The following is a 461373-nucleotide window of genomic DNA, read 5'->3' as shown; positions in this document are numbered from 1 at the left end:
ACTTGTACCGGAAGTATTAATTCCATTAGTTCTCGTTTGGATTATTGTGCTTGGCGTTGCATTTAAAGGAGTTAAAAAAGGAATCGAAGTTGTTAACCGTATATTTATTCCTTTATTAGTTGTTATGTTCCTTATTATCGTCGTTCGTGCAGTGACGATGGAAGGTGCTATGCAAGGACTAGATGCATTCTTTAAACCAGATTGGAGTCGTATTTTTGATGGGAAAGTATGGCTTGCTGCTTATGGTCAAATATTCTTTAGTTTATCTTTAGCATTTGGAATTATGATTACGTATTCTAGTTATTTACCGAAAAACTCGGATACAACAAATAATGCCTTTATTACTGGATTTGCCAACTCAGGATTTGAATTATTAGCAGGTATTGGGGTCTTTGCAGCTCTTGGATTTATGGCGAATAATATGGGAGTACCGGTTGATAAAGTAGCAAGTGCTGGCGTTGGGCTTGCGTTCGTAGTATTTCCGCAAATTATTAATGAATTGCCGATGTCACCGTTGTTTGGTGTATTATTTTTCTTATCGTTAACGGTTGCTGGAATCACATCACTTATTTCACTCGCGGAAGTATGTTTTGCTGCTGTGTCTGAAAAATTCAGTTTAAGTCGGGAAAAAACCATTGGAATTATGGGAACCCTTCTCGTGTTAGTTTCTCTTGTATTTGCAACACGTGGTGGGCTTATGTTCTTAGATGTTGTCGACTATTTCGCTAATAATTTCGGATTAATTACAATTGCACTTGCGGAAGTAGTGACGATAGGGCTCATTTTACGTCGTTTACCAGTTTATCAAAATCATGCAAACTTTGTATCTGATATTAAATTAGGAACGTTTTGGAGAGTAAGTTTACTCGTTATTACTCCGCTTATGTTAGGGTATATGCTAATTGATGGTACAATCCAAAACATTAAAAAGAATTATGGAGATTATCCGACTGAGTTTGTTGTAACGTATGGTTGGTCGATAGCAGCAGCCTTCCTTATCGTTGCGCTAATTATTAGTCTAAAGAAATGGAATGCACAAATACATTCGGATTCTGCCAAGCTTGAAAAAGAGTGGAAAGATCGAGGTGTTTCATAATGAGTGGATCAGCAATTATGATGATGGTTATTGGAATAGTAGTCATTTGGGGAGGGCTTGCATTAAGTATTGCAAACTTATTTAAGAAAAAGGCATAAGTAAAAAACATCTGTACCGAAATGGTGCAGATGTTTTTTTATGAAAAAATTGTATTAGAAAAAAATTCAATAACCATACTACAACTACGAGGAAGAGTGAAGGGGTGAATGAAAGTTGGAACAAACGATTTATATTAAAATGCGCAATCGTTTAAAAGTTTCTCCTACTTATGAAGTAAAGCTGGGCGATGTTGCTCAACTTGCCGGAGATTCTTCCGTAGTTGAGTTGTTACAAAATGAGATAGTTTACAAAATAACAGCGCATGATAAGACGCATGTTGTAATTGATGTTATGAAAGTAATTGAGATTATTCAACAGAAAGCATCTCATCTACAAATTAATTTACTCGGTTCTGGACAAACTCTTGTTGAAATTATATACGAAAAAAAGAAGGCACACCCAATTTTTTTCGGGCTTGTATGGCTATTACTTTTCATTGGAGCGGCCCTTGCGATCATTTATTTCCATGAAGATGTAAGTATGCAACAAGTACATCAACGGTTATATTACATGATTACTGGAGAATTTAATGCGCAACCACTTTTATTTCAAATTCCTTATTCTTTAGGTCTTGGTTTAGGGATGGTTTTATTCTTTAATCATGTATTTCAAAAGCGAATTAATGAAGAGCCAAGTCCGCTAGAAGTTGAGATGTTTCAATACCAACAGTCACTTGATCAGTATGTAATCGTTAATGAAAACAAGGATAATATGAAACAACTTACCGATGATTGAGTATGGATTTGTTATTTTAATTGGTTTAGCTGGAGGGATTGCGGTAGGTAGCGGATATGTCGCATTTTTAGCTGTACTTGGTATAATCCCCCGTTTAGCCCAATTAACGAGAAGTGGAAAGCATATTCAATATTTTGAGTGGGCAGTTATTGCAGGTACTTTAACAGGGGCTTGGTGCAGTTTGAAAAACATTACATTTCAAACGTCGCAATATTGGCTCGTTATATTAGGGATATTTTGTGGCACGTTCATTGGAATGCTTGCTGCGGCATTAACAGAGGTGTTAAATGTTCTACCTATTTTAGCGAAACGAGTAGGGGTAGAGGGCAAGATTATTGTTTTACTCGTTGCTATTGTACTTGGGAAAGTAATAGGATCGTTGTTTCACTGGATTTATTTCGTAAAGTAGGAGGCAGTATATAAATGACAAGTCAGAAATTGAAGGATGATTACATAAATAAAGTGAAGGAGTATCATCCAAAGCCAAACTATTTACTAAATTGTATCAAAGCATTTCTTGTAGGTGGACTCATTTGCACAGTTGGAGAAGCATTGATGAAATTTTATATACATTATTTTCACTTTAGTGAACAAGAGGCAGGAAACCCAACTGTTGCAACTCTTGTTTTATTATCCGCGATTTTAACAGGGTGTGGTGTATATGATAAAATTGGTCAATTTGCTGGAGCAGGATCAGCGGTACCGGTAACAGGATTTGCAAATTCTATGGCGAGCGCTGCCTTAGAACATAAGAGCGAAGGGGTTGTTCTAGGGATTGCTACAAATATGTTTAAACTGGCAGGAAGTGTGATTGTATTTGGGGTTGTTGGTGCATATATCATTGGGTTAATAAGGTATACCTTTAAAATTTTTATGTCTTAAAGGAGGGGCTAGTATGAGGTTGACCGGAAAACAAACGTGGGTATTTCAAAATGATATATATGTAAATGCAACGGGCACTGCTGTCGGTCCGAAAGAAGCTGAGGGCCCTCTTGGGAAAAAATTTGATATTTCATATGATGACTTGCATTGTGGAGAAGAAAATTGGGAGCTCGCCGAACGAAGATTAATGTCAGACTCAATTCAACAAGCGGTGCAAAAAGGGAATATAAAAACATCGCAAATTGATTTCTTTTTAGCGGGAGATTTATTAAATCAAACAGTGACAGCAAATTATGTTGCGCGTAAGTGGGGCATTCCTTTTTTAGGAATGTTTAGCGCTTGTGCGACGTCTATGGAGACTTTAGCAGTTGGCTCAGCTTTTATAGACGGTGGATTTGCAAATCGTGTCTTAGCTACAGTAAGCAGTCATAATGCAACGGCTGAAAGACAATTTCGCTATCCAACAGAGTATGGTGGACAAAAACCAGGGACAGCAAATTCAACTGTGACTGGTGCAGGATCTATATTAATTAGCGATGAAAAAAGTGCAATTAAAATTACGTCAGCTACAATCGGAAAAGTGCAAGATTTAGGAATCACAAATCCTTTGGATATGGGGGCAGCGATGGCTCCAGCAGCAGCTCATACAATTCAACAACATTTTGAAGATTTAAGAAGAAGTGCCGATGATTATGATTTGATTGTTACGGGTGATTTATCAGCTGTTGGGACGCCGATTGCGAAACAACTTTTACTTGAGGAAGGTTATGATCTTGGGCATATATACAATGATTGTGGATTGATGATTTATGAAGCAAGTCAAGAAGAAGTGTTTGCAGGTGGTAGTGGTTGCGCTTGTTCAGCAGTTGTTACGTATGGTCATTTATTACACGAGATGCAAAAAGGGAATTTACAACGAATTTTTGTCGTTGCGACTGGTGCATTATTAAGCCCAATGATGATGCAACAGAAGGAAACGATTCCAACAATTGCACATGGTGTCGTATTTGAGAGAGTTAAAGGAGAGTGAATTGTGGATTTTATATATGCATTTCTTGTAGGTGGAGCTATTTGTTTAATTGGGCAACTATTGTTAGATTTCGTAAAGTTAACACCAGCTCATTTAATGGCAACTTTTGTAGTCATCGGAGCAATTTTAGATGGATTTGGATTATACGATAAACTAATAAAGTTTGCAGGTGCTGGAGCGACAGTCCCTATTACAAGTTTTGGACATTCACTATTGCACGGAGCAATGCATGCAGCAGAAAAACATGGATATTTAGGAATTGGTATTGGCATGTTTAGTTTAACGTCTGCGGGTATTTCCGCAGCGATATTGTTTTCATTTTTTATAGCACTTATATGTAAACCGAAAGGATAAATCAAATGAGACGAAGGGTTGTTTTGGTCACAGATGGAGATGAATATGCAAAGCGGACAATTGAGCTTTTAACGAAGGAATTTGGGGGAAGGTGTATTTCAGCATCACAAAGTAATCCAACCAAATTGACAGGGAAAAAAGTTGTTGAGCTTATTATGCAAACGCCATATGACCCTGTATTTGTCATGTTTGATGACAGTGGATTTATTGGAGAAGGATCTGGTGAAAAGGCTTTAAAATATGTGGCTACCCATAAACAAATTGATGTGCTCGGTATTTTAGCAGTAGCGTCTAATACGCATCATTGGGAATGGGCACGTGTAGATGTAAGTGTAGATCGGAACGGGAATTTAACCGAATACGGTGTTGATAAATTTGGACTTCCAGATGGTGAAATTGGCAGGATTAGCGGAGATACAATATATTGTTTAGACGATTTAAATGTTCCTGTCATTGTTGGAGTTGGTGATATTGGTAAAATGTGCGGAAATGATGAATGGGAGAGAGGGTCACCTATTACAAAGAAAGCAATTCAATTAATTTTAGAAAGGAGTGGATTTTATGACGAAGCCTAAAAAAGTGGATATCCCTATATCAACTTTCATAAGTGACAATGAAAATTATTTAAAACAGACAGTTGGACTAGGCGTTACATACGATGTTGGCATTCGTAAATTTCAAATTTTGAATAAAGAAATTGGTGTGTTATTTGTAAACGGACTTTGTGATACAAATTATATTATCCATATTTTAGAAGAAGCCGTGGATACAAATGAGATAAGGGATGTAGAAGAAGATACAGTTAAGCTTTTAGAGAATCGCTTAATCCATCAACAAGTAAGCAAAGTGAAAACGATGGATGAGGTAATGCTCCAAGTATTATCAGGACTCATTGTGATATTTGTAGAAGGTGAAACGGAAGCGTTCGCGATCGATGTTCGTAGTTATCCAGGGCGAACACCGACAGAACCAGATACCGAAAAGGTAGTACGTGGTGCGAGGGATGGATTTGTTGAAAATATCGTTGTAAATACAGCATTAATTCGTAGAAGAATTCGAGATCCACGCCTTCGAAATGAAATGGTTCGAGTAGGAGATAGATCGCAAACGGATATTTGTATTACATACGTACAAGATGTTGCAAATGCGGATTTAGTAAAGATTATAAAACAAGAATTAAATAACATTGATGTAGATGGAATTACGATGGCGGATAAAACAGTGGAAGAATTTGTTGTAAAGCAAAGCTATAACCCATTCCCGCTTATTCGATATACAGAAAGACCAGATGTAGCAGCAAATCACCTACTAGAAGGGCATGTGTTAGTACTCGTCGACACATCACCAAGTGCTATGATTACACCGACAACATATTTTCATCATTTACAGCATGCGGAAGAGTTTAGACAAAATCCAGCTGTCGGTACATTTTTACGCTGGGTGCGCTTTTTAGGTGTTATATTTTCGTTATTTTTATTACCATTTTGGTTAGTGTTTGTATTTGATCCAACTCTTTTGCCAGCAAATCTGGCTTTTATTGGACCGACTAAGATGACGCATTTACCAATTTTATTACAAGTGTTAATGGCAGAGGTCGGACTTGAGTTTTTAAGGATGGCAGCCATTCATACTCCAACGCCGTTATCGTCTGCAGCAGGGTTGATTTCCGCTATATTAATTGGTCAAATTGCAATTGATGTAGGTTTGTTTGTGCCAGAAGTAATTTTGTATGTAGCAGTTTCGATGGTTGGTGCATATGCAACACCGAGTTATGAATTAGGATTAGGGAATAAGGTTGGGAAATTGTTTGTTATTATTTTAACAGGTCTCTTCCATGAGATGGGATTTGTAATTGGTATGACGATATTAATTTTATTTTTAACGTCTATAAAAAGTTTACAAACACCTTATTTATGGCCGTTTTTACCATTTGATTGGGGCGCGTTAACAAAAATTTTACTCCGTCCAACAATGTCTAGTTTAAAAGTACGACCAAGTATTGTAAGACCTCAAAATGTAAAAAGACAAAAATAAACGGGATTATACACCCGTTTATTTTTTTTAGCAAAAATTTATTATTTTTTAACAAAAATCAAACATTTTTTGTGTACACTTAGAGTAGATATTGTGTATGGAAGGGGAAGAGGACATGATTAAATTATTTGTAAGTGATTTAGATGACACGCTCGTTTACGATGTGAATCATATGCAAAAAGAAGATGAACGTGCGCTGTGTTGGTTAGCTGAGAAAGGGACAAATATTTGTTTTGCCTCTGGCCGCTTTACACACAGAATTGATGAAGTTGTAAAAAGGTTTTCATTCCCATATTACACAACTGGCTTAAATGGAGCGACAATGTTACTTCCGGATGGGAATTTATTTCATGAATCGAGTTTTGAAAATACGGTTGCTCAGGAAATATATCGGTATATACATAAAAAAGGACTAGCGGATATTGTTTGTGCAAATGAGCAGCGATATACAAAAAGGAAGAATGAACATCACCATAATTTTGAAGCATATATGGGCGTGCATATCGCTGAAATTGAAGCGTTAGAAGAAGAGTTTGGTAAGACTGTACACCCTGCAAAATTGTTTGTTTTTGGAGAAGAAGAGAAAATTGTGACGTTAGATCAAGAGCTACGAGATACGTTTCAAGGCGAAGCGGAAGTTTTTATATCAGGTAAACGCTATGTTGATATTATGCCAAGAGGCGTGAGTAAGGGGAGTGCTCTAAAGCGACTAATGGATCATTTGCAAATTGAAGCAAATGAAGTTGCTTGTATTGGAGATTCTTTCAATGATATTTCTATGTTTGAAGTAACCCCACATTCATTTACTCTTCATCATGCCCATCCATATGTAAAGGAGAAAGCAAATCACATAGTGCGTTCGGTTGAAGAGGCTGTTATGAAATTACCGTTACTTGTATAAAAAAGAAGCCCGTCATTGGCGGGCTTCTTTTTTACTTGAATAAAGATTTAACAAAATCAATGATACTTGAGAAGAAATCTTTCACTTTATCTAGAAAACTTTGCCCTTCTTCAGATCCTAAAAAGGCAGAAACATGTTCTTTTGCTTTGTTTAATTGACTACCAACTTGATTCCAATCGATATTAAGATTCTTCATTTTATCAAATAACGATACTAAGTTATCTAACTGTTCATCTGTTAATGTAATGCCGAGTTGGTCAGCAATTTTTTTAATTAATGAACGTAAATCTTCTGTTGTTTTTGGCTGTTCTTTTGCAATTTCTTCTTTAATTTTTGCAACAAGTTGAACTGCTTTTTCTTCACCAATTTTATCACCAAGCTGGGCTGTTTGTACCATTTCTTCATTCGCTACTTTTTTAACTTCTTCAGGAATTTGTTTATTGGACGCAGTTTCGTATGCTTTCATTAATCCAGTTAAAGCTGCAGTTCCTGAAACTTTAAAAGGTGCAGTAATTTGAATTTCTGCATCTTTTACACCTGCTGTAATCAAAGCGTTAGTGTACATTGCATCTGTTACCCAGTTAATGTTCTTTGATCGTACAATAAGACCAGATCCTGGTTTTGTGTATGTAATCATAGAAGAAGAAATTGCTCTCGTACCAATTTGTGCTTTTGGAACAATGCCTTCTAGAAATTTATGTTCTTCCGCATTAGATACAGTGATAATTGTAGCATCTTTTGGTGTTTTCATTTCTTTTAACAGATCTTGTTTTTGTTGTTCGGATAAGTTCTCTCCTAATGTAACAATTGATTCTCCCTCGATGATGTCTGCAAATGAAGCTGTTGGCATCATAAATACCGTTACAGCTAATAGCAGAGCTAATAATTTCGTTTTCACGAAAAATCGCTCCCTTTCTCTTTCTAAAATTTTCGGGCAACAAAGTTATTATAGTATATATTTCTTATTTGTCACCTAGCTTTTTCCACATTTCAAAAAAGAAGTATCTAGATTGTCGGATTCTTTTTGTTTCTAGTCATGAATGTGGTAATATAGTGCTGAGATAATTGAAAGGAGACATATACGCATGAAAACTTTAGGATACATATTAATGGAAAACGGTGAAAAAATCGACTTGGAATTTTTCCCAGAAGAAGCACCGAAAACAGTAGAAAACTTTAAAAAATTAGCAGAGCAAGGATTTTATGATGGTGTGACATTCCACCGTGTTATTCCTGGCTTCGTAAGCCAAGGTGGAGACCCAACAGGTACAGGTGCAGGTGGCCCAGGTTACTCTATTCCATGTGAAACTGATGGAAACCCTCATAGACACCTTGTAGGATCACTTTCTATGGCTCACGCTGGCCGTAACACAGGCGGTAGCCAATTCTTTATCGTTCATGAGCCACAGCCGCATTTAGATGGTGTTCATACTGTATTTGGTAAAGCAACAAGCGGTATTGAAACAGTATTAAAAATGCGTCAAGGCGATGTAATGAAAGAAGTTAAAGTTTGGGAAGAATAAGGTAAGGAAAAAGAGAGCTTTTGCTCTCTTTTTTATTTTTAATGAGATTGAGTACTTCTTCTACAGCTCATCATACAAGTAGTATTGTTGCTAAAATATATTGCTTGTGAGAACAAACCTTTAACCAATTACATAGAATACATTACATTATATGTTTCAATAAATATTTTTTGTTATATTAATTTTGCTAGAATTGTGCTGCTTTAGGGTAACTATGAATGAAGTGCTGTTGAATGATATGTTTCTTTCCATTCCATATAAAATTTTCTTTTTTTAACTCTATTTATTAAAGGAATAGTGCTGAAACATAGATTTGACTTTCTTCTTTTCGCTTTGTATGATTATCAAGTTGTTTTAGACTCTTCTCACTCTGTTGAAAATATTGTAAAATGAATGTGATATGAAAAGAGTGATTGAGGGGATTACTAGTTTGTAACTTTTGTAAGAAGGGATAAGGGTTATGTTAATTCGTTTTAAAAAAAGTTATGAAAAAATTGCAATGGGGCTTCTTTCGTTTATGCCAACTGAAAAAGATGTGAAAACATTACAATTGACAATGAAAGAATATGAAGCAAAAGATGATTGGCAATTGTATTTGTGGAAAGAAAATGAAGATTTTGTTGGAATAATGGGGATTGTAAAAAAAGAGAATCAAGTATTAGAAATTCAGCATTTGAGTGTGAACCCGTCTCACCGTCATGTGGGGATTGGAACGAAGATGGTTCAAGAGTTAAAGAGTAAATTTCTTGAGTTTACAATTTGCGGAAATGAGCAAACGGCAAGTTTTTGCGAAAAATGTAAAGGGCTAGAACAAAATATACATTCGTGAAAGCAGAGATAAGTAGTTTATTATCTCTGCTTTCTTTTTTGTAATTGTTCGTTTCGTTCAGTAATGACCTCTGTGCGATCACGCAAAGTGTGCTTGTTTATAATATATTCACCTGGGATAGCATTCAAGTCTTTCCAAGAGAGGTTTTGTTTTTGACATAACTCTATGCACTGCTTCTCTAACGATGAATCTGATAAGGGTAAAAATAAAGGTACAAAACGTTCTTTTTTATGGATAGATTGCAATCTTTCATTGAGCAAGGAAAGAAGTTGTACTTGATTAATTCCTAAACGTTGTAAAGGCACACCGCTTTTTTCTAAAATTGTGATTGCGCTTTTCATCATTTTTGTGGAACCATTCCAATTAGCACGTCTTTGGTGGTATAAAGAAACTGCGATTTGAATGAGACCAACTAAGTAATGATCACGATTACCTCTTGGTTTTGTTTTCCAATACTCTTCTAGTATTTCGTGGCATTCAAAATAGTCATAATCTCCATGGAAATGAATTAAAAATTGTATGTATTCGGTAGGATACATGTTTTCTCGCTCCTATCTAACGGTTATACATATAAGTGTATCATAGAAATATGAACAATAAACGACTAGGAGGTTTCCCCCTAGCCGTTATTGTTCATATTAGCAGAAGCAAGCTGCTCCTACAATAATTAGTAAAATAAACAGTACAACAAGTAATGCGAACCCACCGCTAAAACCACAATCAACGTGACCCATAGTTTTTTGACCTCCTACATTGTTCTTACTACACTGTTATCATATGAAGTGGTGGGCATGATGACATAGGCATCGGTCTATTTTTAATTAAATTTCTTAAAAAGGTTGGATAGAACATGAGTATGCTCTATACTTATGTTGTTATAGAAAAAATGTGGTGGGATGCTTTGTGCAATATAATTTTAAAGTAGAGGCTTTTGAAGGGCCGTTAGATCTATTGTTACATTTAATACATCGTTATGAAATTGATATATATAATATTCCTGTAGCAGATATTACAGAGCAATATTTATCTTATGTGCATACGATGAAAGAACTTCAATTAGATGTTGCAAGTGAGTATTTAGTAATGGCTGCAACGTTATTACAAATTAAAAGTAAGATGTTGTTGCCGAAACATGAAGAAGATGTACTTGATAACGGTGATGATTTTATAGATGATCCTCGTCAAGAATTGATGGAGAGGTTAATTGAATATAAGAAATATAAGCAAGTTGCTACTGAGTTAAAAGAAAGAGAACAAGAAAGAGCACAGCTATATACACGTCCACCAATTGACTTTACATCGTTGCAACAAGAAGAGGAGACAAGCTTACCTCTTGATGTTACGTTATATGATATGCTAGCAGCATTTCAAAAATTAATGCGCCGTAAAAAGGCAAAAAAACCTGTAACAACACGTATTACTCGTCAAGAAATACCAATTGAACAGCGAATGACTGATATTTTAAAGCAGTTAAAAATAAAGGGTGGTCGCCAAAGTTTTTACGATTTGTTTGTTGATGATGAACGTGAAATAATGGTTGTAACATTTTTAGCAGTTCTGGAACTTATGAAAAATCAACAAATCATAATTGAGCAAGAACATAATTTTGATGAAATTTTCGTATCAAGCTCTAATAAATCTGCATAGAGCAAGTATGTGAAAATGGGATAGAAACATTTTATCTCATGCTATGTTTTAATGTATCGTTTGGAACAAGAGAAAAAATATTGAACCGAACGCATTAATTGTGATTCGGTTTTTTGATGTGTATTTTTATGGGAAAATAGAAGGAAGGAGCTCGTGAAATGGATAGGAAAGAACAAAAGTCAATTATTGAAGGCCTTTTATTTGTTTCTGGTGATGAAGGGATTTATCCAGAACAAATAGCGAAAGTTCTTGAAATTGAAATGAATGAAGTAATTAATATTTTAGAAGAAATGCAACAAGAATGTGAAGGTGCAAACCGTGGTTTGCAAATTGTACAGTATGCAAAAGTATATCGTTTTGCTACAAAGAAAGAACATGCTTCATATTATCAAAAATTAATAGATACACCAACAGCTGCTTCACTCTCACAAGCTGCCCTCGAAACTTTAGCGATTGTTGCATATCGCCAACCAATCACAAGGACTGAAATGGAAGAGATTAGAGGAGTTAAAACCGATAAGGCGTTACAAACGTTGGTTTCACATTTACTTATAAAAGAAATGGGAAGAGCAGAAGGACCAGGGCGTCCTATTTTATACGGAACAACAAAAGAATTTTTGGACACATTTGGATTGAAAACATTAGATGATTTACCACCGCTTTCTGAAGAGAATGAACAAATGAATGAAGCGGATTTATTCTTCGGTTCCTTACAAGAGATATCGAAATAAAAGCTTAGCATTTTGCTAAGCTTTTTTTGTATATCAATTATTTACAGTGCCATACTAAATGAAAAAAGGAGACGAGTTATGAGAAGTATGCGGATTATTTTATTATTAGTTTCTGTTTTATTATGTTTTTCTTTAAATAGCGCATCAGCTAAAAGGTATATGATGTCCATTCATACTACGTCTCCTTTACATATGCATCGGCAACATCTTAGTAAAATGAAAGTGAGCTTTTTAAAAGTGGGGCAAGGTGACGCAACACTTATTATAATGCCAAATGGACAAACAATGTTAATTGATGGAGGACCTTATGAAGCAGGAGAGGTTATTATTCAGAAATTAATTGAGAAAGGGATTAATCATCTAGATGTAATTGTCAGTACGCATCCCGATATGGATCATATAGGAGGGTTAATTCCAATTGTAGAGCAAATACCGGTATCGCTTATATTAGATAGCGGAAAAACATATAGTTCTCTTACTTATCATACGTATCGGAATAATATTAAAAAAAGAGGGATACCTTTCGTTTCAGTAAAGGAAGGACAATATATACCGCTGGATCCACATGTTTCTATACAAGTATTAAACAACGGGAAATCAAAAGATGAAAATAATGAATCCTCAATTGTTTTAAAGGTGCGATATGGAAAAGCGGATTTTTTATTAATGGGTGACGCGGATGTACGAACAGAACATGAAATATTAAAACAATTTGATGTCCATGCAGATGTGTTAAAAGTGGGGCATCACGGCTCATATACTTCAACAAGTGAAACGTTTATAAAAAAAGTGGAACCGCAGTTTGCTATTTTGTCGTACGGGAGTAGTAATCCGTATGGACATCCTCACCAAAGTGTAGTGAAACGCTTAAAAAGGCACGGTATAATGGTATATAGAACGAATAAACGTACAGTAGAAATGGAAACAGATGGTGAACATATTATGTTAGAGTCTAGCGGGTTAATGCCATTATTGAAGTGATTTCTATATTAGGGGGCGATACTGTCCCTTTTTGGAAAAATGAATAATATATATTATAATTATAAGAGACGTAAGAAATTTCCTTTTCTGTTGAATAAAAAGGAAATTTTATTAGAATGTATAGACAACTACTCGTGTGTATATTAAGATGGAACTAGGCGAATAAGGTAATAATAACAAGTAGGTAATTCATGGGAAAGGATCGATGAAAATGAAAACGCAAATTGTCATCAATGCCAAAATTTACACAGGTCAAGAAATAGTGGAAAACGGATTTATTCGTTACGCAGAAACCATTAAAGAAATTGGTTTGATGGCTCAATATGTACCACAAGAAAATGAAACTGTTTTTGATGCTACAGGGAAGATTGTAATTCCAGGTATGATCGATGTTCATATTCATGGTGGATACGATATTGATGCGATGGATGCAAATAGCGATGGGTTAGTAACTCTAGGTAAAGAAATGTTAAAAGAAGGGGTTACAACTTACTTCCCAACAACAATGACACAAGCTCCAGAGGCAATTGAAGCAGCGTTAACTGCTGCAAAAGAAGCAAAAGAAAAAGGAGCGCATTTTGAATATATTCACTTAGAAGGACCTTATGTTTCAAAGAAACGTGCAGGTGCACAACCACTTGAACATATCGTTCCTGCAAATATTGAGCAATTTAAACAATGGCAAGAAGCAAGTGGGAATTTAATTAAATTAGTAACATATGCACCAGAAGAAGAGGGAGCATTAGAGTTTGAACAATATCTTGCTGAAACTGGTGTAGTTGGCACAATGGGGCATACAGATGCAATTGATGCGCAACTAAAAAATAGAAAGATTACACATGCGACACATTTATACAATCAAATGCGTGGATTACATCACCGTGAACCAGGAGTTGTTGGTCATGTGTTATTAAATCCAGATGTAATGGTTGAAGTAATTACAGATGGCATTCATATTCACCCTGATATGGTGAAATTAGCATATAAGTTAAAAGGACCAAAAAAAGTAAGTGTTATTACTGACGCAATGCGTGCAAAAGGTCTTGAAGATGGATTATATGAGCTTGGCGGACAGCCAGTACATGTAAAAGATGGTAGTGCTCGATTAGAAGATGGAACGTTAGCTGGTAGTATTTTAAAAATGGATCAAGCTTTCCGAAATGTAATTGAATTTACAGGTTGTTCAATCGAAGATGCAGTACTGATGACATCAGTTAACCAAGCAGAAGAGTTTGGATTAAATAATAAAGGTGCATTAGCGGTAGGAAAAGATGCAGACTTTGTTGTGATGAATGAAGATTTACATGTATATGATACGGTTCGTTTAGGAATTCATATGAAGGAAGGGAAGTAATTAAATGAATATTCTTGTTGTAAAAACTCCAGAAGAACTAGCAGAAGCAGGTTATAAATTAATTGAAGAAGTTGTAAAAACAAAAGAAAATCCAACATTAGGAATGGCTACAGGAAGCTCTCCATTAGGTATTTATGCAGAAATGCGAAAAAATAAACTTGATACAAGCCGTGTAACCACTGTAAACTTAGATGAGTACGTAAATTTACCACATGAAGATAAAAACAGCTATCACTATTTCATGCAAGAACAGTTGTTTGATCATCTTCCATTTAAACAAACTTATGTACCAAACGGGATGGCAAGTGATTTAGAGAAAGAGTGCAAACGTTACGAGGGCATTCTAGCTGCTAACCCAGTTGACCTACAGATTCTTGGAATCGGTGAAAACGGTCACATCGGATTTAATGAGCCAGGAACACCGTTTAATTCTCCAACAAACATTGTTGAATTAACAGAATCTACACGCCAAGCAAACCTTCGCTTCTTCGAGAAAGAAGAAGATGTGCCAACTCATGCGATTACAATGGGAATTGGAAGCATTATGAAAGCGAAACAAATTCTACTAGTTGCTATGGGTTCTAAAAAGGCAGAAGCTGTTAAAGAATTATTGCAAGGTGAATATAGTGAAGAGTGTCCGGCTACAGTTTTACAACGTCATCCGAATGTAACCGTAATCGCTGATCAAGAAGCTCTATCTTTATGCAGTGAGGCGATTGCTGATGAACATCGACAAGTATTCACCATTTCCGATCTATTATCAGATTCAAGAGTGGGTGAAACAGCTAATTGAGGACGGCGAATGGAAGCCGGGAGATAAAATCCCATCTGAGAATGAACTTTGTGATAAGTTCGAAGTGAGTCGAATGACAATCAGACAGGCGATTAATAATTTAGTGGAACAAGGCTATTTATATCGGAAGCGTGGAATTGGAACATTTGTCCAACTTCCGAAAGTGGAACAAAAATTGCAAGGAATGACGGGATTCACAGAAGACATGATTTCTCGTGGGATGAACCCAAGTAGTCAATTACTTAGTTTCCGCCTAGTTCCAGCTACTGCTAAAATAGCAGACCGGTTGAGAATACAGGAGGGGGAATCGGTTTATGAAGTGAGGCGTATTCGCTTAGCTGATGATGAACCGATTGCTTTTGAGACGACATATTTGTCGCCAGCTCTTGTAAAAGATATTAACGAAGAGATATTGCAACAATCTTTATATGAACATTTAGAGAAAAAACTGGGCTTTAAACTTGTTAGCGCTACTCAGTCAATTGAAGCTTCCGTTGCGACGGAAAATGAAGCTGAACATCTGCATATTCCTAAAAAGGCGCCTGTACTTGTAATGCGTCAATGGTCATATTCAGAAGGTGAGGTACCGCTAGAGTACGTGAAATGTATTTATCGTGGAGATCGTTATAAATTTATTACGAATATCGCACGTAACAAATAGTATATTTCAGTTTGTGAAGTACAGTGGAATTGAAAATGGTTAACATGTAAAGAAATAAAAATACGACTCATCCTTATAAGGAATGAGTCGTATTTTTATTATGAGCAATTACGTGGTTAACAGCATCTTTGACGTGATTTACTACATAGTGAGCGTGATTTTTTACTGCATCATCTGCTTGTGACATAGCAAAACTGTGAGGAGTTAAAGAAAACATAGGAATATCATTGTAAGAATCCCCTATACAAGCAATTTCCTCAGGTTTTATTTGAAACTCATTTAATAAAACAGAAATGGCAGAGCCTTTACTAACATTCGGTGGCATTACATCTAAACATTGTTCTGCTGAGATGAAAGTACTAACTTTCCCGTGGAATTTTTCATCAATTTTTTTCTGAAGGAGTTGTAAGCTCTCCTTTGTTCCACCGACAGAAATTTTATTTGGGAAAATCGTATCATCAATCTTCTGTAGTAAGTTTGGTTCTTCAACAGAAGTCATAGTTACTTGTTGTTCAAGTTCTTGAATAAAAGGTGTTTTCTCTTCAATGTAATAATTATGCTCATCACTTACATAACGGAAATAAGGATCTTCATTCGTCATAGCTAACAAATCGGGAAGTATGCTGGAATCAAAAGTTGCAGATAATAGTTGTTTATTTTCATGTGTATATACAAAAACACCATTTACACTAATGCGATGAAAATTTGTATTTACAGCTTTCATTAAGTCTGCAATTTCATTATCAAGTCTTCCGGAAGCGAAGCAAAGAATAACATTTTGTTCGGCAAGGCTGCGTAGTGCCGCAACATCTTGTTCATCAATAAGACCTCCGTGTTGCATCATTGTACCATCGATATCACTTACAAACATTTTAATCATGCTGTTATCTCCTTTCTATGTACAGTTGCTCTTACATTATACGCATCATATATAAACATGTCTAAAAAATGAATTTTTATTAAATGGCAGATGTTTTACATTGACGACAAAGAAGAATATTCTGTAACATAAAAGTAGGCTATTTAAGTACGAGGGTGGTGTTATATGAGTAATTATCTAGAAATTAAAAAAGTTTTAAATAATAATGTCATCATTGCTAGCCATCCGGAACACGAGGAAGTAGTAGTGATTGGCAAAGGAATTGGATTTGGGAAAAAAGCGAAAGATGTATTGGAGCAAGAACAAATCGAAAAAATGTTTGTCTTAAAAAATGAACGTGATCGTGAACAATACAAATTATTAGTGCCGCATATTAGTGAAAAATTAATTGAATTGATGAACGATATTATGCTGTACATTCAAGAAAAAGCGAAATCTCCACTAAATGAACATATTCATATTGCGTTAACGGATCATATTTCATTTGCGATTAAAAGGTTAAAACAAGGACTTACAATTGATAACCCTTTTTTAGTTGAAACAAAAATGCTCTATCCAGAGGAATATGAAATTGCGGAAGGTGTTGTACAACTTTTAAATTCTCGTTTGCAAATTACATTGCCAGAAGGAGAAATTGGTTTTATTGCACTTCACATTTACAGTTCGCTTACAAATTCTGATTTATCTTCAGTTAATCAAAACTCCCGTCTCATTGCACAACTTGTATCTTTAATTGAGACAAACTTACAAATTACATTAGACCAAGAGAGCATTCATTATTTACGCCTTATTCGTCATCTTCAATATGCTATTGAGAGGGTGAAAAAAGGAGAAAAAGTAGAAGAATCGCAAAGTTTTGCTGATTTATTAAAGGCGGAGTATCCAGTTTGCTATAACTTGGCTTGGAAGCTAGTTAAGGTCATGCAAAATGAGTTGCAACTACCTGTATATGAAGCTGAAAGTATTTATTTAACAATGCACTTGCAACGCTTAGTGAAGGCAGAGCATGTGTAAAAAGTCATATATTTTTGTCTAAAATGAAAACGTTAAAAAAAATGATTGAATCGCTTACAATAGTTATGTATAATAACTATTGCAAAGTTATACAAATTTCGACAAACACATTAAGGTGAGTAACGAAAACGTTTGCCTTAATTATAGTGAACTTATACGTAAACCTATTTTTGACACGTGTTACTGATTCGATCAGGCATGAGTGGAGAAAAGTAAGGAATGTAAGCTAGAGAAAGGGATATACTACCCTTTGTATAGCTATCGTTCTATCTTTTTTTCCTCATGTCTTTTTGGCGTTTGTCGGAAGGTATCAATATAGATAAGAGAGGAAGGGTTTCCATGTTTAAGAAGATCTTTGGTGTTCTTCAAAAAGTCGGAAAAGCGTTAATGCTTCCAGTAGCGATTTTACCGGCGGCAGGTATTTTACTTGGATTTGGTAATGCATTTCAAAATCCACAGTTAACAAATATTATTCCTGCTTTAAAAGCAGATTGGTTCGTAATGGTTGCAAAAATTATGGAACAATCTGGTGATATTATTTTCGCTAACCTTGCATTATTATTCGCAGTTGGGGTAGCAATTGGTTTAGCTGGTGGAGACGGAGTAGCTGGTTTAGCAGCATTCGTCGGCTACTTAATTATGAACAAAACGATGAGTGTGTTCTTAGAAGTAGATAAGCTAGTGAAAGTAACAAGTTCTGGAGCAGACCCAGTAAAAATTGGATTTGCAGATCCAGCGTATGCAAACGTATTAGGTATTCCAACGCTACAAACAGGGGTATTTGGTGGTATTATCGTCGGTATAGTAGCGGCATATTGCTATAATAAATACTTCAACATTGAATTACCATCATACTTAGGTTTCTTTGCAGGTAAGCGTTTCGTACCGATCGCAACTGCAACATTCTCTTTAATAGTAGGTATTATCATGTGCTTCGTTTGGCCATACATTCAAGGTGGCTTAAACACGTTCTCACATCAAATGATTGATGCAAATAGAACAATTGCAGCATTTATATTCGGTTTAATTGAACGTTCATTAATTCCATTTGGATTACATCACATTTTCTATTCACCGTTCTGGTTCGAATTCGGTCAGTATACGAATGCAGCTGGCGAATTAATCCGTGGTGACCAAAAAATCTTTATGGCACAGTTAAAAGACGGTGTAGAATTAACAGCAGGTACATTTACAACTGGTAAGTATCCGTTCATGATGTTCGGTCTTCCAGCAGCAGCTTTAGCAATGTACCATGAAGCACGTCCAGAAAATAAAAAATTAGCAGCAGGTATTTTAGGTTCTGCAGCATTAACATCTTTCTTAACAGGTATTACAGAGCCACTTGAATTTTCATTCTTATTCGTAGCGCCAGTATTATTCGGAATTCACGCTGTATTTGCTGGTCTATCATTTATGACAATGCAAATTTTAGGTGTTAAAATTGGTATGACATTCTCTGGTGGTTTAATTGACTTCCTATTATTCGGTGTACTACCAGGCCGTACAGCATGGTGGTGGGTAATTATTGTTGGTCTTGTACTAGCAGTTATTTACTACTTCGGATTCCGCTTTGCAATTCGCAAATGGAATCTAAAAACACCTGGTCGTGAAGTGGCAAATGCAAATGACGGCGCAGGAAAAGCAGAAGCAGGCGAACTTCCTCGTGAAGTATTAGTAGCACTTGGTGGTAAAGAAAACATTGCTTCTTTAGATGCTTGTATTACTCGTTTACGTGTTCAAGTTAACGAACAAAAGAATGTAAACAAAGACCGCTTAAAAGAACTTGGAGCAGCTGGTGTACTTGAAGTTGGAAATAACATTCAAGCAATTTTCGGGCCGAAATCTGACACATTAAAATCACAAATTCATGATATTATGTCAGGTCGTACACCTCATGTTGAAAAAGAAGAACCTGTAAAAGTGGAAGAAACTCCTCAAAAAGTTGATGAAAATGAAACAATTGTATCACCAATCGAAGGAAAAATCTTACCAATTACAGAAGTACCTGACCAAGTATTCTCAGGAAAAATGATGGGAGACGGATTTGCAATTGAGCCAACTGAAGGAACAGTAGTTTCTCCAGTTAACGGTGAGATTGTCAATGTATTCCCTACAAAACATGCGATTGGTATTCAATCTGAAGGCGGAAAAGAAATTTTAATCCACTTCGGTATTGATACTGTAAAATTAAATGGTGAAGGTTTTGAAGCGCTTGTAGCACAAGGCGACAAGGTGAAACAAGGCCAACCATTATTAAAAGTAGATCTTGCATTTGTAAAAGAAAATGCACCATCTATCATTACACCAATTGTCTTTACAAACTTACAACAAGGGCAACAAGTCGAATTGAAAAAAGATGGAAATGTTAAGAAGGGCGAAACCGCTATTATTGACATTCAGTAGGAATTTGACGCAAAATGTTTATAATTATAATAGGCGATGTGGTTGACCGAACATCGCCTATTATATACAATAGATGATGTAGTACTCACATCTATACAACTAAAAAATACTGTAATTTAAAGGAGATAAATTATCATGGAAAAAATCTTTAAAGTAACTAGCGACTCAGGAATTCATGCTCGTCCAGCAACTCTACTTGTAAACACTGCAAGCAAATTCGGTTCTGACATTAACTTAGAGTATAACGGAAAGAACGTTAACTTAAAATCAATCATGGGCGTTATGTCTTTAGGCATTCAACAAAACGCAGAAATTAAAATCACTGCAAATGGTGATGATGCAGCTCAAGCACTAGCAGCTATCGAAGAAACTATGAAAAACGAAGGATTAGGAGAATAATGACTCTTAACATTCAAGGGATCGCTGCATCAAGTGGGATTGCTATTGCAAAGGCTTTCAGACTTGAAAATCCTGAATTTAACATCGAAAAGAAATCAATTACAAACGAAGCTGCAGAAATTGCACGCTTAGACGCTGCGCTTGAAAAAGCAAAAACTGAATTAGAAGCTATTAAGGACCACGCATTTGCTGAGCTAGGTGCTGACAAAGCTGCGATCTTTGAAGCACATTTATTAGTATTAAATGATCCAGAACTAGTAAACCCAGTAAAAGATAAAGTAAATAGCGAAAAAGTAAATGCTGAATTTGCAATGGATGAAGTTGCATCAATGTTTATTTCTATGTTTGAAAACATGGATAACGAATATATGAAAGAACGTGCTGCGGACATTCGTGACGTAACAAAACGCGTTCTTGCACATTTACTAGGAATTAACTTCTCAAATCCTGGTACAATTTCTGAAGAGGTAATCATCATTGCTGAAGATTTAACACCATCTGATACAGCTCAGTTAAACCGTAAGTATGCAAAAGGTTTCACTACTGATATCGGTGGACGTACATCTCACTCTGCAATTATGGCTCGTTCTATGGAAATTCCAGCTGTTGTTGGTACGAAAGTTGTTATGGAGAAAATCCAAAACGGCGATATCGTTATCATTGACGGTTTAGATGGAGAAGTAATTGTAAACCCATCAGAAGAAACTCTTCGTTCGTTTGAAGAAAAGAAAGCGAAATTTGAAGAGCAAAAAGCTGAATGGGCAAAATTAAAAGACCAAGCTACTGTAACAAGTGACGGACATCACGTTGAGCTTGTTGCAAATATCGGAACACCAAATGATGTACAAGGTATTATCGATAATGGCGGAGAAGGCGTTGGCTTATACCGTACAGAATTCTTATACATGGGCCGTGACAATCTTCCAACAGAAGAAGAGCAGTTCGAAGCGTATAAAGCAGTTCTTGAAGGTGTAAAAGAAGGTCAACCAGTCGTTGTTCGTACACTTGACATCGGTGGAGATAAAGAGCTTCCATACTTACATTTACCAAAAGAAATGAATCCATTCTTAGGATACCGTGCAATTCGCTTATGTCTTGATGAACAAGATGTGTTCCGTACACAACTTCGTGCATTACTTCGTGCTAGCGTATACGGTAACTTAAAAATTATGTTCCCAATGATTGCAACTCTTGATGAGTTCCGTCAAGCGAAAGCGATTTTATTAGAAGAGAAAGCGAAACTTGTAGAAGCGGGTACAACTGTTTCTGATTCTATTGAAGTTGGTATGATGGTTGAAATCCCAGCTTCAGCAGTATTAGCAGACCAATTCGCGAAAGAAGTTGACTTCTTCTCTATCGGAACAAATGATTTAATCCAATACACAATGGCTGCAGACCGTATGAACGAACAAGTATCTTACTTATACCAACCATACAACCCATCTATTTTACGTCTTGTAAAAATGGTTATCGATGCTGCTCATAAAGAAGGCAAATGGGCTGGTATGTGTGGTGAGATGGCGGGCGATTCACTTGCTATCCCATTATTATTAGGATTAGGTTTAGATGAGTTCAGTATGAGTGCAACATCTATTCTTCCTGCAAGAACACAGCTAAGCAAGTTGTCAAAAGCAGAAATGGAAACATTAGCAGAAAAAGCATTAAAGATGTCAACTGCTGAAGAAGTTGTTGAACTAGTTAAAAGCATATAATTAATAAAAAAACCTGAGCCGATTTGAAATCGGTCTCAGGTTTTTTCTATGAGAAAAGTAAATCTTATTTGCTTACTATTGAGGATAAGAGACAGAATTAGATAGCGATTGCAACGATATCAGTTGGGCATACGCGTAAAATACCAGTAAAAGTATTTCGATTTTGATTGTTCTTATCGTCTTTATTGTTATCTTTGTTATCTTTGCCATTACGAGCTAAAGCAGAGAAAAGAGCAACACCGTTACAGAAACCTTCAAAAATTACATTGTTGAAAGTACCATTACCTCTAATGCTTAAAAGAGAAAGCTCTGTTCCAACTGAAATGCTAGCAAGTACGTTACATACAGCTGGTTGTTGTGGTCTAACTACTTCTCTCTCTTTCTCACGATGGTCGCGATGGTCACACTCTCTTTCACGATGATGACAGTCTCTAAAGTTATCACAGCATCCAAATGATCCAAACATAATCCTCATCACCCCCTTCACACTTATAATCTATGTAAGTTCGGTAGTTAGTGACTGGACAGAGAGTGGAATTTTTTCTAGGGGATTTTCTCATTTTAAATGACTAGCTGGGTGTTTAGTATGGAATGATGTTTAAAATAGGGGAGATATAACAAAAAATGTAAAAACCACCGAAATAAATGAAATGGGTAGCCTTTACACTTTTTTACTTTTATATAAAACGATGATATATACGGGAAGAGCTAGGAGTAATGGTACAATGGATCGTGCAGTGTGTTTTTCTGATTCTAATTGGAATGCTTCTTCTTTTGGAAATTGTAAAATGGAGATGTTTGCGGCATCACCAATAAAATATAGAAGCAGTACAGTTACTATGTAACATAAAAGTGCGATAAAGCTTCCGTATGAACTCAATGAAAATCCCTCTCTTGTTATCTATTTGTTATCATTGTATCACAATTGTAACAAAAATACACGGGTATATTTCAATGCCTTAACAAAATTCGACACGAAACGTCACGTTTATTTATGATAAGGGAATAGAATATACTTTTCCATAAGTATAAATGTCGAATGATTTGTAGTAATATTACAAAAGTATGACAGGGAATAAAAAAACGAAGGCAATGTAGTTGCCTTCGTTTTTTATTATTTTGCCCACTCGCTCACTTGCTCTACGCTCATGCGAGGTGCAGGGTGGCCTTTTAAAGTTGATTCACCAATTGTAATAAGCATAATTGGAACGTAACGAGATGAAACGTTAAATTCGTCTGTCAGTGCTTGTGGGTTGAAGCCACCAATAGCACAAGTATCCCAACCAGTTGCTTTAGCTGCAAGCATAAGTTGCATTGCTGCTAAAGATGCATTTGAAAAGGCAGCATCTCTTGGGAATTGTTCACGAGCATATGCAGATTCAATATTTTTAGCTAAGCGTTCTTTTGCTTCTTCTTTCATAAATCCTTGTTCTACAATTGGACCATATACTGGCTCAACATTTTTATAAGCTTCTAAATCACCTAAAATAGCGACTACTGCAGAAGCATCAAGAATTTGTTGTTGGTTATAAGCTATTGGGTGTAATCGTTTTTGTACATCTTCACCTTGAAAAACAAGGAATTTCCAGTGTTGTAAGTTCCAAGCGGAAGGTGCTTGTGCTGCGGCTTTTAAAATCTCATGTAATTCTGTAGATGAGATTTCTTTATTTGGGTTAAATGCACGTGTAGATGTGCGTTCATATAGAACATCAAAAAAGTTGTCGTTTGTCATTGTATATCCTCCAAATTGTATATCGAATTATTTTCAAAAAAATAATATACACTACTTACATTTTGTAAGTTATCGAATTTAAGAATATAATATCTTTATTTTAATTGTCAAGTTTTAAAAATTAGCTAGGGCATTCATACAAACGATACAATTCCTACAATCATACACTAAAAAAGGAATTTATAGAGTGAAAAGCGAAGATAACATTCTCAATTAGCTTGTTAATATGTATCTCTCACAAATTAAAGTTTATTGGAGACCAGTCTTTTAAAAAAGTTTGTGAGGAATTCAGTAGAACAAGATATATGAAGTGAGTGAAGACTAGTGATGAACATACTACATTTTTTATTAGAGAATACGGTTTTCCAAAATGTGTTACAAGATCTGCAGTTAAATGTCCTTTATATAGAAAATGGATGTAAGCATCAACAAACGGTAGAAAATATCCATCCAAAATGTATGTTTATAGCAAATAGTTTTGAAGAGGGCGAACTATTATTTCAAAGAACGAAACCACACATTATCATTACGTATGTAACAGATTATTCTCAAATAAAATATATAAAGAATATGTATACTCCGCACAGTACATTCATTGTCATTTGGGATCAACAAATAACAAAAGAATTTACAGATGTACTTGCATTAGGAATACGTAATATTGTAATAGCTCCTGTAACTCCGCAAGCAGTGTTAGAGGAAGTGAATAAGAGTTTGTATCAACTTTCTTTAGTAAGGCAAGTTAGTTTGCAGCAGGAATTGCTTCAAACGATGTTTGATTTTCAAAATGATCTATTATTTATAGTAGAAGATGATGAAATAGTTGATTGTAATACAAATTTTTTAGCTTTTTTCGGATATGAAAATTTGTTTGCCTATCGTGAGCAACATTTGGTATTTGCTGAACATTTTATTAGAGAAAATGGATACTACTCGACGACGCATGATATAACATGGCTAGACGATACTTTATCTAGTGGTAGAAGAATTAAGATGTTAAATTATGAAGGGGCAGTATCTACTTTTCTATTACGTGCGACACCATTGCCAGAAGATTTATCAAGATTTATTGTAAAGTGCACGGAAATTACAGAATTAGATGAAATCTATCAAGAACAAGAAAGACTTGCTATGATAGATTCATTGACAGAGATTTATAATCGTTTAAAGTTTCAACAAATACTAGAGGTAGAATGGGAAAAGGTAATACGTAGTGATGAGAAAATAGCAATCATTTTATTTGATATAGATAATTTTAAAACAGTTAATGACACATATGGTCATGATTTTGGCGATTTAGCATTAATACAACTTGCAGAGCTTATGAAATCTAAAGTGGAGCAGCAACATGTATTTGCAAGATGGGGAGGAGAAGAATTCATTATATTAGTGACAAATACAGTAGAAAAGGAAGCATTTCAAGTTGCGGAGTCATTACGATTCTTTATTGAAACAAAGCAATTTACTGGAATTTCGAAGTTAACAGCTAGCTTTGGAGTTGCGTTATATGAACAAGGAACTACAAGAGAAGAATTAATGCAACGAGCGGACATTGCATTATATGAAGCGAAAAAAAATGGAAAGAATCAAGTATGTGTGTATAGAAAAGAAAAAATGTAATTTTTCGCAACAAATTGTTGCGATTTTTTTTTATTGTTTGATAATAGAATAGGGGGGATAATTTTTAGCGAAGGAATTATGGAGGATCAATATGATAAAAAAAGTAATGGTGATGGCTTCACTGTCTGCTATAGTTGGCGGCGGAGTATACTATTTTCTTGTTAGCCCCAATATAAAGGAAAACACTGTATTAACAACTAAAGTGAATCCTACTATTGAATCGGAAGTACAAGGGAATATAGAAGAAAAAGAAGAGCAACAAATTGATTATGCTAGCATATCTCAAAAATTAGATCAATATTTAGTCGGAAAGCAATTTAATGGAACAGTTTTGGTAACAGATAAAGAGCATGTTATATTGAATAAAGGATATGGGTATGCTGATGTTCAAAATAAAATAGAAAATACGCCTCAAACAAAATATCGTATCGGTTCTATTACGAAAACAGTTGTTGCCACATCTATTTTACAGTTGCAAGAACAAGGTAAATTGAATATTCAAGATAATGTAAATAAATATATTCCTTCATTTCCGGAGAATAAAAATATTACGCTATATCATTTATTAACGCATACCTCTGGTTTACCTGAACATGCGAAAGGAAATGTGAATGCTGCTTCCCGTTTACAGTTAATTAATTGGATTGGACGTCAAAATTTAGAATTTCCTGCAGGAACAGGTTGGAGATATACAGATTATAATTATATGGTTCTTGCTTATATAATAGAACATATCTCCAAAAAACCTTTAGGAGATTACATAAAAGAAAACATATTTATAAAAGCAGATATGCATGAATCCGGTATGGGAAATATGGTACCTGGAGATAAAAATTTTGCAAAGGGTTATGTGAAAAAAGATAAAGAGCTTGTACCAGCGCAGAAGTTAGGCATGGATTGGCTATATGGTTGTGGTGAGATGTATACGACAGTTGGAGATATGAAGAAATTAGACGAAGCAATTATAAATGGAAAACTTCTTTCTGAACAAAGTATACAAGCAATGTTTTCACCTTCAGCAGAACGGAAATATGCATTTAGTTTTTATATATATCCAGATTATTTTCATAATCATGGTGTATTATCTGGTTGGAACACTTTCAATAATTTTAATAAAGAAAAAGGAACTTTTGTTATGTTATTTTCAAATGTGAAAAATAGTATGGATGATGACTTTAATAAAGAGTTCCGAAAGATGGTAAATGATTTATTAGAACAAAGGGGATGAGAAAATGGAACATAAAACTTTATCAATAGGTTTCATTGGTATTGGCGTAATGGGAAAAAGTATGGTTTATCACTTAATGCAAGATGGTCATAAAGTATATGTATATAATAGAACGAAAGCAAAAACAGATTCTTTAGTGCAAGATGGTGCAAATTGGTGTAATACGCCAAAAGAGTTAGTGAAGCAAGTTGATATTGTAATGACAATGGTTGGATATCCACATGATGTAGAAGAAGTGTATTTTGGTATAGAAGGAATTATAGAACATGCAAAAGAAGGTACGATAGCAATTGACTTTACGACATCTACACCTACTTTAGCAAAACGGATTAATGAAGTTGCAAAAAGCAAAAATATATATACTTTAGATGCACCTGTCTCAGGAGGAGATGTTGGCGCGAAAGAAGCAAAACTCGCAATTATGGTAGGTGGAGAGAAAGAAATATATGATAGATGCTTACCTTTACTTGAAAAGTTAGGAACAAACATTCAATTACAAGGACCAGCTGGGAGTGGACAACATACAAAAATGTGCAATCAAATTGCCATTGCTTCCAATATGATTGGAGTATGTGAAGCTGTTGCTTACGCGAAGAAGGCTGGACTGAATCCAGATAAAGTGTTAGAGAGTATTTCAACAGGGGCAGCAGGTAGCTGGTCATTAAGTAATTTAGCTCCTCGAATGTTAAAAGGAGACTTTGAGCCAGGATTTTATGTAAAGCATTTTATGAAAGATATGAAAATTGCTTTAGAGGAAGCAGAAAAATTACAATTAACAGTCCCAGGCTTAAGTTTGGCGAAAGAATTGTATGAAGAGTTAATTAAGGATGGCGAAGAAAATAGTGGAACACAAGTATTATATAAAAAATATATAAGGGGGTAAACGAGGTGGACCTTCAAAAGTTTGATGAGATGATTGATACTGTACAGCGAGCTACTTGTATGCAAATTAATGAAAGACAAAAAGAAGCTTTTAAACAAAAATATGATTTTGAACCAGAATTTGAATATGGAAGAGATGAGAAGGGGCATTATGTAATTCGAACCTCAAAAAAGATGTTAGAAGAAATGGAGTTTTATTTAGCATTGAAATATGATCGTGATGGAGTGGATCTTTATATGCAAGCTGAGATTGACGGCATATTTTATGTATCTATTAGCTATGGTGAAGATGCCCTACATCTACAAGAATTGTTTCAATTTCTAGAAGAAAATAAATAAAAGTCCTCAAATGAGGACTTTTATTTATTTAGTCATCTTTAATTTTTATAATTATAAGTTAGAAGCCCGGCGGCATCGTTCAACCGGGAACGGGATAATTTGTGCGATGTGATTAGGGCCAAATTGTTTTGTACGAGCATGGCGTATTATATAAAAAGCACACAGAATTGAAACAGGAATAGCGCCGAATAAACCAAATAATAAAGCGCTTACACAAGATGCGACAAATCCTAAAACACCAATTTCTAACTCTTCCATAATAGCTCCTAAAATAACAGGAAATGCTCCACATGTAACTCCAAGTATAAGTGCGATAAGTAAGCTCATGATTATCCCCCTCTGTTTGCGATATTATTTTCCTTCTTAGTTAATTGTAGTATATCACATATAAAACAGAATTTTCAGAAAAAATTTAATAAATGTTCAAAAAATGTTCGAAAAATGCACTTGAAAAATCAAGATGTTAAATTTGTGATGAAATAGTACTTTCAAGTAAATAAAAAATCAGGCTTATTTCAAAATGAAATAAGCCTGTTCCATAGGAGGATGTATATATGTAGAGTGAATAAAAGTTTGGAAAAGGGGGTCCAAGTCCTTTTATTCAACTAACTACCTTAATAGATTGGAACCCAGCCTTCAGTTGTCACAAAAATACGAATAGCTACAACTTGGCGATCATCTTGCAAGGTAAAATAATGTCTTGCATTTTCAGGAACAGATATTAAATCGCCTGGCTCAAGTTCAACATCAAAGAATTTCCCATCTTTACCTTCAATAGCGAAAATGCCATGACCACTGACGATAAAGCGAACTTCGTCATCTGTATGATGGTGTTCCTTTTGGAAATTAATTAATAATTCGTCAAGGTTAGGGGTGCTATTTGAAAGTGAAATTACATCATGTGCTTTATAACCACGGCGTGCTGAAACATCAGCGATTTCTTTTGAAAACACAGCTAATATTTCAGCTTTGTTTTCATCTGTTAACGAATAATTTTCATTTAAATGAGTAGGAAGTTTAGAAATATTCCATTTCTCATATAAAACGCCTTCCTCTTGTAGAAATTTAGATACTTCCACTTCATTTTCAATACGAGTATTTACTTCATGAATACGAATTTGCGCCATTAGAAACGCCTCCTTGAATTGATAATAGTTTTATATGAAATTGGAATAAAAACTCATAAGCTTCTAATCTCTTCTTTGCATCAAAGCTATCTCGGCCCCATACAGTAATACCGTGGTTACGGATTAATACTGCACCCGAATCTCCTTGTATATGCTTTCGGAAGTTTTCTCCAAGCGTTGGGATATGGGCATGGTTTTCAATAATAGGAATTTGAATTGTTGCACCTTCTTCCCAAATATCGAGTGCTTTAATAATTTCTTGATTTTGAAGGGTGACTGCATCACTATATAAATTTGTGATGACATTATTATCAGTTGTATGAACATGAAGTACGCACCCGGCATTCGTATTGTTATAAATGTGTGTATGCAATATTGTTTCTGCTGAAGGGCGTAATTCAGTCTCTAAAACGGGAACTCCTACATGATCTACTAATAGAAAATCATCTGGAGTGGTTTTTGTTTTATCTTTACCGCTTGCTGTAATAAGAAAAGTAAGTGGTTCATGGCTAACCTTTATAGAAATATTACCACTTGTTGCTGGAAACCAATTTCGTGTTGTTAACTCTTTTTTTAACTCGCTTAAGTCATACCATTGACGAAAAAGTTGTTTCATGCCTTCACCTCCAACAAAAGTTTTAATTCAGCTTGCACATCTTGAAATGTTTCAAACGGTGTATAAGCAATATGATTTTCTTCACACTTTGTAATAAGAAAATCGCGAGCGAATACTTTATCAGCTTGTTTCGCGGCTTGTAAATCAGTAATAGAATCTCCAATTACAATATGAAAGTCATTTGTATCACTTAATTTACGGATTAATGATGATTTACATAATCCGCAATGATTTTGACAATGATCATCACAAGAATGAGGCCATTTAACTGTAATAAACTCTGCTGAAAAGTCTGTTTCATTACAATAAATTTGCTCTTTTGGAATGATTCCTTGTAAGAGTGGATAGACGAAGAAATCCATTCCACCTGATATCACGTAAAAAGAAATGTTATTTTCCTTTACGAATTGTATAAACTCATGAAAACCACTACGGATTTCAGCAGTTTCTATTAAAAATTGAATAATATCATCGTGCAGATTAGTAGGTATTAATTGAAATAATCGAGAAACACCTTCTTGAATGGATAGTTCTTGTGATAAAATTTTATTCTTTACTTCTTCGGCTTCTGGTGGTGCGAATTTTTCCATAATGGACATAATGTTATCATTATTTGTAATCGTGCCATCGAAATCACAAAATACTTGAATACTCATAATTTCACCTCATAAGAGGGATTTCCCCATATTTGTAGTGCACTATGCAAATTTATGTCGTCTACTTCATGGAGTGGTTTATTTTGCAAAGTAGCATCAATTGCAGTACGGAAAGCTTTACCGCCGCCTTGCGCTCCATTTGGATGTCCGTGTATCCCGCCGCCAGCATTAATAACAACATCTTTACCGAAATCTCGTACAATAAAGGGAACGAAACCAGGATGAATACCAGCAGACGGAACAGAAAAGCTCTTCTTGAAAAATGCATCGTCTTCAGTTAAATATTTTGAGATAGCAAGAGCCTCCTCTTTTTCTAGCGCAACACTTCCGTATGGAGATGGGAATAATGAAAAGTCAGCCCCAGCATAACGTAGTAGCTTTCCAAGTAATAATGGTGATGAAACTCCATATAACTTGGATGCTGAATAAGCACCACTTACAGCAGGATGTGCCATAATAGGAACTGGGATTTCATCATCTTCTGCAAGTGATTGTAGTACATCTAGTCCGTAAGCAAATACGTTAAATAATAGAATATCAGCTCCAGCTTGCACTGCACGTTTAGCATTTTCTTTTAAATCAAAAGTTCGTCCTGTTAAATTTAAGGCATATAACGTTTTATGACCGTATGTTTCGTAGACAGATTGTAAAACTTCTTTTCCAGATACAATGCGTTTCGTAAGTGGTGTTAATGCATTTTCAAATAATATTTCATCATCTTTTACTATATCTACACCACCAATTGCTTGATCGCGTAATTGTGTTTTTAAATACCCAATGTTTCGTCCAATCATTCCTTTAAAAATACTCATTAAAAGGGGACGATCATGCACTTGTAAAAGATTTCGAATACCATCTATCCCGAATTTTGGACCAGGAAAATGTTTTTTTAACTCGTCTGAAAAAGTTAAGTCAATTAGTTTTACTTCGCCATCAAGTGATAGCTTTCCAAATGTAGTCGTTAAAATCGCTGGTAAATCTGGACTGAAGTTTAATAGCGGATATTCGATTTTAATAATTCCGCGTTTTACTTTTTTACGTAAATACGAATTGGTATATTCATGTTCAGCTAATTCCTCAACATGAATGACGTTGCCTTTATGCTGCTTTAATTGTTCTTGCAATAAGTGTGGCAAATGAGTCCAAGAGCCAATTGTTAAACCGAGTGCAATTTGCTCAGCTTTTTTTTCTAAGTTATGTGAATCATCATGGATTAAATACGTCGCTATAATTCCGCTCATTGTTATAACCTCCTAGTTAAATAAAAAAACCTCTCAGCTAAGGAGAGGTTTTTTTACAACCAGCTCCTTATCTGTCAGCGTAATGCTGCGAGAATTAGCACCGTGTCTACAATTGTAGATCGGTTGCCGGGTTTCGTCGGGCTCGTCCCTCCACCTGCTCTTGATAAGAAGTATTTAGAAATGTTTAAATTTTTAAGATAACTGAATTTTGTCAGATATTTTTCGTGTTGTCAATTACTTTTTGAAAAAATTTAATTTATCAATTCGATTAATGGCTTCCCGTAATCTATCTTCTGCATGCAAGAGACCAACACGGACATACCCTTCCCCATGCTTACCAAATCCAACACCAGGAGCAACTGCGACATGTGCTTTTTCTAGTAAAATATCAGAAAATTGCTCAGAGGTATATCCTTTTGGAACGGGAAGCCATGCAAAGAATGATCCTTTTGGAATGTCTACATTCCAACCAATTGAGTGACAGGCTGAAATAAGAGCGTTTCTTCGAGATTCGTAACTATTTACAAGGTCTATTACGCAAGACTGTGAACTTAATAGCGCTTCTCGAGCAGCATCTTGAACTGCACCGAATATACTAACATACATATGATCTTGTAATAGGTTAATTGTTTCAATCACACTTTCATTCCCTACAGCAAAAGCGATGCGCCAGCCAGCCATATTGAAAGTTTTTGATAATGTGTAAATTTCAATTCCTATATCTTTCGCACCATCTGCTTGCAAGAAACTAACAGGTTTTTGACCATCAAATCCGATAGCGCCATAAGCAAAATCGTGAACAACTAATATATTATGTTTATTAGCAAAGTGAATGGTTGCATCAAAAAAATCTTTTGATGCAGTAGCACCGGTAGGATTATTTGGATAGTTTAAAAACATTAATTTTGCACGCTCTGCAATAGAGTCATCAATGTTTGTATAATCTGGTAAAAAGTTATTTTCTGCAATAAGCGGCATTGTTTCAAAGTGTGCTTTTGCTAAAGCAACCCCGGATAAATAATCTGGATAACCTGGATCCGGAACGAGAATCGTATCACCAGGATTTGTAAAACAAATCGGTAATTCTACTAGTCCAGCCTTCCCGCCAAACAAAATAGCAACTTCAGTTTTTGGGTTTAATTCGACGCCGTATTCACGTTTATAGAATGTAGCCACGGCTTCCTTTAAGCTTTCATGTCCGCGAAATGGCGGATATTTATGATGAATGGTCTTTTCGGCAGCATCTTGTAAAGCTTTTACGATATGCTGCGGTGTTGGTTGATCTGGATTACCTTGACCTAGATTAATAACATCGTGACCAGCTGCAACGACTTTGTTAACTTTTGCAACAAGTGAAGCGAAAAATTGTGTTGGCAATGATGTTACTATCTCAGAAGGTTGAAATAATTTCATACTTTCCACCTCTTTTGAAAGTTGTTACAATTCTAGTGACAAATGATATAATCTTTCCAGTATTTTGTAAAGAAAAAAATAAGAATGGGGCTGAAAAAATGAAAGTCGCATGTATTCAAATGGATATTGTTTTTGGAGATGTAGAAAAAAATATTGAGAATGCTAAAAATAAAATAAGCGAAGCTATGAAGGAAAGGCCAGATGTTATCGTCTTACCAGAACTATGGACAACAGGATATGATTTAACGAGACTTTCTGAAATTGCAGATAGGGATGGAGTGGAAACGAAAGAAAAGTTAATAGAATGGGCGAAGCAATATGATATACATATTGTTGGTGGTTCTATAGCAAAGCAAACAGAGCAAGGCGTTACAAATACGATGTATGTTGTAAATAATGAAGGACAGCTAGTCAACGAATATAGTAAAGTACATTTATTTCAGCTTATGGATGAACATAAATATTTAATAGCCGGTAATGGTACGGGCGAATTTAAGCTAGATGATGTCGAATGCGCTGGAACAATTTGTTATGATATTCGTTTTCCAGAGTGGATGCGTGTCCATACTGCTAAAGGGGCAAAAGTATTATTTGTTGTAGCAGAATGGCCATTAGTTCGTTTAGCACATTGGCGTTTGCTATTGCAAGCAAGAGCAGTTGAAAATCAGTGTTATGTTGTTGCGTGTAATAGAGCAGGAAAGGATCCAAATAATGTATTTGCGGGTCATTCTTTAATTGTGGACCCTTGGGGTGAAGTTGTAGTAGAGGCGAATGAAGAGGAATCAATTTTATTTGGAGAGCTTGAATTCGAGAAAATTAAAGAAGTACGTAAAGGAATTCCGGTTTTTGCGGATCGCCGTCCAGAATTATACAAATAAAATGTTGACAAGTGATTTTTATTCTTGGTATAGTCTTCAACATAAAGTTAAAAATTCAAAAAATTATACAACTCTTATCAAGAGCAGGTGGAGGGATTTGGCCCGATGAAGCCCAGCAACCGACCGTAATACCATTGTGAAATGGGGCGTTTATTACGCCAAAAGGCACGGTGCTAATTCCAGCAGAAAGTAAAACCTTCTGGCAGATAAGAGGGGAGAAGATAAACTTCAAACCTCTTTCTTAGTGGAAAGAGGTTTTTCTATGTTAGAAAAACCTCTGAATTTAAAAAGGGGGAGAAGACGATGGGATATTATTCATTAACAGAAATAACAGCTGTACAATATGCGAAAGATCATGGCTATTTTGAAGCGAAGGCAAATGTCGTTTGTCATGAAATTGGAGACGGAAACTTAAATTACGTGTTCAAATTAGATGATGGAGAGAAATCAATTATAATAAAACAAGCACTGCCTTATGCGAAAGTAGTTGGTGAAAGCTGGCCATTGTCTATAAAAAGAGCAACGATTGAAAGCAAGGCATTACAAATTTTTGCGCAGTATGTACCGGATTATGTTCCAGTAGTGTACAGTCATGATGAAGAGTTAGCGATAACGGTAATAGAAGACTTATCAAGACTAACAATTACAAGAAAAGGATTAATAGACGGAGAAGAATATCCGCTTTTATCCCAGCATATCGGCCGTTTTCTAGCACATGTTTTATTTTATACTTCAGATTTTGGTTTACAGTCAGAAGAGAAGAGGGTACTAGAAGGTACCTTTGTAAATCCGGACCTTTGTAAAATTACAGAGGATTTAGTGTTTACAGATCCGTTTGGACATTATGATACAAATGATTATGAGCCAGATTTACAGCTCGTGGTTGATGAACTTTGGAGTGATAAAACTTTAAAACTAAAAGTAGCACAATATAAATATAAGTTCTTAACAAGAAAAGAAACTCTTATTCATGGTGATTTACATACTGGTAGTATTTTTTCGTCACCTTCTGAAACGAAAGTGATTGATCCAGAATTTGCGACATATGGCCCATTTGGATTTGACATAGGTCAATTTATTGCAAATCTATTATTAAATGCTTTATCTAGAGAAGAAGAAAAAAGAAGTGTACTATTTTTCCATATAGAAAAGACGTGGAGTTATTTTGTAGAAACTTTTACAAAGTTATGGATTGGAGAAGGTGTAGAAGCATATACGAAAGAAAAACAATGGTTACCAATTATTTTGCAAAATATCTTTACTGATGCAGTTGGATTTGCCGGATGTGAACTGATTCGTAGAACAATTGGTTTAGCTCATGTAGCAGATTTAGATGAAATAGAAAATAAAGAAACAAGAATTCAAGCTAAGAAACAAGCGCTATCCTTAGGTAAAGAACTAATAAAATATGAATCTAAAAGTGCTGATATTCAACTGTTTCGAATATTATTTCAACAGACAGTTTCAGGGGGCGTAAAAGCGTGAGTACAATTGTTACTGTTCCGAGATCTGTAAGCTGGAAAGGTGATGCAATTGCGGTATTAAATCAAACGAAATTGCCGCATAGCACAGAATACAAAACATTGACGACTATTGAAGAGGTTTGGAAAAGCATCGTAATGTTAGAAGTACGAGGAGCGCCTGCAATTGGAATTGTAGCTGCATTTGGCTTGGCGCTTGCATCAAAAAAATATAACACTGTACATATTGAAGAATTTCAAAAGAAGTTTAATAGAGATTGTAATTATTTAGGAACGTCACGCCCGACAGCAGTAAATTTATTTTGGGCAATTGATCGTATGAGAGAATCTATTCGAGAGATTACTACAATAAAAGAAGCACAAAAAACATTAGAAGAAGAAGCGCTTCGCATTCAGCAGGAAGATGAAGAGGTGTGCCGAAATATTGGGGAATATGCGTTAACATGTTTTAAAGATGGCGATAATATTTTAACAATCTGTAACGCTGGAAGTATCGCAACTGCCAGATATGGAACTGCATTAGCTCCCTTTTATATTGGAAAAGAGAAAGGTGTGCGTTTACATGCATATGCGTGTGAAACGAGACCAGTTTTACAAGGTGGTCGCTTAACGACCTGGGAATTGAAGCAAGCAAATATTGATGTGACCCCATGCCCATCAACTTAAGGATAGAAACTCTACGGTTTTCCATTAATTGAAATGAACAAACTTTTAAACAGTATAATCCTCTTAAAAATGAGCATACGAAATAAACCCTAACGGGTTTCATTTTTTTCTTATGCAGCTTTCTTTTGTTTTCTCAATCCATTATACTCATAGACAACACCCATAATATCAAAGATAGTTTTCTTCTCATATCGATGGGATTTCCGGCCATTTTTCTTTAGTAGGGTAAACAGGCGGATTAAAACCTTTGTTATTATACGGGTGTTTCTCTGTATCGCTTGATATAACAGGGATAGATGATCTTGAATCATCCCAATTGCTTTATATTCGCTTAGTTCTCTTTTGTGCTTTTGCAACAGAAGTTGGCGCATCTTAAACATCGTGGAAGAACATATAAAAATGGCAATGAGTTTTCCATACACATGGCATTCTAATCGCTCTTGTTTGATAGTTTGCCAATGATGAATTTGAAATAGAGATTTCCACGTTTTAAATATGATTTCGATCTGCCAGCGGAGGGAGTAAAAATCATGGATTTGTTCCATCGGAACCACTTCCCAAGGCGTATTCGTAACATATATGTTGATACCCGTTAATCGTTTACTCTTTTCTGAAAATGTAATCCCCTTTTTACTTTCGGTATAGCTTTGTTTTTTTCTACGTTCCAGTATTTGTTCCTCTGTTAATCGGTAGATAATTACTCTTGTAAATAATCTTTGATTCTTGCCAATATACGACTCTTTTATTTCATACGTTTGTCCTGGTTTTAACGTGTGCATAATGTTCTCTAAATCAACTTGGATATACTGTGACTGTTTTTTGATTGTCCCATTTCGAAAGTATTCTGGAAATGGATTTTTCGTATAGACGGTATGGTTTAACTTAAGTCTTGATATATAGCACACGCCACGTTGATCCATTTGATCTAAGTCTTCCAATGAAAAATATCCTAAATCACGAATACACAGATCACCCGGCCGTAAGGTATCTAAGCAATCTGTTCCAAATGTTTTATCATTATTTTTTCCAGGACCTACCTGGAAGTTTAAAAACTGTCCGCTGTGTAAGTCATATTCTAATTGAATCTTGATACCTGCAGTTTGTGCACAACCACCTGACCCAGGATATACATGTGCTAAATGTTTCGGTACTTGGAAAATCGTCGCATCTAAAATACGGATTCGTTGAAAATACGTGAGTGCTGCACTTGAAATGGCTGATGTTTTACAAAGTTTACTTTTCCATAATGCAGAAAAAATATATTTCAAAAATTCAACCGCTTTTTTATCAAAGCGTTTATTGAGTCCTTCTGGACTCATAAGAGTGCCTGTGGCGGCGTGTAATTGACTGCATAGTCGAACGAGAGAATCACTCGCTGTACGTTGACTGACCCAGATACATATGGTAGCTAATTCATTTCCTGAAAACTTTCGTTTTCTTTTTACAAAACCTAATTCTTTAGCGAGTTCTTCCAAAAGAGAAGGGGTTAAATGACGATACAGCTCTTCAGAAAATAGTTGTAATTCATCTTGAATTGAAAGATTCATAAAAAATGTCATCCTTTCTAGCTAGCTTTTTAGAAAGAATAACGTTTTTTGACACTTGGGGGTAGTGCAAATTCTTAAGTTGATGGGCATGTGATGTGACCCTTATTACAGATAATACTGCAGCTCATGCTATTCAAACGAAAGAAATAAATGCAATTATTGTAGGGGCGGATCGAATTGTCGCAAATGGAGATACGGCAAATAAAATAGGGACAATGAATTTAGCTATTTTAGCAAAGCACTTTAATATCCCATTTTACGTTGCTGCTCCACTGTCAACATTTGATGTTACGAAAGAAACTGGAGCTGAAATTATTATTGAAGAAAGAGATGAAACAGAAGTTACGAAAATCTTTGGAAAACAAGTAGCACCAATTGGAACGGATGTTTATAATCCAGCATTTGACATAACGCCGAATGAATTAATTACAGGAATTATTACTGAGAAAGGTATTATACGCGGGGACTATAAACGAGAAATTGCATCATTATTTGAAAAACAAGCTAATACATATTTTACTGAAGAACAAGAATAATGGATTTTAGGGCTAACTCTAGCCACGAAGGCATGTTGTTAAACAATTATATGATAATAAAAAAGGTGGGGAATCCACTCCTTTTATCACGACATGTTTTTTATTAACACAATTAGCGATTAAAACCATGAAAATAGGTGTATCAAGCAAAGTGTTGATACACCTATTTTTTATAGCCTCTATTACTACTTTTATTCAAAACATATTTTGAAATGTATTGAGCCAATAATATAACAATACACTATATTTTATTTATGCACGTCTCTTTTGAAATGCATTTGTTCCATTTTCGATTATCATTTGTAGTACTGTTTTCCATACACTATGATTAGGATTTGGTTCTTTTCCTTTGCCCATCAATTTAAATTGATGTTCATACCAAGTAAGCTCTAACATAGAAGATATTTTTTTATCTAGCTTTTTCACACCTGTTCGAATTGGCTTGATCGTAACTGTGTAATAATTGCCATGAATAATCTGGTTTGGAAAATCAGGGTTTAATGCAAATAGCTTTCCAACGCCAACCATGTCTACAGCTCCACTTTCAATTGCCTCATTCATACCTTCTTCGGAACGGAAACCGCCTGTTACGACCAGTACCGCTTGTACGAGTGTTCGAGCCTTTTGAGCATAATCTAAAAAATATGCTTCACGTTTTTTTGTACTTTCACGTACTCCCTCAAACATTTTAGGATTTTCATAATTCCCACCAGAAATTTCAATTAAATCCATACCCAAATCGTCCATTTTTTTTAGTACTTTCATCGATTCTTCCTCGGTGAAACCACCACGCTGAAAGTCAGCAGAATTTAGTTTTAACCCGATTGGGAATTTCTCACCGACTTGTTTACGAATTTCATAATAGGTTTCAATTAAAAATTTCATACGCCCATTTAAATCTCCTCCCCATTCATCTTGGCGCTGATTATGATGAGGGGATAAAAATTGATTGATTAAATAACCATGGGCTGCATGGATTTGAACACCAGTAAAACCAGCCTTTTTGGCAATACGAGCGGCATTGCCAAATCGTTTGATTAACTGCCAAATTTCATCTGATGTTAATTCTCTTGGTTTATTGAAGAAATCTTTAATATCACCAGTAAGTGGAATGGCGCTTGGAGCAACCGGATTTTTAGATAATGTTTTCGGAGATTGTTTACCGGGATGATTGATTTGCATCCAAAGCTGTGTCCCATTTTGCGTCCCAGATTTTGCCCATCTTTTTAAGATATCTAAATCACGTTCATCTTCAATAACGACATTTCCCGGTTCGCCAAGTGCCTCACGATCAATCATGACATTTCCAGTCATGAGTAAACCAGCCCCACCTTGTGCCCAACGACCATATAGTTTTACTAGTTCTTCTGTTGGATTATTGCTTTTTGTTGCCATTGTTTCACTCATCGCAGCTTTATAAAAGCGGTTTTTCACAGTGAATGTAGTTGATCTATTCATCGTCGTATTTAAAAGAGTCTTTTTCATTTTTTCTATCCTTTCTTTATTTATTTGATGGCTCCCAATGCTCATCAATGTAATCATCCATCTGTTGAAGTAAATTTTTCACCATTTTTAAACTATTATTTTCCGGGTCAATGTAATAAAAATTCATCGTCGCAACACGTCTTACATTGACAACCTTTGCGTCTTTTAGCACTTTTATGTGATGGGAAACAGCAGGACGTGATAAATGTGTTTTACGTGTGATTTCGCCTACTCTCATTCCATCTCCACAGCCCGCTTCAATTAAGGTAACAATGATCGATTGTCGTGTGGAGTCTCCAATCGCTGTTAAGACAGTTTGGCATGCTTTAAAATCATCTGTTAATTTATTCAATTTTTGTACATTCTTCATCCACTGCATCTCCCTTCGTTTAATCGATTGAACCATTCAAATCTTATCATAATTATTTCACGAATAATCAATGGGAAAGAAAATGGAGACCATTGAATTTCATTCCCAATTTTTACAGTAAGTTTCCACAATTATTTTTAAAATTAGCTTTGCTTGAAGTAATAAGTTTTATGAATCTAATCCAAAAACAAGTGACTCTAAAAATAGGATATGCTTCCTCTTTTTATTGCCACTTGTTTTGATTGCCTATTTAAAATTCAATACAGTTACCTTTTCACGTGTCATAGACTCAAGGCTCTTACGAATACCTTGTGCACCCATACCTGAACCTTTTACACCGATGAATGGGAAGTGGTCAGGGCCGCGCTCTGTACGTCCGTTAATTTGAACAGAACCAGTTTCGATTTTATTAGCAATTGCAAATGCTTTGTTAATGTCTTTTGTGAAGACACTTGCTTGTAAGCCGAACTCTGATTTGTTAGCAATTTCAATTGCTTGCTCATCTGAAGAAACGCGGATGATTGGAAGGATTGGACCGAATGGCTCTTCCCAAGCAACTTTCATTTCTTCTTTTACGTGGTCGATTAATGTTGGGTAAATTAAGTTACGCTCACGTTTGTTACCGATAACAATCGTAGCACCTTTTTCTACAGCGTCGTCAACTAAACCTTGAACGAAGTCAGCAGACTTGTCATCGATTAATCGAACGATTGTGCTATCTTTCTCTGGAGATCCAACTGATAGTTCCGCTACTTGCGCTTTTAATAAGTCAACAAGCTCGTCTGCTACGTTTTCGTGTACAAGTACACGCTTAATAGCTGTACAACGTTGACCAGAGTAAGAGAATGCACCGCTTACGATATGGTTTGCAGCATCTTGTAAATCAGCATCTTCACGAACGATACCAGGATCTTTACCGCCAAGTTCTAATACAAGTGGAATCATTGCAGCTGTTTTCGCTAAATGCTTACCTGTGTTTGTACCACCTGTGAACGATACCATATTGATGCCTTCGTGCCCTACTAAATAGTCCCCAATTGCAGAACCGCGTCCTGTAGCTACGTTTACAAGACCTTTTGGAAGGCCAGCTTTATGAAGTGCTTCAACCATTTTAATACCGCTAATTGCACCTTGAGTTGCTGGTTTGAAAATAACAGCATTACCCATAATTAATGCTGGTGCAAGTTTTGCAGCAGATAAGTTTACCGGGTAGTTAAATGGTGCGATTGCTAATACAACACCAAGTGGTGCGCGTTGGATGATCGCAAGTTTCGATTTCGTTCCGCCAGGGAAGCTATCGCCCATCATGCTTTCTCCGTGCATATGTAAAGCTTCTTCGATTGTGTAACGAATGAAGTCAGCTGTACGAACAACTTCTTTCTTCGCATCTTTATAGCCTTTACCGACTTCTTTCATAATGATATCGGCAATTTCATCCTGCATATTTACGAGCTCATCAGCCCATTTATATAAGTATTTTGCGCGATCTTGTAGGGAAGCTTTAGCCCATGATTTTTGAGCTTCTTTTGCAGATGCAATTGCTTCATCTACTTCTCCGCAAGTAATTGCTTGTACTTGTCCAATTACTTCGTGTAAATATGGAGATGAAATTTCAATTGTTTCTCCTGAAGAGCTTTCTCTCCATTCTCCATTTACATAAAAATTATATACATTAACCACCATAATTCCTCCGCCTCTAAGTTTGGCTCTTATCAAAAAGCCCAATAATTTATCCTATGTTATTCAATTTGTTCAATTTAGTTTATAAGTAATTTTATAAAGTTAACTTTCATTGATTCATCCACAAAGATTTCTAAAACTAATATATCTATTTTCTTTTGCTTTTTCATGTGCGCACATTTCCTTTACTCTTTTGTTTAATCATTCGAACGATTGAATCATAACATGTTATTTAAAGAAAAAAACATCGGGAAAGAAAGTGGAGACCATTAAAATAAGTTCATGGGCTAAACATATACAAATTAAAAGTATTTGTGATACGATGCTTAGATAACATTACTGCAATAATCATTTGTTAAATTATTTTGTAGCAGAGGGTTATAGTAAAGACAAGCAAGGAATATATGTAATTGCAACTCAAAAGATTACATTAAAGCATAAGAGTTCAAAATATCTCTAAATAGGAGAGTAAAGACTCTTTGACAGAAACATTGGTAAAATTCTATACTAAATAAACGTCCAAGGGTTCGAATAATTAAACAGGGAGAGATATCATGAGCAAAAAAACAATAGGCATATTAAGAGAATGCACTCCTATTTTTTCAATTCTGCAGGATCTAAATCGTCAAGATATATTGGTGTTACTTTATGATGAAGGAGAAATGTCTGTAAATCAGATAGTAGACCGACTTTCTTTATCTAGACCAGCTATTTCACACCACTTGAAGCATCTTTTAAACGCAAATCTAGTTACTGTTCAAAAACGTGCTACTGAAAGGTATTATGCCCTTTCTCTTGACAACTCCATTGTATTATTAAAACAACTAATTGAATCATTAGAAACCGATAATCAATTAAAGAAATAATTAAAAAATAGTGTGCACAATGATAAAAGTAGTATTTTACAATGCTACTTTTTCTACAAAGTGAATTAAAAAATATTTATTGACAAAGATAAAAGAGTCAAATAATATTTTACTTGCAAAGCGTTCGAGTGTTCGAACATTAGAACGTAATGATTTTAGAAATTTATTTTAAACATTTTAAGGAGGAAACGAAATGAAATACAGTGAACAAAGTGCATGGCGTGAAATACAAGCTTATTTACCTAAAAAATATCACTTTACAGATAATTATCATCCAACAGAAGAATGGTGGAATTGGAAAGGACATGAGGTACATTTAGACTGTTTTCGAAATAAAAACGCACCCGTTAAAGTTATTTTATTACATGGAGTAGGTACAAACGGTAGACAGATGTCCATGATTTTAGGAGGTCCTCTTTCAAAAGACGGATTCGAAACGATTGCTATTGACATGCCTACCTATGGAGTTACAAAAGTAAAAAAAGGTTCTGTAGTAAAGTATGATGACTGGGTGGATTTAGCAAGTGATTATATCGACTATGAACAACAACGTGATGATAGACCCATTGTACTGTATGGTTTAAGTGCAGGTGGGATGGAAACTTACCACGTTGCTGCAAAAAACAAGAAAGTTAAAGGAATCATTGGTATGACATTCTTGGATCAAAAAAATCAACAAGTTCGTGACGAAACAGCTAAAAATCTCTTTATGAGTCGTGTTGGAATACCTATGGCAGGCGTTGCAAGTAACATAGGACTTGAAAACTTTAAGATGAAAATGAGTACAGCTTCTAAAATGAGTGCCTTATGTAATAATGAGAAAGTGATGGAAATATTTAATCGTGATAAAACCTCTGCTGCAAATAAAGCAAGCATGAGATTCCTAGACAGTTATGGTAATTACAAGCCAGCAATGGAACCAGAAGATTTTGATGTATGTCCTATTCTTTTAACACAACCTGAACAAGATAGATGGACACCGTTGCATTTAAGTACTCCATTCCTAAACAAAATAAAAAAAGTGGATGTGAAAATAGTTATGTTAGAAAATGGAGGTCATTATCCAGTGGAACAACCCGCGTTAGATCAAATGCATGATGCTATCGTGGAATTCATCTATAAGGTCACAAAATAGCTTGACTTGCAAAACATTGCAATTGAACATATGTTGATAAAAAAACTCCTTTTAGCATTAGGGAGTTTTTTTATTTTTGGTATACAATATCCATTACAAATGAATTCTTTAATTCACTAGATTCAATGAATACTCTTATATTTTCACCGGTGATTTTATTAATATCACTTATTTAATTGGTCCTCCAGTATACATTATTAACGGTATAAAGCACTTATCATTTTGAAGCTTTTTTAGCTCTAATTCGTGTCTCTTTATGTAATACATTAATTATCTTTGTAGTACATTATTTTTTATGTGGGAACAACGACAAATTATTGTTTCAATTCAATTTTTATCCCTCGTATGTCTCAAATAACTTTTCCAAATACTCTAGATTTCCTTCTGCTATATATTGCTCAGCTTCTATCAAACGCGTTGCTAATTCAGTCTTTGTTAAACGCATATATTGTTTGTACACATTCTTTAAATTTCTGTCCGTCTTTAATTGCTCGAACTCATGAAAAGTATTTTTTTCATTTTCGCGATAGGGAAGATGCTTTTCTAGCTCTTTTTGTTTTTTCTTATAGCTCTTACTCTTTTCTTTATAATACGCATAGAGTTCTTCATGATTTCTAATAGTATTAAAATGAATCCCTTTGCCTTGTTCATCGAGTTCTTTTGTCTTTTTAGATACATTGTGTAAGGTAACTTCTTTGCCCTCCGCAAGGAGGGTATCTATTGCTTTTTTACCTAGTTCGAAGGAGTTAACCCTTCTTTTTTCGTAATCACGCTCTAGACCACTTTTATGGTTTTCTATGGATAAGTCTTGGCTCATTTTCCTTATCTCTCCTATACTCCTCGATTAATGCTATTTCTTTCAATTCAGCTTTCGCATCATGTATCGTTTTTTTCATTTTCAAAACTTCCAGTTTGAAACCTTTTTCCTCGTGATACTTCTTCGATTTTTCTGCCCAATCTAGATATTCAAGTAATTCATCTTTTTGTTCTGGCTCAGGTATTTTAGTGCTGCATCCTACACATGCAAGTTTTGTTGGACAAATCTTGTTAGTAACACATGTACCCCCAACGGTTTTACTAAATGGGCCGCTGATCTCTCTTTGACGCTCAAAAAGGGCTTGTATCTCTTCTGGTTGTCTTAAAACTTCTTTCATCATGTCAGTTGTAGCGGCCATGGAAGTATGAAACTCGGAAATAACATCGGCTACTTGTTTTTGGGTAGGTTGAGAGTAATATCTTGTAACGTCTAAATCCTTTTGATTAAGAATCATTGCTACGACGTCAATTGGAAGGTCTTCTGCTTGTACAGCGTGTGTCGCAAAACCGTGGCGTAATAAGTGTGGTTTCAATTTTACCAACTTCTTGTCTTGTGTTTCATAGATCAATCCAAAACAGATGAAATTTAAAACACATGCAAAAGTCACCTCTCCAAAATGTTTACCATGGAACTGAAATAAATAGAGTTGGTCTGGTCGCGATTCCCCTGATTGCTTCGAATAACGGAAATCCACCCTTGGAATTGAGCCTTTATAATGTTGATTTCTAAGGTGAAAAGCAATTTCCTTTATTAAATCAAAAGTATCTTTTGTCGTATAAAAAACTGCTAACTCATCTCTTCCTTTCGGAATAGCTCTAAATATATAAGATGTTTTTCCTTCATTTATTTCGGGAGCAGTGATATTTATCTGGTCTAAACACCCAATACCAAGATGAACTTGCGCCACTTCACCTAACCTTGCACCTGAAGACGTAAATATATCTAGTGCCGTCGCACCAAACAAAGCTGTTATATACAAAATCTCAACGTTCATTAAAATGCCCTCGGCATATTCCTGGGAGTTAGTTATAAAAGTCCCTTGTGCTAGAATACCTTTATGATCGGGTTGGAAAGGTTTATTAAGTTCTTTTGAATTGGGTTCCCTATATCCATAGGTTTCAAGTACTTTCAACCTTTCATTTATTTGTTCTTTATTTAAAGATCGGTACCAACTTCCGATTAATTGATGTTCTAAAATGGGTATAAACCAAAAACCTTCAGTTTCTTCTGCGGGTTTACCAGTTTCATCATCTAATATTGCAGCGTTTAAAAACTCGACGAAGTATTCGTTGTTTTCATCTAAAAAAGTAGCTCTTCGCCCCTTTGCATTATTAATGGTAGCGTAAGAATAATTTTTACTATGATGAAGTACGAAAGAAGGTTTATCCCATAATCGAAACAAGAAAAGCTCCTTTGATCTATCTTCGCGTTCCTTGTTTTCAATATAAGAAAATTCAAAAGGAAGAGGATATCCGTTATCTTTTACAAATTCTACAACCTCAAGATATTTCTGTCGCAAACGCCTAACCTGGTTTAAACGAAACCCACCTTCGGCACGAATTTTTATAAATTCCTTGGAAATTGCGTCCGTTTCAGACTTCCTTTTCCTTTTCGAAGCGTCCTTTGCTGCTTTATTAACTTTAAAATCTCTACTATCTAGGTGTGTTTGAGGGAGTAAAAAAGGGGCGAACATTTCTTGTTGCTCCCTTGTCAACTTGGTCGAATGCCACTTATGCACGTTTTTTACAACATTTTTATAACTAGTAAAGAGTTGAATTCTCTTGTTATCTGAATGGGAGGGAAGAATCTCCCTTCGTAGATAATCGGACAGATGTATATCTACCTCAAAATCATTAAGACTTGCCAATTTGGTTTCTTGAAAGAGTTGCTTAAGGCAGAGATTTATACTTGCAATATTTGTGTGAATAGTCTTAGGCTTTAAGTTTTGATTGGATATTACCATCAATCCTAGCGCTAAGTGGTTTGTAAAAGGGTAACCACAGCACTTGTTTTTGAAGTAACGCAAATGCACAGGGTTAACCTTATTCCAAAAGTAGCCTTGTTTATCCTGATATGTAAGGACGTTGTCATCAACTTTTCCTTTTAAATCTTGATACCATAGTTTGCTTTTTAATTCATCAATCACATTCCCACACCCTTAGGCTTATTTATAGATTAACTATTCAATTCATTAATAAAATCCATTAATTCATGTTGTTTTTCAGACATTTGAGCAATTTTATTTCGAGGTTCAACCGAAGGTTGTTTAAATCTCTTACGAGGTTTTAGCTGATTTAAATACTCCTCCTGATCCTTTTTCATCATTTCTAACAATTTATTGTGTTGCTCTACCACATAATCCTTCTCATCAACATGATGTTCATAGACTTTTATTGTGTCTGCTTTTTCGCTCCAATTCATATAAATCCGTAATCGTCCAATTGCATAATCCTGTTCTACTTTATCCTTGTATTTTTCGCGAATCATCCTAATACTACGGGTCACGAACCAATGACGTGTTTTATGAATATTGATTTTTATTTCTGCTTTTTTCATGATGTTTATCCAATTTTTTAAAAAGGCATCATAAGTGTAGGGATTGCCATACTGATTAAGAAATATTGGGATTTCATCAGGGATTTCATTCATTTTCAAACCACTTTTATCAACTTTCTTTCTAGCACCATGGATATAACGATCAAGTAGTTTTAACGTGTCAGTATCTACTTTCAAAAACTTTGTTCTTATTCCATCGCTTCCCTTATTAAATGTAGAAAACTCACCCTTATCATACCTAGCACGATAGTCTCCAAATGTAAGTTTGATAACTTCTGTCGCTCTAGCTCCGGTTTGAAATAGCATCGTTGTAATAATTTCATCTCTAAGCTTCCATTTACTATCCTTTCCAGCCTTATAAATCATAAAGGGGAGGTGAGGATCATCAATAATCTCTGGCTTCCACTCGCCATTTATGATTTTAAAAAAAGAGTTGGTTAATCTTCGACCTCTTTTAGATAAAGGTTCTTCTGTACCTGCTTCTTTAGGCATTCTAGGTTTGCCTTCCCTAACACCCTCTATTTGCATTTCATACTCGTCTAAAATAGCGTGTGCATCAATAAGTGGATTGGGAGAAAGGTATATTTTCATACGTATCATGATTTTGTAGAAAGATTTTAAAACACTTAACATCCTACCGACAGTATTAGGACTTATATTTGTTAACTTTACATTGTAATACGTTTTGCTATCGCTTGTTGTAACCTTGCAATGAGCTTTATGCATCAAAAAATCCTCTATGGCTATCCGTACAATGTGGGGTTCATCATCCCAATTTACAGCTCTTCCTTGATAATTACTGTCAGTATGCAACCAGGTGAAAAAAGTATAGAGTGTTTTTAGATAGGATTCTGCACTACTTTCTGTAATTCCACCCAATGCCTCCTTATAAAAAACTGTAAGGGGAAAGAATGGTTTAAGGTGTTTGTCCAGTACAATTAATTTAAATTTCTTAGCTTTTACCCCTTCGGGGCATTTTACGTGATGATACAAACTTCCCATCTTTATATAACCACCTTTATTCCTGTTCCAGCCAATTGTAGAGAGGAATCGTTTCTGTCTGTTGTTCCTTTAATGCCAAAGATTCATAGTCACGCTGTGTCAAATCCACTAATCTCTTTTTTTCTCCATCTGCAATTGGATCTGGCATCCAATTCTTCGTTTTAGCTGCTTTGACAAACTTGTAGGGTTCATCAATCGGTCTACTTTGTTGCCTTATAATGAGACAAATTTCAAGCACACGCTCCAATGGTAAAGAGATAAGAATTTTATGTACTTCTTCTGGAGGGGAAGTAAGAGTTGTCACTTGATATGCCAATTTGACTAATTCAGATTTGTTGTAATCCGGAGATAGAGATTTCTTTTTACCTTGAACTTTTGCTAGGGAAGAGCCAGTTAACGTTGCTACATCGCTTGCAGGTATCTTCCAACCTTCTTTTCGACTATTTTGAAAGGCTTTTGGAAACATTCCATCTTTTATCTTTCTTTTTATAGTTTCTTCATTCTTATAGCCCATTAGGGCTGCTACTTCTTTAACCGTGAAACACTTCTCCATATAAATCCCCCTTTAGTATCACTTGATTTGTCATGCTGTTAAACAGGTTATACGTTCTAGTGTGTCCCACAAAAAGGAAGTATAAACAATAATCGGTAGATTTTGCACTGTTAAGTAAAGAAATTATATAAAGATAAAAAAATACACTCCATTCAATTAATTGTCAGAAACATGACAGATAAATAATAAAAAGACTAGCTAAGTGGCTAGTCTTTTTTCTCGTATTTTGCTACTAAACTTTTCGGTAATTCTTTGGTCATATAAACAGCAATTTGAGAGAACTGCTCTGGTGTTTCCTCAAAATCGCTTCTAATCCATTCACCGATTAAACTCGTTAACATCCCTGACAAAACGGCAAATGCATATCTTTTTGGTATGTTTGGAATAATTACTACTTTCTTATCGATCCAAATTGATTCAAATTTTCCTCCGATTTTACTTAGAAAGGTTGGATCCTCTTTATCACTAGTTAACAGACGGATAAGCTTTTTATTATCTAATAAGTAATTTGCCAGCTTGATAAATGTAGTAATAAAAGTGGTCATAAAGAGGTTGAATGTAATGATAAAAACATAAAAAATAGACGTATCAAGCAAAGTGTTGATACGCCTTAAAACTACATTGTTAAACAACATGCGTCGTCGTGTAGTAATAATGATATTTATTTAATTATCTTAGGTTCAGTATTACATATTAATAGCTTGTTTTTTTATGCCTAAATGCAGTGTTTTCTCTTACTTATATAATGAAAGGAGGGGAAGAGGATGGAAGAGTGGATCAAGATGATAGGTAATGTAGGGTTTCCGATTGTTGTAACATTATATTTACTCCACCGTATTGAAAGTAAACTAGAGGGGGTAATTGTTGCAATTGAGAAGCTCCCGCGGCAATTACTAAAGTACGAAGATCCTCGGGAATAAAAATAAAGTTTGCTCTTCTTGAGCAAACTTTATTTTTATTGAGCGGTATAACCACCATCTACAACAACAGCTTGTCCCGTTATACCTTTAGCTTTTTCACTCGCTAAAAACATCGCATAATCAGCGATTTCTTGTACTTGTAATAAGCGCTTTTGTGGGACGAGTGGATAAATAACATCTTCTAAAACATTTTCAAGTGGTACATTTCGTGTAGTAGCTAAGTCTTGTAGTTGATTACGTACAAGAGGGGTATCGACATAACCAGGGCAAAGGGCATTAACAGTAATACCATGCGTAGCACCTTCTAAAGCAGCAACTTTTGTTAATCCAATTACGCCATGTTTTGCACTATTGTAGGCAGCTTTTCCAGCAAATCCGACAAGGCCGTTAATAGAAGCGACATTAATAATACGACCATATTTTTGTTGTTTCATAATCGGAAAGGCATGCTTAATTGCGATAAACGGAGCAATTTGCATAATTTGAATTAGTAGCTCGAACTTTTCAGTTGGAAAGTCTTCAATGGGTGAAACGTGTTGCATTCCTGCGTTGTTAATTAATATATGTAATGAACCGAAATGATCAACTGTTTGAGAAATTGCTGCTGTAATTTCCTCTTCAGATGTAACGTCACATTTTAAACCGATAGCTTGAAAACCTTCATTTTGTAATTGTTCAGCAGCTTCTTTTGCACGTTCTTCAAGTCGATCGGTAATCACAACTTTTGCACCTTCTTTTGCAAAAGCCTTTCCCATTTCATAACCAATACCACTTGCAGCACCTGTTAAAAAGACAACTCGATTTGTAACCATGATGAAAAACATCCCTTCATAATAAAGTTTTCATAGTGCTCTATTTAGAGAAGCTATAATGAAATTCCTGCAAACATTTGGAAAAAAATATCGTTAGGAGGATTTAAATTATGTCGACAAGTCAAATGCTGAAAGGGATTTTAGAAGGATGCTTACTTGCTATTATTTCTGAAGGCGAAATATACGGTTATGAAATGAGTGAAAAGCTAGCGAAGTATGGTTTTACAATGGCGAGTGAGGGAAGTATTTATCCGTTATTAATACGAATGCAAAAAGAAGGACTAATAACAAGCGTAATGAAGGAATCTCCATCTGGTCCAAAGAGAAAATATTATACATTAACAGAAAAAGGCGAGGAAGCACTTGGTGAATTTATGGATCGCTGGGAAGCGATGCAAAGTAGTGTAGAGCGTCTACTTGAAGGGAAGGGGAGAAAAAAATAATGCTATCAAGTGAAGCGCGAAAGTTTTTGTTAGATATGAGATTATTTTTGACGGCAAAGAGTGTAAAAGAAAGTGATATTGAAAACTTTTTAGAAGATGCAGAGTTGCATTTAATAGAAGCTGAGAGTGAGGGGAAGAGTGTAGAAGATATTTTCGGAAGCTCACCGAAAGAATATGCAGATGAACTTGTAAAAGTGATGGAAAGGGATAGACAGGAAACGTGGAAGCAAATTGGTTTTACAGTAATGAATATCGTATCGTTTTGGATTATTGCTTCTATCTTAATAGTGAACCATGGAATGTTACAGATTTCACTTATTCAGTGTATCGGTTATAGTTTTTCATTTATTTTAGTTGTTATAGGTCCTAATTTTCTACTTCGCAAAATGACTTTTGTAACAAGTTTTTCAAAAACGTGGTTTTCTATGTGGTTTTTAGTAATGATAGCGCCAATGTTTTTAATGGGAGTTATTATGGTACTAGATGTGATATATCCTACAAAAATGTTTATATTCAATCAAATGCAAAGTTATTTATTGGCTGGTGGTATTTTTATCATTACAGTAGCGGTAAATATGTATTTTGATGGATGGTTTAAAAATTTATATTTAATTATTCCACTTTCGATTATGTTACTATTTAAAACATTTACATCAGAAGATCTCGTGCCAATGTTATTTCAAATTATATGTTTATACGGAAGTTTGTTTATTTTAATCTTCCTTGAAATTATGATGAAGACGAATAGAAGAGAAATGATTAAATAAGGGAGGAGTTATAATGAAGATTTCTAAAGAAGGTGAAAAGTTTTTAATCGATACGAAAGTATATTTAATAACAAAAGGGATTAAAGAAGAAGATGTGGACGCTTTTCTAGAAGATGCAGAGCTTCATTTAATAGAAGGTGAAAAAAAGGGAAAGACAGTAAGTGACATATTTGGTGACTCACCAAAAGAGTATGCGGAAGAATTAGCGAAAGAGATGGAGAAGGATAAAAGCGGGAGCATAAAAAGTATTTTAGGGATGATTATTGGTATTGGTGGATATTGGTTACTGACAAATATTTTATTTGGAAGCCCCGATCAACAATTTACGTTAACAAATGTACAGTTAATTGGTTATCCTATCGTTTTAATCATTACGATTATTGGAATGATTGTTGCATTTAGAATGTCTTCTTTTAAAAGTAAATTAGTAGAATTTGGAATGATTTATGTAATAGTAATGGTTCCTATTTTATTATTGGTGTTATTGATGTTTATGAATAAATGGTATGGGACACCTGTATTGCAATTGTCGACAATGCAAACATATATATTAGCAGCAATTATCTTTTTATTACTTCTTATTGGTGAAGTATATGCTCTTGGCTGGATGGGTGTTTTTGTACTAATTGTTCCTCTTATGATTATGTTCTTATTTAAAGATTTAGAAGAAAGTAATGTATTTTGGGGAATTGCAAAGGTCTTACTTATGTATGGAAGTATATATGGATTAATGAAATGGTCTTTAAAAATTGAAGAAAGAAAAAGTATGAACTAGAAATTCAATAAAAAGCGGCTGCTCTGGATATACCAAAAATTATTTCCAAAGAAATATTATATAGGGATTTTTAGAGGGATTACATTTACATTTAGTTGTCTATTTTTATTTCTAGCAGCCGGGATTTTGTTTGTTGATTGGAACAAGTTGTTTTAAACAGTAACATGAGGGTTACTGTTTTTTTCTTTGTAGTAAAGAGCTTTGTAAAGAGAGCGCTTTTTGTTCTGTTGTTAATAAGGAATGAATATGAACGTTTTCTGGACGAGGGACTATCGGATACATAAGATTTGTTGGAGAAGGGTGGTGCTCCGAGCCGGTTGGAGAATGAGGATCTGCATGAGTAAGTTTTCCATGAATACGTCTTGTAAATAAAATATGACCGATTTCGTGAGCGAGCGTATATATATTTTTCGTAGGGGCAGCCGAATTTGTTAAAACGATATAGCCAGTAAGTTGCTGTTGTTTTGCTAAAGAATAAGCGCAGGCAATTACTGCTGTTTCTTTGAAATAATCACTGCCAATATAACAAATATAAAGGTCGCATTCAGGAGCTTCATTTACACATGTTTGGAAAAAGGATGCCAACTTTTCTTGACTTTGAATGGAATTTTTATAACTGATTTCACGGTCAAAAAAACGGAAAAGTTCATTTAATACAATTACTTCTTGAATTTGAAATGTAATGGGGTGCCAAATTGATTCTGCAACAGCTAAATCTTTTGCGATGCGGTCATCAGAAATATCGGCGCCGGGAGTAATGCAAATACATATATTGACGTATGGATCCATAAGGAACACCTCAAATGAAAAAAAGTTCTTCCTATAATATATGTGGGAAAAAGATGTCATGTATGGATAAACGCCTTCTTTATTGAATATATAGATGACAAGTCGAAAAAATTTCATAGTTCTATAACATGGTGTGGTCGTCTTTTTGATATAGTAAAGGAAAGGGGGAGAATATATGTATACATTAAAAATCGTTTCAGACAGAGAAGCACTTTATCAATTTGCGAGTTATGTAAGAGTTGTACAAGGGGTTGAAGATGTATATGTAGAGGTGGGAGAACCTTTATATGAACATCCTTTAATGAAGTTTTATGTACATATTAAGCTGAAAGAAACATATGAGCAGCATAAAGCGTTACAGGAAATAGCAAGATTAGTAGAATTGGGTCGTTTTACATATGTCCATTATCGTAATGATGAAATTGAGGAAGCTTTTGAAGCTGTAAAATATGAAAGTTTTAAGAAATAAAGATGAAAAAACGGAGGCGAAAGCTTCCTTTTTTTCTTTAAAATTACATGAACAAAAAGAGAGAAATTTTGTTATGATAAGGGAGGTTAGGGAAAGGGGAATTTACATATGGGGTATATTGAAGAGTTACGAAAAGTCGTTGGTACAAGACCGCTTATTCTCGTAGGATCAGCAATCATTATATTAAATGATAAACAAGAAGTATTGCTTCAATATCGTTCAGATACATATGATTGGGGTGTACCTGGCGGGGCGATGGAACTGGGTGAAACGACAGAAGAAACGGCACGTAGAGAGTTATTTGAGGAAACGGGGTTAACTGCAAAAATAATGCAATTTCTTGGTGTTCTATCAGGAAAAGAAGTATATTTCCGTTATCCGAATGGCGATGAAATTTTCAATGTCATTCATCTGTATCAGGCACATCATGTGAGCGGGGAATTAAAGCTCGATCATGAAGGGTTGAAACTTCAATATTTTCCAGTAGATAAGTTGCCAAAATTGAATGAAACGACAGAGAAAATTTTGCAAAAGTTTTTATATGCACTGACAGAATAGAAGGTTAATTCCTTCTATTTTTATTATATTAAATATTTTGATTTTTTAGTATGTTTATAGTATGATAGTTATAGATATACATCTTATGGAATTTCACCTAAAAACTTACTAGGGTACATAAGAGAGGGGCAAGTACAAAATGCATAATGTTGTTATTACAGCTGCAGTTCGTTCGCCAATTGGAACTTTTGGAGGAGCGCTAAAAAATGTAACGCCAGTAGAATTAGCTGTTCCTGTACTTCAGGAAGCTGTAAAACGAGGCGGGGTAGAACCACATGAAGTTGATGAAGTAATTTTAGGTCATTGTATTCAAAGAACTGATGAAGCAAATACAGCGAGAACAGCTGCATTAGCGGCAGGATTTCCTGACACAGTTACGGGATATACAATCCAACGTCAATGTTCTTCAGGTATGCAAGCAATTATGTCAGCTGCAATGCAAATCCAATTAGGTGTAAGTGATGTTGTTGTTGCAGGTGGAGTAGAAGCGATGAGTTCGAGCCCTTATGCATTGAAACAGCACCGCTGGGGACAACGTCTACAGCACGGAGAAATTCGTGATACGGTGTGGGAAGTGTTAGAAGATCCGATTCACCATATTATGATGGGTGAAACAGCGGAAAATTTAGTTGAACAATATGAAATTACAAGAGAGGAACAAGATGAAGTTGCTCTTCGCAGTCATACATTGGCACTGAAGGCAATCGAGTCTGGACACTTTGACGATCAAATTGTTCCTATTACAATAAAAGAACGTAGAAAAGAAGTAGTATTTTCGAAGGATGAGCATCCACGTGCAGATATTACAGCGGAAAAATTAGCAGGATTAAAACCAGCATTCCGTAAAGATGGGTCTGTAACTGCAGGTAATGCATCTGGCCTGAATGACGGAAGTGCAGTTCTAGTATTAATGAGCGAAGAAAAAGCGAAAGAAAAAGGCTTACAACCGTTAGCTAGAATTGTTGGATATTCAGTAGCTGGAGTAGACCCGAAAATTATGGGTATTGGACCAGCACCAGCAATTCGTAAAGGTTTAGAAAAAGTAGATTGGTCATTGGAAGATGCAGATTTACTTGAAATTAATGAAGCTTTCGCGGCTCAATATTTAGCTGTAGAGAAAGAGTTAGGCTTAGACCGTGAAAAAGTGAACGTAAACGGTAGTGGCGTAGGACTTGGGCATCCAATTGGTTGTACAGGGGCTCGTATTACAGTAAGTTTAATTCACGAATTAAAAAGACGTGGGTTAGAAAAAGGAATTGCCTCTTTATGCGTCGGTGGCGGTATCGGGGTTGCCTTATTTATAGAAGCACTATAAAAAAGAAGCAGCTATTGCTGCTTCTTTTTTTACGACTCAAATAGATGATGAAATAATCGATCACGATTTTCAAAGAGAAGTTTCGTCGTTTGGTAATGCTCAGTTTCTTCTAATGTGGATTCGTGAATCCCTTCTTGTGTTAAAGAATATATAGTGGATTCAGGGTAGGCCATTAAAATAGGAGAATGCGTCGCAATAACAAATTGTGAACCTTGTTCCACTAGCTCATGCATTCGAATAAGCATGGAAAGTTGTCTCATTGGTGATAAAGCTGCCTCAGGCTCATCTAAAATGTATAAACCTTGTCCTGAAAAACGGTTCATAAATAAGGAAAAGAATGATTCGCCGTGAGATTGTTCGTGTAGTGAAACGCCGCCGTAAGATTTTATAGCATCTATTTCATCAATATAAGAAGCAACGTTATAAAATGATTCAGCGCGAAGAAAGAAACCGTCGTTTGGTGTATTGAAACTTTTGGAAATTCGAAGGTATTCATGTAAAGATGAATGTGAATCGTTAGTGCTAAAGCGGAAATTCTTCGTTCCACCTTCTGCATTAAAGCCTAACGCAATTGCAATTCCTTCAAGTAATGTTGATTTACCCGTTCCATTTTCTCCAATAATGAATGTTACATTTGGATGAAAAACTAGTGATTGTAATGTTCGGATAGCAGGTAAGCAGTAAGGATATGCGGAAAAACTAGGGATATTTTCTTTTTTTAATGTAACATTTTGTAAAAAGGGTACGTCAATCAATATATAAACCTCAATTCATAACGGATTTTGATTCTAAAAAGGCGGCAAATACAAGTGTTAATGACACCTGAATTCCTTCCTTATTTTCTGAATATTTTATGTGGATTATATCATTTAAACTATCATATTCCAATGTGAAAATAAATATTGCATGAAGATCCATTCTCTCGTTATGATATATGGTATTCTATTGAAAATGTGAGAAGGAGTTAAAGTATGCCGTTTACATTTGCACATCCAGCAGCAGTTCTTCCTTTTGCGAAAAAGCATTCTAAACATATTTCAGTAACGGCTCTTATATTAGGTAGTATGGCGCCTGACTTTGAATATTTTTTACACTTTAGACCGTATGGTATAATTGGGCATACGTGGCTTGGATTCTTATATTTCAATTTACCACTTGTCTTCTTGTTAGCATACATATATCATTACATTTTAAAAAAGCCTTTCATAACACATTTACCTAAACCGTTTGCTGGCTACTATACATATGCAGTAGACAAGCGGTGGGGGCTTCATACATGGAAGCATCTTTTTGTATTTTGCTGTTCTGCATTATTCGGTATGCTCACGCATGTTGTTTGGGATGCATTCACTCATAAGACAGGCTATTTCGTTATGAAAATACCATTATTACAAAGAGAATGGTACGGTATCTCTGTTTATAAATATATGCAACATGGAAGTACATGTATTGGTGTTCTACTATTAGTATACGTTTTATGGAAGTATAGAAATGAAATGGGTAAAGATCTTATTTTAGCTTCGGAAAAAAGAAAGTATTGGGTTTCAGTAATTGTTGTAGCAACTATTATATTTATCGTGCACGCGTTCCTAGATCCCTATTTTCATATTTTCCAAATTGGAGGTATAATAGTATCTGGACTGACAAGTTCATTTTGTGGACTTGTCATTGTTTCTATAGTTTACAAAGCCAGGGACTAATTTTATATTCATGAATGATAGCGTTAGGAGAAATGAAATGATGAAAGCATGGAAAAGTATTTTTGTTTTATGTAGTTTTCTTCTTATGTTAAGTGGTTGCTTCCATCAAGAAGAAAAGAAAGCTGAACCGAAGAAGAAAGAATCTATTCCTGAAACAAAAGAATATGGTGGGCGTGAGCTGAAAAAAGTAGGACAAAAAGTGAAAGAAACAGGATGGGGTACTTTTAAGTTAGAGCAGATGCATTCTGTGAATCAAACATTTGAAGTAGCGCCAATGAAAATTCACGTACAAGATGTGAAAGTAATTTCTTTATCACAGATGAGTGAAAAGGCAAAAAAAACATTGAAAGTATACACGGCACTAACCCCTGAAGAAGTAAAACGGAGATTAGGGGATAAAGTAAGCCAAGAAGATGCAGAATTATATGCATCGCTAAGTGGAACAGAGATTAGTAATACAATTCGTTACGTTGAGATTACATATAAAGTGGAGAATACCGGAAATAAAAATATGCAATTTTTCTCTATGAATGATGTTATGATTAATGGTAAGCAACATTTTAAAGTAGCCACTCAAAACTTTTTATATGACGAAGATACGTTAGTTGGTACAAAAAATGTATCAAGAGAAGACTATAAGCCTGGTGAAACAAGAGATGGTATTATTGGTTTAATACTTGACGATGGAAAAGACAAGGTAAAGGATATTCAGTTTACAACTGATGATTTACTTGCAGGAGATTCAGAAACACAAGATGTTGTAAAAGAGCCACAAACGTTTAACATCTCACTAAAATAATGTAAGGCAAAACAGTCAGCATTCAAATATTATGCTGACTGTTTTTTTATTTCTTTTATGTATGAATCTACATTTTGAAAAGGCACCTTAATTTTAAACGCATCTTTTTGTTCATTAAATTGCTTTTCATTGTAGGGACCGAAACGTTTATTGTGCTTTACGTCAATAATCCAATAATGTTCACTTTTTTTATTTGCAATTGCTGCGTCAGGGTTATTCGGATCTGATTTTTCCTCGGTTTGTTTTGCAATAATGTATTTATCATCCCAAGCAATGTCTGTAATTTTTGCAGGGATGTATTGTGTGGCATATACAGCATCTTGCGAGGGGAAAAGTTCAAATGCATTTCCAGAAGTACGTATGAGTTCGTATTCATCGTTAACCGTATAAGTTAAGTGACCTGTGTTTCCTGTACAACCAGTTAATAGGAAGGCGACGAATAGGATTATCCATTTTTTCAATATGGGAACCTCCTTTATAATGCTATTGTAACAAATTGTACAAGAAAAGTAAGAGAAAGGCTAGTTTACAATGTTTTTTAGAAGTGGTACGATGAGACGGGTAAAGAAGGATATGAAGGAGTCGACATAAAATGAAGTTAAAGATGCATCGTCCAGCGCTTGTAATGAATCGCATAGGTGCTTCCCTAATTGACATGTTTTTAATCTCGGTTATGTATGGTGTAGTAGTAGCTATTATGACCGGAAACTATAGTGCTATGTTTAAGCGCTTTAATATAAGCTTAGGTGATTTTAGATATGATTTCGCAGTAGTTTTTATATTAATGGCGATATATTTTATTGTGTTACCCTTTATTTGGAACGGTGTTACACTTGGAAAAAAGGTAACGAGAATAAAATTAATTTCATTGAAGAGTGAAAAGCTAACGTTGCAAACATTAATTATAAGATTTTTTGTAGTGTTATTACCGAACGTATTGCTATTAGGAATTCCATTAATATGTAATATATATATGATGTTGTTCCGCAAAGATAATTGTGGTTTTCAGGATTTAATTACAAAAACGAAAGTAATAAGTCTTGTATAATGAAAAAAAGACCTTTTTATATATAAAAGGGTCTTTTTGATTTTATAAGTATATGGGGAATGTTTACAGTAAGGAAAAGCTAAAATGTGTTAATTCTATTTATAATAGATTGAAAAATAAGAAAATGATATAATGATTAAAAATAATATCTTTATTCCGCCATATTGGGGCTGATTAAAATTTCACTTTATATAATAAGGGGGAGATTAAAATGACTGGAGGTAGTGTAATCTTTTGGGGGATTTTAATTTTCATCGGTTTAGTTTTCGATTAGCGTAATAATAAGAAAAAAGAAGGATAAAAAGTAAACGTTTACAAGTAAAATAGCAATTTTTCTTGCTTGCAGATTAATCTTATAAAGGAGTATACTGAATGACGGTAAGACTTATAGAAGGGGTAATGAAAATGAAGCTTGCAGGAAAAGTTGCTATCGTAACTGGCGGTGGCATCGGTATTGGACGTAATACAGCTCTTTTGTTGGCTAAACAAGGCGCAAAAGTTATTGTGACGGACATTGATCAAGAGAGTGGACAAGCAACAGTGGAGGAAATTATGAATCTAGGCGGAGAGGCACTTTTTGTATCCTATGATATGGGAAAGCAAGGAGATTGGCAACGCGTTATTAGCATTACTTTGAATGCATTCAGTCGCATTGATATGCTTTTTCAAAATGCAGGTTTATATAAAATAGATTCTATTTTTTCTCGCCAACAAGAGAACGATTCCAATGTACTTTGTATTAATGACGTTTGGATAGAGATAAAACAATTAACGTCATCTTTTATGAAACAGCAAGAAGAAGTGGTGCTTAGTGATTTACCGATTTTCGGTATTATTAGCACAAAAGGACAATCATTTCATACAGTAGAAGCCCTAGTATAATAATAAAAACCGCCCTCAATATATGTGGACGGTTTTTTTGTATGTGTATAGTAAAGATAAATTTTTTAGCGAATACGTTGTTCAGTTTGGTTATCAAAGAAATGTGCTTTATTCATATCAAATGCTAATTTAATTTGATCACCAGGTGAAAATGTATGTCTTGCATCTACACGTGCTGCAAAATCTTGATTTCCAAGTTTCATATATAAAATGGATTCAGCACCTAATAATTCAGCGACTTCAATTTTTGTTGTGAAGGCAGTAGATTGCGAAGCTTCTAAAAATAGTAGTTCATCATGAATGTCCTCTGGGCGAATACCTAAAACAATTTCCTTATTTACATAGCCTTGTTCACGTAGCATCTTCATTTTTCCTTCAGATACTTTAATTTTTATAGTATTGTCTATAACGAAATCGGTTTCAGTCAATTTACCACGGAAGAAATTCATAGCTGGTGAGCCGATAAATCCACCCACGAAAATGTTTTCTGGCGTTTCGTATACTTCTTTTGGAGTTCCAATTTGTTGGATTTTTCCATCCTTCATAACGACAAGACGCGAAGCCATAGTCATTGCTTCTGTTTGGTCATGTGTTACATAAATTGTTGTTGTTCCAAGGCGATGATGTAGCTTAGAAATTTCTGAGCGCATTGCAACACGGAGTTTAGCATCTAAGTTTGATAATGGTTCATCCATTAAGAAAACTTTTGCATCTCGAACGATTGCTCTACCTAACGCAACACGTTGGCGCTGTCCACCTGATAATGCTTTCGGTTTTCTATCTAAATATTGTTCAAGTCCTAAAATTTTTGCTGCATCTTTCACACGACGATCGATTTCATCTTTTGGTATTTTTCGAAGTTTTAATCCAAATGCCATATTATCATATACACTCATATGTGGATAAAGAGCGTAGTTTTGGAATACCATAGCGATATCTCGATCTTTTGGAGGAACATCATTCATTAGTTTACCATCAATTGAAAACTCGCCTTTTGAAATATCTTCAAGTCCAGCTACCATTCGTAATGTTGTAGATTTTCCGCATCCAGAAGGACCGACAAATACAATAAATTCTTTATCTTGAATGTGTAAATTAAAATCAGTTACAGCTGTTACGTTATTATCATATATTTTATAAATGTTTTCTAATTTAAGTTCTGCCATGGTATTTCCCCCTAGAAATAATTATGCAAACGTTTTCTTTGAGTTCATTATAAACGAATAGATTCAAAAAATAAATAAAAAAATAAAACGTTTTCATTTATTGGAGATTTATTAGTGGTTTTCATATGTTTTCTTAGAAAAAGAACAATAAAAATTGTAAGCGCTATTTTAAATTGAGATAGAATCTGTTATCATTCATTAATGAAAACGTTTGCGCCTTAAAAAAGAGAAAAATGAATGATGAATGAAATGGGGTAGCATAATGGAAAAACAATGGTGGAAAGAAAGTGTAGTATATCAAATTTATCCTCGTAGCTTTATGGATAGTAATGGTGATGGTATAGGAGATCTTCAAGGGATTATTTCAAAGCTAGATTACTTAAAAGAGTTAGGGATTGATGTGATTTGGTTATCACCAGTCTATGAATCTCCAAATGATGATAATGGTTATGATATAAGCGATTATTGTAAAATTATGAACGAGTTCGGAACAATGGAAGATTGGGATGAGCTATTACATGAAATGCATGAACGTAATATGAAACTTATGATGGACTTAGTTGTTAATCATACTTCGGATGAACATAATTGGTTTATTGAATCACGTAAATCAAAAGATAATAAATATAGAGATTACTATATATGGCGCCCTGGAAAAGAAGGGAAAGAACCGAACAACTGGGGAGCTGCTTTTAGTGGATCTGCATGGCAGTATGATGAAATGACGGATGAATATTATTTACATCTGTTTTCTAAAAAACAGCCAGATTTAAATTGGGATAATGAAAAGGTAAGACAAGATGTTTATGAAATGATGAAGTTTTGGTTAGAAAAAGGAATTGATGGCTTCCGTATGGATGTTATTAATTTTATTTCTAAAGAAGAGGGATTACCAGCTGTTGAAACAGAAGAAGAGGGGTATGTTTCAGGTCATAAGCATTTTATGAACGGTCCAAACATTCATAAATATTTACATGAAATGAATGAGGAAGTATTATCGCATTATGATATTATGACGGTTGGTGAAATGCCTGGTGTAACGACAGAAGAAGCGAAATTGTATACTGGAGAAGAACGAAAAGAGTTGCAAATGGTATTCCAATTTGAACATATGGATTTAGATTCAGGAGAAGGTGGAAAGTGGGATGTAAAACCATGCTCACTTCTTACTTTAAAAGAGAATTTAACAAAGTGGCAAAAAGCATTAGAGCATACCGGATGGAATAGCCTTTATTGGAATAATCATGATCAGCCTCGCGTTGTATCTCGTTTTGGTAATGATGGAATGTATCGCATTGAATCAGCAAAAATGTTAGCGACAGTTCTTCATATGATGAAAGGAACGCCATATATTTATCAAGGAGAGGAAATTGGAATGACGAACGTTCGATTCCAATCAATTGATGAATATCGAGATATTGAAACGTTAAATATGTATAAAGAAAAAGTGATAGACCATGGTGAAGATATAGAAAAAGTAATGGAATCTATTTATATAAAGGGTCGTGATAATGCTAGAACTCCGATGCAGTGGAATGATCAGAATCACGCTGGATTTACAAAAGGTGAACCTTGGATTACTGTAAATCCTAACTATAAAGAGATTAATGTGAAACAAGCAATCCAAGATGAAGGTTCAATTTTTTATTACTATAAGAAATTAATTGAACTACGCAAAAATAATGAAATAGTTGTGTATGGATCATATGATTTAATATTAGATAATGACCCTTCTATTTTTGCTTATGTAAGAACATATGGAGATGAAAAACTACTTGTCATTGCAAACTTTACTGCGGATGAAAGTGTATTTGAAATGCCTAAGGATATTAGTTATAGTGAATCAGAGTTATTTATACACAATTACGATGTAGAAATCGGATCAATAGATAACATTCCATTACGTCCGTATGAAGCGATAGTGTTCAAATTGAAATAAGAAAAAGCCTTATGCCATTTCGAACTTGGCATAAGGCTTTTTTGGATTACCATTTTAATATGGAGAATCCATATGGAGGAAGTGTAACTTGTAATACACTTGCTTCCGCTGAAAATTCTTCGTTTGTATAAATGTTAATTATTTTCTTACCAGTAACATGAAGAGGGAGTGAAACTGTAACTTCACTATTAGTAGGGTTTAAAACGAAAAAGATAGTTTCATCCTCATATGTTTTCGTATAAGAAATATAATTATGTTCATCATTTGCTTCGATGAATTGAAAAGTACCATGTCCTCCAAATGCTTTATGTTGTTTACGTAATAAAATCAATGTTTGTATATGGGTAAATAATGCATGATCTTGTTCTTTAGTATCCCAAATCATACATTTACGGCAATCAGGGTCCATGCCGCCATCCATACCAATTTCATCCCCGTAATAAATACAAGGAGAGCCGATGAAAGAAAGATGGAATACATAGAGCAATTTCAACTTATTTTTATCTCCGTTGCATGTTGTTAAAATTCTTGGAGTATCATGGCTGTCTAATAAATGAAATGCTGCTTCATTTACATTCATAGAGTAGGAATGTAGAGATTCTGTAATTTGCTTCATGAATTCACTTGCTTTAATGGAATCGTTAGCAAAGTAAGAAAGTAGAGCATTTGTAACAGGATAGCTCATGACAGCATCAAATTGATCGCCTTGTAGCCACGGAAGGGCATCGTGCCAAATTTCTCCCAAAATATATACTTCAGGATTTAGTGTCTTTATTTCAGTTCGGAATTCTCTCCAAAAGTTGTGATCGACTTCATTGGCGACATCAAGGCGCCAGCCATCTATATTGAATTCTCGTACCCAATAACGTCCTACTTCAAGTAAGTATTCTTTTACATCTGGATGAGCTGTATTTAATTTAGGCATATACGGTGTAAAGGCGAAAGTATCATAATTTGGAAGTGGTTCGGTTATAATCGGAAATTCATGAATGTGGAACCACTCTTTATATGCGGACTTCTCACCATTCTCTAGTACGTCTTGAAATTTCTCGAAAAAGTATCCACTATGATTAAACACAGCATCGAGCATTACTTTTATACCGTGCTTATGACATTCTTCAACGAGCTCTTTAAAAGTTTCTTTCGTCCCAAATTGTGGGTCAATTTCCATATAGTCAATTGTGTCATATTTATGGTTTGAATGAGCTTTGAAAATAGGTGTGAAATATATTCCGGAAATGCCAAGCTTAACAAGGTAATCAAGGTTTTGAATAACACCAGAAAAATCTCCGCCGAAAAAATTAGTTGGAGTTGGATTCGCACTTCCCCAAGGAAGGGTATTTTCTGGATTCAGCGTACTATCGCCATTAGCGAATCGCTCAGGGAAAATCTGATACCAAATGGTGTCTTTAATCCAAGATGGTGCTTTGAATACATCATCTGCATGAATAAATGGAAAGCAGAAAAAGTTACCAACATCATCATTTGGAATGCTAGAAAAGAATCCTCGCTCTGCATAAATAAGAGTGTCTGTTTCAGATTTTAATTCAAACCCATAACGTAAGCGCTTAAATTTTGGTTCGATTGCAATGGACCAATAATCAAATAATGCAGTAGAACCCGTTTTTTTCATGGGTGTACTTGCTGATATCCATTTCCCGTCTTTCCATTCGTAAGGATCCCCGTAAATAAGATCGGCGCTTTGAATATCATCTCTCTTAGTACGTACTCGGATGTGAATTGTTTGTTCATCATAAGCGTATGCATAATTATCTTTCGGCCTATGATAAATGGCTTCTTTAAACATATAGAAAATCCCCCTTCAATATCTCTATACATAGTATTCCCTTAAGTGTAATAATAAAGCCTGTATTGCAAACGATTGCCTTTCTCGTAGCTTTAATATTGCTTATAAGAGTAGTATTCATTTTATATAAAGTCAATGTATAAAGAGTATAATGACATAATTTTTAAATTAATATTTGCAAAATGAATAAAAGAATGTATAATGATAGACAAATAGCGCAAACGTTTTCATAGATTGAGATATTGTTTGCGCTTCAATTAAACTATTAAATGCAAACGTTTTCAGTTACTGAGGTACATAGACAATTTAGGGAGGTTTTTGGGATGAAGAAAGCATTATCATTATTAACGGTTTCAGCATTATCTATTGGTATGTTATCTGCATGTGGACCGAAAGATTCAGGGAAAAAAGAGGAAAGTAAAGCGAAAAAAGACTATGATCTTCTTGTTTGGGAAGATGATAAAAAAGGTGTTGGTTTAGAACCAGCAGTGAAAAGCTTTGAGGAAAAATATAAAGTAAAAGTAAAAGTTGTTGAAATGCAAATGACAGATCAAGTGAAGAAGTTACGCCTTGATGGGCCAGCGGGGACTGGACCAGATGTTGTAACATTGCCACACGATCAAATCGGAAATGCAGTAACAGAAGGTTTACTTTCTGAAGTGAAAGCAGATGATGCTGTAAAGAGTAAATTTACTAATTCATCAATAGAAGCACAGACATATAACGGAAAATTATATGGTTTACCAAAAGCAATTGAGACACCAGTCTTTATTTACAATAAAAAACTAATGCCAAAAGCGCCAGAAACGATGGACGAGCTGTTTAACTTCTCAAAAGAATTTACGAAAGATGGCAAGTACGGATTTTTAGCATTAGGAGATAACTTCTACTTTGCTAATGCATTCATGGCAGGTATGGGCGGTTATGTATTTGGTGAAAAAGATGGAAAACCAAATGCAAGTGATGTTGGATTAAATAATAGTGGAGCAGTACAAGGTGCTGAATATCTTCAAAAATGGTACAAGGAAAAATTATTCCCAAAAGGTATTATCGGTGAATCAGGTGGGCCTGCTGCTGATGGACTATTCAATGAAGGAAAAGCAGCTTCTATCATGAATGGCCCATGGGCGTTCCAAGCAATGGAAAAGAACGGGATTGATTATGGCGTTGCTCCAATGCCGAAATTACCAAATGGTCAACCAATGAAAACGTTTGTTGGGGTTAAAGGATGGCATGTAACAAGTTTCTCTAAACAAAATGATTTAGCTACAAAATTCACTGAGTGGGTAACAAATGAAGAAAACGCAAAAATTCGATTTGAGAAAACAAAAGAAATTCCTCCAGTAAAATCAGTAATGGAAGATCCAATTATTAAAGATAACGAAGCTGCAAAAGCAGTTGCAACGCAATCTGAAAATGGAATTCCAATGCCAAACATTCCAGAAATGCAAGAAGTTTGGAAACCAGCTGGAGATGCGCTTCAATTAGTTGTTACAGATAAAGAGGCACCAAAAGCGGCGCTTGATAGTGCAGTGAAACAAATTAAAGGTAATATTGAGGCAAATCATAACAAGAAAAAATAAGGTGAAATTCGTGCCTCTAATATGAGAGGCACGAATTCTCTCCCTTCCATGTAGGAAGAAAAAAGGGGGAAGGAACATGCAAACATCTATGGAACCAGCAAATGGGTTAAACCATTCAAAGCATAGGAAAATGGCAACCATGTTATCAATCATTCCAGGCGTGGGCCAAATGTATAATAAACAATTTGTAAAAGGTCTTATTTTTCTAGTATTAACAGGTTCTTTTATTGTAGCCTTTGCTGATTTATTAAATATGGGATTATGGGGTATTGTAACGCTTGGTACAGAAGTTCCACGTGACCATTCTGTCTTTCTATTAGTAGAAGGAATCTTGGCCCTTATCGTTATCGCTTTTGGGCTAGGCATATATGCATTTAACTTATATGATGCATACCAAAATGGAAAGAAACGTGATAGCGGAACACCGTTAAATTCTGTAAAAGAGCAATATCGTAATTTGTTAGATCAAGGTTTTCCTTATTTAATGGTTTCACCAGGTTTTCTACTACTTATCTTTGTTGTCGTATTTCCAATCATCTTCGTAATTTTAATTGGATTTACAAACTATGATTTATATCATTCTCCTCCAGCTAAATTAGTAGATTGGGTGGGCTTTAAAAACTTTATTGATATTTTCACTTTACCGATGTGGAGAGAGACATTTGTAAGTGTATTCTCTTGGACTATCATTTGGACATTCGTTGCAACAACATTACAAGTTGCACTTGGTATTTTCTTAGCGATTATCGTAAATCAGCCTGGTATTAAAGGAAAGGCGATTATTCGAACAATCTTCATTTTACCGTGGGCGGTTCCAGCATTCGTATCTATTCTTGTTTTCTCTGGTATGTTTAATGAAACATTCGGAGCGATTAACAATCAAGTATTAGCTTTATTCGGAATTGAAAAGATTGCTTGGATGACAGATCCATTTTGGGCGAAGATTGCTTTAATTATGATTCAAACGTGGCTTGGGTTCCCGTTTATCTTTGCGATGACAACAGGTATACTGCAATCGATTCCGGGAGAATTATATGAAGCGGCTACAGTAGATGGAGCGACAGCTTGGCAACAGTTTCGTAAAATTACATTGCCACTTGTGTTATATGCAACAGCACCAATATTAATTACGCAATATACGTTTAACTTTAATAACTTTAGTATCATCTATCTATTTAATGGTGGAGGTCCTGCTGTAGCTGGACAAGACGCAGGTGGAACGGATATTTTAATTTCATGGATTTATAAGTTAACGATGACTTCAGCGCAGTACGGAAAAGCAGCAGCTCTTACAATGATATTATCGTTAATTGTTATTACAGTTGCGTTATGGCAATTTAAGAGAACAAAATCATTCCAAGAAGAGGATATGATGTAAATGAATATTAAAAGACAGAAGATGTTACGTCTCTCATTAAGTTATTTAGTTATTTTCGTAATGTGTGCCATCATTTTCTATCCGTTATTATGGATTATGGGCTCATCGTTTAATCCAGGTGATAGTTTATCTGGATCAAGTATTATTCCACAAAATGCAACGTTAGATCATTATCGTAAGTTATTAGATCTAGAGAATAGTAATTACTTACTATGGTATAAAAACACATTAAAAGTAAGTGTTTTAACGATGATTTTCTCAGTGTTAGCAATTAGTTTTACCGCTTATGCATTTTCGAGATATCGTTTTGTTGGAAGAAAAAATGGTTTATTAACATTTTTAATTCTGCAAATGATTCCAAACTTTGCAGCGTTAATTGCTTTATACGTATTAGCTCAATTAACAGGATTAATTGATACACACCTTGCATTAATTTTAATTTATGTAGGCGGGGCTATTCCGATGAATACATGGCTTATGAAAGGGTATTTTGATACGATTCCGAAAGAACTGGATGAATCAGCTCGAATGGATGGAGCAGGACATTTTCGTATTTTTTGGCAAATCATTATGCCACTTGCAAAGCCAATCGTAGCGGTTGTAGCGTTATTTACTTTCATTGGTCCATTTACAGATTTCATTTTAGCGAGTATTATTTTGCGAACACCAGAAAATTATACTTTAGCAGTTGGATTATATGAAATGGTTGCGAAGAAATTCGGTAATGAATTTACAACGTTTGCAGCGGGTTCTGTGTTAATTGCGATCCCAATTTCAATTTTATTCCTATCACTACAAAAATACTTTATTTCTGGTTTAACAGCTGGAGGTACAAAAGGATGAAAAATGGGACATTACGTCCCATTTTTCTTTTCATCTCCCTATAAATAAGTTTATAGGGAGATGAAAAGAGATTTGACATCACATGTGAAAAGAAGTGAAATAAATAGTATATTATAGTATAGGAAAAAATAGCTATATCCCTTACAATACATGAAGAGGGAGAATAGGATTAGTTTTGCAAGATATAAGAAATGAAAGTTTATGACTTGCAATGAGTGCGAGATAAAATATATGAAAAATGGCAGAGAAATGAGAGGAGGGGGATTTTTATGACAGTTACAATTAAAGATGTGGCGAAGCAAGCGAATGTTGCACCATCAACAGTTTCTCGTGTAATTGCTGATAATCCAAGTATAAGTGAAAAGACAAAGCGCCGTGTTAGGAAAGTGATGAGTGAATTAGGGTATCATCCCAATTTAAATGCGAGAAATCTTGCGAACCAAACGACGAAAACACTTGGTCTTGTTATGCCAAGTTCTGCAAGTAAAGCTTTTCAAAATCCATTTTTCCCAGAAGTTATAAGAGGGATTAGTTCATTTGCACACGTAGAAGGTTATGCGCTTTACATGTCGACAGGTGAAACGGAAGAAGAAATTTTTAATGGTGTCGTAAAGATGGTACAGGGACGCCAAATTGGTGGCATTATTCTTTTATATTCAAGGGAGAATGATCGGATTATTCAATATTTACATGAACAAAATTTCCCGTTTGTTTTAATAGGAAAACCATATGATCGAAAAGATGAAATTACATATGTAGATAATGACAATTATACAGCTGCAAGAGAAGTGGCAGAATATTTAATTTCATTAGGGCATAAGCAAATCGCGTTCATTGGTGGTGGATCAGATTTACTTGTAACGAGAGATCGTTTAGCCGGTATGAGTGATGCCTTGAAATTAGCAGACATTGTATTACCAAAAGAATATATTTTACATTTTGATTTTTCGAGGGAAAGTGGTCAACAAGCTGTTGAGGAATTAATGGGACTGCAGCAACCGCCAACGGCAATTATGGCAACGGATGACTTAATTGGACTTGGTGTGTTAAGTGCTCTTTCTAAAAAAGGATTCGTTGTACCGAAAGATGTTTCTATTGTAAGCTTTAATAATGCTTTATTATCAGAAATTGCGAGCCCTCCACTTTCGACAGTTGATGTGAATATTTATCAGCTAGGATATGAGGCAGCAAAAGCTTTAGTTGATAAAGTAGAGAATGCAGAATCCACTGCAAAGTGTATCATTATTCCTCATAAATTACTAAAACGTCAAACTTGTGATCATTATGCATAAAAAAGCTAAGAGTTTAACTCTTAGCTTTTTTCATTAGAAAGGCTTCTAATCGGTCGCAGCCTTCTTTTAAAGTTTCGATACTATACGCATAGGACAAGCGAAGGTAGCCTTCACCGTATTCAGAGAATGCTGTTCCAGGAACTACAGCTAGTCCCGCTTCTTTGACAAGATCAAGTGCAAAATCAAATGATGAAGATGTCAAATGACCAACATATGGGAATAAGTAAAATGCACCTGTTGGCTTTTCAACTGTTAATCCCATTTGAGTGAGTCTATTATATACGTAATCACGGCGTTTTTTATATTGGTGGCGCATCATTTTTGGTGCGTCTTTAGCTGCTGTTAATGCTTCAATTGCAGCGTATTGAGCGATTGAAGTAGCACACGTTACATTGTATTGATGAACTTTTAATATGTGTCCTGCTAAATAACTTGGTGCAAATAAAAGTCCAACACGCCAGCCAGTCATAGAATGTGATTTAGATAAACCGTTAATGACAATTGTTTTTTCACGCATTTCTGGGAAATGAGCGATAGATGTATGCTTTTGTTCATATACAAGCTCGCTATAAATTTCATCTGAAAGGACGAAAATATTTTTATCTTTTAAAACATCTACAATATCTTTTAGCTCTTCTGTTGATAAAGTTACACCGGTTGGGTTAGAAGGATACGGTAGTACGATACATCTTGTTTTTTCTGTAATAGCATTTTTAAGCGCTTCAGCTGTTAAACGAAATCCAGTTTCACGAACATCTACAAAAATAGGCGTTGCACCGCATAATCGAATAATAGGTTCGTAGCCTGGATAAATAGGAGCAGGTAAAATTACTTCTGTTCCTGGCTCTAAAATCGTTCGGAATGCAACATCAATTGCTTCGCTAGCACCGATTGTAACGATGGTTTCGTTTTCAGGTGAATAATGTAAATCGTAGTTATCTTTTACGAAGTTACAAGCTGCCTTACGTAATTCTAGTAAACCAGCGTTATGTGTATAGCTTGTATAGTTTTCTGTAATAGCCCGTTTAGCCGCTTCTTTCACGAGAGAAGGTGTAGGGAAATCGGGTTGTCCAATTGTTAAAGAAATCAAATTATCATAGTTTTGAATCATGTTAGAGAACTGACGGATTCCAGAAATTTGGATGTCCTTCACTCTAGGGTTAATGAATTGTTCCATTGTATCTCCCTTTCTTCCGTTTGAAAATTAAGTTCATTTTATCATATTTTCTATGATTACGCTTTGTATATGTTATTTAGAAAGAGAGAGAAAAGAGAAAAAAAGCCGCTATAAGCGACTTTTTAATATCCGTATTCCCAATCTATTTCATCTTCATTCCAGAGTACAGAGGATACCTTGCCAAGGTGAACGACTGATTCGTTTACAGCACATGTGCAGTTTTCATCTCCCGCTTTATGCTGTAACTCTTCATATACTGATTTTTCAACATTTTCTAGAACAACCAAATTTTCTTCTTTTAAAACAAGCGTAGTACCCGCCATATTTATCTTCCTCCTACTAAAGTAATGATCACTTATTTGTAAACATAGATAGTATGGATTATATGCTGTATTTTGCTATAATTGTCCGTCTAAAAAAGTATTTTTATATTTTCTTTGTAATCCGTATTCATTGTATACTGCACGAAGGAAATTTGGTACAGGGTTTACAATCATTTCGAAAATCTGTAACAATTATTATGAGTTGTTAACAAAGAATTAACAAATATGTTAAGAAAAATCAAAATTTTAAAACAAATACACCTATAAAATGATATAATCATATCAAAATACATATAGGGGATGAGAGGTTATGGAGCTTATCCGTGATTTATTGATTCAAATTGCCATCATAATTTTGCCACTATTTTTATATGAAGCGATTCGTTTAAATCGCTATCAAGAAATGCCTCCGAAGCCAAATCGTTACTTTATTATGTTTTTATCTAGCGTTACGCTCGTTCTCTCCATGACATACTCTATTTGTTTTGGCAATGTGTGTGGGTATAACTTTCACCCCATTCCAATTGTCAGTGGTTTTTTATATGGTGGGATTGTTGGTTTAATCCCAGCGGTTATTTTTGTTGCATATGAATGGTTACTAAAGGGAATGAGCTTTCTTCCAGTTTTAGAAGTAATATTTCTATTGATAGTTCCGCTATTTTTATCAAAGAAATGGTCTCTTTTTTCAAGGGATAAGAAATTAATTTTAGCATTTATGATTTCATCATTTTATGTGCTTGTTTCTTTAGTATTAGGCATGATTAATGTTCTTTTGGAAACAGGATTTACACCGTATATTTCGCAAATATATAGCGGATTTATATTTGCCTCGCTTATCATGGTCATGACAATGGTATTTCAGGTGTATTTAACTGAATATTTAAATGAAAATGCATTGCTACGTACAGAGATGCAAAAATCAGAAAAGCTTAATATTGTAAGTGAGTTAGCAGCAAGTGTGGCACATGAAGTTCGAAATCCACTAACTGTTGTTCGTGGATTTATCCAATTGCTAGAAAGTACGGAAGATGTGAAGAATAAGGATTATATGCGTCTTGTATTAGCTGAATTGGATCGGGCGGAACAAATTATTTCAGATTACTTAAATTTAGCAAGGCCGCAAATTGAGAAAAAAGAACACATTTGTTTATCAGCCCAATTAATAGAAATGACCACTCTTATGTCGTCATTTGCAGCGATGCAAGGTGTATATTTACAAGTTGAAATTTCAGAAAGTCTTTATACGATTGGTGATAAGACAAAATTGAAGCAAGCTATTATGAATGTTGTTAAAAATGGTATTGAAGCAATTCAAGGAAATAAAGGATATTTAAAAGTAACAGCTATTCAAAAAGATGAAACAATCATAATAAGAGTTAAAGATAGTGGTGTTGGTATGACGAAAGAACAGTTAGCAAGGCTTGGGCAACCATATTATTCTTTAAAAGAAAAAGGGACAGGATTAGGACTTATGGTAACATTTAGTATTTTACAAGCGCATAATGGTACATTGGAATATAAGAGTGAAAGTGGAAAAGGAACTGAAGCAATTATTATATTACCAGCTGTACAAAATAAGGAATAAAAGTTACCGATGGAAGGTAACTTTTTATTTTATATTGTTTATTCATTTGTTTTTTCTTGTTTTTCTCGGCTAAATAAACTTTTAAATGATTGAAAGAAGCTTTGCTCTTTTGAGGCAGCAACCATTCTTTTTGTTTCTTGAATTTCTCGAATAACTTGCATAAGCTGTGCATCACGGTTACTGTCTTTGTTATAAATTTGACTAACAAGTTTATTCATTTTTTCTTCCTGTTTGGATTCTCGTTTATACATATGATTCATTAATAAGTCCATCTTTTCTTTTTGCAATGCATCTGTTTGAACGGCGTGATCGACTAACTCTTGAAGCATTTTTTCTTGAGAGCCTTCTTTTACATAAACTTGTTGCATCAATTCGTCTAGTTTCTCATCCTTTAAACGATTTTGTGTAATTAGAGTAGAATTTTGATGAATAATTGCCTCATTTAATTGAGCTAGCATTTCAAGTTTTAACATGAACTCCTCAAAGTTACGCCCATCTTCTTTTTCTTTCGTTTGTATCTCTTGCTTATCTTGTATAACTGGTACAGGTGGGGCCTCTTTTTCTTTTAAAATAATCGGTATCGTTTCTGAAATATCTTCTTGTAATGTAGCAGCTCTTTCGTGTATAGATTTCAATAATTTTAAATCATCAAGTTTATAAATACGAGCATCAGCTGTTTTGGAAATCATATAACCATGTTCCTCTAACAGTTGACTATATTTGCGAACTATATGTTTTGGGATGCCTGTTTTATTCGTGACATCTTTCGTTTTATAGGTAGCTTCCATCATATTTCCTCCCCAAAAAGTATCGTATATATCATTTCAATCTTTTATGAGGACTTCCTTTGAAAAAGAATGTCGGAAGGCTATTAGTTTTCTACAGCATTAGTGAAAAAATGAAAATTTTTGGCGGAATGGCAAGGAATAACTAAAATAATGTCTGAAAACATATACAGGAGAAGTTTGTTATAATAACGGAGGAAAAGAAACTGGTAGAAACATGGAGGTATACATGAAGCAATTAAAAGGTATTATCATTTCAATTATCGCAATTCTGTCTATTTTAGTAGCAGTTTATGAAGTACTTGTGCCAGAGGAAACAAGTGTAAAGAAAACGAATACGTATGATCAAGTGTTAGAATTTCCGAAAGAACGTTATCCAGAGACAGGAAAACATATTACGGATGCTATAAAAGAAGGGCATTCAGAAGTTTGTACAATCGATCGTGGTGGTGCTGCAGATAGAAGGAAATTGTCGTTAGCACCATATCCATCAAAAAAAGGGTATGATCGTGATGAATGGCCAATGGCGATGTGCAAGGAAGGCGGAAAAGGAGCACATATTGAATATATAAGTCCGGCGGATAACCGTGGAGCAGGCTCTTGGGTAGGGAATAAGTTAGATAAATACCCAGATGGTACGCGAGTAAAATTTGAAGTGAAGTAGTAGTTGTATATTTCATAATGAAGGAGAAGGGGAACTATGGAGTTAACGATTTCTTATTCGCAATTAATGTTGATGAACTATGACGGTGAGCAGCCTTATGTAGATTGGACTGATGAAGATTTTGAAAGAGGTTATGCTAAGGCAGATGGAACTGTTATTTTTGAAGCACTTTCTGATTATACTTGTGAAGTGAAAGTGACCCCAGGGAAACATATTGAAAAAGAAGAAGTAGTTAGAACGATTACGGTTCCTTTTACAGTTGAAAATGAAAGTATCGTTATAACGAGTATTCTTTCTAATAAATTTCAAATACCTATTCCAAATGGTGAGTATACAGTTGTATTACAAGCAATTCCTCTTGAAGAGCCAACGGATGATGAATTATATAAAATACAATATGAATTCTTTTTTGAAAGTAAAGAATAAAAAATGGGTTATCCTGAGAAAAGGATAACCCATTTTTGTTATGCGTTTGTTTTTAAAAGGGAACGAGCATCTTTCGCTGCTTGCACCATATGTTCTAAAGCTGGAATAACTTCTTCTGTTCTTCTCGTTTTTAAACCACAATCGGGATTAATCCAGAAATATTTAGGATCACATACTTCTAAAGATTGTTCTACGATTTTATACATTTCATCTTTACTCGGTACACGTGGGCTATGAATATCATATACACCTAGGCCAATGCCTTTTTCATATGTTGTATGTTTTAATGTATCAATAAATTCTCCGTGACTTCTTGATGTTTCGATAGAAATTACATCTGCATCTAATGCGCGAATCGCGTCAACAATATCTTCGAAGTTACTGTAACACATATGAGTATGAATTTGTGTTTCATTTGCTACAGAAGAAGTTGCTAAAAGGAAGGATTGTACTGCCCATGTAATATAAGCATCCCAATCTTTTTCTTTTAGTGGCATTCCTTCACGAAGTGCGGGCTCATCGACTTGGATTACTCTAATTCCAGAAGATTCAAGTAGTTCAATTTCGTGACGAAGAGCTAGTGCAATTTGATACGAAACTTCTTTTCTTGGAATATCATTTCGAACGAAAGACCAATTTAAAATTGTAACAGGTCCGGTTAACATTCCTTTTACAACTTTCTCTGTTAAGCTTTGTGCATAAACTGTTTCCTTAATAGTCATGCCGTTAATAAAGGCTACATCACCATAAATAACAGGTGGTTTTACGCAGCGGGAACCGTATGATTGTACCCAACCGTTTTTAGTGAATGAGAAACCAGCAAGGCGCTCACCAAAATATTCGACCATGTCAGTTCTTTCAAATTCACCATGTACAAGTACATCAAGCCCAATTTCTTCTTGGTAACGAATCCATTTTTCTGTCTCTTTTTCAATAAATTGTTCATATTGGTCATTTGAAATAACACCGTTACGCCATTCTTTTCGCGTTTGACGAACTTCAGTTGTTTGCGGGAAGCTACCAATAGTCGTTGTTGGTAATAGCGGTAACTCTAGAGCAACTTGTTGTAATTCGTATCGTTTTTCAAATGGAAGAGAACGTGAAAAATCTTCTTCTTTTAGTGCTGTTCGTGCTGCTTTGACATCTTCTCGGTTACGTGCAGCAGATGAACGAATTGTATGATGTACGTTTCGATATGTTTCCAGCTCATTACTAATGCTTTCTGTACCTTGAGTGAGAGCGGAATGAATAAGAACTAACTCTTCTAATTTTTGATTTGCAAATGCTAACGCATCAAACAGCTCAGTCGATAAGTGAGTTTCTTCTGTTTTATCGATTGGTGTATGCAATAAGCTACAAGAAGGCTGAACGATGATATCTTTCGTTTGGACTTGTTTTTGTAACGTTGTAAATAACTCAAGAACTTCATCAAGGTCAGCTCTCCAAATGTTACGGCCATCTATACAACCGACAGCTAAAGTTTTATCAGCTGGGAATCCATATTTTGAAATAGCATTTAGATTACCTTCTTTACCATGAATGAAATCTAATCCAATACCGGATACCGGGAATGTAATAATTTCTTCATAGTTTTCTTCTACGCTATCAAAATATGTTTGTAAAAGAAGAGTCGCATTTGGAACTTCTTTACGAATAGCTTCATAAATTTCTTTTGCTTGTTGAACTTCTTTTTTAGTTAAAGAAGCGAAAATCGGTTCATCAACTTGAATGGCTTGTGCCCCAGCTGCATGTAGTTCTGAAAGCAGTTGTACATAAGGTGCAACTAACTGTTTTAAAATGTTAGGAAATTGTTCTTGTGTATAGCCTTTAGCTAATTTTAAGAAAGTATATGGTCCTAAAATAACAGGCTTTCCATCTACTCCTAATTCTTGTTTTGCCTCTTCGTATAAGCGAAGTGGGCGATTATCTTTTAAAGAGATTTGTAATCCCTCTTCATATTCAGGAACGATATAGTGATAGTTTGTGTTAAACCATTTTGTCATTTCGGAAGCTACGTGATCTTTAGAGCCACGCGCCATTGCGAAATATACATCAAGGTAAGATGTAAACTCAGAAAAACGTGATGGAATAAATCCTAGCATATAGGCAGTATCCAAAACGTGATCATAATATGTAAAGTCGCCAATTGGAATGAGTTCAATCCCTTTTTCTTGCTGTACTTTTACGTGTTGAAGGCGAATTTCTTTCATTGTTGTTAAAAATTGTTCTTCATCGATTTTATTGGACCAAAAAGCTTCCAATGTTTTTTTCCACTCTCGTTGTAGTCCGATACGTGGATAACCTAAGTTACTTGTTTGAATTGCCATTTTAAATTCCTCCCTAATTGAAAGTAAGCATTTCCGTTTACTAGGAAATACCTATAACAAAAAGTACAAAGACATAGAAAATAAGCCTTCCTTTTTGTTTTAACACCTCATCATCATCCGTGAATCTATCAGTGTTGTTAAAACAGGCAGGTCTCCTGACTTATGCTTCATATAATTTCTTTCACCTTCCCGTTTTCACAGTGGCACCAAAAAGAAATCTCAGCATTTACAGTGGCGGGACCGTGTTGGAGTTTCACCAAGCTTCCCTTTTAAACACGAAACGAAACTTTCGTGTACCTATTTTCCTTTTGAAAGGAATTTAACAAGCGATATGATATTGAAACAAATTCTAACACAATTTTTGGAATTTTGTCTACTGTTTTGAAATAAGAAAATTCAAAAGTTTTTATTTCTTATTATTATGACTTTTCATCCTGGATTAACTAATAATATTACAGTATAAAAAGAGAAATTGAGCTATGAAAGAAGTAGGGATGCCTTCTTTCATAGCTCAATTTTCATCTATAGCAACTTCTGAAAGTCGGCCTGCTATAGCATCTTTAAGGAGGGTGTTTAGCCATTGTAACTCAACTGTAATATGCTCAATTACACTTTGCAAAATATATAGTTGTGCACGTGGAACCTTTCCTTTATTACAATCATATATCGTTTGCATAGTATGTAAATATTGAAGAGTATCGTTTTTCTTTTTTTCTAAAATAGGAACTAATTCGTGATCATTGCTAAAGTGAGCGAAAGATAAGGCCGAATAAATAGGTTTATATATTTGGTTTTTGGCTTCGAATTGTTTTAATAGTAAAGTGTGGAATAGTTTTTTGCCTTCTTCTGTTATATGAAAAATCGTTTTGTCAGGTCGATTTGTGTCTCTAATTACATTTGTAATATGAATTGCGCCTTGCTTTTCTAATTGCTCGAAGGCGTAATAAAGTGATCCTTTAGCATATTTAATATAACAATCCATTTGTCGTTCTTTCATAATATGCTGCACTTCATATGGATGTTTATCTCCTTCGAGTAGCAAGCCGAGAATGACTAATTTCATGCTCATGCTGTCTCAACTCCTGTATATAAAAACTTTATCCAGTAAGATCCCCACCCAAAAATTCAGCGGAAGCAAAGAAGTTAGGTGGGGATTAACTGCCCGTAAAAGCCCGATTGGTGAGGGCTAATAATCAGTGGGGGATGAACACCCCCCCCACTGATTAAAGTTTCACTTTATACATATTATAAACGGCATATCCTTTTTCATAAAGGAATATGCCGCTTCTTTTTTATATTAACTAACTTGCTTTTGTTTTTCTTTCTTTTTAGGGCCTGTAAAGAGGCGTTCATTTCCCATAAGTAAAATACAAATAATACTTAGTACAGCCGGGATGAGTGCCCAGAAGAATGTATTCGCAATAGATGTAGCGAGAGCTTCTTTAATACCCGCTAATATTTCAGCAGGAATTTTTGCGGTAGCGCCTGGTGATAATAAGAAACTTGTGTCTCCGCCTTTTGGAGCTAATTTTGCTAGTTCAGGGGGAAATACAGAGTTTAGTTTATCTGTAAAAATATGATTTTGAATTGTACCGAAAATCGTTACACCAAGAGTCATACCGAGTGATCGGAAGAATGAGTTTGTTGATGTCGCCGAACCACGGTCCCGCATTTCCAACTTGTGAATAGAAGACATACTTAATACTGAGAATGAGAAACCAACACCAAGCCCAGCGAGAATCATAAATAGTGTTACGAGTAAACGAGGTGTGTCCATTGTTAAAGTACTTAATAAATAAATACCAAGAACGAAGAAGAAACCAGATACCATCATAATGTTACGATAGCTTGTTCGAGACGCTAATTGTCCTCCGGTTTGACTTCCAATTACAGAACCAACCATCATTGGTGTTAAAATTAATCCAGCATTAGAGGCGGAACCTCCAAGAACGCCTTGAATGAAGATTGGAATATAAACTGTACAGATAATAAAAGCGGCACCATAGAAAAAGGCAACTCCTTGACTAGCTGCGAATAAAGGTTTTTTAAATAGATGGAACGAAATAATAGGCTCGGTTGCTTTTCGTTCTACAAAGAAGAAAATAATAAGCGTAATAACTACTGTTGTAAATAAGCCAATAATTACAGTAGAATTCCAGGCATATTCTTTACCACCAAGTTCTAATGCGAACATTAAGCAAACGATACTTATGACAAGTGTAATAGCACCAGCCCAATCAATTTTTTGTTTTCTAAATTCTAGAGACTCACTGTAGTATTTAGTAATGAAGAAAAAGGAGATAAGTCCTAATGGAATATTAATATAGAAGACCCAATGCCAACTTATATAGTCTGTAATATAAGCACCTAATAAAGGACCGAATACACTAGATGTCCCGAAAACAGCACCGAATAGTCCTGTCATCTTTCCGCGTTTTTCTGGTGGGAAGATATCGTACATAATTGTGAAGGCGATAGGCATAAGGGCACCACCACCGATACCTTGAATAGCTCTATAAATACTTAATTGCTCAATACTTGAAGCTGTTCCGCAGAGCGCAGAACCGAATAAGAAAAGAATGAGGCCACCTATATAAAAACGTTTCCGTCCGTACATATCAGAAAGTTTCCCGAAGATAGGCATCCCTGCCATTGTTGCTACCATATAAGCTGATGTGACCCAAACAAACTTATCAAATCCTCCTAGGTCTCCAACGATTGTTGCCATTGCGGTTGCAACGATTGTATTATCCATTGCGGCCATTAATATACCAAGCAGTAAACCAGCAACAACAAATTTTGTTTTGTTGGCGTCTTTTTTTAATGGTTGAGTTTCCAAATATAACCCTCCTTTAGAAATAAGTAAACTATATTAAGTTTTGAGTGCAGTGGATAAAAAATTTTAAATGTATAGTTGATTTTAATTCCTTTTCCATAAGTGCACTGATATGCCATAAAGAATATTATAGTCAAATTTGACTATAAGGCAAACTTTTTCTTCCGTCAAAATATTCTTTCGTATGAGTAGAGAACGAGTGAGCCATACTGAATATTGCTATAAAGGAAATGAAGTAAATTGTAAAAAAATTTCATAAAGAACACCTTCTGTTAATAGATGAAAAATGGTTTTTTCTTCATATTGTCGAATAGGATAAAAGGAAGAGAAATATTAAACATTGCTTGTAGCAAGCTTTAGTGATTTGGGGAATTCATTGTGTGTATGTTACATCTGAAATGAGGTGAATATATATTATGAAAATATGGGGACGAATTTCGGATACAGGAAAGTATTCAATACCGCTACAACCAGTATTGTGGATTGACGGATCGAAAAAGGAAAACGAATTTCCTCAAGTAGCCGTTACATTACAAATTGGTAGTATGTATACAGAACAGTTTTCGTATGAATTGACCTACGATGTAAACGACATACTTATTATGCGAATTGAAGTGGAAAATAAAGGGGTAGAAATGATTTCGAGAGTTGTTGTAAGTCATATGATTCGAGATTACTTTGCTTATATTCCTAATTCTTTAAAAGTTGATAAGGGGATAAGTGAGTTTTTATTCCAGCTTGTTAGATGGCGAATTGATGATTTGTTACCGAATGAGAAGGTGGAACTACGTTGTAAAATAAAAGCTAATAAAGATAAAGCTCTTAAACAAACATTCTTTCAGGCTACATATACATTTCAAGATAAAGAGATATCATATGGCCCACTGCAAACAAATGAAGTTGTTGTGCGTCAATGATAAAAAGGAACCTGTACAAAAGGTTCCTTTTTTAGTGAAGGTTGTGTTTTTTGAGTATTTTCTTTTGCTCCATTCCTTTTTTTCCTACATAGTTATTTTTGTAGCCAAAGTATAGAATAAATAAAAATGAAACAACATTAACAATAGCGTCGATTTGATCGTTTGTAATAAAGTGTATCCCGAAAGAGGTAAATAATAATTTTAATGATAATAGAAAACCAGCTAGTAAACGCATAGCATCTGATAGATTCTCTTTTTGTAGCATATAGATTACTCCTTTCTATAAAAGTTATATATTATATATATGAAATAGAGTAGAAAAGGTATACAAGCTTAAGCAGAAATGTACATTGCATATGTACATTTTTTATTTTGTAGAAAAACATTATTGATATAGAAACATATATTGGTATAAAAGGGGGAAAAGTATGAAACATAAAGGGAAAATTAGTGGATTATTGCTTGGCAATACTGTGGCAGTTACAGAATGGATTGCACTTCAGGATGTAATTGCAAAACTGGATTCACGATCATTTTATACCGTCTTTATTATTTATATATTGCAAATGATACTAAGTTATTATTTTGGACATTGGTACGATAAAAGAGCGAACGAGCGTATGGGTATGGAAGTAGGAGGAATGGCAAGCAATGATTTTGTTGTTGATTTTTTTGGGAAAGTAGCTGCTTTATCTGAAAGAGATTCTCGTAATATTACAGTGTACATTCTTTCTGTAAAAGAATGGGAAGGATTAAAAGACACGTTGCAAGAAAAAAAGTTGGGAGTGTTAGTACAAAAATTAGAGAGTACCATTGTAAAAACAATTCGGAAGGGCGATGTTGTTACAAAGTGGGATGAAAATAAGTACGTTATTGTAGCAATTGATAATGGCCATGAAACATCAACAATAACAAAACGATTAATGAAAAATATTGAAAGTGAAATAGAAGGTGATTTACTCAGTGTCACTCTTTTATTTGGAGCAGCTAGCTATCCAGTAGAAGGAAAAACGTTTGAAGAACTGTTGAGAAAGTCGCAAAATCAATTGTACCAGTATAGAAATTTGCAAGAAAATGAGTGAAGCTTTGATTTGAAGATATATGATAGGAAGATGTTTTATTTGTAACATTTTTTTGACTTTTATTACAAAAAAACGCCACGTTTGTAATAAAAGTCTTTAAAAATATATGAAATAAGCATATAATTATGATGGTAGTGTCAATGCAATTTGCACAGTGTGTTTTATTTTAAAAGTGTAGAGGAAAGCAAGCTCTACACTTTTCCTTTTTAGGAAATGAAAAGAATATTTGTAAGTTGTTGCGAGATATCGATTGTACTGTGTAAAATGAACAAAGAGATTAATTGATAGAAAGCTGGAAAGGGAATGATAGACGTGAGAGCGGAGCGATCACCTTTTATCAGGTGAACTATTATAGTCTTATTAAGACTGAGGTGAAATTCCGTGGACATTAAAGTAATACATAGTGTGAACAGGCCTTAAAAAACACGAAGTAGTATACTTAAAGATGGATATGGAATTGCTAAATAATTCAAAAAGAATAATGTAATATCAAGTAATAATTTGTACAAACAATATTAATGATCTTCGTAAAAAAGATGCGAGTGTATAGAACAATTACATATTTTATAACTTTTTTATATTACACGATGGTCGTTTATAAGTAGGAGGAAGAGATGTTGAAATATAGTAAATTAGCAATTGTAACTGCATTATCAATGATTTTATTAGCCGGTTGTTTCGGTCCGAAACCAGAAGAAGAATTATATGTAGCGTTTGAAAACGCTGCTAAACAAGAAAAAACAATGTTTGAAGATGCAAAAAAACTTGAGACTTTAGAGAAAGAAGGACAAGAATTATATAACCAGATTGTTCAAGAAGGAAAAGATAATAATCAAACTGTTAAAGAAAAACTGAATCAAGCAGTGAAAAATACAACTGAACGAGAAAAAGTGCTTGCAAAAGAAAAAGAAGTTTTAAATAAAGCGCAAGAAGAAGTGAAGTCAGCTGATAAGTATGTGAAGAAAATTGAAGATAAGAAATTGAAAGATCAAGCTGATAAAGTGAAAAGCACGTATGAGAAACGACACGATTCATTTAATAAAATGTATGACAGCTATGACAAATCTTTAAAACAAGAAAAAGAGTTATATACAATGTTACAAGATAAAGGTACTAAATTAAAAGATATTAGTGAAAAAGTAAAAGTAGTAAATCAATCTTATAAGGATATTGAGTCAGAAAAAGATAAATTTAATGAATTCACAAAGTCTTATAATACAGAAAAAGTAGCTTTTTATAAACAAGCAAATATTAAAATTAAAGAAGAGAAAAAATAAAACAGTTTGGCCTACACTTGGCCAAACTGTTTTATTTTTTTGTATAAGTACGACTATACCATGGAACAGGTTCACTTAATTTTTTTTCTTGTTTTAATGCTTCAGGACCAATATAATCTTGAATTGTTTTTTTTGCCACTGTTAAAGATAAGGTTGTTTTCGGATTTCGATAGGAGGATTCAAGATGACCAAGATGCGGTAGAATTCGAAAATCTTCTTTCGTAGGAGGGATGTGGAAAAAATAATCGCCTAAACGTATAAGGACATCAGATTGTTGTTGGCTAAAACGTGGGTTTCTAGAAAAATGTAATCCTTCTTTAATTGCTTTTTTTTCAGCAATCAAACGTTCTAAAGCTGTCTTTTTTAACCAGTATAAATATTTAGGATTAGTAGCTGCTTTAGCATGACGATTCACAACGAAAATAGATTGAGCTAGTCGATTAATAGAATGTTGGTTTTGTAATTGAGATTGTGGTTGTGAAGGTTTCATATTGAATCTCCTTTCAATTTTTCATTATTATACCATAAATAAAATAGGTATTTATTATACGCAAAAAGTGATTGTATATATTTTCAATATTAAAGCAATATTGTTACAAAAAACAACTATTTTGTATAATAGTAATAGAATATGTTTTTTAAATTTGATAATGAAAGAGTGAGAAGTTTGAAAGAAATATTAAAACAACAGTATGCCATTATAGATATTGGATCTAATACAATGCGTTTAGTTATTTATGAAAAGCAAAATGGAGGTTTTTATAAAGAGATTGAAAATACGAAAGTTGTTGCTAGGTTAAGGAATTACTTAATTGATGGTGTGTTGAATGAAGAGGGAATAGAAGTATTATTACAGACATTATTTCAATTTCAAGAAAGTACAAGATTCCATCAGTTGCATCATGTACTTTGTGTTGCAACAGCAACAATTAGACAGTCGGAGAATCAAGAGGAAATTAAAAAGCTTGTTGAAGGACAAACGGACTTTACTCTTAGAGTATTATCAGAGTATGAGGAAGCGCGTTACGGATACTTGGCGGTTATGAATTCTACATCGTTTTCAGAAGGAATAACGGTAGATATCGGCGGGGGAAGTACAGAAGTTACATACTTTAGAAATAGAGAGATTTTAGAGTACCATAGTTTTCCATTTGGGGCACTTTCTTTAAAGCAACAATTTATTAAAGGGGATATTCCTACTAAAGATGAGTTAGAGGGAATGCAACAGTATTTAGAGTTTCAATTTCGAACGTTACCATGGTTAATCAATAAGAAATTACCTCTTATTGCAATTGGTGGTAGTGCTAGGAACTTAGTGAAAATCCATCAAAATTTAATATGTTATCCTATAGCAGGATTACATTTATACAAGATGAAAGAAGAAGATATTGAAAGTGTAAAAGATGAATTGGAAAAATTGTCGTTCATAGAACTTCAGAAATTGGAAGGATTGGCAAAAGATCGAGCAGATACGATTATTCCAGCGGTTGAAGTATTTCATACACTTGTTAATGTTATAGAGGCACCGGCATTTGTATTAAGTAGAAAAGGGTTAAGAGAAGGTGTTTTCTATGAAGAGTTGACAAAAGATTTGGGGATTTCATATTATCCGAACGTAGTTGAAGAAAGTCTGCATTTACTATCACATGAATACGAAATGGACATGGAATTTGTTATTCAGCTTATTAAACATGGAAGACTAATTTGCAAACAACTTGAGGAAATAGGGCTTATTTCTATGTCAGTAAAAGACTGGGAAGTGTTCCATCAAGCAGCGAAAGTATTTAATATAGGCAAATATATAGACGAAGAAGCAAGCCGTTTACATACGTTTTATTTATTAGCGAATAAGACAATTGATGGCATGATGCATAAAGATCGAGTAAGGCTAGCGCTTATTGCATCGTATAAATCAAAAATGTTATTTAAACAACATTTATCTCCATTTGAAGGTTGGTTTGATAAAAGCGAACAAAAAAAAATACGCCTGTTAGGAGCTGTTTTACAATTTTCAGCTACTTTAAATGTAAGGCAACGATCGCTTATTGATACCATATCTATAACAGAAAACGAAGAAGGATTAACATTTAAAGCTTTATGTGAAAAATCGGCATTAGCGGAAAAAGTGCAGGCTGAAAAACAAAAAAAACAGTTAGAAAGAGTATTAAAAACGAATATTAACTTGTTATTTGAACTAAAACATTAGGTTGTACGGATGTCTTTACAAAAAATTTACACTTTATAATATTGTAATTTGCTAAAATAAAAGTAACTAAATTATAGTAAAAAAGTTTCAAGGGGAAGTGTGAAGAGAATGGAATTATTGAAGGGGAATGCAGTAAATTTAAATGATACAGCTTATTACAATAATCGAGAGTTAAGTTGGTTAGCATTTAATGAACGTGTCTTACAAGAAGCGCAAGATGCAAATAATCCACTTTTGGAAAGATTGAAATTTATTAGTATTTTTAGTTCGAATTTAGATGAATTTTTTATGGTACGTGTAGCGGGATTAAAGGATCAAGTGAGTGCTGGATTTAATCAGCCAGAAAATAAAGCTGGCTTAACACCAAAAAAGCAATTAAATAAAATTGCGATGAAAGCCCATGCACTAATGACAGTACAATATGATACATTTAAAAATTATGTATTACCAGCGCTTGAGTTAGAGGGAATTGAACGTTTAACATTCAATGATTTGACGAAAGAGCAGCGAGAATTTATAGAAGAGTATTTTGATGAGCAAATTTTTCCGGTGTTAACTCCTGTAGCTATAGATGCATATCGCCCATTTCCAATGTTATTAAACAAAAGTTTGAATTTGGCTACTCTTTTATATGATGAGAAGCAAGCGGAAGAGGAAAACAGGACGAAGTTAGGAATTGTGCAAGTTCCTTCATTACTTGAGCGCTTCATAATTTTACCGAGCGAAGGGCAAAAGCATAAATTTATTTTATTAGAAGACGTAATTAGTAGCTTTACTCATAAATTATTTACGGGATATACAGTATCATCTGTTACTCGTTTCCGTATTACACGCAATGCAGATTTAACGATTCATGAAGAAGGTGCGAGAGATTTATTAAAGGTAATTGAAAAAGAATTAAAAAAGCGTAAGTGGGGGGCTGCTGTTCGTTTAGAAGTTGGGAAAGAACACATTGATGAAAGAGTACTAGCGTTATTATATGAGGTTCTGGAAGTAAAAGATGAAGATGTATATATAATGGATGGTCCATTAGATTTAACATGTTTGTTTTCTTTATATAAAAAACTAGCTCCTTTATATGAACATCTTGTATATCCGGCTCTTATTCCGCAACCACCTCAAGATTTAGGTGATGAAGAAGATGTATTTGAAAAAGCAATTGAGCATGATATTTTATTACATCATCCTTTTGAATCATTTCAGCCGGTAGTTGATTTTGTCCGTGATGCGGCGGACGATCCGAATGTACTTGCGATTAAACAAACGTTATATCGTGTAAGTGGTGATTCACCGATTATTCAGGCGTTAAAGATAGCGGCTGAAAAGGGAAAACAAGTGACAGTATTAGTTGAATTAAAGGCAAGATTTGATGAAGAAAACAATGTTCATTGGGCTAAAGAATTGGAACAGGCAGGCTGTCATGTTATTTACGGTGTAAGTCACTTGAAAACACATAGTAAAATTACATTAGTTGTAAGAAGAAAAAACGGAAAAATCGAAAGGTTCGTACATCTCGGAACTGGAAACTATAATGATGCAACAGCGAAGTTATATACTGATTTTGGATATATTACATCAAGAAAAGACTTTGGGGTTGATGCAACCAATTTCTTTAATTATTTAAGTGGTTATACAACAAAGCCACATTTTCATCATTTATCGGTTGCTCCATTTGATATAAGAGAGCAATTTATAGATTTAATAGATGAAGAAATCCGTTATCATAGGCAATATGGAAATGGATATATTATCGCTAAGATGAATTCATTAACAGATAAACCATTAATTAAAAAAATGTACGAAGCATCACAAGCTGGAGTAAAGGTAGAGCTTATTGTTCGAGGGACATGTTGTTTAAGACCTGGCATTCCAAATGTAAGTGAAAATATTCGTGTAGTTAGTGTTGTTGGAAGATACTTAGAGCATAGCCGTATTTATTATTTCCATCATAATGGGGAGGAGAAAATATATTTATCTTCAGCTGATTTGATGACGCGAAATATGGAGAAGCGAGTGGAAATATCTTTCCCGATATTAGATATTGAAATGAAGGCACGAATTAAGGCGATTTTACAGCTTACATTAGCTGATAATGTGAAAACACGTGAACAAAATAAAGATGGTGATTACTATTATGTTATTAATAGTAGTACAGAAGAAATTGATAGCCAAGTGAAGTTGTTTAAGATGGCATATCAAAATACAGACGCTGAATAATGAAAAAAGTAAAAACCTCTTATGTCAATAAGAGGTTTTTACTTTTTTCTACTCATATGCTCCAAAAATGGAAGAATGAGTAGAAACAATAGTTTTATTATAAGCGTGTAATGAGATGGCTCGTTGAGAGAATAATATTTGAAAGAATCGTTATTTTAACTTAGTAATAGTATGGTTGCTGACATGGTCCACCGTAACAAGGATAAGGTGCTGGCGGCGGGAAAGGTGGTGGATAAGGTGGATAAAATGGTCGAGGGCCGAAAGCTAATGCTCCGCCGAGCAATCCACCAGCAATTCCAGCTAGAAAGGGAACGCCAAAAAACGGGAAGAAGCGTGAGTCGCCTACTGGACCAATAGGTGCTGAACGGACTGGAATTGGTTGATAATATGGATACATGAACATACCTCCTTTATTGGACTCACTTTTATCATATGGTAAACAAAACGTGGATGAGCGCGTACAAGAAAGGATATGTAAGAAAATAGGCGAATTATTACGAATGTTGGAGTGTGAAAATTGTGATTTCAGGTTTTGACATAAAGCGAAATGGGACACGTGTTCTTCCCAGGCCTCGATTGACATAGAGAGTTAAATCCTGAATTGTATAGAAGCCTTCAATATAGTCTTTGGCGAGTGAAGGTGTAATAATAGCTCCTAAAAAAGGAATTTGTACTTGTCCGCCGTGACTATGACCAGAAAGTTGCAAGTTGATTGGATATTTAGAAACTTGGGGCGCGATATCTGGTTCGTGAACAAGAACAATGTTATAAGTACTTTGCCGTGCATGCTCTAATGTTTTCTCTATTTTTGGTTTGCCTAATAGTATATCATCGAGACCGAAAATAGAAATTTCACTATTATCCATTAGACGAATTCTTTTTTCACTATTGAGCAATAGCTCAAATCCTGATTCACGCATGATGTGCTCATAGTATTCAGTTCCATATCCACCGTGATCATGGTTACCATAAATAGCGAATTTACCAAAGGGGGCTTGTATATTTTTTAAAATGGATGCAACGAAAGGAGTGTCAGTATACGTTTGATAATTATCAATGAGATCTCCGGTAAAAAGGACAATATCTGGATTTACAGCATTAATTTTAGAAACAACTTTAGATAAATGTTGAAGCGAGAAATAGTATCCGAGATGTAAATCGCTGAATTGAAGAATTTTCATACCATGAAAACTTTTTGGGATGAGTTGTGATTTTAATGTGTGCTGTGTAAAAGAAATGAAATGGGGCTCTATATATTTAGCATAGTAGTATCCGATGCTACTGGTTATAAATGAATAGAGACAAGTGCGCATACCAATTTTTAAAAAATTTCTTCTTGTAATGTGCTTCATAAAAATATGAGTATACCTCAATGTTTTCATTCCATTTATAGGCTACTCAAATCTCCTTTCAGTTTATTTAAAATATACTTTACATAATAAAAAGTAGTATAGATTACGAAAAAAATGAATAAAAAGAAAGTTCTTTACGTTAAAATATCAGAAAAGTTTAAAAATATAAAGATTTCTATTAAATAAAGTGATAAAATGAATGTGTATTCATTTTTTGGAGGGGATGTATGTGAAAGAAAAGGTAGTTATTATAACAGGTGGATCGAGTGGAATGGGAAAAGGAATGGCGACTCGTTTTGCAAAAGAAGGGGCACGAGTTGTTATTACAGGACGTACAAAGGAAAAACTAGAGGAAACAAAGTTGGAAATTGAACAATTTCCAGGGCAAGTATTACCTGTACAAATGGATGTAAGAAATACGGATGACATTCAGAAAATGATTGAACAGATTGATGAGAAGTTTGGTAGAATTGATGTTTTAATAAATAATGCAGCTGGAAACTTTATTTGTCCAGCAGAAGATTTATCTGTGAATGGCTGGAATTCAGTCATTAATATTGTATTAAACGGTACATTTTACTGTAGCCATGCTGTCGGAAAATATTGGATTGAAAAAGGTATAAAAGGGAATATCATTAACATGGTAGCAACATATGCATGGGATGCTGGTCCAGGAGTTATTCATTCGGCTGCAGCGAAGGCAGGAGTATTAGCGATGACGAAGACGCTCGCTGTTGAGTGGGGACGTAAATATGGAATACGAGTTAACGCTATCGCGCCAGGACCAATTGAACGTACGGGCGGTGCTGATAAATTATGGATTTCAGAAGAAATGGCTAAACGGACGATACAAAGTGTTCCGCTTGGAAGGCTGGGTACGCCAGAAGAAATCGCTGGTCTAGCTTATTATTTATGTTCAGATGAAGCTGCGTACATAAATGGAACTTGCATGACAATGGATGGAGGACAACATTTACATCAATATCCATTTTAAAAGGGATAAAAAATGAATGTTTGATTCATTTTTTTATGGTTAAATGTGACGGAATTGTGACATATGAAAGAAAAGTGTTTACAAGAGGTCATATATACGTTATATTTAAGACCTCTTTTTTCTTCATAGTAGAATTGCTAATTCCCCTTAGCATTTTACCCCTCTAATCCCTTCAGGAAAACTGAAGGGATTTTTTATTATTTTTCCGTAAATATCATGTTATAATTTTTGAAAAGTAAAGGGAGGGAAGCACGTTGATAGATGCATTAGATGTAATGAGTAACTTGGATAAAGTCCTTCCTTATTATCAAGCTATTTTTAGTGCTGATGAGCATACTGTAATTGGATACGAAGTAGTAGGACGTATTCAAACAGAAGAGGGCATACAAAGTTTAGCTTCTTTCTTTCACGATGATTCGATTCCAAGTGAATTTCAACTGGAAGCGGATAATATTATAGTAGAAAAAGCTTTAAATCGTTATTTAGAAAGCGATCAAAAATTATTATTATTTATACATCGGAATGCTAATGTATTAATGAATGATGATGATGAAAGCTTGCTTCAACTTTTATTGAGGTATGAAGAACAAGGTTTAAATTTAAAACAAATTGTTTTAGAGATTACAGAGCATGAATGTAAAGAAGATATAGAGCAATTTAATCATTTGCTTATGTATTATCGTACATATGGTATTCAAATTTCGATTAATAAAGTCGGAACGGGCACAAGTAATTTAGAGCGTATTAGCGTGTTAGCACCTGATATTTTAAAAGTAGATTTAACGAACTTAAGGCAAACAGCACTTTTACAATCTTATCAAGATATTTTATATTCTTTATCATTACTTGCTAGAAGAATTGGTGCAACTTTGTTATATGAAGAAATAGATGCTTTTTATCAACTGCAATATGCTTGGAAGAACGGCGGAAGATATTATCAAGGTAATTATTTGAAAGAATGTTTACCTGATTTTATTGAAACGAATGTTTTGAAAGAGCGACTAGGTAATGAATGTCATCAGTTTATTCAGCATGAAAAGAAGAAGTTACAAAAAATTTATAATTTAACAGAGATGTTACGCGATCGCATTGGCGATGTTTTATCAAAACAAAAAAAGAATGAAGATATAAATGATTGGTTATTACAATTTAGTCAAAGTGTATCACAGTGTAGTTTTCGTATATTTATTTGTAATGAAGATGGTTTCCAACAATCAGGAAATGTTATGAAAAAAGATGGAGAATGGATTGTGATGCCGGATTATTATATGAAGAACTGGAGTTGGCGCCCGTATTTTCTCGAGAATATCATGAAAATGCGTTTTGAGAATAAGGCGAGGCTTTCAGATTTATATGCAGATATTGAAACGGGAGAAATGGTACGAACATTTTCTTTCCCGATTGATGATGACAACTTTTTATTTATAGATTTATCTTATGAATATTTATATGAAGAAGATGTTTTATTTTAATGCACGAAGAGATTCGTGCATTTTTTGTTTGTTTTTATCATAAATTGGTAATAGTGAAAATGGTGATGAAAATGCTGTCTATCGTTGTAAAGATTTTACGAACGAAATCTGTCCTGTCTTTGCATAATCATTGTTACAATGAATACTACAAAGACAAGTTCTTTTAAAAGGAAGGTGAAAAAATGAGGAAATATGGAATATGGCTTGTTCTATTTGTATGTGTTGCCTTTCTAGTTGGTTATAGTGTTACGACTGTTTTAGGAAAAGAGGAAGTGGAAGTCGATCGGAAAGAAGTATTTACAACGATACAAAAAGGCTATGAAACCCAGTTTTCAATTCGTGGGAAGCATTTGCCGATGAATAAGATGATAGAGACGTTATCACCGTATTTTACAGATAATTTCCTTCAAGTATTTACAGATGAAAATAGCAGAAGTGATAAACAAAGTGGTGAATATTTACTTCCGGCAAAAGAAGCACCGTTTTCTTTTAATTCAGAAACGAAAATGTCGTATGATGAAGAACATAAAAATTTATATGTATATGAGCGGACAAAAAGTGGACAGTATCAAATTGTAACATTGAAAAGGGATCAAGATAAATGGAAGCTAGCAGGATATCATGAAAGTCAGGAACTTTTAACTGAAATAAAAAGGTTGCAACAATTATAAAGTGAAACTTTTAATCAGTGGGAGGGATTACTCTTCCATCTAACTTCTTTGCTGTAGCTAAATTTGGGGTAGGAGTTTTACTACCCACAAATAGCGGGATAAGAATAGGAATAGGTATTTACCTATTCCTATTCTATATTGAGTAGTTGTTGTAACTTTTCAATTTGAAACCCTGCAACTACTTCGCCATCAATTACGACTGTTGGAGTTGAATAAGAATCATAGTCGTATAAAAGACGATTGCGAGCAGCAGCGTCTTTTTTTACGTCAAATTCTTCATATGCAACGTTATTATGCTTCAAAAATTCTTTCACAATAACACAGGGCGGACAATCGGGTTGTGTATAAACCTCAATTTTTTTCATTGTTATTCCTCCTCGTATAGTATGTTTAAACTTAATTTTTTTACTTTCATGAGAGACCTGTAAAATAACTCTTGGACGTCTCAAGATATTTCTAGATAATGGTCTTAGGATCATTTGGGACAATTCTTACCGCTCCTGTGGACTTACCACATAATTAAGAGTGTTTCTCAGTGAACGTGCGGGACTCCCTACTCGCAGGCTGAGCAGCCTGACCCTCGAACCTAGATGTTAGTAGCTCTAGGGCGGCTTTCGATTCAGGACTAGCTCTCATACACGAGGTTGTTGGTCGGCGTGCACACTAGAGATATCTCGAGACGTCCGAGGAATGATTCTAAATAGAAGGGAGGTCTCTTACATGAGATTATTTGTTGGTTTAGATGTAAGTTCGTTTGATATAAAAGCTTGTATTTTAAATGGTGAAGGGAAAAAGCTAGATTCCTTTTCGGTCAACAACGACTTGCCAGGTGCCACAGCGCTCAAAGAGCGAGTGTTACAGTGTATAGCCAACCAAGAAATTGAAACTTTTAAAATCGGTCTAGAATCCACATCTGTTTATAGTTTTCATCCATCTATGTTTCTTCATTATGATGAAGACTTACAACGGTTTGGGGCAAAGGTATTTCTGATGAATCCAAAACAAATTGCAAATTTCAAGAAAAGCTATTCTGACATGGATAAAACAGATGAGATTGATGCCTTTGTCATCGCTGATTACTTACGATTTGGACGGAATCAAATGTCCATCGTAAAAGAAAGTCAGTATGTGGCACTCCAGCAATTAACAAGATCTCGTTATCAGCTCGTTAGAATGTTGACAAAGGAAAAACAACATTTTCTCCAACACCTAAGTTATAAATGTAATACGTTCTCACAAGAAGTGGATTCTTCTATCTTTGGCAACGCCATGATGGAACTGTTTCTTGAAAAATTCAGTCTAGAAGAATTAGCTGACATGCCTTTAGAGGAACTCGCTGAGTTCCTACAAAAGAAAGGGAAAAACCGATTCGGTGACCCAAAATGTATCGCATCGACCATTCAAAAGGCTGTTCGCTCTTCCTATCGTTTGGATAAGGTCGTAGAAGACTCAATCGATGTTCTTCTAGGAACATCAATTGCGGTGATTCGTACCTATCAACAGCAAATCAAAGAACTAGAAAAATCCATTAAGCGAATCATGGCTGGATTAACGCAAACACTTGAGTCCATTCCTGGAATTGGTCCTGTATTCGCCGCCGGTATTATCGCTGAGATTGGTCAAATCGAAAGATTTGATGATGAAACCAAGGTAGCAAAATATGCCGGATTATATTGGCGTACGCACCAGTCTGGTCGATTCACCGCAGAAAACACTTCGTTATCCCGTAATGGAAATCATTACTTGCGGTATTACTTAGTTGAAGCCGCCAACTCAGTAAGAAGGCACGTATCTGATTATCAAGAATATTACGTAAAAAAATATAATGAAGTACCAAAACATCAACACAAACGTGCACTCGTTCTAACCGCAAGAAAACTTGTGCGATTGGTGGATGCGCTACTACGTAGTCACCAACTCTTTACGCCAGAAAGGTGCGTGAAAGTGTGACATAAAACTTGTCATCGCTACCTTTCAATTAATTTCCAGTAAATTACATACGTTACTGGTTTAGTTTCGTGATGTCTTTTTTTAGTAAATAGGCCTTTGATAACTAAAAATTCTTTTGTTTTTCAGTTGACATACTACCGCAGGTCTTTTTTCTGTTTTTTATTATATTCTTCCAGTATAAAAACCGCAATAAAGAAGGGGAAATATGTTCTTTCTGTTTTTTCCTTCGCATTTCGACAAATTTTTAGTTGAGTTTCTGGCCAATAACCTTTATCCTAGAGTGTGGAACATTTTTTCTGTTATGACGGATAGAATGAGTATAGCTGTAAAACCTATTGGTAGGAAGATCAGAGAAAGGAGAGATTTCATGTCTCTACTCCAAGGAATTTTAACTCGACTTGTTAGTCTACAAGAACAAGCTGAAAGCGGTGAAGTAGCACAACGCTATTTTGAAGTGAACGGTGAGCGCAAATGTAGCGTGAAATTTTTCGATAAAAGTGAAATGTATGAGTTAGAAGTGTATCAACAAGGTGAAAAACCTCAAGTGTATCAATTCGATAATATCGACATGGTTGCAATTGAGATTTACGATATCATTTCTTGATACATATAAAAAAGGTACTGCCATGTGGCAGTACCTTTTTTAGTTCTATTACTTTCTAGTGGAATGTATAGAAGTTTTTTATTTTTCCTACAATGGTATTAAAATGAAATTTTAATCCGTGCAAGTTTGCTTATCCATGTGGAAAATGAGTCCCGTCAACCGGGTGAATATGTGAAGCTAAACTTCTCACAATCGCTGGGTTCTGCAAATAGCGGGAGAAATATAACTAGGAGGTTATCGTATGGAACGTTTACCAGTTGTGATTTGTCCTAATTGTCAAAGTTCTGCTGAGATTATTCATGTATTAACGGCTCAATCTAATCAAAATGTAATTTATACGTGCCAAGTTTGTCACTTTGTAATTCGAAATATTGAAACGAATAAAGGATAGGAAGTTATAATTTTAGTTTTTGTCCCATACAATGAGAATACGAAAAGTCTGTCTAATTGAAAGGACGTGACTCTGTGGACGGTGCACATAAATTTTACAATGTTTCAGAGAGACATTTAAATTTTGATATGGTCTTTAACCGTATTTGTAGTTTCATTGAAAAGGATCCGCGAAATTTATATCGATTATCCATTGGGACAGACTCACAAGCGCATCAAAAGGATACGAGGTTTATTACAGCAATCCATATTCATCGTGTTGGAAAAGGTGCCTGGGGCTGTTTACACCATAGATCAGTAAAAGATAAGCCGGCAACCTTACGTGAGAAAATATATTTAGAAACGCAGTTTAGTCAAGAAATCGCATGTCTATTTACGCCTACTCATATACAAACAATATGGGAGTTATTGCATCCTTATGCTCAAGATGGGGCTGGATTCATAATGGAAATTCATTTAGACATTGGGAATGATGGTTTAACAAAAGAATTTATTTTAGATATGACAGAAAAAATTCGAGCGATGGGATTAACTGCAAAAATTAAGCCAGATGCTTATGCGGCGTTTAGCTATGCAAATCGATATACGAAATGATTTTTTTTGTATGTATACGATTGCTACATATCTTTTAATAAAAACTGAATATTACATCTATTAAATAGGTTGAATTTTTTATATAATAAGAGTAACGATGCGAGTGTAAGGAGAGGGGTATATGCAAAGGGAAGTTGTTTTAACGAAGGAAGAAGAAAGTTTACTACTAGATATTTTATTTCAGCAAAATTACGCAAGTGAAATTTTAGCTGTGGAACTTACAGATATTGAGAATGGTTTGAAACAGACAGATGTGATGCAATATAAAAAAATCACAAGGTTATTTTACAGATTAAAAAATAAAGGGTATTAAGCGCTACCGGAATGGTAGTCTTTTTTTTGTGCTGTATGCTAAAATAGCTGTGTGATTGTATTTTTATTGAAATAAATTTAGGACAAAATAATAATATGAAAACGCTGTCATAAAATGTGAATAGAGTTGTGAACATAAGCAGGAAAAAGGGAAAATGGGGGATGTAATATGATTAGTATTCCGAAAGACGAATTTCAACAAATTCTTGTGAAGGATTTAATGATTTCATCGGAAAAAGTAGCTCATGTCCAAATTGGAAATAGTTTAGAACATGCTTTACTCGTTCTTGTGAAATCTGGATATTCGGCGATACCTGTCTTAGATCCAATGTATAAACTACATGGTTTGATTAGTACTGCCATGATATTAGATGGTATGTTAGGATTAGAACGTATTGAGTTTGAAAGACTCGATGATATGAAAGTAGAGCAGGTGATGAAAGAAGATATACCTGTTCTTAAATTAGACGATTCATTTGCAAAAGCTTTAGAAATGACAATTGATCATCCTTTTATTTGCGCTGTTAATGAAGAAGGCTATTTTGAGGGGATTTTAACACGTCGGGCTATTTTAAAATTGTTGAATAAGAAAGTAAGGCAACATAATCGATAACGTAAGAAAAGTGACTTCATAGAAACGAAGAAGTCACTTTTTTTTTCGTGCATATCACTTGTGTATGTATTATATTTAAAAAGACATAAAACATAAGGAAAGTTTGCGCTGGACAATTGTATTTTCTGAATGAAAGCATTCGGGTAAATTAAGGATGAAAAGCTTATTGAAATAAGGTGTATGGAAGCTAAGGAAAGAGGGAGAAAGTTGCAAATTGATGATTTTCAAATGATGGTTGTGTTAGCTCAGGAATCAAATATGAGAAAAGCGGCGGAACGTTTATTTGTTTCCCAACCTGCGCTGAGTCAACGATTACAATCTATGGAGAAACAATGGGGAATGAAGTTTTTTATTCGCTCACAAAAAGGATTGACAATTACACCTGAAGGGGAAAAAGTTGCAAATTATGCTAAAGAAATGTTGCAAAGGGAAGAAGATATAAAAAGTGAGCTAGCTGTTTTCAGAACGGAAACTCATGGAACGTTAAAAATAGCTGTTGCATCAGTTATTGGTCAATATTGGCTCCCTCCTGTTTTGAAAAAGTTTGTGCATAAATATCCTTCTGTCAAGATATCGCTGTTTACTGGATGGAGTAGTGAAGTGCAAAAGCAGTTTTATGAAGGAGACGTTCATGTTGCTATACTGAGGGGAACACAAGAATATAAAGGTCAGAAGCAACAATTATTTGAAGATGAACTGTATTTAGTTGATAAAGAAATAAAAGATATTTCGATGTTAAAAGAAACAAATAGGCCGTTCATTCAATTTAAAAGTGATTCGACTTATTATGGACAAATACAAAATTGGTGGTATGGTTTATTTTCTAATCCGCCTAAGCGAACGATTGTAGTTGACCAAATTGAAACATGTAAACAACTTGTTTTAAATGGTATAGGTTATGCCCTTTTACCTTCTACTGTTTTAAAGGAAGTACAGGAAAATATGTATAAAACACCTGTTCAACTGACGAGAGAAACATGGTTGTTAACAAGTGACTCGGCAAGGCAGTTGAAGCAAGTACAAGCATTTTTAGAAATTATAGAAGAAATTCAAAGGGAAAAATAAGATTATTATCTTGCTACTCGCTCTTTCGTTTGGTAGAGTAACATTATAAATGGATTTAGGAGGCAACAAGAATGAAAATGATGGACGCTAACGAAATTATTTCGTTTATTCAAAAAAGTGAAAAGAAAACTCCTGTAAAGGTATACATAAAAGGGGATTTAAAAGAAGTAACATTCCCTGAAACAGTACAAGCATTTGTGAATAAAAAGTCAGGTGTATTATTCGGAGAATGGTCTGAAATTAAGACAATTCTTGATGAGAATAATAAGCACATCGTTGACTACGTTGTAGAAAACGATCGTCGTAATTCTGCAATCCCGATGCTTGATTTAAAAGGTATTAAAGCTCGCATCGAGCCAGGTGCTATTATTCGTGACCATGTTGAAATTGGTGACAACGCTGTAATTATGATGAATGCAACAATTAACATTGGTGCTGTAATTGGTGAAGGTTCTATGATCGACATGAACGCAGTACTTGGTGGACGTGCAACAGTCGGTAAAAACTGTCACGTAGGTGCAGGTGCTGTACTTGCAGGTGTTATTGAGCCACCTTCTGCAAAACCAGTTATCGTTGAAGATGATGTAGTAATCGGTGCAAACGTGGTTGTTTTAGAGGGTGTTACAGTAGGGAAAGGTGCAGTCGTAGCAGCAGGAGCTGTTGTAACAGAAGATGTGCCTCCATACACAGTTGTTGCAGGTACTCCAGCACGTGTAATTAAAGAAATTGATGAGAAGACAAAAGCAAAAACAGAAATTAAACAAGAGCTTCGTCAATTAAACCCAGAGAAATAAAAAGTAAAAAAAGCGTAAGAGCGTAAATGGGCTCTTACGCTTTTTATAGATAGAGGTGCAAAAATGACAGTAAGCAAATTTATCCAAATTCGTAGAGATTTACATAGAATTCCAGAAATCGGATTTAAGGAATGGAAAACACAACAGTATATTTTAGATTATATAGGAACACTTTCTCATGAATTTGTGGAAGTGAAGACATGGAAAACGGGTGTAATCGTTAAAGTAAATGGAAAAAATCCCGAAAAAATAATAGGTTATCGTGCAGATATAGACGGTTTACCAATTACAGAGGAAACTGGATACGAGTTTGCTTCTATTCATGAAGGAATGATGCATGCATGTGGCCATGATGTACATACAACAATCGGTTTAGGCCTTCTAACGAAAGCTGTGAGCGAAAGAATAGATGATGACCTTGTATTTCTATTCCAGCCAGCAGAAGAAGGACCAGGCGGTGCTCTTCCTATGTTAGAAAGTGAAGAGTTAAAAGAATGGAAACCAAATATAATTCTTGGTCTTCATATTGCACCAGAATACGCTGTGGGGACAATTGCAACGAAAGAAGGACTGTTATTTGCCAATACTTCAGAATTATATATTGATTTAAAAGGGAAAGGTGGCCATGCTGCCTATCCGCATACTGCAAATGACATGATTGTTGCAGCGAGCCACCTTGTTACACAGCTTCAATCCGTTATTAGTCGCAATGTGAATCCACTTGATAGTGCAGTAATTACAATCGGGAAAATTACAGGTGGTACGGTTCAAAATATTATTGCAGAAAAATCTCGTTTAGAAGGAACGATTCGAACATTATCAGTGGAATCAATGAAGCGTGTGAAAAGCAGAATTGAGTCAATTGTTGCAGGTATCGAAGCTTCTTTCCAGTGTGAGGCGATTATAGATTACGGAGCAATGTATCATCAAGTATATAACCATGAAGAGTTAACGAGAGAGTTTATGGAATTTGTACATAAACAAACTGATATGAATGTTATTACATGTACTGAGGCAATGACGGGTGAAGATTTTGGTTATATGCTTCGAGAAATCCCTGGATTTATGTTTTGGCTTGGAGTAAATTCAGAATATGGTTTACATCATGCAAAATTAAAACCAGACGAAGAAGTGATTGAAAAGGCAATCACATTTTTAAGCCAATATGTAAAGTGGAAAGGGAATAGAAAATAAAACTTCCGCTCTCTTGAAGGTTCCAAAAAACTTTTTGTTCTGAGGTGTAAGTAACGCTCGTATAGATTGATTTTAGACATTTACATACAAATGGAAGAATTAAAGTTAATTGTACTGTTTTAATAATGAGCAGGGGGTTTAGCCACTGCTCATTATTAATTATTTGACTAACTTATATATGTTTACTTTTAGTATGAAAAGTGTGTAAAATCAATGTGAAACATAGAAAAAAGGGTGGGGAATTACGTGCAAATTAGCAGTGCGATTTTATGTTTCGTCTTATATGCGTATGTTATTATTGCGGCGGTTTATTTTGGGATAAGTTTTTATGCCTATCGTCTAGTAGATAATAATGAATATGACGAAACATACAAATGGGTGAAGAGATATTTATCACCTGTACTAGAAATTATGAATGGGTTTGTGCTCTTTTTATTTATTGGATTAATTGCTTTCTCAACGAGTTTAGTAGGGAATAAAACTACGTTATTTGTATTGGGTATCATTATTTTTATGTTGTTAGGAATAAGGATTGGTAATACGGTCTTTTGGGATGAAAGAAAAGTAGATGGTTGGACGGGAATGTTAATTCCGTGCATGTTAGCTGCAATCGTGACAAATATAGAGCATGAATATTATCAATTACATTTTTGGCTTATTATCGTTTTAACAATTCTTTCTGTTTTGTATATAAGCACAGTAGTACTAACATATATTGCACATGAAAAAGGAGATGTTAAAGGCACTCGTTTCTTTAGAGGACGGGCATTATTTTGGAGTGTGCCGACGATGGCAGTTATCGCGCTTATTGCGATATTAGTAAATGGATATCAATTTTCTAATTGGCAACTATTTTTAGAAAATTGGTGGATCTTTATCTTTTCGTTTATTGCTTTTTTAGGTGCAACGCATTATTTATTCCATCAACATCATTACATATGGGCGTTGTTATTTGCATTCACACAGCTTCTATTTGCCTTTTTTGGTCAAGAAACATTATTATTCGTTTTTGAAACATTTAGTTCTTTTGGAAATATATTTGTATTTGCTATGCTACTTGTTGGTATCGCTTTTTACTTGCAACAATATTTTTATATACAAAAACAAAAATAAGAGCTAATCATAGTTTTTGTGACGCATATAAAGTGTGTTACACTGAAAATAAATAGTACTTGAAGTTATTGGAGGAATTCTTGTGGGTGAGAAAGAAAAAGAATTTGCTGTCATTGGACTTGGTCGCTTTGGTGGAAGTATTTGCCGAGAACTAGCTCAATTAGGTATGGAAGTAATGGCAATCGATTCAGATGAGGATAAAATTAATGAATTTGCAAATATAGCTTCGCATGCTGTAATTGCAGATTCAACAGATGAGATGGTATTAAAAAGCCTTGGTATTCGAAATTTTGATCACGTAGTCGTTGCTATTGGAGATAATTTAAATTCAAGTATTTTAACGACTTTGATTTTGAAAGAGTTGGGTGTAAAAAATATTACTGTAAAAGCTCAAAATGATTATCATGAAAAAGTGTTAAGTAAAATAGGTGCAGATCATATTGTGCATCCAGAACGTGATATGGGAAAAAGGATTGCTAATAATATTGCATCAAGCAATGTGCTAGACTACCTTGAGCTTTCAGATGAGCATAGTATTGTAGAGATTATTGCGAATAAAAAAATTGATGGGCACTCTTTAATTGAATTAGATATTCGTGCGAAGTTTGGATTGAATATTGTAGCAATTAAACGAGGCAAAGAAGTTATCGTATCCCCTCGAGCTACGGAGAATATTCAAGCAGGAGATATATTAATTGTCATTGGTCATGACGATGAAGTGGATCGATTTAAACACTTTTTAAGATAAGAGAAAAGAAAAGGACAATGCCTTCATGGCATTGTCCTTTTTCTTATATTTCCATAATGATTGGTAAAATCATTGGACGACGTTTCGTTTTCTCATATAGGAATGGGGCTAATGTGTCTGTAATTTCATTTTTAATTTCAGACCATTGTGTTGTTTTACGCTCCATTACTTTTTCTAAATGAGTTGTAATTAATGTTTGTGCATCATTGATTAAATCGCTGCTTTCACGCATGTAAACGAAACCGCGTGAGATGATATCAGGTCCTGCTGCAACTTTAAATTCTTTCATATCAATGCTTACAACTACAATTACAAGTCCTTCTTCAGAAAGGATACGACGATCGCGTAATACGATATTGCCAATATCTCCAATACCGTTTCCATCAATGTAGACCGAACCAGATGGGATTTTTCCAGCTACGCTAGCTTCATCCGAACGTAAAGCAAGAACATCGCCATTATCCATAATGAAGCAATTTTCTTCAGGGATGCCACAATCATTTGCTATGTTCATGTGCATACGCTGCATACGATATTCACCATGAATTGGCATGAAGTACTTCGGTTTAATTAGACGTAACATTAACTTTTGTTCTTCTTGTCCACCGTGTCCACTTGTATGGATATTTGAAAGTTTCCCGTGAATTACATCAGCGCCAGCGCGGTACAACATGTTAATTGTACGACTTACGCTAATTGTATTTCCTGGAATTGGTGAAGAAGAGAAAACAACTGTATCTCCAGGAATAATTTGAATTTGGCGGTGTGTACCATTTGCAATACGTGAAAGTGCTGCCATCGGTTCACCTTGACTACCTGTACATAAAATAACAACTTTATTAGCTGGTAAGCGGTTTAGTTGAGATGCATCTATGAATGTATCTTTCGGGCAACGAATATAACCAAGGTTTTGTCCAATTTCAATCGCTGCTTCCATACTTCGACCAAACACAGCTACTTTACGGTTGTTTTCAACAGCAGCTTCAACAACTTGTTGTAAGCGGTGGATATTTGATGCAAAGGTTGCGAATATAATCCGTCCTTCTACTTTACGGAAAATGTCTTGAATGCTATCACCAACGCGACGCTCAGACATAGTAAAGTTTGGAACTTCACTGTTCGTACTATCAGATAATAGACATAGTACGCCATCTTTACCGATTTCAGCCATTTTTGTTAAATCAGCTGGTTCACCAACTGGTGTGAAGTCAAATTTGAAGTCACCTGTATGAACAACTTGACCTTGAGGTGTTTTCACAACAACGCCGTACGAATCTGGAATACTGTGAGTTGTACGGAAGAAGGATACAGACGTTTTTTTGAATTTAATAACGTCATCTTCTTGAATCTCGTAAAGTTTTGCTTTACGAAGTAAGCCGTGTTCTTCTAATTTGTTTTTGATGAGTGCAATTGCTAATTTTCCGCCGTAAATCGGAATGTTCACTTGACGTAATAGGTAAGGGATTCCGCCGATATGATCTTCGTGACCATGTGTAATGAATAACCCTTTAATTTTATCTTCGTTTCGCACAAAATAAGTGTAGTCTGGTATTACATAATCGATCCCGAGAAGTTCGTCCTCTGGAAATTTAATTCCAGCATCAATTATAATAATTTCATCTTGAAATTGAACAGCGTATGTATTTTTACCGATTTCACCAAGCCCACCGAGAGCAAATACAGCAACTTGGTCGTTTTTTAGAAATTTCATATCGCTATACGATTTCCGCTAATGTTAAATCAGCGTTTTCTTTTTCATATTCAAGATGAGCGCCAGTAACAGACTGAACAAACTCGATATTATATGCGAACTTATTTAACTTTGTACGAACATCCTTTTCAGACGTAGCCTCTAAATATAAAACTTTTGTATTTTCACGTACTGGAACCTCAGTTAATTTTTCTTGATAAAATACTTTAAAAATCATTTGGAAAACCTCTCCTTGTCTATGTTTTGCATTATCTGTTACTTATTATAAAGCAAACAGTCACGATTTTCATGTTTTTTCGAATGAGAATGAAGAAAAAGCCCGAAATGGGCACAATTTAAGCGATTGTCTTTTTACGGACTAGACCGTTTAAATAACGCTTGAGCTTTTTCTTCAGCTTCTTCAGCATGATTACTCCTTCCTTTCCTTATTTTAAACATGCCTATTACTAGTGAAAACTCTATCTCTGATATAAGAGATAGGACAAAAGTGAATGGTGAATCTTGTCCTTTCCCATACAGTGAAAGTTATTCTATAGTAACGATCAGTAGCCGTTAGTTATAGGTATAGTATGAGGAAGAATGGAAAAGAAAATTCATCCGAACAAGTATCTACATGTTTTACTAATATATATATGCAAAGTTTACAAATAAGGTCAGAAAGGGAACGCTTTCTTCACAGATGTTTAATATGTTATACTTTTTTTTAGAATTTGAAAAGTGATATTCAAAATAGGAATATAGAGTCCCAGAAAGGATTTTGACAAATGAATGATAAAATTGTCTTTTTTGATATTGATGGAACATTATTAGATCATGATAAAAAAATTCCGCAATCTACACGAGATGCAGTAAAACAGTTACAAGAAAAAGGTGTACATGTAGCAATTGCGACAGGGCGCGCGCCATTTATGTTCGAAGATATTCGCAGGGAACTTAATATACATAATTATGTTAGTTTTAATGGACAATATGTTGTCTTTGAAGATGAGGTAATATTTAATAATCCGTTACATCCAGATGCTTTACATAGGTTTACTCAGTTTGCAAAACAAGAAGGATATCCACTTGTATATCTTGACCATCAAGATATGAGAGCATCAGTGGAATATCATGATTATGTGAAAGAAGGCTTTGGAAGCTTAAACTTTGAGCATCCAGCATATGAGCCTAATTTTTATGAGGAACGTAATATTTATCAAACACTACTTTTTTGTGAAGTAAATGAAGAGGAAAAGTTTATTAATCATTATCCAGATTTTCATTTTATTCGTTGGCATGCATATTCAATGGATATCATTCCGAATGGTGGTTCTAAGGCAAAAGGAATTGAGAAATACATTGAAAAGTTAGGTTTTAATCGTGATCAAGTGTATGCATTTGGAGATGGCTTAAATGATTTAGAAATGATCGAAGCCGTTGGCACAGGTATTGTGATGGGAAATGGCCATGAAGACTTGAAAAAACTTGCAAATCATGTGACAAAGGATGTTAATGAAGACGGTATATATCATGGACTAAAGTGGGCTGGATTGCTATAAGTGAATATGGAACCCATTTCATAATAAAAAGGCGGAAGATTAACTTCCGCCTTTTTATTATTATCGCTCTAGAGGTTTGGAATCATCAGGAGCGGCAAAAGGATTTTCTTTATTGATATGGTCATAGAACATAACGCCATTTAAATGATCAATCTCGTGTTGGAATACGATTGCTGGTAAACCTTTTAAACGTAATTTTACTTCTTCTCCGTTAATAGAAGTTGCTTTTACTGTAATTCTTGTATAACGAGGAACATAACCAGGTACTTCGCGGTCTACAGACAGACAGCCTTCACCACCCTGTAAATATGTACGTTCAACAGAATGGCTAATGATTTTTGGATTGAATAATGCATGGCTATATAATGTACCATCCGCATCGGTTACATGAACTGCAATCATTTTTTTTGAAACACCGATTTGCGGAGCCGCTAATCCGATTCCAGGGCGTAAACTATATTTTTCAGCCATTTCAGGATCTTGGCTATTTATTACGAATTCAATCATTTCTTTTAAGGTAGTTGTATCTTCTTCGCTTGCCGGTAATGACACCTCTTCTGCAACGTTGCGCAAAATAGGATCTCCTTCGCGAATAACATCTTTCATTGTAAGCATATGTAATCTCTCCTTTCCTCTTTAGTCTACCAAAGGAGATGGAAAAAGTCATCGGCAAGAAAGGGAAGGCATTTTGGAAATTGTTCTATTATAGAGTAGTTATGTATGTGATAAAAAGAAAAAGACAGCAAAGCCGTCTTTTTCTTTCCATAGTTGTTTCGTTTTACATTAGCGAATGCAAGCAGCACCAACGATAATTAAAAGAATAAACAACACAACGATTAAGGCGAAGCCGCGTCCAGACCCGCCACAAGAACCGCCATAACCGTAGGAAGGATATGAACAAGTTGGATAGCAATATGAGTATCCGTACATGAGATGACCTCCTTTATCATTTCCCGCTAATACTGCGGTTACTATAATGTATGGAAGAGAGGGTAGAAATGTATAGGTATTTACCTAAAAAAGGAAGAGTAGTTTGTATATTTTTGTTACGAAGAGAGAAAAACTAAAGAGAATTAAATCGTTTACATATTATTCTAAGAGAAAAAATAAGTGAAAAAGGGAATAATATAACAGTAGGTCAATGCTTACTAATACAGATGTAAAAAATAAAAACACGTTTGTGTAGTAGAAACCTGCATATTATTTATAAAAAAACGTATTCAAAGTAATTGACATCGTAATTAGAATAGTTGTAAACTAAAAAACGTGATCAAGATTGTATTAATATGTTTCTGAAAAAACATTAGTACAGATTGTTAGGTACACAAAATTATTCTCAACCGACATACAAACATGTTGGTTTACATCGTTGCGCTTTTTAAACTGGAAAATAGCCAGTGAAAGCGTTTCAGAATATGGTTCAAGAGAGGAAGAGGTGAACGGAATGGGTACTAAAACAAAAAAGACCCTATTTAATGTTGATGAGCAAATGAAAGCTATCGCAGCTCAATTTGAAACATTACAAATTTTAAATGAAAACGGTGAAGTTGTGAATGAAGCAGCTATGCCTGAATTATCTGATGATCAATTAAAAGAATTAATGCGTCGTATGGTGTATACTCGCGTATTAGATCAACGTTCTATTTCTTTAAACCGTCAAGGACGTTTAGGTTTCTACGCACCTACAGCTGGACAAGAAGCTTCTCAATTAGCAAGTCATTTCGCACTTGAAGCAGAAGACTTCATCTTACCAGGATACCGTGATGTACCACAATTAGTATGGCACGGATTACCATTATACCAAGCATTCTTATTCTCTCGTGGACACTTCATGGGTAACCAAATGCCTGAGAATGTAAATGCATTAGCTCCACAGATTATTATCGGTGCGCAAATCATCCAAACTGCTGGTGTTGCGTTAGGTATGAAACTACGTGGTAAAAAATCTGTTGCAATTACTTACACTGGTGACGGTGGTGCTTCACAAGGTGACTTCTACGAAGGTATGAACTTTGCAGGTGCATTCAAAGCTCCAGCAATCTTCGTTGTTCAAAACAACCGTTATGCAATCTCTACTCCAGTAGAAAAGCAATCTGCAGCTAAAACTGTAGCACAAAAAGCAGTAGCAGCAGGTATTTACGGAATTCAAGTAGACGGTATGGATCCATTAGCTGTATACGCAGCAACTGCTTTTGCTCGTGAGCGCGCAGTAAATGGCGAAGGCCCTACTTTAATCGAGACTTTAACATTCCGTTACGGTCCACATACAATGGCTGGTGATGACCCAACTCGTTACCGTACAAAAGATATCGAAAACGAATGGGAACAAAAAGACCCAATCGTACGCTTCCGTAAGTTCTTAGAAGCTAAAGGCCTATGGTCTCAAGAAGTTGAAGAGACAGTAATCGAAGAAGCAAAAGAAGATATCAAACAAGCAATTGCTAAGGCTGACCAAGCTCCAAAACAAAAAGTAACTGATTTAATGGAAATCATGTACGAAAAAATGCCTTACAACTTAGCTGAACAATATGAAATCTACAAAGAAAAGGAGTCGAAGTAAGCCATGGCTCAAATGACAATGATTCAAGCAATCACTGATGCTTTACGCGTTGAAATGAAAAATGACCCTAACGTACTTGTATTTGGTGAAGACGTTGGTGTAAACGGCGGTGTATTCCGTGCTACTGAAGGTTTACAAGCTGAATTTGGCGAAGATCGTGTAATGGATACTCCACTTGCAGAGTCTGGTATTGGTGGACTTGCAGTTGGTCTTGCACTTGAAGGATTCCGTCCAGTTCCAGAAATCCAATTCTTCGGTTTCGTTTATGAAGTAATGGATTCAATTTCTGGTCAATTAGCTCGTATGCGTTACCGTTCTGGTGGACGTTGGACTGCTCCAGTAACAGTTCGTTCTCCATTCGGTGGTGGTGTTCATACTCCTGAACTACATGCTGATAGCTTAGAAGGATTAGTGGCTCAACAACCTGGTCTAAAAGTTGTTATTCCATCTACTCCATACGATGCTAAAGGTCTTTTAATCTCTGCGATTCGTGACAACGATCCAGTTATCTACTTAGAGCATATGAAATTGTACCGTTCATTCCGTCAAGAGGTACCAGAAGGTGATTACACAATTGATTTAGGTAAAGCTGATATCAAACGTGAAGGTACAGATGTATCTGTTATCGCTTACGGTGCTATGGTTCACGCTGCATTAAAAGCTGCTGAAGAACTTGAAAAAGAAGGTATCTCTTTAGAGGTTGTTGACTTACGTACAGTTCAACCATTAGATATCGAAACAATCATCGCTTCTGTTGAAAAAACAGGTCGCGTAGTTGTAGTTCAAGAAGCTCAAAAACAAGCTGGTATTGCAGCTAACGTTGTAGCGGAAATTAACGACCGTGCAATCTTAAACTTAGAAGCTCCAGTTGTACGTGTTGCAGCTGCTGATACAGTATTCCCATTCTCTCAAGCAGAGAGCGTATGGTTACCAAACCACAAAGATATTGTTGAAGCTGTAAACAAAGTAATGAACTTCTAATTTTTAGCTTTTCATGTGCAAAAGAAATCAGCACATGCTGGTTTCTTTTGTACATATTCCATAATAATGAAATGAATCAGGGGGCTGAATTCCGTGGCATTTGAATTTAAACTACCAGATATCGGTGAAGGTATCCACGAAGGTGAAATCGTAAAATGGTTTATTAAACCAGGCGATGAAGTAAACGAAGACGATGTACTTCTTGAAGTACAAAATGATAAAGCAGTAGTAGAAATCCCTTCTCCTGTTAAAGGTAAAGTACTTGAAGTACTTGTAGAAGAAGGAACAGTTGCAATCGTAGGAGATACATTAATTAAATTTGATGCTCCTGGATACGAAAACCTTAAATTTAAAGGTGACGATCATGATGAAGCTCCAAAAGCTGAAGAAGCAGCAGTAGAAGCTCCAGCAGCGGAAGCTACTCCAGCAGCAACTGCAGAAGTAGTAAATGAGCGCGTAATTGCTATGCCATCTGTTCGTAAATACGCTCGTGAAAAAGGTGTAGACATTCATAAAGTAGCTGGTACTGGTAAGAATGGCCGTATCGTAAAAGCTGACATCGATGCATTTGCAAATGGTGGACAAACTGTAGCAGCAACTGAGGCTCCAGCAGCAGTAGAAGCTACTCCAGCAGCAGCGAAAGAAGAAGCACCAAAAGCACAACCAATCCCAGCTGGTGAATATCCAGAAACTCGTGAGAAAATGAGTGGTATCCGTAAAGCGATTGCGAAAGCAATGGTTAACTCTAAACACACAGCTCCTCACGTAACATTAATGGACGAAGTAGATGTAACAGAACTTGTTGCTCACCGTAAGAAGTTCAAAGCAGTAGCAGCTGACAAAGGTATTAAATTAACTTACCTTCCGTACGTTGTTAAAGCTTTAACATCTGCATTACGTGAATACCCAATGTTAAACACTTCTTTAGACGATGCATCTCAAGAAGTAGTTCATAAACATTACTTCAACATCGGTATCGCAGCTGATACAGACAAAGGTCTATTAGTACCAGTTGTTAAAGATACAGATCGTAAGTCTATCTTCACAATCTCTAACGAGATCAATGATCTTGCTGGTAAAGCACGTGAAGGTCGTCTAGCTCCAGCTGAAATGAAAGGTGCTTCTTGCACAATTACAAACATTGGTTCTGCAGGTGGACAATGGTTCACTCCAGTTATCAACCACCCAGAAGTAGCAATCCTTGGTATCGGCCGTATCGCTGAAAAACCAGTTGTGAAAAACGGTGAGATCGTTGCAGCTCCAGTATTAGCATTATCTCTAAGCTTTGACCATCGTTTAATTGACGGTGCAACTGCTCAAAAAGCGTTAAACCAAATTAAACGTCTATTGAATGACCCACAATTATTAGTAATGGAGGCGTAATAACAATGGTAGTAGGAGATTTCCCAATTGAATTAGATACAGTCGTTGTTGGTGCAGGTCCTGGTGGATACGTTGCGGCAATTCGTGCAGCACAATTAGGTCAAAAGGTAGCAATCATTGAAAAAGCTAACCTTGGTGGCGTATGCTTAAACGTTGGATGTATTCCTTCAAAAGCGTTAATCAATGCAGGTCATCGTTATGAGAATGCAATGCATTCTGATGACATGGGTATTACTGCAGAAAACGTAAAAGTTGACTTTACAAAAGTTCAAGAATGGAAAAACGGCGTAGTTAAGAAATTAACTGGCGGTGTTGAAGGCCTTCTTAAAGGTAACAAAGTTGAAATCATTCGCGGTGAAGCTTACTTCGTAGATGCTAATACATTACGCGTTATGACTGAAGATGCAGCTCAAACTTATACGTTTAAAAATGCTGTTCTTGCAACTGGTTCTACACCAATCGAAATTCCAGGATTCAAATACTCTAAACGTGTTATCAACTCTACAGGTGCTTTAAGCTTACCTGAAATTCCTAAAAAACTTGTTGTAATCGGCGGCGGTTACATCGGTATGGAATTAGGTACTGCATATGCTAACTTCGGTACAGAAGTTACTGTAGTAGAAGCTGGCGACGAAATCTTAGCTGGTTTCGAAAAAGCTATGAGCTCTGTTGTTAAACGTGCTCTACAGAAAAAAGGTAACGTAAATATCCATACAAAAGCTATGGCTAAAGGCGTTGAAGAAACAGAAACTGGCGTAAAAGTTAGCTTTGAAGTTAAAGGTGAAATCCAAACTGTAGAAGCAGATTACGTATTAGTAACTGTAGGTCGTCGTCCAAACACTCAAGAAATCGGTCTTGAGCAAGTTGGAGTTAAAATGACTGACCGCGGCATCATCGAAATCGATGAGCAATGTCGTACAAATGTACCAAACATCTATGCAATCGGTGATATCGTTCCTGGACCACCATTAGCTCACAAAGCTTCTTACGAAGGTAAAGTAGCTGTAGAAGCAATTAGTGGCCATGCATCAGCTATCGATTACATCGGAATTCCTGCAGTATGCTTCACTGATCCAGAACTAGCATCTGTTGGTTACACTAAAAAACAAGCTGAAGAAGCTGGAATGACTGTAACTGTATCTAAGTTCCCATTCGCTGCTAACGGTCGTGCATTATCATTAAACAGCACTGACGGTTTCCTACAACTTGTAACACGTAAAGAAGATGGTCTTCTTGTAGGTGCTCAAGTTGCAGGTGCAGGTGCTTCTGATATTATTTCTGAGATTGGTTTAGCTATCGAAGCTGGAATGACAGCTGAAGATATCGCTCAAACAATCCATGCTCACCCAACATTAGGTGAAATCACAATGGAAGCAGCTGAAGTTGCTCTTGGAATGCCAATTCACATTGTAAAATAATTTAAGTAATGTAAATAGCCCTTCTCTTATTGTAAGAGAGGGGCTATTTTTATTTTCATCAAATGACTTGCAAGGTCTTTAAACGTACTTGTCGAATGAATATATAATACTTTAACAAATGATTCAGGCTTAACTTACTTCGAAGGTAATATATATCATCCTATAATATGTAATTGATTCAAACTTACCCCCATATATTAATAAAATAGAGCATGTCAAAGGAGAAGGTTCCATGAAAATATTACATGTTATATTTTATCATTTACTACTATGGAGTGGCTTTTCCACTGTATTAACATTATCGAATGGTGATAAGTTTCATTATAAAGTTATTCTTTTTTTCGTATTTCTATATTTAGCCTATGTAATAGCATATTTTGTATTGCACGTAAGAAAGCAAGCTTTATTTCTTACATGTTCGAATTGTATATTATTTTTAATCATATTATCTATTTTTTAAATTAGCGTTTATAAAAATACATTGTTCTTCCATTAAATAATTGTAACTCTCCTTCTAATTTCTTCGCTAAAAAACGGCAAAATTCATTTGCTTTCCCTTTGTCACCAAATGTTGCATTAGGTGGTAAAGAAACTTGGATGAAAGATTGTTCATTTTCTATACCAACACCAATATAAATTGAGTCATACCGGTCGTGAGTGGATTGAAGTTTTAATGTTGTTGTAGATGTATCTAAAATTTCATAAGGAAAAGCGGTATTTGTATACGTGTAATTAATTTGGGCACCAGTTTTAGAAGTAACTGTTTTATAATAATGAAAAAGTTGTTTTATATCATCTATTGAAACTGATTGTTGGTTGGATTTCGGTACAAGCGTAATAAAGGCGTGTTGCATATAAGTTCCCCCTAGCTTAGTAGAATACTATCATTCTACATCCTACTGAATTTTTTGACAATTAAAAGGAGTATTACATGTTTTGTTTAATATACTATTAATGAAACGTGATGTAGAAAGGTGGAAACCAATGTTTGAAAAATTGTATGATGAGCATGAAAGTGTGAAGGTACGATTTTTAGGGTTTATGACACATGATACACGTTATGATTTTGGTGTTATTTATACAAATATGTTTTTTGGAAAGCCGCTCATTGTTTGTATGCAAACAGGAAGGTCTACTTTACTCGGACGAGATGATGTAGAGAATGTTCAATATATACAGGAGATTTTTAAATTAGGATCAGAAGAGGAAGCAAAGGAGTTAGCTCAGTTTTTCAAATTTCTAGTTCCGTCAACTTCTTTACATGCGGAATATGAAGAATAATTAATGTGAAACAGTCGTACTTATAAATATGGCTGTTTTTTTATTTTAATATCGCATACTAATTTAAATTAAAAATATTTAATGTGTTATACTAAAAACCTATTGACGTAAAAAGTATAACATATTAAAATAAAGACAGAAAGTTAAGCGGTTACAAAAAGTTTTTGGGATTATAAACTTAGGGGGAAATGAAAAATGGGAACAATCGTATGTCAAGATTGTGAAGGTACAATTGCACACTTCGAAGATGAGAAAGTAACGGTACTTTACGGGAAATGTGGATCTTGCGGATGTGATCACACAGAGCATACAAAAGCCCAATAATTGATAGGAAATGGACAGCTAAAAGTTTTTAGGACCATAAACTTAGGGGGAAATGAAAATGGGAACAATCGTATGCCAAGTATGTGAAGGAACAATTGGACATTTTGAAGATGAAAAATCAACAGTACTATACGGGAAATGTGGATCTCATTGCGAATGTGACCATAAAGAACATACAAAAGCTTAATAATAAGAAAAAGCGCCTACATGTGTAGGCGCTTTTTTAATAAATTGTAGTTGTATGACCAACTGTTGCAACGATTGCATCATCTCTAATTGGAATAAAGCTTATGGATGTCTGTGGTGTACTAGAAGAAGCATATTGGCTCATTATACGGCTATCGATACGGGTAATAGTATCGGTCAAGAAAGCTGAAATAAAAGCGTAAGGGACTCTTCGTTCATTTAATGAATAAATAATTTCTTCTTTTGTTTTTACACCCACGCCATGTCCGTAAAAAAAGAAATTTCCTAAATAGATTGTGTTTTCTCCTTGCCACTCAATCGTAGCTGGATTCACTTGTGGGTTTTTAAAGTAAACGAGGTCACCTGGAACAAGATCGCCACCGTTTTTTGTTATGAGCCTTAGATCTTGATCGTAGTCCCATGTATAAAGTAAAAGATTTGCAAATAGACGATTGAAAGTTTCTTCCTCATACAATGATAGTAAAGCTTTATAAAAAATAATGATCATAGCGGTTGCGCATTCAGTTCCATATAGTTTTCCATTTTTAAAAATATCTTGTATGGCAATAGAAGATGGTATGTTTGGAAGAAGCTCGAATCCTCCAAGGGATGTTCTTTTCCAATACTGGGGGTTGCAAAAGGATTGTTGAAATGTGCGAAACTGAAATCCACTTTGAAAAAGCTCTAGTGCAGAGATAATAATATTAACTCGTAAATTGAGATCAAAGCTGAGTTCATCAGCTGTTCGGAAGGAATAAACTTCTTGATTTCCTGCCATTATTGATAAAATTTGTTGTTTCTCTGCTGCAAATGGCTCATATTCATTTGTAATATAAGGATGTACAATAGAACGGCCTATTACAATCATAATAGTATCCCCACCTATACGTTACATTCTTAAGTATCGTATGAAGAAAAGGAAAAAAGGTGAAAAAAAAGCCTATCAACTGATAGGCTTGTACTCTTTAATAACACGTAATGTTTGTAATGTCATATCTTCAGGACCTTGTACAGGTAAACCTGCTTCTAAGTTTTTCCGAATATACTCTAAGTTTTCTTGTGTAATAATTTCCCCCGGAGTAAAGATTGGAATCCCTGGCGGATAAACCATAACAAAATCAGCTATAATACGACCCGCTGCATTTTCAAATGGGATGACTTCTGTTTCCGAATAAAAAGCATCTCGAGGAGAAAGTGCTAGCACTGGAATTTCTGGAATCTCTACTTGTACTTGAACACCTTTATCTGCCCTATTTCTAAATGTTGCTGCTAAATCGTGTAAAGCTGCAATAAGTGTATTTGTATCACTTTCTGTATCTCCCAAAGTGATAAGACATAGTATGTTGTATAGATCTGAGAGTTCTACTTCAATGTTATATTGCTCTCTAAGCCATACTTCAGCTTGGTGGCCGGTAATACCTAAATCTTTTACAGATACAATTATCTTTGTAGGATCATAGTTAAAGGTAGCATCTGTACCTAACATTTCTTTTCCAGGACAGTAAAGATGCTCAATAGAATTTATAGCATCACGAACATGCTCAGCTAATTGTATTGTTTGTTCTATGAGTGCTGTTCCTTCTGTAGCAAGACGTTTTCTCGCAACATCAAGGGATGCTAACAAGATGTAAGAAGTTGATGTAGTTGTAAGCATGCTAATAATAGATTGGACATGCTTTACATTCACTAAGCCTTCTTTCACATTAAGAATAGAACTTTGAGTTAAAGAGCCTCCTAATTTGTGAACACTTGTTGCTGCCATATCCGCACCAGCTTGCATCGCTGACATAGGTAATTCATCGTGAAAATGAATATGAACACCATGAGCCTCGTCGACTAGTACAGGGATGTTATAAGAATGTGCTAATTGTACAATCTGTTCTAAGTCTGCAGCAAACCCAAAGTACGTTGGGTTAATAACAAGTAAGCCCTTTGCATCTGAGTGCTCTTCCAGTGCTTTTTTGACAGATTGAATTGTGATTCCATGAGAAATACCGAGCTTCGGATCGATTTCAGGATGCATGAAAATCGGTTTTGCACCTGAGAAAATAATAGCTGACATTACTGATTTATGCACGTTTCGTGGTACTAGGATTTTGTCACCAGGACCGCAAACGCTCATCACCATTGTCATAATAGCGCCACTTGTACCTTGAATAGAAAAGAAAGTATGATCTGCACCGAATGCAGCGGCTGCTAAATCCTGTGCTTCTTTAATCATACCTTTTGGATGATGTAAATCATCGAGTGGCGCAATATTAATTAAATCAATTGCTAATGCATTATGCCCAATAAATTCGCGAAATGTAGGATCCATGCCCTGTCCTTTTTTATGACCAGGAATATGGAATTGAATTGGATTTCGCTTACTGTGCTCAACTAAAGCGGTAAACAATGGTGTTTCGTATTGGGACAATCTATACACCCCTTCTTCTTCATAATATTTAGTGTAATTTGTTTTATATAATCCTGCTCTAAAAAAGTGTAGCCTTTTTTAGAATAAGGCTTGTTTTTCTGCCATTCAAAAAATCGTTTTTGAGATGGTAGCTTCACTTTATTTTCTATAAAACAAAAGCATTATATCACCAATAATTATAGATGTATAGAAAAAAATGTTTTTAAGGTGAGTATGTTTAATAGTTAGCCTCAACTAATGAATAGAGGAAGACAATTCCATTAAAATGAATAAATAGTGTATAATGCAGAGTGGCTATAATGAAGAATAAAATATTCTCTTTAAGATAGCATAATGAAACAAGAAGAAATGATAAATGAGGTGCGAAATGGAATATCAATATCCGTTAGATTATGATTGGTCAAATGAGGAAATGGTTACAATTGTTAAGTTTTATGAAGCGATTGAGAAAGCTTATGAAAAAGGGATTATAAGAGAAGAGTTAATGGGTTTATATCGTCGTTTTAAAGAGATTGTTCCATCGAAAGCAGAAGAAAAGAAAATTGATAAAGAATTTCAAGAAGTAAGTGGATACTCTATATATCGTGCTATTCAAAGGGCAAAAGAAGTCGAAGAACAAAAGCTCGTAAAAATGTAAAAAATATTTTGAAAAATAAAAACTGAAGTGATATAATGTGATAACAACTAAAAACGGACAATATAAATTGTCCGTTTTCTACTATCGATTACACAGTGCATATAAAGGAAGGAGTGATTGCATCGTAGATTCAATCTTAGCAAGGAATTGTTCGTTGGTCATTGCTGAAAACTCCTCTGGTGATATATGAATACCAACTAATAATTCTGCTTTTTTTACAGTAGCTAATCGTTCAATCATCTTTTGTAAGTCTTCGGTTTCAAGTGTTTTATGTAATTTCACACTTGGTTTAGTATGGTCAATGGACCAAACGAAGTCATTTGGAATATTTGTTTTTAAATCATTTAAATGTTCTAAGAAGGCATGAGCCGTCTCAACTTTTTGTGGACACTCATAGATTAAACCAAAGTATATGAAGGCATGAGTACCCCATAAGCCGATTTGGAAATGCGGTAGCATTTTATATCCTCGTTTATTTGTTGAAAAAGCAACCCAAGTATCGTTTGGTGGATTGACTTTGCGGCGTGCGTGTTTTGCAACATGATAAAAAAAGTTCTCATCAGTTTGTTTGGATAAGTATTCTGCAAATTGTTCCCCTAAAGCTTCTAGCTTAGGATGAATGTTCGTTTTAATTGCACTCATTCGTTCTTCGAGACCATCAACTGTAAAGACATCAAAATCAGTTGACTTGAATGTTTGTATTGTCATGATTGTTCCTCCAACTCCTATTTTGCTTTTATTTTAGCATAGCTTGTACTATTCATAAAAAAAACAGCACAAAAAAATTTAAATAAAAAAATATAATTTTGTTGCATAGATGATTTATCCAACATAGTATAGTATAAAACAAAAAATCAGAAAATTTAATTAATTCTAGTCCGAGGGCAGACGAATATTGGGAGGAGGCAAATAATATGAGACAGGTGATTAATGCGTTAAAGAGAACAGATGCTGAAAAGAGAATACCGGTGCTACGTTTGGAGCTAGATTATGAATTAGCAACTTTATATGATGCGATGATGGAAGATGACAAACAGAAAAAAGAAGAGTGTGTACAAAAGTTAGAAGTGTTAAGACTTGAAATGATTCGTTTAGAAGCGTAATAATAGTATATGTATAAAAAATTAGTTGGTGCGAACCTTATAAAGGGTTCGTTTTTTCTGTGAACAGTATAGATCGGAGTGTTTAAACATGCAAGAAGTATGGAAAGACATTGATGCACACGCCAAACGGTGGATTCGGGATGCAGGAGAGCATTTAATGGCATCAATGAAAAAAGCACTTATTATAGAAACAAAATCAAATGCAGCTGACTTAGTTACAAATATGGACCGAGAGATAGAACAGTTTTTAATTGGGAAAATTAAAGAAACATTCCCGAATCATAATATTTTAGGAGAAGAGGGTTATGGAGACGAGATAACGTCTTCTGACGGGGTTGTTTGGTTAATTGATCCAATTGACGGCACGATGAACTTTGTTCATCAAAAAAGAAATTTTGCGATTTCAATTGGGATTTATGAGAACGGTATCGGAAAGATTGGACTTATATATGATCCAGTGCATGATGAACTATATCATGCAGTCAAGGGATATGGAGCTTTTTGTAATGATATATCAATTCCTACACTGAAAAAAGGAACTGTAGAGCAAGGTATTGTAGCTTTAAATGCGATATGGCTTACAGATAATCCATTGCTTAATATGGAAAGTATGATGGCACTTGTTAAGAAAGCAAGAGGCACAAGATCATATGGCTGTGCAGCGTTAGAGATGGTATACGTTGCAACAGGAAGAATAGATGCATATGTAACGCCGAGATTATCACCATGGGATTTTGGCGGAGGAAAGATAATTGTAGAAGAAGTTGGAGGTAAGGTGACGACATTCTCTGGAGCGCCACTTTCTATCATAGAGAAGAGCAGTGTGTTAGTTGCAAAACCAGGAGTGTATGAAGAAGTGTTATCGTTTATATGAGAGCAACAAAAAAAGTAAGAGGCTGTGTATAAGCTTCTTACTTTTTAGCGTTATTGTGATTTGCGCATTTTTCTTTTTGTTACAAAACCGTATCCAACTGTAACAAATGTGCCGATAATGCAAATAATAATACCGATTGGACTATTTTCAGCAATCATAATGCCGATACCGATTAAGAAAATAACACCGATAATTGCAGTTAATAAAAAGCGATATTGAATGTGTTCCATTTCTTCACCCTCCAATCTCATTTTACTTTCACAAAAGTAAGAATACAACTATATTTTCATTCTTGCTTTTATTTTAATTGCTATTGTATCCCCTTCGCTCTTATAATAGAGAAGGATTAAAAAGACATTAGGAGTTGGACATGTTGAAAAAACGACAAGATTTACGTAATATAGCAATTATTGCCCACGTTGACCATGGTAAAACAACACTTGTTGACCAGTTATTACGTCAAGCGGGGACTTTCCGTGCGAACGAACACGTTGAAGAACGCGCAATGGATTCAAATGATCTAGAAAGAGAACGCGGTATTACAATTTTAGCGAAAAATACAGCGATTCACTATGAAGATAAAAGAATTAACATTTTAGATACACCTGGTCACGCTGACTTCGGTGGAGAAGTAGAACGTATCATGAAAATGGTTGATGGTGTTTTACTTGTTGTTGATGCATATGAAGGTTGTATGCCACAAACACGATTTGTTTTAAAGAAAGCTCTTGAGCAAAACTTAACTCCAATCGTAGTTGTAAACAAAATTGACCGTGACTTCGCTCGTCCAGATGAAGTAGTTGATGAAGTAATCGACTTATTCATTGAGCTTGGTGCAAACGAAGATCAATTAGAGTTCCCAGTTGTATTTGCATCAGCAATGAACGGAACAGCAAGCTTAGATTCAAACCCAGCAAATCAAGAAGAGAATATGAAATCATTATTCGATACAATTATCGAACATATTCCAGCACCAATTGATAACAGCGAAGAGCCACTTCAATTCCAAGTAGCACTTCTTGATTACAACGACTACGTTGGACGTATTGGAGTTGGTCGCGTATTCCGCGGTACAATGAAGGTTGGACAACAAGTTGCTTTAATGAAAGTAGACGGAAGTGTGAAGCAATTCCGCGTAACGAAATTATTCGGTTACATGGGATTAAAACGTCAAGAAATTGAAGAAGCAAAAGCAGGGGACTTAGTAGCCGTTTCTGGTATGGAAGACATTAACGTAGGTGAAACAGTATGTCCAGTTGAACATCAAGATGCGTTACCATTATTACGTATTGATGAGCCAACACTACAAATGACGTTCCTTGTAAATAACAGCCCATTTGCAGGTCGTGAAGGTAAATACATTACATCTCGTAAAATTGAAGAGCGTCTTCGTTCACAATTAGAAACAGATGTAAGTTTACGTGTAGATAATACAGATTCTCCTGATGCGTGGATCGTATCTGGACGTGGGGAACTACATTTATCTATCTTAATTGAAAACATGCGTCGTGAAGGTTATGAATTACAAGTATCTAAGCCAGAAGTAATCATTAAAGAAGTTGATGGCGTAAGATGTGAGCCTGTAGAGCGTGTACAAATCGATGTACCTGAAGAATACACTGGTTCTATTATGGAATCTATGGGTGCACGTAAAGGTGAAATGTTAGATATGGTGAATAACGGAAACGGTCAAGTTCGCCTTACTTTCATGGTTCCAGCACGTGGTTTAATTGGTTACACAACAGAATTCTTAACATTAACTCGTGGTTACGGTATTTTAAACCATACATTCGATTGCTACCAACCAGTACACGCTGGACAAGTTGGTGGACGTCGTCAAGGTGTTCTAGTTTCACTTGAAACAGGAAAAGCATCACAATACGGTATTATGCAAGTTGAAGACCGTGGTGTAATCTTCGTTGAACCAGGTACAGAAGTATATGCTGGTATGATTGTAGGAGAACACACTCGTGAGAATGACTTAACAGTTAACGTTGTGAAAATGAAACAACAAACTAACATTCGTTCTGCGACGAAAGATCAAACTTCAACAATGAAGAAACCACGCCTAATGACTTTAGAAGAATCATTAGAGTACTTAAACGATGACGAGTTCTGTGAAGTAACTCCAGAATCAATTCGTCTACGTAAAAAGATTCTTGATAAGAGTGAGCGCGAAAGAGCTGCTAAGAAAAAGAAATCTGTCGAAGCGTAAAAATAAAAAAACAACGCCCTTTATAAAGGGCGTTGTTTTTTTATTTTGTTTATTTTTTAGAATATTTACTCATTTTTGTGGACAGTATTTTTTTTGCGAGTTACTCTTGTATTAAGTGTATAAAGAAAATTGCATTTTACTGCTAGGGGGGAAGAGTGTGTTAGAAAGGATGTCTTTTTTTGCAAAATTGTGTAAGGTAGATGAAAATCCAGAGTTAGGAATGTGGTTACTTTATGGGACGATTATTATATTAAGTGCTCTCGTTTATAATTTAGGGTTTGCTAGAAAGTTGTCTGTACTAAAAAATATTGTGATATACATATCATTAGCAATTGGATGCACAGTATTAACCTTTTTTGCTGTGTTTTTACCTGTTGGAGAAGGACTTGTTGTAGCGGCAATTGTACTTGGAATTTATAGATTGCGTTTGCGTCAAGCGAAACAACAAAAAGCAGGATAAGGAAGGGGAGTTTTCATGCGTTCAGTACAAGATGCACTATATAATTGGTTAACAATTAAAACAGTTGCGGAAGCACGCCCAGATGATAGTGCTGCAAAAGAAACATATTTGTTATTTCAAAATATGATATATGAAGAACATAAATTAAGAAATGTTGAAGTCGAAAAGAACGAGGAAATGTATTTAATTACATATGAAATGAATGGAGAACGGAAATCTGCAAGGTTTCCGTTAGAAGCCATTGATTGTTTTTTGGATCAGATGAATCGTGAACCAGAAAAATATAAATAAGTCCTTATCTATATGAGTAAGGACTTATTTACATTTTACCAATCATCTTCGATTTTTTTATCACGATATAATCGGAAATTACCACTTGCATGACGTTCCATTGTACGCTCTGCAATTCGTTCCGAACATTCCATGCACATATATGTATGAATAGGGCGATTACGCAGTTTTTTTGCCATAGGATTTTCATCATCTAACATATCTTTTTTATCACAAATCATACATTTGACTCTCATTTCGTCACCTCAATACGAATTCTATCAGTATAAGTATATCATGGAAGTATAATGTTTTTGAATAATAGTGGGAAAAAATAATATTTTCGCAATTCAAAAAATAAGTTATGATAAGGATATACCAAGTATGTTTGGAGGTGAAAATATGGCGAATGTAGTAGAGCCTACCTTAACAGAGGATTTAGTACAAACGTTGCGTAAAGAGTGTATTGTTATGATAGCAACGGCAGATTTCGAAAAGCAAGTTCCTAACGTAAGTGCTATTTCTTGGGTGTATGCAGTGAGTAAAACTAGTATTCGATTTGCAGTAGATCAACGTTCACGTATTGTGGAAAATATACGGCATAATACAGGTGTGGTATTGACTATAATGGCGAATGAATCCGTATTTTCTATAAGTGGTGCAGGTGAAATTTTGACAGATAGAATGGAAGGTATTTCTCTAAAATTAACTGTAATAGAAGTAAATGTGCAAGAAGTGCGTGATGTTATGTTTTATGGAGCGAAACTTGCAATTGAACCAACATATGAAAAAACATATGATCTTCGGGCAGCGAAAAAGCTGGATAATGAAGTGTTAGTAGGGATAAGAGAATTATAAAGATGCTAAATAGGAAATTCGTTTATTCACTTTTGTAATCGGTTATTGTGATTTAACGTTAATAATTATAATAAAAAGTAATATATTGAATAGAAATGAATAAAGAATAAATAAAAGGTTTAATGACTATGATTTTCGATTCTACCTCGTTTACACGGTACATATAATTATAACAATGGTTCGTCCATATTGTATGGATGAAACCCTTGTTCTACAAATTTAAAAGTGGAGTCAGGGGGTAACAGGTTGGATAAAATTTATGTGTTAGATACGAATGTACTTTTGCAGGATCCTTTATCTATTTTTTCATTTGAAACCAATGAAGTAGTGATTCCAGCAGTTGTATTAGAAGAGGTTGATTCGAAAAAACGTTATATGGATGAAGTAGGACGAAACGCTCGTTATGTATCTAAGTTAATAGATAAATTTCGTGAAATAGGAAAGCTGCATGAAAGTATCCCGCTAGAAAACGGCGGAACATTTCGTATTGAATTGAACCATCGTTCATTCGTGCAACTACAAGATATTTTTGTAGAAAAAACAAATGATAATCGAATTTTAGCTGTAGCAAAAAATCTATCTTTAGAAGAACAGGAAAAAGAGGACGGGAAGTCTGTTATTTTGGTAAGTAAAGATGTGCTCGTAAGGGTAAAAGCTGATGCAATTGGTTTGAAGGCTGAAGATTATTTAAGTGATCGCGTAATTGAAGTAGAAAATATATATTCTGGCTTTTTAGAAGGATATATATCAAAAGAACAATTGGATTATTTTTATGAGAAAGGTGAATTGCCTCTATCTGAAATTGCGAATCATCCTTTTTACCCAAATCAGTTTGTAGTGATGAAAGATGCATTAGGGGGCTCTAGTTCTGCTCTTGGCATTGTGGATCACTTAGGTAAGAAGGTAAAGAAACTTATTTTTCACAATGAACAAGTGTGGGGGATACGACCACGAAATGTGCAGCAAATTATGGGATTAGAATTGTTGCTTCGTGAAGATATTCCGCTTGTAACGTTAACGGGGAAAGCCGGCACAGGAAAAACGTTACTTGCGTTAGCTTCGGGACTTATGCAAACAGAAGACTTAGGGTTATATAAAAAATTACTTGTGGCAAGACCAATTGTTCCAGTCGGAAAAGATATCGGTTATTTACCAGGAGAAAAAGAAGAAAAGTTAAGACCATGGATGCAGCCAATTTTTGATAACCTAGAGTATTTATTTAATACGAAAAAGCCAGGAGAGTTAGATGCTATTTTAGCTGGAATGGGTTCGATTGAAGTAGAAGCCCTTACTTATATACGCGGGAGAAGTATTCCAGATCAGTTCATTATCATTGACGAAGCACAAAATTTAACAAAGCATGAAGTGAAAACGATATTAACTAGGGTAGGGGAAAAGAGTAAGATTGTATTGATGGGAGATCCTCAGCAAATTGATCACCCATATTTAGATGAATATAATAATGGCTTAACATATGTTGTAGAGAAGTTTAAAGAACAGCGTATTAGTGGTCATGTGAAGTTTGTTAAAGGGGAGCGATCTAATTTAGCTCAACTAGCAGCAGATTTATTGTAAAAAGGAGTGAGCTTAAGCTCACTCCTTTTCTTTAAATAATTGTAAATTTACGGATGTTACGGATTGGATTTTGTTGATTAGATCCATCATTGAAATAGAGATGAACAGGCCCGTCTTCTTTTAATGGTTTTCCTTCTTTTGAAAAGCCTAGTATAGCATTTTTGACAGTTTCTAATGGAAGTGTCATTGTATGATCTACCGTTTCAATTTCAACTTGCCTAGCGTCCTCTAAAATTTCAGCGTTAGCAAGAAATGGATGAAATGGTATACCAAATGTTCCAGTAATCAGCTGTTCTTTTTTATATTTCTTCACACTTTGTTGTATTGGAGGAAAAGCGGCACCATCACGGATTTCGCGATCCCAATGTTCTGAAGTGTTTTTTAAATAAGTTTCTAGTTCAGACGTGTTTTCTCTAGTTTCATCAAAGTAAGTTGTCAAATCTACTTTTCGATCATCAAAGATCCAAACAGTTGGATCAATAGTGATTGGAAAACGTACTTTTCCGTTAATAAATAAAATTTCGCTCATTGTTGTTCCCCCATTTGTGTTATACTCCCACTTTTCAGTATAATAGTATTAGACACTGTTGTCACAAAAAATGTTTCTATTGCAATTTATTAAAACTATCGCTAATATTAATAGATAGGATAGAGGAGAGTAGGACGGAAACGGAGGGAATCAATTTGGCGTCTGAGACAGTAGCAAATCATCAGGAAAAGGCACTAGCCCTTCTACAAGCGGATGCAGAGAAGATTTTAAGACTTATTAAGGTGCAAATGGACCATCTTACAATGCCGCAATGTCCATTATATGAAGAAGTGTTAGACACACAAATGTTTGGACTATCCCGCGAGGTCGATTTTGCGGTTCGCCTTGGTCTTATTGCAGAAGAACAAGGGAAAGCAATGTTAGGTGAGCTCGAACGTGAGTTATCTGCACTTCATGAAGCATTTACAAACAAACAACAATAACGGGTTCAAATAAGGGGGCTCAAACTAAATTAGTTTGAGCTTTTTATTTGTATAATAAAGCAGGAAGAATCAATGTACATATGGAATACAACAATAATTAAATTGAAACAGAAAGAGGAAATGAAATGAAAAAAGTATGGAAATCAATGGATTATTCATTATTACTTCCTCTTGTTATCTTATGTGTGCTGGGAGTAATAATGGTATATAGTTCTAGTTCCATTGTTGCGATTTCGAGGCATAACTGGCCGGCAAATTACTTTTTTAAAAAACAATTAATAACTTTAGCTATTGGAACGGTATTGTTAGTAATTGTAGCTTCGTTACCTTATAAGTTTTGGAGAAAACGAATAATTTTATCGGCGATGGGGCTAGGGAGTATTGCTTTACTAGCAGCAGCCTTGATTTTTGGTAAGGAAATAAATGGTGCAAAAGGTTGGATATTAGGTATACAGCCCGCTGAATTTGTTAAATTATCGATTATTATTATATTAGCTCGCTTTTTTGCAAGGAGACAAGAAACAAATACACCTGTTTTTAAAGGGTCGGGACTTACACTTGGTTTTGTTGGAATGGCAATGTTTTTAATTTTAAAGCAAAATGATTTAGGTACCGATTTGTTAATTGCAGGAACAGTAGGGATTATGTTTCTTTGTTCAGGAGTAAGGATTAATTTATGGATTAAACGAATTGTTTTAACTTCTATAGTATGGATTCCAGCTCTATATTTTTTGGCTAATTATAAATTAAGTGGATATCAAAAGGCACGTTTTTCAGTTTTTCTTGATCCATTCAATGATCCTCAGAATGATGGATTCCAATTAGTAAATTCTTTTATTGGAATTGCTTCAGGAGGGCTAAATGGTCGAGGATTAGGAAATAGTGTGCAAAAATATGGTTATTTACCAGAACCTCAAACAGATTTTATTATGGCTATTATATCTGAAGAATTAGGTTTTATTGGTGTAGCTATTATTTTAATTTGCTTGCTACTTATTATTATTCGTTCATTCAGGATTGCTCAAAAATGTAACGATCCTTTTGGAAGTTTAATTGCAATCGGAATTGCAAGTTTAATAGGAGTACAAACTTTTGTTAATGTTGGTGGTATGTCTGGATTAATACCGCTTACTGGAGTGCCTTTACCGTTTATTAGTTATGGTGGAAGTTCTTTAATAGCTAATCTACTTGCAATGGGAATACTACTTAATATTGCTAGTCACGTGAAACGACAAGAGAAACAACAGAATGGTGTAATGAAAGAAAGAGAACAAAATGGACCACATCTTGTAGTTGTAAAATAAAAACACATTGTGCTTTAGAGCATGATGTGTTTTTTATTTTTAAGTAGTTTTAAATATGATGTACTAATTTCTCTTTCAGTTAAAAGGTATATCACATTAAGTTAAATGTGATATACAATTAAGTTGTTAGAAAAGGAAGAGGTATGCTATACTATTTTTGTGAAACAAATTGCACAGAAAACTTATCATTTGTTAGAAAATAAGGTATGATGGATAAAAATAAAGTGAAGCTTTCTAAGTATAATATAATGTGGAAAGTGAAGAACTTCACGCTTTTTAAGGTGTGTATATATTTTATCTCTAGAGTGGTAGGAAAGTAGAGGGGGAAAATCATGACAAAGCTGCAACGTATTCAAAAAGTATTGGTAGCTAACCGTGGAGAGATTGCAATTCGTGTGTTTCGAGCTTGTTCGGAACTTGGATTAAAAACAGTTGCAATCTATTCTAAAGAGGATAGTGGTTCTTATCATCGCTATAAAGCCGATGAGTCCTATTTAGTTGGGGAAGGAAAAAAACCAATTGATGCTTATCTAGATATTGAAGGCATTATTGAGATTGCAAAAAGTAATCATGTAGATGCAATCCACCCTGGATATGGTTTCTTGTCAGAAAATATTCAATTCGCTAAACGTTGTGAAGAAGAAGGAATTATCTTTATCGGTCCGAAAAGTAAGCATTTAGATATGTTTGGAGATAAAGTGAAAGCAAGAACACAAGCGCAGCTAGCACAAATTCCAGTTATACCTGGTAGTGATGGTCCAGTAAATTCATTAGAAGAAGTCGAAAAATTTGCTGAAAAGTATGATTACCCGATTATTATTAAAGCATCCCTTGGGGGTGGCGGTCGTGGTATGCGTATTGTGCGTACTAGTGAGGAATTAGGAGAATCATATAATCGAGCGAAATCAGAAGCGAAAGCAGCTTTTGGTAATGATGAAGTTTACGTCGAAAAATTCGTTGAAAAACCTAAACATATAGAAGTACAAATTTTAGCAGATGAAGAAGGCAATGTTGTTCATTTATACGAGCGTGACTGTTCTGTACAACGTCGTCATCAAAAAGTTGTAGAAATTGCACCGAGTGTATCACTTTCAGATGATCTGCGTCAGCGTATTTGTGATGCTGCTGTGAAGTTAACGAAAAATGTAAACTATTTAAATGCAGGAACAGTAGAATTCCTTGTAAAAGATGATGAGTTTTACTTTATTGAAGTAAATCCACGTGTTCAAGTAGAACATACGATTACAGAAATGATTACGGGAGTAGATATTGTTCAATCACAAATTTTAATAGCGGATGGACATTCATTACATAGCAAAATGGTAGGTGTTCCGAAGCAAGAGGAAGTAGTTGTACATGGATTTGCAATTCAATCTCGTGTAACAACTGAAGATCCGCTAAATAATTTTATGCCGGATACAGGAAAAATTATGGCGTATCGATCAGGTGGTGGTTTTGGTGTGCGTCTTGATACAGGAAATAGCTTCCAAGGTGCAGTTATTACACCGTACTACGATTCTTTACTTGTAAAAGTTACAACTTGGGCACTTACTTTTGAGCAAGCTGCTGCAAAAATGGAACGTAACTTAAAAGAATTCCGTATTCGTGGTATTAAAACAAATATTCCATTCCTAGAGAATGTAGTAAAGCATAAAAACTTCTTATCAGGAGAATATGATACTTCATTTATCGATGCGTCACCTGAATTGTTCTTGTTCCCGAAACGTAAAGACCGTGGAACGAAAATGTTAAATTACATTGGTACAGTAACAGTAAATGGTTTCCCAGGAGTAGGGAAAAAAGAAAAACCAATATTCCCAGATGCTCGTATTCCATGTTTAAAACATTCAGAGCCAATCCAAAATGGAACGAAACAAATTTTGGACGAGCGTGGAGCGGACGGATTAGTAAAATGGGTACAGGATCAAAAACGTGTACTTTTAACGGATACAACATTCCGTGATGCACACCAGTCATTACTTGCAACTCGTATTCGTACAAAAGATTTACATCAAATTGCGGAGCCAACAGCGAGAATGTTACCGAACCTATTCTCAGCGGAAATGTGGGGCGGTGCAACGTTTGATGTTGCGTATCGTTTCTTAAAAGAAGATCCATGGGAACGATTACTAGATCTTCGTGAAAAAATGCCGAACGTGTTATTCCAAATGTTACTTCGTTCTTCAAACGCAGTTGGATACAAAAACTATCCAGATAATTTAATTCAAAAATTTGTGGAATGTTCTGCTCAAGCAGGCATTGATGTATTCCGTATTTTTGATAGTTTAAACTGGGTGGAAGGCATGAGAGTTGCAATTGACGCTGTACGAGACACTGGTAAAATTGCAGAAGCAACAATGTGCTACACAGGGGATATTCATGATCCACTGCGTAGTAAATATGATTTAAATTATTATAAAAATTTAGCAAAAGAGTTAGAAGCATCAGGAGCTCACATTTTAGGTATTAAAGATATGGCGGGCTTACTAAAACCAAATGCAGCATATGATTTAGTTTCTGCATTAAAAGAGACAGTGTCGATTCCAATTCATCTGCACACGCACGATACGAGTGGAAATGGTATATTAACGTATACGAAGGCAATTGAAGCAGGTGTTGATATCGTCGATGTAGCAGTGAGTTCTATGGCTGGTCAAACGTCACAACCAAGTGCGAACACGCTATACTATGCGTTAGGCGGAAACGAAAGACAACCAGATGTTAATATAGATTCTTTAGAAAAACTATCTCACTATTGGGAAGATGTACGCAAATACTATGCACCGTTTGAAAGTGGTATGAATGCGCCTCATACAGAGGTATATATGCATGAAATGCCGGGTGGGCAGTATAGTAATCTTCAGCAACAAGCGAAGGCGGTTGGTTTAGGAGATCGCTTCGATGAAGTGAAAGTAATGTACCGCCGTGTGAATGACATGTTTGGAGATATTGTAAAAGTAACACCATCATCAAAAGTTGTTGGTGATATGGCATTATTTATGGTTCAAAACCATCTAACAGAACAAGATGTTTTAGAGCGTGGACATGCGATGGACTTCCCAGGGTCTGTTGTTGAAATGTTCTCTGGTGATTTAGGTCAACCGTACGGTGGTTTCCCGAAAGAATTACAAAAGATTATTTTAAAAGGGAAAGAGCCATTAACAGTAAGACCAGGTGAATTACTAGAGCCAGTAGATTTCGAAGCGTTAAAAGAAGAATTATTCCATAAACTTGGACGCGAAGTAACGATTTTTGATGTAGTAGCATATGCTTTATATCCAAAAGTATTTATGGATTATGAAAAAGTTGCTGAGCTTTATGGAAATGTATCTGTACTTGATACACCGACGTTCTTCTATGGTATGAGACTAGGTGAAGAAATTGATGTAGAAATTGAACAGGGTAAAACATTGATGGTTAAACTAGTATCAATTGGAGAACCTCAGTCGGATGGAAACCGTGTTCTTTACTTGGAATTTAACGGTCAACCACGTGAAATTATCGTGAAAGACGAGAGTGTAAAAGCAACAGTTGCACAACGTGTGAAAGGAAACCGTGAGAATCCAAATCATATTAGTGCAACGATGCCAGGAACGGTAATTAAAGTAGTTGTAAAAGAAGGCGACGAAGTGAAAAAAGGCGATTCTATGGCAATTACAGAAGCGATGAAAATGGAAACGACAGTTCAAGCGCCGTTCAATGGTAAAGTGAAGAAAGTATATGTTAACGATGGTGATGCGATTCAAACGGGTGATTTACTTATTGAATTAGATCACTAAAATAAGAAAAGAGCTGTGTAAATACAGCTCTTTTCTTATTGCAAAAAATCCCTTGCCGAATTGGCAAGGGATTTTAGTTTTAAATTATTTTGTTTGTTTAGAAGTTGATTCGGCTTCTTTGGCATTCACTTTACTTCTTGTTCCCAGCATAACTAAATAGCATAGTACGGCAAACAAGCAAGAAATGAATAGAGAATGTAACAATGCCATTGCTAAACTAGCGTTTGTAAATACAACTAAAACTCCTACTACAGCTTGAAGTGTAACAAGGATAAATGAAATAATCCATCCCCAATATACTACAGATTGCTGCTTGTAATGGCGAATAGCGAGAATCATCGCGTATAGTATCCAAGCGAAAATTAACATCGCTGCAACTCTATGGCCCATTTGAACCCATTCATGTAGTTGAGTTGGCATAGGTCTGTTTTTGCTACATAAAGGAAAGTCTGGACAGGCTAAGCTAGCTCGTTCGTGACGTACTAAAGCACCTGTGTAGACGACGATATAACTGTAAATTGTTACACCATAAATATGAAATTTCATTTTTTTGTCCATAATAAGTGAACGTGCATCAAATTTTTGGTCAATTTCAAAGATAAGACACGTTAATAAAATGACAGAAGCAAATGAAATTAAGGAAATACCGAAATGGATAGCAAGTACAGCTGGCATTTGTCCCCAAACAACTGCTGCTGCTCCCATTAATGCTTGTGCAACTAAAAATACGAAGGATAAAATTGCTAACGTTTTTGTTTCACGCACATGTTTATAATATTTCCAGGACAAAATACAAAGTAGAGTGACAAGAATTCCAGCTGATCCTGATGTTAATCGGTGGCTAAGTTCAATAATAGTTTCCATTGATAAATTAGATGGAACAAATTCACCGTTACAAAGTGGCCATGATTTACCACAACCTTGACCAGAACCTGTTTTTGTAACTAAAGCGCCTCCTAATAAAACTATTAATAAATCAAGGCTTGTAATGACTGCTAACCATTTAATAAAGCGTTGCAATCTCTTTCACCATCTTTCTGCTATGAAGTTATTGCGAAATATTTTCATTCCATTATGTATAGAATAAAACGCGCTAGTTCCTATGATATATAAAAAATAATAAAATAGCAAAGAAATGGAGGGGGAAGGAAAGGGAGAGAAAATAGGTGTAAAAACAGGGTTCGCAAGGAAAATTTTGGGTGAAAAATAGGCTATTTTGAAAAGAAATGGGGAGAATACGTGTTAAATAGGACAAAATAGTTTATTATAGAAGGTAACATCATGTTATGATAAGGACAAGTCAGAATGAAGTTTTTTATATTCGACACAAAAAGTTCATGTTTTCTTCACAAAATGTTCGGGAAATATGATTTAATATATTGGAGTATGGGCGTAGATTAGTAGTAGAATGGGTTAACAATGTTTCTACTGTAATAATATTGCTATATAGAAGCGAATTATTTCATTTGAAATAGGCGCAAAAAGAAAGATGAAAGTTTTAAGAGGGGGTTAGAGTGATGAACCATGCAACAAGTGAGCTGCATGATGAGTCCGCTGTTACAAGTGTACCGGAAACAACTCGGTTACAAGATTTAAAAGCACTCGTTAAAATGGGGATTGTAAACTCAAATACACTTACTGTATTTACAGGATTTTGGTTGGCATTACACTTTAATGGATTAAGTGTAATGGACAATCTGGATAAGTTATTCTTTACAATCGTTGGTTCAGGATTAATTATGGCAGGGGTATGTTGTTTAAACAACTACATTGATCGAGACATCGATCCATTAATGGAAAGAACAAAGACCCGTCCAACGGTTACTGGAAAGTATAAACCAGGATTTGCACTTACATTTGGACTAGTCATATTACTTCTTGGTTTTGTATTTTTATTATTAACAACACCAATGGCAGTCTTAATGGGATTTATTGGTGCTTTCACATATGTTGTTCTATATAGTTTATGGACAAAGAGAAAGTATACACTAAATACTGTTGTAGGTAGTATATCTGGTGCAGTTCCTCCTTTAATTGGATGGGCAGCAATCGATCCATCTTTAGGCCATCCAATTGCTTGGATGTTATTTTTAATTATGTTTATTTGGCAAATCCCACATTTCCTTGCATTAGCAATGAAACGTGTTGATGAATATCGAAATGCAGGAATTCCAATGCTTCCTGTAGTTCATGGATTTGAAATTACGAAACGCCAAATTATGATTTGGACAGTATGTTTATTACCACTACCATTTTATATGAGTGGACTAGGGATAACATTTATGGTAATTGCAACACTGCTTAACATCGGATGGATCGTTTTAGGATTTTATGGCTTCCGTAAGAAAGATGACATCAAATGGTCCGTGCAAATGTTTGTTTATTCCCTAAATTATTTAACAATCTTATTTGTATCAATGATTGTAGTTACATTCTTCTAAGACAACGACATAATTGGATTTCTTTACGTTGAGATTTACTTTACTTAACTATAAAGTACAATCTAATTCACAAGGAAAGTGGGGGTTGTTTGTATGAAGAAACAGTGGCGACTGCTTTCGTTCGTTTCACTGCTGGCTTTACTGTTAGGGGGATGCGGTAAAGCCTTTCAATCTACTTTAATTCCGCAAGGAGAAGTAGCAAAAATGCAATATGATTTACTTCTACTGGCGAGTGCAATCATGGTAGGAGTAGTACTAGTAGTTACTATTATTTTCTTATATGTAATTGTGCGTTTCCGACAAAAGAAAGGTCAGGAAGATTATATTCCAGAGCAAGTTGAAGGGAATCACAAGCTAGAAATTATATGGACAGTTATTCCGATTATTCTTTTACTAATCTTAGCTGTTCCAACAGTTACATATACATTCAAACTTGCTGATGTAAGTGCGATGGAGAAAAAGAATATTGATAAAGATACTATCGTTGTTGATGTAACAGCGAATCTTTATTGGTGGGAATTTTCTTATAAATCAGAAAAGATAGTAACTTCGCAAGATTTGGTCATCCCCACAGGTAAGAAAGTGTATTTAAATTTGAAGGGTGCCGATATTAAACACTCATTTTGGGTTCCATCTTTAGCAGGGAAAATGGATACAAATACAGACAATGTGAACAAAATGTGGTTAAAGGCAGATAAATCGGGCACTTATAATGGTTTTTGTACAGAATTTTGCGGCCCATCACATTCTTTAATGCAATTTAAAGTGAAAGCTTTAGATGAAAGCGAGTACAAAAAATGGCTTGCTGATATGAAGAAGATTGATGGGAAGAAAGAAGTAGCTTCAACAAAGGCGCAAGAGGGCCAAGAAATATTTAATAAAAGCTGTATTGGTTGTCACGCAGTTGGATCTAATGATAGTAGACCACCTTCCGCTCGTATCGCACCAAACTTAGCAAACTTTGCGGATCGCGATATGGTTGCCGGTATTGCCGAAAACAATGAAGAAAACTTAAAAAAATGGCTGAAAGATCCTGAAAATATGAAGCCAGGAAACAAAATGACTGGCAAATATGGCAACTTAACGGATGATCAAATTGATGCATTAAATGCATACTTACAAACGTTAAAAGTTGAAAAGTAAAGAGGGACTATTCGCGAAGGGGAGGTTGAAAACGTGAGTTCTGTAGCAAAAAAACAGGGGATGGGTGCTGTCATATGGGATTATTTAACGACAGTAGACCATAAAAAGATTGCCATTCTCTATTTAATTGCAGGTGGATTGTTTTTTGTAATAGGCGGAATAGAAGCTCTATTTATTCGCCTTCAATTAGCGATTCCTAACAACGCTTTTCTTGTTGGGGATGCTTATAATCAAGTATTAACGATGCACGGTACAACAATGATTTTCCTCGCAGCTATGCCACTCGTGTTTGCATTTATGAACGCCGCTGTACCACTTCAAATTGGTGCACGTGATGTAGCGTTCCCGTTTTTGAATTCACTCGGATTTTGGTTATTTTTCTTTGGTGGAGTATTTTTAAATTTAAGTTGGTTTTTAGGTGGAGCACCTGATGCAGGATGGACATCTTATGCATCTTTAGCTTTAGCCTCTAAAGGTCATGGTGTTGATTTCTATGTACTCGGCTTGCAAATCTCAGGTATTGGTACATTAATTGGAGGAATTAACTTCCTTGTAACCATTATTAATATGCGCGCTCCAGGAATGACGTATATGCGTATGCCGATGTTTACATGGACAACATTTGTAACATCTTCGCTTATATTATTCGCTTTTCCGCCGTTAACTGTAGGATTAGGACTTTTAATGTTAGATCGTTTATTTGGAACAAGTTTCTTTAATCCGGCATTGGGCGGGAATACAATTATATGGGAGCATTTATTCTGGATTTTCGGTCATCCAGAAGTATACATTCTTATACTCCCAGCTTTCGGAATATTCTCAGAAATCTTCGCAACATTTTCGAAAAAACGATTGTTTGGTTATTCATCGATGGTGTTTGCGACTGTATTAATTGGATTTTTAGGATTTATGGTATGGGCGCACCATATGTTTACTGTTGGACTTGGTCCAGTTGCTAATGCTATTTTCTCAGTTGCAACAATGGCGATTGCGGTTCCGACTGGTATCAAAATATTCAACTGGCTCTTTACAATGTGGGGCGGAAGTATTCGTTTTACGACACCAATGATGTGGGCAGTAGCTTTCATTCCATCATTCGTAATGGGTGGAGTTACAGGGGTTATGCTAGCATCTGCACCAGCTGATTATCAATTTCATGATAACTATTTCGTAGTAGCACATTTTCATTATGTAATCGTTGGCGGTGTTGTATTTGGTTTACTTGCAGGAGCTCATTATTATTGGCCACTGATGTTTAATAAAGTATTAAATGAAACATTAGGAAAGATAACGTTTTGGCTATTCTTTATCGGCTTCCATTTAACTTTCTTTATTCAGCATTTCCTTGGCTTGATTGGTATGCCACGCCGTTACTACACATATCTTGAAGGGCAAGGGTTGGAAATGGGGAATATGATTAGTTCCATCGGAGCGGTGTTTATGGCTCTTGGAACGATTGTTCTTCTATTCAATGTAATTAAAACAACAGTATCAAAAGAAAAAGCTGGTCGTGATCCGTGGGATGCACGTACATTAGAATGGACAATGCCAGCACCGACACCAGAATATAACTTTAAACAATTACCATTTGTTCGCGGATTAGATCCGTTTTGGATTGAAAAACGTGAAGGTAATAAAGAAATGACAGCAGCGGAACCAGTTGGTGATATTCATATGCCAAATCCTTCGTTTTCACCATTTGTCATTTCTTTCGGATTGTTTATAGCGGCATTTGGTGCGATGTATATGCAGGGCGGAAAAGATAAGTTCTGGTTATTAGTAGCAATTATTGGTTTAATCATTACATTTGGCACAATGTTCCTACGTTCAGTAATTGATGATCATGGGTATCATATTCATAAAGAAGATTTAGAGGATAAGGGGGGCAAGGCATAATGCATGTAGATGAAAAATTAACGAATGAAACATTTCCAGCAGAGCCTGAAAAAGCAACCCTTGAAGGGAAAAATAAGTTTGTCGGTTTTTGGCTATTTCTTGGAGGCGAAACAGTGTTGTTCGCTTCCTTATTCGGAACATATTTAGCGTTAAAGAATTCTACAAATGGTGGACCAACATCTCAAGAGATGTTCCAAATGCCACTCGTTTTCATTATGACGATGCTTTTATTAACGAGTAGCTTAACGAGTGTATATGCGATGTATCACATGAAAAACTTTAACTTTAAGAAAATGCAGCTTTGGTTACTAGTAACAGTATTGCTAGGTTTAGGGTTTTTAGGATTTGAGATATATGAGTTTTATCATTATACACATGAATTTAAGCATACTATGAGAAGTAGTGCCTTTGGCTCTGCGTTTTATGCTCTTGTTGGTACACATGGACTCCACGTATTGTTTGGGTTATGTTGGATTTTAACATTAATCTTTAGAAATGCGAAGAGAGGTCTAAATTTATACAATGCACCGAAGTTTTATGTTGCATCGATTTATTGGCACTTTATTGACGTAGTTTGGGTGTTTATTTTCACTGTAGTATATTTAATGGGAATGGTGGGATAAACAATGGCGATAAAGCAAACGAATAATCCTAAAGTTGATCTTGTTTATCGGAAGAGAAAAAGTGCGGAGGAAATGAGGCATCAAGTTATTACGTTTGCATTAATGATTTTTTTAACATTAGTTGCATTTGTAGCAGTAGCGTATCCAAAAACTTTTAGTCCGATTTTCTCTGTACCGTTTATTTTACTATTAGCAGTGGTACAAGTAATTTTTCAATTGTATTATTTTATGCATATGAGTCATAAAGGACATGAAGCAGCAAGTTTCTTTCTTTACTCTGGTCTGCTAATAGGGTTAATTACAATTTTAGCTTTTATGACAATTGTGTGGATTTGAAAAGTGAAAAATAAGGGAGCTTGTGTTGTCACAGCTCCCTCTTCATATTATGAGATAACCTTACGAAGGCAGGTGTGAAAATGAGTAACTTGTGGATATTTGGTTTTCAGGCTTTATGGAGTCCAATCTTTTTATTATTTATGCTTTCGATTCTTATTGGGTACTTCTTAATTATTGGACCATATAGAATGCGATTTGAAAATGCGACGAAGGTAAGTAAGAAGCAAATTTTTTATTTTACGACTGGTATTGTTCTTTTATATTTTGTAAAGGGAGGGCCTATTGATTTAATTGGCCATATTATATTTAGTGCTCATATGTTTGAAATGGCAGTCATGTATATTGCAGTTCCACCGTTACTGTTGCTTGGTATACCAATTTGGTTATATCGTTACATTACTTCTTTTAAGTTCGTTCAAATTATATTAAAGGCATTTGCTAAACCACTTATTGCGTTGTTTGTATTTAACGGCCTGTTTTCTTTTTATCATTTACCAGTTGTTTTTGATACAGTAAAACAAAGTCAAATAGCTCATCCTATTTGTCTCGCTATATTGTTTTTTACAGCAATCATGATGTGGTGGCCGATGTTAAATCCATTACCAGAATATCAAACGTTAAGTGATATAAAGAAACTTGGTTATATGTTTGCTAACGGCATATTATTAACGCCTGCATGTGCGTTAATCATTTTTGCGACAGCCCCGTTATTTGCAACGTATACGGATCCGGCTGCTTGGATGAAAGCGATGGAACTATGTGTACCAGCGGGCACTTTATCAGATTTAAATATAACGGGACCAGAATTTTTGCACTGGATGCCAGTCGTACAAGATCAGCAAACTGGTGGTATCATAATGAAAATTGTCCAGGAAATAGTGTACGGTACAATTATAGGCTATGTATTCTTTAGATGGGCACGTAGAGAACGTGAAAAGGATAAGGAGCAGTTGCAACAATTGCCGCCGTATTTACAGATTAAGTAAAAAAGTGTATGGGATTCCATGCGCTTTTTCTTTTTTAGCTACCTTAAAAAGATTGAATTTTCTAACTTTTTATGTTAAGTTAGTGTAGGCGTGTACTAAAAGTGGAGATAAAATTTACTACTAGCTTTCATGCGTAATAATTCCATATGTAGTGCAAGTTTTTTAGAGAGTTACAAATATATATTGTTATCTTTAATAAACACGAACTATTTTAAGGGGGAGTTTAAATGGGTAGTAGTGGAAGTATGGTAAAGCCGATTAGTGGTTTTTTGACAGCACTAATTCAATATCCAGTACCAGTAGTAGAATCGCGTGCAGACATTGATAAACAAATTCAACAAATCATAAAAACAATTCATTCGACCAAATCAGGTTACCCTGGTTTAGAATTGATAGTATTTCCTGAATATAGTACACAAGGGCTCAATACAAAAAAATGGACTACAGAAGAATTTTTATGCACAGTGCCTGGGCCAGAAACAGACTTATTTGCTGAGGCATGTAAAGAATCTAAAGTATATGGTGTTTTTTCAATAATGGAGAAAAATCCTGATGGTGGAGAGCCATATAATACAGCAGTTATTATTGATCCACAAGGTGAAATGATTTTGAAGTATCGTAAGCTAAATCCTTGGGTGCCAGTCGAGCCTTGGAAAGCTGGAGATTTAGGCTTACCTGTTTGTGATGGACCTGGAGGAAGTAAATTAGCTGTTTGTATTTGTCATGATGGCATGTTCCCTGAAGTAGCTCGTGAAGCGGCCTATAAAGGTGCAAATGTCTTAATTCGTATTTCTGGATATAGTACACAAGTTAGTGAACAATGGATGCTAACGAATCGTTCAAATGCATGGCAAAATTTAATGTATACATTGTCGGTAAACTTAGCGGGTTATGATGGTGTATTTTATTACTTTGGTGAAGGACAAGTATGTAATTTTGATGGGACTACTTTAGTACAGGGTCATCGAAATCCTTGGGAGATTGTTACTGCTGAAGTATATCCAGAACTAGCAGATCAGGCTAGATTAGGATGGGGATTGGAAAATAATATATATAATTTAGGTTCAAGAGGATATGTAGCAACTCCTGGTGGGGTGAAAGAAAATCCATATACGTTTGTAAAAGATTTAGCTGAAGGTAAATATAAGGTCCCCTGGGAAGATGAGATTAAAGTAAAAGATGGATCTATTTATGGATATCCAGTAAAAAAAACGATTCATTCTTAGGGAAGGGAAATAAAACAAGCGCATCATATTGATGCGCTTGTTTTTGTTAATCAATAATTTGAAATTCTTTTAACTCTTTTTCGACATTTTGTAGGAGTTGTTCGCTTTTTTGAAGTACATTCGTTGGGAAAGTCTCATCATCACCATATTCAACGCCGTGAGGATAATAATGTTTTCCTAATAAGGGGGGGAGTAGTTTTACTTCAGCGTGTCTACTGCCAATGTCACCTTCAACAGCAACTCCTTGCACTCGTAAATAATAAACATCCTTTAATATTTCAAATTTATAATCGTATGTAACTCGTTCATAATCCCACTGTCCGGCAAGTACGAAGTGGTTGTTTTCCATGATTTCAGTTAAAAGAGTTAATTCAACGACGGCTCCATTAAATTTCGTATTTGTAAATTGCATATAATACCTCCTTTTTTAATGTTACACCATTATTTTTATAATAGTATGAATAATAAGAAAGTGCAATTCATATTGAGAGAAAAGGGATAATCCAGACTTTTTTCACAAAAATATGATATAGTGAAAAGAGTACGGTACACACAAAAAGAAAGAAAAGGATTTGTGTATATCTCAATTTTATGTTTTGTTCAGGAGGTATATCGTTTGAAGAAATTATTGCGTATCGTAATGATTACATTTTTAATTTTAGCTGTTGATTTATACGGGAAATTACTCGTTTCACAATATATATTAACCCCATCTCAATCAAAGCAAGAAAATAAAATTGTGAAAAAGAAAAAGCAAATTAAGGAAGACTCCTCAGACACTGTTTTAAATATGATTGGTGAAGACTCTGAAAACCTATTAGCGAAGTGGGGAGAACCCTCTCGAATAGAGCCATCTGCATACGGATATGAATGGTGGGTATACAACCAGGATTTAACTCAGTATGTTCAATTTGGAGTTTCTGAACGTAAAGTTGTAACGGCATACGCAGCTGGTGAACAAGTTAAGGTTCCACCTTATTATATAAATGAAAAATATGAAGAAGTATATAAAAAAAGTCCGCTTTCGCATGAAATTTCATTAAAAAGAGGGAAAAATAGTTATCAATTTGAGCTATCTGATACCGAAGTCATGGAACAACCGTTAATACCTGTAGAAGATGGATGGGCGCAATTGTATTTTGATCAATTTACACATGAGCTTGTTGGTGTTCGTTATATGGATGATGAAACTTTATTACGCCAAAGACCGTATCAGCTCGTTTATTCAGGTGAATTAATAGCAGAACAACCATTGACTCCAGAAAAAATAAAACAAGTAGAAAATGGGAATATGCAACAAATTTTTGATTTAACAAATATCATTCGAAGTCGTCATAAATTACCATTATTAACATGGGATCAGGAAACAGCAGATGTTGCTGTTGGTCACAGTAAAGATATGAAAGACAATAATTATTTTTCTCATGACTCACCTACATTAGGTACACTAGGAGATCGTTTGCAGCGCGGGAAAGTAGGATTTCAACTTGCTGGTGAGAACATAGCGGCGCAACATAGTGATGGAATTGCGGCAGTGCAAGGTTGGTTAAATAGTGAGGGGCATAGAAAGAATTTATTAAATGAACAATTTACAGGATTAGGTGTTGGTGTATACGATAAATTTTATACACAAAACTTTATTCGAAAATAAAGCGAAACTGTAAGCGGTGGGGTGTTACATCACCTAATTAGTTACTTCGTATTCACTGAATTGTAGGTGGGAATCTGACCGTATGCAAATAGCAGAAAAAAAGGTGCATGAATCGTCTAAAAATAGGCGAACCATGCGCCTTTTTTTTCTTACTATATAGTAGATATACATGGAGAGGTGAGGATTATGCCAACAACAAAAGGACCGTTACATCCATCGGTTCAACAGTTTAAAGAATTTGTAAACCATCACCCTAAAATGGTTCATGAGGTTAGAAGTGGTCACAAAACATGGCAACAATTTTATGAAGAATGGTACTTACTTGGTGAAGAAGATCCAATATGGGCAACTTATAGACCGGATGGAGCGCCTGCGTTTTCTTCGGTAAAAGAAAATAAAAAAGAAAAAGATAATCGAACTGAAGAGGAAAAAACTGCTGATGTGATGGGGCAAATGCTTTCTTTTTTTAAAAAGTTGGACGTGGAACAAATGCAGAACCATTTAGCCAATGTGACGAGTGCAATTGGGAGCGTGCAACAAGTTATTCAGCAATTTCAAGGTAACCGTACGCAGCAAGAGCAAAGTACTTCAGAAAATAACCCGTTTTTCTTTCAAAAGGATTAGGGGGAAAGATGATGAGAGCAGAAATTATGGAGTTTATAAAGGCTGATGAGGATTTATCTCGTTATATTAGAGAGCAACCGTACTGGTATAGAAAATTAACACGAAATCCTGAAGAAAAAGAGGCTTTTGAGTTAGCGGCGATGCAACATTTCAAAAAAACGATACCAGATAAAGTGGAAAAGTTTCAAAATCAATTGGCCGTTGCTTCGATCATGATTGATATGTTTCAGTATATGAAGCAACAAAACGCAACCTAATTGGAAGTGAAAAATATGTCCGTCATGCAGAACTTTTGTTACAATAGAAGTTGATTATTTAAAAAGGAGTTGCAGCATGACGGAAATTTGTTTAGTACGACATGGACAAACTGATTGGAATTTTCAAGAAATTATTCAGGGGCGAGAAGATATTCCGCTTAATGAAGTTGGTAAGAAGCAAGCGAGTCAAAGTGCAGCTGCTTTACAAGAAGAAACGTGGGATATCATTATAAGTAGCCCGTTAATTAGAGCGCAAGAAACGGCTAATGAAATCGCAACGGCAGTTGGATTACAATCGATTTTATTAGATGAGCGATTTGTTGAACGGAATTTTGGAGAAGCTTCAGGGAAGCCGGTTGCGGCTGTTAGAGAGTTGATTGCTGAGGGTAAAGTAGAAGGTATGGAGCGAGATGAAGAGATTGTAGCTCGTTGCTTTGCTGCTTTAGAAGATGTTGCGACAACTCATTTTGGCAAACGTATTATTATTGTTGCTCACTCACACGCGATAAAAGCGATTTTACATGCCATTGAACCAGATGAAATTACATTTAAGACACCATTAAAAAATGCGTGTATTAGTTATGTGAAACAAAATAGTGGAAAATGGGATGTTCTTAAATATAATATAGCGGAACATATTAATGTATAAGTGTGTACGGATATAGTGTAAAAATAGTTACGTTATATCTTTCTTTTGAGTAAGTCACTTCAATTAGTAGTTCTAATCTAAATGTGGTATGATGGATACTCGGAGGTGTCTCTCATGATTGTAGCGACGCTAGAAAGCGTATTAATATTAGATAAGGCAGAGCAGCTTGCAAAAGCGATTATCTGTTCAGATATAGCAGAAGATTATCGTAAGTATTATAGAGAATTACATGAAGATATGGAACTTCAGACGCTAATTCAGCAATTTACAGCGATGAAAGAACGGTATGAGGAAGTACAGCGTTTTGGAAAATACCATCCTGACTATACTACCGTGTCGATGAAAATGAGAGAATTAAAGCGTTCTGTGGACTTACATGATAAGGTTGCAGCTTTTAAAAGAGCAGAAACTGCTTTGCAGAAGTTATTAGATGAAGTTAGTGTAGCAATCGGTTCGGAAGTGTCTTCTTCCATTAAAGTGCCAACAGGAAATCCATTCTTTGATGCTGGTGGCTGTGGTGGAGGTTGTGGTACTGGCGGAGGTTGTGGTTGTAAAAAAACGGGGTGATGTACCCCGTTTTTTAGAAGTTGGAAGAAAACGTATACAGAGTTTGTCCTGTAATGTTATAAATTTCTGATTGGTTTTCATAGAATATAAAATATATGTTTTTAAAAGGAGAAGATGGAGAAGATTATGTTCGGGCAACGACAAAGTATGATTGTTTATTTACATTCATTGAAACATGCCAAGATTTTAAGGAAATATGGTAACATACATTACATATCAAAACGATTAAAATATGCTGTAGTATATTGTGATATGGAACAAATTGAGCATATGATGCATAAGTTGAACAAACTTCCTTTTGTGAAAAAGATAGAACAGTCGTATCGCCCGTATTTAAAAACGGAATTTGAAAATTCCCGTCCTGATCGAGCAAAAGAATACGATTATAGCTAATAGAAAAAATCCCCTGCTAAATTTAGCGGGGGATTTTTCACTTGAAATAACGTGTTATTTCATCGGAGGAATGAAATTGTTCATTCGTAAAATACCAATTAAATGATTAAAAAATAGTTCTTTTTCTGGGAAAGTTGTAGATGGTTTTACAGTAAAGGTAGCCACTTTTTTCCCGAGTTGTTCTGCCGTTTCTTCAAATAAAATGACACGTTTACTTTTTTTATTTTCAAATACAGGAATGCCTTCACGACATATGTATAATGGTTGGAAATCACCAGTAGTAGTTGGTTTTAATATTACAACAAGCGAACACACTTTTTTATCGTTTTTTATCGTTTCAAATTGTAACATATGTGCTATACGTTCTTGATTTGTTTTGGCAATTTCAAGTAATTCATATAAATCAGAGTAGCCTTCTCCAAGTTCTATAAAGCGTTGAATCATATCTTTTCCTCCTCTTTCTTTTACTGTACCATTTCACTTTTTAAATGAAAAGCACACAAAGAAAAAAAACCCTGCATAGCAGGGCCCTTCTTATACTAGCATGTACTAGTAAGAAGGCAAAGGGAGAGGAGAAACCGGAGGAAGAACTTATGGGGAAACGTAAGTCTTCTCCGCGGTTGGCAACAACATCGAAGGTGATGTTGTTATAATTATTTATGTCCAATCTAAATGAAGATATACATAATGAAATTAAATTTTATGTTGGGCTTTTTATTTTTCTTTTTTTTATTTTGTGATAGGATAAAAAAGATAAAGTGGAACTAATATACATATTGGGTTCATATTAGTGAATGATGAGATGAATACATAAAAATAACGAGAGGTTATTTGAGGCCGAGTTTTTCTATAGTTAGGTGAATGTGGTTTGTTAACGGTTACCGAAGTGGGAATGGCTTTCTATAATCGCTCGATAGATTGAAATAAAGGTAGTGACAACAGATGAGAGTAGTTTCAGGAAAATGTAAAGGACACCCACTTAAAGCGGTTCCTGGTAATACAACACGTCCAACGACAGATAAAGTAAAAGAATCTATTTTTAATATGATAGGTCCTTATTTTGATGGTGGTATCGCCCTTGATTTATTTGGTGGTAGTGGTGGTCTTGGAATTGAGGCTTTGAGCAGAGGGATCGATAAAGCAATTTTTGTTGATCGGGATAGTAAAGCGATAAAAGTAATTCATCAAAATTTAGAAAGTTGTAGAGTACAGGAACAAGCTGAAGTATATCGAAATGATGCTGAACGTGCAGTAAAGGCGTTAATAAAACGTGAAATGTCATTCGATCTTATATTAATAGATCCTCCATATAAAGAGCAAAAAATTGTATCTTTAATTAGTGTAATGGATCAACATGGATTGCTACATAGTGATGGATTAATTATGGCAGAGCATGGTAATGATGTAGTTTTACCTAATTCAATAGGAAGGCTTGTAAAAGTACGAGCTGAGAATTATGGGATTACTGCAATATCGATTTATAAGTATGAAGGTGAGGGGACAGAATGACAAGTATAGCGATTTCTTCAGGAAGTTTTGATCCAATTACCCTTGGGCATCTGGATATTATTAAAAGGGGAGCAAAAGTATTTGATGAGGTGTACGTAGTCGTTTTAAACAATTCATCAAAAAAACCATTCTTTTCAGTTGAAGAGCGATTAGAACTAATTCGAGAAGCGACAAAGGATATCCCGAATGTAAAGGTAGATTCGCATAGTGGGCTATTAGTAGAGTATGCAAAAATGCGTAATGCAAATGCAATATTACGTGGTTTACGAGCAGTTTCTGATTTTGAATATGAGATGCAAATTACTTCTATGAATCGAAAATTAGATGAAAATATTGAAACATTTTTTATTATGACAAACAACCAATATTCATTTTTAAGCTCGAGTATTGTAAAAGAAGTTGCGAGGTATGGAGGAAGTGTAGTGGATCTTGTACCTCCTATTGTAGAGCGTGCTTTAAAAGAAAAGTTTCAAACCCCGTTAAAGTGAACGGGGTTTTTCTTTATACGTGCGCAAAAATAATAAAATAACATATAAGTATAGACAAAATAATGTAAAAATTGGTCCATAATGTATAAAAGATGTCCAAATTTCATGTAGTATAGAAGGATGCTCGGATAAAAATACAGGAATATCTTTTGGCATAGGTGAGAAAGAACTCACTTTCTCATAAAATGGTGTCCAAAATACAAATGTAAAAATAGGGGCAAGAATACTTTGAATAATTCGTGCGAAAAAATAGGGTTTAAATCGGATATCTGTTTCAGCTAATATACTAGCAACTTGTGCCTGAATAGAAAGGCCGCTAAATGCTAAAATGAAGCTTGTTACCATAGCTTGTTGTAAGAGCGGTGTTTCATTTATTTGACTAATCATTTGGCTTCCGAGTGTCATTTCGAAAATACCTGATAATATAGGTATACTAAAATCTGTACTTAGTTGGAAGAATGATAAAATATGTTGCATAATAAAAGAAAGAGCTGCTGTAATGTGGAATACAGTAATCATTTTATTTAACACAGAGAATAAAATAATAAATCCGCCAATCATAAGTAATGTTTGAATAGAAGAAACAATGGCATCCCCAAGTAATTTACCAATTGGTCTTTTTTCTTGTAAGCGTGTCTCGTGAAGAATTAAAAAAGGGTTTTGAAAGCGACGTTTTTTTGTAGTGTGTGTATTATTTTTGTAAGCGGTATTATCGCCGTAAAAACGCATAATTAATCCGACAGCAAAGTTACTGAAATAATGGGCAGCGGCTAATATAATTCCTAATTTCGGATTATTAAAAAAGCCGATAGACACAGCACCGAAAATAAAAAGTGGATTGGAAGAATTTGTGAAAGAAACGAGGCGCTCCGCTTCAATCTGAGTTAAAAGATTGCTTTTTCGTAGTCTAGCGCTTAATTTGGCGCCTGCAGGGAAACCAGAAGCCATTCCCATCGCCCAAACAAATCCGCCTATCCCTGGAACGCGAAAAAGTGGGCGCATGAGTGGTTCTAATATAACGCCAATAAATTTTACAACACCGATACTAATTAGAAGTTCCGCAATGATGAAAAACGGTAGTAGTGAAGGGAATACAACTTCCCACCATATATTTAACCCGCGAATAGAAGCTTGCAAAGCGGCTTGGGGGTGGAGTACAAGAGAAAAGGTTAAAAATAGCGTTGATATGGTAAGGAAAGCGGTTTTCCATTTTTCATACATGTAAGTAAATCCCCCTTTGTCCCAAAAAACGTTCATTTCAGTATACGTGGATACGTAGTGAATTTAGACCATAAGTATGAAAAAGGAATGAAAAAAATTAAAGGGTGAGAAAAATGAAAGAACCAAAGATTGGTTTAGCGCTTGGGTCTGGAGGAGCGAAAGGGTTTGCTCATATTGGTGTAATAAAGGTTTTAAGGGAAGCGGGTATCCCTATTCACATGATTGCAGGAAGTAGTATGGGGGCGCTAATAGGTACGTTTTATGCGGCAAGTAGTAACGTTGAAAGATTGTATAAATTGGCATCTGTTTTTAAGCGGAAGTATTATTTAGATTTCACGGTACCGAAAATGGGATTTATTGCTGGAAAACGTGTCAAAGATATGATTAAAATGTTTACATATAATAAAAATTTAGAAGAGTTAGATATCCCGACGGCTGTTGTGGCTACTGACATATTGAAGGGGGAAAAAGTGGTTTTTACAAGTGGGCCAGTTGCAGATGCGGTGAGGGCTAGCATATCTGTTCCTGGAGTGTTTGTACCAGAAAAAATAGATGGAAGATTATTAGTGGATGGTGGAGTCATTGATCGCATCCCAGTATCGGTTGTGAAAGAGTTAGGGGCCGATATTGTTATCGCTGTTGATGTATCTCCAATTAAGGTGAATGGCGATGTTACGTCCATTTATGACGTAATCATACAAAGTATTGAAATTATGCAGCATGAGCTTGTAATGAATCGGCAAATTGCATCGGATTTAATGATGCGACCAGCTGTAGAGCAATTTAGTTCACGTGCTTTTACAAACATTGAAGACATTATTCGAGTTGGAGAAGTAGAAGCAGAAAAACATGTTTCAAATATTTATTTATTAATTGAGCAGTGGAAGGAGAAACATAATGTTTAAGCGTTTTCGGTTTATATATGCAATCTTAATAGGGGTTATATTGGCGATGTTACTTGTTTACGTACGTTTACCGTATTATATAACAAAACCAGGAATGGCTGCCAAATTAGAGCCTTATGTTCAAGTTGAGGGTGGAACGAAAGAATCTGGTGATTTTATGCTTGTTACGGTTTCAATGGGACCAGCAAATGTGGTGAATTTAATAGCGGCACAGTTTAATAAATATACACATATTTCGAAAGCGGAAGAAATATTGCAAAAAGGTGAGAGTGATGAAGAATATCAATTTCGCCAAAATTATGCGATGAAAGATTCGCAAAATGCAGCAATTTATAATGCATATAAACGTGCAAATCGCTCAGTATCTTTTGAAAATAAAGGTGTATTAGTTGCTGGTGTGGCAAAAGGAATGCCGTCAGAAGGAAAGCTTAAGCTTGGTGATGTTATTATAGCTGTTGACGGAAAAACATTTGAAAAGACGGAGCAATTTATTGAATATATGACAGGGAAAAAAGAAAACGATGCTGTAAGTATTGAGTACATGAGAAATGGAAAACAATTGAAAGAGAATTTAAATGTAAAGACGATTCCTAATGGGAATGGGCGTGTCGGCATAGGTGTTTCTATCGTTACGGAAAGAGAATTAGTGGTCGATCCGAAAGTGAAAATTAATTCTCATGAAATTGGTGGACCATCCGCAGGTTTAATGTTCACATTAGAAATATATAATCAACTTGTGGAAGAAGACTTAACGAAAGGACATGAAATAGCTGGAACAGGTACAATTAATGAAAAAGGAGAAGTGGGCCCAATTGGTGGTATAAATCAAAAAGTGGTGGCTGCTAGCGATGCCGGGGCTGAAGTGTTCTTTGCGCCAAATGAAAAAGGTGCGGAGAAATCGAACTATAAAGATGCACTTGAGACTGCAAAGGATATTAAAACAAAAATGAAAATTGTACCAGTAGATACGCTGGATGATGCGTTAACATATTTAGAAAAGATGGATAAGGAAAAAACCTCTCTGAAATAGAGAGGTTTTTTTATAGGAATTTTGTAGTTGTTTCATCATAGCGAACAGGATGGTGTGTTATATCCTGTTTTAATAGTTGTGTGCGTAACGGTTCGTGCATGATGGAGAAATATACAGAGTTTGCTTTTTTCTCTATATCTAAAGCGGCATGGTCGAATGTTTTTGTATGAGTAAGGATTGGAAGTTCGATTTTTTTCTTGTTTTTTGAAAGGTAAGTTTGTCCTTTTTGTGACATACCTAGCAGGCGAATATATGGTGCGTGTTGTTCTATATTTGCGCTACGTATTTCCTCTTTTGTTGTGTTTGTTAAAATGTGTGTACAAGCTCTTTGTAATCTAGTCCATGTATAACGTTTTGTTTTTAATGCTTCCATGAATGAATAGAAGGAGGAACTGTTTTGTATTTTTGATAAAATACGATGCTCTAAACCTTCTTCTATTTCATATATATGTCGTAAGTCCCCTGGAGACATCGTCATGAGTCTATATTTAAAAAATGAAAAGTATTGTTCCCAATTATGTAATATCCCGTAATTTTGTTTGTAATTTGCTAAAAGCGAAGTGGTTGCCTGTGGGAGAAAAGGTTCAATTGTTGTAAATGATCCTTCTTCGCTAAAGAGTTGTTTTCGGATGCTTGTCGCGCTTGCAATATGTTGGTCATTAAATGTTTCATCATGATAATGAGAGGCAAATCTTTTTATAGTTTGAGCTTGTATAGAGCTATTTTGTGACAGAATTGCTTTCATATATTGGAAGCCTAAAATATTATTTGGTTGTGACATATCTATGTTTTTTTCAGATGTTAAAATGTGTGAGAAAGCATCCGATGTTGCTTTTGCATAACTATTACCAGCGTCCATGAATTGTTTTACAAGGTAGTTAAAAGTCTCTTCTTCGTTTTTTTGTACGGAGATGGTATTATAAAAATTTTCGATTTGTCCATCCTCACTACCGAAACAAATTTCAGAAACACGTAGGGCATTTAAAATGGAAATAGCACCATTTGCGAAGGTTTCAGCCTTTTGTGTTGCAAAGACGTATGGAAGCTCTACAACAAGGTCTACGCCGTTTGCTAAGGCCATTTTAGTGCGATACCATTTGGAAATGAGTGCGGGCTCACCACGCTGTAAAAAAGGACCACTCATAACGGCAATTATTATATCGGATTGTGTTAACTTTTTTGTCTGTTGCACATGATAAAGATGACCGTTATGAAAAGGGTTATATTCAACAACTATACCACCAGCTTTTATGGTAATCTCTCCTTTCGATGTAGCATCTTTTTGAAAAACGTGATACTCTATATATTATTTACTATGATGACTTCATTATAGTGTAAAGAAAAAACATTGACAAATATAAAATGGCTAGCTATAATTTTGTTTGTTGCCTTGAGGTGATATGATATGAAATGGTCCATCCATCAATTGAATAAATTGAGAAATAAAGGATTGACATTGGATGAGATGGTAGATGTAAGTGAGCTAAAAGAGGTCGAGAAAGATATTCGTGAAATTAATCCTGTTCATGTAACGGGAAGAGTTGATTTTGGCTCCGGTAAGTTTACGTTTCATCTACATATAACTGGAAGCATGGTTTTACCATGTTCTCGCTCTTTAGTAGATGTGACATTACCATTTGACATTAAAACAACTGAGGTGTTCCAAACTTCACAAGAAGAATTTGAAACTGAAGCTGAAATTCATTCTTTAGAAGGAGAAGTACTTGACTTACTGCCCGTAATCAAGGAAAATATACTTTTGGAGATTCCAATGCAAATTTTCAGTGATGATGTTTCTGGTGGAGCACCGATGCAAGGTCAAGACTGGCAAGTGATTTCGGAAGAAGACAAAGAAAAGACTGTTGATCCAAGATTGGCAGGACTTGCAAAGTTTTTTGACAAATAATCGGAAGACTGGTTCAGGCCTTCATATGAAAATAACTATTTCTTTTAAGGAGGTGGGAAGAATGGCTGTACCTTTTAGAAGAACTTCTAAAACAGTAAAAAGAAAGCGTCGTACGCATTTCAAATTATCAGTACCTGGTATGGTAGAGTGCCCAAGCTGTGGTGAAGCGAAATTAGCTCACCGTGTATGTAAAGCATGCGGTACTTACAAAGGTAAAGAAGTAATCAGCAAGTAATTGCGGGAAAATAAACGCAGAAGATATCTTCTGCGTTTATTTTTTTTGTCTTAATCTTTAGTTGTTGTATTCTATCTTTTCTAGTAACTGCATATGCTTAATAAAAAATGCATAGGGAGGACTAGAGAGATGGCGACAACAAGACAAGATGCTTGGACTGATGATGAAGATTTGCTTCTGGCAGAAGTAGTACTCCGGCATATTCGAGAAGGTGGAACACAACTTTCTGCCTTTAAGGAAGTGGGGAAAAATTTATCTCGTACACCAGCAGCATGTGGGTTTAGATGGAATTCTTACGTAAGAAAGCAATATAAAGAACGTATTGAGGAAGCAAAGCAACTTCGTAAAGTAGAAAATTATGAAGTGAAAGAGACAAAGGTGTTAGAACCTACGTCAATTACGTTGAATGATGTTATTGATTTCTTGCAAAATTATAAAGATGAAAACTCTTTAACGGTGTTGCAACAACAAGTTGAATCATTACAAACAGAAAGAGAGCGTCTTCTGGAGCGATTATCAGTATATGAAGAAGAGTATAGAACACTACTTGATTATATCGATCAAAAAAGAAGTGTAATGGTAGCGGAAAGAAACAATGCTCGCTCGAATGAGAAGTTAGAGAAGCTTAAGAAATAAAAAACAGCTGTTATACAGCTGTTTTTTTATTTCTTAAGCCGATTCTTCGTTTGTAACCGCATTCAAATTTGCTTCTGGATGCCAAATATAAAAATCTCCATCAGTTACTGATACGGGGTTGAAATTTAATTTATCCCAAAAACCAGCTGAATGAATACGTGCTATCGTTTTAATAGGAAATTGCATTTGTTTCGCATGATTTACAAGCATTTGCCCGAATCCTTGTTTTTGAAAAGTTGGTAATACTTCAAGTTTATAAAGTTCTAGGTAGGGACCTGTAATTTCGAATGGTTCTCCGCCGTTTCTTTTCATATATAGACTCATACGTGCGATTAGTGATCCGCCATAATAAATACCGTAAAATGGAGATTCACTGTCGTTTTCAATAATGTTTGCTTGTAATTCTTCCAGCATAGATAGTTCCTGGGCTCCGCACCCTTTAAATTTTTTGAATTCATCTAACGTTTTATAATTGATGAGCAAGCGCTCAACTTTTGGGAATCCCATTACATCACATCCTTTTCTTGTCTCGTTGAATGCAGAAAAGTAAAAATATTTATAATAATAGTATAACTCATTTTTTTATTTTTATGAAGAAGATAGTATATTTCTTTTTTTATTTTTTTGAGGATTTGCTAAACTAAGAGTAGAAGCGTATTAATAGGTGGTACATACATAGTGAAAAATGAGAGTATATTTGTTGGGCAGAGGACAGCGGAATTATAGGGCGTGCTCAGGTGCTTTAAAAAGATATAAAGGGGGGAAGGCAAGGGCACTTAGTGTGAATTCCTTGTGTGAAAATGAAAATTGGAATTGTCGGACCAGGTGCTATTGGTCTATTGTATACATTTTATTTACAAAAAAATAACCAAGATGTTACGTTGTTTACAAGAACAGCTAAGCAAGCTGAAGAATTAAATGAAACAGGTGTAACTTGTATTAGAGATGGAAGATGTGAAACAGTATATCCATCTGTTTTACCGATAGAAAGTATGGTAGCGCAAAATTTAGATTATATATTTATTGCTGTGAAGCAATATCATATAGATGACGTACTACCGTTTGTGGAAGGGGCATCATCATTAATCTTTTTGCAAAACGGAATGTCGCATCTTCAAAAGATGCTGAACATAGGGAGTAAAAATATAGCTGTTGGTATTGTAGAACATGGTGCGAAAAAAGAGGGAGGGCATATCGTTCATCATACTGGGATAGGGGTAACAAAATTTGGAGTGGTTTGTGGTCAATCTATACATTTTAAAAAAATATTCAATTATTTTCCTGTTGCTTATTTTCCAGTTCAAATAGAAACGGATTGGGAAGAGATTATGCATAAAAAATTAGTAGTAAATGTATGTATCAATCCGTTGACAGCACTATTGGGAGTTAAGAATGGTGAATTAATCACGAATCGTTTTTTTTATCAAATGATGGAGCAAGTGTTTCAGGAGGCAGCATTTCTTATTAGAGGAGAAAAAGAAATGGTATGGCAAATGGTACGAAATGTGTGTGAAGGAACGTCTCGTAATACATCTTCTATGCTAGCGGATGTAAGAGCGAGTAGAAAGACGGAAATTAATGCGATTGTTGGATATGTATTAGAAGAAGCTAAGAAACAGCAACGACCAGTTCCGACACTTCAATTTTTGTTCGATGCAATAAAAGGTTTAGAAACAAGAGTATAAGTGTTATTCTTTGCTTTTACGTGAAACATTGACTACAATGTGGATTGGTGAGAGAACTGGATACGAAAGGAAGAATTATATGGAGATAAAAGAAATCTCTGTTCCGCAACAAGGTATTGTAGCGGACTATATGAACGGTAAAAAAGAGATACAGTCATGTTTTGATTATATGTTAACAGAAGATGCTTTTAAACAACGTTTACATGATTTGCGTGAAAGGGAGTTTTTCCGCCAAGATTTAGTAGCGCATTTATTAGAATATAATACAAAATTACAAGCGGGAGAATCTACACTTCAAAATGTAAAAGCGCTTGGAGATGAAAATACATATGTTGTTATAGCTGGACAACAAGCGGGGTTATTAACTGGACCGCTTTATACAATTCATAAAGTTATTTCAATTTTACAGCTTGCAAAGGAAAAGGAAGAAAGTTTAGGAGTTAAAGTTGTCCCTGTCTTCTGGATTGCGGGTGAAGACCATGATATGGATGAGATTAATCATACTTTTGTAGCGAAAAATAAAAAGATGAAAAAAACTATTTTTTATGACCGTAATCCGAAAAAGGCAAGTGCTTCTGAGTCTGAACTTTCTGTTGAAGATTGTAGAAATTGGATTGAAGAGATTTTTAAAACATACCCAGAAACAAATTTTACAAAAGATGTATTAAAATTTGTTGATGATGCTTTGAAAAAATCGAATACGTATGTAGATTTCTTTGCTCATCTTATTACGAAAATCTTTGCTAATTCTGGTTTAATCCTTGTTGATTCACATCATCCTGAATTAAGAAAGTTAGAAATTCCATTTTTCAAGCGAATTATAAGTAAGTATAAAGAGGTACAAGAGGGCCTTCGTAATCAGCAGGAAGTAATTAAAGAACTAGGATACAAACCGATTATTGAAACGAAGTCTCATGCAGTGCATATATTCATGGAAATAGATAATGAACGAGTATTGCTTGAAGAGCATCAAGGTAAGTTTGTTGGAAAGGATGGGGCGCATTCCTTTTCATACGAAGAGTTGATTGAAGAGATGGAGAGAAATCCGGCACGTTTTAGTAATAATGTTGTAACACGTCCTCTTATGCAAGAGTATGTATTTCCTACGCTCGCATTTATTGGAGGTCCAGGGGAATTAGCTTATTGGAGTGAATTACAGCAAGTATTCCATACTGTCGGTTTTCAAATGCCACCTGTCGTTCCTCGTCTTACAATTACTTATGTGGAGAGAGATATAGCGACAGATTTATTCGATCTGCAATTGAGAGAAATTGATCCGTTTTTAAATGATGTCGATAAACTGCGTGAAAACTGGTTGTTTAATCAAATAGAGGAACCGATTGATGATCATTTTGAAAAGGCGAAAAAAGAAATTGCCGATATTCATACATCTTTACAGCAATTTGTAAAGAAAATAGAGCCAGGGTTAGGTGCGTTTGCAGGGAAAAACGAATTGAAAATTAATGAACAAATTGAACTGTTGGAAAGAATGTTGAAAAGAAATGTTGAGAAAAAGTATGAGGTTCAGCTAAATAAATTCCGCCGTATACAATTCGCACTTCGTCCATTAGGTGCGCCGCAAGAACGTGTGTGGAATGTATGTTATTATTTAAATCAGTTTGGTTTGGATTTCGTTGATCGTGTAATGGAAAACCCTTTTTCTTGGGACGGAAAACATCATGTTATAAAACTATAAAATCTTGCTCTTTGGAGCAGGATTTTATTTTTATTCCGTTGAATTTACTGTGAAGTGATTTTTTTCTGAATTATCAATCAAAAAAATGTTAGATATGGCAATTGTGTTGGATACTTAAATATATGACAAAATAGCACAAAATGTAAACGTATTATTCGCTTTTTCGACAGTTTTTTATTTAAATTCCCGCAAAAGATGATAAAATTTAGTATATAATAAAAGAAAATAGCGATTTGTATAGTATGTTGCCTTTGTTGGTAAGTTAAATGAGTCGTTCTTTCGTATTATTTCATTCTCTAAGCGTGAAATATGTGTTTAGAGGAAGGGATACATTCAACATAATTAATTGGAAAAAGAGTAGGTGCAACAATGTTTAAACACGTAACAGTGCTTTTAAAGGAAACAGTAGACGGCTTAGATATAAAGCCAGATGGTACATATGTAGATTGTACACTGGGGGGAGGAGGACATAGTTCTTATTTATTATCCCAATTAACTGAAGGTGGAAAATTAATAGCGTTTGATCAAGATGAGATAGCGATTCAAAACGCGAAAGAAAAGTTCTCTTCATACGGTGAACAGTTTATAACAGTAAAGAGTAACTTCCGTTATTTAGCTGAAAAACTGCAGGAAATAGGTATAACAGAAGTAGATGGTATTTTATTTGATTTAGGTGTTTCATCCCCACAATTAGATACACCAGAACGAGGCTTTAGTTATCATCATGATGCACCGCTAGATATGCGGATGGATCAAGATGCCCCATTAACAGCGTATGATGTTGTAAATAGCTGGTCATATGAACAACTTGTAAGGATTTTCTTCCAATACGGTGAAGAGAAATTTTCAAAACAAATTGCAAGAAAAATTGAAGCTTATCGTGAGAATAAAGCTATTGAAACGACAGGAGAATTAGTAGAGCTAATTAAAGAAGGTATTCCGGCTCCAGCTCGTAGAACGGGTGGGCATCCTGCTAAGCGAGTGTTTCAGGCAATTCGTATAGCTGTAAATGATGAATTAAAAGTATTTGAAGAAGCATTGGAATCTGCTATTGAGATGGTTAAGCCAGGTGGAAGAGTTAGTGTTATAACATTCCATTCATTAGAAGATCGTATTTGTAAAACAACGTTTAAGCGAAATAGTACAACGCCACAATTGCCGCCAGGATTACCGATTATTCCTGATGAATTTAAGCCGAAATTAAAGCTTATTACAAGAAAACCGATTTTACCTTCTGATATAGAGCTAGAAGAAAATAATCGTGCGCGTTCTGCGAAGTTGAGAATCGCTGAAAAACGATAAAAGGGAGAGAGAGGTATGACTAATTTAGCTGTAAAGTACAAACAACAAGCGCAAGAAGAGGTGCAAATTCAAACGCCCCCACAGCAGATGGCTAAGCCGAAGGTTAAAGCGAAAATTACAAGAATCGAAAAACTGTTGTATGTAGCGTTTATTGGCTTTTTATTGTATGCCTGTGTCGCGTTTATTGGAAATAAAGCAGGCCTTTATCAAGTTAATGTAGAAGCAGCGACGATAGAAGAAAAAATTGTACAGCAGCAAAAAGAAAATCAAGAATTACAAGCTGAAGTAGAGAAGTTAAGTCGCTATGAACGAATCGCTGAAGTTGCAAAAAAACACGGGCTAGAAATTAATGCGAATAATGTGAAAGGCCTCAAATAAGGCAATAGGTGTGAAGGAACGATGAAGAAGAATATGACTAAATTTCATACCAATAAGGGAGCAGGTTATTTTATGATATTTTTCCTCCTGCTCTTTTTGCTGTTATTAGCCCGATTTTTTTACATACAATCAACAGGAACAGTTCATAATCAGGATTTAGATGCACTTGCTAAACAAAAGCATAGTAAAAAAGGAGTTCTTGAAGCGAACCGAGGAACCATTTATGATCAAAACGGTCATGTGTTAGCGCAAGACGCAAACTCTTACAAAATGGTAGCTGCACTAAAAGGTGCTAACTCAGTTGAGAATAAAGAAGATACTGCAAAGAAAATTGCAGGAGTACTTGGAAAAGGCGAAGAGGATATTTTAGCTTCTTTAAATAAGGAAGGTAGAAGTCAAGTCGAATTTGGAACGTTAGGCAAGGATTTGACGAAAGAAAAGAAGGAACAAATAGAAGCGTTGAAGTTGCCGGGAATATCTTTTATTACAGAAAATGCAAGGGTGTATCCAAACGGTGATTTTGCATCTTACGTTATAGGTCATGCAAAACCAAATGAGAATGGAACCTCGGTAGGTCAATTTGGCATAGAGAAAAGCTTGGATAAATACTTAAGTGCCTCGAACGGAGAAGTAGCATATACAGGTGATCGTAAAGGTGTGTCCCTTGATGGGGGAAAAGTTAATGTAAAGGCACCTAAAAATGGAGATAACGCTTATTTAACAATCGATCAACGTGTCCAAAGTTATTTAGAAGACGCGATGAAAGCAGCAAGTAAGCAATATGAGCCAGAAAGTTTAATAGGGATTGTTGCAGATCCGAAAACTGGGAAAATATTAGCGATGTCTACTAAACCTAGTTATGACCCTAATGATCGTCAAATTAAATATTTCTTTAATGACGCAATTGCCAATGCATTTGAACCTGGATCAACAATGAAAATTTTCACGTTAGCGGCAGCTATTAATGAAGGTGTGTACAAAGGCCAAGATTATTATCAGTCCGGGACATATCAAGTCGGAAATAGGAAAATAAAAGATCATAACGGTGGTGCTGGTTGGGGCTCTATCACGTTTGATGAAGGGGTAGAGCGTTCTTCAAACGTAGCGTTTGCAATTTTAGGAGATCAAAAACTTGGTCCAGAACGTTTCCGAAAATATATTCATAGTTTTGGATTAGATGAAAAAACGAACATTGATTTATCAGGTGAAGGATCGAATACAATTTTATTTGATCAGCAAATACAACAAGTGACAACAGCTTTTGGACAAGGTTCCACTGTAACACCAATTCAGCTTGTACAAGCTGCAACGGCCATTGCAAATGATGGGAAAATGATGAAACCTTATGCAATTGATAAAATTGTAGATCCGATAACAGACAAAGTAAAATTAGAACATAAGCCAGAAGAAGTAGGAAAACCTGTTACAAAGGAAACAGCAGCGCAAGTAAGACAATTATTAGAACGTGTTGTTACATCTCCGAAAGGTACAGGGACAGCTTATAAAATTGATGGATATTCAGTTGGTGGTAAAACAGGTACAGCGCAAATTCCGGATGGAAAAGGCGGCTATATGACAGGGAGACAGAATTATATATTCTCATTCTTAGGTATGGCACCAATGGACGATCCACAACTTGTTGTGTATGTAGCTGTTAAACAGCCTAAATTAAAAGATGATGAGAACGGTGCACAACCGTTAGCTGATATTTTTAAATATGTAACAAAAAATAGTTTAGAGTATTTAAAGATTAAGCCAAATGAAGTTAAAGATCCGAAAAAACATCTGAAAGAACAACAAACTACTGTTCCGGATGTAAATGGTAAAACGATGGCTGAAGCGGGGAAAGCGATTGATAAAGCAAAACTTCGTCCAATCGTACTAGGTGAAGGGAAAGTACAGCAACAAGTACCAAAAGCGACTGAACAAACATTAAAAGGCGACCGAGTCTTCTTGGTAGGAGATAAGCCTACAATGCCAAATATACAAGGATGGGCACTGCGTGATGTTATGAATTTAGCGAAGACATTACAGCTTAACTTGAAACCTTCTGGTACAGGATACGTAACAGAACAAAGTGTGGCGGAAGGAACATTATTACAACCTGGTACAGAATTAGGTGTCACACTCGTACCGCCACTCGAACCACAGCAAGAAGCAGAAAAGCCGTAATGGTAAAAGAGAATAAGTTCTAATTAAATAAGTACAAGCATATATTGGAACAAGCTAGGCGTAAGGGAGGCTTGTTCCAATATGCGTGTATCAAATGTAACAGTTAGAAAACGACTTATTTTTATACTTATATCAGGTATACTTATTTTCACGATTATCGATATTCGTCTTGGATATGTGCAATTTTTTCTTGGGAATATGTTAACGGATCGTGCGAAAGATTCATGGAGTCGTAATATTACTTTTGAACCCGAACGTGGGAAAATTTTAGACCGAAATGGTGTGGAACTTGCCACGAATAAAAGTGCTCCAACTGTCTTTGTTGTACCGAGGCAAATTGAAAAACCAGCGGAGACTGCAGAGAAGTTAGCTGCAGTATTAGGTGTGGAAAAAGATGAGATTTATAAAAGGATTACAAAAAAAGAATCGATTGTAAGGTTAGATAAAGGCGGAAGGAAAATATCACATGACAAAGCGAAAGAAGTACGAGGATTAAGTCTGAAGGGCGTGTATATCGCAGAGGATTCTATCCGGTACTATCCGTTTGGAAACTTTTTATCACATGTATTAGGTTTTGCAGGTAGCGATAACCAAGGTCTTATGGGACTAGAAAAATATTATGATAAAGAGCTAAATGGGGACAAAGGTCATGTGCGTTTTTTTGCAGATGCGAAAGGACAAAGGATGCCTAATGTTGGTGATGATTTCAAAAAGCCAGAAGCCGGTTTAAATTTAGGATTAACAATCGATGCGCGTATTACAAGGATTATGGAAAGAGAAATGAATATTGCGGAGTCAACTTATAATCCTGACGGTATGATTGCGATTGCAATGAACCCTAAAAATGGTGAAGTTTTAGGGATGTCTAGTCGACCGAGTTTTGACCCAGCGGATTTTCAAAGTGTCTCTCCAGAAGTGTATAACAGAAATCTACCTGTATGGAGTACGTATGAGCCTGGTTCAACATTTAAGATCATTACATTAGCTGCAGCATTGAATGAAAATTTAGTAGACTTAGAGAAGGATACGTTTTATGATGATGGAGCAGCTGAAGTAGGTGGAGCTAGATTGAAATGCTGGAAAGCAGGAGGTCATGGCAGTCAAACGTTTTTAGAAGTCGTTCAAAACTCATGTAACCCGGGATTTATTGAACTTGGTGATCGCCTTGGTAAAGACCGATTATTTAAATACATTCGTAATTTTGGTTTTGGGCAGAAGACTGGAATTGACTTGCAAGGTGAAGGCAGTGGGATTTTATTTAATTTAGATAAAGTTGGTCCAGTAGAGCAAGCAACAACTTCATTCGGCCAAGGAGTTTCTGTTACGCCGATTCAACAAGTAGCAGCTGTAGCGGCGGCTGTAAATGGTGGAACATTGTATCAGCCGTATATAGCTAAGGAGTTTATTGATCCGAAAAATAATCAAGTTGTTAGTAAAAAGACACCTGTTGAGAAAAGAAAAGTTATTTCCAAGGAAACTTCAGAAAAAGTTCGTTATGCATTAGAGAATGTTGTAGCGAAAGGTTCTGGTAAAGGTGCTTATATTGATGGATATCGCGTAGGTGGAAAAACGGGTACTGCTCAAAAGGTGAAGGATGGTAAATATTTAGAGAATAATTATATAGTATCTTTTATCGGATTTGCTCCAGCGGATGATCCAGAGATTGTTGTGTATGTAGCTGTTGATAATCCAAAAGGGGTTACACAGTTTGGTGGAGTGGTAGCAGCTCCGATTGTCGGGAATATCCTTCGAGATGCGCTTCCTGTTATGGGAGTGAAACCGAGAAAAGAACAAGTTGAGAAAGAATATAAATGGGGCGATACACCAACTGTGGAAGTTCCGAATTTAATTGGAATGAAAAAGAAAGACTTACAAACACAACTCGTCGATTTGAAGCTTGATATAAGTGGAGATGGAGAGAAAGTAATTAAACAATCACCAGAAGCGGGAGCTAAAGTAAAAGAAGGCTCAAAAATTAGAATTTACTTCGGGAATTAAAGGTAACATAGTACGTTTTATGGTACAATTGGTGGAAGTGAGTTCTTTATAGAACAGTTACTTAATTTGAGACAGTAAGTGTCTCATTCATAAATAGGTCAGTAGCACTTACCTCCTTATATAGGAGGTAATGTGTTGCTTACTGAAAAAAGATAAATAAACAATGTAGAGAGGGTTTAGTGAAATGAAGTTGCATACACTTGTATCATGTTTGCATGATTTTCCAGTTGTTCCAAAAGAAAATCCAGAAATCACATCTATAGAAGCTGATTCACGTAAAGTGAAAGAGGGAAGCTTATTTGTATGTATGAAAGGATATACGGTTGATAGCCATGATTTTGCTAAGCAAGCAGCGGCACAAGGAGCGGCTGCTATTGTTGCGGAAAGACCAATTGATGTTGACGTTCCAGTTGTACTTGTGAAAAATACTTTTCGTTCGTTAGCGGTTTTAGCTGATTATTTTTATGGTCAACCGACACACAAGTTACATTTAATCGGAATTACAGGTACAAATGGAAAGACAACAACATCGCATATTATGGATGAGATTATGCGAGCACATGGTCATAAAACAGGGCTAATTGGAACGATTAATATGAAAATCGGTGATGAAACATTTGAGGTGAAAAATACAACACCAGATGCACTAACACTTCAACAGACGTTTTCAAAAATGGTTGAACAAGGTGTGGACAGCACGGTAATGGAAGTTTCGTCACATGCGTTAGATCTTGGTCGTGTACACGGATGTGATTACGATGTAGCGGTGTTTACGAATTTAACACAAGATCATTTAGACTATCATAAAACGATGGAAGAATATAAACATGCAAAAGGGTTACTATTTGCACAGCTTGGCAATAGTTATAATCATAATCGTGAAAAGTACGCTGTGCTGAATAGCGATGATAATGTAACAGAAGAGTATATGAGAAGTACTGCAGCAACAGTTGTAACATATGGTATTGATACAACAAGTGACATTATGGCAAAAAATATCGTTATGACGAGTGGCGGGACTACATTTACGCTTGTCACACCATATGAAAGTGTAAATGTTACGATGAAATTAATAGGTAAATTTAATGTATATAACGTACTTGCAGCAACAGCAGCAGGACTTGTTTCGGGTGTGAAATTAGAAACAATCATTGCTGTTATAAAAGAACTAGCTGGGGTTCCAGGGCGTTTTGAAGTTGTTGATGGAGGACAAAATTATACAGTTATTGTTGATTACGCACATACGCCGGATAGTTTAGAAAATGTATTAAAAACTGCAAAACAATTTGCAAAAGGTGATGTGTATTGTATCGTTGGTTGTGGCGGCGATAGGGACCGAACGAAGAGACCGATAATGGCAAGTGTTGCAACAAAATATGCAACTCATGCAATTTACACATCAGATAATCCAAGAAGTGAAGATCCAGCGGCTATTTTAGATGATATGGTACATGGTGCAAGTGGGAAAAATTATGAAGTGATTATTGATAGAAAAGAAGCGATACACCATGCAATCACTAAAGCGAAAGCAGATGATATCATTATTATTGCTGGTAAGGGTCATGAAACGTATCAAATTATTGGTAAAGAAGTTCATCATTTTGATGATCGTGAAGTTGCTAAAGAAGCAATTAAAGGGCGTTTAAGCAACGAAGAGTAACAACGTGAGAGGAGGACTACATGTGCTTGAGCAAGGTTTATTAGTAACGGCTGGGGTAGCATTCTTAATTTCTGTTGCCCTTTCGCCATTGTTTATTCCATTTTTAAGAAAATTAAAGTTCGGACAGAGTATTCGTGATGAGGGACCAAAGTCACATCAAAAAAAATCAGGGACACCGACAATGGGTGGTATCGTCATATACGTATCTATGATGGTAACTTCACTTATTATGGCGATTAAGTTTAATTATTTAGGTGCAGAGGTTTCGTTATTACTATTAGTGACGTTTGGTTACGGCTTGATTGGATTTTTAGATGACTACATAAAGGTGGTTAAGAAGAGAAATCTTGGTTTAACATCAAAGCAAAAATTAGTAGGTCAGCTTGTTATTGCTATTGCATTCTTTTTAATTGGAAAAGGGCAAGCGTTCCACACATACATCATGATTCCGGGAACGGATGTTAAGTTTGAATTAGGTTGGGCGTATTTCGTACTTGTACTATTTATGCTTATTGGTGGATCAAATGCAGTTAACTTAACTGACGGTTTAGATGGTTTATTATCAGGAACAGCTGCTATTGCATTTGGAGCATTTAGTATTATTGCTGTGGCACAAGAGCAATTTGGAGTGGCGATATTCTGTATGGCAGTTGTAGGAGCTGTACTTGGATTTTTAGTATTCAATGCGAATCCAGCAAAAGTGTTTATGGGAGATACAGGTTCATTAGCTTTAGGTGGAGCCATTGCAGCTGTAGCGATTTTATTAAAACAAGAATTGCTACTTGTAATTATCGGCGGAGTATTCGTAATGGAAACTTTATCGGTTATCATTCAGGTCATTTCATTTAAAACAACAGGAAAACGTGTCTTTAAAATGAGTCCATTACACCATCATTATGAATTATGTGGTTGGTCAGAGTGGCGTGTTGTTGTGACGTTTTGGTCTGCAGGATTTTTATTAGCTGTGTTAGGAATTTATATCGGGGTGTGGATGTAATTGAAAACTGTAACTGAATTTCAAAATAAGAATATTCTTGTATTAGGCATTGCAAAAAGTGGTTATGCAGCAGCTACATTGTTACAAAAGTTAGGGGCAAATGTTATTGTAAATGACGGAAAGCCTTTAGCAGAGAATGTACTTGCTGCAGAATTACAAGCAAAAGGAATGGACGTTGTATGCGGTGGTCATCCTTTAGAATTATTAGAGAGAAATATTTCTCTTGTAGTAAAAAATCCAGGAATCCCGTATTCTAATCCAATATTAGTTGCTGCGAAAGAAAAGCAAATTCCGATTGTTACGGAAGTTGAATTAGCATATCGTATTTCAGAAGCACCATTTGTTGGGATTACGGGGTCTAACGGTAAAACGACGACGACAATGCTGACATTTGAAATGCTAAAAGAAGGACAAAAGCATCCTGTAATTGCAGGGAACATTGGCACTGTAGCGTGTGAAGTAGCACAGGATGCAAAAGAAAATGAAGTTGTAGTTACAGAACTTTCATCATTTCAATTGATGGGAGTAGAATTGTTCCAACCTAAAATTGCTGCGTTTTTAAATTTATTTGAGGCCCACTTAGATTATCATGGGACGAAGAAAGAATATGGTTTAGCGAAAGCAAATATTTTTAAAAACCAAACAGAAAATGATTATAGTGTAATAAATGCAGATGATGCAGATGTGATGGCTTTGTCTGCGTATTCTAAAGGTCAAAAAATCCTGTTTTCGACAACGAAAGAAATTGAAGATGGCGCGTGTATAAAAGATAACGCTCTTTATTTCAAAGGTGAAAAAGTTGTTGAAGTAAGCGATATCGTTTTACCTGGTCAACATAATTTAGAAAATATTTTAGCTGCGATGAGTATTGCGAAATTATTAGGTACTTCTAATGAAGCAATTACGGTCGTGTTAAAACGTTTTACGGGTGTAAAACATCGTTTAGAATATGTAACAACGATTAACAACCGTAAGTTTTATAATGATTCAAAAGCAACGAATATGTTAGCGACTGAGAAAGCACTATCTGCGTTTACACAACCGATTGTGTTACTAGCAGGTGGGCTTGATCGCGGAAATGAATTCGATGATTTAATTCCGTATTTCAAAAATGTAAAAGCGATTGTAACATTTGGACAAACAGCTCCTAAACTAGTAAGAGCGGCAGAAAAAGCGGGATTAGATATAATTGAAAGTGTCGATACTTTAGATGAAGCAGTGGTGAAAGCTTATGCTCATTCTAAAGATGGCGATGTCGTTCTTCTTTCTCCAGCGTGTGCAAGCTGGGATCAATTTAAAACATTTGAAGAAAGAGGAGACATTTTTATACAAGCTGTGCATAAACTTATATAAAGTAAATCAAAACATCAGTAGGCTAACACCTACTGATGTTTTGTTACATAGGGCAAAAGTTTCTGCCTAAAGAGGTGGTGTTTGTGGGTAATGAAGAAAACGCCTGATTTTATTCTCATCATCGTAACACTTTCATTGTTGACAATCGGAATGATTATGGTTTATAGTGCGAGTGCAGTTTGGGCCTCTTATAAAATGGGGGACTCATTCTTTTTTGCAAAAAGACAATTACTGTTTGCGGGTCTTGGTGTAGTAGCTATGTTTTTTATTATGAAAATTGATTATTGGGTGTGGCGTACGTATTCAAAAGTGATTTTGCTAGTTTGCTTCATTCTTCTTATTCTCGTTCTTATTCCTGGAGTAGGTCTTGTTCGAGGAGGAGCACGAAGTTGGATTGGAATCGGAGCATTTTCGATTCAACCGTCAGAATTTATGAAGTTTGCGATGATTATTTTCTTGGCAAAGTTTTTAGCAGAACGGCAAAAATTGATTACATCTTTTAAACGTGGTTTATTACCGGCCCTTAGTTTTGTGTTTCTTGCTTTTGGGATGATTATGTTACAGCCAGACCTTGGGACAGGAACGGTAATGGTTGGGACATGTATCATTATGATATTCATTTCGGGAGCGAGGGTCTTTCACTTTGCAATGTTTGGTTTGATTGGTGTAGCAGGATTTGTAGGGTTAATTGCATCAGCACCGTATCGAATGAAACGCATTACATCATATTTAGATCCGTGGTCAGATCCGCTCGGGAGTGGATTTCAAATTATCCAATCATTACTTGCAATTGGACCTGGTGGATTATTTGGGCTTGGACTTGGACAAAGTAGACAAAAATTTCTTTATTTACCTGAACCACAAACTGACTTTATATTTGCGATCTTATCCGAGGAATTAGGTTTTATTGGTGGTTCATTTGTGTTATTATTATTTAGTCTATTATTATGGCGCGGGATTCGTATCGCATTAGGAGCGCCAGATTTATATGGTACGTTTTTAGCAGTAGGTATTGTGGCGATGATTGCGATTCAAGTAATGATTAATGTTGGTGTTGTAACAGGACTGATGCCTGTTACGGGTATTACCTTGCCGTTTTTAAGTTATGGTGGATCAAGTTTGACATTAATGTTAATGGCAGTAGGTGTATTATTAAATATAAGTCGCCATTCTCGCTACTAAACCCTGTTTATAAGACAGGGTTTTTCGTATGTGTGTAAAAATGCAATATGTATATAGAAATAAGTATAATGGAAATAAGAAAAGAGAAGCGGAGGAGTTAGTAGTGCGTGTATTAGTGAGTGGTGGGGGTACTGGTGGTCATATTTATCCAGCTCTTGCTTTAATTAGAGAAATAAAAAAGTTAAATCCAGAAGCGAGATTTTTATATATTGGTACGGAAAATGGACTAGAGAGTACAATCGTTCCAAAAGCAGGTATACCATTTCAATCTATTGTTATAAGTGGATTTAAACGAAAAATATCATTAGATAATGTGAAAACAGTAATGCGTTTTCTAAAAGGTGTACAGGATAGTAAACGATACATTCGTCGTTTTAATCCGGATATCGTAATTGGAACGGGTGGATATGTATGTGGACCAGTTGTATACGCTGCAGCCAAATTAGGTATTCCAACTATTGTACATGAACAAAATAGTGTACCAGGTGTAACGAACAAGTTTTTAAGCCGTTATGTTGATAAAGTTGCTGTTTGTTTTGAAGCAGCTATAGAGCATTTTCCAGAGTCAAAAGTGGTAATGACAGGTAATCCACGAGCATCAGAGGTAATGGATCAAAATGGAATGAAGGGGAAACGTTCAGTTGGGCTTTCTCTTCCTAAAAAGTCTGTACTTATATTTGGTGGAAGTCGTGGGGCTAGACCGATTAACGATGCCTTCGTTGAAGCAATTGAACAGTTTGGGAACAAAAGCTACGAAATACTATATGTAACGGGTGAAGTACATTATGATAAAGTGATGGAAGCCGTGAAGCAAAAAGGGAACCCAAGCAATGTTATTATTAAGCCGTTCATTCATAATATGCCAGAGGTACTAACTGGTGTAGACCTTGTTGTTTCAAGGGCTGGGGCAACAACACTTGCAGAATTAACAGCGTTAGGAAAACCAAGTGTGTTAATACCGAGTCCGTATGTAACAAATAATCATCAGGAAAAGAATGCACGTTCAGTTGTTGATAAAGGAGCGGCAAAAATGTTACTTGAAAAAGATTTAACAGCTGAAACGCTTATTCGTGATATTGATGAGATTTTATTGAATGCACAAACATTACAAAATATGAAGCTAGCGGCTAAGCAACTAGGTATTCCAGATGCAGCAAATAAGCTGTATGAAGTAATGAATAAGCTTGTAAAAAAATAAAGTGAGGCTTTAATTAGTGGGGAGTGATTCTCTCTCGTTGATTATTATCTTTCACTAATCGGATGTTTACTGACATCCTGATTCCGCCTAATTTCTTTGTTATCGCCGAATTTTGATTTAGGAGCTGTACTGCCCGTAAATAGAGGGATAACGTTAGGTGAACGCCCTGCATATTATTGTCATAAGGAGACTTAATATGGGGGAGATTGTCTATGGAACAATTAGTAAATGAGCTTATAGAAGCAGACGTTGGTCGTGTTTTAGTTAACGAGCCGTTAGCACGTTATACAACTATGAAAATAGGTGGACCAGCGGATATTTTAATTGTGCCAAAGCATGTAGCCGGTATTGAAAAAACATTACAGTTAGTAAAGCAATACAAAACGAAGTGGACTGTAATTGGTCGCGGTTCAAACCTTCTTGTATCTGATCAAGGCATAGAAGGTGTTGTTATTCGTTTAGGAGAAGGATTAGATCACTTAGAGGTCGAAAAACATAAGGTAAGAGTTGGTAGTGGATATCCTCTTATTAAATTGTCAACTTTACTTAGTCGTCAAGGGTTAGCTGGATTGGAGTTTGCGAGCGGTATTCCAGGAAGTGTCGGTGGTGCAGTATATATGAATGCAGGTGCACATAAATCGGATATATCGAGTGTATTATCGAAGGCTCTCATTCTGTTTGAAGACGGTACAATTGCCTGGTTAACGAATAAAGAACTGGAGTTTTCTTATCGGTCATCTGTATTGCAAACGAAACGTCCTGGTATTGTTTTAGAGGCGGAGTTTCAATTACAGGCGGGAAAACGTGAAGAAATTGTACGTAGCATGCAAAATAATAAAGACTACCGCCGTGAAACGCAACCATGGAATCATCCGTGTGCAGGAAGTATATTTCGGAATCCAATCCCACATTTTGCAGGAGATTTAGTAGAAAAAGCAGGGCTTCGTGGTTATAGGATTGGTGGAGCTCAAATTTCTGAAATGCATGGCAATTTTATTGTTAATACCGGGGGAGCTTCAGCGCAAGATGTAATGTCTTTAATTGAATTAATAAAACATACAATTAAGGATAAATTTGATGTAGATATGCACACAGAAGTAGAAATCATTGGAAGATAACGGTTATTCGTTCCGCTCATTATCATTTATGTTATAATAAGAAGATAAGAACGGCATGAGGAACATGCCGTTCTTTATGTTACATAGGGGGATCGTACATGAATAATAGTAAAGTGATTAAACTACAAGATCGTGTACCAAAATTGAAAAATCAAAAGAAAAAAAACAAAAAAAATGTTAATCATCGATTGATTTTATACATATCAATTTTATTTTTATTAGTGCTCTTTTTAATTTATTTTCGGTCTCCGCTTAGTAATATAAAAAAGATTAGTGTGTTTGGAAATCACTATATGACGGATGAGCAAGTAATGAAGGATTCAGGCGTGACATATGATACAAGTTATTTCCGAGTGACAGCACATAAAGCTGAAGAAAACTTAACGAAGCGAAAAGAAATTAAAGCAGTAAATGTAAAAAAACGTTTTCCAAACAAGATTGATATTCATATCGAAGAATATTTAACGATTGGTTATATAAATAAAGAGGGAAAACTACAACCGTTATTAGAAAATGGAAAAACGCTTGATGTACTACCTAATGGAAAACTTCCTGTTGCAGCACCGATTTTCGAACCTTTTAAAGAAGAGAAAATGAAGGAGTTAATCGCTGAACTAGAAAAATTAACACCAGCTATTTTAAAATCTATTTCGGAGATTCGCTATTCACCAACAAATGCGAATGAAGATCATCTTACTTTATATATGAATGAAGGTTATGAAGTGAGCACTACGATTCAAAATTTCGCAAAACGTATGGAAGCCTATCCACTTATTTTAAAAACAATTGAGCCAGGTAAGAAGGTATTAATTGACTTAGAAGTAGGTGCATATACGAAAGAATTAGGTGCGGAAGACAAAAAAGAATAGAATGGTAGTTTTCGTTGCTTATAGCAGAAAAAACGAAACGAATGTTCTATTATATGTATACGAATTTAGAAGAATGGTTCATTTGATGAAAAATATGTAAAAATTCTTAGATTCATACTAGTATTGGTACAAGTTTCACTTTTCTATGAGTACATCTTAGTGTAGACTTATACTTGGCGGTAAACTTTACACTGGAAATAGAATTATTTCAAGATAAGCAGTTATTCATAGTTTACTGCGATATTCTTAATTGAATGCTAAATAAAAATAAGAAAAATATAGGGTTAAAAAAGGGAAACGTATAAAGACGTTGAATATTTTTCTTATAAATAGTAAAGTTGCGATTGTTGTTCCATATATTGAGTTGTATGGTATAAATAAAGAAGGAGGTGCCAAAGAATGAACAGCAATGAAATATATGTTAGTCTTGACATCGGTACATCCAATGTTAAAGTCATCATTGGTGAAATGGTTAATGACAGCTTAAACATTATTGGTGTTGGAAATGTAAAATCAAATGGTTTAAAGAAGGGATCGATAGTTGATATAGACGAGACTGTTCGATCAATTAAAAAAGCAATTGAACAAGCTGAGCGCATGGTGGGAATCCACATTGAGCAAGTTGTAGTAGGTGTCAATGCAAACCAGGTACAGCTACTTCCTTGTCACGGAGTAGTCGCTGTTTCAAATGAAGATCGTGAAATCGGGAATGAAGATGTCTTACGCGTTCTAGATGCAGCACAAGTTGTGTCAATTGCTCCAGAGCGTGAGTTTATTGATGTGGTACCTCGACAGTTCATCGTAGACGGTCTTGACGAGATTAACGATCCACGCGGGATGATCGGTGTAAGATTAGAAATGGAAGGTACACTTATTACAGGCTCGAGAACTTTACTACATAACCTACTTCGTTGTGTAGAAAAAGCAGGTCTTGAAATTGTTGATATTTGTCTTCAACCTTTAGCGGCTGCAACAGTTGCTATATCTTCAGATGAAAAAAATAGAGGAGTAGCCCTTGTTGATATGGGGGGAGGATCTACAACTTTATCTATTTTTAAAGATGGAGAGTTACAAGCGACGAGCGTATTACCATTAGGTGGAGACCATATAACGAAAGATATTGCGATTGGGTTGAAAACTTCAACAGAAAATGCAGATCAAATTAAGTTGAAATATGGACATGCTTTTTATGATACAGCATCTGAAGAAGAGATGTTTACGGTTCCTATTATGGGAAGTGATCAAACAGAACAATATTCTCAGTTGGAATTATCGGATATAATAGAGGCTCGTGTAGAGGAAATTTTAATGTTTGTTCAAGATGAAGTGCGTAAGTTAGGAGTAAAGCAAGTGGCTTCTGGTTATGTACTAACTGGCGGAATTGCTTCTATGCCAGGTGTTCTTGATCTTGCATATGATATTTTACATGAAAATGTTCGTGTAGCAACTCCTGATTATATTGGTGTGCGTGAGCCCCAATATACAAGTGGAGTTGGATTAATTAAACATTCTTATCAAAAAGCTAAATTACGTGGGAAAAATGTGCAGGAAAAGCAAGAGCATTTTGAACCAGTACCAGCACCAGCACCAACGCCGGTACAACAGCAACCCGCGAAACAAAAAACTCGTAATCAAAACAATAATAATCAAAATGATGACCGCATGATGTCAAAAGTAAAACGTGTATTCCGTTATTTATGGGATTAAAATTGGACACGAAAAATGAGGTTCTAGGGGGATTTCGACATGTTAGAGTTTGATACTACTCAAGATCAATTAGCGAATATAAAAGTTATCGGTGTCGGCGGTGGCGGAAACAATGCTGTAAACCGTATGATTGAACACGGTGTACAAGGTGTAGACTTTATCGCTGTGAACACTGATGCACAAGCATTAAATCTATCAAAAGCTGAAACAAAAATGCAAATTGGTGGAAAATTAACGCGTGGACTTGGTGCAGGCGCAAACCCTGAAGTAGGGAAAAAAGCTGCAGAAGAAAGTAAAGAACAGATCCAAGAAGCACTTCGTGGTGCGGATATGGTCTTCGTAACTGCCGGTATGGGCGGTGGAACTGGAACTGGTGCAGCTCCAGTTGTTGCTCAAGTTGCAAAAGAATTAGGTGCTTTAACAGTTGGTGTTGTAACACGTCCATTTACTTTTGAAGGACGTAAGCGTGCGACGCAAGCAGCATCTGGTATTGCAGCATTTAAAGAAAATGTAGATACTCTTATTGTAATTCCAAACGATCGCTTATTAGAGATTGTTGATAAAAATACGCCAATGTTAGAAGCATTCCGTGAAGCTGATAACGTATTACGTCAAGGTGTTCAAGGTATTTCGGATTTAATTGCAACGCCAGGTTTAATTAACTTAGACTTTGCAGACGTAAAGACAATTATGTCTAATAGAGGTTCTGCTTTAATGGGTATTGGTTCTGGTAACGGGGAAAATCGTGCTGCAGAAGCTGCGAAAAAAGCGATTTCTAGTCCATTACTAGAAACATCTATTGATGGAGCTCAAGGTGTTATCATGAACATTACGGGTGGCGCTAACTTAAGCTTATATGAAGTACAAGAAGCGGCAGATATCGTAGCTTCAGCTTCAGATCCAGAAGTAAATATGATCTTCGGTTCTGTTATTAACGAAGGATTAAAAGATGATATCGTTGTAACTGTAATTGCAACTGGTTTTGATGATAGCATTGCAACTCAACCACCAAAACCAATTATTCGCCCGAATGCGAACCACACGCAACAACAGCAACAACCAGTAGCTCAACCTTCAAAACAACGTGAAGTAAAACGTGAAATGAAGCGTGAAGAGCCAGTTGTACATGAGCGTCATTCAGATTCAGATGATATCGATATTCCAGCATTTTTACGTAACCGTCGTAGACGATAAAAAAAGGAGCTTTCATGCTCCTTTTTTGTTTTTTAAATGGAAAAGACCTGCTAAGCAGGTCTTTTTTTTATTTGGTATATTTTGTTGGTGAAAATAAGAGTATATCATTCTATGAATTTGTACTTTTATTTTTTACCGACAGATTATGTCTAGAAATCACAAAATAACAAAAAAACACCTCCGCAAATTGACACACTTTCCTATTGGATATGCATTATACTAGTCTCAACTTGAAAAAAGAGGTGAATTGTTTGGTTGTTTACGCCGACGTTGTTTGGTTGTTAAACGCCTGCATTGATTTTCTTTTGCTTTTATTAACAGCTACCGTGTTAAAAAAGAAAATCAAAAAATGGAGGCTTGTGTTAGGGGCATTTATAGGTTCAACTATTGTTATTTTTGCCTTTACTCCTTTTGCTTCTATGATGACACATCCAATTATGAAACTACTGTACTCGTTACTTATTGTGTATACAGCATTTGGGTTTACAACATTTAGAAATTATGCACAAACTGTTTTTACTTTTTACTTTGTAACCTTTATGGTTGGCGGAGGATTAATTGGAACTCATTTCTTTTTGCAAACGAATGAAATGGTAAATGGATTGGTTCAATCTCAGTCAATTTCTTACGGTGATCCAATTAGTTGGTTATTTGTTATTTTTGGTTTTCCAGTAATTTATTATTTTTCTAAAAAGCGTATTGAAAGCGTAGAGGTCACGAAAATACACTATGATCAAATTGTGAAAGTAAAAATTCAATTAGCAGAAGAAGAACTAGAACTGGCAGGTCTTATTGACAGTGGGAACCAACTTTATGACCCATTAACAAAAACACCCGTTATGATTATGCATGTTTCATCATTAGAACATTGCTTACCATCTTGGTTAACAGAACAAATTTATTCCAAAACAGAAATTCCTCAAATACCAGAAAATGATTCTGGTTGGGCGACAAAATTACGCTTAATTCCTTTCCGTGCAGTAGGGGTAGAGAGTCAATTTTTGTGGGCAATTAAGCCTGACAGTGTGCAAGTTGACCATGAAGGTAGTTCTATTGTTGTAAACAAAGTATTAATTGGATTAAATACACAACAGCTTTCTACTAATGGGGAGTATCAATGTATTGTGCATCCAAAAATGTTGATTTCACAAAAAATGGTAATTGCTTAATAATGAGAGGCGGGATAATATGATGAAATTAAAATTTTATTTAGTATACCTTTGGTATAAAGTATTGCTGAAATTAGGAATTAAGACCGATGAAATTTATTATATTGGTGGAAGTGAAGCGTTGCCACCACCGTTAACAAAAGAAGAAGAGGAAGTTCTTTTGAATAAATTGCCAAAAGGAGATCAGGCAGCAAGGTCATTACTTATTGAACGTAACTTAAGGCTCGTTGTATATATAGCAAGAAAGTTTGAAAATACAGGGATAAATATTGAAGATTTGATTAGTATAGGAACAATCGGCCTTATTAAAGCGGTAAATACATTTAATCCAGAAAAGAAAATAAAATTAGCAACATATGCATCGCGTTGTATAGAAAATGAAATTTTAATGCATTTACGTCGAAATAACAAAAATCGTTCGGAAGTTTCTTTTGATGAACCACTAAACATTGATTGGGATGGGAATGAACTGTTATTGTCTGACGTGTTAGGTACAGATGATGATATTATTACAAAAGATTTAGAAGCTACTGTAGATCGTCACCTTTTAATGAAAGCATTACACCAATTAAATGATCGTGAAAAACAAATTATGGAACTTCGGTTTGGGCTTGCTGGAGGAGAGGAAAAGACGCAAAAAGATGTGGCTGATATGCTTGGGATTTCACAGTCATACATTTCGCGTTTAGAAAAAAGAATTATAAAAAGATTACGAAAAGAATTTAATAAAATGGTGTAAAGAATAAGACCAGCCGTTATGTAGGCTGGTCTTATTCTATTTAGTTGTATTAGGAAAGATAATTTAAATAACAAATCGTGAAAAAACCACATGCATAAAATCCCCTTCAAAGGAAATACTTTACACTGTACAGCAACTCCCGATAGGAGGGAACACTTTGACGAGAAACAAAGTAGAAATTTGCGGTGTTGATACAGCTAAACTTCCAGTATTAAAAAATGAAGAGATGCGTAAATTATTTCGTGAAATGCAAAGTGGAGAGATAAGCGCAAGAGAAAAATTAGTGAATGGAAACTTACGTCTTGTACTGAGCGTCATCCAAAGATTTAATAACAGAGGAGAATATGTTGACGATTTATTTCAAGTTGGTTGCATCGGACTTATGAAATCAATTGATAATTTTGATTTAGGCCAAAATGTAAAATTTTCAACGTATGCTGTGCCGATGATTATTGGGGAAATACGCAGATATTTGCGTGATAATAATCCGATTCGCGTATCGCGCTCATTGCGAGATATTGCGTATAAAGCTTTGCAAGTAAGAGAAAAGTTGATTGCAGAAAATTCAAAAGAACCAACAGCAATGGATATTGCAAAAGTGCTAGAAGTAACTCATGAAGAGATAGTATTTGCTTTAGATGCAATTCAAGATCCAGTTTCATTATTTGAACCGATTTATAATGATGGGGGAGATCCTATCTTTGTTATGGATCAGTTAAGTGATGAAAAACAAAAGGACGAGCAGTGGGTTGAAGAATTAGCATTGAAAGAAGGAATGAAGCGTTTAAATGATAGAGAGAAAATGATTATTAGAAAACGTTTCTTCCAAGGAAAGACACAGATGGAAGTTGCAGAAGAAATTGGGATTTCCCAAGCGCAAGTATCACGTTTAGAGAAGTCAGCCATTAAACAAATGAATAAAACGATTCAAGGATAAGGTCTCACCAATTATGGTGAGACCTTTTTATATGTAATATGGTTTGTGCTCATAGTAGGGGATTTGTGTTCATATAATGAAACTAGCATGGTGTTTCGTGTAGGTGGCTTCCTGTAAATATGAGAAACAGTTTCCAATTTGTCATATAAGGGAGAGGATAAAAATGGTGATACGAATTTCAGAGTTACAGATGAAGGATGTTATAAATATTTCAGATGGAAAAAGGATTGGGAATATTGGAGATATTGAAATTGATATGAACACAGGGAAAATTTGTTCTGTTATTATTTCAAAACAGACACGTATGCTAGGTATTTTTGGAAAAGATGTTGAGATTGTAATTCCTTGGAAGGAAATTGTGAAAATTGGGGAAGATGTCATACTTGTAAGAGTAAATCCTGTTAATTCTGTAACAGAATCAATACAAACACCGACAATTTCATAAAGAATATTACAAATTCCTCTTTTTTTTCTGTTAGGATTATGAAAAAATAAAAGTATGGTAAAATAGACAGGAAGTACCATGCTTTTTTCTGTTATTTTAATTAAAAGGAGCCGCTTTATTATGAGAGAACCATTTAAATATGTGGACGGTATACTGTATTTACAAGCGTGGAAAGAACTTGGAAACATTACTGCTGGATTTACGACAAAAGATGGTGGGATAAGTACGGGCTCCTTTCATGCGATGAATTTAGGATTACATGTGAATGATATCGTGGAGAACGTTCATGAAAACAGACGCATTTTAGCAAATAAGTTACAAAAACCATTAGAAAATTGGATTTGCTCTGAACAAGTTCATGCTCATCATGTTGAAAAAGTAGGGCAACAGGAAAAGGGAAGTGGTGTCTATTCATATGAGGACGGCATTTCAAAAACAGATGGCATTTATACGAGTAATGAAGATGTTCTGTTAACGTCTTGTTACGCGGATTGTGTTCCGCTCTATTTTTATGCACCATCACATGGTATGATAGGACTTGCGCATGCTGGATGGAAAGGCACTGTACAAGAGATTGCAAAGGAAATGATTCAAAAGTGGAATGCAGAAGGTATTTCAAGTGATGAAATTCATGTTGCAATTGGGCCGTCGATCGGATCTTGTTGTTATGTTGTGGATGATCGTGTATTAACAGCAGCACAGGAAGTAGTTAGGGGTGCTGTTCCTCATCAAAAAATTTCTGACGGGCAGTACGCAATTAATTTAAAAGAAATTAATCGTATATTATGTGTACAAGCAGGCATAAAAGAAGAGCATATTGTAATGTCATCTCTTTGTACAAGCTGTGAAGAGCAACTATTTTTCTCTCATCGTCGTGATCAAGGTAAGACAGGAAGAATGTTGAGTTTCATAGGTTTTAAGGAGGAAGAAAGCAAGTGACAGTACAAGAAAATTTAGAAATTGTAAACGAAGCTATTAAAGAATCTTGCGCTCGAGCTGGACGTTCGTTGCAAGATATTAAACTTGTTGCAGTTACAAAAACTGTAGGGATTGAAAAAACAAATGAAGTAATTGAAGCTGGAGTTATCGATTTAGGTGAAAATAGAAATGAAGGTTTCTTACAGAAATACGAGCATTTCGGTTCAAAAGTTAATTGGCACTTTATTGGCTCATTACAAACGAGAAAAGTAAAAGAAATCATTAATGAAATTGATTATTTACATTCGTTAGATCGTCTTTCACTGGCGAAAGAAATTCAGAAACGTGCTGATAAGAAAGTGAAATGCTTTATTCAAGTGAAAACCTCATCTGAAGAATCGAAGCAAGGATTGGCAATAGAAGAGGTTGTTTCTTTTATTCAAAGTTTGCAAGAATTCGATAAAATTGAAGTGGTTGGACTAATGACGATGGCTCCATTTACAGAAGAAGAGGAAGAAATCAGACGCTGTTTTAAGGAATTACGTATGCTGCAAACAGAGGTGCAGGAGCTAGAGTTATTACATGCGCCATGTAAAGAATTATCAATGGGAATGTCCAACGATTACAAGATTGCAATTGAAGAAGGGGCTACATATATTCGTTTGGGAACGATTTTAGTAGGAAAAGCGTAAAAGGAAGGAGAATCTTATTATGAGTTGGTCAAAAGTAAAATACTTCTTTTTTGATACACCGGAAGAAAAAGAAGCAGCTCAATATGGTTATGAAAAGGAGCAAACAGACATGAAAAAGCAGCAAGATCCACCAGAACAACAAGACGTTACGTTTCCGAAAGCGCAACCGAAGCAAAATGTTGTGAGTATTGAAACAGCAAAACAATCTTCAAAAGTTGTTTTATTAGAACCACGCACATATTCGGAAGCACAAGGGATTGCGGACCACTTAAAAGGTAGACGAGCTGTTGTAATTAATTTGCAGAGAATGTCTACTGATCAAGCGGTACGTATCGTTGACTTTTTAAGTGGTACTGTATACGCTATAGGCGGGGACATTCAAAAAATAGGGCCGAAAACATTTATGTGTACACCTGAAAATGTAGATATTGTTGGTGCGATTTCAGAGTTATTCGGTGAAGAAGAAGAAACAAATATAAAGAGGTGGTAATACGCCATGACAACAGTTTTTATAGTGTTAAGTTATGCTATCGAGATTTACTCGTGGGCACTTATTATTTACATTCTCCTATCATGGTTTCCTGGTGCAAAGGAATCATCTTTTGGAGAGTTCCTGGCACGTATTTGTGAACCGTATTTAGAACCATTCCGCCGCTTTATTCCGCCGCTTGGAATGATTGATATTTCTCCAATCGTTGCAATCTTTGCGTTGAAACTTGCTAAAACTGGTTTGTTCAGTTTATTAAGCTATTTCTTATAGTAAGAAGGTAAATACATGAGCATCTACGAACATTTTAGGCCTGATGAGGAGGTCTTTGTGGATAAAGTGCTAGAGTGGAAGCGAGCGGCGGAGTACCATCAAGTGAAGTTAACGGATTTTCTTGATCCTAGGCAACAACAAATTGTTTCTATGGTAATAGGACAAGGTGATGTTGCTGTGCAATTTGGTGGTGCAACGCCTAATGCAGAGCGTAAAAGAGCACTTATTTATCCAGACTATCTAGAATTAAATGAAGAAGAATTTCAAGTAGAAGTATTAGAAATTGACTATCCTTCCAAGTTTTATACGCTAGAACATAGGCAAATATTAGGTACATTTATGTCTCTTGGTTTAACAAGAGAAAAATGTGGTGATATTTTGCTGCAAGAAAATCGTGCCCAAATTGTAGTTGCGAAAGAAATTGTATCGTATATTGAGATGAACTTACAATCAATAGGGAAAGTAAAAGTCTCTTTAGCGTCAGTGCAAGGAGAACAAATTCTACAGATACATGAAACGTGGGGAGAGAAATCTGGAACGGTTTCTTCACTTCGTTTAGATGTTATGTTAGCTGAAATGTTACATTTATCTAGACAGAAAGTACAACCTTTCATAAAAAATGGTTTAGTAAAAGTCAATTGGAAAACAGTGGAGCAAACTTCTTATGAATGTTATCCAGGAGATGTTTTTTCTGTTAGAGGATATGGCCGAAGTAAATTATTTTCTGTAGAAGGTAGAACAAAACGCGACAAATGGAGAATTTTGTATGGTATACTAAAATGATTGGTTTTTTAGAAGGAAATCCTCCTATTTTGTCGAAGAAAAGATATAATTGAAAGAGGAAATTTAGATAACTACTTGGAGGTGGCGTTGTGCCGTTAACACCATTAGATATTCATAACAAAGAATTTGGTCGCGGATTCCGTGGCTATGATGAAGATCAAGTAAATGAGTTTCTTGATCAAATTATCAAAGATTATGAATTGGTCATTCGTGAGAAAAAAGCTTTAGAAGAAAAAGTTGCGCAGTTAGAAGGGAAGTTAGATCATTTCTCTAATATTGAAGATACGTTAAACAAATCTATCGTTGTTGCACAAGAAGCAGCGGAAGAAGTAAAACGTAATGCGCAAAAAGAAGCGAAATTAATTGTGCGTGAAGCTGAAAAGAATGCTGATCGTATTATTAACGAAGCATTAGTAAAATCAAGAAAAGTTGCTTTTGATATTGAAGAGCTAAAGAAACAAGCGAAAGTATTCCGAACTCGTTTCCGTATGTTATTAGAAACACAGCTTGAGATGTTAAACAACGATGATTGGGATAAACTAATTGAATTAGAAGACGAAGTAGATGAACTGTTGAAAAAAGAAGAAACAGTGTAAGCTTGACGTTTTTCTCATTATTACATATAATTTTAAACAACATATTTATTAAGAAAAACGAAGATAGGGATAAGTACCTTTTCAAACCTTATATAGCGAACTGAGGATGGTGTAAGCTCAGGATAAGGAGATAGTGGGAATATCACCCTGGAGTTCCGCGCTGAACAAATAGAGTAAGCGTAGGCGTGTATTCGCGTTAAGAATATAAAGAGGATTCTATACATATGTATAGAATCTACTAGGGTGGTACCGCGGGAGACTTTCTCGTCCCTTTTGGGGATGAGAAGGTCTCTTTTTTATTCCGTTTTTTAAGTATTTCTTTTATACATGTAAGGAGGAATTGAGCATGGAGTACAAAAATACATTACTGATGCCAAAAACAGAGTTCCCAATGCGTGGGAATTTACCAAAACGTGAGCCTGCAATGCAAGAAAAATGGGCTGAAATGAATATTTACGAAAAAGTACAAGAACATACAAAAGGTCGTCCTTTATTTGTATTGCATGATGGACCTCCATATGCGAATGGTGACATTCATATGGGACATGCATTAAATAAAGTATTAAAAGACTTTATTGTTCGTTATAAATCAATGACTGGTTTTAGTGCGCCATATGTTCCGGGATGGGATACGCACGGTTTACCAATTGAACAAGCTTTAACAAATAAAGGTGTAAAACGTAAAGAAATGACAGTTGCTGAGTTCCGTAAGTTATGTGCAGAGTATGCATATGAACAAGTAGAACGTCAACGTGAGCAATTTAAGCGTCTAGGTGTACGTGCAGATTGGGATAATCCATATATTACTTTAGAGCCAGCTTATGAAGCACAACAAATTAAAGTGTTTGGTGACATGGCGAAAAAAGGTTATATCTATAAAGGTCAAAAACCAGTTTACTGGTCTCCAACGAGTGAATCTGCTTTAGCAGAAGCTGAAATTGAATATCAAGATAAAAAATCAGCATCTATTTACGTAGCATTCCCTGTAAAAGATGGAAAGAACGTATTAGAAGGTGATGAAAAGTACATCATTTGGACAACAACACCTTGGACATTACCTGCAAACTTAGGTATTTCTGTTCATCCAGAGCTTGAATATAGCATTGTAAAAGTAAATGATGAGAAATATATCATTGCTTCTGAGCTGTTTGAGACAGTTGCAAAAACGTTAGAGTGGGAAAATGCTGAAGTTGTGAAAACAGTAAAAGGTAGCGAACTTGAGTATACAGTTGCAAAACATCCATTCTACGATCGTGATTCATTAGTTATGCTAGGAGATCACGTAACAACAGATGCAGGTACAGGTTGTGTTCATACAGCACCAGGACACGGGGAAGATGACTTCGTTGTTGGTAAAAAGTATGGATTAGAAGTACTTTGCCCAGTCGATGATAAAGGTGTATTAACAAATGAGGCACCTGGATTTGAAGGCTTATTCTATGATAAAGCTAACAAACCAATTACAGAAAAATTAGAAGAAGTAGGCGCGTTACTGAAACTAACATTCATTACACATTCATACCCACATGATTGGAGAACGAAAAAACCAATTATTTTCCGTGCGACAGCACAGTGGTTTGCATCTATTGAAGCATTCCGTAAAGAATTAATAGAAGCTGTAGCAGAAACAAAATGGGTACCAGCATGGGGAGAAACTCGTCTTCATAATATGGTTCGTGACCGTGGTGACTGGTGTATTTCTCGTCAGCGTGCATGGGGTGTGCCAATTCCGGTATTCTATGCTGAGAATGGTGATCCAATTATTACGGATGAAACAATTAACCATGTAGCAGATTTATTCCGTGAACACGGTTCTAACGTATGGTTCGAGCGTGAAGCGAAAGATCTATTACCAGAAGGATTTACACATCCAGGTAGTCCAAATGGTGAATTCCGTAAAGAAACAGACATCATGGATGTATGGTTCGATTCAGGTTCTTCTCACCAAGCGGTATTAGAAGAGCGCGAAGATTTACAGCGTCCAGCTGATTTATATTTAGAAGGATCTGACCAGTATCGTGGTTGGTTTAACTCTTCATTATCAACAGCAGTTGCTGTAACAGGTAAAGCTCCATATAAAGGCGTACTAAGCCACGGTTTCGTACTAGATGGTGAAGGACGTAAAATGAGTAAGTCGATTGGAAACATCGTCGTACCGAAGAAAATCATGGATCAATTAGGCGGAGACATTTTACGCTTATGGGTATCTTCTGTTGACTATCAATCTGACGTACGTATTTCAGATGATATTTTAAAACAAGTAGCAGAAGTGTATCGTAAAATCCGTAACACATTCCGTTTCTTATTAGGAAACTTAGACGACTTTAAGCCAAGTGAAAATGCAGTAGCTGTAGCTGAACTTCGTGAAGTAGATCGTTACATGTTAGTAAAATTAAATGACTTAATTACAAAAGTTAAAGAAGCATATGAGACATACGATTTCGCTGCTGTGTATCATGCAATTCATAACTTCTGTACAATTGATTTAAGTTCATTCTACTTAGACTTTGCAAAAGACATCTTATACATTGAAGGTGCAAACCACGAAGATCGTCGTGCAATTCAAACTGTATTATATGATGTTCTTGTTGCGTTAACGAAACTTGTAACACCAATCTTACCGCACACAGCTGATGAAGTATGGCCATATATTCCAGGCGTAACAGAAGAAAGTGTACAATTAACTGATATGCCAGAAGCTGTACAATTAGATGACGCGGAAGCGTTAAAAACAAAATGGGATGCATTTATGACATTACGTGATGACGTGTTAAAAGCACTAGAAGTAGCTCGTAATGAAAAAGTAATCGGTAAGTCATTAAATGCAAGCATTACGCTATATCCAACTGCAGAAATGAAAGCTATGTTAGAGTCTATTAGCGAAGACTTAAAGCAATTATTCATCGTTTCTGAGTATAAACTTGGTGGTATGATGGATGAAGCGCCAGCAGATGCACCGAAGTATGAACATACAGCGGTTGTTGTTGTTCAAGCAACTGGTGAAACATGTGAACGTTGTTGGGTAGTTTCAGAAACAATTGGTAAAGATGCTGAACATGAAACATTATGTGAGCGTTGTGCAACAGTTGTTAAAGAAAACTATGTAAAATAATAAAAAACTGACTGCTATTGATGCGGTCAGTTTTTTTGTTGATGGTATATCAAGATCACTTTCAGACTCTTTCCTGTGAAGGAAAAATGTGTGTGAGGTAAGCAAATAAATTTCGGACACACTAACTGTACATTACAGCTAGGAGGAATGTACACGTGAATGAAATTTACATGGAAATAAAAGAAGAATTGCAATTGATGAGAAAAGAGTTGCAAGAGAGACTAGCTAAAGAAGTAATGCACAAATATGATGTCGAGTTCAGCCAAGAGCTTGGATATGAAATTAAGGAAGAGATAAAGAAAAAATTGCTATTACATGATATAAAAGAGGATTTAAAGGATGTAGAACGCGCATTATTTAAAATGGAAATAGACATGTATGGTATTTGTGAAGAGACGGGGAGATTAATTTCCACAAAGCAAATGAAGACAATGCCGACTGCCCGTACGATTCATGAATTCTTCTACGAAAAGGTAAATGTATGAATACGCACAACGATATTATATTACCTTTTTTTAATTTATTTTATTCTTCTATAAAGGTTCATTGTGAAAAGGTAGCAGCTATGCTAAAATTTTGAGGTACACTGTCTTTGTGGGGGAAATGAAAATGATATATTATGTAATAGCGTTATTCGTCATTGCTATCGATCAAATATCGAAGTGGTTAATTGTAAAGAACATGGAATTGGGTACGAGTATTCCGATTATCGACAATGTATTATACATAACATCACATCGAAATAGAGGCGCTGCTTGGGGTATTTTAGAAAATAAAATGTGGTTCTTCTACATTATTACAGTTGTTTTTGTAGTGTTTATTGTATTTTATATGAAAAAGTATGCGAAAACAGACAAGCTTCTAGGTATTTCGTTAAGCCTAATTTTGGGCGGGGCAATTGGTAACTTTATTGATCGTGTATTTAGACAAGAAGTAGTGGATTTCATTCACGTGTATATTTTCTCGTACAACTATCCAGTATTCAATATAGCTGATTCAGCATTATGTATTGGTGTTGTATTAATTATTATTCAAACATTATTAGAAGGCAAGAAAGCGAAGGAGTAATTGAATGAGTGAAGTAGTACAAGTAACAGTTGCAGCAGAGCAAAAAAACGAGCGAATTGATAAATTCGTTGCAGGGATAAATAACGAATGGTCACGTACGCAAGTGCAGCAATGGATTAAAGATGACGTTGTGACAGTAAACGGAAAAGCGGTAAAAGGGAATTATAAAGTAAAAGAAGAAGATGAAATTACAGTAACAATTCCTGAACCAGAAGAGTTAGATATTCAACCAGAGGATTTAAATTTAGAAATTTATTATGAAGATGCAGATGTGCTTGTTGTAAATAAGCCACGTGGTATGGTTGTACATCCAGCACCAGGGCATACAAGTGGTACACTTGTAAACGGCCTTATGCACCATTGTACAGACTTATCAGGCATTAACGGTGTAATGCGTCCAGGTATCGTGCATCGTATTGATAAAGATACATCTGGACTATTAATGGTTGCTAAAAATGATATGGCACATGAATCGCTTGTAAATCAGCTTGTAGCAAAAACAGTAACGAGACGTTACAAAGCGATTGTACACGGTGTGATTCCGCATGATAAGGGAACGATTGATGCTCCGATTGCTCGTGATAAGAAAGAGCGTCAAAGTATGACAGTTGATGAAAATGGTAAGAACGCTGTTACGCACTTCCAAGTGTTAGAACGCTTTAAAGACTTTACGCTTGTAGAATGTCGCTTAGAAACGGGACGTACGCACCAAATTCGTGTTCATATGAAATATATTGGCTATCCACTTGCAGGAGATCCGAAGTATGGTCCGAAGAAAACGTTAGATATGAATGGACAAGCACTTCATGCGGGTATTTTAGGCTTTGATCATCCTCGTACTGGTGAATATATTCAGTTTGAGGCACCGATTCCAGAAGTGTTTGAAGACGTATTAAATATTTTACGAAAATAGTATTGACAAATCATAAGAAAACTGAGATACTGACAACAGTTAAATAATGATCCTTTAACACAGCCCCGTGAGGTTGAGAAGGTAACGGTTTGAAATACTTAGGGTATGTTGTACCCTTTTTTCAAAAGTCCTCTCGCACACGCTGAGAGGACTTTTTTTATACCATTACTCTCACGCAAGAAAAAAGCTTGGAGGTGTAGAGCATGCAAGAGAAAGCTGTCGTTTTAGATGACCAAATGATTCGCCGCGCTTTAACACGAATTAGTCATGAAATCGTGGAACGAAATAAAGGTGTCGATAATTGTGTTCTTGTCGGAATTAAAACTCGTGGAATTTTTATTGCACAACGTTTGGCAGAACGAATTGGTCAAATTGAAGGAAAAGAAATGGAAGTTGGAGAGTTAGACATTACGTTATATCGTGATGATTTAACACTACAATCGAAAAATAAAGAACCACTTGTAAAAGGTTCTGATATCCCTGTAGATATTACGAAGAAGAAAGTTATCCTTGTGGATGACGTATTATATACAGGAAGAACAGTTCGAGCAGCAATGGATGCTCTTATGGATTTAGGTAGACCATCTCAAATCCAATTGGCGGTTCTTGTTGATAGAGGTCATCGCGAATTACCAATTCGCGCTGATTATGTAGGGAAGAACATTCCAACATCAAGTGAAGAGCGTATCGAAGTTGATTTGCAAGAGACAGATCAACAAGATCGAGTAAGCATATACGATAAGTAAAGCCCTTTTAAATGTAGTCCTGTGAGGCTGCCAAAGGGTCTTGGCTTTCATATGTCAAATTTGGCATACGAAAGTGTAGGACTCTTTGTGCACAGGCACAAAGAGTTTTTTTATTGCAAAGATTTAAACTGAAGGAGGATGTAACAATGGAACAAAAGCCAGTGTTAGACGTTAATGAAGTACCGAAACCGGGAAAATGGTTATTTTTAAGTATACAACATTTGTTCGCGATGTTTGGATCAACAGTGCTTGTTCCGTTTTTAACAGGATTGAATCCATCAGTAGCATTAATATCAAGTGGATTAGGAACGTTAGCGTTCCTTCTTATAACGAAAGGTCAAGTACCTGCCTATCTAGGATCATCATTCGCCTTTATCGCACCGATTATAACAGCGAAAACGGCAGGTGGACCGGGAGCAGCAATGCTTGGTGGTTTGCTAGCAGGACTTGTGTACATCTTAATCTCACTCGGAATTAAGAAATCAGGATCAGAGTGGATTATGAAATTACTACCACCAATCGTAGTTGGTCCAGTAGTAATGGTAATCGGTCTAGCTTTAGCACATACAGCAGTTAACATGGCGATGAACGGTGCGGATGGCAAATATAGCTTTACACACTTTTCAGTAGCATTAGTAACATTAGCAATTACAATTATATGCTCGATATTTGGAAAAGGATTTTTCAGTATAATACCAGTGTTACTTGGCATTATCGGCGGATATATCTTCGCTTACTTCCAAGGGCTAGTAGACTTAAAGCCGGTAGCTGAGGCAAAATGGTTTGTTGTACCAGATTTCACAGTACCATTTGTAACATATACACCAGAGTTTTCATGGAAGATTGTACTCTTGATGGTACCAGTTGCACTAGTAACAATATCAGAACATATCGGACATCAAATTGTTCTTGGAAATGTTATTAAAAGAGATTTAATTGAAAAACCAGGTTTACACCGTTCAATCTTCGGTGACGGAGTAGCAACATTAATTGCGTCACTAATCGGTGGGCCACCGAATACAACGTATGGTGAAAACATCGGTGTGCTAGCAATTACGAGAGCATACAGTGTATACTTATTCATCGGTTCAGCAGTATTCGCAATCATGTTCGGGTTTATCGGTAAGATTTCTGCACTGATTCATTCGATCCCAACACCAGTTATGGGTGGTGTATCAATCTTACTATTCGGTGTAATCGCATCAAGCGGATTACGCATGATGGTAGATGATAAAACAGATTTAAGTGACAAACGAAACTTAATGATTGCATCAGTAATATTAGTAATCGGTATTGGTGGAGCGGTACTTCACGTAGGAGAATCATTCCAAGTAGAAGGAATGGCACTAGCAGCAATTGTAGGTGTACTGTTAAATCTACTACTACCGGAAACGAAACAAATAAAACAATCTAAGCAGATTGCTTCATAATAATAACCTTTTAATTCAGTCCTGTGAGACCGGAAAGGGTGGCTTCTTTCTTGCACCCTAGTCTCACATGACTAGGGTATTTTTATGCAAAGGTTGTTATAAAAATTCAAAAGTGGTAACATAAAAATCAGAAAGATGAGGGATGACGATGAGCCATTTGTTAACGATGAGTGAATTATCGGAAGTAGAAATTTCAGAAATCCTAAAAGATGCAGAAGATTTTGCGAATGGAAAAGAGAGCAAAACGACAGAGCAAACTTTTGTTGCGAACTTGTTCTTTGAGAATAGTACGAGAACGAGATTTAGCTTTGAAGTTGCTGAGAAGAGATTAGGACTTGATGTTTTAAACTTTTCAGCTGATGCATCTAGCGTACAAAAAGGAGAAACTTTATACGATACGATAAGAACACTAGAATCAATCGGAACAAAAGCAGTGGTCATCCGCCACGAGCAAGATCGCTACTTCGATGAACTAAAAGATCAGGTGAATATTCCAATCTTAAACGCTGGAGATGGATGCGGAAACCACCCAACGCAGTGCCTACTCGATCTTCTTACAATTAAACAAGAGTTTGGAAGATTTGAAGGTTTGAAGATTGCAATAGTAGGAGATGTTCGTCATAGCCGAGTAGCACGTTCTAATGCAGAAGCATTAACGAAGCTTGGTGCAACAATTTACTTTGCAAGTCCAGAAGAGTGGAAAGATGAAGACAACACATTTGGAACATACAAACCATTAGATGAACTTGTTCCAGAAGTTGATGTAATGATGTTACTCCGTGTACAACATGAGCGTCATGATCATTATGAAACAGACATTATGAAAGAATATCATGAGAAACACGGATTAACAGTAGAAAGAGAAAAGCGTATGAAAGAAGGAAGCATTATTATGCATCCAGCTCCTGTAAACCGTGATGTTGAAATTGCAAGTGAACTTGTTGAGTGTGAGCGTTCACGCATATTTAAACAAATGGAAAATGGAGTTTACGTAAGAATGGCTGTACTAAAACGCGCCTTACCAAATGTATTAGGAGGAATGAAACATGAATTATTTGTTTAAAAATGGTCGTTATATGAATGAAGAAGGAAAAATCGTAGCAACGGATCTTCTCGTACAAGACGGTAAAATCGCTAAGGTAGCAGAAAATATTACGGCAGATAATGCTGAAGTAATCGATGTGAACGGAAAGTTAATCGCACCTGGATTAGTAGATGTACACGTACATCTTCGTGAACCAGGTGGTGAACATAAAGAAACAATTGAAACAGGTACACTAGCAGCGGCAAAAGGTGGATTCACTACAATTTGCGCAATGCCAAATACACGCCCGGTACCAGAATGCAGAGAACATATGGAAGACTTGCAAAAACGTATTGAAGAAAAAGCTCATGTTAACGTACTACCATACGGAGCAATTACAGTACGTCAAGCTGGTTCTGAAATGACAGATTTCGAAACATTAAAAGAACTTGGAGCATTTGCTTTCACAGATGACGGCGTAGGCGTACAAGATGCGAGCATGATGTTAGCGGCTATGAAACGTGCAGCAAAATTAGATATGGCAGTAGTTGCGCACTGTGAAGAGAATACGCTTATTAATAAAGGTTGTGTACATGAAGGGAAGTTTTCTGAGAAACACGCATTAAACGGTATCCCATCAGTATGTGAATCTGTACATATTGCAAGGGATATACTGCTTGCTGAAGCAGCAGATTGCCACTATCACGTATGTCATGTAAGTACGAAAGGTTCGGTACGTGTAATCCGTGATGCGAAACGCGCTGGAATTAAAGTAACAGCAGAAGTAACACCGCATCACCTAGTGTTATGTGAAGATGATATCCCATCAGCTGATCCTAACTTTAAAATGAACCCACCGCTTCGTGGAAAAGAAGACCATGCAGCATTAATTGAAGGTTTATTAGATGGAACGATCGATATGATTGCAACTGACCATGCACCGCATACAGCGGAAGAGAAAGCACAAGGAATTGAAAGAGCACCGTTTGGAATTACTGGTTTTGAAACAGCATTCCCGCTTCTATACACAAACCTTGTGAAAAAGGGAGTTATTACGCTAGAACAGTTAATTCAATTCTTAACAGAAAAGCCAGCTGATACATTCGGCTTAGAAGCAGGTCGCCTAAAAGAAGGTAGAGCAGCTGATATTACAATCATTGATTTAGAACAAGAAGAAGAGATTGACCCAACAACATTCTTATCAAAAGGAAAAAATACACCATTCGCAGGTTGGAAATGCCAAGGATGGCCGGTAATGACAATCGTTGGTGGTAAGATCGCATGGCAAAAGGAGAGTGCATTAGTATGAAAAGACAACTTATCTTAGAAGATGGAACAGTATTAATTGGAACAGGTTTCGGAGGCGAAATCGAAAAGTCAGGTGAGGTTGTATTTACAACAGGAATGACTGGATATCAAGAAACATTATCTGATCCATCATATTGCGGTCAAATCGTAACATTCACGTACCCATTAATCGGAAACTACGGCATTAACCGTGACGATTTTGAATCCATTCACCCATCTGTAAATGGTTTAATCGTAAACGAAATTTGTGATCATCCATCAAACTTCCGTAATGAAATTTCGTTAAATGATTACTTGAAAGAAAGAAATATCCCAGGATTAGCAGGGATTGATACGAGAAAATTAACGAGAAAAATTCGTCAATACGGTACATTACGCGGACGCCTTTGTAATATGGATGCAGATGTAGAGTACATTGTAAGTCAATTAAAAGCGACAGTATTTACAGATCATGTAAAACGCGTATCAACGAAAGATCCATACCCAAGCCCAGGTCGTGGTCACCGAGTTGTACTAGTAGACTTCGGTATGAAACATGGTATTTTACGAGAATTAAATAAGCGTGACTGTGATGTAATTGTAGTTCCTTACAACACAACAGCAGAAGAAATTTTACGCCTTAGCCCAGATGGAATTATGTTAAGTAATGGACCTGGAGATCCGAAAGATGTATCAGAAGCAATTGAAATGTTAAAAGACATTATCGGTAAAGTTCCTTTATTCGGAATTTGCCTAGGACATCAATTGTTCGCTCTAGCATCAGGTGCAAATACAAGTAAGTTGAAATTTGGTCACCGTGGTTTAAACCATCCAGTAAAAAATCTTGCAACTGGAAAAGTAGCAATTACATCTCAAAATCACGGATACGCAGTAGAAGAAGAATCAGTTGAAAATACAGATCTTGAAATTACACATGTTGCTTTAAACGATGGAACGGTAGAAGGTCTTCGTCATAAGAAGTTCCCAGCATTTACAGTACAATACCATCCAGAAGCTTCAGCGGGACCAGAAGATGCAAATGATTTATTCGAAGATTTCTTAACAATGATTGAAAACTTCAAGAAAGAAGGGGAAGAGTTATGCCAAAACGCCTAGACATTAACACAATTTTAGTAATCGGATCAGGACCAATTGTAATTGGGCAAGCAGCGGAGTTTGACTACTCTGGTACACAAGCTTGTCAATCTCTTAAAGAGGAAGGTTACAAAGTAATCCTTGTTAACTCTAACCCAGCAACAATTATGACGGATACTGCAACAGCAGATAAAGTATACATCGAGCCATTAACATTAGAATTCGTAAGCCGTATTATTCGTAAAGAACGTCCTGATGCAATCCTACCAACATTAGGTGGTCAAACAGGTTTAAACATGGCTGTTGAACTTGCAAAATCAGGCGTACTTGACGAGTGCGGAGTTGAAATTTTAGGAACAAAATTATCAGCAATCGAGCAAGCGGAAGATCGTGATTTATTCCGTACATTAATGCAAGATTTAAATGAACCAACACCACCAAGTGAAATTATTCATAACCTTGATGAAGCATATGGATTTGTAAATGAAATTGGTTATCCAGTAATCGTTCGACCAGCGTTCACATTAGGAGGAACGGGCGGGGGAATTTGCCATAACGAAGAAGAGCTAATTGAAATCGTAACAAGTGGTTTAAAACATAGTCCAGTAACACAATGTTTATTAGAGAAAAGTATTGCTGGCTGTAAGGAAATTGAATATGAAGTAATGCGTGATTCAAATGATAACGCGATTGTAGTATGTAACATGGAAAACATCGATCCAGTTGGTGTTCACACAGGTGATTCGATTGTAGTAGCACCGAGCCAAACGCTAAGCGACCGTGAATATCAAATGTTACGTAACACTTCATTACGAATTATTCGTGCACTAGGAATTGAAGGTGGATGTAACGTTCAGCTTGCGCTTGATCCATATAGCTTCCAATACTATGTAATCGAAGTAAATCCACGTGTAAGTCGTTCATCTGCACTAGCATCTAAAGCAACTGGATATCCAATTGCGAAATTAGCAGCAAAAATTGCAGTCGGCTTAACGTTAGATGAAATTGTAAACCCAGTAACACAAAAAACTTACGCTTGCTTCGAGCCAGCGTTAGACTATGTTGTTTCAAAAATTCCACGTTGGCCGTTTGATAAGTTTGAATCAGCGAACAGAACGCTTGGAACACAAATGAAAGCAACTGGTGAAGTTATGTCAATCGGACGTAACTTAGAAGAATCATTACTAAAAGCAGTTCGTTCTTTAGAGCTTGGCATTTATCACTTAGAATTAGACCACTTAAAAGAACTTGATAAAGAAACGATGAAAAAACGTATCATTAAAGCGGATGATGAACGACTGTTTATTGTAGCAGAAGCAATTCGCCAAGGTGTAACGAAAGAAGAAATCAATGAATGGTGTGAAATGGACTTCTTCTTCTTACAAAAAGTTGAAAACATCGTAAATATGGAATGTGAAGTAAAAGCGAATGTAGGAAATATAGAAGTACTACAAACTGCAAAAGAAATGGGCTTCAGCGATCACTACATTGCAGCAGCTTGGAACAAAACGGAGCGTGAAATTTACGATATGCGTAAAGAAAATAATATGATGCCAGTATTCAAAATGGTAGATACTTGTGCGGCAGAGTTTGAATCTGCAACGCCATATTACTACAGCACATATGCGGACGAAAATGAATCGATTGTAACAGATCGTAAGAGTGTAGTAGTTCTAGGATCTGGTCCGATCCGAATTGGTCAAGGTGTTGAGTTTGATTACGCAACAGTTCACTCAGTATGGGCAATTAAAGAAGCTGGATATGAAGCAATTATCATTAACAACAACCCAGAAACAGTTTCAACAGACTTCAGTATTTCTGACAAATTATACTTTGAACCATTAACGATTGAAGATGTAATGCACATTATCGATTTAGAAAAACCAGAAGGTGTTATCGTTCAGTTCGGTGGACAAACGGCAATTAACTTAGCAGCGAAACTAGAAGAACACGGTGTGAAAATTTTAGGAACATCACTTGAAGACTTAGACCGTGCAGAAGATCGTGATAAATTCGAAGCTGCTTTAACAAAACTTGGCATCCCGCAACCAGTTGGTAAAACAGCAACGACTGTAGAACAAGCGGTAGCAATCGCAGAAGAAATTGGTTACCCAGTATTAGTAAGACCATCTTACGTACTAGGTGGACGTGCAATGGAAATCGTATATCGTCAAGAAGAACTGCTGCACTACATGAAAAATGCAGTTAAAGTTCATGCAGATCACCCAGTATTAATCGACCGTTACATGGTTGGTAAAGAAATTGAAGTAGATGCAATTTCGGATGGTGAGAATGTATTCATTCCAGGTATTATGGAACATATTGAACGCGCTGGAGTTCACTCTGGTGACTCAATTGGAGTATATCCACCACAAAGTTTATCTGAAAAACTAAAAGAACAAATCATTGAACATACAATTGCACTTGGAAAAGGATTAAACATTGTTGGATTACTAAATATCCAGTTTGTAGTATTCAAAGATCAAGTGTACGTAATTGAAGTAAATCCACGTGCAAGCCGTACAGTACCGTTCTTAAGTAAAATTACAGGCGTACCGATGGCGAATGTTGCAACGAAAGTTATTTTAGGGCAAGACCTAGTAGAGCAAGGATACGGAACTGGCTATCACCCAGAAGAGAAAGAAGTATATGTAAAAGCTCCGGTATTCTCATTCGCGAAACTACGCTCAGTTGATACAACATTAGGACCTGAAATGAAATCAACAGGGGAAGTAATGGGTAAAGACTTAACGCTTGAAAAAGCATTATATAAAGGATTAGTTGCTTCTGGAATTAACATCCCAACGCACGGCTCAGTAATCATTACTGTAGCTGATAAAGATAAAGAAGAAGCGATGGAAATTGCAAAACGTTTCCACGAAATCGGCTATAACTTATTAGCAACAGCTGGAACAGCACAATCATTAGAAGAGCAAAATATCCCAGTACAAGTTGTAAACAAAATTGATTCTGAAGACTACAACTTACTAGATATTATCCGTCAAGGAAAAGCACAGTTTGTAATTAACACATTAACAAAAGGTAAACAACCAGCGCGTGATGGTTTCCGCATTCGCCGTGAATCAGTAGAAAATGGTGTGGCTTGCTTAACATCACTTGATACAACGAGAGCAATCTTACGAGTATTAGAATCTATGACATTCTCAGCTCATTCAATGAAAGAAATTACGCAAACAAAGCGTCACGAGGTGGTACATGCATGATGCAAAAGCAAAATATGATCGTCGTTAATCAAAAAGAAATCGCAAAAAATATTTACGAATTAGTGCTTCAAGGAACGTTAGTACAGCAAATGAACGAACCAGGGCAGTTTGTACACATTAAGGTAGCAGAGGGCATTGCGCCCCTTCTGCGCCGCCCAATTAGTATTTGTAATGTAGATCAAGAGAAGAACGAATTTACAATGCTATATCGTGCCGAAGGACAAGGGACAAAAACATTAGCAACTAGAAAACAAGGTGAAATGGTAGATGTACTAGGACCATTAGGACACGGTTTTCCTGTAGAAGAAGCAGAAGCTGGTCAAACAGCTTTACTAGTAGGCGGGGGAATTGGTGTACCACCACTTTATGAATTATCACAGCGCCTCGTTGCAAAAGGTGTACGTGTTATTCACATCTTAGGCTTTCAAACGAAAGATGTAGTTTTCTATGAAGAAAAATTTGCAGAACTTGGTGATACGTACGTTGCAACAGTAGACGGTACACACGGTACAAAAGGATTTGTCACAGATGTAATTGATAATTACGGAATTGACTTTGATATTCTTTATTCATGTGGTCCGTTAGCGATGCTTCGTGCATTAGAAGGACGTTACAAAGAGAAAAAAGCCTATATTTCATTAGAAGAACGTATGGGCTGTGGTATTGGAGCTTGTTTCGCATGTGTATGCCACTTACAAGAAGATCCAAGTGGACATTCTTACAAGAAGGTGTGTAGCGACGGACCAGTATTTCCAATCGGGGAGGTTGTACTATGAACAGATTGCAAGTTGAATTACCAGGATTATCATTAAAAAATCCAATTATACCGGCATCTGGATGCTTTGGGTTTGGTCGTGAATATGCACAGTTTTACGATTTAAGTGTACTAGGATCAATCATGATTAAAGCGACGACAGAACAACCACGTTATGGAAATCCGACGCCTCGTGTTGCTGAAACACCAGGCGGCATGCTAAATGCAATCGGACTTCAAAACCCGGGATTAGACAAAGTAATGAATTCGGAATTACCATGGTTAGAACAATTTGACCTTCCAATTATTGCGAACGTTGCAGGCTCACAAGCTGAGGATTACGTAGCGGTTGCGAAGGAAATTTCTAAAGCGCCTAATGTCCATGCACTAGAATTAAATATTTCTTGTCCGAACGTAAAAACAGGTGGTATCGCCTTTGGTACAAATCCTGAAATTGCTGCTGATTTAACGAAGCGAGTAAAAGAGGTTTCTGAAGTACCTGTATACGTGAAGTTGTCACCGAACGTGGCAAACATTGTGGAAATTGCAAAAGCGATTGAAAATGCAGGTGCAGATGGTTTAACGATGATTAATACATTGCTTGGTATGCGTCTAGATTTAAAAACAGCTAAACCAATTTTAGCAAACTGTACAGGTGGATTATCAGGTCCTGCGATTAAGCCAGTAGCAATTCGTATGGTACATGAAGTAAGCCAAGCGGTAAACATTCCGATTATCGGAATGGGTGGTATTGAGACAGCGGAAGATGTAATTGAATTCTTCTATGCTGGCGCAAGCGCAGTTGCAGTAGGTACAGCGAACTTTATTGATCCGTTCGTATGTCCGACAATTATTGAAGAGTTACCAGCATTACTAGATGAATTAGGATTTGATCACATTTCGGAATGTCAAGGAAGGAGCTGGAAGCAAACATGTCACAGTCGTTAATCGTTGCATTAGATTTTCCAGGGAAACAAGATGTAGAACAATTCTTGCGCCACTTTGAAGGGGAAGAGTTATTTGTCAAAGTTGGTATGGAGTTATTTTACAAAGAAGGCCCTGCGATTATTACGTACTTAAAAGAAAAAGGGCATAAGATCTTTCTAGATTTAAAACTTCATGATATTCCAAATACGGTAAAAAGCGCTATGCGTAGCCTAGCTAGTCTAGATGTTGATATGGTAAATGTTCATGCTGCTGGGGGAAGCAGTATGATGAAAGCTGCGATTGAGGGATTAGAGGAAGGTAAGCAAGAAGGAAAAGAGAGACCGATTTGTATTGCAGTTACACAACTAACAAGCACTTCGGAAGCTATGATGAAAAAAGAGATCGGCATTGAGAAAACGTTAGAAGAAGCGGTTGCTCATTATGCAAAACTAACGAAAGAAAGTGGACTTGATGGCGTTGTTTGTTCAACACTTGAAGTTCCAAAATTACGTGAAGTATGCGGAAATGAATTTGTAACGGTAACACCGGGGATTCGTCTTGCAAGCGATGATGTAAATGACCAAGTGCGCGTAGCGACACCGAAACGTGCGAGGGAACTTGGCTCAAGCTACATTGTAGTTGGACGTAGTATTACAAAAGCAGAAAATCCGCTTGAAGCGTATAAAACAGTAAAACAACAGTGGGAAGGTGTAACAGTATGAAAAAAGAAATCGCATCGCATTTATTAGAAATTGGAGCAGTATTTTTACAACCGAATGATCCATTCACTTGGTCTTCAGGTATGAAATCGCCAATTTATTGTGATAACCGTTTAACTTTATCTTATCCAAAAGTACGTCAAGCGATTGCAGCTGGATTAGAAGAGTTAATTAAAGAGCACTTCCCAACTGTAGAAATTATTGCAGGAACTGCAACTGCTGGTATTGCGCACGCTGCATGGGTAAGCGATCGTATGGATTTACCAATGTGCTACGTACGTAGTAAAGCAAAAGGTCACGGTAAAGGGAACCAAATCGAAGGAAAAGCTGAAAAAGGTCAAAAAGTCGTAGTAGTAGAAGACTTAATTTCAACTGGCGGTAGTGCAATTACATGTGTAGAAGCACTTCGCGAAGCTGGATGTGAAGTATTAGGGATCGTATCAATCTTCACATACGAGCTTGAAGCAGGAAAAGAAAAACTAGAAGCAGCTAACGTAGCATCATATTCTTTAAGTGATTACAGTACATTAACTGAAGTTGCAGCAGAAAAAGGTATGATTGGACAAGCTGAAACGAAGAAATTACAAGAGTGGCGTAAAAATCCAGCTAACGAAGCTTGGATCACAGCGTAACACGAAAAAAGACGACCGCGGGGGAACGCGGTCGTTTTTTATATCATTGTTAAAACTTCAAGTAAAGTTCCATCAATATCAAAGAAAATCATATTACAATCTCCTTAACTACTTAGCGCTTTCTGCAAGCTCATATCCTCTTAAAAACAATAAAGTCATATAAGAAACAATAAATGAGAAGATGCTGTACATGCCAACCCAAAAGAAAAATTTTGGAGTAAAGGCGATAACACCTATTATTAAAAAACTAGCAAACGTTACAATCGGCATTACGTAATACGTTTTCGTCTTGCGCGTTCCAATAACAGAAACGATAAAGATAAGTAATGGACAAATTAATAAGACGAAAATCAATTCATTCATAGGTATGTCCCCTTTTCTAATTGCAGTAATCTGTTTCTCGTAAACGTTTTGAAATAATTACTCTCCTAATATAATTTCGCTAAGTAATAACGAATCCCTCTTGAAAACTGATAATTCATGATGAATTTTACAAGCAAAAAACGTAAGCAAGAGAACACTTGCTTACGTTATAGGATAAACATCGCAACGATCGTGGTGACAATTAAACCGATAACAACCGGTAAAAAGTTTCGGCGTGCAAGTTCAAATGGATCGACTTTACAAATCGCAGCAGCAGGAATAAGTGCCCAAGGAATTAACGTCCCGCCCCCGGTCCATATAGCTGCAATTTGCCCGAGTGCTGTTAATGTAGCTGTTCCATGGCCAAGTGCTGTTCCAAAAAGATTGGCAATGGAACCAGCAAGTGATATACCTGAAAAACCTGATCCATCTAAGCCGGTAATGACACCAACGATGGTTAATGTCCCTGCCGATACATATTGATTTAAAGGAACAGTTTGAGATAAAGCGATGCCTAAGTCGTTAATGATTCCGTGTGAACCTTTCGGTAAATAGTCCCCGATAATTTTTACAAATCCACTATCTCCTAAATAAAAGAGTGCAGCGATAGGAATAACTGGTCCGAAAATTTTAAAGCCAAATTGGAGCCCTTCTATGAAATAATCGGTCGTTTTATTCAGTCCATTTCCTTTGTAGGCGATGAGGGAAATGATGATAATCATAATAACAGTCGTTCCGCCGATAAGTGCAGTTGCGTCGCTTCCTTGTAATTTAAATTGAATCATGCAAAGGATATCAATGATATATATGATAGGGATACAAATAGCGAGCCATTTTTTTATGCGAGAAGATAATGAAGTGAGCGTTTTAGAAGACTCAGTTGATGGAATAGCTTCTTGTATAGATAAGCCTGTATGAAACTCTTTTCGTAAGAAGAAAAAAGCGACAGAAGTTGTCACAATGCCCATAACGATAACGAGTGGAACACTTGCAGATACGATGCTGGAAACAGGGAGACCAGCCGCGTCTGCAGTTAATTTCGGTGCACCTTGAATAACGAAGTCTCCAGATAAGGCGATGCCGTGTCCAAATAAGTTCATAGCAATTGCAACCCCAATTGGAGGAAGGCCGACACGTACAGCAACCGGTAATAAAATAGCTCCCATTAAGGCGACAGCTGGAGAAGGCCAAAAGAAGAAAGAAATGGTCATCATTAAAAGGCCGATAATCCAGTAGGCGAGTGTAGGTGTACGAATCATTTTTGTAAATGGTGAAATCATCGTATCATTTATGCCAGTATGAACGAGTAAATTGCTCATTGATACGATAATGGAGATGATTAATATAGTTGGTAATAGCTCAGTAATGGCGTAAATGAAACTTTGAAAAATTCCGCTAATGGCAAGAGGGATAGAACTTGTTGCAGTTAATGCTAATAAAAAGATAAAAACGATACAAATGATAGTCGTATCTTTTCGGAGAATAAAAAAGGTAATAATAGTGAGTAAACAAATAATGTAGAGAGCGTGTAATAGCGTTAATTCAACTCCCATAACATTCACATCCTTTAGGCATTCGTGTAGTGTATTGTATGAAAGCAGTGAAAGTATGTGAGTATAGGAAAAAGAAAAAATGAAATTTCATGTACTGTAATGGTAAGAAAGATAAATGGATGTTACAATACAAATAATCCTAAAAATGGAATTTAAGGAGAACTTATGCGCAAAAAAATTGGGTTTTGGGGATTTACCATATCTTGTAGTCTATTAATCACTTTAAATTTGTTTACAAACAATGAATGGATCAGTATCATACCTGTTTTCGGCTTTGTTTTTATACTGTTATATAACTGGGATGATATGAAACAATATAGTAAGAAAAGTATCGGAATTATGATAGGTGTCATTGTTGTTTGCTCATTTTTCGTAGGGTTTATTTTAATAGAAGGGCAGAAACAAATAGAGAAAACGTCTATTTTTCAAGAATGGATGTCGTCTGCAAAAGGTCTTTATATTGTAATTATAGCTGTTATTTTTCTAAGAATTATTATAAGCATAGCAAGTTACGTATTAAAGGAGAAGTAGAATGGGGGAGTACGAATGAGAGAGAAAATAGGATATTATGGTGTGCTCGTTTGTTTACTATTATCAGTTATTTCAGGACAATTCCTTAACAGTGACTGGGTACCAGCTATATTATGTATAGGAGTATTGATTTTTGCATCTATGTATCGTTGGAATGAATGGAAAGCATATAGCCGAAAAAAGAAATTTGTTTTCAGTATCGAGTTTGTCATTATTATTAGCACAATTCCGTTTTTTCTATTGAAAGGAAATGAGATAATAGATGGAATTGTAATGTTTCAAGGGTGGTTATTTATTGCGAAAATGCTGTATTTAATATGTATATTAATGTCGGTAGTGGTAATCGTTAAAAAAGTAAACGAAAAGTTATTCGTTAATGAATAAAAGAAAATGCCACCTTATTCGGTGGCATTTTTTTCTATGATTTCAACAAGGAATAACAATTAGTTCCCGATTTGATTTTGTAATAACTTCATAGCCTTCTTTTGTAATGACGATATCGTCTTCAATTCTACAACCGCCCCAGTTCGGTATGTAAATGCCCGGCTCAACTGTAACAACCATACCTTCTTGTAAAGTTACCTTACTTTCTTGGGATAGGCGAAGCGGTTCATGTATTTCTAACCCAAGACCGTGCCCAGTAGAGTGGCCAAAGTATTGACCGTATCCATGTTCTGTAATGTAATCCCTCGTTATATCATCGATACTTTTCGCAGTTTCTCCAGGCTTAATCGCTTCAGTCCCACGTTTTAACGCTTCTCGTACAACATTGTATATTTTTTTGAATTCTTCCGATGGTTCCCCTATTGCTACAGTACGTGTTATATCGGAACAATATCCGTCGTAAAGTGCACCGAAGTCTAATGTAACGATATCCCCTCGTTCGATTATTTTATTTGATGCAACTCCATGGGGAAGTGAAGAACGAACGCCTGAGGCTACAATGATTTGGAATGAAGAAGATGTAGCCCCTTTTTTTCGCATGAAAAATTCTAATTCATCTCGTACAGCATTTTCACTTATTCCTGGTTTTAGAAACGTAAGAATGTGGTGAAATGCTTCGTCCGCGATATTAGCTGCAATTTTCATTGTTTCTATTTCAGGCGTGTCTTTAATGATACGAATATTTTCGATAATTTCGCACACTTGAATCATTTCCGCCTGTACGTATTTTTGCAAGTTTTTATATTGTTGCAATGTCATGTTGTTTTCTTCAATTCCAAGTTTTTGAATGTTTAATTTCGATACTTGATGTGCAATTTCTTTTTCTAAATTTCCTTTATGCATAATAATTTCAGCATCTTTTATTTGTGATTTCGCTTGATCTACATAGCGGAAATCAGTGATAAAAACAGCTTGATCGGCAGAGATTAAGACGACGCCAGCACTACCTGTAAAGCCTGTTGCATATTGGCGGTTTTCTTTTTTGGTAATAAGTAACCCGTCAATTTCATAGTTTTGTAATTGATTTTGGATTTTATTAATTTTTAAAGTCATGTTAATTCCTCCTATTCACAGTATTGAATAAAGCAAATAGCGTGCCAAAATGTATATTTGAAGAAAGGATAGTAGGGACAACATATATTTTAGGGGAGATAAAAAAATAGCCCGTAATTTGTGGGAGGCGGTTTGTTCATAAAATCTAGATTGCTTCAATGAATAGCAGGGGGATGGGGAAAAATAATGATTGGAGTTACACTTGTACTTTATTTACATGCTGTAAAAAATTTTATACAAATGTGAAATGATACTGTCAATTTTTTTGACAATATTGAATGAATATAGCAACGAAATTGAAAACATATAAAAAATGCGCTGCATACAAGCAACGCATTTTTTATTTACGCTTTTAATTTCATTACAATATCAGCATCTGGTGTTACATATACGGTTTGCTGATTGTCGTACGTAACAAAACCAAGTTTTGCACCACTCGGTTTTTTGACATGGCGTATTTTGGTGAAATCAACAGGTACAGAGCTAGACTCTTTCGCTTTGCTGTAATAGGCAGCAATTTTGGCAGCTTCTAGTAAAGTTTCTTCAGCAGGCTCTAAAGAACGAATGACAACGTGAGAGCCAGGTATGTCTTTCGTATGTAACCAAATTTCATCACGGCGGGCAAACTTCGTTGTTAAATAATCATTTTGTTTATTGTTTTTACCAACGAAAATCTCTGTGCCATCACTTGCTACATATTTATCTAATACTGGTTTAGTAGGCTTTTTCTTTGCGTTTTTCGTTTTGCGATTGCGCACATAACCTTCTTCAGCTAATTCCTCACGAATTTCTTCAATATCTTTTGAAGAAGCAGCTTCCATTTGTTGAAGTAAGCTATCAAAATAAAGAATTTCTTCATTTGTTTTTTCGATTTGTTCTTCTACAACAACAACTGAATTTTTTGCTTTTTGATACTTTTGGAAATAGCGTTGTGCATTTTCAGATGGTGTTTTTAAAGGATCTAATGTAATTTTTACAGTTCCACCATTCTCATCGTAATAATTAACGACCTCAATATCTTTATCGCCCTTTTTTAAAGCGTACATATTGGCTGTAAGTAGCTCTCCAAATAGTTGATATTTATCTGCTTTTCCAGCATCTTGCAGTGTTTTTTCGAGTTTAATGAGTTTTTTCTCGTTTTTATTTTTTTCGTTTTGCATAAAGCGTTCTAAATCATGAGCTTGTTGTTTTACACGATCACGTTCTGCTTTGCCAAAGAAGAAACGATCTAACAATTCGCTCACTGATGAGAATGTTTTTTCTTCTCCTTGCAAGTGTGTAAGAGGGAAAAGATAAAAGAATTCTTTTCCATTTGCAGTAATCATTGTAGGTGTATATGCATGAGATAGTAATGGTGTTTGTATAGAGAAAAATGCTTCTGATAATGCTTTCTCGTTTGCCATACCGGCTTTCTTTACTACTTCTTTTGCAAATAATGGGGATATTCCCATGAAAGCACCGACGAGTTGTTTATCCATATTTCCAGATAGAAAGTCTAGCGGTCTAATAAAATCATCTGCGGTTTCAATTTGCAGAGGATTGATTTTATGTTGGGCTGGTGGCGCGACGTACTCAGCACCAGCATATACAGTTCGGTGACGGTTTACGGCTAATGAAACGTGTTTTAAGCTATCTAAAATCACGTTTGTTTTCGTATCTAATAAGATAATGTTACTATGTCGTCCCATTATTTCAATTACTAATGTTTTTAATGATTCGTCTCCGATTTCATTACGACTGCGAACTGTAATTTGAATAATGCGTTCTAAGTCGATTTGTTCAATTTTTTCAATAAATCCACCTTCTAAATGTTTGCGAAGAAGCATACAGAACATCGGCGGTATTGCTGGCGAATCGTAGTTTTGATTCGTTAAGTGCATACGCGCATATGTAGGATGAGATGAAAGAATTAGTTTTTGGTTCTTTCCATTCGCTCGAATATGTAATAAAATCTCGTATTTTGAAGGTTGATATATTTTGGAAATTCTTCCTGTGTAAAGAGAATTTTCAATTTCATGTGTAATCGCTCTTGTAAATAATCCATCGAATGCCATAAATGAACACTCCTTTCTAACTAAATGTTAATTATAGCATTTTTTTGGACGAGGCTGAATAAGCTTTCAATAGAGTATGTCTGGAATCAGGAGGTCGATAGCAGGATGAACTGGTATGGAATGCGAGCACATGAAGTGGAAGAAAGAACGAATACGAATGTAAAGGTTGGACTTACAGAGAAAGAAGCAGAAGGGCGAGTAAAGAAATTTGGTACTAATGAATTAGAAGAAGCAAAAAGGCCTTCTGCACTAATGGTATTTTTAGCACAGTTTAAAGATTTCATGGTACTCGTTTTGTTTGGAGCAACAATTGTTTCTGCGTTTTTAGGTGAATACATTGATTCTATTGCTATTGTTGCCATTGTTATTATCAATGGTATTCTCGGCTTTTTTCAAGAAAGAAAAGCTGAAAAATCATTGGAAGCTTTAAAGGAACTAGCCGCTCCACAAGTTACTGTAATGCGGAATGGAAAGTGGGTAAAAGCACCATCTAAAGCACTTGTTTTAGGAGATATTATTAAGTTTTCCAGTGGTGATCGTATTGGGGCTGATGTGCGTCTTGTTGAGGCATCAAGTTTATATATTGAAGAGTCTGCTTTGACAGGGGAGTCCGTACCTGTACAAAAGAAGGTAGAAGCATTGCAAGGGCAAGATGTTGCAATTGGGGATCAAAAAAATATGGCTTTTATGGGGACAATGATTACGCGAGGATCTGGTACAGGAGTTGTTGTAGCAACTGGTATGAATACAGCGATGGGGCAAATTGCAAATATGTTGCAAAATGCAGAGCAAATGGAAACGCCACTGCAAAGAAGGTTAGAACAGCTCGGAAAAATATTAATTATTGTAGCTCTTATTTTGACAGCGCTCGTTGTATTGGCTGGTGTGTATCAAGGGAATGAAGTATATCATATGTTTTTAGCTGGCGTATCGCTAGCTGTTGCGGCTATTCCAGAAGGATTGCCAGCAATTGTTACAGTAGCTTTATCACTTGGTGTACAGCGTATGATAAAAAAGAGAGCAATTGTAAGGAAGTTACCGGCCGTAGAAACGTTAGGCTGCGCTTCTGTTATATGCTCTGATAAAACGGGAACAATGACGCAAAACAAAATGATGGTAACACATATGTGGTCAGGCGGAGAATTGTGGAAAGTGACAGGGCAAGGATATGAACCTAATGGCTCTTTTATGAAAGGTGAAAAAGAAGTGAATCCAGCTAAGACAAAATCACTTTATCAGCTACTTACATTTGGTTCACTATGTAACAATGCAAATATTATTCAAAAGAAAAAGGCGTACGTATTAGATGGAGATCCGACAGAGGGAGCGCTTGTAGCTGCAGCAATGAAAGCTGGGATAACACGTGAGGCATTAAAAGGGAAATTTAAAATTATTCGTGAATTCCCCTTTGATTCAACTCGAAAAATGATGAGTGTTATTGTACGAGATCGAGAGGGGAAAAAGTTTATTGTTACGAAAGGAGCACCGGATGTTCTTTTGCAACTGAGTCAAACAATCTTATGGGGGGATAAGCAGCAGCCGTTAAGTGAGCTATATAGAAAAGAAGTACAGGCGGCTATTCATAGCTTAGGTAGTCAAGCGCTTCGAACAATTGCAGTTGCGTTTAAACCTTTAAAAGTCACGGATTCTATTGAACATGAAAGAGACGTTGAAAAAGATTTTATGTTGGTTGGAATACAAGGTATGATTGACCCGCCAAGGCCAGAAGTGGCGCAGGCGGTAAAAGAGTGTAAAGAAGCTGGTATTCGAACAGTAATGATTACAGGTGATCATAAAGTGACAGCAATGGCGATTGCTGAACAATTAGGAGTTTTACCACCAGATGGACGCGTTGTTGAAGGAGTAGAACTCGCGAATATGGATGTGGAGGAATTAGAAAATGTTGTAGAAGATACGTATGTATTCGCTCGTGTATCACCTGAGCATAAATTGAAAATTGTTAAGGCACTGCAAAATCAAGGACATATAGTAGCGATGACAGGTGATGGAGTGAACGATGCTCCAGCGATAAAAACAGCGGATATTGGGATAGCGATGGGAATTACAGGGACAGATGTTGCGAAAGAAGCCTCTTCACTTGTTTTACTAGACGATAATTTTGCTACAATTAAATCAGCAATTAAAGAAGGAAGAAATATATATGAGAACATACGTAAGTTCATTCGCTACTTATTGGCGTCAAATGTTGGAGAAATTTTAGTTATGTTATTTGCGATGTTACTTGCATTACCACTGCCGATGGTTCCTATTCAAATTTTATGGGTGAACTTAGTTACTGATGGTTTACCAGCGATGGCATTAGGTTTGGATAAGGCTGAAGGAGATGTGATGAAGAGAACACCGCGTCACCCGAAAGAAGGGGTATTCGCTAGAGGGCTTGCGTGGAAAATAATAAGTCGAGGGTTTTTAATTGGAGCAGTGACGTTAGTGGCGTTTATTATTGCGTATAACCAACATCCAAATGAACTGAAATATGCACAAACTGTAGCGTTCGCGACGTTGGTACTTGCTCAGCTTATTCATGTATTTGATTGTCGTAGTGAGCATTCTGTCTTTCACCGTAATCCATTTGGGAACGTGTATTTAGTAGGGGCGGTTATTATTTCGTTACTACTCATGCTAGTGGTTATATATTATCCACCGTTACAACCAATCTTTAGCACAATGCCGATACAAGCAAGAGATTGGTTATTAATTGGAGGTTTGTCATCAATTCCGACTTTCTTACTAGTAGGTTCTTTATTAACAGGGAAAAAGGCTAAGAAGAAAAAGCCGATATTATATAAGAAGGGATTAAACTTGAAATAGTCAATGTTATGAAAATGTGATATAATTTACAGAAGGTAGTAGAGCCTTGTCTCTATTACCTTTTTCATTGAGTTATTTTATGGCTTGGATGTGATAAAAATGATTTCTAGTATGACAGGGTTTGGAAGATCGAAAGTAGAAAGTGATACTTTTCAAATTACAGTAGAAATGAAATCGGTGAACCACCGTTTTTTAGAGATGAGTATTCGACTTCCTAAGCAAATGATGGTATTTGAGGACAAAATTCGTAAAATAATTGCACAGCAAGTTCGACGTGGACGCATTGAAGTGTCTATTAGTATAGCGGGTGAAGGACTTGTTGAAAGAAAATTAAGTGTGAATTGGTCACTTCTTGAGCAGTACCAATCGATGATGGAAGATATAAAAGGGAAATTTCAATTACAAGATTCTATTACACTTCAGCAATTAATGGCAATGCCAGAAGTAACAGCAATTGAAGAAATAGAAAATGTAAATGAGCATTTTGAGAACAGTTTATATGAGGCTGTTCGTCAAGCTGCTCATATGTTGAAAACGATGAGAGATGGCGAAGGAGAACGATTACATAAAGATATAGCGTATCGTTTACAAGAGATTAGCAATTGTGTAAATGCAATTATTCCACATGCACCAATTGTTACACAAAAATATCGTGAACGATTAGAAAATCGCTTAAAAGAATTACATAATCAAGATCTAGATGAACAAAGATTGCTAACAGAAGTCGCAATCTTTGCAGAGCGTTGTGATATTCATGAAGAGTTAGTTCGTTTGCAAAGTCATTTAGAGCAATTTCGTGAAACATTGCAGATTGAAGAGCCTGTTGGAAGGAAAATGGATTTCATCGTGCAAGAGATGCATAGAGAAATTAATACGATTGGTTCTAAGGCAAATGACTTAACAATTTCAAAATATGTTGTAGAAATGAAAAATAACCTTGAAAAAATTCGTGAACAAGTACAAAATATTGAGTAGCTTTCAAAAAATATATAAAGTTATACGTGGTGGAGAAATCGGATAGACTTACTAGGAGGCGCAAACTATGGCCATGCGGTTTTTAAATATTGGATACGGAAATATTGTATCTGCTCATCGAATTATTGCTATTGTAAGTCCGGAGTCAGCTCCTATTAAACGAACAGTACAGGAAGCACGCGAACATAATGCTTTGCTTGATGCTACGTATGGGAGAAAAACAAGGGCGGTTATTGTTATGGATGATGGGCATGTTGTATTAAGTCCAATTCAACCAGAGACGATTGCACATCGTTTGAATAATAAAGAAGATTTAAGTGAGGAAGGGTAGGTTTTACATATTTATGAGAAGTAGAAGAGGATTGCTCATCGTTCTTTCAGGGCCTTCTGGGGTTGGAAAAGGGACGGTTCGTAAAGAGCTGTTTAGCCATGAGGATACACGTTTTCAGTACTCTATTTCAGTAACGACACGTAAGCCGCGTGAAGGTGAAGTAGATGGTGTGGATTATTTCTTTAAAGAAAGAGAAGAATTCGAGGAAATGATTCGTAATGAAAAATTACTTGAGTGGGCTGAGTTCGTAGGTAATTATTACGGAACACCGATTGACTATGTTGAAAAAACATTACAAGAAGGAAAAGATGTATTCTTAGAAATTGAAGTGCAAGGAGCAATTCAAGTTAAGAAAGCTTTCCCAGAAGGTGTATTTATTTTCTTAGCACCTCCAAGTTTATCTGAACTAAAGAGCCGTATTGTCGGACGTGGTACAGAGACTGAAGATGTTATTGAAAATCGTTTAACTGTAGCGAAAGAAGAAATCGAGATGATGGACGCTTACGACTATGTAGTAGAAAACGATCAAGTTGAATTAGCTTGTGATAGAATTAAAGCAATTGTGGTTGGCGAACATTGCCGCCGCGAAAGGGTAGCAAAATATTATAAAGAAATGACGGAGGGTCTATAATTATGTTAAATCCATCAATTGACTCATTACTACAAAAAATCGATTCTAAGTACACATTAGTAACAGTAGCTGCAAAACGCGCGCGTGAAATGCAACTTGCTAATAACTGTGTTGTAGAAAAACCTGTTTCTCATAAATGTGTAGGTAAAGCATTAGAAGAAATCGATGCAGAAGCATTAAGCTACGTACCAAGTGAAGATAAAGTAGCTGAATAAGCCTTTGCCTTCGACAAAATAAAACATAGACTTTATAATTTTCTATGTAACGGTAACAACCTATTTACAAGTAGGTTGTTATTTTTTTACGAAAGGAATGAAATATTGGTACTGACGAGCTGAGAATTCTATTTCAGTATTATAAGTTTGAAAAAGAAAGAGGACGAGTCATATGCTAAAAGGGAAAAAGATACTTCTATGTGTAACAGGAGGCATTGCGGTTTTTAAAGCAGCTGCGTTAACGAGTAAATTGACACAATCTGGCGCGATTGTAAAAGTAATGATGAGTGAGTCGGCAATGAAGTTTGTTACGCCTCTTACATTCCAAGCGCTTTCTCGCCATGATGTATATACGGATACATTTGATGAGAAAGACTCAGCTGTTATTGCTCATATTGATTTAGCAGATTGGGCGGATGTTGTACTTGTCGCACCTGCTACTGCCAATTGTATTGGAAAGTTAGCTGGTGGTATTGCAGATGATATGATTACAACTACTTTGTTAGCTACTACAGCTCCGGTATGGATTGCGCCTGCTATGAATGTGCATATGTATGAAAATAAAATAGTTCAAAAAAATATGATGACATTGAAAACGCTAGGATATACATTTATTGAGCCTGGGGAAGGCTTTTTAGCATGTGGATATGTGGCGAAGGGACGACTAGAAGAACCTGAAGCAATTATTGCACGGTTAGAGGAAGCTTTCTCAGAACACAAACCATTGCAGGGAAAAAGAATATTAATAACTGCTGGCCCAACACGTGAAAAGGTTGATCCAGTTCGTTTTATGACAAATTTTTCTTCTGGAAAAATGGGGTATGCGATTGCGGAAGTGGCAGCGAATTTAGGCGCTGATGTTATACTCGTTTCAGGACCGACAGCATTAAATACACCGTTACATGTAACGACAGTGCAAGTGGAATCTGCACAAGATATGTTAGAAGCGGTTCTTCAACATTATCAAAACGTAGACGTTGTCATTAAAACAGCAGCAGTTGCAGATTATCGTCCGAAATATGTTCATGAGAATAAAATGAAAAAGCAAAATGGTGATGCTGTCATTGAACTTGAAAGAACGGTGGATATTTTAAAAACGTTAGGTCAGAAAAAGGATAAACAGTTACTTATCGGTTTTGCTGCTGAAACGACAAATGTAGAGGAATATGCAACGAAAAAACTACGTGAGAAAAATGCAGATATGATTGTCGCGAATGATGTAAAAGCGCAAGGAGCTGGATTTGGCACGGATACGAATATTGTAACAATGTATAGAAAAGATGGAAAAGTTATTGAGTTGCCAATTTTAATGAAAAAAGAGGTAGCTCGTGAAATATTGAAGCAAATTGAAATGATGTTAGAAGATGATCGTTTATGAAATTTGCAAGTGTAATTGTTGATGTACCTGCCCGTCAGACAGATCGACCATTTGATTACATTATCCCTAAAAAATGGGAAGATATTGTACAGACAGGAATGCGTGTAGTAGTTCCGTTTGGCCCAAGAAAATTGCAAGGTTTTATTATTGGGATTAAAGATTCGGTGGATGTAGAAAGTAAGAAGTTAAAGACAATCCATGAAATATTAGATGTAACACCGGTTTTAAATGATGAATTATTAAAGCTTGGATATTGGCTTACAAGTGAAACGTTATGCTACATGATTTCAGCTTTTCAAGTGATGCTTCCAACTGCGATAAAAGCAACGTATAAAAAACGTCTACAACTTTGTAAACAGGAAGAAATAGCACCTGAAATACTATATTTATTTCAGGATAAAGAAGCAATTGATTTTGAAGTAATCGAGCAACAGCCACATTTATACCGAACTATTCAACAAGAAATTAAAAATGGTACGGTTGAAGTCGTTTATCAAGTGAAAGATAAAGTACAAAAGAAGAAGCAAAGAGTGGTTCAGCCGGAGTTGCCAGAAGATAAATTGGAATTAGCGGCATTTGAACTGAAAAGTAAAAAACAACAAGATGTACTTTATTATTTTGTGGAAAATTATAAAAGTGCACCGTTGAAAGTAATTACAGAAGAGTTACAAATAACAGATGCTCCAATAAAAGCACTTGTTAAAAAGGGATTCATTTCAGAAAAGTATGTGGAAGTATACCGAAATCCGTATGACGATGATGATTTTGAACAAACAAAACCATTTCCACTTACGGAGGAACAAAAACAAGTTATTACACCGATTTTATCATCAATTACAAATGAAACTTATAATCCATTTTTACTATATGGTGTTACAGGAAGTGGAAAGACAGAAGTATATTTACAATCTATAGCAGCAGTGCTCAAGAAAGGAAAAGAAGCTATCGTTCTTGTTCCTGAAATTGCACTAACGCCCCAAATGGTGGATCGTTTTAAAGGTAGGTTTGGCTCACAAGTTGCAGTTCTTCATAGTGCGTTGTCTGTTGGAGAAAAGTATGACGAGTGGCGTAAGATTTTAAGAAAAGAAGTGAAAGTTGTAGTTGGTGCGCGTTCAGCTGTTTTTGCGCCTTTTGAGAATTTAGGGATTATTATTATTGATGAAGAGCATGAATCAAGTTACAAACAAGAAGATAATCCGAGGTATCATGCAAGAGATGTAGCTGTCTGGAGAGGACAATATCATAAATGTCCTATCGTTCTTGGTAGTGCGACACCAACACTTGAATCGTTTGCAAGGGCGAAAAAAGGTGTTTATGAACTATTAACAATGGAAAAACGTATGAATGAACAAGCTTTACCAACGGTAGAGATTGTTGACATGCGAGAAGAACTTCGTGACGGGAATCGATCAATGTTTTCTAAGGCGCTGCATGAAAAAATAGCAGATCGATTAGAAAAGAAAGAACAAATGGTACTCTTTTTAAATAGAAGAGGTCATTCTACATTTGTTATGTGCCGTGATTGTGGGTATGTTGTTCAATGTCCGCATTGTGATATTTCATTGACATATCATAAAATGAATCATCGTTTAAAATGTCATTATTGTAGTTACGAAGAGAATATGCCAACTGAGTGTCCAGCTTGTCAAAGTACATACATTCGTTTCTTTGGTACAGGTACACAAAAGGTAGAAGAAGAAATTACAAAACTATTTCCAGAGGCACGAGTCATTCGAATGGATGTAGATACGACAAGTCGAAAAGGAATGCATGAAAAATTATTAAAGGCGTTCGGGGAAGAAAAAGCAGATATATTACTCGGAACACAAATGATTGCTAAAGGATTAGATTTTCCGAAAGTAACGCTCGTTGGGGTGTTAACTGCAGATACGATGCTTCACTTACCTGATTTTCGGGCGAGTGAAAAGACATATCAGCTATTGACGCAAGTAAGTGGACGAGCGGGTAGACATGAATTGCCAGGGGAAGTTGTGATTCAAACGTATACGCCAGAACATTACAGTATAGAGTTAGCGAAGAACCAACAATATGATGTGTTTTTTGACCAAGAAATGCAAATGAGACGAACAAGACAATATCCCCCATATTACTATGTTGTACTCGTAACTGTATCTCATCCTGAATTATTAAAAGCGGTACAAGTGACGGAAAAAATTGCCTCGTATTTACGAACGCATTGCTCACAGCAAACAATGGTGCTAGGACCAGTTGCTTCAGCGATTCCAAGGATAAAAGATAGATATCGTTATCAATGCATGATAAAATACAAACGGGAACCAAACTTAAAGAACGTGCTCAAAATGGTAAATGAACATTATCAAGCAGAAATGCAAAAAGAGCTACAAATCTCAATTGATTTTAATCCAACAATGTTAATGTAGCGGAGGGAAATATGGCAGTTTTAGAAATAATAAAGCATCCAAATGAAGTGTTAGAAACACCATGCGAAAGAGTAATTAACTTTGATAAAAAGTTAGTGAAATTGTTGAAAGATATGCATGAAACAATGTTAATTGCGGACGGAGTCGGTTTAGCTGCGCCTCAAGTAGGTGTAAGCTTGCAAGTAGCGGTTGTTGATGTCGATGATGATACTGGGAAAATCGAGTTAATCAATCCATCAATATTAGAAAAACGTGGTGAACAAGTAGGTCCCGAAGGCTGTTTAAGCTTCCCGGGACTTTATGGTGAAGTAGAACGTGCCGATTATATTAAAGTAAGAGCGCAAAATCGCCGTGGGAAAGTATTCTTATTAGAAGCGGAAGGATTTTTAGCGCGTGCAATTCAACATGAAATTGATCATTTACACGGTGTTTTATTTACATCGAAAGTGACAAGATATTATGAAGAAAACGAACTAGAATAGGTGTTAAAAGGAGCGGTTTTTAAATGATAAAAGTAGTGTTTATGGGAACACCGGACTTTTCAGTGCCGGTGCTTCGTCGTCTTATTGAAGATGGCTATGAGGTAGTAGGTGTTGTGACGCAACCTGATCGTCCAGTAGGTAGAAAAAAAGTATTAACACCTACACCTGTTAAAGTTGAAGCGGAAAAACATGGTATCCCTGTGTTACAGCCGTTAAAAATTCGTGAAAAAGATGAATATGAAAAAGTATTGGCATTAGAGCCAGATTTAATTGTAACAGCTGCATTTGGGCAGATTGTACCAAATGAAATTTTAGAAGCACCGAAGTATGGATGTATTAATGTTCACGCTTCTTTACTTCCTGAACTTCGTGGTGGTGCACCAATTCATTATGCAATTATGGAAGGTAAAGAAAAAACAGGTATTACAATTATGTATATGGTAGAAAAATTGGATGCTGGTGATATCTTAACGCAAGTGGAAGTTGAAATTGAAGAGCGTGAAACGACAGGCTCATTATTTGATAAATTAAGTGAAGCAGGAGCACACCTTCTATCTAAAACAGTACCTTTATTAATCCAAGGTAAGTTAGAACCGATTAAACAAAACGAAGAAGAAGTAACGTTTGCGTACAATATAAAACGTGAGCAAGAGAAAATTGATTGGACAAAAACAGGTGAAGAAGTATACAATCACATTCGCGGATTGAATCCATGGCCAGTTGCTTATACAACTTTAGCGGGACAAGTTGTTAAAGTATGGTGGGGAGAAAAAGTGCCTATAACTGAACCGGCTGAAGCAGGTACGATTGTTGCAATCGAAGAAGATGGTTTTGTTGTAGCAACGAGTAATGAAACAGGTGTTAAAATTACTGAATTGCAACCTTCTGGTAAAAAGCGTATGAGTTGTTCACAATTTTTACGTGGAACAAAACCTGAAATTGGAACGAAGTTAGGAGAAAATGCATGAGACAAAATGTTCGTGAATTAGCTCTTGATGGTTTAATTCAAGTGGAAAAAAGTGGTGCATATAGCAACTTACTTTTAAATAATCTAATTGAAAAAAGTGCAATTGATAGAAAAGATATTGGTTTATTAACTGAAATTGTATATGGAACGATTCAACGTCGTGACACATTAGATTATTATTTACAGCCTTTTTTAAAAAAGAAGGTTGAGGCGTGGGTAAGAGTATTGCTTCGCTTATCTTTATATCAAATGATTTATTTAGACCGAGTGCCAGAAAGAGCGGCTATTCATGAAGCGGTTGAGATTGCAAAGCGTCGCGGGCATAAAGGAATTGCTGGTATGGTGAACGGTGTATTACGTTCGATTCAGAGAGAAGGTGTACCTTCTGTAGATGAAATCAAGGATCCAGTAGAACGTCTTGCAATTACAACAAGTCATCCAGTTTGGCTTGTCCAAGAGTGGACTTCAGAATACGGTTTAGAAACTGCAGAAAAAATGTGCGAAGTAAACATGTTACCCCCTGTACCAACAGCGCGTGTGAATGTTGATAAGGTAACGGTAGAAGAAGCGATTGAGTTGTTGGCAAGTGAAGGTATAGAAGCAAAAAGTGGTGACTTATCAGATGATGCAATTCAGATTGAAAGAGGAAATGTAGCGCATACAGAAGCGTTTAAAAAAGGATTTCTTTCTATTCAAGATGAAAGTTCTATGCTTGTAGCACGCGCTTTAGAACCGAATACGGGAGATGCAGTTCTTGATAGTTGTGCTGCTCCAGGCGGAAAAACAACGCATATCGCGGAACGATTAAAGGGAACTGGTAAGGTCATGTCCCTTGATTTACATGCACACAAAGTACGTTTAATTAAACAGCAAGCAGAGCGACTTGGTCTAGAAAATGTCGAAACTAAAGCGCTAGATGCTAGAAAAGTGCAAGAGCACTTTGCAAATGAAACGTTTGATAAAATATTGGTAGATGCACCGTGTTCTGGATTTGGTGTAATTAGACGTAAGCCTGATATTAAGTTAGGAAAAGATAAAGGCGATAGTGAAAGATTATCGACGATTCAAATTGCAATACTAGAAAAAATAGCACCATTATTAAAACAAGGCGGTCGTCTTGTTTATAGTACGTGCACAATTGAGAAAATAGAAAATGAACAAGTAATAGAGAAATTTTTACAAGAACATCCTGAATTTGAATGGGATACTACGCTTAAAGAGCGTATGCCAGAAAAATTAACTCCGTATATTGATGAAGGTCAAGTACAAATTTTACCGCATTATTTTGCGACGGATGGCTTTTATATTGCTTGTTTAAGGAAGAAGGTGTAGCATCATGGAAACGACTGTAAGAAAACAAAAGAAAAATTTAGAAACGAAGAAACCATCAATTTACTCTTTACAACTTCATGAAATGCAAGATTGGTTAAAGGAACAAGGAGAACCGAAGTTCCGTGCTGGACAAATTTTTGATTGGTTATATAAAAAACGTGTAAAAAATTATGAGGATATGTCAAACCTTTCTAAAGGATTGCGTGATAAATTGTCGAATTCCTTTGATATTACTACTTTAAACACGTTAGTAAAACAAACGTCTTCGGATGGAACAATTAAATTCTTATTCCAATTATATGACGGATATTCTATTGAAACGGTATTAATGCGACACGAATATGGAAATTCCATTTGTGTAACAACGCAAGTTGGTTGTCGTATTGGGTGTACGTTCTGTGCTTCGACACTTGGTGGATTAAAGCGAAACCTAGAAGCTGGAGAAATCGTAGCGCAAGTAGTAGAAGTTCAGCGTGCGCTTGATGAAACGGAAGAACGTGTAAGTTCTCTTGTTGTTATGGGGATTGGAGAACCATTTGATAACTATGATAATTTAATGGGATTCTTACGCATCATTAACCATGAAAAAGGACTTCATATTGGTGCGAGACATATGACTGTTTCGACGAGTGGAATTATCCCGAAAATTTATAAGTTTGCTGAAGAAGATCTACAAATTAATTTTGCGATTTCATTGCATGCTCCAAACTCAGAATTACGTTCAAAATTAATGCCGATTAACCGTGCTTATAAATTACCAGATTTAATGGAAGCTATTAAATACTATGTAAATAGAACAGGGCGTCGTATTACTTTTGAATATGGATTATTTGGAGGAGAAAATGACCAAGTAGAGCATGCTGAAGAGCTTGCTGCGCTCTTAAAAGGTGTAAAATGTCATGTGAACTTGATTCCGGTAAACTACGTACCTGAACGTGATTATGTACGTACGCCACGTGAACAAATTTTCTTGTTCGAGAAAACGTTAAAAGATCGTGGAGTGAATGTAACGATTCGCCGTGAACAAGGTCATGATATTGATGCAGCCTGCGGTCAGTTGCGTGCGAAGGAGCGCAAAGAAGAGACGAGGTGACGAGATGAAAGCCGTATTTCTATCGGATAAAGGAAAAGTTCGTCAACATAATGAAGATAGTGCAGGAGTTTTTCACAATTTAGATGGAAATGTATTAGCGGTAGTAGCAGATGGAATGGGAGGTCATCGAGCTGGTGATGTAGCTAGCTCGATGGCCATTCAATTATTCCATGATTATTGGAAGCAAACACATAATATGAATGAGCCGAAAAAAGTAGAACAATGGTTACATACTAGTGTTGGGATTATTAATGAGCGTATATATGAATACGCTCAGCAAAATGCAGAATGTAATGGTATGGGAACAACGCTTATAATAGCTGTTTGTACACCAAGCTTTGTGACAATAGGGCATATAGGAGATAGTCGTTGCTATATGGTATCAGAAGGAGAAATGACGCTAGTAACGGAAGATCATTCACTTGTAAATGAGCTTGTGAAACATGGTGAAATTTCAAAGGAAGACGCAGAGTATCATCCGAAAAAGAATGTGTTATTAAGAGCATTAGGAACAGAAGAAAAAGTTGGGTTAGATGTTAAAACGTTGGTGATTGAGGAAGATGATCAATTACTTCTTTGCTCTGATGGGTTATCAAACAAAGTTTCTATTGATGATATGCGACAAATTTTACAGTTAAATGAACAGCTTGAAGGTAAAGGGCAGTGTCTCATTCAATTGGCAAATGATCGCGGTGGAGAAGATAATATCACACTTGTTCTTATTGATTATGCGGGTTCGACAAACGAAAGTAGGTGAAGTGCAACGTGCTGATTGGAAAACGCTTAAATGACCGTTATAAGCTGCTGAAAATGATTGGTGGTGGCGGAATGGCCAATGTATATTTAGCTCATGATGATATACTTGGCCGAGATGTAGCGGTAAAAATATTAAGACTCGACTACTCAAATAACGAAGAGTTTATTAAACGTTTCCATCGAGAAGCGCAGTCTGTTACAACGTTGTCGCATCCAAATATTGTGAATATGTATGATGTCGGAGAAGAAGATGGTATATACTATCTTGTCATGGAATATGTACCAGGGCAAACATTGAAGCAATACATAATTGAGCGAGGGATGTTACCTATAGGAGAAGCTCTTGATATTATGGAGCAGTTAACATCCGCTATGGCACATGCCCATCATTTTGAAATTGTGCATCGTGATATAAAGCCGCACAATATTTTAATTCGAGCTGATGGAATAATAAAAGTAACAGATTTTGGAATTGCGACAGCTACAAGTGCAACAACAATTACACATACAAATTCAGTGCTTGGTTCAGTCCATTATTTATCACCAGAACAGGCACGTGGCGGGATAGCAAATAAACAATCAGATATCTATTCTCTTGGAATAGTTATGTTTGAATTGTTAACAGGAAGACAACCGTTTTCTGGCGAATCTGCTGTTGCTATAGCTTTAAAACATTTACAAAGTGAAATCCCATCACCAAAAAGATGGAATGAAAATATTCCGCAAAGTGTTGAAAATATTATATTAAAGGCAACTGCAAAAGATCCGTTTCACCGATATCAATCTGCCAATGCGATGAAGCGAGATATTGAAACTGCGCTATATCCAGAGAGGATAAATGAGCAACCATTTTACATACCGGAAGATATGGAAGCGACGAAAGCGATTCCGATTATTCAACAAGAACAATTATTTGAAAATGTAAGTGATGAAACGATTGTTTTAAAAGGGAGTAAGGTGGAAGAACCGATAAGAGCAGAAGCAGCTGAGTTAGATAAGAAGAAAAAACGGAGTAACAAGTGGCTTAAAGTTTTAATTTCAACATTTTTATTTTTAGCAATAGGAATAACATTAGCACTTACGGTTATTCCAGGATTATTTATTCCGAAAGATGTGAAAGTTCCTGATGTGGCTGGTATGAAATACACGACAGCTGTAAATACATTAGTAGAAAAGGGCTTTGAGGTGACGGAGCCTAATATTGTATATACAGATGATGTTGAAGTTGGGGATGTAATAAAAACGGACCCTGTAGCAGGAAGAGTCGTAAAAGAAAACGCTAAAATTACTATCTATCAATCAGGTGGAAAAAAGAAAAGTAAGATGGCAAATTTCACAGGTCAAAACTTTGAGAGTGTAAAAGCTGAGTTAGAAGAAAAATATAAACAAGTTACGGTAAATTATATTGAAAATGATAAGCCGAAAGGTGAAATTGTAGAACAAATTCCGACGCCTGATCAGATGGTTATAGAAGCGGAGCAAGAACTGAAAATCTGGGTAAGTAAAGGGCCTTATCAAATTAGACCAGGTGACTTTTCGGGGTGGACTGAAAATAGTGTAACTGGTTATTTGAATGAGAGAAAACTAACGTCAGATATAAAACGAGAGTATTCAGATACAGTCGAAAAAGGACTTGTAATTTCGCAATTTCCAAAACCAGGTACACCATTAAAAGAGGGAGATAAAGTAACTATTATTATCTCTGATGGTCAAAAGCCTAAAGTGACTAAAACGGTAAAAGTGGACAATATCTCTATCCCATATGAGCCTGCTGTAACAGGTGAAAAAAAGCCGCAAACAATAGAAATTTATAAAGAAGACATGCAGCAAAAAATGGATAGACCGGTTGAAACGAGAACAATTACTGAATCAGCGACTATTTCTTTAGAATTTGTAATTCAAGAAGGTTCAAAGGGACACTATAAAATTGTACGGGATGGAGTAACGATTATTGATAAAGAAGTACCATATCCAACTCAATAATAGTGAAAGTCTACTTATTATTATTGCCTGTTATGCTGTCTACAAAGTGGACGGTATAGCAGGCAAAAATATATGATTCAAAAAGCTAGTAAAGTGATGCAGCTGTAAATATTTTTTTGCATTTAATGGGAAATTCAATGTATATTAGCGAAAGTATATATGGTAGGTTTTGAAATCGTTATTTGGAAAATTTAAATCCATTCATTTTTAAATTCAGCATCACCTTATACAAAAAAGGAGAATTCTATGCCAGAAGGAAAAATTATAAAAGCTTTAAGTGGGTTTTATTACGTGCAGCATGAAGAAGGGGTTACGCAATGTCGTGGGCGAGGTGTATTTAGAAAAAATAAAATTACACCACTTGTAGGAGACCAAGTTGTTTTTCAGGCAGATAATCCAACTGAAGGTTATGTGCTTGAAGTGTTTGATCGAAAAAATGAACTTGTTAGACCTCCTATTGCTAATGTCGATCAAGCGATCCTTGTGTTCTCTGCAGTAGAACCAGATTTTAATCCTGGACTGTTAGATCGATTTTTAGTGCTGATTGAATATCATAACATTAAGCCAATTATTTGTATTAGCAAGATGGATTTAGTAGATGAAAAGATGAAAGCAACTGTTGAAGCTTATGCGAATGATTATCGTGAGATGGGTTATGATGTTTTATTTACTTCTATTAATACTTCAGAAAGTATTGATATATTAAAACCATACTTAGAAAATTGTGTTTCTGTCGTTGCGGGCCAATCTGGTGTTGGGAAATCTTCAATGCTTAATGTGCTACGTCCAGAATTAGAGCTGAAAACAAATGATATTTCTTCCCATTTAGGACGCGGGAAGCATACGACAAGACACGTAGAATTAATTGCAATTGGGAGTGGACTAGTAGCAGATACACCGGGTTTTAGTTCACTAGATTTCATTGATATAGAAGTAGAAGATCTTACATATTGTTTTCCAGAGTTGAAAGAAGCGAGCCAATACTGTAAATTTAGAGGGTGTACACATCTTTCTGAACCGAAATGTGCGGTGAAAGCTGCGGTTGAAGAAGGGAAGATTACAGAATATCGCTATAAGAACTATAAACAATTCGTAGAAGAAATTAGAGAGAGAAAGCCGAGGTATTAGTTATGATTAAAATTGCACCATCGATTTTATCAGCAGATTTTTCAAAATTAGGGGAAGAGATTAAAGATGTAGAAAAGGGCGGAGCGGATTACATTCACGTTGACGTAATGGATGGACATTTCGTACCAAATATTACGATTGGACCGTTAATTGTAGAAGCAATCCGTCCGATTACATCATTACCATTAGATGTACATTTAATGATTGAAAATCCTGATAACTATATCCCGACTTTCGCACAAGCGGGAGCGGATATTATTACTGTTCACGTAGAGGCGTGTCCGCATCTACATCGTACAATTCAGTTAATTAAATCTCATGGTATTAAAGCGGGCGTTGTATTAAATCCACATACGCCAGTTTCAGTGATTGAGCATGTATTAGAAGATATAGATATGGTATTACTTATGACAGTAAACCCTGGATTTGGTGGACAGAAGTTTATCCATTCTGTATTACCGAAAATTAAACAAGTTGCAGACATGGTGAAAGAGCGCAATCTAGAAGTGGAAATTGAAGTTGATGGTGGTGTAAATGCTGAAACAGCAAGACTTTGTGTGGAAGCAGGAGCAAATGTACTTGTAGCTGGGTCAGCAGTATACAATCAAAAAGACCGCGGTGAAGCAATTCGCGTAATTCGTGGGTAGTGATGAACTTTTATCCTAGTAAGGCATTTATAGGATAGGATAAAAATATGTAAAAAGGCAATCTACCGAATGGCAGATTGCCTTTTTACAATGGAAGGAGAAGAAAAAATGATTATTCATATTTTGGCAGGAGGACCTTCGGAATATTGCGCAGATTTTGCTCGATACGAGAATGAGGAAGTAGTGTGGGCAGCGGTTGATAGGGGAGTATACCGTCTATTAAAGAAAGGGATTACCCCGGCTGTTGCGTTTGGAGATTACGATTCAGTTACTGAAGAAGAATTAGTATGGATGGGACAGCAAACGAACGAATTACATATTGTTCCGCGGGAAAAAGATCAAACGGATTTAGAAATTGCAATCAACTGGGCATTAGAACAGAAGCCGACACTAATTCGTATTTTTGGTGCTACTGGTGGAAGGCTTGATCACGGTTTGGCAAATATACAGATGCTTTTAAAAGGGTTAGAAGTAGAGATAGAAATGTGTATTGTGGACAATAAAAATGAAATAACAGTTAAAAAAATGGGTACACATATAATTGAAGAAAATAAAAATTTTCCTTATGTATCTTTTGTACCAGTTACTGAAATAGTGGAAGGGATTACATTGTTTGGTTTTAAGTACCCTCTTACTAATAAAACAATAGAGTGGGGATCAACACTTTGTATTAGTAACGAACTCGTTGAGGAAAAAGGTACTTTTTCATTTACTTCTGGCATATTAATGTTGATAAGAAGCACTGATTGAAGAAACAATTTTGCTCCTTACATCATATAGTGACCAAGTGGAGTAATGGGGATTAGGAGGGAAACCATGAGATTTTATACAATTAAGTTACCTAAATTTCTTGGTGGAATAGTTCGTGCAATGTTAAATACCTTCAAAAAAGATTAAAAAAAGCACCTATCACCGGTGCTTTTTCCATTGTTATAGTAAAAAAAGAGCCTATCGGCTCTTTTTTTTATTATTAAACACGTTCGATTTTGCCAGATTTTAATGCTCTAGCAGAAACGTAAACACGTTGAACTTTTCCGTCGATGCGTACGCGAACTTTTTGAAGGTTAGCGCCCCACTTACGTTTTGTAGCGTTCATTGCGTGAGAACGAGAGTTACCAGAACGAGCTTTTCTTCCAGTAATAGCACAAACACGAGCCATTTATATTTCCCTCCCTTGATACCTTACCATACGTAATTTTTCAATGTTAGTCTTTTATGCGATGCTAAAAACACTACTATAATTTAACACAACTAAAAAGAGAATGCAACACCGTAGAAAAAAGAAATCAAGAAAATTTACTTGACACTATATGTCAATGAAGAAAAGTTGAAATCCATAAAAATTGCTTGACATATTATAGTGGTACATGTTGTATAATAACAATGGACTATTTTGCTCATCATAAAAAAGTGTAATTTAAAACATAAAATATGAGAGTGAAAAGAAAGAACGATGGAATTTTCTTTAAAAAGATTATATGATAGTAACTAAAGTAGTCTAGCTCACTTTCACCATTTATGAAGGGGGAAACGAGATGTCAATTGAAATTAAAACGAAGTACGGTCAAATTGATATTAGTACAGATGTAATTGCAACAATTGCTGGAGGTGCCGCGGTAGATTGCTACGGTATCGTAGGTATGGCATCAAAAAATCAGTTAAAAGATGGATTAACAGACATTTTACGAAAAGAAAACTTCACTAGAGGTGTTATTGTTCGTAAAGATGAAGATGAAGTACATATTGATATGTATATTATTGTGAGCTATGGTACGAAAATTTCAGAAGTGGCACATAATGTGCAGACGAAAGTGAAATATACATTAGATCAAACTGTAGGACTAGCAGTAGATTCTGTAAACATCTACGTACAAGGAGTTAAAGTAATAAACTTGTAATGTGCATTAAGGAGGAAAATCTGTGTCAATTCAAAAAATTGATGGAAAACGTTTATCACAAATGATCATGCAAGGAGCGAATAATTTAACAAACAATGTTCAGCTTGTTGATGCATTAAACGTATTTCCAGTTCCAGATGGCGATACCGGTACAAACATGAACTTATCTATGACTTCAGGTGCGCGTGAAGTGAAAGCAAACCCTTCACAGCATGCTGGTAAAGTCGGCGTAAGTTTAGCCAAAGGATTATTAATGGGAGCTCGTGGTAACTCTGGAGTTATTTTATCTCAGTTGTTCCGTGGTTTCTCTAAATCCATTGAACAAAAAGAAGAATTAACAACAGTTGATTTTGCTGCAGCACTAGAAGCTGGAGTAGAGGCGGCTTATAAAGCGGTTATGAAACCGATTGAAGGAACGATTTTAACGGTTGCAAGAGAAACGGGTAAATATGCAGTAACAGTTGCGAAAAAACAGCGCGACTTTGTTTTGTTTATGGAAGACGTTGTGAAAGAAGCAAACGCATCGTTAAATCGTACGCCAGATTTATTACCTGTATTAAAACAAGTTGGCGTTGTAGATAGCGGTGGTAAAGGTCTTGTAGTGGTATACGAAGGATTTTTAGCTGACTTAAAAGGAGAAACGATTTCTTCTGATGCACCGACGCAACCATCTATGAATGAAATGGTACGCGCAGAACATCACCGTAGTGTACAAAGCCAATTGAGTACAGAAGATATTAAGTATGGATATTGTACGGAGTTCATGGTGAAATTAGAGGCTGAAAAGGTGAAAGAGCATAATTTCTCTGAACAAAAATTCCGTGAAGATATTAGTGTATATGGTGATTCTCTACTAGTTGTGTCTGATGATGAAATTGTAAAAGTTCATATCCATGCAGAACATCCTGGAGACGCTATGAACTACGGGCAAAAATACGGTAGTTTAATTAAGATTAAAGTAGAAAATATGCGTGAACAGCATACTGCTTTATTAGATGAACCTACTATGGTTCCTGAACAACCAGCTCAATCGAAAGAAAAACAACCATATGGTATCGTAACTGTAGCTATGGGGTCTGGTATTAAAACTTTATTTGAGAGCATCGGCGCAACGAAAGTTATCGAAGGTGGTCAAACGATGAATCCAAGTACGGAGGATATCGTGAAGGCAATTGAAGAAGCAAATGCTGAAAAAATCATTATTTTACCGAATAACGGAAATATTGTAATGGCAGCAGAACAAGCGGCATCAGTTGTAGATCAAGAAGTTATTGTTGTTCGTTCGAAAACAGTTCCTCAAGGTATGGCAGCAATGTTAGCATTTAACCCAGTTGGAACGTTAGAAGAGAATGAAGAAAACATGCAAGAAGCTTTATCTCATGTGAAAACAGGTCAAATTACGTATGCTGTACGTGATACGGAAATTGATGGTGTAGCAATTCAAAAAGATGATTTCATGTGTATTGCAGATGGGAAAATTGTATCTACAAATGCTGAAAAAGTAGGAGCTGCGAAGCAATTACTAGAAGCGCTTATTGATGAAGATTCTGAAATCGTAACGATTCTACAAGGTGAAGATGCAACTGACGAAGAAGTAGCGGAGTTAGTTGAATTTGTAGAAGAGAAATTTGAAGATGCAGAAGTAGAAGTGCATGCTGGAAACCAACCAGTGTATTCTTTCATCTTCTCTGTAGAATAAGATAAGATTCGTTTTGAAAATAAATGGATTACTTACTTGCTAATGGATAAGAAGTAGTAATATGAAGGTTATTACTAGTTTTTATTCAAAAGGCTAGCATATTGAAGAGAGAAAAGAGCCTTGCTGCTAATAGTGAGGCTCTTTTTTACTTGTTTTATATAAGGGATTTGAGTAGTTTCTCTTAGAATGCCTATGATAGAATATATAAGGTGAAAGAGAGCGATTACAGATGCTAATTGGTACTCAAATAAAATGCAATAAAGAAAATAATGTGACGGGGTGTGAGAATCTTGAATGATGTTGTACAAGTTCCTGTTACGGATGTAAAGGGGATAGGAGGAGAAACATCTGAGTTACTACATGAGATGGGTATTTATACAGTTTCTCATCTATTAGAACATTTTCCGTACCGTTATGAAGATTATGCGATGAAAGATCTTGCTGAAGTAAAGCATGATGAACGTGTAACGGTTGAAGGGAAGATTCATAGTGCTCCTTTGCTGCAATATTATGGTAAGAAGAAATCGCGTTTAACAGTTCGTGTTCTCGTCGGTCGTTATTTAATTACGGCGGTATGTTTTAATAGGCCTTACTATAAGCAAAAATTAAAGTTAGATGAAACGGTAACGATTACTGGTAAATGGGATCAACATCGTCAAACAATTGCTGTATCAGAACTTCATTTTGGGCCGGTTGTACGTCAACAAGAAGTGGAACCTGTTTATTCAGTAAAGGGGAAACTTACAGTAAAACAGATGCGTCGTTTTATTGCTCAAGCGTTAAAGGAATATGGAGATTCTATAGTCGAAGTGTTACCGGATGGTTTGTTAGGGCGATATAAATTATTACCAAGATATGAAGCGCTTAGGGCATTGCATTTTCCGGTAGGACAGGAAGATTTGAAGCAAGCGCGTCGCCGTTTTGTATATGAAGAATTTTTCTTATTTCAGCTGAAAATGCAAACGCTCCGGAAAATGGAGAGGGAAAATTCAAAAGGGACGAAGAAAGAGATTCCGTCAGTAGAATTACAAGAATTTATCGATGCACTGCCGTTTCCATTAACGGGTGCGCAGCACCGAGTTGTAGATGAAATTTTGAAAGATATGACATCTCCTTATCGGATGAACCGACTATTGCAAGGTGACGTTGGTTCTGGGAAAACAGTTGTTGCTGCGATTGGCCTTTATGCATCGAAATTAGCTCATTATCAAGGTGCTTTAATGGTTCCTACAGAAATTTTAGCTGAGCAACATTATCAGTCGCTTGCTGAAACGTTTTCGCATTTTGGTATGAAGGTGGAACTGTTAACAAGTTCTGTTAAAGGTGCGAGACGTCGAGAAATTTTAGCGAAGTTAGAACAAGGAGAAATAGATATTCTTGTTGGAACGCATGCCTTAATTCAAGATGAAGTTATATTTCATAGGTTGGGTCTCGTTATTACAGATGAACAGCATCGATTTGGTGTAGCGCAGCGCCGAGTTTTACGGGAGAAAGGTGAAAGTCCAGATGTATTATTTATGACAGCGACACCAATTCCGCGTACGCTTGCAATTACTGCATTTGGAGAGATGGATGTTTCGATAATCGATGAGATGCCAGCAGGTAGAAAGGTGATTGAAACATATTGGGCAAAACATGATATGTTAGATCGCGTTCTCGGTTTTGTTGAAAAGGAGATAAAAAAAGGAAGACAGGCATACGTTATTTGTCCTCTAATTGAAGAATCTGAGAAACTTGATGTGCAAAATGCTATCGACTTACATAGTATGCTGACGCATCATTACCAAGGGAAATGCCAAGTTGGATTGATGCATGGGAGATTATCGTCTCAGGAAAAAGAAGAGATAATGGGACAGTTTAGTGAAAATAAAGTGCAAATTCTTGTATCGACAACAGTTGTTGAAGTAGGTGTGAACGTACCGAATGCGACTGTAATGGTTATTTATGATGCAGAACGTTTCGGTTTATCGCAGCTTCATCAGCTTAGAGGGCGTGTCGGCCGTGGTAGTGAGCAATCATATTGTTTATTAATAGCAGACCCTAAATCAGAAACAGGGAAAGAAAGAATGCGCATAATGACTGAAACAAATGATGGATTTGTATTGTCAGAAAAAGATTTAGAATTACGAGGTCCTGGAGATTTCTTTGGGAGTAAGCAAAGTGGCTTACCAGAATTTAAGGTTGCTGACATGGTACATGATTATCGAGCGTTAGAAACAGCAAGGCAAGATGCGGCGATACTAGTAGATTCAGAAGCGTTTTGGCACAATGATCAGTACGCTGCCTTGCGTACGTATCTTGATGGGACAGGGGTGTTCCAAGGAGAGAAGCTCGATTAAAGGGAGTCAACAAAATTTTTTGTTGCATTCTACTTTTAATGATTATATACTACTGTTAGTACCTAGTCATAAAAATGGATGGTGCGGTATGAAAAAAAGAAGAAGTAAAAAAGAAAGACAAGAGTTATTACAACAAACAATCGAATCAAATCCTTTTATTACGGATGAAGATTTAGCGGAAAAATTTCAAGTGAGTATACAAACAGTACGACTTGATCGTATGGAATTGTCTATTCCTGAATTAAGAGAGAGAATTAAACATGTAGCTACAAAGCAACATGAAGAAGATGTGAAATCTTTACCGTTAGAAGAGGTTGTTGGAGAAATTATTGATATTGAATTAGATAGACATGCAATCTCTATCTTTGAAGTAAAGGTAGAACATGTATTTAAAAGAAATCAAATTGCCCGTGGGCATCATCTGTTTGCGCAAGCAAACTCACTAGCTGTTGCAGTTATTGATGAAGAATTAGCTTTAACTGCAAAGTCTACCATTCGATACATTCGCCCTGTAAAATTAGGAGAGCGTGTTGTTGCAAAAGCGCGCGTTGAAGATGTAGAGAATGATAAGGGACGGACGGTTGTCAAAGTGCGTAGCTTCGTTGGAGAAGAACTTGTTTTTACAGGCACTTTTGAAATGTATCGATCTAGTAATTATAGTGAGGAAGGTAACAACTTATGAAAATCGCAATAGATGCAATGGGCGGAGATCACGCTCCAAAGGCTGTAGTATTAGGGGCAATGAAAGCTATTAAGGAATATTCTGATTTACATATTACGTTAGTAGGGAAAGAAGAGGAAATTCGTCAATACTTAACGAGTGATGAACGAATTACTATTCTTCATACAGACGAAAAAATAGAATCAACGGAGGAACCAGTAAGAGCGGTTCGTCGAAAAAAACAAGCTTCAATGGTGCTTGCGGCACAACAAGTAAAGGATGGAGAAGCAGACGCTTGTATATCCGCAGGTAGTACAGGAGCTTTAATGGCAGCTGGATTATTTGTTGTCGGTCGTATGGAAGGAATTGAGCGACCAGCTTTATCGCCTACAATGCCAACTGTAGATGGAAAAGGTTTTGTTATGTTAGATGTTGGAGCAAATGTTGATGCAAAACCAATTCATTTATATCAATATGCAGTAATGGGATCTGTTTATGCTGAGAAGGTAAGAGGAATTGAAAATCCTCGCGTTGGACTATTAAACGTTGGAACAGAGGATGGAAAAGGAAACGAGCTTTCAAAGCAAGTATTTGCAATGCTTAAAGATGCGCCAATTAATTTCGTTGGGAACATTGAATCAAGAGATTTATTGCAAGGTGTAGCAGATGTTGTTGTATGTGATGGTTTTACAGGGAATGTAGCGTTGAAATCATTAGAGGGAACAGCACTTGCGCTATTCTCTATGTTGAAAGAACAATTAATGAGTTCATTTACGAGTAAATTAGCAGCGGCGGTATTAAAGCCAAAACTTATGGTATTAAAAGATAAAATGGATTATTCGGAGTATGGAGGAGCTGCATTATTTGGATTGAAAGCACCTGTCATTAAGGCTCACGGTTCTTCTAATGACCAGTCGATATTTAGTGCGATTCGTCAAACGAGAGAAATGGTAGCGAAAGAAGTAATTCCTACGATTTCAAGCGTAATGGAGAAAGAGTCACTCCAATAAGAGGAGGATTTGAAATGGGAAAAATAGCATTTCTTTTTCCGGGCCAAGGTTCACAGGCAGTTGGAATGGGTAAACAATTAGCAGAGAATAATAAAGAGGTTGCAAAAGTGTTTGCAAAAGCAGATGAGGTGTTGCAAGATTCACTTTCAGAAGTGATTTTTGAAGGACCGCAGGAAAAGCTTACATTAACAACAAATGCGCAGCCTGCATTATTAACAACGAGTTTTGCTATTTTGACAGCTTTGAAAGAGTATGACATTACACCTGACTTTGTCGCTGGTCATAGTTTAGGTGAATATAGCGCTCTTGTAGCAGCTGGTGCATTAACTTTTGAAGATGCGGTATATGCTGTAAGGAAACGCGGGGAATATATGGAAGAAGCTGTTCCGGGCAGGGAAGGTGCAATGGCAGCTATATTAGGTGCTGACCCACATATGCTGAAACAAGTTACAGAAGAAGTAACAAGTGAAGGATATGCAGTGCAAATCGCTAATATGAATAGTACGAAGCAAATTGTAATTTCTGGAACGAAGCAAGGCGTAGAGGTTGCTTCTCAAAGAGCGAAAGAAAATGGTGCAAAGAGAGCAATTCCACTAAAAGTAAGTGGGCCATTCCATTCTTCACTTATGAAGCCGGCAGCTGAGAAGTTTCAAAGTGTTTTGAATGAAATTACAATTCATGATACGAACATTCCTGTTATTGCAAATGTTACGGCGGATGTTATTACACGTGGTGCCGACATTCAAGAAAAGTTAATCGAACAGCTTTATTCGCCTGTATTATGGTACCCGTCTATTGAATGTATGGTGAAGCAGGGAGTAGATACATTTATTGAAATTGGGCCTGGAAAAGTACTTGCTGGACTTATGAAGTCAATTGATTCATCAGCGAAAGCATATGCGATATATGATGAAGAGACATTAAAAGATACCATTTCAAATTTGAGAGGAGAAAACTGATGTTAAAAGGGAAGGTAGCATTAGTAACTGGCGCTTCACGTGGAATTGGTCGCGCGATTGCGATCGATTTAGCGAAACAAGGGGCAAATGTAGTAGTAAATTATGCAGGTAATGAACAAAAAGCAAATGAAGTAGTAGATGAAATTAAGAAATTAGGTTCTGATGCAATTGCGGTAAAAGCAGATGTTGCAAATGCTGATGATGTTACAAATATGGTGAAACAAACAGTAGATACATTTGGACAAGTTGATATTCTTGTAAATAATGCTGGTGTAACAAAAGATAATTTATTAATGCGTATGAAAGAAGAAGAATGGGATACAGTTATTAATACAAACTTAAAAGGTGTATTCTTATGTACAAAAGCAGTATCTCGTTATATGATGCGTCAACGTCACGGTAGAATTATAAATATCGCTTCTGTTGTGGGTGTTATAGGAAACCCAGGGCAAGCTAATTATGTTGCTGCTAAAGCGGGTGTTATTGGATTAACAAAAACATCTGCAAAAGAGTTAGCAAGTCGAAATATTACTGTGAATGCAATTGCGCCGGGCTTTATTGCGACTGATATGACGGATGTACTAGATGAGAATATTAAAGCTGAAATGTTAAAAGTTATTCCAGCTGCTCAATTTGGTGAAGCGAAAGATATCGCGAATGCTGTAACGTTTTTTGCTTCTGATCAAAGCAAATATGTTACAGGTCAAACGTTAAATGTTGATGGCGGTATGGTAATGTAATAAAAGAATCGATTTCACCTAGTTTTTTTGGTCAATATTTAATATAATATTTGAGGGGAGGTGAATGGAATGGCAGATGTTTTAGAGCGCGTAACAAAAATCATCGTTGATCGTTTAGGAGTAGAAGAGACTGAGGTAGTACCAGCTGCAAGCTTCAAGGAAGATTTAGGAGCAGACTCCCTAGATGTAGTAGAACTTGTAATGCAATTAGAAGATGAATTCGAAATGGAAATTTCTGATGAAGATGCTGAAAAGATTGCTACTGTTGGCGATGCTGTGACTTACATAGAGAGTCATCTATAATGCTTAAGTGAAGTCCCGTTTTTTAGCGGGGCTTTCTGGCTTATATCTGGAGGGACCTATGCCGTACCGAAAATATAGAGAAAAAAAATACGAAACAAAATATCGTGAAGCATTTAAAGTGTTTCAAGAAAAGATAGGTATTACGTTTACAGATGAAAAATTATTGATTCAAGCATTTACGCATTCATCGTATGTGAATGAGCATCGAAAAAAACCGCATGAAGATAATGAGCGTCTTGAATTTCTTGGAGATGCAGTATTGGAACTGACTGTATCACAGTATCTGTTTCAAAAATATCCGACAATGAGCGAAGGAGAGTTAACAAAACTACGTGCAGCTATTGTATGTGAGCCATCTCTTGTTCGTTTTGCGAACGAATTGTCATTTGGCAGCCTTGTTTTATTAGGAAAAGGTGAAGAAATGACAGGTGGACGTGAACGACCAGCTTTATTAGCGGATGTCTTTGAAGCGTTTATTGGTGCCCTTTATCTTGATCAAGGGCTAGAAACAGTTTGGGAATTCTTAAAAGAAATTGTATATCCGAAAATTAATGAGGGTGCTTTTTCTCATGTGATGGATTATAAGAGTCAGTTGCAAGAATTGATTCAGCGTGATGGCAGTGGCAATGTTGAGTATCAAATTTTGCAAGAAAAAGGACCAGCTCACAATCGAGAATTTGTGTCACGTGTTACGTTAAATAACGTAGCTTTAGGTCTTGGTAGTGGTAAGTCGAAAAAAGAAGCAGAGCAACAAGCTGCTGCAGAAGCATTGAAAAAATTAAAAGAACAACTATAAGGAATCCCCCTTTGAATGAGGGGGATTCCTTATGCATAGAATGAAACTTTCTTTTTGTTTATAAAGAAAAAGAAGGTAAATCCGTATAATACTTGTTTTTATATAGAGAACATTTATAACGGCGGAGAATAGGAGGAAGGCCTTTCGTGTTTTTAAAAAGATTAGAAATAGCAGGGTTTAAGTCTTTTGCTGAGCGTGTATCTGTTGATTTTGTCCCAGGTGTAACTTCTGTAGTAGGACCTAATGGAAGCGGGAAAAGTAATATTACTGATGCAATTCGCTGGGTACTTGGTGAACAATCTGCAAAATCATTACGTGGTGCAAAGATGGAGGATATTATTTTTGCAGGCAGTGATACGAGGAGAGCGGTTAATGTTGCTGAAGTAACAATAACTTTAAATAATGAAGATCAACGTTTACCAATTGAATACAATGAGGTGTGTGTAACACGTCGTGTATCTCGTTCAGGTGATAGTGATTTTTATATTAATAAACAATCATGTAGATTGAAAGATATTATCGATTTATTTATGGACTCTGGTATGGGAAGAGAAGCTTTTTCAATTATTAGCCAGGGGAAAGTGGAAGAGATTTTAAGTAGTAAGTCAGGCGCGACACGTTTCTCTATAAGCGTTTAGACGTGAAGTGAGAGTGTTGCTGAAATTTATCTTAAGCAACAATAACTAATATATCGAGAGTTGGAATGAAAATCGTCATGTTGAATTGAAACAACTCCATTAATACTCCTACATGCATGATTTGTTAGTAGACAGATTGTGTATGAAGCTAGGTGAAGTCGGCTGAACGAGCCTAAGTGATTTTTAATCATATGGTGTAGGATAGGTCGGATGGCTGAAAAGATAACTATGGTGAGAATGTCCCTTATGGGTCTGACGAATTTGCGAAGGTACGGGTCTAAAATTGCACTATACCGAAAGGTATAGCACACAAGAGTGTGGTAGGGTACCGAGAAGTACGAATCTGACGGTAGGAAATCGGGATAAGCAACGATGAGCTTATAAACTCTACAGGCTTATAGCAAACACCTACGGTTATCATGAATAGCTAGATATATTGGAACGTGGGAAGCAAAAAACTGCTAAATGAAAACAGCTACTACTGGGCAGGTGGATATAAGGTAATTAGCCGAAATTCCTTTATTTTTGTGAAGGTAGGGGCACAGTACCGTTGAAGCGTCTAATGAACGTGGAGGGATGGCCCCAAGTCTAGTTTGTTTTATGTTTAATTTTAAGAAAATGAAGCTCAATGGTCAGGTAGGAATGTGGGCAAAAACCTAGGAGGTTTCCACAGTTGAGCACAACAATGAGATATTGGGAATATTACAATATGCAAGAAACATTTGATAGGTTATATGAAGAAAGTCAAGGAAATAAATCATTCCATGGTCTATATGAATTGATTACTTCGGAGAACAATATTCTTTTAGCATACCGAACAATAAAATCTAACAAGGGGTCCAAAACCGCTGGCACGGATTTGTTCACGATAGATAATTATAAACCAATGTATAAAAAGGAATTCTTATCATTGGTTTGTAAACAACTAGAGATATACAAACCAAAAGCAGTAAAGAGAGTTTTTATTCCTAAGTCCAATGGAGATAAAAGACCTTTAGGAATTCCAACAATGTTTGATCGGTTAATTCAACAAATGATTAGGCAAATTTTGGAGCCGATTTGCGAGGCGAAATTTTACGAACATAGTTATGGATTTCGTCCGATGAGAGGAACAAAACATGCCATTTCTAGAGTAATGTTTTTGATAAGCAGAAATACTTTTCATTACGCGGTAGATATAGATATAAAAGGATTCTTTGACAATGTTAATCACACATTACTTCTAAAACAATTGTGGAATATGGGTATTAAAGATAAGCGAGTGTTAAAACTTATCTATTTAATTCTAAAAGCACCAATTAAGGGATTTGGAATTCCAAAAAAGGGAACACCACAAGGTGGAATACTCTCGCCATTACTATCCAATATAGTTTTAAATGATTTAGACCAATGGATAGCAAGCCAATGGCACTATTTTGAAACATCATATCCATATACAAATAATGCAAATCAAAAGCGAGCAATGAAAGGTACCAAATTGAAACAAGGATTTATTGTTCGTTATGCAGATGATTTTAAAATTATGGCAAAGGATTTCCGAACGGCACAAAAATGGTTTTTCGCGACAAAAATGTATCTCAAGGAACGATTAAAGTTGGACATTTCACCAGAAAAATCCAGAATAATCAACCTTAGAAAAAACAAATCTGAGTTCTTAGGATATTTATTATATGTAGTACCCAAAAGAAACAAATGGGTTTGTAACTCTAGGATATCAAATAAGAAAAAGAAGCAAATCAAACTTGAGATCAAAAAGCGAATAAAAGCTATTCAGTTGTCATCAACTCGGAAAAATGTGCAATTATATAATGCCTATGTACTTGGACTGCGTAACTATTTTAGGTATGTTACACATGTAAATATTGAAATGAAACAGCTTGCATTTAACCTATCATTAGTAATATTCAATCGATTAAAAAGTGTCGGGAAATATGAAGTTCCAATCAATGCACCTCCGGTGTTTACAAAATTCTTTAAAAATAATTATCGAACATTTAAAGTATGTGGTATTTACTTATTTCCACTAGCGGATATACAAACAGCAACTATATGGAATTACACGCAAACCCAAACACCTTACAATCAAAAAGGCCGAAAGATTGCCAAACATATTGAGTTAAATAAATTGGTATTAGGCGAAATTAAGAAACTACTAACTGCAAATATCCCTAATGAAAGTATAGAGTACTTGGATAATCGAATGGCAAGGTATTCTATGTTGAATGGAAAATGTGAGATACTTAAAGAATTTTTACCAGCAAGTGAGCTACATTGCCACCACTATATTCCGAAGGGATTAGGCGGAACAGATGAGTATGAAAATCTTAGAATCATTCATAAAGAAATTCATAGATTAATTCACATGACAAATAAACAAACGATTGAATCCTACTTTCAAAAACACTCGTTGACTGTGGAACAAGTTAAACGAATAAACCAATATCGAAGAGCTTGTAATTTAGAAAAAATTAAACAATAAACAAATTAGATGGAGCGCCGTATGAGGTGAAAGTCTCACGTACGGTGTGGAGTGGGGGAAAAGGTAGAGATAACTTCAAATCCTTACCTATCACTAACAAGAGCGTCGAGGTGTATTTGAAGAAGCGGCAGGCGTACTAAAATACAAACTTCGCAAAAAGAAAGCTGAAGGGAAACTAGCAGAAACACAAGAAAACTTAAATCGTGTACAAGATATAATTCATGAATTAAGTAGTCAAGTAGAACCTTTAGAAAGACAAGCTTCTATTGCGAAAGATTATCTTGAGAATAAAGAAGAATTAGAGAAAGTAGAAGCTGCGCTTATTGTTCATGAAATTGAAGAATTGCATGAGAAATGGGAAGCGCTTCGAAATCAGTTTGGGCATAATAAAAACGAAGAAGCTAAAATGTCAACGAATTTACAAAAAAGTGAAGAAGAGCTTGAGGAATTACGAGGACAATTACAAGCGGTAGACGAGTCTGTAGACTCGTTGCAAGAAGTACTTCTTCTTTCTAGTAAAGAGCTAGAAAAACTAGAAGGGCAGCGTGAGTTGTTAAAAGAAAGAAAGCAAAATGCTACGACGCATTGTGCGCAACTTGAGCAGTTAATTGTTGAATTAACTGAGAAAGCTAAAAGTTACGATGGTGAGATTGAGTCAAGTACAGAATCTTTAATGCAATTTGTGAATGAAGTAAAAGAGTTGGAGCAAAAATTGCATGATAATGAGCAACTGCTTGCTACTTTTGCTGACAATTTAGAGGAACAGATTGAGAATTTAAAAGGTGACTATATTGAGCTTTTAAATCAACAAGCTAGTCATCGTAATGAATTATCTATGATTGAAGAACAATCGAAACAGCAAACGTCTAAAAACGAGCGTCTAGATGAAGAGAATGCGAAATATGTAGAAATGCGTATGGAAATTACAGCGAAAAAGACGAAACTTGTAGAAAGTTACGAACAAGCGAAAGAAAAAGTAGCTGGCATTCTCTCAAATATACAGAAGACAGAGGCGGCGCTTGGGAAATGTAAGACGCAGTATAGTGAAAATGAAACAAAACTGTATCAAGCATATCAATTTGTGCAACAGGCACGTTCTCGAAAAGAAATGCTTGAAGAGATGCAAGAAGATTATTCTGGATTCTATCAAGGTGTACGTGAAGTATTGAAAGCTAGAGAAAATAGGTTGCAAGGTATCGAGGGTGCTGTTGCGGAACTGTTAACGGTACCGAAAGAATACGAAGTTGCAATGGAAATCGCTCTAGGTGCAGCGATGCAGCATATTGTTGTACAAACAGAGGAACATGCTCGTAATGCGATTGCATTTCTAAAGCAAAATAAACATGGACGTGCAACGTTTTTACCGCAAGCTGTTATTAAAAGCAGATCGTTATCATTTGAGCAATTACGCATTGCAAATCAACACCCATCGTTTGTAGGTGTGGCGGCAGAACTTGTGCAGTACAACAATAAATATGAAAATGTAGTTTCAAATTTATTAGGTACTGTTATTGTTGCGAAAGATTTACGTGGAGCAAATGAGTTGGCGAAACAACTGCAATACCGTTATCGCATTGTAACAATCGAAGGCGACGTAGTGAATCCTGGCGGTTCTATGACTGGTGGGGCGGTAAAGCAAGCGAAATCTTCTTTATTAGGACGCCAACGTGAACTGGAAGAGTGGACTCGCAAGTTAACTGATATGGAAGAAAAAACAACGAAGTTAGAAAACTTTGTTAAAGCAGTAAAACAAGAGATTCAAGAAAAAGAAGTGAAAATACGCGAACTAAGGCAAACTGTAGAAGCAGATCGTGTAGATGAGCAGAAATTAAGAGAAGAGATTAATCGTTTAGAATTAGAAGAACATCGTATTAATGATCGGTTGTCTATTTATGATTTAGAGATTGAAGGGTTTTTACAAGATCGAGTAAAAATGCAAGGGCGTAAAGAGGAGTTAGAAGGGGTTTTAACGAATCTTCAAGCTGAAATCACTAAGTTAGATAGTAAAATTGTAGCTTTAACAAAACAAAAAAGTGAGCAACATTCTTCGAAAGAAAAAGTTCAAAAAGAAATGACTGAGTTAAAAGTGCTGGCAGCTGAAAAGCAACAACGCTTATCTAATCAAAAAGAAAAAGTTGAACGATTGACGAAGGAAAAAGAAGAAACGGATGCGACACTTGTAAAAACGAAAGAGGATTTAGCGTTCTTAAAACAAGAAATGACATCTAATTCAAGTGGTGAAGAGCAAATTACGAATATGATTGAGAAGAAAGCATATGATCGTAATCAAACTTCAGAATTAATTCGCTCTCGTCGTGAACAACGTGTATCGTTGCAAGAGAGAGTAGAACATTTAGAGCGCAATTTGAAAGAAACGACAGGTAAACATAAATATGTTCTTGAAATGTTGAAAGATCAAGAAGTGAGAATAAATCGACTGGATGTAGAGTTGGAAAATAGATTACAACATTTACGTGAAACATATACGATTTCATTTGAAGCGGCAAAACTAAAATATACAATGACAATGCCTGCAGAAGATGCGCGTAAGAAAGTAAAATTAATCAAATTATCCATAGAAGAGTTAGGTACAGTGAACCTAGGGGCAATTGATGAATATGAACGTGTAGCGGAGCGTCATACATTCTTACTAGAGCAGAGAGACGACTTAGAAGAAGCGAAAGCGACATTGCACCAGCTTATTACCGAAATGGATGAAGAAATGAAAAAACGCTTTTCTACTACGTTTGAAGGCATTAGAATGGAGTTTCAATCGGTATTCTCTGAATTATTTGGAGGCGGTAGAGCGGATTTAGTAATGACTAATCCAGAGGATTTACTAAATACGGGTATTGATATTGTAGCACAACCGCCAGGGAAGAAACTGCAGAACTTAGGTTTACTTTCAGGTGGAGAGCGTGCTTTAACAGCAATTGCGCTTTTATTTGGTATTTTAAAAGTACGCCCAGTACCGTTCTGTGTACTAGATGAGGTAGAGGCAGCCCTTGATGAGGCGAATGTAGCTCGTTTTGCACAGTATTTAAAGAAATTCAGTGATGAGACGCAGTTTATTGTAATTACACATAGAAAAGGTACAATGGAAGAGTCTGATGTGTTGTACGGTGTAACAATGCAAGAATCGGGGGTATCTAAACTTGTTTCGGTTCGTTTAGACGCCGGAGAAGAACTTATTGCAAGTGAATAGGAAGGATGGGAAAGTATGAGTTTTTTTAAAAAACTAAAAGAAAAAATTTCAAAACAAACGGATACAGTTACAGAGAAATTTAAACAAGGATTAGAAAAAACGAGAAATTCATTTGCGGATAAAGTGAATGATTTAGTGTATCGTTACCGTAAAGTGGACGAAGATTTCTTCGAAGAGTTAGAAGAAATTTTAATCGGTGCAGACGTTGGCGTTGCGACGGTAATGGAATTAATTGACCAATTGAAAGAAGAAGTACAACGTCGTAACATTCAAGATCCAAAAGAAGTACAAGCTGTTATTTCAGAAAAACTAGTAGGAATTTACAAAGGTGACAGCGATTTTAGTAACGAAATTAATATGCAAGAGGACCAATTAACGGTCGTTTTATTTGTTGGTGTTAATGGTGTAGGAAAAACGACGACAATTGGTAAACTGGCGCATAAGTTTAAATCAGAAGGTAAGTCAGTCCTATTGGCGGCAGGAGACACATTCCGTGCTGGAGCGATTGAACAATTAGAAGTATGGGGCGATCGCGTTGGTGTAGAAGTGATTAAACAAGGATCTGGATCTGATCCAGCGGCGGTTATGTATGACGCTGTACAAGCAGCGAAAGCACGTAAGGTAGATGTATTACTATGTGACACAGCAGGACGCTTGCAAAATAAAGTGAACTTAATGAAAGAGTTAGAGAAGGTGAAGCGTGTAATTGAGCGTGAAGTACCAGGTGCTCCTCATGAAGTATTGCTTGTTATTGATGCAACAACAGGACAAAACGGTTTAAGCCAAGCGAAAACATTCCGTGAAGCAACGAATGTAACTGGTATTGTTTTAACGAAGTTAGATGGAACTGCTAAAGGTGGTATTGTATTAGCGATTCGTAACGAAATGGATGTACCGGTGAAGTTTGTTGGATTAGGAGAGCAAATGGATGACTTGCAGCAGTTTGATCCAGAACAATATGTGTATGGTTTATTTGCGAACTTAGTAGAAACAGAAGAAGTATAAGCGAAAGAAGCGGTATTTCCGCTTCTTTTTCTATAAAAAATATATGATGTTAAGAAAAAAACTTGACACTCTTTTGGACTACATGTAAACTAATTCATGTAAAGGGAAATCACTTAACAAAGGATGATCCAACATGCTCGAAAAAACAACGAGAATGAACTATTTATTTGATTTTTATCAATCGTTGTTAACGCAAAAACAAAGAAGTTATATGTCGCTTTATTATCTAGATGATTTATCTCTTGGTGAAATTGCGGAAGAATTTGATGTAAGTCGCCAAGCCGTGTATGATAACATTAAACGGACTGAAGCGATGCTTGAAGAATATGAAGAAAAATTAGTATTACTTCAAAAGTTTCAAGAGCGACAGCGACTTGTTGCAAAGCTAAAACAGCTAATCAGCGAAGAAGAGCATGTGAATGAAGAAATGAAACAAGTTGTTGAAGCTATCGAAAAATTAGATTAGGAGGGCGGCAATATGGCATTTGAAGGATTAGCCGACCGACTTCAACAGACAATGCAAAAAATCCGCGGCAAAGGAAAAGTTTCTGAAGCCGATGTGAAAGAAATGATGAGAGAAGTTCGTCTAGCTCTTTTAGAAGCGGATGTTAACTTTAAAGTAGTAAAAGATTTTGTGAAGCGTGTGTCTGAACGTGCTGTCGGACAAGATGTAATGAAAAGTTTGACACCTGGACAACAAGTAATTAAAGTTGTACAGGAAGAACTTACAGAACTTATGGGCGGAGAGCAAAGCAAAATTGCTGTTGCTAATAAGCCACCGACTGTTATTATGATGGTTGGTCTGCAAGGTGCGGGTAAAACAACGACGACAGGTAAGCTTGCGAATTTGCTTCGTAAAAAGCATAATCGTAAACCGATGCTTGTTGCAGCGGATATTTACCGTCCAGCAGCGATTAAACAGCTTGAAACATTAGGGAAGCAATTGGACATGCCTGTATTTTCTTTAGGAGATCAAGTAAGTCCTGTTGAAATTGCGAAACAAGCGATTGCAAAAGCAAAAGAAGATCATCACGATTATGTTTTAATCGATACAGCGGGTCGCCTGCATATTGATGAAGAATTAATGGATGAATTAGCGAAAGTGAAAGAAGTTGCGAAACCGGATGAAATTTTCCTTGTTGTCGATGCGATGACGGGGCAAGACGCGGTAAATGTTGCACAAAGTTTCCATGAACAGTTAGGTTTAACAGGTGTTGTATTAACGAAATTAGATGGTGATACGCGCGGTGGTGCTGCATTATCTATTAAGGCTGTAACAAACACGCCGATTAAATTTGCTGGTATGGGTGAAAAACTAGATGCAATTGAAGCGTTCCATCCAGAGCGTATGGCATCCCGTATTTTAGGGATGGGCGATGTCTTAACGTTAATTGAAAAAGCGCAAGCTACAGTTGATGAAGAGAAAGCAAAAGAACTTGAGCAAAAAATGCGTACGCTTTCGTTTACGCTTGACGATTTCCTAGAACAACTTGGACAAGTGCGCCAACTTGGGCCGCTTGATGAATTGTTAGGAATGCTTCCTGGTGCAAATAAAATTAAAGGGCTGAAAAATGCGCAAGTTGATGAAAAACAAATTGGGCATATTGAGGCAATTATTCGTTCTATGACTAAATTAGAACGAGAACAACCGGAAATAATCAATGCTAGTCGCAAAAAGCGCATTGCCAAAGGTAGCGGTACAACTGTACAAGAAATCAATCGTCTAATTAAGCAATTCGATGACATGAAAAAAATGATGAAGACGATGACGGGAATGCAAAAAGGTAAGAAAAAAGGACTAGGTGGATTGAAGTTTCCATTCATGTAAGGAAAAAAAGATGGCTCTGTTAAGAAAAAATACTTTACAAAGCAATAGTCTTTTTGCTAATATAATTATCTGTGTGAAATAAATTCGGAGGTGCTTTATAAATGGCAGTTAAAATTCGTTTAAAACGTATGGGAGCTAAAAAAACTCCTTTCTATCGTGTAGTTGTTGCAGATTCTCGTTCTCCTCGTGACGGACGTTTCATTGAGGAAATCGGAACTTACAATCCAGTTGCTCAACCAGCTGAAGTTAAGATCAACGAAGAAGCAGCATTAAAATGGTTAGGAAATGGTGCTAAACCATCTGATACAGTTCGTAACTTATTCTCTAACCAAGGTATCATGGAGAAATTCCACTTATCTAAACAAGGTAAGTAATTGAGGCAATGACTATGAAGAAGTTAGTCGAGACGATTGTCAAGCCTCTTGTCGATTATCCTGAAGATGTAAAAGTTACACAGGAACTTTGCAACGGAGAGATAAAGTATCGATTAACTGTACATCCTGAGGATGTTGGAAAAGTCATTGGAAAGCAAGGGAGAGTTGCGAAAGCGATTCGAATGCTCTTGTATTCAGTGGGACATCATAATGATGAAAAAGTAACACTGGAAATTCAATAAACGTAAAAAGGGCGAGGAGTTATTCCTCTCCCTTTTTTAACATTTAAATAGAGATTGCATGTTCCATCTGCGAAATGGAGATGCTTAATTTATATAGAAACCAGGGGTGACATACTATTTATGACAAAATGGTTTAACGTAGGGAAAATTGTAAATACTCATGGCGTAAGAGGAGAAATCCGTGTTATTTCTCGTACTGATTTTCCAGAAGAGCGATATAAAGTAGGAAACACGCTATACATATCGAATGAGAAAGGCACAGACTATCTTCCGGTGAAGGTAACTTCTCATCGCCAACATAAGACATTCGATTTATTAACATTTGAAGGATATAACAATGTAGATGAAGTAGAGAAGTTTAAAGGTTCTTTAATAAAAGTACCAGAAGAGCAGTTAGGCGAACTTGCTGAAGGTGAATACTACTATCATGAAATTATTGGTTGCAGTGTTGTAACGGAAGAAGGAGAAGCGCTAGGGACAATCAAAGAGATTCTATCTCCTGGTGCAAATGATGTTTGGGTAATTAAACGCCCGAAGGGTCAAGATCTCTTAATTCCTTATATCGATGATGTTGTACTTCAAGTTAATATTGAAAATAAATTAGTAACCATTCATGTAATGGAAGGGCTGCTATAATGAAAATTGATATTTTAACGTTGTTCCCAGACATGTTTACCGGTGTATTTGGATCTTCTATATTAAAGAAGGCGCAAGAAAAAGAAGCGGTAAACCTTCGTGTTGTTAACTTTCGTGATTATACAACAAGTAAGCATAATAGCGTAGACGATTATCCTTACGGCGGAGGAGCTGGTATGGTGCTTACTCCTCAGCCTATTTTTGATGCTGTAGAGGATTTGACGAAAGAGACAGAGCGTAAGCCGAGAGTTGTCTTAATGTGTCCGCAGGGCGAAAGATTTACGCAGAAGAAAGCGGAAGAGCTTGCAGGGGAAGAACATTTAATCTTCGTATGTGGGCATTATGAAGGATATGACGAACGAATTCGTGAGCATCTCGTAACGGATGAGATTTCTATTGGTGACTATGTATTAACGGGCGGAGAATTAGCCTCTATGGTTATTACTGATAGTGTGGTACGTCTCTTGCCAGGTGTGCTAGGAAATCATGCTTCACAAGTAGAGGATTCGTTTAGTACAGGTTTATTAGAGCATCCTCATTATACACGTCCAGCTGATTTTCGTGGTATGAAGGTACCGGATGTATTAATGTCAGGGAATCATAAAAACATTGATGAATGGCGACATAAGGAATCTTTGCGCCGAACGTATACGCGTAGACCTGATTTATTAGATGAGAGAGAGCTATCTAAACAAGAGAAAAAATGGCTTGAGGAAATAAAGCGAGAGCAGTAATAACTTCATATATTTGCTATTGCAACAGGCCTAGTAATATGCTATTATAACATTTGTGCTACTGAAATCAGTAGCCGTATTAACGATGTTCCGCTGTAATTTATTAAGACTTTATAAGAGCATCTGTTTAAAGGAGAGAATTTAATATGCAACAATTAATCGCAGAAATTACAAAAGGCCAATTAAAAACTGACCTTCCTTCATTCCGTCCTGGTGACACTTTACGTGTACACGTAAAAGTTGTTGAGGGAACTCGTGAAAGAATTCAGCTTTTCGAAGGTGTTGTAATTAAACGTCGTGGTGGCGGAATCAGTGAAACATTCACAGTTCGTAAGATTTCTTACGGTGTAGGTGTTGAGCGTACATTCCCAGTTCACACGCCAAGAATCGCGAAAATCGAAGTACTTCGCCGTGGTAAAGTACGTCGTGCTAAGTTATACTACTTACGTAACCTTCGCGGTAAAAAAGCACGTATTAAAGAAATTCGATAAGACATGTATGGGAGCTTGTAAATGCACAAGCTCCCTTTTTCCAATCTATATGAAATTTTGGTATAATACGAGCAGTTTACATAACCGTGGAGGGGAAATGCATGAAAAAAGAGAAGAGTTCACTTTGGGAATGGATTAAAGCAATTTTGATTGCTGTTGTATTAGCTGGTGTTATTAGACAGTTTTTCTTTGCGCCAATTCTCGTAGACGGGGTATCGATGGCACCTACTTTACATGATCGTGATCGAATGATTGTGAATAAAATTGGTTATCACATTGGAGATCCAAAACGCTTTGATATTATCGTATTTCGAGCAACAGAAGATAAAGATTACATTAAGCGCATTATAGGCCTGCCAGGCGATGAAATAGAGTATCGTAATGATAAACTGTATATTAACGGAAAGGCTTATGAGGAGCCGTATTTAGACAAGCAGAAAAAGCAAATTGCTGACGGACCGCTTACATATGATTTTAATCTTGAAGAAATGACAGGCAAGAAAACCGTTCCAAAAGATCAATTATTTGTTTTAGGTGATAATCGTCGTTTTAGTAAAGATAGCCGTTCAATCGGTACGATTTCAATGGATCAAGTAATTGGTAAAGCTAATATGTTATATTGGCCGTTAGAAGACGCACGTATTGTGAAATAAATGAAAAAGAAGGTGGCAACATGGTAATTCAATGGTTTCCAGGGCATATGGCGAAGGCTAGACGCCAAGTAACGGAGAAATTAAAATTAATTGATGTTGTAATTGAACTTGTAGATGCTCGATTACCATTATCATCTCGAAACCCAATGATTGATGAAATCATTACACATAAGCCAAGGCTTGTTGTTTTAAATAAAGCGGATATGGCAGATGATCGTTTAACAAAACAATGGATCGCATATTTTAAAGAAAAAGGCCATATGGCAATTTCAATTAACGCGCAAGCTGGACAAGGTATGAAGGAAATTGCAGCAGCTTGTAAAGTGCTTGTTAAAGAAAAATTTGATAAAATGGTTGCAAAAGGTATTAGACCGAGAGCGATTCGTGCATTAATTGTAGGTATACCAAATGTTGGTAAATCTACATTGATTAATAAATTGGCAAAGAAAAATATTGCTAAAACAGGAGATCGTCCAGGTGTGACAACAGCTCAACAATGGATTAAAGTTGGGAAGGAAATGGAATTGTTAGATACACCAGGTATTCTGTGGCCTAAATTTGAAGATCAATTAGTGGGTCTTCGCTTAGCGACAACGGGTGCAATTAAAGATTCAATTTTAAATTTACAAGATGTAGCTGTTTACGCATTACGTTTTATGGAGAAACATTATCCAGAACGCTTGAAAGAACGCTATAATTTAAATGAGATTCCAGAAGATATTGTGGAATTATTCGATGCAATTGGAAAAAATAGAGGCTGCTTAATGGGCGGCGGAATGATTGATTATGATAAGACATCTGAGCTTGTGCTTCGGGAGCTTCGTGGTGGCAAACTTGGAAAAATGACGTTTGAAACACCGGAAGAGTTTGCAGAGCAAGTAGAAGATGTGGAAAAAATAGAAGAAGTATAAGACGTGCGTTTGTGCGTCTTTTCTTTTTGGATATGTTTAAAAAGGAGCTTGTATAAATGCAAACTATAACGATAAAAGAAGCAGAAAATGTATTGAAAGAAATTATGAATGAAGAAGATGATCGCTTTCAACTGTTAATGAAAGATGATCGAAAAGGTGTTCAAAAGCTCGTTTTGAAGTGGTATAAACAAAAAGAGTTAGAACAGAAAGAAAAAGAGAAGTTTTTTGAGATGTCCAAGTATGAAAATGCTTTGCGTGAAAAAGGGGTCACATATATCGCGGGTATTGATGAAGTAGGGCGTGGGCCATTGGCTGGGCCTGTTGTGACGGCAGCTGTCGTTCTTCCTGAGGATTTTTATATTCCAGGGTTAAATGATTCGAAAAAATTGAGTGAAGCGAAACGTGAGCGTTTTTATGATGAAATAAAAGTACAAGCAATTGCAATTGGAGTAGGAATTGTATCGCCGCAAGTTATTGATGACATTAATATTTACCAAGCAACGAAACAAGCGATGTTAGATGCAGTTGCGAATTTATCTTGTACACCCCAACATTTATTAATTGATGCGATGAAACTTCCTACACCAATTCCGCAAACATCAATTATTAAAGGTGATGCGAAAAGTGTTTCGATTTCAGCCGCATCCATTATCGCAAAAGTAACGAGAGATCGTATGATGAAAGAACTGGGAGAGAAGTATCCTCAATATGGATTTGAGCAACATATGGGATATGGCACAAAGCAACATTTAGAGGCAATTCAAGTGCATGGAGTATTAGATGAACACCGAAAGTCATTCGCGCCAATTAAAGATATGATTCAAAAATAAGTTGTAAATATACAGCTTATTTTTTTATTTTGGCATATAAACATTACTATTTCCGAAAAAGAATAAAGCGATTTCAGTTTTCTGACACTTTATTGTAGACAGCGTGCCAATCATCTTATACAATGGCAATGTAATGTTTTTTAAACATTAAAAAACTTTTCGAGTAAAACAGGAAAACAGGGGAGGATGGGACCATGAATATCCATGAGTACCAAGGTAAGGCAGTCCTTAGAAGCTATGGGGTTAGCGTTCCGAACGGGAAGGTTGCATTTACAGTAGAAGAAGCTGTAGAAGCGGCGAAAGAATTAGGAACAGATGTATGTGTAGTGAAAGCACAAATTCACGCTGGTGGACGCGGCAAAGCTGGCGGAGTAAAAGTTGCAAAAAATTTAGATGAAGTTCGTACATATGCAGAAAGCATTTTAGGAACTACACTTGTGACACATCAAACAGGTCCTGAAGGTAAGGAAGTAAAACGCTTACTTATCGAAGAAGGTTGCGATATTAAAAAAGAATATTATGTAGGTCTAGTTTTAGATCGTGCAACTTCTCAAGTTGTTTTAATGGCGTCTGAAGAAGGCGGAACAGAAATTGAAGAAGTAGCAGAAAAAACACCTGAAAAAATCTTTAAAGAATATATTGATCCAGCAGTAGGCTTACAAGGTTTCCAAGCGCGCCGAATCGCATTTAACATCAATATTCCAAAAGAGCTTGTAGGACAAGCTGTGAAGTTTATGATGGGCTTATACCGTGCGTTTATCGAAAAAGATTGCTCTATTGCTGAGATTAACCCACTTGTTACAACAGGTGAAGGTAAAGTTATGGCATTAGATGCAAAATTAAACTTTGATTCTAATGCATTATATCGCCATAAAGACATTTTAGAGCTTCGTGATCTTGATGAAGAGGATTCAAAAGAAATTGAAGCTTCAAAATACGACTTAAACTACATTCCTTTAGATGGAAATATCGGTTGTATGGTTAATGGTGCAGGTTTAGCGATGGCTACAATGGATATCATTAAACATTACCACGGTGACCCAGCTAACTTCTTAGATGTTGGTGGCGGTGCAACTGCAGAAAAAGTTACAGAAGCATTCAAAATTATCCTTTCTGACAAAAATGTAAAAGGTATCTTTGTTAACATTTTTGGTGGCATTATGAAGTGTGATGTTATTGCAGAAGGTGTTATTGAAGCAACGAAACAAGTAGGTCTTGAGTTACCTTTAGTTGTACGTCTTGAAGGTACAAACGTAGAACTAGGTAAGAAAATTTTAAATGAGTCTGGCTTAAATATTGTTGCAGCAGAATCTATGGCAGACGGTGCACAAAAAATTGTTTCACTAGTGGGCTAATAGAAAGCGGGGGAGAAAAATGAGCGTATTAGTTAATAAAGATACAAAAGTTATTGTTCAAGGTATTACAGGTTCTCAAGGTTTATTCCATACAAAACAAATGATTGAATACGGTACGAAAATTGTCGGTGGTGTAACACCAGGTAAGGGCGGCACTGATATTGAAGGTGTACCAGTATTTGATACAGTAGAAGATGCAGTGAAAGCAACAGGCGCAAACGCTTCAGTTGTATACGTTCCACCCGCTTTTGCGGCAGATGCAATTATGGAAGCTGTTGATGCAGAAATTGATTTAGTAGTATGTATTACTGAAGGGATTCCTGTATTAGATATGGTAAACGTAAAGAGATATATGGCGGGTAAACATACACGTTTACTTGGACCAAACTGCCCAGGTGTAATCACACCGGATGAATGTAAGATTGGTATTATGCCAGGATATATTCATAAAAAAGGTCATGTTGGTATCGTATCTCGCTCTGGTACATTAACGTATGAAGCTGTACATCAGTTAACACAAGAAGGTATTGGCCAATCTACTGCTGTAGGTATCGGCGGAGACCCTGTTAACGGTACAGACTTTATTGATGCTTTAAAAGCATTTAATGAAGATGAAGAAACACATGCTGTAATTATGATTGGTGAAATCGGCGGTACAGCAGAAGAAGAGGCAGCTGAATGGGTAAAAGCTAATATGACAAAACCTGTTGTAGGCTTCATTGGTGGTCAAACAGCGCCTGCTGGCAAACGTATGGGCCATGCTGGTGCAATCATTTCTGGCGGTAAAGGAACTGCTGCTGAAAAGATTAAAACAATGGAAGCTTGTGGCATTAAAGTAGCTGAAACTCCAGCAGTTATGGGAGAAACGCTAATCTCTGTTTTAAAAGAAAAAGGTTTATTTGAGACTTGTAAAAACTATTAATCTGTTGAAAGACACCTTCTTACTTGAGGGTGTCTTTTTAGACTTTTTCTGTTTACATAATAAAAATTATGGGTAAGGAGAATCAAGATGAAAAGAGAGAGATTATTACATCTTCATTACTTGCTAGCAGATTATTGGAAAGCGATGGAGAGGCTACTATATGTCGATCCAGAATTAGAGAACATATATAATTTTAACGAAAAACAAATGGAACACTACACTGGAATATCCTCGAAAAAATCTTCAGAACTAGTAAAATTTCTTCAAAGTTCAAATCTTCCGCAATATATATCTTATTTAGAGAAAAATCGTATTTTTTATATAACGATATGGGATGAAAATTATCCGCAATTATTACGTGAAATACAAGACCCTCCCTTCGTTTTATATGGAAAAGGAGAGAAAGATTTCCTGAATAAAGTAAATAAATTAGCAGTTGTTGGAACGAGAGAACCATCATTATATGGTCATGAGAGTTTGAAGTTTATTTTACACCCTTTATTAGAAAGAGAGTGGCTTATTGTCAGTGGGTTTGCAAAAGGGATAGATACAATGTCTCATGAGATTACAGTAAGACATCATTGCCCGACTATTGCGATATTAGGGCATGGATTGTCTTTTATGTATCCGAAAGAAAATAGACCTTTATATGAAATGTGGAAGGAATATATATTGTTATTGACAGAGTATCCGCCGCACTATGCACCGAAAAAATGGTATTTTCCAAAAAGAAACCGGATTATTAGTGGTATAAGTAAAGGTGTTTTAGTTGTAGAAGCGAAATCGAGAAGTGGAACACTTATTACTGCGGACCTTGCGTTAGAGCAAAGTAGAGAGGTATTTGCGCTTCCTGGACCTATATTTATAGAGGGGGCATCGGGAACGAATCATCTTATTCAGCAAGGAGCAAAACTAGTAAGAAATGCAGAAGATATCTTGGAAGAGATTTTAAATTAACCTTATATTTTTATGTTTTTATTAAACAATTATTGACAAATGGTAGATTGGCACTGTATGGTATATTCATTCTTGATTGACAAAAACAAGAGAAATCAATAAGATTAATGAAGACTTGAATCCACCTCTTAAGGAGGCACTAGCATGTCAGATTACCTCGTAATCGTGGAGTCGCCTTCTAAGGCGAAGACCATTGAGAAATATTTAGGGAAAAAATACAAAGTTGTCGCGTCTATGGGACATGTTCGCGATTTGCCAAAAAGTCAAATGGGGATAGAAGTAAAGAACAACTTCACCCCGAAGTATATTACCATTCGTGGTAAAGGTCCCGTCTTAAAAGATTTAAAATCAGCGGCCAAAAAAGCAAAGAAAGTCTATCTCGCGGCCGATCCAGACCGTGAAGGGGAAGCGATTGCTTGGCATTTAGCGAATACGTTAAATGTGGACGTTGAATCAGATTGTCGGGTTGTGTTTAATGAGATTACGAAAGATGCGATCAAAGAATCATTTAAACATCCTCGTGCAATTAATATGGATTTAGTGGATGCACAACAAGCAAGACGTATACTTGATCGTCTTGTTGGTTACAATATTAGTCCTTTATTATGGAAGAAAGTAAAAAAAGGATTAAGTGCAGGACGTGTACAATCTGTAGCAGTTCGTTTAATCATCGAGCGTGAAAGGGAAATTCAAAACTTTGAACCTGAAGAATTCTGGACAATTAAAACAGAATTTGTAAAAGGAAAAGACACATTTGAAGCAAGCTTTTACGGTGTAGATGGTGAAAAAGTTCAATTAACAAATGAAACGCAAGTGAATGAAATAATTGAACAGATGAAAGACAATGCGTTTTCAGTTGAAAATGTAACGCGCAAAGAGCGAAAACGTAACCCTGCATTACCGTTTACAACATCTTCCTTGCAACAAGAAGCAGCCCGTAAGTTAAACATGCGAGCAAAGAAAACAATGATGCTTGCACAGCAATTGTATGAAGGGATAGATCTTGGAAAACAAGGAACTGTAGGTCTTATTACGTATATGAGAACTGATTCAACACGTATCTCAGAAACAGCTCAAACAGAGGCTCGTACTTACATCACTGAAGCGTATGGTACGGAATACATAGGAACAGAAAAGAAGAAAGAAACGAAAAAGTCAAATGCACAAGATGCGCATGAGGCAATTCGTCCTACTTCGGTAATGAGAAAGCCAGAGGAACTAAAAAGTTTCTTAGGTCGTGATCAACTTCGATTATATAAATTGATTTGGGAGCGATTTGTTGCAAGTCAAATGGCGTCTGCTATAATGGATACTGTGACAGCGAGACTCATTAATAACAATGTTCAGTTCCGTGCAAGTGGATCGGTTGTAAAGTTCCCGGGATTTATGAAAGTGTATGTAGAGTCAAAAGATGATGGTGCTGAAGAAAAGGATAAGATGTTGCCGCCTTTAGAAGTAGGGGAAACTGTATTTTCAAAGGATTTAGAACCAAAGCAACATTTTACACAACCTCCTCCGCGCTATACAGAGGCTCGCCTAGTAAGAACACTTGAAGAACTTGGAATTGGAAGACCGTCGACATATGTACCTACACTTGAAACGATTCAAAAGCGTGGGTATGTAGGCTTGGATAATAAACGCTTCGTTCCGACTGAACTTGGTGAAATAGTAATTGAACTTATTTTAGAGTTTTTCCCAGAAATTATTAACATTGAATTTACTGCCAATATGGAGCAAAGCCTTGATGAAGTAGAAGAAGGAAATGCGAATTGGGTAAAAATTGTTGATGATTTCTACGTAGGTTTTGAACCGCGTTTAGAAAAAGCGGAAAAAGAAATGCGTGAAGTGGAAATTAAAGATGAACCAGCTGGGGAAGATTGTGAATTATGTAATCACCCAATGGTCTTTAAAATGGGTAAATACGGGAAATTTATGGCTTGCTCGAATTTCCCAGATTGTCGTAATACAAAGCCGATTGTGAAAGAAATCGGTGTTACTTGTCCAAAGTGTGATAAGGGTCAAATTATTGAACGCCGTAGTAATAAAAAGAAACGTCTTTTCTATGGGTGCGGTACGTATCCGGAATGCGACTTTGTATCTTGGGATAAGCCAATTGGTCGTAAGTGTCCGAAGTGCGAAGGCATGCTTGTAGAGAAAAAGTTGAAAAAAGGCGTGCAAGTACAATGTATTTCGTGCGATTATGAAGAAGAACAACAAATGTGAGCGTAACTGCTCACATTTTTTTCGGGAAGAAAAGGAAAGGTGATATAAATGACAACACAAGTAGTAAACGTCATTGGCGCAGGTCTTGCAGGAAGTGAAGCAGCTTATCAAATTGCAAAACGTGGTGTCCAAGTTAGATTATATGAAATGAGACCGGTAAGGCAAACGCCAGCTCATCACACAGATAAATTCGCTGAATTAGTATGTAGTAACTCACTTCGTGCAAACACTTTAACAAATGCAGTTGGAGTTATTAAAGAGGAAATGCGCTTAATGGATTCTGTAATTATTCGTGCGGCGGATGAGTGCTCTGTACCAGCTGGAGGCGCTTTAGCTGTAGACCGTCATGAGTTCGCAGCTAAAGTAACAGAATACGTAAAGAACCATCCAAATGTAACTGTAATGAATGAAGAAATTACAGATATTCCAGAGGGACCGACAATTATTGCTACAGGTCCATTAACATCTCCTGATCTTTCTGCAAAATTGAAAGAATTAACAGGAGAAGATTATTTCTACTTCTATGATGCTGCAGCCCCAATCGTAGAAAAAGACAGCATTGACATGAATAAAGTATATTTAAAATCGCGTTATGACAAAGGTGAAGCTGCATATTTAAATTGCCCAATGACAGAAGAAGAGTTTGATCGTTTTTATGAGGCTCTAATTGCTGCTGAGACAGTGCCTTTAAAAGAGTTTGAAAAAGAAATTTTCTTTGAAGGTTGTATGCCAGTAGAGGTTATGGCAAGTAGAGGGAGACAGACGTTAGTATTTGGACCTATGAAACCTGTTGGATTGGAAGATCCAAAAACAGGGAAAACGCCATATGCTGTTGTTCAGTTACGTCAAGATGATGCAGCGGGAACTTTATACAATATCGTAGGTTTCCAAACACATTTAAAGTGGGGACCGCAAAAAGAAGTGTTACAGTTAATTCCAGGATTAGAAAATGCAGAGATTGTACGTTATGGTGTAATGCATCGTAATACGTTTATTAATTCACCTAATTTGCTTCGTCCAACATATCAATATAAACAACGGGATGATTTATTCTTCGCTGGTCAAATGACTGGAGTAGAGGGATATGTTGAATCGGCAGCATCAGGATTATTAGCAGGAATTAATGCTGCGCGTCTTGTGCAAGGTGAAGAGCCAGTTGTATTACCGCCAGTAACTGCGATGGGTAGCATGGCAAATTACATTACGGCAACGAACGCTAAAAACTTCCAACCGATGAATGCGAACTTCGGTCTATTTGCACCGTTAGAGAAGAAGATTAAAAAGAAAGCAGAACGAAATGAAGCGTACGCAGCACGAGCTTTAGAAACGATTCGAAATTTTGTAAATATTTAGTTAAATTTCTTGCAAAGGCTACTAAGTTGTGATACGATTTAGTAGCCTTTATTGAGGTGAGTTGTGTGAATGTGAAGAAATTGTTACAATTATTCGTTGGATATTTACAAATTGAAAGAAATTATTCAAAATATACAATTGCAAGTTATCAAAATGATTTAGAACATTTTGTGCAATTTATGGAACGAGAAGGCATATCCTCTTTTTTAGACGTTACATACGCGGATGTTCGTTTGTACTTAACGACGTTGCACGATGAGAAGTTAGCCCGTAAATCTGTCGCAAGAAAAGTATCAAGCTTACGAAGTTTATATCGTTTTTTGATGCGTGAAGGTTATCGAAAGGATAATCCGTTTGCACTTGCGTCACTCCCCAAAAAAGAATTGTCAATCCCAAAGTTTTTATATGCTGAAGAGTTAGAGGAATTATTTGAAGTTTCTGACACAGAAACACCATTAGGTCAAAGGAATCAAGCTTTGTTAGAGTTGATGTATGCGACTGGGATCCGTGTGAGTGAATGTGTCAATTTACAACTTACCGATATTGACTTTGCGGTGGGAACAATTTTAGTAATGGGAAAAGGAAAAAAACAAAGGTATATTCCGTTCGGAAGCTATGCGCAAGATTCTTTAATTACTTATATAGAGAATGGGAGAAAACAGTTAGTTAATAAGACTGACGAAGACTCTCATATGGTATTTTTAAATGCGAAAGGTAAACCGCTAACAAGTCGTGGAGTTCGTTATGTTTTAAATGAACTCATTAAAAAGGCTTCGCTGACAATGCGGATAAGTCCCCATATGTTAAGGCATACATTTGCTACACATATGCTAGATGAAGGGGCGGATTTACGTACTGTACAGGAGTTATTAGGCCATGAAAATTTGTCGACGACACAAATTTATACGCATGTCTCTAAAGAAAGATTGCGTTCTGTTTACATGAAGCATCACCCGCGGGCATAAATTGCTTTAAAAGCTATAAAAACAAATAAAGGAGTTTTTTCTATGGGAAATTTCCACGCTACAACGATATTTGCAGTTCATCATAATGGAGAATGTGCAATGGCTGGAGATGGCCAAGTGACAATGGGAAATGCTGTTGTAATGAAACATACAGCTCGTAAAGTTCGTAAACTTTTCCAAGGTAAAGTTTTGGCTGGTTTCGCAGGATCAGTTGCTGACGCATTTACTCTTTTTGAAATGTTTGAAGGGAAATTAGAAGAGTATAATGGCAACTTGCAGCGTGCTGCTGTTGAAATGGCCAAACAATGGCGTGGCGATAAAATGTTACGTCAGCTAGAAGCAATGCTCATTGTCATGGATAAAACAACTATGCTCCTTGTTTCAGGTACAGGAGAAGTAATTGAACCGGATGATGGTATTTTAGCAATTGGATCTGGTGGGAATTATGCACTTTCTGCAGGTCGTGCTTTAAAGCAATATGCAAGTGAACACTTAACAGCGAAGCAAATTGCGAAAGCGAGTTTAGAGATTGCTGGCGATATTTGTGTTTATACGAATCACAACATAATTGTTGAAGAATTGTAGAATCGTAAGGGAGGCATTTTATATGCATTTACATTTTACTCCGCGCCAAATTGTGGAAAAATTAGATCAATACATCATCGGTCAAAAAGACGCAAAGAAAGCGGTTGCTGTAGCGTTGAGAAATCGATATCGTCGCAGTAAATTAGCTGAAAATTTACGTGACGAAATTGCACCTAAAAATATCTTAATGATTGGACCGACAGGTGTTGGGAAAACAGAGGTAGCACGACGAATGGCGAAACTCGTTGGAGCACCTTTTATTAAGGTTGAGGCTACAAAATTCACAGAAGTTGGATATGTGGGTAGAGATGTAGAGTCGATGGTACGTGACCTAGTGGAAACATCGGTTCGTATCGTAAAAGAAGAAATGGTAGTGAAAGTTCAAGATAAAGCCGAAGAGCAAGCGAATCAACGTCTTGTTGAAATTTTAGTGCCGAGTCCAGAGAAACAATCTGGATTCAAAAATCCATTAGAGATGCTTTTTGGAGGCACTCAAAATTCGAATCAAACGTCTGATACACAAGAAGATGTTGAAATCGAAAAGAAGCGTCAAGATGTGGAGAGAAAGCTTGCTGCAGGGCTTCTTGAAGACGAAATTGTATCGATTGAAGTGACTGAACAACAGTCTTCCATGTTTGATATGTTACAAGGAACTGGCATGGAGCAAATGGGAATGAATTTCCAAGATGCGCTAGGAAGTTTTATGCCGAAAAAAACGAAAAAACGTAAACTTTCTGTAAAAGAAGCAAGAAAACTCTTGACAAATGAAGAGGCACAGCGCTTAATTGATATGGATGAAGTTACACAAGAGGCTGTTTATCGTGCTGAACAGCTCGGGATTATTTTTATCGATGAAATTGACAAAATTGCTGGTAAGCAGTCGAATAGCGTAGATGTATCACGTGAAGGTGTGCAACGTGACATTTTGCCGATTGTAGAAGGGTCGAATGTTGCGACAAAATACGGATCAGTAAAAACGGATTATATTTTATTCGTTGCAGCTGGAGCGTTCCATATGTCTAAACCGTCGGATTTAATTCCGGAATTGCAAGGGAGATTTCCGATTCGAGTAGAATTAACAAAATTATCGACAGACGATTTTGTTAAAATACTAATCGAGCCTGACAATGCGTTAATTAAACAATATATGGCATTATTAGCGACTGAAGGTATAGAAATTGAATTTTCAGACGAAGCTATTCGTAAGATTGCTGAGATTGCTTATCAAGTTAATCAGGATACAGATAATATTGGAGCAAGAAGACTTCATACGATTATGGAGAAGCTCCTTGAAGATTTATCGTTTGAAGCATCTGAAATTACGTTAGAGAAAATAACGATAACACCTCAATACGTTGAGGAGAAATTAGCAACAATTGCTAAAAATAAAGATGTGAGCCAGTTTATTTTGTAATAGTGTCATCAGGTGACTCGCCCTAGTTTCCAAGTGATGAAAAAATATGTGAGTAACATGTAGGAGGAACTTTTGAAATGGAATTATTAGCAAAAACGAGAAAATTAAATGCGTTATTACAGAGCGCAGCAGGGAAGCCTGTAAACTTTAGAGAAATGTCTGACACAATGTGTGAAGTAATCGAAGCAAACGTATTCGTAGTTAGCCGTCGTGGTAAATTACTAGGTTATGCAATTCACCAACAAATCGAAAACGAACGCATGAAGCAAATGCTTGCAGAACGTCAATTCCCAGAAGAATATACACAAAGCTTATTCAACATTACAGAAACATCTTCAAACTTAGATGTGAACAGTGCTTACACAGCATTCCCAGTAGAAAACAGAGAATTATTTGGTCAAGGTTTAACTACAATCGTACCAATCGTTGGTGGCGGTGAGCGTCTAGGTACATTAGTATTAGCTCGTCTTGGTCAAGAGTTCTTAGATGATGATTTAATCCTTGCTGAGTACAGCTCAACTGTTGTAGGTATGGAAATTTTACGTGAAAAAGCAGAAGAAATCGAAGAGGAAGCACGTAGTAAAGCTGTTGTTCAAATGGCGATCAGCTCATTATCTTACAGTGAGTTAGAAGCGATTGAGCACATCTTCGAAGAATTAAATGGAACAGAAGGTTTACTTGTTGCAAGTAAAATTGCTGATCGCGTAGGAATTACTCGTTCTGTAATCGTAAATGCACTACGTAAATTAGAAAGTGCTGGTGTTATTGAGTCTCGTTCTTTAGGTATGAAAGGAACATACATTAAAGTGCTAAACGACAAGTTTCTACAGGAACTTGCTAAATTAAAAACAAACTAATTTGTAAAAAACTCTCCTCGATTGAGGAGAGTTTTTTATGTGCAATGGATAGATGGTGCTTGTGAAAAGTGTCATAAGCGTGTTTTCTGAGAAAACTATTAATTGTATTTATTTTTTTGCTTAAAAGAAATGAAGGTTGGTAATACTGGAATTCGAGTATGAACAAAGAAAGTTTTACATTGTTCGCATTTTCGACTTGATTGTAATATTTCAGTATGATATAGTAAGCAGTGGTGTCAGTACAAAGTACACACGTTTACTGATTTAAGTGTTGGTGCTACGTTTGTAGTTTCGCTTAGAGATGAAGTAAACGGAGGATATCAAAAACCATTTAGGAGGAACTATATTATGTCAGTAATTTCTATGAAGCAATTGCTTGAAGCTGGTGTTCATTTCGGACATCAAACTCGTCGTTGGAACCCAAAAATGAAGCGTTACATTTTCACAGAGCGTAACGGTATCTACATCATCGACTTACAAAAAACTGTGAAAAAAGTTGAGGAAGCTTACAGAACGATGCGCGACATCGCTGCTGAAGGCGGAGACATCTTATTCGTAGGTACTAAAAAACAAGCACAAGAAGCTATTAAAGAAGAAGCAACTCGTGCTGGTATGTACTTCGTTAACCAACGTTGGTTAGGCGGAACTTTAACAAACTTCCAAACAATCCAAAAGCGTATCAAGCGTCTTAAAGACATCGAAAGAATGCAAGAAGATGGTACTTTCGAAGTACTTCCTAAGAAAGAAGTTGTTCAACTTAAAAAAGAGTTAGAGCGTCTTGAGAAATTCTTAGGCGGTATTAAAGATATGAAAGGTCTTCCAAGTGCATTATTCGTAGTAGACCCTCGTAAAGAGCGTATTGCAGTTGCTGAAGCACGCAAATTACACATTCCAATCATCGGTATCGTTGATACAAACTGTGATCCAGACGAAATCGATCACGTTATCCCAGCAAACGATGATGCAATTCGTGCTGTAAAACTTCTTACATCTAAAATGGCAGACGCGATCCTTGAAGCAAAACAAGGTGAAGAAACTGTTACTGCGTAACAAAGTTGGAAAGGTGATAAGGGGTTCGGCCTTTTATCACCTTTTTTAAGGTATAAACACCTTTATAAAAGGTATAAATACATATTTTAGGAGGATGAAAAGTATGGCAATCACTGCTCAAATGGTAAAAGAATTACGTGAAAAAACTGGCGCAGGTATGATGGACTGCAAAAAAGCTTTAACAGAAACTAACGGCGACATGGAGAAGGCAATTGACTTCTTACGTGAAAAAGGTATTGCGAAAGCTGCTAAAAAAGCTGACCGCATTGCTGCTGAAGGTTTAACTTTCATCGAAACAAACGGTAACGACGCTTTAATCTTAGAATTAAACTCTGAAACTGATTTCGTTGCGAAAAACGAAGGTTTCCAAACACTAATTAAAGAATTAGCTGCTCACTTATTAACTAACAAACCAGCTAACGTTGAAGAAGCTATGGCTCAAACAATGGAAAACGGTAAAAAAGTTGAAGAGCACATCAACGAAGCAATCGCTAAAATTGGTGAAAAACTTACACTTCGTCGTTTCGAAATCGTATCAAAAACTGATGCAGATGCATTCGGCGCTTACCTACACATGGGTGGACGCATTGGTGTATTAACAGTTCTTGAAGGTTCTACTGATGAAGCTGCTGCTAAAGATGTTGCAATGCACATCGCTGCAGTTAACCCTAAATACATCGACCGCGATGCTGTAACAGCTGAAGAAGTTGAGCATGAGCGTCAAGTATTAACACAACAAGCATTAAACGAAGGCAAGCCTGAGAAAATCGTTGCAAAAATGGTTGAAGGCCGTTTAGGCAAATTCTTCGAAGAGATTTGCTTACTTGACCAAGCATTCGTTAAAAACCCTGATATGAAAGTTCGTCAGTTCGTTGAGTCTAAAGGCGGAACATTAAAAGGATTCGTTCGCTACGCTGTTGGTGAAGGTATCGAAAAACGCGAAGACAACTTTGCTGAAGAAGTAATGAACCAAGTAAAAGGTAGCAACTAATACAGATTAGGGAACACATTGTGTTCCCTTTTTTAAAATAAAGATGTAAGCAATTGGAGGTTCATTATGAGTAAACCGAAATATAATCGTGTCGTTTTAAAGCTAAGTGGAGAAGCTTTAGCTGGAGAGCAAGGATTTGGAATTAACCCAACTGTTATTAAGTCAGTTGCGGAACAAGTAAAAGAAATTGCAGAACTTGATGTAGAGGTTGCTGTTGTTGTTGGTGGCGGTAACATTTGGCGTGGGAAAATTGGAAGTGAAATGGGCATGGATCGTGCAGGGGCAGATTACATGGGCATGTTAGCGACAGTTATGAATTCATTAGCTCTTCAAGATAGCTTGGAGAATATCGGAATTCAAACTCGTGTACAAACTTCAATTGAGATGCGTCAAGTTGCAGAACCTTACATTCGTCGTAAAGCAGTTCGTCACTTAGAGAAAAAACGTGTTGTTATCTTTGCAGCAGGTACAGGTAACCCATACTTCTCTACAGATACAACAGCAGCATTACGTGCGGCAGAAATTGAAGCAGATGTAATTTTAATGGCGAAAAACAATGTAGATGGTGTATATAATGCGGATCCATCTATTGATCCAACAGCTACGAAATATGAAACGCTTACTTACTTAGACGTATTAAAAGAAGGTTTAGGTGTAATGGATTCTACAGCTTCTTCTCTATGTATGGATAATGATATTCCATTAATTGTATTCTCAGTTATGGAAAAAGGTAATATTAAACGTGCCGTTTTAGGCGAAAATATCGGAACAGTGGTAAGGGGGAAATAAATATGGGACAACAAGTATTGAAGTCTTCAAATGAAAAAATGGAAAAAGCAGTTGCTGCTTATTCTCGTGAATTAGCAACAGTTCGTGCTGGCCGTGCAAACGCGTCTGTATTAGATAAGGTACAAGTTGATTACTATGGTGCACCAACACCAGTTGTGCAATTAGCGAACATTACAGTTCCAGAAGCGCGTTTACTAGTAATTCAACCTTATGATAAAACTTCTATCGGTGATATTGAAAAAGCAATTTTAAAAGCAGATTTAGGCTTAAATCCTTCTAATGATGGAACTGTAATTCGTATTGCATTCCCTGCATTAACAGAAGAACGTCGTCGTGATCTTGTAAAAGTTGTGAAAAAATATGCTGAAGAAGCTAAAGTTGCTGTTCGTAACGTACGTCGTGACGGAAATGATGATCTTAAGAAGCTTGAAAAAGCTGGCGAGATTACAGAAGATGATTTAAGAGGATATACTGAAGATATCCAAAAAGAAACAGATAAATATATTGCAAAAGTTGACGAAATCGCAAAAAACAAAGAAAAAGAAATCATGGAAGTGTAATAGCGATAACTTCGCAATTATGACCCTCTTCTTAAGGGGGTCTTTTTACACTTTTAGGCATACGTCTGCTTGCTGGAGGGTATGAATGATGTTTAAAAACTTTCCTTTTTTTAAAGGTAAAAAGGACACATCGTTTGATCATCTCGTTGAAGAAGTGAAAAAAGGATATATCCCAGAACATATTGCCATCATTATGGATGGGAATGGAAGATGGGCAAAGAGGAGAGCAATGCCTCGTATTGCGGGACATCATGAAGGTATGCAAGTTGTAAAGAAAATTACAAAATTTGCAAGTAAACTTAATGTGAAAGTGTTAACTCTTTATGCTTTTTCAACTGAGAACTGGAAAAGACCGAAAAAGGAAGTTGATTATTTAATGAAGCTTCCAGAAGAATTTCTAGGTACATTTTTACCAGAATTGATTGAAGAAAACGTACAAGTCCGAGTAATAGGGCAAAAAGATCGTCTTCCTACGCATACACGCAGAGCGATGGAGAAAGCCATGGAAGATACGAAAGAGAATACGGGATTAATTCTTAATTTCGCGTTAAACTATGGAAGTCGAGATGAAATCGTTTCTGCTGTGCAACATATGATGAAAGATAATGAGGAAGGAAAAATTCGTTCTGAAGAGGTAAGTGAAGAAATGCTTTCCTCCTACTTAATGACGAGTTCTTTACCTGATCCAGAGTTGTTAATCCGAACAAGCGGAGAGCTACGTATTAGTAATTTCATGTTATGGCAAATTGCATATTCGGAGTTTTGGTTTACAGACGTGTATTGGCCAGACTTCAAAGAAGAACATTTGCTAAATGCGATTACTGACTTTCAACATAGAGGGCGCAGATTCGGAGGCGTGTAGAAAGAGAGGGTTTGGTAGTGAAACAGAGAATTATTACTGGAGTGGTTGCTGCCGCGCTATTCATTCCCATCGTAATATACGGTGGCGTGCCTTTTACGGTTTTAGTGTATGCACTTGCTTCTATAGGTTTATATGAATTAATTCGTATGAATAAGCTTACGCTTATTTCAGTACCGACAGTTTTAGCTGCAGTATTATTGTGGATTCTTTTAATTCCAAGTAGTGCATCAGAACTGTTTACATGGATTGGATTAGGTAAATTGGAAATCACATTTGTGATTGTTTTATTACTTTTATCATATACAGTCCTTTCTAAGAATACATTTACTTTTGATAATGCTTCATTTTTACTGATGGCAACGACATATGTGGCAATGGGATTCTTATATTTAAATGAAACGAGAATATTAGGAATTAAATATGTATTTTGCGCATTATTTGTTATATGGGCTACTGATTCAGGCGCATATTTCGTAGGAAAAGCATTGGGCAAGAGAAAATTGTGGCCAGAAATCAGTCCAAATAAAACGATTGAAGGTTCATTAGGGGGCATCGTTTGTGGAATTATTGTGGCACTTGTTTACAACGTGTTCTTCCCAGTCGAATCGAATGTAGTAATTTTAATTGTGCTGACAATTATTATTTCTATTTTTGGACAAATTGGTGATTTAGTACAATCTGCTTTTAAACGTCATTATGGCGTAAAGGATTCAGGTACAATTTTACCTGGGCATGGTGGTATATTAGACCGAACAGATAGTTGGTTATTCGTTTTACCAATTCTCTACTTCTTATTACAATATAATTAATAAATGAACGAGGGGTTGGAGTCATGAAAAACATTAGTTTATTAGGTGCAAGCGGATCAATTGGTACACAAACTTTAGATGTATTACGCTCGCACCCAGACCAATTCCGTCTCGTTGCTTTTTCTGTAGGGAAAAATATTGACTACGCAGTAAAGGTAATTCAAGAATTTTCTCCGCAAATCGTCTCTGTGCAAAGAGAAGAAGATGTTTTAAAATTACAATCTGTTTCAGGTAATACAAAAATTGTATATGGTAGTGAAGGACTTTTAGAAGTAGCACTACATCCAGATGCGGAGATTGTAGTAAATGCTGTTGTAGGTAGCGTAGGGTTGTTACCAACACTTCGTGCAATTGAGGCGAAAAAAACAATTGGAATTGCAAATAAAGAAACGTTAGTAACTGCAGGACATCTTGTAATGGAAGCAGCACGAAAACATAATGTTTCGTTACTTCCAGTTGATAGTGAACATTCGGCTATTTTTCAATGCTTGAATGGTGAAAATGAAAAAAGAATTTCTCGTCTTATTATAACGGCTTCTGGTGGAAGTTTCCGCGATAAAACGAGGGATGAATTGCATCATGTGACCGTAGAAGATGCGCTTCGACATCCAAACTGGTCAATGGGTTCGAAAATTACAATTGATTCTGCTACAATGATGAATAAGGGACTAGAAGTAATTGAAGCACATTGGCTTTTTGGTATTCCTTATGAGCAAATCGATGTTGTTTTACATAAAGAAAGTATTATCCATTCTATGGTTGAATTTGAAGATCGTAGTGTAATGGCGCAGCTTGGTTCACCTGATATGCGAGTACCAATTCAATACGCACTTACATATCCGGATAGATTGCCTCTTTCAGACACAAAACAGTTAAACTTATGGGAAATAGGGACGTTGCATTTTGAGAAAATGGACCAAGAACGATTCCGTTGTTTACGTTTTGCGTATGAAGCTGGAAAAGCAGGTGGAAGTATGCCAGCTGTAATGAACGCAGCGAATGAAGTAGCTGTTGAAGCCTTTTTACAAAAGAGAATTGATTTCTTAACAGTGGAAGACCTCATTGAAAAAGCAATGAACCATCACAATGTCATTGCACGACCGAGCTTAGAGGAAATTTTGGAAATTGATGCGGCCACAAGACGGTTTGTGATGGAACAAATTTAGCAAAGGTGGTTATGGAATTGAATACAGCGATTGCCTTTATATTAATTTTCGGTGCACTCGTATTTTTCCATGAGCTAGGGCATCTATATTTCGCAAAAAGAGCAGGTATTTTATGCCGCGAGTTTGCGATTGGTTTTGGTCCGAAAATATTCTCATTTGAAAAGAATGAAACGGTGTATACGATTCGATTACTGCCCCTTGGTGGCTATGTAAGAATGGCTGGCGAGGATGCGGACACAGTTGAGTTAAAGCCTGGGAAAAAGGTTGGCCTTGTATTAAATGAAAAAGACGAAGTTGTGAAATTAGTTTTTGATGGATATGAAAAGTATCCAAATGTTCGTGTTATTGAAGTCGAACAAGCTGATTTGGAGCATAATTTAACAATTTCGGGCTATGAAGAGTACGAGGAAGAGCTTCAAACATTCCGAGTGAATGAAAAGGCTCGTATTATTACTGCGGGGGAAGAAATTCAAATTGCCCCGTATAATAGACAATTTGGCTCGAAAAAACTAGGGCAACGCGCTTTAACAATCTTTGCGGGTCCTGCAATGAACTTCATTTTAGCATTTGTTATTTTTGTGATTCTTGGATTTGTACAAGGGGTTCCTGTTGACAAACCAATGGTCGGAAAAGTGATGGATAACAGTGCAGCACAGCAAGCTGGATTGAAAGAGAATGATACAATTCAAGCTATTGATGGGAAAAACACAAGTACATGGAAAGATGTTGTTACTATTGTACGTGAAAACCCAAATAAAGAAATTACGTTACAAGTAAAGCGTGATAATGAACAGTTTAATGTGAAAGTAACGCCAACACTCGATAAAGAAGGTAAAGAAGAAGTTGGTAGAATTGGTGTCTACTCTCCTGTAGAGAAAACAGTGATGGGTTCTATTAAATCAGGTTTTGAACAAACGTACCAATGGACGAAACTAATTTTTGAGTCTCTTGTGAAATTAGTAACTGGTCAATTTTCTATTAATGAGTTGTCAGGTCCAGTAGGAATTTATAATCTAACAGATCAAGTTGTAGATTATGGGTTTACGCGTGTACTAAGTTTAGCTGCAGTTCTAAGCATTAATCTTGGTTTATTTAATTTATTACCAGTTCCTGCTTTAGATGGTGGCCGTTTATTCTTCTTCTTAATTGAAGCGTTACGAGGGAAACCAATTGATCGCCAAAAAGAAGGAATGGTTCACTTTATTGGTTTTGCATTATTAATGTTACTTATGTTAGTTGTAACTTGGAATGACATTCGTAAGTTTTTCTTGTAAAATAAAGTGAAACTTATAATGAAATAGAGCTCGTAGAATAAAATCCCTCACCTAACTCGAGGTGAGGGGTTTTACTGCGTGTAAGAGTAAAATGAAGAGGTGCAAATAAATGAAACAAAGTATGGTATTCAGTCCTACATTACGTGAAGTTCCAGCTGATGCTGAAATTAAGAGTCATCAGCTATTACTTCGTGCAGGTTTTATGCGTCAAAATGCTTCTGGTATTTATAGCTTTCTACCATTTGGATTAAAAGTATTACACAAAGTAGAACGTATCGTTCGAGAAGAAATGGAGCGCGCAGGAGCTGTAGAATTATTAATGCCAGCTATGCAAGCTGCAGAATTATGGCAAGAATCAGGTCGTTGGTATTCTTACGGATCTGAATTAATGCGTATGAAAGATCGTAACGCTCGTGAATTCGCATTAGGAGCGACACATGAGGAAGTAATTACGGATCTTGTGCGTGATGAAGTGAAATCATATAAAAAATTACCGTTAACATTATACCAAATTCAAACAAAATTCCGTGATGAGCAAAGACCTCGTTTCGGCTTATTACGTGGAAGAGAGTTTCTAATGAAAGATGCCTACTCTTTCCATGCTACACAAGAGAGCTTAGATGAAGTATACGATCGCTTATATAAAGCATACTCTAACATTTTTACTCGCTGTGGCTTGAATTTCCGTGCAGTTATTGCTGATTCTGGAGCAATGGGCGGAAAAGATACACATGAATTTATGGTATTATCTGATGTTGGTGAAGATACAATTGCATACTCTGACACATCTGATTATGCAGCAAACATCGAAATGGCTCCTGTTGTAGCTACGTATACGAAGAGTGACGAAGCAGAAAAAGCACTTGAAAAAGTAGCAACACCAGACCAAAAAGCAATTGAAGAAGTATCTGCATTCTTAAACATTGCAGCTGACAAGTGCATTAAGTCTATGGTGTTTAAAGTAGATGAGAAATTAGTAGTTGTACTTGTTCGTGGTGATCACGAAGTAAACGATGTGAAAGTGAAAAATGTATATGGCGCTTCAGTTGTTGAGCTTGCTTCTCATGAAGAAGTAAAAGCATTATTAAATTGTGAAGTTGGTTCATTAGGACCGATTAATGTAACAGGTGATATCGAAATTATTGCTGATCACGCTGTAGCATCAATTGTTAACGGATGTTCAGGAGCGAATGAAGAAGGGTTCCATTATGTAAATGTAAATCCAGAACGTGACTTTAAAGTAAGTCAATATACAGATTTACGCTTTATTCAAGAAGGAGACCAATCTCCAGATGGAAACGGAACAATTCTTTTCGCACGCGGAATTGAAGTTGGTCATGTATTCAAATTAGGAACTCGTTATAGTGAAGCAATGAACGCAACATTCCTAGATGAAAATGGAAAAACACAACCACTTATTATGGGTTGTTACGGTATCGGTGTATCTCGTACAGTAGCAGCAATTGCAGAGCAATTTAACGATGAGAACGGCTTAGTTTGGCCAAAAGCGGTAGCACCGTTCCATGTGCATGTAATTCCAGTAAATATGAAATCTGATGCACAACGTGAAATGGGTGAAAATATCTACAACTCATTACAAGAACAAGGCTATGAAGTGTTATTAGACGATCGTGCAGAACGTGCAGGTGTTAAATTTGCAGATGCAGATTTATTCGGTCTTCCAGTTCGTGTTACAGTTGGTAAAAAAGCAGACGAAGGTATTGTAGAAGTGAAAGTACGTGCTACAGGTGAGTCTGAAGAAGTAAAAGTAGAAGAACTTCAAACATATATTGCAAATATTTTAAAATAAGAAGAGGTACCTCGTAATGGGGTACCTTCTCTTTCTTTGTAAACGTATTTTGTAAAAGAAGAGGTGAGAAATCTTTCTTTGTGGTACGTTTCAATTTATAATAGCAAATGGAAGGAGAGTGCTTATGTCTTTAACAAATGAACAACAAGAGCGATTTCAAATTTTGCTCCAGCAGTTGCAAATACCAGACGACCTTATAAATCAATATTTACAAGGCGGTGGTATTGAAAGGCTCGTTATTGATAAAGCGAATAAAAGTTGGCATTTTGATTTACAAGTGCCACGTATTTTGCCTACAGAATTATATGAATTGCTAGAAACAAAGCTTAAGCAATCATTTTCTCATATTGCAAGAACAACATTTGCATTAGAAACAGAGAATAAACAATTTACAGAAGAAGAAGTGAGGGCGTATTGGCCGCTTTGTACGGAACGAATTACATTTTCACCTATGTTCGCATACTTAAAGAAGCAGCTTCCACAGGTGAATGGAGTGAAGTTGTTAATAAATGTAAATAACGAGCTGGAGTCTACGGCTTTAAAGAAAAACGTTGCGAAACCAGTAGGGGATCAATACGAAGTTTTTGGATTCCCGCGTTTTCAGTTAGACACACATATACAGCAAAATACAGAAGAAATGCAAAAGTTTCGTGAACAAACGCAGCAAGAAGACCGTGAGCGTGTTATACAAGCTATGGAAGAAATGGCGAAGAAGCAAGCTGAAGAAAGCAGCGTTGTGTATGAAGGACCGATTACACTCGGGTATCTTATTAAGCCAGATGAAGAGATTACACCGATGCGAGAAATTCAAGATGAAGAAAGAAGAAAAACGGTTCAAGGATATGTCTTCCATGTAGAAACAAAAGAGCTTCGTAGTGGGCGTACGTTATTAACTTTAAAAATAACGGATTATACGGATTCTATTATGATCAAAATGTTCTCGCGTGACAAAGAAGATATTCCAATGCTGCAATCCTTGAAAAAAGGAATGTGGGTGAAAGCGCGTGGTTCTGTTCAAAACGATACATTCGTTCGAGATTTAGTAATGATTGCAAATGATATTAATGAAATAACAGGACCGTCTCGTAAAGATAAAGCACCAGAAGGCGAAAAACGAGTAGAGCTGCATCTCCATACTCCGATGAGTCAAATGGACGCTGTCACTCCAGTTTCTAAGCTTGTTGCTCAAGCTGGTAAATGGGGACATGAGGCTATTGCGGTTACAGATCATGCCGTGGCTCAGTCCTTCCCAGAGGCGTATTCTGCAGGGAAGAAGGCTGGTGTTAAAGTTATATATGGTGTAGAAGCAAATCTAGTTAATGATGGTGTACCGATAGCGTATAACGAAGCGCATCGTTTACTTGCAGAGGAAACGTATGTTGTTTTCGACGTTGAGACGACAGGTTTATCAGCTGTATACGATACAGTCATTGAGTTGGCTGCCGTAAAAGTAAAGGGTGGCGAAATTATTGATCGCTTTGAATCTTTCGCAAATCCACATCAACCATTATCAGCGACGATTATTGAATTGACAGGTATTACGGATGATATGTTAACTGATGCACCTGAAGTGGACGAAGTGTTTAAAAAGTTTGAGGAATGGATGGGCGACCATACACTTGTTGCCCATAACGCGAGCTTTGATATGGGCTTTATTAACGTAGGTTTTAAAAAGGCTGGACTAGAAAAAACGAATAATCCAGTTATTGATACGTTAGAACTTGCACGATTTTTATTCCCAGAAATGAAAAATCATCGATTAAATACGATGTGTAAAAAACTTGATATTGAATTAACACAACATCACCGTGCGATTTATGATACAGAAGCGACGGGATATTTACTTGTGAAAATGTTGAAAGACGTAATTGAAAAGGGATTTGAATATCACGATCAATTAAATGATAGCATGGGACAAGGGGATGCGTATAAGCGTGGCCGTCCAAGTCATATGACGTTACTTGCCACATCAGATGTTGGATTGAAAAATTTATATAAACTTGTTTCATATTCTCACCTTAATTACTTTTACCGTGTACCACGTGTGCCGAGATCACTATTAAAAAAATATCGTGAAGGGATTTTAGTAGGAACGGCTTGTGATAAAGGTGAAGTGTTTGAGGCAATGATGCAAAAGGCACCTGAAGAGGTAGAAGAAATTGCCCAGTTCTATGATTACATTGAAGTAATGCCTCCAGAGGTGTTGCGTCATTTAGTAGAACGTGAGCTTGTTCGAGACGAAGGTCAATTAAAAACAATTATTTCTAACTTAGTAAAACTAGGTGAGACGTTAGATAAACCAGTTGTTGCTACAGGAAACGTGCATTATTTAGACCCTGAGGATGCGATGTATCGTAAAATTTTAGTCAGTTCGCAGGGCGGAGCCAATCCGTTAAATCGACATTCATTACCGCCAGTACATTTCCGTACAACTGATGAGATGTTAGAATGTTTTTCATTCTTAGGTGAAGACAAAGCGAAAGAAGTTGTTGTAACAAATACACAAAAGATTGCGTCATTAATTGGTGATGTGCATCCAGTAAAAGACGATCTATACACACCGAAAATTGAAGGTGCTGATGATGAAACGCGTGATATGAGTTATAAAATGGCGCGTAGCATTTATGGTGAAGAGTTACCGGAAATTGTAGAAGCACGTTTAGAAAAAGAATTAAAAAGTATTATTGGGCATGGATTCGCCGTAATTTATTTAATTTCACATAAGCTTGTGAAAAAATCGTTAGTAGACGGATATCTAGTAGGTTCGCGTGGATCGGTAGGGTCATCATTTGTTGCAACGATGATGGAAATTACAGAAGTAAACCCATTACCACCACACTATGTATGTCCGAAGTGTAAGCAATCAGAATTCTTTAATGATGGTTCTGTAGGTTCTGGTTTTGACTTACCAGATAAAGAATGTCCTGCTTGTAATATTCCATATGTAAAAGATGGACATGACATTCCTTTCGAAACGTTCCTTGGATTTAAAGGAGATAAGGTGCCCGATATCGATTTGAACTTCTCCGGGGAATACCAACCACGTGCCCATAACTATACGAAAGTACTGTTCGGTGAAGACTATGTATATCGTGCAGGAACGATTGGTACAGTTGCGGAAAAAACTGCTTACGGATATGTAAAAGGTTATGCAAATGATCATAACTTAACGATTCGAAATGCAGAGATTGATCGCTTAGTAGCAGGGTGTACCGGTGTAAAACGTACAACAGGACAGCATCCAGGCGGTATTATCGTTGTGCCAGATTACATGGATATCTTTGATTTCTCACCAATACAGTACCCAGCTGATTCAATTGGTGCTGAATGGAGAACAACGCATTTTGATTTCCACTCGATTCATGATAATTTATTAAAACTTGATATACTAGGACACGATGATCCGACCGTTATTCGTATGTTACAAGATTTAAGTGGTATTGATCCGAAAACAATCCCAACGGATGATCCAGAAGTAATGAAAATTTTCTCTGGTCCAGAATCGTTAGGGGTAACGGAAGAGCAAATTAACTGTAAAACAGGTACACTTGGTATACCAGAGTTTGGTACAAAATTCGTAAGACAGATGTTAGAAGAGACAAAACCGACGACATTCTCAGAGTTAGTCCAAATTTCTGGACTATCACATGGTACTGACGTATGGCTTGGTAATGCAAACGAGTTAATTTATAACGGTACATGTACGCTGAGCGAAGTTATCGGTTGTCGTGATGACATCATGGTATATTTAATCTATCAAGGTCTAGATCCATCATTAGCCTTCAAAATCATGGAGTCGGTTCGTAAAGGTAAAGGTGTACCGGAAGAATGGGAAGAAGACATGAAAAATAATAATGTACCAGATTGGTATATTGATTCATGTAAGAAGATTAAATACATGTTCCCTAAAGCCCATGCGGCTGCTTACGTACTTATGGCTGTACGTATCGCATACTTTAAAGTACATTTTGCACTGTTATTCTATGCCGCATATTTTACAGTTCGTGCAGATGATTTTGATGTAGAGGCAATGGCGAAAGGTTCAGCATCTATACGTGCAAGAATTGATGAAATTGCTCAAAAGGGACTCGATGCTGCGCCGAAAGAGAAGAGTTTATTAACAGTACTAGAAATGACACTTGAAATGTGTGAGCGTGGATACTCATTCCAAAAGGTGGATTTATACCGCTCACATGCAACAGAATTTATTATTGATGGAGACACATTAATTCCTCCATTTAATGCGGTACCTGGTCTTGGTACAAACGCAGCTTTAAGTATTGTGGAAGCACGTAAAAATGGAGACTTCTTATCAAAAGAGGACTTGCAGCAGCGTAGTAAGGTTTCGAAAACAATTATTGAGTATTTAGATAGTCAAGGTTGTTTAGGAGATTTACCGGATCAAAACCAGTTATCACTGTTCTAGTAGGTAGGAAAAGTCTTTGCAAATCAACATTTCCTATGATATACTATTAACCGAGATAACCATGTCATGTATATTGTGTAAAGAAAAGAGTGGGGAAACCCACTCTTTCGTGTTACTATCTATGTTTTCTCTACGTAGATAGGTAAAAGATTTCTGTCGTATATACATATTTTGTTACAAGTTTTACTTCTTAAATTTGGTAATACTAAGACAGATAATCCCTGCTGAACAGCAGGGGCTTTTGTTAGCTAACGAGAAAGAATAAGATAGACCGTTTTTAAAGTGGCGGGGTCTTCTTCTTTTAAATGGTACATGACGGCAGGAAGGAGGCTGTTTATGGATAAGAAAGTCACAGAAGTTGTAGAAGCATTTGCGCAGCCGATCGTTGAAGAGTTAAATCTTGAACTTGTAGATGTAGAGTATGTGAAAGAAGGACAAGACTGGTTCTTACGCGTATTCATCGATTCTGAAAAGGGAGTCGACATTGAAGAATGCGGTGCGGTAAGTGAACGTTTAAGCGAAGCTTTAGATAAAGAGGATCCAATTCCTCATCTTTACTTTTTGGATGTATCATCTCCTGGAGCGGAACGCCCATTAAAGAAAGAAAAAGACTTCCAGCAAGCGGTAGGAAAACAAGTGGCAATTAAAACATATGAGCCGATTGATGGTGAAAAGATGTTTGAAGGAAAACTGCTTTCTTACGATGGTACAACAATAACATTATTATTAACAATTAAAACACGTAAAAAAGAAATCCAAATTTCGATGGATAAAGTCGCAAATGCGCGACTTGCTGTTACGTTTTAGTTAGAAGGGGGATCTTCATGAGCACTGAGTTATTAGATGCTTTGCTCGTATTAGAATCTGAAAAAGGCATTAGCAAAGACATTATTATTGATGCGATTGAAGCAGCTTTAATCTCTGCTTATAAGCGCAATTTTAATCAAGCACAAAACGTTCGTGTGAGCTTTAACCCAGAAGTGGGAACAATTCAAGTTTTAGCACGTAAAGACGTAGTAGACAATGTGTTTGATCCACGTCTTGAAATTTCTGTAGAGGAAGCAAGACAAATTAATCCAAACTACCAAGATGGTGACGTACTAGAAATTGAAGTAACACCAAAAGACTTTGGTCGTATTGCAGCACAAACTGCAAAACAAGTTGTCACACAACGAGTGCGTGAAGCAGAGCGCGGTGTTATTTACTCTGAGTTTAGTGACCGTGAAGAAGATATTATGGTAGGTATTGTACAACGTCAAGATGCTCGTTTCATCTATGTAAGCTTAGGAAAAGTAGAAGCTTTATTACCTGTAAGTGAGCAAATGCCTAATGAGCAATACAAACCACATGATCGTATTCGCGTATTCATTACGAAAGTAGAAAAAACGACAAAAGGACCACAAATTTACGTATCACGTACACATCCTGGTCTTTTAAAACGTTTATTCGAAATGGAAGTTCCTGAAATCTATGATGGAACTGTAGAAATTCGTTCTGTAGCACGTGAAGCTGGCGATCGCTCTAAGATCTCTGTATATGCAGAGAACACTGATGTTGATCCAGTTGGTTCTTGTGTAGGACCAAAAGGGCAACGTGTACAACGCATTGTAGACGAATTAAAAGGTGAAAAAATTGACATCGTCCGCTGGTCAAATGATCCAGTTGAATATGTTGCAAATGCATTAAGCCCATCACAAGTTGTTAAAGTACTTGTAGATGAAGAAGAAAAAGCGACAACAGTAGTTGTTCCAGACCACCAGTTATCATTAGCTATCGGTAAGCGTGGACAAAATGCACGTCTTGCAGCTAAATTAACAGGCTGGAAAATTGATATTAAGAGTGAGTCTGATGCGAAACAACTTGGTATTGTAACAGAAGAAGATAGCGTAATCGCATTTGGATTCGATTCAGTGGAAGACGAAATCGAATAGAGGTGATGAGTATGAGCAATCGAAAAGTTCCGTTACGAAAATGTGTTGCAACGCAAGAAATGAAATCAAAACGAGAGCTCGTTCGCATTGTTCGTTCCAAAGAGGGAGAAGTGTCCATTGATTTAACTGGGAAAAAATCAGGACGAGGTGCTTACTTGTCGAAGGACAAGGAGAGCATTCTTCAAGCTCAAAAGAAAAATGTTTTGGAACATCATCTAAAAGCGAAAATCGACGGTTCTTTATATGAAGAGCTTCTTGAGCTTGTTGAGAAGGAGTCGAAATAAGTGTCCGATTGGAAATCGTTTTTAGGACTAGCAAACCGGGCTCGGAAAATTATTTCGGGTGAAGAACTCGTTTTAAAAGAAGTACGAAGTGGCAAAGCAAAACTTGTATTGCTATCTGAAGATGCGTCAGTAAATACTACAAAACGCATCACAGATAAAACTACGTACTACAACGTACCAATGAGAAAGGTCGAAAATCGACAACAATTAGGGCATGCGATTGGGAGAGATGAGCGAGTCGTTGTAGCTGTGTTAGATGTAGGCTTTGCGAAAAAGCTGCGTAGCATGCTCGATACAAATTACCGGGGGTGAAGGTATGAGTAAAATTCGAGTGCATGAATATGCAAAAAAACATAATATCTCAAGTAAAGATCTTATGACAAAACTAAAAGAAATGAATATCGAGGTTTCGAATCATATGACAATGTTAGACGATGAAGTAGTAAATAAATTAGATAATGAATATCAAACTGAAAAACCTTCTGTTGCAGATGAGTTTGAAGTAGAAGAAAAAGTTGTTCGCAGTAAAAAGAACAGCAATAAGAAAAAGAAAAAAGGCAAAGGAAACGAAGACAAACGTCAAGAGAACTTTGCTGGTAGACAACAAACTCAAATTGTAGAAACACCAGATAAAATTACTTTCTCTGGAAGCCTTACAGTAGGAGATCTTGCTAAAAAATTAAGCAAAGAGCCATCTGAAATTATTAAGAAGCTCTTCATGCTTGGAATTATGGCAACAATTAACCAAGACTTGGATAAAGATACAATTGAGTTAATTGCTAACGACTACGGTATTGAAGTAGAAGAAGAAGTAATTGTAAGCGAGACTGAGTTTGAAACATTCATTGATGAGCAAGATGATGAAGAGAACTTAAAAGAACGTCCAGCTGTAGTTACAATCATGGGACACGTTGACCATGGTAAAACAACATTACTGGATTCTATTCGTAACTCAAAAGTAACTGCAGGCGAAGCGGGTGGAATTACTCAGCATATCGGTGCATATCAAGTTGAAGTAAACGATAAGAAGATTACATTCTTAGATACACCTGGTCACGCAGCATTTACAACGATGCGTGCTCGTGGAGCACAAGTAACGGATATTACAATCCTTGTTGTTGCAGCGGATGACGGTGTTATGCCACAAACGGTTGAAGCAATTAACCATGCGAAGGCAGCAGGAGTACCAATTATTGTTGCTGTGAATAAAATGGATAAACCAGCTGCAAACCCTGATCGCGTAATGCAAGAACTAACTGAATATGAATTAGTTCCAGAAGCTTGGGGCGGAGATACTATTTTCGTACCAATTTCTGCAATTCAAGGCGAAGGCATTGACAACTTACTAGAAATGATCCTTCTTGTAAGTGAAGTAGAAGAATATAAAGCAAATCCAAACCGCTATGCAACTGGTACAGTAATCGAAGCACAGCTTGATAAAGGTAAAGGAACTATCGCGACATTACTTGTTCAAAATGGTACGCTTCGAGTTGGAGATCCAATCGTTGTTGGAACTTCATTCGGACGTGTTCGTGCAATGGTAAGTGATATTGGTCGTCGTGTAAAAGTTGCTGGTCCATCAACTCCTGTTGAAATTACTGGTTTAAACGAAGTACCACAGGCTGGAGATCGTTTCATGGCATTTGCTGATGAGAAGAAAGCTCGTCAAATTGGTGAATCACGTGCACAAGAAGCGTTAGTTGCACAACGTGGTGAGAAATCTAAATTAAGCCTTGAAGATTTATTCCAACAAATCCAAGAGGGCGATGTAAAAGAAATTAACTTAATCGTAAAAGCAGACGTACAAGGTTCTGTTGAAGCGATGGCAGCATCACTTCGTAAAATTGATGTTGAAGGCGTAAAAGTTAAAATCATTCACACTGGTGTAGGTGCGATTACAGAATCTGATATCATTTTAGCTTCTGCATCTAATGCAATTGTAATTGGATTTAACGTACGTCCAGATGTGAACGCGAAGCGTACAGCTGAATTAGAGAACGTTGATATTCGTTTACACCGTATTATTTATAAAGTAATCGAAGAGATTGAAGCAGCTATGCAAGGTATGCTTGATCCAGAATTCGAAGAAAAAGTAATCGGTCAAGCAGAAGTTCGTCAAACGTTTAAAGTAACAAAAGTTGGAACAATCGCAGGTTGTTACGTAACAGACGGTAAAATTACGCGTGATAGTGGCGTACGTATTATCCGTGACGGCGTAGTAATTTTCGAAGGACAACTTGATACGTTAAAACGTTTCAAAGACGACGTAAAAGAAGTTGCACAAAACTATGAGTGTGGTATTACAATTGAGAGATATAATGATCTTAAAGAAGGGGACATCATTGAAGCGTACATTATGGAAGAAGTGAAGCGATGATTATCGCTTCACTCTCATTCGAGTGTATGATTTACGATGTGCATTCTTTAAAAGAGAAACGTGCAATTTTACAACGTGTGTTAACTCGTGTAAAACAGCGCTATAATGTAGCTGTTTCTGAAGTTGGGCACCAAGATGTATGGCAACGTACAGAAATTGCAATTGTTTCCGTATCCTCAAATCGTGTTATCTGTGAGAAAGAAATGAATCGTGTACTTGAGTACATCGATTCATTTCCTGAAATTGAACGTACAATAACACATTTGGAATGGTATTGAATGAGGTGAAGAGTTATGAAATTACGTGCGAACCGTGTGGGCGAGCAAATGAAAAAAGAATTAGGCGACATTATCAGTCGTAAAATTAAAGACCCACGTATTGGATTTGTTACAGTAACTGATGTACAAGTGAGTGGTGATTTACAAATTGCTAAAGTATATATTTCTGTTTTAGGTGATGAAGAACAGAAAGAAAATACTTTAAAAGGTTTAGCGAAGGCAAAAGGCTTTATTCGTTCAGAAATTGGCCAACGTATTCGTCTTCGTAAAACACCAGAAATTACCTTTGAGTTTGATGAGTCTATCGGATATGGTCATCGAATTGATACACTTTTACATGAAATTAATAAAGACGGTAAACGTGAAGAATAATGGATAGACATTTGTCTATCCATTTTTTCAATGCAAAATAAGTTTTGGATATTTACTACGAGAGAATTATGATGAGGTGAACATATATGGAAGGTGTAGTATTATTACATAAGCCAAAAGGCATGACATCACATGATTGTGTATTTAAATTAAGAAAGATATTGCGAGAAAAGAGAATTGGTCATACGGGAACATTAGACCCTGATGTAACAGGAGTATTACCAATTTGCGTTGGAAGAGCAACGAAAATTGCACAATTTTTAACAAGTGAAACGAAAACATATGAAGGTGAAGTAACATTAGGGTTTTCAACGACAACTGAAGATGCTTCTGGTGAGGTTGTTGAAACGAAAAATGTAGATCGTACTATTACTCGTAAGGAAGTAGAGAAAGTCCTTGCGGAATTAACAGGCACGATTGAACAAATGCCACCAATGTTCTCGGCTGTAAAAGTAAACGGGAAAAAATTATACGAATATGCAAGAGCAGGGCAAGAGGTGGAACGTCCAGTTCGTACAATTACAATTCATGAATTCATATTACTTGATGATCGTGAAGTTTTTGAAGGAGAAAATATTTCATTCCGTTTCCGTGTAACGTGTAGTAAAGGAACATATGTAAGAACGTTAGCTGTAATGATCGGGGAAAAACTTGGTTTCCCATCACATATGTCGCACCTTATAAGAACGGCATCTGGTGAATTTTTATTAGAAGATTGCATATCATTTGAAGAAATTGAAGAAAACGTGCAAAATGGAACAGTAGAGTCTATCTTCATTTCAATTGATGAAGCATTAAGTAAGTTTCCAAAAATGGTTGTAGATGAAAAGCAAGCAGAGAAAATAAAGAATGGTATGTTCTTAAAAAATGAATTAGAAATAACAGCACCATTTATTACAGTGTTTGATAAAAATGATCGTTGCTTAGCAATTTATGAACATCATCCGAAACATCCTGGTATGTTAAAGCCGATGAAAGTACTTGTGAATAATCAAGAACTAAAGCTATAATGAATTATTGGAAGGATTATTACAGAAAAAGGTGAATTCAAGCGTGAAACTTATTCATTTAACTCATCCACATGAACAAAATAAATTAGAATTACCACCTACTGTAATGGCATTAGGATTTTTTGATGGCATTCATTTAGGACATCAATGTGTAATTCGAACTGCGAAAAAAATAGCGGACGACCGAGGATATAAAAGTGCAGTTATGACATTTCATCCTCATCCATCTGTTGTTTTAGGAAAAAAGGATGCGCATGTGGAGTATATTACACCGATGCGCGATAAAGAAAAAATAGTCGAAAGCTTAGGAATCGATATATTATATGTAATTAAATTTGATGAATCATTTGCAGGGTTATTACCGCAACAATTTGTAGATGATTATATTATTGGTTTAAATGTAAAGCATGTAGTAGCAGGGTTTGATTATTCATATGGACGTTTAGGAAAAGGAAAGATGGAGACTTTACCATTTCATGCAAGAGGGGAGTTTACACAGACTGTGATTGAAAAAGTTGAATTTCAAGAAGAGAAAGTAAGTTCTACAGCATTACGAAAGTTAATTCGAAATGGCGAAATGGAGCAAATTCCATCTATTTTAGGTAGAGCCTATACTGTAGCGGGAACAGTTATACACGGCGACAAACGTGGACGTCAAATTGGTTTTCCAACAGCTAATGTAGGTTTAAGTGATGAGTATTTATTGCCACCTGTAGGTGTTTATGCAGTGAGATTAAAAGTTCACGGTGAATGGTACGATGGTGTATGTAATATTGGATATAAACCGACTTTTAAAGAAGATGAGCGTCAATTATCAATTGAAGTGCATTTATTTGAATTTAACAAAGATATATACGATCAAAATGTTACAGTAGAGTGGCATATGCGTATAAGAGCAGAAAAGAAATTCAACGGTATCGATGAGTTAGTTGAACAAATCGCAAAAGATAAGAAAACAGCCCAAGAATATTTTGTGAGCGAAAAGAATATACTTGCTTTTTCAAATGAAAAGTAGTATTCTATGTTATGTACTTTATGACAACCATTGCTTGGCATTGCGACTCACCGACGCTTGCTAGGTAATTGGGGGTTTAATTAATAGGAGGTGAAATAGGATGGCTTTAACACAAGAGCGTAAAAATGAAATCATTGCACAATTTAGAACTCATGAGACTGATACTGGTTCTCCAGAGGTTCAAATTGCTGTCCTAACGGAGCAAATTAACACTCTAAACGAGCACTTACGTACTCACAAGAAAGATCATCATTCACGTCGTGGTCTATTAAAGATGGTTGGTAAACGTCGTAACTTACTAACTTACCTTCGTAATAGCGATATCACACGTTACCGTGAATTAATCACAAAGCTTGGCTTACGTCGATAGTCAAAGAAGCGGGAATATTCCCGCTTTTTTGTTAGGTAAAAATATATCTTCTACGCTTTATAGCTTACTTAATTTTAGGCAATACTAGAGGTAGAATATTGTGATATACTATCCATTTACATAGAAGAATTGAATACTTTAAATTGAGAGGGGTACTTAAATGAGTCAAGAAAAGCAAGTCTTCTCGATAGATTTAGCTGGTCGCCAGCTAACAGTTGAAACTGGTCAGCTTGCAAAACAAGCGAACGGAGCAGTATTAGTAAGATATGGCGATACAGCGGTTCTATCTACAGCAACTGCATCAAAAGAAGCAAAAAATGTAGATTTCTTCCCACTTACAGTAAACTATGAAGAGCGTTTATATGCAGTCGGAAAAATTCCTGGCGGTTTCATTAAACGTGAAGGTCGTCCAAGTGAAAAAGCAATTTTGGCAAGTCGTTTAATCGACCGTCCAATCCGTCCACTTTTCGCAGATGGTTTCCGTAACGAAGTACAAGTTGTCAGCATCGTAATGAGTGTTGATCAAGATTGTTCTTCTGAAATGGCAGCTATGCTTGGTTCTTCATTAGCGTTATCGATTTCAGATATTCCATTTGAAGGTCCAATCGCGGGTGCAACAGTTGGTCGTATTAACGGCGAATTCGTTATCAACCCAACAGTAGAACAGCAAGAACAAAGTGATATTCACCTTGTTGTAGCTGGTACGAAAGATGCAATTAACATGGTTGAAGCAGGAGCAGATCAAGTGCCTGAGGAAACAATGTTAGAAGCAATTATGTTTGGTCATGACGAAATTAAACGTCTAATTGCATTCCAAGAAGAGATTGTACAAGCTGTAGGTAAAGAGAAATCAGAAGTGAAACTTTATGAAGTTGACGCTGATCTTAACCAAGCTGTACGTGAAATGGCTGAAGAAGATATGCATTCAGCAATTCAAGTACATGAGAAACATGCACGTGAAGATGCAATTAACGAAGTGAAAAAGCGTGTTATTGAGCATTACGAAGCGCAGGAAGCTGACGCTGATACATTAGGACAAGTAAATGAGATTTTATATAAAATTGTAAAAGAAGAAGTACGTCGTCTTATTACAGTTGAAAAAATCCGCCCAGATGGCCGTAAAGGTGACGAAATCCGTCCATTAGCATCAGAGGTTGGCATTTTATCTCGTACACACGGTTCTGGTTTGTTCACTCGTGGACAAACACAAGCATTAAGTATTTGTACATTAGGTGCATTAGGCGATGTGCAAATTTTAGATGGTCTTGGTGTAGAAGAATCAAAACGCTTTATGCACCATTACAATTTCCCATCATTTAGTGTTGGTGAAACTAGACCAATGCGTGGACCAGGTCGTCGTGAAATCGGTCACGGTGCACTAGGAGAACGCGCACTTGAGCCTGTAATTCCATCTGAAAAAGATTTCCCATACACAGTACGTCTTGTATCTGAAGTTTTAGAATCAAATGGTTCTACTTCACAAGCAAGTATTTGTGGTAGTACTTTAGCAATGATGGATGCTGGTGTTCCACTTAAAGCTCCAGTTGCAGGTATTGCAATGGGTCTAGTTAAAACTGGTGAGCATTACACAATTTTATCTGATATTCAAGGTATGGAAGATCATTTAGGTGATATGGACTTTAAAGTAGCAGGTACAGCACAAGGTGTAACTGCACTACAAATGGACATTAAAATCGATGGTCTATCTCGTGAAATTTTAGAAGAGGCATTACAACAAGCGAAAGTTGGTCGTGTGCACATTCTAAATCATATGTTATCTGTTATTCCAGAGCCACGCACTGAATTATCAGCGTACGCTCCAAAGATTATTACAATGACAATTAATCCAGATAAAATCCGTGACGTTATCGGACCGAGCGGTAAACAAATCAATAAAATTATTGAAGAAACTGGCGTTAAAATTGACATCGAGCAAGATGGCACAGTATTCATTTCTTCAATAAACCAAGAAATGAACGACAAAGCTAAGAAAATTATCGAAGATATCGTTCGCGAAGTACAAGTAGGTGAAATCTACGAAGGAAAAGTGAAACGTGTTGAGAAATTCGGTGCTTTCGTTGAATTATTCAGCGGTAAAGATGGATTAGTTCACATTTCTGAACTTGCACTTGAGCGTGTAGGTAAAGTAGAAGACGTTGTAAAAATCGGTGACGTAATTACGGTTAAAGTTATCGAGATTGACAAGCAAGGTCGTGTTAATCTATCTAGAAAAGTATTGCTAAAAGAAGAGCAAGAAAAAGAAGCTGCTAAAGAAGAAAACAAACAAGAGCAGCAATAAGCGAAAGCCAGTTTAACTGGCTTTTTTTGTTATGTAAAAATATGATTTATATATATTTTTATGTCAGTATAGGTATAGTTTTCATTATAACGCTCAAATTAACAAAGATAAGAAGAAAAATGTTTTTTTATATAGTTAATTTGGGAGGGTTTATATGAAAGTTCGTATATTGGCATACATATGTATATTTTCTTTATATGTCAGTTTAGGCTCTTATTCTGTTTTTGCACAGGATAACTTATATGAAGAAATTCAAAAGCATGCAAAACAATATGAGATTGCACCTCAAAATGCGATGATTGATAAGATATGGAAAGCAACACCAGGATATAATGGAAGACAAGTTGATATGGAAGCATCCTATAACAATATGAAGAAGCTAAAGGAATTTGATCAAAAACACCTTGAATTTAAGGAAGTATCACCGAGTGTCCACTTAGAAGATTTATCACCTGCTCCAATTTATAGGGGGCATCCGAATAAAAAGATGGTGGGATTAACAATAAATGTGGCATGGGGAAACGAGTATTTGCCTCGTATATTAGAAATATTGAAAAAGCATGATGTGAAGGCGACTTTCTTTTTAGAAGGACGTTGGGTGAAAGAAAATTTACGATTTGCAAAAATGATTGTCGATGCAAATCAAGAAGTCGGAAATCATTCTTATACGCACCCTAATATGAAAACGCTATCGTCTGATGAAATACGAGAGCAGTTACAAAAAACAAATCGAATGATTGAAGCTGCTACGAATCAAAAGGTGAGATGGTTTGCCCCGCCGAGTGGAAGTTTTCGGGATGAAGTCGTGAAAATCGCTGATGATTTCCAAATGGGAACGATTATGTGGACTGTCGATACAATCGATTGGAAGCGACCTGAGCCAGATGTACTATTGCAGAGAGTAATGAGAAAAATACACCCAGGTGCTATCGTATTAATGCATCCTACTTCGTCAACGGCAGAAGCATTAGATACAATGATTAAAAAATTGAAGGAACAAGGATATAAAGTAGGGAATATAACAGAATTACTGGATGAAAAACGTGTGGATTAAATACATTTGCATGACATTCATCCTTAAACTTGTTATCATTAAATAATAGCACTTATTTAGAGAAACTGGCAGTAGGAGGAAAGTTTTTGATTAAAAAATATACTTGTAAAAATGGTGTAAGAATAGTTATGGAGAATATACCAACTGTAAGATCGGTTGCGATTGGTATTTGGATCCATGCGGGATCAAGAAATGAAAATGAAAAAAATAACGGGATTTCTCACTTTTTAGAGCATATGTTCTTTAAAGGGACAGAAACACGTAGTGCACGCGAAATTGCAGAATCATTTGATAGTATTGGTGGGCAAGTGAATGCTTTTACTTCAAAAGAGTACACTTGTTACTATGCAAAAGTGCTAGATGAACATGCTAAATATGCTTTAGATGTATTAGCTGACATGTTCTTTAATTCAACATTTGATGAAGAAGAATTGAAAAAAGAGAAGAATGTCGTATGTGAAGAAATTAAAATGTACGAAGATGCTCCAGACGATATTGTGCATGATATGTTAACGAAAGCAACATATGAAACGCATCCGCTTGGATATCCTATTTTAGGAACAGAAGAAACACTTGATACGTTTACAGGTGATACGCTACGCCAATATATTAAGGATCATTATACACCTGAAAATGTAGTTGTTTCAGTTGCAGGAAATATTGATGAAGCCTTCTTACAAACGGTAGAGCAATATTTCGGTAGTTATGAAGGAACAACAAATCGCGAACAAGTACATAGTCCAATTTTCCATTTTAACAAAGTAGCACGTAAAAAGGAAACAGAACAAGCTCATTTATGTTTAGGATATAAAGGCTTACAAATGGGACACGAAGATATTTATAACTTAATTGTATTAAATAACGTTTTAGGCGGTAGTATGAGTAGCCGTTTATTCCAAGAAGTACGTGAGCAACGTGGGTTAGCTTACTCAGTATTTTCTTACCATTCTTCTTATGAAGATACAGGTATGTTAACACTGTATGGTGGAACAGGTAGTCAACAATTAGATACACTGTATGAAACAATGCAAGAAACATTAGAAACATTGAAAAATACAGGTATTACAGAAAAAGAGCTTATTAATAGTAAAGAGCAATTAAAAGGAAACTTAATGTTAAGTTTAGAAAGTACGAATAGTCGTATGAGCCGTAATGGTAAAAATGAATTGCTACTTCGTAAGCATCGTTCACTTGATGAGATTATCGAAAGTGTAAACACTGTAACAAAAGAAAATGTAGATGGGTTAATTCGTAACATGTTTACAGATGAATTCTCTGCAGCATTAATTAGTCCAGATGGAAAACTTCCAAAAGGAATAAAACTATAATCAACTTTTACGATGTATCTGAAAATAACCTTCTCTCTTTTTAAATGAGAGAAGGTTATTTTTTTTATACATATAGAATAGGTACTAATTATAGACAATGCAAATGAAAAATTTAGTAGGGGAGTGGAGTGAGTATGCGATTAAGTGAATTAAGCGGTAAAGAGGTTGTAGATATAGAAAAAGCGGAAAAAATGGGAGCCTTAGGTTATATGGATTTAGAGATTAATGAGAAAGACGGACAAATACAAACACTTATAATACCTGTAGGGAAGTGGGGAGGTTTTAAAAAGGAACCACAAGAAGTAAGAGTGGCATGGAGTCAAATAAAGAAAGTCGGACACGATATGCTTCTTTGTGATAGTATAGATCGTTCAAATTCGGAGTGAAGGATGGCCATTTTGGTCATCTTTTTTTGTATCTACATAGAAACCTGATAAATCATATGTGCATTTGGATTTTCAATCACCATAAACTCGTACATTACATATGATGTGGAGGAAAAAGAAAAAGTAGGCACTTTTCTTATAAATGACAGAAAAAGAAGGTGAATTAGGGAATGTTGACTGAGATGCATATTGCTGTCATAGGAGGAGATGCAAGGCAGCTAGAAGTAATTCGTAAGCTAGTTGAATTGGATGCGAAACTTTCTTTGATAGGTTTTGATCAGTTAGATCATGGTTTCACAGGGGCAGCAAAAGAAAGTATACAAAATTTAGATTTCACTTCTGTAGACGCAATTATTTTGCCGGTTGCCGGTACAAATGCCAAAGGAGAAGTAGATACTATTTTTTCAAATGAAAAAGTTTCAATAACGAAAGAACAAATTGAAAATACACCAGAACACTTTACTATATATTCAGGTATTGGTACACCTTACTTGGAAAATCTCGTATCTACTACGAATCGAAAACTTGTTAAATTATTTGATCGTGATGATGTAGCAATATACAATTCTATTCCAACGGTAGAAGGTACATTAATGATGGTAATTCAACATACCGACTATACAATTCATGGGTCCAATGTAATGGTTCTAGGATTTGGGAGAACAGGAATGAGTGTTGCGAGAGCATTTCAATCATTAGGAGCCCATGTCAAAGTTGGAGCAAGACGATCTGAACATATTGCACGTATTACAGAAATGATGTTTTCTCCTTTTCATATGCAAGACATAGAGAAAGAAGTAGGAAATATCGATATTGTAATTAATACGATTCCGCATCTCGTTGTAACAGCGAATGTTATTGCAAAAATGCCAGCTCATACGTTAGTGATTGATTTAGCTTCTAAACCAGGCGGTACTGACTTTAGATATGCGGAAAAAAGAGGAGTCAAAGCATTGCTAGCACCTGGATTACCAGGTATTGTTGCCCCAAAAACGGCTGGGCAAATTTTAGCAAATGTTCTTTCTCAGTTATTAGCAGCAGATGCAATTGCAAAGGAGGAGGAAAAGAAATGAGTTTGAAGGGGAAACGAATTGGTTTCGGATTTACAGGTTCACATTGTACGTACGAAGAAGTAATGCCTCATTTAGAAAAATTAATTGCTGAGGGAGCAGAAGTACGTCCTGTTGTTTCTTACACTGTTCAATCAACAAATACTAGATTTGGAGAAGGAGCAGAGTGGATTAAGAAGATTGAAGAAATAACAGGTTTTAAAGCAATTAATTCAATCGTTGGTGCAGAACCACTAGGACCTAAAATTCCACTAGATTGTATGGTAATTGCACCACTAACAGGGAATTCTATGAGTAAATTTGCAAATGCAATGACAGACTCTCCAGTATTAATGGCAGCGAAAGCGACGTTAAGAAATGGCAAGCCTGTCGTATTGGCTGTTTCGACGAATGATGCTCTAGGGCTTAATGGAGTAAATCTCATGCGCCTAATGGCAACAAAAAACATCTACTTCGTCCCATTCGGCCAAGATGCACCAGAGAAAAAACCGAACTCAATGGTAGCTCGCATGGAGCTGCTGGAAGATACAGTGTTAGAAGCGCTGCAAGGGAAGCAATTGCAACCGGTGGTCGTAGAAAAATTCAGATATATGAATTAAAAAACGAAAAAAAACGGACAATTTTTGATGAAACCATCATTCTTACTGTAGAATATGATAAAATTAACGTTATTAAGATTAGAAGGGGTATTGTATACTCCTTCTGATTCTAAGTTATAGAAGGATTGGTATCTAGAAAGGGGCATAGTGATGGAAAAGCAAAAAACTTTTCATGTCGCTGTAGTTGGAGCAACCGGCGCAGTTGGTGAACAAATGTTAAATACTTTAGAGAAACGAGAATTTCCAATCGGGAAATTAACGTTACTTTCATCTAAACGATCTGCAGGTAAGAAACTTGTATTTAAAGGCGAAGAATTTACAGTTCAAGAGGCAACTCCTGAAAGCTTTGAAGGAGTAGATATCGCACTATTTAGTGCTGGTGGATCTGTATCGAAACAATTAGCGCCAGAAGCAGCAAAACGCGGTGCGATTGTTGTTGATAATACAAGTGCATTCCGTATGACAGAAAACGTGCCACTTGTTGTACCTGAAGTAAATGAAAACGACTTAAAAGAACATAATGGTATTATTGCAAATCCAAACTGTTCTACAATTCAAATGGTAGTAGCTCTTGAGCCAGTTCGTCAGCAATATGGTTTAAAACGAGTAATCGTTTCCACATATCAAGCTGTATCAGGTGCTGGTGCGGCAGCTATTGAAGCACTGCATGAACAATCACAAGCAATCTTAAATGGCGAAGAAGTTAAGGCAAATGTTCTTCCTGTATCAGGTGATAAGAAGCATTTCCCAATTGCTTTTAATGCGATTCCACAGATTGATAAATTCCAAGATAATGGATTTACGTTTGAAGAAATGAAAATGATTAACGAAACGAAAAAAATTATGCATATGCCTGAATTAGAAGTAGCGGCAACATGTGTACGTTTACCAGTTGTATCAGGACACTCTGAGTCTGTTTACATCGAAGTAGAAAAAGAAGGCGTAACAGTAGCAGAATTAAAGAGCTTACTTGCAAATGCGGAAGGTATTGTTCTGCAAGATAATCCAGAAGAGCAGTTATATCCAATGCCAGCTACTGCAGTAGGTAAAAACGAAGTATTCGTTGGAAGAATCCGTAAAGATTTAAATAACGATAAAGGATTCCATCTTTGGGTCGTATCTGATAACTTATTAAAAGGCGCTGCATGGAATTCTGTTCAAATTGCAGAGCGCTTAGTAAAATTACAATTAGTGTAAACGGCTAAGAGAAGGTGCAAAATATGAAAATAATTGTTCAAAAATTTGGTGGCACATCAGTACGTGATGACAATGGACGTAAGCATGCGCTTCATCATATAAAAAAATCATTAGCTGCTGGTTATAAAGTAGTTACTGTCGTATCTGCTATGGGCCGTAAAGGTGAACCATATGCAACGGATACGTTATTAAGTCTTGTAAATCAAGAGGAATCTACTATTTCTAAACGTGAGCAAGATTTATTATTATCATGCGGAGAGTTAATCTCTGCAATTGTTTTCTCTAATATGTTGAATGAGAACGGTATAAAAGCAGCAGCATTAAATGGTGCACAAGCTGGTTTTGTAACGAATGATGACTTTACGAATGCAAAGATTATTGAAATGAATTGCGATCGTATACATGAAGAGTTAGAAAATGTAGATGTAATCGTCGTTACAGGATTTCAAGGGCAAACGAAAAAAGGTGATACGACAACACTTGGACGCGGAGGTAGTGATACTTCAGCTTCAGCATTAGGTGTTGCACTTCATGCTGAATATATCGATATATTCACTGATGTAGAAGGTGTTATGACTGCGGATCCTCGTATTGTAAAAGATGCACGTCATCTTCAAACTGTAACGTATAACGAAATTTGTAACATGGCTTATCAAGGTGCGAAAGTCGTTCATCCACGTGCAGTTGAAATTGCGATGCATGCAAAAGTGCCACTTCGTGTACGTTCTACGTATTCTGAAAGTGAAGGTACTCTTATTGCAGCATACGATGGTGCTACAAAAGGGCAGGATGTAGAAGAACGTCCTGTTACAGGTATTGCCCACGTATCGAACGTAACGCAAATTAAAGTACTTGCAAAAGAAACGGCATACGACATACAGCAGCATGTATTTAAAGAAATGGCAAACGAAGGCATTAGTGTTGATTTAATTAACATTTCTCCTACTGGTGTAGCTTACACAGTAAATGATAATGTATCAGCTCGTGCTGTCGAAGTGCTAAAACAACTTGGATATGAGCCAATTGTGACAGAACATTGTGCGAAAGTATCTATCGTTGGAGCTGGAATGGCAGGCATCCCAGGGGTTACTGCAAAAATCGTTACAGCTTTAGCGGAAAAAGGCATTCAAATCCTGCAATCGGCAGATAGTCATACAACAATTTGGGTTCTTGTAAAAGAAATTGATTTAGTGGAGGCTGTAAATGCATTACATAGTGCGTTTGAGCTTTCAAAAGAAAAGCAACTGGAACAATAAGGAGTGAGACCATGATAGATTTTGGGACAATTGCAACCGCGATGGTAACACCGTTTGATATAAACGGGAATATCGATTTTGCAAAGACAACGAAATTGGTAAATTATTTAATTGATAACGGTACAACAGCAATCGTGGTAGGAGGAACGACAGGAGAATCTCCTACATTAACTTCAGAAGAGAAAGTAGCGTTATATCGCCATGTCGTATCTGTTGTCGATAAAAGAGTGCCCGTAATCGCTGGAACAGGTAGCAATAATACGCATGCTTCTATTGACTTAACTAAAAAGGCAACAGAAGTTGGAGTGGATGCAGTAATGCTAGTAGCACCGTATTATAACAAACCGAGTCAAGAAGGAATGTATCAGCATTTTAAAGCAATTGCTGAAAGCACGCCGCTTCCGGTTATGCTATATAACGTTCCAGGACGATCTATTGTACAAATCTCCGTTGATACAGTTGTTCGTTTATCAGAAATAGAAAACATTGTTGCTATTAAAGATGCCGGCGGCGATGTGTTAACAATGACAGAAATCATTGAAAAAACAGCGGACGACTTTGCGGTATACAGCGGTGATGACGGTTTAACGTTACCAGCTATGGCAGTTGGAGCGAAAGGTATCGTTTCGGTAGCCTCTCATGTTATCGGAAACGAAATGCAAGAAATGATTACAGCATTTCAATCAGGAGAATTTAAGAAGGCACAAAAATTACATCAATTACTTGTAAGAGTAACTGATTCATTATTTATGGCGCCAAGTCCAACTCCAGTAAAAACAGCGTTACAAATGGTTGGATTAGATGTAGGTTCTGTACGTTTACCACTTCTTCCATTAACAGAAGAAGAAAGAGTAACGTTACAATCTGTAATGCAATCTATCCCTCGTTAATAAAAAATGACCTAGTGTAGAACTAGGTCATTTTTTATTATATGCAAATCTTTTTCTCGTTTTCTCACCTATATGTGTTCTTATAAGAATATTAATCGCTTCTTCATTATGTGTATAAGAAAATAATCGTACTCCTTTAACCGAGTCAAAAAATGATAGATATTATGGAATAAACGTAATAAACTACGGTGTTTGTTTTTAGAGAAATCCCCTCAAATTTGACGTAATTCATAAAAAAACTCCATTTTGTAAGTGTTTTTGTTGGATTCTAGAAAAATAAATCTTGAAACTCCCTATTATGAAATGAATTTAGCATATGTATGGCTAGTTCTTCAAAATAATATGGAGTATAAAATCGAAGTAAATATAAAGGAAATACCTTCGATACTTTTGTTGTCATTCCGTTCTTTTACTCTTTCTTTCGCACGATTTAACTTGTGTTCTATTTCTTGTATCAGGTATAATATGGCTAAGTAGCTTAGTACGGGTATGCTTAGCAAAATTGGGAAAAATTATAATTTAATTAAATTTTCATATCATATCGAATAAGATATTTGATTTATATAATGAAAGAGAGGTGAAACCTGGTTTAAAAAATAAACAAGGACATGATATCGCATAACGGTAAGGACATTCGTCTTGGACGGTGAAAATATGGTGGTTGTAGAGTTTCCCCTGGTGTCTCTGCAATTTTAGTGAAATCAGTGTTTGCAAGATTTTTAAACCAGGCAACAACATGAAGAGAAAAGAGAATGAGTCTGTTAAAGTATTTGCTCTTGGTGGAGTAGGTGAAATCGGGAAAAACATGTACTGTGTTGAAATTGATTCTGAAATCTTTATCGTAGATGCAGGGTTAATGTTCCCGGGAGATGAAATGTTTGGAATTGATATCGTTATTCCTGATATTACATATTTAGTGGAAAATCAAGAGCGAGTAAAAGGTTTATTTATTACTCACGGTCATGAAGATCATATTGGTGGAATTGTGTATGTACTTCGTAAATTATCTATTCCAGTCTATGCAACGAAATTAACAGTAGGACTTATACAAGAAAAACTTGGTGAAGCGGGCATGTTAGGCCGTGTAGACCTAAAAACAATCGATTCAAATTCAACAGTAGAATTTAACACTACAACGGTGTCATTCTTCGGAACGACACATAGTATTCCGGATTCTGTTGGCGTTTGTTTCCATACATCAAAAGGTGCAGTCGTATATACGGGAGACTTTAAATTCGATCAAACTCCAATTGGAAATAGTGGAGCAGACCTTGGGAAAATGGCGCAAATCGGAAATGAAGGCGTACTTTGCTTATTATCTGATAGTACAAACGCAGAGCGCCCAGGTTATACAGGTTCAGAAAAAGAAGTTGGTGTAGAAATCTCTAAAGTGTTCTATGGCGCAGAAGGTCGTATTATCGTTGCTTCATTTGCATCAAATGTACATCGTATTCAACAAGTATTTGATGCAGCTGCTGAAACAGGGCGAAAAGTAGCGGTAGTAGGACGTAGTATGGTGAAAGTAGTAGACATTGCAAGACGTCTTGGTTATTTAGATGTTCCAGAAGGTATGGTTATTTCATTACAAGAAGTAGACAACTTCCCAGAGAAAAAGGTAGCTATTTTAACGACAGGTAGTCAAGGTGAACCGATGGCTGCTCTATCTAGAATGGCAAAACAAGCACATAAACAAATTTCAATTCGTAAAGGTGATACTGTTATCATTGCTGCTTCGCCAATTCCGGGTAATGAAATATCTGTATCAAAAATTATTGATTTGTTATTTAGAGCTGGAGCTGAAGTTGTTTATTACGGCGAAAGAAAAGTTCACGTGTCAGGTCACGGTAGCCAAGAAGAATTAAAATTAATGTTAAATTTAATGAAACCAAAGTACTTTGTACCCGTACATGGTGAGTTCCGTATGCAAAAAGCGCATGCATATTTAGCTGAAGATGTAGGTATTACAAGAGAAAATATCTTTATCGTAGAAAAAGGCGATGTAATTGCTTTTGGTGACGATGAAGCGAACTTAGTCGGTAAAGTACAAGCTGGTAATGTTTTAATTGATGGATTAGGTGTAGGTGACGTTGGTAATATCGTTCTTCGAGATAGAAAGATGTTATCTCAAGATGGAATACTAGTAGTTGTTGTAACGCTTGGTAAAGATGAAAAGAAAATTATCTCTGGTCCAGAAATCATTTCACGTGGTTTCGTATATGTTCGTGAATCAGAAGCGTTAATTGAACGTTCTACAGAGATTGTACGTATGATTGTTGAGCAGTCAATTAAAGAATATTCAATTGAATGGTCAATGTTAAAACAAAATATTCGTGAATTATTAGGGCAGTTCTTGTACGAAGAGACAAAGAGAAAACCTATGATTTTACCGATTATTATGGAAGTATAAAAAAGATCACCCTTATGGGTGATCTTTTTTCTTTTTAACCCTATCGAATGAAATTTATAACTTAAGAAATAATAGTTATATACGAGTGAAAGGGGATGCGAAATGACAGAACGTGATCGATATACAAATGAAGAAAAAGAAGCTGAGCCAAAAGAAGCTGGAAAAGAGGCTTCGATAGTCGAAAAAATTCAACAGCTTGGACAGACAAATGTACCACAGATGAATGAATCACGTATTCATTGTTTAACGATTATCGGACAAGTGGAAGGTCATGTTCAATTACCACCGCAAAATAAAACAACAAAATACGAGCATATCATTCCGCAAATTGTTGCGATTGAACAAAATCCGAAAATTGAAGGTTTGCTTTTAATATTAAATACGGTTGGAGGTGACGTTGAAGCTGGGCTAGCAATTTCTGAAATGGTAGCTTCACTTTCAAAACCAACAGTATCTCTAGTTTTAGGTGGGGGACATTCCATCGGTGTACCGATTGCTGTTTCTACTGACTATTCGTTTATTGCGGAAACTGCGACGATGACAATTCATCCAATTCGTTTAACAGGTCTTGTCATAGGTGTGCCACAAACATTTGAGTATTTGGATAAGATGCAAGAAAGAGTCATTCGTTTTGTGACGAAGCACTCGAAAGTAACAGAAGATCGTTTTAAAGAGCTTATGTTTGCGAAAGGAAATTTAACGCGAGATATTGGGACGAATGTAATTGGTGGGGATGCAGTAAAGTACGGTCTTATAGATGATGTCGGCGGTATTGGAAATGCAATTCGAAAATTAAACGAATTAATAGATGTTCGTGCGGAAGATAGTACAGAAGGGACAATGCTACAATGATTTTATATACAATTATGCCAGAGCAACTTGTGTATCCGGCCGATTATTCACAATGTGAAAGTCAAAAAGTTGTAAATATAAATGGTGTGGAATTAATGGTTTCTGAAGAGGAACATGGATGTTATTCTATTGTACGTGTGCTAAGTACGGACCCACTTCACTATTTAGAGTTTGAGCCCGGTCAGAAAATAACCTTTTAGCAAAAAGAAGGATTTTGTTTAGAAGCTATGGTATAATATAAAAAACAAGACGGTTGAGCAGCCATGAGTAGGCTGCTTTCTTCTGTTTATTTAGCATTTTACAAGAAGTGTAAAAATAGAAGATATAAAGACCTGAAAAATAGAGAAAACAGACATATAAATAGAGCATTTTGAGGGGAGCTTTATTTATATGTAGAACGCGAGGTGAAGAAATGGCAAAACAAAAGCAAAGAGGGACGAAGGCAAAGGCAAGGCGTACGATAAAGCCAACTTTGTATTATGAAATTGTCGGTTTAACTCTTTTTGCACTTTCAATCATTACGATTTTACAGCTAGGCGTTGTAGGAAAATCGTTTGTGTTATTTTTTCGCTTCTTCTTTGGTGAGTGGTACATAATTGGTGTGTTAGGTGTAATAGCTTTATCGGTTTCCTTTGTTATAAAACGCGGATGGCCGAACCTTTTAAATAAACGATTAATTGGATTTTATTTAATTGTATTGGCGATATTAATGTTTAGTCATATTACATTATTTAACCTTCTTACAAAAGATGGAGCAGTGCAAAATACTTCTGTTATTGTGAGTACGAAAGATAACTTCTTTCTTGAAATGAAAAAGGGGCCAGATAGCGTTCATTTAGGTGGTGGTATGTTTGGTGCGCTTATGTTCGCAACATGTTACTTCTTATTTGACGAAGTAGGAGCTTATATCATTGGTATTATTCTAGTTATTCTCGGTATACTTTGTATAACAAATAAGCATATTGGAGAAGTGTTAGCGCCAGTTGGTAGAATTCTTAGAAGTCAATTTCAAGTGATGCAAGGGGATTATAAAGATTGGAGAGCTAAAAGAACGGCTGAACAAACAGAAAAGAAAAAAACAACAAGAAGCACAAGAAGCAAACGTGCTGCAGAACAAGAAGAAATTATTGAGCCGATGGAAGAAATCTCAATTGATCCTCCGATTATTTCGAATTTCACTGAGAATTATCCTGTAAATGAAGAAGAGGATAAACGAATTGAAGTAGAGCAAGAAGATTTGATTACTTCACCGTTTATTGAAGAGACTCCGCCAATTGAAGAGCCAAAGAAAAAGCGTGGAGAAAAAATTGTTGAATCGTTAGAGAGTGAAGCGCAAGCACCTCCTATGCAATTTTCCAATGTAGAAAATAAAGATTACAAGCTTCCTTCACTTGATATATTAAAATTTCCAAAGAATAAGCAAGTTACAAATGAAAATGCGGAAATTTATGAGAATGCTCGTAAATTAGAACGTACATTCCAAAGTTTCGGAGTGAAAGCGAAAGTAACAAAAGTACATAGAGGTCCTGCAGTTACAAAATATGAAGTGTATCCTGATATGGGGGTAAAGGTAAGCAAAATTGTCAGTTTAAGTGATGATTTAGCCCTTGCTTTAGCTGCCAAGGACATTCGTATTGAAGCGCCAATTCCCGGGAAATCAGCTGTAGGGATCGAAGTTCCGAACTCAGAAGTTTCGATGGTAACGCTGAGGGAAGTTCTTGATTCTAAGGCTAATAATCATCCGGAAGAGAAGTTGTTAATTGGTCTTGGTCGAGATATTACAGGTGAAGCTGTACTAGCCCGTTTAAATAAAATGCCCCATTTACTCGTAGCTGGTGCGACAGGTAGCGGGAAAAGTGTATGTATTAACGGTATTATTGTTAGTATTTTAATGCGTGCAAAACCACATGAAGTAAAATTAATGATGATTGACCCGAAAATGGTAGAGTTAAATGTATATAATGGTGTGCCTCATTTGTTAACGCCAGTTGTAACTGATCCGAAGAAAGCATCGCAAGCATTGAAAAAAGTTGTGAGTGAAATGGAACGTCGTTATGAATTGTTTGCTCATAGTGGTACACGTAACATTGAAGGATACAACGATTATATAAAAGAGCATAATAGTCAATCAGAAGCGAAACAACCCGAATTACCTTATATTGTAGTAATTGTGGACGAGTTAGCAGATTTAATGATGGTTGCTTCGTCTGATGTAGAAGATGCGATTATGCGTCTAGCACAAATGGCTCGTGCTGCTGGTATTCATTTAATTATTGCAACGCAACGTCCGTCAGTTGACGTTATTACGGGTGTTATTAAAGCAAATATTCCATCACGTATTGCATTCGCTGTATCTTCTCAAACAGATTCTCGTACAATTCTTGACGGTGGTGGTGCAGAGAAGCTATTAGGTCGTGGAGACATGCTGTTTATACCAATTGGTGCATCGAAACCTGTACGTGTACAAGGTGCATTTTTATCAGATGATGAAGTTGAGAGAGTTGTAGAATATGTTATTGGACAGCAAAAAGCACAATATCAAGAAGATATGATTCCGCAAGATGTTCCTGATACGAAGCAGGAAGTAGAAGATGAATTATATGATGAAGCGGTTCAACTTGTAGTGGAAATGCAAACAGCATCTGTTTCTATGTTACAACGTAGGTTTAGAGTAGGTTATACGCGAGCTGCTCGCCTAATTGATGCAATGGAAATGAATGGTGTAGTAGGTCCGTATGAAGGTAGTAAACCGAGAGAAGTGCTCATTAATGATGTACAAGAAAAAAGTTCTTAAAAAAAGCCTAATTGTTTTTACAATTAGGCTTTTTTATATAGTGTTTTTGTTATATACTATACTCAGCAATAAAGAAAGGGCTTACATTTAGGGGTGCTCTTTAGAATACGAATACTTTGATTATGTTTTATGTAAATGTTCGATATTTAATGCAGAAAAATGTTGGATTTTGTTGACACGTATGAGAGCAAGTGGTAAGATTACTTCGAAAAGAATCACTGCCTCATATAATCTTGGAGATAAGGTCCATAAGTTTCTACCTGGCAACCATGAATTGCTAGACTATGAGGGGAAAAGTGTGTAACAAAGGATGTAAAGGATCTTTGTGCCGAACTTTTTCTCGAAATGAGGAATGTTTATGGTGCAAAGTTTTTTTTATGCAATAAAGAGTGAAAATTTCATTAAAAAAAATTATTATTATTTATTCGACAATTACGCTTATTTTGGTGTTTAGTCATTTGTACTATGTTGTAAGTTGAAAAAAGAGAAAAGAAGTCTTACATCAGAGGTCGAATAATTGAAATGCGGGGGAGTCTTATGTCAGTAAAATCCGATAGTCGTCACCTATATCTACGGGTGATTGATCACATCAAAGAAAAAATTAAAGATGGGGCTTATAAAGAACGACAAAAGTTACCATCAGAGTTTGATTTAGCGAAAGAACTTGGCGTAAGTAGAGCGACTTTAAGGGAAGCGTTGCGTATTTTAGAAGAAGAAAATGTTGTCATTCGTAGACATGGTGTAGGGACATTTGTAAATGCAAAGCCATTATTTTCTTCTGGAATAGAACAACTTTCTAGTATTACAGATATGATTTCTAGTGTGGGGAAAACACCAGGAACAATCTTTTTATCATCATCTACTACAACTTTAACAGAAGAGGAAAAAGAGAAGTTTAATAGTGAAGATGGTTTTAATGCAGTGATGATTGAACGCGTGCGTACAGCAGATGGGGAACCTGTTGTGTATTGTATCGATAAACTTGCAAAAGAAATATTGCCAGATTTATCGGGTTACAATGAGGAATCATTATTAACGGTGATACATAATAACACACATAAGCGCATAACATATGCGGTTGCCCACATTGAGCCAATTGGCTATCACCCTAAAATCTCACCGATTTTAGAATGTGAGCCTGAAACAGCACTGCTTGTATTAAAACAAATGCACTATGATCAAAATGATGAGCCAATCTTATATTCTATCAATTACTTTAGAGCTGATAAATTTAGCTTCCACGTATTAAGAAAGCGTATGTAGGTAAATTCCTTTTTAGGGAGGTGACAGCAAGAAGTAAGGAACAGCAGCGTAAGAATAAATAAATATATATCATTTTTGGAGGGGTTTCTAGTATGAAGAAAAAAGCAGGCCTTTTATTATCATTAACATTAGCAGCAAGTACAGTTTTAGGTGCATGTGGTAACTCGGATAAGGCGAGCAGTGACAAGAAAGACACGAAAGACAATAAAGACTTCAAGGTTGGTCTTGTAACGGATGTTGGGGGCGTTGATGATAAGTCATTCAACCAATCTTCTTGGGAAGGGTTACAAAAGTTTGGTAAAGATAATGGTTTAAAAGAAAAGACAAATTATCGTTACCTTCAGTCTGAAAAAGAGGCTGATTATATTCCGAATTTAAAAAAATTCTCGAAAGATAAATATGATTTAACATTCGGAATTGGTTATAAATTAGAGGGTGCAATTAAAGAAGTAGCAAAAGAATCGTCAAAACAACAATTTGCAATCGTAGATACTGTTGTAGATGCACCGAACGTAACGAGCATTACGTTTAAAGATCATGAAGGATCATTCCTTGTAGGTGCGGTAGCAGCTATGTCAACAAAATCGAATAAAGTAGGATTTGTTGGTGGAATGAAAAGTGATTTAATTAGTAAATTTGAAAATGGATTTAAAGCTGGTGCAAAGGCAGTAAATCCAAACATTGAAATCGTATCTGAATATGCAGAAGCATTCGATAAGCCTGAAAAAGGTACAGTTCTTGCTTCAGCAATGTATGGTCAAGGCGTAGACGTAATTTATCATGCTGCTGGTGGTACAGGTAACGGTGTGTTCACAGAAGCGAAAAACCGTAAGAAAAAAGGTGAAAATGTTTGGGTAATCGGTGTTGACCGTGACCAACATCAAGAAGGTATGCCTGAAAATGTAACATTAACTTCAATGATTAAACGTGTTGATGTAGCAGTAGAAAAAGTAGCTAAAGAAGCAAAAGATGGGAATTTAAAAGGTGGGAAAATTGAAGAGTTTGGCTTAAAAGATGACGGTATTGGTATTTCAAAAACAACTGATAACGTGAAAAAAGTTAACCCTGAAATTTTAACAAAAGTAGAAGAGCTTGAAAAGAAAATTACAGCCGGTGAAATTAAAGTGCCAGCTACAGATAAAGAGTATAAAGAATACGAAGCTTCTCTAAAAAAATAAATAGAGAAATAGCAAAGGTTAGTTCATAGAACTAACCTTTGTATGTATAAAACTTCCGAATTGCTTAATAAGTTAATAGTGTAATAGGGAATGTTCCCTGTTAAAAGGAGGAACACAATGGAATACGTAATTGAGATGAATAACATTACGAAAGTATTCCCAGGCATTGTAGCGAATGATGATATTACGCTGCAAGTAAAGCAGGGTGAGATACATGCTTTACTTGGAGAAAATGGTGCAGGGAAATCCACATTGATGAATGTACTATTTGGTTTGTACCAACCAGAGCAGGGTGAAATTAAAATTAAAGGTAAACCTGTAAAAATTACAAATCCGAATATAGCAAATGACCTTGGTATTGGAATGGTCCATCAACACTTTATGCTTGTTCATAATTTTACAGTTACAGAGAATATTATTCTCGGAAATGAACCGAAGAAAAAAGGGAAAATTGCTGTTGAGGATGCTGCTAAAGAAATTCAAAAACTGTCTGAACAATACGGTTTGGCTGTAGATCCATATGCGAAAATACAGGATATTTCAGTTGGTATGCAACAGCGTGTGGAGATTTTGAAAACTCTTTACCGCGGTGCAGAAATTTTAATATTTGATGAACCGACAGCTGTGTTAACACCACAAGAAATTCATGAGCTAATTCAAATTATGAAAAAGCTTGTACAAGAAGGAAAATCTATTGTTCTTATTACACATAAGTTGAAAGAAATTATGGAAGTTTGCGATCGTTGTACGATTATTCGTAAAGGAAAAGGGATTGGAACGGTTGACGTTGCAAATACGGATGAAAATAAACTTGCAGAATTAATGGTCGGACGTCAAGTGAATTTTAAAACAGAAAAAATAGACGCGAAGCCAAAAGAAGATGTACTTTCAATTGCAAACCTTGTTGTTCACGATGCACGTCAACTACCTGCTGTAAAAGGCCTTGACTTAACTGTTCGTGCGGGGGAAATTGTTGGGATTGCAGGGATTGATGGAAACGGACAAAGTGAATTAATAGAAGCGATTACTGGTTTACGAAAAGTTGAGTCAGGTTCTATTGCAATTAAAGGAAAAGAAATAACAAATTGGCCTGTTAGAAGAATAACAGAAGAAGGAATTGGTCATATTCCAGAAGATCGTCATAAACACGGACTCGTTCTTGATTTTTCTGTTAGAGATAATATAGTTCTTCAAACGTACTATAAAAATCCGTTTTCAAAGAAAGGGATTTTAAATTTTAGCAAAATTACAGAAAAAGCAAAGGCTCTTATTGAACAGTTTGATGTACGTACACCTAGTGAGCAAACGTTAGCACGCGCTCTATCTGGGGGGAATCAACAAAAAGCAATTATTGCACGTGAAGTAGACCGAAATCCAGATTTATTAATTGCGGCACAGCCAACACGTGGTTTAGATGTAGGAGCAATTGAATTTATTCATAAGAGATTAATAGAGCAAAGGGATAAAGGAAAAGGTGTATTACTTTTATCATTAGAGTTAGATGAAATCTTAAATGTTAGCGATCGAATTGCTGTTATTTATGAAGGGGAAATTGTAGCAATAGTTGATGCGAAAGAAACGAATGAACAACAGCTTGGATTGTTAATGGCTGGAGGAACAAAGAAGGAGCAGGTGGGTACAAATGGCTAAAAAACTTTTAACAGAACGAACGATAAATATTTTAGTCCCAGTACTATCCGTTATTTTCGGCTTACTTGTAGGAGCGATTGTAATGCTAGTTAGTGGCTATGATCCAATTGTTGGTTATAGTGCACTTTGGACAGGAATGTTCGGCAGCGCAAGTGCGATTGGTGAAACGCTCCGTACAATGATACCGCTTATTCTTGCTGGCTTATCGGTCGCGTTTGCATTTCGTACAGGTTTATTTAATATCGGGGTAGAGGGTCAATTGTTAGTTGGTTGGCTTGCAGCGGTTTGGTTCGGTTATGCAGTCTCACTACCAGCGTTCCTTCATATTCCATTATCGATTTTATTTGCCGCATTGGTGGGCGGAATTTGGGGCTTCATTCCGGGATATTTAAAAGGGAAGTTTCAAGTGAATGAAGTTATTGTAACTATTATGATGAACTATATTGCGTTGTATGTAACGTATGACATCATTAAGCGTTTCTTACATGCGGGTAATGACAAAACGTATGATATTAAAGAGAGTGCGTCACTATCTTCAGACTGGCTTGCTTCTATTACTGACGGTTCACGTCTACACTGGGGAATTATTGTAGCAATTTTAATCGCTATTTTAATGTGGTTCTTATTAGATCGAACAACTTTAGGTTACGAATTAAAGTCTGTAGGATTTAATCAGCATGCTTCTCAATATGCAGGTATGAAAGTTTCTCGTAATGTAGTATTCTCTATGACAATTGCTGGTGCATTTGCGGGGATTGGTGGAGCGATGGAAGGATTAGGGACATTCCAGAGTATGACAGCGATGTCTTCGTTTACAGGAGTAGGATTTGATGGGATTGCCGTAGCATTACTTGGAGGGAATAATCCGTTTGGTATAATCCTTTCAGCTTTATTATTTGGTGGTTTGAAAAGTGCTTCCCCTCAAATGAACTTTGAGGCAGATGTACCGTCAGAGCTTATTAATGTAATTATTGCATGTATCATCTTCTTTGTTGCATGTAGTTATGTGTTAAGATGGGCGCTTACACGCATGAGCAAGGAGGGGAAATAAATGAGCTTTTTAGATATATTAGCCATTCTTGTGACGGGTACGTTATATACATCGGCACCTATCATTTTCACAGCACTAGGTGGTGTATTTAGTGAACGATCGGGTGTTGTAAATATCGGATTAGAAGGACTAATGCTATTTGGTGCATTTATTGGAGTTGTTACAAACTTATTAATGGGTGATACTTGGGGAACGATGACTCCATGGATTGCGTTATTATTTGCGGCAATTGGTAGTGGGTTATTTGCATTACTTCATGCGGTAGCTTCTATTACATTCCGAGCAGATCAAGTTGTAAGTGGTGTAGCCATTAACTTCTTATCTCTTGGTTTAACAGTATTTGCAATTAAGAAGATTTTTGATAAAGGGCAGACTGACTTTATTCAGTATCGTATTGAAAAGATTGATATTCCAGGCCTTTCGGATATTCCGGTTTTAGGGAAAATATTTTTCTCGAACGTACCAATAACGTCGTATATTGCCATTATTTTAGCATTCGTTGTTTGGTATGTTATTTATAAAACACCGTTCGGTCTTCGTCTACGTGCTGTTGGTGAACACCCAATGGCAGCGGATACGATGGGGATTAATGTATATAAAATGCGTTATATTGGAGTCTGTATTTCAGGAGTGTTTGCTGGAATCGGTGGAGCGATTTTTGCAATGTCAATTTCTAATAACTTCTCAGGGGCAACTATTACAGGACAAGGTTTCTTAGCTTTAGCTGCTATGATTTTTGGGAAGTGGAATCCACTAGGCGCATTAGGTGCAGCTCTATTCTTTGGTTTTGCGCAATCTCTAAGTGTAACGGGCGGAACAATTCCTGTATTAGATCAAATTCCAAGTGTTTTATTAACGATATTACCATATGTATTCACAATATTAGCGCTTGTTGGTTTTGTAGGTCGTTCTGAAGCTCCGAAAGCATTAGGAACTCCTTATGAAAAAGGAAAACGATAAGTATTTTATAAGTATAAAAAAGCTCGCACATTAGTGTGGGCTTTTTTACATAGAATATATTTAATACGGAATTTTACTATGTTCCTTACATATTAAAGTTTTTAGAAAGAATCATATGTAAGCATAATAAGGGAGAAAAGTTGATTTTTTATTTCTAAAAACTGTATATTGAAGAGGAATATTCCTATATACGTAAAGGAGGGCTATAAATGAAACTAATGGAACAACAACTACATGAGTTAGATGGTTTGCGCGTACATATTATTCCGACTGATAAATATAAAACGAATACCTTTGTATTTCGTTTTAAAGCGCCTTTAAATGAGGAGACGGTGACAGAGCGTGCCTTATTGCCATACGTATTGCAAAGTGCGACAGAAAAATTACCTTCTGTAATTCGTCTTCGTCAATATTTAGAAGAATTATACGGATCTTCTTTAGCGGTAGATGTAAGTAAAAAAGGGGAAGACCATATTATCTCCATTTATGTAGACATTGCAAATGAAGTTTACTTACATGATGCACCACCGTTATTTGAAAAAGCGCTTTCTATGTTGTCAGATATTGTGTTACATCCAGCAACGGAGGGCAACGGTTTCCTATCTTCTATCGTAGAAAGTGAAAAAAGAGCACTGTTACAGAGAATTGAAGCCACTTATGACGATAAAATGCGTTATGCAAACGAGCGTTTAATTGAAGAAATGTGCAAAGTAGAACCGTATCGTTTAAGTGCAAATGGAAAAAAAGAGAGTGTTATGTCTATTACAAATGAAAGTCTGTATCAATATTATCAAAAGGTGTTAGCGGAAGATGAAATGGATCTATATATTATTGGTGATATTTCAGAAAACGCCGTTGATCTTGTAAGTAAGTATTTTTCTATTTCAGCTCGTCCAGTGAGAGAAAGAAATGTACTCCTTCATAGACGAAATAATGAAGAAAAAGAAGTTGTTGAAAAACAAGAATTAAAACAAAGTAAATTACACATCGGTTATCGTACATTTGTCACATATAAAGATGAAGATTATTTTGCATTGCAATTGTTCAATGGATTGTTTGGTGGCTTTTCTCATTCGAAGTTATTCGTAAATGTGCGTGAAAAAAATAGTTTAGCGTACTATGCAGCATCGCGCTTTGAAAGTCATAAAGGTTTATTATTTGTTATGTCAGGAATTGAAGCGAAAAATTATGAAAAAGCAGTTGAGATTATTAAAGAACAAATGCTTGCGATGCAAAACGGAGAGTTTTCTGAAGAAGAAATACATCAAACAAAAAGTGTCATCCAAAATCAAATATTAGAGGCAATTGATACACCACGTGGCTTTGTAGAAATGCTATATCATGGTATTATTTCAGATCGTACACGTCCAGTTGAAGAATGGCTTACAGGTATAGAAAGTGTGACAAAAGAAGAAATTGTAAAAGTTGCTAAAAATATTGAACTAGATACAATTTACTTTTTACAAGGAACGGAGGGAGAGTAAGTGGAGAAAATTGTTTATGAGCAATTAAAAGAAACACTCTATTATGAAAAACTTCCTAATGGATTAGATGTATATGTTTTACCGAAACAAGGATTTAATAAAACATTTGCAACGTTTACGACGAAATATGGTTCTGTAGATAATACATTTGTACCATTAGGGAAAGAAGAAATGATTCGTGTGCCAGATGGGATTGCACATTTTCTTGAGCATAAATTATTTGAAAAAGAAGATCATGATGCTTTCCAATTGTTTAGTAAACAAGGAGCATCGGCAAATGCTTTTACATCCTTCACACGAACAGCTTACCTTTTTTCAGGTACTTCAAACGTAGAACAAAATTTAAATACATTGCTAAACTTCGTACAAGAGCCCTATTTCTCTGAAAAAACGGTTGAAAAAGAGAAGGGGATTATTGGGCAAGAAATTCAAATGTATCAAGATAACCCAGATTGGCGTTTGTACTTTGGGTTAATTGATAGCTTATTTGTAAAACACCCAATTAAAATTGATATTGCGGGGACAATCGAATCTATTAGTAAAATTACGAAAGATTTATTATATGAATGTTATGAAACATTTTATCATCCGAGCAATATGTTATTATTTGTTGTGGGTGCAATTGATCCAGAGAAAACAATGGATTTAGTACGTGAAAATCAAGCGAAAAAAGATTATAAAAACCAGCCAGAAATTGTGCGTTCATTTGAAGAAGAACCAAATGAGGTAAATGAAAAGAAAAAAATTATTTCAATGCCTGTGCAAACACCGAAATGTTTAGTTGGTATTAAAGCGACTAATTTAAAAGAAAAGGGGCAAGCGCTTTTAAAACAAGAAATTGCGCTTACGTTACTTTTAGATTATTTATTTGGAAAAAGTTCTGTTCATTACGAAGCTTTATATAATGAAGGACTTATTGATGATTCATTCTCGTATGACTATACAGAAGAAAATAACTTCGGTTTTGCAATGGTTGGTGGTGATACGAAACAACCTGATGCATTGGCAGATCGTTTAAAAGATATTTTATTAAAAACAGATTATGATCAATTAGATGCGGCGGCATTAGAACGAGTGAAGAAAAAGAAAATTGGTGGTTTTTTACGCTCGTTAAATTCACCAGAATATATTGCAAATCAATTTACACGATACGCGTTTAATGAATCTAGCCTATTTGATGCATTGACTGTATTAGAAGGACTAACCGTTCAAGACTTACAAGAAGTAGCGGGATTATTGTTATCAGAAGAAAAAATGAGTGTTTGTCAGGTGTTACCGAAAAAATAAAATTTTAAAGATACCCTCATCTTATCATTGAAAAATTGTAAGATGAGGGTATTATTTAGTTGTGTGAAAATTGAACTTGTAGAGATAAGAGAGGGAATTTATGAAAAAGTATGCGTTAGTAACTGGAGGGAGCGGAGGGATTGGCTCTGCTATTTCGAAACAATTAATTCAAGATGGATATACAGTTTATGTTCATTACAATAACAGTGAAGAAAAGGTATTGGAATTGCAGAAGGCATGGGGAGAAGTTATCCCTGTTCAAGCTAATTTAGCTTCTAGTGATGGAGCAGAACGATTGTGGGGACAAATTGAACATCCTATTGATGTTATTGTATACGCAGCTGGGAAGAGTATTTTTGGACTAGTAACAGATGTAACAAACGATGAATTGGATTATATGGTAGAACTTCAAGTGAAGAACGTATATAAATTACTTTCTATGGCACTTCCGCCTATGATCGGGAGAAGAAGTGGTAATATTGTAATTGTTTCATCTATATGGGGACAAATAGGGGCTTCTTGTGAAGTACTTTATTCAATGGTAAAAGGGGCGCAAAATTCATATGTGAAAGCTTTAGCGAAAGAAGTTTCTTTAAGTGGATTACGTGTGAATGCAGTAGCACCAGGAGCAATTGAAACGGAAATGTTAAGTGTTTTTTCTGAAGAAGATAAAATGGGAATTGCTGAAGATATACCATTAGGTAGAATAGGATTACCAGAAGAAGTAGCGAAAACAGTTTCATTTCTCGTATCACCAGGAGCGTCTTACATAACTGGACAAATTATCGGAGTGAATGGCGGTTGGCACTGCTAAAAAATTCTTACATAAAAAATGAATAGTTGCACAAATTAAGGATGATTTTATTACTCAATAGTGAGGTGCTTAATTATGTCAGTATTAGATAATTTTGATCAGTGGAAGAGCTTTTTAGGAGAACGTTTAGAGCAAGCGCAAGACAAAGGTTTAGATGGCGGTGCGGTATCAGATATGGCATTTCGAGTTGGCGACTATCTTGCTAATGAAGTAGAAGGACGCAATGACCAAGAGAAATTATTAGCTGAGCTTTGGAAAGTTGCTGATGAACAGGAGCAACATACAATTGCAAATTTAATGGTTAAGTTCGTACAACATAAGTAAAAGTAGAGAGGAGATTCTCCTCTCTACTTTTTTTGTATAATAATTACACAGGATAGATTATACATTTAGCTTCCCTATTAGGGTGAAATCATATAATATAGTACGTAGGTGTAAAGTAAGCAAGGGGAGTGATCTTGGATGATTGAATGGTATTTTGAATATGAAATACATAAAAACCGACCTGGCTTGCTTGGTGACGTTTCTTCGTTAATCGGTATGCTCGGCATTAATATTGTCACAATTAATGGTGTAGATAATGCACGACGTGGGTTACTTCTTATGTGTGATAATCAAGAGCAAATCTCTAGACTTGAATCAATTTTAAATACGATGGATAACATAACGGTAACGAAATATCGTCCGCCCAAGCTAAGAGATAAGCTAGCGGTTAGGCATGGTAGGTACATACAACGAGATGCAGATGATAAGAAAACATTTCGATTTGTGCGTGATGAATTAGGCTTACTTGTAGACTTTATGGCAGAAATCATGAAAAAAGAAGGCCATAAACTAATTGGGATACGCGGAATGCCTCGTGTCGGAAAAACAGAATCCATTGTTGCTGCAAGTGTTTGTGCAAATAAAAGGTGGTTATTTGTATCATCTACTCTTATTAAGCAAACTGTTCGCAGTCAATTAATTGAAGATGAGTATAGCGATGACAATATTTTCATCCTAGATGGAATTGTGTCAACGAAGCGTGCTAACGAAAGACATTGGCAGCTCGTTCGTGAAATTATGAGATTGCCTGCAACGAAAGTTGTGGAACATCCTGATGTATTTGTGAGTCAGTCAGAATACACATTGGATGATTTTGATTATATTATCGAGTTGCGTAACGATTATGATGAAGAAATACAATATAATTTAGTAGATGAAATTGAGCAAGGTACGCAAAATAATTTCTCTATGTTTGACTTTTAAAGAAATATTGAGGTGTTAGTAGTGACGGAATTGGGACAAAAGCTGAAAGAAACAAGAGAAGCGAAAGGCTTGTCTATTGATCAGCTGCATGAGATTACAAAAATTCAAAAACGCCATTTAGTGGCAATTGAAGAAGGCAATTATGATGTATTGCCAGGAGCTTTTTATGCGCGTGCATTCATTAAACAATACGCAGATGCGGTTGGATTAAATGGAGAGGAACTGCTTGTAGAACATCAGAGTACGATACCACAATCTGAAAAGCGTGAAGTTCCACAAGTATCAACGGGACAAAAAACACAAGAAACAATGCAAAAATCTTCATCATGGCCAATTGCAGATCACATGCCGAAAATCTTAGTTGCGCTGTTAGTCATCGCAGTTGGAGTGGTAATCTGGTTTGTGTTTCAAGCGTTAACTGGAAAAGATGATGAAAAAGTTCCAAGCGCTCAAAGTGAGAAAATTGAAGTTCAAAAAGCGAAAGATTCTCCGTTAGATACGAAGAAAGATGAAGTGAAAGCGGAAGAGCCAAAAAAAGAGGAACCAAAGAAAGAAGAACCAAAGAAAGAGGAGCAACCAGCACAACCAACTGGACAGCAAGAAGTGAAAGTAGTTGGAACAACTGGAAAGGTATCTACTTTGGAAATTCATAATAATAAAACATTAGAACTGGAAATTTCAGCTAAGGGTACAAGTTATGTAGATGTTAAGGATGATGCGGGTAACGAAATTCTAAACACTACAGTACAAAGCGGTCAAACAGAGAAACGCGATGTATCAACATTAAAAGAAGTACGACTTAATATTGGAAGTGCACCGAATGTTGAAATTAAACTGAATGGCCAAGTGCTTGCTTTCCCGTTAGATCCACAAAAAGAATATCACCAAAGATTGGTGATTAAAAACCAAGGGATAGAGCAACCAGCACAATAACAGTCATCGCTTCGATGACTTTTTTTCGATGAACAAATGTTTTTGATATGATGGAGGAATAGCTGTGAATTTACCAAATAAAATTACAATATCTAGAATCTTCTTAATTCCAATTTTTATGGTAATTATGTTAGCGCCCTTTGATTGGGGTTCATACAAAATTGGTGATGTTGATTTGCCAATTCAACATTTAGTGGGGGCACTTATCTTTATCATTGCTTCAGCTACAGATTGGATTGATGGACATTACGCAAGAAAGTATAATCTTGTAACGAATTTAGGGAAGTTTCTTGACCCGTTAGCTGATAAATTGCTTGTTTCGGCAGCACTTATTACATTGGTAGAGATGCAATATGTACCGGCTTGGATTGTTATTGTAATTATCAGTCGTGAGTTTGCGGTAACAGGTTTACGTCTTGTACTTGCTGGAACAGGGGAAGTAGTTGCAGCAAACCAGCTAGGAAAAATTAAGACGTGGACACAAATTATTGCAATTGCAGCATATTTATTACACGATGTACCTTTAAATTTAATCCATATTCCAGTTGCAGATATCTTCATATGGATTGCATTAATCTTTACTGTTATTTCAGGATGGGATTATTTCTGGAAAAATAGAGCTGCTTTTGTAAACTCAAAATAGAAGTTTATGGGGGAATTGGGATGAATGCTGAGATTATTGCGGTTGGAACTGAATTATTACTTGGACAAATTGCAAATACAAATGCCCAGTTTTTATCTGAAAAGTTAGCTTCAATCGGAATTAACGTGTACTATCATACTGTTGTTGGTGATAATAATAAGCGATTGCAAAAGGCGATTGAAGCTGCGGAAGAACGTGCTGATATACTTATTTTTACAGGTGGATTAGGACCAACAAAAGATGATTTAACGAAAGAAACGATAGCTGCTAGTTTAGATGAAGAGCTTGTGTATGATGAAAAGGCATTAGCCTTAATAAGTAATTACTTTAAGCGTACAGGCCGTGAATTTACGGAGAATAATAAAAAGCAAGCGCTCGTTTTAAATGGAGCAACAGTATTTGCAAATGACCACGGTATGGCGCCTGGTATGGGGGTAAATAAGAACGGAAAAGTTTATATTTTATTACCAGGGCCGCCAAAAGAAATGAAACCAATGTATGTAAGTTACGTAGAGCCTTTTTTACGTAATTTTACAACAGGAGAAAACATTTATTCTCGTGTGCTTCGTTTCTTCGGTATTGGGGAGTCCCAATTAGAGGTGAAAGTGCAAGATTTAATTGATGGACAAACAAACCCAACAATCGCCCCGTTAGCAAATGATGGAGAAGTGACATTACGTTTAACCGCTAAGCATCAAAATGTTAGCGAAGCGGAGAAATTAATTCAACATGTGGAAGATTTGATTTTAGAAAGAGTAGGAGAATTTTTCTACGGATATGACCAAGAATTTTTGCATTATAAGGCAATCGAGTTATTGAAGAGAAAAGGGTTAACTTTAGCGTGTGCAGAAAGTTTAACAGGTGGTCTTTTTGGAAATCAAGTAACTGAAAACGCTGGTGTTTCTTCTGTATTTAAAGGCGGTGTCATTTGTTATCATAATGATGTGAAGCAACATGTTTTACGTGTGCCTGAAGAAGTGTTGCATACTGATGGTGCAGTTAGTAAAGAATGTGCTCGTTATCTTGCTGAAAATGTTAAGGATGTATTAAAAGCGGATATCGGAATTAGTTTCACTGGGGTAGCAGGGCCAGATGCTTCAGAACAGAAAGAACCAGGAACAGTATTTGTTGGGCTTTCGATTAAGGATGAACCAACTGTAGTCTTTCCTCTTAATTTAAGCGGAAGTCGTCAACAAATTAGAGAACGAACAGCAAAATATGGATTTTATCATTTATATAAAAAGCTAGAAGAGATATAAGTTTCTTCTAGTTTTTTTTACGGTTAAATTTAGATATTATTTGATAGAAAATAAAAAAATCGAATAAATGTTCGATTTTTGTTGGCAAATTGAATTGAAAATAGGTATAATAAGATTAGCAATTCAGTTAAGGAGGAATTTTGAATGAGTGATCGTCAAGCAGCGTTAGATATGGCGTTAAAACAAATAGAGAAGCAATTCGGTAAAGGTTCAATTATGAAATTAGGAGAACAAGCGGAGCGTAGAGTTTCTACGGTTTCTAGTGGTTCTTTAGCACTTGATGTGGCACTAGGAGTAGGCGGATATCCACGTGGCCGTATTATCGAAATTTACGGACCTGAAAGTTCAGGTAAAACGACAGTTTCATTACATGCAATTGCAGAAGTACAACGTCAAGGTGGACAAGCAGCATTCATTGATGCGGAGCACGCAATGGATCCTGTATATGCACAAAAATTAGGCGTTAACATAGATGAATTACTATTATCACAGCCTGATACAGGGGAGCAAGGATTGGAAATCGCGGAAGCACTTGTACGAAGTGGTGCGGTTGACATTATCGTAATTGACTCTGTAGCAGCTCTTGTACCGAAAGCAGAGATTGAAGGCGATATGGGTGACTCACACGTAGGTTTACAAGCACGTTTAATGTCACAAGCACTTCGTAAGCTTTCAGGAGCAATCAACAAATCAAAAACAATTGCAATCTTTATTAACCAAATTCGTGAAAAAGTTGGGGTTATGTTCGGAAACCCAGAAACAACTCCAGGTGGTCGTGCGTTGAAATTCTATTCAACTGTTCGTCTTGAAGTGCGTCGTGCGGAGCAATTAAAGCAAGGTAACGACATTGTTGGTAATAAAACAAAAGTAAAAGTAGTGAAAAATAAAGTAGCACCACCATTCCGTGTTGCGGAAGTTGATATTATGTACGGAGAAGGTATTTCAAGAGAAGGTGAAATCTTGGATATGGCTTCTGAGCTTGATATTGTTCAAAAGAGCGGTGCCTGGTATTCTTATAATGAAGAACGCCTAGGACAAGGTCGTGAAAATTCGAAGCAGTTCTTAAAAGAAAATACAGATTTAAGAGAAGAAATTGCCTTCTTTATTCGTGAGCATCACGGAATTAGTGAAGATTCTGGTGCTGAGGGCGCAGAAGATTCAACTCTTCTTGATTAAAAAAATAAAAGACACGGTCTCGTGTCTTTTATTTTTTTATCTACTATTAAGGAGCGTAATACTATAGATAAAAATATTTTTTGACTTCAAATGGGTTGTGTAAAGAAGGATATTTAAATATTTTAAGTAAAGAAATGGGAATTACTAAGGTTTTCCAGTATAATAGGCTCCTTACTTTTTAAATTTAGGTCACATTCAAGGCTGAAGGTAAAGAAAGTAAAAGTAGACAACGCTTGACAATGAAAATTACGATAGATACAATGAGAATGTATATTTTTTCTTATATACGATATACTCTTCTCAAGAAGAGAAGTAATATTCGGAGTAAGGTTTAAATCTTACCGAAATAATAATATGACATTTTAATTGTGAAATGAAGAAAGTCCCTTAAAAAAAGCGGGACGACGGTCTTTGCTGTATGTTGTAATTCAATGTACATGCCGACAGTCTTTTTTCATTCATAGCAAGGGGAGGTGAAATCATGAGTAGTACAGTTTGGATACTCATCTCCATTTTGCTTGCAACAACAGTCGGTGCAGTTGTTGGCTTTTTTGTTCGAAAGTCTATTGCTGAAGCGAAGATTAATGGTGCGGCTAATGAAGCGAAACGTATTCTAGACGAAGCGAATCGTGAGGCTGAAGCACTTAAGAAAGAAGCGCTTTTAGAAGCAAAGGATGAAATTCATACACTTCGTACAGAAGCTGAATTAGAAATTCGTGACCGTAGAAGCGAATTACAAAAACAAGAAAATCGTTTAATGCAAAAAGAAGAGAACCTTGATCGTAAAGACGAAACGCTCGATAAACGCGAGCAGCAGTTAGAGAAGAAAGAGGATTCTCTTGTAGCGAGACAACAACAGATTGAAGAGTTGGAAAGCAAAGTGGGAGAGTTAGTTCAAAAGCAACAAACGGAATTAGAGCGCATTTCCAATCTGACACGCGAACAAGCGAAAGCAATTATTCTTGGTAAAGTAGAAAATGAAGTTTCTCATGAAATCGCTGTTATGGTAAAAGAAAGTGAAGTTCGCGCGAAAGAAGAAGCGGATAAGAAAGCAAAAGAGATTTTATCTCTTGCAATGCAAAGATGTGCAGCTGATCATGTTGCTGAAACAACCGTTTCGGTTGTAAATCTTCCAAATGACGAAATGAAGGGACGTATTATCGGGCGTGAAGGTCGTAATATTCGTACGTTAGAAACGTTAACGGGTATTGACTTAATTATCGATGATACACCAGAGGCGGTAATCCTTTCTGGATTCGACCCAATTCGTCGTGAAACAGCTCGTATCGCTCTTGATAAACTAGTACAGGACGGACGTATTCACCCAGCGCGTATTGAAGAGATGGTCGAAAAATCAAGACGTGAAGTGGACGAGTATATTCGCGAAGTAGGAGAGCAAACAACGTTTGAAGTGGGTGTTCATGGATTACATCCAGATTTAATTAAAATTTTAGGTCGTTTAAAATACCGTACAAGTTATGGTCAAAACGTCTTAAAACACTCTATGGAAGTTGCATATTTAACTGGACTTATGGCGGCAGAGCTTGGCGAGGATGAAAAACTAGCAAGACGTGCAGGTCTATTACATGATATCGGAAAAGCGATTGACCATGAAGTAGAAGGAAGCCACGTTGAAATTGGTGTTGAACTTGCAACGAAATATAAAGAGCATCCTGTAGTTATAAACAGTATCGCATCTCACCATGGTGACACAGAACCAACTTCTATCATTGCAGTTTTAGTTGCAGCAGCAGATGCTTTATCAGCTGCAAGACCGGGAGCTCGTAGTGAAACACTTGAAAACTATATTCGTCGTCTTGAAAAGTTAGAAGAGATTTCAGAGTCTTATGAAGGCGTTGAAAAATCATTTGCAATTCAAGCAGGACGTGAAGTTCGTATTTTGGTAAAACCAGATACAATCGATGACTTAGAAGCTCATCGTTTAGCTCGTGATATCCGAAAACGTATTGAAAATGAACTGGATTACCCAGGACATATTAAAGTAACTGTTATTCGTGAAACACGTGCAGTGGAATACGCAAAATAAAGTGGTGAAACACCACTTTATTTTTTTGTGTTGGAATTGGATAAAATAAAGACAGTTAGTTATATAGCATAAAAGTGAAGCAAACTTATAATAAAGATATTATAAGGAATTTACTTGATGCTATAGCAATAAAAAATGCAGTACATAGAAAGGGTAAGACATATGAGAATATTATTTGTTGGGGATGTAGTAGGATCTCCTGGTAGAGGTATGATTCAACAATACGTACCGGCATTAAAGAAAAAATATACACCTACAGTAACAATCATTAATGGAGAAAATGCAGCAGGTGGCCGTGGGATTACAGAAAAAATATATCGAAACTTTTTAGAGTGTGGGGCGCAGGCAGTTACACTTGGAAACCACGCTTGGGATAATCGTGAAGTATTTGAATTCATCGATGATGCAAAATATCTTGCAAGACCAGCTAACTTCCCAGAAGGAACTCCAGGAAAAGGACTTATCTTTGTGAACTGTAATGGAACAGAAGTTGCAGTTATTAATTTACAAGGACGTACTTTCCTTCCTCCAATTGATTGTCCATTCCGTAAAGTGGATGAATTAATTAATATTGCGAAAAAACGTACGAATATTATATTTGTTGATTTCCATGCGGAGACTACAAGTGAAAAACAAGCGCTAGGTTGGTATGTAGATGGACGTGCTACAGCAGTAGTAGGTACGCATACGCATGTCCCTACAGCGGATAACCGTATTTTACCAAGCGGAACGGCATACATTACAGATGTTGGGATGACAGGGCCGTATGACGGAATATTAGGTATGGACAGAGAAGCAGTATTGAAGAAGTTTTTAACAAACTTACCAGTACGATTTGAAGTAACAAATGGCAGAACGCAATTAAGTGCAGTGTTAATTGATGTGGATCCAAATACAGGAAAAGCAAAGAGAATTGAACGTATTTTAATTAATGACGATCAACCATTTTTTGAGTAAATTTCCGTCAAATTTTAGATAAGTTATTATATTTTAATTTTTTAGAAAAATTACGAAAATTTAGCAGGAATACGCGCCATTCCTCGTGAATATAAGTTAAAGTGAAATAATTGCTAATACTTTTTAAAGAAACGAGGAGGAAACGCGGAATGGAAATATTAAAAGTTAAAGCAACGTCGGTCCCTAATTCTGTAGCTGGTGCACTTGCAGGTGTTATTCGCGAACGCGGAACAGCAGAAATTCAAGCTATTGGTGCTGGTGCATTGAACCAAGCTGTAAAGGCAGTAGCAATCGCAAGAGGATTTGTAGCGCCTAGTGGTTTGGACCTGATTTGTATCCCAGCGTTTACAGATATTATGATTGATGGCGAAGAGCGTACAGCAATAAAATTAATTGTAGAACCTCGTTAAGTTTAAACAACCTGTTTGCAGTATGCAAACAGGTTGTTTTTATAATGGAGGAATGAAAATGAAAATTTTTGATGCTCATTGTGACGTGCTTCTTCAGTTATGGAGTGCACAAGGGAAAAGGAATTTTAAAGATGATTCACAATTACATATTACATTTGAACAGTTAAAGAGAAGAAAAGGAAGTATACAATGTTTTGCTATATATGTACCAGAAACAGTGGCATATGAAAACCGATTTGAAGTAGCATTACAAATGGTAGATATTTTTTATAATGAAATTTTATCCCTACAAGGTGTGAAGTTTATTCAGACAAAAGATGATATTAACATATTAAAACAGGACGAGATTGGAGCGATATTAACAATAGAAGGATGCGAAACAATTGGAAAAGATGCAATGAAATTACGGTTGTTGTATCGCCTAGGAGTACGTTCTTTTGGACTAACATGGAATTATGCCAATCTCTTAGCTGATGGTGCGCTAGAGACACGTGGGGCGGGTTTAACGACTTTTGGTAAACATGTTGTACAAGAACTGAATACGTTACATGTATGGACTGATGTGTCTCATTTGAATGAAAGAAGTTTTTGGGATGTTATAGAGATTGCAAAAAATCCTATTGCTTCCCACTCAAATTGTATGAAACTTTGCGAGCACCCACGTAATTTAAACGATGAACAACTTAAAGCTCTTATAAAGCGAAATGGCATGATTGGTGTCACTTTTGTACCGCAGTTTCTAACAAATGAAAAACAAGCGAATGTAGCAGATATAATAAAACATATCGAATATATTTGCTTGCTAGGTGGAGAAAACAATATAGGGTTTGGTTCAGATTTTGATGGGATTGTAGATACAGTTGTAAATGTATCAGCGTATCGAGATTATGAAAATGTAATGAATGAGCTTTGTAAACACTATGCTGCATCTACTGTAGAACGATTTTTATATGATAATTTTGTAGAACATATGAGTTTTTAAATTCTGATTTAAAATTCAGAAAAATTAAAATTAATTCATTTGATTTTATTGCTTTTTTTAAGACCTAATACTAGAATGAAAAACAAAATAGCTTTATACTAAAGATTCAGGGAAATCAGAAGAGGCATAATTTGCGTCCGTTGTAGTTTATTTGCATAAAAAATGCTAAACTATTACTGTAAAAAAATACACTACAATGAATGCAGCCAAAAGGGGTGTAGGAGATGATTAGTCAACTTTCATGGAAAGTTGGAGGCCAACAAGGTGAAGGAATTGAAAGTACAGGAGAAATCTTCTGTATTGCATTAAACCGATTAGGATATTACCTATACGGTTACCGCCACTTCTCATCACGTATAAAAGGCGGCCATACAAATAATAAAATTCGTGTAAGTACAACAGAAGTACGAGCGATCTCAGATGATTTAGATATTTTAATTGCTTTTGACCAAGAAACAATCGATTTTAATTTCCACGAACTACGTCCAGGTGGAATTGTAGTTGCGGATGCGAAATTTAATCCAACAATACCTGACAATACAGATGTAAATCTATATGTGATACCGTTTACAGATATTGCTTCAGAATTAGGCACATCATTAATGAAAAACATGGTTGCTGTTGGAGCATCAAGTGCAGTATTAGGATTAGATGAAACAGCTTATTTAGATGTTGTTGAAGAAATCTTTGGTCGTAAAGGAGAGCAAGTCGTTCAAAAGAATATGGACGCAATTAAACGCGGCTCTCAATATATGAAAGAATTACTAGGTGAGAAAGTAAACATGATGCAGCTTGAAAAAGCTGATGGTAAAAAACGCATGTTTATGATTGGAAACGATGCAATCGCATTTGGTGCGGTAGCTGGTGGTGCTCGTTTTATGTCAGCATACCCAATCACACCTGCATCAGAAATTATGGAATACTTAATTAAAAAATTACCGAAAGTCGGCGGAACAGTAATCCAAACTGAGGATGAAATCGCAGCTTGTACAATGGCAATCGGTGCAAACTATGCTGGTGTTCGTACATTAACGGCATCTGCTGGTCCAGGTCTTTCATTAATGATGGAAGCAATCGGTTTAGCAGGTATTACAGAAACCCCATTAGTAATTGTTGATACACAACGTGGCGGCCCAAGTACAGGATTACCAACGAAACAAGAACAGTCTGACTTAATGGCGATGATTTACGGTACGCATGGTGAAATTCCAAAAATCGTAATGGCGCCAAGTACAGTTGAAGAAGCTTTCTATGACATTGTAGAAGCATTTAACTTATCTGAAGAATATCAAGTTCCTGTTATTTTCTTAACAGATTTACAGCTTTCGTTAGGAAAACAAACAGTAGAACCACTTAAATTAGATAAAGTAGAAATTCGTCGTGGTAAGCTTGATTTAGAAGCAGAATTACCAGAACGTGAAAATAAAGCATACTTCAAGCGTTATGAAGTAACAGAAGACGGCGTTTCACCTCGTGTTTTACCTGGTATGAAAAATGGTGTTCACCATGTTACAGGTGTAGAACATGATGAAACTGGAAAACCATCGGAATCAGCAATAAACCGTAAAGATCAAATGGACAAACGTTTCCGTAAAATGGAGAACTTGAAGTTTAATACCCCTGTTTATAAAAATGTTAAGCATGAAGAAGCAGACGTATTGCTTGTTGGATTTAACTCAACTCGTGGTGCGATCGAAGAGGCAATGACGCGTTTAGAACAAGAGGGTATGAAAGTAAACCATGCTCATGTGCGTTTAATTCACCCGTTCCCAACAGCTGAAATCGATCCACTTGTGAAAAAGGCGAAGCGTGTTGTAGTAGTAGAAAACAATGCAACAGGTCAGCTTGCTAACATTATGAAAATGAATCTTGGTAATGGTGAGAAAATTTCTAGTCTTTTAAAATATGATGGAAACCCATTCTTGCCGAAAGAGATTTACAACGAATGCAAAAAAGGGGTTGTATTAAATGGCAACATTTAAGGACTTTCGTAACAGTGTAAAGCCAAACTGGTGCCCAGGTTGCGGAGACTTCTCAGTGCAAGCTGCAATTCAACGTGCGGCAGCTAACGTTGGCCTAAATCCAGATGAACTTGCTGTTATTTCTGGTATCGGCTGTTCAGGCCGTATTTCAGGTTATATTAATTCATATGGTGTGCATAGTATTCATGGTCGTGCCCTTCCAATTGCACAAGGTGTGAAGATGGCAAATCGTGATTTAACAGTTATCGCTTCAGGTGGTGACGGTGATGGATTTGCGATTGGTATGGGTCATACAATCCATTCTATTCGTCGTAATATCGACATTACGTACATCGTAATGGATAACCAAATTTATGGATTAACAAAAGGGCAAACTTCACCACGTAGTGAAGCTGGATTTAAAACGAAAAGCACACCACAAGGTTCAATTGAACCATCACTAAATGTAATGGAAATGGCCTTGACAGCTGGTGCGACATTTGTGGCGCAAAGCTTTTCGAGTGATTTAAAAGAATTAACACAAATTATTGAGGCTGGTATTAACCATAAAGGATTTTCATTAATTAACGTATTTAGCCCATGTGTTACTTACAATAAAGTAAATACTTACGATTGGTTTAAAGAGAACTTAACGAAACTAAGCACAGTAGAGGGATATGATCCATCTAATCGCATGATGGCTATGCAAACTTTAATGGAAAATAACGGTTTAGTAACAGGGTTAATTTATCAAAATACTAAGCAACCATCATATCAAGAACTTGTTAAAGGCTATAGTGAAGAGCCTTTAGTGAAATCTGATTTAAATATGGATCAGAAAATGTTTGATGAGCTTGTTGCTGAATTTATGTAATGTAAGAAGAGGAGGTTGCCGATTTGGCAACCTTTTTTTATATACAAAAATATAGGGTAGTCTTATTTACTTGGAAAATTCAGAATGATAAAATAATATATAAATCGTTGTATGAAAATGGCAAGTTCATTGCTTATGAAATGTAAGATAATAAAGGGCCTCTTTATTGTTAAAATTGGCGAAACACGTCGTACTATGGTAATGTTTATAGGGATAAAGCAATATGCTTTTGGGTAGGACAACAAGAAATGATAAAAAGGGAATGTCTATTTGCGTGGGGAAGACTTCATTCTTATGAATGATTAGATTGATTACTCAAGTTTCAAAGGACAAGTTATCTCTCAAGCTATCTAACCATTTTTGAGGTGAGTCTAAGCGCATTAAAATGGACTATAGAGTGTGTATAGTTAAGGGTGAAAGGAGATTACCGATGAACGAGCAACAACGATTAGCAAGTCAACAAGCAAATTCCTCTACGAAAAAAGAAGAGAAAGATTATAGTAAATACTTTGAAAGTGTATATCAACCACCTTCCTTAAAGGATGCGAAAAAGCGTGGGAAAGAAGAAGTTAAAATTGAACGGGATTTTGGCTTACCTGAAGAGTTTCGCAATTTTGGTACAGGAAGAAAGTTCTATATTCGTACATATGGTTGTCAAATGAATGAGCATGATACGGAAGTAATGGCAGGTATTTTCACAGCACTTGGATATGAACCAACTTTTTCAACTGAGGATGCAGATGTAGTTTTATTAAACACTTGTGCAATTCGTGAAAATGCTGAAAATAAGGTGTTTGGTGAGCTAGGCCATTTAAAGTCACTCAAACGAAGAAATCCAGACCTTTTAATTGGTGTATGTGGTTGTATGTCTCAAGAGGAATCTGTTGTAAATAAAATTATGCAAAAAAATCAGCATGTAGATATGGTATTTGGAACGCATAATATTCATAGATTACCGTATATTCTAAAAGATGCGATGTTCTCGAAAGAGACGGTAGTTGAAGTATGGTCAAAAGAAGGTGACGTAATTGAAAACCTTCCGAAAGTACGTCGTGGTGATATTAAAGCGTGGGTAAATATTATGTATGGCTGTGATAAATTCTGTACGTATTGTATTGTACCGTATACACGCGGAAAAGAGCGAAGTAGACGTCCAGAAGATATTATCCAAGAGATTCGTCATTTAGCTGCAAATGGTTATAAAGAAATTACTTTACTTGGACAAAACGTAAATGCATATGGTAAAGACTTTGAAGATATAGAATACGGTCTTGGCGATTTAATGGACGAACTTCGTAAAGTTGATATTGCCCGTATTCGTTTTACAACGAGCCATCCACGTGATTTCGATGATCACTTAATTGAAGTGCTTGGAAAAGGTGGCAACCTAGTAGAACATATCCATTTACCAGTTCAATCTGGAAGTACAGATATGCTGAAAATTATGGCACGTAAATATTCGCGTGAGCATTATTTAGAACTTGTAAGAAAAATTAAAGAAGCAATTCCAGATGTAGTATTAACAACAGATATTATCGTTGGTTTTCCAAATGAAACAGATGAGCAATTTGAAGAAACGATGTCGTTATATCGTGAAGTAGGGTTTGATACTGCCTTTACATTTATTTATTCTCCTCGCGAAGGTACACCAGCTGCAAAAATGAAAGATAATGTACCGATGGAAGTAAAGAAAGAACGTCTTCAGCGCTTAAATACACTAGTAAATACGTTGGCAATTGAAAAGAATAGTCGTTACAAAGGTCAAATTGTAGAAGTGTTAGTTGATGGGGAAAGTAAAAATAATCCGGAAGTACTTGCAGGTTATACTCGTACGAATAAACTTGTAAACTTCGTCGCTTCAAAATCTTTAATTGGTCAGCTTGTGAAAGTGAAAATAACGGAAGCAAAAACTTGGTCTCTTAACGGGGAATTAGTTGAAGAGCCGATTGAGGTGAAATAATAGATGAAAGTATATTCGAAAGATGACATTGTTGAACAAGCGAAAGAATTAGCAAAAATGATTTCTGAAACAGAAGAAGTTGATTTTTTTAAGAAAGCAGAGGCGCAAATTCATAAAAATGAAAATGTAAAGCGCGCAATCGATGAAATTAAAGCACTGCAAAAACAAGCAGTAAACTTGCAACATTACGGGAAATGGGAAGCTTTAAAAAAGGTAGAAGCTGAAATTGATGCATTGCAAGATAAGTTAGACAGTATTCCAGTCGTACAACAATTTAAATCTTCACAAACATACGTAAATGACTTATTACAGTTAGTTGCTAGTACAATTTCTAACAACGTAACAGATGAAATATTAATTTCAACTGGTGGCGATGTACTAAAGGGTGAAACTGGCGCAGCGGTAGAAAGTAAAAAAGGAAATTGTGGTTGTTAAAGAGATGTCATATTGACATCTCTTTTTTTTTGTGGATTAAACGTAAGTTCTTCTCAAAAAAAGAATGACACATTCCGCTATTGTCACGCATATGATTAAGTGAATAGTGATTGAGGAGGGTTACGAATGTCCGAATTTAGAGAGATTATTACAAAAGCAGTGGTTGGAAAAGGACGTAAGTATACAAAGTCAACGCATACATGTGAATCGAATAATGAGCCAACAAGTATTTTAGGGTGCTGGGTAATTAACCACTCGTACGAAGCAAGAAAGAATGGAAAACATGTGGAAATTGAAGGTTTCTATGATGTGAACACTTGGTATTCATTTGATGGAAATACAAAGACTGAAGTTGTAACAGAACGTGTGAACTACACGGACGAAGTAAGTATTGGTTATCGTGATAAAAACTTTTCTGGTGACGATTTAGAAATTATTGCTCGTGTTATTCAGCCGCCAAATTGTTTAGAAGCACTTGTATCACCAAATGGTAATAAAATTGTTGTAACTGTAGAACGTGAATTTGTAACAGAAGTAGTTGGAGAAACGAAAATTTGTGTAAGTGTAAATCCTGAAGGCTGCGTAGAATCAGATGATGATTTCCAAATTGCTGATGATGAATTTGAAGAATTAGATCCGAACTTTATAGTTGATGCAGAAGAAGAGTAATAGAAAGCTAGGGAGAAGTTCTTCCTAGCTTTTTACTTTACATAAGTGGGGCTGAATGAACATGATTCTTTATGAAATATGTTATAATGAAGAAAGACTCCTGAAATAGGAGATAAGAGTGTCCGTGAAATGCGACATATATGAAAATAGATTATCATGTAAGAATTATGGAGGAAAAGTATGACTCAATATACGCCTATGATACAGCAATATTTAAAGGTTAAGGCAGATTATCAAGATGCCTTTTTATTTTTTCGCTTAGGCGATTTTTATGAAATGTTCTTTGAGGATGCTGTAAAAGCAGCTCATGAACTTGAAATTACATTAACGAGCCGAGATGGCGGTAGTAGTGAACGTATACCAATGTGCGGTGTACCGTATCATGCGGCTAAAAACTATATTGAACAACTTGTTGAAAAAGGATATAAAGTAGCTGTTTGTGAGCAAGTAGAAGATCCGAAAACAGCTAAAGGTGTAGTACGTCGTGAAGTAGTACAATTAATTACGCCAGGAACGATGATGGAAGGGCGTACAATTGATGAGAAAGAAAATAACTTCTTAGCCGCATTAACACATTTTGAAGATGGATCATATGCATTAGCTTGTAACGACTTAACGACTGGACAAAATACAGTAACGTTATTGACTGGTTCAGTAGAAGATATTTTATTAGAAGTGTATGCAACTGGTTCGAAAGAAATTGTTGTTGATTCTTCATTTTCTAAAGATGAACTAAACAAGTTAACTGAAACATTGAAAATGACGATTTCGTATGAAGATGCAACGGCAATTCCGGAAGGATTAGAACATCTTGTGAAAAATGTTTCACAAGCAAAATTAATTAAAGCAGTTGGACGTTTATTTAACTATGTAATAAGAACGCAAAAACGTTCTTTAGATCATTTGCAACCAGTAGAAATTTATTATACGAATCAATTTATGAAAATTGATGTACATTCAAAGCGAAATTTAGAACTGACAGAAACACTTCGAACGAAAGAAAAAACAGGATCACTATTATGGTTATTGGACAAGACGAAAACAGCTATGGGTGGTCGTATGTTAAAACAGTGGATGGAACGTCCACTTATACAGAAAGAAAGAATTGAAGAGCGTTTAGAAATGGTTGAAACGTTTGTAAATGATTACTTCTTACGTGAAGATTTAAAGGAAAAGTTAAAAGAAGTATATGATTTAGAACGCTTAGCAGGAAAAGTTGCATTTGGTAACGTAAATGCAAGAGACTTATTACAATTAAGACGTTCATTGCTTCAAGTACCAGCTATTTTAGAAGCAATTAGTTTGTTAGATAACGCTTATGCATCGAGATTAATTCAAGGTGCAGATCCATGTGAAAGCTTAACAGAATTACTAGGAAGAAGTATTCAAGAAAACCCACCGCTTTCGATTAAAGATGGAGATATTATTAAAGATGGTTATAATGACAAGCTTGATCAATATCGTTACGTTAGTAAAAACGGGAAAACGTGGATTGCTGAGCTTGAAAAAAGAGAACGTGATATTACCGGAATTAAATCGTTAAAAATCGGATACAACCGTATTTTCGGTTACTACATTGAAGTAACGAAAGCGAATCTTGCAGCACTTCCAGAAGGTCGCTATGAGCGTAAACAGACGCTTGCTAATGCTGAACGTTTCATTACAGATGAACTGAAAGAAAAAGAAACGTTAATCTTAGAAGCTGAAGAAAAAATTGTACAGCTAGAATACGATTTATTTACAGCACTTCGTGAAGAAGTAAAAGTATTTATTCCGAAATTACAACATTTAGCGAAAGTAATTAGTGAATTAGACGTACTGCAAAGTTTTGCGACAGTTAGTGAAGAAGAACAGTTTGTAAAACCTGTACTGACAACGAAGCGCGAAATCTTTATTAAAGATGGTCGTCATCCTGTTGTTGAAAAAGTATTGAACGGGAAATTGTATGTACCGAATGATTGTATTATGCCAGAGAATATGGATGTCTTTTTAATTACAGGGCCGAACATGTCTGGTAAAAGTACGTATATGAGACAATTAGCACTTGTAACGGTTATGTCGCAAATCGGTTGTTTCGTACCAGCAACAGAAGCAGTATTACCTGTATTTGACCAAATCTTTACGAGAATTGGTGCAGCGGATGATTTAATTTCAGGTCAAAGTACATTTATGGTCGAAATGTTAGAAGCGAAAAATGCAATTGCAAACGCATCAGAAAGAAGTTTAATTTTATTCGATGAAATTGGACGCGGTACATCTACGTATGATGGTATGGCACTTGCACAAGCGATTATTGAACATATTCATGACCAAATTGGTGCAAAAACGTTATTCTCTACGCATTATCACGAATTGACGGTGTTAGAAGAGAGTTTAAATCAACTGAAAAATGTACACGTTTCAGCAATTGAAGAGAATGGAAAAGTAGTATTCCTTCATAAAATTCAAGATGGAGCAGCTGATAAAAGTTACGGAATTCACGTTGCGCAACTTGCGGAGCTTCCAGATAGCCTAATCGCTCGTGCGAAAGAAGTGTTAGCACAGCTAGAAGGACAGGAAGAAATTATTATTCCAAAACGAGTAGAAGTGAAAGTACAAGAAGCTACTCCAGAACCTGTAGTTGTAAAAGAAGAAATAGCAGAAATACAGGAAACGAAAGTAGAGACTGAAGAAGAATCGCAACTATCTTTCTTTGGAGGAGAACAGTCTTCGAAGAAACAAGAAAAGCCTCTGCTAGATCAAAAAGAAACAGCAGTACTGGCGCAAATTAAAAAAATCGATTTACTTGATATGACACCTTTAGAAGCGATGAACGAATTGTATCGCTTACAGAAAAAGTTAAAGAAAGGATGAGTAAGTAGATGGGGAAAATTCGCAAACTCGATGACCAACTCTCTAACTTAATTGCGGCAGGGGAAGTAGTAGAGCGCCCTGCTTCAGTCGTAAAAGAACTTGTGGAAAATTCTATCGATGCGAATAGTACATCTATTGAAATCCACTTAGAAGAAGCTGGGTTATCGAAAATTCGTATCATTGATAATGGTGATGGTATTGCAGAAGAAGACTGTATCGTCGCTTTTGAACGCCATGCAACGAGTAAAATTAAAGATGAAAACGATCTGTTCCGCATAAGAACACTCGGTTTCCGCGGTGAGGCATTGCCAAGTATTGCCTCAGTTAGTGAATTGGAATTAATTACTAGCACAGGTGATGCGCCTGGTACACACCTTATTATTAAAGGTGGAGACATTATAAAGCAAGAGAAGACTGCGAGCCGAAAAGGAACAGATATTACAGTACAAAATTTATTCTTTAATACACCAGCACGTCTTAAATATATGAAAACCATTCATACAGAGCTCGGAAATATTACAGATATCGTGTATCGTATTGCAATGTCACATCCAGAAGTATCGTTAAAACTATTTCATAATGAAAAGAAATTGCTTCATACGTCAGGTAACGGTGATGTAAGACAAGTACTTGCATCGATTTACAGTATTCAAGTTGCGAAGAAGCTTGTTCCAATTGAAGCTGAATCTTTAGACTTTACAATTAAAGGTTATGTAACATTACCAGAAGTAACGAGAGCATCTCGTAATTATATGTCAACGATTGTAAATGGTCGTTACGTTCGAAACTTTGTATTAATGAAAGCAATTCAGCAAGGATACCATACATTACTGCCAGTTGGCCGGTATCCAATTGGTTTCTTATCGATTGAAATGGATCCAATGCTAGTTGACGTTAACGTACATCCAGCGAAATTAGAAGTTCGTTTTAGTAAAGAACAAGAATTGCTAAAGCTGATCGAAGAAACATTGCAAGCTGCATTTAAAAAAATACAGCTTATTCCAGATGCAGGTGTAACAACGAAGAAAAAAGAAAAAGACGAAAGTGTGCAAGAACAGTTCCAGTTTGAGCATGCGAAGCCGAAAGAACCATCTATGCCGGACATCGTTTTACCGACTGGCATGGATGCAAAACAAGAAGAACCGCAGGCTGTGAAACAGCCTGCGCAGCTTTGGCAACCACCGAAGCAAGAATGGCAACCACCACAGTCGCTCGTGAGAGAAGAACAAAGTTGGCAACCATCCACTAAACCGATAATCGAAGAGCCAATTCAAGAAGAGAAATCGTGGGACAGTAATGAAGAGGACTTTGAACTAGAGGAATTAGAAGAAGAAGTTCGGGAAATAAAAGAGATTGAGATGAACGGGAATGACTTACCACCGCTTTATCCAATTGGACAAATGCATGGAACATATATTTTCGCTCAAAATGATAAAGGATTATATATGATTGACCAGCATGCCGCGCAGGAACGTATTAATTATGAATACTTCCGTGATAAAGTAGGAAGAGTAGCGCAAGAAGTACAAGAGTTACTTGTACCGTACCGTATTGATCTATCTCTTACTGAATTTTTACGTGTCGAAGAGCAGTTAGAAGAACTAAAAAAAGTCGGGCTATTTTTAGAACAATTCGGCCATCAATCCTTTATCGTCCGCTCGCATCCAACATGGTTCCCGAAAGGACAAGAAACAGAAATCATCGATGAAATGATGGAGCAAGTTGTTAAACTAAAAAAAGTTGATATTAAAAAGTTACGTGAAGAAGCAGCCATCATGATGAGCTGTAAAGCATCTATTAAAGCGAATCAATATTTAACGAACGATCAAATATTTGCTTTACTGGAAGAACTACGTACAACAACAAACCCGTACACATGCCCGCACGGAAGACCAATTCTTGTGCATCATTCTACTTATGAGTTGGAGAAGATGTTTAAGAGGGTTATGTAGAGTGAATAGATTACATTTCAAAAGGGAGCAACATTTACTGTTGCTCCCTTTTAATATGTAGATTTAATTGTAAACGAGAATATGGTGGAGTAATTTTGTAGTGTATTTCTTGGTTGCGTTAACTTAAATTTATCTATGTATAAAAAAGCGCTGTATACAGCACTTTTTAAAAGGTGCATGAATTGTATCATTACTAACTAAATAACTATGCATGGCCAAATGTTGCTTCTTATTTAGCCAATTGTCATAAGGATCTATACAATTACTTATTTTTATTATTATTAATTTTTTCAGTGTATAGAACTTGCTCTTTATAGTGCTTCTTAATTGGGAAGTTATGTGTACCTGTGCCGTTCTTGAATTTTTTGTCAATGGGGTTCTTTAGAGGAACTGTTGTAGTTTCAGTAAATTCATATGGGTAATTTATTTTAGATTTATCTTCAAACATGAAAATGCCTCCTTTTAGGATCTCCTAAATTCTTTACTATAACATGATATGCATATAGATATTTTTTGGACTAGTTATTTATATAGGTTAATGGAATTTAATTACATAACTAATGAAACATTTTAAAGGAAAACAATTTGAGAAAGAAATGGTATGATAGATGTTGGCTCCTATTGTTATTTTTTTGTTTAACAGCACAGTGAATTGTGCATATAAATTCATTATAGATTGTTTTTATAATATGGTTTATATGGGGTTTTCCTGATAATATAATGTGGAATATTATAGTGTTATTAGGTTATTAGGAACATCTAATGCTGTTTCATAACTGAAAGGGAATTGAAAAAAAACTGAAACTTTTCTCATAAAAATTCAATCTAACTTGAAAAATGAAAGGAAAATGAAATTTTCCAAAAGATATTCTTTGTTAAGATAAAAAGCATACATACAAAAAGCATTGACATATCTTAAAAATTTATTTTCAAGATATAGTGGGGGAAAAGATGAGATTAGAAAAACAATTAATAAAAAAGATGTATTATGAAACGTTCCTAATGGAGAATGAAACAAAACCAACTCTTGACGTACTTGGACAAGCTTATGTAAACGAAGAAAAAAATGAGATTTCTGATGGGTCTTATATTCGTTTTGCACAAGGTGAATTTTATTATCGTCATCAAGATTTTGAAGCAGCTATTTTTAAATGGGAGAAGGTTAGTAATGAATTAGCACCATGGGCACAAAAAAATATTGCGGATGCTTATTTCGAACTTAATCAATTACCATATGCTGAAAATATTTATACTTCCATTACTACTGATAATAAAATATTGATGACCGAAATTAGATTACAATTACTTTCTCTTTACATTGAGCAAAATAATTTTGATTCAGCTTTCGGTGTTATTAAAGAAGCAGTTTCTTTAAATCCTGATTATCCGAACGTCACAAAAATTGCCCGTTCCTTTTATGAGGAACAGCAAGATTTTGATAGTGCAGTAGAGCTTGCTGTGAATGAGTTAATTCGAATAGAGTCGTATCCGTGGTTTGAGGTGTTAAAAGGATATATCGATAAAGGGTTTACTAAACATATTTCACCAGACTATTTTTATGATGCATTAGCTACATTAAATAATGTAGATCAAGTACAATTTACACAAATGGTTTCAGCACTTTGGAACAGTTATAAAGATGAACCAAATTATTTATTATGGCTTAATACAATAAATGAATTTTTCTTACATATTGAAATACATTCGTCCGATATATGGAACAAAGTTTCTGCTCTTTACGAAGAAACGTACTTTACATTAATTCAAGGTCAATATACGCTTAGACAATTAGACGATATCATACCAAATCTGTTAGCAAACTGGTTAAAGGTAGTCAATCCATCTTATGCTGTATTTCCATCTGCAGCTGTATTGGCATGGGATGAGATTTTCCCTTCCAAAATAGATTCAGCAAATATAGAACATGCGGAAAACTTACTGTCACATTCTATTAATCATGTAAATGGCTTAGAGTACAGCTTACACCTTTTTGAATCTATTACACAGTGGGCACAAAAGCAGAATATAGAAATAGGTCACCGATTTAAATGGTTAGTTGACGAGCTCGCAGATTTAAGAACAAATCGTATTTTAGTAACGGGAACTTCAGGGAACGGAAAAACTACATTTATTAACTCTATATTAGGAGAAAATATATTAGAAAAATCAATTTCAAATGTAGTAGTTTTAAAAAATGATGCTCATATAGAAATAAACGCTATAACAGACTCAGCAATTACAACAACGGAAGATGTCTCTGATTACCATAATATGATGTCTCAGCACCATCAAACATATAGAGATAGAGCGTGTGTTGAATTTAAATTACCATGCAGATTTTTAAATGAAAATAAACTTACATTTGTAGTGACACCTGGCTTTAATAGAAATAACGACACTAGAGATGAAATATTCGAATATTTAAATTCTGTAGACGAATTACTATTCGTATTGAATGCGGATTCACCTTTTACTGATAAAGAACGTGATATTTTATTAAGTATTCAAGAACATACGCCAAATTTACAAATTCATTTTTTATTAAATAAAATCGATAACATTTACAGTGAAGCAGAAGTGAAAAGGGTATTACATGATACGGCAACGAGAATAAACACATATTTCCCGTATGCGAGAATTTTCCCTTATTCCTCGTTATATACAAGTAGTCAACAATTAAATGGTTTAACTGAGTTTATTCATTTTAACTTTAATCATAAAAATATCGATGCAGAACGTACTGAAAAGTTATTATTTTTCATTCGAAAAACAATTACATATCTTTTGGATAAACGTGTTGAGAAAGAAAATAACCTGGTGGATGCTATTAATTGGAATGAAGATATGCTAGTGAAACTAAACGGTAGCATTAATAACCTTACTGCATTTGAAAGGGAAAAAATTCATTTCATTACACAATCATATCGTTCAATGAAGACTGAAATTACAAATGATCTTACCGAAAATATTCCGAAGATATTAAAGAGCTGTTCTAATTTAATTAGTGAAGAAAGTGATTTCGGGCACATGGATACGGAACTAAATAAAGCAATGAATGAAAGAGTGCATAAATATTTAGAACAAACTGTATTACCTAATCTTGCTCTTTCTATGCAAAATTGGATTGCAACTTCTAATAATGAGCTTCTTCAAAGTCAAACGTATTTAGAAGAACTTAGTGAAGGGCTTAATTCACTATTTGGAGAAAATAAAATACAGTTAGAATGTGACTTTAAAGTGCTTGATGACTGGCGCAGAGATACTGACAGGATGACGACTAGAATACAAATGGATGAAGTAAATATTTTACGTCGATTTACGCCAGCACAATTTTTACTAAAAAGTGCCGGTAAATTATTTGGAGTTCTTCCTAAAAATAAATCTATGCTATATAACAAATATAAACAGTATGTAGAAAATGAAGATTATACTGAAGTAACGGCTTCTATTATGAAGAAATTTTTCTTGCAATTTGAGCTGTTTGAAAACACACAAGAGAGGGATATTCATATATTCTTTAGGAATCCATTTAACTCCTTAAAGCAAGCTGTAGAAAATACGCAATTAGAAATACAAGAAAAACAAGAGATGTTACATAAAATGAAATCAAATCCTGAAGTTTATCATGATTCTATCATGCTCTTTGAATTGAGATTGCGTCAATGTGAAGTAATTTTAAATATAGGTGATGATAATACCTATACAGATGTAGCTTTAGAAACAAGTGTAGAATAAAAGTAAAAGGGAGCAACTGTAATAAGTTGCTCCTTTTTCATATAGATTATTTTTCTGTTTCTTTAATTTTAGTTTGTACTTCGCCAGTTTTAATTTTATTGCTTTCTGAGAAACGTAATAAATCGCCTTCAATAATTTTGTCAGACATTCGTAATTCATTTTGTGCACGTTTAATGAGGGCTTGAGCTTCTTTTTTTGGTAAATCTACAATTTCACCTGTTATACGGTCGTAGAAAGTGTTGTTTTTGTATGCATACTTATCTGTAACGAAGCTACCATCACGTAAAACAACAAAGCCAGTATATTCATCTGAAAACATATCATGGCCAAAACGGATATCATTCGTAGAATCAACACCTAATAAATTTAGAATCGTAGGTTTCATATCGATTTGTCCCGTAGGCTTTGAAATAGTTTGACCTTCTGTTTGTCCAGGAATATGAATATATAAAGGTGTACGTTGTAAATTTAAAGTATCAAATTCTGTTATTTGATCTTTTTCTAAAAACTGTGCCATTGCACGATTATGTTTTTCGGAAATTCCATAATGATCACCGTATAACACAATAATAGAATTATCGTAAAGCCCCTCGGCCTTTAGACGTTCAATAAATTTTTTAATGGATTCGTCTAAGTAACGTGCTGTTACGATGTAACGATCAAATACGCCATTACCAGAGTTGTATGGTTCAATGAATTTTGTATCTTCATCATACGTAAATGGATAATGGTTTGTTAAAGTAAGGAAACGAGCATAGAATGGTTGATTAACAGTTTTTAATATATCTACTGATTGATCAAAGTATTCGATATCTTTTAATCCCCAATTTAAATTTGTTTCTGGTGTAATTTTGTAATCAAGCTCATTATAGTAACGATCATAACCAAGAGCAGAGTACATGATATTACGATTCCAAAATGTTGCGTTATTCGCATGGAATACAGAAGTGAAATAACCTTGCTGACGTAAAATTTCTGGAGTTGCAGTATAATCATTGTTACCGTGTGTGAAGAATACAGCTCCTCGATTTAATGGATACAACGACGTATCGATTAGAAATTCTGAATCGGATGTTTTCCCTTGACCAGTTTGATGGAAAAAGTTATCAAAGTAATAACTTTCATTTATGAATTCATTTAGGAATGGTGTAACTTCTTGCCCGTTCACTGATGCGCCTATTAAGAAGGTCTGCAAGGATTCAAGAGTGACGACAATTACGTTTTTTCCTTTCGCTGCACCAAACATATTAGGGTTTGGCTCGCTTTGATTTGCTTTTACGTAGTTTTCAGTTTCTTGTAATTTACTACTATCAGCAAGTGCTTTTTGTGACCCAGCTTTTACTTGCAGTGTTAAGTCATATACTTGGTGAGTATATAAGCCTAAATTTTTGACAAGCATGACTCGGTCGAATGATCTTGTTAATAATTCAGGGCGCTCTTTTTCTGCAAGATGTAGATTCGCAAAGAATACACCAATCGTTAAAAGAAAGTATAACAAGCGCGTAGAATGAGTTACACGTTCTGTTTTAAAGACCAATGATTTCTTTTTTAATAAAATAAAGAAGAAAACAATGTCTACGAATGCGAGTATAATTTTGTAGTTTAATATTTCTATAATACTGCCGCCTAATTGGCCAAAGTTTGAGGTTTGTCCAAGTACTGGTAATGTAACGAAATCACTATAAAAATCATAGAACATTACATTTCCAACAAGCACGATTGTTAATAAGAAATTAATACAGAGCGCTATATAATTTCGCTTTTCACCAGTTGCAAATAATGCTAATCCAACAAATGCTAATGATGCGGCTAGAGGGCTAATAAACAAAATGAGCTCTTGCGTTGAAGACTCGATTTTTAAATCAAAACTGAATCGCGTAATAAGATATGTTTTTAACCATACTGCTAAAGCCATTATTATAACAAAACTTATATTTTGCATTTGTAAATTTATTTTGTTCTTCATTTTTACACCTTCTTTATATAATTTATTTAACTAAAGTTATATATTATGTTTTTATAACTATTAGACTGTAATGAACCATTTAGACTTTGTTTTCTAAAGGGAATAATTTGAAGTATTCATATATATACAATGGGGATTTTTAAAGCGTAGTAGCATAAATATAACTCTTTTTTGAGAAACAGGCAGAAAAAGTCATAGTTGTAGTGAAATTGACTTATAGACATCCTACCATATTAAACACTATGATGATGTTACAAAATATCGAACAAATAAAAGTGAAAATGGATAGAGACTTTTAAAACTGTTGACATTCAATTTATTAGAATTGAATGCCAATCGTTTTAAATATACAGTTATATTACATATGTATTTTGTAAAATCCCGATTTTTTGTCGGTTAATCATTAGCAGGGAAGGATAGGGGTCTTATTAATATACTTTTACTATATATAAGTAAAGTGTTTTGAAATTGAAAATATTTGACTGATATTTTAATGATAGAAATTAAATGTCAGATAAGTACTTTCCAACATACAGACCACTTGCAGCTGCTTGAGATAATGAATGCGTAACGCCTGAACAATCTCCAATTAAAAATAGCCCATGTATACTAGTTTCAAAATGATTATTAATTTTTATCGTAGGAGCATAGAACTTTCCATCAATTCCATATAGTAAAGTATGTTGATCGATAGGCTCCTGTATAAATTGTTCTAAGCGTAATAAAAATTCTTTTAGCCCTTCAATATATGATTGAGGAATTTCTTGATTCAAATCTCCATAATCCCCCTGTAGTGTAGGCTGTATACGATTATGCTCCATGCTGTTTTCCACCGTAGGTTGTTTCTTTAGTAAGTCCTCTAAGCGCTGTATAACAATCCGATCTCGTCCTTGGTTAATGCCTTCAATAATTGAACTTGCGTATGCATTTGCTTCTTTGAGAGTTGGAAAATAGCGAGGAATAAATAAAGTGAAATTTAAGTTAGAAGTGCCAGTTCCTTGTTCCCGAAAATTTTGACCGTCAGGCATAACTAAACCTTCTTCGTACTTTCGAATGATGCGGCCTTGTGGATTCATACAGTAAGTAGTTGCTGTGAAATGCTCACCTTGATAAGAAAGTTTTGTTTCAAAAGTATCTTTTAATATAGAACGTAATTGATGTTCTTTCATTTCTACTCTAATTCCTAAATCTACACGTGTTTGCTCCTGAGAAATATTTAGGGAACTGCATATTTCTTTTAACCAATCGGCCCCAGAGCGCCCAGTTGCAAATACAAGTTGCTTAGTTTGAACTGTTCCTTGATTTGTCTCTATTGTAAAATGATCTTCCTGTTTCAGAATATGTTGTACATCTATATGAAATTGGATCTTTATTTTCGTCAGTAAAAATTCATAGAGCTGCTGAAAAATGTTACTGGAAAGTGTAGTACCAAGATGTCTTACTTCTGTTGTTAGCATTTGTAAACCACACGCTTCAGCTCTCTTAGTGAGACTTGAATTTTCAGTAGAATATTTTGAAACCGAACTTCCACCAAACTGACATAGAATTTCATCTACTTCAGCCATGAGTTGTATAAAACCCTCTTTACCGACTTTTTTCTCAAGTTCTCCGCCAAATCCGTTTGTATAATTAAATTTCCCTTCAGATTTTCCTAAACCACCAAACCCGAAATATTTATCACATGTAGTACAATTACACACTTTTCCTTCGTCTAAAGGACAATGGCGATCTTCTAGCGCTTTACCTTTATCAAGAATTAAAACTTTTTTGTTACTTTTAGCTAGTGAATAAGCCATAAAAATGCTACTTACTCCAGCGCCGATAATTGTAACATCATACATATTCTTCCACCTGCTAACGAATAGTTTGTTTTTTATTTTTCTAGTGTATAACAATTTTATGAAGTTAAGAAATAGCTTTTATTAATAAAGTGGGAGTTTTTGAACTTGATGCTTTATTAATTTCTACGAGTGGCGGAGTAAATACAAAAATTTTTATTTGAAAGAAGAAATAGTTTAAAAAATAACTATGTCATATGATTAATAACATCTTACATAGAAAAAAAACAGACCTTTTAAGTGAAGAGGTCTGTTAATGATTTTAAATCTTATTTAGCAAACACATGATTACCAATTACTGCTACTGTCTGACGTGTCGTAATCCACTTGTCTGTTGATGTTTTTGGATTGTAGAAATAAAGCCAGTCAGAATGTACTCCATTTGTGGAGATAGCCTCTTCTACAGCCATTTTTGCTTCTGCGCTTGCAGGCTGATTAATTCTTCCATCTGTAACAGGAGTAAATGCATATCCGTATTTAATAGGTTCATAAATAACGCCTGTTATTGTATTTGGAAAACCTTTTGCATTTACACGATTTAGTATAACTTTCGCTACTGCTACTTTTCCTTTATAGGATTCGCCACCTGCTTCAGCGGTAACTAAGCGTGCCATTAAGTCTTTTTCTTTTTGTGAAATACTTGAGTTGATTTTTAAATGTTGTCCTGTATAAAGCTTGTTTCCGATTGTATTGTTAATTTGTTTTATAGATTGGACAGTGACATTGTAACGCCTTGCTATCGTTTCTAATGAATCTCCCGGTTGTACTTGATAAATAATTTGTCCAGAAATGTTCGCAGGCTTGGCGTTTTGAGGAACAGTGATTTCATTTGATTTCACGGACCCTGGAATATGTAACTGTTCGCCAATAAAGGTTTGATCGTTTCCTTTATTATTAGCCTGTTTAATGGATTGTATTGAAACTCCGTATTGTTTACTAATGCCCCAAAGTGTATCGTTCTTTTTTACTGTATGAATGGTAGAAGCTTCAGCTGTGCTTTGACTACATACGAATGTAATTGCAGCTGCAGATAAAGGGATTATATGTTTTAGTTTTAGTAATTTCATTGTAAATCCTCCTAAGAAAAAATTAAGGTGAAACTATTAAGTAATGTAGTTTGAAATGTATATATGCGTAATATATTAATGTAAGTATATTAGCACATATAAAATAAATAATCACTATAAGTTTCATATTCGTGTAGTGTAGAGTCCGAATATGAAATATTGCATATGAAAATACATTGAAGTTCATATTTCTGATTACTATAATCTATTTAGTAGAAAGGGAATACGTTATAGAAACGAAATCATTATAGATTAATATAATGATTAATTATTAATAGGAGGATTAATGCAATGGAAATATTTCAAAAAATGTGTGCGTCAACTGTAATCATTACAACACTTTTAGGAACAGGGGGTACTATCAATAGTGTACATGCTGATTCTATAGAACAGCAGATTAAATCAGGGATAGAACAAGAAACAGATAAGCAAATCATTGTAAAATTTAAAGCGGATTTGGATTTGCCATATGAAGATGGTATTGAAAAACAAATACAATCTCAAACGAATGATAAAGTAATAAAAGATCTTTTGACAGAATATCCAGATGTAACATTTACTCGTTTATTCACATCTGTAAGCCCGGAACAAATACAAAACCTTGAAGTGAAAGCACCTAATCATGTATCTACAAGTTTATTAAACTACTATATTCTGCAAAATCAAAATAGTGGGTATGAAGAAGAAATAGTAGATAAGTTAAAGGCATCTTCTTTAATAGAAGATGCGTATATGAAGAAACAAGAGAAAATAATGCCACCTGAAGTGCAATCATCAAGTGTAGCTCTTAATCCTAGTAACAATCCTAGATTTAAAAAACAAGGTTATCTTGAAGCGGCCCCATACGGTATTAATGCGCCTTTCGCCTGGGGAATTCAAGGCGGTAATGGAAATGGTATCACTTTTGTTGATATGGAATACGGATGGTTATTAAATCATGAGGATTTATTACATCAAAAAATTGAGTTAATGTCTGGAAGAAATATAGATCAGCATGTCGGTCATGGGACGTCTGTACTAGGAATTGTATCCTCTGAGGACAATGAAGTTGGGAATATTGGGATTGCGCCAAAAGCGAAAGCAAAGGTTATCTCTCAAATAAGAGATAATGGACAGTATAATACGGCTGATGCAATATTAAGCGCTGTAAATCAGTTAGAAGCTGGGGATGTTTTATTGTTAGAGGCACAAGCATCTTTCGATGGATATGGTGATAAATATTTACCTGTTGAAGTACAACCAGATATCTTTGATGCAATTCGTGCTGGTACAGATAAAGGGATTGTAATTATAGAGGCCGGAGCAAATGGGTGGAATGATTTAGACCAGTTCAAAGATAGAAAAGGTAAGCAAGTCTTAAATCGTAATAGTAAAGATTTTAAAGATTCGGGTGCAATTATGGTAGGAGCTGGCTCTTCATCTTTCCCTCATGAACGTATGTGGTTTTCGAATTATGGAAGCCGTATTGATGTGTACGGATGGGGAGAAAATGTAGATACAACTACAGCCGAGCAAAGTAGAAGTGCTGTAAATCTTTATACTTCAAGCTTTAGCGGAACATCTAGTGCTTCGCCAATTATTGCTGGGGCAGCGACTTTAGTACAAAGCATTGCTAAAGAAAATTTAGGACAACCATATAGACCAAGTGAACTAAGAGCAATATTAAGTAACCAGAGCACAGGAACAAAATCTAAAGATCCATATGCAGATAAAATTGGTGTTTTACCAGATTTGAAGTCTATACTAGCAAACTTAGGCTATGAACAAAGAAAACCAAACGGTGGGAATGAATTACAAGTAACAGAAAATGAACCAAATAATGAGCCTAGACAGGCAAATAAAGTTAACTTTCATACACCGGTGAAAGGAACGCTACATAATAGTGATAGAGTAGATGTATTTACTTTCCAAATTGATTCGCCGGAAAATATTAATATTTCTCTACTAAATGAACAAAATATTGGAATGACATGGGTACTTCATCATGAATCAGATTTAAATAACTATGTAGCATATGGTGAAAATGAAGGCAATGTAGTTAAAGGAACTTATAATGCAAAGCCAGGTAAATATTATTTATACGTCTATAAATATGAGAATAAAAATGGTTCATACGTATTGAACATAAAATAAGTAAAAGGAACTTCAGATGAAGTTCCTTTAAATTTTTCTAATTTAGTATATGTGAATGATTTTTTAACTTTACTTCTATGCAATATTTCATATTGATGAAATGTTATTTATTTTTTCTGAGCTAGCTTATATTATATTCAATAAGTTTGATATAAAAACAGAAAGAGAGAGGGATAATAATGAGCAATAAGAAGTTAATTTTGAAATTATTCATATGTAGTACAATATTTATCACATTTGTATTTGCTTTACATGATAAGAGAGTAGTTGCAGCTAGCTCTGTTAATGAGCTTGAAAATTTGTCAAAATGGATGCAACCTATACCTGATAATATCCCGTTAGCACGAATTTCAATTCCAGGAACACACGATAGTGGGACGTTCAAGTTGCAAAATCCGATTAAGCAAGTATGGGGAATGACGCAAGAATATGATTTTCGCTATCAAATGGACCATGGAGCTCGCATTTTTGATATAAGAGGACGTTTAACAGATGATAATACGATAGTTCTTCATCATGGGCCATTATATCTTTACGTAACACTGCATGAATTCATAAATGAAGCGAAACAATTTTTAAAAGATAACCCGAGTGAAACAATTATTATGTCTTTAAAAAAAGAGTATGAGGATATGAAAGGGGCAGAAGATTCATTTAGTAGCACGTTTGAAAAAAAATATTTTGTTGATCCTATTTTTTTAAAAACAGAAGGAAATATAAAGCTTGGAGATGCTCGTGGGAAAATTGTACTACTAAAAAGATATAGTGGTAGTAATGAACCTGGAGGATATAATAATTTTTATTGGCCAGATAATGAGACGTTTACCACAACTGTAAACCAAAATGCAAATGTAACAGTACAAGATAAATATAAAGTGAGCTATGATGAGAAAGTAAAATCTATTAAAGATACGATGGATGAAACGATGAACAATAGCGAGGATTTAAATCATCTATATATTAATTTTACAAGCTTGTCTTCTGGTGGTACAGCATGGAATAGTCCATATTACTATGCTTCTTATATAAATCCTGAAATTGCAAACTATATAAAACAAAAGAATCCTTTGAGAGTGGGCTGGGTAATTCAAGACTACATAAATGAAAAGTGGTCACCATTATTGTATCAAGAAGTTATAAGAGCGAATAAGTCATTAATAAAAGAATAAAGATGATGAGAGTAAGAAGCGATAAAATATATCGCTTCTTTTTCTTTTCCAATAACCAACAATATAAATTGTACTTTTATAATAGAAAAAAATAAAAACATAAGATATAATCATACATATAAAATTTGTACCTATAAATTTTATATGTATGATTGAATTTGATTTGTTGTAATGAAATGGAGGTATATACTATGAAGTTTCCACATGATTTTTTATTCGGAGCTGCTTCAGCTTCTTATCAAGTAGAAGGTGCATGGAATGAAGATGGAAAAGGTGTTACGAATTGGGACGAGTTTTCAAAAATTCCTGGCAAAACATACAATGGAACAAATGGTGATGTAGCTGTTGATCATTATCATCGATATAAGGAAGATGTTCGCTTAATGGCTGAGATGGGATTAGAATCGTATCGTTTTTCTATTTCTTGGGCGAGAATATTGCCGACTGGAGATGGAAAGGTAAATGAAAAAGGGATTGAATTTTATAACAACTTAATTGATGAATGTTTAAAATACGGGATTGTGCCGTTTGTCACTTTATATCATTGGGATTTACCATTACCGTTAGAAAAAGATGGTGGATGGACGAATAAAAGAACAGCAGAGGCTTTCGTAAAATATGCAGAAACTTGTTTTAAGGCATTTGGTGACAGAGTTAAGCATTGGATTACTTTTAATGAGACCGTAATGTTTTGTGGATTAGGTTATTTAAAAGGTGCACATCCACCAGGAATACAAAATGATGTTCCAAAGTATTTTCAAGCTACTCATTATGTATTTTATGCACACGCGAAAACAGTTGCGGTGTACAAGCAGCTGAAACAATATGGTGAAATTGGGATTACACATGTTTTCTTACCAGCTTATAGTGTGGATGATCAAAAAGAAAATATACAAGCAGCAAATCATGCGAATGAATATGAAACGTATTGGTATTATGATCCAATTTTAAAAGGCGAGTATCCGTCTTATGTTGTACAACAATTAAAGGAAAAAGGATGGACTCCTAATTGGACGGTTGAAGAATTAGAAATCATTAAACAAAATGCAGAAGAAAATGATTTTATTGGCTTGAATTATTATCAACCAATACGAGTAGAAAGATACGATATGGATATAAAGAGTGAGGAACATTCTCGAGAAAACTCAACGCTTGCTCCAGGTAACTCTTCTTTTGATGGTTTTTATCGAACAGTTAAAATGGATGATAAAACATATACAAAATGGGGATGGGAAATATCTCCCGAAGGTTTCTTAGAGGGATTGCATATGTTGAAAGCACGTTACGGTGACATAAAGATGTATGTAACGGAAAATGGACTTGGTGATGAAGATCCGATCATTGACGGAGAAATTGTAGATGTTCCGAGAATTAAATTTATTGAAGCGCATTTAAAAGTAATGAAGCGTGCAATTGAAGAGGGAATTAACTTAAAAGGTTATTATGCATGGTCAGTGATTGATCTTTTAAGTTGGTTAAATGGATATAAAAAGCAATATGGCTTTATTTTTGTCGATCATAATGATAACTTAAAACGTAAGAAGAAACTTTCGTTTCATTGGTATAAACGTGTGATCGAAACGAGAGGGGAAGAGTTATAACAGATAAAAGAGTATTTTAGGAGAAAGTGTATGAGTGCAAAGTATAAACAAATTGCAGATGTGTTAGAGCAAAACATTCGAGATGGGCTTTTTAATGAAACGAAAAAACTACCTACAGAAGAAGCGTTGATGAATCGATTTGAAGTAAGCCGTAATACGATACGTAAAGTAATTAGTCAGCTTGTGAATAGAGGTTATATTTTTCAAGTGCAAGGTAGTGGCATGTTTTTACGCGAAACTTCTGTAACAGATTACATTAATTTAGGAAGTTTACGTGGATTAACGAAAAATCTTGTTTCACAAAATATTGAAACGAAAGTGTTAGAGCTTGAAGTAATAGATGCGGACGAAGAGATAGCAAAGCAGATGCAATGCGAAGCTGGAACTAGGTTGTATTTTTTGAAGCGCTTAAGAATTGTAGATGCTAAACCATTCTCTATTGAAGTAAGTTATTTCAAAAAGGATATTATTCCATATTTGAACGAAGAAATAGCATTAAGCTCTGTATACAGTTATTTCATTGAAGATTTACGATTAAATATTGGTTTTGCTGATAAAGTTATTAGTTGTGAAAAAGTAAATAAAGAAAATGCACAGTTTTTAGAATTAAATGAAGGTGATCCGGCGCTTCTTATTGAAAATACAGTGTATCTTGTAAATGGAACAATTTTTGAGTTATCTCAGTCGATGTTTCATTATGAAAAGGCGAAACTTTTAAATCGAATTAATTTTAAATGAAAAATTATTGTGTGAAAAAAGCAACTGGTCCTAAGTGATCAGTTGCTTTTTATTTTTTAAGTGGATGAGCAAAAAAACACGAAAGTGGTTGGTCCGCTTTTTGCAAACATCTATTATGATAAGAGAAGAAAGGTAGTATGTTATCAACGTTTTAAAGAGGAAGGTTTTTATGTAAGTTCTTTAATTAAAATAGATGGGTCTTAGAGAGGTGAAAAGACAATGAGTTTTGCAATTTCACTAGTCGTTATTATTGTAATTGTATCGCTATTTGGGACTGTACTAGTTGCAAGAAACGTGGAGGAGAATTACGGTAAGTCTACAAAAAGAAATGTGAAAAACTTATCTGCAATCTATATTCTTCTTCTTTTTGTTCTACTAGTTGGGGTAACATGGTATGCGGTCATGATCTGATAGTTTGTAAAAGAACTGAAATGAGAGTATGAAGTTGGAATTTTAGAAGCTATCGAGTAATCAGAAAGAGAACCATTTTGGATATATCCATTTACGGATAAGAAAATGTGACTAATTAATACTATTTTTACGGTGAATACTGTTAGTAAAAAATGAGGATAGTTCGTTTTGAAAGGAGGGAACTATATGGAATGGAAACCAAATCGTGCAGATAAGACACCTGTATATAAACAAATTGCTGATTATATTGAAAGAGGTATTTCTTCAGGCGAATTTCCTTCTGATAGTAAGTTACCTTCTGAGCGTATGTTAGCAAAGGAATTACAGGTGAACCGGAGTACAATAGTAGCTGCGTATGAAGAATTAAAATCACTTGGAGTAGTAGAACGGCAAAAGGGAAGCGGAACACGGGTGAATACAGACATATGGGGTGTCTCACATAAACGAATACCGAACTGGGGTAGGTACGTGGAGGATGGATCGTTCTTACCTAACGTACCACTCGTTCAACAAATTCGAACGGAAACACAAAAAGATGATTTAATTAATTTAGCAAGTGGTGAACTGTCACCAGAATTAATTCCAAGTGATAGATTTCGAACAATTTTGTCGGAGAAAACATTTATGGAAAACCTCGGTTATGACCATCCACTTGGAAATGAGATGTTGAGAAAAACAATTGCAGCACATGTTCAGCAATATAAACAAATTGAAGCAGATTCAAGCTCTATTCTTATTACGTCAGGAGCACAACAGGCGCTTAATCTTATCGTTCAATGTTTATTAAAACCTGGCGATGCGATCGCGATTGAAGATCCTTCGTATTGTTTTTCGCTTCCAATGTTTAAATCGGCCGGTTTAAACATATTTCATTTACCTGTTGATGAGCATGGAATGAATCCAGATGACTTAATCGATTTGCACAAAAAGCATCGCATTCGTATGGTATTTTTGAATCCAGATTATCAGAATCCGACGGGTACTGTGCTTTCATTAGCGAGACGTAAAAAAATTTTAGAACTGTCTTCTGAGTTCGGTATACCAATTGTAGAAGATGATCCGTATAGTTTAATCTCCTTTAATGGAGAAGTGAACCCAACATTAAAATCAATGGACCAAAATGGAAATGTTCTTTATATAAGTTCACTATCAAAAATTGTTGCATCAGGATTACGTATTGGATGGGTAATTGGTCCTACACGCGTAATTGAGCGTTTAGCAGATGCAAAGCAACAAGTTGATTTTGGCCATAGTGTATTTACGCAGTGGGTAGCAAATCAATTTTTAGAATCAAAGGATTTCCATACACATATTACGATACTTCGTGGACAATTGAAGCAAAGAAGAGATGAATTAATTGCAGAGCTTGAAGGAACATTGGGAGAACGAGTTGAATGTTTCGTGCCAGAGGGTGGAATACATGTATGGTGTAAAGTAACAGGAAAGTTTGATGAATATCACTTATTAGGTGAATCTATACGGAATGGTGTCGCATTTGTTCCGGGCAGTGTTTTAGGTTCGAAAAATGAATATATACGATTTACGTTTGGTAGAGCGAATATAGAACAAATTCAACTTGGAATTAAACGGTTTGCCGACACGCTAAATGAGATTTCATAATATGGATGTGTGATAGTGAAATGAGGGAAAGAAATGAAGTACGTGACGCTTTTACTTCAAGTAGGCGTGCTATATGTATTTAGCCTAGTGGGTACGTGGATTCAGGAAATATTCCATCTATCAATACCGGGGAATTTAATAGGGATGTTAATACTGTTCCTGCTCCTTTCCACTCGCGTTTTACCGTTAGAATGGTTTGAGTTAGGTTCGGAAAAGTTAATCGTATTTTTACCGTTATTTTTAATCCCTTCGACAACAGGGCTCATGGAATACGGGTCTTTTCTTTTCAGTAAGGGAAGTATTATATTCCTTTTAGTAGTTGCAAGTACTGTAGTAACTTTGATTGTTTCAGGGTATATAAGTCAATTATTAGTCACATCAAAAAAATAAAATCGACAAGGTGCACGATTCAAATGGTCTTAATTATTATTACTGTAGCAATTTATTTCTTGGCGACAAAGCTATATAAAAAATTTACGTTTGCATTTACGTTACCAGTGTTAACAGTTACGGCAATTATGATTTGTTTATTTTTGATTTTTGGTATTTCTCATCATGAGTATAGGGAAAATGGGGGAAACATTCTTTCAAGCTTATTGAGCCCTGCAATTGTAGCATTGGCCATACCTCTATTTAAAGAGCGAAAGATACTGATGAAAAATTTTTCATCGATACTAATCGGAGTAGTGATAGGTATAGTGGCTGTAACGAGCATGAATGTAGTGATTGGCGGAATTTTAAATATAGATAAGGAACTTATATTAACTACTTTACCACAGGTAGCGACAATGCCAATTGCCCTTTCAATAGCGGATCAAATTGGTGGTATTCCATCTATGACTTCTAGTTTTGTAGTTGTTGCAGGAATAACAGGTGCTATGATCGGACCAACAGTACTTAAGTTTTTCCGTATAACAAGTACGATTGGAAAAGGAGTTGGAATGGGCTGTGCATCACATATTATCGGTGTGAGTCGTTTAGTGAAAGAAGGCGAGAAAGAAGCGACTATCGGTTCGGTAACGATGATTGTAACTGGAATACTTATTAGTATACTAATACCGTATGGAACGAAATTTATTTTTTAAATGTAATGGAGATGATAACAATGACAACATGGTTTATAGTTACATTATTTGTTTTTGGAGCTATTAAAGTATTAGTTTCTAGCATGCCCACTTCTGTTGTAGAATCAATTATTAGTAGATTTGAATTGCATCAAAAGCTTGAGGCGGAAAATACTTCTATATCGATAGATGGAAAAAATATAGAGGGAGAAATGAAACTACAAGTTATTCATGAATTTAATGAGGCGTTGTTTTTAGATAAACATTATTTCCCGCCGCACGGAGAAGGGACACCAATAGTCATTGATACGAAGAAAGGGAGTAAAGAGATTAGATTTTCGCTATATAGCTATGAGGAACATGTTGATGTCATTAAGCAATATAAGAAGAAAGTCGTTGCCTATCGTTTACGCTCTAAAAGCCTTCAAACATTGACACCATTAGTAATAACGGAAGAGTATGCTTAAGAAGAGACCTATAATGGTCTCTTTATTTTTTTATCCAATTATATACGTTCCAAATAAAAGAATGAAAAATTATATAACCAAATAAAGAATATGTATGGTTCCAATTCGCACTATGTACAAATAAACCTAAACTTTCAGCAATCTGTTCAAAAAGGCTAGCACAAATACCGATTGAAATAATAAATGAAATTCTAGAAACTTTAGATAATTTTTTTGAAATGTGTATAAAGATAACTGTTAAAATCGGCAGTACGAACAATGTAAAAGCTATATTAACCGAAAATGTGGATGAGAAGGGCCTAGCCGGAAAGGAATATATTTGTTTATGAACAAAAAAGGCATCTAAGCAAGTTGCAATAATAGAAGAGAGAAAGATTGTAACTACTAATGCTAGAAACTCATTCTTCTTCTCGGAGGAGGACATTTTTCTTTGCGAGAATGGCGATTTCAATTTTTTCGAGTGTTTTGCAGTAGTCTTCTGTAATTTGTCCATTTATATTTTCCTCCTTATCAACTAAGTAATTTACAACTTGCCAATCGGTAAACCAATCTTCACTGTCAACTTCTTCATGCTTCATATCTCGCCATGCATAGATGAGTGCAGGGCTGTATATACGATAAGAGCCATTTCGTAACTGGCATTTCTTAATTCGGCGCTTATAAAACTCACGGGAAAAAGATTCATTTACACTTGAAAATAAATGGGGCCAGTAATCTTTCCTAGATCCTGTATGTGGATGGTGTTGAGCCCAGCTTATTATTTGAGATAAAACATGTGTATCTCGAAATAATAATGAGTACAATCTTTTTCCAATTAATATCCGTTCATGTAAGGAAGTGAAATGTTTCATTGTATCACCAAATAGTAATACTTTTTGTTTCTTATCATTTTCGTAGAATGGGAAAAGGATATGATTAAACTGAAAGAAATCAAAGAGTTTAAATCCAATACTATTTAGTACAGTCTTTTTAAATTGTACATTTTGAATTACTCTTTTTTCTAAGTAGTTTTGTTCATTAATAATAGTTGCAATTGCTAAAGTTTTTTTGTTACCTGTTTTCCAAAAATGGTTCCACATCGTTTCCATAAATGTAGAAACATTTAGGTGAGGGAGAAGGTGAAATAACTTTTGTGATCTCTTTACACTTTGTTCGTAAAGTAAAAATTGAGGGTATACATCTTGGAAAATAAGCCAATTCCCTCTTTCTAAAAAAGAAAAAAATATGAATTGATCTTTCTCTGATAAAATTCTCGTATATAAATCGCCCTTTAAATCAGTCATATTCCAACCGCCGTTACGTGATACCATATGCCCAAGCAGTGCCCAATGTATTTCTGGATATTGAATGTAAAATTGGTAGTATGCGCGTGTTCTTGTAACATTATTTTTATTTAGTTGTTCTGTTTGTATTTTTATTTTGTTGATGATGAGTTGTTCTTCTTTCGTTAATTTATACATGGTGTCAGAAGGAATAAGTTTGCTTTTTTGTTTCAATTCATTTTTTACGTCGAATAGGGAGAGAGGCAGTGCTTTGGAAGGTCCGTTATATGTATGATTTGAATTGCTTCGGTCCATTCCGTTACCTCCCTTTTTCATAAATTTAAATATGATTATTGGCTATGAATCATTCTATTTATTTTATTACGAGTATAAGAAATAAATGAGCGGTGTTTTTTTACAAGGAATTTATTTATCATGCAAACAGTATAAAAAATCTTACTGTTGTGAGATGAAATGAAAAACAGAAACTACGTTTAATAGTTTCTGTTTTTTTATTTTGTCAATTAAATGTAACAAACGACGATTATGATTTGAATCAATTGAAAATAATTCAATAAATATTATTTAAATTGAGATGTTTCGTAGGAGGAAGAAGAATGTTAAATAAAATAATTTTAATTACTGGTGGTACAGGTTCGTGGGGGCATGAACTTATAAAACAACTATTAGAAAAATCACCGAAAGAAATTAGAATTTTTTCAAGAAATGAAACGGTTCAGTTTGAAATGCAGCAACAGTTTATAAATGATGATAGGTTAAAATTTATTATTGGAGATATTCGTGATAAAGATCAACTAGTCTATGCTTGCCAAGGTGTACATTATGTGTTCCATCTTGCAGCTTTAAAACATGTTCCAGTATGTGAGTATTATCCTTATGAAGCTATAAAAACCAATATACATGGTACGCAAAATGTAATTGAAGCCTCTATACAGATGCAAGTTGAAAAAGTTATATATGTTTCAACTGATAAAGCAGCTGATCCATCAAATACGTATGGGATGACAAAAGCAATTGGTGAAAAATTAATGGTTCATGCGAATATACAAACGAAGAAAACAAAATTCATTTGTGTTCGTGGTGGAAATGTTTTAGGAACGAGTGGAAGTGTAGTACCACTTTTTAAACAACAAATTAAAAAATCTTCACAAGTAGGGATTACCGATGCGAATATGACTAGATTTTTCTTAACAGTTGAAGATGCTGTTGGGTTGTTATTTAAAGCCGTATCTCAAGGTAGAGGCGGGGAAATCTTTGTTATGAAAATGCCGGCATGTAAAATAACAGATTTAGCAGAAGTATTAATTGAAGATTCCGGAAAAGAAAATGTTAAGGTAAAAGAGGTAGGGATAAGACCGGGTGAAAAATTAAGTGAAATGCTTCTATCTGAGGTAGAGAGTAAAACAAGTATAAGTTTTGATCAAAATTATTTTGTGGTACTACCGACTATTCCTATACAAGGACTTCAACAATATTATTCAAGCTATCCTCTAGTGGATGTGAAGAGTTTTAGTTCTCAACAAGATTTACTTGCAAAACATGAGGTGAAACAAATGCTATTAAAAGGAGGGTTTTTGCGATGAAAAAAAATGCGAGCCTTTTAATAACTGGTGCAAATGGTTTCACAGGACGCCATGCTTGCCACTATTTTTTACAGCAGGGCTTTCATGTAATTCCTATGTTTCAAAATCGTGCATATGGAGAAAAAATTAGAAATGGTATTACTTGTAATTTAACTAATAAGAGCGAAGTAATGAAGGTAATGAAACAAATAAAGCCAGACTACGTATTGCATTTAGCAGGAAGGAATTCGGTTATAGAATCTTGGACAGCTGCCCTTGAATATATAGAGGTTAATGTAATAGGAACATTATATTTATTAGAAGCAATTAAGCAAGAAGCCTCGCATTGTAGAACATTAGTTATAGGATCTGCTTTGCAAGCAGATAGTATGAACGAAATAAAAATTTCAAATCCATATAGTTTAAGTAAAACGATGCAAGTTATTATTGCAGAGGCTTGGGGAGGATTAATGGATTCAAATATTATCATTGCAAAGCCCTCAAACTTAATTGGTCCAGGGGAATCGAATGGCATTTGTTCGATTCTCGCAAAGAAAATGATAGATATAGAATCAGGTAGAAGTAAAGCCATTATTGAAGTAAACAGTTTGAAAGATAGTAGAGATTTTCTAGATGTACGTGATGCGATTAAAGCGTATCATGTGTTATTACGAGATGGAATAAATGGAAAACAATATAATATCGGATCAGGAGTAAAACGATCTTTGTTAAATGTACTAGAACAATATAAAGAATTAACACAGCTAAATTTTTTTATAGAGGAAACAGAGAAAAGTGGGAGCGACTCAAATGAGAGTTTAGCAATAGAGGAAATAAAAAGGTTAGGTTGGATCCCAGAAATTGAATTTCATCAATCATTAAAAGATGTACTTGAGTATGCGAAGTGTAGTGACATCTGCATGCAATGAAAAACAAAAAAGGGTGTAAAAAATATATGAATGATTATGAAATAATAGATAATCAAAATACGCTATTTCTTTCAATTGTTGATGCGTTGGATTGGAGAGATGAAGAAGCGCATGTATTGCGTCTTTATGAGGCAATACATAAATATCAAGCGTATGTAGAAGAAAAAAGGGTTAATCAAATAAAGTCAGCATTAGAGACGGAAACTAGATATGTGATTCAAATCTTTGCTCAATACGAGTGTAGTGAGTATGGAAATGATTTTTATGAACTCATTAAAGATCTTTTACAAGATATAGAGGTGGAGTTAAAGATTTATATAAAAAATAATAATTTTATTTACATTTAAAAGGTAAATATAAAGCTAGATTTTTAATAATAAAGGTGGGTATAAGTTATGAGCAAAACGATTCTTTTTACTGGGGGCGGTACAGCCGGACACGTTATGATTAATATTGTATTAATTCCTAAATTTATAGAGAAAGGCTGGAGAGTCGAGTATATTGGATCCAAAAATGGAATTGAAAAATCATTAGTGCAAAATGTTAAATACAATAGTGTTTCAACGGGCAAGCTTAGGAGATATTGGGATTGGGAAAATTTTAAAGATCCTTTTAAAATTATACGAGGTTGTTTACAAAGTTATAAATTAATTAAGAAAACAAAGCCTGACGTTATCTTTTCAGCAGGAGGATTTGTTTCAGTTCCTGTAGCTATAGGAGCATGGTTAAATCGTGTGCCTATAATTATACGTGAACCAGATAGCACATTAGGACTTGCCAATAAAATAGCATTACCTTTTGCTACAAAGCTATGCACAACATTTCCTCAGACAGGAGAAAATGTAAGTAATGAGAAGAAGGTTTATGTAGGACCAATTGTAAGGGAAGAAATTGAGAAGGGTAACGTATTACGAGGAAGAAGATATTGTGAATTTCAGCAAGATAAACCAGTATTATTAATTATGGGTGGGAGTCAAGGTGCTAAGTGGATAAATGATATGGTAAGGGAATGTTTAGATACAATACTATTAAACTTTAATATTATTCATATATGTGGTAAAGGGAAGGTAGACCCATCTATTGGCATGGAGGGGTATATGCAATTTGAATATATAGGCGACGAGTTGCCGCATATACTAAATATGGCAAGTGTTGTAGTTTCCAGAGCGGGTTCTACTGCTATTTCTGAATTGTTATTTTTGAAGAAACCGATGTTGCTTATCCCGTTAACTAACAGTTCCAGCAGGGGAGATCAAGTTTTAAATGCTGAATATTTTTCACGGCAAGGATATGCGGAAGTTATACTCCAAGACAGAGTAAGTACGAATACATTTATACATGCAGCAAATAAGTTGTATACAAATAAGGAGAAATATATTCAAAACATGAATGGATATAAGAAAACAAATGATGAGGGAATTCATCAAATAATAGATATAATAAATGAAGTGGTGGAGTAATAGAAATGTAAATAGAAAAACAAAAGGAAAGAAGGTATTTTCTTTCCTTTTTACTATATTTGTTCAAATTCATTATTATTTATTCTAATTAGTTATGTACTATCGGTGAATGCCGTTTTCTAATAGCTCAGTAAATGCATGAATATGAATAGGTTTACTGTAATAATAACCTTGAATAAACTGACATTTATTTTTTTGAAGGAAATTTACGTGCTCTTTCGTTTCTACACCTTCAGCAATGACAGACATTCCTAATGTATTTGCTAATGTGATGATCGTTTTAATAATTTCCATTCCATCATCACATGTTTCAGACATTGTAATAAATTCTCTCGGGATTTTTAACGTATCAATTGGATACAAAGGTAAGTAGGCTAGCGAAGAATAACCTGTACCAAAATCGTCGATAGAAATGTGAATCCCTAAACTTTTTAGTGTACGCAGTTTTATCAATGTTTCTCGCTCATCCATCATTGCAATTCGCTCTGTTAATTCAAGATCAAGAGAGCTTGCTGGTAAACCTGTATTTGTTAAAGTAGAAGAAATAGACTTTACAAAATCCTCTTGTTCAAATTCTTTAGCAGATAAATTTACACCTATTTTTAAATGTGAATATCCGAGTGCGTGCCAACGTTTCATTTGCTTGCAAGCCTGCTCTAATGTCCATTTTCCTATTGAAATAATTTGTAGTGTTTCTTCTGCAATCGGAATAAACTCGTATGGAGAAATAATACCTAATTCAGGATGATTCCACCTAATTAAAGCTTCTGCACCGATAATTTTATTAGATTCACTATCAACTTGAGGTTGATACAAAAGGAACAATTCTTCATTTTGTAGTGCGTTTGGTAAATCTTTTTCTAATCGTAATCGTCTTTCAATTTTTTTAGCGATTACATCGTCATAAATAGAGACAGAGTTAAGCTCTTTTGCTTTTGCATCATACATTGCAACATTAGCGTTTTTCAGAAGTGTAGCGGTATCGATTCCGGAATGTGGATAAATAGCGATGCCGATACTCAGTGATAAAGTTAATTTATGCTCATGTATGATAAATGACTTTTTCATGCATTCAAATAATTGGTTACATAATTGGAATAAGTAATCTTCGTCAGTATAGTTTTCAATTATGATTGTAAATTCATCGCCACCGATTCTTGAAAGATGAGTATGTGATGGAAGACATGATTGGAATCGCTTTGCTACTTCTTCTAATATGTAATCTCCTGATGAATGTCCAAGTGTATCGTTAATTGCTTTAAAGCGATCTAAATCTAAATATAATAATGCAAACTCGCTTTCTGCTATTTTAGCATTTTTTATAACTCTCTTTAATTTCTTATGGAAAAAGGCACGGTTCCCAATTTTCGTTACAGTGTCATGGAATGCTAAATATTTTATTTCTTCTTGCTGTTTTTTTAGTGCAGTAATATCTTTCACCATAATATAGCTTCCTGAAATTTGTCCGTCTATTATAATAGGAATGATTGTAACGTATAAAAAATAAGTAAAGCCATCTTTATATTGAGAACTAAGTTGTAAGAATGCCGATTCTTGTTGTTTCACTTTTTCTAATGCCAATGCTAGCTTATGCTTATCTTCATCTAAAATGATCGAAAAACAAGTTTCACCTAGTAACTCATCCGTTGGTGCTCCAAGTAGTACACTCCCAGCCTTATTTACATTTAAGAATATTCCATTTAAATCAATGGTGAAGATAGGGTCAGGATGATATTCATATAATGATTTAAACTTTTGCTGTTTTTGAGAAAGAGCCTCTGATTTATGAACTAAATCAGACGTCCGTAAAGTAACTTTTTCTTCTAGTTGGGCATTAAATGCCTGCAAACGTTTTGTTAAGGAATTGTTTTGCATACGTACGATAGAATGACGAATGAGTACGAAAATAAAAGTAATACAATTTCCTGTAATGAGAGTTGAAGATGATGTTTGTTCTTTTAATGTAAACCCGATTAGTATTGCAACAGCAAGATAGGGAAATACAACTAAAGCTTTTTTTCCTATTATAGGGTTTACAAGGAAATAATTTTTATGGGTATTATGATCTTCTGAAATAGAGCCAGCTATTGCAATAAGTAATATAGGTATTCTATATAAAAGACGTAATAATATTATAGTTTCAGTTGATAAGTGGTTATTTAAGTAAAAATAAATATAGTTAAAAGTTGCAGAACTTATTAATACAAAAATAAAGATATAAATTTTCCGTTTGGAATTAAAAATTGTTGGACGGAAAAAGAGACTAACACCTAGCAGTAGAAATAATAAATCTGCAATTGGGTATAAAAATGAAAGGAAAACATCTCCTAGTGAAAGAGCGAATATATTTAAATTTGGTTGATTAAATAAATACCATTCTAATGTGAATATGGAAGTAAGCACTATGCATATATCACAAATAAAGAACGCTTTTTCCCATTTATTGCATTCCTTTAAGATTTTATAGCAGAAAGCGATAAGACAGAAAAATAGAAAAAACATGTAAAATACATCAGAAACCGTAAAACGATGTATTGGAATTTCGAAGAAGCTATCTTGATATGTATATACTATTTTTCCTAATAAAAAACTACCAATTGCTATTGTAATACATATCCAAAACGGATTTGAACTGACTTTCTTAGAATATATAGAGTAAATCAGTGATACAAATGTAATGGCTTCAACGACAAGTGAAGCGAAGCGTACATCTGAATTTGAAAAATGAGTAGGGAATAGATAGAAAAACATAAAATAGATTGAATAGCATATTAATGTTCCGATTAATATACATAATTGTAAATTTTTATTTAATTTCAATGAAATCACCTTCTTTAATTATGCACTATGTTCGTTATATCTATACATAATAATATTATTTAAGAATTGTATCAGATTTCCTTATAAAAATCATGTTTATAAGGAAAGTGTTAAAGAGTGTGAGTATTCTTAAGGTTAAAAAAATATTGCGGTTGATAGTATAGACTGTATCAAGACTTTAAATAGAAATTGTATATTTAGTCATCCTTTGAATTGTAAAGTTTTTTTAGTGATTTGTAAGTGGAGATGCAAAATTGCATATAAAATGATGAGTATCTTTTTTTGTGAGATTTTTATTTTTAATCTGAAAATTAACATTTGTGAAAATGTTGAGAAAGGATGTAAAATAAGAACGTGTATTCTTACAGAGTGGAATAGTATTGCCACTAAATAGGGAGGCTTTTTTATGATATATCGAATTAAAGATGCAGAAATATACTATGAAATTGTGGGAGAGGGTAAACCGGTCATTATCATACATGGCTGCGCCCCTGACCATAGGTTAATGATGAAATGTATGGAATCAGTATTTCAGAAATATGAAGGTTATAAGCGAATATATATTGATTTACCTGGAATGGGAAAATCGAATGCTCCAAATTGGATAAATAGTTCAGATCGTATAGTAGAAGTGCTTATCACATTTATTGAGGAAATCATTTCTACTGAAAAATTTTTATTGGTAGGAGAATCATATGGAGGCTATTTAGCCAAAGGTATACTTGCAAAGATGTTTGAGAGAGTTAGCGGATTACTATTAGTATGTCCTGTTGTTGTAGCGGAGCCAGAAAAAAGGATTCTTCCAGATAAACAGGTAATTGTACAAGATGAGGAATTTTTAAATACGCTCACTTCCACAGAAAGAGAGGCATTTTGTGAGTTAGCTGTAATAGCAAATGAATATACATATAAGCGATTTAAAGAAGAAATTAAGCCTGGGTTAGATGTTGCTAATGATGAATTTATTGAAAGGTTGCAAAAGAATTACTCTCTTACTATGGATTTTCAGCGTAAAAAATATGAAAATCCCGTTCTTTTACTGACTGGAAGACAAGATATATCAGTAGGTTATCAAAATATTATAGAAATTATTGAAGAATATCCAAGGGCAACATTAGCAGTGTTAGATATGGCAGGACATAATTTGCAAATTGAGCAGCCTGAATTATTTGAGAGTTTAGTAGGAGAATGGATTAGACGAACAAATCAGCACAGTTTATAAAGTATTGTAGTATTACGCCTAAGTGTTGAAATGGGATAAATGAACGTGATTTATTAACTTATCTCGCTATTTTCCTGTAAAAGCCCGATTAGTAAGGGCTAATTAAAGTTTCACTTTATAAAAAATTTTAAGGAGAAATTATGAGCACATATATTTATATGGTTAGACATGGTGAATCACCAAAACTAGAAGGAAATGAAAGAATGCGCGGGTTAACTGAGAGGGGACATATGGATGCCCGTAGAGTAACTGACATATTAAAAGCGGAGAGGATTGATACTTTTATTTCAAGTCCTTATAATCGGGCTGTGCTAACGATAGAGGAGTCAGCTAATTTCCATGAAAAAGAAATAGTAGTATATGAAAATCTTAAAGAGTGTATGTTTTCAAGTGAGGATCAGGTTATATCAGACAAAGAGGTGTATCCACTTGTACAGAAGATGTTCTCTAATCCGGACTTTGCACGAACGGAAGGAGAGTCATATGCAGATTGCCAGAGAAGAGTAGTGAAAGTATTAAAAGAAATCTTAATGGATTTTCAAGGATGGAAAATTGTAATTGGTACACATGGGCTTGTCATGACATTAATGATGAACTATTTTGATAAACAATATGGTTTTGAATTTTTAATGAATACGTCAAAACCGGATATATATAAGATGGAGTTTAAAGAAGAACAATTAATGAATGTAGAGAGATTATGGAAAGAGGAATAAAATTAGTTGCATGGATTTTGTTGTAAAAGTTACTTTTATAGCAAAGTCTTTTTTTTGAATAGAAAGCATCTTTATCAACTATTTTTAGAATGTTAAATAAATAAGTAATTATTCAGTCTTTGAATAAATTATGGAGAAATTGGTTTAGGGAAACAATTTTAAATGTGTCAAAACTCCAAACGTTGGATTTATATTCAATAGGAGAAAAAGATGTAGAATTTTGTCTTACAGTCCCCGTTTACTTTTCATTTCATTACATATAGGCTTTGTGGTGTAAGGGGGACATTGCCTTTACACAAAATCTATAAGGAGGTCATTGTAATGAAACAGATTAAAAAGTTTGCGGGAGTTGCTTTAGCGGGGACGATTGGATTAAGTGGACTACTGTTTTTAGAACCAAGTGTAAGCGTTGCGGAAGCACAGCAAGTGAGAGTGGAAAATTTCAATACAATTGATGTAACGATGAATCTAAATGAATTGTATGTATTAAGTGGCAGAAGTATTGATATTCTTTCTGGAGATAAAGAAGCAATTCAGTTAAATAAATACACAATTAGTTTTAATAAACCTGGGAAGTATGTGATTAAAGTAAATGGCTGTATTTATGATGATGTATATACTTTTATTGTAAATGAGTAGTATATATTCTTAAATTGCGAGATAAAAACAGAAACACCCTATTTACGGTGAGAGTCGTAAATAGGGTGGATTTATTTGTATTAATCTGCACTTTAAATATGTTCACTAATTTTCTTTTTGTTATGTAAAGTATGTAAAAGTGTTAACAATGTAAATGAAATATACATCTTCACATTCAAAAAAGTTAAAATATTTCGTTTTAAGGATTATAATGGAGGGAGAAACATAAAAGGGAGTGAATGAACTTGAAACAAGAACTTATTGAAAGATTTACGAGATATGTAAAAATTGATACGCAATCAAATGAAGAAAGCCATACAGTACCAACAACACCAGGACAAATTGAGTTTGGTAAGTTATTAGTGGAAGAGCTAAAAGAAATTGGTTTAACAGAAGTAACGATGGATGATAATGGTTATGTAATGGCAACACTTCCAGCTAATACGGACAAGGATGTTCCTGTAATTGGATTTTTAGCCCATTTAGATACAGCAACAGACTTTACAGGGAAAAACGTCAAACCACAAATTCATGAAAATTTTGATGGTAATGCAATTACGTTAAATGAAGAGCTAAATGTTGTGTTAACACCAGAGCAGTTCCCGGAATTACCATCATATAAAGGACATACCATTATTACAACTGATGGTACAACACTTCTAGGAGCAGATGATAAAGCTGGTCTTACAGAAATTATGGTTGCAATGAACCATTTAATACATAATCCGCAAATTAAGCACGGGAAAATAAGAGTAGCATTTACACCGGATGAAGAAATTGGTCGTGGGCCAGCGCATTTTGATGTAGAAGCGTTTGGTGCATCATTCGCTTATACGATGGATGGAGGTCCATTAGGTGGTTTAGAGTATGAAAGTTTTAATGCTGCAGGTGCTAAGTTAACGTTTAACGGAACGAATACACATCCTGGAACAGCGAAAAATAAAATGCGCAATGCTACTAAACTGGCTATGGAGTTTAACGGGTATTTACCAGTAGAAGAGGCGCCAGAATATACAGAAGGCTATGAAGGATTCTATCATTTACTTTCTTTAAATGGTGATGTTGAGCAAAGTAAAGCGTATTATATTATTCGAGACTTTGATCGTGAAAATTTTGAGGCGCGTAAAAATAACGTTAAAAATATTGTGAAGACTATGCAAGAAAAGTATGGCGAAGATGCAGTCGTTTTAGAAATGAATGATCAATACTATAACATGCTTGAAAAAATTGAACCGGTGAGAGAAATTGTTGATATTGCATATGAAGCAATGAAAAGTTTAGACATTGAACCAAATATTCATCCGATTCGCGGAGGCACAGATGGATCACAATTATCATATATGGGATTACCGACGCCGAATATTTTCACTGGTGGTGAAAACTATCACGGTAAATTTGAATATGTTTCGGTAGATACTATGGAAAAAGCCGTTCAAGTTATTGTGGAAATTGCAAGACGTTTTGAGGAGCAAGCTTAAAAAAGAACCAAGTAGTACGAATGTGCTACTTGGTTTTTTTAATATAGTACTCGCCACAAATAAAAAGTCGCATAAGACTCCCAATTAGCCCAGTTTGCCGCGAAACCTTTTATTTCATTTTTAGTCGGTTTATTTTCGGAACCTGTTATAAATTTAATTGCATTATGCAGACCAACATCATCAATTGGAAAAGCTGAAGGAAATCTTAAACAACGCATTAAAACATAGTTGGCAGTCCATGGTCCTATACCATGGATAGCGGTTAATTGTTTCTCAGCAACCTTTACATCTTGTGTTTGCAGTAAATCCTCTTTTGATAGTTTTCTCTCTGTAATAAGCTTCGCAATACCGATTAAATATTCACATTTTCTAGTCGTCATTTTTAATTGTTGGAGATCTTCTACATGTAGATTTGCAATTGTTTCAGGTGATGGGAATATCCAATGCTTTCTACCGTCCCATTCTACATAACTGCCAAATTGCTCAACTAATCTTCTTTTTAGCGTATAAGCATATGTTAAGTTAATTTGTTGACCGATAATTCCCCAGGAAAGTGCCTCAAATAAGTCTGGAATACCTAAATTACGAAGGCCATAATATTGTTCAATTGGTCCTTGAAGGAGTAAATCATGTTTAGCTAATGTATAAAAGGGAGCTAAATCAGTAGTTAAATCAAACCATTCTTTTACATAGTTAGCTACAGCTTCACGTATCGATTTTTCAGATGTATATGATTCTTCTAAACAACGTATTTGAATATTGCCATCTGTATTCACACTAATTTCAACTAAAGGATTTACATCTTGAACAGGGATAACTTTATAAATTTTGTTATCTTCAATATGAAACATACATTCATTGTTAGAACGTGATAGATAACGTAAATTTTCTTGGAAACAAAATTCTTTTGGAACTGCTATAGATAATGCGCTATTATATTCTGCTGTCATATGAATTCCACCTGTAACTTTTCTAATGTAAGCAATTTTTTCTTCATTTCTAATCCACCCCTAAATCCGGTTAGTTTCCCATTCTTCCCAATAACGCGGTGACAAGGAATAGTAATAAGGAGAGGGTTAGCAGCAATAGCAGAAGCAACGGCGCGCACAGCTTTAGGTTTTTGAATTCTTTCAGCAATTTCTGTATAAGAATATGTCTTTCCATAAGGAATTTCACGTACCGTATTCCAAACAGATAATTGAAAATTAGTTCCATAAGCATCGATAGGAAATGTAAAAGTTTCTCGCTTGTTTTCTAAATACTCGATAACTTCTTGCGTATATATTTGCAAGTAATCTGGACTATGAATCAATATATGTTGGGGCAGTTTTTTTCTAGCCCATATATTTAATTCTTCAAAGTTTTCGTCTTGTGATCCAATGAAACATAGTCCATTTTCAGTTGCAGCAATATGAAATCGCCAATTTTTATGTGTAAGTAGCGTCCAATATATATAATTATTTTTGTAGGAATTCATTATCGTATCCCTCTTTCATCTCGTTCTTTTTTCGATATTCAGTAGGAGTAAAGCCGGTTTTCTTTTTAAATAAAGTTGCGAAATACTCTGGGTTTTCTATCCCGACAGCAGTACTAATTTCTTTAATAGATTGATTTGTGTGTAAAAGGTATTTGGTTGCTTTAAGAATCCTGAATTGTTGTATATATTCTATAGGAGTTAGCCCTATTATTCTTTTGAAAGTACGTTGTAAATGAAAAGGGCTACCGTGACACATTCCCGCAAGCATGTCGAGAGTTAAGGATTTGTCATAATGCTTTTCGATATAGTCTTTAATTTGTTCTACCCACTCTTCATTAGGTAAAGTGATCCCATTTGGCTTACAACGTTTGCACGGGCGAAAGTTTTCACTTAATGCTTGCTCTGCATGATGAAAAATTCGTACATTGTTTCTATTTGGTATTCTTGATTTGCATGATGGCCTGCAAAAGATTCCAGTTGATTTCACAGCATAAAAGAATTTGCTATCATAGGAAGAATCGTTATGAATAATTGCTTGCCAATACTCATTTGTTAATGTAACTCCTTCATTGTGCAAAGAACATCACCTCTGAAATTAGTATAACCTGAATAAAGTGCGTATGTATGTATTCATAAATGTAAGAGCAAGATTACAAAGGTGAAAATATCGGATGGCGTTTAGATTATTTTGTTGTTTCGGAAAGAATGAAAGACCAGATGACAGAAGCGAAAATTAATAGTGAAGTGATGGGATCAGACCATTGTCCAGTTGAATTACATATAAATTTCTAAAAAAAGAAGTATCTCCCTAATATTAGGGAGATACTTCTTTTTTTAATTCAGTTTGTTAAAATTTTTCAAATCATTCTTGAAATAATTTCATATTAAATATATACTTAGTAACGATAATCATTATCAGTGAAAATGATTATCAAGTGATGAAGACGTAAAAGAATTATAGTCTAGGGGAAGTGAACGTGAATGAGTTCTGGATAAAATTATTAATCTAATGAAATATATATATGGAATAAGATTCATATAGTTAAATTCTATTGAGAATATAGTTTGAAAATTTGAGAGGAGACATATAAAGATGAACAAGAAATTATTTACTTTAGGGATGGTTACCGTTTTAAGTGTAGGTTTAGCGGCATGTAATAGTGCGGATAAAACTTCAGGCGAGCAAAAACAACAGACAAAAGCTACGGAAACGAAAAAAGATGAAAAACGAAAAATTACATATTTAGGTAAAGAATATACAGTGCCAGCAAAAGTAGATAAAATTGCGACAGCTAGTTTAGAGTCAATGGAAGATGCGGCAGTACTTGGAATTAAACCAGTTGGTGCCATTACTGTAGGTGGTAAACTACCAAAATACCTGGAAAAAGAGTTAGAAGGTGCGAAATCTGTTGGTGAGAAAATGCAACCCAATTTCGAAACATTACTACAATTAAAACCAGATGTGATTACATCAAGTACGAAATTCCCAGCAGAAACAGCTGAAAAGTTTACGAAAGTAGCTCCTACATTCCCGGTATCACACGTTTCAACAAATTGGGAAGATAACTTAAAGTTAATGGGAGAATTAACTGGTAAAAAAGATAAAGCAGAAAAAATTATTAAAGACTACAATTCAGACGCTGAAAAAGCAAAAGCAAAACTAGGAGATAAGTTAAAAGATAAAAAAGTACTTGTCATTAGACTAAGAGCAAACGAATTATTCCTATATCCAGAAGGAGTATACTTCAACCCTGTAATTTATAAAGATCTTGGACTAACTGCTCCAGAACAATTGAAAACTGTAAAAGCACAAGAGAAAATTTCATTTGAAAAACTTGCTGAACTTAACCCAGATTATATTTTCTTACAATATGAGGCAAGTGAAAATAAAAATCCAAAAGTGTTAGAAGAAATTGAAAGTAATCCAATTTGGCAAAGTATGAATGCTGCGAAGGAAAAGAAAGTATTTGTAAACGTTGTAGATCCAATGGCGCAAGGTGGTACTGCTTGGAGTAAAACTGCCTTCTTAAAAGAAGCAGTGAAAAATTTATCTAAATAATACAATAAGTAAGGTGCGTTGAATGATATGCAGAAAACAAATGCAGTACCAGTAACTATATTATGTATAGCACCCATACTCATCTTATTTACAGTTATACTTTCGATTTTGTATGGGGCGAAAAGTATTGATGCTGAAACAGTGTGGAACGCATTATTTCATTTTGATTCAAGTGATGTAAATCATAATATTATTATTACTTCACGTTTACCAAGGGTAGTTGCAGCTCTTTTAGTCGGAGCATTTCTAGCCATATCAGGAGCACTTATGCAGGGGATGACAAGAAACTATCTTGCATCCCCTTCTATTATGGGTGTGACGGATGGTGCTGCCTTTGTTATTACACTTTGTATAATTTTTCTTCCAGGAATGTCATCAATTGGTATGGTTATATGTTCAATGATTGGTTCTGCACTCGGAGCCGGTATCGTGTTTGGTTTTGGTTCGCTCCTTCAAAATGGCTTATCACCAGTTAGGTTAGCGATTATAGGAACAGTTATTGGAACATTTTTAAGCAGTGTATCGGCTGCAATGGCTTCGTATTTCCAAATTTCTCAAAATGTTAGTTTTTGGTTTAATGCAAAGTTAGATCAAGTAGATCCTAATATAATTAAAATCACGATACCGTTTGGGATAATTGGAATAATTTTAGCATTGTTAATATCAAAATCTATTACCATTCTTTCATTAGGCGAAGAGGTTTCTATTAATTTAGGACAGCGTACAAAACTAGTTAAAGCGATGGCAATTTTATCGGTAATTTTTTTAACAGGAACAGCAGTTGCTTTAGTGGGGAAAGTTGGTTTTGTAGGTTTAATTATTCCACACATTACCCGCTTTATAATTGGGGTAGATTATAAGTGGATTTTGCCATGTGCAGGTGTTATTGGTGGCGTTTTCTTAGCGTTATGTGACGTTTTGAGTAGATTTGTAAACTATCCATTTGAAACACCTATTGGAGTCGTTACCTCCTTAATTGGAATTCCTTTCTTCCTTTATTTAATCCGTACTAGAGGAGGAGAGAGACATGCTTAAAAGTTCAAGTCAACGTTTCGGAATGACGATGGGGATTATTATATTTTTAATACTATGTGCTATCTATATTAGTTTAACAAATGGTACGTTCGACATTACGATTACAGATGTATTTAAAACACTTTTTAGAATTGATCCAGTACCAGAACATGATTTAGTTATTTTTGAGTTTCGTCTTCCGCGTATCGTAATTGCTGGATTAGTAGGATTAGGCCTTGGTGTTGCAGGTGCTGTTATTCAAGGGATTACGAGAAATGGATTGGCGGACCCAGGTATTTTAGGAGTAAATGCCGGAGCGGGAACAGCGATTGTCATTTTTATGTTTTTCTTTCAAGGACAATTAAAAAGCACAGACTGGGTTTCTATTATGATGATGCCAATGTTTGGTTTAGTAGGTGGATTAGGTGCAGCTATCATCATTTATCTGTTTTCTTGGAAAAACGGTAAATTAGATTCGCAGCGACTTTTATTAACAGGGATTGCAATTGGATCGGGATTTGGAGCTTTTTCTATGTACTTATCACTCAAAATGAAGTCAACTGATTTCGAGATGGCTGCAGTGTGGGTGTCTGGAAGCATATATAGTGCGAACTGGAAGTATATTGTGGCTATGTTACCATGGCTTATTATCTTAATTCCACTTATACAAAAGAAAGCTTATTTATTAGATTTATTCCAATTGGAAGAAACGAGTATTACAAGTTTAGGTGTTTCAGTAGAAAGAGAGAAATCGATTTTATTATTAAGCAGTATCGGGCTTGTGAGTGCATGTGTTGCTGTTTCAGGGAGTATCGGTTTTATTGGCTTAATGGCACCGCATATAGCGAAAAGACTTGTCGGTATTCAACATAAGTATATAATTCCTACGTGCGGCGTAATCGGAATGTTTCTTGTAATTGCCTCAGACTTTATTGCAAAAACAGTTTTCACACCTGTAGAGTTACCAGTTGGAATCGTTATTTCTATTGTCGGTGTACCGTATTTCTTATATTTACTTTATAAGGCGAAAGCGTAAGAGGAGGAATAAAAGTGAGTATTTTAAGTGCAAAAAATTTAGAAACAAGTTATGAAAAGCTTACAGTGTTTCGCGATTTAAATGTGGAAATACAAGAAGGAAAAGTAACGACAATTATAGGTCCAAACGGTTGCGGTAAATCGACATTGTTAAAAACAATGGGAAGAATTTTAAAACAAAAAAGCGGAAAAGTATATTTGCAAGGGCAAGATTTACATACAATTTCAACGAAAGAAATTGCGAAGCAGTTAGCTTTACTCCCGCAAACTCCAATTGCACCAGGTGAACTTAAAGTGGAAGAATTAATTTCTTATGGACGCTATCCACATCGAAATAACGTAAATAAGTTAACGACAAAAGATAAAGAAATGATTGATTGGGCATTAAATATAACGAAAACTTCTGAATTTCGAACGAGACAAATTGCAAATTTATCAGGTGGTCAAAGACAAAAGGTATGGCTAGCGATGGCATTAGCACAAGAGACAGAAGTGTTGCTATTAGATGAGCCAACTACATACCTTGATATGTCTCATCAATTAGATGTATTACAAATTGTGGAGAAGTTAAATAAAGAACATAATTGTACGGTTGTTATGGTATTACATGATATCAACCATGCAGCAAGATTTTCAGATGAAATTATTGCAATGAAGGAAGGAGAAATTGTTACAACTGGTAGCCCAGAAGAAATCATTACAAATGAAGTATTAAAAGAAGTATTTCATATTGATGCACGTGTCATGATTGATCCGTATAACGGGGCTCCTGTTTGTTTCGGTTATGATAGCGTTGTATCTCAAGAAGAAAAAATCGAAATATATGTAACAAGTTAAAAAGGGGGGGATAGGGTGAATACTACAGTTGAAAAACAGCAGATTATAATATCTAATACAGAACAGTGGAAAATGTATTCAAAATTAGAAGGTAAGGAATATCAAATTCATATTTCAAAGCCGAGGCAACCAGCACCGGATTCAGGATATCCTGTCATTTACGTATTAGATGGCAATGCCTTTTTTCAAACATTTCATGAAGCAGTTAAAATACAATCAGTAAGAGCGGAAAAAACTGGTGTTTCACCAGCTGTTATAGTAGGAGTGGGTTATCCAATTGAAGGCGCATTTTCAGGGGAAGAAAGATGTTATGATTTTACGCCTAGCGTAATTTCAAAAGATGCCCCTTTAAAACCAGACGGTAAACCGTGGCCTAAAACAGGAGGAGCACATAATTTCTTTACTTTTATTGAAGAAGAACTGAAACCACAAATTGAAAAGAATTTTGAGATTGATAAAGGTAAGCAAACGTTATTTGGGCATTCTTTAGGTGGATTATTTGCTCTCCATATACTATTTACAAACTTAAATGCTTTTCAAAATTATTTTATTAGTAGTCCATCTATATGGTGGAATAATAAATCCGTACTTGAAAAAGAAGAGAACCTTATAAATGAATTAAACAATGCTAAGTTTGAAACAGGAGTGTTCCTTACAGTTGGGTCACTAGAACGAGAGCATATGGTTGTAGGTGCAAATGAATTATCAGAGCGCCTTCTCCAAGTAAACCACGATAAACTTAAATTTAAGTTTTATGAAGCTGAAGGGGAGAATCATGCATCTGTTGTGCCGACGTCTTTAAGTAAAGGGTTGAGATTTATTAGTTACATATAGGAAAAAAGGTTATGGATGAAACATTCCATAACCTTTTTTGATATGTAGAATTGTCCTTTTTGAAAGTTTTGTTTCAACTTTTCGTCTAAAGAGACAAAAAGTTGTCACAAAACGGTCACAATTAGCATAAACATAAAATAGACGAAATGAACTTATTTCCAAAAAGGCTCGGTTTATTCCGATCATGATTTGTAGAGCTGAAAAAGTATGGATTAAAAGTTCACTATATTCCCAAGGAGGTAGATCGTATGAAAACTATTCTTGCTATCGCTGGACTTATTTGGGTTCTATCGCATGGCATCCCAATTTATGAAGGAGAACAAATTCGCAGTGCTCTGAATAAAAATTTTAATGAATATCATATCATTGACCGGCAAGATAATGTTGTAACAGTTCGAGTAAATGACTGTTTTCATACGGTAACCGTTGAAGGAACTTCAGTAGTGAATGATACAAAAGTATGTGATCAACAATAATTATATATGGAAAGAAAAAATTCTTGGATTAAATATCTGAAAATTAAGATTTTAATATTATAGATGAAGAATAAGCGGGGGCGGGTAATCCCCGCTTATTCTTGTTTCACTTTATTGAATTTTGATGAGAGATATAATGATTTTTTTGACAAAAAGGAAAGGGTATACTAAAAATTGAGATTAAGAAGCTAATGCATTGTTAAGAATAATCATAAAGCGTAAATATACTCTTATGGGGTATCGTGCGTAGATATTTAATGCTATAATTGGTATACTCATAAAAACAATTGTTTTATTGGGTGAAGAGAAACTTTAAGAAGGTGATAATATGGATCATAAAGAGCATGAAGCAGTAACACATAGATCAGAAAAAGAAAAAGAACAGATTATAAATAGATTAAAGAGAATTGAAGGACAGGTCCGCGGTATTCAAAATATGATTGAAAATGATCGTTATTGCGTGGATATTTTAGTGCAAATTTCAGCGATTAATGCAGCGATGAAAAAAGTAGGAATGGGTGTATTAAAAAACCATACAAGTCATTGTGTTTCAGGTGCTATTAAAGATGGCAATGGTGACGAAGCAATTGAAGAATTAATGACTGTATTTGAACGTTTTTCAAAAGCGTAAAAACAAGCTAGTATGTCACTGGCTTGTTTTTTTTGTTTACCTTCATAATAAGATCTCGGCGTATTGATGTGAAAAAGTGTGTGTAAAATAAACTTTTAGAAAATAATTGAAAAATCATGATATAAAACCATTGATTACCTTAGGGGGGTATGGTAAGATGTAATTGTGATTAACAAACAATGAATAAACAAGAGGAGGATTTTAAATGGAACAGTTAACATTACAGGTTGAAGGTATGTCTTGTGGACATTGTGTAAATGCTATCGAAAGCAGTGTGAAAGAGCTAAACGGTGTTGAACAAGTGAAGGTTCAATTAGCAGAAGGAACTGTTGAAGTTACTATCGACTCGTCTGCCGTAACATTAAAAGATATCGTTGCTGTAATCGAAGACCAAGGATACGATGTTCAATAATTATTTTTAGATATGGAAATAAATCGTACTTTAAATGAAGTACGATTTATTTTGCTAATAATTATACCTCATAAGGGTATATAGAGGTGAGAGACATGAATGAAAAAAAAGAGGCCAATCTTCAAATATCAGGAATGACATGTGTGGCATGTGCAAATAGAATTGAAAAAGGTCTAAAAAAAGTAGAAGGTGTTCATGAGGCGAATGTAAATTTTGCACTTGAAAAAACAAAAATAATGTACGATCCAACTAAAACAAATCCGCAACAGTTTAAAGAAAAAGTTGAATCGTTAGGATATGGAATTGTAAGTGATAAAGCTGAATTTACTGTTTCAGGAATGACATGTGCAGCATGTGCAAATAGAGTTGAAAAGCGCTTAAATAAGTTAGATGGTGTGAACAAAGCGACAGTAAATTTTGCTTTAGAATCAGCTACAGTAGACTTTAATCCTGATGAAGTTAATGTAAATGAAATGAAGAGTGCGATTACGAAGCTAGGATATAAATTAGAAGTGAAACCAGATAATCAAGATGCATCAACTGATCATCGATTACAAGAAATTGAAAGACAAAAGAAGAAGTTTATTATTTCGTTTATTTTATCTTTCCCATTATTGTGGGCAATGGTTAGTCATTTCTCATTTACGTCGTTTATTTATTTACCGGATATGTTAATGAGCCCTTGGGTGCAACTAGCACTTGCAACCCCTGTTCAATTTATCATTGGTGGACAGTTTTATGTTGGAGCTTATAAAGCGTTACGTAATAAAAGTGCGAATATGGATGTTCTCGTGGCACTTGGAACGTCGGCCGCGTATTTCTATAGTGTATATTTAAGTATTCAATCTATTGGTTCTTCGAAACATATGACAGATTTATATTTTGAAACGAGTGCGGTACTTATTACATTAATTATTTTAGGTAAATTATTTGAAGCGAAAGCAAAAGGGCGCTCATCAGAAGCAATTAAAAAATTGATGGGTTTACAAGCGAAGACAGCTACAGTTGTGCGAGATGGAACAGAAATAAAAATTTTGATTGAAGAAGTAGTAGCTGGTGATATCGTCTATGTAAAGCCTGGTGAAAAAATACCAGTAGATGGTGAGATTGTAGAAGGAAAGTCAGCAATTGATGAATCGATGTTAACGGGTGAAAGTATTCCTGTTGATAAGTCAATTGGGGATGTAGTAATAGGTTCGACAATAAATAAAAATGGATTTTTAAAAGTGAAAGCAACTAAAGTAGGAAGAGATACTGCATTAGCTCAAATTATTAAAGTAGTAGAAGAGGCACAAGGTTCAAAAGCTCCTATTCAAAGGGTAGCAGATCAAATTTCAGGTATTTTCGTACCGGTTGTAGTTGTGATTGCGATTATCACATTTGCAGTATGGATGATATTTGTTACACCTGGTGATTTTGGCGGAGCACTTGAGAAAATGATAGCAGTACTTGTTATCGCTTGTCCATGTGCATTAGGTCTTGCAACGCCTACATCTATTATGGCAGGATCAGGAAGATCAGCAGAGTATGGTATTTTATTTAAAGGTGGAGAGCATTTAGAAGCAACGCACCGATTAGATACGGTTATTTTAGATAAAACGGGTACAGTGACAAATGGGAAGCCGGTGTTAACAGATGTAATTGTAGCAGATGGATTCAATGAAAATGAACTGCTTAGATTAGTAGGGGCAGCAGAAAGAAATTCTGAACATCCACTTGCAGAAGCGATTGTAGAAGGAATTAAAGAAAAGAAAATTGATATCCCAAGTTCAGAAACGTTTGAAGCGATTCCGGGATTTGGTATCGAATCAGTTGTAGAAGGAAAACACTTATTAATTGGTACACGTCGATTAATGAAGAAATTCAATATTGATATTGAAGAAGTTTCTAAATCAATGGAAGCGCAAGAACGAGAAGGAAAAACAGCAATGCTTATTGCAATCGATAAAGAATATGCTGGTATAGTTGCCGTTGCAGATACTGTAAAAGATACTTCAAAAGCAGCTATCGCAAGACTGAAAAAAATGGGTCTAGACGTTGTGATGATTACAGGAGATAATACACAAACTGCTCAGGCAATTGCAAAGCAAGTTGGTATTGATCACGTAATTGCAGAAGTATTGCCAGAAGGAAAAGCAGAAGAAGTGAAAAAACTGCAAGCAAATGGTAAGAAAGTAGCGATGGTTGGAGACGGGATAAATGATGCTCCTGCTCTTGCTACAGCGAACATTGGTATGGCAATTGGAACGGGAACGGATGTAGCGATGGAAGCAGCGGATATAACGTTAATCCGCGGTGACTTAAATAGTATTGCTGATGCGATCTTTATGAGTAAAATGACGATAAGAAATATTAAACAAAATTTATTCTGGGCATTAGCTTATAACGCGTTAGGAATTCCAATTGCGGCATTAGGTTTCTTAGCCCCTTGGGTTGCTGGAGCAGCGATGGCATTTAGTTCTGTATCCGTTGTATTAAATGCATTACGATTACAAAGAGTTAAATTAAAATCTTAAAGAGCTACATTAAGTAATTGAATAGAATTAAAAAACAATACTTTGAATAAGTATTGTTTTTTTTGTTCGTATAGAAATTAAAACGATATAATAAAGTAGAAATATAGAATCGTATGTAGTAGAAAAGTTAAGAGGTAGTTTCGTAAGGAGACTTATATATGTTAAAAGATATTATAATTAGAACATTCCAGAAAGAAGATTTAGATCAAGTATTACAATTGTTCTATGAAACAGTTCATACGGTTAATGCAAAAGATTATAATGAGTTACAGCTACAGGCGTGGGCACCGGAGCAACTAGATAGAGAAAATTGGTTACAGTCTTTAGAAAAGAATATTAGCTATGTAGCGGATCATAAAGGTGTGATTGTGGGGTTTGGGGATTATAACGATGATCGTTACGTAGATCGTTTATTTACGCATAAAGATTATCAAGGGAAAAGAGTCGCTTCATACATACTACAGAAGTTAGAAAAAGAAGCAGTGAACCTAGGGCATAGGGAGATATATACAGAGGCGAGCATTACCGCAAAACCTTTTTTTGAAAGTAAAGGTTTTATTTGCATAAAAGAACAAAAGAAACAACATAATGGTCAGATTTTTATTAATTATGTTATGAAAAAAATATCCTTCTCATAAATGAGAAGGATATTTTTCATTATTTTACAGCTTCTTTTAGTTCTTTACCAGCTTTGAAAGCAGGTACTTTAGAAGCTGCGATTTGCATTTCTTCACCAGTTTGTGGGTTACGGCCTGTACGAGCAGCTCTTTCACGAACTTCGAATGTACCGAATCCGATAAGTTGTACTTTTTCACCAGCAGCTAAAGTGTTAGTGATTGATTCTACTACAGTTTGTACAACTACAGTAGCTTCTTTTTGAGAAATCTCAGCATTTTGTGCTACGTTTTTAATTAATTCTGTTTTGTTCATGTTTTTCACCTCATATGTAAATAATGCTATTTAAGTTGTTATTATAACGTATAAAACATTCGAGAACAAGTGTACGTACATATATTCGCAAAAAAAATGAAATTTGTAATATTTTTTAGGGCACTTTATAGACATTCCATTTAAGCGGACAGAGATTTGTTCTTCATTTCAGTCTTCTCTTGATGAGCAGGTAGTTTCTTATTATAAGATATGAAGTAAGGTAGTGCTACAAATAACATACCTCCTACTAAATTTCCAAAGAAAACAAAAATAAAGTTTGGAAAATATTCAGCCCAAGTGAAATGACCGGCAAAAATGGCGGCTGGGATGACAAACATATTGGCTACAACGTGTTGAAATCCAATCGCAACAAAAGTCATAACCGGGAACCAAATACCGATAATCTTTCCGATAAATTCTTTACTTCCCATACTGAGCCAAACAGCTAAACAAACGAGCCAATTACATCCGATTGCAGAAATAAATGCTTGCAATGGTGTATCTTGTAGTTTCGCTTGAGCGATAGAAATAGTTTTTGCTAAAAAAGCTCCTTCAGTTAAGCCAACGATATGACCGAAAAAGTAGGCTACAAATACAGCCCCTATGAAATTGCTAAATGTAACAATAACTAAATTTCGTATGAAATAAAATAAAGTAATTTTCTTTTGAAGCCAGGCCATAGAAACTGTCATCATGTTACCAGTTACTAGTTCACCGCCTGCAAGAATAACGAGAATAAGGCCAATAGGGAATACAGCAGCGCCTAGAAAACTAGTAAATGATCCCCAAGCCTTTGGCATTGTTCCAATAACATGAATATCGAGTAAATACCCTAATGCTATAAAAGCACCGCCAAAAAAACCGAGAATTAACATAGGGAGTAATGATAAATGAGCTTTTTTTCTTCCGGAATTAGCAGCAAGTTCCGTAATTTCTTCTGGTGTAAATACAGACATGAATAACCCCTCCGTAATAAAATGATGGAATGAATAGAAAAAATTTCGAAAATCTATGTATTATAAAAATATGTTATGACTTCTGTATAAAATTGTCAAAGTGAATAGAGAGGGAATTACATATTGATAACATTGTTCATGTTGTCACATGAATGTAACAATAAGGATTTAAAGTGTTTCTAGAGGTGAAAACATGAATACGAATCATGTAAAAAAAGAACGAAAAAAATCAATCGTAAAGATATTTATTATTAGTTTTATAAGTATATTAATGATACCAGTAAGTTTGTATTATTATGCGACAGAAATAGAACGAAAACTAGTAACAGTTACGTGGAATGAAATAGAAGCTTCTACAATTCCTAAAGAGTTTAATAATAAAAAAATATTGCAGTTTTCAGATGTACATTTAGGACCAGAGTTTACACTGAAACAACTTGAACATTTAGTGGAGAAGATGAATGAATTACATCCAGATATAGTAGTTTTTACCGGAGATTTAATAGATAAATTTGGGTCTTATAGTGCGGAAAGAGAAGAAGCGAAGGTTATTTTGCAGAAAATTTACGCTCCCTTAGGGAAATATGCTGTGTTTGGGAATCATGATAGGGGCGGGGGCGGTAGTTTATTTTACAAAAAATATATGGAAGAAGCTGGTTTTTCTGTATTAGTAAATGAAGTGCAGAAAATTAAAGTGGAAAACGGCAAATATATTATAATATCAGGTTTGGATGATTTTCTATTAGGGAAGCCGCAAATAGATTCAACTTTAAAAAACTTGAAACAAAATGATTTCAACATGTTATTAGTACATGAGCCGGATGTTGTAACCAAAATAAATCGTTACCCAGTTGATCTTCAACTGTCAGGACATAGTCACGGAGGACAAGTCCAAATTCCTTTTGTAGGTCCGTTAATTACTACCAAACTAGCTGAGCACTACGTTGAAGGTATGTATGAAGTAGAGGGGAAGAGTAAGCCGTTATATTTATATGTAAATCGTGGCATTGGGACTACTAGGATGCCTGTTAGATTTTGTAGTGTACCTGAGCTTTCAATTTTTGTGTTGAAGCAAAATAGTAACTAGAATATTTAACAATATGATTCCAAGGAACGTGCGATGTTGGTCGATGGAAAAGAGTTTCTTAAAACTTTAGATGTGACAAAGTAATTTTCATAAGTAAAAAACAACAATAGGACCTATAAAGGGACCTATTGTTGTTTTTATCCTGCATTGATTGCCCATAAATGTCCGATTGATGAGGGCTAATTATAGTTTTACTTTGTTATTTTTGCAAGGAAAGACCATCAAAATATGTTCTATAGTTACTAGAGAATTCAAAGTTGTTTTTTGCATCCCAATTAATAGACCAAGACATTAGGCCGCGGAATGCAGGATAGCCACTCTGGTTAGAAAGTTTATACTTTCCTCCGAATGGAACTCCTTTAATGATATAATTTAAAGCTTTTTTCATTTCAGTTGGCGAAATGTATCCACCACTTGGAGCTGCCGCTGGTGCTGCTGGAAGCCCAATCATGACTTGATCTGAACGAAGAGCTGGGAAAATGTTATTTGCATTACCACCTACAGGAAAACCATGTAAGAGCATATCTGCCATAGCGACCTCGTAGTCTGCAGTACCTTGATTGTAGTTATTACCGTCCATTCCAATCCCGCTACCAGCGTTGTAGTGTTGAACGTGAATGTATGTTAGTTTATCTTTCACTCCATAAATAATTGGTAAATATGCACCCCATATGCTTCCATATGCGCTATATCCGCCTTGAACATAAGCTGTTTCAGGGGCCATGCTTAATAGAAAATCTGGACCATAATGATCTGAGATTGTTCGAATAGCTGAAATAAGATTTACGATTTGAGGGGTAGTTGGGTTTTTGAAGTTAGTGTCATTTCCGTTTAAGTAAATACCTGATTCAAGGTCAATATCTATTCCGTCAAAACCGTATTTATCGATCAGAGATTGTATGGAATTAATAAAACGATCCTTAGCGGCATTGTCAGGAAGTAAAACGACCCCATTTTGTCCACCTATTGAAAGAACTATTTTCTTTCCTTTACTTTTTAAATAAGAAATATCTGATTTGAATTCTGCATCTGTACCATACACAGGAGAAAATTCAACAGTGGAACGATCACCACCAGTTTCACCAAAAGATACATTGATTACATCCCATTTTGGTGAAACGTCTTTTAATTTAATAATGCCAGTACCGTTATCAAAATTATGCCAGTATCCAACGAGTAATTTTGAACCTAAATTGTTTGCTGCTTGTGCTTGGAAAGGGGATAACGGTAGAAGTAAGAACATTACTAAAATACAACAAAAAAATTTGAACTTGTTTAACATATCAACACTCCTATACAAAAAGTTGTCTAGATGTATAATCTTGTTTATTTAATAATATCTGAAAATTCTTTCTTTTGTAAAGGGACTATAATTTTCTCAACAATTGTGTATGGGAAAGTATTAAACCTAATGTAATAATTTTTGAAGGAGGTTGAATTTTAATTGTTGAATTCAGAATATTTTGATATATTTTAAAGTATAGGACAAAATCTTTCGCACAGTACTCTTACATAAATTTCAAAATTTAGTTTGGAAGGGGATGTACAAGATTTGGATAAAAATCTAAAGAAAGACCTCAAAATACGCCACATTACAATGATTTCAATTGGCGGTGTAATAGGGGCTGGTTTGTTTGTTGGAAGTGGTGCAGTTGTACATTCGGCAGGACCAGGTTCTATCGTTTCATATGCATTAGCAGGACTTCTAGTCATTTTCGTCATGAGAATGCTAGGAGAAATGGCAGCTGTTAATCCGACAAGTGGTTCATTTGCAACGTATGCAAGAGAAGCGATTGGTCCTTGGGCGGGTTATACAATAGGCTGGTTATACTGGTTTTTTTGGGTAATTGTTATTGCAATAGAAGCCACAGCAGGTGCTGGTATTATCCAATATTGGATTCCACAAATACCGCTTTGGTTATTAAGTTTAATATTAACAATTTTATTAACGCTGACGAACGTTTTTTCGGTGAAATCATTTGGAGAGTTTGAATATTGGTTTTCTTTTATTAAAGTAATAAGTATTGTTTTGTTCCTTTGTCTAGGTCTTGCTGTTATTTTAGGATTTGTTCCAGGAACAGAAGCACCCGGCACTTCGAATTTAATTGGACAAGGTGGATTTATGCCAAACGGTATAAGTTCGGTACTGCTTGGAATTACTGTCGTTATATTTTCATTTATGGGATCAGAAATTGTAGCGGTAGCCGCAGGTGAATCTGCAGAACCTGTAAAAGCAGTAAAAACAGCAACAAACAGTGTGATTTGGCGTATTCTTGTATTTTTTATTGGGTCTATAGCGGTAGTTGTTACGCTACTGCCATGGAATTCAGCAAACATATTAAAAAGTCCATTTGTAGCTGTATTGGAACATATAGGAATACCAGCTGCGGCACAAATTATGAATTTTATCGTTTTAACAGCTGTACTCTCTTGTTTAAATTCGGGTTTATATACAAACTCAAGAATGCTTTTTTCGATGGCAGAAAGAGGAGATGCTCCAAAGGCGTTTTTGAAATTGAACAGTAGTGGTGTTCCAGTTCGGGCCGTTTTATTTGGAACTTTCTTCGCTTATATTGGCGTTGTGTTTAGTTACATTTCTCCAGATAAAGTCTTTTTGTTTTTAGTGAATGCATCTGGCGGGATTGCGTTACTAGTTTATCTCGTTATTGCAGTTTCGCATTTAAAGATGCGTAAAAAAATGGGGAAAGTGGAACAACAAAATTTGAAAGTGAAAATGTGGCTTTTTCCGTATGTAACGTATGTTACAATTGTTGCTATTATAGCAGTTTTAGTTGCGATGTTCGCAATTGATACTTTACGTTCACAAGCACTTTTAACAATGTTTGTTACTGTTCTTATCATACTTTCTTATTTTATTTTTAATAGAAATAAAAATAGCACAGTTTTGAATCCTAAAAGTAAGAATGAGGAATCTGTTCGATTCTAATTTTCGAAGAGAGTTACACCCAGTCATTGCTATAAAAGAATCATATATAATCATAGAAACAAGTAATTACTATTGTCATAGTGGATATAAACTTTTTTCTTGACTTTTTATACGAAGGCGAGCAAAATGGTAAAAAAGGAAGGGGGGGGATGATAATGGAAGAGTACGTATTAGAGCTGTATAACCTGTTATATACGACAGAATGGCAAGATATTGTTTCGTTTCTAGGAATCGTATTTTGCATGAAAATTGTAATTGTATATATGGAAGAGCAAGGTATGTTCTATTCCTTCTCATCCCCGTTCGATATGCAGCGCGAGCCGTTGCTAAACTATGCCAATGTGAATTACGAACAAATTCCTTTTGTTATTTTCTTTATGATTCGATTTATTACAGCAATTGTAAGGAAAAAGGAAAGTGACGATGAAGAGTGCCACTCAACTTGTAATATAGCGAATGTTTTTTAAGCTAAATACAAGGAGGAGATTTATATGTGGTTTCGATTTCTTATGATTGGTTTCTTTTCATTAACAGCAATTTCTTTAATGGGATATCAAGTGTCTGAAATTTTTCAAGCATATAGCGATACATTTTTTAACAAAAACTAATCGCGTTGCTATTTGAATAATAAAGCGATAAAATCCTTCTTAAGAAGTTTTATTAAGAAGGATTTTTTCTTTGTCTTATCTTGCTGTGTCAAACTATTGTCACATTTACACTGTGAATAGTATGTTAAAATAGTGAGGTTACGTATACATATTTGAAGGAAGAGGGAGTGACCATTTTGGTGGATCAATCAACAAATCAGAAAAGCTATGCTCCTATTGTGATAACGCTTTCTGTAATTGTAAATGCGATTATTTTATTTTTGTTCTTTGGACCTGTTGGCTATGAAGGAGAATTACATTTTGATGTAACAATTTTACCAATGTTAAATGCAATTTTTAATAGCTTTACGTTCGTATTCTTATTAGCAGCTCTATACTCTATTATTAAGAAGAATGTGAAAATGCACCGTGGTTTCATCCTGGCAGCATTTACAACGACGTTGCTATTTTGTGTTTCTTATTTATCTTATCATTACTTAGCGCCAGCAACACATTTTGGCGGAGAAGGATTCATTAAATATGTGTATTTCATCATTTTAATTACACATATTATCCTGGCGGCAATTATTGTACCGCTTGCATTGTTTGCACTTGTATTTGGTTTTACAAATCAATTAACACGTCATCGTAAAATTGTACGTTGGACGATGCCGATTTGGTTATATGTAAGTTTATCTGGTGTTATTGTTTACTTAATGATCTCACCTTATTACCAATAAAAAATCTCAGCCTGTAGGCTGGGATTTTTTTATTAAGCAAATATTTTTGTGAAATGAAAAAAATATGGTATACAAAAGTATAGTTGCTTTTCATATAGAAGGGATGGTAAAGGAATATGCAAAATTTTGTATTTCGTAATCCAACGAAACTTATTTTCGGTAAAGGTCAATTAGAGCAGTTAAAAACTGAAATTCCACAGTTCGGTAAAAAAGTTCTTCTCGTATACGGGGGAGGCAGCATTAAAAGAAACGGTATTTATGATAATGTAATTTCTATTTTAAAGGATATAAATGCAGAAGTATTTGAATTGACAGGTGTTGAACCGAATCCACGTGTATCAACTGTAAAGAAAGGGATTCAAATTTGTAAAGAAAATGGTGTTGAATTTATTTTAGCAGTTGGTGGAGGAAGTGTGATCGACTGTACGAAGGCAATTGCAGCTGGTAGTAAGTACGATGGAGATGTATGGGATATTGTAACGAAAAAAACATTTGCTAATGAGGCATTACCATTTGGTACTGTACTTACTCTTGCAGCAACAGGATCTGAAATGAATGCAGGCTCGGTAATTACAAACTGGGAAACGAATGAAAAGTATGGATGGGGTAGCCCGGTTACTTTCCCGCAGTTTTCAATTTTAGATCCAGTTCATACTACTTCTGTACCGAAAGATCAAACAATTTACGGTATGGTAGATATTATGTCGCACGTATTAGAACAATATTTCCATCATGGAACGAATACAGAACTACAAGATCGTTATTGTGAAGCTGTTTTAAAAACAGTAATTGAGACAGCACCTAAGCTTTTAAGTGATTTAGAAAATTATGAGCATAGAGAAACTATTTTATATTGTGGTACTATGGCGTTAAACGGCATTTTAGCGATGGGAGTAAAAGGAGATTGGGCGACTCATAATATTGAGCATGCAGTTTCTGCTGTTCATGATATACCACACGGGGGTGGCCTTGCGATTTTATTCCCGAACTGGATGAAACATGTTGTAGAGGAAAATGTAAGTCGTTTTAAACAGTTCGCTATTCGTGTATTTGATATAGAAACAGATGGCAAAACAGATAAAGAAGTGGCTTTAGAAGGAATTAAGGCGCTGCGTCAATTTTGGACTTCAATTGAAGCGCCAGCAACATTAGCTGATTACGGTATTGGAGAAAATGAAATTGATATAATGGCTAATAAAGCGATGGCGTATGGTGAATTTGGTAACTTTAAAAAATTAAATAAAGATGATGTTTTAAGTATATATAAAGCTTCTTTATAAGTGAATTTAGAAAAGAAACCTATTTGATTGTTTAATCGAATAGGTTTCTTTTTACTGTTTATAAATGTTTATGGGTGTTTTTGATTATTTTTGATTGTTTGTGGTTGATTTTTGTGACCGTTTTCATTATACTGTAATCAAAGAAGAGGTGAATAAAATGTTAACTCCTGAACGTCATCAAATGATATTGCAACTTGTAAAAGAACAGAAAGTTGTAAAATTACAGCAATTAGTTGAAAGAACAGAAAGCTCTGAGTCGACAATTCGCCGTGATTTAGCACAATTGGAAAAGCAAAGGTTATTAAAAAGAGTTCATGGTGGTGCCGCTGTTTTAACAGGAAAAGGGCAAGAACCAACGATGGTTGAAAAATCATCCAAAAACATTCAAATAAAACAACAAATTGCTAATTATGCGGCTAGCGTTATTGAACAAGGTGATTGTATTTATTTAGATGCAGGAAGTACAACATTTGAAATGATTCCATTTTTAATAAATAAAGATGTGACTGTCGTTACGAATGGACTTATGCATATTGAAGCTTTAGTTGAAAATAATATTCGTGCGTATTTACTAGGTGGAATGATGAAGAGTAGGACGAAAGCTTTAATCGGTGCTATGGCACAGGAAAGTATGCAGAAGTATCGTTTTGATAAATGTTTTTTAGGTGCAAATGGTGTACATGAACAGCTTGGCTTTACAACGCCAGATCCAGAAGAAGCGCTCTTAAAACAAATGGCATTAACATTAGCAAACGAAGGATATTTCTTAATTGATGAAAGTAAGTTTTCAGAAGTTGCATTTGCGAAAATTGCAAATGTTGAAGAAGCAAATATTATTACAAACCATTTAGAAATTGATTTAGAAAAATATAAAAGACAAACCAATGTAATTGAGGCTGATAAACAATGATCTATACAGTTACTTTAAACCCATCTATTGATTATGTAGTACAAGTTAATTCCTTTGATTTAGGCGCAGTCAATCGAGCAGAGAAAGATATGAAGTTTCCTGGAGGAAAAGGGATTAATGTTTCTCGCGTTCTCCATCGTTTAGGTGTGGAAAATATAGCACTTGGATTTACTGGTGGATTCACCGGTCAATTTATTAAAGGTGTATTACAGGCGGAAGGCGTAATGACAAACTTCATCCAAGTAGACGGAGATTCCCGAATTAATGTGAAAATAAAAGGACAAGAAGAGACAGAATTAAATGGGCAAGGTCCTAATGTGACAAATGAGCAATTTGAACAATTAATGAAACAAATCGAAAGTATGAAGCAGGGAGATTGCGTTGTGCTAGCTGGAAGTGTACCTGCATCTATCCCAACTACCTTTTATGAATCAATCGCAGCGCTCGGAGCTGAAAAAGGTATTCGAGTAGTAGTCGATGCGAGTGGAAGTGCACTGCAGCATGTAATTAAAAATAAGCCATTTTTAATTAAGCCAAACCATCATGAACTTGGTGAGTTGTTTGGAGTGGAGCTTTCAACAGTAGAGGACGTTTTACCTTATGGAAGAAAATTAATTGAACAAGGTATAAAACACGTTATCGTATCGATGGCTGAAGAGGGAGCTTTATTATTTACGGCAGAAGGTATATATGAAGCGACTGTTCCAAAAGGTGTTGTAATTAATTCAGTTGGGGCCGGAGATTCTCTTGTTGCAGGGTTTGTAGGCAAATATGAACAGACAAAAGATATTGAAAAGGCATTTCAATACGGCGTTGCAACAGGGAGTGCAACAGCATTTTCAGCTGATTTATGTAAGAAGGAAAAAGTAGAAGAATTATTGTCGCAAGTAATTGTAGCTAAGCGATAGGGGGAAGCAACATATGAAAATTACAGAACTATTAAAAAGAGATACAGTCATTATGGATTTGACAGCTTCAAATAAAGAAGCTGTCATAGATGAATTAGTTGAGAAATTAAATGGGGCAAATCGTTTAAATAGTAAAATGGAATTTAAAGAAGCTATTTTAAAGCGGGAGTCCCAAAGTACGACTGGAATAGGGGAAGGTATTGCAATACCTCATGCGAAGACAAAGGCTGTTAAACAACCATCGATTTGTTTTGGTAGAAGTGTAAGCGGTATCAATTATGAGTCGCTTGACGGACAGCCAGCACACTTATTCTTTATGATTGCTGCAAGTGAAGGAGCGAATAATACTCATTTAGAAACGTTGTCTCGTTTATCGACATTATTAATGGATGAAGGGTTTCGCAAGCAACTATTAGAAGCAAAGGATGAAAGTGAGCTTCTTCAACTATTTGATGAAAAAGAGAATGAAAAAGAAGAAGAGATTGAAGTCGCCAAACCAGAAGGAAATGAACCGTACGTATTGGCAGTTACGGCTTGCCCAACTGGAATCGCTCACACGTATATGGCCGCAGATAGCTTGAAAGCAAAAGCAGCAGAGCTAGGAATCGCAATTAAAGTTGAAACGAACGGATCAACAGGTATAAAAAACGGTTTAACAAAAGAAGACATTGAACGAGCAACAGCTATTATTGTTGCGGCGGATAAACAAGTAGAAATGAATCGTTTTGCTGGTAAACATGTCATTCAAGTACCAGTCGCTGATGGGATTAGAAAAACGGAAACACTTCTTAATCGAGCTGTAAAGCAAGATGCACCAATCTTTAAAGGTGTAAAAGAAGATGGAAAGGCAGAAAGTACGGAAAAAGAAAAAGGATTAGGAATTTATAAGCATTTAATGAATGGCGTAAGTAATATGCTTCCGTTCGTTGTTGGCGGCGGGATTTTAATAGCGCTAGCGTTTTCGTTTGGTGGTATAAAGGCGGAAGGTCCTTTAGCTGAATTGTTCATGTCAATTGGTGGAGGAAAAACAGGTGCGTTTTTATTCCTTGTACCAATTTTAGCTGGATTTATTGCAAGTTCTATTGCTGATCGTCCTGGTTTTATGCCTGGTGTTGTAGGTGGATTTTTAGCGGCGAATGCGAATGCTGGCTTTTTAGGTGGATTAATTGCTGGTTTCTTAGCTGGATATGTTGTTTTAGGGTTGAAAAGATTATTTTCAGGACTACCAGTACAATTAGAAGGAATTAAACCTGTTTTGTTATATCCAGTCTTTGGATTATTGATTACAGGAGTTGTAATGCAAAAAGCAGTGATTCCGCCTGTAGTAGCATTAAATGAAATGTTGACAGGGTGGTTAAATGGTTTAAACGGTACGAATGCTATATTACTAGGTCTTATTTTAGGTGGTATGATGGCAATTGATATGGGTGGTCCAATTAATAAAGCGGCGTTTACGTTTGGTATTGCTGCAATAGAAGCACAGAATTTTGGAGTGCACTCAGCAGTTATGGCTGGTGGTATGGTACCGCCACTTGCGATTGCATTTGCAACTACATTCTTTAAATCAAAGTTTACAGAAGCGGAACGTAAATCTGGTTTAACAAATTATATTATGGGAGCATCGTTCATTACAGAAGGTGCGATTCCGTTTGCAGCTGCAGATCCGGTTCGAGTAATCGTAAGTTGTGTTGTTGGTTCAAGTATTGCAGGTGCGTTATCTATGTTATTCCAAATTACATTACCAGCACCGCATGGTGGATTATTTGTAATAGCGTTAGTAAATAAACCGTTACTATATATTTTCTCTATATTAATTGGAACGATTGTCTCGGCCATTATGCTAGGTGTTTGGAAAAAGAAAGTTCAATAACAAATAAAAAGAGAGCAGCTTTTAGTAGCTGCTCTCTTTTTATTACAAAAAAATAGGTTAACAATTAAATATTGATGTTTTTTGGTAAAAGATGTAACGAATTGTGAATTTTTTGTAACAAAAAAGTAACACTGTAATTTTTTCTGGAAAAAAGTTCTTGTGCTCGTATATGAAAAATATATGAAAACCACTGGAGATTGTATGAGAAATACATTTTATTAATATGGAAATTTATGTTACAACTCGTTAATCGTATATTACGAATGCTTTGTAATTGTGTGATTTCTAAAAATTCTAAAAATCTGTTGCTATAATGAAAATACGAAAACAAAGCAAATGGAGGCTATTCATGAAAAAATTATTAGGTATAGCAACAGCAGCAGTTTTTGGTCTTGGGATTTTTGCGGGTTCTGCTAAAGCGGAAACAATTGTAACAACAGACGTATTAAATGTTAGAGAAAACCCAAATGTAGAGTCAAAGCTTGTAGGTAAAGTGTTAAGTGGGAATACACTAGATGTTATAAATACAGAAAATGGATGGACAAAAATTAAGTTGAACGGTAAGGAAGCGTTTGTAAGTGCCGATTTTACAAAGAGCACATATTATGTAACGGCGGGCGTATTAAATGTTCGTGCTGGAGCGAATACTGATTCTGAAATTTTAGGTAAACTTAATAAAAATGATGTGATTGAAACGACGAATCAAGTTCAAAATGAATGGTTACAATTCGACTACAATGGAAAAGTTGGATATGTTCACGTGCCATTTTTAACAGGAACAGCACCTGTAATCGAAAAGAAAGAGGTTGTAGCTCAAGAAGAAGCGCCAGCTAGAACAAATACGCCGGTTAAAAATAATACAGTAGTTAAGAATAAAGAGTCTGTTAAGAGTAACGATTCTATTAAGAATGTAGAATCAAGTAAACCTGTGGTAAAAGAAAAACCGGCTGCAAAACCAGTTGCAAAATCTACTGAAACAAGTGCGCCTACTGGTGGTCGTGAAATTACAGTAGAAGCGACGGCATATACAGCAGATCCGAGTGAGAATGGTTCGTATGGTGGTCGTGTATTAACTGCAATGGGGCATGATTTAACAGCAAATCCAAATATGAAAGTAATTGCTGTTGATCCGAAAGTAATTCCGCTTGGATCAAAAGTATGGGTAGAAGGATATGGAGAAGCGATTGCTGGAGACACTGGTGGTGCGATTAAAGGAAATCGTATTGATGTATTAGTCGGTTCAGATGGTAGTGCTAATAGCTGGGGGCGTAAATCTGTAAAAGTGAAAGTTATACAATAGGTTATCGATATTAATATAAAAAGCGGTTGCTTGAAATTATGTAAGCAGCCGCTTTTTATGGATTATTGAAATGGATAAATAGTTTTACCTGTAATAATTTTATATGCACTGCAAAATTGCGTTTGTATATATTCTGTATTTTTATTTTCTGGATGTAATGTTGTTTCATGGAGGGTAGAATGAAAAGCCCGTAGTAAACAATTTAGGGCGAAGTATAATTCCTCTTGTGAACAATTTTGTTCTTTTATAGAAGTAGCTAAAATGAGGTCTTTTGTCAAAGATGAAAAATTGATGGTGGATTGTTTCATAGTTAACTCATCCTCTCGAAACTATTTTTATCATGTATATGCAGAATTGGACAAACTATGTTCTTTTTTCTGTGTAATTTCATGTACCGAAATGAAAGAACTTGCAATCATGCCGTTAAAATTGGTAAGATTGGGTATAATCAATAGATGGAGTATATTACATAAAGAGAGTTGAATAATATGGGAGAAGTGCAACGTGAAAAAGTTGCTGTCATCATTGGACCAACTGCTGTTGGAAAGACGAAGTTAAGTATCGATCTTGCCAAAGCGTTGAACGGTGAAATTATTAGTGGTGATTCCATGCAGATCTATCGAACGATGGATATTGGAACTGCAAAGGTAACAAAAGCAGAGATGGACGGAATTCCACATTATATGATCGATATAAAAAATCCGGAAGATTCATTTTCTGTCGCGGAATTTCAAGAACGTGTTCGCAAGCATATTCGAGAAATTACAGAACGTGGTAAATTACCAATTATAGTTGGTGGGACCGGTCTTTATATACAATCTGTTTTATTCGATTATCAGTTTACAGATGATGCTGGTGATGTGATATACCGAGAGCAAATGGAAAAGTTAGCTTTAGAACGCGGTGTGGAATATGTACATAAAAAATTGCAAGAAGTAGATCCAGAAAGTGCGGAGCGTATTCACGCAAATAATGTACGACGTGTCATTCGGGCGTTAGAAATTTTCCACACGTCGGGTGAAAAAATGAGTGAACAAATTGAGAAACAAGAAAAAGAGTTACTCTATGATGTTTCATTAATTGGCTTGACAATGGATCGAGAAATGCTATACGATCGCATTAACTTACGAGTGGATTTGATGATGGAACAAGGCCTATTAGAGGAAGTAGAAGGGCTGTATAATAGAGGGATACGAGATTGTCAATCTATTCAAGCGATTGGATATAAAGAAATCTATGATTATTTTGAGAATCGAGTTTCTTTAGAAGATGCGGTATCACAATTAAAGACGAATTCGCGTCGTTATGCAAAGCGTCAATTAACGTGGTTCCGTAATAAAATGGATGTCACGTGGTTTGATGTTACAAACGGTGAAAAAACGTCAGAAATTTTACGATACATAGAAGGAAAGTTACAAGTAAAGTCGAATAATAGTAAGTAGAGAAAAAGAGGAGGATTCGACATGAAGCAATCAATCAATATTCAAGATCAGTTTTTAAATCAACTCCGTAAAGAAAATACGTTTGTTACGCTGTACTTATTAAATGGTTTCCAGCTTCGTGGACTAATTAAAGGATTTGATAATTTTACAGTCCTGCTGGAAACAGAAGGTAAGCAACAGCTTATTTATAAACATGCAATTTCTACATTTGTACCACAAAAAAATGTTTCAATTGAATTAGAATAGTAATGAATTATTGTACATAACAAAAAAGAGCGAGTTTCCTCGCTCTTTTTTTATTTGTCATAAACAATATATAGTGAAATTTAAGCGATTCTAAATACAGTAAGGCGGATGTTAGTATTTCCTGTTGCAGGGATCGTAATCTCATTAAGTGTAGATTGGACAGAGATTCTTGCACCAGCTGCTAATGTTTCTATTGTAGTAAATGAAAGTGAGTCGCCTATTAAATTTGAAGAGAAATTATCAGTTGCGACTGCTCCATTAATTGAAATTCCTACTCCGAGTGGAGCGCATCCTGGCGCAGTTGTAGAAATGGATACGCTAATTACATAAATACCACCGTTAATAACAGTAACTGTATCTGTGCCGTTGAAGATAATATTGTTTACGTTAATTGCAGTACTAAAAATAAAATTATTAAATTGCAGTACTGTTTGCTGAATATTGTTTGTTACAACAATTGTTGCTATAGGGAAGCTAGGTCCAGTAGGCCCAGTAGGTCCGGTAGGTCCACCAGAAGGTCCAGTAGGTCCAGTAACTCCTATGCCAGTAGCGCCGGTAGCACCCGTTGGTCCTTGAATGCCTTGAGGCCCGGTAGCGCCTGTGTTACCTTGAACACCTTGAGGTCCAGTGGCACCAGTAGCGCCAGTAGCACCCGTGTTACCTTGAGCACCTTGAGGTCCAGTAGCACCAGTAGCGCCAGTAGCACCCGTGTTACCTTGAACACCTTGAGGTCCAGTGGCACCAGTAGCGCCAGTAGCACCCGTGTTACCTTGAGCACCTTGAGGTCCAGTAGCACCAGTAGCGCCAGTAGCACCCGTGTTACCTTGAACACCTTGAGGTCCAGTGGCACCGGTAGCGCCTGTGTTACCTTGAACACCTTGAGGTCCAGTGGCACCAGTAGCGCCAGTAGCACCCGTGTTACCTTGAGCACCTTGAGGTCCAGTAGCACCAGTAGCGCCAGTAGCACCCGTGTTACCTTGAACACCTTGAGGTCCAGTGGCACCGGTAGCGCCTGTGTTACCTTGAACACCTTGAGGTCCAGTAGCACCAGTAGCGCCAGTAGCACCCGTGTTACCTTGAACACCTTGAGGTCCAGTGGCACCGGTAGCGCCTGTGTTACCTTGAACACCTTGAGGTCCAGTGGCACCAGTAGCGCCAGTAGCACCCGTGTTACCTTGAGCACCTTGAGGTCCAGTAGCACCAGTAGCGCCAGTAGCGCCAGTAGCACCCGTGTTACCTTGAACACCTTGAGGTCCAGTGGCACCGGTAGCGCCTGTGTTACCTTGAACACCTTGAGGTCCAGTGGCACCAGTAGCGCCAGTAGCACCCGTGTTACCTTGAGCACCTTGAGGTCCAGTAGCACCAGTAGCGCCAGTAGCACCCGTGTTACCTTGAACACCTTGAGGTCCAGTAGCACCTGTGTTACCTTGAGCGCCTTGAGGTCCAGTAGCGCCAGTAGCACCTGTGTTACCTTGAACACCTTGAGGTCCAGTAGCACCAGTAGCGCCGGTAGCGCCTGTGTTACCTTGAACACCTTGAGGTCCAGTGGCACCAGTAGCGCCGGTAGCGCCTGTGTTACCTTGAACACCTTGAGGTCCAGTGGCACCAGTAGCGCCTGCTGGTCCAGTAGGTCCGGTAGGTCCTTGAATGAACGAAGCAGAATTAACTAGAGCAGTTTGTAATGCTGCTATTAATTTAAGGAGCTCTTGAAGTGTGCAAGGGTCAATTCGGAATAATTTTGTAATGTATAGTAAATAGTTAATGAGATTTTGAAGCTCAATAAATACAGCGCTTGCTACAAAGGTTGGATTTCTTAATATAGTTATTAAGTTTTTAATAATAGCTAACCCTTGTGCTTTCAGGGAGGAAGTAGCGTCTAGTGAACAAATAAATTTACTCAGTAGGTTCAATGTATCGATTAGGTCTTCAATATTTTGGGGAGATGGATTTGCGAAAAGTTTTGGGATTATTTTTGTTAAATCAATAATAATCGCACGAAATGTTCTAAGTTGAGCTTTAGTAATTGGGATTGATGGAGTATTCGGGATTCGTCCGGCGCTACTTGGAAAGCATGGTTTGGAGAATTTGTTTTGATTGTCGTTATAACGAGACATTAAATCTCTCCTTTCTCACGAAAATGTGAACGAAACTCATCATAGTAGATGCAGAAATTAGTTAAATGGTCATAGTAAAATCGTTTGTTTAAAGAAAAAATAGAAAAAACGCCTTACAATAAGGCGTTTTTTCTATTTTCTGCGTATTGATAATATCGCTTTAAGGAAATTTTTGATTTGAATCCAGCGAGTTTTATAATTTCTGATTCAGGAGTTTCTTTTTTTATTAAGTTTAAAATATAGGTGTTACGAAAATGTTGTCCTGAAATTCCTTTACGTAAATTGGCTCTAGCCACTTCGAGGCGAATCATTTTTTGTATAGCAATTTCCGTTAATGCCTTTGGTGCATCATTTTCATATACCCACCTGTATGTTCCACGGTTAAAATCGAATGCGACAAATAATGGATCATCACTATGGTATTTAGGACGAACTGGTTCTGGGATGCTTTTGTAATAATTATATAGTTGTTTTTTGTCTTCTTTTGCTAATGTAATTGTTCTTTCTACACCTGCGGTTGCTGGGATTGATAATGTATTAGTTTCAAAGTGAACGTGATGCATTGTTAATGCTGTAAGTTCCTGTAAGGATAAACCGTAGTCAATCAATAGATTTAAAATAGCAATATTGCGATCCATTAATAAGGGGCGCACAGGAAGTTGTTTTTCTGAAAGTCCTTCTAATGAAGTGACTATATACTTTAACCTTTTTTCTTCATCAGGTGAAATGAAATCTTCGTTACGAAGTGTACGGTCTGGTTGAATAGATATTTCCATATTCTTCAATGGATTAGGAATGTTTAGAAAATGATGCATTCTATTTAGTACAATAAATACACGATGCATCGTTTTTTCTGAGTAATGTCGATTCGTTTTTAAATCGGAAAAGTAATCTTCGTAGTCTTTTGTACAAAGTGTAGCCCATATATTACTGGAAGGGAGCTTTTTGTTTTTTTCTAACCAATGTCCGAAGTCTTCAATGTCATAAACATAACGTTTAATAGTTGAGGGTTTTCGGCCTTTATTCAATAAAAAAATAGAAAAGGCTTGTATTGTATCATGGAATTCCGTTGTCTCCATAGTCCCACCACCTTAATTATTTCTTATATTATAGCAAACTTTTCTGAAAATAGGCATTTACAAGGGGGACAGGAATAATAATATTTGGTGAGTGGATAAAATGAGGTGATTGTATGGAACAATCGATGCGAAAGAAAAACAACAATCAAATTAATATTGTGTTAAACCATCGAAAGAAAATTTCTTTGCCAGCCGCAGAAAATAAAACGGTAATTTCAAATGAAACTGCAATTAAACATGAAATGCTGCAGAGAATTGAAGAAGAGATGGGGAAGCTTGTTGGGATGGAGGATATAAAAAAGATAATAAAAGAAATATATGCTTGGATTTATGTGAATAAAAAAAGACAAGAAAAGGGATTGAAGTCAGAGAAGCAAGTACTTCATATGCTGTTTAAAGGGAATCCAGGTACAGGGAAGACAACTGTTGCTAGAATGATAGGAAAATTGCTGTTTGAGATGAATATTCTATCGAAAGGCCACTTGGTTGAAGCTGAACGTGCTGATCTTGTAGGAGAGTACATCGGCCATACAGCCCAAAAAACAAGAGATTTAATAAAAAAAGCAATGGGAGGTATTTTGTTTATTGATGAGGCGTATTCTTTAGCTCGAGGAGGAGAGAAGGACTTTGGAAAAGAAGCAATTGATACGCTTGTAAAACATATGGAAGATAAACAACATGGTTTTGTATTGATTTTAGCTGGATATTCAAGAGAGATGAATCACTTTCTTTCATTAAATCCAGGGCTTCAATCTCGTTTTCCATTTATTATTGAGTTTGCGGATTACTCGGTAAATCAGCTATTGGAAATTGGGAAGAGAATGTATGAAGATCGTGAATATCAGTTATCAAAAGAAGCTGAATGGAAATTTAGGGATCATTTACATGCGGTGAAGTATTCGTCGCAAATTACATCGTTTAGTAATGGGCGATATGTACGGAATATTGTTGAAAAATCAATTCGTACACAGGCGATGCGGTTGTTGCAAGAAGATGCGTATGATAAAAATGATTTAATTGGAATATCGAGTATGGATTTGATGCTCGAAGAGGAGACGCACAGTACATAAACTGTGCGTCAATTTTTGTGTATAAGTTCGTTTACTCTTTTTTTGCTTTTTCTTGGTGTGTTTTATGGAAGTGTTCCATTTTAGCGCTCTTTTCGTGTGCTGAATTAGGATCGTGTCCAAATTGATTTACTGAGCTTTTTTGAGCTCCTTTATTAACGTGGTTTGTCATTTGTATTCACCTCACTTTAAAAATTAGTATAAACATTATATAAAGAAAAAATCGTTAGAAAAGAAAAACCTCTTTACGATATGTAAAGAGGTTAGATTGCTATTTATGCATTGAACGTTCTTTCGTTTCGATACGTCTGTGCGGTAAATGCCATTTGTAATGAATAGAAACCATGCGGAAGCAAACAATTAAAATGAATAGAATGTAAAGAGCCCAATCGCTAACAATAATTTGAGCTCCAATTAAGAAACCTGCTAAAATTGTCCAAAAGGCATATACTTCAGCTCGAAGAACGAGAGGTTTTCTGCGGGCTAAAAGATCGCGAATGATACCGCCGCCGATACCAGTTAAAACAGCTGCTACAATTGTGGCGCTAATTGGTAAATTTAATTTTTGGGCATATAATGCTCCTTGTACAGCAAATGCCGATAAGCCGATAGCGTCAGTGATATTTTCCCACTTTTTCCAATGTCTAATTAACTTATTTGGAAAAAGAAAAATAATAGTCATTGATAAAAGTGCGATTTGGAATAACATGTCTTGTTGCCAAAACGCGACAATCGGATAACCGATTAATAAATTACGAAGGGCACCTCCCCCAAATGCGGTTGCCATTCCTAAAATATACACCCCGAAAATATCATAATCCTCTTCCATTGCAACAATGGCTCCGCTTAGTGCGAAAGCGATTGTGCCTATGATGCTAAAAATCTCCCATGCCATGAATTTTCTCCCCCGCTAACTAGATGAAATGTGCTTCCTCTGCTATTATATTAGAAGGTTTAAATTTCGAAAAGGATGAGTGAACATATTTGATGGAAGAAAAAGAAAAAGTCATATTAGTAGGCTGTCAATTGCCACAAGATGATGATGAAAAATTTATGCATTCCATGAAAGAGCTTGCATCACTAGCGAAGACTGCACGAGCAGAATTGTTAGTGTCAACAACGCAAAAACGACCAAAGTTTCATCCGGCAACTTACATAGGTAAAGGGAAATTAGAAGAGCTTACAATGTTAACTGAAGAGTTAGAGCCGGATGTTATTGTATTTAATAATGAATTAACGCCGAGTCAAATTCGGAATTTATCCTCAGTATTAGATGCGAGAGTAATTGATCGAACGCAACTAATACTGGATATTTTTGCGCAACGTGCGAAGTCGAGGGAAGGTAAGCTTCAAGTAGAATTAGCTCAGTTGCAATATACAATGCCGCGTCTTATGGGGCAAGGATTGTCCTTATCGCGTCTTGGTGGTGGTATTGGAACAAGAGGACCGGGTGAGACGAAATTAGAGACGGATCGTCGTCATATTCGATCGCGTATTGATGAAATAAAGAAACAACTTGCAGTTGTTGTGGAACATCGAAAAAGATATCGTGAGAGAAGAAAAGATAATAAAGTATTTCAAGTGTCATTAATAGGGTATACAAATGCAGGGAAATCGACACTGTTTAATAGATTAACGGAAGCTGATACGTTTGAAGAAAACCTTCTGTTTGCAACATTAGACCCAACGACAAGGAAGATGCCGTTACCTTCTGGTTATACAGTATTACTAACTGATACTGTTGGTTTTATACAAGGTTTACCTACTTCATTAATCGCTGCTTTTCGTTCAACACTGGAAGAAGCGGGGGAAGCAGATGTCATTTTACATGTAGTTGATTCCGCGGATCCTAACTACATAGGGCATGAAAAAACAGTAAAAAGATTATTATCAGAACTTGAAATTAACCATATTCCTGTTATTACGTTATATAATAAAAAAGATGAATTACATCAAAACTTTATTCCGTTTCCGAAAAGTGATTTCTTAATGACTAGTGCTTTTGAAAAAAGTGATTTATTGCGTATAAAAGAAGCGATAGAAACGAAGATGAAGAAAGAAATGGATCGTTATCGAGTGGAAATCCCTCCGAGTGAAGGTAAGTTGTTAACGCTTTTAAAGACGGAAACTCTATTAGCAAAGATGGAGTTTCTAGAAGATAAATTTGTATATGATTGTGCAGGGTATATTTTTACTCATTCGTCGCTTAATGTGCAATTAAAGAGATTTTTAGTGGAAGAAGGAGAAAATAAAAATGTTTGATCGTTTGAAAAATGGAGAAAAAATTGCTCCAATCGTAAAAGAAGTAGAGAGTCAGATTACAGAAGTACATAAACGTGCGGATGAAGTAATTGAAAGCAATCAGTTTCGTGTATTAGAAAGTTTTCGTAAACATAAAATTAGTGACTCGCATTTTATCCCGACAACAGGTTATGGTTATGATGATATTGGCCGTGATACGTTAGAAAAAGTGTATGCTGATGTATTTGGGGCGGAAGCTGGACTTGTTCGTCCGCAAATTATTTCAGGTACTCACGCTATCTCTACAGCGTTATTTGGTATTTTACGCCCGGGAGATGAGTTATTGTATATCACTGGGAAACCGTATGATACGTTAGAGGAAATTGTTGGTGTGCGTGGGAAAGGTGTAGGTTCATTTAAAGAATATAATATCGGTTACAATGCAGTTCCGCTAACTGAAGCTGGGCTTGTTGATTTTGAGGCTGTTGCAGCAGCGATTCATAATAATACGAAAATGATCGGTATTCAGCGCTCGAAAGGTTATGCTACTCGTCCATCGTTTACTATTTCTCAAATTAAAGAGATGATCGCGTTTGTTAAAGAAATTAAACCTGATGTTGTTGTGTTTGTAGATAACTGTTATGGCGAGTTTATTGAAGAGCAAGAGCCATGTCATGTTGGTGCAGATTTAATGGCGGGTTCGCTTATTAAAAACCCGGGCGGCGGAATTGTTAAAACTGGTGGTTATATTGTCGGGAAAGAACAGTATGTTGAAGCGTGTGCATATCGTTTAACATCTCCGGGAATTGGCGCGGAAGCTGGAGCGTCTTTATACAGTCTGCAAGAAATGTATCAAGGGTTCTTCTTAGCGCCACATGTTGCAGGACAAGCGCTGAAAGGTGCAATTTTTACAGCTGCGTTTTTAGAAAAGTTAGGAATGAACACGTCACCAGCGTGGAATGCACCAAGAACAGACTTAATTCAATCTGTTCAATTTGACGATAAAGACCGTATGATTGCCTTCTGCCAAGCGATTCAATATGCATCTCCAATTAATTCGCATTTTACTCCGTATGCAAACTATATGCCAGGCTATGAAGATGATGTAATTATGGCTGCGGGAACATTTATTCAAGGTGCAAGTATTGAATTGTCTGCTGATGGTCCAATTCGTCCGCCTTATGTTGCTTACGTCCAAGGTGGGTTAACTTATTCACATGTGAAGATTGCGATTTGTTCTGCAATTGATGCATTAATTGAAAAAGAATTATTAACAATTTCTTAAGGGGAAGCTGTCGATTTCGGCAGCTTTTTTCGTATAAAAGTAATGATTTATGCGATTAGAAAAAGAATGAAAAAATTCATAAAAAAAATTATAAAAAATCATGTAAGAAAAGCTAACATCTATTGACACTAAACATAACATAGTATAAAATGAGAAGCAGTTAAGGCGAAGGAGGAACTGAAAAATGAAAGAAGATAGACGTTCTGCCCCGCTGTTTCCTATTGGTATTGTTATGGATTTAACACAATTGTCTGCACGTCAAATTCGCTACTATGAAGAGCATAATCTTGTTTCTCCAACCCGTACAAAGGGGAATCGTAGATTATTTTCATTTAACGATGTAGATAAGTTGTTAGAAATTAAAGATTTGTTAGATCAAGGCTTGAATATGGCTGGTATTAAACAAGTGTTACTAATGAAAGAAAATCAAACAGAAGCAGTGAAAGTAAAAGAAGAAACGAAAGAAATTTCAAAAACTGAGCTTCGCAAAATACTTCGAGATGAACTACAACATACAGGTAGATTCAATCGAACTTCATTGCGACAAGGTGACATTTCAAGATTTTTTCACTAAAGATAACTGATTCTGAAGGCGATTAGAGGGACTAAGGAGGAATTTATAATGTCTAGATACACAAAAGAAGATATTTTCCGTTTGGCGAAAGAAGAGAATGTAAAGTATATCCGTTTACAATTTACGGACCTTTTAGGGGTAATTAAAAACGTAGAGATTCCAGTGAGACAATTAACGAAAGCTCTTGATAACAAAATGATGTTTGATGGATCTTCGATTGAAGGTTTCGTACGTATTGAAGAATCTGATATGTATTTATATCCTGATTTAGACACTTGGGTAATTTTCCCTTGGACAGCTGAAAAAGGTAAAGTAGCTCGACTAATCTGTGATATTTACAATGCAGATGGCACTCCATTTGATGGAGACCCACGTAACAACTTAAAACGTGTGTTAAAAGAAATGGAAGCTTTAGGATTTTCAGACTTCAATCTTGGACCAGAGCCAGAATTCTTCCTATTTAAGGTTGATGAAAAAGGAAATCCAACATTAGAACTAAACGATAACGGTGGATACTTCGACCTTGCGCCGATGGATCTAGGGGAAAACTGTCGTCGTGATATCGTTCTTGAACTTGAAGAAATGGGATTTGAAATTGAAGCATCTCACCATGAGGTTGCTCCAGGGCAGCACGAAATTGACTTTAAATATGCAAATGCAATTCGCTCATGTGATGACATTCAAACATTCAAACTTGTTGTAAAAACAATTGCTCGTAAACATGGTTTACACGCAACGTTTATGCCAAAACCACTATACGGTGTGAACGGTTCAGGTATGCACTGTAACTTATCATTATTTAAAAATGGTGAGAACGTATTCTTTGATGCAAACGGTGACTTACAATTAAGTGATGATGCTCGTCACTTCATCGCAGGTATTTTAAAACATGCACCAGCATTTACAGCGATAGCAAACCCAACTGTAAACTCATACAAACGTCTAGTGCCTGGATATGAAGCGCCTTGTTACGTAGCATGGTCTGCACAAAACCGTAGTCCGTTAGTACGTATCCCTGCATCTCGTGGTATTAGTACACGCGTAGAAGTACGTAGTGTTGACCCAGCTGCAAACCCATATTTAGTAATGGCTACATTATTAGCTGCAGGTCTTGATGGAATTAAAAACAAATTAACTCCACCAGCAGCAGTAGATCGTAACATCTATGTAATGACAAAAGAAGAGCGCGAAGAAGCAGGTATCGTTGACTTACCAGCAACATTAGCGCAAGCATTAGTTACATTACAATCTAATGAAGTAGTATGCGGTGCACTAGGAGAACACTTACTTGAGCACTTCATCGAAGCGAAAGAGATTGAGTGGGATATATTTAGAACACAAGTTCACCAATGGGAACGCGATCAATATATGTCTCTATACTAAGAGGCTTGAACCCTTGATACAACTCGTATCAAGGGTTTTTTAATTCCCAATTATTACACTTTTATGTGGTTGCAAAATGAAAAAAGCCACATAAAAGCCACGAATTAATAACAAGTAGTGATATCATAGAAAAACATTATCAGATAAACGTAAGTTTTATATAATTTGTGAAATGAAAAAGCCTTGATACTACGGTATCAGGGCTTTTTTAGTGAAGTTATTGGATATATTAACTACTAGGCAATGGATTATTTTTGGTTATTTTGAATCATGTTACTAAGAAAATCTTTTCAAAAGAATTGATTTTATCTTTTTTTAAATCACTTGTGCTATAACTTAATAATTCTTTACTGCTTGTACAACGCGACCAATGATTTTTACGTCCTCATCTGCAAGGCTGTAAGTTTGTGGCTTGTGAATCGAATCATTACTCAATGATATTAACGTAATGCTGCTTAGTTATAACATAGTCTTATTCAGGATTTCGTTAGTTCATTTTCTAAATTTTGGAAATAAATATAGCTTAGTACCTTGCAATAAACAATACCGAGTGGTATATTATGGATAAGATAGGTACTGTGCATTGAACAGTACTAAGATAGGAAAGGAGGATGGCACTTGAACGTTCAGTTTAAAAAAGGTGTGCTTGAACTTTGTGTATTAGCACTTGTAAAACGTAAAGATAGTTACGGTTATGAACTTGTTCAGCAAATTTCTAATAAATTTTTAATATCGGAAGGGTCAGTATACCCTTTATTACGTCGTTTGACGAAAGAAGGGTATTTTCAAACGTATTTAAAGGAATCTACGGAAGGGCCACCTCGTAAATATTATCAATTAACAGAGCAAGGGGAGACGCAATTTCATTTGTTAGTAACAGAATGGTGTGATTTTGCGAAAGGGGTACAAGAAATTATTGAAGGGGTGGAATGGGATGAGTAAAGAAGGGTTTCTTAAAGAATTATCAAGTTATCTTAGAAAGTTACCAGAGGAAGAGAGGCAAGATATTTTATTGGATTATGAAGAGCACTTTCAGTTTGGACTAGAAGAGGGGAAAACTGAATCAGAAATAATACAAGGCCTTGGTTCTCCGAAAGTAATAGCGAAAGAATTACTTGCGATGTATCGCTTCGATGAAATGAAAAAAAATCCATCGACTTCAAATGTGACAAGAGCTGTTATGGCAGCGATTGGACTTAGTTTGTTTAATTTTATTATTGTGTTAGGACCGTTAGTCGCAATTATTGCTTTTATATTTTCTTTTTGGATCGGTGGTATTGCTAGTGTAGTAACACCATTTTTCGTTATTGGAAAAGTATTTATGGGTACTTTTATATGGTTGGATCTTTTCGTTAGTATAACGTTTGTTGGAGTAGGTTTATTGTTATGTATTATCGCTTTTTATAGTACAAAGTGGTTTAAGAGATTGTGTGTACGATATGTAATATGGAACTTCAAAATGATAAAAGGAGAGTAAATGATGAAAAAACTATTTTTAATCGCTATTGCTTGTATCATTATTGGAGTAATAGGAATTTCCCAAACATATGAAAAAGCAGTACAAACTGCTAAAAAAGGCGATAAAGAAAATGTAATTAAAAACGAAACATTAAAAAATATAGAAGTTAAGTTAGATGCCGGGGATATTATTGTCCAAAAATCTCCTGACTCTTCTTTTTATATCAAGCAATCAGGAGATGTACGTAAACAAGAGATTCGTATCGCAGAAGATGGTGACACATTAAAAGTTATTGGGGAAAGAGAAAAAGGTGCTTCATTTGATTTTTCTTTTTACGATTTTAGGTTTCAAACGTCTAAATTGACTCTCCTTGTGCCCGAACGCTCTTACCAAGATGTAAAAGTAAATTCATCTGCTGGACAAATCGAGATGAGTGATGTGAAAAGTGATAGCGTAAGTGTTAGAACACTTGCTGGAGAAGTAGAGTTGAAACAAATAACGGCTAAGAATGTGGAGGGATCGACAAAAGCTGGTGAGGTGAATTTTAAGAAGGTATTAGGGAAAGTGACCGCAAAAACAACAAGTGGGGAAATAAATATTCAAGATCATGATTCTAAGTATAATCTAGAAGCAAGTTCAACTGCGGGAGATATAGATATTACTTTATCGGAAAAACCACAAGATGCGGTAATTACTGGGCAAAGTGCTGCCGGAGATGTAACGATTTTTAATGAAGAAAATAAAAACGTAACAATTGGAAATGGTAGTAAAAAGATTAGTGGTAAAACGGCTGCTGGAGATGTGACGATTAAAACTCGTTAATAAGAAATAGAATGCATGGAAATCTATCAAAATACAAAAAAGAAGATAATTACCGTATATAAATAAGGTAATTATCTTCTTTTTATTATTTTTTAATGTAAATCACGATATACGCCAATTACTTTCCCGATAACTGACACTTGTTTTAAAATGATAGGTTCTAATGAAGAATTTTCTGGTTGTAAACGGAAATGGTCTTTTTCTTTATAGAAACGTTTAACAGTTGCTTCATTATCTTCTGTTAAAGCGACTACAATTTCACCATTATATGCAGACTGTTGTTGGCGAACAACAACTAAATCTCCATCGAAAATACCAGCTTCAATCATACTATCTCCAGAAATACGTAACATGAACACTTGGTCTGCTCCAGCAACAATACTAGCTGGAAGTGGGAAATGTTCCTCTACGCTTTCGACCGCTGTAATTGGTAAACCAGCAGTAACTTTTCCGACAATTGGAACTTGAATAACAGATTGTGTTTCCGTATCCATTCGGTCTTCACCTAAAATTTCAATGGCACGTGGTTTTGTTGGATCGCGTCGAATGTATCCTTTTTCTTCTAATCGTGATAAATGTCCGTGCACTGTAGAACTAGAAGCGAGGCCGACTGCTTGACCAATTTCACGTACGGAAGGTGGATATCCTTTTTCTTGTACTTTTAGCTTAATAAAGTCGAGAATGTCTTGCTGGCGTTTCGTTAACTTTTCCATTTTTTCTAACACCTCGTTTTCTTTCATTTTTCTTATTAATAAGTATAACATGTGAAAAAACATTCTACAAACATAAGTTCGAACAAATGGCGGATTTATGTTACACTATAGGGAAATAATAGGGAGAAAGAGGGGTTCAAAATGAATGCAATTATTTATGCACGTGTGAGTACAACGAAAGAAGCACAAGAAACATCATTATTACGTCAAAAAGATGAATTATTGCATTTAGCTGAGCGCTATCAAATGAATGTTACTAAGGTGATTGAAGAGCAGGCTAGTGGATATACAATTGAACGTGACGGTATATTAGAGGTGTTGGATACAATTCGAGACGAACAAATTGATGTGTTACTTATACAAGATGAAACGCGTCTTGGTAGAGGAAATGCGAAGATCGCGTTAATGCATTGTTTACATAAAGAAGGCATAAAAGTATATACGCATACACATAACGGTGAATTACAATTGTCGGATTCTGATTCGATGGTATTAGATATTATTGGTATTGTTGAAGAATATCAAAGAAAGATTCATAATATGAAAATTAAACGAGGTATGCAACGTGCAGTAGAAAAAGGTTATCGTCCAGAAAAAAATTTAAAAAATCGTCATTTAAGTGTAGGAAGAGAGAAAAAAGAAGTGCCAATTGAGGAAATTGTACGTTTGCGAAAAAGTGAACTCACGTTTGAAGAAATTGCAGCAACATTACGTGGATTTGGTCATAATGTTTCAAAGGCGACTGTACATCGTAGATATGTAGAGTATACGAAGCAATTGCTTGATAAAGAAGAGTAACTATTGTATGATAATAATCAGTTTTGATTAGAAGGGGGATTCGAGATGATTAATCACGAACTCGTTGAACGCATTAACTTCTTAGCGAAAAAAGCAAAAGCTGAAGGTTTAACTGAAGAAGAGCAACGTGAGCGTCAATCGCTACGTGAACAATATTTAAAAGGATTTCGTCAAAATATGTTAAACGAACTTAAAGGTATTAAAGTTGTTAACGAAGAAGGTACAGATGTTACACCGACGAAATTAAAAGCTTTAAAAAAGCAAGATAATGCAAAATTAAATTAAAAGATGGGCGAAGCCCATCTTTTTTATTTGTAAAAATCGTTATTTAATAACTTTCCAGTTGTTATTAACTGTTGCTTCTATCGTTTTATGTTCCAATATATAATTAGCGATAAGTTCAGACATATCTGTGGGTATATCTTTTACTACTGGTTTGTTTTGAAACATAAAGAAATTTCCCCCGCCACTTGCACGATAATTATTCATTACAACGTCATATTCTTCATTCATATTAAGAGGAGCACTGTTATGCTGTAAAGATTCTACTCTTTCACCAATTGGTTTTGAAATGTTTAATACGTATGAAATCCCTTCCCACATATCATAATTATAATGTTGTGGCTTTGGTTCTATGTAGGTAGGACTTATGGTGATTGATCCATCTGTTTTTAATGTGAAATAAGAAGCAGAGAGTTCAAGAGCATTTTTTATATCTGCTCCAGTTATTTTAATTACTTTTAATGTGTTTGGATAAATATAATTAGAAACGATATCACGCATTGTTACATGTTCCGGGAAACCTGGAGATGTATTATGGAACAAACTTGTACAAGAAATTGATACATTAGCTATATTCATCTGTATTTTATTTATGAATTCTATAAAAGGATGATCATGCAAACGAGTTTGCATAGCATCTGAAATTTGCATGTCCCCTTGAATGATTCCAATAGGTTGATCAAGCCACTTTTGTGTTTTCTTTTCGTAATCGGCTACCAATGAAAGTACATCTTGGTCCGCCTCAAATCCTTGTACAGATAATAATTCAGAAGAACTCTCTTTTTTCACCCATTTATGTTTCGTTTTTTCGAATGTTACTTTTACTTTTCCAACTGAGTGTCCATTGCATCCGGTCTGTAAAATTGTTACACCGTTAGCCATTGTGTGAGAAATTTCCCGGTGTTGGTGGCCTGTTAATAAGATATCTATGCCTTCAATTTCATGGCACATTGCATATCCTTGGTTTTCTCCTGTTAACACTTCAGTCGGTACCCCGGTTTGTAAATCTCGTTCAACTCCCCCGTGATACGCTACGACTAGTAAATCTGGTTTCTCATGTTCGCGAATATAAGAAACCCATTCTTTTGTAGTCTTTAATGCATCTTCAAATAGTAAATCTTTAATGTGATGGGACTGTTCCCAATTTGGTATGTAATGTGTTGTTACCCCATGCCCATCAACTTAAGGATAGAAACTCTACGGTTTTCCATTAATTGAAATGAACAAACTTTTAAACAGTATAATCCTCTTAAAAATGAGCATACGAAATAAACCCTAACGGGTTTCATTTTTTTCTTATGCAGCTTTCTTTTGTTTTCTCAATCCATTATACTCATAGACAACACCCATAATATCAAAGATAGTTTTCTTCTCATATCGATGGGATTTCCGGCCATTTTTCTTTAGTAGGGTAAACAGGCGGATTAAAACCTTTGTTATTATACGGGTGTTTCTCTGTATCGCTTGATATAACAGGGATAGATGATCTTGAATCATCCCAATTGCTTTATATTCGCTTAGTTCTCTTTTGTGCTTTTGCAACAGAAGTTGGCGCATCTTAAACATCGTGGAAGAACATATAAAAATGGCAATGAGTTTTCCATACACATGGCATTCTAATCGCTCTTGTTTGATAGTTTGCCAATGATGAATTTGAAATAGAGATTTCCACGTTTTAAATATGATTTCGATCTGCCAGCGGAGGGAGTAAAAATCATGGATTTGTTCCATCGGAACCACTTCCCAAGGCGTATTCGTAACATATATGTTGATACCCGTTAATCGTTTACTCTTTTCTGAAAATGTAATCCCCTTTTTACTTTCGGTATAGCTTTGTTTTTTTCTACGTTCCAGTATTTGTTCCTCTGTTAATCGGTAGATAATTACTCTTGTAAATAATCTTTGATTCTTGCCAATATACGACTCTTTTATTTCATACGTTTGTCCTGGTTTTAACGTGTGCATAATGTTCTCTAAATCAACTTGGATATACTGTGACTGTTTTTTGATTGTCCCATTTCGAAAGTATTCTGGAAATGGATTTTTCGTATAGACGGTATGGTTTAACTTAAGTCTTGATATATAGCACACGCCACGTTGATCCATTTGATCTAAGTCTTCCAATGAAAAATATCCTAAATCACGAATACACAGATCACCCGGCCGTAAGGTATCTAAGCAATCTGTTCCAAATGTTTTATCATTATTTTTTCCAGGACCTACCTGGAAGTTTAAAAACTGTCCGCTGTGTAAGTCATATTCTAATTGAATCTTGATACCTGCAGTTTGTGCACAACCACCTGACCCAGGATATACATGTGCTAAATGTTTCGGTACTTGGAAAATCGTCGCATCTAAAATACGGATTCGTTGAAAATACGTGAGTGCTGCACTTGAAATGGCTGATGTTTTACAAAGTTTACTTTTCCATAATGCAGAAAAAATATATTTCAAAAATTCAACCGCTTTTTTATCAAAGCGTTTATTGAGTCCTTCTGGACTCATAAGAGTGCCTGTGGCGGCGTGTAATTGACTGCATAGTCGAACGAGAGAATCACTCGCTGTACGTTGACTGACCCAGATACATATGGTAGCTAATTCATTTCCTGAAAACTTTCGTTTTCTTTTTACAAAACCTAATTCTTTAGCGAGTTCTTCCAAAAGAGAAGGGGTTAAATGACGATACAGCTCTTCAGAAAATAGTTGTAATTCATCTTGAATTGAAAGATTCATAAAAAATGTCATCCTTTCTAGCTAGCTTTTTAGAAAGAATAACGTTTTTTGACACTTGGGGGTAGTGCAAATTCTTAAGTTGATGGGCATGTGTTGTTACCCCTAAAATAGCAATTTTTATATTGGATTCAATCTGTTTGATTATATAAGGTTTTCCGAAATAAGGTTTCTTTATGTTTTTATCTAAAATGTTTGCTGATAGGTACGGGAAGTTCGCAGTAGTCACAGCATTATTTAATATATCCATCCCGTAATTAAATTCATGATTGCCGATAATTGCAGCGTCATACTGTAAGTAATTCGCTAATAAGGACATTGGGTTTTTTTTGTTTTTTTCGTATGTAACATAATGATAAGTAAATGGTGTTCCTTGAATAAAGTCGCCATTATCAATTAAAAGAACGTTTGTATTTTGGGAACGTTCTTTTTTTATAAGAGTAGAAATTTTAGCTAAACCAAGTTCTGCTGGGGAGTTATCTTGGTAGTGAATAGGATAAACAGTGCCATGTATATCGCTTGTTAATAAGATGTTTAAAGTTACAGTTTGATTTTGTTCCAATATGACTCACCTTTTCTATTGTTATCTTCCAATTCATCATATCAAATATGTGAAGAGAATTTTAATGTGAGTGTATAGAATGTGTAAAGATTCTGTAAATAATCAATTATTTGTAAAAATATGTGATATATTTCTTCATGTTTATGAAAGGTTATTTTATAACAATGAAAAATGGAGGCATTAATATGTTGAAAAAAGTTTTTGCAATGAGCACAACAGTTGTACTAGCAGCGGGATTATTAAGTGGCTGTGGAACGAAGGAATCAAGCGCAAGTAAAAATGAAGATACGAAAAAAGGGTATGTACCGAAGACTTTAAATGTTCAATTTGTTCCTTCTCAAAATGCAGATACGTTAGAGGCGAAGGCAAAACCGCTTGAGAAGCTATTAAGTGATAAGTTAAATATTCCAGTAAAAGTTAGTATTTCAACGAACTACAATACAATTGTAGAAGCGATGGCATCTAAACAAGTAGATGTAGGATTTTTACCGCCGACAGCGTACGTATTAGCACATGAAAAGAAGGCTGCAAATGTAATTTTACAAGCACAACGTTTTGGAGTAGAGAATGAAACAGGAGCCCCTACAAAAGATTTAGTAGATTATTATAAATCTGAGTTTGTTGTTAAGAAAGATTCAAATATTAATAGTGTAAAAGATTTAAAAGGTAAAAAAATTGGCTATCAAGATGTAACGTCATCAGCGGGATATGTGTGGCCTGCAGCTGTTCTATTAAAAGAGGGAATTGATCCGTTAAAAGATGTGAAACCTGTTACATTAAAAGGTCACGATCAGTCGCTTATTGCTCTTTTAAATGGTGACGTAGATGCGGCTGTTGTATTCCAAGATGCTCGTAATATTGTAAAAAAAGATTATCCGAATATATTTGATCAAACGAAAATAGTGAAATTTACTGAGAAAATTCCGAACGATACAATTTCTGTACGATCTGATTTAGATGCAGAATGGAGCAAGAAATTACAAGATGCTTTCATTGAAATTGGAAAGAATGAGGAAGGCCGTAAAATCATTAAAGAAGTATATTCACATGAAGGATATGTTAAATCTGATGATAGTAAATTTGATATCGTTCGTGAATATGGGAAGAAAGTAAAAACGCAATAATACATATGGAAATGGCAGCTAGCTGAAAGGGGATGTTTTCAGTTAGTTTGCCGTTTTGAATACATAGAAGGTAGGTAAGATGTGTGATAGAGTTTCGAAATGTCTCCAAAGTGTATCCAAACGGTACAAAAGGATTGAATAATATAAACTTGAAAATTCAAAAAGGTGAGTTTGTTGTAATGGTAGGGCTGTCTGGAGCTGGAAAATCTACACTTCTCAGATCCGTAAATCGTCTTCATGAGATTACCGAAGGAGAAATCATTATTGAAGGTGAGTCTATTACTGCTGCGAAAGGAAAAGGATTAAGGCGTATGCGCCGGGATATCGGTATGATCTTCCAAAGTTTTAACCTTGTAAAGCGATCAACAGTATTAAAAAATGTATTAGCTGGTCGTGTTGGATATCATTCCACATTACGTACAACGTTAGGTTTGTTTCCGAAAGAAGATGTGGAGCTCGCATTTCAAGCGTTAAAAAGAGTGAATATTTTAGAAAAAGCATATGCACGTGCTGATGAATTATCAGGAGGACAACAGCAACGTGTATCAATAGCTAGAGCATTGGCACAAGAAGCAAAAATCATATTGGCAGATGAGCCTGTTGCATCGTTAGATCCACTTACGACAAAGCAAGTATTAAATGATTTGAAAAAAATCAATGAAGATTTTGGAATTACAACAATTGTGAATTTGCATTCTATTGATTTAGCTAGGCAATATGCGACACGTATTATTGGATTACATGCAGGAGAAATTGTTTTTGATGGTTCAGTAGAAGAGGCGACAGATGAAAAATTTGCTGAAATTTATGGAGATGTAGCACAGAAAAATGAATTGTTAGAGGTGGCAGTTAAATGAGTGACGTAACGATATATTCGAAATCGATACCGAAGCCGCCGAGTAAGTTGAAACATATGTTAACGTTTATTTTAGTTATTTTAATGCTGTGGAGTAGTAGTGTACAAGTAGATGCATCATTTTCAAAACTGGTAGACGGTTTTCCCAATATGGTAGATCTATTGAAAGAGATGGTGCCACCTGATTGGAGTTATTTTCAAGTTATTACAACAGCGATGTTAGATACAATACGTATGGCCATTATTGGGACGACCTTAGGAGCGATTTTAGCTATTCCACTTGCACTGTTTGCAGCAAGTAATGTGTTTACTAACACATTTTTATACAGTCTAGCTCGAATGATTTTAAATTTGATACGAACGATACCAGATTTATTATTAGCGGCAATTTTCGTAGCGATTTTTGGAATTGGGCCACTTCCAGGTATTTTGGCTCTTACTTTTTTTTCAATTGGACTTGTAGCGAAATTGTTGTATGAGTCAATTGAATCAATTGATCCAGGTCCGTTAGAGGCGATGACAGCGGTAGGAGCTAATAAGGTGCAATGGATTGTTTATGGGGTAATTCCGCAAGTGAAAGCACATTTTGTCTCCTATGTTCTTTATACATTTGAGGTGAACGTACGTGCAGCAGCTGTTTTAGGTTTAGTAGGAGCAGGTGGTATTGGACTATATTATGATCGTACACTTGGATTTTTACAATATAAACAAACTGCTTCTATAATTATTTATACCCTTATTGTTGTTTTGTTAATTGACTACATTAGTACATTGTTACGGGAGAAACTATAATGAATAGAACGACGATGATTGTGCCAAAACCGAAGAAACCGAGTATATATCGCTGGATTATTTTAATAGCACTTACAGTTGTATATGTATGGGCCTTTTCAGGAGTACCATTAGAAGGGATAAAGGACACAGCAGGTGAAATCACGAAAGCAATTATGACAGGGATATTAAATCCAGACTGGTCGTATGTATCTTTGCCAGATGGTGAAGATTTATTACATGGATTAATTGATACGTTGGCAATTGCGATATTAGGTACATTTATTTCTGCATTTTTATCTGTTCCGTTTGCCTTTTGGGCGGCAACGAATATGAGTATTGGAAAATTAACTTCAGGATCTGGGAAATTTGTGCTTAGTTTTGTTCGTACGTTTCCTGAATTAGTTATGGCTCTTTTATTTATAAAAGCTGTTGGTCCAGGCTCTTTTGCAGGAGTATTAGCCTTAGGATTACATTCTATTGGAATGTTAGGAAAACTATATTCAGAAGGAATTGAAAACATAGATAAAGGACCGACGGAAGCGTTACTAGCAACAGGAGCAAACCGTTTTCAAATACTTTGGTATGCGGTGTTACCACAAGTGTTACCAGATTTTCTATCGTATACGTTATACAGATTTGAAATTAATGTACGATCCGCTGCGATTTTAGGGGTTATCGGAGCAGGAGGGATTGGTACACCTTTAATTTTTGCGCTGAGTTCACGGAATTGGTCTCGTGTTGGGATTATTTTATTAGGTATTATTTTAATGGTAATTATAATTGATTTGATTTCAAGCTCGATTCGGAAACGGATTGTTTAACTTATTTGAAAAGCATCGAAGTTAGATGCTTTTTGTGTTTTTAAAAACGTATTAAAAAAAGTAAGTATAGAAGAAATTTGTATAAATATACAGATAATTCCCTTTCTTTTTAAAATAAAAATAATGAAAAAGTATGTCATATTGAATGCCCATACATTCCCGGGAACATTGATTTTTTTATAAAAAACCAAAAAAATATCAACATATTTGTCGATACATGTTGTATAATCTTGCGTGGGAAGCTATCATATAAATGTATAAAACGTTTACTAATATAAGCGAAGGGAAGAATAGCATGTCACATTCAATCGAACAACTTTCTATCAACACGATTCGCACATTATCCATCGATGCGATTGAAAAAGCAAACTCTGGTCACCCAGGAATGCCAATGGGTGCAGCACCAATGGCTTATACATTATGGACTCAATTTATGAAACACAATCCAAATAACCCAACGTGGTTTAACCGTGATCGTTTCGTATTATCTGCAGGTCATGGTTCAATGTTATTATACAGCCTACTTCACCTATCTGGTTATGATGTAACAATGGATGACTTAAAGAACTTCCGTCAATGGGGAAGCAAAACTCCAGGACATCCTGAGTACGGTCATACAGCTGGTGTAGATGCAACGACTGGTCCACTTGGACAAGGTATTGCAACTGCTGTAGGTATGGCAATGGCTGAAAGACATTTAGCTGCTAAATATAACCGTGATGCGTATAGTGTAGTAGATCATTATACATACGCTATTTGTGGTGATGGAGATTTAATGGAGGGCGTTTCTGCTGAAGCATCTTCATTAGCTGCTCATTTACAATTAGGTCGTCTTGTTGTGCTTTATGATTCAAACGATATTTCATTAGATGGCGATTTAAATCGTTCATTCTCTGAAAGTGTAGAAGATCGTTACAAAGCATACGGATGGCAAGTAATCCGTGTTGAGGATGGAAACGATATTGAAGCAATCGCGAAAGCAATTGAAGAAGCGAAAGCTGACGAAAAACGCCCAACGCTAATTGAAGTAAGAACGACAATTGGTTTCGGTTCTCCAAACAAATCAGGAAAATCAGCTTCACATGGTTCTCCACTTGGTGTAGAAGAAACGAAATTAACGAAAGAAGCATATGCTTGGACTGCTGAGCAAGACTTCCACGTAGCAGAAGAAGTATATGACAACTTCCGTAAAACAGTACAAGATGTTGGTGAAACTGCGCAAGCTGAGTGGAACACGATGCTAGGTGAATATGCACAAGCATACCCAGAATTAGCAAACGAATTCCAAGCAGCAATGAACGGTCAACTTCCAGAAGGTTGGGAGCAAAACCTACCAACTTATGAATTAGGATCAAAAGCAGCAACTCGTAATTCTTCTGGTGCTGTAATTAATGCAATTGCAGAGTCTGTACCATCATTCTTCGGTGGATCTGCTGACCTTGCTGGTTCTAACAAAACATACATGAATAACGAAAAAGACTTTACAAGAGATGATTACAGCGGTAAAAACATTTGGTACGGTGTACGTGAGTTCGCAATGGGTGCAGCAATGAACGGTATTGCACTACATGGTGGTTTAAAAACTTACGGTGGTACGTTCTTCGTATTCTCTGATTACTTACGTCCAGCAATTCGCCTTGCAGCATTAATGCAATTGCCAGTAACGTATGTATTCACACATGACAGTATCGCTGTTGGTGAAGATGGTCCAACACATGAACCAATCGAGCAATTAGCAGCGCTTCGTGCAATGCCAAACGTTTCTGTTATCCGTCCTGCTGATGGTAACGAATCTGTTGCAGCTTGGAGACTTGCTTTAGAATCTACAAACAAACCAACTGCTTTAGTATTAACTCGTCAAGACCTTCCAACATTAGAAGGTGCAAAAGATGATACGTATGAAAAAGTAGCAAAAGGTGCATATGTAGTTTCTGCAAGCAAGAAAGAAACGGCTGATGTAATCTTACTTGCAACTGGATCTGAAGTAAGCCTAGCTGTTGAAGCTCAAAAAGCATTAGCAGTAGACGGCGTTGACGCAGCGGTTGTCAGCATGCCATCTATGGATCGCTTCGAAGCTCAAACTGCAGAGTACAAAGAATCTGTATTACCAAAAGCAGTAACAAAACGTTTCGCAATCGAAATGGGTGCTACATTCGGATGGCACCGTTACGTAGGTCTTGAAGGAGATGTGTTAGGTATCGATACATTCGGTGCTTCTGCTCCTGGTGAGAAGATTATGGAAGAGTATGGATTTACTGTAGAGAACGTTGTTCGTAAAGTAAAAGAAATGCTTTAATGATTTCAGAAAAATCTCTCCGGCATGGAGAGGTTTTTCTATGTAAATGAGTTTTTTCGACAGAAAAAGTTTTTTATCTCTCCGCAGTCAGACAATCATTGCAAATTTTCTTATATATAATGAAGAGAAAAGGTTGTCCAGATTGGGAGTGGAAAAATGAAAACGTATGAATTGTATTTAATTCAAGAGGATATTGCGAAAGCTTATTTTGGTCGTGAATATTTGTTTTTTGATTTATTTGCTCGATTTTCAGAATCTGGGTCCCTTTCGGAGAAAAAAGTGTTATATAAGCAAATGATGTATATAACGATGCCATTGCAAGTAATGAAAATTCATCATAAATTAGAACAAGCTTTGCGCGTTCTTGGTAAATATGATAGAACACATCATACACATACACTTTATACGGGAGCGGAGTACGGCGAAATAATGGTGAAACCGCACTATATTCGTATGAATACCTCTGGAAATGTCTCTATGGAAACAACATTCTTTGAGGTGTTAAGAAAGTGTGAATTAACATTTTTAGCTATGGATTATGAAAATACAAAGTACGGATGGCTGAATCCTCTAAAACAAGTACGAACATATGTGTAAAAAATGTCGAATTGTATCTTGTCTTATTGAAAAGGTTTTAGTACACTGTAAGGTAGACAACATGAAGGAGGAAAATATATGCCAATTTGGTTAGGTATTCTAGTGGGCGTAGTAGCACTAGTAGCAGGCGTGGCGTTAGGATTTTTCATTGCCCGCAAATATATGATGAATTACTTACAAAAAAATCCACCAATTAACGAACAAATGTTAAAAATGATGATGATGCAAATGGGACAAAAACCTTCCCAAAAGAAAATCAATCAAATGATGAGCGCAATGAACAAGCAACAAATGAAATAAGCGCTAAAAGACACTCGCTAAAAGACACTCGCTAAGAGTGTCTTTCTTTTTGTTAGTTATAGTTTTTAAAACTTTTAAAAATTCTGTATTTTTGGTAAACTGAAAACATCGCTCATTTTAAGGGAGGAGGAAAAAAATGAAAGTGTTTATGAATTTAGCGTGGTTTTTTAAACAAGAAAAACGAGCGTACATAACTGGAATTATTTTATTGTTTGGCGTTGCACTTTTAGAACTTGTAGCACCAAAAGTAATTGGAATCGTTGTAGATGAAATTAATGATGGAACATTGACGACCGATAAGTTACTAAAATGGGTTGTACTATTAGTAATTGTAGGCATTACGATGTACATATTACGTTACATATGGCGTATTATGATTTTCGGGTCTTCATTAAAATTAGCTCGCCAATTACGAAAAAATTTATATGAACATTTTACAAAGATGAGTCCATCTTTCTATCAGTCAAATCGAACAGGTGATTTAATGGCACATGCGACCAATGATATTCAAGCGATCCAGCAAACTGCTGGAGCAGGTGTTTTGACGCTTGTTGACTCATTAGCTGTCGGAGGATGTGTACTCGTAGCGATGGGTTTTACAATTAGCTGGAAGTTAACATTATTAAGTTTAATTCCAATGCCGATTGTAGCTATTTCGACAAATTATTATGGAACTTTATTACATAAAAGGTTTCATAAAGCACAGCAATCGTTTTCGGAAATCAATGATAAAGTGCAAGAGAGTATGAGTGGAATGAAAGTGATTCGCTCGCTTGGACAAGAGAAAGAAGATTTGCAGGCGTTTCGAAGAAAATCAGAAGATGTTGTAAATAAAAATGTGTTAGTTGCACGTATTGATTCGTTATTTGATCCGACAATCTCTCTTATCGTTGGATTTTCTTTTTTAATCGCAGTATGTTATGGATCGGTATTAGTTGTAAGAGGTGAATTAACAGTAGGTGATCTCGTTACATTTACGACATATTTAGGTACCCTCGTTTGGCCAATGTTAGCGTTTGGATGGTTATTCAATATTATGGAGCGTGGGCGTGCTTCATATGACCGTGTAGAAAAAATTCTTTCACAAAAATCAGATGTAGTAAATAGCGAAAAAGCTGTACAGACAATAGCGAGCGGTAATGTTTCGTTTGCCGTTGATTCATTTTCGTATAAGAAAAATGAATTGTTACATTTAAACGATATTCACTTTGATTTGAAGAAGGGCGAAACGCTAGGAGTTGTAGGACGTACAGGCGCAGGGAAAACAACTTTATTAAAATGTTTAATCCGTGAGTATGATCATTTTAATGGTGAATTAAAAATTGGGGAGCGAGATATTCGAGATATAACACTTCATGGTGTCCGTTCTGCCATTTCATACGTGCCGCAAGATCATTTTTTATTCTCAGCAAGTATTGGTGAGAATATTGCCTTTGGAAAGGCGGATGCTACATATAATGAAATTACCCAAGCTGCAGAGATTGCTTGTATTCATAATGACATCCTCCAATTTTCAGAAGGATATGAAACAGTAGTAGGGGAAAGAGGTGTTTCGTTATCTGGTGGCCAAAAACAGCGAATCTCTATTGCTCGTGCTTTATTAACAAATGCTGAAATTTTAATTTTGGATGATTGTTTATCAGCAGTAGATGCAAAAACAGAAGAGACGATTTTAAGTGCCTTAAAGAGGGAAAGAGCAGGGAAAACGACGATTATTACTGCACACCGATTAAGTGCAATTCAGCATGCCAATCTTATTCTTGTTGTTGATGAAGGTAGAATTGTACAAAGAGGTACACATGAGGAATTAATGAAGGAAAACGGCTGGTATAAGGAAATGTATGAAAGCCAGCAATTAGAAGCTTTAGTCGAGAAAGGAGGCGTATGATGGTAGAGAAGAAGCGAAGTGATTTAAGTAGATTGCTTTCCTATATGAAGCCATATAAAGGGTTGCTATCTTTAGCATTTATCTTTTTAGTTGGTGCGACAGTAACGGAAATGATGGGTCCTTTTTTAATTAAACAATTCCTCGATGAACACCTAGTACCGCGGGATTTTGAACGATCAGCGCTCGTTACTTTATTTGTAATTTACATAGTTGCTCATTTATTAAAAGTATTATTTACGTATTTAAATCTATTGTACTTTCAGAACATTGCTTTTAAGATTGTTCAAGATATGCGAGTTGAAGTATATGAACATGTTCAAAAGCTGTCATTAAGTTTCTTTGATCGTACGCCGATTGGTACACTTGTATCGCGTATAACAAATGATACGGAAGCGATTAAAGATTTTTATGTTAGTGTATTATCAACATTTGTGAAAAATGTAGTCTTTTTAGTAGGTATTTTAGTAGCGATGTTTTTATTAGATGTAAAATTAGCGCTATTTTCTCTCGTATTAATTCCGATAATGTTTGCGATTATGGTATTATATCGCCGGAAAAGTGCAGCTTTTTATTTAGAAGTACGTAATCAACTAAGCGTGTTAAATGCAAAGTTGAACGAGTCCATACAAGGAATGAATATTGTTCAAGTGTTCAGACAAGAAAAACGTATGAGAAAAGAGTTTGAAGAAGTGAATAATAAACATTATAGTGCAGGGCGACGTACTTTGAAGTTAGACGCATTACTTTTACGACCAGCTACGGATTTAGTGCATATTGTAGCTATTGCGTTAGTACTAGGTTTATTTGGGATTGATGCTTTAAAGAGCCCTGTTGAAGTAGGAGTTTTATATGCTTTTGTTAACTATATACATCGTTTCTTCCAACCTGTAAATGAGATGATGATGAAATTGTCCTTTTTCCAACAGGCACTTGTTTCGTCATCACGTGTATTTCATTTAATGGACGAGAAAGATTTAGCACCGGTTCAAAAAGGCAATGAGAATCCTCAAGTTGTGGATGGGGATATTGAATTTAAAAATGTTACTTTTTCATATGATGGAAAGCGTGACGTTTTAAAAAATGTATCATTTCACGTGAAACAAGGGCAAACGGTTGCTTTTGTTGGGCATACTGGTAGCGGAAAAAGTACGATTATGAATTTGTTAATGCGATTTTATAATATTAAGTCAGGAAATATTGTAATAGACGGTGTAGATTTAGAAAAATTTGAAGAACGAGAAATTAGAAAGAAAATAGGACTCGTATTGCAAGATGCATTTTTATTTGCTGGAAATGTAAAGCAAAATATTCGTATGTATAATGAAGAAATTACGGATGAAGAAGTAAAAGAAGCTGCTCGATTTGTGCAAGCAAATACGTTTATTGAAAAGTTACCAAAACAGTATGAAACAGAAGTAGTAGAAAGAGGTGCAGCATTTTCAAGCGGTCAACGACAATTAATTGCTTTTGCTAGAACGATAGCAACGAATCCGAAAGTATTAGTATTAGATGAAGCAACAGCTAATATCGATACAGAAACAGAAGAGGCTATTCAAACAGCGTTGCAACAAATGCGAAAAGGTAGAACGACGATAGCCATTGCGCATAGGTTATCTACAATTCAAGATTCAGATCAAATTTTTGTGATGCATGATGGAGAGATAGTAGAAAGAGGAACACATCAAGAATTACTAAGTGAGCAAGGTTTGTATTATAATATGTACTTGCTACAAAATAAAGTGAGTTTGCAAAAGGCCTTGTAATACAAGGTCTTTTTTATTTTGTATACAACATATGTTTACTCTTTGTTTCTATAGCATAAATGTTGTGTCCTCTTATGAAACTTGTACATATTGTATGTATACGAAGTAAAAAAATTGATAGGAGATTTTATATGCAAAACAGATCAAGTTCAAATGTTACGTTTATTGATGTGTCTCATTGGGAAGGGAATATTGATTGGAATGCAGTGAAGGCATCTGGAATTCCAGCAGCGTATGCAAAAGCGACAGAAGGTGTAAACTACATTGATCCTACTTTTACTAAGAATGTACAAGCAGCACGAAATGCGAATGTATTAATTGGTGCATACCATTTTGCACGCCCAGAACAAAATGATGCAATTTCAGAGGCAAAATATTTTGTGGGTATATTACAAAATAACCAGACAGACTTAATGCCAGTTCTGGATTTAGAATCACCAACAGATCCGAGCAACAGTAATTTAACTGGTAACGCTATATCGAATTGGGCAAGAAGCTTCATAAATTATGTGAAACAGGCTACTGGAAAAGATGTAATGTTATATACAGGAGTTTGGTATATTAATGAGTTCGGAATTAGCGGATTAAGTGATATACCGCTTTGGATTGCTAAATACTCGAGTACACCGCCTGCTGATGCTGGTGGATGGACAGCGTGGACAGCGTGGCAGTACACAGATTCTGGACAAATTTCAGGCGTAGGAAATTGTGATGTATCAGCTGCAGTTTCATTAGAAGCTTTAAAAGGGAATGGAGCAAGTGGTGGAGGTAATGTTTCCCCGCCTAATAATGCAACTCCAGTGTACGGGGTTGCTATAATTAATGGAGATAATGTGAATTTGAGAAGTGGACCATCTTTACAGTCTAGTGTAATTCGCCAATTGAATCGTGGCGAAACATATGAAGTTTGGGGAGAACAAGATGGATGGCTTTGTTTAGGGACAAATCAGTGGGTATATAATGATCCGAGTTATATTCAGTATAAACATTATGTAGCGACTATTACTGGTGATAATGTAAATTTGCGTGATGCTCCATCATTAAATGGAAATGTTATAAGACAGTTACATCAGGGTGAATCGTATCGAGTGTGGAGTAAGCAAGATGGATGGCTTTGCTTAGGGACAAATCAATGGATATACTACGATCCGAGTTATATTCAGTATGGTGTACAATAGAGTGAAAATAAAAGGTGCCCCGTCAGAGGTGCCTTTTATTAAAAATATACAACTTTTACAAAGTCTATATCGAAACCATAGTATACTATAGTAGATATATTTATAAAAAATAATCGAAAATGAAATAAAGGAGTAAAAATATGAATTATGTGCTAATAGGTGCGATTTTAATATTATTAGCTGTAGCATTTGTGCTGTTTTATAAAAATAAACAGTTAGAATCAGAGAGTCAGCAAGTAGAATTTGAAAAGAAACAAGCGATTGAAACGTATAAAAATGAAATTGCAGCTACAGTGATAGAGCATAAAGAACAACAAAATAATTTAAAAAATATGGAACAGAAAAAATACAATGATTTACAAGTAAGTGCAAATAGAGAAATTGAAAATATGCGTATGATGAAAAATCAATTAGCTATGCAGCATAGTAAAGAACGTAGTGAAATACAAAATAAACATAATAACGAAATACATATGTTTCAAAAATTAATTGCAAATTTACGAGAATATACTAAAAACGGTGCTGAAATGAATACGTACGAAACATTACATTATATGAAGCGAGGATTCATAGAGCAAGGCATCATATTAGATGCTGAAATTCAAATCATGCCGAATGTTTTTATTAAAAATAATAGTGAAATAAACGATAATCGAATCCATCATCTCATCTTGTGCAAAACTGGTATTTATCTACTTGAGACGAAAGAATGGGAAGAGAAATTAATTCATGGTTTAACGAAAGAAAATGCTGGTATATATTCATTTATGATTGATGAAATGGGTAAGTATCAACAAGAAGTTGAAAAAGAAGAGACATTTGAATATATAGTAGGTAAAGATTCGTCAACTATACAAGTGAAAAATGAAGGGAATCCAGTATATAAGGTGAAGAAACTATCTCAAATTTTATACAATTGTTTGAAAGAAATGCAGGCTAATAGTATAAAAGAAAAGGTAAAACCAGTTGTATATTTTTATAATGAAAATGGAAAAGAAATAATAGATCTTTCTAGTGAGGAAACACCTAGATTAAAAAATCGGGAGCAAATTGTAACGTTCTTCAGAAATGAAATCTTAGCAGGGAAAGTAGTATATACAGTGCAAGAATTAGAACAGATTCGAGAAATGATTAGCCGGATGAATTATATAGTGAGTTAAAAGGGGAGATCTTTCTGAACGCTATGCTACGTGGCATTTTGTATGTCTATTTTTGTTTGTATATAGTAATGTACATTCTATTTATATTCGTCATTGATATGGTCCATATACCCTTAAGTGTAAGGAGCATTTTTGTAGTATTCATACCATTTGTTTTATTAGTCATGATTTAAAGGGCTATTTTATATGTTTCTAAAAATCGTAATGAAGAAAAGAAGCAAATGTTGGGGGTTTTAATAGTAGCACTCATACCATTAATAGTGTGCACTGTACAACTAAGTGTAAATGAATATACATCAAAGTTTAATCAAAATAGATGGTTAAATCATGCAGATAAGCGGGTATATATGGTAGATGATCTATTACAAAAATATAAATTAATAGGGAAATCAAATGAAGAAATTATACAATTGTTAGGAGCTCCAACGGAAACGAGAAGTGGGGAAGAAGGAGTTACCACTTTGTATTATCTTGGGACTGAACGTGGCTTTATTCCAATAGATAGCGAACAGCTTGTTTTCCAATTTGATAGAGATGGAAAAGTCATGGAATATACGGTGCATAAAGATTAAAGAAACGTAGAGGGAAGCTATATGTTATAGCTTCTTTTTTATTTTTCAATATGTCACGGAAGGGGGAGAAGGTTTTTGAGTGGAATAAGGAATGAAAGCGGAGGTGATGCATATATATAGATGCATTGGGTGATTATTAGTCCGATTGGTGAGGGGTAATAATTAATAAGTACGGACAAAAACCCCACTCATTAAAGTTTTACTTTATCATATTGTATAAATGAAAAGGAGGTAAGACGGTGAAAGCAATCCCGACTGATGTCCTGAGTAAAGAATTGATGGAAAGAGAAGGAGTTATATCTATTACAGTAAAGGAATTTGAAAAAATAGAAGTAGCTGGAGTAGTGGTCGCTGGTCCAGCGGTTATTTTGATTAATCAAGATTAAGTACATATTTTTGAAATAAAAAGCATCCGTCTAGGATGCTTTTTATTTGTATGTAAGGATAAATATGATGGATAATTGTGTTACTGGAGGGAAAGTCTGTGGCAATTATTATAACAATGTTAGTAATGGGTATTTTATTAGGATTTGTTGGAGCTGGAGGAGCTGGGTTTATTATCGCGATACTCACTTTAGTATTTCATATTCCTATTCATGTTGCTCTTGCAACATCTTTAACTGCAATGGCATTTACGACATTATCAGGTGTTGTCAGTCATTACCGTGAAGGCAATGTTGCATTTATTATAGGCGGGATTGTTGGAGGATTTGGCGCAATTGGCTCTTATATTGGTTCTAAATTTGGTTCACTTATACCAGCACATCTTCTTCATTGGTTTACAGCTGGGATGTTATTTTTATCGGCAATTTTTATGTTTATTAAATTAATTATGTTCCAAAACAAAGAACAGTCATCTTTATATAAGCATAAAGAGTTTTCCATGAACTACTTGTTGAAATGTATATGCCTTGGATTAGTTACTGGAATGATGGCTGGTTCATTTGGGATTGGTTCTGCACCGTTTATTCAGCTTGGATTAATGGTTCTATTGAGACTAACGATTCAGCAATCTGTAGGGACAACGATGCTTGTTATATTACCGATTGCAATTGGGGGTGGGCTAGGATATAGTTCGGAAGGATATTTAGATTATATATTGTTATTGCAAGTATTAATCGGGACCATGTTAGGGGCATATATTGGCGCGAAGTTTACAAATTATGCACCGCGAATGCTTTTGAGGTTTTCGATGATTATGACACCGGTTTTAGCTGGATGTATGCTATTGATGGAATAAGGTGAAATTATAATAAGTAGGGGGTTACTGCTTACAAATAGCGGGATAAAATTAATATAGCAAACTATTAATATATTTTACGAATGAATTATGTAGGTAATTCATATTTCCCATATAAAAGGATTTGTTTTAATATTATGAGTGTAAAGTTCGAGTATTCGAAGTACTACTTGAATTATATCCCTATCCCTTTTCTAAAAATGCGAACAAGTTTTGCCCTATTCTATTCAATAGTTAATTGTATAGAAATATATTGTTCGATGACCATTATGGAACGTACATAATGGGAAAATCCCGATCCTTAAAGAGGATGCCCCTAATCTTCATGTGAAAATATGATCGGATAAGAAAGCTGACCAATTGATGGTCAGCTTTCTTTTTGTTCAAAAACAATTTTTTCTTTAATTTCTGTTTGTAATAATACAGTTTTTCCGAAGCGACGTTTGCATTCCGCACGCACTTTTTCAATGGCTAGTAGCTGAGTAGTGGCGGGAACTGTGACAATAGCTTGGCGAGGCTTTCGATTTTCTTCACAAAAGACACATTCCACAACATAATTAGAAATCATATTTTCATCCTTCCAGTTTTAATTTCTAAGAAGGGATTGCCTATGAAGTTGATGTAATCTTTCGTCATTGTTTTATTTTTTTCCTCTTTTTTTCAAGGGGAAAATAAAAAAGAGGGCGAATTTTAGTAGGGGAGGGATGTTTATGGAGAGATGGATAGGTAGTGCAGCGGTATGTGTAAATGAAAGAAAGGAAGTTTTAATGGTACTGCAGGGCAAAGAGGGAGAAGAAAAAAGGTGGTCTGTCCCAAGTGGAGGACTTGAAAAGGGAGAGACACTAGAAGAATGTTGTATTAGGGAAGTTTGGGAAGAAACAGGTTACAATGTGGAAGTTGTAAATAAAATATATGAAAAAGAGGGTATTACATACGGTGTTCCAGTGTATGTCCATTATTATTTTGTTAAACAAATAGGCGGTAATATGAAAATCCAAGATCCTGATGAGTTAATACATGAAATTGCTTGGAAAGGGATACATGAAGTTGAACAATTGTGTTTAGCTTTTCCAGAGGATTATGAATTGCTGTGCCAATATATAGATAAAGAAGCAAGTATGTAAATACTTGCTTCTTTAATGTATCCAAGACAAGAAAAGCGGAACGATAACTAAACTAGCGCCTGCTGTTAAAAGCATAGATAAACTTGCAATTGTTCCTTCCACAGGACCGATTTCGAATGCTTTTGATGTACCGGTTCCATTTGCGCTTGTTCCTAACATAATACCTTTTGCGATTGCTGTTTTAATACGGCAAATACGTATGAGAGAAGGACCGAGCAATGCTCCTGTTAAGGCAGTTAAAACGACAAATACAGCAGTTAATTGTGACATGCCACCAATCATTTCTGAAATAGCCATTGCGATTGGTGTTGTTACGATATGTGGCGCTAAACTATGTTCTAGTGATGAATCAATTTGAAAATAATTTGCTAGTAGTGCTGAAGTAATGACTGATAAAAACGAACCGACAATGACATTAAGTAAGATAGCCATTCCATGTTTCTTTAATAAATCAAAGTATTTATAGATTGGCCATGCAAAAGCAACTGTTGCGGGTTTTAATAATTCAGTTAACCAATGACCACCAGATTCATATGTTTCATAAGGTGTATCTAATCCGAGCAATAAAGCAATTAAAATAATGGGACAGACGAGAAGAGGAGAAAGTAGACTCCAATTCCAGCGTTGATACATTTTTTTTGATAGCCAATATGTGAATAGTGTTAATAGTAAACAAAGAAATCCGATCATTGCGTTGATCCTTTCCGCTTTAGTAGCAATTCTGTTAAAAGTCCTGTAACTAAGGTAACGCAAAGAGTGCTAATCATAATAATTAAAATGAGATCGATTCCATATTGTGTTAGTGTATCTCTGTAACGTATGACAGCGACTGCAGAAGGGATGAAAAATAAAATAAGTTCTTTTAATAAAAAATCTGCTCCGTCCTGTATCCATTCTTTTTTAACTAGGTTAAATTTTAATGAAATTAATAATAAGAAAATACCGATTATACTTCCTGGAACTGGGAGGTGTGCCTGTTTTGCGATCCATTCACCTGTCCAAGCGAAACAAAATAGTAATAAAATTTGTCCGCTTAACTTCCACCATTTCATACAGTAACCACCTCTTTCTTTTGTTACATAAAAATTGTAAAAAAGAATTAACAATTTCTACTATACGTTCATTCAAAATATTTGTCTAATATATAAATTATATGTTATTAATATATAAGACATATTAATCGAAAGTGAAAAGGGTGTCCAAAAATGGAATTACGGCATTTGCAATATTTTGTTGTTGTGGCAGAAGAGTTACACTTTGGACGGGCGGCTGCTCGTTTACAAATGACACAACCACCACTTAGTCAACAAATACAGCAATTAGAAAAAGAAATGGGAGTTACATTATTTTCAAGAACGAAAAGAAAGGTTGAACTAACAGAAGCAGGAGAAATGTTTTTAAAAGAAGTAAAAAAAGCGTTTGAACAAATTGAAAAAGCAGTAGAAGTTGCACAAAGTGCGCAAAGGGGAGAAGTAGGATCACTTTCAATTGGTTTTGTAGGTGCGGCGATATATGATATTTTACCATCAATTGTTAGGGAATATAGAAAGAAATTTCCGAGAGTGTCTGTTGCATTACATGAATTGTCAACACCAGATCAAGTTCATGCACTTCATGATAACCGTATCGATATTGGCTTTTTACGTCCACCAATTCCAACGCAATTATTAGAATTAGAGCCAATTCAAAGGTTATCTTGCACTTTGTGTTTACCAAAGGCACATCCACTTGCAGAGAAAGATGAAATACATATAGAAGATTTACGAGATGAGCCGTTTGTATTTATTACGAGACCAGTATGGCCAGCTTTGTATGATACAATTTTATCTCTTTGTAGAGAAGTTGGATTTAGTCCACGTATTGTACAAGAAGCAACAGAGTATCAAACAGTTATGGGGCTTGTAGCAGCAGGGATTGGAATTACAGTAATACCCGTGTCGGCAAATAAGTTATATAAAACAGAAGTTGTATATAAAGAGTTATATGATTCTAATTTCGTTGCAGAAATGTCAGTGGCTTACAAAAAAATGAATAGTAATCCAGAGCTGCTAGAGTTTTTAAAAATTGCAAGAGAGAAGAAAAGAATAGAAGTAGAAGATGAGTAATAGTAGTAACAGAAAATGGATTTGATTCAAATCCATAAAAGTACACCTTATTAAACAATAAAGCGGAAATGCAACTTAAGTTGCATTTCCGCTTTATTGTTCTTTTTTTAGCTCGATACTAAATAGATAAACGTGTTCATTTTCTTTTAAGAGTAAATCAATACCCTTTTCTTCGTCAATTGTAGGGACGCTTACAGTTTCTTTACTGGTTTGGATTACAGCAGCTAAAGTTGTTTTTTGATTGTATTTTAAATTTTTTATAGATTGGATTGTAGTAGTTGCAGAGCTATTTACGCTTGGTGGCGCTTCTTCAGGAACAAGTGTTGAACCACCTTCAATATTCAGATACCACTGCCTTTTTTCTTGTATATCTTTATCAAATTGGAAATGTGGTGGTAAAAAAGAAAGCTTTACTTTCTTTTTTGAAAAATGTGAGGTAGCTATATTAGCAATTTCTTTTGTTTTCTTACCATTGTTATAATAATCAATTGTAGCATTTATTTCATCTTTATCATTTTTAAGCGTAACGTTATAAAATATGCTATTTCCTTCTTGAAAAGGAGTCATTTGTAAAATAGAAGCTTGCTCTTTTGTTAATTTGTATGGCTCAACAATGGCAACTTCATTGTTTTTTATTTGGCTACAACTTGTGAGTAATAATAAACACAAGATTGATAGTAATTTTATACGCATGCAACCTCCTCCTTTTTACAATTATATTCTAAATGTGATTTTTTATCATTGCGTTTTCTAGGACTAAAGACTTAGAAGAAATTCCGATTGTAGTGCGATGTTTAAAATGTCATATTTTTATACACTAGTAGTATAGAATGCGTATGTAATAAGGTAGGGGAAGAATTTTATGTCTTTATGTCGGTTAGCGAGAAAAAATATTATAACATTTGCTACCAAAAGGATGAAGCAATTTATGTGGATTGCTATGAGTACTATGATTTTGTTTTTTATGATATCGTTACAATTTAATGAAGGAGCTATTTTGAAAGTAGGGAATGCATTTGTATTTCAAATGTACTTTTACACACTTTTTATTGTACTAATTTTCATATGTATTTTTACTACATATAAAATGATGTACTCCCTTTTGCATGTGAGGAGGGAGGAGTTTATATCTTATGTAGAAGAAAATATGAAAAGAAAAGAGGTACTATGTGTATTATGTCAGGAGCAATTATTCATTTATGGAGCAGCATTTGTTTTTGGATTAATTAATGGGATGCTATTTTTGAAATTATTCACGGTTATCTTTATGAAAATCGCAGGGATACAAGGAATAAATAGTGCGCCAATTACAATATATGCAGTTGTAATTATTAGTGTAATTATGATGACTGTCGTTTTAATATCGATGATGCAATGTTATCGATTTGTTCGAAATTTAAAAGGTGAAAATTCGTTGCGGTTTAAAGAAAGGGCATGAGAAATCATGCTTTTTTCTATTTTACACATAAAAATAATCATGTTACAGTGAAAAGACCTGACAAAGAATGGGAAGGAAAGGTTGTATAGAATGACAAATGAACAATCAATTGTAAAAGTCGATCGGTTAACGAAGCGAATCGGATCAAAGACACTTGTACAAAATATTAGTTTTGAAGTGAAAAAAGGCGAGGTTGTCGGTTTACTCGGACCAAACGGTGCTGGAAAAACGACTTTAATGAGAATGATGGTTGGTATGATCCGTATGACAGAAGGTGAAGTATGGATTGATGGTCAATCTGTGAAACAGCAATTCGAAAAAACAGCTGCGAAAATTGGAGCGGTAATTGAGACACCTGAATTTTATCCTTTTTTGAGCGGCTATGAAAATTTAACATATTTCGGACGAATGAATGGTAATGTGACCGAAGAACGTATCGATGAAGTAGTGAAATTGTTAGGGATGGGACAAGTAATTGATCGCAAAGTAAAAGCGTATTCACTCGGCATGAGACAACGTTTAGGAATCGCTCAGGCACTTATTCACGATCCAGACGTGTTGATACTAGATGAACCGACAAATGGATTAGACCCTAGTGGAATACATGAAATGAGAATGTACATAAAAAAAATTGCACATGAACAAGGAAAAGCTGTACTTGTATCAAGTCACTTACTTTCAGAAGTTGAATTAATGTGTGACAGAGTTATCATTATTCAGCACGGGGAATATGTGGCTACGCAAAATATTCAGCATAGCCAAAGCGAAGAGATGGAGACGATCCGTATACGTGTAGATGATGCGAATAAAGCAGCAGAAATATTAGGGCATGATGTTTTAGTAAAAGATAATGAATTACTTATTAATGTAAAAGATGAAGAAATCCCAAATGTTATTCGTACATTGCTTGAGAAAAATATTCAAGTGTATCGTGTATATGAAGAAAGAAAAACGTTAGAAGAGCAATTTTTAGAATTAACAGGGGGAAAAGATATTGTTTAATTTAGTATATAACGAACTGTATAAAATATTTAAGCGGAAGCGATCGATTATTCCATTTGCAGTTATTGCAGTATTAATAATCGGATTAGGATGGGTTACGGTAAAGTATTTTGAACCGGAAACAAAAGGATGGAAAGTAGATTATACAGAACGAACTGTAGAAATTGAGAAAAAGCTTGGCATGAAAAAAGAAGCTATTTTAGCAGAAAAATCAGGGGATGAGCTTGTAAAAGAATACCAGCTTAAGATGAAGCATTTAGATACGGATACAGCACCGGCAAGCAGTTCTCCACTTTCTTTCATGAGAGATACAGGTTTTATCGTATTTCCAATTTTGCTCCCATTTATCCTCGTGTATGCAAGTACAATTTTTGCGAATGAATATAGCTGGGGAACATATAAATTTTTAACGATACGACCAGCGAGTCGCTTTAAAATTTTAACAGCAAAATTTTTAGCAATTGTTATATTTGCAGCTTTATTATTTATATTTAATATGATCTTCTCCGCTTTATGTGGACTTGTTATTTATAAATTCCAACAGCCTGCATGGAGTGAGTTTATTTTCCAAGATGGAAATATAATAAAACAAAACATTTTTGTAGAAGCAAGTAAATATTATGTTTTATCGTGGTTACCAACGGTTGTGTACGCATCGTTTGCATTTATGATTTCTGTGTTAACAAGATCTAGTGGAGGTGCAATTGGTATTTCACTATTCCTTGCTTTATCAGGCAATATTGCGCTATTAGCAGCCACTAGATATAACTGGGCGAAATATTTATTGCCAGCAAACACAGATTTATATAGTATTTCAAAGAATGGAAGTTTTATTGATGGAGTAACATTCCCGTTTGCATCATGTATGTTGTTACTTTATTTGTTCGTATTTTTATGTATTTCATATACTGTGTTTTTAAAACGTGATTTAACTTAATAAGAAAAGCCGTTCAGGGTGTGAAGTGACCCCCGAAAGTTAGACAGGTCGTTTCATTAGGCAGCCTCTAGGGTATGAGCCCGGTATTGTACTGGGCTCATACCCTTTAATTTTGCCTTAATTCTTTTATGATTATAGTATTCTATATACTTTGCTAATTCTTGTTTGAAATGTGTTATACTTTCAAATTCTTTTCGATACAGAAATTCCGATTTCATGATACCGAAGAAATTTTCAATAACGGCATTGTCATAACAGTTTCCTTTGCGAGACATACTTTGAGTTATGCCACAATTCTTAAGAGAATGACGGTATTGTTTCATTTGATAGTGCCAACCTTGATCAGAGTGAATGAGGAGTTTATCCGGATTGGTTACACAATAAAGGGCTTGGTCCAACATCGTTGAAACAAGGGAATAGGTCGGTCTTGAACCAATTGTATACGTGATAATTTCACCATTAAATAAATCCAACATTGGTGATAGGTATAACTTCTCCCCAAATAACTTAAACTCCGTAATATCTGTAACCCACTTTTCATTTGGTTTTTCAGCTTGGAAGTTGCGATTTAAAATATTTGGCGCAATTTTCCCAACTGTCCCTTTGTAAGAGCGGTATTTTTTCATACGAACCAGACATTTTAACCCTAATTCTTTCATAAGGCGATACACTTTTTTATGATTTACTTTGTGTCCACGATTCATAAGTTCATCACGAATACGACGATAACCATAACACCCATCGTGTTCATTATAAATAGCTTGAATCAGTTCTTTTACCTCCGCATTTGGATCAGGACGATTAAAACGTTTCATCCAGTAATAGTACGTACTACGTGGAATGTTTGCGAGTTGAAGTAACTCCTTGATAGGAAATTCATGCCTTAACTCGTAGATTACTTGCGCTTTGTCTTGTTTGGTGATTTTTCTTTGTTTTGAACTAAGGCATTCAACTTTTTTAAATATGCATTTTCCATACGTAAACGCTCATTTTCCGCTTGTAAGGCTTCGATTGATCCTTCATCTACTGGCTTTATTTTTTTATCTTTCATGGTTGGACGCCCCTTTTTCTTTGATTGTAGGGCATCCAATCCTCCTGTTTCATAAGCTATTTTCCATTTCCGAAGTGTTTCATAAGACGGTATATTGAAAAGTGCCGCTGTTTCTCTGATAGATGTCCCGTGTTCATTCATATAATAAAGTACATCTAGTTTATACTGGGCTGGGTAGAATGTATAGCACTTTTCAAAGGCCTTTTCACCTGAAGACTCATATCGTCTAATCCACTCACGAAGTACGCTAGGGTTAACTCCTATAGATTTAGCAATTGTTTTTCCACTTTCTGTACCATCTAAATATCGTTTCACCGCTTGGATTTTTTCTTTTGAAGAAAATTTAGCCATAAAAAATGCACCTCCAATTGTTAGACTGTGTCTAACAATTGGGGTGCACTTCAGTGCTGAGATGCACTTTGAACGGCTTTTTTTATGAGAATTGTTTAAGTGCTCTTTCGGCTAGTAAAGCAAAGTATTCTGCACTTATAGGCAGTGCCTCTTCATTAATTGTAAAAGCAGGATGATGCCATTCATGTGTACCGCTCGTTCCCATAAAGACGAATGAACCTGGTATTTCCTGTTGGTAAAATGAGAAATCTTCTCCAGCCATTGACGGACTAGGCGAGATGATATTAAGATTCATCTTTGTGGCAACTTGAGTAGATAAGTCTGTAAGAGCTTTATCGTTGTGAACAGCAGGAGGACCTGAATAAAAACGGAATTTCGTTTTTACACCTAATGCATCAGATACACCTTTAATAATACGCTCCATGAGTGCTGGAATCTTTTCACGTGTTTCAGCTTGGAATGTGCGAATCGTTCCTTCTAACGTAGCTTTTTCAGGAATCACGTTCCACGTATTTCCTGCATGAATATTTGTAACACTAACAACTGCATTATGAGATGAACTTATATTTCGGCTTACAATTGTTTGCAGTGCCATCACAATTTGAGAGGATGCGACAATAGGATCTACTCCAGCATCTGGTACAGCCGCGTGTGTACCAACTCCGTGAATTTCAATTTCAAATCGATCAACTCCGGCCATCAGTGGACCATCTTTAATGCCAATTGTACCTATTGGTAAATCAGGTTTATTATGCATGCCGAAAATCGCTTGCACATTACGTAAATGTCCAGCATCAATAACTTTGCAAGCGCCATTACTACTTTCTTCAGCTGGTTGGAATATGAAGCGAACCGTTCCATTTAGGGAAGATTCTCTTTCTTTTAATAAGAAAGCAGTACCTAAAATAGCAGCTGTATGAAAATCGTGTCCACAAGCATGCATTTTCCCTCGTACTTTAGATGCATAGGACAAATGTGTTTCTTCTTGAATAGGAAGGGCATCAATATCAGCACGAACTGCTACAATTGGTCCGTTTTTATTACCAGACACTTCAGCGATAATTCCTGTTTCTAAATTGGAATCAATGATAGTAATGTTTTTTTCTTCTAACCAATTTTTTATTGCTTTTGTTGTTTCGAACTCTTCATATGATAGTTCTGGATACTCATGTAAATGTCGACGGATGGAAATAAGTTTTTCTTTTAGTTGATTTGAAATAGATACCATGTAGTATGCCTTCTTTCTTCAGCAAAATATTTATCATAAGTATACAACAATAAAAGAGAGGATTCTCAAATGAAAATCCTCTCTCGTTTATCCCATAAAAGCCCGATTGGTTCAACTAATTAAAGTTTCACTTTATGCTGCGACTTTTTTATGCGTATGATGTTTACGATAACGTCCACGCATTGCGTATGCAATTTGCGGGATTGCAATCCCAATTAATATAAGTGATACACCGAACCATTGTGAAGATAGTACAGCCTCTTTTAAAACGAATACTGACATAATTGTTGTAACTGGTAGTTCCGCTGCACCAAGAATAGTCGCTAAGCCAGAACCGATTTTTGGAATCCCGATTGTAAAGGCAATAGATGGAATAACGATACTAAATGTTCCTAATCCTAAACCGTATTTCCAAAGACCTTGAGAAATGGCACCATTAAAAATAAATGTTGGTGGGAATACAATCATGACTAAAGTTAAAGCACCAGTCATTAAGAGAACACCGCGCGGTAATGAAGGTACTTCAACAGCAACTTTTCCGCTTACGAAAATGTATGTTGCGAATGTAACAGCAGATAATAAACCTAAAATGACCCCAGTCGTATCGAAAGCACCTACTGATTGTTCAAGTAAACCACTTGATAAAAATGTCCCTACAAGTAAGAAAATAACAGAAATAACTTTTTCTCTTGAAGGTAATGTTTTTGTTGCGACTGCTTCAATGATAATTCCGACCCAAACGAATTGGAATAAAAGAATAATTGCAATAGAAGCTGGTACAGTTTTTAATGAAGCATAATAAAAAATTCCGGTAAAACTTGCAGATGTTCCTGCAACGAATAAAAGTAATGCTTGCTTTAAAGGAACGCGATGTCTAGAAAATAGAAGTGTAATAGCAAGCAAAATAATCCAACCGAACAAATATTGGCTGCCAATTACCTCTCCAAGTGAAAATCCTTCTGCATATGCAAGCTTAACAAAAATAGCTAAAATTCCATAACTACACGCTCCTAATAAAACTAAAAGAGAATAACGAAGCATGAAAAATTCCTCCCATCTATATGAAGTTGTTCCGTATCGAAAATATATAACTAGAGGGAAGTATACAAAATTAGAAATAAAGGGTCAAATGAAAGAAAAGTATGACATTTTATAGAATAATAATAAAAGTATGATATTTATGCATAATCTTGAAATTTTTAATAGTAGAAGTATTATAAAATAAACTTTGCATTGTATAGAGATAGCATTTGAAAAAAAATATTTTTTAAACCAATATGTATATAGACGTACTAGTAACGTGCTAATTATTTGAGAAACTATGTTACCTTTGTTATGGTAATAACAATTAAAGGAGTTTTATAATCCATTTGGGTTTTTTCTATATAATAGAAGGAAATGAAAACGTTTTATTAGAAACTGTGAGGAAGTGCGGTTTTTCTTATTGCCACGTTGTAAAAGTGATTTCACGAATTGTTCATAGTATTTTTATGTGTTTTTGTTACAATATTTAGGGAGAGGAGTGGAATGATGCAAGATATTAGTATTTTTTTAGCGTTTGGCGCCGGGTTCTTATCATTTATTTCCCCATGTTGCTTACCGCTTTATCCGGCATTTTTATCGTACATAACAGGTATGTCGGTTTCTGAATTGAAAGAAGAAAATGCAATGCTTCGCAAAAGAAGTATGATACATACAGCGTTTTTCTTACTTGGATTTTCAATTATATTTATTGCAATTGGATTTGGTACAAGTTTTATTGGAGGAATCTTTACTGACTATAAAGATTTAATCAGACAGTTAGGTGGTATATTTATCATCGTGTTCGGCTTAATTATTGTCGGGGTGTTTAAGCCGAAATTTTTAATGCAAGACCGTAAATTTACATTTAAAAATCGTCCAAGTGGCTATTTTGGATCAGTACTAATCGGATTAGCTTTTGCAGCAGGGTGGACGCCATGTACCGGACCAATTCTAGTGTCTGTAATTGGATTAGCAGCAACAAATCCAGAATCAGCAATGATATATATGATTGCTTACATACTTGGATTTGCAATCCCGTTTTTCGTACTGTCATTCTTTATTACGAAAATGTCTTGGATTAAAAGAAATAGTATGGCCTTCATGAAAGTCGGAGGATATATTATGATTGTTATGGGTGTCTTCCTATACTTTAACTGGATGACGAAAATTATCGTATATTTCTCAAGTTTATTTGGTGGTTTTACTGGTTTTTAGTATTATTCTGCGAAAATGTTGGAAATACTAACGGAAAAGCATATAATGAAAGTATATTTTGCATATAGCCACAAAAAAGGATGAGAAAATATGAACATAGTTCTTTTATCAAGTATCGTTGCTGTTTGTATGGCTGTCGGTGCGATGTTTATTCGTTTAAAAGCAGCTAAGAAACCTGCAACATTGAAAAAAATTATACTTCCACCATTTTTTATGAGTACGGGTGCATTGATGTATGTTTTCCCTGAATTTCGATTAACTCCAGCAGAAATGTTAGAAGCAATTGGTGTCGGTTTGATTTTCTCTATTTTTCTTATTAAAACATCTAAATTTGAAATTAGAGGACAAGAGATTTATTTGAAGCGTTCAAAAGCCTTTGTTTTCATATTAATTGGATTACTTGTAGTGCGGATTGTATTTAAAACCTACTTAAGTCAATCTCTTGATTTAGGACAACTTAGTGGCATGTTCTTCTTACTTGCGTTTGCGATGATTGTGTCATGGAGAATTGCAATGTATCGTTCCTTTACGAAATTACAGAAGGAAATGGAAAAAGAAGATGGTTTTTATAATGAAAAAGATATGAAGCTAACTTAAAAACTGTATATGTACCAAATAAAAAGACAGCGTCAAAGGCGCTGTCTTTTTTATCGAAAATAATATGAAGTTACTTTGCGAGTAAAGATCGATAGTTAGAATAATCAATCTTTTTTTCTTGTAGTTTTTTTATTAAAAATTTATGATCACGCTTTGGTGTGGCAATGATATATCCCTTAATAATCAAGTCTTGTGTAATTTGAGAGGCATTTTCTTGTAATGCAAGTTCCCCGATTTTGCCAGCAATCTTTGATTTTGCAACATCACGAAATAGTTCTGGAACAGGACTTACAAGCTCTTCTAACAATTGTTTTTGTTCATCATCCCATAAATGTCTCGTTTTATTTATGTAGTGTTCTTCCCAATCCAAAATGGACATGCCGTCTTCTTTTGGTAAACGTTTTAAAAATTTTCTGAACATAAAGTATCCACCGATAGACATAAGCCCTAATAAAATAACCGTCCATAATACAATGAACCAACTGAACCATCCTTCGAGCACGCATATCCCCCCTTAATGATAGCGGTTTTCTTTTATTCATATTATATACAGTGAGATTCATAGAAAGCAAGAACGCTTGGTCATTTTGACCAAGCGTTATAGTTTAAACGAAGTATAGTTGTTCAACACATAAATTATTATTATCGTCTTCAACATACTCAATAATAAGTGTGCCAACTTTACGATCTTTATCTTCAGTTGTGAAAATAGAGTAAGAAGTAAAACGTGTTTTTGATAGGCCGCTTATATGTGTAGGTAAAGAAATGTAGTCGTTATCGCGGAAGAATTCCATCAGTTCAATATCCTCAAATTCTTTTCGGTCAACTTGTTTGTTTGTATAGCGGCGTTGAAGTTGTTTTAAAGATTCATTCCAAGAAATTGCTTTTGTGTCGTATACCATTGTTCTATCTCCTTACTGTATGTAATTACTAAGAACATACGTTCTAATCTAGTATACTCTTTTTATTAGAAAAGGGAAAGCAAAAAATAATGTAAGCTTGGATTTCCAAGCTTACATTATTGATGCGTCCGTCATAATCTCTATTTTTCATTATAAGTTAGATATGAATAAGAAACAAGATGATATATATAATGTTGAGAGTTTTCAAGATTCTGTATATTATAGGTGTACTAAAGTGTAAGGGAATGAGAGGTGTGGCATACGTAATTTCACTGCAAGGGCCGATGGCTAGCGGAAAAACAACATTAGCAAAAAGGTTAGAAAAGAGAGGGTTTCGAGTTATATATGAAAATCCATATCCAATTGTAGAGAAGCGAAAAAAATTGAATTTAGATATGAATTCAAAAGTAGGGTTTATTATGAATCAAAAAATGTTTATGGAAGCAAAAATAAAGGAGTTTCAAAATGTGAAAGATTCAGTCGTAATTTTTGATCGCGGACCAGAAGACATTGAGTTCTTTACACTCTTTTATCCAACGATTATAGGAGAAGAGTGGGATATAGAAACTGAATTGAAAGATGAATTATATAAATTAAGAGCATGCCGTTCGGATGTGATTTTTTACTTAGATGTTACGAAAAAGAATGTATATGATAGAAAAAATAATGATAGAACAAGAAACAGAAGTACGTTTGAGGAGCAATTTAAATTAGTAGAAACTGAAAAAGACTGGTATAAAAAATTTCCTGTAACTTATGTGGACACGAATAGATTAACAGTGGACGATTTAGAGGTATATTTTATGGACTGGTTAAAGGAGAGAGGGCTATGAAAAAAATACTTTTATTTGTATACTCAACATTTGCAGAGTTTGAAATAACAGTAGCGACGGCATTGCTGAAAAATAAATATGAAATCATTACAGCGGGCTTAACTAAAGAATTGGTTATAAGTGAAACTGGATTGCAAGTGCAGCCGCATATAGAAGTAAGTGAAGTACGTGTAGATGAGTATGAGGGGATACTTATTCCAGGTGGAGAAGAAGGACAGTTGGAAGATGCAAAACCTCTTTTTTCAATCATTCGTCAATTTCATGAACAAGAAAAATTAGTGGCGGCAATTTGTGCTGGACCGTATGCACTAGCAAAAGCAGGGTTATTTAAAGGGATTGCTTATACTGCGACTATAGATTATCAAAAATTTGATTGTTTTCCAGTAGAAAATTTCGTGTATGAAGAAGTTGTGAAACACTCAAATATCATTACAGCACAAGGGCATGCATTTGTACCATTTGGAATAGCAATTGCCTCTTATTTTGGAGTGGCAGACGAACATAATACAGATTTTTATTGTGGTAAAGGCAATGTAGTAATGGAGAAACTTTTACGAGAAAACGTGTAAAAGCTAGCAAATGCTAGCTTTTTTCTTTTTGACATCGATAAATGGCTAACGTTTTTGGGTCACGCCATATACCGTTATGAAGTGACAATTCATTTTCTACTTCTTCTTTTAGCCATACCTTCATTTCCGCGTGAAGGTATGTATTATCAGGTATATTTAGCGACGGAAACATGCTAGAAATATAGTTTACAATCGGAGTAGCATGATGAAAAACGAGAGCATTATGAATAACTGTTTCTTCAACAGTTGGAAAAACAGATTGTAATATCTCTTTACCGTTTTCTAAACAAAATGGAGTGACTGATGATGTTGTTTTCGGTAAATCAAATGCGTCTAACATACGGTTACACATTTCAACTATACGAGGTAGTGTAACGCTAGAATTTGTTGTAGCTAAAAGTGTTCCGCCAGGACGAATTACTTTATGGAATCCTTGAATCGTTTTTTCAACATCTTTCACATGGTATAACATATGTCTTGCAATTATTAGGTCATAACAATTTGTTTCGAAAGGAAGTTTACTAGCATCCCCTCGTTTCCATTCTATTAAGTTATTTGTTTTAGCAGCTTCAGCAAGCATAGCTTCGGATTGATCAAACCCGGTTAATGGGCCTTTATGACCATTTGTTTGTAAAAGGGAAAGGAATTTTCCACTAGCGCACCCAACCTCTAATATATTTTCTTCCCCTTGAAGTTGTAAATGTTCAATGACGATCTTATCTAAATCTACGTGTTTTTCTTCGTAATGTGTATGTGTGTCGATGCGTGTTTGTAAATGGTTGCTAACGTTATACTGACGTTTTACATCATTCATTTTGTCACATTCCACCTTTGTGCAAAATTGTTGGATTGCATGTGTTAATACATCTGTTTTCTTTAAACCTTCGTAATGGAGTGCTGATTCAAACCTTTTAAGTAATTTCTCTTCAATTCGAAAATGAATATATTTTCGTTTTGTCACTGAAATTTCGCCCCTTTGCATCTGTTAGTGAGACTATAGCATGCTTGGAAAAATTGTGTAAATCATTTGTGTACACAAAATTATGGGGATGAAAAAAATGTTTGAATATGATTTTAAACTATTGACGATTTAAACGTTTTCATATATTCTTAAATTAAGTAATATTCAAATAATTCAAAAGAAATGAGAGAGTCACATGCTTCTTCAAGGAACACATCGAATTGGTCGTATGGCCATGCTGTTGGCACTTGCGGATGAGAATGAAAGTCCTGTATTATCCATTCCAAAAGGTTGGAAGTATTGTACGGGGAAAGTGGGTTCGATGAATTCGCAAAAGGTTGTCGCAGCAATGGAAACAGCGGCTAAAAGCAACCAAGTTATTGAAACAGACGTTTACAGAGAAACACATGCACTTTATCATGCAATTATGGAAGCTTTGTACGGAGTGACGAGAGGTCAAATTCAGTTAGCAGACGTTCTTCGTACAGTAGGACTTCGTTTTGCGATTGTGCGCGGTACACCATACGACGGAAAAAAAGAAGGCGAATGGGTTGCTGTTGCATTATATGGAACGATTGGTGCACCTGTAAAAGGATCTGAGCATGAGGCGATTGGTTTAGGAATTAATCACATATGATTTGCCCATAGTCTATTAGTTAGAAGGGGGCCTTACTTTTTTAGGACAGAAGTCTGTCTTAAAAAGATAAGGTCCCCTTTTGCCTTTTTAAGGAGGAAAAATGATGATTACGTTAACAGGACATACATTGACAGTTGAAGAAATGAAGAGGTTATTACTGGAAGGAGAAGGTGTAACAGCTTGTCCAACTAGTATGCAAAAGGTAGCGGAGTGCCGCGAAGTAGTTGAGAAAATTGTAGAGGACGGAAAAGTCGTTTACGGAATTACAACTGGATTTGGAAAGTTTAGTGATGTGCTTATCCAAAAAGATGATGTAAAGGCACTTCAACATAATTTAATTCAGTCACATGCATGTGGGATTGGTGATCCATTCCCGGAAGAAGTATCGCGTGGAATGTTAATTTTACGAGCGAACACGATGCTTAAAGGAGTATCTGGTGTTAGGCCGCTTGTTGTAAATATGCTTCTTGAGTTTGTAAACCGTAAAATTCATCCAGTCGTTCCGCAACAAGGTTCACTTGGTGCAAGTGGCGATTTAGCACCTTTATCTCATCTTGCGCTCGTATTATTAGGCGAAGGTGAAGTGTTCTATAAGGGGAAACGCGTTCATGCAATGGTTGCTCTTACAGAAGAAGGGCTTGAGCCAATTGAACTTGAAGCAAAAGAAGGTCTTGCGTTAATTAATGGTACGCAGGCGATGACAGCACAAGGAGTTCTTTCTTATATAGAAGCAGAAGCAACGGCGTATCAAGCTGAACTAATTGCTTCGATGACAATTGAAGGGTTACAAGGCATTATTGATGCATTTGATGAAAATGTTCATAAAGCACGTGGTTATAAAGAGCAAGTGGAAGTAGCGAGCAGAATTCGTGACATTCTTCATGATAGTAAATTAACAACAAAACAAGGAGAACTACGTGTACAGGATGCCTATTCACTTCGCTGTATCCCGCAAGTACACGGTGCTTCTTGGCAAGTTTTAAATTATGTGAAAGAAAAATTAGAAATTGAAATGAATGCAGCAACAGATAATCCGCTTATCTTTGATGGTGGGGAAAAAGTAATTTCGGGCGGGAATTTCCATGGTCAACCGATTGCGTTTGCGATGGACTTCTTAAAAGTAGGAATGGCAGAACTTGCAAATATTTCGGAGCGCCGTATTGAGCGTTTAGTGAATCCGCAATTAAATGATTTACCACCATTTTTAAGTCCAGAACCAGGACTTCAGTCTGGTGCAATGATTATGCAATATGCTGCAGCGTCACTAGTTTCTGAAAATAAAACGTTGGCACATCCGGCGAGTGTAGATTCAATTCCGTCTTCTGCTAACCAAGAAGATCATGTAAGTATGGGAACAATTGCTTCACGCCATGCACATCAGATTATTCAAAATGCAAGACGTGTTCTTTCTATTGAGATGATTTGTGCGATGCAAGCAGCAGAATATCGCGGAATTGAAAACATGAGTACAGTGACGAAGAGCTTCTACCATCAAGGTCGTCAGCAGGTGCCATCTATTAAAAATGACCGTATATTCTCAACAGATATTGAAAATATTGCGCATTGGTTAAAAACGAATTATTCGATAAAAGAAAGATTAGATGTAAACGCAGCACTATAAAATGAGAAAAGGGAGAGATTGAAATGGAAAAAGTACAACAAACAATTCGCGCGCCAAGAGGTACAGAGTTACAAACGAAAGGGTGGGTGCAAGAAGCTGCACTTCGTATGTTAATGAACAATTTAGATCCTGAAGTTGCTGAAAAACCAGAAGAATTAGTTGTATATGGCGGAATTGGCCGTGCAGCTCGTAACTGGGAAAGTTATCAGGCGATTGTAGATTCATTAAAAACGTTAGAAAGCGATGAAACGTTACTTGTTCAATCAGGAAAACCAGTTGCCATTTTTAAATCACATGCAGATGCACCTCGCGTTCTGTTAGCGAACTCAAACTTAGTACCGAAATGGGCAAACTGGGATCACTTCCGAGAACTAGAGAAAAAAGGTCTTATGATGTACGGACAAATGACAGCTGGTAGCTGGATTTACATTGGAACGCAAGGGATTCTACAAGGAACATATGAAACATTTGGTGAAGCAGCTCGTCAACATTTCGATGGTTCATTAAAAGGTACATTAACACTTACTGCTGGTTTAGGTGGTATGGGTGGTGCACAACCTCTTGCTGTAACGATGAACGGCGGTGTTGTCATTGCTATTGATGTTGATAAGCGCAGCATCGATCGTCGTATTGAAAAGAGATACTGTGATATGTATACAGAATCATTAGAAGAAGCGTTAACGGTTGCGAACGAGTATAAAGAGAAGAAAGAACCGATTTCTATTGGTTTATTAGGAAATGCGGCAGAAATTTTACCAGAACTAGTGAAGCGCAATATTACACCAGACTTAGTTACAGATCAAACATCTGCTCATGATCCATTAAACGGTTATATTCCAGTAGGCTACACGTTAGAAGAAGCAGCGAAACTTCGTGAAGAAGATCCAGAACGCTACGTACAATTATCAAAAGAAAGTATGACAAAACATGTGGAAGCAATGCTTGCTATGCAAGAAAAAGGCGCAATTACATTTGATTACGGAAATAACATTCGCCAAGTTGCTTTCGATGAAGGTTTGAAAAATGCATTCGATTTCCCAGGATTCGTTCCAGCATTTATCCGTCCATTATTCTGCGAAGGAAAAGGACCATTCCGCTGGGTAGCACTTTCTGGTGATCCAGAAGATATTTATAAAACAGACGAAGTAATTTTACGTGAGTTCGCTGATAATGAACATTTATGTAACTGGATTCGTATGGCACGTCAACAAGTTGAATTCCAAGGGCTTCCATCACGTATTTGTTGGCTTGGTTACGGTGAGCGAGCGAAATTTGGTCGCATCATTAATGAAATGGTTGCAAATGGTGAATTATCAGCACCAATCGTTATCGGTCGTGACCATTTAGATTGTGGATCAGTAGCATCTCCAAATCGTGAAACAGAAGCGATGAAAGATGGTAGTGATGCAGTAGCTGACTGGCCAATTTTAAATGCATTAATTAATAGTGTAAACGGTGCAAGCTGGGTATCTGTTCACCACGGTGGTGGCGTTGGTATGGGTTATTCACTTCATGCGGGAATGGTTATCGTTGCAGATGGAACAGAAGCAGCAGCAAAACGAATTGAGCGCGTATTAACTTCTGACCCTGGTATGGGTGTTGTTCGTCACGTGGATGCAGGGTATGACTTAGCTGTGGAAACTGCGAAAGAAAAAGGCGTTAACATTCCGATGATGAAATAAGGAGGAGAAAACATGCTGGACACTTTACTAATAAATATCGGTCAATTACTAACAATGGATCAAGAAGATGGCTTGTTAAGACGGGAAGCGATGAACACGCTTCCTGTTATCGAAAACGGTGCGGTTGGAATTGAAAATGGTGTAATTACTTTCGTTGGAACAGCGGAAGAAGCGAAAGGATTACAAGCGAGAGAAGTTATTGATTGCGGCGGGAAAATGGTTTCTCCTGGTCTCGTTGACCCGCATACTCATCTTGTATTTGGTGGATCTCGTGAAAATGAAATCGCACTAAAACTACAAGGAGTTCCGTACTTAGAAATTTTAGAACAAGGCGGAGGCATACTTTCAACTGTAAATGCAACGAAACAGGCGTCGAAAGAAGAACTTGTTCAAAAAGCGAAATTCCATTTAGACCGTATGCTATCTTTCGGAGTTACTACTGTAGAAGCGAAGAGTGGTTACGGATTAGATGATGAGACGGAATGGAAACAATTAGAGGCAACAGCACAATTACAAAAAGAGCATCCGATCGATTTAGTTTCAACATTTTTAGGTGCTCATGCAGTTCCGAAAGAGTATAAAGGTAGATCGAAAGAATTTTTACAATGGATGTTAGACCTACTACCAGAAATGAAAGAGAAGCAATTAGCGGAGTTCGTTGATATTTTCTGTGAAACAGGTGTGTTCTCTGTAGAAGAATCAAAAGAATTTTTATTAAAAGCGAAAGAGCTTGGCTTTGATGTGAAAATTCATGCAGATGAAATCGACCCTCTTGGTGGTGCGGAAGCAGCGGCAGAAATCGGTGCAGCATCAGCGGACCATTTAGTTGGTGCTTCTGATAAAGGAATTGAAATGCTTGCAAATTCTAATACAGTAGCAACTTTATTACCAGGAACAACTTTCTATTTAAATAAAGAAAGCTTTGCTCGTGGACGTAAAATGATTGATGAAGGTGTTGCAGTTGCGTTAGCTACAGACTTTAACCCAGGTAGCTGTCCAACTGAAAATATTCAGCTTATTATGAGCATTGCGATGCTAAAATTGAAAATGACACCAGAAGAAGTTTGGAATGCCGTAACGGTTAACTCATCATATGCCATTAACCGTGGTGATGTAGCTGGGAAAATTAGAGTTGGTCGTAAGGCAGATTTAGTTTTATGGGATGCTTACAATTATGCTTACGTACCGTATCATTACGGCGTAAGTCATGTGAATACAGTATGGAAGAATGGTAATATTGCATATACAAGAGGTGAACAATCGTGGAGCACGGCCACTATTTAAAGAAAAATGCAAAGTTTATTGATCGTGAAGTGACGAAATGGAGTGAGATGATTAAAGATTGGGAGGAAGGTGTGGAAATATTCGGTGCTGCCTTAATTGGAGCACCCCTTTCTAAACCGTCTATTAGTCATTCAGGAGCGAGTTTTGCGCCAAAAACAATTCGTGCGATGTTAGATGCATATAGCACATATGCAATTACAGAAGAACACGATATGAAAGAAAGTGTCTTATATGATTGCGGCGATATTACGATGCATGTGACGGATATAAAAGAAAGTCATAAACGAATTGCGAAAACAGTTGGGCATGTAACGAAAGTAAACCCGAACGTGATACCAATCGTTCTTGGCGGTGACCACTCGATTAGTTTTCCGAGTATAACAGGTTTTGCAAACAGTAAAGGAAAGGTCGGAATTATTCAATTTGATGCTCATCATGATTTACGTAATTTAGATGATGGAGGCCCGTCAAATGGTACACCATTCCGTAGTTTACTAGAAAATGATGTCATTACTGGAAAACAACTTGTTCAAATTGGAATTCGTAATTTTTCTAATGCACGTGCGTACCATGAATATGCAATAGAGCATGGTGTAACAGTGTATACAATGAAAGACGTACGAGAGCGAGAAATAAAAGATATTATCACGGAAAGTATTGAAGTATTAAGAAATCAAGGTGTGACTTCTATTTATATTTCTCTTGATATGGATGTGCTAGACCAAGCGTTTGCACCAGGTTGTCCAGCAATTGGGCCTGGTGGGATGGATAGTACGACTTTACTAGATGCGATTGAATTCCTTGGTAAAGAATCGCTCGTTCAAGGGATGGATATAGTAGAGATTGATCCAACTCTTGATTTCAGAGATATGACGAGTAGAGTAGCAGCGCAAGTGATTATGAGTTTTCTTTTAGCGAGGGAAACAGTTAGCAAACAGGTTAGTATATAGACGGAAAAGTAGATATTTATTTATGCCTTATCAAAAACACATCACTACTTAAATGTAGTGATGTGTTTTTGTGTTAAAGGAGAATGAATGTGTGTGGAACCGTTAATGGAATTGCGATTTTTATAATGTATTGTGTAAATTTAATTTCTTGCTTCTGAAGTATTGACTCGTAAAATAATTTTATGATAAAATAAAAATTTTGCTAAAAAACTAAAAGTATGTTAAGCTTGAGAAGGTTACCATATATGGAGGTGGATTATTTGTTTCAAATTGGTGATAATATTGTTTATCCAATGCAGGGAGCAGGTATAATTAAAGCCATAGAAGAGAAGGAAATCTCAGGAGAAAAACAACAGTATTATGTTATAAAAATGTCGGCTAGTAATATGGAACTAATGATTCCAGCAGGGAGAATATTGAATTCGAATATACGACCAGTTACGGATATAACCGCATTAGCACACATAATGGATATTTTTCAACATGGGGAATCAGATAGATTACTTACGTGGAAACAAAGGTATAAATTGAACACTGATAAAATAAAGACGGGTAAAATGCAAGAAGGTGCTGAAGTTGTGCGTGATTTAATGCGTATACAGAAAGAAAAAGCACTTAATGCAAGCGAAAAGAAGATGTTAGATAACGCATATGAATTTTTGATTAGTGAACTGGGATTAATTGAAGGTATCACAGAAAATCAGATAAAAAGCTTTTGTTAAGGTTCATTACAAATAATGTATTATATCCCAAAAAAGATCTTGAATTTTTTGGGAACATAATTATAGAAAATTTATCATTTCAAAGACATTCAACTCTTTCAAACCACTTTTAGAGCATTACCTCTATTGTTATTACTACAATCAAATCCATTTTTATTTTTTAATTTCATTTATGAATGTTCGAAGTTTAATTGAATACTTCGATAAAATAGTTACTTGATTTTTGCAATCCTGATTCACACTGGCACGGACGAGGAGCCGTAAGGATGAAAGAGAGGTAGGGCTTTCATTGTTTTAGGTATATAAGTTATTATTTTTAGAAGAATACTGAACCATTTTCACTTCTATTGATAAGGTGTTTTTTATTAAAGAGATAAACGAATTGACAGCCATATATGGTCAACAAAAAAGGTTTCCTCCTAAGGAAACCTTTTTAATATTATTTGCAGTGTTTTGTTTTTGAATATTCGAATTTTTTGTTATAAAGTCGTAAAAATTGACGTTACTATCTAAAAGTAAGTATGATGCGATTATAGTAAGATTTTTTAGGGGGGAAGAAAAATGACAAGTTCAAGTAATAAAGCAGCGAGTATTTATGAAGGAACAAATGTAAATGCTGGGGGATTTTTTGAAAACGTTGAAGAAACAAAGTTGTTTGATCCAATTCAAGTTGGAGCTTGGTCTCTTCGTAATCGTATAGTGATGGCACCGATGACAAGATGCTTTGCAGATAATGAGACTGGAGTAGTTGGTGCTGATGTAGTGGAGTACTACAGGCGCGACACGTTTCTCTATAAGCGTTTAGACGTGAAGTGAGAGTGTTGCTGAAATTTATCTTAAGCAACAATAACTAATATATCGAGAGTTGGAATGAAAATCGTCATGTTGAATTGAAACAACTCCATTAATACTCCTACATGCATGATTTGTTAGTAGACAGATTGTGTATGAAGCTAGGTGAAGTCGGCTGAACGAGCCTAAGTGATTTTTAATCATATGGTGTAGGATAGGTCGGATGGCTGAAAAGATAACTATGGTGAGAATGTCCCTTATGGGTCTGACGAATTTGCGAAGGTACGGGTCTAAAATTGCACTATACCGAAAGGTATAGCACACAAGAGTGTGGTAGGGTACCGAGAAGTACGAATCTGACGGTAGGAAATCGGGATAAGCAACGATGAGCTTATAAACTCTACAGGCTTATAGCAAACACCTACGGTTATCATGAATAGCTAGATATATTGGAACGTGGGAAGCAAAAAACTGCTAAATGAAAACAGCTACTACTGGGCAGGTGGATATAAGGTAATTAGCCGAAATTCCTTTATTTTTGTGAAGGTAGGGGCACAGTACCGTTGAAGCGTCTAATGAACGTGGAGGGATGGCCCCAAGTCTAGTTTGTTTTATGTTTAATTTTAAGAAAATGAAGCTCAATGGTCAGGTAGGAATGTGGGCAAAAACCTAGGAGGTTTCCACAGTTGAGCACAACAATGAGATATTGGGAATATTACAATATGCAAGAAACATTTGATAGGTTATATGAAGAAAGTCAAGGAAATAAATCATTCCATGGTCTATATGAATTGATTACTTCGGAGAACAATATTCTTTTAGCATACCGAACAATAAAATCTAACAAGGGGTCCAAAACCGCTGGCACGGATTTGTTCACGATAGATAATTATAAACCAATGTATAAAAAGGAATTCTTATCATTGGTTTGTAAACAACTAGAGATATACAAACCAAAAGCAGTAAAGAGAGTTTTTATTCCTAAGTCCAATGGAGATAAAAGACCTTTAGGAATTCCAACAATGTTTGATCGGTTAATTCAACAAATGATTAGGCAAATTTTGGAGCCGATTTGCGAGGCGAAATTTTACGAACATAGTTATGGATTTCGTCCGATGAGAGGAACAAAACATGCCATTTCTAGAGTAATGTTTTTGATAAGCAGAAATACTTTTCATTACGCGGTAGATATAGATATAAAAGGATTCTTTGACAATGTTAATCACACATTACTTCTAAAACAATTGTGGAATATGGGTATTAAAGATAAGCGAGTGTTAAAACTTATCTATTTAATTCTAAAAGCACCAATTAAGGGATTTGGAATTCCAAAAAAGGGAACACCACAAGGTGGAATACTCTCGCCATTACTATCCAATATAGTTTTAAATGATTTAGACCAATGGATAGCAAGCCAATGGCACTATTTTGAAACATCATATCCATATACAAATAATGCAAATCAAAAGCGAGCAATGAAAGGTACCAAATTGAAACAAGGATTTATTGTTCGTTATGCAGATGATTTTAAAATTATGGCAAAGGATTTCCGAACGGCACAAAAATGGTTTTTCGCGACAAAAATGTATCTCAAGGAACGATTAAAGTTGGACATTTCACCAGAAAAATCCAGAATAATCAACCTTAGAAAAAACAAATCTGAGTTCTTAGGATATTTATTATATGTAGTACCCAAAAGAAACAAATGGGTTTGTAACTCTAGGATATCAAATAAGAAAAAGAAGCAAATCAAACTTGAGATCAAAAAGCGAATAAAAGCTATTCAGTTGTCATCAACTCGGAAAAATGTGCAATTATATAATGCCTATGTACTTGGACTGCGTAACTATTTTAGGTATGTTACACATGTAAATATTGAAATGAAACAGCTTGCATTTAACCTATCATTAGTAATATTCAATCGATTAAAAAGTGTCGGGAAATATGAAGTTCCAATCAATGCACCTCCGGTGTTTACAAAATTCTTTAAAAATAATTATCGAACATTTAAAGTATGTGGTATTTACTTATTTCCACTAGCGGATATACAAACAGCAACTATATGGAATTACACGCAAACCCAAACACCTTACAATCAAAAAGGCCGAAAGATTGCCAAACATATTGAGTTAAATAAATTGGTATTAGGCGAAATTAAGAAACTACTAACTGCAAATATCCCTAATGAAAGTATAGAGTACTTGGATAATCGAATGGCAAGGTATTCTATGTTGAATGGAAAATGTGAGATACTTAAAGAATTTTTACCAGCAAGTGAGCTACATTGCCACCACTATATTCCGAAGGGATTAGGCGGAACAGATGAGTATGAAAATCTTAGAATCATTCATAAAGAAATTCATAGATTAATTCACATGACAAATAAACAAACGATTGAATCCTACTTTCAAAAACACTCGTTGACTGTGGAACAAGTTAAACGAATAAACCAATATCGAAGAGCTTGTAATTTAGAAAAAATTAAACAATAAACAAATTAGATGGAGCGCCGTATGAGGTGAAAGTCTCACGTACGGTGTGGAGTGGGGGAAAAGGTAGAGATAACTTCAAATCCTTACCTATCACTAACAAAACGTGCTGCGGATGGAATTGGACTAATTATTACAGAAGGAATTGTCATTAGTCCGAGAGCAAAAGGAAACCCAGGAGTACCAGGTATTTATACACAAGAACAAATCGATTCTTGGAAACCTGTTACAGAGGCAGTACATAAAGAAGGCGGGACGATTATTGCTCAAATATGGCATGTTGGGCGTATGAGTCATCATGAAATAATTGGTGGTCAAATGCCACAAGCACCATCGGCTATCGCTGCAGAGGGAAATGTTCCACGCTTTCGTAAACCGTTTGATACGCCAGAAGCAATGACGTTAGAAGAAATACAAGAAGTGATCGGTCAATACGCACAAGCTGCGAAAAATGCGATCGAAGCTGGATTTGATGGAGTAGAAATTCACGGTGCACACGGATATTTAATCGATCAATTTACGTATGAGTTTGCGAATAAGCGAACAGATAAATATGGCGGTGATTTAAAACAAAGGTTAACGTTTATGAAAGAAGTAACGGCGGCTGTAATAGAAGCTGTTGGAGCTAATAAAACACTTCTTCGTTTCTCTGCTTTCAAAGGTGATAATCCTACTTATATGTGGGAAAATCCTGAGTTTGCAATTGAAACGTTCATAAATATGTTTAAAGAGGTTGGGTTAACGATGATCCATCCTTCAACGATGAATTATACGCAAGAGATTGCTGACGGAAAGAATTTTCATCAACTAGTAAGAAAATATTGGGATGGTACGATTGTTGGGGTTGGTAATTTAAATCCGAAAGAGGCCGAAGAAGCGTTGCAAGAAGGAACGATTGATGTAGCGGCATTCGGAAGACCGTTAATTGCTAATCCAGACTTTGTTCATCGAATTAAACACGCTGAAAGTTTAGTTGAATATGACGCGAAAGAGCATCTTGCTACGTTAGTATGAATAAAGATAAAAGGAGAGCACATCGAGTGTTCTCCTTTTATTATGGAATTTCATAGGGGGAAGCGGGATGAGTGAAACGCTACTCGTTATTATTAGTATATTACTATTTTTAATGTTGCTTTTAATCGTCTTTTTTATCATTACATTTTTTATAAAAAAACGAACACACCATTCTATTTTAAAATTACATCCGTACTTAGGAAGAATGCGCTACTTACTGGAAAAGATAGGGCCTGAATTTCGACAATATTGGTTTGATCATGATACGGATGGAAAGCCTTTCTCACGTTATGATTTTCAAAGTGTTATGTTTTTAGCGAAATATCGCTCTGAAATACTTGGTTTTGGATCAAAACGAGATTTTGAAGCTTCTGGATATTATATTGCTAATACATTATTTCCGATATTAACTGAGGAATTAAGTGTGAATCTCACGCAAGAGCGGGAAGGTAAAAAGTACGTGATTCATAAAGAAGGGTTATTTTCAAGAAGAGAAAAATTGACAGCGGATACAACGAATCTTTGGCTGTACGAAGAAGATGATGCAATTATAGTCGGTGAGAACCGTAAATATCCGTGGAAGCTACATGGCATGTTTGGTGCATCTGCGACTTCTTACGGTGCGATTGGAGAAAATTATATTTTAGCGAGTGGTTTTGGAGCAAAAATGGCAGGCGGATCGTGGATTAATACGGGTGAAGGTGGCGTTATTCCAGAACATTTACATACAGGAGCGAGTATCGTTGCGCAAATTGGTCCAGGGTTATTTGGATACCGTGATGAAGACGGTAATTTTTCAATGGGAAAATTCATGGAGAAAGCGAAAGAAAGTAATATTAGAGCATTCGAATTGAAATTTGGGCAAGGTGCTAAAATACGTGGTGGTCATTTAGAGGGACAAAAAGTAAATGAGAAAATTGCTTTTGTTCGCAACGTCCGAAAGGGAGAGACGATTAATTCACCGAATCGATTTTCATTTTTAAAGAATGCAGCGGATACACTTTGTTTTATTCAACAGTTGCAAGAAAACAGCGGTAAACCAGTTGGAATGAAAATTGTAATTGGTCAGCAGGAGCCTTTGGAAGATTTAATAAAAACAATGAAAGAACTAAACATTTACCCAGATTTTATTACAATCGACGGTTCAGAAGGCGGGTCAGGGGCAACGTATAAATCGATGGCAGATTGTATGGGACTGCCGCTTATTCCAGCATTACTTACATTTATTGATACAGCAAACCATTATGGTGTCCGTAACAAGTTTAAAGTATTTGCATCGGGTAAATTAATCACACCAGATAAAGTGGCGATTGCTTTAGCGATTGGGGCGGATGCTGTAAGTTCAGCCCGTGGGTTTTTGATGGCAAGTGGCTGTATTATGGCCCTTCAATGTAATTCTGGTCAATGTCCATCTGGTGTAGCCACGACGAATCCGCATTATCAAAAAGCGTTAGATCCGTATGAGAAGAAGTGGCGAGTCATGAATTATATTATTAGTATGAGATATAGTTTATTTTCATTAGCGGCAGCGGCGGGAGTGAAGAGCCCGCGCCATTTAACTAGAGAGCATATTGTGTTTAAAGACGAGGTGGGGAGAGTAGTTCCTCTTTCGGAATTGTTTCCTATAGTAAATCAAACCTAAAAGTATATTTGATGTGTAAGATTTTTTAGAGGAATAATTATATTTTTGGAAAAATTAGGAGTATAATAGGGGAGTATTTTTGAAAATGACTATTTTTAGGGAGAGATTCACTTGCAGCAAGGTTCGTACAGTATTACAATTTTTTTACTCGTCATAGGGCTCGTTATATTTAGACGCATGCGCTCTATGAATCGACCAATTAATAATAAAGGAAGACGACTACTATTGCCATTATTCTTCTTATTACCAGGTTTTTCTTTATACGCAGCACCGATACAACTTGCTGGTTGGCAAATTGGTATAGCTGCTGGGATCGGACTGTTATTGTCAATTCCACTTATTATTTTAAGTGGGTATGAAGTCAGAGAAGATGGTCAAATTTATGCAAAAAAAAGTATCGCTTTTATTGCTACATTTTTAGTTATCGTTCTTTTACGTGCTTATTTTAGAAGACATTTACAAGGTCTAGATCCAAAGTCAATCGGCATTCTTTTCTACACTCTTGCGGTTTGTTATATAGTACCTTGGCGTATTGGATGCTATATGAAATTTCGTAAAGTATATGTAGAGAAAGCAAAATTTGAGACGTCAATAAGCTAAAAGTCATACATTTGTATGGCTTTTAGTTTTTAAAATTTATCGGGTAAAGGAATGAAAATAAGGTGTGAAAAAACACTCTTTAATCTTCTGAATATTATTACTTTAATTCCTTGAAAAATCATTGTAATCCACTGGGATAAAGGCGTTTATAAAGGTTTTCACATGTAATGAAAAGTGCTCGTTCACTTGAAAGAACAAAAAATGTTTGTTAAGGTAGGGAACCATAAGTGAAAACAAGAAAAATGAAAGTAAGGACTTATTGACAATAAAAAATAAGTAACTTATAATAAATCTTGAGTTCGAGATAAATAATGTTCATAATGAAAATTTATTATGGTTATAAATCGAACAAATATTTTTTGTGAATTATCTTGAATTCGAGATAATTCAATAGGTTAGACGCCGATACGTAATTTTGTGATTAATATCTCGAATTCGAGATAAAATTATAATGACGGATTTTACTTTGTAGCATGGACAAAATGAATAATGAATTTAAATGTAAAAGAATTTTTATAATGAAATAAAAAAGGAGTGGAAGAAATGGAAAAGAAAACAATGGGAATCCATCATATTACAGCGATTGTAGGGCATCCACAAGAAAATGTAGACTTTTATGCTGGTGTATTGGGGTTACGTTTAGTGAAACAAACAGTGAATTTTGATGATCCAGGTACGTACCATCTTTATTTTGGAAATGAAGGAGGAAAGCCTGGAACAATTATTACGTTTTTCCCATGGGCAGGTGCTCGTCAAGGTATTATTGGAGATGGTCAAGTAGGAATTACGTCTTACGTTGTACCAAAAGGTGCAATGGAGTTTTGGGAAAATAGATTAGAAAAATTCGATGTTTCGTATACAAAAATGACTCGTTTTGGAGAGCAGTATTTAGAATTTGATGATCCGCATGGTTTGCATATAGAATTAGTTGAAAGAGAAAAAGGCGAATTAAATAATTGGAGTTTTGGAGAAGTTACACCAGAAGTAGCAATTAAAGGGTTTGGAGGTGCTGTTCTTTTATCTACACAGCCTCAAAAAACAGCTGAATTGTTAGAACATATTATGGGTCTTGAGAAAATTGGAGAAGAGGGTGAATTTGTTCGATTCCGTTCTTCTGCTGACATTGGAAATATTATTGATTTGAAATTATCAACAATCGGTCGTGGCCAAATGGGCGTTGGCACAGTTCATCATATTGCCTGGAGAGCGAGTGACGATGCTGATCAGCTAGACTGGAAAGAGCATGTGTCGCGTTTTGGATATCACGTAACTCCTGTACAAGATCGAAATTATTTTAACGCGATTTATTTTAGAGAACATGGTGAAATCTTATTTGAAATTGCAACAGATCCTCCTGGTTTCGCTCATGATGAATCGTTAGAGACGATGGGTGAGGAATTAAAGTTACCGGAACAATATGAACAACATAGAAAACAGATTGAACAAACGCTTTTACCATTTGAAGTGAGAAATTTAGATTAAAGTGATTGAAGGGGGAAAAGGATTATGATGAAACATGTTTTTCAAAAAGGAAAAGATACGTCAAAACCAGTGTTGTTATTACTTCATGGCACAGGTGGTAATGAATTAGATTTACTACCACTTGCAGAAATAGTTGATCCGGAAGCGTCGGTATTAAGCGTTAGGGGAAATGTGTTAGAGAATGGGATGCCGCGTTTCTTCCGCCGATTAGCAGAGGGCATTTTTGATGAAGAGGATTTAATTTTCCGTACGAAGGAATTAAATGAATTTTTAGATGAAGCGGCTAAAGAATATAAATTCGATAGAAATAACATTGTAGCTATCGGTTATTCGAATGGGGCAAATATCGCAGCAAGCTTATTATTCCATTACGAAAATGCATTGAAAGGTGCTGTGCTTCATCACCCAATGGTACCAAGAAGAGGAATGCAATTAGCAAATTTAGCAGGGAAATCTGTGTTTATTGCTGCTGGGACAAATGACCCAATTTGTTCATCAGCAGAGTCAGAGGAATTGAAGATACTATTAGAAAATGCAAACGCGAATGTAACAATGCATTGGGAAAATCGAGGGCATCAATTAACGATGGGTGAAGTAGAAAAAGCAAAAGAGTGGTATGACAAAGTATTTTAAAAAAGAAGCATCTGCTAACCATTAGCAGATGCTTCTTTTTTATTTAGGACTGGATTGCAAGATGAGATGAAGAAAGTGGTAGCTCAATATCAACAATTGTACCTTTATTTAATTCGCTTGAAATGTGTAATTTACCATGATGTTCTTCAATTATTTTGTAACACATCATTAATCCTAGTCCTGTGCCTTTTTCTTTTAAACTATAAAAAGGTTCGCCTAGACGGGAGATACGATCTTCTGGAATGCCACAACCTTCATCGATAATTCGTATTAAGATGAAATTATCCTCTAATGGTTTTGTTTGGATGAAAATATTTCCGCCATTTGGCATCGCTTCTATCGCATTTTTTAATATGTTTATAAAAACTTGTTTTAATTGGTTACCGTCACATTGAATATCATATACGTAATCAAAATGATCCATGATGATATGAACGCTATGCATAATTGCAGTCGGTAAAATAAATGTAACTACCTCTTCAATTAAAGTTTGTATGTTACAAGTTTGGATAGATAATACTTGTGGCTTAGACATCGCCATAAATTGACTCGTGATGGATTCCATTTGTGAAATCTCACTTAACATAACATCGATATACCATTTTTGCTCCTCATTTATTTCAGGGAGGAGCAATGTTAGAAAACCCTTTAGGGAAGTGAGTGGATTTCGAATTTCATGGGCAATTCCAGCTGTCAGTTGTCCGACTACTGCGAGCTTCTCAGATTTTCGTAGTAACTTTTCAGTTTCTTTTAGCTCTGTAACATCTCTCCCCATCACGATAAGACCTTTGCGAGAACCATTAGGATGATAAAGCGGAACTTTTGATATACTTAAGATTAAATCGAAATCATCTCTATGTATAATAAATTCCTCGCCATGAAGAATTTGTCTTTGTTGCCATGCTAGTTCATCGACTTCTTCACAATGTAAAAAAGCTTCTCGGTATGCTTCATTATATTGAATGAGTTCGCTATCTTTTTTCCCGTGGTAAGGTACATGATGGAAGTTGAAGCAAGAAAGTGCGTAGTCATTTGCCTCAAGCCAGCGCCCTTCATGATCTTTAAATATAACAAACGCAGGCATGGAGTTTACTAATGTACGTAATCTCTTCTTACTTTCTTTTAGCATATTCTCAATTCTTTCTGATTTTTCAAGTGGCTTCATAATAGCGTATACACCAGTAAGACGATTTTGAACAAAAATAGGAACTAGTTTTGTCACAACATCTAATAAGAATCCATTTTTATGATAAATAGATAAGATATACTCTTGTTGATTATCCGCTTCAGTATTCTTTATATTTTGTAATACTTGCTCAGAAATATGGGCTCCTAAAATAGAGGTAATATTTTTCTGTTCTAATTCTAAAGAAGTGTAACCTAATATTCTTTCGGCAGAAGGATTTATATGTAGAATAACTCCTTCTAAGTTTAATGAAATAATACTATCAGGATTATGTTCGAACAGAGATGCGTACATTTCTGTTAATGAACGATCTTGTATATGGTTTCGCAAACGTCTAGAAATGTTCGGATGACGTTTTTTTTGAGTTGGTGAATATTTTTTACGACTCATAATAGTTCCTCCGTACAAATAGCATCTAAAAAGATTTGTCTATTCATAACTATAATATAGATGTGATGTGTATTTCTATAAAAAATGGAAGTTATAGAATAAATTTTATTTTTTTATTTTTTTTGCAAAGTGAATGCAGGATGGTAATAAGGGGAGCTTATATTGTTTTATAACCCTTTTGTAAGTTACAGACGGCTGTTTTCCGTATAACATTAGGGTAGAGGAGGGGGAGAGAAAATGAAAAATTATATTCAAGGGATTGATCACGTGCAAGTAGCTGCACCTGTAGAGTGTGAAGAAGAGGCGCGTGATTTTTATGGGAATAAAATTGGTATGGTAGAAATTCCAAAGCCAGAAGAGTTGAAAAAACGAGGTGGATGTTGGTTTAAATGTGGAAATCAAGAAATCCATATTGGTGTCGAGCGGAACTTTACACCAGCTAAAAAGGCTCATCCAGCTTTTTATGTGAATGAAGTTAATGAATTTAAGCAAACACTTATAGAGAAAGGTGTAAAAGTGATTGATGATTATGCACGGCCAGATGTAATTCGATTTTACGTATCAGACCCGTTTGGAAACAGAATTGAATTTATGCAAAATAAAGACTAGGTGTATTCCCACCTAGTCTTTAACTTCTTCTGAAAAGTCCTAACACTTCTACAGTTTCTGTAATATTAACGAATGCATTCGGGTCAATTTCAGAAATTGTAAGTTTCATACTTGCTAATTCTTCACGAGAAACGACCGTCATAAGTACACGCTTTTTCTCGCTTGAATAAGCGCCTTCGCCATCAAGTAACGTTATTCCACGTACAACAGTTGAAAGAAGCTGTTTTTTCATTTTTTCTGCTTCATTTGTTACAATCATAAGTGTAACTTTACGATGTTTTGTATGAACAGCATCAATTACTTTACCAGTTACATAAATTGAAAGTAAGCTTGTAAGTGCAACATCCCAGGTGAAGAAGAATCCTGCGATTATTACAACGACTGCATTTAAAATAATAAGGAATCCGCCAAGTTTAATGTCTCGCTTGCGGGATAAAAGCATACCGATAATATCAAATCCACCAGTGGATCCATTACAGTTAAAAACAAGACCAATACCAGCTCCGGCGATGACACCCCCGAAGATAGAAGATAACAATGGATCTGTTGCTACGACTTTTACTGGAACGTAGTATAATGCAACAGATAATACAACTACAGAGACAACTGTGTTAAAAATCACTTTTTTTCCAAGGCCTATGTACCCTAAAATAAGGATAGGTAAGTTTAATACAAAGTTAATAATGCCTGTGTTTACAGGGGTTACAATCCCTAAAATAATAGCAATTCCGCCAATTCCACTACTTAAAATTTTGTGGGGGATAAGGAAAAGATTAAAGGCAACCGCAATAATAATAGAACCGATAATAACACCAAGGAATCTGACCATTTCTTTCCCGTCCTTCACTGAAAAATTCATATTATTTCAAGATTATATATGATATTGAAAGTTTTGGGTAAAAACAGTTTATTTTGGTAAATTAGATTAATCGAAAGAATTTGAGTATTTTATCATTTGAAAGGGGATACAGTTGTGAAGATAAAAACATATCAACAGAAAAGCCCGTTGAAGCAAGAATGTGAGGATTCTTATTTTTGTAATAAAGATAAAAAGATTTATGGTGTATGTGACGGTGCAACACCACTTGTCCCGTTTCGTGATGAAAATGGACATAATGGAGCATACATCGCTTCGCATTTATTTGCAAATTATTTTACTGCATTACGAGAGAATCATAGTTTACAATTTGCAGTTACCAAAGCAAATGAAGCATTACAAAGCAAAATGTTAGAATATGAAGTAGACACGAGAAAAAAAGAGCATTTGTGGTGCACATGTATCGCGGCAGTTCAAATAGTTGGTGAGAAAATTGAATATGCGCAGCTTGGGGACTGTATGATTGTCGCAACTTTTCAAAATGGAACGATGCAAGTATTAACGAAAGACACAGTTGAAGGAATTAGTAAACGAGCAAAAAGGAAGAGGGAAGAAGATCGTAAAAAAGGGTTATCTGTACCAGAAGAATATGTTTTTCAAGATGTGCGAGAACAGTTAAAATACAATCGTTATCTTGCAAATATGCCAAATGGTTATTCAGTTGCAAATGGAATGAAAGAAGCGATACATTATTTACAACATGGTGAATTACATATAGATGAAGTGAGTGGAATTTTTATTTGTTCAGACGGGTTATTCCACCCAGATTGGTCATTAGAACAAACTGTTGCATATATAAGAAAGAATAGTATAAACGAATATGTAGCAATCATTGAAAAGCTGGAAGGGGAAAAGAGAATAAAACCAGATGATAAAACGATTATTATGATTGATTTTTAAGAGGAGGCAGTTCAAATGGAAATTAAATATGTCAATCTAACATTTCAAGATGAATTAGTTCCTTTAGAAAAAGTAAATCAACTGATTATCCACCATACAGCTGAAGATGGATGGGACGTGTATAAAACGCATGAATTTCATCAAACTGTAAGAGGGTGGAGCGGGATTGGTTACAACTATTTTATCGAAAAGGACGGAACTGTAGTGGAAGGGCGAGGTTTACATATTGGAGCGCACGCGAAAGACCATAACCGTCATACAATTGGAATATGTATGACGGGAAATTTCGATAAATACGATCCAACTCCTGCACAAGTGAATGCATTATATTCTTTATGCAAAATGTTTATGAAGCAATTTGCTATAAAGAAAGAAAATATACTAGGTCATAGAGAGTTAGAAGGAGTTACAAAAAGCTGTCCTGGTAATCGTTTTTCTATGGTAGAGTTAAGGAAGATATTATCTTAAATATAGAGGAGTAACAACGATGATGAATATAAAAATACCAAATGATAAAAAAGAAGAGCTTGTAGCGCAAATTCAGCAATTTTTCGTTGAAGAAGATTTAGATGAAATTGGACGTTTCCAAGCAGAGCGTTTAATAGAAGAAATGGTTAAATTAGTTGGACCATTTGCATACAATCAAGCAATTGGAGATGCAAGAAAGCTTGTAAGTGAGAAATTAACGAATATCGAAGAAGATTTATACGTGTTAGAGAAGAATGAAGGAAAATAAAAAAAGAGCCCATCGGCTCTTTTTTTATTTGATTGATAGCAAAAAAACATAGGGAAAACACGGAAAAGACATTGAAAATACACCTTTTATTTTTAGAATATTCTTAGTTTTAAAATACTTCAGAAAGGAAGATTGTAATGAGATTAACGCCAAGAGAAATTGATAAACTGCTAGTAGTTGTTGCGGCTGATTTAGCTTATCGACGAAAGGAGAGGGGGCTTAAGTTAAACTATCCAGAAAGTATCGCTATTATTACGTATGAAATTTTGGAAGGAGCAAGAGATGGTAAAAATGTAGCGGAATTAATGGAACTTGGAAAAAACATTTTAAGTGCTGAAGATGTTATGGATGGTATTGCAGACATGATATCAGATATTCAAGTTGAGGCAACTTTTCCTGATGGAACAAAATTAGTAACTATTCATCAGCCAATTCATTAAAGGAAGTGAATGTTATGATTCCAGGGCAATATATCCTTGCGAAAGAAGACATAGTGTGTAATGGAAATAAAAAAGCAATGAAAGTCAAAGTAATAAATCAGGGAGATAGACCCATTCAAATTGGATCTCATTACCACTTTTATGAAGTGAATGAGGCATTAAAATTCAATCGCAGTGTAGCAATTGGACAACATTTAAATATTCCAGCAGGTACAGCGGTAAGATTTGAGCCTGGAGATGAAAAAACGATTGAACTAGTTCCATATTCAGGGGAACAAGAAGTATATGGATTTAAAAATAAAGTGGATGGCGATATTCAATCTTACACAAAAAGAGGGAGATAGCATGAGTTTTAAGATGTCACGTAAACAATATGCTGATTTATATGGTCCAACTACAGGAGATTCTATTCGTTTAGCGGATACACAATTATTCGCACATGTTGATCGAAATGCCACTGTATATGGTGATGAAGCTGTCTTTGGTGGAGGAAAATCAATTAGGGATGGTATGGGACAAAATTCACAACTTACAAGAGAACAGGGGGTTGTGGATGTTGTTATTACGAATGCAATTATTATTGATTATACGGGAGTATATAAAGCGGATATTGGTATAAAAGATGGGAAGATTTCAGCAATTGGTAAGAGTGGTAATCCTTCAGTTATGGATAATATTGATATCATCATTGGAACATCAACGGAAGTAATTTCTGGTGAGCGGAAAATCGTTACAGCTGGAGGTATTGATACACATGTGCATTTCATATCCCCACAACAAATTGATACGGCATTGGCTTCAGGTATAACAACTTTAATTGGTGGGGGAACAGGACCGGCAGAAGGGACTAAGGCAACTACAATAACACCTGGATCTTGGAATTTAAGAAAAATGCTAGAAGCAGCAGAAGCTTTTCCTATAAATCTTGGATTTTTAGGGAAAGGAAATAGTTCAAGTTTACCTGCCCTGGAAGAACAAATATTTGCAGGGGCTATCGGATTGAAAATCCATGAAGATTGGGGAGCAACTTCGTCAGCAATTAATCACTCGTTACAGATTGCTGATAAATATGATATTCAAGTCGCTATTCATACGGATACGTTAAACGAATGTGGTTTTGTGGAAGAAACGATAAAAGCTATTGATAATCGTGTTATTCATACGTACCACACTGAAGGAGCTGGAGGTGGGCATGCACCAGATATTATAAAGATTGCTGCGCTGAATAATATTTTACCATCATCAACGAACCCGACCTTGCCATATACAGTGAATACGCTGGATGAACATTTAGATATGCTCATGGTATGTCATCATTTAAAAGCGAATATTCCAGAAGATGTAATGTTTGCAGATTCAAGGATTCGAAAAGAAACAATCGCGGCAGAGGATATTTTGCAAGATTTAGGGGTTTTCAGCATGATTAGCTCTGACTCACAGGCGATGGGAAGGGTTGGAGAGGTTATTATTCGCAATTGGCAAACCGCCGATAAAATGAAAAAGCAGATTGGTAGTTTAGAGGGAGATAAAGAATATAACGATAATAATAGAATTCAACGTTATATAGCTAAGTATACAATTAATCCAGCTATTACACATGGGATTTCAGAATACGTGGGCTCTATTGAAATAGGAAAGTATGCAGACCTTGTAATATGGGATCCACAATTTTTCGGTGTTAAGCCAGATATGGTTTTGAAAAGCGGAATGGTAGTGATGGCATTAATGGGAGACGAGAATGCTTCAATTCCTACCCCACAACCATATTATGAAAAAAAGATGTTTGGTGCATATGGAAAAGCAGTACAGTCAAGTTCGATTACATTTGTATCGAAAGTAGCTTATGAGAATAATATTAAAGAAAAATTGGGTTTAAATAAAGTTGTATTACCTGTTAAAAATACGAGAGAGATTTCGAAGCAAGATATGAAGTTAAATAATGCAACACCAGAAATTGAAGTAGATCCGCAGACATATGAAGTTAAAGTTGATGGACAAGTAATCACGTGTGAAGCAGTAGATGTACTACCTATGGCTCAAAGATATTTTTTATTTTGATATAACGGGGGAGATAAAATGATTATTGAAAAAATTAATAACAACGTATGCAATATGAATGATTTCTCAAACACAAAAAAGCATCTTGATAAGATATTAATTTCTAGTGAGCTTTTACTGAAGAGAGTTCAGAAATTATATTCAGAATCTGGTTTTGAAATTGGGGTGTCTTTAGATAGTGGAGAAACATTAAAGAACGGTGATATTTTATATGAAGATGAAAATCGAATTGTGTATATTGAAGTATTACCAGAAGAGGTAATTGTAATTACTCCAAAATCAATAAAAGAAATGGGGATTATTGCTCATAACTTAGGGAATAGACATTTACCAGCACAATTCGATGAAGGGTGCATGATTTTGGCGAACGACTACTTAGTAGAAGATTTACTTAAAAAGGAAGGTGTTCCTTATCAAAAAGAAAATAGAGTATTACCAAAACCGTTCAAGCATGCTTCGCACAAACATATTTAACCTACTTAACCTACTCCAAATTAGTGATTCGAACTTCCCAACAGGAAGTTTTAGTCACTCTTTTGGATTAGAAACATTTATTCAAGAGGGACAAGTTACAAATAAAGACGGGTTTTTCAAATGGGTTAATCGATATGTAAAAGTCCAATTAACATACACGGACGGCTTAATTTGCAAATATACTTACGAAGCCATTAAGAATAATGAGGGAGAACAAATTACATTTTTAGATGATTTAATAACAGCACAAACATTGCCTTTTGAATGTAGAAAAGCAAATAGAATGATTAGTAAAAGTACTTCTAAATTATTGTGTGAATTGTTCTCGTTTGTAAATTTAAATATATATAAAGAAAATATTATGGGTAATAAATTACAAGGTCATCCGAGTATTGTATACGGAATATTAGGGGCGGAATTGAAAATGACAATAGAAGAAACGCTCTTAGTTTTCTTATACTCAAGTGTTGGAAGTATAATTCAAAACGGTGTGAGAGCCATTCCTCTTGGACAAACAGATGGTCAAAAACTATTACAAGAATGCCATGAATTAATCTGCGAATCTATTGATAGAATTCAAATACTTTCATTAGAAGATTTTGGATTGAATGATCCTGAATTCGAAATAAATCAAATGCAACATGAAGATGTAAATGTAAGGGTCTTCATGTCATAGGGAGGAAGAATAAAATGATAAAGCCTATTAAAATTGGTATCGGTGGTCCGGTAGGTGCTGGGAAAACCATGTTAGTTGAAAAGTTAACAAAACATCTAAATACAGATTATGAAATTGCAGCAATTACAAACGATATTTATACGAAAGAAGATGCAAAGATTTTATTGAAAACAGGTGTTTTATCAGAAGATAGAATTATTGGTGTAGAGACAGGGGGGTGCCCGCATACAGCAATTCGAGAGGACGCTTCTATGAATTTTGAAGCAATTGAAGAACTCATGATTAGACATAATAATTTAGATATTATTTTTATTGAAAGCGGGGGTGATAATTTAGCTGCCACATTTAGTCCGGAGCTAGTGGATTTTTCAATTTATATTATTGATGTGGCACAGGGAGAAAAGATTCCGCGTAAAGGTGGACAAGGAATGATCAAATCTGATGTATTTGTAATTAATAAAACGGATTTGGCACCTTATGTAGGAGCTAATCTTGGAGTTATGGAGCAGGATACGAAAAATTACCGACATAATAAACCATACTTTTTTACAAATTTGAAGGATGAGGAAGGTTTACAAGAATTAATAAATTGGATGAGACAGAACATTATGTTAGAAGGACTGAAAAAATGAAATCCCCTACAGGTGTCTTAAACATTGATATGATGGAAAAGAGACATAAAACCGTACCTATTAAGGTTTATCATAAAGATGCCTTAAAAGTAACGCAGCCAATATATTTGGATGAGTATGGTAGAGCATATTACTATATTATGAATTCTGGTGGAGGCTATTTAAAAGGAGATTTCTATTCTATAAATATAAATGTTGGTAAAGATGCGAAAACATATATAACAAGCCAATCAGCAACGAAAGTTTACAAGACTCCAAATAGTTATGCTTTGCAAGAATTGAATTTTTATATTGGTGAGAATGCTGTTATGGAGTATTTACCAGACCCGTTAATTATGTACAAGGATGCAGCATATAAGCAAAAAACAAATATATATATGCAAAATAATTCTACATTGATTTTATGCGATTCAGTTACGCCTGGTTGGTCGCCAAATATGGAGAAGTTCACATACCAATATTTTGATTCGTTAACAAAAATATATATGGAAAATAAACTTGTAGTATACGATCATTTATTGCTAAACCCTTTCAAAGAGTCGTTAGATCAAATGGGAATATTAAATCAATATTCCCATTATGGTACTTTCATAGTTATTAATGAGAACATTACAAATGATTTAATTGCAACATTGAAAACATCACTTTCTAACACTAACAATATGAAAATTGGAATATCTTCTACACCATGTAAAGGCTTTGTCATTCGCATACTTAGTCATAATACTGAGGATATGGAGTCTATATTTTTTCAGTGTCATCGTTTTGTTAGAGAGAATTGTCTACATGAAGAATTAACATCCTATCGAAAATATTAAGTAGGAGAAGGGGATACTATGACTAATGTGGGATTATTGTTTGTCGGTGCAGTTCTATTTATGAATTCACTAGCAGCTTTTAAACTTATTGATAGCAAAAGTGTAGGATACTTTAATTTATTTGTAGGGGCATTACAAACTTTGACACCATTATATTTATTATTTACAGGAAGTCAATCCGATGAGTGGACTATCCTATCTAATGGAACTATTTTTTTATTTGGTTTTACTTATTTATATGTTGGTCTTACGAATATATTAAAACTTGATTCTTCAGGTGTAGGTTACTATTCTCTTTGGGTTGCTATCATTGCAACGGTTATGGGAATTGTGAATCAATTACATGAGAGTGGTAGTTTGCAAAGTACAATAATTTGGTTCTTTTGGGCATTCCTTTGGTTTTTATTTTTCCTACAAGATGGATTGAAAAAGAAGATTCATATTTATGTAGGTATTGTTTGCTTCATTGAATCTTGGATTACTGCAACAGTACCAGCTCTGTTAACACTTACAAATCATACCGACGTGTTAAATAATTTTGTAATTATTTTAGCGACTATTATAACGATTTTAGTTTTTATTATGGCACTTTTCTTTTTCAAGAGTATTCAATTTAAAGTAGAAAGGGTTAGTAACTATGTGGAAAAGTGAACTGAAAAAGGCAACCAACTTTTTTGTTATTATTATATTTCTTCATGTGCTTGGAATTTTATTATTATTACCGGCGCTATATAAAGGTAATAGCATAATCGGAATGGCTATTATTGCATATTCTTTAGGGTTGCGTCATGCGTTTGATAGTGATCATATTGTCGCAATTGATAATACTGTTCGGAAATTAATTGAAAAAGGTAAAAACTCACAGGGGGTGGGATTTTACTTCTCATTAGGACACTCTACGGTAGTATTTGCGATGATTGTATTAATTGCTTTAATTGGAAAAACGGCAAAACATGGAATGGAGAGCTTTTCAACTATAGGCGGTATTATCGGTACAATCGTTTCTAGTACATTCCTTATCATTATTGGTCTTACCAATCTGTTGTACCTTATTAAAGTGTTGAGAAGCCACGAGGACAAACAGCCAGAAAATTTAGGGTTTATATATCGTTTCACACAGCGCTTATTTACGTTTATTGATAGTCAGAAGCAATTGTATATAATCGGTTTTTTATTTGGACTTGGTTTTGATACAGCGAGTGAAATTGGATTAATTGCTCTTTCTACAGTAACTGCAACAAGTCAATCTATTCCACTTGTAAGTATATTTGCTTTCCCCGTTTTGTTTGCTGCCGGAATGTCATTGATGGATACATTAGATAGTACATTCATGAATACGAATTATAAGTGGGCAATGGAAAATAGTCGAATAAGAAATTCATATAATGTATTAATTACCTCAATATCTGTTATTACGGCTTTTTTAATAGGGGGATATCAACTATTATCTTTGCTTATTGAAAGCTATAATTTACAGGGCCCGTTTTGGAATCTCATACAAGTAGTTAATTTTGATTATCTGGGTATATGTCTTGTTGCATTCTTTATTATTTCTCTTATTGTTTTTGTTGTATGGAATAGAAATGCCTTTAAAGAACCGCTTACAAAGAGCATAGAGAAATAAAAATATATCATATGTCATTTGGTTCATTATGTATATAAAGTAAAATAAAAAACACGTTAGATGAAAATTCATCCAACGTGTTTTTTATTATTTATGTTCCTTATATTCATGTACTTTTTCTTTCACATTACCAACTGTATCTTTAGCAGTGCCTTTCACCTTATCCCATTTTCCTTCAGCTTGTAATTTCTTATTGTCAGTTACTTTCCCAACAGCTTCTTTTACTTCGCCTTTTACCTTATCAATGGCACCTTCTACTTTTTCTTTTAAACCGTGTTCATGCTTAGTCATACATTTCTCCTCCTTGTAGTTTGATTAGAATTCTCTTTTCATAGTGCAAGTTGAATGATGTACCTAGTAATAGCGTAACAAATCTAGTTGGAATATTCAAATGATTAATAGGATAGAAAAGGAATTGTCATAAAATGTTTAAAAATGTAACGGAAGGAGAAATAAAGTAAATTATAATATGTCTCTTGCGGTCCATATTGATTTTGTATAAGCAATTTTCATGTGGGCACGTTCCATGTTATTTTGACTGCCGCTACCGAACCTTGCTTGTCCAACTATTAAAGTACAATTGGATTCAATAGCTGTCTTAATTCGTTTTTGAATTAATGCAGTATGACAGCCTTTACGCTGAAATTCTGGCAAAGTAGCAGAAGCAGCTAATGATGCGACACCCTTATTTATATACAGGACACCAATACCAGCAGGGATATTTTGAACTTCAGCTATGAAAAAATGCCATCCTGGTTCATTGTAAAGAATTTCATTATTTTGGCGCACGCTATCTTTTGTAAAGGATGGCATATTAAATCCACATACATAAATGTCTGCAAAAATATCAAACTCATTTTCTTTTAGTTTTCGTATTGTAATATTAGAAGGAAGAAGTGATGAACCCTCTCTCGGTATACTATACAAAGCGGTATGGAAGCTAGATTGATAAAACCCTTTTTGAGATAAGTATTGAAATAATTCAGTTGTACCTTGTGCTGGGGTAATTTCAAAACGACAAGGGATTTGTAGTGATTCATAATAAGAAATGATTGCATCAATCGCATCTGCATTTGTAATACCTTTTACCGTATTAAAAGCAGGACCAGCAATTATTTTTGATGAAAAGGCAGTGGCGCTACCGAATTTTTTTATTTGCACTTGCATGGGGTTTCCGCTTATTGTTTGTAGTCTCTCTAATCTAGAAGAGAGCATATCAATTTCTGCATTTTCAATTTCTGTTGCTATATCGAGTGTCATAACAGTAGTCATAAAATTCCTCCGTTAATAAATATATTTCATAGTATATATACGATTTTTGTTTTGAGATTCCTGTTGTAATGTAGGAGAATAAGAAGTTTTTTGGAAGGGAAATGGAATTGAACTGTCGAAGGGAGTAGAAACAGATTAAAGGTGGTGCTCTCATGAAACAGAAAGACGTGCAGACATGCTCTAATTGTGGTTCTCAAAATATAGGAGAAGGTGAGTTTGTTGGATATGCACAAATACGGAAAAAGGAAACGATGTTCACATCTTCACCGGTGGATGCTTATATTTGTACAGATTGTGGGAATATCCTTTTATTAAAGGTAAGGAATTATGAAAGGTTTAAACAGAAACCTTTATGATTATTGAGAAGTGGTCATATCCAACTTTGTATACGAAACGACTTATGTTAAGGAAAATGAATATGAGTGATAGTTTACATATATATGAGTATGCTACAGATAAAGAGATGACAACTTTTACTGTATGGGATGCTCATTGATCGTTATGTGACACATATAACTATATAGAAGAAATTGTGGGGCAATATAATGGAGGGCAAGTAGCACCTCTTGGAATTGTATTAAAAGAGGAGAAGAAACTTATAGGCACGTGTGGATTTATAAAATATGATTTGGTCACACATACAGCAGAAATTGCATACGCCTTATCTCGAAAATATTGGGGAAGAGGATTAGCTACGGAGGCTGCATTAGCTTTTTTCTACTATGGTTTTCATGAGTTGCATCTTAATAGTATTGAAGCGGGATGTGATTCAGAAAATGAAGCATCTGAAAAATTAATGAAACGTTTGAATATGGAGTACGAGTGCACGATTCAAAAGGATATGTTCATTAAAGGTAAGTATCGTGACACGAAAAGATATTGTATATCTCGAGAAAGATATATGGATAAATGAAATATTTCATATAAAAAACTCCTTTAAATGAATAAAGGAGTTTTTTTATTTTTCATAACAATAATTACCTTTAATTGTTATAATTGGTTGTTAAGGGGTCTTGGTTTATTAACGCCATAATCATAGAAGGAAAATAGCTAAATCGTCTATAAAACCACTAAATAACACAATCGCAACCGTAAGTTGACAAAGTGCAACCCCGGGAAGATAGAGATAAGGGCAATGTCTACATACAATTTAGGTAAGAAAACAAAGGGGGGCACACATATGGGATTTGGTGAAAAGCTTTTTAAATTAAGAAAGGAAAAGGGCCTTTCTCAAGAAGCATTAGCTGAAAAATTAAACACAACAAGGCAAGCGGTTAGTAAATGGGAAAACGGTCAAGGTTTTCCTGAAACTGAAAAGTTAATAATGATTGGAAATGTTTTTGAAGTATCACTCGACTATTTATTAAAAGAAACTGCAGAGCAAAGTAATGAAAATGTGGATGGCTATTACGTAAGTCAGGAAATGGCAGAAGGGTATATAGTGTACGGACAAAAGATTTCAAAATATATAGCGTTAAGGTTTAGTTTGCTTATTTTGTCTACAATACCGTATCTATTATTTAAAGAAAATGCAACAATGTCGACATTTCTTGTCATTATCATTGCTGTTCTTGGAATTGGAGCAATGATGGCACCTGTAACGATAGAAGAGAGTCGATACAATGTATTGAAAAAGGAAGAACTACTATTTGATCAAAACTTTCTAAAAGAATTGACAAAAAGATATGTGATTATTAAGAAGAAGTATGCCGCGGTAATGATCGTTGGATTTTGTTTTATAGCAGCAGGCGCGATCCCGTTTTTGTTTGAGAAAAAGCATATCACTTCAGGGGAATTAGTTCAGTATTATCCGTACTGTGTTGTACTTATTGCTATCGGAGTTTATCTTTTTGTTCGTGTGTTAGGAGTATGGGAGATATATCGAATTTTAGTAGAAAATAAGGAATACAGTAATCGTTTTATTTTTAAACTGAAAAAGAAAGTAAGAAAAAAGGTAGATAGTTTATAAAAGATAAAAAACATGTTTCGAATCAATGTATTCAAAACATGTTTTTTATCGTTCTGAATTATTTCCAAAGAAATAATTCAGAAAAAACAGAAAAATGTCGTAACCATTTGCGGAAGTCTGTTATAATAAACGAAAAATGAAAACGCTTTAAAGGGGGATATAACCAATATGATGATGAATGTACCGCTAACAATTAGTTCTATGATGGAAAGAGCAGAGAAACTGTTTTCGAAGAAAGAAATTGTTTCACGGACACATGATACAGTTACAACGTTAACATATAAGCAGTTAGGGGAAAGGACGAGAAGACTTTCCAGTGCGTTGAAAAAGCTTGGAATTAAAGAAGGTGAACCTGTAGGAACATTAGCGTGGAACCATCATCGACATGTAGAAGCGTATTTTGCTATTCCAGGTATTGCTTCTGTTTTGCACACGATTAATATTCGTTTATCTCCTCAACATATTTCATACATTATTCAGCACGCAGAAGACCGAATTCTACTTATAGATGAAGATCTCGTACCGCTCGTTGAAAATATTCAATCACAATTATCAACTGTACAAGCTTACATTATTATGACTGATAAAGATGAACTTCCAAATACTATGCTGGAGCCTGTATATCATTATGAAAAGCTATTAGAAGAAGGCGATCCCAATTTCCAATTTGTAAAAGATATTGATGAAAATACACCTGCTGGTATGTGTTATACGTCAGCGACTACAGGAAACCCAAAAGGTGTTGTATATACGCATCGTAGTACTGTATTGCATTGTATGGCACTCGGTTTAGCTGATACAGCTGCTTTATCGGAAAGTGACGCAGCAATGGCAATCGTCCCGATGTTTCATGTGAACGCTTGGGGACTTCCTTTTGCGGCTACTTGGTTTGGATCAAAACAAGTTCTTCCTGGACCGATGTTTACCCCGAAAATTTTATTAGAGATGATTCAATCAGAAAAAGTGACGTTAGCTGCGGGTGTGCCGACAATTTGGCTCGGCGTATTACAAGAGTTAGAAAATAATAGTTACGATTTATCTAGTATGACGAGAATACTATGCGGAGGTGCAGCTGCGCCGAAAAGCGTTATTAAAGCATTTGAACAGAAACATAATGTTCCATTCATACATGCATATGGTATGACTGAAACGAGCCCACTCGTAACACTTGCACGTTTAAAAAGTTATGAAACAGAATTATCGTATGAAGAGCAATTAGAAATTAGATCAAAACAAGGGTATCTTGTCCCTGGTGTAGAGATGAAAGTAGTCGGTACAAATGGTGAAGTGAAGTGGGATGGTACGGAGATGGGAGAACTATGTTTACGAGCGCCATGGATCGCTGAAAGCTATTATAACGATAATCGTACTGTCGAAGGTTTTCGTGATGGTTGGTTATATACAGGAGATGTCGTTACGGTTGATGAGGAAGGCTGCGTGAAAATTGTTGACCGTACGAAGGATGTTATTAAAAGCGGGGGAGAATGGATTTCTTCGGTCGATCTTGAAAATGCTTTAATGGCACATGATGCTATATTTGAAGCGGCCGTCGTTGCGATTCCTCACCCTCAGTGGCAAGAGCGACCAATTGCCTGCGTCGTTCAAAAGAAAAATAGTACGGTTACAAAAGAAGAAATATATGAGTTTTTAAAACCACAGTTTGCGAAGTGGTGGTTACCAGATGATATTGTATTTATGGAAGAAATACCGAAAACATCTGTTGGGAAGTTTTTGAAACAGGCGCTTCGGAAAGAACTGGAGCATTTGCATAGAGAGAAATAAGTGAATTCTTATTTGTAAACTTAAATTAAATAAAAGTTGACAAAAGAAGGGTGGAAAGATAATATAATTTTCGTGATATGTTACCTAAAAACACTTTTAAGTTTACAAACAGGAGAAGAAAATATGCATACAAAAAAATTAGTTTTCGTCGCTTTATTTAGTTCTATTATGGGAGTGTTAGGGTTAATACCTCCGATTGCTCTTTCTATTACACCAGTTCCGATTACATTGCAATCACTCGGTGTTATGCTTGCGGGTGGATTGTTAGGGTCACGCCTTGGTGCATTAAGTCAGCTTATTTTCTTACTTATTGTAGGAGTTGGAGCACTATTACTTGCTGGTGGACGCGGTGGCCTTGGTGTATTTGTTGGGCCAAGTGCAGGATATTTACTTGGTTACATCATTGGAGCGTTTGTTATTGGTTATTTAATTGAGCGTTTACGTGAAGTTTCTATTATAAAAGTATTATGTATTAATATAATTGGTGGTATTTTCGTAGTTTATGTATTTGGTATTACTGTACAAGCGTTTTTAATGGATGTTTCTGTATGGGAGACAATGAAAGTGAGTGCTGTGTTTTTACCAGGGGATTGTATAAAAGCAATTATCGCGGCGATTCTCGTAACAAAATTACATCGTTCATTGAAACATATTATTACGCCCGCTTTAAAGAATGGAAAATATACAAATGCGGGATGATAAAGGGAAGAAACACGTTAATTCCGTGTTTCTTTTTATTATTTTTGTAAAGAAAGGACGTCTCATATGGGTATTACAAAAGAATACAAAAAGCATGCCTCTTTACAACCAAATAAAATAGCGATAAAGGAAAATGATAGAGTTTTAACATATAAAGAGTGGTTCGAATCAGTTTGTAAAGTAGCAAACTGGTTGCACGCAACAGAATCAAAGAATAAAACAATAGCAATCCTATTAGAAAATCGTATAGAGTTTTTACAACTATTCGCTGGTGCCGCTATGGCCGGGTGGGTTTGTGTTCCGTTAGATATAAAGTGGAAACAAGATGAGCTCAGAGAAAGAATTGAGATCAGTAATCTGGATATGATTGTGACAGAACGATATAAGGTAAATGATCTACCTGATGAAGAAGGAAGAGTAATTGAAATTGATGAGTGGAAAAGAATGATAGAGAAATATCTTCCTACACATTCCACTGTAGAAAGTTTACGAAATGCTCCCTTTTATATGGGATTTACATCAGGATCAACTGGAAAAGCAAAAGCATTTTTACGTGCACAGCAATCGTGGGTTCATAGTTTTGATTGTAATGTACATGACTTTCATATGAAAATGGAGGATTCAATTTTAATAGCTGGGACGCTCGTTCATTCTCTTTTCTTATACGGGGCAATAAGTGCATTATATGTAGGACAAACGGTGCACATTATGAGAAAGTTCATTCCGAATCAAGTATTAGATAAGTTAGAAACTGAAAATATATCGGTTATGTATACAGTTCCGACAATGCTTGAATCTTTATATAAAGAAAATAGATTAATAGAAAATAAAATGAAAATTATTTCATCAGGAGCGAAATGGGAAGCTGAAGCGAAAGAAAAAATAAAGAATATATTTCCTTATGCGAAAAGATATGAATTTTATGGTGCATCAGAGTTAAGTTTTGTAACAGCACTAGTCGATGCAGAAAGCGAAAGAAGGCCAAATTCAGTAGGAAAACCTTGTCACAATGTGCAAGTTCGAATATGTAATGAAGCAGGCGAAGAAGTACAAAAAGGCGAGATAGGAACTGTTTATGTGAAAAGTGATCAGTTTTTTATGGGATACATAATAGATGGGGGTTTAACACGGGAGTTGAATGCAGATGGCTGGATGACAGTGCGAGATGTAGGCTATGAAGATGAAGAAGGCTTTATATATATTGTTGGTAGAGAGAAGAATATGATTTTATTTGGAGGAATCAATATTTATCCAGAAGAAATAGAAAGTGTATTACATGAACACCCAGCTGTTGATGAAATAGTTGTAATTGGTGTGAAAGATAGTTACTGGGGTGAAAAGCCCGTCGCGATCGTAAAAGGAAGTGCTACGAAACAACAATTAAAGAGTTTTTGCTTACAACGATTATCCTCGTTTAAAATACCGAAAGAATGGCATTTTGTAGATGGAATACCTTATACAAATAGTGGGAAAATCGCTCGTATGGAAGCAAAAAGTATGATTGAAAACCGGGAGAAAACATATGAATAAGGCAGTTATTGTAGAGGCGAAAAGAACACCTATCGGTAAGAAGGATGGGATATTAAAAGAGTATGAAGTTCAGCAATTAGCAACGCCGCTTCTTACGTTTTTAAGTAAAGGAATTAAGAGAGAGATAGACGATGTTATATTAGGAAATGTTGTTGGGCCAGGAGGGAATGTTGCAAGATTATCTGCTTTAGAGGCAGGACTTGGCTATCATATTCCTGGTGTAACGATTGATCGGCAATGTGGTGCTGGTTTAGAAGCAATTCGAACTGCGTGTCATCTCATTCAAGGCGGGGCAGGTAATTGCTATATCGCCGGAGGAGTAGAGAGTACAAGTACGTCACCTTTTCAAAAAAGAGCAAGATTTTCACCTGAAACAATTGGTGATCCTGACATGGGAGTAGCGGCTGAATATGTTGCGGAGCGTTATAACATAACGAGAGAAATGCAAGACGAGTACGCTTGTCTTAGTTATAAGCGGACACTGCAAGCGTTAGAAAAAGGATATATACATGATGAAATATTTTCTTTTAATGGATTATTAGATGAATCTATAAAGCCAGAAATGAATTATGAACGAATCATTAAAAGAACGAAGCCCGCATTTTTACAAAATGGAACAGTGACGGCAGGTAATTCATGTGGTGTAAATGATGGGGCATGTGCTGTTCTTGTAATGGAAGAGGGACAAGCCCTAAAGTTCGGTTATAAACCTGTCCTTCGTTTCGTTCGTAGTACTGTAGTGGGAGTGGATCCCAATCTTCCAGGGACTGGTCCGATATTTGCGGTGAACAGATTATTAAACGAAATGAATGTAAAAGTAGAGGACATCGATTATTTTGAAATAAATGAAGCATTCGCCTCAAAAGTTGTTGCTTGCGCAAAAGAGTTACAAATTCCGTATGAAAAATTAAATGTAAATGGTGGGGCAATTGCGCTCGGTCATCCGTACGGTGCATCTGGGGCTATGCTTGTAACACGTTTGTTTTATCAGGCTCAAAGAGAGTTTATGAAATATGGAATTGCTACATTAGGAATTGGAGGCGGGATAGGGATTGCGCTATTATTTGAGAAAGTAGAAGACTAGTGAGGTAACTAGTTTTCTACTTTTTGAGGAACATAAACATTGCTGCCAGGCTTCGCTTTCATTTCGTTCCAAGCAGCAATCGCATCAGCTTTTGCTTTTCCTTTATTATTTGGATCTTTGAAAAAGTCCCGAGTAAAGCGATTGTATTCAAATTGCGCGCTGATCGTTGTTTTATAAGTAGGATCTTTTTTTCGTTCGTTTTCTTCATACCAAAATGTTATCGCGTCTTCATATGTTTTTCCAACATTCTCTTTAAAAAACTTTTGAAGAGCTACTGTAAAGCGGAAGTTTGTTTCGATTTTTTCTTTGAAAAAAGCACGAACATCTTCGCTACAGCGGTGATTTTTAGTAATAATCGTTTGAAGAGAAAGGTCTTTATAAGAGAGGGGAGCTTTGCTCACTTTTGGCACAGAGCTGTTTTTTAAGACTTTCCCCGTAGTTAAATAATGTGAGATACGCTCGGTTATTTCGATCTTAGAGCCACTAGCTGGCAGACCATGCTCGCGACAAAATGTTTGCAGTTCTGCTTTTAACCAATAATAATTTTGGAAATCTGTAAGAGATATAGTTTTTGTTAAAGATGGTCGCATGAATGTAACAACTACTTTCTTCCATAATTTTCTTTAATTATAAAACATACGTTCTTTTTATGGAAGGATTAATGTGTAAATATAATGGGAAGAGGAGGTTATATATAGAAAATATAATGCAAGTTCGTGTTACGGGAATTTTAATTGAAGATGAAAAAGTATTGCTAGTAAAGCAAAAAGTGGCTAATCGCGATTGGTCTTTACCTGGAGGAAGGGTAGAGAATGGTGAAACGTTAGAAGAAGCGATGATTCGAGAAATGAGAGAAGAAACAGGATTAGAAGTTAAAATTAAGAAGCTACTCTATGTTTGTGATAAACCAGATGCTAGTCCATCTTTGTTACATATTACGTTTCTGCTTGAAAGGATTGAAGGTGAAATTACACTACCTTCTAACGAGTTCGATCATAATCCGATTCATGATGTGCAAATGGTACCGATTAACGAATTAAGTTATTATGGTTTTTCGGAAACTTTTATCAATCTTATAAGTGGCGGTTTTGCAAATGCAGGAAGTTATCAAGGGTTGAAACAACATATAGGCCTGTAAATATAGTTGAAGGATAGCCGTTAGCTATCCTTCATAAACATGTTTTACACTGCTGACTGTAAAGAAGAAACAAGCTGATTTAAAAACTCGTCCCCGTTCATAACCGCTTTTCCGCCGCCGCGTGCACTCTTTTTATTTCCGCCACCTTTTCCTTCAATTGTAGGAAGAGCATCTTTTAAAAGAGCATTCATATCGAGCGTTACTGTTTTTCCGCAAGCGAGAATACATTGTAGTTTGTCATCATTTTCAATAACGAAATACGTAATTGCATGCTCTTGTTGTTCTGTAATGATAGCTGATATTTTTGCAATTTCTTGCATAGAACGATCTGTAAATGCTTTAGAAATAAGTAACCCAGCATGTATTTCGGTGGGCTGTTGCAGTAATTCATTTGCCTCTGCAAATAATAATTTTTCATTCATTGTTTGTGTTGTTTTTTCGTTTTCCTTTTGAGAGGTAAGAAGCTGTGCCACTTTTGCTGGGATATCAGTTTCGCTACTGTTTAATTGTTTGGAAACATCTTTCATAATTTGTTGCTGTTGCCCCATTAATTTAAGTGTACGCCAACCAGCGATAAAGGTTAAGCGTATACCACCTTTATTGCGCTCCCATCCTAGTACTTGAATAAGACCAACTTCACCAGTGCGTTTCGGATGGGTTCCACCACAGCCGTTGTAGTCGTAATTTTCGATAATAACAACGCGTATATTTTCTGTTATATTCGGTTCTTTACGAAGAGGTAATGTTTTCGCTTCTTCTAAGTTCATCCACTCTATACGGATTGGATGGTTTTCAAAAACAATTTTGTTTGCAATTTGTACTGCTTTTTCAACTGTTTCTGTATGCAGATTTTCTGTTTCTAAATCGATTGTTACCGTTTCTTTACCAAGATGGAATCCAATCGTAGGTATGTTAAAATGGTCCCAAAAAGCAGCAGATAAAATGTGCTGAGCCGCATGTTGCTGCATATGATCAAAACGGCGCTCCCAATTAATTTTACCTTCTACGTCTTCTGTATGTAATTGTTCTGCGATGTAGTGACGAATTTCTCCGTTTATCTCTTCTACATTGATTACATTGATATCATTTAATGTACCAGTATCATATGGTTGTCCGCCACCTGTCGGATAAAATGCTGTTTCATTCAAAACAACGTATAAGTTACCGTTTTTATCATAATCTTGCTTTATAATTTTAGTAGTAAAGTCTTGCTTATAAGCGTCAGTGTAATATAATTTGTG

The 461373-nt window shown here is 35.6% G+C and carries 452 protein-coding genes, 15 pseudogenes, 4 riboswitches and 1 other annotated feature (2 of these 472 only partly in view); of the genes and pseudogenes, 367 read left to right on the top strand and 100 right to left on the bottom strand.

What is annotated here, in order from left to right; genetic code table 11:
* From ACXKY9_RS19840 to ACXKY9_RS19795, 10 genes and pseudogenes are all read left to right on the top strand, one after another.
* Positions 1-1096 (top strand): annotated as a pseudogene (locus ACXKY9_RS19840) (sodium-dependent transporter) (it extends 431 nt beyond the left edge of the window).
* A complete protein-coding gene (locus ACXKY9_RS19835) occupies positions 1096-1194 on the top strand; it encodes a methionine/alanine import family NSS transporter small subunit (protein ID WP_000016826.1) in 99 nt (32 codons plus the stop codon). The pseudogene ACXKY9_RS19840 and the gene ACXKY9_RS19835 overlap by 1 nt, the downstream one beginning before the upstream one ends.
* Before the next feature lie 115 nt (positions 1195-1309).
* On the top strand, positions 1310-1930 hold the full coding sequence (locus ACXKY9_RS19830; protein WP_000438365.1) for a stage V sporulation protein AA: 621 nt from the start codon (positions 1310-1312) through the stop codon (positions 1928-1930).
* Positions 1923-2339, top strand: coding sequence for a stage V sporulation protein SpoVAB (gene spoVAB, locus ACXKY9_RS19825; protein ID WP_000575190.1), 417 nt, complete (start codon positions 1923-1925; stop codon positions 2337-2339). Before ACXKY9_RS19830 ends, spoVAB begins: the two co-directional genes overlap by 8 nt.
* Positions 2340-2353: 14 nt before the next feature.
* On the top strand, positions 2354-2812 hold the full coding sequence (spoVAC, locus tag ACXKY9_RS19820) for a stage V sporulation protein AC (protein WP_000203807.1): 459 nt from the start codon (positions 2354-2356) through the stop codon (positions 2810-2812).
* Positions 2813-2825: 13 nt separating this feature from the next.
* Entirely contained in the window at positions 2826-3842 is a 1017-nt protein-coding gene (gene spoVAD / locus ACXKY9_RS19815) for a stage V sporulation protein AD (protein WP_001241158.1), read from the top strand.
* Between the two features lie 3 nt (positions 3843-3845).
* On the top strand, positions 3846-4196 hold the full coding sequence (spoVAE, locus tag ACXKY9_RS19810) for a stage V sporulation protein AE (RefSeq protein ID WP_000345904.1): 351 nt from the start codon (positions 3846-3848) through the stop codon (positions 4194-4196).
* Positions 4197-4201: 5 nt separating this feature from the next.
* On the top strand, positions 4202-4771 hold the full coding sequence (gene spoVAEA, locus ACXKY9_RS19805) for a stage V sporulation protein SpoVABEA (protein WP_001254415.1): 570 nt from the start codon (positions 4202-4204) through the stop codon (positions 4769-4771).
* Entirely contained in the window at positions 4758-6230 is a 1473-nt protein-coding gene (spoVAF, locus tag ACXKY9_RS19800) for a spore germination protein SpoVAF (RefSeq protein ID WP_000165592.1), read from the top strand. Before spoVAEA ends, spoVAF begins: the two co-directional genes overlap by 14 nt.
* 97 nt (positions 6231-6327) lie before the next feature.
* Positions 6328-7131: a Cof-type HAD-IIB family hydrolase gene (locus ACXKY9_RS19795; protein WP_002101284.1), complete on the top strand. Its 804-nt coding sequence runs from the start codon at positions 6328-6330 to the stop codon at positions 7129-7131.
* Positions 7132-7162: 31 nt separating this feature from the next.
* On the opposite strand, the gene ACXKY9_RS19790 is transcribed toward ACXKY9_RS19795, so the two are convergent.
* On the bottom strand, positions 7163-8029 hold the full coding sequence (locus ACXKY9_RS19790) for a DUF1002 domain-containing protein (protein WP_000850518.1): 867 nt from the start codon (positions 8027-8029) through the stop codon (positions 7163-7165).
* 187 nt (positions 8030-8216) lie between these two features.
* On the opposite strand from ACXKY9_RS19790, the gene ACXKY9_RS19785 reads away from it, so the two are divergent.
* Positions 8217-8654 carry a peptidylprolyl isomerase gene (locus tag ACXKY9_RS19785; protein ID WP_000853782.1) on the top strand — a complete coding sequence of 146 codons (438 nt, stop codon included), beginning with the start codon at positions 8217-8219 and terminating at the stop codon, positions 8652-8654.
* Between the two features lie 460 nt (positions 8655-9114).
* Positions 9115-9483 (top strand): GNAT family N-acetyltransferase RibT, encoded by a 369-nt coding sequence (gene ribT, locus ACXKY9_RS19780; protein ID WP_000908401.1) that lies wholly within the window; start codon positions 9115-9117, stop codon positions 9481-9483.
* A gap of 20 nt (positions 9484-9503) precedes the next feature.
* On the opposite strand, the gene ACXKY9_RS19775 is transcribed toward ribT, so the two are convergent.
* Positions 9504-10022, bottom strand: a complete 519-nt coding sequence (locus tag ACXKY9_RS19775) for a DUF309 domain-containing protein (protein ID WP_000283597.1) — start codon at positions 10020-10022, stop codon at positions 9504-9506.
* Between the two features lie 99 nt (positions 10023-10121).
* Positions 10122-10217 carry a YjcZ family sporulation protein gene (locus ACXKY9_RS19770; protein WP_000510194.1) on the bottom strand — a complete coding sequence of 32 codons (96 nt, stop codon included), beginning with the start codon at positions 10215-10217 and terminating at the stop codon, positions 10122-10124.
* A 169-nt stretch (positions 10218-10386) separates the two neighbouring features.
* Between ACXKY9_RS19770 and ACXKY9_RS19765 the strand changes: the two genes are divergently transcribed.
* The 6 genes from ACXKY9_RS19765 to phnF all read left to right on the top strand — a co-directional run bounded on the left by ACXKY9_RS19765 (position 10387) and on the right by phnF (position 15650).
* Positions 10387-11130, top strand: a complete 744-nt coding sequence (locus ACXKY9_RS19765) for a segregation/condensation protein A (protein ID WP_001199753.1) — start codon at positions 10387-10389, stop codon at positions 11128-11130.
* 158 nt (positions 11131-11288) lie between these two features.
* Complete coding sequence (gene scpB, locus ACXKY9_RS19760) at positions 11289-11861, top strand: segregation/condensation protein ScpB (RefSeq protein ID WP_000375171.1); 573 nt, start codon at positions 11289-11291, stop codon at positions 11859-11861.
* A 78-nt stretch (positions 11862-11939) separates the two neighbouring features.
* A complete protein-coding gene (locus ACXKY9_RS19755) occupies positions 11940-12842 on the top strand; it encodes a ComEC/Rec2 family competence protein (RefSeq protein ID WP_001257288.1) in 903 nt (300 codons plus the stop codon).
* A 211-nt stretch (positions 12843-13053) separates the two neighbouring features.
* Positions 13054-14196, top strand: coding sequence for an N-acetylglucosamine-6-phosphate deacetylase (nagA, locus tag ACXKY9_RS19750; RefSeq protein ID WP_001987227.1), 1143 nt, complete (start codon positions 13054-13056; stop codon positions 14194-14196).
* A gap of 4 nt (positions 14197-14200) precedes the next feature.
* Positions 14201-14989: a glucosamine-6-phosphate deaminase gene (nagB, locus tag ACXKY9_RS19745; RefSeq protein WP_001024212.1), complete on the top strand. Its 789-nt coding sequence runs from the start codon at positions 14201-14203 to the stop codon at positions 14987-14989.
* Positions 14919-15650 carry a phosphonate metabolism transcriptional regulator PhnF gene (gene phnF / locus ACXKY9_RS19740; RefSeq protein WP_021727649.1) on the top strand — a complete coding sequence of 244 codons (732 nt, stop codon included), beginning with the start codon at positions 14919-14921 and terminating at the stop codon, positions 15648-15650. The genes nagB and phnF overlap by 71 nt, the downstream gene beginning before the upstream one ends.
* A gap of 73 nt (positions 15651-15723) precedes the next feature.
* On the opposite strand, the gene ACXKY9_RS19735 is transcribed toward phnF, so the two are convergent.
* Positions 15724-16530 (bottom strand): Cof-type HAD-IIB family hydrolase, encoded by an 807-nt coding sequence (locus ACXKY9_RS19735; protein WP_000594244.1) that lies wholly within the window; start codon positions 16528-16530, stop codon positions 15724-15726.
* Between the two features lie 165 nt (positions 16531-16695).
* Between ACXKY9_RS19735 and glcT the strand changes: the two genes are divergently transcribed.
* The 4 genes from glcT to ptsP all read left to right on the top strand — a co-directional run bounded on the left by glcT (position 16696) and on the right by ptsP (position 22058).
* Positions 16696-17544, top strand: a complete 849-nt coding sequence (gene glcT, locus ACXKY9_RS19730) for a glucose PTS transporter transcription antiterminator GlcT (RefSeq protein WP_000073855.1) — start codon at positions 16696-16698, stop codon at positions 17542-17544.
* A gap of 339 nt (positions 17545-17883) precedes the next feature.
* Positions 17884-19947: a PTS glucose transporter subunit IIABC gene (ptsG, locus tag ACXKY9_RS19725; RefSeq protein ID WP_000473172.1), complete on the top strand. Its 2064-nt coding sequence runs from the start codon at positions 17884-17886 to the stop codon at positions 19945-19947.
* Between the two features lie 135 nt (positions 19948-20082).
* Positions 20083-20346, top strand: a complete 264-nt coding sequence (gene ptsH, locus ACXKY9_RS19720) for a phosphocarrier protein HPr (RefSeq protein ID WP_000411080.1) — start codon at positions 20083-20085, stop codon at positions 20344-20346.
* Positions 20346-22058, top strand: a complete 1713-nt coding sequence (gene ptsP / locus ACXKY9_RS19715; protein ID WP_000174206.1) for a phosphoenolpyruvate--protein phosphotransferase — start codon at positions 20346-20348, stop codon at positions 22056-22058. Before ptsH ends, ptsP begins: the two co-directional genes overlap by 1 nt.
* Positions 22059-22155: 97 nt before the next feature.
* Here the strand turns inward: ptsP and ACXKY9_RS19710 are convergent, their stop codons facing one another.
* From ACXKY9_RS19710 to ACXKY9_RS19700, 3 genes are all read right to left on the bottom strand, one after another.
* Positions 22156-22524, bottom strand: coding sequence for a DUF3915 domain-containing protein (locus ACXKY9_RS19710; RefSeq protein ID WP_000468035.1), 369 nt, complete (start codon positions 22522-22524; stop codon positions 22156-22158).
* A gap of 195 nt (positions 22525-22719) precedes the next feature.
* Positions 22720-22938: a hypothetical protein gene (locus tag ACXKY9_RS19705; protein ID WP_000100485.1), complete on the bottom strand. Its 219-nt coding sequence runs from the start codon at positions 22936-22938 to the stop codon at positions 22720-22722.
* 234 nt (positions 22939-23172) lie between these two features.
* Complete coding sequence (locus ACXKY9_RS19700; RefSeq protein WP_000180372.1) at positions 23173-23790, bottom strand: nitroreductase family protein; 618 nt, start codon at positions 23788-23790, stop codon at positions 23173-23175.
* A 327-nt stretch (positions 23791-24117) separates the two neighbouring features.
* Between ACXKY9_RS19700 and ACXKY9_RS19695 the strand changes: the two genes are divergently transcribed.
* From ACXKY9_RS19695 to ACXKY9_RS19680, 4 genes are all read left to right on the top strand, one after another.
* On the top strand, positions 24118-25410 hold the full coding sequence (locus tag ACXKY9_RS19695; RefSeq protein WP_001023189.1) for a GGDEF domain-containing protein: 1293 nt from the start codon (positions 24118-24120) through the stop codon (positions 25408-25410).
* Between the two features lie 91 nt (positions 25411-25501).
* Positions 25502-26638: a serine hydrolase gene (locus tag ACXKY9_RS19690; protein ID WP_000592899.1), complete on the top strand. Its 1137-nt coding sequence runs from the start codon at positions 25502-25504 to the stop codon at positions 26636-26638.
* A gap of 4 nt (positions 26639-26642) precedes the next feature.
* A complete protein-coding gene (locus tag ACXKY9_RS19685; protein WP_000400432.1) occupies positions 26643-27521 on the top strand; it encodes an NAD(P)-dependent oxidoreductase in 879 nt (292 codons plus the stop codon).
* A gap of 5 nt (positions 27522-27526) precedes the next feature.
* Positions 27527-27859, top strand: a complete 333-nt coding sequence (locus ACXKY9_RS19680) for a DUF3909 family protein (RefSeq protein ID WP_000365624.1) — start codon at positions 27527-27529, stop codon at positions 27857-27859.
* Positions 27860-27910: 51 nt separating this feature from the next.
* Here the strand turns inward: ACXKY9_RS19680 and ACXKY9_RS19675 are convergent, their stop codons facing one another.
* The 6 genes from ACXKY9_RS19675 to ACXKY9_RS19650 form a co-directional block, all read right to left on the bottom strand.
* Positions 27911-28186 (bottom strand): hypothetical protein, encoded by a 276-nt coding sequence (locus ACXKY9_RS19675; protein WP_000054659.1) that lies wholly within the window; start codon positions 28184-28186, stop codon positions 27911-27913.
* A 287-nt stretch (positions 28187-28473) separates the two neighbouring features.
* Positions 28474-28986 (bottom strand): 1,2-dihydroxy-3-keto-5-methylthiopentene dioxygenase, encoded by a 513-nt coding sequence (locus ACXKY9_RS19670; RefSeq protein ID WP_000057317.1) that lies wholly within the window; start codon positions 28984-28986, stop codon positions 28474-28476.
* The gene (locus ACXKY9_RS19665; protein ID WP_000811347.1) at positions 28964-29602 is read right to left on the bottom strand and encodes a methylthioribulose 1-phosphate dehydratase; all 639 of its coding nucleotides are present in this window, start codon (positions 29600-29602) and stop codon (positions 28964-28966) included. Before ACXKY9_RS19665 ends, ACXKY9_RS19670 begins: the two co-directional genes overlap by 23 nt.
* On the bottom strand, positions 29599-30258 hold the full coding sequence (locus ACXKY9_RS19660; protein ID WP_000027467.1) for a 2-hydroxy-3-keto-5-methylthiopentenyl-1-phosphate phosphatase: 660 nt from the start codon (positions 30256-30258) through the stop codon (positions 29599-29601). Before ACXKY9_RS19660 ends, ACXKY9_RS19665 begins: the two co-directional genes overlap by 4 nt.
* Positions 30255-31499, bottom strand: a complete 1245-nt coding sequence (gene mtnW, locus ACXKY9_RS19655) for a 2,3-diketo-5-methylthiopentyl-1-phosphate enolase (protein WP_000014192.1) — start codon at positions 31497-31499, stop codon at positions 30255-30257. The genes ACXKY9_RS19660 and mtnW overlap by 4 nt, the downstream gene beginning before the upstream one ends.
* Positions 31500-31563: 64 nt before the next feature.
* A riboswitch (SAM riboswitch) is annotated at positions 31564-31669 on the bottom strand.
* Between the two features lie 64 nt (positions 31670-31733).
* Positions 31734-32912: a pyridoxal phosphate-dependent aminotransferase gene (locus tag ACXKY9_RS19650; RefSeq protein ID WP_000765513.1), complete on the bottom strand. Its 1179-nt coding sequence runs from the start codon at positions 32910-32912 to the stop codon at positions 31734-31736.
* Positions 32913-32926: 14 nt separating this feature from the next.
* On the opposite strand from ACXKY9_RS19650, the gene ACXKY9_RS19645 reads away from it, so the two are divergent.
* The 3 genes and pseudogenes from ACXKY9_RS19645 to ACXKY9_RS19635 all read left to right on the top strand — a co-directional run.
* On the top strand, positions 32927-33790 hold the full coding sequence (locus ACXKY9_RS19645; protein ID WP_000869881.1) for a carbon-nitrogen family hydrolase: 864 nt from the start codon (positions 32927-32929) through the stop codon (positions 33788-33790).
* A gap of 71 nt (positions 33791-33861) precedes the next feature.
* A riboswitch (SAM riboswitch) is annotated at positions 33862-34003 on the top strand.
* Between the two features lie 90 nt (positions 34004-34093).
* Positions 34094-35275, top strand: coding sequence for an S-methyl-5-thioribose kinase (gene mtnK / locus ACXKY9_RS19640; protein WP_000542673.1), 1182 nt, complete (start codon positions 34094-34096; stop codon positions 35273-35275).
* Positions 35272-35919 (top strand): annotated as a pseudogene (locus ACXKY9_RS19635) (s-methyl-5-thioribose-1-phosphate isomerase); the annotation flags it as partial. The gene mtnK and the pseudogene ACXKY9_RS19635, both read left to right, overlap by 4 nt.
* 128 nt (positions 35920-36047) lie before the next feature.
* Here ACXKY9_RS19635 and ACXKY9_RS19630 read toward each other — a convergent pair.
* Positions 36048-37484: an IS4-like element IS231C family transposase gene (locus ACXKY9_RS19630; protein WP_001053969.1), complete on the bottom strand. Its 1437-nt coding sequence runs from the start codon at positions 37482-37484 to the stop codon at positions 36048-36050.
* A gap of 92 nt (positions 37485-37576) precedes the next feature.
* Here ACXKY9_RS19630 and ACXKY9_RS19625 point away from each other — a divergent pair.
* Positions 37577-38020: pseudogene (locus ACXKY9_RS19625) on the top strand (S-methyl-5-thioribose-1-phosphate isomerase); the annotation flags it as partial.
* Positions 38021-38272: 252 nt separating this feature from the next.
* Here the strand turns inward: ACXKY9_RS19625 and ACXKY9_RS19620 are convergent.
* The 3 genes from ACXKY9_RS19620 to gapN all read right to left on the bottom strand — a co-directional run bounded on the left by ACXKY9_RS19620 (position 38273) and on the right by gapN (position 41558).
* Positions 38273-39505: an NADH:flavin oxidoreductase/NADH oxidase family protein gene (locus ACXKY9_RS19620; protein ID WP_002132709.1), complete on the bottom strand. Its 1233-nt coding sequence runs from the start codon at positions 39503-39505 to the stop codon at positions 38273-38275.
* Between the two features lie 16 nt (positions 39506-39521).
* Positions 39522-39884 carry an ArsR/SmtB family transcription factor gene (locus tag ACXKY9_RS19615; protein WP_003286366.1) on the bottom strand — a complete coding sequence of 121 codons (363 nt, stop codon included), beginning with the start codon at positions 39882-39884 and terminating at the stop codon, positions 39522-39524.
* Between the two features lie 237 nt (positions 39885-40121).
* Positions 40122-41558 carry an NADP-dependent glyceraldehyde-3-phosphate dehydrogenase gene (gene gapN / locus ACXKY9_RS19610; protein ID WP_016090195.1) on the bottom strand — a complete coding sequence of 479 codons (1437 nt, stop codon included), beginning with the start codon at positions 41556-41558 and terminating at the stop codon, positions 40122-40124.
* Positions 41559-42109: 551 nt separating this feature from the next.
* Here gapN and ACXKY9_RS19605 point away from each other — a divergent pair.
* The gene (locus tag ACXKY9_RS19605; protein ID WP_000039469.1) at positions 42110-42421 is read left to right on the top strand and encodes an ArsR/SmtB family transcription factor; all 312 of its coding nucleotides are present in this window, start codon (positions 42110-42112) and stop codon (positions 42419-42421) included.
* A gap of 193 nt (positions 42422-42614) precedes the next feature.
* Positions 42615-43556 carry an alpha/beta hydrolase gene (locus tag ACXKY9_RS19600; RefSeq protein WP_000877563.1) on the top strand — a complete coding sequence of 314 codons (942 nt, stop codon included), beginning with the start codon at positions 42615-42617 and terminating at the stop codon, positions 43554-43556.
* 334 nt (positions 43557-43890) lie between these two features.
* Here the strand turns inward: ACXKY9_RS19600 and ACXKY9_RS19595 are convergent, their stop codons facing one another.
* The 5 genes from ACXKY9_RS19595 to ACXKY9_RS19575 form a co-directional block, all read right to left on the bottom strand.
* Positions 43891-44373, bottom strand: a complete 483-nt coding sequence (locus tag ACXKY9_RS19595) for a hypothetical protein (protein WP_000076214.1) — start codon at positions 44371-44373, stop codon at positions 43891-43893.
* A complete protein-coding gene (locus ACXKY9_RS19590) occupies positions 44342-46519 on the bottom strand; it encodes a site-specific integrase (RefSeq protein ID WP_000564631.1) in 2178 nt (725 codons plus the stop codon). The genes ACXKY9_RS19595 and ACXKY9_RS19590 overlap by 32 nt, the downstream gene beginning before the upstream one ends.
* Before the next feature lie 29 nt (positions 46520-46548).
* Positions 46549-47931 carry a tyrosine-type recombinase/integrase gene (locus ACXKY9_RS19585; RefSeq protein WP_000535227.1) on the bottom strand — a complete coding sequence of 461 codons (1383 nt, stop codon included), beginning with the start codon at positions 47929-47931 and terminating at the stop codon, positions 46549-46551.
* A 16-nt stretch (positions 47932-47947) separates the two neighbouring features.
* Positions 47948-48484 (bottom strand): helix-turn-helix transcriptional regulator, encoded by a 537-nt coding sequence (locus ACXKY9_RS19580; RefSeq protein WP_000409691.1) that lies wholly within the window; start codon positions 48482-48484, stop codon positions 47948-47950.
* Positions 48485-48690: 206 nt separating this feature from the next.
* Entirely contained in the window at positions 48691-49080 is a 390-nt protein-coding gene (locus tag ACXKY9_RS19575) for a TetR-like C-terminal domain-containing protein (RefSeq protein ID WP_000887670.1), read from the bottom strand.
* A gap of 168 nt (positions 49081-49248) precedes the next feature.
* Between ACXKY9_RS19575 and ACXKY9_RS19570 the strand changes: the two genes are divergently transcribed.
* On the top strand, positions 49249-49404 hold the full coding sequence (locus ACXKY9_RS19570; RefSeq protein WP_000393337.1) for a YvrJ family protein: 156 nt from the start codon (positions 49249-49251) through the stop codon (positions 49402-49404).
* A gap of 35 nt (positions 49405-49439) precedes the next feature.
* Here the strand turns inward: ACXKY9_RS19570 and ACXKY9_RS19565 are convergent, their stop codons facing one another.
* Positions 49440-50216, bottom strand: coding sequence for a 3-hydroxybutyrate dehydrogenase (locus tag ACXKY9_RS19565; RefSeq protein WP_000258429.1), 777 nt, complete (start codon positions 50214-50216; stop codon positions 49440-49442).
* Positions 50217-50326: 110 nt separating this feature from the next.
* Here ACXKY9_RS19565 and ACXKY9_RS19560 point away from each other — a divergent pair, with 110 nt between their 5' ends.
* From ACXKY9_RS19560 to ACXKY9_RS19545, 4 genes and pseudogenes are all read left to right on the top strand, one after another.
* The gene (locus ACXKY9_RS19560; RefSeq protein ID WP_000107984.1) at positions 50327-50659 is read left to right on the top strand and encodes a PadR family transcriptional regulator; all 333 of its coding nucleotides are present in this window, start codon (positions 50327-50329) and stop codon (positions 50657-50659) included.
* On the top strand, positions 50659-51426 hold the full coding sequence (locus ACXKY9_RS19555) for a DUF1129 domain-containing protein (RefSeq protein ID WP_000952891.1): 768 nt from the start codon (positions 50659-50661) through the stop codon (positions 51424-51426). The genes ACXKY9_RS19560 and ACXKY9_RS19555 overlap by 1 nt, the downstream gene beginning before the upstream one ends.
* A gap of 13 nt (positions 51427-51439) precedes the next feature.
* Complete coding sequence (locus ACXKY9_RS19550; protein WP_000703261.1) at positions 51440-52201, top strand: DUF1129 domain-containing protein; 762 nt, start codon at positions 51440-51442, stop codon at positions 52199-52201.
* Positions 52202-52213: 12 nt separating this feature from the next.
* Positions 52214-52357 (top strand): annotated as a pseudogene (locus tag ACXKY9_RS19545) (DNA-binding protein); the annotation flags it as partial.
* 15 nt (positions 52358-52372) lie between these two features.
* On the opposite strand, the gene ACXKY9_RS19540 reads toward ACXKY9_RS19545, so the two are convergent.
* Positions 52373-52990 (bottom strand): ImmA/IrrE family metallo-endopeptidase, encoded by a 618-nt coding sequence (locus tag ACXKY9_RS19540; RefSeq protein ID WP_000371609.1) that lies wholly within the window; start codon positions 52988-52990, stop codon positions 52373-52375.
* Between the two features lie 175 nt (positions 52991-53165).
* Between ACXKY9_RS19540 and ACXKY9_RS19535 the strand changes: the two genes are divergently transcribed.
* The 3 genes from ACXKY9_RS19535 (at position 53166) to ACXKY9_RS19525 (ending at position 55332) form a co-directional block, all read left to right on the top strand.
* The gene (locus tag ACXKY9_RS19535; protein ID WP_000288330.1) at positions 53166-53459 is read left to right on the top strand and encodes a DUF3928 family protein; all 294 of its coding nucleotides are present in this window, start codon (positions 53166-53168) and stop codon (positions 53457-53459) included.
* Positions 53460-53567: 108 nt separating this feature from the next.
* Positions 53568-54017, top strand: coding sequence for an NUDIX hydrolase (locus ACXKY9_RS19530; RefSeq protein ID WP_002005651.1), 450 nt, complete (start codon positions 53568-53570; stop codon positions 54015-54017).
* 139 nt (positions 54018-54156) lie between these two features.
* Positions 54157-55332 (top strand): acetyl-CoA C-acetyltransferase, encoded by a 1176-nt coding sequence (locus ACXKY9_RS19525; RefSeq protein ID WP_000552075.1) that lies wholly within the window; start codon positions 54157-54159, stop codon positions 55330-55332.
* A 29-nt stretch (positions 55333-55361) separates the two neighbouring features.
* Here ACXKY9_RS19525 and ACXKY9_RS19520 read toward each other — a convergent pair whose 3' ends face one another.
* A complete protein-coding gene (locus tag ACXKY9_RS19520) occupies positions 55362-56087 on the bottom strand; it encodes an AAA family ATPase (RefSeq protein WP_000568011.1) in 726 nt (241 codons plus the stop codon).
* 216 nt (positions 56088-56303) lie between these two features.
* Between ACXKY9_RS19520 and ACXKY9_RS19515 the strand changes: the two genes are divergently transcribed.
* The gene (locus ACXKY9_RS19515; protein ID WP_001116844.1) at positions 56304-57032 is read left to right on the top strand and encodes a DUF4184 family protein; all 729 of its coding nucleotides are present in this window, start codon (positions 56304-56306) and stop codon (positions 57030-57032) included.
* A gap of 37 nt (positions 57033-57069) precedes the next feature.
* Entirely contained in the window at positions 57070-57831 is a 762-nt protein-coding gene (locus ACXKY9_RS19510) for a hypothetical protein (RefSeq protein WP_000973895.1), read from the top strand.
* A gap of 29 nt (positions 57832-57860) precedes the next feature.
* Here the strand turns inward: ACXKY9_RS19510 and ACXKY9_RS19505 are convergent, their stop codons facing one another.
* Entirely contained in the window at positions 57861-58292 is a 432-nt protein-coding gene (locus ACXKY9_RS19505; protein WP_000758791.1) for a DUF3997 domain-containing protein, read from the bottom strand.
* A gap of 131 nt (positions 58293-58423) precedes the next feature.
* Between ACXKY9_RS19505 and ACXKY9_RS19500 the strand changes: the two genes are divergently transcribed.
* Positions 58424-58879, top strand: coding sequence for an RDD family protein (locus ACXKY9_RS19500; RefSeq protein WP_000769098.1), 456 nt, complete (start codon positions 58424-58426; stop codon positions 58877-58879).
* A gap of 372 nt (positions 58880-59251) precedes the next feature.
* Positions 59252-59761, top strand: a complete 510-nt coding sequence (locus ACXKY9_RS19495; RefSeq protein WP_000218410.1) for an SDR family NAD(P)-dependent oxidoreductase — start codon at positions 59252-59254, stop codon at positions 59759-59761.
* A 65-nt stretch (positions 59762-59826) separates the two neighbouring features.
* Here ACXKY9_RS19495 and ACXKY9_RS19490 read toward each other — a convergent pair whose 3' ends face one another.
* Positions 59827-60927 (bottom strand): ABC transporter ATP-binding protein, encoded by a 1101-nt coding sequence (locus tag ACXKY9_RS19490; RefSeq protein WP_000818931.1) that lies wholly within the window; start codon positions 60925-60927, stop codon positions 59827-59829.
* Positions 60928-61189: 262 nt separating this feature from the next.
* Between ACXKY9_RS19490 and malL the strand changes: the two genes are divergently transcribed.
* A complete protein-coding gene (gene malL / locus ACXKY9_RS19485; protein ID WP_000415178.1) occupies positions 61190-62866 on the top strand; it encodes an oligo-1,6-glucosidase in 1677 nt (558 codons plus the stop codon).
* Between the two features lie 46 nt (positions 62867-62912).
* Here malL and ACXKY9_RS19480 read toward each other — a convergent pair whose 3' ends face one another.
* On the bottom strand, positions 62913-64673 hold the full coding sequence (locus tag ACXKY9_RS19480; RefSeq protein WP_000471776.1) for an alpha-glycosidase: 1761 nt from the start codon (positions 64671-64673) through the stop codon (positions 62913-62915).
* Positions 64674-64996: 323 nt separating this feature from the next.
* On the opposite strand from ACXKY9_RS19480, the gene ACXKY9_RS19475 reads away from it, so the two are divergent.
* The 4 genes from ACXKY9_RS19475 to malR all read left to right on the top strand — a co-directional run bounded on the left by ACXKY9_RS19475 (position 64997) and on the right by malR (position 69769).
* Complete coding sequence (locus tag ACXKY9_RS19475) at positions 64997-66256, top strand: extracellular solute-binding protein (protein WP_000709923.1); 1260 nt, start codon at positions 64997-64999, stop codon at positions 66254-66256.
* 76 nt (positions 66257-66332) lie between these two features.
* Positions 66333-67634, top strand: a complete 1302-nt coding sequence (gene malC, locus ACXKY9_RS19470) for a maltosaccharide ABC transporter permease MalC (RefSeq protein ID WP_001194995.1) — start codon at positions 66333-66335, stop codon at positions 67632-67634.
* Entirely contained in the window at positions 67635-68477 is an 843-nt protein-coding gene (gene malD / locus ACXKY9_RS19465) for a maltosaccharide ABC transporter permease MalD (RefSeq protein ID WP_001022609.1), read from the top strand. It begins immediately after the preceding gene.
* Positions 68478-68746: 269 nt separating this feature from the next.
* On the top strand, positions 68747-69769 hold the full coding sequence (gene malR / locus ACXKY9_RS19460) for a maltose operon transcriptional repressor MalR (RefSeq protein ID WP_000219053.1): 1023 nt from the start codon (positions 68747-68749) through the stop codon (positions 69767-69769).
* 13 nt (positions 69770-69782) lie between these two features.
* Here the strand turns inward: malR and ACXKY9_RS19455 are convergent, their stop codons facing one another.
* Together ACXKY9_RS19455 and ACXKY9_RS19450 are read right to left on the bottom strand one after the other, a co-directional pair.
* Positions 69783-70946: an aminotransferase A gene (locus ACXKY9_RS19455; RefSeq protein ID WP_000434578.1), complete on the bottom strand. Its 1164-nt coding sequence runs from the start codon at positions 70944-70946 to the stop codon at positions 69783-69785.
* Positions 70947-71068: 122 nt separating this feature from the next.
* On the bottom strand, positions 71069-71269 hold the full coding sequence (locus ACXKY9_RS19450) for a hypothetical protein (protein ID WP_000929277.1): 201 nt from the start codon (positions 71267-71269) through the stop codon (positions 71069-71071).
* A gap of 310 nt (positions 71270-71579) precedes the next feature.
* On the opposite strand from ACXKY9_RS19450, the gene kinB reads away from it, so the two are divergent.
* Positions 71580-72854 (top strand): sporulation sensor histidine kinase KinB, encoded by a 1275-nt coding sequence (gene kinB / locus ACXKY9_RS19445; protein ID WP_000420369.1) that lies wholly within the window; start codon positions 71580-71582, stop codon positions 72852-72854.
* A gap of 38 nt (positions 72855-72892) precedes the next feature.
* Here the strand turns inward: kinB and ACXKY9_RS19440 are convergent, their stop codons facing one another.
* On the bottom strand, positions 72893-73642 hold the full coding sequence (locus tag ACXKY9_RS19440; RefSeq protein ID WP_000388472.1) for a DUF3967 domain-containing protein: 750 nt from the start codon (positions 73640-73642) through the stop codon (positions 72893-72895).
* Positions 73643-73868: 226 nt separating this feature from the next.
* Between ACXKY9_RS19440 and nucA the strand changes: the two genes are divergently transcribed.
* Both nucA and comJ read left to right on the top strand, forming a co-directional pair.
* Positions 73869-74303, top strand: a complete 435-nt coding sequence (gene nucA, locus ACXKY9_RS19435; RefSeq protein ID WP_000811494.1) for a DNA-entry nuclease — start codon at positions 73869-73871, stop codon at positions 74301-74303.
* 36 nt (positions 74304-74339) lie between these two features.
* A complete protein-coding gene (gene comJ, locus ACXKY9_RS19430; protein WP_000424030.1) occupies positions 74340-74729 on the top strand; it encodes a competence protein ComJ in 390 nt (129 codons plus the stop codon).
* A gap of 38 nt (positions 74730-74767) precedes the next feature.
* On the opposite strand, the gene metE is transcribed toward comJ, so the two are convergent.
* From metE to ACXKY9_RS19415, 3 genes are all read right to left on the bottom strand, one after another.
* A complete protein-coding gene (metE, locus tag ACXKY9_RS19425) occupies positions 74768-77056 on the bottom strand; it encodes a 5-methyltetrahydropteroyltriglutamate--homocysteine S-methyltransferase (protein ID WP_001007605.1) in 2289 nt (762 codons plus the stop codon).
* A gap of 128 nt (positions 77057-77184) precedes the next feature.
* Positions 77185-77372, bottom strand: a riboswitch (cobalamin riboswitch).
* Between the two features lie 195 nt (positions 77373-77567).
* A complete protein-coding gene (locus ACXKY9_RS19420; RefSeq protein WP_000062063.1) occupies positions 77568-78125 on the bottom strand; it encodes a PadR family transcriptional regulator in 558 nt (185 codons plus the stop codon).
* A gap of 228 nt (positions 78126-78353) precedes the next feature.
* Positions 78354-79895, bottom strand: coding sequence for an MDR family MFS transporter (locus tag ACXKY9_RS19415; RefSeq protein WP_000449900.1), 1542 nt, complete (start codon positions 79893-79895; stop codon positions 78354-78356).
* Between the two features lie 413 nt (positions 79896-80308).
* On the opposite strand from ACXKY9_RS19415, the gene ACXKY9_RS19410 reads away from it, so the two are divergent.
* The gene (locus tag ACXKY9_RS19410; RefSeq protein ID WP_000708120.1) at positions 80309-80809 is read left to right on the top strand and encodes a hypothetical protein; all 501 of its coding nucleotides are present in this window, start codon (positions 80309-80311) and stop codon (positions 80807-80809) included.
* Positions 80810-80840: 31 nt separating this feature from the next.
* Here ACXKY9_RS19410 and ACXKY9_RS19405 read toward each other — a convergent pair whose 3' ends face one another.
* A complete protein-coding gene (locus ACXKY9_RS19405; protein ID WP_000939448.1) occupies positions 80841-81074 on the bottom strand; it encodes an SPP1 phage holin family protein in 234 nt (77 codons plus the stop codon).
* Between the two features lie 163 nt (positions 81075-81237).
* Here ACXKY9_RS19405 and ACXKY9_RS19400 point away from each other — a divergent pair, with 163 nt between their 5' ends.
* Together ACXKY9_RS19400 and ACXKY9_RS19395 are read left to right on the top strand one after the other, a co-directional pair.
* Positions 81238-81891 (top strand): diguanylate cyclase domain-containing protein, encoded by a 654-nt coding sequence (locus ACXKY9_RS19400; protein ID WP_000680811.1) that lies wholly within the window; start codon positions 81238-81240, stop codon positions 81889-81891.
* Positions 81892-82505: 614 nt separating this feature from the next.
* Positions 82506-83168, top strand: a complete 663-nt coding sequence (locus ACXKY9_RS19395) for a YkyA family protein (protein WP_000922482.1) — start codon at positions 82506-82508, stop codon at positions 83166-83168.
* A 31-nt stretch (positions 83169-83199) separates the two neighbouring features.
* Here ACXKY9_RS19395 and ACXKY9_RS19390 read toward each other — a convergent pair whose 3' ends face one another.
* Entirely contained in the window at positions 83200-83658 is a 459-nt protein-coding gene (locus ACXKY9_RS19390) for a YkyB family protein (protein WP_000804862.1), read from the bottom strand.
* Between the two features lie 141 nt (positions 83659-83799).
* On the opposite strand from ACXKY9_RS19390, the gene ACXKY9_RS19385 reads away from it, so the two are divergent.
* Positions 83800-85374, top strand: a complete 1575-nt coding sequence (locus ACXKY9_RS19385) for a Ppx/GppA family phosphatase (protein WP_003285197.1) — start codon at positions 83800-83802, stop codon at positions 85372-85374.
* 108 nt (positions 85375-85482) lie between these two features.
* Positions 85483-87591, top strand: coding sequence for a polyphosphate kinase (locus ACXKY9_RS19380; RefSeq protein ID WP_000421682.1), 2109 nt, complete (start codon positions 85483-85485; stop codon positions 87589-87591).
* Positions 87592-87751: 160 nt separating this feature from the next.
* Here ACXKY9_RS19380 and ACXKY9_RS19375 read toward each other — a convergent pair whose 3' ends face one another.
* Both ACXKY9_RS19375 and ACXKY9_RS19370 read right to left on the bottom strand, forming a co-directional pair.
* Positions 87752-87988 carry a hypothetical protein gene (locus tag ACXKY9_RS19375; RefSeq protein WP_000283738.1) on the bottom strand — a complete coding sequence of 79 codons (237 nt, stop codon included), beginning with the start codon at positions 87986-87988 and terminating at the stop codon, positions 87752-87754.
* 97 nt (positions 87989-88085) lie between these two features.
* On the bottom strand, positions 88086-88943 hold the full coding sequence (locus ACXKY9_RS19370) for a metallophosphoesterase (protein WP_021727656.1): 858 nt from the start codon (positions 88941-88943) through the stop codon (positions 88086-88088).
* A gap of 229 nt (positions 88944-89172) precedes the next feature.
* Here ACXKY9_RS19370 and fadH point away from each other — a divergent pair, with 229 nt between their 5' ends.
* From fadH to ACXKY9_RS19355, 3 genes are all read left to right on the top strand, one after another.
* Positions 89173-89937, top strand: coding sequence for a 2,4-dienoyl-CoA reductase (gene fadH, locus ACXKY9_RS19365; RefSeq protein WP_000660913.1), 765 nt, complete (start codon positions 89173-89175; stop codon positions 89935-89937).
* 254 nt (positions 89938-90191) lie between these two features.
* Positions 90192-91409 (top strand): EAL domain-containing protein, encoded by a 1218-nt coding sequence (locus ACXKY9_RS19360; RefSeq protein ID WP_000564306.1) that lies wholly within the window; start codon positions 90192-90194, stop codon positions 91407-91409.
* 182 nt (positions 91410-91591) lie between these two features.
* Positions 91592-92080: a DUF3993 domain-containing protein gene (locus tag ACXKY9_RS19355; RefSeq protein ID WP_001233804.1), complete on the top strand. Its 489-nt coding sequence runs from the start codon at positions 91592-91594 to the stop codon at positions 92078-92080.
* Positions 92081-92208: 128 nt separating this feature from the next.
* Here the strand turns inward: ACXKY9_RS19355 and ACXKY9_RS19350 are convergent, their stop codons facing one another.
* Positions 92209-92445, bottom strand: coding sequence for a glutaredoxin family protein (locus tag ACXKY9_RS19350; protein WP_000717875.1), 237 nt, complete (start codon positions 92443-92445; stop codon positions 92209-92211).
* 355 nt (positions 92446-92800) lie between these two features.
* On the opposite strand from ACXKY9_RS19350, the gene ACXKY9_RS19345 reads away from it, so the two are divergent.
* The 11 genes from ACXKY9_RS19345 (at position 92801) to ACXKY9_RS19295 (ending at position 101457) form a co-directional block, all read left to right on the top strand.
* Positions 92801-94030: an IS110-like element ISBth166 family transposase gene (locus ACXKY9_RS19345; RefSeq protein ID WP_001236345.1), complete on the top strand. Its 1230-nt coding sequence runs from the start codon at positions 92801-92803 to the stop codon at positions 94028-94030.
* 367 nt (positions 94031-94397) lie between these two features.
* Entirely contained in the window at positions 94398-94634 is a 237-nt protein-coding gene (locus ACXKY9_RS19340) for a YkuJ family protein (protein WP_000055151.1), read from the top strand.
* A gap of 241 nt (positions 94635-94875) precedes the next feature.
* Positions 94876-95025 (top strand): hypothetical protein, encoded by a 150-nt coding sequence (locus tag ACXKY9_RS19335; RefSeq protein ID WP_000440540.1) that lies wholly within the window; start codon positions 94876-94878, stop codon positions 95023-95025.
* Positions 95026-95099: 74 nt separating this feature from the next.
* A complete protein-coding gene (locus ACXKY9_RS19330; RefSeq protein ID WP_000348489.1) occupies positions 95100-95618 on the top strand; it encodes a ribonuclease H-like YkuK family protein in 519 nt (172 codons plus the stop codon).
* 121 nt (positions 95619-95739) lie between these two features.
* Positions 95740-95931: an antirepressor AbbA gene (gene abbA / locus ACXKY9_RS19325; RefSeq protein ID WP_001188692.1), complete on the top strand. Its 192-nt coding sequence runs from the start codon at positions 95740-95742 to the stop codon at positions 95929-95931.
* A 168-nt stretch (positions 95932-96099) separates the two neighbouring features.
* The gene (gene cbpB / locus ACXKY9_RS19320) at positions 96100-96543 is read left to right on the top strand and encodes a cyclic-di-AMP-binding protein CbpB (RefSeq protein WP_000623579.1); all 444 of its coding nucleotides are present in this window, start codon (positions 96100-96102) and stop codon (positions 96541-96543) included.
* 180 nt (positions 96544-96723) lie between these two features.
* Positions 96724-97608 carry a transcriptional regulator CcpC gene (gene ccpC, locus ACXKY9_RS19315; protein WP_001987174.1) on the top strand — a complete coding sequence of 295 codons (885 nt, stop codon included), beginning with the start codon at positions 96724-96726 and terminating at the stop codon, positions 97606-97608.
* 71 nt (positions 97609-97679) lie between these two features.
* Entirely contained in the window at positions 97680-98402 is a 723-nt protein-coding gene (gene dapD / locus ACXKY9_RS19310; RefSeq protein WP_000783241.1) for a 2,3,4,5-tetrahydropyridine-2,6-dicarboxylate N-acetyltransferase, read from the top strand.
* A gap of 63 nt (positions 98403-98465) precedes the next feature.
* Positions 98466-99596: an N-acetyldiaminopimelate deacetylase gene (locus ACXKY9_RS19305; protein ID WP_000218663.1), complete on the top strand. Its 1131-nt coding sequence runs from the start codon at positions 98466-98468 to the stop codon at positions 99594-99596.
* Between the two features lie 246 nt (positions 99597-99842).
* The gene (locus tag ACXKY9_RS19300; protein WP_001167317.1) at positions 99843-100709 is read left to right on the top strand and encodes a cytochrome c oxidase assembly protein; all 867 of its coding nucleotides are present in this window, start codon (positions 99843-99845) and stop codon (positions 100707-100709) included.
* 82 nt (positions 100710-100791) lie between these two features.
* Positions 100792-101457: a potassium channel family protein gene (locus ACXKY9_RS19295; protein WP_000504032.1), complete on the top strand. Its 666-nt coding sequence runs from the start codon at positions 100792-100794 to the stop codon at positions 101455-101457.
* Between the two features lie 43 nt (positions 101458-101500).
* Here ACXKY9_RS19295 and rnjA read toward each other — a convergent pair whose 3' ends face one another.
* Together rnjA and ACXKY9_RS19285 are read right to left on the bottom strand one after the other, a co-directional pair.
* Positions 101501-103168, bottom strand: coding sequence for a ribonuclease J1 (gene rnjA / locus ACXKY9_RS19290; RefSeq protein WP_000670377.1), 1668 nt, complete (start codon positions 103166-103168; stop codon positions 101501-101503).
* A gap of 4 nt (positions 103169-103172) precedes the next feature.
* Entirely contained in the window at positions 103173-103385 is a 213-nt protein-coding gene (locus tag ACXKY9_RS19285) for a DNA-dependent RNA polymerase subunit epsilon (RefSeq protein WP_000576435.1), read from the bottom strand.
* A gap of 547 nt (positions 103386-103932) precedes the next feature.
* Here ACXKY9_RS19285 and ACXKY9_RS19280 point away from each other — a divergent pair.
* Entirely contained in the window at positions 103933-104706 is a 774-nt protein-coding gene (locus ACXKY9_RS19280; protein ID WP_000998279.1) for a Cof-type HAD-IIB family hydrolase, read from the top strand.
* 60 nt (positions 104707-104766) lie between these two features.
* Here the strand turns inward: ACXKY9_RS19280 and def (ACXKY9_RS19275) are convergent, their stop codons facing one another.
* Positions 104767-105321 (bottom strand): peptide deformylase, encoded by a 555-nt coding sequence (gene def, locus ACXKY9_RS19275; RefSeq protein WP_000957048.1) that lies wholly within the window; start codon positions 105319-105321, stop codon positions 104767-104769.
* A gap of 168 nt (positions 105322-105489) precedes the next feature.
* Positions 105490-105636 (bottom strand): YjcZ family sporulation protein, encoded by a 147-nt coding sequence (locus ACXKY9_RS19270; RefSeq protein WP_000274562.1) that lies wholly within the window; start codon positions 105634-105636, stop codon positions 105490-105492.
* Between the two features lie 514 nt (positions 105637-106150).
* Here ACXKY9_RS19270 and pdhA point away from each other — a divergent pair.
* From pdhA to ACXKY9_RS19245, 5 genes are all read left to right on the top strand, one after another.
* Positions 106151-107266, top strand: coding sequence for a pyruvate dehydrogenase E1 component subunit alpha (gene pdhA, locus ACXKY9_RS19265; protein WP_000536895.1), 1116 nt, complete (start codon positions 106151-106153; stop codon positions 107264-107266).
* Between the two features lie 3 nt (positions 107267-107269).
* On the top strand, positions 107270-108247 hold the full coding sequence (gene pdhB / locus ACXKY9_RS19260; RefSeq protein ID WP_000068168.1) for a pyruvate dehydrogenase complex E1 component subunit beta: 978 nt from the start codon (positions 107270-107272) through the stop codon (positions 108245-108247).
* A 93-nt stretch (positions 108248-108340) separates the two neighbouring features.
* Positions 108341-109630 (top strand): pyruvate dehydrogenase complex dihydrolipoyllysine-residue acetyltransferase, encoded by a 1290-nt coding sequence (gene pdhC, locus ACXKY9_RS19255; protein WP_000863419.1) that lies wholly within the window; start codon positions 108341-108343, stop codon positions 109628-109630.
* Positions 109631-109635: 5 nt separating this feature from the next.
* Positions 109636-111048, top strand: coding sequence for a dihydrolipoyl dehydrogenase (lpdA, locus tag ACXKY9_RS19250; RefSeq protein ID WP_000260104.1), 1413 nt, complete (start codon positions 109636-109638; stop codon positions 111046-111048).
* Between the two features lie 232 nt (positions 111049-111280).
* Positions 111281-111508, top strand: a complete 228-nt coding sequence (locus ACXKY9_RS19245) for a hypothetical protein (protein ID WP_000697469.1) — start codon at positions 111281-111283, stop codon at positions 111506-111508.
* A 1-nt stretch (position 111509) separates the two neighbouring features.
* On the opposite strand, the gene ACXKY9_RS19240 is transcribed toward ACXKY9_RS19245, so the two are convergent.
* Positions 111510-111902, bottom strand: coding sequence for a DUF1885 family protein (locus ACXKY9_RS19240; RefSeq protein ID WP_001163302.1), 393 nt, complete (start codon positions 111900-111902; stop codon positions 111510-111512).
* A gap of 130 nt (positions 111903-112032) precedes the next feature.
* Here ACXKY9_RS19240 and ACXKY9_RS19235 point away from each other — a divergent pair, with 130 nt between their 5' ends.
* The 3 genes from ACXKY9_RS19235 to ACXKY9_RS19225 all read left to right on the top strand — a co-directional run bounded on the left by ACXKY9_RS19235 (position 112033) and on the right by ACXKY9_RS19225 (position 112840).
* Positions 112033-112329 (top strand): DUF3055 domain-containing protein, encoded by a 297-nt coding sequence (locus tag ACXKY9_RS19235; protein WP_000462038.1) that lies wholly within the window; start codon positions 112033-112035, stop codon positions 112327-112329.
* 195 nt (positions 112330-112524) lie between these two features.
* Positions 112525-112653 carry a GapA-binding peptide SR1P gene (locus ACXKY9_RS19230; RefSeq protein ID WP_000536778.1) on the top strand — a complete coding sequence of 43 codons (129 nt, stop codon included), beginning with the start codon at positions 112525-112527 and terminating at the stop codon, positions 112651-112653.
* Positions 112654-112711: 58 nt separating this feature from the next.
* Complete coding sequence (locus ACXKY9_RS19225; RefSeq protein WP_000536796.1) at positions 112712-112840, top strand: GapA-binding peptide SR1P; 129 nt, start codon at positions 112712-112714, stop codon at positions 112838-112840.
* 36 nt (positions 112841-112876) lie between these two features.
* Here the strand turns inward: ACXKY9_RS19225 and ACXKY9_RS19220 are convergent, their stop codons facing one another.
* Both ACXKY9_RS19220 and speA read right to left on the bottom strand, forming a co-directional pair.
* A complete protein-coding gene (locus ACXKY9_RS19220; protein ID WP_000635342.1) occupies positions 112877-113707 on the bottom strand; it encodes a protein-glutamine gamma-glutamyltransferase in 831 nt (276 codons plus the stop codon).
* A gap of 75 nt (positions 113708-113782) precedes the next feature.
* Positions 113783-115255, bottom strand: coding sequence for an arginine decarboxylase (speA, locus tag ACXKY9_RS19215; RefSeq protein ID WP_000084904.1), 1473 nt, complete (start codon positions 115253-115255; stop codon positions 113783-113785).
* A gap of 367 nt (positions 115256-115622) precedes the next feature.
* On the opposite strand from speA, the gene ACXKY9_RS19210 reads away from it, so the two are divergent.
* Positions 115623-115892 (top strand): UPF0223 family protein, encoded by a 270-nt coding sequence (locus ACXKY9_RS19210; protein WP_000456552.1) that lies wholly within the window; start codon positions 115623-115625, stop codon positions 115890-115892.
* 81 nt (positions 115893-115973) lie between these two features.
* Here the strand turns inward: ACXKY9_RS19210 and ACXKY9_RS19205 are convergent, their stop codons facing one another.
* Positions 115974-116600, bottom strand: coding sequence for a YktB family protein (locus ACXKY9_RS19205; protein ID WP_000155317.1), 627 nt, complete (start codon positions 116598-116600; stop codon positions 115974-115976).
* Positions 116601-116806: 206 nt separating this feature from the next.
* Here ACXKY9_RS19205 and ACXKY9_RS19200 point away from each other — a divergent pair, with 206 nt between their 5' ends.
* Together ACXKY9_RS19200 and ACXKY9_RS19195 are read left to right on the top strand one after the other, a co-directional pair.
* On the top strand, positions 116807-116995 hold the full coding sequence (locus ACXKY9_RS19200; protein ID WP_001250164.1) for a hypothetical protein: 189 nt from the start codon (positions 116807-116809) through the stop codon (positions 116993-116995).
* An 88-nt stretch (positions 116996-117083) separates the two neighbouring features.
* A complete protein-coding gene (locus ACXKY9_RS19195; RefSeq protein ID WP_001158705.1) occupies positions 117084-117869 on the top strand; it encodes an inositol monophosphatase family protein in 786 nt (261 codons plus the stop codon).
* A 50-nt stretch (positions 117870-117919) separates the two neighbouring features.
* On the opposite strand, the gene ACXKY9_RS19190 is transcribed toward ACXKY9_RS19195, so the two are convergent.
* Positions 117920-118099, bottom strand: coding sequence for a DUF5325 family protein (locus ACXKY9_RS19190; protein WP_000400127.1), 180 nt, complete (start codon positions 118097-118099; stop codon positions 117920-117922).
* 140 nt (positions 118100-118239) lie between these two features.
* Here ACXKY9_RS19190 and typA point away from each other — a divergent pair, with 140 nt between their 5' ends.
* From typA to ACXKY9_RS19175, 3 genes are all read left to right on the top strand, one after another.
* The gene (typA, locus tag ACXKY9_RS19185) at positions 118240-120084 is read left to right on the top strand and encodes a translational GTPase TypA (protein WP_000914762.1); all 1845 of its coding nucleotides are present in this window, start codon (positions 118240-118242) and stop codon (positions 120082-120084) included.
* A 157-nt stretch (positions 120085-120241) separates the two neighbouring features.
* A complete protein-coding gene (locus tag ACXKY9_RS19180; protein WP_000893662.1) occupies positions 120242-120544 on the top strand; it encodes a YlaH-like family protein in 303 nt (100 codons plus the stop codon).
* A 15-nt stretch (positions 120545-120559) separates the two neighbouring features.
* The gene (locus ACXKY9_RS19175; RefSeq protein WP_001258147.1) at positions 120560-120835 is read left to right on the top strand and encodes a hypothetical protein; all 276 of its coding nucleotides are present in this window, start codon (positions 120560-120562) and stop codon (positions 120833-120835) included.
* A gap of 35 nt (positions 120836-120870) precedes the next feature.
* On the opposite strand, the gene ACXKY9_RS19170 is transcribed toward ACXKY9_RS19175, so the two are convergent.
* Complete coding sequence (locus ACXKY9_RS19170) at positions 120871-121071, bottom strand: YlaI family protein (protein ID WP_002082250.1); 201 nt, start codon at positions 121069-121071, stop codon at positions 120871-120873.
* A gap of 145 nt (positions 121072-121216) precedes the next feature.
* Between ACXKY9_RS19170 and ACXKY9_RS19165 the strand changes: the two genes are divergently transcribed.
* Positions 121217-121672 carry a pyridoxamine 5'-phosphate oxidase family protein gene (locus ACXKY9_RS19165; RefSeq protein ID WP_000024592.1) on the top strand — a complete coding sequence of 152 codons (456 nt, stop codon included), beginning with the start codon at positions 121217-121219 and terminating at the stop codon, positions 121670-121672.
* 246 nt (positions 121673-121918) lie between these two features.
* Complete coding sequence (locus ACXKY9_RS19160) at positions 121919-123247, top strand: PhoH family protein (RefSeq protein WP_000358083.1); 1329 nt, start codon at positions 121919-121921, stop codon at positions 123245-123247.
* A gap of 31 nt (positions 123248-123278) precedes the next feature.
* On the opposite strand, the gene ACXKY9_RS19155 is transcribed toward ACXKY9_RS19160, so the two are convergent.
* Positions 123279-123776: a molybdopterin-binding protein gene (locus tag ACXKY9_RS19155; RefSeq protein WP_001289807.1), complete on the bottom strand. Its 498-nt coding sequence runs from the start codon at positions 123774-123776 to the stop codon at positions 123279-123281.
* Between the two features lie 155 nt (positions 123777-123931).
* Between ACXKY9_RS19155 and ACXKY9_RS19150 the strand changes: the two genes are divergently transcribed.
* The 3 genes from ACXKY9_RS19150 (at position 123932) to pyc (ending at position 129302) form a co-directional block, all read left to right on the top strand.
* Entirely contained in the window at positions 123932-124219 is a 288-nt protein-coding gene (locus ACXKY9_RS19150) for an Fpa/YlaN family protein (protein WP_000135694.1), read from the top strand.
* 125 nt (positions 124220-124344) lie between these two features.
* Positions 124345-125523 (top strand): FtsW/RodA/SpoVE family cell cycle protein, encoded by a 1179-nt coding sequence (locus tag ACXKY9_RS19145; RefSeq protein WP_000758413.1) that lies wholly within the window; start codon positions 124345-124347, stop codon positions 125521-125523.
* 332 nt (positions 125524-125855) lie between these two features.
* Positions 125856-129302 (top strand): pyruvate carboxylase, encoded by a 3447-nt coding sequence (gene pyc, locus ACXKY9_RS19140; RefSeq protein ID WP_000164088.1) that lies wholly within the window; start codon positions 125856-125858, stop codon positions 129300-129302.
* An 84-nt stretch (positions 129303-129386) separates the two neighbouring features.
* On the opposite strand, the gene ctaA is transcribed toward pyc, so the two are convergent.
* Positions 129387-130322, bottom strand: coding sequence for a heme A synthase (ctaA, locus tag ACXKY9_RS19135; protein ID WP_001188747.1), 936 nt, complete (start codon positions 130320-130322; stop codon positions 129387-129389).
* A 497-nt stretch (positions 130323-130819) separates the two neighbouring features.
* On the opposite strand from ctaA, the gene ctaB reads away from it, so the two are divergent.
* The 7 genes from ctaB to ACXKY9_RS19100 all read left to right on the top strand — a co-directional run bounded on the left by ctaB (position 130820) and on the right by ACXKY9_RS19100 (position 137953).
* The gene (gene ctaB, locus ACXKY9_RS19130; protein ID WP_001015056.1) at positions 130820-131743 is read left to right on the top strand and encodes a protoheme IX farnesyltransferase; all 924 of its coding nucleotides are present in this window, start codon (positions 130820-130822) and stop codon (positions 131741-131743) included.
* 93 nt (positions 131744-131836) lie between these two features.
* Positions 131837-132886 (top strand): cytochrome c oxidase subunit II, encoded by a 1050-nt coding sequence (coxB, locus tag ACXKY9_RS19125; protein WP_000745268.1) that lies wholly within the window; start codon positions 131837-131839, stop codon positions 132884-132886.
* Between the two features lie 60 nt (positions 132887-132946).
* On the top strand, positions 132947-134782 hold the full coding sequence (gene ctaD, locus ACXKY9_RS19120; protein WP_153578907.1) for a cytochrome c oxidase subunit I: 1836 nt from the start codon (positions 132947-132949) through the stop codon (positions 134780-134782).
* Positions 134782-135405 (top strand): cytochrome c oxidase subunit III, encoded by a 624-nt coding sequence (gene ctaE, locus ACXKY9_RS19115; RefSeq protein ID WP_000557861.1) that lies wholly within the window; start codon positions 134782-134784, stop codon positions 135403-135405. Before ctaD ends, ctaE begins: the two co-directional genes overlap by 1 nt.
* Before the next feature lie 3 nt (positions 135406-135408).
* Entirely contained in the window at positions 135409-135741 is a 333-nt protein-coding gene (gene ctaF, locus ACXKY9_RS19110; protein ID WP_000985706.1) for a cytochrome c oxidase subunit IVB, read from the top strand.
* 80 nt (positions 135742-135821) lie between these two features.
* On the top strand, positions 135822-136727 hold the full coding sequence (gene ctaG / locus ACXKY9_RS19105; RefSeq protein WP_000069022.1) for a cytochrome c oxidase assembly factor CtaG: 906 nt from the start codon (positions 135822-135824) through the stop codon (positions 136725-136727).
* Positions 136728-136954: 227 nt separating this feature from the next.
* Entirely contained in the window at positions 136955-137953 is a 999-nt protein-coding gene (locus tag ACXKY9_RS19100) for a formamidase (RefSeq protein ID WP_000535802.1), read from the top strand.
* Between the two features lie 46 nt (positions 137954-137999).
* Here ACXKY9_RS19100 and ACXKY9_RS19095 read toward each other — a convergent pair whose 3' ends face one another.
* Positions 138000-138365: a YugN family protein gene (locus ACXKY9_RS19095; protein WP_001160947.1), complete on the bottom strand. Its 366-nt coding sequence runs from the start codon at positions 138363-138365 to the stop codon at positions 138000-138002.
* A 204-nt stretch (positions 138366-138569) separates the two neighbouring features.
* On the opposite strand from ACXKY9_RS19095, the gene ACXKY9_RS19090 reads away from it, so the two are divergent.
* The 6 genes from ACXKY9_RS19090 (at position 138570) to ACXKY9_RS19065 (ending at position 142094) form a co-directional block, all read left to right on the top strand.
* Positions 138570-139604 carry a CAP domain-containing protein gene (locus ACXKY9_RS19090; RefSeq protein ID WP_000735378.1) on the top strand — a complete coding sequence of 345 codons (1035 nt, stop codon included), beginning with the start codon at positions 138570-138572 and terminating at the stop codon, positions 139602-139604.
* A 186-nt stretch (positions 139605-139790) separates the two neighbouring features.
* Positions 139791-140228, top strand: a complete 438-nt coding sequence (locus ACXKY9_RS19085; protein ID WP_001143346.1) for a YlbD family protein — start codon at positions 139791-139793, stop codon at positions 140226-140228.
* An 11-nt stretch (positions 140229-140239) separates the two neighbouring features.
* Positions 140240-140485 (top strand): YlbE-like family protein, encoded by a 246-nt coding sequence (locus ACXKY9_RS19080; RefSeq protein ID WP_001200990.1) that lies wholly within the window; start codon positions 140240-140242, stop codon positions 140483-140485.
* 76 nt (positions 140486-140561) lie between these two features.
* Positions 140562-141134 carry a histidine phosphatase family protein gene (locus tag ACXKY9_RS19075; RefSeq protein ID WP_000134947.1) on the top strand — a complete coding sequence of 191 codons (573 nt, stop codon included), beginning with the start codon at positions 140562-140564 and terminating at the stop codon, positions 141132-141134.
* A 114-nt stretch (positions 141135-141248) separates the two neighbouring features.
* Complete coding sequence (locus ACXKY9_RS19070; RefSeq protein ID WP_000634366.1) at positions 141249-141701, top strand: YlbF/YmcA family competence regulator; 453 nt, start codon at positions 141249-141251, stop codon at positions 141699-141701.
* 126 nt (positions 141702-141827) lie between these two features.
* A complete protein-coding gene (locus ACXKY9_RS19065) occupies positions 141828-142094 on the top strand; it encodes a YlbG family protein (RefSeq protein ID WP_002082261.1) in 267 nt (88 codons plus the stop codon).
* Positions 142095-142148: 54 nt separating this feature from the next.
* Here ACXKY9_RS19065 and ACXKY9_RS19060 read toward each other — a convergent pair whose 3' ends face one another.
* Positions 142149-142538 carry a DUF7147 family protein gene (locus tag ACXKY9_RS19060; protein ID WP_000616017.1) on the bottom strand — a complete coding sequence of 130 codons (390 nt, stop codon included), beginning with the start codon at positions 142536-142538 and terminating at the stop codon, positions 142149-142151.
* A 498-nt stretch (positions 142539-143036) separates the two neighbouring features.
* On the opposite strand from ACXKY9_RS19060, the gene rsmD reads away from it, so the two are divergent.
* Together rsmD and coaD are read left to right on the top strand one after the other, a co-directional pair.
* The gene (gene rsmD, locus ACXKY9_RS19055) at positions 143037-143603 is read left to right on the top strand and encodes a 16S rRNA (guanine(966)-N(2))-methyltransferase RsmD (RefSeq protein WP_001266979.1); all 567 of its coding nucleotides are present in this window, start codon (positions 143037-143039) and stop codon (positions 143601-143603) included.
* Positions 143600-144091, top strand: a complete 492-nt coding sequence (coaD, locus tag ACXKY9_RS19050; protein WP_000200601.1) for a pantetheine-phosphate adenylyltransferase — start codon at positions 143600-143602, stop codon at positions 144089-144091. Before rsmD ends, coaD begins: the two co-directional genes overlap by 4 nt.
* Here the strand turns inward: coaD and ylbJ are convergent.
* Complete coding sequence (gene ylbJ, locus ACXKY9_RS19045) at positions 144083-145312, bottom strand: sporulation integral membrane protein YlbJ (protein ID WP_000273083.1); 1230 nt, start codon at positions 145310-145312, stop codon at positions 144083-144085. The genes coaD and ylbJ overlap by 9 nt on opposite strands.
* Positions 145313-145425: 113 nt before the next feature.
* Here ylbJ and ACXKY9_RS19040 point away from each other — a divergent pair, with 113 nt between their 5' ends.
* Positions 145426-146217: a patatin-like phospholipase family protein gene (locus ACXKY9_RS19040; protein ID WP_000662587.1), complete on the top strand. Its 792-nt coding sequence runs from the start codon at positions 145426-145428 to the stop codon at positions 146215-146217.
* A complete protein-coding gene (locus tag ACXKY9_RS19035) occupies positions 146210-147247 on the top strand; it encodes a SepM family pheromone-processing serine protease (protein ID WP_000476280.1) in 1038 nt (345 codons plus the stop codon). The genes ACXKY9_RS19040 and ACXKY9_RS19035 overlap by 8 nt, the downstream gene beginning before the upstream one ends.
* Before the next feature lie 10 nt (positions 147248-147257).
* On the opposite strand, the gene ACXKY9_RS19030 is transcribed toward ACXKY9_RS19035, so the two are convergent.
* On the bottom strand, positions 147258-148439 hold the full coding sequence (locus ACXKY9_RS19030; RefSeq protein WP_002101277.1) for a nucleotidyltransferase: 1182 nt from the start codon (positions 148437-148439) through the stop codon (positions 147258-147260).
* Between the two features lie 213 nt (positions 148440-148652).
* On the opposite strand from ACXKY9_RS19030, the gene ACXKY9_RS19025 reads away from it, so the two are divergent.
* The 3 genes from ACXKY9_RS19025 (at position 148653) to ACXKY9_RS19015 (ending at position 150024) form a co-directional block, all read left to right on the top strand.
* A complete protein-coding gene (locus ACXKY9_RS19025; protein WP_000872147.1) occupies positions 148653-149153 on the top strand; it encodes a YceD family protein in 501 nt (166 codons plus the stop codon).
* Positions 149154-149214: 61 nt separating this feature from the next.
* The gene (gene rpmF / locus ACXKY9_RS19020) at positions 149215-149388 is read left to right on the top strand and encodes a 50S ribosomal protein L32 (RefSeq protein ID WP_001984764.1); all 174 of its coding nucleotides are present in this window, start codon (positions 149215-149217) and stop codon (positions 149386-149388) included.
* Between the two features lie 129 nt (positions 149389-149517).
* A complete protein-coding gene (locus ACXKY9_RS19015; protein ID WP_000246468.1) occupies positions 149518-150024 on the top strand; it encodes an RsfA family transcriptional regulator in 507 nt (168 codons plus the stop codon).
* Between the two features lie 33 nt (positions 150025-150057).
* Here ACXKY9_RS19015 and ACXKY9_RS19010 read toward each other — a convergent pair whose 3' ends face one another.
* Positions 150058-150531 carry an N-acetyltransferase gene (locus ACXKY9_RS19010; RefSeq protein ID WP_000506692.1) on the bottom strand — a complete coding sequence of 158 codons (474 nt, stop codon included), beginning with the start codon at positions 150529-150531 and terminating at the stop codon, positions 150058-150060.
* 293 nt (positions 150532-150824) lie between these two features.
* On the opposite strand from ACXKY9_RS19010, the gene panE reads away from it, so the two are divergent.
* The 39 genes from panE (at position 150825) to pyrE (ending at position 194503) form a co-directional block, all read left to right on the top strand.
* On the top strand, positions 150825-151709 hold the full coding sequence (gene panE / locus ACXKY9_RS19005; protein WP_002101275.1) for a 2-dehydropantoate 2-reductase: 885 nt from the start codon (positions 150825-150827) through the stop codon (positions 151707-151709).
* Positions 151710-151788: 79 nt separating this feature from the next.
* Complete coding sequence (gene bshC / locus ACXKY9_RS19000) at positions 151789-153405, top strand: bacillithiol biosynthesis cysteine-adding enzyme BshC (RefSeq protein ID WP_000403026.1); 1617 nt, start codon at positions 151789-151791, stop codon at positions 153403-153405.
* A gap of 369 nt (positions 153406-153774) precedes the next feature.
* A complete protein-coding gene (gene rsmH / locus ACXKY9_RS18995) occupies positions 153775-154707 on the top strand; it encodes a 16S rRNA (cytosine(1402)-N(4))-methyltransferase RsmH (protein ID WP_000472508.1) in 933 nt (310 codons plus the stop codon).
* A 15-nt stretch (positions 154708-154722) separates the two neighbouring features.
* Positions 154723-155085, top strand: coding sequence for a cell division protein FtsL (gene ftsL, locus ACXKY9_RS18990; RefSeq protein WP_000182804.1), 363 nt, complete (start codon positions 154723-154725; stop codon positions 155083-155085).
* A 21-nt stretch (positions 155086-155106) separates the two neighbouring features.
* Positions 155107-157257, top strand: coding sequence for a penicillin-binding protein (locus ACXKY9_RS18985; RefSeq protein ID WP_000739958.1), 2151 nt, complete (start codon positions 155107-155109; stop codon positions 157255-157257).
* An 81-nt stretch (positions 157258-157338) separates the two neighbouring features.
* Positions 157339-159255: a stage V sporulation protein D gene (locus ACXKY9_RS18980; protein WP_001266237.1), complete on the top strand. Its 1917-nt coding sequence runs from the start codon at positions 157339-157341 to the stop codon at positions 159253-159255.
* A gap of 184 nt (positions 159256-159439) precedes the next feature.
* The gene (gene murE, locus ACXKY9_RS18975; RefSeq protein WP_000766316.1) at positions 159440-160915 is read left to right on the top strand and encodes a UDP-N-acetylmuramoyl-L-alanyl-D-glutamate--2,6-diaminopimelate ligase; all 1476 of its coding nucleotides are present in this window, start codon (positions 159440-159442) and stop codon (positions 160913-160915) included.
* Between the two features lie 22 nt (positions 160916-160937).
* Positions 160938-161912: a phospho-N-acetylmuramoyl-pentapeptide-transferase gene (mraY, locus tag ACXKY9_RS18970; protein ID WP_000893060.1), complete on the top strand. Its 975-nt coding sequence runs from the start codon at positions 160938-160940 to the stop codon at positions 161910-161912.
* Positions 161913-163265, top strand: coding sequence for a UDP-N-acetylmuramoyl-L-alanine--D-glutamate ligase (murD, locus tag ACXKY9_RS18965; protein WP_000860116.1), 1353 nt, complete (start codon positions 161913-161915; stop codon positions 163263-163265).
* Positions 163266-163355: 90 nt separating this feature from the next.
* Positions 163356-164447, top strand: a complete 1092-nt coding sequence (gene spoVE, locus ACXKY9_RS18960; RefSeq protein ID WP_000753520.1) for a stage V sporulation protein E — start codon at positions 163356-163358, stop codon at positions 164445-164447.
* 103 nt (positions 164448-164550) lie between these two features.
* Entirely contained in the window at positions 164551-165645 is a 1095-nt protein-coding gene (gene murG, locus ACXKY9_RS18955) for an undecaprenyldiphospho-muramoylpentapeptide beta-N-acetylglucosaminyltransferase (RefSeq protein WP_021728036.1), read from the top strand.
* A 212-nt stretch (positions 165646-165857) separates the two neighbouring features.
* Positions 165858-166763: a UDP-N-acetylmuramate dehydrogenase gene (gene murB, locus ACXKY9_RS18950; RefSeq protein ID WP_000437022.1), complete on the top strand. Its 906-nt coding sequence runs from the start codon at positions 165858-165860 to the stop codon at positions 166761-166763.
* Between the two features lie 98 nt (positions 166764-166861).
* Positions 166862-167632 carry a cell division protein DivIB gene (divIB, locus tag ACXKY9_RS18945; RefSeq protein WP_001065788.1) on the top strand — a complete coding sequence of 257 codons (771 nt, stop codon included), beginning with the start codon at positions 166862-166864 and terminating at the stop codon, positions 167630-167632.
* A gap of 399 nt (positions 167633-168031) precedes the next feature.
* Positions 168032-169339, top strand: a complete 1308-nt coding sequence (gene ftsA, locus ACXKY9_RS18940) for a cell division protein FtsA (protein ID WP_001087557.1) — start codon at positions 168032-168034, stop codon at positions 169337-169339.
* A gap of 39 nt (positions 169340-169378) precedes the next feature.
* A complete protein-coding gene (gene ftsZ / locus ACXKY9_RS18935) occupies positions 169379-170533 on the top strand; it encodes a cell division protein FtsZ (RefSeq protein WP_000888984.1) in 1155 nt (384 codons plus the stop codon).
* A gap of 251 nt (positions 170534-170784) precedes the next feature.
* Positions 170785-171702, top strand: a complete 918-nt coding sequence (gene spoIIGA, locus ACXKY9_RS18930; RefSeq protein WP_000261970.1) for a sigma-E processing peptidase SpoIIGA — start codon at positions 170785-170787, stop codon at positions 171700-171702.
* 19 nt (positions 171703-171721) lie between these two features.
* A complete protein-coding gene (gene sigE, locus ACXKY9_RS18925; RefSeq protein ID WP_000976948.1) occupies positions 171722-172441 on the top strand; it encodes an RNA polymerase sporulation sigma factor SigE in 720 nt (239 codons plus the stop codon).
* Positions 172442-172598: 157 nt separating this feature from the next.
* The gene (gene sigG, locus ACXKY9_RS18920) at positions 172599-173378 is read left to right on the top strand and encodes an RNA polymerase sporulation sigma factor SigG (protein WP_000197755.1); all 780 of its coding nucleotides are present in this window, start codon (positions 172599-172601) and stop codon (positions 173376-173378) included.
* Positions 173379-173541: 163 nt separating this feature from the next.
* Positions 173542-173823 (top strand): YlmC/YmxH family sporulation protein, encoded by a 282-nt coding sequence (locus ACXKY9_RS18915; protein WP_000236745.1) that lies wholly within the window; start codon positions 173542-173544, stop codon positions 173821-173823.
* Between the two features lie 120 nt (positions 173824-173943).
* A complete protein-coding gene (gene pgeF, locus ACXKY9_RS18910) occupies positions 173944-174762 on the top strand; it encodes a peptidoglycan editing factor PgeF (protein WP_001209006.1) in 819 nt (272 codons plus the stop codon).
* Entirely contained in the window at positions 174759-175433 is a 675-nt protein-coding gene (locus ACXKY9_RS18905; RefSeq protein WP_000218000.1) for a YggS family pyridoxal phosphate-dependent enzyme, read from the top strand. Before pgeF ends, ACXKY9_RS18905 begins: the two co-directional genes overlap by 4 nt.
* A 19-nt stretch (positions 175434-175452) precedes the next feature.
* Positions 175453-175923, top strand: coding sequence for a cell division protein SepF (locus ACXKY9_RS18900; protein WP_000119129.1), 471 nt, complete (start codon positions 175453-175455; stop codon positions 175921-175923).
* 6 nt (positions 175924-175929) lie between these two features.
* Positions 175930-176193, top strand: a complete 264-nt coding sequence (locus ACXKY9_RS18895) for a YggT family protein (protein ID WP_000214233.1) — start codon at positions 175930-175932, stop codon at positions 176191-176193.
* 15 nt (positions 176194-176208) lie between these two features.
* The gene (locus ACXKY9_RS18890; protein ID WP_002098127.1) at positions 176209-176976 is read left to right on the top strand and encodes a YlmH family RNA-binding protein; all 768 of its coding nucleotides are present in this window, start codon (positions 176209-176211) and stop codon (positions 176974-176976) included.
* A gap of 89 nt (positions 176977-177065) precedes the next feature.
* Complete coding sequence (divIVA, locus tag ACXKY9_RS18885; RefSeq protein ID WP_001131611.1) at positions 177066-177572, top strand: septum site-determining protein DivIVA; 507 nt, start codon at positions 177066-177068, stop codon at positions 177570-177572.
* A 51-nt stretch (positions 177573-177623) separates the two neighbouring features.
* Positions 177624-177847, top strand: a binding site (T-box leader).
* 71 nt (positions 177848-177918) lie between these two features.
* The gene (gene ileS2 / locus ACXKY9_RS18880) at positions 177919-180684 is read left to right on the top strand and encodes an isoleucine--tRNA ligase (RefSeq protein ID WP_000455952.1); all 2766 of its coding nucleotides are present in this window, start codon (positions 177919-177921) and stop codon (positions 180682-180684) included.
* Between the two features lie 155 nt (positions 180685-180839).
* The gene (locus tag ACXKY9_RS18875) at positions 180840-181169 is read left to right on the top strand and encodes a TraR/DksA C4-type zinc finger protein (protein ID WP_001002956.1); all 330 of its coding nucleotides are present in this window, start codon (positions 180840-180842) and stop codon (positions 181167-181169) included.
* A 124-nt stretch (positions 181170-181293) separates the two neighbouring features.
* A complete protein-coding gene (lspA, locus tag ACXKY9_RS18870) occupies positions 181294-181752 on the top strand; it encodes a lipoprotein signal peptidase LspA (RefSeq protein ID WP_000642184.1) in 459 nt (152 codons plus the stop codon).
* Positions 181753-181756: 4 nt separating this feature from the next.
* Complete coding sequence (locus ACXKY9_RS18865; RefSeq protein WP_000005830.1) at positions 181757-182665, top strand: RluA family pseudouridine synthase; 909 nt, start codon at positions 181757-181759, stop codon at positions 182663-182665.
* Between the two features lie 203 nt (positions 182666-182868).
* A complete protein-coding gene (pyrR, locus tag ACXKY9_RS18860) occupies positions 182869-183411 on the top strand; it encodes a bifunctional pyrimidine operon transcriptional regulator/uracil phosphoribosyltransferase (RefSeq protein WP_001156491.1) in 543 nt (180 codons plus the stop codon).
* 146 nt (positions 183412-183557) lie between these two features.
* Positions 183558-184841, top strand: a complete 1284-nt coding sequence (gene uraA, locus ACXKY9_RS18855) for a uracil permease (protein WP_000435926.1) — start codon at positions 183558-183560, stop codon at positions 184839-184841.
* Between the two features lie 148 nt (positions 184842-184989).
* Complete coding sequence (gene pyrB, locus ACXKY9_RS18850; RefSeq protein ID WP_000018849.1) at positions 184990-185904, top strand: aspartate carbamoyltransferase; 915 nt, start codon at positions 184990-184992, stop codon at positions 185902-185904.
* A complete protein-coding gene (gene pyrC, locus ACXKY9_RS18845) occupies positions 185888-187174 on the top strand; it encodes a dihydroorotase (RefSeq protein ID WP_001108386.1) in 1287 nt (428 codons plus the stop codon). The genes pyrB and pyrC overlap by 17 nt, the downstream gene beginning before the upstream one ends.
* Positions 187171-188268, top strand: coding sequence for a carbamoyl phosphate synthase small subunit (locus ACXKY9_RS18840; RefSeq protein WP_000828684.1), 1098 nt, complete (start codon positions 187171-187173; stop codon positions 188266-188268). The genes pyrC and ACXKY9_RS18840 overlap by 4 nt, the downstream gene beginning before the upstream one ends.
* Positions 188253-191471, top strand: a complete 3219-nt coding sequence (gene carB / locus ACXKY9_RS18835; protein ID WP_001126096.1) for a carbamoyl-phosphate synthase large subunit — start codon at positions 188253-188255, stop codon at positions 191469-191471. Before ACXKY9_RS18840 ends, carB begins: the two co-directional genes overlap by 16 nt.
* Complete coding sequence (gene pyrK / locus ACXKY9_RS18830) at positions 191468-192247, top strand: dihydroorotate oxidase B electron transfer subunit (protein ID WP_000983359.1); 780 nt, start codon at positions 191468-191470, stop codon at positions 192245-192247. The genes carB and pyrK overlap by 4 nt, the downstream gene beginning before the upstream one ends.
* Entirely contained in the window at positions 192244-193173 is a 930-nt protein-coding gene (gene pyrD / locus ACXKY9_RS18825; protein WP_001081048.1) for a dihydroorotate oxidase B catalytic subunit, read from the top strand. The genes pyrK and pyrD overlap by 4 nt, the downstream gene beginning before the upstream one ends.
* On the top strand, positions 193158-193874 hold the full coding sequence (gene pyrF, locus ACXKY9_RS18820) for an orotidine-5'-phosphate decarboxylase (RefSeq protein ID WP_000083496.1): 717 nt from the start codon (positions 193158-193160) through the stop codon (positions 193872-193874). Before pyrD ends, pyrF begins: the two co-directional genes overlap by 16 nt.
* On the top strand, positions 193871-194503 hold the full coding sequence (pyrE, locus tag ACXKY9_RS18815; protein ID WP_000711441.1) for an orotate phosphoribosyltransferase: 633 nt from the start codon (positions 193871-193873) through the stop codon (positions 194501-194503). Before pyrF ends, pyrE begins: the two co-directional genes overlap by 4 nt.
* 108 nt (positions 194504-194611) lie before the next feature.
* Here the strand turns inward: pyrE and ACXKY9_RS18810 are convergent, their stop codons facing one another.
* Entirely contained in the window at positions 194612-194866 is a 255-nt protein-coding gene (locus tag ACXKY9_RS18810; protein ID WP_001003932.1) for a YbeF family protein, read from the bottom strand.
* A 167-nt stretch (positions 194867-195033) separates the two neighbouring features.
* Positions 195034-196419, bottom strand: a complete 1386-nt coding sequence (locus ACXKY9_RS18805) for a hypothetical protein (protein ID WP_000537865.1) — start codon at positions 196417-196419, stop codon at positions 195034-195036.
* Positions 196420-196584: 165 nt separating this feature from the next.
* On the opposite strand from ACXKY9_RS18805, the gene ACXKY9_RS18800 reads away from it, so the two are divergent.
* Together ACXKY9_RS18800 and ACXKY9_RS18795 are read left to right on the top strand one after the other, a co-directional pair.
* A complete protein-coding gene (locus ACXKY9_RS18800) occupies positions 196585-196950 on the top strand; it encodes a YoqO family protein (protein ID WP_001227565.1) in 366 nt (121 codons plus the stop codon).
* 15 nt (positions 196951-196965) lie between these two features.
* Complete coding sequence (locus ACXKY9_RS18795; RefSeq protein WP_001208270.1) at positions 196966-197334, top strand: YoqO family protein; 369 nt, start codon at positions 196966-196968, stop codon at positions 197332-197334.
* Positions 197335-197376: 42 nt separating this feature from the next.
* Here ACXKY9_RS18795 and ACXKY9_RS18790 read toward each other — a convergent pair whose 3' ends face one another.
* Together ACXKY9_RS18790 and ACXKY9_RS18785 are read right to left on the bottom strand one after the other, a co-directional pair.
* Positions 197377-198447 (bottom strand): M24 family metallopeptidase, encoded by a 1071-nt coding sequence (locus ACXKY9_RS18790; RefSeq protein WP_000172803.1) that lies wholly within the window; start codon positions 198445-198447, stop codon positions 197377-197379.
* A 344-nt stretch (positions 198448-198791) separates the two neighbouring features.
* Positions 198792-200501, bottom strand: coding sequence for an Rqc2 family fibronectin-binding protein (locus ACXKY9_RS18785; protein ID WP_000863279.1), 1710 nt, complete (start codon positions 200499-200501; stop codon positions 198792-198794).
* Positions 200502-200606: 105 nt separating this feature from the next.
* On the opposite strand from ACXKY9_RS18785, the gene ACXKY9_RS18780 reads away from it, so the two are divergent.
* The 17 genes from ACXKY9_RS18780 to spoVM all read left to right on the top strand — a co-directional run bounded on the left by ACXKY9_RS18780 (position 200607) and on the right by spoVM (position 218547).
* Positions 200607-203330, top strand: coding sequence for a calcium-translocating P-type ATPase, SERCA-type (locus ACXKY9_RS18780; RefSeq protein ID WP_001104780.1), 2724 nt, complete (start codon positions 200607-200609; stop codon positions 203328-203330).
* 99 nt (positions 203331-203429) lie between these two features.
* Positions 203430-204305 (top strand): YicC/YloC family endoribonuclease, encoded by an 876-nt coding sequence (locus tag ACXKY9_RS18775; RefSeq protein WP_000625869.1) that lies wholly within the window; start codon positions 203430-203432, stop codon positions 204303-204305.
* 67 nt (positions 204306-204372) lie between these two features.
* Complete coding sequence (gene remA, locus ACXKY9_RS18770) at positions 204373-204636, top strand: extracellular matrix/biofilm regulator RemA (protein ID WP_001251456.1); 264 nt, start codon at positions 204373-204375, stop codon at positions 204634-204636.
* A 13-nt stretch (positions 204637-204649) separates the two neighbouring features.
* Positions 204650-205267: a guanylate kinase gene (gene gmk, locus ACXKY9_RS18765; protein ID WP_001257741.1), complete on the top strand. Its 618-nt coding sequence runs from the start codon at positions 204650-204652 to the stop codon at positions 205265-205267.
* A gap of 2 nt (positions 205268-205269) precedes the next feature.
* Complete coding sequence (gene rpoZ / locus ACXKY9_RS18760; RefSeq protein WP_000933960.1) at positions 205270-205482, top strand: DNA-directed RNA polymerase subunit omega; 213 nt, start codon at positions 205270-205272, stop codon at positions 205480-205482.
* Between the two features lie 172 nt (positions 205483-205654).
* Entirely contained in the window at positions 205655-206860 is a 1206-nt protein-coding gene (coaBC, locus tag ACXKY9_RS18755; RefSeq protein ID WP_000911753.1) for a bifunctional phosphopantothenoylcysteine decarboxylase/phosphopantothenate--cysteine ligase CoaBC, read from the top strand.
* The gene (gene priA, locus ACXKY9_RS18750) at positions 206857-209262 is read left to right on the top strand and encodes a primosomal protein N' (protein WP_000666715.1); all 2406 of its coding nucleotides are present in this window, start codon (positions 206857-206859) and stop codon (positions 209260-209262) included. The genes coaBC and priA overlap by 4 nt, the downstream gene beginning before the upstream one ends.
* A gap of 11 nt (positions 209263-209273) precedes the next feature.
* Positions 209274-209744 (top strand): peptide deformylase, encoded by a 471-nt coding sequence (gene def, locus ACXKY9_RS18745; RefSeq protein WP_000279455.1) that lies wholly within the window; start codon positions 209274-209276, stop codon positions 209742-209744.
* Between the two features lie 23 nt (positions 209745-209767).
* Positions 209768-210712 carry a methionyl-tRNA formyltransferase gene (fmt, locus tag ACXKY9_RS18740; RefSeq protein WP_000598804.1) on the top strand — a complete coding sequence of 315 codons (945 nt, stop codon included), beginning with the start codon at positions 209768-209770 and terminating at the stop codon, positions 210710-210712.
* On the top strand, positions 210709-212043 hold the full coding sequence (gene rsmB, locus ACXKY9_RS18735; protein ID WP_001249668.1) for a 16S rRNA (cytosine(967)-C(5))-methyltransferase RsmB: 1335 nt from the start codon (positions 210709-210711) through the stop codon (positions 212041-212043). The genes fmt and rsmB overlap by 4 nt, the downstream gene beginning before the upstream one ends.
* 4 nt (positions 212044-212047) lie before the next feature.
* The gene (rlmN, locus tag ACXKY9_RS18730; RefSeq protein ID WP_000450541.1) at positions 212048-213136 is read left to right on the top strand and encodes a dual-specificity RNA methyltransferase RlmN; all 1089 of its coding nucleotides are present in this window, start codon (positions 212048-212050) and stop codon (positions 213134-213136) included.
* Between the two features lie 4 nt (positions 213137-213140).
* Entirely contained in the window at positions 213141-213893 is a 753-nt protein-coding gene (locus tag ACXKY9_RS18725; protein ID WP_000648703.1) for a Stp1/IreP family PP2C-type Ser/Thr phosphatase, read from the top strand.
* Between the two features lie 8 nt (positions 213894-213901).
* A complete protein-coding gene (pknB, locus tag ACXKY9_RS18720; protein WP_000904748.1) occupies positions 213902-215875 on the top strand; it encodes a Stk1 family PASTA domain-containing Ser/Thr kinase in 1974 nt (657 codons plus the stop codon).
* 246 nt (positions 215876-216121) lie between these two features.
* The gene (gene rsgA / locus ACXKY9_RS18715) at positions 216122-217003 is read left to right on the top strand and encodes a ribosome small subunit-dependent GTPase A (RefSeq protein WP_001113932.1); all 882 of its coding nucleotides are present in this window, start codon (positions 216122-216124) and stop codon (positions 217001-217003) included.
* A 2-nt stretch (positions 217004-217005) separates the two neighbouring features.
* Positions 217006-217650 (top strand): ribulose-phosphate 3-epimerase, encoded by a 645-nt coding sequence (gene rpe, locus ACXKY9_RS18710; protein WP_000589974.1) that lies wholly within the window; start codon positions 217006-217008, stop codon positions 217648-217650.
* 69 nt (positions 217651-217719) lie between these two features.
* Positions 217720-218400, top strand: a complete 681-nt coding sequence (locus tag ACXKY9_RS18705; RefSeq protein WP_002132739.1) for a thiamine diphosphokinase — start codon at positions 217720-217722, stop codon at positions 218398-218400.
* A gap of 66 nt (positions 218401-218466) precedes the next feature.
* Positions 218467-218547: a stage V sporulation protein SpoVM gene (spoVM, locus tag ACXKY9_RS18700; protein ID WP_001213599.1), complete on the top strand. Its 81-nt coding sequence runs from the start codon at positions 218467-218469 to the stop codon at positions 218545-218547.
* A gap of 73 nt (positions 218548-218620) precedes the next feature.
* Here spoVM and rpmB read toward each other — a convergent pair whose 3' ends face one another.
* Positions 218621-218809, bottom strand: a complete 189-nt coding sequence (rpmB, locus tag ACXKY9_RS18695; protein ID WP_000124776.1) for a 50S ribosomal protein L28 — start codon at positions 218807-218809, stop codon at positions 218621-218623.
* A 376-nt stretch (positions 218810-219185) separates the two neighbouring features.
* Here rpmB and ACXKY9_RS18690 point away from each other — a divergent pair, with 376 nt between their 5' ends.
* The 90 genes and pseudogenes from ACXKY9_RS18690 to mutL all read left to right on the top strand — a co-directional run bounded on the left by ACXKY9_RS18690 (position 219186) and on the right by mutL (position 320264).
* The gene (locus ACXKY9_RS18690; protein WP_000021109.1) at positions 219186-219548 is read left to right on the top strand and encodes an Asp23/Gls24 family envelope stress response protein; all 363 of its coding nucleotides are present in this window, start codon (positions 219186-219188) and stop codon (positions 219546-219548) included.
* Between the two features lie 22 nt (positions 219549-219570).
* Positions 219571-221247, top strand: a complete 1677-nt coding sequence (locus tag ACXKY9_RS18685; RefSeq protein WP_000027129.1) for a DAK2 domain-containing protein — start codon at positions 219571-219573, stop codon at positions 221245-221247.
* Between the two features lie 290 nt (positions 221248-221537).
* Positions 221538-223586: an ATP-dependent DNA helicase RecG gene (gene recG / locus ACXKY9_RS18680; protein WP_001000811.1), complete on the top strand. Its 2049-nt coding sequence runs from the start codon at positions 221538-221540 to the stop codon at positions 223584-223586.
* Positions 223587-223674: 88 nt separating this feature from the next.
* Complete coding sequence (gene fapR, locus ACXKY9_RS18675; RefSeq protein ID WP_000747349.1) at positions 223675-224268, top strand: transcription factor FapR; 594 nt, start codon at positions 223675-223677, stop codon at positions 224266-224268.
* A complete protein-coding gene (gene plsX, locus ACXKY9_RS18670; RefSeq protein ID WP_000684098.1) occupies positions 224265-225257 on the top strand; it encodes a phosphate acyltransferase PlsX in 993 nt (330 codons plus the stop codon). Before fapR ends, plsX begins: the two co-directional genes overlap by 4 nt.
* A gap of 14 nt (positions 225258-225271) precedes the next feature.
* A complete protein-coding gene (fabD, locus tag ACXKY9_RS18665; protein WP_000515905.1) occupies positions 225272-226216 on the top strand; it encodes an ACP S-malonyltransferase in 945 nt (314 codons plus the stop codon).
* The gene (fabG, locus tag ACXKY9_RS18660) at positions 226216-226956 is read left to right on the top strand and encodes a 3-oxoacyl-[acyl-carrier-protein] reductase (protein WP_000911768.1); all 741 of its coding nucleotides are present in this window, start codon (positions 226216-226218) and stop codon (positions 226954-226956) included. Before fabD ends, fabG begins: the two co-directional genes overlap by 1 nt.
* A gap of 69 nt (positions 226957-227025) precedes the next feature.
* On the top strand, positions 227026-227259 hold the full coding sequence (gene acpP / locus ACXKY9_RS18655) for an acyl carrier protein (RefSeq protein ID WP_000786062.1): 234 nt from the start codon (positions 227026-227028) through the stop codon (positions 227257-227259).
* Between the two features lie 58 nt (positions 227260-227317).
* Positions 227318-228055 carry a ribonuclease III gene (rncS, locus tag ACXKY9_RS18650; protein WP_001146875.1) on the top strand — a complete coding sequence of 246 codons (738 nt, stop codon included), beginning with the start codon at positions 227318-227320 and terminating at the stop codon, positions 228053-228055.
* Between the two features lie 146 nt (positions 228056-228201).
* Positions 228202-228663, top strand: a pseudogene (locus tag ACXKY9_RS18645) (AAA family ATPase); the annotation flags it as partial.
* A 703-nt stretch (positions 228664-229366) separates the two neighbouring features.
* The gene (gene ltrA / locus ACXKY9_RS18640) at positions 229367-231172 is read left to right on the top strand and encodes a group II intron reverse transcriptase/maturase (protein ID WP_000108316.1); all 1806 of its coding nucleotides are present in this window, start codon (positions 229367-229369) and stop codon (positions 231170-231172) included.
* A gap of 97 nt (positions 231173-231269) precedes the next feature.
* Positions 231270-234377 (top strand): annotated as a pseudogene (smc, locus tag ACXKY9_RS18635) (chromosome segregation protein SMC); the annotation flags it as partial.
* A 15-nt stretch (positions 234378-234392) separates the two neighbouring features.
* The gene (ftsY, locus tag ACXKY9_RS18630) at positions 234393-235382 is read left to right on the top strand and encodes a signal recognition particle-docking protein FtsY (RefSeq protein WP_000007655.1); all 990 of its coding nucleotides are present in this window, start codon (positions 234393-234395) and stop codon (positions 235380-235382) included.
* 133 nt (positions 235383-235515) lie between these two features.
* On the top strand, positions 235516-235848 hold the full coding sequence (locus ACXKY9_RS18625) for a putative DNA-binding protein (RefSeq protein WP_000891062.1): 333 nt from the start codon (positions 235516-235518) through the stop codon (positions 235846-235848).
* A 12-nt stretch (positions 235849-235860) separates the two neighbouring features.
* Complete coding sequence (ffh, locus tag ACXKY9_RS18620) at positions 235861-237210, top strand: signal recognition particle protein (protein ID WP_000863460.1); 1350 nt, start codon at positions 235861-235863, stop codon at positions 237208-237210.
* A 101-nt stretch (positions 237211-237311) separates the two neighbouring features.
* Complete coding sequence (gene rpsP, locus ACXKY9_RS18615) at positions 237312-237584, top strand: 30S ribosomal protein S16 (protein ID WP_000268750.1); 273 nt, start codon at positions 237312-237314, stop codon at positions 237582-237584.
* Between the two features lie 14 nt (positions 237585-237598).
* Positions 237599-237826 carry a KH domain-containing protein gene (locus ACXKY9_RS18610; protein ID WP_000737401.1) on the top strand — a complete coding sequence of 76 codons (228 nt, stop codon included), beginning with the start codon at positions 237599-237601 and terminating at the stop codon, positions 237824-237826.
* Positions 237827-237946: 120 nt separating this feature from the next.
* Positions 237947-238462 carry a ribosome maturation factor RimM gene (gene rimM, locus ACXKY9_RS18605; protein ID WP_000170278.1) on the top strand — a complete coding sequence of 172 codons (516 nt, stop codon included), beginning with the start codon at positions 237947-237949 and terminating at the stop codon, positions 238460-238462.
* Positions 238462-239196 (top strand): tRNA (guanosine(37)-N1)-methyltransferase TrmD, encoded by a 735-nt coding sequence (trmD, locus tag ACXKY9_RS18600; RefSeq protein ID WP_000686903.1) that lies wholly within the window; start codon positions 238462-238464, stop codon positions 239194-239196. The genes rimM and trmD overlap by 1 nt, the downstream gene beginning before the upstream one ends.
* 146 nt (positions 239197-239342) lie before the next feature.
* Positions 239343-239687: a 50S ribosomal protein L19 gene (gene rplS, locus ACXKY9_RS18595; RefSeq protein WP_001186516.1), complete on the top strand. Its 345-nt coding sequence runs from the start codon at positions 239343-239345 to the stop codon at positions 239685-239687.
* A 101-nt stretch (positions 239688-239788) separates the two neighbouring features.
* A complete protein-coding gene (lepB, locus tag ACXKY9_RS18590; RefSeq protein WP_000711851.1) occupies positions 239789-240340 on the top strand; it encodes a signal peptidase I in 552 nt (183 codons plus the stop codon).
* 20 nt (positions 240341-240360) lie between these two features.
* On the top strand, positions 240361-241251 hold the full coding sequence (gene ylqF, locus ACXKY9_RS18585; protein ID WP_000236702.1) for a ribosome biogenesis GTPase YlqF: 891 nt from the start codon (positions 240361-240363) through the stop codon (positions 241249-241251).
* A 56-nt stretch (positions 241252-241307) separates the two neighbouring features.
* On the top strand, positions 241308-242081 hold the full coding sequence (gene rnhB, locus ACXKY9_RS18580) for a ribonuclease HII (protein ID WP_001193513.1): 774 nt from the start codon (positions 241308-241310) through the stop codon (positions 242079-242081).
* Positions 242082-242275: 194 nt separating this feature from the next.
* Positions 242276-243436, top strand: a complete 1161-nt coding sequence (gene sucC, locus ACXKY9_RS18575; RefSeq protein ID WP_001020791.1) for an ADP-forming succinate--CoA ligase subunit beta — start codon at positions 242276-242278, stop codon at positions 243434-243436.
* 19 nt (positions 243437-243455) lie between these two features.
* Positions 243456-244358, top strand: a complete 903-nt coding sequence (gene sucD, locus ACXKY9_RS18570) for a succinate--CoA ligase subunit alpha (protein ID WP_000115178.1) — start codon at positions 243456-243458, stop codon at positions 244356-244358.
* An 87-nt stretch (positions 244359-244445) separates the two neighbouring features.
* Positions 244446-245315: a DNA-processing protein DprA gene (gene dprA / locus ACXKY9_RS18565; protein WP_000818039.1), complete on the top strand. Its 870-nt coding sequence runs from the start codon at positions 244446-244448 to the stop codon at positions 245313-245315.
* 144 nt (positions 245316-245459) lie between these two features.
* Complete coding sequence (topA, locus tag ACXKY9_RS18560; RefSeq protein ID WP_001286963.1) at positions 245460-247538, top strand: type I DNA topoisomerase; 2079 nt, start codon at positions 245460-245462, stop codon at positions 247536-247538.
* A gap of 48 nt (positions 247539-247586) precedes the next feature.
* Positions 247587-248891 carry an FADH(2)-oxidizing methylenetetrahydrofolate--tRNA-(uracil(54)-C(5))-methyltransferase TrmFO gene (trmFO, locus tag ACXKY9_RS18555; RefSeq protein WP_000213002.1) on the top strand — a complete coding sequence of 435 codons (1305 nt, stop codon included), beginning with the start codon at positions 247587-247589 and terminating at the stop codon, positions 248889-248891.
* A gap of 65 nt (positions 248892-248956) precedes the next feature.
* The gene (xerC, locus tag ACXKY9_RS18550) at positions 248957-249856 is read left to right on the top strand and encodes a tyrosine recombinase XerC (RefSeq protein WP_001101241.1); all 900 of its coding nucleotides are present in this window, start codon (positions 248957-248959) and stop codon (positions 249854-249856) included.
* A 42-nt stretch (positions 249857-249898) separates the two neighbouring features.
* Positions 249899-250441 carry an ATP-dependent protease proteolytic subunit HslV gene (gene hslV, locus ACXKY9_RS18545; RefSeq protein ID WP_000526272.1) on the top strand — a complete coding sequence of 181 codons (543 nt, stop codon included), beginning with the start codon at positions 249899-249901 and terminating at the stop codon, positions 250439-250441.
* A gap of 22 nt (positions 250442-250463) precedes the next feature.
* On the top strand, positions 250464-251855 hold the full coding sequence (gene hslU, locus ACXKY9_RS18540) for an ATP-dependent protease ATPase subunit HslU (protein ID WP_000550087.1): 1392 nt from the start codon (positions 250464-250466) through the stop codon (positions 251853-251855).
* A gap of 77 nt (positions 251856-251932) precedes the next feature.
* A complete protein-coding gene (gene codY / locus ACXKY9_RS18535; protein WP_000421290.1) occupies positions 251933-252712 on the top strand; it encodes a GTP-sensing pleiotropic transcriptional regulator CodY in 780 nt (259 codons plus the stop codon).
* Positions 252713-253060: 348 nt separating this feature from the next.
* Complete coding sequence (gene rpsB / locus ACXKY9_RS18530; RefSeq protein WP_000111485.1) at positions 253061-253762, top strand: 30S ribosomal protein S2; 702 nt, start codon at positions 253061-253063, stop codon at positions 253760-253762.
* Positions 253763-253865: 103 nt separating this feature from the next.
* Positions 253866-254753, top strand: a complete 888-nt coding sequence (gene tsf, locus ACXKY9_RS18525; RefSeq protein WP_001018578.1) for a translation elongation factor Ts — start codon at positions 253866-253868, stop codon at positions 254751-254753.
* A gap of 66 nt (positions 254754-254819) precedes the next feature.
* Positions 254820-255542: a UMP kinase gene (gene pyrH, locus ACXKY9_RS18520; protein WP_000042668.1), complete on the top strand. Its 723-nt coding sequence runs from the start codon at positions 254820-254822 to the stop codon at positions 255540-255542.
* 2 nt (positions 255543-255544) lie between these two features.
* A complete protein-coding gene (gene frr, locus ACXKY9_RS18515) occupies positions 255545-256102 on the top strand; it encodes a ribosome recycling factor (RefSeq protein ID WP_000531501.1) in 558 nt (185 codons plus the stop codon).
* Positions 256103-256187: 85 nt separating this feature from the next.
* Positions 256188-256964, top strand: a complete 777-nt coding sequence (gene uppS / locus ACXKY9_RS18510) for an undecaprenyl pyrophosphate synthase (RefSeq protein WP_000971296.1) — start codon at positions 256188-256190, stop codon at positions 256962-256964.
* Between the two features lie 17 nt (positions 256965-256981).
* Positions 256982-257773, top strand: coding sequence for a phosphatidate cytidylyltransferase (gene cdsA, locus ACXKY9_RS18505; protein ID WP_000813592.1), 792 nt, complete (start codon positions 256982-256984; stop codon positions 257771-257773).
* Between the two features lie 23 nt (positions 257774-257796).
* Positions 257797-258939 carry a 1-deoxy-D-xylulose-5-phosphate reductoisomerase gene (gene dxr / locus ACXKY9_RS18500; protein WP_000790372.1) on the top strand — a complete coding sequence of 381 codons (1143 nt, stop codon included), beginning with the start codon at positions 257797-257799 and terminating at the stop codon, positions 258937-258939.
* A 17-nt stretch (positions 258940-258956) separates the two neighbouring features.
* On the top strand, positions 258957-260213 hold the full coding sequence (rseP, locus tag ACXKY9_RS18495; RefSeq protein WP_001090245.1) for an RIP metalloprotease RseP: 1257 nt from the start codon (positions 258957-258959) through the stop codon (positions 260211-260213).
* 109 nt (positions 260214-260322) lie between these two features.
* Entirely contained in the window at positions 260323-262023 is a 1701-nt protein-coding gene (locus ACXKY9_RS18490; RefSeq protein WP_000814333.1) for a proline--tRNA ligase, read from the top strand.
* A 124-nt stretch (positions 262024-262147) separates the two neighbouring features.
* On the top strand, positions 262148-266449 hold the full coding sequence (locus ACXKY9_RS18485; RefSeq protein WP_000060004.1) for a PolC-type DNA polymerase III: 4302 nt from the start codon (positions 262148-262150) through the stop codon (positions 266447-266449).
* A gap of 336 nt (positions 266450-266785) precedes the next feature.
* Positions 266786-267256 (top strand): ribosome maturation factor RimP, encoded by a 471-nt coding sequence (gene rimP, locus ACXKY9_RS18480; protein WP_000359096.1) that lies wholly within the window; start codon positions 266786-266788, stop codon positions 267254-267256.
* A 17-nt stretch (positions 267257-267273) separates the two neighbouring features.
* Positions 267274-268380 carry a transcription termination factor NusA gene (gene nusA, locus ACXKY9_RS18475; protein ID WP_000102604.1) on the top strand — a complete coding sequence of 369 codons (1107 nt, stop codon included), beginning with the start codon at positions 267274-267276 and terminating at the stop codon, positions 268378-268380.
* A gap of 11 nt (positions 268381-268391) precedes the next feature.
* Positions 268392-268664: an RNase P modulator RnpM gene (rnpM, locus tag ACXKY9_RS18470; RefSeq protein ID WP_000071127.1), complete on the top strand. Its 273-nt coding sequence runs from the start codon at positions 268392-268394 to the stop codon at positions 268662-268664.
* Positions 268665-268976, top strand: a complete 312-nt coding sequence (locus ACXKY9_RS18465; RefSeq protein WP_001286524.1) for a YlxQ family RNA-binding protein — start codon at positions 268665-268667, stop codon at positions 268974-268976.
* A gap of 4 nt (positions 268977-268980) precedes the next feature.
* Positions 268981-271041 (top strand): translation initiation factor IF-2, encoded by a 2061-nt coding sequence (gene infB / locus ACXKY9_RS18460; protein ID WP_000036343.1) that lies wholly within the window; start codon positions 268981-268983, stop codon positions 271039-271041.
* Positions 271038-271319 carry a DUF503 domain-containing protein gene (locus tag ACXKY9_RS18455; protein ID WP_000582363.1) on the top strand — a complete coding sequence of 94 codons (282 nt, stop codon included), beginning with the start codon at positions 271038-271040 and terminating at the stop codon, positions 271317-271319. The genes infB and ACXKY9_RS18455 overlap by 4 nt, the downstream gene beginning before the upstream one ends.
* A 15-nt stretch (positions 271320-271334) precedes the next feature.
* On the top strand, positions 271335-271691 hold the full coding sequence (gene rbfA, locus ACXKY9_RS18450) for a 30S ribosome-binding factor RbfA (RefSeq protein ID WP_000776437.1): 357 nt from the start codon (positions 271335-271337) through the stop codon (positions 271689-271691).
* Positions 271692-271777: 86 nt separating this feature from the next.
* Positions 271778-272701, top strand: coding sequence for a tRNA pseudouridine(55) synthase TruB (truB, locus tag ACXKY9_RS18445; protein ID WP_000399348.1), 924 nt, complete (start codon positions 271778-271780; stop codon positions 272699-272701).
* A gap of 43 nt (positions 272702-272744) precedes the next feature.
* Positions 272745-273716: a bifunctional riboflavin kinase/FAD synthetase gene (ribF, locus tag ACXKY9_RS18440; protein WP_000766704.1), complete on the top strand. Its 972-nt coding sequence runs from the start codon at positions 272745-272747 to the stop codon at positions 273714-273716.
* Positions 273717-273816: 100 nt separating this feature from the next.
* Complete coding sequence (gene rpsO, locus ACXKY9_RS18435) at positions 273817-274086, top strand: 30S ribosomal protein S15 (protein ID WP_001229392.1); 270 nt, start codon at positions 273817-273819, stop codon at positions 274084-274086.
* Between the two features lie 160 nt (positions 274087-274246).
* Positions 274247-276385 carry a polyribonucleotide nucleotidyltransferase gene (pnp, locus tag ACXKY9_RS18430; protein ID WP_000076737.1) on the top strand — a complete coding sequence of 713 codons (2139 nt, stop codon included), beginning with the start codon at positions 274247-274249 and terminating at the stop codon, positions 276383-276385.
* Positions 276386-276539: 154 nt separating this feature from the next.
* Complete coding sequence (locus ACXKY9_RS18425) at positions 276540-277439, top strand: polysaccharide deacetylase family protein (RefSeq protein ID WP_000868232.1); 900 nt, start codon at positions 276540-276542, stop codon at positions 277437-277439.
* A gap of 86 nt (positions 277440-277525) precedes the next feature.
* Complete coding sequence (locus ACXKY9_RS18420) at positions 277526-278767, top strand: M16 family metallopeptidase (protein WP_000592989.1); 1242 nt, start codon at positions 277526-277528, stop codon at positions 278765-278767.
* Positions 278768-278901: 134 nt separating this feature from the next.
* The gene (locus tag ACXKY9_RS18415; protein WP_001239756.1) at positions 278902-279153 is read left to right on the top strand and encodes a YlmC/YmxH family sporulation protein; all 252 of its coding nucleotides are present in this window, start codon (positions 278902-278904) and stop codon (positions 279151-279153) included.
* 170 nt (positions 279154-279323) lie between these two features.
* The gene (dpaA, locus tag ACXKY9_RS18410; protein WP_000954735.1) at positions 279324-280226 is read left to right on the top strand and encodes a dipicolinic acid synthetase subunit A; all 903 of its coding nucleotides are present in this window, start codon (positions 279324-279326) and stop codon (positions 280224-280226) included.
* Positions 280223-280822 carry a dipicolinate synthase subunit B gene (gene dpaB, locus ACXKY9_RS18405; RefSeq protein WP_000053596.1) on the top strand — a complete coding sequence of 200 codons (600 nt, stop codon included), beginning with the start codon at positions 280223-280225 and terminating at the stop codon, positions 280820-280822. The genes dpaA and dpaB overlap by 4 nt, the downstream gene beginning before the upstream one ends.
* Before the next feature lie 150 nt (positions 280823-280972).
* Positions 280973-282019, top strand: coding sequence for an aspartate-semialdehyde dehydrogenase (locus ACXKY9_RS18400; protein WP_000414843.1), 1047 nt, complete (start codon positions 280973-280975; stop codon positions 282017-282019).
* A 23-nt stretch (positions 282020-282042) separates the two neighbouring features.
* Positions 282043-283275 (top strand): aspartate kinase, encoded by a 1233-nt coding sequence (gene dapG, locus ACXKY9_RS18395; RefSeq protein WP_000692453.1) that lies wholly within the window; start codon positions 282043-282045, stop codon positions 283273-283275.
* A gap of 11 nt (positions 283276-283286) precedes the next feature.
* The gene (gene dapA / locus ACXKY9_RS18390; RefSeq protein WP_000564764.1) at positions 283287-284165 is read left to right on the top strand and encodes a 4-hydroxy-tetrahydrodipicolinate synthase; all 879 of its coding nucleotides are present in this window, start codon (positions 283287-283289) and stop codon (positions 284163-284165) included.
* Positions 284166-284901: 736 nt separating this feature from the next.
* Complete coding sequence (locus ACXKY9_RS18385; RefSeq protein ID WP_000823096.1) at positions 284902-286572, top strand: ribonuclease J; 1671 nt, start codon at positions 284902-284904, stop codon at positions 286570-286572.
* Between the two features lie 102 nt (positions 286573-286674).
* The gene (gene tepA / locus ACXKY9_RS18380) at positions 286675-287424 is read left to right on the top strand and encodes a translocation-enhancing protein TepA (protein ID WP_000139806.1); all 750 of its coding nucleotides are present in this window, start codon (positions 286675-286677) and stop codon (positions 287422-287424) included.
* Positions 287421-287624, top strand: coding sequence for a YlzJ-like family protein (locus tag ACXKY9_RS18375; RefSeq protein WP_000605020.1), 204 nt, complete (start codon positions 287421-287423; stop codon positions 287622-287624). Before tepA ends, ACXKY9_RS18375 begins: the two co-directional genes overlap by 4 nt.
* A 212-nt stretch (positions 287625-287836) precedes the next feature.
* Positions 287837-290218, top strand: coding sequence for a DNA translocase FtsK (locus ACXKY9_RS18370; RefSeq protein WP_001118777.1), 2382 nt, complete (start codon positions 287837-287839; stop codon positions 290216-290218).
* A gap of 203 nt (positions 290219-290421) precedes the next feature.
* Positions 290422-290523: riboswitch (purine riboswitch) on the top strand.
* A 232-nt stretch (positions 290524-290755) separates the two neighbouring features.
* Entirely contained in the window at positions 290756-291481 is a 726-nt protein-coding gene (locus tag ACXKY9_RS18365) for a GntR family transcriptional regulator (RefSeq protein ID WP_000114182.1), read from the top strand.
* A gap of 92 nt (positions 291482-291573) precedes the next feature.
* Positions 291574-292659 (top strand): BMP family lipoprotein, encoded by a 1086-nt coding sequence (locus ACXKY9_RS18360; RefSeq protein ID WP_000725771.1) that lies wholly within the window; start codon positions 291574-291576, stop codon positions 292657-292659.
* 117 nt (positions 292660-292776) lie between these two features.
* Entirely contained in the window at positions 292777-294309 is a 1533-nt protein-coding gene (locus tag ACXKY9_RS18355; protein WP_000456906.1) for an ABC transporter ATP-binding protein, read from the top strand.
* A complete protein-coding gene (locus ACXKY9_RS18350; RefSeq protein ID WP_001085254.1) occupies positions 294302-295360 on the top strand; it encodes an ABC transporter permease in 1059 nt (352 codons plus the stop codon). The genes ACXKY9_RS18355 and ACXKY9_RS18350 overlap by 8 nt, the downstream gene beginning before the upstream one ends.
* Positions 295361-296320, top strand: coding sequence for an ABC transporter permease (locus tag ACXKY9_RS18345; RefSeq protein ID WP_000008857.1), 960 nt, complete (start codon positions 295361-295363; stop codon positions 296318-296320).
* A 209-nt stretch (positions 296321-296529) separates the two neighbouring features.
* Complete coding sequence (gene yfmF / locus ACXKY9_RS18340; protein WP_000772405.1) at positions 296530-297804, top strand: EF-P 5-aminopentanol modification-associated protein YfmF; 1275 nt, start codon at positions 296530-296532, stop codon at positions 297802-297804.
* On the top strand, positions 297805-299091 hold the full coding sequence (gene yfmH / locus ACXKY9_RS18335; protein ID WP_000411982.1) for an EF-P 5-aminopentanol modification-associated protein YfmH: 1287 nt from the start codon (positions 297805-297807) through the stop codon (positions 299089-299091). It abuts the gene before it with no gap.
* Positions 299092-299191: 100 nt separating this feature from the next.
* Positions 299192-299905 carry an elongation factor P 5-aminopentanone reductase gene (gene ymfI / locus ACXKY9_RS18330; protein ID WP_000759607.1) on the top strand — a complete coding sequence of 238 codons (714 nt, stop codon included), beginning with the start codon at positions 299192-299194 and terminating at the stop codon, positions 299903-299905.
* A 75-nt stretch (positions 299906-299980) separates the two neighbouring features.
* Positions 299981-300229, top strand: a complete 249-nt coding sequence (locus ACXKY9_RS18325; RefSeq protein WP_000114450.1) for a DUF3243 domain-containing protein — start codon at positions 299981-299983, stop codon at positions 300227-300229.
* 138 nt (positions 300230-300367) lie between these two features.
* Complete coding sequence (locus tag ACXKY9_RS18320) at positions 300368-301153, top strand: DUF3388 domain-containing protein (RefSeq protein WP_000574107.1); 786 nt, start codon at positions 300368-300370, stop codon at positions 301151-301153.
* 21 nt (positions 301154-301174) lie between these two features.
* Complete coding sequence (locus ACXKY9_RS18315) at positions 301175-302086, top strand: helix-turn-helix domain-containing protein (protein ID WP_000137491.1); 912 nt, start codon at positions 301175-301177, stop codon at positions 302084-302086.
* A 64-nt stretch (positions 302087-302150) separates the two neighbouring features.
* Positions 302151-302729 carry a CDP-diacylglycerol--glycerol-3-phosphate 3-phosphatidyltransferase gene (gene pgsA / locus ACXKY9_RS18310; RefSeq protein WP_001052967.1) on the top strand — a complete coding sequence of 193 codons (579 nt, stop codon included), beginning with the start codon at positions 302151-302153 and terminating at the stop codon, positions 302727-302729.
* Positions 302730-302749: 20 nt separating this feature from the next.
* On the top strand, positions 302750-303988 hold the full coding sequence (cinA, locus tag ACXKY9_RS18305) for a competence/damage-inducible protein CinA (protein ID WP_000990688.1): 1239 nt from the start codon (positions 302750-302752) through the stop codon (positions 303986-303988).
* Positions 303989-304132: 144 nt separating this feature from the next.
* On the top strand, positions 304133-305164 hold the full coding sequence (gene recA, locus ACXKY9_RS18300) for a recombinase RecA (protein WP_001283860.1): 1032 nt from the start codon (positions 304133-304135) through the stop codon (positions 305162-305164).
* A gap of 481 nt (positions 305165-305645) precedes the next feature.
* Positions 305646-307211 (top strand): ribonuclease Y, encoded by a 1566-nt coding sequence (rny, locus tag ACXKY9_RS18295; RefSeq protein WP_000099769.1) that lies wholly within the window; start codon positions 305646-305648, stop codon positions 307209-307211.
* Between the two features lie 162 nt (positions 307212-307373).
* Positions 307374-308168, top strand: a complete 795-nt coding sequence (locus ACXKY9_RS18290) for a TIGR00282 family metallophosphoesterase (RefSeq protein WP_001221096.1) — start codon at positions 307374-307376, stop codon at positions 308166-308168.
* A gap of 149 nt (positions 308169-308317) precedes the next feature.
* Positions 308318-308578, top strand: a complete 261-nt coding sequence (gene spoVS / locus ACXKY9_RS18285; protein ID WP_000404341.1) for a stage V sporulation protein SpoVS — start codon at positions 308318-308320, stop codon at positions 308576-308578.
* A 58-nt stretch (positions 308579-308636) separates the two neighbouring features.
* Complete coding sequence (locus ACXKY9_RS18280; RefSeq protein WP_000688044.1) at positions 308637-309560, top strand: dipeptidase; 924 nt, start codon at positions 308637-308639, stop codon at positions 309558-309560.
* A 224-nt stretch (positions 309561-309784) separates the two neighbouring features.
* Positions 309785-311542: a 2-oxoacid:acceptor oxidoreductase subunit alpha gene (locus tag ACXKY9_RS18275; protein WP_000625417.1), complete on the top strand. Its 1758-nt coding sequence runs from the start codon at positions 309785-309787 to the stop codon at positions 311540-311542.
* The gene (locus ACXKY9_RS18270) at positions 311529-312395 is read left to right on the top strand and encodes a 2-oxoacid:ferredoxin oxidoreductase subunit beta (protein ID WP_000190155.1); all 867 of its coding nucleotides are present in this window, start codon (positions 311529-311531) and stop codon (positions 312393-312395) included. Before ACXKY9_RS18275 ends, ACXKY9_RS18270 begins: the two co-directional genes overlap by 14 nt.
* Before the next feature lie 430 nt (positions 312396-312825).
* Positions 312826-314355 carry a tRNA (N6-isopentenyl adenosine(37)-C2)-methylthiotransferase MiaB gene (gene miaB, locus ACXKY9_RS18265; RefSeq protein ID WP_001005388.1) on the top strand — a complete coding sequence of 510 codons (1530 nt, stop codon included), beginning with the start codon at positions 312826-312828 and terminating at the stop codon, positions 314353-314355.
* Between the two features lie 3 nt (positions 314356-314358).
* A complete protein-coding gene (locus tag ACXKY9_RS18260) occupies positions 314359-314790 on the top strand; it encodes a YlbF/YmcA family competence regulator (protein WP_000870461.1) in 432 nt (143 codons plus the stop codon).
* 126 nt (positions 314791-314916) lie between these two features.
* The gene (cotE, locus tag ACXKY9_RS18255; RefSeq protein WP_001288799.1) at positions 314917-315459 is read left to right on the top strand and encodes an outer spore coat protein CotE; all 543 of its coding nucleotides are present in this window, start codon (positions 314917-314919) and stop codon (positions 315457-315459) included.
* 180 nt (positions 315460-315639) lie between these two features.
* Complete coding sequence (gene mutS / locus ACXKY9_RS18250; protein WP_000196029.1) at positions 315640-318312, top strand: DNA mismatch repair protein MutS; 2673 nt, start codon at positions 315640-315642, stop codon at positions 318310-318312.
* A gap of 8 nt (positions 318313-318320) precedes the next feature.
* The gene (gene mutL, locus ACXKY9_RS18245) at positions 318321-320264 is read left to right on the top strand and encodes a DNA mismatch repair endonuclease MutL (RefSeq protein ID WP_000516463.1); all 1944 of its coding nucleotides are present in this window, start codon (positions 318321-318323) and stop codon (positions 320262-320264) included.
* Between the two features lie 262 nt (positions 320265-320526).
* Here mutL and ACXKY9_RS18240 read toward each other — a convergent pair whose 3' ends face one another.
* Complete coding sequence (locus ACXKY9_RS18240) at positions 320527-320712, bottom strand: hypothetical protein (RefSeq protein WP_000461138.1); 186 nt, start codon at positions 320710-320712, stop codon at positions 320527-320529.
* A gap of 503 nt (positions 320713-321215) precedes the next feature.
* Between ACXKY9_RS18240 and ACXKY9_RS18235 the strand changes: the two genes are divergently transcribed.
* Positions 321216-323999 (top strand): dynamin family protein, encoded by a 2784-nt coding sequence (locus ACXKY9_RS18235; protein ID WP_001235302.1) that lies wholly within the window; start codon positions 321216-321218, stop codon positions 323997-323999.
* A 46-nt stretch (positions 324000-324045) separates the two neighbouring features.
* Here the strand turns inward: ACXKY9_RS18235 and ACXKY9_RS18230 are convergent, their stop codons facing one another.
* The 3 genes from ACXKY9_RS18230 to ACXKY9_RS18220 all read right to left on the bottom strand — a co-directional run bounded on the left by ACXKY9_RS18230 (position 324046) and on the right by ACXKY9_RS18220 (position 328870).
* Positions 324046-325965, bottom strand: a complete 1920-nt coding sequence (locus ACXKY9_RS18230; RefSeq protein WP_000791028.1) for an LTA synthase family protein — start codon at positions 325963-325965, stop codon at positions 324046-324048.
* Between the two features lie 503 nt (positions 325966-326468).
* On the bottom strand, positions 326469-327806 hold the full coding sequence (locus ACXKY9_RS18225) for an NAD(P)/FAD-dependent oxidoreductase (RefSeq protein ID WP_000272401.1): 1338 nt from the start codon (positions 327804-327806) through the stop codon (positions 326469-326471).
* Positions 327807-328072: 266 nt separating this feature from the next.
* Positions 328073-328870 carry a cell wall hydrolase gene (locus tag ACXKY9_RS18220; protein WP_000771173.1) on the bottom strand — a complete coding sequence of 266 codons (798 nt, stop codon included), beginning with the start codon at positions 328868-328870 and terminating at the stop codon, positions 328073-328075.
* Positions 328871-329161: 291 nt separating this feature from the next.
* On the opposite strand from ACXKY9_RS18220, the gene ACXKY9_RS18215 reads away from it, so the two are divergent.
* The 9 genes from ACXKY9_RS18215 to ACXKY9_RS18175 all read left to right on the top strand — a co-directional run bounded on the left by ACXKY9_RS18215 (position 329162) and on the right by ACXKY9_RS18175 (position 338073).
* Positions 329162-331003: a S8 family peptidase gene (locus ACXKY9_RS18215; protein ID WP_000402321.1), complete on the top strand. Its 1842-nt coding sequence runs from the start codon at positions 329162-329164 to the stop codon at positions 331001-331003.
* A 179-nt stretch (positions 331004-331182) separates the two neighbouring features.
* Complete coding sequence (gene plcA, locus ACXKY9_RS18210) at positions 331183-332172, top strand: phosphatidylinositol diacylglycerol-lyase (protein WP_000066292.1); 990 nt, start codon at positions 331183-331185, stop codon at positions 332170-332172.
* 191 nt (positions 332173-332363) lie between these two features.
* Positions 332364-333773 carry a glycoside hydrolase family 1 protein gene (locus ACXKY9_RS18205; protein ID WP_000671630.1) on the top strand — a complete coding sequence of 470 codons (1410 nt, stop codon included), beginning with the start codon at positions 332364-332366 and terminating at the stop codon, positions 333771-333773.
* A 30-nt stretch (positions 333774-333803) separates the two neighbouring features.
* Positions 333804-334511 (top strand): GntR family transcriptional regulator, encoded by a 708-nt coding sequence (locus tag ACXKY9_RS18200; RefSeq protein ID WP_001274908.1) that lies wholly within the window; start codon positions 333804-333806, stop codon positions 334509-334511.
* Positions 334512-334730: 219 nt separating this feature from the next.
* Positions 334731-334922, top strand: coding sequence for a hypothetical protein (locus ACXKY9_RS18195; protein WP_000006459.1), 192 nt, complete (start codon positions 334731-334733; stop codon positions 334920-334922).
* A gap of 186 nt (positions 334923-335108) precedes the next feature.
* The gene (gene pdxR, locus ACXKY9_RS18190) at positions 335109-336542 is read left to right on the top strand and encodes a MocR-like pyridoxine biosynthesis transcription factor PdxR (RefSeq protein ID WP_000454966.1); all 1434 of its coding nucleotides are present in this window, start codon (positions 335109-335111) and stop codon (positions 336540-336542) included.
* 33 nt (positions 336543-336575) lie between these two features.
* Positions 336576-336932: a CidA/LrgA family holin-like protein gene (locus ACXKY9_RS18185; protein ID WP_000878484.1), complete on the top strand. Its 357-nt coding sequence runs from the start codon at positions 336576-336578 to the stop codon at positions 336930-336932.
* Between the two features lie 23 nt (positions 336933-336955).
* On the top strand, positions 336956-337627 hold the full coding sequence (locus ACXKY9_RS18180) for an LrgB family protein (protein WP_000242946.1): 672 nt from the start codon (positions 336956-336958) through the stop codon (positions 337625-337627).
* A gap of 20 nt (positions 337628-337647) precedes the next feature.
* Entirely contained in the window at positions 337648-338073 is a 426-nt protein-coding gene (locus ACXKY9_RS18175; protein WP_000214645.1) for a YfmQ family protein, read from the top strand.
* Positions 338074-338095: 22 nt separating this feature from the next.
* Here ACXKY9_RS18175 and ACXKY9_RS18170 read toward each other — a convergent pair whose 3' ends face one another.
* Positions 338096-338497 carry a CBO0543 family protein gene (locus tag ACXKY9_RS18170; protein ID WP_033667178.1) on the bottom strand — a complete coding sequence of 134 codons (402 nt, stop codon included), beginning with the start codon at positions 338495-338497 and terminating at the stop codon, positions 338096-338098.
* Positions 338472-339650: a DUF2515 domain-containing protein gene (locus ACXKY9_RS18165; RefSeq protein WP_000376163.1), complete on the bottom strand. Its 1179-nt coding sequence runs from the start codon at positions 339648-339650 to the stop codon at positions 338472-338474. The genes ACXKY9_RS18170 and ACXKY9_RS18165 overlap by 26 nt, the downstream gene beginning before the upstream one ends.
* Before the next feature lie 302 nt (positions 339651-339952).
* Between ACXKY9_RS18165 and ACXKY9_RS18160 the strand changes: the two genes are divergently transcribed.
* Genes ACXKY9_RS18160 through murG (ACXKY9_RS18145) form a run of 4 tightly spaced genes read left to right on the top strand, consistent with a single transcriptional unit; the run spans position 339953 to position 343307 of the window.
* The gene (locus ACXKY9_RS18160) at positions 339953-340939 is read left to right on the top strand and encodes a UDP-N-acetylglucosamine 4,6-dehydratase family protein (RefSeq protein WP_000932591.1); all 987 of its coding nucleotides are present in this window, start codon (positions 339953-339955) and stop codon (positions 340937-340939) included.
* Positions 340936-341847: an SDR family oxidoreductase gene (locus tag ACXKY9_RS18155; RefSeq protein WP_000739083.1), complete on the top strand. Its 912-nt coding sequence runs from the start codon at positions 340936-340938 to the stop codon at positions 341845-341847. The genes ACXKY9_RS18160 and ACXKY9_RS18155 overlap by 4 nt, the downstream gene beginning before the upstream one ends.
* The gene (locus ACXKY9_RS18150; RefSeq protein WP_002101267.1) at positions 341844-342194 is read left to right on the top strand and encodes a DUF6572 domain-containing protein; all 351 of its coding nucleotides are present in this window, start codon (positions 341844-341846) and stop codon (positions 342192-342194) included. Before ACXKY9_RS18155 ends, ACXKY9_RS18150 begins: the two co-directional genes overlap by 4 nt.
* Positions 342195-342242: 48 nt before the next feature.
* Positions 342243-343307: an undecaprenyldiphospho-muramoylpentapeptide beta-N-acetylglucosaminyltransferase gene (murG, locus tag ACXKY9_RS18145; RefSeq protein WP_000047554.1), complete on the top strand. Its 1065-nt coding sequence runs from the start codon at positions 342243-342245 to the stop codon at positions 343305-343307.
* A 99-nt stretch (positions 343308-343406) separates the two neighbouring features.
* On the opposite strand, the gene ACXKY9_RS18140 is transcribed toward murG (ACXKY9_RS18145), so the two are convergent.
* Positions 343407-346127 carry a putative bifunctional diguanylate cyclase/phosphodiesterase gene (locus ACXKY9_RS18140; RefSeq protein WP_000773564.1) on the bottom strand — a complete coding sequence of 907 codons (2721 nt, stop codon included), beginning with the start codon at positions 346125-346127 and terminating at the stop codon, positions 343407-343409.
* Between the two features lie 406 nt (positions 346128-346533).
* On the opposite strand from ACXKY9_RS18140, the gene ACXKY9_RS18135 reads away from it, so the two are divergent.
* The 4 genes from ACXKY9_RS18135 (at position 346534) to pepT (ending at position 350182) form a co-directional block, all read left to right on the top strand.
* The gene (locus tag ACXKY9_RS18135) at positions 346534-347349 is read left to right on the top strand and encodes an alpha/beta fold hydrolase (RefSeq protein WP_000640330.1); all 816 of its coding nucleotides are present in this window, start codon (positions 346534-346536) and stop codon (positions 347347-347349) included.
* A 140-nt stretch (positions 347350-347489) separates the two neighbouring features.
* Positions 347490-348065, top strand: a complete 576-nt coding sequence (locus ACXKY9_RS18130; protein ID WP_000109184.1) for a histidine phosphatase family protein — start codon at positions 347490-347492, stop codon at positions 348063-348065.
* Positions 348066-348386: 321 nt separating this feature from the next.
* Positions 348387-348704, top strand: coding sequence for a hypothetical protein (locus ACXKY9_RS18125; RefSeq protein ID WP_000809497.1), 318 nt, complete (start codon positions 348387-348389; stop codon positions 348702-348704).
* A 245-nt stretch (positions 348705-348949) separates the two neighbouring features.
* Positions 348950-350182, top strand: coding sequence for a peptidase T (gene pepT, locus ACXKY9_RS18120; protein ID WP_000807014.1), 1233 nt, complete (start codon positions 348950-348952; stop codon positions 350180-350182).
* 38 nt (positions 350183-350220) lie between these two features.
* Here pepT and ACXKY9_RS18115 read toward each other — a convergent pair whose 3' ends face one another.
* The 3 genes from ACXKY9_RS18115 to ACXKY9_RS18105 are packed head-to-tail and all read right to left on the bottom strand — an operon-like array spanning position 350221 to position 352236.
* Positions 350221-351132, bottom strand: a complete 912-nt coding sequence (locus ACXKY9_RS18115; RefSeq protein WP_000123507.1) for a DNA-3-methyladenine glycosylase 2 — start codon at positions 351130-351132, stop codon at positions 350221-350223.
* Positions 351129-351659: a methylated-DNA--[protein]-cysteine S-methyltransferase gene (locus ACXKY9_RS18110; protein WP_001089839.1), complete on the bottom strand. Its 531-nt coding sequence runs from the start codon at positions 351657-351659 to the stop codon at positions 351129-351131. The genes ACXKY9_RS18115 and ACXKY9_RS18110 overlap by 4 nt, the downstream gene beginning before the upstream one ends.
* Entirely contained in the window at positions 351640-352236 is a 597-nt protein-coding gene (locus ACXKY9_RS18105; protein WP_000551325.1) for a bifunctional transcriptional activator/DNA repair enzyme AdaA, read from the bottom strand. The genes ACXKY9_RS18110 and ACXKY9_RS18105 overlap by 20 nt, the downstream gene beginning before the upstream one ends.
* Before the next feature lie 77 nt (positions 352237-352313).
* Here ACXKY9_RS18105 and ACXKY9_RS18100 point away from each other — a divergent pair.
* The 11 genes and pseudogenes from ACXKY9_RS18100 to ACXKY9_RS18050 all read left to right on the top strand — a co-directional run.
* Positions 352314-352451: pseudogene (locus ACXKY9_RS18100) on the top strand (exodeoxyribonuclease III); the annotation flags it as partial.
* Positions 352452-352752: 301 nt separating this feature from the next.
* Positions 352753-353718: an iron-hydroxamate ABC transporter substrate-binding protein gene (locus ACXKY9_RS18095; RefSeq protein WP_001035506.1), complete on the top strand. Its 966-nt coding sequence runs from the start codon at positions 352753-352755 to the stop codon at positions 353716-353718.
* A gap of 27 nt (positions 353719-353745) precedes the next feature.
* Positions 353746-354753 (top strand): FecCD family ABC transporter permease, encoded by a 1008-nt coding sequence (locus ACXKY9_RS18090; RefSeq protein ID WP_001173051.1) that lies wholly within the window; start codon positions 353746-353748, stop codon positions 354751-354753.
* Positions 354746-355768 carry a FecCD family ABC transporter permease gene (locus ACXKY9_RS18085; RefSeq protein WP_000920450.1) on the top strand — a complete coding sequence of 341 codons (1023 nt, stop codon included), beginning with the start codon at positions 354746-354748 and terminating at the stop codon, positions 355766-355768. The genes ACXKY9_RS18090 and ACXKY9_RS18085 overlap by 8 nt, the downstream gene beginning before the upstream one ends.
* Positions 355769-355782: 14 nt before the next feature.
* The gene (locus tag ACXKY9_RS18080) at positions 355783-356604 is read left to right on the top strand and encodes an ABC transporter ATP-binding protein (protein WP_000025773.1); all 822 of its coding nucleotides are present in this window, start codon (positions 355783-355785) and stop codon (positions 356602-356604) included.
* Between the two features lie 15 nt (positions 356605-356619).
* Complete coding sequence (locus ACXKY9_RS18075) at positions 356620-357438, top strand: alpha/beta hydrolase (protein WP_001098697.1); 819 nt, start codon at positions 356620-356622, stop codon at positions 357436-357438.
* A gap of 248 nt (positions 357439-357686) precedes the next feature.
* Positions 357687-357914, top strand: a complete 228-nt coding sequence (locus tag ACXKY9_RS18070) for a hypothetical protein (RefSeq protein ID WP_000849103.1) — start codon at positions 357687-357689, stop codon at positions 357912-357914.
* Between the two features lie 328 nt (positions 357915-358242).
* Positions 358243-358545 carry a metal-sensing transcriptional repressor gene (locus ACXKY9_RS18065; protein WP_000349636.1) on the top strand — a complete coding sequence of 101 codons (303 nt, stop codon included), beginning with the start codon at positions 358243-358245 and terminating at the stop codon, positions 358543-358545.
* A gap of 205 nt (positions 358546-358750) precedes the next feature.
* Positions 358751-358957, top strand: a complete 207-nt coding sequence (gene copZ, locus ACXKY9_RS18060) for a copper chaperone CopZ (protein WP_000436973.1) — start codon at positions 358751-358753, stop codon at positions 358955-358957.
* Between the two features lie 95 nt (positions 358958-359052).
* Positions 359053-361473 (top strand): heavy metal translocating P-type ATPase, encoded by a 2421-nt coding sequence (locus tag ACXKY9_RS18055; protein WP_001003187.1) that lies wholly within the window; start codon positions 359053-359055, stop codon positions 361471-361473.
* Between the two features lie 158 nt (positions 361474-361631).
* Positions 361632-362111, top strand: coding sequence for a GNAT family N-acetyltransferase (locus ACXKY9_RS18050; RefSeq protein ID WP_000910155.1), 480 nt, complete (start codon positions 361632-361634; stop codon positions 362109-362111).
* 19 nt (positions 362112-362130) lie between these two features.
* Here the strand turns inward: ACXKY9_RS18050 and ACXKY9_RS18045 are convergent, their stop codons facing one another.
* On the bottom strand, positions 362131-362403 hold the full coding sequence (locus ACXKY9_RS18045; RefSeq protein ID WP_001043904.1) for an HU family DNA-binding protein: 273 nt from the start codon (positions 362401-362403) through the stop codon (positions 362131-362133).
* 140 nt (positions 362404-362543) lie between these two features.
* Complete coding sequence (locus tag ACXKY9_RS18040) at positions 362544-363359, bottom strand: formate/nitrite transporter family protein (protein ID WP_000110530.1); 816 nt, start codon at positions 363357-363359, stop codon at positions 362544-362546.
* A 193-nt stretch (positions 363360-363552) separates the two neighbouring features.
* Between ACXKY9_RS18040 and ACXKY9_RS18035 the strand changes: the two genes are divergently transcribed.
* On the top strand, positions 363553-364446 hold the full coding sequence (locus ACXKY9_RS18035; RefSeq protein WP_001095345.1) for a metallophosphoesterase: 894 nt from the start codon (positions 363553-363555) through the stop codon (positions 364444-364446).
* Between the two features lie 199 nt (positions 364447-364645).
* Here ACXKY9_RS18035 and ACXKY9_RS18030 read toward each other — a convergent pair whose 3' ends face one another.
* Entirely contained in the window at positions 364646-365728 is a 1083-nt protein-coding gene (locus ACXKY9_RS18030) for a chitinase (protein ID WP_000932439.1), read from the bottom strand.
* A gap of 270 nt (positions 365729-365998) precedes the next feature.
* On the opposite strand from ACXKY9_RS18030, the gene gabP reads away from it, so the two are divergent.
* The 8 genes and pseudogenes from gabP (at position 365999) to entD (ending at position 374988) form a co-directional block, all read left to right on the top strand.
* Complete coding sequence (gene gabP / locus ACXKY9_RS18025) at positions 365999-367393, top strand: GABA permease (RefSeq protein ID WP_000360110.1); 1395 nt, start codon at positions 365999-366001, stop codon at positions 367391-367393.
* A 126-nt stretch (positions 367394-367519) separates the two neighbouring features.
* A pseudogene (locus ACXKY9_RS18020) lies at positions 367520-367860 on the top strand (hypothetical protein).
* A 317-nt stretch (positions 367861-368177) separates the two neighbouring features.
* A complete protein-coding gene (locus tag ACXKY9_RS18015; protein ID WP_000228314.1) occupies positions 368178-368720 on the top strand; it encodes a DUF420 domain-containing protein in 543 nt (180 codons plus the stop codon).
* A 116-nt stretch (positions 368721-368836) separates the two neighbouring features.
* A complete protein-coding gene (locus tag ACXKY9_RS18010; protein WP_001179092.1) occupies positions 368837-370000 on the top strand; it encodes an iron-containing alcohol dehydrogenase in 1164 nt (387 codons plus the stop codon).
* 157 nt (positions 370001-370157) lie between these two features.
* A complete protein-coding gene (locus ACXKY9_RS18005) occupies positions 370158-370910 on the top strand; it encodes a DeoR/GlpR family DNA-binding transcription regulator (RefSeq protein ID WP_000957286.1) in 753 nt (250 codons plus the stop codon).
* Positions 370907-371818 (top strand): 1-phosphofructokinase, encoded by a 912-nt coding sequence (gene pfkB / locus ACXKY9_RS18000; protein ID WP_000640829.1) that lies wholly within the window; start codon positions 370907-370909, stop codon positions 371816-371818. Before ACXKY9_RS18005 ends, pfkB begins: the two co-directional genes overlap by 4 nt.
* Before the next feature lie 13 nt (positions 371819-371831).
* Positions 371832-373688, top strand: a complete 1857-nt coding sequence (locus tag ACXKY9_RS17995; protein ID WP_000704595.1) for a PTS fructose transporter subunit IIABC — start codon at positions 371832-371834, stop codon at positions 373686-373688.
* A 349-nt stretch (positions 373689-374037) separates the two neighbouring features.
* A complete protein-coding gene (gene entD / locus ACXKY9_RS17990; RefSeq protein ID WP_000734613.1) occupies positions 374038-374988 on the top strand; it encodes a cell wall-binding protein EntD in 951 nt (316 codons plus the stop codon).
* A 62-nt stretch (positions 374989-375050) separates the two neighbouring features.
* On the opposite strand, the gene ACXKY9_RS17985 is transcribed toward entD, so the two are convergent.
* A complete protein-coding gene (locus ACXKY9_RS17985) occupies positions 375051-375296 on the bottom strand; it encodes a hypothetical protein (protein ID WP_000814426.1) in 246 nt (81 codons plus the stop codon).
* A 180-nt stretch (positions 375297-375476) separates the two neighbouring features.
* Here ACXKY9_RS17985 and miaA point away from each other — a divergent pair, with 180 nt between their 5' ends.
* Together miaA and hfq are read left to right on the top strand one after the other, a co-directional pair.
* Positions 375477-376430 (top strand): tRNA (adenosine(37)-N6)-dimethylallyltransferase MiaA, encoded by a 954-nt coding sequence (miaA, locus tag ACXKY9_RS17980; protein WP_000504928.1) that lies wholly within the window; start codon positions 375477-375479, stop codon positions 376428-376430.
* A gap of 21 nt (positions 376431-376451) precedes the next feature.
* Positions 376452-376676, top strand: a complete 225-nt coding sequence (gene hfq / locus ACXKY9_RS17975) for an RNA chaperone Hfq (RefSeq protein ID WP_000813896.1) — start codon at positions 376452-376454, stop codon at positions 376674-376676.
* A gap of 80 nt (positions 376677-376756) precedes the next feature.
* Here hfq and ACXKY9_RS17970 read toward each other — a convergent pair whose 3' ends face one another.
* Both ACXKY9_RS17970 and ACXKY9_RS17965 read right to left on the bottom strand, forming a co-directional pair.
* Complete coding sequence (locus ACXKY9_RS17970; protein WP_176887170.1) at positions 376757-378790, bottom strand: Gly-Xaa-Xaa repeat protein; 2034 nt, start codon at positions 378788-378790, stop codon at positions 376757-376759.
* 113 nt (positions 378791-378903) lie between these two features.
* Complete coding sequence (locus ACXKY9_RS17965; protein WP_000450319.1) at positions 378904-379869, bottom strand: tyrosine-type recombinase/integrase; 966 nt, start codon at positions 379867-379869, stop codon at positions 378904-378906.
* Positions 379870-379982: 113 nt separating this feature from the next.
* Between ACXKY9_RS17965 and spoVK the strand changes: the two genes are divergently transcribed.
* Positions 379983-380939 (top strand): stage V sporulation protein K, encoded by a 957-nt coding sequence (spoVK, locus tag ACXKY9_RS17960; RefSeq protein ID WP_000438175.1) that lies wholly within the window; start codon positions 379983-379985, stop codon positions 380937-380939.
* Positions 380940-380970: 31 nt separating this feature from the next.
* Here the strand turns inward: spoVK and ACXKY9_RS17955 are convergent, their stop codons facing one another.
* Positions 380971-381108, bottom strand: coding sequence for a hypothetical protein (locus ACXKY9_RS17955; protein ID WP_000181501.1), 138 nt, complete (start codon positions 381106-381108; stop codon positions 380971-380973).
* A 99-nt stretch (positions 381109-381207) separates the two neighbouring features.
* Positions 381208-381831 (bottom strand): trimeric intracellular cation channel family protein, encoded by a 624-nt coding sequence (locus ACXKY9_RS17950; protein WP_000312267.1) that lies wholly within the window; start codon positions 381829-381831, stop codon positions 381208-381210.
* 92 nt (positions 381832-381923) lie between these two features.
* Here ACXKY9_RS17950 and hflX point away from each other — a divergent pair, with 92 nt between their 5' ends.
* The 4 genes from hflX (at position 381924) to glnA (ending at position 386419) form a co-directional block, all read left to right on the top strand.
* Positions 381924-383198 (top strand): GTPase HflX, encoded by a 1275-nt coding sequence (hflX, locus tag ACXKY9_RS17945; RefSeq protein WP_000391403.1) that lies wholly within the window; start codon positions 381924-381926, stop codon positions 383196-383198.
* Positions 383191-384462, top strand: coding sequence for a methionine gamma-lyase family protein (locus tag ACXKY9_RS17940; RefSeq protein ID WP_000460289.1), 1272 nt, complete (start codon positions 383191-383193; stop codon positions 384460-384462). Before hflX ends, ACXKY9_RS17940 begins: the two co-directional genes overlap by 8 nt.
* A gap of 184 nt (positions 384463-384646) precedes the next feature.
* Complete coding sequence (glnR, locus tag ACXKY9_RS17935; RefSeq protein ID WP_000656783.1) at positions 384647-385036, top strand: transcriptional repressor GlnR; 390 nt, start codon at positions 384647-384649, stop codon at positions 385034-385036.
* A 48-nt stretch (positions 385037-385084) separates the two neighbouring features.
* Positions 385085-386419: a type I glutamate--ammonia ligase gene (glnA, locus tag ACXKY9_RS17930; protein WP_000092763.1), complete on the top strand. Its 1335-nt coding sequence runs from the start codon at positions 385085-385087 to the stop codon at positions 386417-386419.
* A gap of 336 nt (positions 386420-386755) precedes the next feature.
* Here the strand turns inward: glnA and ACXKY9_RS17925 are convergent.
* Positions 386756-386875, bottom strand: a pseudogene (locus ACXKY9_RS17925) (LexA family protein); the annotation flags it as partial.
* Between the two features lie 162 nt (positions 386876-387037).
* Here ACXKY9_RS17925 and ACXKY9_RS17920 point away from each other — a divergent pair.
* From ACXKY9_RS17920 to ACXKY9_RS17910, 3 genes are read left to right on the top strand one after another with little or no spacing between them, the layout of a single operon-like run.
* Entirely contained in the window at positions 387038-387361 is a 324-nt protein-coding gene (locus ACXKY9_RS17920; RefSeq protein ID WP_001102627.1) for a PadR family transcriptional regulator, read from the top strand.
* Entirely contained in the window at positions 387354-387896 is a 543-nt protein-coding gene (locus ACXKY9_RS17915) for a DUF1700 domain-containing protein (RefSeq protein WP_000031383.1), read from the top strand. The genes ACXKY9_RS17920 and ACXKY9_RS17915 overlap by 8 nt, the downstream gene beginning before the upstream one ends.
* A complete protein-coding gene (locus ACXKY9_RS17910) occupies positions 387897-388700 on the top strand; it encodes a DUF4097 family beta strand repeat-containing protein (protein ID WP_000976240.1) in 804 nt (267 codons plus the stop codon).
* A 92-nt stretch (positions 388701-388792) separates the two neighbouring features.
* Here ACXKY9_RS17910 and lexA read toward each other — a convergent pair whose 3' ends face one another.
* The gene (gene lexA / locus ACXKY9_RS17905; protein WP_000413738.1) at positions 388793-389413 is read right to left on the bottom strand and encodes a transcriptional repressor LexA; all 621 of its coding nucleotides are present in this window, start codon (positions 389411-389413) and stop codon (positions 388793-388795) included.
* A 141-nt stretch (positions 389414-389554) separates the two neighbouring features.
* On the opposite strand from lexA, the gene ACXKY9_RS17900 reads away from it, so the two are divergent.
* Both ACXKY9_RS17900 and ACXKY9_RS17895 read left to right on the top strand, forming a co-directional pair.
* Positions 389555-390211, top strand: a complete 657-nt coding sequence (locus ACXKY9_RS17900; RefSeq protein WP_000991472.1) for a YneB family resolvase-like protein — start codon at positions 389555-389557, stop codon at positions 390209-390211.
* 45 nt (positions 390212-390256) lie between these two features.
* Entirely contained in the window at positions 390257-390496 is a 240-nt protein-coding gene (locus ACXKY9_RS17895) for a DUF896 domain-containing protein (protein WP_000607015.1), read from the top strand.
* Between the two features lie 39 nt (positions 390497-390535).
* Here ACXKY9_RS17895 and ACXKY9_RS17890 read toward each other — a convergent pair.
* From ACXKY9_RS17890 to ACXKY9_RS17880, 3 genes and pseudogenes are all read right to left on the bottom strand, one after another.
* Positions 390536-391663, bottom strand: a pseudogene (locus ACXKY9_RS17890) (bifunctional metallophosphatase/5'-nucleotidase); the annotation flags it as partial.
* Positions 391664-391789: 126 nt separating this feature from the next.
* Positions 391790-393226: an IS4-like element IS231C family transposase gene (locus ACXKY9_RS17885; RefSeq protein WP_001053969.1), complete on the bottom strand. Its 1437-nt coding sequence runs from the start codon at positions 393224-393226 to the stop codon at positions 391790-391792.
* A gap of 61 nt (positions 393227-393287) precedes the next feature.
* Positions 393288-393785: pseudogene (locus ACXKY9_RS17880) on the bottom strand (metallophosphoesterase); the annotation flags it as partial.
* A gap of 185 nt (positions 393786-393970) precedes the next feature.
* Between ACXKY9_RS17880 and ACXKY9_RS17875 the strand changes: the two are divergent.
* The 14 genes and pseudogenes from ACXKY9_RS17875 to ACXKY9_RS17810 all read left to right on the top strand — a co-directional run bounded on the left by ACXKY9_RS17875 (position 393971) and on the right by ACXKY9_RS17810 (position 408354).
* On the top strand, positions 393971-394909 hold the full coding sequence (locus ACXKY9_RS17875) for a phosphate/phosphite/phosphonate ABC transporter substrate-binding protein (protein WP_000915068.1): 939 nt from the start codon (positions 393971-393973) through the stop codon (positions 394907-394909).
* Positions 394910-394992: 83 nt separating this feature from the next.
* A complete protein-coding gene (gene phnC / locus ACXKY9_RS17870; RefSeq protein ID WP_000569247.1) occupies positions 394993-395766 on the top strand; it encodes a phosphonate ABC transporter ATP-binding protein in 774 nt (257 codons plus the stop codon).
* On the top strand, positions 395763-396557 hold the full coding sequence (gene phnE, locus ACXKY9_RS17865) for a phosphonate ABC transporter, permease protein PhnE (RefSeq protein WP_001286376.1): 795 nt from the start codon (positions 395763-395765) through the stop codon (positions 396555-396557). The genes phnC and phnE (ACXKY9_RS17865) overlap by 4 nt, the downstream gene beginning before the upstream one ends.
* The gene (gene phnE, locus ACXKY9_RS17860) at positions 396557-397360 is read left to right on the top strand and encodes a phosphonate ABC transporter, permease protein PhnE (RefSeq protein WP_001082387.1); all 804 of its coding nucleotides are present in this window, start codon (positions 396557-396559) and stop codon (positions 397358-397360) included. The genes phnE (ACXKY9_RS17865) and phnE (ACXKY9_RS17860) overlap by 1 nt, the downstream gene beginning before the upstream one ends.
* Positions 397361-397655: 295 nt before the next feature.
* Positions 397656-399656: a transketolase gene (gene tkt / locus ACXKY9_RS17855; RefSeq protein ID WP_000019782.1), complete on the top strand. Its 2001-nt coding sequence runs from the start codon at positions 397656-397658 to the stop codon at positions 399654-399656.
* A gap of 156 nt (positions 399657-399812) precedes the next feature.
* Positions 399813-400253, top strand: a complete 441-nt coding sequence (gene sirA, locus ACXKY9_RS17850) for a sporulation inhibitor of replication protein SirA (RefSeq protein ID WP_000860645.1) — start codon at positions 399813-399815, stop codon at positions 400251-400253.
* A 78-nt stretch (positions 400254-400331) separates the two neighbouring features.
* Positions 400332-400553, top strand: a complete 222-nt coding sequence (locus ACXKY9_RS17845) for a YneF family protein (protein ID WP_001123317.1) — start codon at positions 400332-400334, stop codon at positions 400551-400553.
* A gap of 136 nt (positions 400554-400689) precedes the next feature.
* Positions 400690-402441 (top strand): ABC transporter ATP-binding protein, encoded by a 1752-nt coding sequence (locus ACXKY9_RS17840; protein ID WP_000862460.1) that lies wholly within the window; start codon positions 400690-400692, stop codon positions 402439-402441.
* Complete coding sequence (locus ACXKY9_RS17835) at positions 402441-404204, top strand: ABC transporter ATP-binding protein (RefSeq protein ID WP_000229523.1); 1764 nt, start codon at positions 402441-402443, stop codon at positions 404202-404204. Before ACXKY9_RS17840 ends, ACXKY9_RS17835 begins: the two co-directional genes overlap by 1 nt.
* Before the next feature lie 131 nt (positions 404205-404335).
* Positions 404336-405382 carry a GH25 family lysozyme gene (locus ACXKY9_RS17830; RefSeq protein WP_001181392.1) on the top strand — a complete coding sequence of 349 codons (1047 nt, stop codon included), beginning with the start codon at positions 404336-404338 and terminating at the stop codon, positions 405380-405382.
* 140 nt (positions 405383-405522) lie between these two features.
* Positions 405523-406542 carry an NERD domain-containing protein gene (locus tag ACXKY9_RS17825; protein ID WP_001110269.1) on the top strand — a complete coding sequence of 340 codons (1020 nt, stop codon included), beginning with the start codon at positions 405523-405525 and terminating at the stop codon, positions 406540-406542.
* Between the two features lie 23 nt (positions 406543-406565).
* Positions 406566-407114: pseudogene (locus tag ACXKY9_RS17820) on the top strand (hypothetical protein).
* Positions 407115-407353: 239 nt separating this feature from the next.
* Positions 407354-407500, top strand: a complete 147-nt coding sequence (locus ACXKY9_RS17815; RefSeq protein WP_000644411.1) for a BC1881 family protein — start codon at positions 407354-407356, stop codon at positions 407498-407500.
* Positions 407501-407598: 98 nt separating this feature from the next.
* The gene (locus tag ACXKY9_RS17810) at positions 407599-408354 is read left to right on the top strand and encodes a sulfite exporter TauE/SafE family protein (protein ID WP_000974654.1); all 756 of its coding nucleotides are present in this window, start codon (positions 407599-407601) and stop codon (positions 408352-408354) included.
* A 367-nt stretch (positions 408355-408721) separates the two neighbouring features.
* On the opposite strand, the gene ACXKY9_RS17805 is transcribed toward ACXKY9_RS17810, so the two are convergent.
* Complete coding sequence (locus tag ACXKY9_RS17805; protein WP_000625225.1) at positions 408722-408922, bottom strand: DUF3903 domain-containing protein; 201 nt, start codon at positions 408920-408922, stop codon at positions 408722-408724.
* Between the two features lie 142 nt (positions 408923-409064).
* Here ACXKY9_RS17805 and ACXKY9_RS17800 point away from each other — a divergent pair, with 142 nt between their 5' ends.
* Positions 409065-409478 (top strand): NUDIX hydrolase, encoded by a 414-nt coding sequence (locus ACXKY9_RS17800; protein ID WP_000442977.1) that lies wholly within the window; start codon positions 409065-409067, stop codon positions 409476-409478.
* Between the two features lie 12 nt (positions 409479-409490).
* Here the strand turns inward: ACXKY9_RS17800 and ACXKY9_RS17795 are convergent, their stop codons facing one another.
* On the bottom strand, positions 409491-410168 hold the full coding sequence (locus ACXKY9_RS17795) for an LrgB family protein (RefSeq protein WP_000578965.1): 678 nt from the start codon (positions 410166-410168) through the stop codon (positions 409491-409493).
* A complete protein-coding gene (locus ACXKY9_RS17790) occupies positions 410165-410530 on the bottom strand; it encodes a CidA/LrgA family holin-like protein (RefSeq protein WP_000872365.1) in 366 nt (121 codons plus the stop codon). Before ACXKY9_RS17790 ends, ACXKY9_RS17795 begins: the two co-directional genes overlap by 4 nt.
* A gap of 153 nt (positions 410531-410683) precedes the next feature.
* On the opposite strand from ACXKY9_RS17790, the gene alsR reads away from it, so the two are divergent.
* Positions 410684-411583: an acetoin biosynthesis transcriptional regulator AlsR gene (gene alsR, locus ACXKY9_RS17785; RefSeq protein WP_000423234.1), complete on the top strand. Its 900-nt coding sequence runs from the start codon at positions 410684-410686 to the stop codon at positions 411581-411583.
* A gap of 93 nt (positions 411584-411676) precedes the next feature.
* Here the strand turns inward: alsR and ACXKY9_RS17780 are convergent, their stop codons facing one another.
* Positions 411677-412276 (bottom strand): hypothetical protein, encoded by a 600-nt coding sequence (locus tag ACXKY9_RS17780; RefSeq protein ID WP_001220602.1) that lies wholly within the window; start codon positions 412274-412276, stop codon positions 411677-411679.
* A gap of 169 nt (positions 412277-412445) precedes the next feature.
* Here ACXKY9_RS17780 and ACXKY9_RS17775 point away from each other — a divergent pair, with 169 nt between their 5' ends.
* The 3 genes from ACXKY9_RS17775 to ACXKY9_RS17765 all read left to right on the top strand — a co-directional run bounded on the left by ACXKY9_RS17775 (position 412446) and on the right by ACXKY9_RS17765 (position 414960).
* Complete coding sequence (locus ACXKY9_RS17775) at positions 412446-413021, top strand: hypothetical protein (protein ID WP_000050599.1); 576 nt, start codon at positions 412446-412448, stop codon at positions 413019-413021.
* Positions 413022-413111: 90 nt separating this feature from the next.
* Complete coding sequence (locus ACXKY9_RS17770; RefSeq protein ID WP_000180622.1) at positions 413112-414023, top strand: ABC transporter ATP-binding protein; 912 nt, start codon at positions 413112-413114, stop codon at positions 414021-414023.
* The gene (locus ACXKY9_RS17765; RefSeq protein ID WP_000482753.1) at positions 414016-414960 is read left to right on the top strand and encodes an ABC transporter permease; all 945 of its coding nucleotides are present in this window, start codon (positions 414016-414018) and stop codon (positions 414958-414960) included. Before ACXKY9_RS17770 ends, ACXKY9_RS17765 begins: the two co-directional genes overlap by 8 nt.
* 56 nt (positions 414961-415016) lie before the next feature.
* Here ACXKY9_RS17765 and ACXKY9_RS17760 read toward each other — a convergent pair.
* The 3 genes from ACXKY9_RS17760 to ACXKY9_RS17750 form a co-directional block, all read right to left on the bottom strand.
* Positions 415017-416362 (bottom strand): IS3-like element ISBth10 family transposase gene (locus ACXKY9_RS17760; RefSeq protein WP_087942842.1). Its coding sequence is split into 2 segments (ribosomal slippage): positions 415017-415921 and positions 415921-416362, totalling 1347 coding nucleotides; the frame shifts between segments, so codons are not numbered across the junction.
* A gap of 82 nt (positions 416363-416444) precedes the next feature.
* On the bottom strand, positions 416445-417590 hold the full coding sequence (locus tag ACXKY9_RS17755; protein WP_000253669.1) for a M20 peptidase aminoacylase family protein: 1146 nt from the start codon (positions 417588-417590) through the stop codon (positions 416445-416447).
* Positions 417591-417722: 132 nt separating this feature from the next.
* Positions 417723-418631, bottom strand: coding sequence for an EamA family transporter (locus ACXKY9_RS17750; protein WP_000947046.1), 909 nt, complete (start codon positions 418629-418631; stop codon positions 417723-417725).
* 323 nt (positions 418632-418954) lie between these two features.
* On the opposite strand from ACXKY9_RS17750, the gene ACXKY9_RS17745 reads away from it, so the two are divergent.
* From ACXKY9_RS17745 to ACXKY9_RS17735, 3 genes are all read left to right on the top strand, one after another.
* The gene (locus tag ACXKY9_RS17745) at positions 418955-419104 is read left to right on the top strand and encodes a peptidase T (RefSeq protein WP_071686460.1); all 150 of its coding nucleotides are present in this window, start codon (positions 418955-418957) and stop codon (positions 419102-419104) included.
* A 16-nt stretch (positions 419105-419120) separates the two neighbouring features.
* Positions 419121-419828, top strand: a complete 708-nt coding sequence (gene ccdA, locus ACXKY9_RS17740; protein WP_001152676.1) for a cytochrome c-type biogenesis protein CcdA — start codon at positions 419121-419123, stop codon at positions 419826-419828.
* 90 nt (positions 419829-419918) lie between these two features.
* The gene (locus tag ACXKY9_RS17735; protein ID WP_001028440.1) at positions 419919-420425 is read left to right on the top strand and encodes a CcdC family protein; all 507 of its coding nucleotides are present in this window, start codon (positions 419919-419921) and stop codon (positions 420423-420425) included.
* Between the two features lie 70 nt (positions 420426-420495).
* On the opposite strand, the gene ACXKY9_RS17730 is transcribed toward ACXKY9_RS17735, so the two are convergent.
* Both ACXKY9_RS17730 and ACXKY9_RS17725 read right to left on the bottom strand, forming a co-directional pair.
* The gene (locus ACXKY9_RS17730) at positions 420496-420927 is read right to left on the bottom strand and encodes a DUF2621 domain-containing protein (protein ID WP_000889387.1); all 432 of its coding nucleotides are present in this window, start codon (positions 420925-420927) and stop codon (positions 420496-420498) included.
* A 103-nt stretch (positions 420928-421030) separates the two neighbouring features.
* Positions 421031-421327, bottom strand: coding sequence for a hypothetical protein (locus ACXKY9_RS17725; RefSeq protein WP_000262400.1), 297 nt, complete (start codon positions 421325-421327; stop codon positions 421031-421033).
* Between the two features lie 245 nt (positions 421328-421572).
* On the opposite strand from ACXKY9_RS17725, the gene ACXKY9_RS17720 reads away from it, so the two are divergent.
* Positions 421573-422160 carry an AAA family ATPase gene (locus tag ACXKY9_RS17720; protein ID WP_001986424.1) on the top strand — a complete coding sequence of 196 codons (588 nt, stop codon included), beginning with the start codon at positions 421573-421575 and terminating at the stop codon, positions 422158-422160.
* On the top strand, positions 422157-422729 hold the full coding sequence (locus ACXKY9_RS17715; protein ID WP_000722231.1) for a DJ-1/PfpI family protein: 573 nt from the start codon (positions 422157-422159) through the stop codon (positions 422727-422729). The genes ACXKY9_RS17720 and ACXKY9_RS17715 overlap by 4 nt, the downstream gene beginning before the upstream one ends.
* 13 nt (positions 422730-422742) lie before the next feature.
* Here the strand turns inward: ACXKY9_RS17715 and ACXKY9_RS17710 are convergent, their stop codons facing one another.
* Positions 422743-423690 carry a class I SAM-dependent methyltransferase gene (locus tag ACXKY9_RS17710; protein WP_000166824.1) on the bottom strand — a complete coding sequence of 316 codons (948 nt, stop codon included), beginning with the start codon at positions 423688-423690 and terminating at the stop codon, positions 422743-422745.
* Between the two features lie 196 nt (positions 423691-423886).
* Between ACXKY9_RS17710 and hutP the strand changes: the two genes are divergently transcribed.
* From hutP to ACXKY9_RS17645, 13 genes and pseudogenes are all read left to right on the top strand, one after another.
* On the top strand, positions 423887-424327 hold the full coding sequence (gene hutP, locus ACXKY9_RS17705; protein ID WP_000926516.1) for a histidine utilization transcription antiterminator HutP: 441 nt from the start codon (positions 423887-423889) through the stop codon (positions 424325-424327).
* A 103-nt stretch (positions 424328-424430) separates the two neighbouring features.
* A complete protein-coding gene (gene hutH / locus ACXKY9_RS17700) occupies positions 424431-425948 on the top strand; it encodes a histidine ammonia-lyase (protein ID WP_000631875.1) in 1518 nt (505 codons plus the stop codon).
* A gap of 23 nt (positions 425949-425971) precedes the next feature.
* Positions 425972-427630: a urocanate hydratase gene (gene hutU / locus ACXKY9_RS17695; protein WP_000416941.1), complete on the top strand. Its 1659-nt coding sequence runs from the start codon at positions 425972-425974 to the stop codon at positions 427628-427630.
* A 12-nt stretch (positions 427631-427642) separates the two neighbouring features.
* A complete protein-coding gene (gene hutI / locus ACXKY9_RS17690; RefSeq protein WP_000887540.1) occupies positions 427643-428914 on the top strand; it encodes an imidazolonepropionase in 1272 nt (423 codons plus the stop codon).
* Positions 428893-429864: a formimidoylglutamase gene (gene hutG / locus ACXKY9_RS17685; protein ID WP_000399831.1), complete on the top strand. Its 972-nt coding sequence runs from the start codon at positions 428893-428895 to the stop codon at positions 429862-429864. The genes hutI and hutG overlap by 22 nt, the downstream gene beginning before the upstream one ends.
* Positions 429865-430124: 260 nt before the next feature.
* On the top strand, positions 430125-430586 hold the full coding sequence (locus tag ACXKY9_RS17680; RefSeq protein ID WP_170317877.1) for a CarD family transcriptional regulator: 462 nt from the start codon (positions 430125-430127) through the stop codon (positions 430584-430586).
* Positions 430587-431147: 561 nt separating this feature from the next.
* Positions 431148-431366, top strand: a pseudogene (locus ACXKY9_RS17675) (oxidoreductase); the annotation flags it as partial.
* A 698-nt stretch (positions 431367-432064) separates the two neighbouring features.
* Positions 432065-433870 (top strand): group II intron reverse transcriptase/maturase, encoded by a 1806-nt coding sequence (gene ltrA, locus ACXKY9_RS17670; RefSeq protein WP_000108316.1) that lies wholly within the window; start codon positions 432065-432067, stop codon positions 433868-433870.
* Between the two features lie 99 nt (positions 433871-433969).
* Positions 433970-434881 (top strand): annotated as a pseudogene (locus ACXKY9_RS17665) (oxidoreductase); the annotation flags it as partial.
* A gap of 67 nt (positions 434882-434948) precedes the next feature.
* Complete coding sequence (locus ACXKY9_RS17660; protein ID WP_000005164.1) at positions 434949-436523, top strand: FMN-binding glutamate synthase family protein; 1575 nt, start codon at positions 434949-434951, stop codon at positions 436521-436523.
* Between the two features lie 111 nt (positions 436524-436634).
* Positions 436635-437123 (top strand): cytochrome c biogenesis protein CcdC, encoded by a 489-nt coding sequence (locus tag ACXKY9_RS17655; RefSeq protein WP_001183922.1) that lies wholly within the window; start codon positions 436635-436637, stop codon positions 437121-437123.
* Between the two features lie 543 nt (positions 437124-437666).
* Positions 437667-438605, top strand: coding sequence for a ring-cleaving dioxygenase (locus tag ACXKY9_RS17650; RefSeq protein ID WP_000412731.1), 939 nt, complete (start codon positions 437667-437669; stop codon positions 438603-438605).
* 24 nt (positions 438606-438629) lie between these two features.
* Positions 438630-439238 carry an alpha/beta hydrolase gene (locus ACXKY9_RS17645; RefSeq protein WP_000975485.1) on the top strand — a complete coding sequence of 203 codons (609 nt, stop codon included), beginning with the start codon at positions 438630-438632 and terminating at the stop codon, positions 439236-439238.
* Between the two features lie 43 nt (positions 439239-439281).
* Here ACXKY9_RS17645 and ACXKY9_RS17640 read toward each other — a convergent pair whose 3' ends face one another.
* Complete coding sequence (locus ACXKY9_RS17640; protein ID WP_000087661.1) at positions 439282-440814, bottom strand: BA3702 family sensor histidine kinase; 1533 nt, start codon at positions 440812-440814, stop codon at positions 439282-439284.
* 237 nt (positions 440815-441051) lie between these two features.
* Here ACXKY9_RS17640 and ACXKY9_RS17635 point away from each other — a divergent pair, with 237 nt between their 5' ends.
* Positions 441052-441423 carry a VOC family protein gene (locus tag ACXKY9_RS17635; protein WP_000800768.1) on the top strand — a complete coding sequence of 124 codons (372 nt, stop codon included), beginning with the start codon at positions 441052-441054 and terminating at the stop codon, positions 441421-441423.
* Positions 441424-441442: 19 nt separating this feature from the next.
* Here ACXKY9_RS17635 and ACXKY9_RS17630 read toward each other — a convergent pair whose 3' ends face one another.
* Complete coding sequence (locus ACXKY9_RS17630; protein WP_000251344.1) at positions 441443-442252, bottom strand: YitT family protein; 810 nt, start codon at positions 442250-442252, stop codon at positions 441443-441445.
* A gap of 126 nt (positions 442253-442378) precedes the next feature.
* Here ACXKY9_RS17630 and ACXKY9_RS17625 point away from each other — a divergent pair, with 126 nt between their 5' ends.
* The 12 genes from ACXKY9_RS17625 (at position 442379) to ACXKY9_RS17570 (ending at position 450658) form a co-directional block, all read left to right on the top strand.
* A complete protein-coding gene (locus ACXKY9_RS17625) occupies positions 442379-443200 on the top strand; it encodes a protein phosphatase 2C domain-containing protein (protein WP_002101224.1) in 822 nt (273 codons plus the stop codon).
* A 15-nt stretch (positions 443201-443215) separates the two neighbouring features.
* A complete protein-coding gene (locus tag ACXKY9_RS17620; RefSeq protein WP_000404192.1) occupies positions 443216-443668 on the top strand; it encodes a peptidoglycan recognition protein family protein in 453 nt (150 codons plus the stop codon).
* Positions 443669-443687: 19 nt separating this feature from the next.
* Positions 443688-443936: a DUF2164 domain-containing protein gene (locus tag ACXKY9_RS17615; protein WP_000981075.1), complete on the top strand. Its 249-nt coding sequence runs from the start codon at positions 443688-443690 to the stop codon at positions 443934-443936.
* 137 nt (positions 443937-444073) lie between these two features.
* Positions 444074-444376, top strand: coding sequence for an urease subunit gamma (locus ACXKY9_RS17610; RefSeq protein WP_001241327.1), 303 nt, complete (start codon positions 444074-444076; stop codon positions 444374-444376).
* 14 nt (positions 444377-444390) lie between these two features.
* Positions 444391-444720 carry an urease subunit beta gene (locus ACXKY9_RS17605; RefSeq protein WP_000612160.1) on the top strand — a complete coding sequence of 110 codons (330 nt, stop codon included), beginning with the start codon at positions 444391-444393 and terminating at the stop codon, positions 444718-444720.
* 1 nt (position 444721) lies between these two features.
* A complete protein-coding gene (gene ureC, locus ACXKY9_RS17600; protein WP_000008665.1) occupies positions 444722-446434 on the top strand; it encodes an urease subunit alpha in 1713 nt (570 codons plus the stop codon).
* Positions 446435-446452: 18 nt separating this feature from the next.
* Positions 446453-446908: an urease accessory protein UreE gene (locus ACXKY9_RS17595; RefSeq protein WP_000582805.1), complete on the top strand. Its 456-nt coding sequence runs from the start codon at positions 446453-446455 to the stop codon at positions 446906-446908.
* Entirely contained in the window at positions 446886-447584 is a 699-nt protein-coding gene (locus ACXKY9_RS17590) for an urease accessory protein UreF (protein ID WP_000946573.1), read from the top strand. The genes ACXKY9_RS17595 and ACXKY9_RS17590 overlap by 23 nt, the downstream gene beginning before the upstream one ends.
* Before the next feature lie 14 nt (positions 447585-447598).
* Entirely contained in the window at positions 447599-448216 is a 618-nt protein-coding gene (gene ureG, locus ACXKY9_RS17585) for an urease accessory protein UreG (RefSeq protein ID WP_000594928.1), read from the top strand.
* Positions 448213-449034, top strand: a complete 822-nt coding sequence (locus ACXKY9_RS17580) for an urease accessory protein UreD (RefSeq protein ID WP_000841915.1) — start codon at positions 448213-448215, stop codon at positions 449032-449034. The genes ureG and ACXKY9_RS17580 overlap by 4 nt, the downstream gene beginning before the upstream one ends.
* Positions 449035-449052: 18 nt before the next feature.
* A complete protein-coding gene (locus ACXKY9_RS17575) occupies positions 449053-449685 on the top strand; it encodes an AmiS/UreI family transporter (RefSeq protein ID WP_000185993.1) in 633 nt (210 codons plus the stop codon).
* Positions 449672-450658 (top strand): HoxN/HupN/NixA family nickel/cobalt transporter, encoded by a 987-nt coding sequence (locus ACXKY9_RS17570; protein WP_000265977.1) that lies wholly within the window; start codon positions 449672-449674, stop codon positions 450656-450658. The genes ACXKY9_RS17575 and ACXKY9_RS17570 overlap by 14 nt, the downstream gene beginning before the upstream one ends.
* 87 nt (positions 450659-450745) lie before the next feature.
* Here the strand turns inward: ACXKY9_RS17570 and ACXKY9_RS17565 are convergent, their stop codons facing one another.
* Together ACXKY9_RS17565 and ACXKY9_RS17560 are read right to left on the bottom strand one after the other, a co-directional pair.
* On the bottom strand, positions 450746-450949 hold the full coding sequence (locus ACXKY9_RS17565) for a CsbD family protein (protein WP_000160423.1): 204 nt from the start codon (positions 450947-450949) through the stop codon (positions 450746-450748).
* A gap of 171 nt (positions 450950-451120) precedes the next feature.
* Positions 451121-451930 (bottom strand): GNAT family N-acetyltransferase, encoded by an 810-nt coding sequence (locus ACXKY9_RS17560; protein ID WP_000214338.1) that lies wholly within the window; start codon positions 451928-451930, stop codon positions 451121-451123.
* A gap of 152 nt (positions 451931-452082) precedes the next feature.
* Here ACXKY9_RS17560 and ACXKY9_RS17555 point away from each other — a divergent pair, with 152 nt between their 5' ends.
* The 7 genes and pseudogenes from ACXKY9_RS17555 (at position 452083) to ACXKY9_RS17525 (ending at position 458994) form a co-directional block, all read left to right on the top strand.
* Positions 452083-452286, top strand: a complete 204-nt coding sequence (locus tag ACXKY9_RS17555; protein WP_000810210.1) for a hypothetical protein — start codon at positions 452083-452085, stop codon at positions 452284-452286.
* A pseudogene (locus tag ACXKY9_RS17550) lies at positions 452283-452843 on the top strand (GNAT family N-acetyltransferase). Before ACXKY9_RS17555 ends, ACXKY9_RS17550 begins: the two are co-directional and overlap by 4 nt.
* Before the next feature lie 267 nt (positions 452844-453110).
* A complete protein-coding gene (locus ACXKY9_RS17545; RefSeq protein ID WP_000505619.1) occupies positions 453111-453899 on the top strand; it encodes a helix-turn-helix domain-containing protein in 789 nt (262 codons plus the stop codon).
* A 168-nt stretch (positions 453900-454067) separates the two neighbouring features.
* Positions 454068-455681: a long-chain fatty acid--CoA ligase gene (locus ACXKY9_RS17540; RefSeq protein WP_000980175.1), complete on the top strand. Its 1614-nt coding sequence runs from the start codon at positions 454068-454070 to the stop codon at positions 455679-455681.
* Between the two features lie 123 nt (positions 455682-455804).
* A complete protein-coding gene (locus ACXKY9_RS17535) occupies positions 455805-456380 on the top strand; it encodes a biotin transporter BioY (protein WP_038415209.1) in 576 nt (191 codons plus the stop codon).
* Positions 456381-456446: 66 nt separating this feature from the next.
* The gene (locus tag ACXKY9_RS17530; protein WP_000513143.1) at positions 456447-457910 is read left to right on the top strand and encodes an acyl-CoA synthetase; all 1464 of its coding nucleotides are present in this window, start codon (positions 456447-456449) and stop codon (positions 457908-457910) included.
* Positions 457903-458994: an acetyl-CoA C-acyltransferase gene (locus ACXKY9_RS17525; protein ID WP_001030509.1), complete on the top strand. Its 1092-nt coding sequence runs from the start codon at positions 457903-457905 to the stop codon at positions 458992-458994. Before ACXKY9_RS17530 ends, ACXKY9_RS17525 begins: the two co-directional genes overlap by 8 nt.
* A gap of 8 nt (positions 458995-459002) precedes the next feature.
* Here the strand turns inward: ACXKY9_RS17525 and ACXKY9_RS17520 are convergent, their stop codons facing one another.
* Positions 459003-459584: a DUF6434 domain-containing protein gene (locus tag ACXKY9_RS17520; protein ID WP_001247881.1), complete on the bottom strand. Its 582-nt coding sequence runs from the start codon at positions 459582-459584 to the stop codon at positions 459003-459005.
* 59 nt (positions 459585-459643) lie between these two features.
* On the opposite strand from ACXKY9_RS17520, the gene ACXKY9_RS17515 reads away from it, so the two are divergent.
* Positions 459644-460132, top strand: coding sequence for an NUDIX domain-containing protein (locus tag ACXKY9_RS17515; protein ID WP_003284971.1), 489 nt, complete (start codon positions 459644-459646; stop codon positions 460130-460132).
* A gap of 44 nt (positions 460133-460176) precedes the next feature.
* On the opposite strand, the gene ACXKY9_RS17510 is transcribed toward ACXKY9_RS17515, so the two are convergent.
* Positions 460177-461373, bottom strand: partial view of a serine-tRNA(Ala) deacylase AlaX gene (locus ACXKY9_RS17510; protein ID WP_000400381.1) — the 3' portion only. 6 nt of this gene lie beyond the right edge of the window; 1197 of the gene's 1203 nt are visible here — the last part of the coding sequence; its start codon lies beyond the right edge, outside the window — the gene reads right to left on this strand; its stop codon occupies positions 460177-460179.

This window comes from Bacillus sp. 2175, from assembly GCF_057812155.1.
This window is presented reverse-complemented; position numbering and strand designations above follow the sequence as displayed.

Excerpts from the sequence above, each read along its gene's own strand:
- ACXKY9_RS18705 (WP_002132739.1), top strand. The coding sequence starts at position 217,720 with ATGGCAGATTGCCTTTTTACAATGGAAGGAGAAGAAAAAATGATTATT.
- ACXKY9_RS19580 (WP_000409691.1), bottom strand. The coding sequence starts at position 48,484 with ATGGAGAAGTGTTTCACGGTTAAAGAAGTAGCAGCCCTAATGGGCTAT.
- spoVS (WP_000404341.1), top strand. The coding sequence starts at position 308,318 with ATGGAAATATTAAAAGTTAAAGCAACGTCGGTCCCTAATTCTGTAGCT.
- ACXKY9_RS18325 (WP_000114450.1), top strand. The coding sequence starts at position 299,981 with ATGTCAGTATTAGATAATTTTGATCAGTGGAAGAGCTTTTTAGGAGAA.
- rpsP (WP_000268750.1), top strand. The coding sequence starts at position 237,312 with ATGGCAGTTAAAATTCGTTTAAAACGTATGGGAGCTAAAAAAACTCCT.
- frr (WP_000531501.1), top strand. The coding sequence starts at position 255,545 with ATGGGACAACAAGTATTGAAGTCTTCAAATGAAAAAATGGAAAAAGCA.
- ACXKY9_RS19355 (WP_001233804.1), top strand. The coding sequence starts at position 91,592 with ATGAGGAAATATGGAATATGGCTTGTTCTATTTGTATGTGTTGCCTTT.
- ACXKY9_RS18400 (WP_000414843.1), top strand. The coding sequence starts at position 280,973 with ATGGAAAAGCAAAAAACTTTTCATGTCGCTGTAGTTGGAGCAACCGGC.
- recA (WP_001283860.1), top strand. The coding sequence starts at position 304,133 with ATGAGTGATCGTCAAGCAGCGTTAGATATGGCGTTAAAACAAATAGAG.
- infB (WP_000036343.1), top strand. The coding sequence starts at position 268,981 with ATGAGTAAAATTCGAGTGCATGAATATGCAAAAAAACATAATATCTCA.
- ACXKY9_RS19560 (WP_000107984.1), top strand. The coding sequence starts at position 50,327 with ATGTCGACAAGTCAAATGCTGAAAGGGATTTTAGAAGGATGCTTACTT.
- ACXKY9_RS17800 (WP_000442977.1), top strand. The coding sequence starts at position 409,065 with ATGGAGAGATGGATAGGTAGTGCAGCGGTATGTGTAAATGAAAGAAAG.
- ACXKY9_RS19190 (WP_000400127.1), bottom strand. The coding sequence starts at position 118,099 with ATGGAACACATTCAATATCGCTTTTTATTAACTGCAATTATCGGTGTT.
- ACXKY9_RS17535 (WP_038415209.1), top strand. The coding sequence starts at position 455,805 with ATGCATACAAAAAAATTAGTTTTCGTCGCTTTATTTAGTTCTATTATG.
- ACXKY9_RS18150 (WP_002101267.1), top strand. The coding sequence starts at position 341,844 with ATGAAAAACAAAAAAGGGTGTAAAAAATATATGAATGATTATGAAATA.
- ACXKY9_RS18170 (WP_033667178.1), bottom strand. The coding sequence starts at position 338,497 with ATGTCCTCCTCCGAGAAGAAGAATGAGTTTCTAGCATTAGTAGTTACA.
- ACXKY9_RS17735 (WP_001028440.1), top strand. The coding sequence starts at position 419,919 with ATGAACATAGTTCTTTTATCAAGTATCGTTGCTGTTTGTATGGCTGTC.
- kinB (WP_000420369.1), top strand. The coding sequence starts at position 71,580 with ATGGAGCTTATCCGTGATTTATTGATTCAAATTGCCATCATAATTTTG.
- spoVAD (WP_001241158.1), top strand. The coding sequence starts at position 2,826 with ATGAGGTTGACCGGAAAACAAACGTGGGTATTTCAAAATGATATATAT.
- pyrH (WP_000042668.1), top strand. The coding sequence starts at position 254,820 with ATGAGTAAACCGAAATATAATCGTGTCGTTTTAAAGCTAAGTGGAGAA.
- ctaF (WP_000985706.1), top strand. The coding sequence starts at position 135,409 with ATGGCGATAAAGCAAACGAATAATCCTAAAGTTGATCTTGTTTATCGG.
- murB (WP_000437022.1), top strand. The coding sequence starts at position 165,858 with ATGGAACAATTAGTAAATGAGCTTATAGAAGCAGACGTTGGTCGTGTT.
- ACXKY9_RS19605 (WP_000039469.1), top strand. The coding sequence starts at position 42,110 with ATGAGCAAAAAAACAATAGGCATATTAAGAGAATGCACTCCTATTTTT.
- ctaB (WP_001015056.1), top strand. The coding sequence starts at position 130,820 with ATGAACCATGCAACAAGTGAGCTGCATGATGAGTCCGCTGTTACAAGT.
- ACXKY9_RS17985 (WP_000814426.1), bottom strand. The coding sequence starts at position 375,296 with ATGAAACAATCCACCATCAATTTTTCATCTTTGACAAAAGACCTCATT.
- ribT (WP_000908401.1), top strand. The coding sequence starts at position 9,115 with ATGTTAATTCGTTTTAAAAAAAGTTATGAAAAAATTGCAATGGGGCTT.
- topA (WP_001286963.1), top strand. The coding sequence starts at position 245,460 with ATGTCAGATTACCTCGTAATCGTGGAGTCGCCTTCTAAGGCGAAGACC.
- ACXKY9_RS18980 (WP_001266237.1), top strand. The coding sequence starts at position 157,339 with ATGCGTGTATCAAATGTAACAGTTAGAAAACGACTTATTTTTATACTT.
- miaB (WP_001005388.1), top strand. The coding sequence starts at position 312,826 with ATGAACGAGCAACAACGATTAGCAAGTCAACAAGCAAATTCCTCTACG.
- ACXKY9_RS18055 (WP_001003187.1), top strand. The coding sequence starts at position 359,053 with ATGAATGAAAAAAAAGAGGCCAATCTTCAAATATCAGGAATGACATGT.
- def (WP_000957048.1), bottom strand. The coding sequence starts at position 105,321 with ATGCTTACAATGAAAGATGTTATTCGCGAAGGAGATCCTATTTTGCGC.
- ACXKY9_RS19510 (WP_000973895.1), top strand. The coding sequence starts at position 57,070 with ATGATGAAAGCATGGAAAAGTATTTTTGTTTTATGTAGTTTTCTTCTT.
- ACXKY9_RS18840 (WP_000828684.1), top strand. The coding sequence starts at position 187,171 with ATGAAAAGACAACTTATCTTAGAAGATGGAACAGTATTAATTGGAACA.
- ACXKY9_RS19370 (WP_021727656.1), bottom strand. The coding sequence starts at position 88,943 with ATGAAGCACATTACAAGAAGAAATTTTTTAAAAATTGGTATGCGCACT.
- hfq (WP_000813896.1), top strand. The coding sequence starts at position 376,452 with ATGAAGCAATCAATCAATATTCAAGATCAGTTTTTAAATCAACTCCGT.
- ACXKY9_RS19495 (WP_000218410.1), top strand. The coding sequence starts at position 59,252 with ATGACGGTAAGACTTATAGAAGGGGTAATGAAAATGAAGCTTGCAGGA.
- glcT (WP_000073855.1), top strand. The coding sequence starts at position 16,696 with ATGAGTAATTATCTAGAAATTAAAAAAGTTTTAAATAATAATGTCATC.
- divIB (WP_001065788.1), top strand. The coding sequence starts at position 166,862 with ATGAATAATAGTAAAGTGATTAAACTACAAGATCGTGTACCAAAATTG.
- ACXKY9_RS19675 (WP_000054659.1), bottom strand. The coding sequence starts at position 28,186 with ATGAGCTTACTTATCGCACTTATACTTGGAGTTACATGTGGAGCATTT.
- ACXKY9_RS18490 (WP_000814333.1), top strand. The coding sequence starts at position 260,323 with ATGAAACAAAGTATGGTATTCAGTCCTACATTACGTGAAGTTCCAGCT.
- ACXKY9_RS18035 (WP_001095345.1), top strand. The coding sequence starts at position 363,553 with ATGAATACGAATCATGTAAAAAAAGAACGAAAAAAATCAATCGTAAAG.
- dapA (WP_000564764.1), top strand. The coding sequence starts at position 283,287 with ATGATAGATTTTGGGACAATTGCAACCGCGATGGTAACACCGTTTGAT.
- ACXKY9_RS17840 (WP_000862460.1), top strand. The coding sequence starts at position 400,690 with ATGAAAGTGTTTATGAATTTAGCGTGGTTTTTTAAACAAGAAAAACGA.
- ACXKY9_RS19245 (WP_000697469.1), top strand. The coding sequence starts at position 111,281 with ATGAAAATATTACATGTTATATTTTATCATTTACTACTATGGAGTGGC.
- uppS (WP_000971296.1), top strand. The coding sequence starts at position 256,188 with ATGATGTTTAAAAACTTTCCTTTTTTTAAAGGTAAAAAGGACACATCG.
- codY (WP_000421290.1), top strand. The coding sequence starts at position 251,933 with ATGGAATTATTAGCAAAAACGAGAAAATTAAATGCGTTATTACAGAGC.
- dpaB (WP_000053596.1), top strand. The coding sequence starts at position 280,223 with ATGAGTTTGAAGGGGAAACGAATTGGTTTCGGATTTACAGGTTCACAT.
- ACXKY9_RS17780 (WP_001220602.1), bottom strand. The coding sequence starts at position 412,276 with ATGCGTATAAAATTACTATCAATCTTGTGTTTATTATTACTCACAAGT.
- ACXKY9_RS18795 (WP_001208270.1), top strand. The coding sequence starts at position 196,966 with ATGAGAGAGAAAATAGGATATTATGGTGTGCTCGTTTGTTTACTATTA.
- ACXKY9_RS18175 (WP_000214645.1), top strand. The coding sequence starts at position 337,648 with ATGACAACATGGTTTATAGTTACATTATTTGTTTTTGGAGCTATTAAA.
- ftsA (WP_001087557.1), top strand. The coding sequence starts at position 168,032 with ATGAACAGCAATGAAATATATGTTAGTCTTGACATCGGTACATCCAAT.
- hutI (WP_000887540.1), top strand. The coding sequence starts at position 427,643 with ATGCTGGACACTTTACTAATAAATATCGGTCAATTACTAACAATGGAT.
- ACXKY9_RS17645 (WP_000975485.1), top strand. The coding sequence starts at position 438,630 with ATGATGAAACATGTTTTTCAAAAAGGAAAAGATACGTCAAAACCAGTG.
- ACXKY9_RS18725 (WP_000648703.1), top strand. The coding sequence starts at position 213,141 with ATGAAAGCCGTATTTCTATCGGATAAAGGAAAAGTTCGTCAACATAAT.
- ACXKY9_RS19095 (WP_001160947.1), bottom strand. The coding sequence starts at position 138,365 with ATGCAATTTACAAATACGAAATTTAATGGAGCCGTCGTTGAATTAACT.
- ACXKY9_RS18985 (WP_000739958.1), top strand. The coding sequence starts at position 155,107 with ATGAAGAAGAATATGACTAAATTTCATACCAATAAGGGAGCAGGTTAT.
- ctaE (WP_000557861.1), top strand. The coding sequence starts at position 134,782 with ATGCATGTAGATGAAAAATTAACGAATGAAACATTTCCAGCAGAGCCT.
- hflX (WP_000391403.1), top strand. The coding sequence starts at position 381,924 with ATGGAAGAAAAAGAAAAAGTCATATTAGTAGGCTGTCAATTGCCACAA.
- ACXKY9_RS19230 (WP_000536778.1), top strand. The coding sequence starts at position 112,525 with ATGGGAACAATCGTATGTCAAGATTGTGAAGGTACAATTGCACACTTC.
- lepB (WP_000711851.1), top strand. The coding sequence starts at position 239,789 with ATGAAAAAAGAGAAGAGTTCACTTTGGGAATGGATTAAAGCAATTTTG.
- ctaD (WP_153578907.1), top strand. The coding sequence starts at position 132,947 with ATGGGTGCTGTCATATGGGATTATTTAACGACAGTAGACCATAAAAAG.
- ACXKY9_RS19490 (WP_000818931.1), bottom strand. The coding sequence starts at position 60,927 with ATGGCAGAACTTAAATTAGAAAACATTTATAAAATATATGATAATAAC.
- ccdA (WP_001152676.1), top strand. The coding sequence starts at position 419,121 with ATGCAAGATATTAGTATTTTTTTAGCGTTTGGCGCCGGGTTCTTATCA.
- bshC (WP_000403026.1), top strand. The coding sequence starts at position 151,789 with ATGGAGATAAAAGAAATCTCTGTTCCGCAACAAGGTATTGTAGCGGAC.
- ACXKY9_RS18360 (WP_000725771.1), top strand. The coding sequence starts at position 291,574 with ATGAAGAAAAAAGCAGGCCTTTTATTATCATTAACATTAGCAGCAAGT.
- ACXKY9_RS19010 (WP_000506692.1), bottom strand. The coding sequence starts at position 150,531 with ATGGGATTCCCAAAAGTTGAGCGCTTGCTCATCAATTATAAAACGTTA.
- pyrK (WP_000983359.1), top strand. The coding sequence starts at position 191,468 with ATGATGCAAAAGCAAAATATGATCGTCGTTAATCAAAAAGAAATCGCA.
- ACXKY9_RS19065 (WP_002082261.1), top strand. The coding sequence starts at position 141,828 with ATGTTCGGGCAACGACAAAGTATGATTGTTTATTTACATTCATTGAAA.
- ACXKY9_RS18800 (WP_001227565.1), top strand. The coding sequence starts at position 196,585 with ATGCGCAAAAAAATTGGGTTTTGGGGATTTACCATATCTTGTAGTCTA.
- ACXKY9_RS17590 (WP_000946573.1), top strand. The coding sequence starts at position 446,886 with ATGCTTCGCACAAACATATTTAACCTACTTAACCTACTCCAAATTAGT.
- ACXKY9_RS17715 (WP_000722231.1), top strand. The coding sequence starts at position 422,157 with ATGAAAAAAATACTTTTATTTGTATACTCAACATTTGCAGAGTTTGAA.
- ACXKY9_RS19455 (WP_000434578.1), bottom strand. The coding sequence starts at position 70,946 with ATGGAACAATTCATTAACCCTAGAGTGAAGGACATCCAAATTTCTGGA.
- ACXKY9_RS17970 (WP_176887170.1), bottom strand. The coding sequence starts at position 378,790 with ATGTCTCGTTATAACGACAATCAAAACAAATTCTCCAAACCATGCTTT.
- ftsL (WP_000182804.1), top strand. The coding sequence starts at position 154,723 with ATGACTAATTTAGCTGTAAAGTACAAACAACAAGCGCAAGAAGAGGTG.
- ACXKY9_RS19145 (WP_000758413.1), top strand. The coding sequence starts at position 124,345 with ATGAAAAAAGTATGGAAATCAATGGATTATTCATTATTACTTCCTCTT.
- ACXKY9_RS19650 (WP_000765513.1), bottom strand. The coding sequence starts at position 32,912 with ATGAAATTATTTCAACCTTCTGAGATAGTAACATCATTGCCAACACAA.
- sucD (WP_000115178.1), top strand. The coding sequence starts at position 243,456 with ATGAGCGTATTAGTTAATAAAGATACAAAAGTTATTGTTCAAGGTATT.
- spoVAF (WP_000165592.1), top strand. The coding sequence starts at position 4,758 with ATGACGAAGCCTAAAAAAGTGGATATCCCTATATCAACTTTCATAAGT.
- ACXKY9_RS18165 (WP_000376163.1), bottom strand. The coding sequence starts at position 339,650 with ATGGACCGAAGCAATTCAAATCATACATATAACGGACCTTCCAAAGCA.
- spoVM (WP_001213599.1), top strand. The coding sequence starts at position 218,467 with ATGAGATTTTATACAATTAAGTTACCTAAATTTCTTGGTGGAATAGTT.
- cotE (WP_001288799.1), top strand. The coding sequence starts at position 314,917 with ATGTCCGAATTTAGAGAGATTATTACAAAAGCAGTGGTTGGAAAAGGA.
- ACXKY9_RS18790 (WP_000172803.1), bottom strand. The coding sequence starts at position 198,447 with ATGACTTTAAAAATTAATAAAATCCAAAATCAATTACAAAACTATGAA.
- hutH (WP_000631875.1), top strand. The coding sequence starts at position 424,431 with ATGATTACGTTAACAGGACATACATTGACAGTTGAAGAAATGAAGAGG.
- ACXKY9_RS19405 (WP_000939448.1), bottom strand. The coding sequence starts at position 81,074 with ATGCTACAAAAAGAGAATCTATCAGATGCTATGCGTTTACTAGCTGGT.
- abbA (WP_001188692.1), top strand. The coding sequence starts at position 95,740 with ATGCAAAGGGAAGTTGTTTTAACGAAGGAAGAAGAAAGTTTACTACTA.
- pdxR (WP_000454966.1), top strand. The coding sequence starts at position 335,109 with ATGGAATGGAAACCAAATCGTGCAGATAAGACACCTGTATATAAACAA.
- ACXKY9_RS19270 (WP_000274562.1), bottom strand. The coding sequence starts at position 105,636 with ATGTACGGATACTCATATTGCTATCCAACTTGTTCATATCCTTCCTAC.
- fabG (WP_000911768.1), top strand. The coding sequence starts at position 226,216 with ATGTTAAAAGGGAAGGTAGCATTAGTAACTGGCGCTTCACGTGGAATT.
- rimP (WP_000359096.1), top strand. The coding sequence starts at position 266,786 with ATGGATAAGAAAGTCACAGAAGTTGTAGAAGCATTTGCGCAGCCGATC.
- ACXKY9_RS18890 (WP_002098127.1), top strand. The coding sequence starts at position 176,209 with ATGAGCATCTACGAACATTTTAGGCCTGATGAGGAGGTCTTTGTGGAT.
- rpmF (WP_001984764.1), top strand. The coding sequence starts at position 149,215 with ATGGCTGTACCTTTTAGAAGAACTTCTAAAACAGTAAAAAGAAAGCGT.
- alsR (WP_000423234.1), top strand. The coding sequence starts at position 410,684 with ATGGAATTACGGCATTTGCAATATTTTGTTGTTGTGGCAGAAGAGTTA.
- ACXKY9_RS18010 (WP_001179092.1), top strand. The coding sequence starts at position 368,837 with ATGCAAAATTTTGTATTTCGTAATCCAACGAAACTTATTTTCGGTAAA.
- pyrB (WP_000018849.1), top strand. The coding sequence starts at position 184,990 with ATGAGCCATTTGTTAACGATGAGTGAATTATCGGAAGTAGAAATTTCA.
- ACXKY9_RS18130 (WP_000109184.1), top strand. The coding sequence starts at position 347,490 with ATGAGCACATATATTTATATGGTTAGACATGGTGAATCACCAAAACTA.
- ptsG (WP_000473172.1), top strand. The coding sequence starts at position 17,884 with ATGTTTAAGAAGATCTTTGGTGTTCTTCAAAAAGTCGGAAAAGCGTTA.
- ACXKY9_RS18270 (WP_000190155.1), top strand. The coding sequence starts at position 311,529 with ATGGCAACATTTAAGGACTTTCGTAACAGTGTAAAGCCAAACTGGTGC.
- dprA (WP_000818039.1), top strand. The coding sequence starts at position 244,446 with ATGAAAAGAGAGAGATTATTACATCTTCATTACTTGCTAGCAGATTAT.
- malD (WP_001022609.1), top strand. The coding sequence starts at position 67,635 with ATGAATATTAAAAGACAGAAGATGTTACGTCTCTCATTAAGTTATTTA.
- ACXKY9_RS19040 (WP_000662587.1), top strand. The coding sequence starts at position 145,426 with ATGAAAGAACCAAAGATTGGTTTAGCGCTTGGGTCTGGAGGAGCGAAA.
- ACXKY9_RS18320 (WP_000574107.1), top strand. The coding sequence starts at position 300,368 with ATGATTGAATGGTATTTTGAATATGAAATACATAAAAACCGACCTGGC.
- malR (WP_000219053.1), top strand. The coding sequence starts at position 68,747 with ATGACAGTTACAATTAAAGATGTGGCGAAGCAAGCGAATGTTGCACCA.
- ACXKY9_RS18345 (WP_000008857.1), top strand. The coding sequence starts at position 295,361 with ATGAGCTTTTTAGATATATTAGCCATTCTTGTGACGGGTACGTTATAT.
- ftsZ (WP_000888984.1), top strand. The coding sequence starts at position 169,379 with ATGTTAGAGTTTGATACTACTCAAGATCAATTAGCGAATATAAAAGTT.
- pyc (WP_000164088.1), top strand. The coding sequence starts at position 125,856 with ATGACAAAGCTGCAACGTATTCAAAAAGTATTGGTAGCTAACCGTGGA.
- ACXKY9_RS17900 (WP_000991472.1), top strand. The coding sequence starts at position 389,555 with ATGAATGCAATTATTTATGCACGTGTGAGTACAACGAAAGAAGCACAA.
- ACXKY9_RS18375 (WP_000605020.1), top strand. The coding sequence starts at position 287,421 with ATGATTTTATATACAATTATGCCAGAGCAACTTGTGTATCCGGCCGAT.
- ACXKY9_RS17525 (WP_001030509.1), top strand. The coding sequence starts at position 457,903 with ATGAATAAGGCAGTTATTGTAGAGGCGAAAAGAACACCTATCGGTAAG.
- ACXKY9_RS17845 (WP_001123317.1), top strand. The coding sequence starts at position 400,332 with ATGCCAATTTGGTTAGGTATTCTAGTGGGCGTAGTAGCACTAGTAGCA.
- pdhA (WP_000536895.1), top strand. The coding sequence starts at position 106,151 with ATGGGTACTAAAACAAAAAAGACCCTATTTAATGTTGATGAGCAAATG.
- ACXKY9_RS18865 (WP_000005830.1), top strand. The coding sequence starts at position 181,757 with ATGAGTGAAGTAGTACAAGTAACAGTTGCAGCAGAGCAAAAAAACGAG.
- acpP (WP_000786062.1), top strand. The coding sequence starts at position 227,026 with ATGGCAGATGTTTTAGAGCGCGTAACAAAAATCATCGTTGATCGTTTA.
- ACXKY9_RS18005 (WP_000957286.1), top strand. The coding sequence starts at position 370,158 with ATGTTAACTCCTGAACGTCATCAAATGATATTGCAACTTGTAAAAGAA.
- ACXKY9_RS19735 (WP_000594244.1), bottom strand. The coding sequence starts at position 16,530 with ATGATTAAAATGTTTGTAAGTGATATCGATGGTACAATGATGCAACAC.
- phnF (WP_021727649.1), top strand. The coding sequence starts at position 14,919 with ATGAACATCGACAAGTATTCACCATTTCCGATCTATTATCAGATTCAA.
- ACXKY9_RS19570 (WP_000393337.1), top strand. The coding sequence starts at position 49,249 with ATGGAAGAGTGGATCAAGATGATAGGTAATGTAGGGTTTCCGATTGTT.
- ACXKY9_RS19550 (WP_000703261.1), top strand. The coding sequence starts at position 51,440 with ATGAAGATTTCTAAAGAAGGTGAAAAGTTTTTAATCGATACGAAAGTA.
- rbfA (WP_000776437.1), top strand. The coding sequence starts at position 271,335 with ATGAAATTACGTGCGAACCGTGTGGGCGAGCAAATGAAAAAAGAATTA.
- ACXKY9_RS19420 (WP_000062063.1), bottom strand. The coding sequence starts at position 78,125 with ATGAGCATGAAATTAGTCATTCTCGGCTTGCTACTCGAAGGAGATAAA.
- ptsP (WP_000174206.1), top strand. The coding sequence starts at position 20,346 with ATGACTCTTAACATTCAAGGGATCGCTGCATCAAGTGGGATTGCTATT.
- ACXKY9_RS17605 (WP_000612160.1), top strand. The coding sequence starts at position 444,391 with ATGATTCCAGGGCAATATATCCTTGCGAAAGAAGACATAGTGTGTAAT.
- pyrD (WP_001081048.1), top strand. The coding sequence starts at position 192,244 with ATGAACAGATTGCAAGTTGAATTACCAGGATTATCATTAAAAAATCCA.
- gmk (WP_001257741.1), top strand. The coding sequence starts at position 204,650 with ATGAGAAGTAGAAGAGGATTGCTCATCGTTCTTTCAGGGCCTTCTGGG.
- ACXKY9_RS19280 (WP_000998279.1), top strand. The coding sequence starts at position 103,933 with ATGAATGATAAAATTGTCTTTTTTGATATTGATGGAACATTATTAGAT.
- ACXKY9_RS19240 (WP_001163302.1), bottom strand. The coding sequence starts at position 111,902 with ATGCAACACGCCTTTATTACGCTTGTACCGAAATCCAACCAACAATCA.
- sigE (WP_000976948.1), top strand. The coding sequence starts at position 171,722 with ATGATGAAATTAAAATTTTATTTAGTATACCTTTGGTATAAAGTATTG.
- ACXKY9_RS19100 (WP_000535802.1), top strand. The coding sequence starts at position 136,955 with ATGGGTAGTAGTGGAAGTATGGTAAAGCCGATTAGTGGTTTTTTGACA.
- ACXKY9_RS18415 (WP_001239756.1), top strand. The coding sequence starts at position 278,902 with ATGCGATTAAGTGAATTAAGCGGTAAAGAGGTTGTAGATATAGAAAAA.
- ACXKY9_RS19220 (WP_000635342.1), bottom strand. The coding sequence starts at position 113,707 with ATGATTGTAATAGGCCGTTCTATTGTACATCCTTATATTACAAATGAA.
- ACXKY9_RS19210 (WP_000456552.1), top strand. The coding sequence starts at position 115,623 with ATGGAATATCAATATCCGTTAGATTATGATTGGTCAAATGAGGAAATG.
- sucC (WP_001020791.1), top strand. The coding sequence starts at position 242,276 with ATGAATATCCATGAGTACCAAGGTAAGGCAGTCCTTAGAAGCTATGGG.
- ACXKY9_RS18895 (WP_000214233.1), top strand. The coding sequence starts at position 175,930 with ATGACAACAGTTTTTATAGTGTTAAGTTATGCTATCGAGATTTACTCG.
- ACXKY9_RS17950 (WP_000312267.1), bottom strand. The coding sequence starts at position 381,831 with ATGGCATGGGAGATTTTTAGCATCATAGGCACAATCGCTTTCGCACTA.
- ACXKY9_RS17545 (WP_000505619.1), top strand. The coding sequence starts at position 453,111 with ATGGGATTTGGTGAAAAGCTTTTTAAATTAAGAAAGGAAAAGGGCCTT.
- miaA (WP_000504928.1), top strand. The coding sequence starts at position 375,477 with ATGGGAGAAGTGCAACGTGAAAAAGTTGCTGTCATCATTGGACCAACT.
- ACXKY9_RS18230 (WP_000791028.1), bottom strand. The coding sequence starts at position 325,965 with ATGAAGAACAAAATAAATTTACAAATGCAAAATATAAGTTTTGTTATA.
- ACXKY9_RS19595 (WP_000076214.1), bottom strand. The coding sequence starts at position 44,373 with ATGAGCCAAGACTTATCCATAGAAAACCATAAAAGTGGTCTAGAGCGT.
- ACXKY9_RS18805 (WP_000537865.1), bottom strand. The coding sequence starts at position 196,419 with ATGGGAGTTGAATTAACGCTATTACACGCTCTCTACATTATTTGTTTA.
- ACXKY9_RS19795 (WP_002101284.1), top strand. The coding sequence starts at position 6,328 with ATGGAAGGGGAAGAGGACATGATTAAATTATTTGTAAGTGATTTAGAT.
- ACXKY9_RS18610 (WP_000737401.1), top strand. The coding sequence starts at position 237,599 with ATGAAGAAGTTAGTCGAGACGATTGTCAAGCCTCTTGTCGATTATCCT.
- pnp (WP_000076737.1), top strand. The coding sequence starts at position 274,247 with ATGAGTCAAGAAAAGCAAGTCTTCTCGATAGATTTAGCTGGTCGCCAG.
- ylbJ (WP_000273083.1), bottom strand. The coding sequence starts at position 145,312 with ATGTATGAAAAATGGAAAACCGCTTTCCTTACCATATCAACGCTATTT.
- tkt (WP_000019782.1), top strand. The coding sequence starts at position 397,656 with ATGTCACATTCAATCGAACAACTTTCTATCAACACGATTCGCACATTA.
- rpsO (WP_001229392.1), top strand. The coding sequence starts at position 273,817 with ATGGCTTTAACACAAGAGCGTAAAAATGAAATCATTGCACAATTTAGA.
- ACXKY9_RS19450 (WP_000929277.1), bottom strand. The coding sequence starts at position 71,269 with ATGGCGGGTACTACGCTTGTTTTAAAAGAAGAAAATTTGGTTGTTCTA.
- ccpC (WP_001987174.1), top strand. The coding sequence starts at position 96,724 with ATGGAAGCTAAGGAAAGAGGGAGAAAGTTGCAAATTGATGATTTTCAA.
- ACXKY9_RS19075 (WP_000134947.1), top strand. The coding sequence starts at position 140,562 with ATGACGGAAATTTGTTTAGTACGACATGGACAAACTGATTGGAATTTT.
- ACXKY9_RS19085 (WP_001143346.1), top strand. The coding sequence starts at position 139,791 with ATGCCAACAACAAAAGGACCGTTACATCCATCGGTTCAACAGTTTAAA.
- ACXKY9_RS19500 (WP_000769098.1), top strand. The coding sequence starts at position 58,424 with ATGAAGTTAAAGATGCATCGTCCAGCGCTTGTAATGAATCGCATAGGT.
- ACXKY9_RS17515 (WP_003284971.1), top strand. The coding sequence starts at position 459,644 with ATGGAAGGATTAATGTGTAAATATAATGGGAAGAGGAGGTTATATATA.
- ACXKY9_RS19400 (WP_000680811.1), top strand. The coding sequence starts at position 81,238 with ATGAAACATAAAGGGAAAATTAGTGGATTATTGCTTGGCAATACTGTG.
- ACXKY9_RS18220 (WP_000771173.1), bottom strand. The coding sequence starts at position 328,870 with ATGAAATTACTAAAACTAAAACATATAATCCCTTTATCTGCAGCTGCA.
- ACXKY9_RS18205 (WP_000671630.1), top strand. The coding sequence starts at position 332,364 with ATGAAGTTTCCACATGATTTTTTATTCGGAGCTGCTTCAGCTTCTTAT.
- rncS (WP_001146875.1), top strand. The coding sequence starts at position 227,318 with ATGCCGTACCGAAAATATAGAGAAAAAAAATACGAAACAAAATATCGT.
- ACXKY9_RS17520 (WP_001247881.1), bottom strand. The coding sequence starts at position 459,584 with ATGCGACCATCTTTAACAAAAACTATATCTCTTACAGATTTCCAAAAT.
- murG (WP_000047554.1), top strand. The coding sequence starts at position 342,243 with ATGAGCAAAACGATTCTTTTTACTGGGGGCGGTACAGCCGGACACGTT.
- ureG (WP_000594928.1), top strand. The coding sequence starts at position 447,599 with ATGATAAAGCCTATTAAAATTGGTATCGGTGGTCCGGTAGGTGCTGGG.
- ACXKY9_RS18155 (WP_000739083.1), top strand. The coding sequence starts at position 340,936 with ATGAAAAAAAATGCGAGCCTTTTAATAACTGGTGCAAATGGTTTCACA.
- mutS (WP_000196029.1), top strand. The coding sequence starts at position 315,640 with ATGACTCAATATACGCCTATGATACAGCAATATTTAAAGGTTAAGGCA.
- ACXKY9_RS17825 (WP_001110269.1), top strand. The coding sequence starts at position 405,523 with ATGAATTATGTGCTAATAGGTGCGATTTTAATATTATTAGCTGTAGCA.
- rny (WP_000099769.1), top strand. The coding sequence starts at position 305,646 with ATGAGTAGTACAGTTTGGATACTCATCTCCATTTTGCTTGCAACAACA.
- nagB (WP_001024212.1), top strand. The coding sequence starts at position 14,201 with ATGAATATTCTTGTTGTAAAAACTCCAGAAGAACTAGCAGAAGCAGGT.
- typA (WP_000914762.1), top strand. The coding sequence starts at position 118,240 with ATGTTGAAAAAACGACAAGATTTACGTAATATAGCAATTATTGCCCAC.
- ACXKY9_RS19630 (WP_001053969.1), bottom strand. The coding sequence starts at position 37,484 with ATGAATCTTTCAATTCAAGATGAATTACAACTATTTTCTGAAGAGCTG.
- fapR (WP_000747349.1), top strand. The coding sequence starts at position 223,675 with ATGAAAAAAAGAAGAAGTAAAAAAGAAAGACAAGAGTTATTACAACAA.
- ACXKY9_RS18370 (WP_001118777.1), top strand. The coding sequence starts at position 287,837 with ATGGCAAAACAAAAGCAAAGAGGGACGAAGGCAAAGGCAAGGCGTACG.
- truB (WP_000399348.1), top strand. The coding sequence starts at position 271,778 with ATGGAAGGTGTAGTATTATTACATAAGCCAAAAGGCATGACATCACAT.
- ACXKY9_RS17565 (WP_000160423.1), bottom strand. The coding sequence starts at position 450,949 with ATGACTAAGCATGAACACGGTTTAAAAGAAAAAGTAGAAGGTGCCATT.
- ylqF (WP_000236702.1), top strand. The coding sequence starts at position 240,361 with ATGGTAATTCAATGGTTTCCAGGGCATATGGCGAAGGCTAGACGCCAA.
- ACXKY9_RS17895 (WP_000607015.1), top strand. The coding sequence starts at position 390,257 with ATGATTAATCACGAACTCGTTGAACGCATTAACTTCTTAGCGAAAAAA.
- coaBC (WP_000911753.1), top strand. The coding sequence starts at position 205,655 with ATGCTAAAAGGGAAAAAGATACTTCTATGTGTAACAGGAGGCATTGCG.
- ACXKY9_RS19375 (WP_000283738.1), bottom strand. The coding sequence starts at position 87,988 with ATGTATCCATATTATCAACCAATTCCAGTCCGTTCAGCACCTATTGGT.
- ACXKY9_RS17615 (WP_000981075.1), top strand. The coding sequence starts at position 443,688 with ATGATGAATATAAAAATACCAAATGATAAAAAAGAAGAGCTTGTAGCG.
- ACXKY9_RS19070 (WP_000634366.1), top strand. The coding sequence starts at position 141,249 with ATGATTGTAGCGACGCTAGAAAGCGTATTAATATTAGATAAGGCAGAG.
- mtnK (WP_000542673.1), top strand. The coding sequence starts at position 34,094 with ATGGGATATTATTCATTAACAGAAATAACAGCTGTACAATATGCGAAA.
- ACXKY9_RS18045 (WP_001043904.1), bottom strand. The coding sequence starts at position 362,403 with ATGAACAAAACAGAATTAATTAAAAACGTAGCACAAAATGCTGAGATT.
- ACXKY9_RS19770 (WP_000510194.1), bottom strand. The coding sequence starts at position 10,217 with ATGGGTCACGTTGATTGTGGTTTTAGCGGTGGGTTCGCATTACTTGTT.
- ACXKY9_RS17595 (WP_000582805.1), top strand. The coding sequence starts at position 446,453 with ATGATTATTGAAAAAATTAATAACAACGTATGCAATATGAATGATTTC.
- spoVAEA (WP_001254415.1), top strand. The coding sequence starts at position 4,202 with ATGAGACGAAGGGTTGTTTTGGTCACAGATGGAGATGAATATGCAAAG.
- ACXKY9_RS19525 (WP_000552075.1), top strand. The coding sequence starts at position 54,157 with ATGCATAATGTTGTTATTACAGCTGCAGTTCGTTCGCCAATTGGAACT.
- comJ (WP_000424030.1), top strand. The coding sequence starts at position 74,340 with ATGGAGTTAACGATTTCTTATTCGCAATTAATGTTGATGAACTATGAC.
- ACXKY9_RS18185 (WP_000878484.1), top strand. The coding sequence starts at position 336,576 with ATGAAGTACGTGACGCTTTTACTTCAAGTAGGCGTGCTATATGTATTT.
- ACXKY9_RS18365 (WP_000114182.1), top strand. The coding sequence starts at position 290,756 with ATGTCAGTAAAATCCGATAGTCGTCACCTATATCTACGGGTGATTGAT.
- ACXKY9_RS17790 (WP_000872365.1), bottom strand. The coding sequence starts at position 410,530 with ATGAAATGGTGGAAGTTAAGCGGACAAATTTTATTACTATTTTGTTTC.
- ACXKY9_RS18195 (WP_000006459.1), top strand. The coding sequence starts at position 334,731 with ATGAGTTTTGCAATTTCACTAGTCGTTATTATTGTAATTGTATCGCTA.
- ACXKY9_RS19475 (WP_000709923.1), top strand. The coding sequence starts at position 64,997 with ATGAAGAAAGCATTATCATTATTAACGGTTTCAGCATTATCTATTGGT.
- ACXKY9_RS19380 (WP_000421682.1), top strand. The coding sequence starts at position 85,483 with ATGGAATTATTGAAGGGGAATGCAGTAAATTTAAATGATACAGCTTAT.
- mtnW (WP_000014192.1), bottom strand. The coding sequence starts at position 31,499 with ATGAGCGGAATTATAGCGACGTATTTAATCCATGATGATTCACATAAC.
- pyrF (WP_000083496.1), top strand. The coding sequence starts at position 193,158 with ATGTCACAGTCGTTAATCGTTGCATTAGATTTTCCAGGGAAACAAGAT.
- ACXKY9_RS18280 (WP_000688044.1), top strand. The coding sequence starts at position 308,637 with ATGAAAATTTTTGATGCTCATTGTGACGTGCTTCTTCAGTTATGGAGT.
- pgeF (WP_001209006.1), top strand. The coding sequence starts at position 173,944 with ATGAGAGAACCATTTAAATATGTGGACGGTATACTGTATTTACAAGCG.
- ctaG (WP_000069022.1), top strand. The coding sequence starts at position 135,822 with ATGAGTAACTTGTGGATATTTGGTTTTCAGGCTTTATGGAGTCCAATC.
- ACXKY9_RS17910 (WP_000976240.1), top strand. The coding sequence starts at position 387,897 with ATGATGAAAAAACTATTTTTAATCGCTATTGCTTGTATCATTATTGGA.
- cbpB (WP_000623579.1), top strand. The coding sequence starts at position 96,100 with ATGATTAGTATTCCGAAAGACGAATTTCAACAAATTCTTGTGAAGGAT.
- rnpM (WP_000071127.1), top strand. The coding sequence starts at position 268,392 with ATGAGCAATCGAAAAGTTCCGTTACGAAAATGTGTTGCAACGCAAGAA.
- malC (WP_001194995.1), top strand. The coding sequence starts at position 66,333 with ATGCAAACATCTATGGAACCAGCAAATGGGTTAAACCATTCAAAGCAT.
- carB (WP_001126096.1), top strand. The coding sequence starts at position 188,253 with ATGCCAAAACGCCTAGACATTAACACAATTTTAGTAATCGGATCAGGA.
- ACXKY9_RS19340 (WP_000055151.1), top strand. The coding sequence starts at position 94,398 with ATGTCTCTACTCCAAGGAATTTTAACTCGACTTGTTAGTCTACAAGAA.
- ACXKY9_RS19440 (WP_000388472.1), bottom strand. The coding sequence starts at position 73,642 with ATGGAAGCTACCTATAAAACGAAAGATGTCACGAATAAAACAGGCATC.
- ACXKY9_RS18900 (WP_000119129.1), top strand. The coding sequence starts at position 175,453 with ATGAGTTGGTCAAAAGTAAAATACTTCTTTTTTGATACACCGGAAGAA.
- nagA (WP_001987227.1), top strand. The coding sequence starts at position 13,054 with ATGAAAACGCAAATTGTCATCAATGCCAAAATTTACACAGGTCAAGAA.
- ACXKY9_RS19390 (WP_000804862.1), bottom strand. The coding sequence starts at position 83,658 with ATGAAACCTTCACAACCACAATCTCAATTACAAAACCAACATTCTATT.
- plcA (WP_000066292.1), top strand. The coding sequence starts at position 331,183 with ATGAGCAATAAGAAGTTAATTTTGAAATTATTCATATGTAGTACAATA.
- ACXKY9_RS19600 (WP_000877563.1), top strand. The coding sequence starts at position 42,615 with ATGAAATACAGTGAACAAAGTGCATGGCGTGAAATACAAGCTTATTTA.
- pyrC (WP_001108386.1), top strand. The coding sequence starts at position 185,888 with ATGAATTATTTGTTTAAAAATGGTCGTTATATGAATGAAGAAGGAAAA.
- ACXKY9_RS17630 (WP_000251344.1), bottom strand. The coding sequence starts at position 442,252 with ATGGTCAGATTCCTTGGTGTTATTATCGGTTCTATTATTATTGCGGTT.
- ACXKY9_RS17770 (WP_000180622.1), top strand. The coding sequence starts at position 413,112 with ATGACAAATGAACAATCAATTGTAAAAGTCGATCGGTTAACGAAGCGA.
- ACXKY9_RS19225 (WP_000536796.1), top strand. The coding sequence starts at position 112,712 with ATGGGAACAATCGTATGCCAAGTATGTGAAGGAACAATTGGACATTTT.
- ACXKY9_RS17805 (WP_000625225.1), bottom strand. The coding sequence starts at position 408,922 with ATGATTTCTAATTATGTTGTGGAATGTGTCTTTTGTGAAGAAAATCGA.
- sirA (WP_000860645.1), top strand. The coding sequence starts at position 399,813 with ATGAAAACGTATGAATTGTATTTAATTCAAGAGGATATTGCGAAAGCT.
- ACXKY9_RS19835 (WP_000016826.1), top strand. The coding sequence starts at position 1,096 with ATGAGTGGATCAGCAATTATGATGATGGTTATTGGAATAGTAGTCATT.
- ACXKY9_RS19585 (WP_000535227.1), bottom strand. The coding sequence starts at position 47,931 with ATGGGAAGTTTGTATCATCACGTAAAATGCCCCGAAGGGGTAAAAGCT.
- ACXKY9_RS18225 (WP_000272401.1), bottom strand. The coding sequence starts at position 327,806 with ATGTATGATGTTACAATTATCGGCGCTGGAGTAAGTAGCATTTTTATG.
- ACXKY9_RS18240 (WP_000461138.1), bottom strand. The coding sequence starts at position 320,712 with ATGTTTGAAGATAAATCTAAAATAAATTACCCATATGAATTTACTGAA.
- ACXKY9_RS19670 (WP_000057317.1), bottom strand. The coding sequence starts at position 28,986 with ATGGCGCAAATTCGTATTCATGAAGTAAATACTCGTATTGAAAATGAA.
- ACXKY9_RS18125 (WP_000809497.1), top strand. The coding sequence starts at position 348,387 with ATGAAACAGATTAAAAAGTTTGCGGGAGTTGCTTTAGCGGGGACGATT.
- ACXKY9_RS18690 (WP_000021109.1), top strand. The coding sequence starts at position 219,186 with ATGTCAATTGAAATTAAAACGAAGTACGGTCAAATTGATATTAGTACA.
- copZ (WP_000436973.1), top strand. The coding sequence starts at position 358,751 with ATGGAACAGTTAACATTACAGGTTGAAGGTATGTCTTGTGGACATTGT.
- dapD (WP_000783241.1), top strand. The coding sequence starts at position 97,680 with ATGAAAATGATGGACGCTAACGAAATTATTTCGTTTATTCAAAAAAGT.
- pdhB (WP_000068168.1), top strand. The coding sequence starts at position 107,270 with ATGGCTCAAATGACAATGATTCAAGCAATCACTGATGCTTTACGCGTT.
- ACXKY9_RS19775 (WP_000283597.1), bottom strand. The coding sequence starts at position 10,022 with ATGTATCCTACCGAATACATACAATTTTTAATTCATTTCCATGGAGAT.
- ACXKY9_RS18810 (WP_001003932.1), bottom strand. The coding sequence starts at position 194,866 with ATGAATGAATTGATTTTCGTCTTATTAATTTGTCCATTACTTATCTTT.
- ACXKY9_RS19620 (WP_002132709.1), bottom strand. The coding sequence starts at position 39,505 with ATGAAAAAGACTCTTTTAAATACGACGATGAATAGATCAACTACATTC.
- ACXKY9_RS17725 (WP_000262400.1), bottom strand. The coding sequence starts at position 421,327 with ATGGTATACGACACAAAAGCAATTTCTTGGAATGAATCTTTAAAACAA.
- ACXKY9_RS17775 (WP_000050599.1), top strand. The coding sequence starts at position 412,446 with ATGTCTTTATGTCGGTTAGCGAGAAAAAATATTATAACATTTGCTACC.
- ACXKY9_RS18040 (WP_000110530.1), bottom strand. The coding sequence starts at position 363,359 with ATGTCTGTATTTACACCAGAAGAAATTACGGAACTTGCTGCTAATTCC.
- ACXKY9_RS19685 (WP_000400432.1), top strand. The coding sequence starts at position 26,643 with ATGGAACATAAAACTTTATCAATAGGTTTCATTGGTATTGGCGTAATG.
- scpB (WP_000375171.1), top strand. The coding sequence starts at position 11,289 with ATGGATAGGAAAGAACAAAAGTCAATTATTGAAGGCCTTTTATTTGTT.
- ACXKY9_RS19350 (WP_000717875.1), bottom strand. The coding sequence starts at position 92,445 with ATGAAAAAAATTGAGGTTTATACACAACCCGATTGTCCGCCCTGTGTT.
- ileS2 (WP_000455952.1), top strand. The coding sequence starts at position 177,919 with ATGGAGTACAAAAATACATTACTGATGCCAAAAACAGAGTTCCCAATG.
- ACXKY9_RS19155 (WP_001289807.1), bottom strand. The coding sequence starts at position 123,776 with ATGAGCGAAATTTTATTTATTAACGGAAAAGTACGTTTTCCAATCACT.
- ACXKY9_RS17955 (WP_000181501.1), bottom strand. The coding sequence starts at position 381,108 with ATGACAAACCACGTTAATAAAGGAGCTCAAAAAAGCTCAGTAAATCAA.
- ACXKY9_RS18095 (WP_001035506.1), top strand. The coding sequence starts at position 352,753 with ATGAACAAGAAATTATTTACTTTAGGGATGGTTACCGTTTTAAGTGTA.
- ACXKY9_RS19410 (WP_000708120.1), top strand. The coding sequence starts at position 80,309 with ATGAAAATATGGGGACGAATTTCGGATACAGGAAAGTATTCAATACCG.
- glnR (WP_000656783.1), top strand. The coding sequence starts at position 384,647 with ATGAAAGAAGATAGACGTTCTGCCCCGCTGTTTCCTATTGGTATTGTT.
- ACXKY9_RS19195 (WP_001158705.1), top strand. The coding sequence starts at position 117,084 with ATGCAAGAAGTATGGAAAGACATTGATGCACACGCCAAACGGTGGATT.
- priA (WP_000666715.1), top strand. The coding sequence starts at position 206,857 with ATGAAATTTGCAAGTGTAATTGTTGATGTACCTGCCCGTCAGACAGAT.
- ACXKY9_RS19165 (WP_000024592.1), top strand. The coding sequence starts at position 121,217 with ATGGCGAATGTAGTAGAGCCTACCTTAACAGAGGATTTAGTACAAACG.
- ACXKY9_RS18355 (WP_000456906.1), top strand. The coding sequence starts at position 292,777 with ATGGAATACGTAATTGAGATGAATAACATTACGAAAGTATTCCCAGGC.
- ACXKY9_RS17530 (WP_000513143.1), top strand. The coding sequence starts at position 456,447 with ATGGGTATTACAAAAGAATACAAAAAGCATGCCTCTTTACAACCAAAT.
- ACXKY9_RS17830 (WP_001181392.1), top strand. The coding sequence starts at position 404,336 with ATGCAAAACAGATCAAGTTCAAATGTTACGTTTATTGATGTGTCTCAT.
- hutU (WP_000416941.1), top strand. The coding sequence starts at position 425,972 with ATGGAAAAAGTACAACAAACAATTCGCGCGCCAAGAGGTACAGAGTTA.
- ACXKY9_RS19385 (WP_003285197.1), top strand. The coding sequence starts at position 83,800 with ATGTTTTTTAAATTTGATAATGAAAGAGTGAGAAGTTTGAAAGAAATA.
- ACXKY9_RS17795 (WP_000578965.1), bottom strand. The coding sequence starts at position 410,168 with ATGATCGGATTTCTTTGTTTACTATTAACACTATTCACATATTGGCTA.
- ACXKY9_RS17640 (WP_000087661.1), bottom strand. The coding sequence starts at position 440,814 with ATGAGTCGTAAAAAATATTCACCAACTCAAAAAAAACGTCATCCGAAC.
- ACXKY9_RS17915 (WP_000031383.1), top strand. The coding sequence starts at position 387,354 with ATGAGTAAAGAAGGGTTTCTTAAAGAATTATCAAGTTATCTTAGAAAG.
- plsX (WP_000684098.1), top strand. The coding sequence starts at position 224,265 with ATGAAAATCGCAATAGATGCAATGGGCGGAGATCACGCTCCAAAGGCT.
- ACXKY9_RS19305 (WP_000218663.1), top strand. The coding sequence starts at position 98,466 with ATGACAGTAAGCAAATTTATCCAAATTCGTAGAGATTTACATAGAATT.
- ACXKY9_RS19060 (WP_000616017.1), bottom strand. The coding sequence starts at position 142,538 with ATGATTCAACGCTTTATAGAACTTGGAGAAGGCTACTCTGATTTATAT.
- ACXKY9_RS18030 (WP_000932439.1), bottom strand. The coding sequence starts at position 365,728 with ATGTTAAACAAGTTCAAATTTTTTTGTTGTATTTTAGTAATGTTCTTA.
- nucA (WP_000811494.1), top strand. The coding sequence starts at position 73,869 with ATGAAGCAATTAAAAGGTATTATCATTTCAATTATCGCAATTCTGTCT.
- ACXKY9_RS19480 (WP_000471776.1), bottom strand. The coding sequence starts at position 64,673 with ATGTTTAAAGAAGCCATTTATCATAGGCCGAAAGATAATTATGCATAC.
- phnE (WP_001082387.1), top strand. The coding sequence starts at position 396,557 with ATGAATAGAACGACGATGATTGTGCCAAAACCGAAGAAACCGAGTATA.
- ACXKY9_RS17750 (WP_000947046.1), bottom strand. The coding sequence starts at position 418,631 with ATGCTTCGTTATTCTCTTTTAGTTTTATTAGGAGCGTGTAGTTATGGA.
- ACXKY9_RS18070 (WP_000849103.1), top strand. The coding sequence starts at position 357,687 with ATGAAAACTATTCTTGCTATCGCTGGACTTATTTGGGTTCTATCGCAT.
- lexA (WP_000413738.1), bottom strand. The coding sequence starts at position 389,413 with ATGGAAAAGTTAACGAAACGCCAGCAAGACATTCTCGACTTTATTAAG.
- ACXKY9_RS18275 (WP_000625417.1), top strand. The coding sequence starts at position 309,785 with ATGATTAGTCAACTTTCATGGAAAGTTGGAGGCCAACAAGGTGAAGGA.
- pfkB (WP_000640829.1), top strand. The coding sequence starts at position 370,907 with ATGATCTATACAGTTACTTTAAACCCATCTATTGATTATGTAGTACAA.
- dapG (WP_000692453.1), top strand. The coding sequence starts at position 282,043 with ATGAAAATAATTGTTCAAAAATTTGGTGGCACATCAGTACGTGATGAC.
- fmt (WP_000598804.1), top strand. The coding sequence starts at position 209,768 with ATGATAAAAGTAGTGTTTATGGGAACACCGGACTTTTCAGTGCCGGTG.
- spoVK (WP_000438175.1), top strand. The coding sequence starts at position 379,983 with ATGGAACAATCGATGCGAAAGAAAAACAACAATCAAATTAATATTGTG.
- ACXKY9_RS17885 (WP_001053969.1), bottom strand. The coding sequence starts at position 393,226 with ATGAATCTTTCAATTCAAGATGAATTACAACTATTTTCTGAAGAGCTG.
- rsmH (WP_000472508.1), top strand. The coding sequence starts at position 153,775 with ATGTTTAAACACGTAACAGTGCTTTTAAAGGAAACAGTAGACGGCTTA.
- rpoZ (WP_000933960.1), top strand. The coding sequence starts at position 205,270 with ATGTTAAATCCATCAATTGACTCATTACTACAAAAAATCGATTCTAAG.
- rsgA (WP_001113932.1), top strand. The coding sequence starts at position 216,122 with ATGCCAGAAGGAAAAATTATAAAAGCTTTAAGTGGGTTTTATTACGTG.
- ACXKY9_RS18085 (WP_000920450.1), top strand. The coding sequence starts at position 354,746 with ATGCTTAAAAGTTCAAGTCAACGTTTCGGAATGACGATGGGGATTATT.
- ACXKY9_RS17965 (WP_000450319.1), bottom strand. The coding sequence starts at position 379,869 with ATGGAGACAACGGAATTCCATGATACAATACAAGCCTTTTCTATTTTT.
- ACXKY9_RS17570 (WP_000265977.1), top strand. The coding sequence starts at position 449,672 with ATGTGGAAAAGTGAACTGAAAAAGGCAACCAACTTTTTTGTTATTATT.
- hslU (WP_000550087.1), top strand. The coding sequence starts at position 250,464 with ATGCATTTACATTTTACTCCGCGCCAAATTGTGGAAAAATTAGATCAA.
- ACXKY9_RS18350 (WP_001085254.1), top strand. The coding sequence starts at position 294,302 with ATGGCTAAAAAACTTTTAACAGAACGAACGATAAATATTTTAGTCCCA.
- ACXKY9_RS18625 (WP_000891062.1), top strand. The coding sequence starts at position 235,516 with ATGCTCGAAAAAACAACGAGAATGAACTATTTATTTGATTTTTATCAA.
- ACXKY9_RS17995 (WP_000704595.1), top strand. The coding sequence starts at position 371,832 with ATGAAAATTACAGAACTATTAAAAAGAGATACAGTCATTATGGATTTG.
- fabD (WP_000515905.1), top strand. The coding sequence starts at position 225,272 with ATGGGAAAAATAGCATTTCTTTTTCCGGGCCAAGGTTCACAGGCAGTT.
- dpaA (WP_000954735.1), top strand. The coding sequence starts at position 279,324 with ATGTTGACTGAGATGCATATTGCTGTCATAGGAGGAGATGCAAGGCAG.
- ACXKY9_RS17660 (WP_000005164.1), top strand. The coding sequence starts at position 434,949 with ATGAGTGAAACGCTACTCGTTATTATTAGTATATTACTATTTTTAATG.
- def (WP_000279455.1), top strand. The coding sequence starts at position 209,274 with ATGGCAGTTTTAGAAATAATAAAGCATCCAAATGAAGTGTTAGAAACA.
- rnjA (WP_000670377.1), bottom strand. The coding sequence starts at position 103,168 with ATGAAATTTCTAAAAAACGACCAAGTTGCTGTATTTGCTCTCGGTGGG.
- ACXKY9_RS17635 (WP_000800768.1), top strand. The coding sequence starts at position 441,052 with ATGAAAAATTATATTCAAGGGATTGATCACGTGCAAGTAGCTGCACCT.
- ACXKY9_RS19175 (WP_001258147.1), top strand. The coding sequence starts at position 120,560 with ATGCGTTCAGTACAAGATGCACTATATAATTGGTTAACAATTAAAACA.
- ACXKY9_RS18385 (WP_000823096.1), top strand. The coding sequence starts at position 284,902 with ATGAAGAGAAAAGAGAATGAGTCTGTTAAAGTATTTGCTCTTGGTGGA.
- ACXKY9_RS19080 (WP_001200990.1), top strand. The coding sequence starts at position 140,240 with ATGAGAGCAGAAATTATGGAGTTTATAAAGGCTGATGAGGATTTATCT.
- ACXKY9_RS19540 (WP_000371609.1), bottom strand. The coding sequence starts at position 52,990 with ATGGATCCATACGTCAATATATGTATTTGCATTACTCCCGGCGCCGAT.
- spoVE (WP_000753520.1), top strand. The coding sequence starts at position 163,356 with ATGAAGAAAACGCCTGATTTTATTCTCATCATCGTAACACTTTCATTG.
- ureC (WP_000008665.1), top strand. The coding sequence starts at position 444,722 with ATGAGTTTTAAGATGTCACGTAAACAATATGCTGATTTATATGGTCCA.
- ACXKY9_RS19285 (WP_000576435.1), bottom strand. The coding sequence starts at position 103,385 with ATGATTTTTAAAGTATTTTATCAAGAAAAATTAACTGAGGTTCCAGTA.
- ACXKY9_RS19335 (WP_000440540.1), top strand. The coding sequence starts at position 94,876 with ATGGAACGTTTACCAGTTGTGATTTGTCCTAATTGTCAAAGTTCTGCT.
- ACXKY9_RS19615 (WP_003286366.1), bottom strand. The coding sequence starts at position 39,884 with ATGCAGTGGATGAAGAATGTACAAAAATTGAATAAATTAACAGATGAT.
- ACXKY9_RS19710 (WP_000468035.1), bottom strand. The coding sequence starts at position 22,524 with ATGTTTGGATCATTTGGATGCTGTGATAACTTTAGAGACTGTCATCAT.
- rpe (WP_000589974.1), top strand. The coding sequence starts at position 217,006 with ATGATTAAAATTGCACCATCGATTTTATCAGCAGATTTTTCAAAATTA.
- yfmF (WP_000772405.1), top strand. The coding sequence starts at position 296,530 with ATGAAACTAATGGAACAACAACTACATGAGTTAGATGGTTTGCGCGTA.
- ACXKY9_RS18915 (WP_000236745.1), top strand. The coding sequence starts at position 173,542 with ATGGTGATACGAATTTCAGAGTTACAGATGAAGGATGTTATAAATATT.
- entD (WP_000734613.1), top strand. The coding sequence starts at position 374,038 with ATGAAAAAATTATTAGGTATAGCAACAGCAGCAGTTTTTGGTCTTGGG.
- ACXKY9_RS18785 (WP_000863279.1), bottom strand. The coding sequence starts at position 200,501 with ATGGCATTCGATGGATTATTTACAAGAGCGATTACACATGAAATTGAA.
- ffh (WP_000863460.1), top strand. The coding sequence starts at position 235,861 with ATGGCATTTGAAGGATTAGCCGACCGACTTCAACAGACAATGCAAAAA.
- ACXKY9_RS18200 (WP_001274908.1), top strand. The coding sequence starts at position 333,804 with ATGAGTGCAAAGTATAAACAAATTGCAGATGTGTTAGAGCAAAACATT.
- rsmD (WP_001266979.1), top strand. The coding sequence starts at position 143,037 with ATGAGAGTAGTTTCAGGAAAATGTAAAGGACACCCACTTAAAGCGGTT.
- glnA (WP_000092763.1), top strand. The coding sequence starts at position 385,085 with ATGTCTAGATACACAAAAGAAGATATTTTCCGTTTGGCGAAAGAAGAG.
- ACXKY9_RS18160 (WP_000932591.1), top strand. The coding sequence starts at position 339,953 with ATGTTAAATAAAATAATTTTAATTACTGGTGGTACAGGTTCGTGGGGG.
- ACXKY9_RS17720 (WP_001986424.1), top strand. The coding sequence starts at position 421,573 with ATGAGAGGTGTGGCATACGTAATTTCACTGCAAGGGCCGATGGCTAGC.
- ACXKY9_RS18180 (WP_000242946.1), top strand. The coding sequence starts at position 336,956 with ATGGTCTTAATTATTATTACTGTAGCAATTTATTTCTTGGCGACAAAG.
- ACXKY9_RS17610 (WP_001241327.1), top strand. The coding sequence starts at position 444,074 with ATGAGATTAACGCCAAGAGAAATTGATAAACTGCTAGTAGTTGTTGCG.
- ACXKY9_RS19025 (WP_000872147.1), top strand. The coding sequence starts at position 148,653 with ATGAAATGGTCCATCCATCAATTGAATAAATTGAGAAATAAAGGATTG.
- ACXKY9_RS19235 (WP_000462038.1), top strand. The coding sequence starts at position 112,033 with ATGTTTGAAAAATTGTATGATGAGCATGAAAGTGTGAAGGTACGATTT.
- ACXKY9_RS19200 (WP_001250164.1), top strand. The coding sequence starts at position 116,807 with ATGAGACAGGTGATTAATGCGTTAAAGAGAACAGATGCTGAAAAGAGA.
- tepA (WP_000139806.1), top strand. The coding sequence starts at position 286,675 with ATGACAGAACGTGATCGATATACAAATGAAGAAAAAGAAGCTGAGCCA.
- ACXKY9_RS17540 (WP_000980175.1), top strand. The coding sequence starts at position 454,068 with ATGATGATGAATGTACCGCTAACAATTAGTTCTATGATGGAAAGAGCA.
- nusA (WP_000102604.1), top strand. The coding sequence starts at position 267,274 with ATGAGCACTGAGTTATTAGATGCTTTGCTCGTATTAGAATCTGAAAAA.
- ACXKY9_RS19785 (WP_000853782.1), top strand. The coding sequence starts at position 8,217 with ATGAAAACTTTAGGATACATATTAATGGAAAACGGTGAAAAAATCGAC.
- ACXKY9_RS18455 (WP_000582363.1), top strand. The coding sequence starts at position 271,038 with ATGATTATCGCTTCACTCTCATTCGAGTGTATGATTTACGATGTGCAT.
- rplS (WP_001186516.1), top strand. The coding sequence starts at position 239,343 with ATGCAACAATTAATCGCAGAAATTACAAAAGGCCAATTAAAAACTGAC.
- dxr (WP_000790372.1), top strand. The coding sequence starts at position 257,797 with ATGAAAAACATTAGTTTATTAGGTGCAAGCGGATCAATTGGTACACAA.
- ACXKY9_RS19755 (WP_001257288.1), top strand. The coding sequence starts at position 11,940 with ATGAGAAGTATGCGGATTATTTTATTATTAGTTTCTGTTTTATTATGT.
- ACXKY9_RS18485 (WP_000060004.1), top strand. The coding sequence starts at position 262,148 with ATGTCTTTAACAAATGAACAACAAGAGCGATTTCAAATTTTGCTCCAG.
- ACXKY9_RS17620 (WP_000404192.1), top strand. The coding sequence starts at position 443,216 with ATGGAAATTAAATATGTCAATCTAACATTTCAAGATGAATTAGTTCCT.
- ACXKY9_RS19015 (WP_000246468.1), top strand. The coding sequence starts at position 149,518 with ATGGCGACAACAAGACAAGATGCTTGGACTGATGATGAAGATTTGCTT.
- ACXKY9_RS19665 (WP_000811347.1), bottom strand. The coding sequence starts at position 29,602 with ATGAAACAACTTTTTCGTCAATGGTATGACTTAAGCGAGTTAAAAAAA.
- pyrR (WP_001156491.1), top strand. The coding sequence starts at position 182,869 with ATGCAAGAGAAAGCTGTCGTTTTAGATGACCAAATGATTCGCCGCGCT.
- gapN (WP_016090195.1), bottom strand. The coding sequence starts at position 41,558 with ATGGTGGTTAATGTATATAATTTTTATGTAAATGGAGAATGGAGAGAA.
- panE (WP_002101275.1), top strand. The coding sequence starts at position 150,825 with ATGAAAATTGGAATTGTCGGACCAGGTGCTATTGGTCTATTGTATACA.
- ACXKY9_RS19530 (WP_002005651.1), top strand. The coding sequence starts at position 53,568 with ATGGGGTATATTGAAGAGTTACGAAAAGTCGTTGGTACAAGACCGCTT.
- trmD (WP_000686903.1), top strand. The coding sequence starts at position 238,462 with ATGAAAATTGATATTTTAACGTTGTTCCCAGACATGTTTACCGGTGTA.
- metE (WP_001007605.1), bottom strand. The coding sequence starts at position 77,056 with ATGGCAATTCAAACAAGTAACTTAGGTTATCCACGTATCGGACTACAA.
- ACXKY9_RS19565 (WP_000258429.1), bottom strand. The coding sequence starts at position 50,216 with ATGGTTACAAATCGAGTTGTCTTTTTAACAGGTGCTGCAAGTGGTATT.
- ACXKY9_RS17940 (WP_000460289.1), top strand. The coding sequence starts at position 383,191 with ATGTTTGATCGTTTGAAAAATGGAGAAAAAATTGCTCCAATCGTAAAA.
- ACXKY9_RS18135 (WP_000640330.1), top strand. The coding sequence starts at position 346,534 with ATGATATATCGAATTAAAGATGCAGAAATATACTATGAAATTGTGGGA.
- ACXKY9_RS19035 (WP_000476280.1), top strand. The coding sequence starts at position 146,210 with ATGTTTAAGCGTTTTCGGTTTATATATGCAATCTTAATAGGGGTTATA.
- ACXKY9_RS17580 (WP_000841915.1), top strand. The coding sequence starts at position 448,213 with ATGAAATCCCCTACAGGTGTCTTAAACATTGATATGATGGAAAAGAGA.
- lpdA (WP_000260104.1), top strand. The coding sequence starts at position 109,636 with ATGGTAGTAGGAGATTTCCCAATTGAATTAGATACAGTCGTTGTTGGT.
- rnhB (WP_001193513.1), top strand. The coding sequence starts at position 241,308 with ATGCAAACTATAACGATAAAAGAAGCAGAAAATGTATTGAAAGAAATT.
- ACXKY9_RS17875 (WP_000915068.1), top strand. The coding sequence starts at position 393,971 with ATGTTGAAAAAAGTTTTTGCAATGAGCACAACAGTTGTACTAGCAGCG.
- ACXKY9_RS19690 (WP_000592899.1), top strand. The coding sequence starts at position 25,502 with ATGATAAAAAAAGTAATGGTGATGGCTTCACTGTCTGCTATAGTTGGC.
- ACXKY9_RS18065 (WP_000349636.1), top strand. The coding sequence starts at position 358,243 with ATGGATCATAAAGAGCATGAAGCAGTAACACATAGATCAGAAAAAGAA.
- ACXKY9_RS17560 (WP_000214338.1), bottom strand. The coding sequence starts at position 451,930 with ATGACTACTGTTATGACACTCGATATAGCAACAGAAATTGAAAATGCA.
- hslV (WP_000526272.1), top strand. The coding sequence starts at position 249,899 with ATGGGAAATTTCCACGCTACAACGATATTTGCAGTTCATCATAATGGA.
- rlmN (WP_000450541.1), top strand. The coding sequence starts at position 212,048 with ATGGAAACGACTGTAAGAAAACAAAAGAAAAATTTAGAAACGAAGAAA.
- ACXKY9_RS17650 (WP_000412731.1), top strand. The coding sequence starts at position 437,667 with ATGGAAAAGAAAACAATGGGAATCCATCATATTACAGCGATTGTAGGG.
- ACXKY9_RS18425 (WP_000868232.1), top strand. The coding sequence starts at position 276,540 with ATGAAAGTTCGTATATTGGCATACATATGTATATTTTCTTTATATGTC.
- ACXKY9_RS17575 (WP_000185993.1), top strand. The coding sequence starts at position 449,053 with ATGACTAATGTGGGATTATTGTTTGTCGGTGCAGTTCTATTTATGAAT.
- malL (WP_000415178.1), top strand. The coding sequence starts at position 61,190 with ATGGAAAAACAATGGTGGAAAGAAAGTGTAGTATATCAAATTTATCCT.
- uraA (WP_000435926.1), top strand. The coding sequence starts at position 183,558 with ATGGAACAAAAGCCAGTGTTAGACGTTAATGAAGTACCGAAACCGGGA.
- trmFO (WP_000213002.1), top strand. The coding sequence starts at position 247,587 with ATGACAACACAAGTAGTAAACGTCATTGGCGCAGGTCTTGCAGGAAGT.
- phnE (WP_001286376.1), top strand. The coding sequence starts at position 395,763 with ATGAGTGACGTAACGATATATTCGAAATCGATACCGAAGCCGCCGAGT.
- murE (WP_000766316.1), top strand. The coding sequence starts at position 159,440 with ATGAAGTTGCATACACTTGTATCATGTTTGCATGATTTTCCAGTTGTT.
- coxB (WP_000745268.1), top strand. The coding sequence starts at position 131,837 with ATGAAGAAACAGTGGCGACTGCTTTCGTTCGTTTCACTGCTGGCTTTA.
- ACXKY9_RS19535 (WP_000288330.1), top strand. The coding sequence starts at position 53,166 with ATGTATACATTAAAAATCGTTTCAGACAGAGAAGCACTTTATCAATTT.
- ACXKY9_RS18780 (WP_001104780.1), top strand. The coding sequence starts at position 200,607 with ATGAACTGGTATGGAATGCGAGCACATGAAGTGGAAGAAAGAACGAAT.
- ptsH (WP_000411080.1), top strand. The coding sequence starts at position 20,083 with ATGGAAAAAATCTTTAAAGTAACTAGCGACTCAGGAATTCATGCTCGT.
- tsf (WP_001018578.1), top strand. The coding sequence starts at position 253,866 with ATGGCAATCACTGCTCAAATGGTAAAAGAATTACGTGAAAAAACTGGC.
- spoVAB (WP_000575190.1), top strand. The coding sequence starts at position 1,923 with ATGATTGAGTATGGATTTGTTATTTTAATTGGTTTAGCTGGAGGGATT.
- ACXKY9_RS19205 (WP_000155317.1), bottom strand. The coding sequence starts at position 116,600 with ATGACAATACAAACATTCAAGTCAACTGATTTTGATGTCTTTACAGTT.
- ACXKY9_RS18110 (WP_001089839.1), bottom strand. The coding sequence starts at position 351,659 with ATGAATTCCTACAAAAATAATTATATATATTGGACGCTACTTACACAT.
- ACXKY9_RS18290 (WP_001221096.1), top strand. The coding sequence starts at position 307,374 with ATGAGAATATTATTTGTTGGGGATGTAGTAGGATCTCCTGGTAGAGGT.
- ACXKY9_RS17755 (WP_000253669.1), bottom strand. The coding sequence starts at position 417,590 with ATGGTATCTATTTCAAATCAACTAAAAGAAAAACTTATTTCCATCCGT.
- ACXKY9_RS19345 (WP_001236345.1), top strand. The coding sequence starts at position 92,801 with ATGAGATTATTTGTTGGTTTAGATGTAAGTTCGTTTGATATAAAAGCT.
- mutL (WP_000516463.1), top strand. The coding sequence starts at position 318,321 with ATGGGGAAAATTCGCAAACTCGATGACCAACTCTCTAACTTAATTGCG.
- rsmB (WP_001249668.1), top strand. The coding sequence starts at position 210,709 with ATGAGACAAAATGTTCGTGAATTAGCTCTTGATGGTTTAATTCAAGTG.
- ACXKY9_RS18050 (WP_000910155.1), top strand. The coding sequence starts at position 361,632 with ATGTTAAAAGATATTATAATTAGAACATTCCAGAAAGAAGATTTAGAT.
- cinA (WP_000990688.1), top strand. The coding sequence starts at position 302,750 with ATGAATGCTGAGATTATTGCGGTTGGAACTGAATTATTACTTGGACAA.
- ACXKY9_RS19555 (WP_000952891.1), top strand. The coding sequence starts at position 50,659 with ATGCTATCAAGTGAAGCGCGAAAGTTTTTGTTAGATATGAGATTATTT.
- rpmB (WP_000124776.1), bottom strand. The coding sequence starts at position 218,809 with ATGGCTCGTGTTTGTGCTATTACTGGAAGAAAAGCTCGTTCTGGTAAC.
- rpsB (WP_000111485.1), top strand. The coding sequence starts at position 253,061 with ATGTCAGTAATTTCTATGAAGCAATTGCTTGAAGCTGGTGTTCATTTC.
- remA (WP_001251456.1), top strand. The coding sequence starts at position 204,373 with ATGGCCATGCGGTTTTTAAATATTGGATACGGAAATATTGTATCTGCT.
- ACXKY9_RS18090 (WP_001173051.1), top strand. The coding sequence starts at position 353,746 with ATGCAGAAAACAAATGCAGTACCAGTAACTATATTATGTATAGCACCC.
- ACXKY9_RS19700 (WP_000180372.1), bottom strand. The coding sequence starts at position 23,790 with ATGACAAACGACAACTTTTTTGATGTTCTATATGAACGCACATCTACA.
- ACXKY9_RS17555 (WP_000810210.1), top strand. The coding sequence starts at position 452,083 with ATGAAACAGAAAGACGTGCAGACATGCTCTAATTGTGGTTCTCAAAAT.
- ACXKY9_RS19515 (WP_001116844.1), top strand. The coding sequence starts at position 56,304 with ATGCCGTTTACATTTGCACATCCAGCAGCAGTTCTTCCTTTTGCGAAA.
- spoVAC (WP_000203807.1), top strand. The coding sequence starts at position 2,354 with ATGACAAGTCAGAAATTGAAGGATGATTACATAAATAAAGTGAAGGAG.
- ACXKY9_RS19695 (WP_001023189.1), top strand. The coding sequence starts at position 24,118 with ATGAACATACTACATTTTTTATTAGAGAATACGGTTTTCCAAAATGTG.
- ACXKY9_RS18775 (WP_000625869.1), top strand. The coding sequence starts at position 203,430 with ATGATTTCTAGTATGACAGGGTTTGGAAGATCGAAAGTAGAAAGTGAT.
- ftsY (WP_000007655.1), top strand. The coding sequence starts at position 234,393 with ATGAGTTTTTTTAAAAAACTAAAAGAAAAAATTTCAAAACAAACGGAT.
- ACXKY9_RS19660 (WP_000027467.1), bottom strand. The coding sequence starts at position 30,258 with ATGAGTATTCAAGTATTTTGTGATTTCGATGGCACGATTACAAATAAT.
- ACXKY9_RS18260 (WP_000870461.1), top strand. The coding sequence starts at position 314,359 with ATGAAAGTATATTCGAAAGATGACATTGTTGAACAAGCGAAAGAATTA.
- rimM (WP_000170278.1), top strand. The coding sequence starts at position 237,947 with ATGACAAAATGGTTTAACGTAGGGAAAATTGTAAATACTCATGGCGTA.
- ACXKY9_RS19395 (WP_000922482.1), top strand. The coding sequence starts at position 82,506 with ATGTTGAAATATAGTAAATTAGCAATTGTAACTGCATTATCAATGATT.
- ACXKY9_RS18115 (WP_000123507.1), bottom strand. The coding sequence starts at position 351,132 with ATGACAGCAGAATATAATAGCGCATTATCTATAGCAGTTCCAAAAGAA.
- pyrE (WP_000711441.1), top strand. The coding sequence starts at position 193,871 with ATGAAAAAAGAAATCGCATCGCATTTATTAGAAATTGGAGCAGTATTT.
- ACXKY9_RS18215 (WP_000402321.1), top strand. The coding sequence starts at position 329,162 with ATGGAAATATTTCAAAAAATGTGTGCGTCAACTGTAATCATTACAACA.
- ACXKY9_RS18235 (WP_001235302.1), top strand. The coding sequence starts at position 321,216 with ATGAGATTAGAAAAACAATTAATAAAAAAGATGTATTATGAAACGTTC.
- ymfI (WP_000759607.1), top strand. The coding sequence starts at position 299,192 with ATGAAAAAGTATGCGTTAGTAACTGGAGGGAGCGGAGGGATTGGCTCT.
- hutP (WP_000926516.1), top strand. The coding sequence starts at position 423,887 with ATGCTTCTTCAAGGAACACATCGAATTGGTCGTATGGCCATGCTGTTG.
- lspA (WP_000642184.1), top strand. The coding sequence starts at position 181,294 with ATGATATATTATGTAATAGCGTTATTCGTCATTGCTATCGATCAAATA.
- ACXKY9_RS19170 (WP_002082250.1), bottom strand. The coding sequence starts at position 121,071 with ATGAGAGTCAAATGTATGATTTGTGATAAAAAAGATATGTTAGATGAT.
- coaD (WP_000200601.1), top strand. The coding sequence starts at position 143,600 with ATGACAAGTATAGCGATTTCTTCAGGAAGTTTTGATCCAATTACCCTT.
- ACXKY9_RS17835 (WP_000229523.1), top strand. The coding sequence starts at position 402,441 with ATGGTAGAGAAGAAGCGAAGTGATTTAAGTAGATTGCTTTCCTATATG.